General features: G+C 71.0%; 363 protein-coding genes, 2 tRNA genes and 46 pseudogenes (2 of these 411 running past the window's edge). 165 read left to right on the top strand and 246 right to left on the bottom strand.

Going from position 1 to position 461,373, the window contains the following annotated elements:
• From Sfulv_RS19470 to hisN, 5 genes are all read left to right on the top strand, one after another.
• On the top strand, nt 1-176 hold the 3' portion of the coding sequence (locus Sfulv_RS19470; protein ID WP_173315798.1) for a M50 family metallopeptidase. The gene continues 538 nt to the left of window position 1, outside the view; the window shows 176 of its 714 coding nt (coding positions 539-714); its start codon lies beyond the left edge, outside the window; its stop codon occupies nt 174-176.
• A gap of 103 nt (nt 177-279) precedes the next feature.
• On the top strand, nt 280-1,614 hold the full coding sequence (aroA, locus tag Sfulv_RS19465) for a 3-phosphoshikimate 1-carboxyvinyltransferase (protein WP_173315796.1): 1,335 nt from the start codon (nt 280-282) through the stop codon (nt 1,612-1,614).
• 3 nt (nt 1,615-1,617) lie between these two features.
• A complete protein-coding gene (gene rsgA, locus Sfulv_RS19460) occupies nt 1,618-2,634 on the top strand; it encodes a ribosome small subunit-dependent GTPase A (RefSeq protein ID WP_173315794.1) in 1,017 nt (338 codons plus the stop codon).
• Between the two features lie 103 nt (nt 2,635-2,737).
• Nucleotides 2,738-3,061, top strand: a complete 324-nt coding sequence (locus Sfulv_RS19455) for a DMT family transporter (RefSeq protein ID WP_173315792.1) — start codon at nt 2,738-2,740, stop codon at nt 3,059-3,061.
• Between the two features lie 70 nt (nt 3,062-3,131).
• On the top strand, nt 3,132-3,932 hold the full coding sequence (gene hisN / locus Sfulv_RS19450) for a histidinol-phosphatase (RefSeq protein ID WP_173315789.1): 801 nt from the start codon (nt 3,132-3,134) through the stop codon (nt 3,930-3,932).
• Between the two features lie 37 nt (nt 3,933-3,969).
• Here the strand turns inward: hisN and Sfulv_RS19445 are convergent, their stop codons facing one another.
• From Sfulv_RS19445 to Sfulv_RS19425, 5 genes are all read right to left on the bottom strand, one after another.
• Nucleotides 3,970-5,205 (bottom strand): tyrosine-type recombinase/integrase, encoded by a 1,236-nt coding sequence (locus tag Sfulv_RS19445; protein WP_173315787.1) that lies wholly within the window; start codon nt 5,203-5,205, stop codon nt 3,970-3,972.
• Between the two features lie 405 nt (nt 5,206-5,610).
• A complete protein-coding gene (locus Sfulv_RS19440) occupies nt 5,611-5,832 on the bottom strand; it encodes a helix-turn-helix transcriptional regulator (RefSeq protein ID WP_173315785.1) in 222 nt (73 codons plus the stop codon).
• A gap of 250 nt (nt 5,833-6,082) precedes the next feature.
• On the bottom strand, nt 6,083-7,759 hold the full coding sequence (locus Sfulv_RS19435; RefSeq protein ID WP_218900409.1) for an AICE element replication initiation protein: 1,677 nt from the start codon (nt 7,757-7,759) through the stop codon (nt 6,083-6,085).
• On the bottom strand, nt 7,756-8,340 hold the full coding sequence (locus Sfulv_RS19430; protein WP_173315783.1) for an HNH endonuclease: 585 nt from the start codon (nt 8,338-8,340) through the stop codon (nt 7,756-7,758). Before Sfulv_RS19430 ends, Sfulv_RS19435 begins: the two co-directional genes overlap by 4 nt.
• Nucleotides 8,337-9,107, bottom strand: coding sequence for a sigma-70 family RNA polymerase sigma factor (locus Sfulv_RS19425; protein ID WP_173315781.1), 771 nt, complete (start codon nt 9,105-9,107; stop codon nt 8,337-8,339). The genes Sfulv_RS19430 and Sfulv_RS19425 overlap by 4 nt, the downstream gene beginning before the upstream one ends.
• A 368-nt stretch (nt 9,108-9,475) precedes the next feature.
• Here Sfulv_RS19425 and Sfulv_RS19420 point away from each other — a divergent pair, with 368 nt between their 5' ends.
• The 4 genes from Sfulv_RS19420 (at nt 9,476) to Sfulv_RS19405 (ending at nt 16,068) form a co-directional block, all read left to right on the top strand.
• Nucleotides 9,476-10,234 carry a GntR family transcriptional regulator gene (locus Sfulv_RS19420; RefSeq protein ID WP_173315779.1) on the top strand — a complete coding sequence of 253 codons (759 nt, stop codon included), beginning with the start codon at nt 9,476-9,478 and terminating at the stop codon, nt 10,232-10,234.
• Nucleotides 10,231-10,791, top strand: coding sequence for a P-loop nucleotide/nucleoside kinase family protein (locus Sfulv_RS19415; RefSeq protein WP_256669006.1), 561 nt, complete (start codon nt 10,231-10,233; stop codon nt 10,789-10,791). Before Sfulv_RS19420 ends, Sfulv_RS19415 begins: the two co-directional genes overlap by 4 nt.
• A gap of 3,422 nt (nt 10,792-14,213) precedes the next feature.
• Nucleotides 14,214-15,050 (top strand): hypothetical protein, encoded by an 837-nt coding sequence (locus Sfulv_RS19410; protein WP_173315777.1) that lies wholly within the window; start codon nt 14,214-14,216, stop codon nt 15,048-15,050.
• 616 nt (nt 15,051-15,666) lie between these two features.
• A complete protein-coding gene (locus Sfulv_RS19405) occupies nt 15,667-16,068 on the top strand; it encodes a CBS domain-containing protein (protein WP_173318020.1) in 402 nt (133 codons plus the stop codon).
• Nucleotides 16,069-16,144: 76 nt separating this feature from the next.
• Here the strand turns inward: Sfulv_RS19405 and Sfulv_RS19400 are convergent, their stop codons facing one another.
• Complete coding sequence (locus Sfulv_RS19400; protein WP_173315775.1) at nt 16,145-17,629, bottom strand: catalase; 1,485 nt, start codon at nt 17,627-17,629, stop codon at nt 16,145-16,147.
• 129 nt (nt 17,630-17,758) lie between these two features.
• Between Sfulv_RS19400 and Sfulv_RS19395 the strand changes: the two genes are divergently transcribed.
• A complete protein-coding gene (locus Sfulv_RS19395) occupies nt 17,759-18,178 on the top strand; it encodes a Fur family transcriptional regulator (RefSeq protein WP_173315773.1) in 420 nt (139 codons plus the stop codon).
• A 164-nt stretch (nt 18,179-18,342) separates the two neighbouring features.
• Here Sfulv_RS19395 and Sfulv_RS19390 read toward each other — a convergent pair.
• The 4 genes from Sfulv_RS19390 to Sfulv_RS19375 all read right to left on the bottom strand — a co-directional run bounded on the left by Sfulv_RS19390 (nt 18,343) and on the right by Sfulv_RS19375 (nt 23,879).
• Nucleotides 18,343-18,416, bottom strand: a tRNA-Met gene (locus tag Sfulv_RS19390).
• Nucleotides 18,417-18,506: 90 nt separating this feature from the next.
• Entirely contained in the window at nt 18,507-20,579 is a 2,073-nt protein-coding gene (locus tag Sfulv_RS19385; RefSeq protein WP_173315771.1) for a tetratricopeptide repeat protein, read from the bottom strand.
• Nucleotides 20,580-20,790: 211 nt separating this feature from the next.
• Nucleotides 20,791-20,864 (bottom strand) — tRNA-Met (locus Sfulv_RS19380).
• A gap of 42 nt (nt 20,865-20,906) precedes the next feature.
• Entirely contained in the window at nt 20,907-23,879 is a 2,973-nt protein-coding gene (locus tag Sfulv_RS19375; RefSeq protein ID WP_173318009.1) for a UPF0182 family membrane protein, read from the bottom strand.
• Nucleotides 23,880-24,007: 128 nt separating this feature from the next.
• On the opposite strand from Sfulv_RS19375, the gene Sfulv_RS19370 reads away from it, so the two are divergent.
• Nucleotides 24,008-24,577 (top strand): PPA1309 family protein, encoded by a 570-nt coding sequence (locus Sfulv_RS19370; protein ID WP_246353175.1) that lies wholly within the window; start codon nt 24,008-24,010, stop codon nt 24,575-24,577.
• Between the two features lie 48 nt (nt 24,578-24,625).
• On the opposite strand, the gene Sfulv_RS19365 is transcribed toward Sfulv_RS19370, so the two are convergent.
• The 4 genes from Sfulv_RS19365 to Sfulv_RS19350 form a co-directional block, all read right to left on the bottom strand.
• Nucleotides 24,626-25,714, bottom strand: a complete 1,089-nt coding sequence (locus Sfulv_RS19365) for a YlbL family protein (RefSeq protein WP_173315769.1) — start codon at nt 25,712-25,714, stop codon at nt 24,626-24,628.
• Nucleotides 25,715-25,814: 100 nt separating this feature from the next.
• A complete protein-coding gene (locus Sfulv_RS19360) occupies nt 25,815-25,985 on the bottom strand; it encodes a hypothetical protein (RefSeq protein ID WP_173315767.1) in 171 nt (56 codons plus the stop codon).
• A gap of 129 nt (nt 25,986-26,114) precedes the next feature.
• Complete coding sequence (locus Sfulv_RS19355; RefSeq protein WP_173315765.1) at nt 26,115-26,576, bottom strand: molybdenum cofactor biosynthesis protein MoaE; 462 nt, start codon at nt 26,574-26,576, stop codon at nt 26,115-26,117.
• A gap of 99 nt (nt 26,577-26,675) precedes the next feature.
• Complete coding sequence (locus tag Sfulv_RS19350; RefSeq protein ID WP_173315763.1) at nt 26,676-27,818, bottom strand: SDR family oxidoreductase; 1,143 nt, start codon at nt 27,816-27,818, stop codon at nt 26,676-26,678.
• Between the two features lie 190 nt (nt 27,819-28,008).
• Between Sfulv_RS19350 and Sfulv_RS19345 the strand changes: the two genes are divergently transcribed.
• Together Sfulv_RS19345 and Sfulv_RS19340 are read left to right on the top strand one after the other, a co-directional pair.
• The gene (locus Sfulv_RS19345; RefSeq protein WP_173315761.1) at nt 28,009-29,463 is read left to right on the top strand and encodes a zinc-dependent metalloprotease; all 1,455 of its coding nucleotides are present in this window, start codon (nt 28,009-28,011) and stop codon (nt 29,461-29,463) included.
• On the top strand, nt 29,460-30,014 hold the full coding sequence (locus tag Sfulv_RS19340; protein ID WP_173315759.1) for an NUDIX hydrolase: 555 nt from the start codon (nt 29,460-29,462) through the stop codon (nt 30,012-30,014). Before Sfulv_RS19345 ends, Sfulv_RS19340 begins: the two co-directional genes overlap by 4 nt.
• Before the next feature lie 71 nt (nt 30,015-30,085).
• Here the strand turns inward: Sfulv_RS19340 and Sfulv_RS19335 are convergent, their stop codons facing one another.
• The 4 genes from Sfulv_RS19335 to Sfulv_RS19320 form a co-directional block, all read right to left on the bottom strand.
• Nucleotides 30,086-30,841, bottom strand: coding sequence for an AIM24 family protein (locus Sfulv_RS19335; RefSeq protein ID WP_173315757.1), 756 nt, complete (start codon nt 30,839-30,841; stop codon nt 30,086-30,088).
• 16 nt (nt 30,842-30,857) lie between these two features.
• Nucleotides 30,858-31,538, bottom strand: coding sequence for an AIM24 family protein (locus tag Sfulv_RS19330; RefSeq protein WP_173315755.1), 681 nt, complete (start codon nt 31,536-31,538; stop codon nt 30,858-30,860).
• An 11-nt stretch (nt 31,539-31,549) separates the two neighbouring features.
• Complete coding sequence (locus Sfulv_RS19325; RefSeq protein ID WP_173315753.1) at nt 31,550-33,079, bottom strand: TerD family protein; 1,530 nt, start codon at nt 33,077-33,079, stop codon at nt 31,550-31,552.
• A 104-nt stretch (nt 33,080-33,183) separates the two neighbouring features.
• Nucleotides 33,184-33,807, bottom strand: a complete 624-nt coding sequence (locus Sfulv_RS19320; RefSeq protein WP_173315751.1) for a M48 metallopeptidase family protein — start codon at nt 33,805-33,807, stop codon at nt 33,184-33,186.
• Between the two features lie 182 nt (nt 33,808-33,989).
• On the opposite strand from Sfulv_RS19320, the gene Sfulv_RS19315 reads away from it, so the two are divergent.
• Together Sfulv_RS19315 and Sfulv_RS19310 are read left to right on the top strand one after the other, a co-directional pair.
• On the top strand, nt 33,990-35,135 hold the full coding sequence (locus tag Sfulv_RS19315; protein WP_173315749.1) for a ThiF family adenylyltransferase: 1,146 nt from the start codon (nt 33,990-33,992) through the stop codon (nt 35,133-35,135).
• Nucleotides 35,136-35,194: 59 nt separating this feature from the next.
• Nucleotides 35,195-36,663, top strand: a pseudogene (locus Sfulv_RS19310) (ABC1 kinase family protein).
• A gap of 29 nt (nt 36,664-36,692) precedes the next feature.
• On the opposite strand, the gene Sfulv_RS19305 reads toward Sfulv_RS19310, so the two are convergent.
• From Sfulv_RS19305 to Sfulv_RS19285, 5 genes and pseudogenes are all read right to left on the bottom strand, one after another.
• Entirely contained in the window at nt 36,693-36,893 is a 201-nt protein-coding gene (locus tag Sfulv_RS19305; RefSeq protein WP_173315748.1) for a hypothetical protein, read from the bottom strand.
• 166 nt (nt 36,894-37,059) lie between these two features.
• Nucleotides 37,060-37,419, bottom strand: a complete 360-nt coding sequence (locus tag Sfulv_RS19300) for a putative WhiB-interacting protein (protein WP_173315746.1) — start codon at nt 37,417-37,419, stop codon at nt 37,060-37,062.
• Nucleotides 37,416-37,783: pseudogene (locus Sfulv_RS19295) on the bottom strand (WhiB family transcriptional regulator). The gene Sfulv_RS19300 and the pseudogene Sfulv_RS19295 overlap by 4 nt, the downstream one beginning before the upstream one ends.
• Before the next feature lie 173 nt (nt 37,784-37,956).
• On the bottom strand, nt 37,957-38,286 hold the full coding sequence (locus tag Sfulv_RS19290; RefSeq protein WP_173315744.1) for a hypothetical protein: 330 nt from the start codon (nt 38,284-38,286) through the stop codon (nt 37,957-37,959).
• A gap of 166 nt (nt 38,287-38,452) precedes the next feature.
• The gene (locus tag Sfulv_RS19285; protein WP_173315742.1) at nt 38,453-40,681 is read right to left on the bottom strand and encodes an ATP-dependent DNA helicase UvrD2; all 2,229 of its coding nucleotides are present in this window, start codon (nt 40,679-40,681) and stop codon (nt 38,453-38,455) included.
• A 245-nt stretch (nt 40,682-40,926) separates the two neighbouring features.
• Between Sfulv_RS19285 and Sfulv_RS19280 the strand changes: the two genes are divergently transcribed.
• On the top strand, nt 40,927-41,169 hold the full coding sequence (locus Sfulv_RS19280; protein ID WP_173315740.1) for a mycoredoxin: 243 nt from the start codon (nt 40,927-40,929) through the stop codon (nt 41,167-41,169).
• An 83-nt stretch (nt 41,170-41,252) separates the two neighbouring features.
• Here Sfulv_RS19280 and nudC read toward each other — a convergent pair whose 3' ends face one another.
• The 5 genes and pseudogenes from nudC to Sfulv_RS19255 form a co-directional block, all read right to left on the bottom strand.
• Nucleotides 41,253-42,200: an NAD(+) diphosphatase gene (nudC, locus tag Sfulv_RS19275; RefSeq protein WP_173315737.1), complete on the bottom strand. Its 948-nt coding sequence runs from the start codon at nt 42,198-42,200 to the stop codon at nt 41,253-41,255.
• Nucleotides 42,201-42,243: 43 nt separating this feature from the next.
• Nucleotides 42,244-43,637 (bottom strand): annotated as a pseudogene (locus tag Sfulv_RS19270) (dipeptidase).
• A 10-nt stretch (nt 43,638-43,647) separates the two neighbouring features.
• Entirely contained in the window at nt 43,648-47,151 is a 3,504-nt protein-coding gene (locus tag Sfulv_RS19265; protein ID WP_173315735.1) for an ATP-dependent helicase, read from the bottom strand.
• Between the two features lie 56 nt (nt 47,152-47,207).
• Nucleotides 47,208-50,477: an ATP-dependent helicase gene (locus Sfulv_RS19260; RefSeq protein ID WP_371874687.1), complete on the bottom strand. Its 3,270-nt coding sequence runs from the start codon at nt 50,475-50,477 to the stop codon at nt 47,208-47,210.
• A 459-nt stretch (nt 50,478-50,936) separates the two neighbouring features.
• Nucleotides 50,937-51,347, bottom strand: coding sequence for an MGMT family protein (locus tag Sfulv_RS19255; RefSeq protein ID WP_281385817.1), 411 nt, complete (start codon nt 51,345-51,347; stop codon nt 50,937-50,939).
• 221 nt (nt 51,348-51,568) lie between these two features.
• Here Sfulv_RS19255 and Sfulv_RS19250 point away from each other — a divergent pair, with 221 nt between their 5' ends.
• The 3 genes and pseudogenes from Sfulv_RS19250 (at nt 51,569) to Sfulv_RS19240 (ending at nt 57,644) form a co-directional block, all read left to right on the top strand.
• Entirely contained in the window at nt 51,569-54,289 is a 2,721-nt protein-coding gene (locus Sfulv_RS19250; protein ID WP_173315733.1) for a lysylphosphatidylglycerol synthase transmembrane domain-containing protein, read from the top strand.
• A gap of 85 nt (nt 54,290-54,374) precedes the next feature.
• Nucleotides 54,375-55,973: an alpha/beta hydrolase gene (locus Sfulv_RS19245; RefSeq protein ID WP_173315731.1), complete on the top strand. Its 1,599-nt coding sequence runs from the start codon at nt 54,375-54,377 to the stop codon at nt 55,971-55,973.
• A gap of 97 nt (nt 55,974-56,070) precedes the next feature.
• A pseudogene (locus Sfulv_RS19240) lies at nt 56,071-57,644 on the top strand (alpha/beta hydrolase).
• Between the two features lie 66 nt (nt 57,645-57,710).
• Here the strand turns inward: Sfulv_RS19240 and moeZ are convergent.
• From moeZ to Sfulv_RS19205, 7 genes and pseudogenes are all read right to left on the bottom strand, one after another.
• Nucleotides 57,711-58,889 carry an adenylyltransferase/sulfurtransferase MoeZ gene (gene moeZ / locus Sfulv_RS19235; protein ID WP_173315729.1) on the bottom strand — a complete coding sequence of 393 codons (1,179 nt, stop codon included), beginning with the start codon at nt 58,887-58,889 and terminating at the stop codon, nt 57,711-57,713.
• Nucleotides 58,890-58,974: 85 nt separating this feature from the next.
• On the bottom strand, nt 58,975-59,793 hold the full coding sequence (locus Sfulv_RS19230; protein ID WP_173315728.1) for a spherulation-specific family 4 protein: 819 nt from the start codon (nt 59,791-59,793) through the stop codon (nt 58,975-58,977).
• A pseudogene (locus Sfulv_RS19225) lies at nt 59,781-60,745 on the bottom strand (NAD-dependent epimerase/dehydratase family protein). Before Sfulv_RS19225 ends, Sfulv_RS19230 begins: the two are co-directional and overlap by 13 nt.
• Before the next feature lie 147 nt (nt 60,746-60,892).
• Nucleotides 60,893-62,089, bottom strand: coding sequence for a hypothetical protein (locus tag Sfulv_RS19220; RefSeq protein ID WP_256669005.1), 1,197 nt, complete (start codon nt 62,087-62,089; stop codon nt 60,893-60,895).
• A 366-nt stretch (nt 62,090-62,455) separates the two neighbouring features.
• On the bottom strand, nt 62,456-64,270 hold the full coding sequence (locus Sfulv_RS19215; protein WP_173317998.1) for a DUF3492 domain-containing protein: 1,815 nt from the start codon (nt 64,268-64,270) through the stop codon (nt 62,456-62,458).
• 242 nt (nt 64,271-64,512) lie between these two features.
• Nucleotides 64,513-65,934, bottom strand: coding sequence for a DUF3152 domain-containing protein (locus Sfulv_RS19210; RefSeq protein ID WP_371874686.1), 1,422 nt, complete (start codon nt 65,932-65,934; stop codon nt 64,513-64,515).
• Nucleotides 65,935-65,942: 8 nt separating this feature from the next.
• Nucleotides 65,943-66,908: an alpha/beta fold hydrolase gene (locus Sfulv_RS19205; protein ID WP_173315724.1), complete on the bottom strand. Its 966-nt coding sequence runs from the start codon at nt 66,906-66,908 to the stop codon at nt 65,943-65,945.
• 110 nt (nt 66,909-67,018) lie between these two features.
• Here Sfulv_RS19205 and Sfulv_RS19200 point away from each other — a divergent pair, with 110 nt between their 5' ends.
• From Sfulv_RS19200 to Sfulv_RS19185, 4 genes are all read left to right on the top strand, one after another.
• Entirely contained in the window at nt 67,019-67,234 is a 216-nt protein-coding gene (locus tag Sfulv_RS19200; protein ID WP_173315722.1) for a hypothetical protein, read from the top strand.
• A gap of 168 nt (nt 67,235-67,402) precedes the next feature.
• Entirely contained in the window at nt 67,403-68,044 is a 642-nt protein-coding gene (locus Sfulv_RS19195) for a TetR/AcrR family transcriptional regulator (RefSeq protein WP_173315720.1), read from the top strand.
• 153 nt (nt 68,045-68,197) lie between these two features.
• Entirely contained in the window at nt 68,198-68,425 is a 228-nt protein-coding gene (locus Sfulv_RS19190) for a DUF3107 domain-containing protein (RefSeq protein ID WP_173315718.1), read from the top strand.
• Nucleotides 68,426-68,672: 247 nt separating this feature from the next.
• On the top strand, nt 68,673-68,945 hold the full coding sequence (locus Sfulv_RS19185) for a hypothetical protein (RefSeq protein WP_173315716.1): 273 nt from the start codon (nt 68,673-68,675) through the stop codon (nt 68,943-68,945).
• A gap of 33 nt (nt 68,946-68,978) precedes the next feature.
• Here the strand turns inward: Sfulv_RS19185 and Sfulv_RS19180 are convergent, their stop codons facing one another.
• Nucleotides 68,979-69,713 (bottom strand): ferritin-like fold-containing protein, encoded by a 735-nt coding sequence (locus Sfulv_RS19180; protein WP_173315714.1) that lies wholly within the window; start codon nt 69,711-69,713, stop codon nt 68,979-68,981.
• Nucleotides 69,714-70,183: 470 nt separating this feature from the next.
• Here Sfulv_RS19180 and Sfulv_RS19175 point away from each other — a divergent pair.
• Nucleotides 70,184-72,207, top strand: a pseudogene (locus tag Sfulv_RS19175) (DEAD/DEAH box helicase).
• 107 nt (nt 72,208-72,314) lie between these two features.
• On the top strand, nt 72,315-73,163 hold the full coding sequence (locus Sfulv_RS19170) for an alpha/beta fold hydrolase (protein ID WP_173315712.1): 849 nt from the start codon (nt 72,315-72,317) through the stop codon (nt 73,161-73,163).
• 64 nt (nt 73,164-73,227) lie between these two features.
• On the opposite strand, the pseudogene Sfulv_RS19165 reads toward Sfulv_RS19170, so the two are convergent.
• A pseudogene (locus Sfulv_RS19165) lies at nt 73,228-74,140 on the bottom strand (NYN domain-containing protein).
• Between the two features lie 204 nt (nt 74,141-74,344).
• Here Sfulv_RS19165 and Sfulv_RS19160 point away from each other — a divergent pair.
• Nucleotides 74,345-74,497 (top strand): DUF8834 family protein, encoded by a 153-nt coding sequence (locus Sfulv_RS19160; RefSeq protein WP_173315710.1) that lies wholly within the window; start codon nt 74,345-74,347, stop codon nt 74,495-74,497.
• A gap of 80 nt (nt 74,498-74,577) precedes the next feature.
• Here the strand turns inward: Sfulv_RS19160 and Sfulv_RS19155 are convergent, their stop codons facing one another.
• From Sfulv_RS19155 to Sfulv_RS19140, 4 genes are all read right to left on the bottom strand, one after another.
• Nucleotides 74,578-75,183 (bottom strand): MarC family protein, encoded by a 606-nt coding sequence (locus tag Sfulv_RS19155; RefSeq protein WP_173315708.1) that lies wholly within the window; start codon nt 75,181-75,183, stop codon nt 74,578-74,580.
• A gap of 150 nt (nt 75,184-75,333) precedes the next feature.
• A complete protein-coding gene (locus Sfulv_RS19150) occupies nt 75,334-76,200 on the bottom strand; it encodes a PHP domain-containing protein (protein WP_173315706.1) in 867 nt (288 codons plus the stop codon).
• 87 nt (nt 76,201-76,287) lie between these two features.
• On the bottom strand, nt 76,288-76,932 hold the full coding sequence (locus Sfulv_RS19145; RefSeq protein ID WP_173315704.1) for a DUF6758 family protein: 645 nt from the start codon (nt 76,930-76,932) through the stop codon (nt 76,288-76,290).
• A gap of 105 nt (nt 76,933-77,037) precedes the next feature.
• Complete coding sequence (locus Sfulv_RS19140; RefSeq protein WP_173315702.1) at nt 77,038-77,640, bottom strand: suppressor of fused domain protein; 603 nt, start codon at nt 77,638-77,640, stop codon at nt 77,038-77,040.
• 410 nt (nt 77,641-78,050) lie between these two features.
• Here Sfulv_RS19140 and Sfulv_RS19135 point away from each other — a divergent pair, with 410 nt between their 5' ends.
• Both Sfulv_RS19135 and Sfulv_RS19130 read left to right on the top strand, forming a co-directional pair.
• Entirely contained in the window at nt 78,051-79,166 is a 1,116-nt protein-coding gene (locus Sfulv_RS19135; protein ID WP_173315701.1) for a magnesium and cobalt transport protein CorA, read from the top strand.
• Nucleotides 79,167-79,179: 13 nt separating this feature from the next.
• Nucleotides 79,180-79,698 carry a hypothetical protein gene (locus tag Sfulv_RS19130; RefSeq protein ID WP_173315699.1) on the top strand — a complete coding sequence of 173 codons (519 nt, stop codon included), beginning with the start codon at nt 79,180-79,182 and terminating at the stop codon, nt 79,696-79,698.
• Between the two features lie 11 nt (nt 79,699-79,709).
• On the opposite strand, the gene Sfulv_RS19125 is transcribed toward Sfulv_RS19130, so the two are convergent.
• On the bottom strand, nt 79,710-80,471 hold the full coding sequence (locus tag Sfulv_RS19125) for a hypothetical protein (protein WP_173315697.1): 762 nt from the start codon (nt 80,469-80,471) through the stop codon (nt 79,710-79,712).
• Nucleotides 80,472-80,648: 177 nt separating this feature from the next.
• Here Sfulv_RS19125 and Sfulv_RS19120 point away from each other — a divergent pair, with 177 nt between their 5' ends.
• From Sfulv_RS19120 to Sfulv_RS19110, 3 genes are read left to right on the top strand one after another with little or no spacing between them, the layout of a single operon-like run.
• Nucleotides 80,649-81,923, top strand: coding sequence for a magnesium transporter MgtE N-terminal domain-containing protein (locus Sfulv_RS19120; RefSeq protein ID WP_173315695.1), 1,275 nt, complete (start codon nt 80,649-80,651; stop codon nt 81,921-81,923).
• On the top strand, nt 81,913-82,479 hold the full coding sequence (locus Sfulv_RS19115; protein WP_173315694.1) for a DUF1003 domain-containing protein: 567 nt from the start codon (nt 81,913-81,915) through the stop codon (nt 82,477-82,479). Before Sfulv_RS19120 ends, Sfulv_RS19115 begins: the two co-directional genes overlap by 11 nt.
• Before the next feature lie 43 nt (nt 82,480-82,522).
• Nucleotides 82,523-83,656 carry an Mrp/NBP35 family ATP-binding protein gene (locus Sfulv_RS19110; protein ID WP_173315692.1) on the top strand — a complete coding sequence of 378 codons (1,134 nt, stop codon included), beginning with the start codon at nt 82,523-82,525 and terminating at the stop codon, nt 83,654-83,656.
• Nucleotides 83,657-83,706: 50 nt separating this feature from the next.
• On the opposite strand, the gene Sfulv_RS19105 is transcribed toward Sfulv_RS19110, so the two are convergent.
• From Sfulv_RS19105 to sigE, 5 genes are all read right to left on the bottom strand, one after another.
• On the bottom strand, nt 83,707-84,366 hold the full coding sequence (locus tag Sfulv_RS19105; protein WP_173315690.1) for a hypothetical protein: 660 nt from the start codon (nt 84,364-84,366) through the stop codon (nt 83,707-83,709).
• Nucleotides 84,367-84,626: 260 nt separating this feature from the next.
• Complete coding sequence (locus tag Sfulv_RS19100) at nt 84,627-85,103, bottom strand: sec-independent translocase (protein WP_173315688.1); 477 nt, start codon at nt 85,101-85,103, stop codon at nt 84,627-84,629.
• A 110-nt stretch (nt 85,104-85,213) separates the two neighbouring features.
• Nucleotides 85,214-86,971, bottom strand: coding sequence for a S1C family serine protease (locus tag Sfulv_RS19095; RefSeq protein ID WP_173315686.1), 1,758 nt, complete (start codon nt 86,969-86,971; stop codon nt 85,214-85,216).
• 90 nt (nt 86,972-87,061) lie between these two features.
• On the bottom strand, nt 87,062-88,099 hold the full coding sequence (locus tag Sfulv_RS19090) for an anti-sigma factor family protein (RefSeq protein ID WP_173315684.1): 1,038 nt from the start codon (nt 88,097-88,099) through the stop codon (nt 87,062-87,064).
• A complete protein-coding gene (gene sigE, locus Sfulv_RS19085; RefSeq protein WP_173315682.1) occupies nt 88,096-88,785 on the bottom strand; it encodes an RNA polymerase sigma factor SigE in 690 nt (229 codons plus the stop codon). Before sigE ends, Sfulv_RS19090 begins: the two co-directional genes overlap by 4 nt.
• A gap of 250 nt (nt 88,786-89,035) precedes the next feature.
• On the opposite strand from sigE, the gene Sfulv_RS19080 reads away from it, so the two are divergent.
• Nucleotides 89,036-89,701, top strand: a complete 666-nt coding sequence (locus Sfulv_RS19080; RefSeq protein WP_173315680.1) for an O-methyltransferase — start codon at nt 89,036-89,038, stop codon at nt 89,699-89,701.
• Nucleotides 89,702-89,845: 144 nt separating this feature from the next.
• Here Sfulv_RS19080 and Sfulv_RS19075 read toward each other — a convergent pair whose 3' ends face one another.
• Nucleotides 89,846-90,013 (bottom strand): DUF3117 domain-containing protein, encoded by a 168-nt coding sequence (locus tag Sfulv_RS19075; RefSeq protein WP_003966491.1) that lies wholly within the window; start codon nt 90,011-90,013, stop codon nt 89,846-89,848.
• A 315-nt stretch (nt 90,014-90,328) separates the two neighbouring features.
• Here Sfulv_RS19075 and chcB point away from each other — a divergent pair, with 315 nt between their 5' ends.
• Nucleotides 90,329-91,141: a 2-cyclohexenylcarbonyl CoA isomerase gene (gene chcB / locus Sfulv_RS19070; RefSeq protein ID WP_173315678.1), complete on the top strand. Its 813-nt coding sequence runs from the start codon at nt 90,329-90,331 to the stop codon at nt 91,139-91,141.
• On the opposite strand, the gene Sfulv_RS19065 is transcribed toward chcB, so the two are convergent.
• Entirely contained in the window at nt 91,138-91,725 is a 588-nt protein-coding gene (locus Sfulv_RS19065) for a DNA-3-methyladenine glycosylase I (RefSeq protein ID WP_246353172.1), read from the bottom strand. The genes chcB and Sfulv_RS19065 overlap by 4 nt on opposite strands.
• A complete protein-coding gene (locus tag Sfulv_RS19060) occupies nt 91,722-92,111 on the bottom strand; it encodes a DivIVA domain-containing protein (protein ID WP_173315676.1) in 390 nt (129 codons plus the stop codon). Before Sfulv_RS19060 ends, Sfulv_RS19065 begins: the two co-directional genes overlap by 4 nt.
• Nucleotides 92,112-92,203: 92 nt before the next feature.
• Between Sfulv_RS19060 and folP the strand changes: the two genes are divergently transcribed.
• Nucleotides 92,204-93,076 carry a dihydropteroate synthase gene (folP, locus tag Sfulv_RS19055; protein ID WP_173315674.1) on the top strand — a complete coding sequence of 291 codons (873 nt, stop codon included), beginning with the start codon at nt 92,204-92,206 and terminating at the stop codon, nt 93,074-93,076.
• Nucleotides 93,077-93,186: 110 nt separating this feature from the next.
• On the opposite strand, the gene Sfulv_RS19050 is transcribed toward folP, so the two are convergent.
• Entirely contained in the window at nt 93,187-93,972 is a 786-nt protein-coding gene (locus Sfulv_RS19050; RefSeq protein ID WP_173315672.1) for an LOG family protein, read from the bottom strand.
• Nucleotides 93,973-94,055: 83 nt separating this feature from the next.
• A complete protein-coding gene (dapE, locus tag Sfulv_RS19045; RefSeq protein WP_173315670.1) occupies nt 94,056-95,135 on the bottom strand; it encodes a succinyl-diaminopimelate desuccinylase in 1,080 nt (359 codons plus the stop codon).
• A gap of 60 nt (nt 95,136-95,195) precedes the next feature.
• Here dapE and Sfulv_RS19040 point away from each other — a divergent pair, with 60 nt between their 5' ends.
• The gene (locus tag Sfulv_RS19040) at nt 95,196-96,131 is read left to right on the top strand and encodes a hypothetical protein (protein WP_173315669.1); all 936 of its coding nucleotides are present in this window, start codon (nt 95,196-95,198) and stop codon (nt 96,129-96,131) included.
• A gap of 288 nt (nt 96,132-96,419) precedes the next feature.
• Nucleotides 96,420-96,869, top strand: a complete 450-nt coding sequence (locus tag Sfulv_RS19035) for an ATP-binding protein (protein WP_173315667.1) — start codon at nt 96,420-96,422, stop codon at nt 96,867-96,869.
• An 87-nt stretch (nt 96,870-96,956) separates the two neighbouring features.
• Here the strand turns inward: Sfulv_RS19035 and dapC are convergent, their stop codons facing one another.
• Nucleotides 96,957-98,054 (bottom strand): succinyldiaminopimelate transaminase, encoded by a 1,098-nt coding sequence (dapC, locus tag Sfulv_RS19030; RefSeq protein ID WP_218578052.1) that lies wholly within the window; start codon nt 98,052-98,054, stop codon nt 96,957-96,959.
• Nucleotides 98,055-98,217: 163 nt separating this feature from the next.
• Nucleotides 98,218-98,538 carry a ferredoxin gene (gene fdxA / locus Sfulv_RS19025; RefSeq protein WP_156692533.1) on the bottom strand — a complete coding sequence of 107 codons (321 nt, stop codon included), beginning with the start codon at nt 98,536-98,538 and terminating at the stop codon, nt 98,218-98,220.
• A 117-nt stretch (nt 98,539-98,655) separates the two neighbouring features.
• On the opposite strand from fdxA, the gene Sfulv_RS19020 reads away from it, so the two are divergent.
• The 3 genes from Sfulv_RS19020 (at nt 98,656) to Sfulv_RS19010 (ending at nt 101,222) form a co-directional block, all read left to right on the top strand.
• Nucleotides 98,656-99,678: a GNAT family N-acetyltransferase gene (locus tag Sfulv_RS19020; RefSeq protein WP_173315660.1), complete on the top strand. Its 1,023-nt coding sequence runs from the start codon at nt 98,656-98,658 to the stop codon at nt 99,676-99,678.
• Nucleotides 99,675-100,535, top strand: coding sequence for a transglutaminase-like domain-containing protein (locus Sfulv_RS19015; RefSeq protein ID WP_173315658.1), 861 nt, complete (start codon nt 99,675-99,677; stop codon nt 100,533-100,535). The genes Sfulv_RS19020 and Sfulv_RS19015 overlap by 4 nt, the downstream gene beginning before the upstream one ends.
• Before the next feature lie 207 nt (nt 100,536-100,742).
• Nucleotides 100,743-101,222, top strand: coding sequence for a hypothetical protein (locus Sfulv_RS19010; RefSeq protein WP_173315655.1), 480 nt, complete (start codon nt 100,743-100,745; stop codon nt 101,220-101,222).
• Between the two features lie 55 nt (nt 101,223-101,277).
• Here Sfulv_RS19010 and Sfulv_RS19005 read toward each other — a convergent pair whose 3' ends face one another.
• The 5 genes from Sfulv_RS19005 to Sfulv_RS18985 form a co-directional block, all read right to left on the bottom strand.
• Nucleotides 101,278-101,625: a VOC family protein gene (locus tag Sfulv_RS19005; RefSeq protein WP_371874685.1), complete on the bottom strand. Its 348-nt coding sequence runs from the start codon at nt 101,623-101,625 to the stop codon at nt 101,278-101,280.
• 110 nt (nt 101,626-101,735) lie between these two features.
• Nucleotides 101,736-103,784 (bottom strand): peptidoglycan binding domain-containing protein, encoded by a 2,049-nt coding sequence (locus Sfulv_RS19000; protein ID WP_173315653.1) that lies wholly within the window; start codon nt 103,782-103,784, stop codon nt 101,736-101,738.
• A gap of 175 nt (nt 103,785-103,959) precedes the next feature.
• The gene (locus Sfulv_RS18995; RefSeq protein WP_173315651.1) at nt 103,960-104,418 is read right to left on the bottom strand and encodes a DUF6113 family protein; all 459 of its coding nucleotides are present in this window, start codon (nt 104,416-104,418) and stop codon (nt 103,960-103,962) included.
• On the bottom strand, nt 104,415-105,332 hold the full coding sequence (gene mshB, locus Sfulv_RS18990) for an N-acetyl-1-D-myo-inositol-2-amino-2-deoxy-alpha-D-glucopyranoside deacetylase (protein WP_173315649.1): 918 nt from the start codon (nt 105,330-105,332) through the stop codon (nt 104,415-104,417). Before mshB ends, Sfulv_RS18995 begins: the two co-directional genes overlap by 4 nt.
• A 49-nt stretch (nt 105,333-105,381) precedes the next feature.
• Nucleotides 105,382-105,576: a hypothetical protein gene (locus Sfulv_RS18985; RefSeq protein WP_014154257.1), complete on the bottom strand. Its 195-nt coding sequence runs from the start codon at nt 105,574-105,576 to the stop codon at nt 105,382-105,384.
• A gap of 178 nt (nt 105,577-105,754) precedes the next feature.
• Here Sfulv_RS18985 and Sfulv_RS18980 point away from each other — a divergent pair, with 178 nt between their 5' ends.
• Nucleotides 105,755-107,893 (top strand): S9 family peptidase, encoded by a 2,139-nt coding sequence (locus tag Sfulv_RS18980; RefSeq protein WP_173315647.1) that lies wholly within the window; start codon nt 105,755-105,757, stop codon nt 107,891-107,893.
• Between the two features lie 3 nt (nt 107,894-107,896).
• Here the strand turns inward: Sfulv_RS18980 and Sfulv_RS18975 are convergent, their stop codons facing one another.
• The 13 genes and pseudogenes from Sfulv_RS18975 to Sfulv_RS18915 form a co-directional block, all read right to left on the bottom strand.
• A complete protein-coding gene (locus Sfulv_RS18975) occupies nt 107,897-109,000 on the bottom strand; it encodes a hypothetical protein (protein ID WP_173315645.1) in 1,104 nt (367 codons plus the stop codon).
• 192 nt (nt 109,001-109,192) lie between these two features.
• Nucleotides 109,193-110,434: an ABC transporter ATP-binding protein gene (locus Sfulv_RS18970; protein ID WP_173315643.1), complete on the bottom strand. Its 1,242-nt coding sequence runs from the start codon at nt 110,432-110,434 to the stop codon at nt 109,193-109,195.
• Nucleotides 110,424-111,401, bottom strand: coding sequence for an ABC transporter ATP-binding protein (locus tag Sfulv_RS18965; protein ID WP_173315641.1), 978 nt, complete (start codon nt 111,399-111,401; stop codon nt 110,424-110,426). Before Sfulv_RS18965 ends, Sfulv_RS18970 begins: the two co-directional genes overlap by 11 nt.
• Before the next feature lie 13 nt (nt 111,402-111,414).
• Nucleotides 111,415-112,392, bottom strand: coding sequence for an ABC transporter permease (locus Sfulv_RS18960; protein ID WP_173315639.1), 978 nt, complete (start codon nt 112,390-112,392; stop codon nt 111,415-111,417).
• Complete coding sequence (locus tag Sfulv_RS18955) at nt 112,385-113,308, bottom strand: ABC transporter permease (RefSeq protein WP_173315637.1); 924 nt, start codon at nt 113,306-113,308, stop codon at nt 112,385-112,387. The genes Sfulv_RS18960 and Sfulv_RS18955 overlap by 8 nt, the downstream gene beginning before the upstream one ends.
• Nucleotides 113,309-113,405: 97 nt before the next feature.
• Nucleotides 113,406-115,040, bottom strand: a complete 1,635-nt coding sequence (locus tag Sfulv_RS18950; protein ID WP_173315635.1) for a peptide ABC transporter substrate-binding protein — start codon at nt 115,038-115,040, stop codon at nt 113,406-113,408.
• A gap of 164 nt (nt 115,041-115,204) precedes the next feature.
• The gene (locus Sfulv_RS18945) at nt 115,205-116,347 is read right to left on the bottom strand and encodes an ABC transporter ATP-binding protein (RefSeq protein ID WP_173315633.1); all 1,143 of its coding nucleotides are present in this window, start codon (nt 116,345-116,347) and stop codon (nt 115,205-115,207) included.
• Complete coding sequence (locus Sfulv_RS18940; RefSeq protein WP_173315631.1) at nt 116,340-117,398, bottom strand: ABC transporter ATP-binding protein; 1,059 nt, start codon at nt 117,396-117,398, stop codon at nt 116,340-116,342. Before Sfulv_RS18940 ends, Sfulv_RS18945 begins: the two co-directional genes overlap by 8 nt.
• 11 nt (nt 117,399-117,409) lie before the next feature.
• Nucleotides 117,410-118,357 carry an ABC transporter permease gene (locus Sfulv_RS18935; protein WP_173315629.1) on the bottom strand — a complete coding sequence of 316 codons (948 nt, stop codon included), beginning with the start codon at nt 118,355-118,357 and terminating at the stop codon, nt 117,410-117,412.
• The gene (locus tag Sfulv_RS18930; RefSeq protein ID WP_173315627.1) at nt 118,350-119,282 is read right to left on the bottom strand and encodes an ABC transporter permease; all 933 of its coding nucleotides are present in this window, start codon (nt 119,280-119,282) and stop codon (nt 118,350-118,352) included. Before Sfulv_RS18930 ends, Sfulv_RS18935 begins: the two co-directional genes overlap by 8 nt.
• Nucleotides 119,283-119,452: 170 nt before the next feature.
• Nucleotides 119,453-121,087, bottom strand: a complete 1,635-nt coding sequence (locus Sfulv_RS18925) for a peptide ABC transporter substrate-binding protein (RefSeq protein ID WP_173315625.1) — start codon at nt 121,085-121,087, stop codon at nt 119,453-119,455.
• A gap of 476 nt (nt 121,088-121,563) precedes the next feature.
• Nucleotides 121,564-123,437 (bottom strand): annotated as a pseudogene (gene typA, locus Sfulv_RS18920) (translational GTPase TypA).
• Nucleotides 123,438-123,861: 424 nt separating this feature from the next.
• Nucleotides 123,862-126,399 (bottom strand): ABC transporter family substrate-binding protein, encoded by a 2,538-nt coding sequence (locus tag Sfulv_RS18915; RefSeq protein ID WP_173315623.1) that lies wholly within the window; start codon nt 126,397-126,399, stop codon nt 123,862-123,864.
• Between the two features lie 312 nt (nt 126,400-126,711).
• Between Sfulv_RS18915 and Sfulv_RS18910 the strand changes: the two genes are divergently transcribed.
• From Sfulv_RS18910 to Sfulv_RS18885, 6 genes are all read left to right on the top strand, one after another.
• Nucleotides 126,712-126,945 carry an Rv0250c family protein gene (locus Sfulv_RS18910; RefSeq protein ID WP_173315621.1) on the top strand — a complete coding sequence of 78 codons (234 nt, stop codon included), beginning with the start codon at nt 126,712-126,714 and terminating at the stop codon, nt 126,943-126,945.
• Nucleotides 126,946-127,011: 66 nt separating this feature from the next.
• Entirely contained in the window at nt 127,012-127,863 is an 852-nt protein-coding gene (sdhC, locus tag Sfulv_RS18905; protein WP_173315619.1) for a succinate dehydrogenase subunit SdhC, read from the top strand.
• Nucleotides 127,864-129,807 (top strand): fumarate reductase/succinate dehydrogenase flavoprotein subunit, encoded by a 1,944-nt coding sequence (locus Sfulv_RS18900; protein WP_173315617.1) that lies wholly within the window; start codon nt 127,864-127,866, stop codon nt 129,805-129,807.
• Nucleotides 129,804-130,580, top strand: a complete 777-nt coding sequence (locus Sfulv_RS18895) for a succinate dehydrogenase/fumarate reductase iron-sulfur subunit (protein WP_173315615.1) — start codon at nt 129,804-129,806, stop codon at nt 130,578-130,580. The genes Sfulv_RS18900 and Sfulv_RS18895 overlap by 4 nt, the downstream gene beginning before the upstream one ends.
• 162 nt (nt 130,581-130,742) lie before the next feature.
• Nucleotides 130,743-132,821, top strand: coding sequence for a TPM domain-containing protein (locus Sfulv_RS18890; RefSeq protein ID WP_246353170.1), 2,079 nt, complete (start codon nt 130,743-130,745; stop codon nt 132,819-132,821).
• 144 nt (nt 132,822-132,965) lie between these two features.
• Entirely contained in the window at nt 132,966-133,676 is a 711-nt protein-coding gene (locus tag Sfulv_RS18885; RefSeq protein ID WP_173315613.1) for a PspA/IM30 family protein, read from the top strand.
• Nucleotides 133,677-133,716: 40 nt separating this feature from the next.
• On the opposite strand, the gene Sfulv_RS18880 is transcribed toward Sfulv_RS18885, so the two are convergent.
• From Sfulv_RS18880 to Sfulv_RS18860, 5 genes and pseudogenes are all read right to left on the bottom strand, one after another.
• Nucleotides 133,717-136,275 carry a SpoIIE family protein phosphatase gene (locus Sfulv_RS18880; protein ID WP_173317990.1) on the bottom strand — a complete coding sequence of 853 codons (2,559 nt, stop codon included), beginning with the start codon at nt 136,273-136,275 and terminating at the stop codon, nt 133,717-133,719.
• A 193-nt stretch (nt 136,276-136,468) separates the two neighbouring features.
• Nucleotides 136,469-136,914: pseudogene (locus tag Sfulv_RS18875) on the bottom strand (ATP-binding protein).
• 151 nt (nt 136,915-137,065) lie between these two features.
• On the bottom strand, nt 137,066-137,470 hold the full coding sequence (locus Sfulv_RS18870; RefSeq protein WP_173315611.1) for a (deoxy)nucleoside triphosphate pyrophosphohydrolase: 405 nt from the start codon (nt 137,468-137,470) through the stop codon (nt 137,066-137,068).
• A 33-nt stretch (nt 137,471-137,503) separates the two neighbouring features.
• Nucleotides 137,504-137,704, bottom strand: a complete 201-nt coding sequence (locus tag Sfulv_RS18865) for an SPOR domain-containing protein (RefSeq protein ID WP_173317988.1) — start codon at nt 137,702-137,704, stop codon at nt 137,504-137,506.
• A 395-nt stretch (nt 137,705-138,099) separates the two neighbouring features.
• A complete protein-coding gene (locus Sfulv_RS18860; protein ID WP_173315609.1) occupies nt 138,100-138,852 on the bottom strand; it encodes a GntR family transcriptional regulator in 753 nt (250 codons plus the stop codon).
• A gap of 280 nt (nt 138,853-139,132) precedes the next feature.
• Here Sfulv_RS18860 and Sfulv_RS31530 point away from each other — a divergent pair.
• Nucleotides 139,133-140,484: pseudogene (locus Sfulv_RS31530) on the top strand (glycoside hydrolase family 18 protein).
• 64 nt (nt 140,485-140,548) lie between these two features.
• Here the strand turns inward: Sfulv_RS31530 and Sfulv_RS18850 are convergent.
• The gene (locus tag Sfulv_RS18850; protein WP_173315607.1) at nt 140,549-142,123 is read right to left on the bottom strand and encodes a S8 family peptidase; all 1,575 of its coding nucleotides are present in this window, start codon (nt 142,121-142,123) and stop codon (nt 140,549-140,551) included.
• A 206-nt stretch (nt 142,124-142,329) separates the two neighbouring features.
• Between Sfulv_RS18850 and Sfulv_RS18845 the strand changes: the two are divergent.
• Both Sfulv_RS18845 and Sfulv_RS30580 read left to right on the top strand, forming a co-directional pair.
• Nucleotides 142,330-143,455, top strand: a pseudogene (locus tag Sfulv_RS18845) (pyridoxal-phosphate dependent enzyme).
• 33 nt (nt 143,456-143,488) lie between these two features.
• A pseudogene (locus Sfulv_RS30580) lies at nt 143,489-143,898 on the top strand (discoidin domain-containing protein); the annotation flags it as partial.
• Here the strand turns inward: Sfulv_RS30580 and Sfulv_RS18835 are convergent.
• Nucleotides 143,866-144,636 carry an enoyl-CoA hydratase/isomerase family protein gene (locus Sfulv_RS18835; RefSeq protein WP_173315598.1) on the bottom strand — a complete coding sequence of 257 codons (771 nt, stop codon included), beginning with the start codon at nt 144,634-144,636 and terminating at the stop codon, nt 143,866-143,868. The pseudogene Sfulv_RS30580 and the gene Sfulv_RS18835 sit on opposite strands and share 33 nt — an antisense overlap.
• Nucleotides 144,633-145,421, bottom strand: coding sequence for an SDR family NAD(P)-dependent oxidoreductase (locus Sfulv_RS18830; RefSeq protein WP_256668998.1), 789 nt, complete (start codon nt 145,419-145,421; stop codon nt 144,633-144,635). The genes Sfulv_RS18835 and Sfulv_RS18830 overlap by 4 nt, the downstream gene beginning before the upstream one ends.
• 314 nt (nt 145,422-145,735) lie before the next feature.
• Between Sfulv_RS18830 and Sfulv_RS18825 the strand changes: the two genes are divergently transcribed.
• The 6 genes and pseudogenes from Sfulv_RS18825 to Sfulv_RS18800 all read left to right on the top strand — a co-directional run bounded on the left by Sfulv_RS18825 (nt 145,736) and on the right by Sfulv_RS18800 (nt 150,313).
• Nucleotides 145,736-146,878 (top strand): 3-oxoacyl-[acyl-carrier-protein] synthase III C-terminal domain-containing protein, encoded by a 1,143-nt coding sequence (locus Sfulv_RS18825; protein WP_173315596.1) that lies wholly within the window; start codon nt 145,736-145,738, stop codon nt 146,876-146,878.
• Between the two features lie 165 nt (nt 146,879-147,043).
• A complete protein-coding gene (locus Sfulv_RS18820; protein WP_173315594.1) occupies nt 147,044-147,586 on the top strand; it encodes a DapH/DapD/GlmU-related protein in 543 nt (180 codons plus the stop codon).
• Nucleotides 147,587-148,083: 497 nt separating this feature from the next.
• Nucleotides 148,084-148,859: pseudogene (locus tag Sfulv_RS31525) on the top strand (ATP-binding cassette domain-containing protein).
• A 313-nt stretch (nt 148,860-149,172) separates the two neighbouring features.
• Complete coding sequence (locus Sfulv_RS18810; protein ID WP_173310099.1) at nt 149,173-149,325, top strand: hypothetical protein; 153 nt, start codon at nt 149,173-149,175, stop codon at nt 149,323-149,325.
• 308 nt (nt 149,326-149,633) lie between these two features.
• Nucleotides 149,634-149,909 (top strand): hypothetical protein, encoded by a 276-nt coding sequence (locus tag Sfulv_RS18805; RefSeq protein WP_173315592.1) that lies wholly within the window; start codon nt 149,634-149,636, stop codon nt 149,907-149,909.
• Nucleotides 149,906-150,313: a type II toxin-antitoxin system VapC family toxin gene (locus Sfulv_RS18800; protein ID WP_173315590.1), complete on the top strand. Its 408-nt coding sequence runs from the start codon at nt 149,906-149,908 to the stop codon at nt 150,311-150,313. The genes Sfulv_RS18805 and Sfulv_RS18800 overlap by 4 nt, the downstream gene beginning before the upstream one ends.
• A 674-nt stretch (nt 150,314-150,987) precedes the next feature.
• Here Sfulv_RS18800 and Sfulv_RS18795 read toward each other — a convergent pair.
• The 7 genes from Sfulv_RS18795 to Sfulv_RS18770 form a co-directional block, all read right to left on the bottom strand.
• Nucleotides 150,988-153,132, bottom strand: coding sequence for an ATP-dependent helicase (locus Sfulv_RS18795; RefSeq protein WP_173315588.1), 2,145 nt, complete (start codon nt 153,130-153,132; stop codon nt 150,988-150,990).
• A gap of 17 nt (nt 153,133-153,149) precedes the next feature.
• Nucleotides 153,150-154,757: a serine/threonine-protein kinase gene (locus tag Sfulv_RS18790; RefSeq protein WP_256668995.1), complete on the bottom strand. Its 1,608-nt coding sequence runs from the start codon at nt 154,755-154,757 to the stop codon at nt 153,150-153,152.
• A gap of 116 nt (nt 154,758-154,873) precedes the next feature.
• Nucleotides 154,874-155,335: a hypothetical protein gene (locus Sfulv_RS30565; protein ID WP_256668994.1), complete on the bottom strand. Its 462-nt coding sequence runs from the start codon at nt 155,333-155,335 to the stop codon at nt 154,874-154,876.
• Nucleotides 155,272-158,109 carry a type I restriction endonuclease subunit R gene (locus Sfulv_RS18785; RefSeq protein ID WP_256668993.1) on the bottom strand — a complete coding sequence of 946 codons (2,838 nt, stop codon included), beginning with the start codon at nt 158,107-158,109 and terminating at the stop codon, nt 155,272-155,274. The genes Sfulv_RS30565 and Sfulv_RS18785 overlap by 64 nt, the downstream gene beginning before the upstream one ends.
• Nucleotides 158,106-159,287, bottom strand: coding sequence for a restriction endonuclease subunit S (locus tag Sfulv_RS18780; protein WP_173315585.1), 1,182 nt, complete (start codon nt 159,285-159,287; stop codon nt 158,106-158,108). Before Sfulv_RS18780 ends, Sfulv_RS18785 begins: the two co-directional genes overlap by 4 nt.
• Nucleotides 159,284-161,278 (bottom strand): type I restriction-modification system subunit M, encoded by a 1,995-nt coding sequence (locus Sfulv_RS18775; RefSeq protein ID WP_173315583.1) that lies wholly within the window; start codon nt 161,276-161,278, stop codon nt 159,284-159,286. Before Sfulv_RS18775 ends, Sfulv_RS18780 begins: the two co-directional genes overlap by 4 nt.
• A gap of 122 nt (nt 161,279-161,400) precedes the next feature.
• On the bottom strand, nt 161,401-163,485 hold the full coding sequence (locus Sfulv_RS18770; protein WP_173315581.1) for an N-6 DNA methylase: 2,085 nt from the start codon (nt 163,483-163,485) through the stop codon (nt 161,401-161,403).
• Between the two features lie 136 nt (nt 163,486-163,621).
• Here Sfulv_RS18770 and Sfulv_RS18765 point away from each other — a divergent pair, with 136 nt between their 5' ends.
• On the top strand, nt 163,622-164,461 hold the full coding sequence (locus tag Sfulv_RS18765; protein WP_173315579.1) for a hypothetical protein: 840 nt from the start codon (nt 163,622-163,624) through the stop codon (nt 164,459-164,461).
• Between the two features lie 264 nt (nt 164,462-164,725).
• On the opposite strand, the gene Sfulv_RS18760 is transcribed toward Sfulv_RS18765, so the two are convergent.
• Both Sfulv_RS18760 and ychF read right to left on the bottom strand, forming a co-directional pair.
• A complete protein-coding gene (locus tag Sfulv_RS18760) occupies nt 164,726-166,882 on the bottom strand; it encodes an AIPR family protein (RefSeq protein WP_173315577.1) in 2,157 nt (718 codons plus the stop codon).
• Nucleotides 166,883-167,194: 312 nt separating this feature from the next.
• Nucleotides 167,195-168,282 (bottom strand): annotated as a pseudogene (gene ychF, locus Sfulv_RS18755) (redox-regulated ATPase YchF).
• Nucleotides 168,283-168,590: 308 nt separating this feature from the next.
• On the opposite strand from ychF, the pseudogene Sfulv_RS18750 reads away from it, so the two are divergent.
• Nucleotides 168,591-169,017, top strand: a pseudogene (locus Sfulv_RS18750) (DUF6542 domain-containing protein); the annotation flags it as partial.
• 83 nt (nt 169,018-169,100) lie between these two features.
• Here Sfulv_RS18750 and ppgK read toward each other — a convergent pair.
• Nucleotides 169,101-169,847, bottom strand: a complete 747-nt coding sequence (gene ppgK, locus Sfulv_RS18745; RefSeq protein WP_173315574.1) for a polyphosphate--glucose phosphotransferase — start codon at nt 169,845-169,847, stop codon at nt 169,101-169,103.
• Nucleotides 169,848-169,885: 38 nt separating this feature from the next.
• Complete coding sequence (locus Sfulv_RS18740; protein WP_173315572.1) at nt 169,886-170,875, bottom strand: 4-hydroxy-3-methylbut-2-enyl diphosphate reductase; 990 nt, start codon at nt 170,873-170,875, stop codon at nt 169,886-169,888.
• A gap of 83 nt (nt 170,876-170,958) precedes the next feature.
• Between Sfulv_RS18740 and Sfulv_RS18735 the strand changes: the two genes are divergently transcribed.
• The 4 genes from Sfulv_RS18735 (at nt 170,959) to Sfulv_RS18720 (ending at nt 174,798) form a co-directional block, all read left to right on the top strand.
• On the top strand, nt 170,959-172,365 hold the full coding sequence (locus Sfulv_RS18735; RefSeq protein ID WP_173315571.1) for an APC family permease: 1,407 nt from the start codon (nt 170,959-170,961) through the stop codon (nt 172,363-172,365).
• Between the two features lie 74 nt (nt 172,366-172,439).
• A complete protein-coding gene (gene xseA, locus Sfulv_RS18730) occupies nt 172,440-173,651 on the top strand; it encodes an exodeoxyribonuclease VII large subunit (RefSeq protein WP_173315569.1) in 1,212 nt (403 codons plus the stop codon).
• A gap of 76 nt (nt 173,652-173,727) precedes the next feature.
• Nucleotides 173,728-174,003, top strand: a complete 276-nt coding sequence (locus Sfulv_RS18725; protein ID WP_173315567.1) for an exodeoxyribonuclease VII small subunit — start codon at nt 173,728-173,730, stop codon at nt 174,001-174,003.
• 204 nt (nt 174,004-174,207) lie between these two features.
• Nucleotides 174,208-174,798: a malonic semialdehyde reductase gene (locus Sfulv_RS18720; protein ID WP_173315565.1), complete on the top strand. Its 591-nt coding sequence runs from the start codon at nt 174,208-174,210 to the stop codon at nt 174,796-174,798.
• A gap of 78 nt (nt 174,799-174,876) precedes the next feature.
• On the opposite strand, the gene Sfulv_RS18715 is transcribed toward Sfulv_RS18720, so the two are convergent.
• Nucleotides 174,877-175,395 carry a DUF4245 domain-containing protein gene (locus Sfulv_RS18715; protein ID WP_173315563.1) on the bottom strand — a complete coding sequence of 173 codons (519 nt, stop codon included), beginning with the start codon at nt 175,393-175,395 and terminating at the stop codon, nt 174,877-174,879.
• Between the two features lie 144 nt (nt 175,396-175,539).
• On the opposite strand from Sfulv_RS18715, the pseudogene glpX reads away from it, so the two are divergent.
• Nucleotides 175,540-176,573: pseudogene (gene glpX, locus Sfulv_RS18710) on the top strand (class II fructose-bisphosphatase).
• A gap of 163 nt (nt 176,574-176,736) precedes the next feature.
• Here the strand turns inward: glpX and Sfulv_RS18705 are convergent.
• Nucleotides 176,737-177,108 (bottom strand): WhiB family transcriptional regulator, encoded by a 372-nt coding sequence (locus Sfulv_RS18705; protein ID WP_173315561.1) that lies wholly within the window; start codon nt 177,106-177,108, stop codon nt 176,737-176,739.
• A 158-nt stretch (nt 177,109-177,266) separates the two neighbouring features.
• Nucleotides 177,267-177,965 (bottom strand): DUF1707 SHOCT-like domain-containing protein, encoded by a 699-nt coding sequence (locus Sfulv_RS18700; protein ID WP_173315559.1) that lies wholly within the window; start codon nt 177,963-177,965, stop codon nt 177,267-177,269.
• Nucleotides 177,966-178,172: 207 nt separating this feature from the next.
• On the opposite strand from Sfulv_RS18700, the gene Sfulv_RS18695 reads away from it, so the two are divergent.
• Nucleotides 178,173-179,840: a fumarate hydratase gene (locus Sfulv_RS18695; protein ID WP_173315557.1), complete on the top strand. Its 1,668-nt coding sequence runs from the start codon at nt 178,173-178,175 to the stop codon at nt 179,838-179,840.
• Nucleotides 179,841-179,913: 73 nt separating this feature from the next.
• Here the strand turns inward: Sfulv_RS18695 and Sfulv_RS18690 are convergent, their stop codons facing one another.
• The gene (locus Sfulv_RS18690) at nt 179,914-181,449 is read right to left on the bottom strand and encodes a ricin-type beta-trefoil lectin domain protein (protein WP_173315555.1); all 1,536 of its coding nucleotides are present in this window, start codon (nt 181,447-181,449) and stop codon (nt 179,914-179,916) included.
• Nucleotides 181,450-181,555: 106 nt separating this feature from the next.
• Here Sfulv_RS18690 and Sfulv_RS18685 point away from each other — a divergent pair, with 106 nt between their 5' ends.
• The 3 genes from Sfulv_RS18685 (at nt 181,556) to Sfulv_RS18675 (ending at nt 185,925) form a co-directional block, all read left to right on the top strand.
• Entirely contained in the window at nt 181,556-182,959 is a 1,404-nt protein-coding gene (locus Sfulv_RS18685; RefSeq protein WP_173315553.1) for a class II fumarate hydratase, read from the top strand.
• Nucleotides 182,960-183,003: 44 nt separating this feature from the next.
• Entirely contained in the window at nt 183,004-183,699 is a 696-nt protein-coding gene (gene fomD / locus Sfulv_RS18680) for a cytidylyl-2-hydroxypropylphosphonate hydrolase (RefSeq protein ID WP_173315551.1), read from the top strand.
• Nucleotides 183,700-183,993: 294 nt separating this feature from the next.
• The gene (locus tag Sfulv_RS18675; protein ID WP_173315549.1) at nt 183,994-185,925 is read left to right on the top strand and encodes an ATP-binding SpoIIE family protein phosphatase; all 1,932 of its coding nucleotides are present in this window, start codon (nt 183,994-183,996) and stop codon (nt 185,923-185,925) included.
• A gap of 58 nt (nt 185,926-185,983) precedes the next feature.
• On the opposite strand, the gene Sfulv_RS18670 is transcribed toward Sfulv_RS18675, so the two are convergent.
• Nucleotides 185,984-188,248, bottom strand: a complete 2,265-nt coding sequence (locus tag Sfulv_RS18670) for a transglycosylase domain-containing protein (RefSeq protein ID WP_173315547.1) — start codon at nt 188,246-188,248, stop codon at nt 185,984-185,986.
• 331 nt (nt 188,249-188,579) lie between these two features.
• Nucleotides 188,580-189,563, bottom strand: a complete 984-nt coding sequence (locus Sfulv_RS18665) for a hydrogen peroxide-inducible genes activator (RefSeq protein ID WP_173315545.1) — start codon at nt 189,561-189,563, stop codon at nt 188,580-188,582.
• A 216-nt stretch (nt 189,564-189,779) separates the two neighbouring features.
• Here Sfulv_RS18665 and Sfulv_RS18660 point away from each other — a divergent pair, with 216 nt between their 5' ends.
• Both Sfulv_RS18660 and Sfulv_RS18655 read left to right on the top strand, forming a co-directional pair.
• Nucleotides 189,780-190,334, top strand: a complete 555-nt coding sequence (locus Sfulv_RS18660; protein ID WP_173315543.1) for a peroxiredoxin — start codon at nt 189,780-189,782, stop codon at nt 190,332-190,334.
• A 12-nt stretch (nt 190,335-190,346) separates the two neighbouring features.
• A complete protein-coding gene (locus Sfulv_RS18655) occupies nt 190,347-190,880 on the top strand; it encodes an alkyl hydroperoxide reductase (RefSeq protein WP_173315541.1) in 534 nt (177 codons plus the stop codon).
• Between the two features lie 72 nt (nt 190,881-190,952).
• On the opposite strand, the gene Sfulv_RS18650 is transcribed toward Sfulv_RS18655, so the two are convergent.
• The 4 genes from Sfulv_RS18650 to Sfulv_RS18635 form a co-directional block, all read right to left on the bottom strand.
• Nucleotides 190,953-192,371 (bottom strand): AI-2E family transporter, encoded by a 1,419-nt coding sequence (locus tag Sfulv_RS18650; RefSeq protein WP_173315539.1) that lies wholly within the window; start codon nt 192,369-192,371, stop codon nt 190,953-190,955.
• Nucleotides 192,372-192,521: 150 nt separating this feature from the next.
• Nucleotides 192,522-193,250 (bottom strand): aggregation-promoting factor C-terminal-like domain-containing protein, encoded by a 729-nt coding sequence (locus Sfulv_RS18645; protein WP_173315537.1) that lies wholly within the window; start codon nt 193,248-193,250, stop codon nt 192,522-192,524.
• Between the two features lie 390 nt (nt 193,251-193,640).
• The gene (phoH2, locus tag Sfulv_RS18640; protein ID WP_173315535.1) at nt 193,641-194,963 is read right to left on the bottom strand and encodes an RNA 5'-3' helicase PhoH2; all 1,323 of its coding nucleotides are present in this window, start codon (nt 194,961-194,963) and stop codon (nt 193,641-193,643) included.
• Between the two features lie 348 nt (nt 194,964-195,311).
• Nucleotides 195,312-196,073 carry an isoprenyl transferase gene (locus Sfulv_RS18635; protein WP_173315533.1) on the bottom strand — a complete coding sequence of 254 codons (762 nt, stop codon included), beginning with the start codon at nt 196,071-196,073 and terminating at the stop codon, nt 195,312-195,314.
• A 217-nt stretch (nt 196,074-196,290) separates the two neighbouring features.
• On the opposite strand from Sfulv_RS18635, the gene mgrA reads away from it, so the two are divergent.
• Nucleotides 196,291-197,328, top strand: a complete 1,038-nt coding sequence (gene mgrA / locus Sfulv_RS18630; RefSeq protein ID WP_173315532.1) for an L-glyceraldehyde 3-phosphate reductase — start codon at nt 196,291-196,293, stop codon at nt 197,326-197,328.
• Between the two features lie 305 nt (nt 197,329-197,633).
• On the opposite strand, the gene Sfulv_RS18625 is transcribed toward mgrA, so the two are convergent.
• The 3 genes from Sfulv_RS18625 to Sfulv_RS18615 all read right to left on the bottom strand — a co-directional run bounded on the left by Sfulv_RS18625 (nt 197,634) and on the right by Sfulv_RS18615 (nt 199,540).
• Nucleotides 197,634-198,089, bottom strand: coding sequence for a hypothetical protein (locus tag Sfulv_RS18625; protein ID WP_173315530.1), 456 nt, complete (start codon nt 198,087-198,089; stop codon nt 197,634-197,636).
• Nucleotides 198,090-198,228: 139 nt separating this feature from the next.
• Nucleotides 198,229-198,639 (bottom strand): hypothetical protein, encoded by a 411-nt coding sequence (locus Sfulv_RS18620; protein ID WP_173315528.1) that lies wholly within the window; start codon nt 198,637-198,639, stop codon nt 198,229-198,231.
• 64 nt (nt 198,640-198,703) lie between these two features.
• On the bottom strand, nt 198,704-199,540 hold the full coding sequence (locus tag Sfulv_RS18615; RefSeq protein WP_173315526.1) for a prepilin peptidase: 837 nt from the start codon (nt 199,538-199,540) through the stop codon (nt 198,704-198,706).
• A 105-nt stretch (nt 199,541-199,645) separates the two neighbouring features.
• On the opposite strand from Sfulv_RS18615, the gene Sfulv_RS18610 reads away from it, so the two are divergent.
• The gene (locus Sfulv_RS18610) at nt 199,646-200,035 is read left to right on the top strand and encodes a DUF192 domain-containing protein (RefSeq protein WP_173315524.1); all 390 of its coding nucleotides are present in this window, start codon (nt 199,646-199,648) and stop codon (nt 200,033-200,035) included.
• 25 nt (nt 200,036-200,060) lie between these two features.
• On the opposite strand, the pseudogene Sfulv_RS18605 reads toward Sfulv_RS18610, so the two are convergent.
• Nucleotides 200,061-201,262: pseudogene (locus Sfulv_RS18605) on the bottom strand (putative hexosyltransferase).
• A 288-nt stretch (nt 201,263-201,550) separates the two neighbouring features.
• On the opposite strand from Sfulv_RS18605, the gene Sfulv_RS18600 reads away from it, so the two are divergent.
• The gene (locus tag Sfulv_RS18600; protein WP_173315522.1) at nt 201,551-203,167 is read left to right on the top strand and encodes an ABC transporter substrate-binding protein; all 1,617 of its coding nucleotides are present in this window, start codon (nt 201,551-201,553) and stop codon (nt 203,165-203,167) included.
• Between the two features lie 51 nt (nt 203,168-203,218).
• On the opposite strand, the gene Sfulv_RS18595 is transcribed toward Sfulv_RS18600, so the two are convergent.
• Nucleotides 203,219-204,544 (bottom strand): helix-turn-helix domain-containing protein, encoded by a 1,326-nt coding sequence (locus Sfulv_RS18595; protein ID WP_173315520.1) that lies wholly within the window; start codon nt 204,542-204,544, stop codon nt 203,219-203,221.
• 1,079 nt (nt 204,545-205,623) lie between these two features.
• On the opposite strand from Sfulv_RS18595, the gene Sfulv_RS18590 reads away from it, so the two are divergent.
• The 8 genes and pseudogenes from Sfulv_RS18590 (at nt 205,624) to Sfulv_RS18560 (ending at nt 217,046) form a co-directional block, all read left to right on the top strand.
• Nucleotides 205,624-209,751, top strand: a complete 4,128-nt coding sequence (locus Sfulv_RS18590; RefSeq protein WP_256668990.1) for a non-ribosomal peptide synthetase family protein — start codon at nt 205,624-205,626, stop codon at nt 209,749-209,751.
• Complete coding sequence (gene epsC, locus Sfulv_RS18585; protein WP_173315518.1) at nt 209,709-210,317, top strand: serine O-acetyltransferase EpsC; 609 nt, start codon at nt 209,709-209,711, stop codon at nt 210,315-210,317. The genes Sfulv_RS18590 and epsC overlap by 43 nt, the downstream gene beginning before the upstream one ends.
• Before the next feature lie 65 nt (nt 210,318-210,382).
• Nucleotides 210,383-211,285 (top strand): annotated as a pseudogene (locus Sfulv_RS30555) (ATP-grasp domain-containing protein); the annotation flags it as partial.
• 21 nt (nt 211,286-211,306) lie between these two features.
• Complete coding sequence (locus Sfulv_RS29800; RefSeq protein ID WP_256669270.1) at nt 211,307-212,644, top strand: cysteine synthase; 1,338 nt, start codon at nt 211,307-211,309, stop codon at nt 212,642-212,644.
• Nucleotides 212,641-213,915, top strand: coding sequence for an ATP-grasp domain-containing protein (locus Sfulv_RS18575; RefSeq protein WP_256668989.1), 1,275 nt, complete (start codon nt 212,641-212,643; stop codon nt 213,913-213,915). The genes Sfulv_RS29800 and Sfulv_RS18575 overlap by 4 nt, the downstream gene beginning before the upstream one ends.
• An 88-nt stretch (nt 213,916-214,003) precedes the next feature.
• A complete protein-coding gene (locus tag Sfulv_RS18570; protein WP_179764161.1) occupies nt 214,004-215,260 on the top strand; it encodes an ATP-grasp domain-containing protein in 1,257 nt (418 codons plus the stop codon).
• 8 nt (nt 215,261-215,268) lie between these two features.
• The gene (locus Sfulv_RS18565; RefSeq protein WP_173315513.1) at nt 215,269-216,531 is read left to right on the top strand and encodes an MFS transporter; all 1,263 of its coding nucleotides are present in this window, start codon (nt 215,269-215,271) and stop codon (nt 216,529-216,531) included.
• 62 nt (nt 216,532-216,593) lie between these two features.
• Entirely contained in the window at nt 216,594-217,046 is a 453-nt protein-coding gene (locus Sfulv_RS18560; protein ID WP_173315511.1) for a cupin domain-containing protein, read from the top strand.
• Between the two features lie 70 nt (nt 217,047-217,116).
• Here Sfulv_RS18560 and Sfulv_RS18555 read toward each other — a convergent pair whose 3' ends face one another.
• The 16 genes from Sfulv_RS18555 to Sfulv_RS18480 all read right to left on the bottom strand — a co-directional run bounded on the left by Sfulv_RS18555 (nt 217,117) and on the right by Sfulv_RS18480 (nt 231,256).
• Entirely contained in the window at nt 217,117-217,596 is a 480-nt protein-coding gene (locus Sfulv_RS18555) for a nucleoside deaminase (RefSeq protein ID WP_218901394.1), read from the bottom strand.
• A gap of 91 nt (nt 217,597-217,687) precedes the next feature.
• Nucleotides 217,688-218,539 carry an LLM class flavin-dependent oxidoreductase gene (locus Sfulv_RS18550; protein WP_173315507.1) on the bottom strand — a complete coding sequence of 284 codons (852 nt, stop codon included), beginning with the start codon at nt 218,537-218,539 and terminating at the stop codon, nt 217,688-217,690.
• Nucleotides 218,540-219,219: 680 nt separating this feature from the next.
• Nucleotides 219,220-219,864, bottom strand: a complete 645-nt coding sequence (locus Sfulv_RS18545; RefSeq protein ID WP_173315505.1) for an OmpA family protein — start codon at nt 219,862-219,864, stop codon at nt 219,220-219,222.
• Complete coding sequence (locus Sfulv_RS18540) at nt 219,864-220,457, bottom strand: hypothetical protein (protein ID WP_246353164.1); 594 nt, start codon at nt 220,455-220,457, stop codon at nt 219,864-219,866. The genes Sfulv_RS18545 and Sfulv_RS18540 overlap by 1 nt, the downstream gene beginning before the upstream one ends.
• 29 nt (nt 220,458-220,486) lie before the next feature.
• Nucleotides 220,487-221,086: a pilus assembly protein TadG-related protein gene (locus Sfulv_RS18535; RefSeq protein ID WP_173317978.1), complete on the bottom strand. Its 600-nt coding sequence runs from the start codon at nt 221,084-221,086 to the stop codon at nt 220,487-220,489.
• Nucleotides 221,086-221,319, bottom strand: a complete 234-nt coding sequence (locus tag Sfulv_RS18530) for a hypothetical protein (RefSeq protein WP_173315503.1) — start codon at nt 221,317-221,319, stop codon at nt 221,086-221,088. The genes Sfulv_RS18535 and Sfulv_RS18530 overlap by 1 nt, the downstream gene beginning before the upstream one ends.
• Nucleotides 221,320-221,522: 203 nt before the next feature.
• Nucleotides 221,523-222,605 (bottom strand): response regulator transcription factor, encoded by a 1,083-nt coding sequence (locus tag Sfulv_RS18525; RefSeq protein WP_173315501.1) that lies wholly within the window; start codon nt 222,603-222,605, stop codon nt 221,523-221,525.
• A 16-nt stretch (nt 222,606-222,621) separates the two neighbouring features.
• Nucleotides 222,622-224,037, bottom strand: coding sequence for a sensor histidine kinase (locus Sfulv_RS18520; RefSeq protein ID WP_173315499.1), 1,416 nt, complete (start codon nt 224,035-224,037; stop codon nt 222,622-222,624).
• A 63-nt stretch (nt 224,038-224,100) separates the two neighbouring features.
• A complete protein-coding gene (locus tag Sfulv_RS18515) occupies nt 224,101-224,988 on the bottom strand; it encodes a DUF5936 domain-containing protein (protein WP_173315497.1) in 888 nt (295 codons plus the stop codon).
• A gap of 44 nt (nt 224,989-225,032) precedes the next feature.
• On the bottom strand, nt 225,033-225,971 hold the full coding sequence (locus Sfulv_RS18510) for a type II secretion system F family protein (protein ID WP_173315495.1): 939 nt from the start codon (nt 225,969-225,971) through the stop codon (nt 225,033-225,035).
• Nucleotides 225,972-226,047: 76 nt separating this feature from the next.
• The gene (locus Sfulv_RS18505; protein ID WP_173315493.1) at nt 226,048-227,388 is read right to left on the bottom strand and encodes a TadA family conjugal transfer-associated ATPase; all 1,341 of its coding nucleotides are present in this window, start codon (nt 227,386-227,388) and stop codon (nt 226,048-226,050) included.
• 36 nt (nt 227,389-227,424) lie between these two features.
• Nucleotides 227,425-227,874: a TadE/TadG family type IV pilus assembly protein gene (locus Sfulv_RS18500; protein WP_173315491.1), complete on the bottom strand. Its 450-nt coding sequence runs from the start codon at nt 227,872-227,874 to the stop codon at nt 227,425-227,427.
• Nucleotides 227,871-228,215, bottom strand: a complete 345-nt coding sequence (locus tag Sfulv_RS18495; protein WP_173317976.1) for a pilus assembly protein — start codon at nt 228,213-228,215, stop codon at nt 227,871-227,873. Before Sfulv_RS18495 ends, Sfulv_RS18500 begins: the two co-directional genes overlap by 4 nt.
• A 135-nt stretch (nt 228,216-228,350) precedes the next feature.
• Nucleotides 228,351-229,598 carry a CpaE/TadZ family protein gene (locus Sfulv_RS18490; protein ID WP_173315489.1) on the bottom strand — a complete coding sequence of 416 codons (1,248 nt, stop codon included), beginning with the start codon at nt 229,596-229,598 and terminating at the stop codon, nt 228,351-228,353.
• A gap of 7 nt (nt 229,599-229,605) precedes the next feature.
• Entirely contained in the window at nt 229,606-230,322 is a 717-nt protein-coding gene (gene cpaB / locus Sfulv_RS18485) for a Flp pilus assembly protein CpaB (protein ID WP_173315487.1), read from the bottom strand.
• 73 nt (nt 230,323-230,395) lie between these two features.
• On the bottom strand, nt 230,396-231,256 hold the full coding sequence (locus tag Sfulv_RS18480) for a hypothetical protein (RefSeq protein ID WP_173315485.1): 861 nt from the start codon (nt 231,254-231,256) through the stop codon (nt 230,396-230,398).
• A gap of 683 nt (nt 231,257-231,939) precedes the next feature.
• Here Sfulv_RS18480 and Sfulv_RS18475 point away from each other — a divergent pair.
• On the top strand, nt 231,940-233,658 hold the full coding sequence (locus Sfulv_RS18475; RefSeq protein ID WP_256668988.1) for a chitinase: 1,719 nt from the start codon (nt 231,940-231,942) through the stop codon (nt 233,656-233,658).
• 136 nt (nt 233,659-233,794) lie between these two features.
• Here Sfulv_RS18475 and Sfulv_RS18470 read toward each other — a convergent pair whose 3' ends face one another.
• The 5 genes from Sfulv_RS18470 to Sfulv_RS18450 all read right to left on the bottom strand — a co-directional run bounded on the left by Sfulv_RS18470 (nt 233,795) and on the right by Sfulv_RS18450 (nt 239,110).
• Nucleotides 233,795-235,108: an Nramp family divalent metal transporter gene (locus Sfulv_RS18470; protein WP_173315481.1), complete on the bottom strand. Its 1,314-nt coding sequence runs from the start codon at nt 235,106-235,108 to the stop codon at nt 233,795-233,797.
• A 167-nt stretch (nt 235,109-235,275) separates the two neighbouring features.
• Nucleotides 235,276-236,751: a GntP family permease gene (locus tag Sfulv_RS18465; protein ID WP_173315479.1), complete on the bottom strand. Its 1,476-nt coding sequence runs from the start codon at nt 236,749-236,751 to the stop codon at nt 235,276-235,278.
• 107 nt (nt 236,752-236,858) lie between these two features.
• Nucleotides 236,859-237,269 carry a RidA family protein gene (locus Sfulv_RS18460; protein ID WP_173315477.1) on the bottom strand — a complete coding sequence of 137 codons (411 nt, stop codon included), beginning with the start codon at nt 237,267-237,269 and terminating at the stop codon, nt 236,859-236,861.
• Nucleotides 237,270-237,275: 6 nt separating this feature from the next.
• The gene (locus Sfulv_RS18455; RefSeq protein WP_173315475.1) at nt 237,276-238,034 is read right to left on the bottom strand and encodes an IclR family transcriptional regulator; all 759 of its coding nucleotides are present in this window, start codon (nt 238,032-238,034) and stop codon (nt 237,276-237,278) included.
• A complete protein-coding gene (locus tag Sfulv_RS18450) occupies nt 238,031-239,110 on the bottom strand; it encodes a sugar kinase (RefSeq protein WP_256668986.1) in 1,080 nt (359 codons plus the stop codon). The genes Sfulv_RS18455 and Sfulv_RS18450 overlap by 4 nt, the downstream gene beginning before the upstream one ends.
• 138 nt (nt 239,111-239,248) lie before the next feature.
• Between Sfulv_RS18450 and Sfulv_RS18445 the strand changes: the two are divergent.
• Both Sfulv_RS18445 and Sfulv_RS18440 read left to right on the top strand, forming a co-directional pair.
• Nucleotides 239,249-240,534 (top strand): annotated as a pseudogene (locus Sfulv_RS18445) (alanine racemase).
• A 59-nt stretch (nt 240,535-240,593) separates the two neighbouring features.
• The gene (locus tag Sfulv_RS18440; RefSeq protein WP_173315471.1) at nt 240,594-242,219 is read left to right on the top strand and encodes an N-acyl-D-amino-acid deacylase family protein; all 1,626 of its coding nucleotides are present in this window, start codon (nt 240,594-240,596) and stop codon (nt 242,217-242,219) included.
• A 62-nt stretch (nt 242,220-242,281) separates the two neighbouring features.
• On the opposite strand, the gene Sfulv_RS18435 is transcribed toward Sfulv_RS18440, so the two are convergent.
• Nucleotides 242,282-243,250 carry an AraC-like ligand-binding domain-containing protein gene (locus tag Sfulv_RS18435; RefSeq protein ID WP_173315469.1) on the bottom strand — a complete coding sequence of 323 codons (969 nt, stop codon included), beginning with the start codon at nt 243,248-243,250 and terminating at the stop codon, nt 242,282-242,284.
• Between the two features lie 557 nt (nt 243,251-243,807).
• On the opposite strand from Sfulv_RS18435, the gene Sfulv_RS18430 reads away from it, so the two are divergent.
• Nucleotides 243,808-244,584: a hypothetical protein gene (locus tag Sfulv_RS18430; protein ID WP_173315467.1), complete on the top strand. Its 777-nt coding sequence runs from the start codon at nt 243,808-243,810 to the stop codon at nt 244,582-244,584.
• Between the two features lie 46 nt (nt 244,585-244,630).
• A complete protein-coding gene (locus Sfulv_RS18425) occupies nt 244,631-245,116 on the top strand; it encodes a peptidase inhibitor family I36 protein (protein ID WP_256668985.1) in 486 nt (161 codons plus the stop codon).
• Nucleotides 245,117-245,277: 161 nt separating this feature from the next.
• Here the strand turns inward: Sfulv_RS18425 and Sfulv_RS18420 are convergent, their stop codons facing one another.
• Nucleotides 245,278-245,619: a winged helix-turn-helix transcriptional regulator gene (locus tag Sfulv_RS18420; RefSeq protein WP_173315465.1), complete on the bottom strand. Its 342-nt coding sequence runs from the start codon at nt 245,617-245,619 to the stop codon at nt 245,278-245,280.
• A gap of 98 nt (nt 245,620-245,717) precedes the next feature.
• Here Sfulv_RS18420 and Sfulv_RS18415 point away from each other — a divergent pair, with 98 nt between their 5' ends.
• From Sfulv_RS18415 to Sfulv_RS18395, 5 genes are all read left to right on the top strand, one after another.
• Nucleotides 245,718-246,608 carry an NAD(P)-dependent oxidoreductase gene (locus Sfulv_RS18415; RefSeq protein WP_173315463.1) on the top strand — a complete coding sequence of 297 codons (891 nt, stop codon included), beginning with the start codon at nt 245,718-245,720 and terminating at the stop codon, nt 246,606-246,608.
• A gap of 22 nt (nt 246,609-246,630) precedes the next feature.
• Complete coding sequence (locus tag Sfulv_RS18410; protein ID WP_246353163.1) at nt 246,631-246,906, top strand: hypothetical protein; 276 nt, start codon at nt 246,631-246,633, stop codon at nt 246,904-246,906.
• A gap of 90 nt (nt 246,907-246,996) precedes the next feature.
• Nucleotides 246,997-247,809, top strand: a complete 813-nt coding sequence (locus Sfulv_RS18405; RefSeq protein WP_173315461.1) for an arylamine N-acetyltransferase family protein — start codon at nt 246,997-246,999, stop codon at nt 247,807-247,809.
• Nucleotides 247,810-248,023: 214 nt separating this feature from the next.
• A complete protein-coding gene (locus Sfulv_RS18400) occupies nt 248,024-249,235 on the top strand; it encodes a pyridoxal phosphate-dependent aminotransferase (protein WP_173315459.1) in 1,212 nt (403 codons plus the stop codon).
• A gap of 91 nt (nt 249,236-249,326) precedes the next feature.
• Nucleotides 249,327-249,722 (top strand): SCO4983 family protein, encoded by a 396-nt coding sequence (locus tag Sfulv_RS18395; protein ID WP_173315457.1) that lies wholly within the window; start codon nt 249,327-249,329, stop codon nt 249,720-249,722.
• A 132-nt stretch (nt 249,723-249,854) separates the two neighbouring features.
• Here Sfulv_RS18395 and Sfulv_RS18390 read toward each other — a convergent pair.
• A pseudogene (locus tag Sfulv_RS18390) lies at nt 249,855-251,758 on the bottom strand (phosphoenolpyruvate carboxykinase (GTP)).
• 129 nt (nt 251,759-251,887) lie between these two features.
• Between Sfulv_RS18390 and trhA the strand changes: the two are divergent.
• Nucleotides 251,888-252,577, top strand: a complete 690-nt coding sequence (gene trhA / locus Sfulv_RS18385; RefSeq protein WP_173315455.1) for a PAQR family membrane homeostasis protein TrhA — start codon at nt 251,888-251,890, stop codon at nt 252,575-252,577.
• A 55-nt stretch (nt 252,578-252,632) separates the two neighbouring features.
• On the opposite strand, the gene Sfulv_RS18380 is transcribed toward trhA, so the two are convergent.
• The 4 genes from Sfulv_RS18380 to mca form a co-directional block, all read right to left on the bottom strand.
• On the bottom strand, nt 252,633-254,669 hold the full coding sequence (locus tag Sfulv_RS18380) for a thioredoxin domain-containing protein (protein WP_173315453.1): 2,037 nt from the start codon (nt 254,667-254,669) through the stop codon (nt 252,633-252,635).
• A 45-nt stretch (nt 254,670-254,714) separates the two neighbouring features.
• Nucleotides 254,715-255,233: an FBP domain-containing protein gene (locus Sfulv_RS18375; protein ID WP_173315451.1), complete on the bottom strand. Its 519-nt coding sequence runs from the start codon at nt 255,231-255,233 to the stop codon at nt 254,715-254,717.
• Between the two features lie 137 nt (nt 255,234-255,370).
• On the bottom strand, nt 255,371-255,607 hold the full coding sequence (locus Sfulv_RS18370) for a hypothetical protein (RefSeq protein ID WP_173315449.1): 237 nt from the start codon (nt 255,605-255,607) through the stop codon (nt 255,371-255,373).
• A gap of 1 nt (nt 255,608) precedes the next feature.
• A complete protein-coding gene (gene mca / locus Sfulv_RS18365; protein WP_173315447.1) occupies nt 255,609-256,490 on the bottom strand; it encodes a mycothiol conjugate amidase Mca in 882 nt (293 codons plus the stop codon).
• Between the two features lie 151 nt (nt 256,491-256,641).
• Between mca and Sfulv_RS18360 the strand changes: the two genes are divergently transcribed.
• Both Sfulv_RS18360 and greA read left to right on the top strand, forming a co-directional pair.
• Entirely contained in the window at nt 256,642-257,058 is a 417-nt protein-coding gene (locus Sfulv_RS18360; protein ID WP_173315445.1) for a DUF4307 domain-containing protein, read from the top strand.
• Between the two features lie 143 nt (nt 257,059-257,201).
• Nucleotides 257,202-257,699 carry a transcription elongation factor GreA gene (greA, locus tag Sfulv_RS18355; protein WP_173315443.1) on the top strand — a complete coding sequence of 166 codons (498 nt, stop codon included), beginning with the start codon at nt 257,202-257,204 and terminating at the stop codon, nt 257,697-257,699.
• Nucleotides 257,700-257,769: 70 nt separating this feature from the next.
• On the opposite strand, the gene Sfulv_RS18350 is transcribed toward greA, so the two are convergent.
• The 3 genes from Sfulv_RS18350 to ilvA form a co-directional block, all read right to left on the bottom strand.
• Nucleotides 257,770-258,621: an ABC transporter permease gene (locus Sfulv_RS18350; protein WP_173315441.1), complete on the bottom strand. Its 852-nt coding sequence runs from the start codon at nt 258,619-258,621 to the stop codon at nt 257,770-257,772.
• Nucleotides 258,618-259,598: an ATP-binding cassette domain-containing protein gene (locus Sfulv_RS18345; RefSeq protein ID WP_173315439.1), complete on the bottom strand. Its 981-nt coding sequence runs from the start codon at nt 259,596-259,598 to the stop codon at nt 258,618-258,620. The genes Sfulv_RS18350 and Sfulv_RS18345 overlap by 4 nt, the downstream gene beginning before the upstream one ends.
• An 83-nt stretch (nt 259,599-259,681) precedes the next feature.
• Nucleotides 259,682-260,911 carry a threonine ammonia-lyase gene (ilvA, locus tag Sfulv_RS18340; RefSeq protein ID WP_173315437.1) on the bottom strand — a complete coding sequence of 410 codons (1,230 nt, stop codon included), beginning with the start codon at nt 260,909-260,911 and terminating at the stop codon, nt 259,682-259,684.
• A gap of 155 nt (nt 260,912-261,066) precedes the next feature.
• On the opposite strand from ilvA, the gene Sfulv_RS18335 reads away from it, so the two are divergent.
• Complete coding sequence (locus Sfulv_RS18335; protein ID WP_173315435.1) at nt 261,067-261,597, top strand: MarR family winged helix-turn-helix transcriptional regulator; 531 nt, start codon at nt 261,067-261,069, stop codon at nt 261,595-261,597.
• Between the two features lie 156 nt (nt 261,598-261,753).
• On the opposite strand, the gene Sfulv_RS18330 is transcribed toward Sfulv_RS18335, so the two are convergent.
• A complete protein-coding gene (locus Sfulv_RS18330) occupies nt 261,754-262,899 on the bottom strand; it encodes a cystathionine gamma-synthase (protein WP_173315433.1) in 1,146 nt (381 codons plus the stop codon).
• A gap of 68 nt (nt 262,900-262,967) precedes the next feature.
• On the opposite strand from Sfulv_RS18330, the gene Sfulv_RS18325 reads away from it, so the two are divergent.
• Complete coding sequence (locus Sfulv_RS18325; RefSeq protein ID WP_173315431.1) at nt 262,968-264,071, top strand: hypothetical protein; 1,104 nt, start codon at nt 262,968-262,970, stop codon at nt 264,069-264,071.
• Nucleotides 264,072-264,154: 83 nt separating this feature from the next.
• Complete coding sequence (gene msrA / locus Sfulv_RS18320; RefSeq protein ID WP_173315429.1) at nt 264,155-264,856, top strand: peptide-methionine (S)-S-oxide reductase MsrA; 702 nt, start codon at nt 264,155-264,157, stop codon at nt 264,854-264,856.
• Nucleotides 264,857-264,914: 58 nt separating this feature from the next.
• Here msrA and Sfulv_RS18315 read toward each other — a convergent pair whose 3' ends face one another.
• Together Sfulv_RS18315 and gdhA are read right to left on the bottom strand one after the other, a co-directional pair.
• Nucleotides 264,915-265,304 (bottom strand): helix-turn-helix domain-containing protein, encoded by a 390-nt coding sequence (locus Sfulv_RS18315; protein ID WP_173315427.1) that lies wholly within the window; start codon nt 265,302-265,304, stop codon nt 264,915-264,917.
• Between the two features lie 256 nt (nt 265,305-265,560).
• Nucleotides 265,561-266,939, bottom strand: a pseudogene (gene gdhA / locus Sfulv_RS18310) (NADP-specific glutamate dehydrogenase).
• 466 nt (nt 266,940-267,405) lie between these two features.
• Between gdhA and Sfulv_RS18305 the strand changes: the two are divergent.
• The gene (locus tag Sfulv_RS18305) at nt 267,406-267,888 is read left to right on the top strand and encodes an RDD family protein (protein ID WP_173315425.1); all 483 of its coding nucleotides are present in this window, start codon (nt 267,406-267,408) and stop codon (nt 267,886-267,888) included.
• Between the two features lie 220 nt (nt 267,889-268,108).
• Here Sfulv_RS18305 and Sfulv_RS18300 read toward each other — a convergent pair whose 3' ends face one another.
• Both Sfulv_RS18300 and Sfulv_RS18295 read right to left on the bottom strand, forming a co-directional pair.
• Nucleotides 268,109-269,380 (bottom strand): L,D-transpeptidase, encoded by a 1,272-nt coding sequence (locus Sfulv_RS18300; protein WP_173315423.1) that lies wholly within the window; start codon nt 269,378-269,380, stop codon nt 268,109-268,111.
• Between the two features lie 241 nt (nt 269,381-269,621).
• Nucleotides 269,622-270,065 (bottom strand): hypothetical protein, encoded by a 444-nt coding sequence (locus Sfulv_RS18295; protein ID WP_246353162.1) that lies wholly within the window; start codon nt 270,063-270,065, stop codon nt 269,622-269,624.
• Between the two features lie 108 nt (nt 270,066-270,173).
• Between Sfulv_RS18295 and Sfulv_RS18290 the strand changes: the two genes are divergently transcribed.
• On the top strand, nt 270,174-270,479 hold the full coding sequence (locus Sfulv_RS18290; protein ID WP_173315421.1) for a hypothetical protein: 306 nt from the start codon (nt 270,174-270,176) through the stop codon (nt 270,477-270,479).
• A 7-nt stretch (nt 270,480-270,486) separates the two neighbouring features.
• Here the strand turns inward: Sfulv_RS18290 and hutH are convergent, their stop codons facing one another.
• From hutH to Sfulv_RS18265, 5 genes are all read right to left on the bottom strand, one after another.
• Nucleotides 270,487-272,046, bottom strand: a complete 1,560-nt coding sequence (gene hutH / locus Sfulv_RS18285) for a histidine ammonia-lyase (protein ID WP_173315419.1) — start codon at nt 272,044-272,046, stop codon at nt 270,487-270,489.
• Nucleotides 272,047-272,175: 129 nt separating this feature from the next.
• Complete coding sequence (locus tag Sfulv_RS18280; protein ID WP_173315417.1) at nt 272,176-273,330, bottom strand: GGDEF domain-containing protein; 1,155 nt, start codon at nt 273,328-273,330, stop codon at nt 272,176-272,178.
• A gap of 117 nt (nt 273,331-273,447) precedes the next feature.
• On the bottom strand, nt 273,448-274,260 hold the full coding sequence (locus Sfulv_RS18275; RefSeq protein WP_173315415.1) for an enoyl-CoA hydratase/isomerase family protein: 813 nt from the start codon (nt 274,258-274,260) through the stop codon (nt 273,448-273,450).
• Between the two features lie 98 nt (nt 274,261-274,358).
• Nucleotides 274,359-275,561 carry an adenylate/guanylate cyclase domain-containing protein gene (locus Sfulv_RS18270; RefSeq protein WP_173315414.1) on the bottom strand — a complete coding sequence of 401 codons (1,203 nt, stop codon included), beginning with the start codon at nt 275,559-275,561 and terminating at the stop codon, nt 274,359-274,361.
• 196 nt (nt 275,562-275,757) lie between these two features.
• Nucleotides 275,758-276,612, bottom strand: a complete 855-nt coding sequence (locus Sfulv_RS18265) for a biotin--[acetyl-CoA-carboxylase] ligase (protein ID WP_173315412.1) — start codon at nt 276,610-276,612, stop codon at nt 275,758-275,760.
• A 197-nt stretch (nt 276,613-276,809) separates the two neighbouring features.
• Here Sfulv_RS18265 and Sfulv_RS18260 point away from each other — a divergent pair.
• The 4 genes and pseudogenes from Sfulv_RS18260 (at nt 276,810) to Sfulv_RS18250 (ending at nt 279,462) form a co-directional block, all read left to right on the top strand.
• Nucleotides 276,810-278,398: pseudogene (locus Sfulv_RS18260) on the top strand (acyl-CoA carboxylase subunit beta).
• Nucleotides 278,399-278,412: 14 nt separating this feature from the next.
• Nucleotides 278,413-278,619 carry an acyl-CoA carboxylase subunit epsilon gene (locus Sfulv_RS18255; RefSeq protein ID WP_173315410.1) on the top strand — a complete coding sequence of 69 codons (207 nt, stop codon included), beginning with the start codon at nt 278,413-278,415 and terminating at the stop codon, nt 278,617-278,619.
• A 92-nt stretch (nt 278,620-278,711) separates the two neighbouring features.
• Complete coding sequence (gene mmpB / locus Sfulv_RS30550; protein ID WP_256668981.1) at nt 278,712-278,840, top strand: morphogenic membrane protein MmpB; 129 nt, start codon at nt 278,712-278,714, stop codon at nt 278,838-278,840.
• Nucleotides 278,841-278,850: 10 nt separating this feature from the next.
• The gene (locus Sfulv_RS18250; RefSeq protein ID WP_173315408.1) at nt 278,851-279,462 is read left to right on the top strand and encodes a nucleoside triphosphate pyrophosphatase; all 612 of its coding nucleotides are present in this window, start codon (nt 278,851-278,853) and stop codon (nt 279,460-279,462) included.
• Nucleotides 279,463-279,503: 41 nt separating this feature from the next.
• Here Sfulv_RS18250 and Sfulv_RS18245 read toward each other — a convergent pair.
• A pseudogene (locus tag Sfulv_RS18245) lies at nt 279,504-279,914 on the bottom strand (hypothetical protein); the annotation flags it as partial.
• 366 nt (nt 279,915-280,280) lie between these two features.
• Between Sfulv_RS18245 and Sfulv_RS18240 the strand changes: the two are divergent.
• Nucleotides 280,281-282,037: pseudogene (locus tag Sfulv_RS18240) on the top strand (acetyl/propionyl/methylcrotonyl-CoA carboxylase subunit alpha).
• Nucleotides 282,038-282,226: 189 nt separating this feature from the next.
• Nucleotides 282,227-282,838 carry a TetR/AcrR family transcriptional regulator gene (locus Sfulv_RS18235; RefSeq protein ID WP_173315406.1) on the top strand — a complete coding sequence of 204 codons (612 nt, stop codon included), beginning with the start codon at nt 282,227-282,229 and terminating at the stop codon, nt 282,836-282,838.
• A gap of 33 nt (nt 282,839-282,871) precedes the next feature.
• On the opposite strand, the gene Sfulv_RS18230 is transcribed toward Sfulv_RS18235, so the two are convergent.
• The gene (locus Sfulv_RS18230; protein ID WP_173315404.1) at nt 282,872-283,840 is read right to left on the bottom strand and encodes a DeoR/GlpR family DNA-binding transcription regulator; all 969 of its coding nucleotides are present in this window, start codon (nt 283,838-283,840) and stop codon (nt 282,872-282,874) included.
• Nucleotides 283,841-283,957: 117 nt separating this feature from the next.
• Nucleotides 283,958-285,397 (bottom strand): NAD(P)H-quinone dehydrogenase, encoded by a 1,440-nt coding sequence (locus tag Sfulv_RS18225; RefSeq protein ID WP_173315402.1) that lies wholly within the window; start codon nt 285,395-285,397, stop codon nt 283,958-283,960.
• A gap of 251 nt (nt 285,398-285,648) precedes the next feature.
• Between Sfulv_RS18225 and Sfulv_RS18220 the strand changes: the two genes are divergently transcribed.
• From Sfulv_RS18220 to Sfulv_RS18210, 3 genes are all read left to right on the top strand, one after another.
• The gene (locus Sfulv_RS18220) at nt 285,649-286,086 is read left to right on the top strand and encodes a gamma-glutamylcyclotransferase family protein (protein WP_173315400.1); all 438 of its coding nucleotides are present in this window, start codon (nt 285,649-285,651) and stop codon (nt 286,084-286,086) included.
• Nucleotides 286,087-286,190: 104 nt separating this feature from the next.
• Nucleotides 286,191-287,015: a purine-nucleoside phosphorylase gene (locus Sfulv_RS18215; protein ID WP_173315398.1), complete on the top strand. Its 825-nt coding sequence runs from the start codon at nt 286,191-286,193 to the stop codon at nt 287,013-287,015.
• A 114-nt stretch (nt 287,016-287,129) separates the two neighbouring features.
• Nucleotides 287,130-288,770 carry a phospho-sugar mutase gene (locus tag Sfulv_RS18210; protein ID WP_173315396.1) on the top strand — a complete coding sequence of 547 codons (1,641 nt, stop codon included), beginning with the start codon at nt 287,130-287,132 and terminating at the stop codon, nt 288,768-288,770.
• An 88-nt stretch (nt 288,771-288,858) separates the two neighbouring features.
• Here the strand turns inward: Sfulv_RS18210 and Sfulv_RS18205 are convergent, their stop codons facing one another.
• Nucleotides 288,859-289,500, bottom strand: coding sequence for a PH domain-containing protein (locus tag Sfulv_RS18205; RefSeq protein WP_173315394.1), 642 nt, complete (start codon nt 289,498-289,500; stop codon nt 288,859-288,861).
• 124 nt (nt 289,501-289,624) lie between these two features.
• On the opposite strand from Sfulv_RS18205, the gene deoC reads away from it, so the two are divergent.
• From deoC to Sfulv_RS18185, 4 genes and pseudogenes are all read left to right on the top strand, one after another.
• Entirely contained in the window at nt 289,625-290,572 is a 948-nt protein-coding gene (deoC, locus tag Sfulv_RS18200; protein WP_173315392.1) for a deoxyribose-phosphate aldolase, read from the top strand.
• 5 nt (nt 290,573-290,577) lie between these two features.
• Nucleotides 290,578-292,017 carry an aldehyde dehydrogenase family protein gene (locus Sfulv_RS18195; protein ID WP_173315390.1) on the top strand — a complete coding sequence of 480 codons (1,440 nt, stop codon included), beginning with the start codon at nt 290,578-290,580 and terminating at the stop codon, nt 292,015-292,017.
• Nucleotides 292,007-292,920: pseudogene (locus Sfulv_RS18190) on the top strand (aldehyde dehydrogenase family protein). Before Sfulv_RS18195 ends, Sfulv_RS18190 begins: the two are co-directional and overlap by 11 nt.
• Nucleotides 292,921-293,062: 142 nt before the next feature.
• A complete protein-coding gene (locus tag Sfulv_RS18185; RefSeq protein ID WP_173315388.1) occupies nt 293,063-293,767 on the top strand; it encodes a uridine kinase in 705 nt (234 codons plus the stop codon).
• Between the two features lie 147 nt (nt 293,768-293,914).
• On the opposite strand, the gene Sfulv_RS18180 is transcribed toward Sfulv_RS18185, so the two are convergent.
• The gene (locus tag Sfulv_RS18180) at nt 293,915-294,664 is read right to left on the bottom strand and encodes a SigE family RNA polymerase sigma factor (protein ID WP_173315386.1); all 750 of its coding nucleotides are present in this window, start codon (nt 294,662-294,664) and stop codon (nt 293,915-293,917) included.
• 181 nt (nt 294,665-294,845) lie between these two features.
• On the opposite strand from Sfulv_RS18180, the gene afsQ1 reads away from it, so the two are divergent.
• The 5 genes from afsQ1 to Sfulv_RS18155 all read left to right on the top strand — a co-directional run bounded on the left by afsQ1 (nt 294,846) and on the right by Sfulv_RS18155 (nt 298,612).
• Nucleotides 294,846-295,523 (top strand): two-component system response regulator AfsQ1, encoded by a 678-nt coding sequence (gene afsQ1, locus Sfulv_RS18175; protein ID WP_173315383.1) that lies wholly within the window; start codon nt 294,846-294,848, stop codon nt 295,521-295,523.
• Entirely contained in the window at nt 295,520-297,055 is a 1,536-nt protein-coding gene (locus tag Sfulv_RS18170) for an ATP-binding protein (RefSeq protein ID WP_173315380.1), read from the top strand. The genes afsQ1 and Sfulv_RS18170 overlap by 4 nt, the downstream gene beginning before the upstream one ends.
• Complete coding sequence (locus Sfulv_RS18165) at nt 297,052-297,693, top strand: hypothetical protein (RefSeq protein ID WP_173315377.1); 642 nt, start codon at nt 297,052-297,054, stop codon at nt 297,691-297,693. The genes Sfulv_RS18170 and Sfulv_RS18165 overlap by 4 nt, the downstream gene beginning before the upstream one ends.
• Nucleotides 297,694-297,765: 72 nt before the next feature.
• Complete coding sequence (locus Sfulv_RS18160) at nt 297,766-298,317, top strand: VanZ family protein (RefSeq protein ID WP_173315374.1); 552 nt, start codon at nt 297,766-297,768, stop codon at nt 298,315-298,317.
• A gap of 91 nt (nt 298,318-298,408) precedes the next feature.
• Nucleotides 298,409-298,612, top strand: coding sequence for a PspC domain-containing protein (locus tag Sfulv_RS18155; RefSeq protein WP_173315371.1), 204 nt, complete (start codon nt 298,409-298,411; stop codon nt 298,610-298,612).
• A 79-nt stretch (nt 298,613-298,691) separates the two neighbouring features.
• Here the strand turns inward: Sfulv_RS18155 and Sfulv_RS18150 are convergent, their stop codons facing one another.
• The gene (locus Sfulv_RS18150; RefSeq protein WP_173315368.1) at nt 298,692-298,982 is read right to left on the bottom strand and encodes a hypothetical protein; all 291 of its coding nucleotides are present in this window, start codon (nt 298,980-298,982) and stop codon (nt 298,692-298,694) included.
• Between the two features lie 135 nt (nt 298,983-299,117).
• Entirely contained in the window at nt 299,118-300,272 is a 1,155-nt protein-coding gene (locus Sfulv_RS18145) for an adenosine deaminase (RefSeq protein ID WP_173315365.1), read from the bottom strand.
• 103 nt (nt 300,273-300,375) lie between these two features.
• Here Sfulv_RS18145 and Sfulv_RS18140 point away from each other — a divergent pair, with 103 nt between their 5' ends.
• Complete coding sequence (locus tag Sfulv_RS18140) at nt 300,376-301,134, top strand: alpha/beta hydrolase (RefSeq protein WP_173315362.1); 759 nt, start codon at nt 300,376-300,378, stop codon at nt 301,132-301,134.
• A gap of 7 nt (nt 301,135-301,141) precedes the next feature.
• Here the strand turns inward: Sfulv_RS18140 and Sfulv_RS18135 are convergent, their stop codons facing one another.
• Complete coding sequence (locus tag Sfulv_RS18135) at nt 301,142-302,095, bottom strand: LysR family transcriptional regulator (RefSeq protein ID WP_173315359.1); 954 nt, start codon at nt 302,093-302,095, stop codon at nt 301,142-301,144.
• Between the two features lie 62 nt (nt 302,096-302,157).
• Here Sfulv_RS18135 and Sfulv_RS18130 point away from each other — a divergent pair.
• From Sfulv_RS18130 to Sfulv_RS18120, 3 genes and pseudogenes are all read left to right on the top strand, one after another.
• Nucleotides 302,158-303,452: pseudogene (locus tag Sfulv_RS18130) on the top strand (MFS transporter).
• An 86-nt stretch (nt 303,453-303,538) separates the two neighbouring features.
• Entirely contained in the window at nt 303,539-304,255 is a 717-nt protein-coding gene (locus Sfulv_RS18125) for a L,D-transpeptidase family protein (protein ID WP_173315356.1), read from the top strand.
• Between the two features lie 93 nt (nt 304,256-304,348).
• Nucleotides 304,349-305,338, top strand: coding sequence for a sigma-70 family RNA polymerase sigma factor (locus Sfulv_RS18120; protein ID WP_173315353.1), 990 nt, complete (start codon nt 304,349-304,351; stop codon nt 305,336-305,338).
• Nucleotides 305,339-305,365: 27 nt separating this feature from the next.
• On the opposite strand, the gene Sfulv_RS18115 is transcribed toward Sfulv_RS18120, so the two are convergent.
• From Sfulv_RS18115 to Sfulv_RS18055, 13 genes and pseudogenes are all read right to left on the bottom strand, one after another.
• On the bottom strand, nt 305,366-305,734 hold the full coding sequence (locus Sfulv_RS18115; RefSeq protein ID WP_173315350.1) for an STAS domain-containing protein: 369 nt from the start codon (nt 305,732-305,734) through the stop codon (nt 305,366-305,368).
• Nucleotides 305,735-305,788: 54 nt separating this feature from the next.
• Nucleotides 305,789-307,066, bottom strand: coding sequence for a thymidine phosphorylase (locus Sfulv_RS18110; protein ID WP_173315347.1), 1,278 nt, complete (start codon nt 307,064-307,066; stop codon nt 305,789-305,791).
• A gap of 123 nt (nt 307,067-307,189) precedes the next feature.
• Nucleotides 307,190-307,588 (bottom strand): cytidine deaminase, encoded by a 399-nt coding sequence (locus Sfulv_RS18105; protein ID WP_173315344.1) that lies wholly within the window; start codon nt 307,586-307,588, stop codon nt 307,190-307,192.
• Nucleotides 307,585-308,874 (bottom strand): ABC transporter permease, encoded by a 1,290-nt coding sequence (locus tag Sfulv_RS18100; RefSeq protein WP_173315341.1) that lies wholly within the window; start codon nt 308,872-308,874, stop codon nt 307,585-307,587. The genes Sfulv_RS18105 and Sfulv_RS18100 overlap by 4 nt, the downstream gene beginning before the upstream one ends.
• Nucleotides 308,871-309,986 (bottom strand): ABC transporter permease, encoded by a 1,116-nt coding sequence (locus Sfulv_RS18095; protein ID WP_173315338.1) that lies wholly within the window; start codon nt 309,984-309,986, stop codon nt 308,871-308,873. Before Sfulv_RS18095 ends, Sfulv_RS18100 begins: the two co-directional genes overlap by 4 nt.
• The gene (locus Sfulv_RS18090; RefSeq protein WP_173317970.1) at nt 309,983-311,581 is read right to left on the bottom strand and encodes an ABC transporter ATP-binding protein; all 1,599 of its coding nucleotides are present in this window, start codon (nt 311,579-311,581) and stop codon (nt 309,983-309,985) included. The genes Sfulv_RS18095 and Sfulv_RS18090 overlap by 4 nt, the downstream gene beginning before the upstream one ends.
• 227 nt (nt 311,582-311,808) lie before the next feature.
• Complete coding sequence (locus Sfulv_RS18085) at nt 311,809-312,849, bottom strand: BMP family lipoprotein (protein ID WP_173315335.1); 1,041 nt, start codon at nt 312,847-312,849, stop codon at nt 311,809-311,811.
• A 138-nt stretch (nt 312,850-312,987) separates the two neighbouring features.
• Nucleotides 312,988-314,226, bottom strand: a complete 1,239-nt coding sequence (locus Sfulv_RS18080; protein WP_246353693.1) for an amidohydrolase — start codon at nt 314,224-314,226, stop codon at nt 312,988-312,990.
• 207 nt (nt 314,227-314,433) lie between these two features.
• Nucleotides 314,434-314,580 carry a hypothetical protein gene (locus Sfulv_RS30545; RefSeq protein ID WP_256668977.1) on the bottom strand — a complete coding sequence of 49 codons (147 nt, stop codon included), beginning with the start codon at nt 314,578-314,580 and terminating at the stop codon, nt 314,434-314,436.
• 260 nt (nt 314,581-314,840) lie between these two features.
• A pseudogene (locus Sfulv_RS18070) lies at nt 314,841-315,897 on the bottom strand (hypothetical protein).
• A gap of 10 nt (nt 315,898-315,907) precedes the next feature.
• Nucleotides 315,908-316,837 carry an N-acetylneuraminate synthase family protein gene (locus Sfulv_RS18065; RefSeq protein ID WP_173315329.1) on the bottom strand — a complete coding sequence of 310 codons (930 nt, stop codon included), beginning with the start codon at nt 316,835-316,837 and terminating at the stop codon, nt 315,908-315,910.
• A 13-nt stretch (nt 316,838-316,850) separates the two neighbouring features.
• Nucleotides 316,851-318,098 carry an acylneuraminate cytidylyltransferase gene (locus Sfulv_RS18060; RefSeq protein ID WP_173315326.1) on the bottom strand — a complete coding sequence of 416 codons (1,248 nt, stop codon included), beginning with the start codon at nt 318,096-318,098 and terminating at the stop codon, nt 316,851-316,853.
• A 50-nt stretch (nt 318,099-318,148) separates the two neighbouring features.
• Nucleotides 318,149-319,536, bottom strand: a pseudogene (locus Sfulv_RS18055) (DUF6716 putative glycosyltransferase).
• Between the two features lie 213 nt (nt 319,537-319,749).
• On the opposite strand from Sfulv_RS18055, the gene Sfulv_RS18050 reads away from it, so the two are divergent.
• Both Sfulv_RS18050 and Sfulv_RS18045 read left to right on the top strand, forming a co-directional pair.
• Complete coding sequence (locus Sfulv_RS18050; RefSeq protein ID WP_173317968.1) at nt 319,750-320,736, top strand: glycosyltransferase family 2 protein; 987 nt, start codon at nt 319,750-319,752, stop codon at nt 320,734-320,736.
• Nucleotides 320,733-322,055 (top strand): polysialyltransferase family glycosyltransferase, encoded by a 1,323-nt coding sequence (locus Sfulv_RS18045; RefSeq protein ID WP_173315323.1) that lies wholly within the window; start codon nt 320,733-320,735, stop codon nt 322,053-322,055. Before Sfulv_RS18050 ends, Sfulv_RS18045 begins: the two co-directional genes overlap by 4 nt.
• Nucleotides 322,056-322,109: 54 nt before the next feature.
• On the opposite strand, the gene Sfulv_RS18040 is transcribed toward Sfulv_RS18045, so the two are convergent.
• The 3 genes from Sfulv_RS18040 to Sfulv_RS18030 are packed head-to-tail and all read right to left on the bottom strand — an operon-like array spanning nt 322,110 to nt 325,523.
• Nucleotides 322,110-323,201: an acyltransferase gene (locus Sfulv_RS18040; RefSeq protein WP_173315320.1), complete on the bottom strand. Its 1,092-nt coding sequence runs from the start codon at nt 323,199-323,201 to the stop codon at nt 322,110-322,112.
• A 9-nt stretch (nt 323,202-323,210) separates the two neighbouring features.
• Nucleotides 323,211-324,554, bottom strand: coding sequence for a polysialyltransferase family glycosyltransferase (locus tag Sfulv_RS18035; protein ID WP_173315317.1), 1,344 nt, complete (start codon nt 324,552-324,554; stop codon nt 323,211-323,213).
• 3 nt (nt 324,555-324,557) lie between these two features.
• On the bottom strand, nt 324,558-325,523 hold the full coding sequence (locus Sfulv_RS18030; RefSeq protein ID WP_173315314.1) for a glycosyltransferase family 2 protein: 966 nt from the start codon (nt 325,521-325,523) through the stop codon (nt 324,558-324,560).
• A gap of 178 nt (nt 325,524-325,701) precedes the next feature.
• Between Sfulv_RS18030 and Sfulv_RS18025 the strand changes: the two genes are divergently transcribed.
• A complete protein-coding gene (locus Sfulv_RS18025; protein WP_173315311.1) occupies nt 325,702-326,160 on the top strand; it encodes a MarR family winged helix-turn-helix transcriptional regulator in 459 nt (152 codons plus the stop codon).
• A gap of 25 nt (nt 326,161-326,185) precedes the next feature.
• Here the strand turns inward: Sfulv_RS18025 and leuE are convergent, their stop codons facing one another.
• Nucleotides 326,186-326,848 (bottom strand): leucine efflux protein LeuE, encoded by a 663-nt coding sequence (gene leuE, locus Sfulv_RS18020; RefSeq protein WP_173315308.1) that lies wholly within the window; start codon nt 326,846-326,848, stop codon nt 326,186-326,188.
• A gap of 236 nt (nt 326,849-327,084) precedes the next feature.
• Entirely contained in the window at nt 327,085-328,665 is a 1,581-nt protein-coding gene (locus Sfulv_RS18015; RefSeq protein ID WP_173315305.1) for an acyl-CoA mutase large subunit family protein, read from the bottom strand.
• A 262-nt stretch (nt 328,666-328,927) separates the two neighbouring features.
• Between Sfulv_RS18015 and Sfulv_RS18010 the strand changes: the two genes are divergently transcribed.
• The gene (locus tag Sfulv_RS18010) at nt 328,928-329,863 is read left to right on the top strand and encodes a L,D-transpeptidase family protein (RefSeq protein ID WP_173315302.1); all 936 of its coding nucleotides are present in this window, start codon (nt 328,928-328,930) and stop codon (nt 329,861-329,863) included.
• Nucleotides 329,864-330,007: 144 nt separating this feature from the next.
• On the opposite strand, the gene Sfulv_RS18005 is transcribed toward Sfulv_RS18010, so the two are convergent.
• On the bottom strand, nt 330,008-331,186 hold the full coding sequence (locus tag Sfulv_RS18005) for a hypothetical protein (RefSeq protein WP_173315299.1): 1,179 nt from the start codon (nt 331,184-331,186) through the stop codon (nt 330,008-330,010).
• Nucleotides 331,186-331,922, bottom strand: a pseudogene (locus tag Sfulv_RS18000) (RNA polymerase sigma factor). Before Sfulv_RS18000 ends, Sfulv_RS18005 begins: the two are co-directional and overlap by 1 nt.
• Before the next feature lie 577 nt (nt 331,923-332,499).
• Between Sfulv_RS18000 and Sfulv_RS17995 the strand changes: the two are divergent.
• Nucleotides 332,500-333,675 carry a UDP-N-acetylglucosamine--N-acetylmuramyl-(pentapeptide) pyrophosphoryl-undecaprenol N-acetylglucosamine transferase gene (locus tag Sfulv_RS17995; protein ID WP_173315296.1) on the top strand — a complete coding sequence of 392 codons (1,176 nt, stop codon included), beginning with the start codon at nt 332,500-332,502 and terminating at the stop codon, nt 333,673-333,675.
• Nucleotides 333,676-333,694: 19 nt separating this feature from the next.
• Here the strand turns inward: Sfulv_RS17995 and Sfulv_RS17990 are convergent, their stop codons facing one another.
• The 4 genes from Sfulv_RS17990 to Sfulv_RS17975 are packed head-to-tail and all read right to left on the bottom strand — an operon-like array spanning nt 333,695 to nt 337,293.
• Nucleotides 333,695-334,126 (bottom strand): arsenate reductase/protein-tyrosine-phosphatase family protein, encoded by a 432-nt coding sequence (locus Sfulv_RS17990; RefSeq protein WP_173315293.1) that lies wholly within the window; start codon nt 334,124-334,126, stop codon nt 333,695-333,697.
• Entirely contained in the window at nt 334,126-335,259 is a 1,134-nt protein-coding gene (locus Sfulv_RS17985) for a DegT/DnrJ/EryC1/StrS family aminotransferase (protein WP_173315290.1), read from the bottom strand. The genes Sfulv_RS17990 and Sfulv_RS17985 overlap by 1 nt, the downstream gene beginning before the upstream one ends.
• The gene (locus Sfulv_RS17980; protein ID WP_256668974.1) at nt 335,256-336,266 is read right to left on the bottom strand and encodes an ATP-grasp domain-containing protein; all 1,011 of its coding nucleotides are present in this window, start codon (nt 336,264-336,266) and stop codon (nt 335,256-335,258) included. The genes Sfulv_RS17985 and Sfulv_RS17980 overlap by 4 nt, the downstream gene beginning before the upstream one ends.
• A complete protein-coding gene (locus tag Sfulv_RS17975; protein ID WP_173315287.1) occupies nt 336,256-337,293 on the bottom strand; it encodes a dTDP-glucose 4,6-dehydratase in 1,038 nt (345 codons plus the stop codon). The genes Sfulv_RS17980 and Sfulv_RS17975 overlap by 11 nt, the downstream gene beginning before the upstream one ends.
• A 201-nt stretch (nt 337,294-337,494) precedes the next feature.
• On the opposite strand from Sfulv_RS17975, the gene Sfulv_RS17970 reads away from it, so the two are divergent.
• The 6 genes and pseudogenes from Sfulv_RS17970 (at nt 337,495) to Sfulv_RS17945 (ending at nt 342,268) form a co-directional block, all read left to right on the top strand.
• Nucleotides 337,495-338,841: a helix-turn-helix domain-containing protein gene (locus Sfulv_RS17970; RefSeq protein ID WP_173315283.1), complete on the top strand. Its 1,347-nt coding sequence runs from the start codon at nt 337,495-337,497 to the stop codon at nt 338,839-338,841.
• A gap of 303 nt (nt 338,842-339,144) precedes the next feature.
• Nucleotides 339,145-340,563 carry an AAA family ATPase gene (locus Sfulv_RS17965; protein WP_173315280.1) on the top strand — a complete coding sequence of 473 codons (1,419 nt, stop codon included), beginning with the start codon at nt 339,145-339,147 and terminating at the stop codon, nt 340,561-340,563.
• Entirely contained in the window at nt 340,560-341,192 is a 633-nt protein-coding gene (locus Sfulv_RS17960; protein ID WP_173315277.1) for a DUF4276 family protein, read from the top strand. Before Sfulv_RS17965 ends, Sfulv_RS17960 begins: the two co-directional genes overlap by 4 nt.
• Nucleotides 341,189-341,425 (top strand): hypothetical protein, encoded by a 237-nt coding sequence (locus Sfulv_RS17955; protein ID WP_173315274.1) that lies wholly within the window; start codon nt 341,189-341,191, stop codon nt 341,423-341,425. Before Sfulv_RS17960 ends, Sfulv_RS17955 begins: the two co-directional genes overlap by 4 nt.
• A 104-nt stretch (nt 341,426-341,529) precedes the next feature.
• Nucleotides 341,530-341,784 carry a hypothetical protein gene (locus Sfulv_RS17950; RefSeq protein ID WP_371874683.1) on the top strand — a complete coding sequence of 85 codons (255 nt, stop codon included), beginning with the start codon at nt 341,530-341,532 and terminating at the stop codon, nt 341,782-341,784.
• A pseudogene (locus tag Sfulv_RS17945) lies at nt 341,762-342,268 on the top strand (DUF6879 family protein). Before Sfulv_RS17950 ends, Sfulv_RS17945 begins: the two are co-directional and overlap by 23 nt.
• A gap of 464 nt (nt 342,269-342,732) precedes the next feature.
• On the opposite strand, the gene Sfulv_RS17935 reads toward Sfulv_RS17945, so the two are convergent.
• The 3 genes and pseudogenes from Sfulv_RS17935 to Sfulv_RS17925 form a co-directional block, all read right to left on the bottom strand.
• Nucleotides 342,733-343,380 (bottom strand): hypothetical protein, encoded by a 648-nt coding sequence (locus Sfulv_RS17935; RefSeq protein ID WP_173315268.1) that lies wholly within the window; start codon nt 343,378-343,380, stop codon nt 342,733-342,735.
• A 241-nt stretch (nt 343,381-343,621) separates the two neighbouring features.
• Nucleotides 343,622-344,236: pseudogene (locus Sfulv_RS17930) on the bottom strand (RNA polymerase sigma factor); the annotation flags it as partial.
• Between the two features lie 133 nt (nt 344,237-344,369).
• Nucleotides 344,370-344,810, bottom strand: coding sequence for a hypothetical protein (locus Sfulv_RS17925; protein WP_246353161.1), 441 nt, complete (start codon nt 344,808-344,810; stop codon nt 344,370-344,372).
• A 385-nt stretch (nt 344,811-345,195) separates the two neighbouring features.
• Here Sfulv_RS17925 and Sfulv_RS17920 point away from each other — a divergent pair, with 385 nt between their 5' ends.
• Nucleotides 345,196-347,895, top strand: a complete 2,700-nt coding sequence (locus Sfulv_RS17920) for an FG-GAP-like repeat-containing protein (protein ID WP_256668973.1) — start codon at nt 345,196-345,198, stop codon at nt 347,893-347,895.
• 122 nt (nt 347,896-348,017) lie between these two features.
• Here the strand turns inward: Sfulv_RS17920 and Sfulv_RS17915 are convergent, their stop codons facing one another.
• From Sfulv_RS17915 to Sfulv_RS17905, 3 genes are all read right to left on the bottom strand, one after another.
• Nucleotides 348,018-348,545 (bottom strand): hypothetical protein, encoded by a 528-nt coding sequence (locus tag Sfulv_RS17915; protein ID WP_173315261.1) that lies wholly within the window; start codon nt 348,543-348,545, stop codon nt 348,018-348,020.
• A 67-nt stretch (nt 348,546-348,612) separates the two neighbouring features.
• On the bottom strand, nt 348,613-349,044 hold the full coding sequence (locus Sfulv_RS17910) for an ATP-binding protein (RefSeq protein WP_173315258.1): 432 nt from the start codon (nt 349,042-349,044) through the stop codon (nt 348,613-348,615).
• Nucleotides 349,044-349,259 carry a hypothetical protein gene (locus tag Sfulv_RS17905; protein ID WP_173315255.1) on the bottom strand — a complete coding sequence of 72 codons (216 nt, stop codon included), beginning with the start codon at nt 349,257-349,259 and terminating at the stop codon, nt 349,044-349,046. Before Sfulv_RS17905 ends, Sfulv_RS17910 begins: the two co-directional genes overlap by 1 nt.
• Before the next feature lie 187 nt (nt 349,260-349,446).
• Here Sfulv_RS17905 and Sfulv_RS17900 point away from each other — a divergent pair, with 187 nt between their 5' ends.
• The 3 genes from Sfulv_RS17900 (at nt 349,447) to Sfulv_RS17890 (ending at nt 352,109) form a co-directional block, all read left to right on the top strand.
• Complete coding sequence (locus Sfulv_RS17900) at nt 349,447-350,301, top strand: helix-turn-helix domain-containing protein (protein WP_173315252.1); 855 nt, start codon at nt 349,447-349,449, stop codon at nt 350,299-350,301.
• The gene (locus Sfulv_RS17895; RefSeq protein WP_173315249.1) at nt 350,282-350,566 is read left to right on the top strand and encodes a DUF397 domain-containing protein; all 285 of its coding nucleotides are present in this window, start codon (nt 350,282-350,284) and stop codon (nt 350,564-350,566) included. The genes Sfulv_RS17900 and Sfulv_RS17895 overlap by 20 nt, the downstream gene beginning before the upstream one ends.
• A 301-nt stretch (nt 350,567-350,867) precedes the next feature.
• Nucleotides 350,868-352,109: a peptidoglycan recognition protein family protein gene (locus Sfulv_RS17890; RefSeq protein WP_256668972.1), complete on the top strand. Its 1,242-nt coding sequence runs from the start codon at nt 350,868-350,870 to the stop codon at nt 352,107-352,109.
• A gap of 76 nt (nt 352,110-352,185) precedes the next feature.
• Here Sfulv_RS17890 and Sfulv_RS17885 read toward each other — a convergent pair whose 3' ends face one another.
• A complete protein-coding gene (locus tag Sfulv_RS17885; protein ID WP_173315243.1) occupies nt 352,186-353,811 on the bottom strand; it encodes a beta-N-acetylhexosaminidase in 1,626 nt (541 codons plus the stop codon).
• Between the two features lie 315 nt (nt 353,812-354,126).
• On the opposite strand from Sfulv_RS17885, the gene Sfulv_RS17880 reads away from it, so the two are divergent.
• From Sfulv_RS17880 to Sfulv_RS17850, 7 genes are all read left to right on the top strand, one after another.
• Nucleotides 354,127-354,723, top strand: coding sequence for a 2-oxo-4-hydroxy-4-carboxy-5-ureidoimidazoline decarboxylase (locus Sfulv_RS17880; RefSeq protein ID WP_173317959.1), 597 nt, complete (start codon nt 354,127-354,129; stop codon nt 354,721-354,723).
• A 166-nt stretch (nt 354,724-354,889) separates the two neighbouring features.
• Entirely contained in the window at nt 354,890-355,270 is a 381-nt protein-coding gene (gene sdhC, locus Sfulv_RS17875) for a succinate dehydrogenase, cytochrome b556 subunit (RefSeq protein ID WP_173315240.1), read from the top strand.
• Between the two features lie 5 nt (nt 355,271-355,275).
• Complete coding sequence (locus tag Sfulv_RS17870) at nt 355,276-355,761, top strand: succinate dehydrogenase hydrophobic membrane anchor subunit (RefSeq protein WP_173315238.1); 486 nt, start codon at nt 355,276-355,278, stop codon at nt 355,759-355,761.
• 29 nt (nt 355,762-355,790) lie between these two features.
• Nucleotides 355,791-357,551 (top strand): succinate dehydrogenase flavoprotein subunit, encoded by a 1,761-nt coding sequence (gene sdhA, locus Sfulv_RS17865; protein ID WP_173315235.1) that lies wholly within the window; start codon nt 355,791-355,793, stop codon nt 357,549-357,551.
• Nucleotides 357,551-358,327, top strand: a complete 777-nt coding sequence (locus tag Sfulv_RS17860; RefSeq protein WP_173315232.1) for a succinate dehydrogenase iron-sulfur subunit — start codon at nt 357,551-357,553, stop codon at nt 358,325-358,327. The genes sdhA and Sfulv_RS17860 overlap by 1 nt, the downstream gene beginning before the upstream one ends.
• Nucleotides 358,328-358,465: 138 nt before the next feature.
• Nucleotides 358,466-359,047 carry a hypothetical protein gene (locus Sfulv_RS17855; protein ID WP_173315229.1) on the top strand — a complete coding sequence of 194 codons (582 nt, stop codon included), beginning with the start codon at nt 358,466-358,468 and terminating at the stop codon, nt 359,045-359,047.
• A 261-nt stretch (nt 359,048-359,308) separates the two neighbouring features.
• A complete protein-coding gene (locus tag Sfulv_RS17850) occupies nt 359,309-360,061 on the top strand; it encodes a TetR/AcrR family transcriptional regulator (protein ID WP_371874682.1) in 753 nt (250 codons plus the stop codon).
• A 72-nt stretch (nt 360,062-360,133) separates the two neighbouring features.
• Here the strand turns inward: Sfulv_RS17850 and Sfulv_RS17845 are convergent.
• Together Sfulv_RS17845 and Sfulv_RS30540 are read right to left on the bottom strand one after the other, a co-directional pair.
• Nucleotides 360,134-361,479: pseudogene (locus Sfulv_RS17845) on the bottom strand (metallophosphoesterase).
• A 92-nt stretch (nt 361,480-361,571) separates the two neighbouring features.
• On the bottom strand, nt 361,572-361,817 hold the full coding sequence (locus Sfulv_RS30540; protein WP_179764149.1) for an SCO4848 family membrane protein: 246 nt from the start codon (nt 361,815-361,817) through the stop codon (nt 361,572-361,574).
• A gap of 157 nt (nt 361,818-361,974) precedes the next feature.
• Here Sfulv_RS30540 and Sfulv_RS17840 point away from each other — a divergent pair.
• A pseudogene (locus Sfulv_RS17840) lies at nt 361,975-363,221 on the top strand (D-alanyl-D-alanine carboxypeptidase family protein).
• Here Sfulv_RS17840 and Sfulv_RS17835 read toward each other — a convergent pair.
• The 3 genes from Sfulv_RS17835 to trpS form a co-directional block, all read right to left on the bottom strand.
• Complete coding sequence (locus tag Sfulv_RS17835; protein WP_173315226.1) at nt 363,169-364,131, bottom strand: YihY/virulence factor BrkB family protein; 963 nt, start codon at nt 364,129-364,131, stop codon at nt 363,169-363,171. The pseudogene Sfulv_RS17840 and the gene Sfulv_RS17835 overlap by 53 nt on opposite strands.
• A 141-nt stretch (nt 364,132-364,272) precedes the next feature.
• Nucleotides 364,273-364,863, bottom strand: coding sequence for a 2'-5' RNA ligase family protein (locus tag Sfulv_RS17830; RefSeq protein ID WP_173315223.1), 591 nt, complete (start codon nt 364,861-364,863; stop codon nt 364,273-364,275).
• Between the two features lie 102 nt (nt 364,864-364,965).
• Nucleotides 364,966-365,979, bottom strand: a complete 1,014-nt coding sequence (gene trpS / locus Sfulv_RS17825; RefSeq protein ID WP_173315220.1) for a tryptophan--tRNA ligase — start codon at nt 365,977-365,979, stop codon at nt 364,966-364,968.
• Nucleotides 365,980-366,193: 214 nt separating this feature from the next.
• Between trpS and rocD the strand changes: the two genes are divergently transcribed.
• Together rocD and Sfulv_RS17815 are read left to right on the top strand one after the other, a co-directional pair.
• On the top strand, nt 366,194-367,399 hold the full coding sequence (rocD, locus tag Sfulv_RS17820) for an ornithine--oxo-acid transaminase (protein WP_173315215.1): 1,206 nt from the start codon (nt 366,194-366,196) through the stop codon (nt 367,397-367,399).
• A 128-nt stretch (nt 367,400-367,527) separates the two neighbouring features.
• Nucleotides 367,528-368,055 carry a carboxymuconolactone decarboxylase family protein gene (locus Sfulv_RS17815; protein ID WP_173315212.1) on the top strand — a complete coding sequence of 176 codons (528 nt, stop codon included), beginning with the start codon at nt 367,528-367,530 and terminating at the stop codon, nt 368,053-368,055.
• Nucleotides 368,056-368,152: 97 nt separating this feature from the next.
• Here the strand turns inward: Sfulv_RS17815 and Sfulv_RS17810 are convergent, their stop codons facing one another.
• The 3 genes from Sfulv_RS17810 to Sfulv_RS17800 form a co-directional block, all read right to left on the bottom strand.
• On the bottom strand, nt 368,153-369,142 hold the full coding sequence (locus tag Sfulv_RS17810; protein WP_173315209.1) for a malate dehydrogenase: 990 nt from the start codon (nt 369,140-369,142) through the stop codon (nt 368,153-368,155).
• Between the two features lie 348 nt (nt 369,143-369,490).
• Entirely contained in the window at nt 369,491-370,111 is a 621-nt protein-coding gene (locus Sfulv_RS17805) for a DUF3017 domain-containing protein (protein WP_173315206.1), read from the bottom strand.
• A gap of 22 nt (nt 370,112-370,133) precedes the next feature.
• Nucleotides 370,134-371,018: a bifunctional methylenetetrahydrofolate dehydrogenase/methenyltetrahydrofolate cyclohydrolase gene (locus tag Sfulv_RS17800; RefSeq protein ID WP_173315203.1), complete on the bottom strand. Its 885-nt coding sequence runs from the start codon at nt 371,016-371,018 to the stop codon at nt 370,134-370,136.
• A gap of 235 nt (nt 371,019-371,253) precedes the next feature.
• Between Sfulv_RS17800 and Sfulv_RS17795 the strand changes: the two genes are divergently transcribed.
• A complete protein-coding gene (locus Sfulv_RS17795; RefSeq protein WP_173315200.1) occupies nt 371,254-371,859 on the top strand; it encodes a hypothetical protein in 606 nt (201 codons plus the stop codon).
• A gap of 73 nt (nt 371,860-371,932) precedes the next feature.
• On the opposite strand, the gene Sfulv_RS17790 is transcribed toward Sfulv_RS17795, so the two are convergent.
• The 3 genes from Sfulv_RS17790 to purN form a co-directional block, all read right to left on the bottom strand.
• A complete protein-coding gene (locus Sfulv_RS17790; protein WP_256668970.1) occupies nt 371,933-373,432 on the bottom strand; it encodes a DUF2079 domain-containing protein in 1,500 nt (499 codons plus the stop codon).
• A 179-nt stretch (nt 373,433-373,611) separates the two neighbouring features.
• Nucleotides 373,612-375,165: a bifunctional phosphoribosylaminoimidazolecarboxamide formyltransferase/IMP cyclohydrolase gene (purH, locus tag Sfulv_RS17785; protein ID WP_173315197.1), complete on the bottom strand. Its 1,554-nt coding sequence runs from the start codon at nt 375,163-375,165 to the stop codon at nt 373,612-373,614.
• Nucleotides 375,152-375,808, bottom strand: coding sequence for a phosphoribosylglycinamide formyltransferase (purN, locus tag Sfulv_RS17780; RefSeq protein WP_173315193.1), 657 nt, complete (start codon nt 375,806-375,808; stop codon nt 375,152-375,154). Before purN ends, purH begins: the two co-directional genes overlap by 14 nt.
• Before the next feature lie 240 nt (nt 375,809-376,048).
• On the opposite strand from purN, the pseudogene Sfulv_RS17775 reads away from it, so the two are divergent.
• Nucleotides 376,049-377,025, top strand: a pseudogene (locus Sfulv_RS17775) (hypothetical protein).
• A gap of 56 nt (nt 377,026-377,081) precedes the next feature.
• Here Sfulv_RS17775 and Sfulv_RS17770 read toward each other — a convergent pair.
• Nucleotides 377,082-378,797: a cell division protein PerM gene (locus Sfulv_RS17770; RefSeq protein ID WP_246353160.1), complete on the bottom strand. Its 1,716-nt coding sequence runs from the start codon at nt 378,795-378,797 to the stop codon at nt 377,082-377,084.
• Between the two features lie 237 nt (nt 378,798-379,034).
• Between Sfulv_RS17770 and Sfulv_RS17765 the strand changes: the two genes are divergently transcribed.
• Nucleotides 379,035-380,000, top strand: a complete 966-nt coding sequence (locus Sfulv_RS17765) for a SigE family RNA polymerase sigma factor (protein WP_371874681.1) — start codon at nt 379,035-379,037, stop codon at nt 379,998-380,000.
• Between the two features lie 142 nt (nt 380,001-380,142).
• Here Sfulv_RS17765 and sucD read toward each other — a convergent pair whose 3' ends face one another.
• The 5 genes and pseudogenes from sucD to Sfulv_RS17740 all read right to left on the bottom strand — a co-directional run bounded on the left by sucD (nt 380,143) and on the right by Sfulv_RS17740 (nt 387,296).
• Nucleotides 380,143-381,027, bottom strand: a complete 885-nt coding sequence (sucD, locus tag Sfulv_RS17760; RefSeq protein ID WP_173315190.1) for a succinate--CoA ligase subunit alpha — start codon at nt 381,025-381,027, stop codon at nt 380,143-380,145.
• Between the two features lie 21 nt (nt 381,028-381,048).
• On the bottom strand, nt 381,049-382,230 hold the full coding sequence (gene sucC / locus Sfulv_RS17755; RefSeq protein WP_173315188.1) for an ADP-forming succinate--CoA ligase subunit beta: 1,182 nt from the start codon (nt 382,228-382,230) through the stop codon (nt 381,049-381,051).
• Between the two features lie 386 nt (nt 382,231-382,616).
• A pseudogene (locus Sfulv_RS17750) lies at nt 382,617-383,755 on the bottom strand (VWA domain-containing protein).
• A 95-nt stretch (nt 383,756-383,850) separates the two neighbouring features.
• Nucleotides 383,851-386,187 carry a DUF5682 family protein gene (locus Sfulv_RS17745; RefSeq protein WP_173315185.1) on the bottom strand — a complete coding sequence of 779 codons (2,337 nt, stop codon included), beginning with the start codon at nt 386,185-386,187 and terminating at the stop codon, nt 383,851-383,853.
• On the bottom strand, nt 386,184-387,296 hold the full coding sequence (locus Sfulv_RS17740) for an ATP-binding protein (RefSeq protein ID WP_173315182.1): 1,113 nt from the start codon (nt 387,294-387,296) through the stop codon (nt 386,184-386,186). The genes Sfulv_RS17745 and Sfulv_RS17740 overlap by 4 nt, the downstream gene beginning before the upstream one ends.
• Nucleotides 387,297-387,414: 118 nt before the next feature.
• Here Sfulv_RS17740 and Sfulv_RS17735 point away from each other — a divergent pair, with 118 nt between their 5' ends.
• Together Sfulv_RS17735 and Sfulv_RS17730 are read left to right on the top strand one after the other, a co-directional pair.
• Nucleotides 387,415-388,800, top strand: coding sequence for an SWIM zinc finger family protein (locus Sfulv_RS17735; protein ID WP_173315179.1), 1,386 nt, complete (start codon nt 387,415-387,417; stop codon nt 388,798-388,800).
• Nucleotides 388,801-388,955: 155 nt separating this feature from the next.
• Nucleotides 388,956-390,611: a DUF5691 domain-containing protein gene (locus tag Sfulv_RS17730; RefSeq protein WP_246353159.1), complete on the top strand. Its 1,656-nt coding sequence runs from the start codon at nt 388,956-388,958 to the stop codon at nt 390,609-390,611.
• A gap of 92 nt (nt 390,612-390,703) precedes the next feature.
• On the opposite strand, the gene icmB is transcribed toward Sfulv_RS17730, so the two are convergent.
• Nucleotides 390,704-391,117, bottom strand: coding sequence for a coenzyme B12-dependent isobutyryl CoA mutase small subunit (gene icmB / locus Sfulv_RS17725; RefSeq protein WP_173315176.1), 414 nt, complete (start codon nt 391,115-391,117; stop codon nt 390,704-390,706).
• 345 nt (nt 391,118-391,462) lie between these two features.
• Between icmB and Sfulv_RS17720 the strand changes: the two genes are divergently transcribed.
• Nucleotides 391,463-392,341: an esterase/lipase family protein gene (locus Sfulv_RS17720; RefSeq protein ID WP_173315173.1), complete on the top strand. Its 879-nt coding sequence runs from the start codon at nt 391,463-391,465 to the stop codon at nt 392,339-392,341.
• A 259-nt stretch (nt 392,342-392,600) separates the two neighbouring features.
• Nucleotides 392,601-394,133, top strand: coding sequence for a M23 family metallopeptidase (locus Sfulv_RS17715; RefSeq protein WP_173315171.1), 1,533 nt, complete (start codon nt 392,601-392,603; stop codon nt 394,131-394,133).
• Nucleotides 394,134-394,207: 74 nt separating this feature from the next.
• On the opposite strand, the gene pcrA is transcribed toward Sfulv_RS17715, so the two are convergent.
• The gene (pcrA, locus tag Sfulv_RS17710) at nt 394,208-396,646 is read right to left on the bottom strand and encodes a DNA helicase PcrA (protein WP_173315168.1); all 2,439 of its coding nucleotides are present in this window, start codon (nt 396,644-396,646) and stop codon (nt 394,208-394,210) included.
• A 441-nt stretch (nt 396,647-397,087) separates the two neighbouring features.
• On the opposite strand from pcrA, the pseudogene Sfulv_RS17705 reads away from it, so the two are divergent.
• Nucleotides 397,088-398,169: pseudogene (locus tag Sfulv_RS17705) on the top strand (C40 family peptidase).
• A gap of 13 nt (nt 398,170-398,182) precedes the next feature.
• Here Sfulv_RS17705 and Sfulv_RS17700 read toward each other — a convergent pair.
• Nucleotides 398,183-398,878 carry a LuxR C-terminal-related transcriptional regulator gene (locus Sfulv_RS17700; RefSeq protein WP_173315165.1) on the bottom strand — a complete coding sequence of 232 codons (696 nt, stop codon included), beginning with the start codon at nt 398,876-398,878 and terminating at the stop codon, nt 398,183-398,185.
• Entirely contained in the window at nt 398,875-400,158 is a 1,284-nt protein-coding gene (locus Sfulv_RS17695; RefSeq protein WP_173315162.1) for an ATP-binding protein, read from the bottom strand. The genes Sfulv_RS17700 and Sfulv_RS17695 overlap by 4 nt, the downstream gene beginning before the upstream one ends.
• Nucleotides 400,159-400,324: 166 nt before the next feature.
• Here Sfulv_RS17695 and Sfulv_RS17690 point away from each other — a divergent pair.
• Both Sfulv_RS17690 and Sfulv_RS17685 read left to right on the top strand, forming a co-directional pair.
• Nucleotides 400,325-401,649, top strand: a pseudogene (locus Sfulv_RS17690) (PspC domain-containing protein).
• Nucleotides 401,636-401,899, top strand: coding sequence for a hypothetical protein (locus Sfulv_RS17685; RefSeq protein WP_173315159.1), 264 nt, complete (start codon nt 401,636-401,638; stop codon nt 401,897-401,899). Before Sfulv_RS17690 ends, Sfulv_RS17685 begins: the two are co-directional and overlap by 14 nt.
• Here Sfulv_RS17685 and Sfulv_RS17680 read toward each other — a convergent pair.
• From Sfulv_RS17680 to guaA, 5 genes are all read right to left on the bottom strand, one after another.
• Nucleotides 401,806-402,315, bottom strand: coding sequence for a DoxX family protein (locus Sfulv_RS17680; protein ID WP_173315156.1), 510 nt, complete (start codon nt 402,313-402,315; stop codon nt 401,806-401,808). The two genes, Sfulv_RS17685 and Sfulv_RS17680, sit on opposite strands and share 94 nt — an antisense overlap.
• A gap of 58 nt (nt 402,316-402,373) precedes the next feature.
• Complete coding sequence (locus Sfulv_RS17675) at nt 402,374-407,605, bottom strand: wHTH domain-containing protein (protein ID WP_173315153.1); 5,232 nt, start codon at nt 407,603-407,605, stop codon at nt 402,374-402,376.
• A 112-nt stretch (nt 407,606-407,717) separates the two neighbouring features.
• Nucleotides 407,718-408,986 (bottom strand): hypothetical protein, encoded by a 1,269-nt coding sequence (locus tag Sfulv_RS17670; protein WP_173315150.1) that lies wholly within the window; start codon nt 408,984-408,986, stop codon nt 407,718-407,720.
• Between the two features lie 145 nt (nt 408,987-409,131).
• Nucleotides 409,132-409,887 (bottom strand): SAM-dependent methyltransferase, encoded by a 756-nt coding sequence (locus Sfulv_RS17665; RefSeq protein ID WP_173315147.1) that lies wholly within the window; start codon nt 409,885-409,887, stop codon nt 409,132-409,134.
• Between the two features lie 121 nt (nt 409,888-410,008).
• A complete protein-coding gene (gene guaA, locus Sfulv_RS17660; protein WP_173315144.1) occupies nt 410,009-411,601 on the bottom strand; it encodes a glutamine-hydrolyzing GMP synthase in 1,593 nt (530 codons plus the stop codon).
• Nucleotides 411,602-411,961: 360 nt separating this feature from the next.
• On the opposite strand from guaA, the gene Sfulv_RS17655 reads away from it, so the two are divergent.
• On the top strand, nt 411,962-412,264 hold the full coding sequence (locus tag Sfulv_RS17655) for a chorismate mutase (protein WP_173315141.1): 303 nt from the start codon (nt 411,962-411,964) through the stop codon (nt 412,262-412,264).
• A gap of 353 nt (nt 412,265-412,617) precedes the next feature.
• Here Sfulv_RS17655 and Sfulv_RS17650 read toward each other — a convergent pair.
• The 6 genes and pseudogenes from Sfulv_RS17650 to Sfulv_RS17625 form a co-directional block, all read right to left on the bottom strand.
• A pseudogene (locus tag Sfulv_RS17650) lies at nt 412,618-414,443 on the bottom strand (GMC oxidoreductase).
• Nucleotides 414,444-414,490: 47 nt separating this feature from the next.
• A pseudogene (locus tag Sfulv_RS17645) lies at nt 414,491-416,118 on the bottom strand (succinic semialdehyde dehydrogenase).
• Between the two features lie 157 nt (nt 416,119-416,275).
• Nucleotides 416,276-417,937 (bottom strand): serine/threonine-protein kinase, encoded by a 1,662-nt coding sequence (locus Sfulv_RS17640; RefSeq protein ID WP_173315138.1) that lies wholly within the window; start codon nt 417,935-417,937, stop codon nt 416,276-416,278.
• A gap of 123 nt (nt 417,938-418,060) precedes the next feature.
• Nucleotides 418,061-420,798: pseudogene (locus Sfulv_RS17635) on the bottom strand (serine/threonine kinase C-terminal domain-containing protein).
• Nucleotides 420,799-420,979: 181 nt separating this feature from the next.
• The gene (locus Sfulv_RS17630) at nt 420,980-422,995 is read right to left on the bottom strand and encodes a serine/threonine-protein kinase (RefSeq protein WP_173315135.1); all 2,016 of its coding nucleotides are present in this window, start codon (nt 422,993-422,995) and stop codon (nt 420,980-420,982) included.
• Between the two features lie 377 nt (nt 422,996-423,372).
• Nucleotides 423,373-425,079: a glycerol-3-phosphate dehydrogenase/oxidase gene (locus Sfulv_RS17625; RefSeq protein ID WP_173317950.1), complete on the bottom strand. Its 1,707-nt coding sequence runs from the start codon at nt 425,077-425,079 to the stop codon at nt 423,373-423,375.
• A 322-nt stretch (nt 425,080-425,401) separates the two neighbouring features.
• On the opposite strand from Sfulv_RS17625, the gene Sfulv_RS17620 reads away from it, so the two are divergent.
• Nucleotides 425,402-426,664, top strand: a complete 1,263-nt coding sequence (locus Sfulv_RS17620; RefSeq protein ID WP_173315132.1) for a nucleotide sugar dehydrogenase — start codon at nt 425,402-425,404, stop codon at nt 426,662-426,664.
• Nucleotides 426,665-426,783: 119 nt separating this feature from the next.
• A complete protein-coding gene (locus Sfulv_RS17615) occupies nt 426,784-427,356 on the top strand; it encodes a hypothetical protein (RefSeq protein WP_173315129.1) in 573 nt (190 codons plus the stop codon).
• 86 nt (nt 427,357-427,442) lie between these two features.
• Here Sfulv_RS17615 and Sfulv_RS17610 read toward each other — a convergent pair whose 3' ends face one another.
• The 4 genes and pseudogenes from Sfulv_RS17610 to Sfulv_RS17595 form a co-directional block, all read right to left on the bottom strand.
• Nucleotides 427,443-428,567 carry a GuaB3 family IMP dehydrogenase-related protein gene (locus Sfulv_RS17610; protein ID WP_173315126.1) on the bottom strand — a complete coding sequence of 375 codons (1,125 nt, stop codon included), beginning with the start codon at nt 428,565-428,567 and terminating at the stop codon, nt 427,443-427,445.
• Between the two features lie 107 nt (nt 428,568-428,674).
• Nucleotides 428,675-430,177, bottom strand: a complete 1,503-nt coding sequence (gene guaB, locus Sfulv_RS17605; protein ID WP_173315123.1) for an IMP dehydrogenase — start codon at nt 430,175-430,177, stop codon at nt 428,675-428,677.
• A 128-nt stretch (nt 430,178-430,305) separates the two neighbouring features.
• The gene (locus tag Sfulv_RS17600) at nt 430,306-430,881 is read right to left on the bottom strand and encodes a sigma-70 family RNA polymerase sigma factor (protein WP_173315120.1); all 576 of its coding nucleotides are present in this window, start codon (nt 430,879-430,881) and stop codon (nt 430,306-430,308) included.
• 288 nt (nt 430,882-431,169) lie between these two features.
• Nucleotides 431,170-431,780: pseudogene (locus Sfulv_RS17595) on the bottom strand (response regulator).
• A 422-nt stretch (nt 431,781-432,202) separates the two neighbouring features.
• Here Sfulv_RS17595 and Sfulv_RS17590 point away from each other — a divergent pair.
• A pseudogene (locus tag Sfulv_RS17590) lies at nt 432,203-432,534 on the top strand (WhiB family transcriptional regulator).
• A gap of 140 nt (nt 432,535-432,674) precedes the next feature.
• Here the strand turns inward: Sfulv_RS17590 and Sfulv_RS17585 are convergent.
• Nucleotides 432,675-433,565 (bottom strand): LysR family transcriptional regulator, encoded by an 891-nt coding sequence (locus Sfulv_RS17585; RefSeq protein ID WP_173315117.1) that lies wholly within the window; start codon nt 433,563-433,565, stop codon nt 432,675-432,677.
• 81 nt (nt 433,566-433,646) lie between these two features.
• Between Sfulv_RS17585 and Sfulv_RS17580 the strand changes: the two genes are divergently transcribed.
• Entirely contained in the window at nt 433,647-434,324 is a 678-nt protein-coding gene (locus Sfulv_RS17580) for an MOSC domain-containing protein (RefSeq protein WP_173315114.1), read from the top strand.
• A 79-nt stretch (nt 434,325-434,403) separates the two neighbouring features.
• Nucleotides 434,404-435,177: an SDR family NAD(P)-dependent oxidoreductase gene (locus Sfulv_RS17575; RefSeq protein ID WP_173315111.1), complete on the top strand. Its 774-nt coding sequence runs from the start codon at nt 434,404-434,406 to the stop codon at nt 435,175-435,177.
• Nucleotides 435,178-435,438: 261 nt separating this feature from the next.
• Here Sfulv_RS17575 and groL read toward each other — a convergent pair whose 3' ends face one another.
• The 3 genes from groL to Sfulv_RS17560 form a co-directional block, all read right to left on the bottom strand.
• Nucleotides 435,439-437,061: a chaperonin GroEL gene (gene groL, locus Sfulv_RS17570; protein WP_173315108.1), complete on the bottom strand. Its 1,623-nt coding sequence runs from the start codon at nt 437,059-437,061 to the stop codon at nt 435,439-435,441.
• A gap of 101 nt (nt 437,062-437,162) precedes the next feature.
• Nucleotides 437,163-437,471, bottom strand: a complete 309-nt coding sequence (gene groES / locus Sfulv_RS17565; RefSeq protein ID WP_028439209.1) for a co-chaperone GroES — start codon at nt 437,469-437,471, stop codon at nt 437,163-437,165.
• A 221-nt stretch (nt 437,472-437,692) separates the two neighbouring features.
• Entirely contained in the window at nt 437,693-438,634 is a 942-nt protein-coding gene (locus Sfulv_RS17560; RefSeq protein ID WP_246353155.1) for a polysaccharide deacetylase family protein, read from the bottom strand.
• 115 nt (nt 438,635-438,749) lie between these two features.
• Between Sfulv_RS17560 and Sfulv_RS17555 the strand changes: the two genes are divergently transcribed.
• Entirely contained in the window at nt 438,750-439,973 is a 1,224-nt protein-coding gene (locus tag Sfulv_RS17555) for a class I SAM-dependent methyltransferase (RefSeq protein ID WP_173317948.1), read from the top strand.
• A 31-nt stretch (nt 439,974-440,004) separates the two neighbouring features.
• Here Sfulv_RS17555 and Sfulv_RS17550 read toward each other — a convergent pair.
• From Sfulv_RS17550 to tsaB, 5 genes and pseudogenes are all read right to left on the bottom strand, one after another.
• A pseudogene (locus tag Sfulv_RS17550) lies at nt 440,005-440,334 on the bottom strand (RNA polymerase subunit sigma-24); the annotation flags it as partial.
• A gap of 47 nt (nt 440,335-440,381) precedes the next feature.
• Nucleotides 440,382-440,647, bottom strand: a pseudogene (locus Sfulv_RS17545) (hypothetical protein).
• On the bottom strand, nt 440,644-441,744 hold the full coding sequence (tsaD, locus tag Sfulv_RS17540; RefSeq protein ID WP_173315102.1) for a tRNA (adenosine(37)-N6)-threonylcarbamoyltransferase complex transferase subunit TsaD: 1,101 nt from the start codon (nt 441,742-441,744) through the stop codon (nt 440,644-440,646). Before tsaD ends, Sfulv_RS17545 begins: the two are co-directional and overlap by 4 nt.
• Entirely contained in the window at nt 441,744-442,205 is a 462-nt protein-coding gene (gene rimI / locus Sfulv_RS17535; RefSeq protein WP_173317945.1) for a ribosomal protein S18-alanine N-acetyltransferase, read from the bottom strand. The genes tsaD and rimI overlap by 1 nt, the downstream gene beginning before the upstream one ends.
• A gap of 53 nt (nt 442,206-442,258) precedes the next feature.
• Nucleotides 442,259-442,921, bottom strand: a complete 663-nt coding sequence (gene tsaB / locus Sfulv_RS17530; RefSeq protein WP_256668969.1) for a tRNA (adenosine(37)-N6)-threonylcarbamoyltransferase complex dimerization subunit type 1 TsaB — start codon at nt 442,919-442,921, stop codon at nt 442,259-442,261.
• A gap of 177 nt (nt 442,922-443,098) precedes the next feature.
• Between tsaB and Sfulv_RS17525 the strand changes: the two genes are divergently transcribed.
• Entirely contained in the window at nt 443,099-443,635 is a 537-nt protein-coding gene (locus tag Sfulv_RS17525; protein ID WP_256669266.1) for a hypothetical protein, read from the top strand.
• A gap of 21 nt (nt 443,636-443,656) precedes the next feature.
• Here the strand turns inward: Sfulv_RS17525 and Sfulv_RS17520 are convergent, their stop codons facing one another.
• The 7 genes and pseudogenes from Sfulv_RS17520 to glmS all read right to left on the bottom strand — a co-directional run bounded on the left by Sfulv_RS17520 (nt 443,657) and on the right by glmS (nt 450,740).
• Nucleotides 443,657-443,896, bottom strand: coding sequence for a hypothetical protein (locus Sfulv_RS17520; protein ID WP_173310097.1), 240 nt, complete (start codon nt 443,894-443,896; stop codon nt 443,657-443,659).
• 134 nt (nt 443,897-444,030) lie between these two features.
• A pseudogene (tsaE, locus tag Sfulv_RS17515) lies at nt 444,031-444,566 on the bottom strand (tRNA (adenosine(37)-N6)-threonylcarbamoyltransferase complex ATPase subunit type 1 TsaE).
• Between the two features lie 11 nt (nt 444,567-444,577).
• Nucleotides 444,578-445,798, bottom strand: coding sequence for an alpha/beta fold hydrolase (locus tag Sfulv_RS17510; protein WP_173315095.1), 1,221 nt, complete (start codon nt 445,796-445,798; stop codon nt 444,578-444,580).
• 44 nt (nt 445,799-445,842) lie between these two features.
• Nucleotides 445,843-446,982 carry an alanine racemase gene (alr, locus tag Sfulv_RS17505; protein WP_173315092.1) on the bottom strand — a complete coding sequence of 380 codons (1,140 nt, stop codon included), beginning with the start codon at nt 446,980-446,982 and terminating at the stop codon, nt 445,843-445,845.
• A gap of 73 nt (nt 446,983-447,055) precedes the next feature.
• On the bottom strand, nt 447,056-448,504 hold the full coding sequence (locus Sfulv_RS17500) for an NAD(P)H-hydrate dehydratase (protein ID WP_173315089.1): 1,449 nt from the start codon (nt 448,502-448,504) through the stop codon (nt 447,056-447,058).
• 4 nt (nt 448,505-448,508) lie between these two features.
• A complete protein-coding gene (locus Sfulv_RS17495; RefSeq protein WP_173317941.1) occupies nt 448,509-448,877 on the bottom strand; it encodes a holo-ACP synthase in 369 nt (122 codons plus the stop codon).
• A gap of 12 nt (nt 448,878-448,889) precedes the next feature.
• Nucleotides 448,890-450,740 (bottom strand): glutamine--fructose-6-phosphate transaminase (isomerizing), encoded by a 1,851-nt coding sequence (gene glmS, locus Sfulv_RS17490; protein WP_173315086.1) that lies wholly within the window; start codon nt 450,738-450,740, stop codon nt 448,890-448,892.
• A 157-nt stretch (nt 450,741-450,897) separates the two neighbouring features.
• Between glmS and coaA the strand changes: the two genes are divergently transcribed.
• Both coaA and Sfulv_RS17480 read left to right on the top strand, forming a co-directional pair.
• The gene (gene coaA / locus Sfulv_RS17485; RefSeq protein ID WP_173315084.1) at nt 450,898-451,893 is read left to right on the top strand and encodes a type I pantothenate kinase; all 996 of its coding nucleotides are present in this window, start codon (nt 450,898-450,900) and stop codon (nt 451,891-451,893) included.
• 19 nt (nt 451,894-451,912) lie between these two features.
• Complete coding sequence (locus Sfulv_RS17480) at nt 451,913-452,875, top strand: DUF389 domain-containing protein (RefSeq protein WP_173315081.1); 963 nt, start codon at nt 451,913-451,915, stop codon at nt 452,873-452,875.
• 7 nt (nt 452,876-452,882) lie between these two features.
• Here the strand turns inward: Sfulv_RS17480 and glmM are convergent, their stop codons facing one another.
• From glmM to Sfulv_RS17460, 4 genes and pseudogenes are all read right to left on the bottom strand, one after another.
• Complete coding sequence (gene glmM / locus Sfulv_RS17475; protein WP_173315078.1) at nt 452,883-454,241, bottom strand: phosphoglucosamine mutase; 1,359 nt, start codon at nt 454,239-454,241, stop codon at nt 452,883-452,885.
• Nucleotides 454,242-454,481: 240 nt separating this feature from the next.
• Nucleotides 454,482-455,018: a 30S ribosomal protein S9 gene (gene rpsI / locus Sfulv_RS17470; protein ID WP_173315076.1), complete on the bottom strand. Its 537-nt coding sequence runs from the start codon at nt 455,016-455,018 to the stop codon at nt 454,482-454,484.
• Nucleotides 455,019-455,062: 44 nt separating this feature from the next.
• Nucleotides 455,063-455,505, bottom strand: a pseudogene (rplM, locus tag Sfulv_RS17465) (50S ribosomal protein L13).
• Between the two features lie 340 nt (nt 455,506-455,845).
• Nucleotides 455,846-457,468 carry an ATP-binding cassette domain-containing protein gene (locus Sfulv_RS17460; RefSeq protein ID WP_173315072.1) on the bottom strand — a complete coding sequence of 541 codons (1,623 nt, stop codon included), beginning with the start codon at nt 457,466-457,468 and terminating at the stop codon, nt 455,846-455,848.
• 67 nt (nt 457,469-457,535) lie between these two features.
• Here Sfulv_RS17460 and Sfulv_RS17455 point away from each other — a divergent pair, with 67 nt between their 5' ends.
• Nucleotides 457,536-458,390 (top strand): hypothetical protein, encoded by an 855-nt coding sequence (locus Sfulv_RS17455; protein ID WP_173315069.1) that lies wholly within the window; start codon nt 457,536-457,538, stop codon nt 458,388-458,390.
• A 15-nt stretch (nt 458,391-458,405) separates the two neighbouring features.
• Here the strand turns inward: Sfulv_RS17455 and truA are convergent, their stop codons facing one another.
• The 4 genes from truA to rpsK form a co-directional block, all read right to left on the bottom strand.
• On the bottom strand, nt 458,406-459,260 hold the full coding sequence (gene truA / locus Sfulv_RS17450; RefSeq protein ID WP_173315066.1) for a tRNA pseudouridine(38-40) synthase TruA: 855 nt from the start codon (nt 459,258-459,260) through the stop codon (nt 458,406-458,408).
• Nucleotides 459,261-459,338: 78 nt separating this feature from the next.
• Nucleotides 459,339-459,869: a 50S ribosomal protein L17 gene (gene rplQ / locus Sfulv_RS17445; RefSeq protein WP_173315063.1), complete on the bottom strand. Its 531-nt coding sequence runs from the start codon at nt 459,867-459,869 to the stop codon at nt 459,339-459,341.
• A gap of 182 nt (nt 459,870-460,051) precedes the next feature.
• On the bottom strand, nt 460,052-461,074 hold the full coding sequence (locus tag Sfulv_RS17440) for a DNA-directed RNA polymerase subunit alpha (protein ID WP_024755423.1): 1,023 nt from the start codon (nt 461,072-461,074) through the stop codon (nt 460,052-460,054).
• Nucleotides 461,075-461,210: 136 nt separating this feature from the next.
• Nucleotides 461,211-461,373: the end of a 30S ribosomal protein S11 gene (gene rpsK / locus Sfulv_RS17435; protein WP_173315060.1), read on the bottom strand. 206 nt of this gene lie beyond the right edge of the window; only the last 163 of its 369 coding nucleotides appear in the window; its start codon lies off the right edge, out of view; it ends in the stop codon at nt 461,211-461,213.

The raw sequence follows: 461,373 nt of genomic DNA, 5'->3' as shown, positions 1-461,373 counted from the left end.
GCGTCCGTCCGGCGTTCGAGCTGCAGTCCAAACGGCGGCACGGCGGAGCGCCGGATTCCGACGCGGACCAGCTGGCACGGCTGACGGACGCCCCGGCCGCGCTCTGGCTCTTCCTCTTCCACGCGGTGTCCGTCTGCTCGCTGACCGGCGGCGGGCGCTGGCTGCTCGGTCTGTGACCGCCGACTGTGCCGCACGACCTCTATCACCCTTACGTTACGCCCGGGTTTCCGCCTGTTTGATCAAGATCCGGGTTTGCGGGGAGCCACTAAAGTAAGGGCCATGACCGAAAGTTCCGTGCACCCCGCCCTCTGGCCCGCCCCTCACGCGAGCGGAGCCGTCGACGCGACCGTCACCGTGCCCGGATCGAAATCGGTCACCAACCGGGCCCTCGTCCTGGCCGCCCTCTCCTCCGAGCCCGGCTGGCTGCGCCGCCCGCTGCGCTCCCGCGACACCCTGCTGATGGCGCAGGCGCTGCGCACGATGGGCGTGGGCATCGAGGAGGGCATCGGCCCCGACGGCTCCGGAGAGGCATGGCGGGTCATCCCGGCCGGCCTGCACGGACCCGCCGCGGTCGACGTCGGCAACGCCGGAACGGTCATGCGCTTCCTCCCGCCCGTCGCGACCCTCGCCGACGGCCCCGTCCGCTTCGACGGCGACGCCCGCTCCTACGAGCGCCCCCTGAACGGCGTGATCGACGCACTGCGCACCCTGGGCGCCAGGATCGACGACGAGGCGCGTGGCGCGCTGCCGCTGACCGTCCACGGCGCCGGCGCGCTGGACGGCGGCCCGGTGGAGATCGACGCGTCCTCCTCGTCCCAGTTCGTCTCGGCGCTGCTGCTGTCGGCCCCCCGCTTCAACCAGGGCGTCGAGGTACGCCACACGGGCTCCAAGCTCCCCTCCATGCCGCACATCCGGATGACCGTGGACATGCTGCGGGCCGTGGGAGCGCAGGTGGACGAGCCGGAGACGGGCGGCGAGCCGAACGTGTGGCGGGTCTCCCCCTCGGCGCTGCTCGGCCGGGACCTGACCGTCGAACCCGACCTCTCCAACGCGCAGCCGTTCCTGGCGGCCGCACTGATCACCGGCGGCCGGGTCATCGTCCCCGACTGGCCGCTGCGGACCACCCAGCCGGGTGACGCCCTGCGCGAGATCTTCACCGCGATGGGCGGCAGCTGCGAGCTGACCGAACGCGGGCTCACCTTCACCGGCTCCGGCCGCGTCCACGGCCTCGACGTGGACCTGAGCGAGGTCGGCGAGCTGACTCCGGGCATCGCCGCCGTCGCCGCCCTCGCCGACTCCCCCTCCACCCTGCGCGGGGTGGCGCACCTGCGGCTCCACGAGACGGACCGGCTGGCGGCGCTCACCAAGGAGATCAACGAGCTCGGCGGCGATGTCACCGAGACCGCGGACGGCCTGCACATCCGGCCGCGCCCGCTGCACGGCGGCGTCTTCCACACGTACGACGACCACCGGATGGCCACGGCCGGCTCGATCATCGGCCTCGCCGTGCCGGGGGTGGAGATCGAGAACGTGGGCACCACGGCCAAGACGCTCCCGGACTTCCCCGAGATGTGGACCGCGATGCTCGGGTCCACCGCGGCGGCCGGGGCCTGAGACATGCGCCGCTACGACAAGAACCCCGACGAGGACGACATCCGCTTCCGCCCGAACCCCAAGGGCAACCGGCCGCGTACCCACACCCGGCCCAAGCACGAGGAGGCCCAGGACGGCATGGTCCTGACCGTCGACCGGGGCAGGCTCACCTGCCTGGTGGACGGTCGTACGGTGCTGGCGATGAAGGCCAGGGAGCTGGGCCGCAAGGCGGCGGTGGTGGGCGACACCGTCTCCATCGTCGGGGACCTCTCAGGCGACAAGGACACCCTCGCCCGTATCGTCCGTATCGGCTCACGCCGCTCGGTCCTGCGGCGCACGGCCGACGACGACGATCCCTACGAGCGCGTGGTCGTCGCCAACGCGGACCAGCTCGCGATCGTCACCGCCCTCGCCGATCCGGAACCGCGCCCGCGCATGATCGACCGCTGTCTCGTGGCGGCCTACGACGGCGGGCTCACCCCGCTGCTGGTGCTCACCAAGTCCGACCTGGCCCCGCCGGACGCGCTGCTGGCCGCGTACACGCCGCTGGGTGTCCCGTACATCGTGACCAACCGCGAGGAGCTGGGGAACGGCGACGCCGCCGACCGGGTGCGCGAACAGCTGAACGACCGGATCACCGCCTTCGTCGGACACTCGGGGGTGGGCAAGACGACTCTGGTCAACGCCCTGGTACCCAAGGACAGGCGGCGTACGACCGGGGTGGTCAACGCCGTCACGGGACGCGGCCGGCACACCACCACATCGGCGCTCGCGCTCCCGCTCCCGGACGGGCGCGGCTGGGTGGTCGACACTCCGGGAGTGCGCTCCTTCGGACTGCACCACGTCGACCCGTCCCGGGTCATCCTGGCCTTCCCCGACCTCCAGCCGGGCGCCGAGAAGTGCCCGCGCGGCTGCACCCACGACGCGGCGGAACCGGAGTGCGCGCTGGAAGCCTGGGTGGCCGAGGGTCACGCCGACCCCGCCCGGCTCGACTCGCTGCGGCGGCTGCTCGCCACCCGGGAGCGGCGCGAGGGCGACTGACCGGATCGGCGCGACGCGCGCACGTTCGCCGGCTCCCACGCCTGGCAAGGGCATAATCGCACCCGAGCGGAGCGGAGCGGTCACTACGTGGGAGGAACCGGCGATGGCGTGGCTGCTGGTCGTGGTCGCAGGAATCCTGGAGACCGGCTTCGCGGTGTGTCTGAAGCTCTCGCACGGATTCACCCGGCTCTGGCCCACGATCGCGTTCTGCGTGTTCGCGCTCGGCAGCTTCGGGCTGCTGACGCTCGCGCTGAAGCGGCTGGACGTGGGCCCGGCGTACGCGGTGTGGACCGGGATCGGCGCGGCCGGTACGGCGATCTACGGGATGGTCTTCCTCGACGACGTGGTGTCCACGCTCAAACTGGTCTCCATCTCGTTCGTGATCATCGGGGTGATCGGCCTCCAGCTCTCCGGCTCCTCGCACTGAGCCACCCGGGTCCCACGCGGGTCACCAGGGCGTGTGGCCCCTTGCCGACGGCTGTGGATACTGTGACGGCATGCCCGATTACCACGATGATCTGCGTCTCGCCCACGTACTGGCGGACGCCGCCGACGCGGCGACGATGGACCGGTTCAAGGCTCTCGACCTGAAGGTGGAGACGAAGCCGGACATGACTCCGGTGAGCGAGGCCGACAAGCACGCCGAGGAACTGATCCGCGGCCATCTGCACCGGGCCCGCCCACGCGACGCGATCCTCGGCGAGGAGTTCGGCGTCGAGGGCACGGGCCCGCGGCGCTGGGTCATCGACCCGATCGACGGCACCAAGAACTACGTACGCGGCGTACCGGTGTGGGCGACGCTGATCGCACTGATGGAGGCCGGCGAGAACGGCTTCCAGCCCGTCGTCGGCGTGGTGTCGGCCCCCGCGCTCAGCCGCAGGTGGTGGGCGGCGAAGGGCGCCGGCGCGTTCTCCGGCCGCAGCCTGACCTCAGCGACCCGGCTCCACGTGTCGAAGGTGGAGCGGATCGCCGACTCCTCGTTCGCGTACTCCTCACTGACCGGCTGGGAGGAGCAGGGGCGGCTCGACGGCTTCCTGGACCTCAGCCGGGCCTGCTGGCGCACGCGGGGTTACGGGGACTTCTGGCCGTACATGATGGTCGCCGACGGTTCGGTCGACATCTGCGCGGAGCCCGAGCTGTCCCTGTGGGACATGGCCGCGAACGCGATCATCGTCCAGGAGGCGGGCGGGAGCTTCACCAGCCTCGACGGTGTCCCCGGCCCCGGCGGCTCCGACGCGGCGGCCTCCAACGGACTGCTCCACGACGAACTGCTGGGCTATCTCAACCAGCGCTACTGACAGGGCTACCCACCTGACCTGCACTTTCCCCCCTTCATCAGTCACTCTGGGCCGTCGTGGGGCCGTGATCGGGCTTCGGGCCGTCCCCGAAGGCCAGGTTCACCGCCTCACGCGTACGCTTCTCGCTGCTCGGCATGAGGTGGGTGTACGTCCGCAGGGTGAACCCCGGATCATGGTGCCCGAGGTACTCGGACAGAGCCTTGATGCTCTCCCCTGCGTCCAGCAAGACGGACGCGTAGAAGTGCCGTAGCGCGTGCATCCCGTTCTCTCGGCCGCGCGGCACGTCGGAAGCGTCCAGAGCGGGTTGCCATGCCTTGGTGTTGAAGGTGGTGCGGATCACGGCGCGCCCCTCAGCGTTGCGGAAGTACAGGTTGGCCGTTGTGGGCGGGCCATCGACCGACCGCCACGGCAACGTCACGGGCTTGGGCGCGAACTCCGCGAGGTGCGCCTCAAGTGCACGAGCGACAACTTCGGGCAACGGGACCGTGCGCGCCTTGCCTCCCTTGGGGAGGGCGAACACCTGCCGTCCGTTGATGAGCTTGACCTGCCGGACGATGTGAACCACGCCTTCGGGTACGTCCACGTCATCCACAGAGAGGCCGAGCACTTCGCCTTGCCTCATGCCGCACCCGCCGGCCAAGTCCACGACCGCCCGGTACCTGGCGGGCAGCTCCGAGCGCACCGCCAATACACGCTCCCGGGACCACGGCGTGATCCGTCGCGGTTCGGGCTTGGGTGTCTTGACCGAGGACGAGCGGCACGGGTTCTCAGGGATCAGGCGGTCGTCCACGGCCGCCCCCAGCATCGCGTTGAGGTTGGCGAAGATGACCCGCTGGTACGACAGGGCAACTCCCGCGTCTTCGAGCTTCCTCAACCATTCCCGGATGTGGATGGGCCTGAGCGAGTCCAGCGATCGGCTACCCAGATACGGCACCACGTGCAGGCGGATCCGCTGCTTGGTGCCGACGAACGTCCCGGGGTCTTGAGTCAGGGACGCCAGCCAGCGATCAGCATGCTGCCGAACCGTGAGGCGCCCGGCGCGCGGGTCGATGTAGTGGCCGCGCGTCATGTCCGCCTCGACCTGAGACAGCCACGCCTCAGCACGGCGCTTCTGGCCGTCCGGGAAGGACTTCGACTTCTCCGTCCCGTCCGGGCTGACGTAGCGGGCGCGGTAGCGCATCCCGGTGCCGTGGCGGTCGGTTTTGGTGCGGACGGTCTTGCCGCCGGGGGTGGTCTCGGTCTTGAACCAGCGGTCTTGGATGTGGCCAGCCATGTGGGCTGAGTCCCTTCGGTGAGTACGGGGCAGGGAGGCGGCGGGTGCCGCCCCGGTGTGCTGTTCTGAGGGGGCTTTCTGGGTGTGCGGGGTGGCGCCTCCCTGCCTCCCTGACGGCTGTTTGCGCTGATCAGGCAGAGGGAGGCGGGTCAGGGAGGCGGTGAGGGAGTTTTCCCTGCCTCCCTGAGCGGGACGGCTCTGCCTCCCTGGTGAAACCGGCCTGTACGGGTGGCTGTCCCGGCCCCTTTACCGGCCTTACCTCGCAGGTGGGAGGCCCTTACCTGCCCCGCTACGGGGTAAAGGGGCCCCCTCTACCGACGAGAGGTGGGCGGAGCCCCGGCGGCGCCTCGGTAGGCGGGTCGCCGGGAGCTCCCGGGTAGAGGGGGTGGGCTTTACCCCGGCGGGTCAGGCGGTGTCGCGGGCTGTCTGCTGGTCGACCCAGGCGCGGACGGCGGCGGGGTCGTAGCGGACGTGCCGGCCGACGCGGAAGCCTGGCGGGCCGATGCGCTGCTTGCGCCAGTGGTAGACGGTCTCGATCGGGACGGCGAGCATCGCGGCGAGGTCTTCGGGGGTGAGGTATCGGTCCGGGAGTCCTGCGCGGAGGATCGCGCGGGGGTCGGTGGGCATGGCGGTGGTGACTCCTCGTGTCCGGGGTGCGGTGCGCGGAGGGTGTACCGGGGTGCCGTACTAGAGAGTTGGTGTAAGCCAGCGTCCAGAGCGCCCCAGCGTCCGCACTCTCCGGTTTGTGCAGGTCAGTTGGGGTGCGATGGGCGGACGCTGCTGCGGACGCTGCGGACGCTGGACGGCTTCAGCGTCCGCAGCGGGTGACACGTCCGGGCCGCTGTGCGGCGGCCCGGCCCGGAAGGTTCCGGTCGTGTCAGTGCAGGTCAGGCGGGAAGTTGTCCGGGTCCGGCGGGGGTTCCTCCGGCCAGAGAGAGGCTTGGTCGGGCTCGGAGAGTGCGGACGCTGACGTGTCCTCCGGCTGGGTCCGGGTGAGGATCAGCAGGCGACGGCGATCGGGGTCTTTACTACGCTGCGTGTCGTCTACGGTGATCCCGATGGACCGCAGGAGCGGGGCCAGCCGCTTGACCCTCCCTGACGCCCGGGTCGGGTCCTTGGGCCAGTCAGGAGGCCGTACCCCGCTGGCGGGTTGGAGCTGTTCGAGGAGTTGCGCGGCGGTCCCCGTCCACGTCCCGGCCCGTGTCACCAGCGCGGCGAGAGCGGTGCCGAAGGTGTCGCCTTCCAACGCGTCGCTGGCGACGTTCGAGGACGCGGCCAGGTAGTCCGGGAGGGTCTGCCAGCCGGTGACTTGGTCGACGGCGGCCAGGACGCGGGCGAAGTCCGCCATGCGCGGCATGGAGTCCAGCCGGATCGACGGCAGCACTTCCAGCACTCCGGCCAGCAGGTCCAGCAGGCCACCGAGAACCGCGGGGCGGGCTTCCGCGAACGCGGCGTCGAGTTCTTCCTCTGAGCGGCGCCGGTTGCCGTCGATGAGTTGCAGTTCCACCATCAGGACCCGCTCCGCCAGGTCTCCCGCGAGAGCTCCCGCGTCGATGGTCGTCATGGCCAGCACCCTGCGGAAGGAGAGCACCACCACGTCGTCATCGGTGAACAGGGCCCGGTCCACGACCCCGTCACCGGTGACGGCCTTGCATAGGGTGTCTGACAGCCACCGGGGGATCGTGCTGATGTTGTCCAGGCACAATGCCCACGAGGTGAACGCCTGCCGGGACCATGCTTTCTCGTCGCGCGGCTGACTGCGCCTGGCAGCCGGGGAAGGGTCGATGAGATTGATGGCCATCTGAGCCGTCATGGACTTGCCAGTGCCCTGCTCGCCCTTGCACGTCAGGATCGGGTGGGGGATGTCGGGCAGCCAGGCCGCCGCCATCCACGCCGCCATCTGCCGGAACGCGCTCTCGTCCATGTTCAGCATGGAGTGGAACCGGGCCAGGCCGTCCGGGGTGCGGACGGGCACGGGCATGGGCGCCATGGCGCCGGAGCGGCGGAAGAGAACCGGGGCCCGGTCCACGACCTCCCAGCGGCCGGCGGACACCACGACCGCGCGGCCGTCAGCGGTGCCGAGGTCGACCACGATCCGCCCGTCCGAGGTGGAGCCGACCCGCAGATGCACGGGCACGGGGTCGTTGTCCTCCGCGATCCCCTCCAGGACCGTCATGGCGTCCGCCAGGGCCGATTGCGAGGCAACATCCCCGTCGAACGTGTCCGCGTACAGGCGGGCGAGACGCTGCCGAACTCCGGTCTTGCCCCGCAGGGGGAGGGCGAGGTTCGGGCCGTCGATGGCGACCGCGTAGGGGCGGGCGTCGGTCGACATGACGAAGGTGTACCGCTCCCGCGCCAGTCCCACGAGCCGGGTGGCGGCTGACGGCTTCTTGCCTGACTCATCACCCGACTTCCCGCCCGACCGGGGGGTGTTCACGGTCGGGCGGCCGGTGTTCACGCCGGGCCGATCGGTGTTCACGGGCGGCGGCCCGGTCGGGTTGGCGGGGTCGATCGGTCGGGGGTGACCGTTCACGTGCTGGATGTCGGTGTTCATGCGCTCACCCCTCGATCTGTCGGCTGTTCACACGTGTTCAGTCGGGCGGTCCGCCGGGGGTGCGCGAGTCGACCGACCCGCACCGCACGACGATCCTGTTGGCGGTGTTTCGTCTGGTCAGGGGTCGACCGTTCACCAGCCGTGCCAGCGTGAACGAGTCGGGCCAGCAGCAGCCAGTTCACCTCCCCCGGACCGAGCCGTGCCGGGCCCGGTCGACTCGACTCGTCGGCGTCGGTGAACACCGACCGGTTGGCCGTGAACGTGTCGTCGGTCGGGTCGGTGTGACGGGGGGTGTGACGCGGCTCGTCACGCAGGTCGGGGCCGTACGTCCAGACGATCAGCAGCGCCAGCGACAGCGGAAGCCGGTCCGCTTTGGCCTGGTTGCACGGTCGGCAGGCGAGCACCAGCGCACCTGCCGACCACGTCCGCAGCACGGACACCGGCACGACGTGATCGAGGGTCGCCTCCCGCAGCGAGACGAACGGCAGCGCGCAGTAGGCGCACCGCTGACCGTCGCGGCGGGCGAGTTGTTCCTTGCGCTGACGTCGACGCGCAGAGTTGAGCGGGTGGCCGTTCCTCATGCCGCGTGCTCCATGTCCTCGGCACCCAGAGCGCGCAGCACAGGGGCGCACACGGTTGCCCCCATCACTCGCTCCCGGCTGACCCCCAGCCTCTTGGCGATCTCCCGCGTGGGCACGTCTCCGTTGAGCAGAAGCGCACCCCGGGCCACGTCGTCCAGCCGCAGGAGAACTTCCCGCTGCGCCGCGCTCCGTGCCGCCAGCGCGCGCTGCTCCCATTCCGGCAGCGACTCCATGGCCACCAGGTCGCAGGACAGCTCAGGGTTGTCGATCTGCAGGAGCAGGATCGCCGTCTTCGCGAGCCGGTCAGCGGTGGACTCGCTGCACCCCAGACGCTCGCCCATCACCTTGTGGGGCGTGCCGTCCAGCTTCAGCAGCAGCGCTTCCCGCTCTCGCTCCGGAAGCGCGGCCACCATCCTGGCCAGGTAGTCGGGCAGGTCGACCCAGGCGCACTGGTTGGGCAGCAGCGGGCACAGCGCGTTGCACGTGGCGGGCTCCGTCCAGTCCACCACCGTCTCGGAGGACCGCATCAGCGCGAAGTGCTCTGCAATCTCACGCTTCACCCGGACGAACAGGACCTTGCGGGTCTCCGTCTCGGACCATTCCGGGTGACCCAGCACGTCGGACGCTCCACTGCGGGCCACCCGCACCCACATGGACTGAACGACATCCTCAGCCAGCGCCCACGCCTCGCCGTTTCCCATCCGGGTACCGCACAGCCGGGAGTAGGCGAACCGCACCAAGCGGTCCCCGTAGGCATCGAACAGCACGGCAAGCCGATCGGACTGCTCGGCCGTCAGCGGGACGATCTCGCCACTCTCTAAGCGTCGACCCCCCGGGCCACTGCCCGTGGCAGTTCCAGAGCTCCGACTCCTACGCTTCGCGACAGTTCCAGGCATGATGGATGTACCCCTTCGCGGGTTAGGGGAGCGGCGTTCTGCTTGGCGGTAGGGAGCCGCCCCCTGTGAGAGCCCTGGCCTTTGGCCAGGGCTTTCTTTCGACCAGCACCAAGTGCATAGCGCTGCTGCGCCTCTCCGATCGGATCGACCAGCGGGCACATCCCTAGGGTTCCCTAGGGCACCCTAGGGTGTCAAGGGGTACGCTAGGGAACGCATCAACGGAGAGAAGGAGCTGACAAATGCCGGAGCAGGTCGGCCATCGGGCACCGTACGCACGGATCGCCGCTCACTACACGGAGCTGATCACGTCAGGGCAACTGCGACCGGGCGCACTTCTGCCCAGCATCAAGGCCCTGGCACAGGAGTGGAAAGTCAGTACGGCCACCGCCGAGAAGGCGTTGCGGCAGCTTCGCGGCGAAGGGCTCGTGCGAGGCATCCACGGCATTGGTACCGAGGTGATCGACCGCCCCACGCCGATGTCCTCAGGCTCTCAGCGGCAGGACCGTGGCCACCGCAGCGGATCAAGCTGGGGAGCGGGTGAGCGGTCCGACTCACATGAGGCGTCGGTGGTCTCAGCGCCGGCCGATGTGGCAGCAGCCTTGGACATCACGCCGGACTCAGACGTTATCCGCCGCCGCAGGGTGTATCGCGATCGTCGCGGCATCGTCGCGCATTCGACCTCATGGATTCCCGCTGCATACGCCGAGCTGGTGCCCCAACTCGCCGAGAACGCCCGCCTCACGGGTGGCACGTCGTTGCAGCTCATCGCCCAGGCCACCGGGCGGCCGATCACCCGCCGGATTGACAGCGCCTCGGCACGCTTGCTGAGGCCCGCAGACGCAGAGCTTTTGGAGCTTGACCCGTCGAACCCTCCAATGGAGCCAGTGGTCGTCATGACCGCAAAGTTCATCGATAGCGCGGGCCAGGTCGTGGAGTATGGCGTGGACCTCGGTAGCCCGGGCCGGACGTGGCTCACGGAGTCGGAGGTAGCGCAGTGACCGCAGCTTCGGCTTCAGGGCCGTTTTGCGTCCTGATGGCGGGGCTTCCCGGGTCGGGTAAGACGACGCTCGCGCGTGCTCTTACGGCCCGTGGATTTGTCCGGCTGTGCCCGGACGAAGAGATGTTCCGTCGCCACGGTGTGTACGGAGTCGACTTCCCACGAGGCATCTTCCCAAAGCTGGAACGCCCGGTTCTGGAAGAGATCGCCGTGGACCTCGGTGAGCATCTTCGGGCGGGACACAACGTCGTGGTCGATCACGGGTTCTGGACTCCAGAGGATCGCACGCGCTGGAGTGCGGTGGTCACGAACGCCGGAGGCCGGTCAGTACTCGTCTACCTGGAAGCGAGCCACGAAGAACTTTGGACGCGAGTCAGCGAGCGAAACGCTCGACACAAGGCCGATGCAAACTCGATTTTCTTCTCGGAAAGCGACCTAGCCAGATATCGGACGAGGTTCATTCCGCCTCAAGCTGATGAACCCCACATCGTCTATGGCGGTGACCCGGATTCCGTGCTGCAAGCGCTCGAAACAGCAGGGCTCAAACCTGGGTGCTAGGCGCTAGTTCGCAGCTCAGAGCCACTTTCGGGTGCTAGCGCCCCTGCTAGACCTAGCAAGGACCCCTGCTAGGTCTAGCAGGGGTTTTCGTCCGTCCTGCGGTTCCGGAAAGGGATAGAGCGAGCGGCAAGCCGCACGACCCTGGGCAGCTCGCTCCGCGAGCGCGCGCACCCCGCCGGCCAACTCGGGCAGCGTGACGCGATGCAGGCCCGGCGGTGCGTGACCTGTCTGAGGGCCGGAGTTCTGCGTCACCGCGTCATCAACGTCACCCGAACCCCCTGACCTGCGGTTTTATGGTGACGCAGGCGTCCGGGGGTGCGTCACCCCATGACGCAGGGCCGCGTCATGGGGTGACGCAGGTGACGCAGGATTCTAGCTCTGCGTCACCCCGCTTTCCCGCAGGTCAAAGCCCCTTTCTCGCCACCGGGGTGACGCGGTGACGCAGACCTCTCCTACTTAAGAAAAAGAGGGGAGCTTTTGTGGTGCTACAAGTGGGAGCCATCGAACAAGCAAGAGGAGCACCCCGCCGCGCCGCCGGGGGTGCTCCTCTTGCTTGTGAGCGGGAAGCGGAATGCTCACGGCCGGAGAGAAACACGCGCCGGAGGAGAGGATAGCGTCCGCAGCGTCCGCACCTCTCCACCTTAAGAGCCGTCTTGACCTGCGGTGATGCTCTTAAGAGGAGCGAGGGTTGCGGACGCTGCGGACGCTAGCGGACGCTAAATAAATTGTTTAGCGTCCGCACCATTCCCGCAGGTCAGACACCCTTCCGAACCCCTTGCGGACGCTGCGGACGCTGTCTTACACCAAATCTCTAGGATGGGTTAAAGGGAGAGGGAACCGGAACCGCTCTCTTCCCGTTGCCGACCGCGATGGGGAGGGGAGGCAGGCTCCCCCACTAATAGCCTCTCCTGGAGGGGTCCCGGAGGGGTGCCTCCCCTGCCTCCCCAGCGCGCACCGACCGCTGAAGAGCCTTCCAAGGACGCCACGCAGGGAGGGGGTTCGGGAGCTCCCGGCACCCTCCCTCCTGCGTGGCTCTTGGAAGGCTCTTCAAAGAGATGGACCGGCCGCACGTCGAGAACGAAGAGACCACCCCCCGGCGCCGGGGGGTGGTCTCTTGGTCCCGTCACTGTGTGACCCGTGTGGGTCTGTGTGGGTCAGCACCCCGCACAGGCCCAACACGCCTTCCAGGGGGGCTCCCGGGGGCCTTTCCAACGGTGGCCGCGTGTGAGTCACACACCCCACACGCGCAGGTCAGCGACCCACACACACCCGTGTGACGCACACACGCCGTGTGGGTCACACGCGCAAGCCCGTGTGGGGCCGCGGTGTGGGTCACGGAACAAGGTACGGCGGCCCCCGGGCGAGCCGACCTCTCACCGAGCGTTACTGGCTACTGGTCACCGGCAACTTTCCACTAGCCAGTAGAGCACCCCTCTACCGGCCACCAGAGCCTTCCAGCAGGCTGTTTTCGGGTTGCCAGTAACCAGTAGCCACTAACCACTGCGACCACGCAACGTCCCCATAGCCCGCACCGCGCCACGCCGCTCGCGTCGGCCGACGGGGTGCGCGCGCTCGCGGAGCGAGCTGCCAAAGGGTTGTGCGGCTTGCCGCTCGCAAAATCCCCATCAGGACCGCCCTCCATTCCCGGGAGATCACAGCCCGTGCCCGAAGTGTCTGTGGTGGGGCCCCCACAGACACCCCACCACAGACCACCACAGCCGTGTGGGACCCCCACAAGGCTGTGGTGGTCTCTGACCTGCATGTGGTGGGTGTGGGGGTCCCACAGAAGCAGCCCCCGAAACCGCCCCTGAACCCCCAACTGGGCACCTCACAGCGCCTCCTGTGAACGCTTGTGGGAGTCCCACAGACCCCGACGCCACTGCAACCGAGAGTGACCCTCTCACCCCACCGACCACACCAAGCCTCAAACCCCCACCAGCCGACACAGCATCACCAAACCCACCGACGCAAAGATAGGCCGCCCCACCCAACGCCCCTCGCCCCTCGCCCCTCGCCCCTGTGGCTTGTCGCTTGTCTTGCCGCCCGCAACCAACCGTCCCTGTCCAGCGGTCGCCAGACCCCGTCTGACCTGCACCACGACAAGCGACAAGACAAGCGACAAGACAAGCCGGGCCACGCCACCACGTGAAGGTGCACTAGCCGCAGCCGGCGCCCTCTGGAGGGGGTTTGCATCCGAGAGCCTGGGCCCGGCTTCCCTTCCGCCGCGCAGATGTAGCCCCGCGTACCGGTAGCAGTGATCAGCTGGCACTGCCGGCAGCCTTGTAAGCCTCCTAGATTTGAGGCTTTTACAAAACCAGTGGCTCGCGAGGCTGCTTTGCGGCAAAATCTGATCACCTTCAGGAGGAGCCATGGGTCAAGCCAGCCGCCGCAGAAAAGAACTGCGCAAACCACCCAGTTCACCAGAAGAAGAATCGAGGAGAGCTTATCGGAAAGCTAATCGAGCCCAACGGCGTGCAAGTCGATACGATTCAAGTTTGGCACAGTATGAAGAACTTGCCGCCCGGGGCAGCGGATATGTAATTGAGGGCATGATAGCTCGCCACAATGCACGAATGGAGAACATGGCGAAGCTACCGCCGCCAGCCATCGAGCCCGTGATGTCCGCCCTGCTCTCCATCGGCTTCACAGATTTCGCCCTTCGAGAGCTAGGCGCCACACGAGACAGATCACCATCTTCGTATGGCGGGGGTTGGGTAGACCATTTGAGCTGGGGAGCCGACAGTGCTTATTCAGCCGCTCGTCTACTTTTCAGCGGTCAGTTCATCGGGGCTACGACCATTTTGCGGTCCCAATTTGAGAGGTGGACTGAGAATGCGGCATACAATACCGGAATTAGTCACAGGAGGGGAGAATCTGTCGCAGATTACGCGGCGCGCGCGTGGGCAAAGTGCCACAAGAATTATCCTTTTGCACCTCAAGAAATAAATGCAAGCCCCGAAGCTGCGGAGGACGTGGACAGTCCACACCTTGATTCAGCACAAGAATCTCCCCCTGGCCCCTCGGTCCTGATAGGGGGTGACTATGAGGTATATCCATCCGCGTTGATGAACTCTATGTCAGATCTACTTCACAGCCGCGGGCCATGGGTTGATGTTGTGCATTGGGAATCTGGACAGCTACTCGATGGGGTTCCTCCGGCAGCACTCGGAGAAGCATCAACAGGGCTTGCAGATGTCATGACTCTCAACCTTCGGCAGATTCGCCTATGCCTGGCCACACTGGCCGAGGAAGAGGGAAAATCGGATCTACCTCGAAGAATCTTTCTCGGCTCAATCGAGAGAGGTCGCGGAGGCCATAAGCCGCCCACATTTCCGTCCCTCATCCCGCTTCTGCCCAATACTGGCCTGACTCCAGGGATCGTAGGTGGCCTCAAAGACGCAGCGAGAGCCCACGAGAGTGTCATGCAGGGCAAGAAGCCAGCCGGGAGGCTTTACCGGGACGACGAGTTCGCACTCCTTCACTTCTACGAGCGGCGCGCTAGAGCAGCGACATGGGCACTGAAGGCGTTCGACCTGGAAAAAAGACGTATGGGGAAACTCGATTTCGAGCATCTAGAAACTCGAAACTTCCGCTATCTTATTGCTGCAGAAATGGCTGGCCTGATGTCCGTCTGGCTTAAGCGAAGCCCTGCCGCCGACGCTGCAGCGGCGTGCTCCTCCGCCATGCGATCCGCCTATTGGCTGTGGCTTGAAGACGACGACCGAGCTCTAGCCGCCTTGCGCGTCCTTCTAGAGCAATGTGGACGCTTGAGAGTCTGGACGGAAAAGCCAGAAAAGGCTGAGAAGCTGGAGCGGTCGCCTTCCAGCACGCCGAAAGATTGGCTGATTGCGGCAGGGTGGCGACGCCTCTCGGCCCTTAATAAGGCACTCGGAGAATTCTCCCATGCCCATGCTAATATCCGATGGGATGGCGCACGTGAAATTCTGCAGAAAATTCAGCATGAGAAAATTGATCCAGACGACAGCTTGCATATGGCCAGGGGACATGCACTTGACGCGCTGACCTTCATCTTACTGAAGGAATTGATCGGAAGTTCAGAAAAGGTTTCACCTGTGATTGGGTCAACCTTTCGGAAAATCGTAAACGATATCCTGATTGAGGAGAAAGACCTAGATAAAGGAACAGAGGCTCTTTTCAATCGAACCCTTCTACACAAAGATGCATCGCTGGGAGAATATTCCTTCCGGGGGCCCGCTGATGCGACTCGAAAGGGATTCACGCCAGCGGCAGATGGATGACCAGGTGGCCCACCTAGCGATCAGCCTGCGACGCATCCGTGGAGGGCCGCAATGATCGTCGGGCGGCCATAGTTCTTTCTACCCGGAGGGGCGGACCTCGTCGCCCGCTTACGTGGCTAAGCGGCAGGCCCGCCTTGCGCTCGACCGACCAATTCGGGGACCAGCGGAAGTGCACGTCTAGCACCTAGCGCTTGGGCACCAGCGCCCCCTCTAGCGCTAGGGGGTTGAGGTCCTAGCGCTAGAGGGCTCAGTGTGGCCGTCGCGGGCCGTCTGTGGGCCGTCCGAGGGTGACCCACAAGCGCCAACGTTCACCAACGCTGACCACTGGATCGCAGGCCAGAAGGCCCCCTCAGGCAGTAGCCGCAGGTAGGCAAGGCTTCTAGTCAGTTCCAGCGCTACTGACGACGGACAGGCCCCGTCCTGCGGTCCTGCCGGGGCGTGCGGGGCCCGCGCGCCGCGCTCTCGCACGCCCCGGCGCTCTTCCCTCCCGCCCCTTGTCGACGCCGTCCAGGGGTGCAACTCTGGGAGCCCCCACTTGTGAACTTGTGAACCGACTCACACGGTCGGATCACGGAGTCAGCTCACGAGTCGGCGCACCCAGGAGGTGGCTCTCTTCATGCTCGTCCGCGACGCCATGAGCACGGTGGTCCTGACCATCGGCCCGGCCCACACCCTCCGCCAGGCGGCCCGGCTGATGTCGGCCCGCCGCGTCGGAGCGGCCGTCGTCCACGACCCGGACACCTGCGGGCTCGGCATCCTCACCGAGCGCGACATCCTCGACGCGATCGGCTCGGGGCAGGACCCCGACCGGGAGACCGCGGCCACCCACACCACCACCGACGTGGTCTTCGCCGCTCCGGGCTGGACCCTCGAAGAGGCCGCGGAGGCCATGACCCACGGCGGTTTCCGGCATCTGATCGTGCTGGACGGCGACGGTCCGGTCGGAGTCGTCTCGGTGCGCGACATCATCCGCTGCTGGGCACCGGCCAGGCGCCGCCCGGTGGAGCTGGCGCTCTGACACCCCGGACCCGCACCGAACCACGGCGGGCCGGACCCCCGAAGGGAATCCGGCCCGCCGTCCACGGCAAGCGTCCTCACCGGCCGCGCAGGGCGTGGACCGCGACCTCCAGCCGCTTGCCGAAGTCCCCGTCCGCCTGACGGAAGTTGTTGATCGCGCGCTCGGCGATCTCCTCGCGCGTGACCTTGGCGATGAACCCGGCGAGGTTGTCTATCAGCCGGGCCTTCTCGTCCTCGGAGTACAGCCGGTAGAGGTTCCCGGCCTGCACGAAGTCGTCGTCCTCCGCGTGCACCGGTGCCTCGTGGTTACCGGTGGCGCCGGCGACCGGGACGGACTGCCACAGGGGCCGGTCCGTCTGGAACGGGCCGCCGAAGCTGTTCGGCTCGTAGTTCTTCGCGCCCTTGTGGCGGCCGTCGTAGAGAGACCCGTCACGGCTGTTGGTGCGCGCCTCGGTGGCGCGCGGACGGTTCACCGGCAGGTGGTCGGCGTTGACGCCGACGCGGTAGCGGTGGGCGTCGCCGTACGCGAACAGCCTGCCCTGGAGCATCTTGTCAGGCGAGGGACCGATGCCCGGCACGAAGTGCGCGGGACTGAAGACGGACTGCTCGGTCTCCGCGAAGACGTTCTCCGGGTTGCGGTTGAGCTCCAGCTTCCCGATCTCGATCGGCGGGTAGTCCGCGTGCGGCCACACCTTGGTGAGGTCGAAGGGGTTGAAGCGGTACGTGGCCGCGTCGGCCGCCGGCATGATCTGGACCTGCACCGTCCACGACGGGAAGTCACCGCGCTCGATGGCCTCACGCAGGTCGCGCTGGTGGGAGTCGGGGTCCTCACCGGCGAGCTTGTTGGCCTCGGCCTGCGTCAGGTTCCTGATGCCCTGGTCGGTCTTGAAGTGGTACTTGACCCAGAAGACCTCGCCGGCCTCGTTGTTCCACTGGTAGGTGTGCGAGCCGAACCCGTTCATGTGGCGCAGCGTGGCCGGGATGCCCCGGTCGCCGAAGAGCCAGGTCACCTGGTGCGTCGACTCGGGCGAGAGGCTCCAGAAGTCCCAGACGTTGTCCGCCTCCTGGGAGCCGGTGTACGGGTCGCGCTTCTGGGTGTGGATGAAGTCGGGGAACTTGATGGCGTCCTTGATGAAGAACACCGGGGTGTTGTTGCCGACGAGGTCGTAGTTCCCCTCCTCCGTGTAGAACTTCAGCGCGAAGCCACGGGGGTCGCGCACCGCGTCGGCGGAACCGAGGTTGCCCGCCACGGTGGAGAAGCGCGCGAAGGTCTCGGTCCGCTTGCCGACCTCCGAGAGGAACGTGGCGCGCGTCCACCGCGATACGTCACGGGTCAGCGTGAACGTGCCGTACGCGCCGGCGCCGCGGGCGTGCACGACGCGCTCCGGGATGCGCTCGCGGTTGAAGTGGGCGAGCTTCTCCAGCAGCGCCTGGTCCTGGAGGAGGACCGGCCCGCCGACCCCGGCGGTCTCGCTGTTCTGGTTGTCGGCCACGGGCGCGCCGGCCTCGGTGGTGAGCGGTCCCTGTGTCACGTGCGCCTCCTGCGTCGTCCTGCACGGCATGCGTTTCCCGCACAGCCTGTCCTCGGCGTATGCCGGTCTGGATCCTACATTAGACATTGTCTAAGTCAACTATTGATCCAAAGTCACACCTATTCGGGATGTGGCCCCTCCACTGTTAGGCTGGGACCCATGAGCGACCTCCTGGAACGACTCCGTGGACGCGGCTGGCGCATGACGGCGCAGCGGCGCGTCGTGGCCGAGGTTCTCGACGGCGACCACGTGCACCTCACGGCGGACGAGGTCCACGCGAGGGCCGTCGCGAGGCTGCCCGAGATCTCCCGGGCGACCGTGTACAACACGCTGGGCGAGATGGTGTCGCTCGGCGAGGTCGTCGAGGTCTCCACCGACCGCAGGGCGAAGCGCTACGACCCGAACGCCCACCGCCCGCACCACCACCTGGTCTGCGGGCACTGCGGCGCCATCCGTGACGTACACCCGTCGGGCAATCCGCTGGCCGACCTGCCGGACACCGAGCGGTTCGGCTTCACGGTCTCGGACGTCGAGGTCACCTACCGCGGTGTCTGCCCGAACTGCGTCGCGACGGCCTGAGCAACCGCGACCGCACCCCCTGTACGGCTGACGGCTGCCGAACGCGGGCCCCCGCGGCGACCCGCGTTCGGCCTGTTGGTGCGCTCGCGGCCTGTTGGTGCGCTCGGACATGCCGAAACGACCGAGGCCCGGTTCCTTGTCAGGAACCGGGCCTCGGTCTTCAGTAGCGGGGACAGGATTTGAACCTGCGACCTCTGGGTTATGAGCCCAGCGAGCTACCGAGCTGCTCCACCCCGCGTCGATGAACGCAACACTACGTGGCCCCGCCGACCAGCGCAAATTCATTCGGACGGCCGAGCGGGGCCGCCCGCCGGACGGCCCCGCCCCGCTACGCGGTCAGTTCCTGGTGCAGCGCGTCCCGCAGCCGCGCGGCCCGCTCGGCCACCTCGGCCGGCCCCAGCTCGACCGCTCTCGCGCACCAGCGCTGCCCCTCCGTCAGCTCACCGCGGCGGGCGGCGAGCAGGGCGAGGCGCAGCGCGGCCCTGCCGTGCCCCTCGTTCGCCGCGCGGCTCCACCACAGGGCCGCCTCCCGCTCACTGCCCTCGCGCGCCAGCAGCAGCCCCAGGTTGAACGCGCCGTTGCGGCTGCCCGACTCGGCGGCCTCCCGGTACCAGTGCGCGGCACTCTCCATGTCGCCGCGCGCGGCCGCGAGCATCCCGACCCGCACCTGAGCACGACGGTGGCCCTGCTGGGCGGCCCGCTCGTACCACTCCTCGCACTCGGTCTTCTCCGGCATCGGCTCGCCGAGCCCCGGAGGTCCCGGCGGGGGCTGGCGGGCGTCCAGCACCCCGGCCAGCCGGAAGGCGGCCTCGGCGCTGCCCCCGCCGGCGGCGCACCGCAGATGACGCTCGGCCTCCTGGCTCTTGCCGTCCCGCAGCAGCGCCATGCCGACCTGGAGGGACGCGTCGGTGTGCCCCGCCGCCGCGGCCCGCTGGTACCAGGCCAGCGCCGTACGGTCCTCGTCGCGCCCCGCGTGCAGGATGCCCAGATTGAAGGCCGCGTCCACGCTTCCGGCCTCGGCCGCCTTGGAGAACCAGGGTTCCGCTCCGGTGTGGTCCCCGGCCTGGAGCAGCAGCACGGCCAGCGCGTTGGCCGCCTCGCGGTGCCCCGCGTAGGCCGCACGGCGGTACCACTGCTCGGCCTGCGGCGTGCGGTCCTGGGCGGCGCAGAGCAGCCCGAGGTTGTACGCGCCGTTGACGTCACCGGCGTCCATAGCCGCGCGGTACCAGCGCTCGGCGGTCTGCTGCTCACCCCGGGCGGCGTGCAGGGCGCCCAGGGCGTTGGCGGCGTTGCCGTCACCGTCCTGGGCGGCACGCAGCCACCACACGGCCGCGCTCTCCTCGTCGCCCGCGTCGCGCAGCAGGAAGCCGAGCGCGCACGCGGCGCGCGGCTCGCCCTCCTTGGCGGCGGTGAGGTACCACCGGCCCGCCTCCTTCAGCTCGCCGCGCTGCTCCAGGATGGCGCCCAGGTGCAGCGCCGCCCGCCGGTGACCGCGCGCGGCGGCCTGGCGGTACCACTGCTCGGCCTCGCCCATGCGCCCGGGTCCCGGGCCCGCGACGGGGCCGTCATCGACGCGTCCGCGTCCGCTGACGGCCTTGCCGCCGTCCGTCCTGGCCCGGTGGCCGGTGCCCGTGCGCGGGCCGCCCGGGACCTCCGTGGGCTCCGGTGCCTCCAGAGGCGCGGGCGCGTCCACGTCTCGGCCGGCGGGGCGGGAGCCCGTACCGCGGCCGAGGCCGAAGGCGCCGTGCGGGTCGGCGAGAGCCGTCCGCTCCAGGGTGCGTGCCAGGCGGTACGCCGCCTCCCGGTGCCCCTGCTCGGCGGCGGCGCGCAGCCAGCGCTCGGCGCCGACGTCGCTGCGGTGCTCCAGCAGGTCGGCCAGGGCGTAGGCGCCCAGCGCGTGGCCCTGCTCGGCGGACTGACGCAGCCAGTACTCGGCGCCCGGCTCGTCGCCGCGCTCCCGGAAGTGCCGGCCGAGGGCGTGGGCGGCGGCGGCGGAACCGGCGACGGCGGCGATCCGCCACCATCCGGCCGCCTCGTCCGCGTATCCGCGCTGGTGGAGCAGGACACCCAGGTTGTTGGCGGCGGCCCGGTCGCCCTCGGCGGTGGCCGCGCGCAGGTACCCTTCGGCGGCGTCGAGGTCACCGCGGCGCAGCAGCAGCGCGCCGAGGACACTCATCGAGGTGACATCACCGGCGTCGGCGGCGCGGCGGTGCCGCGCTTCGGTCTCGACGCCGTCCGCGGCCTCGGCGGCGTGGGTGGTGTCGGCTGCGCAGGTGGCGTCGGTGGTCTCGGCGATGGCGACGGCAAAAGCCGCATCCGTCATGCTTTCCGTCTTCTGGACGCGCCGCTGCACAAACCGCCCTGTCTCCAACAGAGTTGCCCTGTCCCCCATAAATACCATCGTCCCACCACCTGTAACCCGCGTACACCTGGAATATCGCGGCCAGTGAGGTCACTTCAGCGCTTTGTCGACATGCCCACAGAGAGACAAGTCAAACACGCCTCTGCTCAACTCGTGCCCCGCAAACCGCACTTCACGCGGATGGCGCCGGAAAGACTGACAACATGACAAAGGCCCGAATCCTGTTGGATTCGGGCCTTTGTGTTTTCAGTAGCGGGGACAGGATTTGAACCTGCGACCTCTGGGTTATGAGCCCAGCGAGCTACCGAGCTGCTCCACCCCGCGTCGTTGTGTTCAAACAGTACCACGACGCGGGGGTGGGTTCTCTCAGCTTCCCTGGTCAGTGCCCTTGTCGCCGGCCTCGTCAGTGGCCTTGTCCGCGCCGCCGGCCGGCTTGTCGCCGCCTTCCGGCTTCTCCGCCGCCGCGCCGCCGCCCGCACCACTGCCCTGCTTGGGCTGAGCCGCGGCCGCCCTGCGCAGGGCGTCCTCCAGCTCGGCCTGCGCCGTGCCGTAGGCGGTCCAGTCCTGCTTCCGCAGGGCCGCCTCGCCCTCGGTGTACGCCTTCTGGGCGTCCGCGATGGCCTTCTTCAGCGCGGCGTCCCCGGTCGCCGGAGGCTCCGTGGTGTCGCCCGGGGGTTCCGTGGGCTCCACCGGGCCGGTGTCCTCGACCCCGAATACCGCGTTGAGCGCCTCACCGAGGCTGTTCTCGAAGACGATCTTCGACCCGTACGACGCGGCCACCTTGCGCAGCAGCGGGTAGTTCTGCGTGCCGCCGCGCGTGTAGACCGGTTCGATGTAGAGGAACCCGCCGGCGAGCGGCACGGTCAGCAGATTGCCGTACTCGATGTCGGAGTCGGTGCCCTTGAGGTTCCTCACGAACTCGGCGACGTCGTCGTTGCCGTTGAGCTCACTCTGTACCTGGCCAGGCCCCTTCACCGTGGTGGTGACTCTCAGCAGCCTCATGGTGCCGTAGTCCTTGCTGGCCGCGTCGGCGTCGACCGCCATGAACGCCCCGAGGTCGGGCCGCCCCTTCGGGGTGAACGTCGTGGTCAGCGAGAACTTCTGCGCGTCCTGACCCGGCATCCTCATGCTCAGGTAGTACGGCGGAACAGCCCCGGGCTCCTTGTTGGTGGGGTCGTCCGGCACCTGCCACGCGTCACTCCCGCTGTAGAACTGGGCGGGGTCCTCGACGTGGTAGCGCGTCAGCAGCTCCCGCTGGACCTTGAAGAGGTCCTGCGGGTACCGCAGATGGTCCATCAGCTCGGTGGGGATGTCCCCACGGGACTTCACGGTCCCCGGGAACGCCTTGCGCCAGGTCTTGAGGACCGGGTCCTTGGTGTCCCACTCGTAGAGCCTGACCTTGCCGTCGTAGGCGTCGACGGTGGCCTTGACCGAGTTGCGGATGTAGTTGACCTGGTTCTGCTGGGCGACGACCGCGCGCTGGTTGGTGGTGAGCGAGTCGGCCGTGGTGTCCCCCAGCGTCGTACGCGAGGCGTACGGGTAGCCGTTGGTCGTGGTGTAGGCGTCGACGACCCACTGGACGCGGCCGTCGACGACCGCCGGGTAGGCGTCCCCGTCGATGGTCAGCCAGGGGGCCACCGCTTCGACGCGCTCCTTGGGCGTGCGGTTGTACAGGACCCGCGAACCCTCGCCGATCGCTCCCGAGTACAGGATCTGCGGCTCGCTGAACGACACGGCGTAGGCGGCGCGGTTGAAGGCGTTGGCGAGGCTGACACCGCTGTCGCCCTTGTAGCTCGTCGTCTTCTCGCCGTCCTCCTCGTAGTCGAGCTCCTTCTGGGGCCCGCCGACGATGGAGTACTGCGTGGTCTTCTCGCCGTAGTAGATCCGCTGCTCGTACGTGCCGAGCTGACCGCTGGACGGCAGCCCCGCCTCGGTGAAGTCCGGGGAGCCTCCCGGGTTCGTGCCCGTCGTGGTCCCGCGGGCCGCGATCGCGCCGTAGCCGTGGGTGTACGTGAAGTGGTCGTTGATCCAGTTCCGCTTGGGCAGACCCTCGACGTTGAGCTCCCGGAGACCGATGACGGTGTCCTGCTCCTTGCCGTCGGGGTCCTTGTAGCGGTCCACGTCCAGCGTCTTGGGGAACTGGTAGTAGTTCCTCTTCTGCTGGAGCTGCTGGAAGGCAGGGGAGACGACGTTCGGGTCCATCACCCGGTAACTGGCCGCCGCGTCGGCGTCGGTGCGCAGCTTGGCGTCGTCGGTCTCCGTGCTCTTGCCCGTGTAGTCGTCGACCTGCGCGTCATCGATGTCGTACGCGTCGCGTGTGGCATCGATGTTCTTCGCGATGAACGGCGCCTCCTTGGCCTGCTCGTTCGGCTCGACCTGGAACTTCTGCACGATCGCCGGGTAGAGCCCGCCGATCAGGATCGCCGAGAGCACCATCAGACCGAAGCCGATCACGGGCAGCTGCCAGGTGCGGCGCCACAGTGTCGCGAAGAACAGCACGGCACAGATCGCGGCGATGCAGAAGAGGATCGTCTTCGCCGGCAGGTAGGCGTTCGCGTCGACGTACCGCAGGCCCGTCCAGTTGTCGGTGGCCTTGAAGTCACTCGACTTCACCGCCAGTCCGTACCGGTCGAGCCAGTACGCCACTGCCTTCAGCGAGACGAAGAGGCCCAGCAGCACCGAGAGGTGCCCGGTGGCCGCGGCGGTCGCCCGTGCGCCGGGGCTGGTGATCCGCAGTCCGCCGTACAGGTAGTGCGTCAGCGCGGCGGCGATCAGCGACAGCACGGCCGCCGCGAAACCGAAGCCGAGCATGAAGCGGTACCACGGGAGGTCGAAGGCGTAGAAGGCGACGTCCAGCTTGAACTGGGGGTCCTTCTGGCCGAAGGCGACGCCGTTGACATACATCAGCCAGGTACGCCACTGGCCCGAGGCGGACGCCCCGGCGATCAGCCCTACGAGAGCGGTGATCGCGAGCAGCACCCACTTCTTGTACGGGGCGACGCTCATCCGGTAGCGGTCCAGGCTCTGCTGTTCCAGTGACATCGCGCTCAGCGGCGGCCGGAGCCGGTGCGCGAGCCAGATGTTCACGCCGACGGCGACCGCCATCAGCAGTCCGAAGACGAGGAACAGTCCGATCTTGGTCCACAGAGTGGTGGTGAAGACGGATGAATACTCGACCGACCTGTACCAGAGCCAGTCCGTCCAGAACCCCGCGAACATGACGAAGGCCATGGCGAGAACCGCCAGGACAGCCAGTGTCATGAGCAGGGTACGGACGCGCCGGGACGGGCGGCCGACTCTGATCCGTGGCCCGGTCGGGCCTCCGCCGCGGTCCGGCATCTGGAAAGCCAACGTGCGCACCTCGAAGTTCGCGGTCGTGTGGAGCAGGCCCACGCGATCGTAGAGCCCACCTATGCAACTTACTGAGGCTTTACCTAGTTCCCGTTACCGGGGCGGAAGGAGGCAGGATGTTGGGTATGCCCAACGTTTCCCCCTCCGGCCCCCCGATGGCCGCGAGCCCCCTCACTGTCGCCGTACTCGAAATCGACGCCTACGCCGCCAACCTCGGCTGGGACCAGCCGGCCCGGCTCTTCGCCCTGGTCGACACCGCCGGCCTGCGCGTCAAGGAGCCCGGCCTCGCCGCCCAGCTCGGTCTGGACGACACCGGTTCCACGGCCGCGGCCCTCACCCCCGTCGAGCAGGACGAACTCCCCGCGGGCACCGCGCTGGACGAGTTCCTCGCCACCATCGCCTGGCCCGACGCGGTGGTCGGGTGTGCGATGACGGTGGAGCGGCTGATGCTGCCGCCGTCCGCCGAGGCTTCCGTACCCGAAGGGCTGAGTGATGCCCAGCTGACCAAGTGGGTCGCCGAGCACCCGGACCGGCAGGAGGTCCGGATGACGGTCGCCGTCCTGCGCGACGGTTCACGGGACTCGGCCGTACGGCTGCGGGAGAAGGACTCCCCCACCGAGGTGCTGACCGGCGCCGGGCTCGTTCCCGGGCTGGCCGAGGCGCTCGCCGCCACCTTCGAGTCCTGACCACCGGTCCTCGCCCCGCCGCTCCGGGAGCTCCCGGAGCGGCGGGCGTCAGCCTGCCGAGCAGCTCGGCAGGCCGGCGGTGTCCCCCGCCCGGATCCTGTCGAGCGACTTCCGGGCGTCGTCGAGGGTCTTCACCCGCACCAGCGTGAGACCGCTGGGGATGTCGGAGGTGGCGGCGGCGCAGTTGTCGTCGGGAGTCAGGAAGTACCGGGCACCCGCGTCGCGCGCGCCGACCAGCTTCATGCTGATGCCGCCGATCGGTCCGACCGTGCCCTCGTCGTCGATCGTGCCGGTGCCGGCGACGAACGTGCCACCCGCCAGGCTCCCTGGCGTCAGTTTGTCGATGATGCCCAGGGAGAACATCAGGCCGGCGCTGGGGCCGCCCACGTCGGCGAGCTCGATGTCGATCTCGAACGGGAACGTGTGGTCCGTCCCGGCCCGGATGCCGACGATCGCCCGGTTCTCCTTCGGGGCCTTCTCCGTGGTGATGACGATCTTCCGGGTGGACCGGGGCTGCCTGCCCGCCTTCTCGGCTGCGGCCGCCTCCTTGGCCGGGACGATGGTGAAGGCCACGTCCTCGCCCGGCTTGTGCCTGGTGACGTGCGCGGCGACGTCCTGGGGCTCCTTGACGGGCGCGCCGTCGACCGCCTTGATCACGTCACCCGCGTGCAGCTTCCCCTGGGCGGGGCTGCCCTTGATGACCGTGGACACCACGATCCGGGAGGAGACGGGGATGTCCAGCTCCTCCAGGGCGGCCACCTTGGCGCTCTCCTGGGACTGGCTGAACTCCTCGGCGTTCTCCTGCGTCGACTCCTCTTCCGTCTTGCCGTCCGGGTAGAGGGTGTCGTGCGGTACCACCACGCTGTCGTGGGCCAGCCAGCCGTAGACCGCCTCGACGATGTTCATCTCATAGTCCGCACCGGTGACGCGGACCGTCGTCATGTTCAGATTCCCCTTGGTGGGGTATGTCTTGCGACCGCTGATCCGCAGGACGGGCTCGCCCCGTGCGTCACCCAGCGTGTTCACGGTCGGCCCCGGGGACATCTCGGAGTACCCCACGGGAATCAGCACGCCTGCGCAGAGCAGCGCGATGAGGATCAGGGTGGAGGCGAGCATCGTCGCGGTGCGGCGTGGCATGGAACGACAGTACGGGAATGGCCTCTCAGTGCACCGTCGGGGCCGGTCCGTACGAGCACGCCGACGGGCGGCGGGCTGCGTCACGCGGCGGGACGCCGAGTCATGCGGCGTCGGAGCCGGAGTGCGATTTCTCCATCGCGTCGCGGAACCGTGCGTAGCCGGCGAGTTCGGAGACGTCACCGATCGTGCGATTGCGCGCGGCCCAGCTTCCCCATATCGCAGCTCCGACAGCAGCGAAGAGTGGAATCAGCAACCAAGCGAGTGCCGCCATGACGACCTCCCTACCCAGTGAGTGGCCGCATGCGGCCGATCAGCAGATTAGCGATCCGGAAAGGCCAACGCTCACGGCAGGGGGGCGGTTACGCAAATCGGGGCTGATCCTTCCCCGTCCGGTTTGCGCTCAGCAGGCTCCCACCCACTCCTCCGTGCCGTCCGAGAAGCGCTGGTGCTTCCAGATCGGAACCTGGTGCTTGAGGTCGTCGATCAGCTTCCGGCAGGCGTCGAACGCCTCCCCCCGGTGGGCACAGGAGACGGCGACGACCACCGCCAGATCGCCCACCGCCAGTTCACCCACTCGGTGGACGGCGGCCAGTGCCCGGACGGGGAACTCGGCAACGACCTTCTCGGCCACCTTCCGCATCTCGTCCTGGGCCGAGGGATGGCAGGAGTAGCCGAGGGCTCCGACGTCCTGCCCTTCGTCGTGGTTGCGCACCGTGCCGACGAACAGCGCGATGCCTCCCGCCGCCTCGTCCCCCACGGCACGGAAGATCTCGTCGACGGAGAGCGGGGTGTCGCGGATCTCCAGCAGCCGGATGGGGTCGTGAGCCGCCTGCTCGCCGGGGTGGTCATGGGTGCGTGCCATGGGGTCCATCGTGCCGCACGGCACTGACATCAAGGAATAGCCCATTCGACCGGCGGGCCGCAGGGCGTCTTGGAGCCTCCTACAGGCCGTCCCCGAGCCCTAGATGCGGCGGCGTGCCTTGCGGGCGCGCCGGACCAGGGCCGCGGTGCCGAGCAGGGCGACGGTCGCGCCGGCCGCGCCGGCCGCCGTGGCGTCCTTGCGCCCGAGCCGGCGCCCGGCGAGCGTGTGCCGGCCCTCCACCTCCTCCAGGAGCGCTCCGAGCACCTCCTCGTTCCTCCACTTGGGCCGCCAGCCCGCGTCGTGCAGCCGGCTCACGCTGACCACCCAGGGGTGCATCGTGTAGGCGAGGTCGCCCGCCGGGGAGGGCGTGAGGCCGATGCGGTGGAGCCGCGCCGCCGCGCCGAGCGCCACGGCCGAGGGGAGCTCCATACGGCGTACGCCGCTGAGCTCCTCCACCTCCTGCTGCTCCAGCCACCCGTCGCAGCCGACGGCGAAGTCTCCCTCGATCTTCTCCAGAGCGGCGTACTCCAGAGCCGTCACCAGGTCGTCGACATGGCAGAACTGCCAGGTGGGACGCGAGCCGGCGACCACCAGGAGGCGCGGCGACTCGAAGTACCGGGTCAGTGCCGTGTCCGTACCGCCGACCAGGACGGTCGGCCGCACGACGGTGACGTTGAGCCCGGGGTGGGCGCGCGGTGCCCGCCGGCCCAGGCGTTCGATCTCCAGCAGGTCCCCGACCCCGGTGGCCTCCGCCGTGGCGCGCAGTTCGGCGTCCTCGGAGAGCGGGACGTCGTTGTCCGGGAGGGCCCCGTAGACCATCGCCGATGTGCACAGCACGACCCGGTGGACACCTGCCGCGGCGGCGGCCGTCAGCACCGTCTGGGTACCGCGCACGTTGTACGCCGTACGGGCGGCGGGGTCGGTCTCCAGGTCGAGGTCGAGCGCGAGGTGCACCACGACGTCCGCGCCGCGGAGCTTCTCGGCGATGGCGGGGTCGCGTACGTCCAGGATGTGCCAGGTCGCCCCAGGGACGTCGCCCCGGCGTTCGTCGATGGCGATGACCTGCTTGATCTCGTCGGATGCGACGAGATGGGCGGTGAGGAGCTCACCGACGCCGCTCGCCGCACCGGTGACCGCGACGACGGGGCCCCGGTTCCTGGAGCGGTTCTTCTCGGGCTTGCTCTCGGACGAGGGGTCGGCCAGGTTTCGCGCTGCGCGAACCTGCGGATCTGGGGAACTCACCGGGCGTCTCCAGCGGTTGTCTTCAGTACGTACCCGAACGACGCGTACGTACCAGGTGGCGTCCATCCTGCCGCAGGCCGGGAGCCGGCGGAGCACTGAGGCCCTCAGCGGGCTCGGTGTCTACGCTGGATGGTGATGTCGGGCAGTCGCCGTCGGTTCGAGCCGGCGGCCCTACGAGCCGAGGAAACCCGTGAGTGACACCCCATTCGGATTCGGCCTTCCGCCGGAGGAGCCGGAGAACGGCGACGAGGGCAAGAAGAAGGACCCCGCCGGAGGTGGCCAGGGTCCGGGCGGCCCGGGCAACCCGTTGGGCTTCGGCCCGGGCGCGGGCGGCGACAACCCGTTCGCGGCCATGTTCGGTGCGATGAACCCGAACGACCTGGGCGCTGCCTTCCAGCAGCTCGGCCAGATGCTCAGCTACGAGGGCGGTCCCGTGAACTGGGACATGGCCAAGCAGATCGCCCGACAGGCGGTCTCGCAGGGCACCCCGGACGGCACGAAGGACGCGAGCGTGGGTCCCGCCGAGCGGACGGCGGTCGACGAGGCCCTGCGACTGGCTGACGTGTGGCTGGACGGGGTGACCTCGCTTCCCTCCGGCTCCGTCTCCACCGTCGCCTGGAGCCGCGCGGAGTGGGTCGAGGCGTCCCTCCCCGCCTGGCAGCAGCTCGTGGACCCGGTGGCCGAGCGGGTGGGCCTGGCCATGGGCGACGTACTGCCCGAGGAGATGCAGGCCATGGCGGGGCCCCTGATCGGCATGATGCGGTCGATGGGCGGCGCCATGTTCGGTCAGCAGATCGGGCAGGCCGTGGGCGTGCTCGCCGGTGAGGTGGTCGGTTCCACGGACATCGGGCTGCCGCTCGGGCCGGCCGGCAAGGCCGCGCTCCTTCCGCTGAACATCGAGCTCTTCGGCAAGGACCTGGGCGTGCCGCAGGACGAGGTGCGGCTCTACCTCGCGCTGCGTGAGGCCGCCCACCAGCGTCTCTTCGCTCATGTGCCGTGGCTGCGCTCGCACCTCTTCGGTGCGGTCGAGGCGTACGCGCGCGGCATCAAGGTCGACACCAGCAAGCTGGAGGACGTCGTCGGCCAGTTCGACCCGACGCAGCCCGAGCAGTTGCAGGACGCCCTTCAGCAGGGCATGTTCCAGCCGGAGGACACCCCCGAGCAGAAGGCGTCGCTGGCCCGCCTGGAGACGGCGCTCGCACTGGTCGAGGGCTGGGTGGACGCGGTGGTCCACGAGGCCGCCAGATCGCGGCTGACCTCGGCGGACGCACTGCGCGAGACGCTGCGCAGGCGCCGGGCGTCCGGCGGCCCGGCGGAGCAGACCTTCGCCACCCTGATCGGGCTCCAGCTGCGTCCGCGCCGGCTGCGCGACGCCTCGCGGCTGTGGGCCTCGCTCACCGACGCCCGGGGCGTGGACGGCCGTGACGGCCTGTGGGAGCACCCGGACATGCTGCCCACGGCCCGTGACCTGGACGACCCGGACGGCTTCGTCCACCACGAGCAGCCGGACTTCTCCGAACTGGACAAGATGCTCGGAGAGGCCGCCAAGGGGCCGCGGAAGCCCGCTCCCGGCGGGGACGGCACCGAGGGCCCGGGCACCGGCGACCAGGGCGGCAAGGACAGCAAGGACGACACCGACCTGTGAGCCTGCACGACGACGCCGTCCTCGTGCTGAAGGGGTACGCCGCCGGGGACGGCACCGCGCAGGACGAACTGCGCCAGGTCTACCTCGACCACCTGGAACAGCGCCCGGACGGTATGTGGAAGGCGTGCGAGGCCGGCCATCTGACCGCCAGTGCCCTGGTGATCGACCCCGGCCGCGGCCGGGTCCTGCTGACCCTGCACAGGAAGCTGCGGATGTGGCTCCAGATGGGCGGGCACTGCGAGCCGCAGGACTCCACCCTGGCCGCCGCCGCCCTGCGGGAGGCGACGGAGGAGTCCGGGATCGAGGGCCTGACGCTGCTGGCCGGCGGACCGGTGCGGCTGGACAGGCACCCGATCCCGCCGCCCTGCCACTGGCATCTCGACGTTCAGTACGCGGCGCTGGCCCCGGCGGGATCGGCGGAGCGGATCAGCGACGAGTCGCTGGACCTGCGGTGGTTCGCGTACGACGAGGTGGCGGACGTGGCCGACGCCTCGGTCGTACGGCTCCTGGAGGGGACGCTCGCGGCGCTGGAGCAGCGCGCCCGGCCGTAACACCGGCCGAGGACGGCGTAAGGGGCGGCATCCGAAGAGACCGCCCCTTACCCGATGCCTCTGTGAACCGGTCAGTTCCAGGCGTTGTTCTGGTTCTGGGCGTGCGCGCCCTGCTGGCCGACACCGAACTGGGCGCGGGCGCCCTGCCCGATCTCGGCGTGCTGCGGGGGCATGACCTCACTCGGCTGGACGAGGGCGAACCCCTCTCCGAGGAAGCTGAGCTCCCAGCCCTCACCGGTACTGCCGCGACGACGCCTGACGTTGGTGGAGTGTGTCTGGGCCTGCATCTGCACGCGCAGCGAGCTGGACCAGGCCACGATCGCGTCGGCGTCGACGTTCACGTACTTGTCCGGCGTCACCCGCATCATCAGCGGCTGGCCGGAGGTCATCAGCGCGACCTTGCCGGTGCCGGTGATGTTCAGCTGGTACTTGCCGGTGCCCGAGAGACCGTACTGGCTGTCCACCGCGATGACCTCGGTGTGCAGCGCGGAGTCCAGCGCGAGGACGTAGGCGCTGTCCACCGTCATGCCCTCACGGTCGACGTCGACGACGTGGATGTACTGGGCGAGGTTGGCCAGGTAGACGGTGCCCTGCCCGGTGCAGCGCATCAGGTCGAGGCCCTCACCCGTGTTCGCCTGGGCCCGGCGCTGCCCCTGCGAGCGGTACTCCCCGTCGAACTCCATCAGCCCTTGGTACGCGACCATGGCGCCCTTGCGGGCGAGGATGTCGTCGTGGCCGGTCAGGGAGACCCGCAGGAGCTGCGGGTTCTGGATGGTGTACCGGTCCTGGGACTGCTGCTCGGTGTGAGCGAAAAGCGGACTCTGCATGGTGTGTTCTCCCCCCTCAGTTCCGGACCCGGAGGCGGTCGGTGCTGTCCTCGCTCGGCTGGACGACCACGATGCCCTGCCCGGAGAAGGCCATCTGGTACGCCTCTCCGCTGCCCCGCCCGATGAGCGAGGACGCCTTGAAGCTGCGCTTGCCCTTCACCTTGAGGTTCGGGGACCACGCGACCAGGGCGTCCGGATCGACGTACGTCTCGTCCTCGCCCCGGCCGCAGTCGACGACGATCGGAGTGCCGCGGGAGGTGATGGCCACCCACCCCGTGCCCTGGACGCCCACGTTCCACAGGCCCTGGCCGGCGAACTTGGCGAGACCCTTGACCTTCTCGACACCCCAGGTGAGATGGGCGTCGAACGCCAGGAGGTTGCTGCCGTTGACCGAGAGTGAGTCGTTGTCGAGGTTGATCACGACCACGTCGGCGCCGTAGTCGGCGAGGTAGAGCAGCCCGTCACCCGAGCACCTCATGACGGGCGCGCCCTCGCCGGTGACCCACTGGGAGGCGGCCTGCCGGACGGCGGGCGGATTGGGTTCGTACTGGATGAAGCCCTCGTACGCCACCATCGAACCGGTGCGTGCGTACAGGTCCTGGCCCGTGGCCATGGCGACCTTGAGCATCGAGCGGCCGTGGTTCTCCATCCGGGCCGTAACGGGGGTCGGGGCGAAGCCCGCGAGTTGCTGGTTCATGACGGGCTCCCTCACACCTCGTAGGGCTGGACGATGATGAAGTTTCCGGGCGCTCCCCGGAACTGGAGGTTCACGGTCTCCCCGCTGTGTCCCGGATACGCGTTGCGGCGCAGCCTGACCTGGCTGGAGAGGATCACCTGGGACGCCGCCGACCATGCGACGACGGCGTTGCAGTCGGCGAACGTGGTCGGGGTGACCGGCAGGACGACCGGGACGCCGTGGGTCTTCACGACCACGGTGCCGGTGCCCTGGAACAGCATGGTGAACAGGGCGCCGCCGGGAATGCCGTGGCCCTCGATCCTGCGCACCTCGTACTGGAGCGACTCGTCGAAGGCGAGAACGTTCTCCGCGGAGACGCAGATGCCGTCGCCCTGCAGCTCGATCGGATGCAGGTGCGCGCCTTCCTCCGCGAGGAAGACCTGGCCCCGGCCCGTACAGCGCATCAGCTGCATTTCCTGGCCCGTGGCGTTACCGACCACACGCCCCGCGAAACCGGCGCTCTTGTAGCCGAAGTCGACCTTGCCCTGGTACATCACCATGCTGCCCTGGCGAGCCAGCACCGGGGAGGTGCCGATGGTCAGGTCGACCCTCATGAGCTGCTGGTTCTGCGGGGTCCAGCGCTGGCCGGTCGGGGTCTCCTTGTAGAGCTGGAGAGCGGCCTGCAGACCCGCACCGCCCGGCGGCATGCCCTGGGGCACGCCCTGTGGCACACCGGGAGCATGCTGCCCGAAGGGGGCGGCCGGCGGCGCGGCCTGTCCGGGGACCTGCCCGAACTGGGGTGGCTGCGGCTGTCCGTAGGGGGACGGGGCCGGCGGTGCCATCGGAGCCGCCATGGCCGGCACGGAGTGCGCCGGCTGCTGCGGCTGCGCGGGGGCCGCCGCGGCGGGGGCTCCGAAGACCGGCACGGGCTGAGGTGCCTGCGGAGCCGGGGCTCCGAAGGCCGGGGGCGCGGTCGCCTGCGCGGGCGGGGCGAACGACGGGGCGGCCTGCGGCTGCGGAGCGGCCGGGGCTTCCTCCGCGACCTCGCCGCCGAAGTTCTGCAGCAGGGCGTCCAGGCCGCCGTCGAAGCCCTGTCCGACCGCGGCGAAACGCCAGACGTCCTTCAGGTAGAAGTCGCCCAGCATGACGGCCCGCTCCGAGGTGAACTCCGAGCCGGTGAAGGCGTACCTCACCACCTCTTCGCCACCGGCCACGATCCGGATGTATCCGGGGCCGACCTGCGACATCTGTCCCGCACCGTCGAGGGTCGCGGTGAAGGACAGCCTGTGGATGTTCGCCGGAACGCGGTCGAGCGTGACGCGGAAGGACTCGGTGTCGCCGGACTGCGGGCCGAGCAGCTGGATGGACTCCTCGGGCGACTTCGGCTGGTTGAAGAAGATGAAGTACCGGTCGTCCGAGAGCTGCTCATCGGCGTCGAGACCGAAGCAGCTGATGTCGAAGGTCAGTCCGGGTCCGGCGATCTGCACACCTACGTACAGATCCGTCCCTGGCGTGAGGTCACTGATCTTGGCCTTGTGGCCGCGTTGGAATTCCCTGGCCATGCGTTACGACCGTCCCCCATCCCGAAGGTGAATGCGTCGCGTCAGGCTAACCGCAATCGACGAGATCGAGCCAAGTCGGTACAGACCCGGTACAGAACCGGACGTCATTCCTCGCGTGCGCCGGGCAGGTGGGGAAGCCGCTCCGCCGCCACGACGCCTTCGAGGTAGCCCCGGGCCCGCTCGGTGCGCGGATACGTCTCGAGCAGCCGCCAGAAGTCCGGCCCGTGTCCGGGGACGAGCAGGTGCGCCAGCTCGTGGACGAGGACGTAGTCGACGACGTACTCCGGCATGCCCTGCAACCGGTGCGACAGGCGGATGGAGCCCTCGGCCGGAGTGCAGGAGCCCCATCGGGTGTTCTGGTTGGTCACCCACCGCACCGAGGCGGGCCGCGCCCGGCCCTCGAAGTACTGGGCGGACAGCCGTCCGGCGCGCTCCGCGAGCTCGCTGTCGCCGATGACGCGCTTGCTCTCCTGGGCGGCGAGCTTGTCGAGCATCACACTCACCCAGCGCTGCTCCTCCGCCTCCGACATCCGGGCGGGGATCAGCACGATGGTGCGGTCGCCCTCGCGGTACGCGGAGACCGTTCTGCTGCGCCGGGCACTCCTGCGCACCTCGACCGCGCTCGGCGCCGAGGCACGGGGCCGGCGGGCGGCCGCACTGCGCTGATTGCTTCCGGCGCTACGCAAGGGGATCCCCCCGGAGAAGCCGGGTGACGGTTCGGCGGGCACGCCCCGACGTTACCCGCTGTCAGTGGCGGAAGTCCCGGCTCCGGGACGGTTCGGCGTCGATCGGGTCCACAGGGTGCGCCATTTGAACGACTAATACCCCCGGCCTGTGGACAACTTTTCACGGACGTCGCCCCGCCGCCGCATGCTGGCGAAGGATTTTCACAACGGGACGGGGAGAAGTCATGCATCCGATGCTCAAGCCCGCGCTGCGCCGCGCATGGCGGGGACGGAACACGGTCCAATTCGGTGTGACACCGGCCCACGCGGTGACGCTCGGCCCCATCGATCTCGCCACGGGCAGCTTTCTGGAACTACTCGACGGCACACGCGGTCTGCGACTGCTGCGCGAAGAGGCCCGGTCACTGGACCTGTCGGAGCGGCATGTGGACGTTCTGGTGAGGCGTCTGGCGGAGGCGGGCCTGCTGGACGATCCCCGGGGCGGCGGGCCGGAGGCCGACGCGCTACGCGACCGGACCGACGCCCTGGAGCGGCAGCGGCCCGATCTCGCGTCACTCTCCGTCGTGCACCCGGAGCCCGGCAGCGGGCTGCGCCGGCTCGCCGCGAGGCGGGCCATACGCGTGCAGGTGCGAGGAGCGGGCCGGGTGGGCGCGGTGATCGCGGGGGTGCTGTCCGGGGCGGGAGTGGGCCGGGTCGAGGTGCTGGACGGAGGGCGTACCGAGCCCTGGGACATCGCCCCCGGTGGGCTTCCGGCGTCCGCGGTCGGGGAGCGGAGAGACTCCGCGGCCCGTCAGCTCGTCCGCCGGTCCGCAGTGGGAAGAGCGCCGCGGGCCGCCGAGACGGCCGGGACGCCGTCCGGGGGAGAACCGGGACTCGCATTGATCGTGGTCGCCCCGCGCGACGGCCTCTCCGTCTACGCACCCGACCCCGCCACCTCCGCGCCCTGGATCAGCTCGGGAACTCCCCATCTCTACGCGGGTGTGATCGAGGCCACAGGAGTGGTCGGTCCGCTGGTGCTGCCCGGGGGTACGGGGTGCGCCGGCTGCCTGGCCCTGCACCGCGCCGACCGCGACCCGCAGTGGCCGCGGATGCTGGCGCAGTGGCGCTCCGGACACCGGAGCGCCGTCCCCGCCTGCGACGTGAGCTTGGCCACGGCGGTCGCGGGGCTTGCCGCGGCCCACGCCCTGTCCTTCCTCGACGGGGAGCTGCCCTCAAGTACCGGCTCCCGGTGGGAGGCGGCGATGCCGCTGCTGGACTGGCGGTCGGAGCGGTTGGCACCGCATCGCGACTGTTCCTGTGGTGCCGCCGGGCACACTGAGGGGGAACTCACCTCCGAGGCGGGTGCCGCACACGACACAATGGCCGGGTGACCGCTGTCGACGGCAACGCCGAAGACCCACGCGGCACGGTCTGGGAACTGGAGGGGCACATGTCTGATCTTCCCCGGAAGGCGGTCACCCGTACCGCCAAGCTGGCCGCGCTGCCGCTCGGCTTCGCGGGCCGTGCCACATGGGGCCTGGGTAAGCGGATCGGCGGGAAGTCCGCCGAGCTGGTGGCCCGCGAGGTGCAGCAGCGAACCGCCGACCAGCTCTTCCGTACGCTCGGCGAGTTGAAGGGCGGTGCGATGAAGCTCGGGCAGGCACTGTCCGTCTTCGAGTCGGCGCTGCCCGAGGAGGTCGCGGGGCCCTACCGGGCGGCGCTCACCAAGCTGCAGGAAGCGGCACCACCCATGCCCGCCCGCACGGTGCACACCGTGCTGGAGGAGCGGCTGGGCGAGGACTGGCGGGATCTTTTCCTCTCCTTCGAGGACAAACCGGCGGCCGCGGCGTCGATCGGGCAGGTGCACCGGGCGGTGTGGCACGACGGCCGGGACGTCGCGGTGAAGGTGCAGTACCCGGGTGCGGGTGACGCACTGCTCTCCGACCTGACCCAGTTGAGCCGTTTCGCCCGGCTGTTCGGCCCGCTGGTACCGGGCATGGACGTGAAGCCGCTGATCAAGGAGATGCGCGAGCGGGTCGCCGAGGAGCTGGACTACGGGCTGGAGGCGGAGTCCCAGCGGCAGCACGCGACGGAGTTCGCGGACGATCCCGACGTGGTCGTCCCCGGTGTGGTCCACCAGTCCGACCAGGTCCTGGTGTCGGAATGGATCGACGGTGTGCCACTCGCCGACGTGATCGCCGAGGGCTCGGTGGAACAACGGGACCGGGCTGGCCAGTTGCTCGCACGCTTCCTCTTCTCGGGCCCGGCGCGTACGGGGCTGCTGCACGCCGATCCGCATCCGGGCAACTTCCGGCTGCTGCCCGCCGCCGGGAGCGGGGACGGAGCCGGGGCGGGGCTGGAAGGGGACCCGGGCAGTGGCGGCTCGGGGTGCTGGACTTCGGCACGGTGGACCGGCTGCCGGGCGGGCTGCCGCAGACCATCGGCGACTCGCTGCGCATGACGCTGGAGGGCAACGCGGAAGCGGTGTACGACCTGCTGCGCGAAGCCGGCTTCGTGAAGGAGTCGATCGAACTCGCGCCGGACGCCGTGCTCGACTACCTGCTGCCGATCATCGAGCCGGCGGAGGTGGAGGAGTTCACCTTCACCCGTGGCTGGTTGCGCACCCAGGCGGCCCGAATAGCGGACCCGCGCTCCCCCGCCCACCAGTTGGGCAAGCAGATGAACCTCCCGCCGTCCTACCTGCTGATACACCGCGTGACACTGAGCACCATCGGGGTGCTGTGCCAGCTGGGAGCGACCGTGCGCCTGCGGGACGAACTGGAGTCCTGGCTGCCGGGCTTCCTGGCCGAGGACGAGCCGGCGGAAGGCGAGCAGGAGGGGTGCGAGCAGGAGCGGCCCCAGCAGGGGAAGTCGGCGCAGGGCAAGCCGGCGCAGGAGGGTGCGGCCGTCGAGGCGTAGGACCAACGGCTGAACGGGATGCGCGGCCCTCACCACCAGGTGGGGCCGAGGCGGCTGTCGGTCGCTCGGATGTGGGCGCGGGCGCACACGTCCCAGAGGTACTGGCGTGTGCCGTTCTCCATGGAGCAGCTCCACGTCGGCGGTGCGATCTCGCCCTGGACGGCGGTTGCGCACCGGACGCACACCACGCGCTCGGTGCCCGGCCGTTGGGGCTGGGTCTCCTCGTCCACCTTGCGACGACAGCGCCGTGGAACGGGTACGGCGCGGCACAACGCACCACGGGGCCGACCTGTCCGGACCGGCCCCGTGGTGGGGGTGGCTGCTCACCGGGCAGAGCGGTTGCCCGGGCGGCCTGCTGTTCCCGGGGCTCGGCCCCCGGGTTCTCCTGCGGAGTCCTCAGTGCATGACGGCCATGGCCAGCGCACGGCGGGCGCGCAGCGAGGCGCGCTCCGCCCGGCGCTGCATCCGCCGGGCGGCGACGAGGCGCACGGCCTGTCGTTCCGCCTCGGCCTCCCTCAGGCGGTCGTGCATATGCGCACGAGCCATGGCTTCTGGGATGAGTTGCATCTCGCGGGTCCTGTTCTGGCGCGAGTCGTTCGCGCCGGTGATGGTGACGTTCGGGGTCGCGGAGCCGATGGGCTCGCTCGTGGGGGAGGTCATTGGTGCCTGATTCCGGGGGTCATGGGTGTGGGGACGGTCGATGGTTCCGATGCGATGCGTTCGTGCGGGGGCGGGGACCCCGGGATCGGCGTTCACGCCGCGACCGGGTGCTTACGCGGGCGGCCACGCGGCCGCTTGCGGGCGACGACGACACCCTGGACGAAGAGCTCTCCACCCCAGACGCCCCACGGCTCGCGCCGCTCCTGGGCGCCGGCGAGGCATGCCTCGACGAGCGGGCAGGTGCGGCAGAGGGACTTGGCGTACTCGACGTCGGCCGGGGACTCGGCGAAGAAGACCTCGGGGTCGTACGAACGGCAGGGGACGGGCACACCGAGGTTCTCGATGGCGTCGTCCAGCGCGGTGAGCGCGGTGAGGGGGTCAAGGTGGAGTCCTCCGTGAGGCCGGGCGGGGAGATCGCGTCGGAAGGCGGTACGGACGGGGCGTGCGTCTCGAGTTGCACGGTGGTGTTGTCCTCGTCTGGTCGTGCCGGCCTGTTGGCCGGTTGGCGGCTGGTACCAGGTGCTGCTTGTCCCGAGGCTCCTTCGTCACGTCTCATCCCGTTCGGACAAAACAAAAGGGCCGCGGATCCCGAGTGGGGTTCCGCGGCCCTGAAGGCGCCGGCCTGATGCTGGATCAGGCTGGATCGCTCCAGGGTTCAGGCCCACGGAAGGCCCACTTGGTGTGGTGCTGCGTCGTCTGCTTCTCGGCTCCGGCACCGACGGCCGCAAAGGCATAGGCCAGGGCCTGTCCCTTCGCTACTGCTGCTGCCGGTGCTTCGATCGGTCGCTCATTGCGCTCCCGCATGACGGGCAGGAGAGCAGCCGGAGACATCGGACGGGCGGCGGAGACGCCGGACAGACCGGTGCCACGAAGCACGGATTCCGAAGCGCAGGCGAGGCCGAGCGAGTGCGCGGAGACGACCGAGAGATCGGTCATTTTGCTGGTGCTGATGATGCTGATCACAGGAATCGCCTCCTCTCGGCGTCTAGAGGGACCGGCCGGGGCCGGTCCTGCGTATTCGGATAAGTACAGCACGGGATCAGGGCTTCAGAGAAGTCGCTGTTCCCGTGGTTAAGAACCTATGGGGGCGACTGGGGCGGGCGCAAACTATTTTCTCGACGAGTTTTTCTCACACGTCGGCGCCGCCTTCTCCGGTCTCCTCGTCCAGGGCCTCACCTGCGCAAATGGCCAGGACATCGGCGCCGAACCTGGTCAGCTTCCGGTTGCCGACGCCGGCGATGGTGACGAGTTCACCCTCGCTGCCCGGCACGGTCTCGGCGATCGCCATCAGCGTCTTGTCGGTGAACACGCAGTAGGCGGGCTGGCCGATCTCCCGGGCCTGTACGGCCCGCCAGTCGCGCAGCCGCCCGTACAGCGCCTCGTCCATGTCGGAGGGGCAGTCCTCGCAGCGCATCAGCTTCATCGCCCCGGCCTCGGTGAGCGTCCTGCCGCAGACCCTGCACCGCACTGGGCCGCGGCGCCTGCGCACGCCCGCCGCGTCCGGGCCACCGCCTCCCGCTGCCGTGCCCGTGGCGGAGCCGCGGTCGATCCCCCCGCCACCGCCCGCGCCGCCCCGGGTGCCGAGCGCCACCGAGCCGGGGCGCAGGCCGTTCAGGAAGCGCGTGGGCCGGCGGCCGCCCCGGCCGCCGGGCGACCGGGAGAGCGCCCAGGACAGCGTGAGGTGGAGACGGGCCCGGGTGACTCCGACGTAGAGCAGCCGCCTCTCCTCCTCGACCTGTTCGTCGGTCTTGGCGTAGGTGATCGGCATCATGCCCTCGGTCAGACCGACGAGGAACACGGCGTCCCACTCCAGGCCCTTCGCCGAGTGCAGGGAGGCGAGCGTGACGCCCTGGACCGTGGGCGCGTGCTGGGCGGCGGCCCGCTCGTCCAGCTCGGCCACGAGGTCGGAAAGGGTCGCTCCCGGTCTTGCCTGTTCGAAGTCCTCGGCAAGCCGCACCAGGGCGGCCAGCGACTCCCAGCGGTCCCGGACCGCGCCGGAACCGGCCGGCGGCCTGCTGGTCCAGCCCTTCGTGGAGAGCACCGCCCGCACCTCGGACGGCAGCCCCTCGGCCTGGTCGAGCAGGGAGTCGTTGCCTCCGGCGCGGGCGGCGCCGCGCAGGGCCATCCCCGCCTCCCTGACCTCCGCGCGCTCGAAGAAGCGCTCAGCGCCGCGCAGCTGGTAGGGGACGCCCGCGTCGGCGAGTGCCTGTTCGTAGACCTCGGACTGGGAGTTGACGCGGTAGAGCACGGCGATCTCCCCGGCCGGGACGCCGGCGGCGATCAGGTCGCGGATACGGCGTGCGGTGCCTTCGGCCTCCGCCGGTTCGTCCGCGTACTCCGTATAGGCGGGGGCGGGACCCTTGTCGCGCTGCGAGACCAGTTCGAGCCGGTGTTCGGCGGCCCGGCCCCGGGCCTGGCTCAGCAGGCCGTTGGCCAGGTGGACGACCTGCGGGGTGGAGCGGTAGTCCCTGACCAGCTTGACCATGGTGGCGTTCGGATGGCGGGTGCGGAAGTTCAGCAGGTGGTCGGGGGTGGCCCCGGTGAAGGAGTAGATCGTCTGACTGGCGTCCCCGACGACGCACAGGGTGTCCCGGTCGCCGAGCCAGAGGTCGAGCAGCCGCTGCTGGAGCGGGCTGACGTCCTGGTACTCGTCGACCACGAAGTGCTGGTACTGGCTGCGGACGTGGTCCGCGATGTCGTGCCGGTCCTGGAGGATGCCGACGGTGAGGAGCAGCACGTCCTCGAAGTCGATCACGGAGCGGTCGCGCTTGATCTGCTCGTACGTCCCGTAGATCTGGGAGAGCTCGGCAGGATCGCGCGGGGCGTCGCGCTGGGTCTTGGCGACCGCGGCCGGATAGTCGGCGGGCACCGTCTGGGTGACCTTGGCCCACTCGATCTCGCTCGTGGCGTCCCGCAGCTCGTTGCGGTCGAGCTTGATCCCGCAGCGGGCCGCGGCCTCGGCGACCAGCTGCACCTTGCGCTCCACCAGGCGCGGGAGCTCTCCACCGACTGCTTTCGGCCAGAAGTACTGGAGCTGGCGGAGGGCGGCCGAGTGGAAGGTCCGTGCCTGCACACCGGTGGCACCCAGCTGACGGAGGCGGCCCCGCATCTCACCGGCCGCGCGGTTGGTGAAGGTGACAGCCAGCACCGTCGTCGGCTGGAGTATCCCCGCGCGCACCCCGTACGCGATGCGGCGGGTGATGGCGCGCGTCTTGCCCGTACCGGCACCTGCCAGTACGCACACGGGCCCGTTCAGAGCCGTCGCGACCTCGCGCTGCTCGGGGTCGAGCCCGTCGAGCACGGCGTCCGGGGAGTCGGGGACCTGAGGGAAGAGGGTGGAGTGCGTTGCTGCTGTCACCCCGCCATGCTGCCAGGTCGTGGGGGGCGGGCGGGGAAGTTGTCCACAGGCGTGAACGATCCATCGTACTAATCCCCACCGGCCCTGCCCGTGCCCTCGTCGTCCGACAGGCCCCATCCCCGTGGCGGCACCGGTTTCCCGGGGTGCGGCGGGAATGAGCGGCGGGGTCCCGTACGTTCCCTTGCGTGCGGGAACGCACAATCTCAGCTTTGCGGCGAGACGGACGAGACAGAGGAGCGCGAGACATGCCGGGCACTGTGACGATGTACAGCACCACGTGGTGCGGCTACTGCCGTCGGCTCAAGGGCCAGATGGACCGCGAGGGCATCGCCTACACCGAGATCAACATCGAGCACGACCCGGAGTCGGCGGCGTTCGTCGAGAAGGCGAACGGCGGAAACCAGACGGTTCCGACCGTGCTGTTCCCGGACGGTTCGACCCTGACCAACCCGTCGCTGGCCCAGGTCAAGCAGAAGGTCGGCGTCTGAATCGCCGTCGCGTCCGCGCCGAGAAGCCCCCGCCGAGGCGGGGGCTTCTCGCTGCGTCCGCGCGCCCTACGGCGAAACGGGGGTCAGGCAGTGCCGCGCGGCCTGGGCAGCGGCTTGCCGTACCAGAGCTCGATGAGCCGGGCCGCGATCGAGATGCCGAACGGGGGCATCACCTCGCCCGACTCGAAGGCCGCCGTGAGGTCCTCACGGGAGAACCAGCGGGCCTCCTCGATCTCCTCGCCGTCCACGTCGATCTCCGACGTGGTGGCGCGTGCCATGAAGCCGAGCATGAGGCTGGAGGGGAAGGGCCACGGCTGGCTGGCGATGTACTCGACCTCGCCGACGGTGATGCCCGCCTCCTCGAAGACCTCGCGCGCCACGGACTGCTCGATCGACTCGCCCGGCTCGACGAACCCCGCGAGCGTCGAGAAGCGGCCTTCGGGCCAGTGGACCTGGCGGCCGAGCAGCGCCCGGTCCTGGTCGTCCGTGACCAGCATGATCACCGCGGGATCGGTGCGCGGGTAGTGCTCGGCGCCGCACGCCTGGCAGCGGCGGATGTGGCCGGCCGCCGCGATGACGGTGCGGTCGCCGCAGCGCGAGCAGAAGCGGTGCAGCCGCTGCCAGTTCTCCAGGGCGACCGCGTGGACCATGAGTCCGGCGTCGCGCGCCCCGAGGAGGAGCCCCGCCTCACGCAGCCCCGCCGGGCGGGCCGACTGGTCCATGCGGCCGGGCAGGGAGTCCTTCTGGAGGGCGAAATAGCTGACGCCCTCCTCATCGGTACCGAGGAAGTAGCGGTGGGTCTCGGTGACCGGCGCCTCGAAGGCGGGGGTCATCACGATCGCGGTGCCGCCGTCGGCCGTGTCGTCGATCAGCACCTGGCCGCCGGAGACGACGAAGACCCTGGTCGTGGGGTGGCTCCAGGCCGCGGCGAGCCACGCCTCGTCGAGGCGCTGGTGGGCGGCGCGGTCGATGCCGCTCGGTGCGGTGAGACCGATGGGCCGGTCTGCGGTCGCGTTGTCGAAGGTGCTCACAGGTGGTTCCTACTCCCCGGGACGGATCGGGTGCCATGAGTTCTCAGCGGAGTGCCTCGGCCAGCTCGCCCCAGAGATGGGCGGCGGTCTCCACACCCTTGAGGAGGAGGCCGATCTCGACCTTCTCGTCGGGGGCGTGCCAGCCGTCGGACGGTACGGAGATACCCAGGAAGAGGACGGGGGCGCCGAGCACGTCCTGGAGGTCGGCGGCGGGTCCCGAACCGCCCTCACGGGTGAAGAGGATCTTCTTGCCGAAGGCCCGGCCCATCGCGCGCGTCACCGCTTGCAGGGCGGGGTGGTCCAGCGGTGTCAGACAGGGGCGGGTGGCGGACGAGAACGAGACGCGGTGGTCGAGGCCCGCCGGGATCCGCGCCTCGGCCCAGGTCCGTACGCAGTTCTCGATATGGTCCGGATGCTGGCCGGCGACCAGCCGGAAGCTGAGCTTCACCAGCGCGGAGGACGGAATCACCGTCTTGCTGCCCGCGCCCTGGTAGCCGCCGCCGATGCCGTTGACCTCGGCGGTCGGGCGGGCCCAGATCCGCTCCAAGGTGGAGTAACCGGCCTCGCCCGAGGCGGCCCGCGACTTGGCGGTGCGCAGCCAGGTGGTCTCGTCGAAGGGCAGCTCGGCGAAGAGGGCACGCTCGGTGTCGGTGAGTTCGGCCACGCCGTCGTAGAAACCGGGGACCGCGACTCGTCCGTCCGCGTCGTGCAGCGCCGCCACGAGGCGGGCGACCGCGGTCGCGGGGTTGGGGACCGCGCCGCCGAACGAACCGGAGTGGATGTCCTGGGCGGGGCCGTGCAGCTGGATCTCGCACTCGGCGAGGCCGCGCATTCCCGTGCAGACGGTCGGGGTGGTCTCGTCCCACATCCCGGTGTCGGAGACGATCACCGCGTCGGCTGCCAGTCGGGCGGCGTGCTGCTCGGCGAGCGCGCGGAAGTGCGGGGAGCCGGACTCCTCCTCGCCCTCGATCAGGAGCTTGAGGTGGACCGCGGGGCGGAGCGGCCGGTCGCGGCGAGGTGGGCGCGGACGCCCAGGGTGTGGAAGAACACCTGGCCCTTGTCGTCGGCCGCGCCGCGTCCGTACATCCTGCCGTCGCGGATCACCGGCTCGAACGGGTCGGTGTGCCAGCCGTCCTCACGGGCCGCGGGCTGCACGTCGTGGTGGCCGTAGACGAGCACGGTCGGGGCGTCCGGGTCCGCGCTGGGCCACTCGGCGAAGACGGCGGGGGCACCGGGCGTCTCCCAGATCTCGGCGACGGGGAAGCCGGTCTCCCTGAGCTTGGCGGACAGCCACTCGGCACTGAGCCGTACGTCCCCGTCGTGCTCCGGCTGGGCCGAGACGGACGGAATGCGCAGCCAGGCGGCGAGATCCTCCAGGAAGGCCGCACGGTGCGTGTCTATGTACGTACGGACAGCGCTGTCCGGGGTGTCGCTCATGGCCTTGAGCCTATCGGCCCGGCCGAGGTGGCTCGTCCAGCAGGATGCGCTCCAGTTCCGCGCGGCCCGGCAGGTCCGGGGGGTGGACGGTCTCCCCGCTGCGTACGTAGAGGAAGGTGGCCGTGACCGAGTCGAGCGGCAGCTCGTGGAGCTCCGCCCAGGCGAGGCGGTAGACGGCGAGCTGGAGCGGGTCGGCGGTCCTGTTGCGGCTGGTCTTCCAGTCGACGATCTCGTACGTGTCGCCCGTGCGGTAGACGGCGTCGATCCTGCCCCGGACCACCCGGCCGGCGAGGCTTATCTGGAAGGGCGTCTCGACGCGGTACGGGGTGCGGCGGGCGTACTCCGTGCGCTCGAACGCCTCCTTGAGCTCCGCGAGGTCCTGCTCGTCGGCGATCTCGGCGTCGCTCCCGTCACCGCCGGGGAGCTCGTCGGGGCCGAGCATGGGCAGCGGCAGCTCCTCGTAACGGGACTCCACCCAGGCGTGGAAGCGCGTCCCCCTGCGGGCGGCGGGCTGGGGCGGTCGCGGCATGGGGCGGACCAGCTCCTGGGCGAAACCGTCCGGGTCCTCAGCGAGGCGCAGGAGCTGGGTGGCGGAGAGGGAGGCGGGGACGACGACGTCACGGACGGTGGCGCGGGCACGGCGCAGCTCACCGGTGAGTGCTTCGAGATCGCGGTCCCAGGAGGCGAGGGCGCGGGACTCCTCCGGGGTGGGGGCTGTCTCGGTGTCCACGGGAGCGCGGGCCGCCGGGACGTGCGGGCCCTCTGGTGCCGAGGGGGGTGGCGGTGCGAGGGCTTCTGACGGTTCGGTGGCGAGGGTGTCCCAGTCCGCGGCCTCGTCGGGATACGGCTCCCCGTCCGGGAACGGATCATCGGACCAGGCGTCCGGGGCGACCGGGTCGCCTGTGGCGTCGTACGCCCCGGCGGGGGCACCGCCCGGCACCTCGCGTCCGGTGGCCGCCGGCTGCCGGACGTCGTGGTCGTAGACGTCCGGTACGGGACCGGCGGCGGCCAGTGCCTCCAGGTGGGCCAGCACCGTGTCCCTGGCCGCGCGGCGGCGGGCTGTGGCCGCCTCGTCCAGCGGCAGCGGCCACGCCTGGTCGGTGTCCCTGTCCTGAAAGGCGGGATTCTCCTCGCCCTCGGCCGGTTCGTCGGCCCAGACCTCGATCTCGCCGTACCCGGCGGCGCAGTGCTCGTACAGCGCGTCCAGGAAGTCGGACGGGCCGCGGGTCTTCTTCTGGGTGGGTCCCCACCAGTGGCCGGAGCCGAGCAGGAGCGAACGCGGACGCGTGAAGGTGACGTAACCGAGGCGGAGCTCCTCGGTCCGCTGATGCTCCTTCATCTCCTCCTTGAACTCCTTGAGCCCCCTGGCGTCCCAGGAGCGCACCACCGGGAGCGTGGCCGTGTCACCGCGCAGGGCGTGCGGCAGGACCTTGGACTGGGAGGTCCAGGAGTCCCGGGTCTGACCGCTCGGGAACTGTCCGGTGACCAGCCCGGGCACCGCGACGACGTCCCACTCCAGGCCCTTGGACTTGTGCGCGGTGAGGACCTTGACGGTGTTCTCACCGCCCGGCAGGGCGTTGTCCAGCCCCTTCTCGTACTGCGCCGCGGTGCGCAGGTAGCCGAGGAAGGCGAGCAGCGTGGCTTCGCCGTCGACCGAGGCGAACCCTGCCGCTGTGTCCAGGAAGTTGCTCAGGGTCTCCCGGCGGCGGGCGGCCAGGGCTTGCGGTGAGGCGGAGAGTTCGACCTCCAGACCGGTGGTGGCGAGGACCCGGTGCAGCACGTCCATGAGGGGGTCGGCCAGGGAGCGGCGCAGGTCGCGCAGTTCGGCGGCGAGCCTGGCGAAGCGGACGCGGGCCTCGGCGGAGAACGGCAGGCCGTCGTCCTCGGCGCCGCCCGATGCCAGGAAGGTGTCGAGGGCGTCGGCGAGGGAGATCACCTCGGCCGGGTCGATGCCTTCGACGGCCTCGGCGAGGCGGCGGTCAGGGTCGGCGTCCTCCTCGTGTGCGGCCCGGTGCACCAGGAGGCGGGCCCGGCGGCCCAGGAGGGCGAGGTCGCGGGGGCCGATCCGCCAGCGCGGTCCGGTGAGCAGCCGGACCAGGGAGGCGTTGGCCCCCGGGTCCTGGAGGACCTCGCAGACGGCGACGAGGTCGGCGACCTCCGGCAGGTGCAGCAGCCCGGACAGCCCGACGACCTCCACGGGGATGTCCCGGTCGACCAGCGCGGCCTGGATCTGCGCGAAGTCGCCGGCGGTGCGGCACAGGATGGCGATCTCCCCGGGTGCCCTGCCCGTCGCCACGAGGTGGGCGATCGAGTCGGCGAGCCACGCGATCTCCTCCGTGTGGGTGCGCAGCAGGGCACAGCGCACGGTCCCGTCGTGCTCGGCGCCGGGGGCGGGGCGCAGCGCCTCGACGCCTTCGTGCATGGCGCGCAGCGGGTCGGCGAGGCCGTTGGCGAGGTGGAGGAGGCGGCCGCCGCTGCGGCGGTTCTCGCTGAGCGAGTACCGGGTGGCGGGGGTGCCGTCGGCGTGCGGGAAGTGTGCCGGGAAGTCGTCGAGGTTGGCCACGGAGGCTCCGCGCCAGCCGTAGATCGCCTGGCAGGGGTCGCCGACGGCGGTCACGGCGTGGCCCGCCGCTCCCGCCTCGTGCCCGCCGAACAGGGACGAGAGGAGGAGCCGCTGGGCGACGGACGTGTCCTGGTACTCGTCGAGCAGGACGACCCGGAACTCCTCACGCAGGAGTGCGCCGACCTCGGGCCGGGTGAGCGCCAGCTCGGCGGAGAGCGCGATCTGGTCGCCGAAGTCCAGGAGGTCGCGGCTGCGCTTGGCGTCCCGGTAGCGCACGGTCAGGTCGAGCAGCTCCCGGCGGGCCTCGGCGGTCTCCGGAAGCCTGCGCAGCTCGGCGTTGCTGAGCTTGGCCGTTTCGAGGGTCCGGAGCAGCTCGGTGTCGTACTCCGCGAGCTGTTCGGGGCGTACGAGGTGCTCGGCGAGCTCGGCGTCGAGCGCCAGCAGATCGCTCACCAGGGTGGGGAACGACCTGGTCAGTGCCGGATAGGGGCCCGGGGCCGCGCGCAGTACGCGGGCGGCGAGCTGGTAGCGGGTGGCGTCGGCGAGGAGCCGCGTGGTGGGTTCGAGTCCGATGCGCAGTCCGTGCTCGGTCAGCAGCCGGCCGGCGAAGGCGTGGTACGTCGAGATGCTCGGTTCGCCCGGGGGGTTGTCCGGGTCGATGACGTCCGGGTCGGTGACTCCCGCGGCCACCAGGGCCTTGCGGACCCGCTCGGCGAGCTCGCCCGCCGCCTTGTTCGTGAAGGTGAGCCCGAGCACCTGCTCGGGGGCGACCTGTCCGGTGCCGACCAGCCAGACGACGCGCGCCGCCATCACCGTGGTCTTCCCGGACCCGGCTCCGGCCACGATCACCTGCGGAGCCGGCGGCGCGGTGATGCAGGCCGTCTGCTCCGGGGTGAACGGAATCCCGAGCAGCTCCTTGAGCTCCTCGGGATCGCTGATACGTGAGGACACTCCAGAGAGGCTAACCGGACCCACTGACAGCGTGCGGCGAGCACGTCCGCCCGCGCTCAGTCCACGACCTGGCGGCCCTCCGGCTGCGCGCTGCACGAGGCTCGGAAGGCGCAGTGCGCGCAGTGCTGGCCGGTCGAGGGGGTGAAGCGTTCGTCCAGGACCCGGCCCGCCGCCGTCGCCAGCAGATCGGGGACCCACTCCCCGGACAGGGGTTCCTGTGCCTGTACGCGGGGAAGGGCGTCGCCGCCCTCCTTCTTGGGAGCGGGCAGGCGCAGCTGTACGAGCTCGGCGCCGCCGGATTCCGGCCGCTGTCCGTCGAAGACCTCGTCGAGCGCGCCTTCCCGGACGGCCAGCTGGTACACGGCGAGCTGGGGGTGGGCGGCCACCTCCTCCCTGGTCGGCGACGCCTTCCCGGTCTTGAAGTCGACGACGTAGGCCCGGCCCTCCGCGTCCTTCTCGACGCGGTCCATGGAGCCCCGGACGCGTACCGCGTACTCCCCCGCTTCGAGCGTCACGTCGAAGTCGTGCTCGCTCGCGACCGGGGTGCGGCCCGCGCGGTCCATGACGTGCCAGCGCAGGAAGCGTTCGAGTGCGGCGCGGGCGTGCTCCTTCTCCTGCCCGGACTTCCAGGGTGCGTCGAAGGCCAGGCCGTTCCAGACGGAGTCCAGCCGCTCCATCAGGACGTCCAGGTCGGCCGGGGTGCGGCCGGAGGCGACCTCGTCCGCCAGGACGTGGACGACGTTGCCGAAGCCCTGGGCGGCGGTCGCCGGGGCGTCGGCCTTCACCTCGCGGCCCAGGAACCACTGGAGCGCACAGGTGTTGGCCAGCTGGTCGAGCGCGCTGCCGGACAGCGCGACGGGGTGGTCGCGGTCACGCAGGGGGACGGCCGAGCGGGTCGGTTCGTCCAGCCCCCACCAGCGGTACGGATGGGCCGCCGGGACAAGGGGCTGGCCCTCCTCGTCGGTCAGCGCGGCGAGGCGGGCGAGCCGGTGGGCGGCGGCCTCGCGCAGGGTGCCGGATGCCGCGGGGTCGACGGTGGTGGCCCGGAGCTCGGCGACGAGCGCGGCGACGGCCAGGGGACGTCGGGGGCGTCCCGCGACGTCCCGGGGCTCGACACCGAGCTCGGTGAGGAAGCGCGAAGGCTGGTCGCCGTCGTCGGCCGGGGCCTTGACCGCCGTGACGACGAGACGGTCCCTGGCGCGGGTCGCGGCGACGTAGAAGAGCCTGCGTTCCTCGGCGAGGAGCGCACCCGGGGTGAGGGGTTCGGCGAGGCCGTCCCGGCCGATCCTGTCCGCTTCCAGGAGTGATCCCCGGCGCCGCAGGTCGGGCCAGAGGCCCTCCTGCGCACCGGCGACCACGACGAGGCGCCACTCCAGGCCCTTGGAGCGGTGCGCCGTCATCAGGCGTACGGCGTCGGGCCGCACCACACGCCGGGAGAGGGTGTCCGCGGCGATGTCCTGGGCGTCGACCTCCTCCAGGAAGTTGAGCGCGCCGCGTCCCCCGGTGCGCTCCTCGGCGCGGGCCGCCGTGTCGAAGAGGGCGCAGACGGCGTCGAGGTCCCGGTCCGCGTTGCGGCCGGCCGGGCCGCCGCGCAGGGCGGACCGTTCGAGCCGACCCGGCCACGGGGTGCCGTCCCAGAGCACCCAGAGGGCCTCCTCCGCCGTGCCGCCGCCTTCCAGGAGTTCGCGGGCCTTGCGCAGGAGGGCGCCCAGGCGCTGGGCGCCGCGGGCGTAGGACGGGTCGTGCGTGACGAGGCGTTCGGGTTCGGCGAGGGCCCGGGCCAGCAGTTCGCCGGAGGGCGGCGGTACGCGGTTGCCCGCGGCCCGCTCCTCGTCCCGCAGGGCGCGGCCGAGGCGCCGCAGATCGGCGGCGTCCATCGAGCCGAGGGGGGACGTGAGGAGGGTGAGGGCGGTCTCGGTGTCGAGCCAGGAGGGCGCATCGGAAGCGGGCACGCCGTCCCCGGCTCCGGGGGGCTCTTCGGAAGCCGGGGCCGATGCCGGAGCCTGAGCCGGGGGGGCGGCCGGGGCATGGGCCGGGGCGGCAGTCTGAGCCGCCGCCGGCCCGTTCAGGGCCGCCGTCGCGACCGTGCGGAGCGCGGTCAGCAGCGGGGCGACCGCGGGCTCGTGGCGCAGCGGGAGGTCTTCACCCGCCACCTCCAGGGGGACGCCCGCCGAGGTGAGGGCGCGGCGCACGGACGGGATCGAGCGCCCTCCGGCCCGTACCAGAACCGCCATCTCGCTCCACGGCACACCGTCCTCCAGGTGCGCCCGGCGCAGCAGGTCCGCGATGTTGTCGAGCTCCGCCGACGCGGTCGGGTAGGTGTACGCCTCCACCCGGCCGCCCTCCCGGACAGCCGTGAGCTCTCGGTGGGCGCGCACCTTCTCCGAGGGCAGCCGGGTGAGCGGCATCCGGCGGGTGAGCAGGCGGGTCGCTTCGAGCAGTCCGGCCCCCGAGCGGCGCGAGGTGGTGAGGACGGCGACGGGCGCCGGCGCTCCGTCGCCACGGGGGAAGGCGTCCGGGAATTCGAGGATGCCGTTCACGTCGGCGCCGCGGAAGGTGTAGATCGACTGGTCCGGGTCGCCGAACGCGATCAGGGTCCGCCCGCCGCCGGCCCCCGGCACGCCCCCCCGGTTCCCGGCGAGCGCGCGCAGCAGCCGTACCTGCGAGGGGTCCGTGTCCTGGTACTCGTCGACGAAGACCGCGTCGTACCGCTCCGCCAGCACGGCCGACACCTCGGGGCGCTCCGCGAGCAGCACCGCCCGGTGCACCAGCTCCGCGTAGTCCAGGACTCCCTGCGCGTCCAGGACGTCCAGGTACTCCGCGAGGAACTGCGCCGCCGCGCTCCAGTCCGGACGGCCCGTACGCCGGGCGAAGGCGCCGAGGGCGTCCGGGCCGAGGCCCAGCTCCCGGCTGCGCGCCAGCACCGCCCGGACCTCGTCGGCGAAGCCGCGCGTGGTCAGGCAGGCCCGCAGTTCGTCGGGCCAGCGGACATGGGGGAGGCCCTGCGACTGGAGGTCGGCCTGACCGGCGAGCAGCTCACGGACGGTCACGTCCTGCTCCGGGCCGGAGAGGAGGCGCAGGGGGTCGGCGAACAGATCGGCGTCCTGGTGGGCCCGGACCAGGGCGTAGCAGTAGGAGTGGAAGGTGGTGGCCTGCGGCCCCCGGGCGGCGCCGAGGCGGGCCGCCATCCGGTCGCGGAGCTCCACCGCGGCCTTACGGCTGAAGGTGAGGACGAGGATGCGCGCCGGATCGGTCCCGCCGGAGACCTTCGCGGCGACCGCCTCGACGAGCGTCGTCGTCTTACCCGTACCGGGTCCCGCGAGCACCAGGAGCGGCCCCCCGGGTGGTCAACCACGGCGCGCTGGCCTGCGTCCAGGAGAGGGGGCCCACCGAGCCCGGCGGGGTGCGCACCAGTCGGTACGCGCCCGGCGTCCCCCGCCTGGCCTGGCGGTGCGGACTGTGCCGGGTGGAAGAGGAGGAGCTCACGTGGGTCGCCGGTCCTGGTGGGTGTACTCGGTGTGCGGGTGTGACGGATGCGGGTGATCGTGCTGCTGCGGGTGGCCGCCTGCCGCGGTCCGCGCAGGGGCCCGCTCCTCGCTACGACGAGAGGACGGGGTGTGCCTCGGGTGAACGACGCTACGCCAGCCGCGGCCCGGCACGCAGCGGGTCCGCTGCGTCCCTCGTCACGTGTCCGGCCGCTCGGGACGGCGCGGAGCACCGTGGAACCGACGCGTGCCCCCTGCGGGCCCGGCACCGCCCATGGGACGCGCGGATGGCCGAAGCTGTCAGATGTGAGCTTCCTCGCCCTCGCCGCGGCCACCGGTCGCGCCCGTGCCGCCGTCCCATCTCGCACGCTTCATGTCGAGGCGCGGAAGGTGACCCTCCGCACCGCGCGGAGCCTCGCGCAGCGCGGTGCCCTCCTCGCGGTAGTGGTCCATGGCCCGCAGTTCGTGGCCCGGCAGCAGCGCCCCGTCGGCCCGTACCACCCGCCACCACGGCACCGCGGAGCCGTACAGCGCCATCACCCGGCCGACCTGTCGCGGGCCGCCCTCACCGAGCCACTCGGCGACGTCGCCGTACGTCATGACGCGGCCGGGCGGGATGAGGTCGGCGACGTCGAGGACCCGCTCCGCGTACTCCGGCAGGGCGTCGCCGGTCGGCTCGGCCGTCCCACCGCTGATCCGGTTCTCGCTCATCCGGCCCATCCTGCCGTATGCCACCGACAACGGACCCCCGGCCGTGTTCTCCCGGTGACAGCGCGTGTGCGTGCGCGCGAAGAGGGGTATTTTGCGCTTCGCGCGCCTACGCGATGCACCCTGATGCCCCCCTCTGTCCACAGGCCGTGCCACCATCATGCGGGCGGTGACCGGTGATACGAGAACACGAAGACCAACCAGAGGCGACGAAGGAGCAGGGCGTGCAGCCACCGAAGGCGGCGGACGCCTCTGATGCCGGGCCCCGCCCGGACGCGCCGGGCCAGGGCTCCGGTGACCGGGCATCCGGTGAGGCCGCCGGGTCGACGCTCTCGACCGCGAGCGAGGAGCTGACCGACCGCGTCTCGGGCGACGAACCGCTGCTCCCCGCCCGGGTGCACCGGCCCGCCGACCTCATGCGGCTCCTCATCGGCGTCCTCGCGATCGTCCTGCTGTTCTTCATCGCCGCGTTCGCCCAGGGCACCACGACGGGGCTCGAGGACGACATCACCAAGGGCACCGACCAGGCTCCCGACCTGCTGATCAAGCTCGCCGGTCTGGTCTCCAGCATCGCCGTGCTGCTCGTGCCCGTCGCCTTCGCCATCGAGCGGCTCGTCAAACGTGACGGGCTGCGCATCGCGGACGGCGTGCTCGCCGCCGTACTGGCCCACGGAGTCACCCTCGCCACCGACCTCTGGGTGGCGCGGTCCGGCCCCGGCACCATCCAGGACGCCCTGACCCAGCCCCAGCCAGGGGACTCGCTCAGCGACCCGGTGCACGGCTACCTCGCCCCCGTCATCGCGTACATGACGGCGGTCGGGATGGCCCGGAGGCCGCGCTGGCGGGTCGTGCTGTGGGTGGTGCTGCTCCTGGACGCGTTCGCGATGCTGGTGGGCGGCTACACCACCCCGTTCTCGATCATCCTCACCGTGCTGATCGGCTGGACCGTGGCGTACGGGACGGTGTACGCGGTCGGCTCGCCCAACGTCCGCCCGACCGGCCAGCACCTGATGGCCGGCCTGCGTCACGTGGGCTTCCGCCCGGTGGCGGCGATGCGCGCCGACGACACCCCCGACAACCCCGACCACAACGACCGGGGCCGCCGGTACCAGGTCACCCTGGAGGACGGTCCACCACTCGATGTGACGGTCGTCGACCGGGAACAGCAGGCCCAGGGGTTCTTCTACCGGGCCTGGCGCAGGCTCACCCTGCGCGGCATCACCCAGCGCCGGTCCATCCAGTCGCTGCGGCAGGCACTCGAGCAGGAGGCACTGCTCGCGTACGCGGCGATCGCCGCCGGGGCCAACGCCCCCAAGCTGATCGCCACCTCCGAACTCGGCCCCGACGCCGTGATGCTCGTGTACGAGCACATCGGCGGGCGCTCGCTGGACGCGATGGCGGACGAGGAGATCACCGACGACCTCGTGCGCGGCGCCTGGCGGCAGGTGAAGTCCCTCCAGTCACGGCGGATCGCCCACCGCAGGCTCACCGGGGACGCGATTCTGGTGGATCGTTCCGGCACGGTGTTCGTCACCGATCTGCGGGGCGGCGAGATCGCCGCGGGCGACCTCGTGCTGCGGATGGACGTCGCGCAGCTGCTCACCACCACCGGACTGCGGATGGGCGCGGAGAGGGCGGTCGCCGGGGCGCTCGCCGTGCTCGGCCCGGACGCCGTCGCCGACTCGCTGCCGCTGCTCCAGCCGATCGCGCTCAGCCGCTCCACCCGGGCGACGCTGCGCAGGATCGCCCGGGAGCGTTCGCAGCGTGAGCGCGAGGCCGTGGTGGAGGCTTCGCACGCCGCCAGGCACGCCGGGGAACCCGACGCCGAACCGGACGGCAACGGCGCCCGCAAGTCCGTGCGGAAGTCGCTGCGTACCGAGAAGCAGGCGGAGAAGCGGGCGATCGACGACGCGCTCGACGAGGCGCGCGAGGAGGACCTGCTCGCGCAGATCCGCCGTCAGGTGCTGCTGATCCGGCCGCAGGCCCCCGTCGAACCCGTCCGTCTCGAACGCATCAAGCCGCGCACCCTGCTCAGCTGCATCGCCGGTTCCATCGCCGCGTACTTCCTCATCTCGCAGGTCACCGAGGCCGACTTCGGAACCGTCGTCGAGCAGGCCGAATGGGGCTGGGTCGCCGCCGCGCTGGGCTTCTCCGCCCTCAGTTACATCGCCGCGGCGATGAGCCTGCTGGGCTTCGTGCCGGAGCGGGTGCCCTTCGGCAGGACCGTACTGGCGCAGGTCGCCGGGTCGTTCGTGAAGATCGTCGCCCCGGCCGCGGTCGGCGGGGTCGCACTGAACACCCGCTTCCTGCAACGCGCCGGAGTGCGCCCCGGGCTCGCCGTCGCGAGTGTCGGGGCCTCGCAGCTGTTCGGGCTGGGCTGCCACATCCTGCTGCTTGCCCTGTTCGGTTATCTGACCGGCACCGAGAAGACCCCTGACTCGCTCACACCGTCCCGGACGGTCATCGCCGGGCTCCTGACGGTCGCTGTCCTCGTGCTGGTGGTGACCGCGATCCCGTTCCTGCGCAAGTTCGTGGTGACCCGGGTGCGGTCACTGTTCGCCGGGGTCGTCCCGCGCATGCTCGACGTGGTGCAGCGCCCGCAGAAGCTCTTCACCGGGATCGGCGGCATGCTGCTGCTGACGGGCCTGTTCGTGCTCTGTCTCGACGCGTCGATCCGGGCGTTCAGCGGCCCGGACGTGCCCCAGCTCAGCTATGCGAGCATCGCGGTCGTCTTCCTCGCGGGCAACGCGCTGGGATCGGCGGCACCGACCCCGGGAGGTATGGGAGCGGTCGAGGGAGCGCTGACCCTGGGCCTCATCGCGGTGGGCCTGCCCAAGGAGGTCGCGGCGCCCGCCGTCCTCCTGTACCGCGTGATGACGCTGTGGCTGCCGGTGCTTCCCGGCTGGATCTGCTTCAACCAGCTGACCCGCAAGGGCGAGCTCTGAGAGGGGCGTGCGGCGGCAGCGGCCGTCACCACCCGCTTGGCCCACGCCCCGCGCGCGCTCCCGCGCACCCCAGCACGATGGGCTCATGAGGACTTCCCCCGCCCTTCGTGCCGCCGCCCTCGCCGCCGCCGTCACCGTGCTGCTGCCCCTGGCGGCCTGCTCGGAGGGTGCGGAGGGCGGCGGTACGGAGGGTACGAAGCCCTCACCGGCCTCGACCGCATCGCCCGCATCGACGGCGGACGAGCTGTTCTCCCAGAAGCTCGACTGGAAGCCGTGTCCTGCCCCCAACGAGGCCCAGGGCGGCGGCGGCTCACCCTCCCCGCTGCCCGGCGGCTCCGTCTGGCAGTGCACGTTCATGGACGTCCCGCTCGACTACGCGAAGCCGGACGGCAGGACGGTTGAACTGGCACTCGTGCGGAGCAGGGCCCGCGACCAGGAGCGGCGGATCGGCTCCCTCATCTTCAACTTCGGCGGTCCGGGAGCCTCCGGTGTGGCCACCCTGCCGTCCTTCGGTACCGCCTACGACAAGCTCAGGACCCGCTACGACCTGGTGAGCTTCGACCCACGCGGGGTGGGCCGCAGCGAGGGCGTCGACTGCTCCGACGACACCGGGCTCGACGAGCTCCACGCCAAGGACGCCACTCCGGACGACGCGGCCGAGGAGAAGACGTACATCGACGGCCTGAAGTCCTACATCGCCGACTGCGAGGACAACTCGGGCTCCACACTCGCCTACGTCGGTACGGCGAACGCCGCCCGCGACATGGATCTGATGCGCGAGGTCCTCGACGACGACAGGCTGTACTACTTCGGCATCTCGTACGGCACGGAACTGGGCGGCGTCTACGCCCATCTGTTCCCCGAGAAGGTCGGCAGGGCGGTCCTGGACGCGGTGGTCGATCCGGCCGAGAGCGCCCGGCAGTCCTCGCTCGACCAGGCCGAGGGCTTCCAGCTCGCCCTGGACAACTTCACCGCGGACTGCGCGGAACGGGACGACTGCAAGCTCCCCGGCGCCACGGGGAAGGAGGTGGAGCGGTGGATCGCCGACCTGCTGGACGAGTTGGACAAGAAGCCCGTCGAGGGGCTGGGCGGACGGCAGCTGACGCAGACCCAGGCCACCACCGGCATCGCGTCCTCCCTGTACTCCCAGGAGACCTGGCCGCTTCTCGAACAGGCCCTGGACGAGACGGAAAGCGGCAACGGCGGGCTGCTCCTGGCGCTCGCGGACTCGCTGGACGGACGCTCCGAGGACGGCCGTTACGACAACTCCAACGCGGCCAGCACCGCGATCAGCTGCGCCGACTCCAGGGTGCGGTTCACGGTCGGGCAGACCAAGGCGGCCCTCCCCGACTTCCGCAAGGCATCGCCCGTCTTCGGTGACTACCTGGGCTGGGGGCTGATGAGCTGCACCGGCTGGCCCGTCGCGGGCGCCTGGGACACCCCCGACGTCAGCGCCCCGGGAGCGGCGCCGGTCCTCGTCATCGGCACAACCGGCGACCCGGCGACCCCGTACGAGGGCGCGAAGTCGATGGCCCGGGAGCTGGGCAAGGGCGTGGGGGTGGAACTCACCTACAAGGGCGAGGGCCACGGCGCGTACAACAGCGGGAACCCCTGCGTGCGCAAGGCCGTGGAAGGCTACCTGCTGAACGGCAGGGTCCCGGCCGCGGGCACCGTCTGCGGCTGAGCGGGCCGGGCGGGCTGTCAGTGGCGGCGATTAACATGGCCGCATCTGTACAGCCCGGCGCGCGTGCCCGCGCCCGCGGGCAGGGGGAGGACGCACCATGGGCGTATTCGGACCCGACCGGCGGGCGCTCGCCCTGGCCGGGGCGGCTCTGCTGGTGACTGGGGTGCTCGCGGGGTGCGGCGGCGACGCGGTGCCGGAGGCTTCCGAGCCGCCGGCCACCCGGTCCATGCCGCCGGCCACCGCCGGGGCCGAACCGGGCTCAGCCCCTCTGCCCACCGCGCTCACCTCCCAGCGCCCCGACTGGCAGCGCTGCGAGGCCCCCGGGGCGGGAGGGCCCCCGGCTCCGACTGGCGGTGCGCCACCGTCGAGGTGCCACTGGACTACGCGAAACCGGCGGGCCGGACGATCGGCATCGCACTGATCCGCAAGGAGGCCCGTGACCAGGGCCGGCGCCTCGGGTCGATGCTCTTCAACTTCGGCGGGCCCGGTGGTTCGGGTGTCGGTATCCTGCCGGCCGCCGCCTCCTCGTACGGGAAGCTCAACTCCCGTTACGACCTGGTCGGCTTCGATCCGCGCGGGGTCGCGGCCAGCTCCGGCGTCAGGTGCCGTACCGACAAGGAGCAGGACACCACCCACAGCACGGTCGACATGACGCCGGACACCGCGGCTGAGGAGGCCGCCTTCGTGAGCGACAGCGCGGCCTTCGGCGCGGGCTGCCTGCGGCGCTCGGGTGCGATCCTGCCGCACGTCGGCACGGCGAACGCGGCCCGCGACATGGACGTGATCCGCCACGTCCTCGGCGACGACAAGCTCACCTACTTCGGCATGTCCTACGGTACGGAGCTGGGCGCTACTTACGCCCACCTCTTCCCGCGCAACGTGGGGCGCACCGTTCTGGACGCGGCCGTGGACCCGACGGCGGACTCGGTGGGGCACGCCCGCAACCAGACGGCCGGCTTCCAGCGGGCGCTGGAGAACTACCTGAAGGACCGCGGCCAGGACCCCGAAGCGGGTACGCGGCGGATAGCCCGGCTGCTCCAGCGGATCGACGGCAGCCCGCTGCCGACCTCCTCGGGCCGGAAGCTCAGTGAGTCCCTGGCGATCACCGGCATCGTGATCCCCCTCTACTCGGAAAGCAGCTGGCCCTCGCTGACGGCCGCGCTGGACGAGGCGGAGAGGAGCGGCACGGGAGACGGGCTGCTCGAACTCGCCGACGCGTACAACGGCCGGGACGAGGACGGGCGTTACGACACCCAGTCCCACTCGCAGCGTGCCATCTCCTGCGCGGACACCAGGGCCCGCTCCACGGCCGACGAGGCCAGGGCCCTGCTGCCCGGACTCCGCGAGCTCTCCCCGGTGTTCGGACCGTTCCTCGCCTGGGACACGGCCGGCTGGTGTGCCCGGTGGCCGGTCGAAGGCGAGTACGACACGCCGGAGGTCAGCGCTCCGGGCGCGGGCCCGATCCTCGTCATAGGCACGACCGGCGACCCGGCGACCCCGTACGAGGGCGCGCGGAAGATGGCGGACGAGCTGGGCGAGGGCGTCGGCGTCATGGTCACCAACCGGGGTGAGGGACACGGCGCGTACGGCGAGAGCGGGTGCGTGACCTCGACGGTCGACGACTACTTCCTGGACGGCGAGGTCCCGGCGGACGGCAGGACCTGCTCGTAGCGCGACGCGCACGGGAAGGGGCCGGGCCGCGGATGCGCCGGCCCGGCCCCTTCCCGTTCAGCGGGTCTAGTAGACCGGCTTCTCGGGCTCGATCTGGTGGACCCAGCCGATGACGCCGCCGCCCACGTGGACCGCGTCGGCGAAGCCCGCCGACTTGAGGACCGCGAGGACCTCGGCGCTGCGGACCCCGGTCTTGCAGTGCAGGACGATGCGCCTGTCCTGCGGAAGATCCTGGAGGGCGTTGCCCATGAGGAACTCGTTCTTCGGGATCAGCCGGGCGCCCGGGATCGAGACGATCTCGTACTCGTTCGGCTCGCGGACGTCGATGATCTCGATCTTCTCGTCCGCGTCGATCCACTCCTTGAGCTGCCTGGGAGTGATCGTGGAGCCGAGCGCCGCCTCCTGTGCCTCTTCGGACACGACGCCGCAGAAGGCTTCGTAGTCGATGAGTTCGGTGACGGTCGGGTTCTCGCCGCAGACCGCGCAGTCGGGGTCCTTGCGGACCTTGACCTGGCGGTACTGCATCTCCAGCGCGTCGTAGATCATCAGCCGGCCGACGAGCGGGTCACCGATACCGGCGAGCAGCTTGATGGCCTCGGTGACCTGGATGGAGCCGATGGACGCGCAGAGCACGCCCAGGACACCGCCCTCGGCGCAGGAGGGAACCATGCCGGGGGGCGGCGGCTCCGGGTAGAGGCAGCGGTAGCAGGGACCGTGCTCGGACCAGAAGACGGACGCCTGCCCGTCGAACCGGTAGATCGAGCCCCATACGTACGGCTTGTTCAGCAGAACGGCCGCGTCGTTGACGAGATAGCGGGTGGCGAAGTTGTCCGTGCCGTCCACGATCAGGTCGTACTGGGCGAAGATGTCCATCACGTTGTCGGCTTCGAGCCGCTCCTCGTGCAGGATCACGTTCACGTACGGGTTGATGCCCAGCACCGAGTCCTTGGCCGACTGGGCCTTGGAGCGGCCGATGTCGGCCTGGCTGTGGATGATCTGGCGCTGCAGGTTCGACTCGTCTACCTCGTCGAACTCCACGATGCCGAGCGTGCCGACACCGGCCGCGGCCAGGTACATCAGGGCAGGCGAGCCGAGGCCGCCGGCGCCGACGCACAGCACCTTCGCGTTCTTCAGCCGCTTCTGTCCGTCCATCCCGACATCCGGGATGATCAGGTGGCGGGAGTACCTGCGGACCTCGTCGACGGTGAGCTCAGCAGCTGGCTCGACCAAGGGTGGCAGCGACACAGGAACCTCAACAATGCAGGTGGTCGGTTTCTACGTACTTCAGCTACGTACGGTTGTTCTTGCGGTAACACTGCCACGCCCCCTCTCATTCCGAGATACCGGGTCCGATCCGCGAGACGATTTCGTCCCAGTAACTGGGCAGCGCCGTGAATGGATCGGTATGTCCGCCTTCATGGACGTGGACGGTCCGGTCCGTGAAGAAGATCGTCCCCGCACCCTGCCAGCGGGCGATGCGCATGGCCTCGTCGAGGTGGGTCCGCGGGACTCCGTGCACGAAGTGGGCGAAACGGCCGGGCGGGTAGGCGGCGGTCCACTCCGCCACCTGCGACCAGCGGTAGTCGGTCCACGAGCCCCGGAAGGTGACGAGCTGGTCGGCCGTCTCGGCGTAACCCGGGTACGGGTGGGTGTCGTGCCCGAGGACGATCCGGCCTTCGCCGTCCCCCAGGAGGGCGGAGAGCGTGCTGGTGAGCCTCCGCACCGCCGGGAGGCCGTCGCGCCCGGCGGGGCATCGGTCGAGGTAGAAGCCCGCGACCCGGTACCAGCTCACGAAGGACCGGGCGTCGGCGAGGAGCTCGTCGAAGGGGCGCTCGCCCCGGGCCAGATCGAGGTGGCCGAGCAGCCTGCCGCCGCAGGCCCGCACGGTGTCGTCCGGGGCGTCGCCGCGCAGCGCCCGCTCCCTGGCGTTACGGAGCCGGCCCGCGGCCTCCAGGCAGTGCGGGTCGGGCCGCGCGCCGGGGCCGTTGTCGATGTTGAGGACGGCCCAGTGCAACGGGGTGCCGGGCCGGGTCAGTTCGGCCCATTCGGCGGGGGCGAGCAGCGGATGCGCGTAGCCGGGTACGCCGAATCCGAGCCGGTCGCCTCCGCTGGTCCGCCGTGCGGTGCCCGTGGTGGTCAGATGCGGCATGCCGCCTCCATCCAGATGTCCGCGAGGGACTCCTCCAGGTTGATCCGGGGACGCCAGCCGAGCCGGTCGCGCGCGGTGCGGACATCGGCCTGCTGCCAGACGCCGCACCCGTCCGGGTAGGGGGACGGGGTCGCCGAGAGGTGTTCGACGACGGTCTCCACGGAGGCGCGGGGGGCGCCGATCGGGAGCCTGGGCGGGGGGCGTCCAGCTCATGGAGTGCGCCCGCGTAGCCGGCGACCCTGGCGAGGACGGCGGCGGCGTCGCGCAGCCGCACGGCCCTGCCGGTACCGATGTTGACGACACCCTGGGCGGCGGAGAGCGAGGCGGCGTGGACGGCGCGCGCCACGTCGCGCACGTCGACGAAGTCGCGCTGCACGCCGAGTCCGCTGAGCTTGAGTTCGCCGTCGCCCGACTGCATGGTCCGGCGCATGGCCTCGGCGAGGCGGCCGAGCGGGGATCCGGCGGGGGTGCCGGGGCCTACGGGCGAGAAGACCCGCAGGACGACCGCGTCGAGGTCGGAGCCCAGGACCAGTTCGGTGGCGGCGAGCTTGCTCACCCCGTACGGGCCGCCGGGCCGGGGCACGGCGTCCTCGGCCGTCGACGAACCGGGCTGCGAGGGTCCGTACTCGGCGGAGCAGCCGACCTGCACGAGCCGGGCGCCGCAGCCGCTTCGGCGCAGGGCCTCGCAGACGGTGGCGACGGCCACGGTGTTGTGGCGGGTCAGGTCGCGGGCGCCACCGCGGGTGGCGCCCGCGCAGTTGACGACGACCCCGGGGTGGACGGCGTCCAGGAAGCGGGTGAGCGCTCCCGGGCTGCCGCCCGCGAGGTCGAACCGTACGTCGGCGTCGTCACCCCGGCCGAGCGCCGTGAGGTGGACGGCCGGGTCGGCGAGCAGGCGGTCGGCGACGAAACGGCCGAGGAATCCGTTGGCTCCCAGCAGCAGCACCCTCATCGCGCGCCCCCTGAGTGCCGACGGCGGGCTGCCGGTACGGGGAATTGGGGGGTCATGTCCGGTTTCTCCTTGAGGGTGAGGTCGATATACACGGTGTATGGGGGTCCCGCGGCGTCGGCTCCACGGGACCGGCGCGATGGAGCGGTGTCACTTCGTGCCCGCTCGGGCCATGACGTGGGCGGACGCCCGGGAAAGAGCGACGGCGGCGTGGATCAGCAGCCCGAGGGCCGCCGCGCCGCAGGCGAGGGCCGGTACGGCTCCGGCACCACCCGCCGCGACGACGGCGTCGACGGGCCGGGCGAGGAGGCCGAGGCCGGGCAGGCGCCCGGCCAGGACGAGGACGGGGGCCGTCGCTTCCAGGGCGCAGGCGGCGGCGAGGCCGGTGGCGGCCGCCTCGGGGAAGCCGTGCACGGTGAGCAGCCGGGCCAGGAAGAGCAGGAATCCGAGCGCGGTCGCCGCGACGGGGATGCCGCCGGAGCCGTGGGCGAGACCGGCGACCGGCAGCAGGACGAGCAGAGCGCACAGGAACAGGGCGACGGCTCCGAGCAGTACGGGTCGCACGCCCGCGCCGAACTCCTCCAGCGCGCGGCTGCCGGCGAGTCTGCGGCGGGCGTGTACGGAGAAGAGGTGCGCGCACCAGGCGGCGGGGGCGACGGCGAGTGCGAGGCCGAGCAGCGGGGCGAGGTCTCCGCTGCGGCTGCCGTCCGGGCCGCCGCTCATGACCTGGGTCAGCAGCCCGTCGCCGTACATGGCGTAGGCGAGGACCCAGCAGCCGCAGACGGTGGCCGCCCGGCGGGGCCGGCTCGCGGCGGCCAGGGGCCCTCGGCGCAGGCTGAACCGCAGCCCGACGAGGACGAGGAGCGCTCCGGCGCCCGTCACGGCGTCCCGCGCGCCCCCGGTGAGCACCCCTTCGCCGGCCCTGAGCAGACCCGTGGTCGCGAGGCAGGCGGCGCCGGGAAGCAGTGTGAGCAGCGTCCACCCCGCCCGCGCCTCCGTGTCGCGCCCCTTGCGCGGGGGCGGGGGAGCGGCCGGATCGCGCACGATGCAGGGAACCCTGGCGTACAGCTCCTCGGCGAGTGAGAAGACGTCACGGTGCCGGTAGCGGGCGGCCGTTCGGTCGGTGAGCCCGTGGGCCTCCAGTCCCGCGGCGATCTCCAGCGGATCGACGGCCCGCTCGCAGAGCTCGCGGTGCCGGTGCATGAGCGACTTCACGGGGTCGGCGGGTCCGCGCCGCGCGCCGGAGCGGCGCGCGGTGGCGCCGGCGGCGACCTCGGGCGCGCGGCGGAGCGGGGCGAGGGCTGGGGCAGGGGCAGGGCCAGGGGTAGGGCTGGGGGTGGCGGGCACAGGCGCGGAGGTCGCGGCAGGTTCGGCTCGCTCGGGGTCAGGGTCGCTGTCCCCATCCGGCACGCCGTCCCCCCGGCCGCACGGCCCTCCGGGTCCACCACACCTCCGGAGCCCTCCGGCAGCCCCCACGGAGGCGCCGAGCAGTCGGTCGGCTCCGGAACCGGGGGCGCGTGGAGCAGAGCCTCCGAGCGGAGGTCCCAGCCCCCGTCCGCGCGGGGTGCGACCGGCGTGTCCGGTGCGGCGGGTGCGGCAGGTGCGGCAGGTGCGACCAGCGTGTCCGGCACGTCCGGTGCGGCAGGTGCAGCCGAAGCCTCGGTCGTGCGTCGGCCCATCGGGAGTGCTCCCTGATTCTGGCCGGCCATGTGGTCACGCATCGCCGGCCCCCGCCCCTGCGGCGGCCGCGTACGCGCCCGTCCGTCTGATGGCCCAGCTCGGCCGCCGGGCGGCGTCCGGCCCGGCGGTGACCAGGGCGGAGGTACGCGAGGCCGTCCAGCGGCCGGGCACATGGGCCTCGGCCGGAGTGGCGAAGGGGCGTGGTTCGCCGTCCGCGTCCACCGCGTCCGCCTCCCTCCGCGCGGGGGAGCGCGAGATCAGCTCCAGGTAAATGCCGCGAAATGCCGCGAGGTTCTGTTCGACGGTGAAGAGTTCGAGCGCCCGGGCGCGCGCCGCCGCGCCGAGGCGTGCGCGGCGCTCGGGGTCGCGCAGCAGCGCGACGCAGGCGTCGGCGAGGGCGCGCGGGTTGCGGGGCGGCACCACGAGCCCCGTGCCCCCGATGACCTCGACCACCGCGCCCACGTCCGTGGACACGGTCGCCCGGCCGCAGAACATCGCCTCGACGAGACTGACCGGGAAGCCCTCGACGACGCTGGACAGGACGACGACGCCGCCCGCCGCGTACGCCTCCGCGAGGTCGGGGATCTCGGGGCCTCCGATCTCCTCGAACGAGACGGGGTTGTCGCCCGGGGTGTGCGCGCCCGTGGCCTCGTCCGGAAAGAGCTGGGCGGCGAGGGCCCGGCAGGTCGCGAGGTAGGCGTCGCCGTCGGCCCCTTGCGCCGGGGCGCCGAAGATCCGCAGCCGGACGTCCGGCACGGCCCTGCGCACCTCGGCGAAGGCGTGCAGCAGCGCGATGAGGTCCTTGGCGGGTTCGACCCGGCCGACCCACACGAGTGTGCCGGGGCCACCGCCGTCGTCGCTCTCGCCTACGCCCCGGAAGCGGTCCGCCATCATGCCCGGATAGACCGTGCGCAATCTGGCGCGGTCGGCGCCGCACTTCTCCTGCCAGCGGCGGACGTGGGTGCTGCCGGGGGTGATGACCGCGGCCTGGCGGTAGACCTCGGCGGCGAGCTGCCCGCGGAAGGCCGCGAGGAGCGCGCGCACCGGCGCGGTGAACGGCTCGTCGGGCGTGGCGAGGTAGTGCGCCCGCAGACGCACGCCGTGCTCGGTGACCAGCAGCGGCACTCCGAAGAAGCGTTTGGCCAGCAGCCCGGGCAGGGCCGCTGCGCCTCCGGACGTGGCATGGCAGAGGTCGGCGGAACCGAGGCCGTCCTCGTCGTACCAGTCGAGGGAGAGGGGGCGCAGCGCCCGTTCCAGCTCGGCGGCGAAGGTGAGGAGGTCGGGCACGGTGGCGGCCTGGACGGTCCGCCCGGTGCCCCGTGCGCGGCAGGCCGACTCCAGGACGCGCACGGTGGTCTCGGAGCGGAGCGCGGCGGGCAGTCCCCCGTGCTCCACGGCGAGTTCGGCGAGCCCGTACAGGGCTTCCGTGAAGTGGGTGGCGGCCTCGTCGCCGGTACCGCTGCCTGCGGCGGCGCAGACGGAGGTGGCGAGCGCCGTCAGATGCGCCGTGAAGCGCCCGCGCTCACGGCGCCCGAACGACCGTCCGCCCCGGGGCCGCATCCCGGCCGACAGCCCTCCGCGGCCGCCGCCTCGAAAAGTGCGGCCGCCTCGGAGAGCCCCGCCGCCTCGAAGGACTTCGTCGTCGGAGGTCCACAGGGACGCGGTGCGCACGCGGCCGATATGGGGCGGAAGCCTGACCCAGCCCTGTTCCTCCTGGCGGGCGGAGCGGCTGAGCGCGTAGAGGTCGAACTCGTGCTGGGGAAGCCCGCGTACCAGCCGGTCGCACCAGAGCCTGGATTCACCGGTCGCATACGGATAACCACCCTCCGTGAGCAGTCCGATCCGCACGAGCACACCCCCGATCTTCCGTATGGACGGCCGCCGTTGGAACGGCGACTCGCAGCGGGACGACCGTAAGCGGATACGCCGGTGGCGCGACGGACGGTTGTCCGTCGCGCCACCGAAAGGGGTGAACCACCGTGACTTTTCCGCCCCCGCGGCGTTCTGTCGCGGTAAGGAGCCGCCCGGTTACGAAGGGTCAGGTCAGGGCCTGCCCTTGCGGGTTCCCTGACGCGCGCGGGCTCGAAGTCTCAACTGCCGGGATGTGCCCAGGGGTTGGGGCGGCACTCGATGCCACCGATCTTCAGCGACTTGGTCTGCTGCTGCATCACCGGAGCCAGCGCCCCGGGCGTCCCGCAGTTCACGTGCCCATAGCCCAGCCGGTGGCCGACCTCGTGGTTGATGAGCATCTGACGGTAGGCCATGAGCGCGTCCGGGCCGAAGGTCGACGATCCCTGGGCCCAGCGGTAGGCATTGATCATCACGCGCTCGGTCGCGGCCGAATCGCAGGAGACGTTGTCCTGCGTGGTGTCCAGACCTGATTTCGCACACCAGACTCCGGTGGTCCCCGGACTGGCCAGGGTGATCACGAAATCGGCCTCGCCCGAGGAGATCCGCTCGAAGGTCATGGCACCGTTGTGCGCCCAGCTCCGGTCGTCGTTCAGTGTGCTGTGCACGGCATCGGCGAAGAGCCGGCTGTCGAGGGCGAGACCCTTCTCCACATCGATCCGGTAGCGGTGCTTGACCCCCTTGCCCGGCGCTTTCGCCAGTCCGGGAACCGCTTCGAACTTCCCCGACGCCTTGAGCCCGGGCGCCAGCGGATAGGGCTTCGCCATCCTCTGCGCGTACGAGAGGGGCCTGACCTGGAGCACCTTCGGCTCCGGCGCGGGCCGGAAGTCGGAGCGGGAGGTGTCCTTCCCGCCCCCGCGGTCCACTCCGGTGGCCCGCGAGGCGATGTCACGGTCCGCGCCCGCGTCCTGGGCGACCTGCCCGGCCACCACGACGGCGAGCACGGTCGTCACCGCCGCGGCGGCGATCCCGGTGAAGGTCCGCCCCCTGGCGCCCCTGCCCGGCACCTCGGCTCCGGCGGCCCCGGCGCCCCCGCCGGCCCCCTCGCCCCCGGCGGCCCCGTCGCCCATGTCCGGGAGTGACCCGCCGTCATCCCCCCCGGAAACCGAGGCGTTCGGGCCGGTGGGCGGGGAAACGGGCGGCACGCCGTCGAACGCGTCGACAAATTCCTTCCGGGGCCCCGGAAGCACCGCTTCCTCGGCCGCGGCGGGCCGCCGCGGCCCCGTGCGCCGTTCGGCCGCGCGCTGCGCCGCCTCCTGGACCGACACCTGCCGGGCAACCACCTTCTGCGCGTACTCCCGCTCTGCGGAAGTACGCCCGTCGCCCTGGCGGTCGTCGTACCACTGCTGCGGCCCGGTCCCCCAGCCACCGCCGGCCTCGCGCTGTTCGGGGTGGCCTCCGCGCACCTGCGGGGCGCCGTGGAACGGGGTGTGGCCCTCGCCCCCGGAGGGCACGGCGGCGACGCGCCTGCGCCGCCCGATGCCGGACCCGGACGGGGCCGCCTCCGCCTGAGCGGCCCTCGACGGGCCCGTCCCGGGATCGCCTACGGCGTTCGCACCGCCCTGACTCTTGGCCTCGGGGCCTTTTCGGCTATGTCGTCCCACGCCTCGGATCAGCTCCCGCCGCATTCGTCGAGCAGATCCCGGAACGCCTGGGCGACCGTCTCCGGGTACTCCATCATGGCCACGTGCCCGGCATCGGGCAGTGTCACGAGCCGGGCGTCGCGGAAGGCCGCGGACGCCCTGCGTGCCATCCGGTACGAGACGAGCTGGTCCCTTCCGCCGTACACCAGCAGGGTCGGTGCGAGCACCCGCTGGGCCTGGCGCCACAGACCGTGCTGCCCACCCAGCGTGTACGCATCGACGATGCCACGCGCCGAACGCGTCATGGCGTCCCAGAAGTACGGCAGCTCCAGCCGGCGCTCCATCTCCGCCACCGCGTGACGGAAGCCTTCCTCGGAGACCCGGGCCGGATCGCCATAACAGAGTGCCATGACCCCGCGCGTGCGCTGTTCGGCGGTCCAGTCCTTCGTGAGCCGCGTGAAGAGCGCCGCGACCCCGGGGACGGCCAGCAGCCCGGTCGGCACGGCCGACCGCTGCACCCGGAGCTCCGGGAGCGCGGGCGAGACGAGCGTGAGGGTGCGCACCAGGTCGGGGCGGACGGCCGCGACCCGGGTGGCCACCGCGCCGCCCATGGAGTTGCCGAAGAGGTGGACGGGCCCGCGCCCCTCCGCGTCGAGCAGCCGGATCACCGCGCGGGCGTGCCCGGTCAGCGAGTAGTCGCCGTCGTCCGGCGGCGGCGAGTCGCCGAAGCCGGGCAGGTCCAGCGCCTCGCCGTCGACCACGTCCTCCAACAGCGGCATCAGCGCCGACCAGTTCTGGGACGAGCCGCCGAGGCCGTGGACACAGAGGGCGGGCGCCCGCCCCGGCAGCCGCGGCGGCCGGAAGCGGACGGTGAGGGTGAGGCCCGCCAGCGCGACGGAGCGCAGCTCCTCCCCCTCCGCGACCCTGACGGCACTGACCGTGGGGGCCACCGCGGCGGCGGCGGCACGGGTACCGGGCAGCTCGGTCGAAGACATGCGCCAATGTTACGAGACGATCACGCGCGGATTCGTGTGTTCGCGGTCACAGACCACGTAGCGGCGCGCGGAGCCAGCTCCTAGGCTTCATGGGAAGGAAGGGAGCCACCATGACGGTCGACCCCAGCGACCCGGACACGTTCGAGGACGTCCAGCCCGACGAACCGGCCCACGAGACCCCTGACGCCGACGCCGCCGAGCAGCGGGCGGAGATCCAGCCGCGGAGCGATGATCCGCTGGTGGGCATCGACCCGGGGGGCGCGAACGAGGCGGACGCCTCGGAGCAGACCCGCGTCGTCCCGCAGGACGAGGACGATTACCGGTAATACGCCCCGCTTTGCTCTCCGATCCCGCGTATCTGTGGCTATCGCAGTCGTCCGGTCCGTGAAATTCTGCGTCCGCGCCGCGCGTAGCCGGGTTACCCAAAAGTACGATGGCCGCACGGCGCGGCGTGCACGGAACAGCTGTGCTTGCACACAATTTTGGGAGGCGGCGTGACAGCCATCGAGCAGACAGAGGCAGCGCGCCCGCGGGGCACTCGCCTGCCCCGCCGTGCCCGACGCAATCAGTTGCTCGGCGCCGCGCAGGAGGTCTTCGTCGCGCAGGGCTACCACTCCGCGGCGATGGACGACATCGCCGAGCGGGCGGGCGTCAGCAAGCCGGTGCTCTACCAGCACTTCCCGGGCAAGCTGGAGCTCTATCTGGCCCTGCTCGACCAGCACTGCGAGTCCCTCCTCCAGGCGGTGCGCACGGCGCTGGCCTCGACGACGGACAACAAGCTGCGCGTCGAGGCGACGATGGACGCCTACTTCGCGTACGTGGAGGACGAGGGCGGGGCCTTCCGGCTGGTCTTCGAGTCCGACCTGACCAACGAGCCCGCGGTACGCGAACGGGTCGACCGCGTCTCGCTCCAGTGCGCCGAGGCCATCTCGGACGTGATCGCGGGAGACACGGGACTCTCCAAGGACGAGTCCATGCTGCTCGCGGTCGGCCTGGGCGGTGTCTCCCAGGTGGTGGCCCGCTACTGGCTCTCCAGCGGTTCCAGCATCCCCCGTGACACCGCCGTGCAGCTGCTGACCTCGCTCGCCTGGCGGGGTATCGCGGGCTTCCCGCTGCACGGGATCGAACAGCACTGACCCGCCGCCCGCCGGGCCGCCTCCGCGCGCTCACCCGCCGGTGTTCGCTGCGGGCGTTGCCCGTGGGGCCGTGACCGGTCCGCTCACCGGGCTAATGTGGCTGCGTACGGCGCGGTTCACCGCGCAGGGAGTGACCGTCGGAGGGACATAGCCGTGGAGGTCAAGATCGGGGTGCAGCACACGCCCCGGGAGATCGTTCTGGAGAGCGGGCTTTCCGCCGAAAAGGTCGAGAGCGCGGTCGCCGAGGCGCTCGCCGGCAAGGCGCAGCTGCTCAGCCTCACGGACGACAAGGGCCGCAAGGTTCTGGTGCCGGCCGACCGGATCGCGTACGTCGAGATCGGCGAGCCCAGCACCCGGCGGGTGGGGTTCGGCGCGCTCTAGGCGCGACACGGCGGACACCAGGAGCGGCCCGGCGGGACACCCGCCGGGCCGCTCCTTCGTCTGTGCGCCGTCTCGTCTGTGCGCATCTGTCCGCCCGCTCTCCACCGCGGGCCCGCCGGGCGCCGCCACGCCGCCGGCCGTCCCCCGGATGAGTACCGCGTACCGCGGGGAGGGTTGCGTCCAGCAGGCCCCGGGTAAGAGCGCCTACGACCGATTTGCCCTCCCCGCAACCGCGAGGTGATCCTCTGTGATCTGGGAATCCTTCGGCTCCGTCGTGCTCGGACTCGCCCTCTCCTGGGCGGCGCTCCGCTCACTGCCGGACCGGCTCCCGCCCGCCCGTGCGGTGTACGCCACCGGCGCACTGGGGGCTCTGTTCGGCGCGTGTCTGACGCACTCGGCGCTGGGGGCCGGCCATCCGCTGGGAACCCTGGCCGGCGCGGTGTTCGTCGGGATGGTGACGCTCTCCCTGCTGATCCGCCCGCGCCGCCGCACTCTGGCCCCTTCGGCGGCGGCTCAGTAGGGCCCCGCCGTGGCTCGCCGGAGCCCGGAGCGGCTAGGCGGCGAGGCCGAGCGCCGCCATCCGCTTGGTGTGCGCCTCGGTGATCCGGGAGAACATCCGGCCGACCTCCGCCAGGTCGAATCCGTCGGCCTCTCCGCCGACGAGCATCGTCGACAGCGCGTCACGGTCGGCGACCACCCGCTGGGCCTGCGAGAGCGCCTCGCCCATCAGCCGGCGGGCCCACAGCGCGAGGCGCCCGCCGACCCTGGGCTCGGCCGCGATGGCGGCGCGCACCTTCTCGACCGCGAAGTTCCCGTGACCCGTGTCGTCGAGGACGGCCAGGACCAGGGAACGGGTGTCCGTGTCGAGCCGGGCCGCGACCTCCCGGTAGAAGTCACTGGCGATGGAATCGCCCACGTACGCCTTGACCAGACCCTCCAGCCAGTCCGAAGGCGCGGTCTGGCGGTGGAAGTCGTCGAGCGCCTTGGCGAACGGCTCCATGGCCGCCGTCGGCTCCTCGTCGATCGCCGTGAGCCGCTCGGTCAGCCGCTCGAAATGATGGAATTCGGCGGAGGCCATCTTCGCCAGCGCCGCCTTGTCACCGAGGGTGGGAGCGAGCTTCGCGTCCTCGGCGAGTCGCTCGAAGGCCGCCAGCTCCCCGTAGGCCAGTGCGCCGAGAAGATCGACGACAGCGGCGCGGTACTGTGGCGCGGCGGACGCGGTGGCCCAGTCCTGGGCGGCGATCCCGGTGAGTGCGGGGGCTTCGTTGGCGTTGTCAGGCGTCTCCATGCAGCGCACAATAGCCGCCCCGGGGCAGGAGCACGGGCCCGGCCGACCGCCGACGTCACACCGTTGCGATGAATTCGCCCGACACACATGCGCGAATCCGGGGTACAGTGGTAATGCGCTTGCTGAGCATGTGACTGGCTCGGGGCGCTTTTGAATGAGGATGCCCGGTCGGTGGCCCGATCGGCTCCGACCCGACAGCCCTCCACGCGGGGCGTACGACACGTACGACCGCAGCTGAGGGGCCCCCTCAGCGGTACGAGCGCTCGAGCGACAGCAGTGGTCCCGCGCCACCCGGCCCATCCACGGCCGGATGACCAACCCCGGCACGGTACGACCCCCAGCGTTCGCCTCGGACCGCGTCTCACAGAAGAGGCAGCACCCTGACTACGTTCCGCGACCTCGGAATCCTTCCCGAGACGGCCGAAGCCCTTGAGGCGGTCGGCATCATGTCCCCCTTCCCCATCCAGGAGATGACGCTCCCCGTAGCGCTCTCCGGCTCCGACGTCATCGGCCAGGCCAAGACCGGCACCGGCAAGACGCTCGGCTTCGGTCTCCCGCTCCTCGAGCGCGTCACCGTCCCCGCCGACGTCGAGGCCGGGCGTGCCGCGCCCGAGAAGCTGACCGACGCTCCGCAGGCCCTGATCGTCGTACCGACCCGTGAGCTGTGCCAGCAGGTCACCAACGACCTGCTCACCGCCGGCAAGGTCCGCAACGTCCGCGTGCTCGCGATCTACGGCGGCCGTGCCTACGAGCCGCAGGTCGAGGCCCTCAAGAAGGGCGTCGATGTGATCGTCGGCACCCCGGGGCGCCTCCTGGACCTGGCGGGCCAGCGCAAGCTCGACCTGTCGCACATCCGCGTGCTCGTCCTCGACGAGGCCGACGAGATGCTCGACCTGGGCTTCCTGCCCGACGTCGAGCGCATCATCACGATGCTGCCGCCCAAGCGCCAGACGATGCTGTTCTCGGCGACCATGCCGGGCGCCGTCATCAGCCTCGCGCGGCGTTACATGTCGCAGCCGACACACATCAACGCCACCTCGCCCGACGACGAGGGCACCACGGTCAAGAACACCGCGCAGTACGTCTACCGCGCGCACAACATGGACAAGCCGGAGCTGCTCTCCCGCATCCTCCAGGCCGAGGGCCGCGGTCTCGCGATGGTCTTCTGCCGCACCAAGCGCACGGCGGCCGACATCGCCGAGCAGCTGGCGAAGCGCGGTTTCGCCTCCGGCGCGGTCCACGGCGACCTCGGCCAGGGCGCCCGCGAGCAGGCGCTGCGCGCCTTCCGCAACGGCAAGGTGGACGTCCTCGTCTGCACCGACGTCGCCGCGCGCGGTATCGACGTCGAGGGTGTCACCCACGTCGTGAACTACCAGTCGCCCGAGGACGAGAAGACCTACCTCCACCGCATCGGCCGCACCGGCCGCGCGGGGCCAAGGGCATCGCGATCACCCTGGTGGACTGGGACGACATCCCCCGCTGGCAGCTGATCAACAAGGCGCTCGACCTGAAGTTCCCGGACCCGGTCGAGACGTACTCCACCTCTCCGCACCTCTACGAGGAGCTCAGCATCCCGGCCGGCACCAAGGGTGTCCTGCCGCGTGCCGAGCGGACCCGCGCGGGTCTGCGGGCGGAGGAGCTGGAGGACCTGGGCGAGACCGGTGGCCGCGGCCGCAAGTCCGCCGCACCGGCCCCCGCGCCCGTCCGTGAGGAGCGCCCGGCGCGCACGCCGCGCCAGCGTCGCCGTACCCGCGGTGGCGGCACTCTGGAGGAGAGCGCCGCCACGGTGCCCGCCCCGGCCGCCGAGACCGTCGTCGAGCCGGTCGAGGCCGACCCGGCGGAGCCGCGTACGCCGCGCCGCCGCCGTCGTGCCCGTGCCGGCGCCCCCGAGGGGGCAGTGGAGTCAGTGGCCGCGGAGACGGTCGCCGCCCAGGCAGCGGTCGCCGTGGCCGAGCCGGCGCCGGTCGCCGTCGAGGACGTGGCGGAGCCCGTGGCCGAGGAGAAGCCGCGCCGCCGCCGCGCCCCCCGTACGGCCGCCGCCGAGCCGGTGGCCGAAACGGTCGCCGAGACCGTCACGGAGACCCCCGCGCCCAGGAAGCGGGCCACCAGGAGCAGGGTCAAGGCGGAGGCGGCGGTCGACTTCCAGACCGCGGCCGACGAGGTCGCCGAGCCGGTGACCAAGCCGCGCCGCCGCACCCGGGTGGTCAAGCCCGCGGCCGACGAGGTCGACTTCCAGATCGCCCCGCCGTCCGAGCCGGTGACGGAGACGCGTCGCAGGACCCGTCCCGCCGCCGGGCCGAAGACGGAAGCGGTCGCCGACGCTCCGGCGGCCGAGGCGGAGACCAAGCCGCGCCGTCGCCGTCCGCGTGCCGCGGCCGGACAGACGGAGACCGTCGAGGCGGCCGCGTCCGCCGTGGCCGACGCCGGGTCCGAGGCCCCCGCGAAGCCGCGTCGCCGCCGGGCCCGCGCGGCGACGGCCACGACCGAGAGCTGATCCCACCGCACACCGAAGGGGCCGGGCACTCCGCACCACGCGGAGTACCCGGCCCCTTCGGTGTGCGTGCCGGGACGCGCACGCCGACCGGCGATAGCCTCGTTCCCATGAGCCGGCCACCCACGTTCACCCCGCCCCCATGCGCCCGCGCCCGCACGCTGCGCACCGCGCGCGGGGACTTCGCCGTGCTGGACGCCCTGCCGCCTGACGGGACGCGCTCCACCGCACTCCTGCTGCCCGGGTACACCGGCAGCAAGGAGGACTTCATCGCGCTGCTGGAGCCGCTCGCCGATGCCGGGTTCCGCGTGGTCTCCGTGGACGGCCGGGGGCAGTTCGAGACGGAGGGAGGGGACCGTCCGGAGGATTACGCGCAGGGCGAGCTGGCGCGTGACGTGCTGGCGCTGGCCGAGGCGCTCGGGGCCGGTCAGTCCCCTGTCCACCTGCTGGGCCATTCGCTCGGGGGCCAGGTCGCCCGCGCAGCCGTACTGCTGGACGCCTCCCCCTTCCGCTCGCTGACCCTCATGTCGTCGGGGCCCGCCGAGGTCGCTCCCGGCCAGCGGGACCGGATCAAGATGCTCGGCGACGCGCTGCGCACGCTGAGCATGGCCCAGGTGTGGGAGGCCATGCGGGTCCTCGACCCGCCCCAGGACGCCGACATCGGTGACGGCGAGGACCTGCGCCGCCGCTGGCTGCGCCACAGCCCCGCGCAGCTCGTCGCCACCGGCGCCCAGCTGTCGGCCGAACCGGACCGGGTGGCGGAGCTCGCCGCCGTGCCGCTCCCCGTCCACGTGGTGTCGGGCGAGAGCGACGACGTCTGGCCCGTGGAGCTGCTCGACGACATGGCCCGGCGGCTCGGCGCCCGGCGCACCACCGTCATCGGCGCCGAGCACTCCCCCAACACCGCGCGGCCCGTGGAGACGGCGGCGGCGCTGGTCTCGTTCTGGGACAGCCACTGACCCACGGTGACGAGCGGCCGTCCGGCGCCCCCCCATGGGCGGGAGCGCCGGACGGCCGCCCCGCTCAGTACTGCGACTGCAGGTGATGCCAGAAGCCGTCGCGCAGCGCCCGCCGCAGAGGGGCGTGGCCCCGCAGGGAGTGCTGGAGCAGCCGCTCGGCCTCCACCAGCAGGTCCTGGTCGACGGAGCCCGGCAGATAGGGGTGCCCTGGCAGCAGGTCGGCCAGGGACTCCCGGCCCCGGGCGGAGAGCCAGGTGGCGGCGATCTGAGCGCCCACGAAGCGGACGCTCTCCCGCGAGGGCGCCGGGGTGTCGTCCTCGTACGTGGTGACCGAGCGCCGGGTGACGTAGGGGCGGCAGAAGTCGAGGTCGAAGGTGCGCGTGCTGTCGGCCTCCCACATCAGGGGCTCGGCCTGGTTGCGCCCCTCCCCCGCCTCGATGCCCCAGAGGTGGACGCGCGTCCCGTACCCCTGCGCCGCCTCGACCGCCGACACCAGGTCCTCGTCCCCGCCGACGAGCGCCGCGTCACTGATGGCGCGGTGCCTCGCGAGCGATTCGAGATCGGTCCGGATGAGGGAGTCGACGCCCTTCTGCTGGTTGTTGGCGTTGAGGTTGCCCAGCCTGACCTTGACGTCGGGGAGTTCCGCGATGGACTGCTGCTCGACGGTGTGGATGCGGCGCCTGGCCCCGTCGTACCAGTACACGCGCAGCAGCCGGCTGTCCGCGAAGATCGTCCGCGCCTTGTCGATGAACGCCTCGATCATCCCTTCCGCGTCGAGGTCGAAGTTGCGGCGGTCCTCCGTGCCGGTGACGAGCAGTCCGGCGGCGGCGTACACATAGCCCGCGTCCACCGAAGATCGCGTGGGTCGAGGGGGTCTTCGATACTTCCGCGAGCACGCGCGCCAGCAGCGCGTTGGTGCGCTCCAGATGTTCGCGGATCTCGTTCTGCTCCTGCGTCGGCGCGTCCGCCCCGTTCATACGGACCTCGTCGGGTGCGCGGCTGCCGCCTGGTAGTTAGACATCCAAAAAATTTCCTTAGCGTAGGGAATGTTCGCAGAGAGCAAGCCGTTGTACACCCTGTGGAGCGCGGGTAGCGATACCTTGTGCTCCATATCCTCGCGGACGGGTCACCCCGTCCTGACAGCAGTTCTCCAGCAGGAGGATCAGACGAAGGGAAGCCATATGCGCTTCGAGATCATGCGACTCGACGATGTCGACGGTACCGCCGTGGACAGCACCGTCGTGGACGCCGCCTCCGTCAACCGGATGGTGCAGCAGGCCGCAGCTCTGGGCCAGCGCATCTACATCCGGCCGGCCGACAGCTCGGCTTCGTAACGCCTGACACAGCATTGCGCCGCTAAAGACGAAGCGCCCCCGGACGGAAGGACCGTCCGGGGGCGCTGTGGTGTCCGGGGTCAGGCGTTCTGGATCACCTGGGTGACGCCGTTGATGATCTGCTGGACGGCGATGGCCGAGAGCATCATCCCAGCGAGCCTGGTCACGAGCACCACGCCGCCGTCCCTGATGACACGGATGATCAGCAGCGAATAGCGCATCGCGAGCCAGAGCACGACGTGCATGGCGACGATGGCGGCCCAGACCGAGAGCTGGCCGGCCGCGCCGTCGGCGTTCTGCACCGCGAGGATCACCGAGACGATCGCACCGGGGCCCGCGAGCAGCGGCATGCCCAGCGGTACGAGCGCCACGTTGACGTCCTTGGTCTGCGTGGGCTCGTCGGTCTTGCCGGTGAGCAGGTCCAGCGCGATGAGCAGCAGGAGGAGTCCGCCCGCGATCATCAGCGCGGGGACGGAGACGTGGAGGTAGTCGAGGATCTGCTGACCGAGCAGGCCGAAGACGGCGATCACGCCGAAGGCGACCGCGACGGCCTGCAACGCCATCCGGCGCTGGACCTTGGCGGGCCGCCCTGCCGTGAGAGCCAGGAAGATGGGGGTGATTCCGGGTGGGTCCATGATCACGAAAAGCGTGAGGAAGAGGGAGCCGAAGACAGCGACGTCGAACACAGTGAGCCTTGCGAGTGGGGAGCGGGCCGAACGGGAAGGGCGCGGCCCGGCGGCAGGGACGAGGGCAGCCGTACGCGGCCGTGGCGGCCGGGCGCGCGCAGGTGTGGCGGGACGGTGTGGGATACGGCGCGGGCGCCGCGCCGGCCCCGGCTACGGGCGGCGGGGTCCGCCGGCGCCCGGCACCGGGAAGGCTCCCGTCGCACGCCGGGTGATCTCGCCGTAGATCTCGGGGTCGGTGGTGTACTCACCGAGCCGCACACTCTTGCGGCTGCCGTGGTAGTCGCTGGACCCGGTGGTCAGCAGCCCCAGGTCGCCGGCGAGCCCGCGCAGCCGGGCCCTGGTGGGCGCGTCGTGGTCCAGGTGGTCGACCTCGACGCCGTCGAGCCCGGCCGCGGCGAGCAGCGCGATCGACTCCTCGGGCACCACCGCGCCGCGCTTCACGGCGAGCGGATGGGCGAAGACGGTGACGCCGCCCGCGGCCTTGACCAGCCGGATCGCGTCGAAGGGGTCGAGCTCGTGCTTCTCGGCGTACGCGCGGCCGCCGTTCGCGAGCCACTCGGGCGTGAAGGCGTCGGAGACGGTCTCGACGACGCCGAGGTCGACGAGCGCGGTGGCGATGTGCGGACGGCCGACCGAGCCGTCCCCGGCGATCGCCGCGACCTGCTCCCAGGTGACGGGGACGCCGAGCTCCTGGAGCCCGCGCACCATGGCCTGGGCGCGCGGCACCCGGTCGTCCCGTACCAGCTCGCGCTCACGGGACAGCTCGGGCTCGTGGGGGTCGAAGAGGTACGCCAGCATGTGCAGGCTCACCCCGTCGATACGGCAGGAGAGCTCGGCGCCGGTGACGAGGGTGAGGCCGTCCGGCAGGGCCGCGACCGCTTCGGCGTGGCCCGCGACGGTGTCGTGGTCGGTGAGCGCGACGACGTCGAGACCCGCGGCGGCGGCGTTGGCCACCAGCTCGGCGGGGGTGTCCGTGCCGTCCGAAGCGGTGGAGTGGGTGTGCAGGTCGATGCGCACGACGCTCGCTCCAGTGCTCGCGGCCGGACAGGGGGACGCTCAAGGATAACCGGCGCGCGCACTTCCCCCGGTCGGCCGTCCGGCCCCTCAGGGCGGGGTGAGCAGCCGGGGGGTGAGTGCGCCGCACGGCACGAGGTCCACTTCGGCCCCGGCGTCACGCAGGTCGGTGAGGACCAGATCGTCGTACATCAGGAGCCCGGAACGCTCGGGCCAGACGACCGCCCAGAGCCACAGCCCGCACGCCTCACCGGCGAAGACGGCCCGGTCCTGCGGTGCGCCCCTGACGTGCCAGAGGGGTGTCGGGTGTCCCGCGGCGAGCACCTTGGCGTCGGGGGCCCCTTCGAGGCAGAGCCCCGGGCCGGGGTCGGGGCCGTCCAGGCCGGCGTACCGCGCGCCCAGGCCGACGCCGAGCTCCTCGGCGACGAGCAGCAGCTCGCAGAGGCCGCCGAGCGGTCCGGGGCCCGAGCAGGCGACGGCGGTGGCGCGTCCGCCGCCGCGGTCGTCCCCGGCGGAGGCCACGCCCGTGAACAGCCAGCCAACCGGCAGCGGCCAGGGCATCCACACCGGGACCTTCGCCCGGTCCACCGCGACGCCGAGCGACTCGACGCCGGGCGGGATCACCGGCTGCATCGGGTGCACCTGGCCGTGCACGGGGCACTGCCAGGCGTCGGAGAAGAGACCGGGCGCCCTGACCCGGCCACCGCACTTCGGGCAACTGGGTTCGCCCCTCATAGCCTCCAACGGTCCTCCCCGGTGGTCGCCACGTCAAGGACGATCACCCGTCCGCAGCGTGGCTCCGGCCGGGGGAACCAGCTGTGGCGCACACGGGTCAGGCGCTCAGCCGTCCGTGACGCCCTGGTCGAGCGCCACGGACGTACGCAGCGGATCGCGCAGGTCCGTCCCCTGCGAGAGCCACCGCTCCTGGAGCTCCTGCGCACCCCTGACCCGTTTCCAGGCGGCCTCGTTGTGCGTCATCGGCAGGAGCGGCAGGAAGCGCACCGGGTCCATCGGCGCGTCCAGCTCCAGGTCCTCGACGAGCCCGCCGGGCCCGGCGACCAGGACGGAGCTGAAGGGTGCCCCGGGCCACAGCGGCTGCCCCAGGTCGAGTGAGGCGCCCGGTGCCACGATCACCCCCTCGACCTGCGGGGAGGCCGCCAGCACCGCCAGCGGGCGCAGCACCTGGTCGGTGTCGGCGAGCCCCGCCCGTACCGACAGGACCAGTTCGGCGCGCGGCCCCTTCACCGGGTCGGCGAGGGGCGAGGTGGGGTCGGCCATCGGCTGCCCGGACATGCCGAGCGTGGCGTAGCGCACCACGTCGCCGTCGATGAAGCGGAGCACCTCGATACGGTCCGTACCGAGGAAGGTCACGTCGGCGCGCGCGTCCGGTTCGCCCAGGGCCGTCCGCAGCCGGGCCTCGACCAACGCGAGAATTTCTTCCATGACGCGAGCATAGGACGGGTCAGGAACGGGCAAAGTAGGGGATTGACCACGGGGCGGCTGGTAGCCTGGCCGCCAGCCGGGACAGCGCGCGGAAGCGTTGCTCTCCCAGTCCCGGCACACGTCGTCCCTCACGGGGGACCGGCCGGAGGAGGTGGGGACTGCCATGGATCCAAGTCGACCGTGCAGTACCAGCCGCTCTTCCGCCCGACGCCTCATCTCTGCCGCCTGAAGCCTGCACGGTCCAGGCCGACGGTAGTTCGCGCGACGGAAGAGCCCCTCGTTTTTGCCTGTCTGTAGCGAACGCCGTCATCGCGCTGCCGCGGTGCCGCCCGCTTTGCGGACGTAGTGACACGTCCCCATTCCGGGCTGTTCCACGTGCCCGCCGACGGCCCTCCGTGAAGGAGTCAGCCATGTCGATGATCCGTGACCTGCGCGCCGCCGTGCGCCCGTCCCTGCGCAAGAGCAACACCCCGTACAACAGCTACGACACGACCCGCGACCCGTCCGCCTCCAGCGCGGTCGTCGACTGCGCGGTCTACCGCGACGGCCGGCGCCAGGCGGCGGCCGGCTGCCAGACGCCGCACGAGGCGATGCTGCGGGTACGGGAGTCGGGCGGCTTCGCCTGGATCGGCCTGCACGAGCCGACCGCGGAGGAGTTCGCGGGTATCGCCCGGGAGTTCGGCCTCCACCCGCTGGCCGTGGAGGACGCGGTCCACGCCCACCAGCGGCCCAAGCTGGAGCGGTACGACGACACGCTGTTCACCGTCTTCAAGACCATCCACTACGTGGAGCACGCGGAGCTGACCGCGACCAGCGAGGTCGTCGAGACCGGCGAGGTCATGTGCTTCACCGGCCGGGACTTCGTCATCACCGTCCGGCACGGCGGCCAGGGTTCGCTGCGCGCCCTGCGCCACCGCCTCCAGGACGACCCCGAGCTGCTGGCCAAGGGCCCTTCCGCCGTCCTGCACTCCATCGCGGACCACGTCGTGGACGGGTACATCGCGGTGGCGGAGGCGGTGCAGGACGACATCGACGAGGTGGAGATCGGGGTCTTCTCCACCCCGGCCAAGGGCAGCCCGCGCGGTTCGGACGCGGGCCGGATCTACCAGCTGAAGCGTGAGGTGCTGGAGTTCAAGCGGGCCGTGTCCCCCCTGCTGCGCCCGATGCAGCTGCTGAGCGAGCGGCCCATGCGGCTGATCGACCCGGACATCCAGAAGTACTTCCGCGACGTGGCCGACCACCTGGCCCGGGTGCACGAGGAGGTCATCGGCTTCGACGAGCTGCTCAACTCCATCCTCCAGGCCAACCTCGCGCAGGCGACCGTCACGCAGAACGAGGACATGCGCAAGATCACGTCCTGGGCGGCCATCGTCGCCGTACCGACGATGATCTGCGGGGTGTACGGCATGAACTTCGACCACATGCCGGAGCTCCAGTGGACCTACGGCTACCCGATGGTGATGGGCGTCATCGGCGTCGTCTGCTTCTCCATCCACCGCACGCTCAAGCGCAACGGCTGGCTCTAATAGAGTGCGCGCCATGACTGCTGCTGACGTGCTGCTGAGCCGGGCCCTCGTCGAGGAGGCCACCAAGAAGTCCGGGCTGATCTGGGTCCGGGGCACCGGCCACGCACGGGCCCTGTGGCACGTCTGGCACGAGGGCGCCGCCTACCTCGTCGGCGACGGCCCCGGCGAGCAGCCGTTCCCGGACGGCCTCACGGACGGGGCGGTGGCCGAGGTCACCGTGCGCAGCAAGGACAAGGGCGGGCGGCTCGTCGTCTGGACGGCGGCGGTGACCGAGCCGCCGCCCCGCTCCGAGGAGTGGGCGGCCGCGGTCGCCGAGCTCAGGGGCAAGCGGCTGAACGCGCCGGACGCCGAGCAGATGACCGAACGCTGGGCGCGCGGGTGCCGCGTGCTGCGGCTGGAGCCCGGCGAGTCCCGGACCGAGCTGCCCGACTCCTCGCTGGCGGCGGTTCCGCTGCCCACCGGGGCGACGACCCGCGCGGCCGTGCCCGCCGCGCTCCCCCGGCTGCTGCTCAAGCGCCGCCGCAAGAGCTGACGGGCCCGCCCTCAGCTGGAGGACTCGGGGAGCTGGCCCCCGTAGTCGACCGTCTCGTCCTCGGACGGCGGCTCCAGGGTGAAGGGCCTCCCCCAGTCGGCGAGCGTGACCGTGCCCCCGCCTCCGCCGCGCGCGACGCGTACGGGATACGGGGTGCCCTTCAGCGAGACGTCGAGCGCGCCGCCCTCACCCTTTCCGCCCATGATCCGCACGGTGGGCACCCCGGCGACCTTGGTCCGGTCGCCCTTGTTGACCTTGCCCTGGAGGGTGAGCAGGCCGTCGAGCAGGATCTTCTTGTCCGTGAACCCGCGCAGCTGCCGGTACGTGGGGTCGCCCTGGGGAACCTTCACGTACTTGCCCTGGAGCTTGTCGGCGGCCGCCTGGTCGCTCTCCTCGCCCTCGCCGTCCGTCTCCGGGTTCCAGAAACCGGCGTCGGCCTTGAGGAACAGCTCGTCGCCGACGCGCAGCAGCTCGAAGGTGTTCTCCCTCGACGTGACCGAACCCGTACCGCCCTGCGCGTTGAGCTGCATGTCGAGCCGGTACGTGCCGCCCTTGCTGACCAGGGTCCCGGCGAGCCGCACCGCGTCCGCGGCGTCGGCGGCCGCTCTGGTCTTCTTGTCGATACCCGCCGCGTCGAGTCTGCCGACTCCGTTGGTCCCTTTGTCCGGGTCCTCTCCGGCGCACGCCGTGAGGGCCGCGGTCAGCCCCGCACAGAGCACCACGGCGAGGGCGGCCCGGCGACGGGCCCGGACGGCCGGGGCGAAAGAGGTCACGGGCGCACTGCCTCTCATCTGCGTGACGGGGGTGGCAGACGGCAGCGTACCCGTGCCGACCACGCCTCTTCGCAGAGAGCCGTACGGACGGGCCGCCGGGGCGCCGCGGAGCAGTACCGGCTAGCCTGATCCCGGCATAACGGCGTATTCGTATCACAGTCTGAGGAGGCGCACGGGATGGTGGCAGGCGCCCCCAGGATCTTCGTCTCACACCTGTCCGGTGTGCCCGTCTTCGACCCCAATGGTGACCCTGTCGGCCGGGTCCGCGACCTGGTGGCGATGTTGCGGGTCGGCGGGCGGCCGCCGAGGCTGCTCGGAATGGTCGTCGAGTTGACGAGCCGCCGGCGGATCTTCCTGCCGATGACCCGGGTGACGGGCGTCGAGTCCGGTCAGGTCATCACCACCGGAGTGGTCAACATGCGGCGCTTCGAGCAGCGCCCCACCGAACGCCTGGTCCTCGGCGAGTTCCTCGACCGCCGGGTCAGGCTGGTGGAGACCGGCGAGGAGGTGACCATCCTGGACGTCTCGATCCAGCAGCTCCCGGCCCGTCGCGACTGGGAGATCGACAAGTACTTCGTACGCAAGGGGCGCGGCGGCGCGCTGCGGCGCAAGGGCGAGACGCTGACCGTCGAGTGGTCGGCGGTCAGCGGCTTCTCGCTGGACGAGCACGGGCAGGGCGCCGAGAGCCTGGTGGCCACGTTCGAGCGGCTGCGGCCCACCGACGTGGCCAACGCGCTGCACCACCTGTCGCCCAAGCGCCGCGCCGAGGTCGCCGCCGCACTCGACGACGACCGGCTCGCGGACGTCCTGGAGGAACTCCCCGAGGACGACCAGGTGGAGATCATCGGAAAGCTGAAGGAGGAGCGGGCCGCCGACGTCCTGGAGGCCATGGACCCCGACGACGCGGCCGACCTGCTCTCCGAGCTGCCCGAGGAGGACAAGGAGAGGCTGCTGGCGCTGATGCGGCCGGACGACGCGGCGGACGTGCGGCGCCTGATGGCGTACGAGGAGCGGACGGCGGGCGGTCTGATGACGACCGAGCCGATCGTGCTGCGGCCGGACGCCACGGTCGCCGACGCGCTCGCCCGGGTCAGGCAGGCGGACCTGTCCCCCGCGCTGGCCGCGCAGGTGTACGTCTGCCGGCCGCCGGACGAGACCCCGACCGGCAAGTACCTCGGCACGGTCCACTTCCAGCGGCTGCTGCGCGACCCGCCCTTCACCCTGGTCGGCTCGATCGTCGACAGCGACCTCGTACCGCTGCCTCCGGACACCCCGCTGTCCTCGGTGACCAGCTATCTGGCCGCGTACAACATGGTCTCCGTGCCGGTCGTGGACGCGAGCGGGTCCCTGCTGGGGGCGGTGACCGTCGACGACGTGCTCGACCACCTGCTGCCCGACGACTGGCGCGAGACCGAGCTGCACGGCGAGGAGGGGATCACGCGTGGCCGGTGAGGAGCGCGAGCGCCCGAGGGCGGGTTCCACGGGCGCCTCCGGCCTCGTACGTCCGCCGCGGCCGCGGCTCGACCAGCCGAGGGCCCCGCGGCGCCGGCTGCTGCCTGACTACGACCCCGAGGCGTTCGGCCGGTTCTCCGAGCGGATCGCCCGCTTCCTGGGCACCGGGCGGTTCATCGTCTGGATGACGCTGATCATCATCCTCTGGGTGGTGTGGAACATCTTCGCGCCGAAGGCACTGCGGTTCGACGAGTACCCGTTCATCTTCCTGACCCTGATGCTCTCGCTCCAGGCGTCGTACGCGGCCCCGCTGATCCTGCTCGCGCAGAACCGGCAGGACGACCGCGACCGGGTCACCCACGAACAGGACCGCACGCAGAACGAGCGCTCCATCGCCGACACCGAGTACCTCACCCGGGAGATCGCCGCGCTCCGGATGGGCCTCGGCGAGGTCGCCACGCGGGACTGGATCAGGTCGGAGCTCCAGGACATGGTGAGGGACATGGAGGACCGCCAGGTGCTCTCGCGGATGGAGAGTGACGAAGGCGACCGTTGACGGGTTACCCGGGCGTAGGGCCATGCGCCGTAACATCGTCGGTATGGCTACGGAAGACGCGGTGCGTGAAGCACTGGCGACAGTGAACGACCCGGAGATCCACCGTCCGATCACCGAACTCGGCATGGTGAAGTCCATCGAGATCGACGCGGACGGTGTAGTCGCTGTCACGGTGTATCTCACGGTCTCCGGCTGTCCGATGCGCGAGACCATCACCAACAACGTGACCGAGGCGGTGGCGCGCGTCGAAGGCGTGTCCCGCGTCGAGGTCACACTCGACGTCATGAGCGACGAACAGCGCAAGGAGCTCGCGAGTTCGCTGCGCGGCGGCACGGCGGAGCGCGAGGTGCCGTTCGCCCAGCCCGGCTCCCTGACCCGGGTCTACGCGGTGGCGTCCGGCAAGGGCGGCGTGGGGAAGTCCTCGGTGACGGTCAACCTCGCGGCGGCGATGGCCGCCGACGGGCTCAAGGTCGGCGTCGTGGACGCGGACATCTACGGGCACAGCGTGCCGCGCATGCTCGGCGTGGACGGCAAGCCCACCCAGGTCGAGAACATGATCATGCCGCCGTCGGCGCACGGCGTGAAGGTCATCTCCATCGGCATGTTCACCCCGGGCAACGCCCCGGTGGTCTGGCGCGGACCGATGCTCCACCGCGCGCTCCAGCAGTTCCTCGCCGATGTGTACTGGGGCGACCTGGACGTCCTGCTCCTCGACCTGCCGCCGGGCACCGGGGACATCGCGATCTCCGTGGCCCAGCTCGTGCCGAACGCCGAGATCCTCGTGGTCACCACCCCGCAGCAGGCCGCGGCCGAGGTCGCCGAGCGGGCCGGCTCCATCGCCGTGCAGACCCACCAGAAGATCGTCGGTGTCGTCGAGAACATGTCGGGCATGCCGTGCCCGCACTGCGACGAGATGGTCGACGTCTTCGGTTCGGGCGGCGGCCGGCGGGTCGCCGAGGGGCTGACGAAGACCATCGGCGCCGAGGTGCCGGTGCTCGGCTCCATCCCGATCGACGTACGGCTGCGCGAGGGCGGCGACGAGGGCAAGCCCGTCGTGCTGTCCGACCCGGACTCACCCGCCGGAGCCGCGCTGCGCTCCATCGCCCAGAAGCTGGGAGGCCGTCAGCGCGGCCTGTCGGGCATGTCGCTGGGGATCACCCCGCGCAACAAGTTCTGAGCACGCACGCGCGAGGGCTGCCCTCCGGCGAGGGCAGCCCTCAGCGGGTGTCAGCTGTACGACGCGATGTCGACGATCACCGAGAACCCCAGCCCGTAGGCGCTCATTCCGCGCCCGTACGCCCCGATGTGGACGCCGTTGTGCGCCGAGCCTGCCAGCACCCAGCCGAACTCGGACTCGCGGTAGTGGAACTCCACCGGCACACCGTCCACCGGGAGCGACAGCGTCGACCAGGGCGCGCCCGCCAGGTCGTCGGCGAGCGCGAAGGCGGTCTCGGTCTGCTGGTCCAGCCAGTCGTCGCGCAGGGTGTGGTCGAGCTGCGGCGGCCAGGTGTACGAGAGCAGGCCCGACCCGGCGAGCCAGGCCGCCGAGGAGACCGTGGTGGCGTCCAGGACGCCCGTACCGTCACCGCTGCCGCGCACCGGGCTCGCGGCCACGGTCACGACGACGGCGAAACGCTCCTTCTCGAGGGCCGCGTCCGAGCGCACCGTCGGCTCGTCGCCGTGCCCCGTGGAACCGTGCTGCACCGTGCCGTCCGCCGCGGTGCCGACCTGCATCAGCCAGCGCGCGCCCGAGAACGCCTCGTCCAGCCCGTACCAGGGGAATGGCGCCTTGAGATAGCCGTCGACCGTACGCCGGGCCGTCGGCACCCCCTCTGCGGTGACTGTGCTGGGCGCACCATCCGCCCCTACCCGACTCGTCGTCTCCATCTGCCCGGCCGCCTCCTCGATCTGTCAAGATCCGGAGCGGTCCGCCCCTTCACGGGGTGAACATCCACGCAACCGGACAGATGGAGAATAGCCATACCGTCCGGGCGAGCCGGGATTGGCGGGCCCCCTAGCCTGTCGCCGGGTCAGAAAGCGGGCCGTGGTATGCCCTTCGGCGTAACCCGGCTATGCCCTTCGGCACCCTTGGGTGTAAGGCCCCGCCGCCCCGGCCCCGCCTGAGGAGCGCGCCTCCGCAGCGCGGCTCAGGTGGCGTCGGCGTCGAAGGGAGGACGCTCGTCCTTCGCGGCGGGCTGCCCGGACTTCTTCAGCAGGTCGGGGGCGGCCGCGGTGTCGGCCGTGCCCTTCGGCGAACCCGGCGAACCGTTCACCGGGCCGGCCGGCGACACGCTCTCGCGGCCGTTCACCGCGTCGGTGACCTCGGCCATCTCCTTGCGCAGGTCGAAGCTCTCGCGGATCTCCTTCAGCCCCAGCTCGTCGTCGCCGTCCATCAGCTGCTTGCGGACGAACGTCTTGGGGTTGAGGTCCTCGAACTCGAAGTCCTTGAACTGCGGGCCGAGCTCGGAGCGGATGTCTTCCTTCGCGCTGTCCGAGAACTCACGGATCTTGCGGATGGTACGGGTGACGTCCTGGATGACCTTCGGCAGCTTGTCGGGGCCGAAGACCAGTACGGCGAGAACCACGAGCGTCAGCAGCTCAAGTGCGCCTATGTCATTGAACACCTTGTTGCTCCTCGTGTTCTCCGCGGGTTCTCGCCACCGGGCCGGGTGAGGCCCGGACTCGCTCCAAAGGTACCCGTCGAAGCTGTCCGGGCGGTACCTTCCGGTGGCGGTCAGGTGCCGCTTGCCGAGCCGAGGGTCACCGTCAGTGACAGGTCGTCGCCGCCGCGGGTCAGCTTGAGGCCGAGCCGGTCGCCGGGACGGTGGGCGCGGATCTTGACGATGAGCTCCTCGCCGCTGTGCACCCGCGCGCCGTCCACCTCGGTGATGACGTCGCCCGGCCTGATGCCCGCCTCGGCCCCCGGGCCGCCCGAGGTGACGGCCGGGCCGCCGCCCGCACTCCTCGTCCCGACCTTGGCGCCGTCGCCCGCGTACTTCATGTCCAGCGTGACCCCGATCACCGGGTGGGTGGCCCTGCCGGTGTTGATCAGTTCCTCGGCGACGCGCTTGCCCTGGTTGATCGGTATGGCGAAACCGAGACCGATGGAACCGGACTGTCCGCCGTCCATGCCGGTGCCGCTGTCGGCGGCCCGGATGGCGCTGTTGATGCCGATGACGTGCGCCCGGGAGTCGACGAGCGGCCCGCCGGAGTTCCCCGGGTTGATCGGGGCGTCGGTCTGGATCGCGTCGACGTAACTGACGTCGGTGCCGTCGCCCTTCTCGCCGCCCGCGGTGATGGGCCGCTCCTTGGCGCTGATGATGCCGGAGGTGACCGTGTTGGAGAGGTCGAAGGGGGCGCCGATGGCCACCACCGGGTCACCGACCCGCACGTTGTCGGAGTTGCCCAGGGCCAGCGGCTTGAGGCCGGAGACACCCCGGACCCTGACCACGGCGAGGTCGTAACCGCTGTCCTTGCCGACGATCTCGGCGCTCGCGGTCTCGCCACCGCTGAACGTCACGGTGATGGCGCCGCTGCCGCCCGCGGGGGCGACGACGTGGTTGTTGGTGAGGATGTGCCCGTCGTCGTCGAGGACGAAGCCGGTGCCGGTGCCCGACTCGCCGGTGCCGCTGACGTGGAGGGTGACCACGCTGGGCAGCGCGCTGGCGGCGATCCCGGCGACGCTGTCGGGGGCCCGGCCCCCGCTGTCCCGTCCGGCCTGCGGCAGTTCGACCGAGGTCAGACCGCCGGTGCGCTCTACGTACGCGCCGATGCCGCCGCCGATGCCGCCCGCGACCAGGGCGATCAGCACGACCCCGACGAGGGCAGGACCACGTCTGCGCCTCCCGTGCCCGGTCTCGGGACCGAAGGAGGGACCGGTGGCGCTGAGCGGCTGGTGGGCGGCGCCCCAGGGGTCGTACTGGAGCCACTGCGAGGACGTGGGCTGCTGGGGGTGGGGCGGGTGGGGGTGCTGCGTATGGGGCTGGGGGTGCTGCTCGTGCGGGTCGGGCTGCTGCTGGTGCGGGGGTGCGAACGCGGGGCCGGTGGCGCCGCCCTGGCCGTTCGGCCCCGCGTACGGCGGCGGTACGGGCGTGCCGCGGGCCGGAGTCGCCACCGGGCGCTGCACGGGCGGGGCGAGGGCCCAGGGGCCGGGCCCGCCGTAGGGCGGGGTGCTGTACTCGTCCGGCGCGTGCAGCGGCTGAGCGCGCGGGGCCTCGGGCGCCGGCGGCTCCCCGGCGGGCGGCCCCGTCGGTGCGGCCGGTATCCGCCCGGTCGCCTCCCCGTCGGCCACGGGCGGCGCGGGCTCCACGGGTGGCGCGGTGTCCTGCGGTACGGGCGGCGCGGGCCGCGCCTCGACGGGGCCGGTGGCTCCCGCCGTGGGGTCGGTACCCGGGGCGGGAACGGCTCCCTCCGGCCCACCGTGACCGGTGGGGCCCGTCGTGGGGCGGCTCCACCACTTCGCCTTCGGCCCGCTGGGCTTCCCGTCGTCCATGTTCTCCCCGCAACTGGCCTCTGCACGTCCCCACAGGGGCGTCCCTCCCGGAATTCAACCAGGTTTGCGAATCTCCGCGCAGGGTCCCCGTCAGCGCCGGGGGAAAAGGGGCAGTGCGTGATCGGTGGGAGCGGGGAAGGCGGAGGCGGTCCCAACCGGCGCCAGGGTCCTCGGAGCGACCTTGTCCCCGGTCGTCGGGGAGAGCAGCGGGGTGATGTCCGAGGGGCGTATGAGCGCGGGCAAGGACACGTTCAGCACGGGCAGCGCGAACGTCTGCTCCGAGAAACGCGGGGTGAGGAGCGGGGGCGGAGCCGTGGTGGCCGGCGGCGCCCCGACCGGGAGCGGTGGGGACACCGGGGGGGCGGGCGGGGACGACGGGGCGCTGCGGTCGCCCTTCACGGTGAGCGTGCCCCCTCCCCCGCTGCTGCGTGCGGCCGTCCCGTCGCCGTCCTCGGCCCGCGCCTCGGCGTCGATCGGGGTGACCTTGCTGCCGGCGCCCTCGGCACGGAACACGGAGCCGGACGTGGAGTCGAGGGGGAGCGAGCCGCCCAGGGCGATGGCGGCGAGCGACACGGCACTGGCCGCGGCGAACGCGAACCTGCCCCGCCACACGGAGCGGTCGGCCTCCCGGCCCACCTCGTGTATCCGGAAGGCGGAACCGGACGCGCCGCCGGGCAGGGCGGCCGTGGAGCCGTGCGGGGCGGGGAGGTAGCCGAAACCGTCGAGGGGGCGGGGAGCGGACGGGCGGTCGTCCGCGCCGCCGGAGGGCTGTGCCGCCGGGAAGAGCCCGTCGGTGAGGCGTCGGTCGGTGAAGTGCCCGTCGCCGAAACGCCCCTCGGGGAAGCGTCCGCCGCCACCGAACCGTCCACCGGGGCCGGCGTCGCCGCCAGGACCGCCGGGAAGACCCTGCAGCCGGGCGAGGAAGCCTTCGGAGGGGGAGGGCGGGGCCGACTGCGCGAAGACACTCTTCAGACGCCGCTGGGCGTCCGCCTCGGCCTTGCACTTGCAGCAGGTCGCCAGGTGGGCGAGGACCCGCTCACGGGCGTCGTGTTTGAGCTCACCGTCGACGAGCGCGGCGAGCCGGTCCCCCAGATGCTGTTCCGCGGGGGTCGGTCCTGTGCCGCTCACGCCGGTCCTACCTCCCCCGCCAGGACCGCGTCCGCCAGGGACCGCTGCTCGGCGCGGGCCTCGGGCGAACGGTGCTTGAGCGCCTTGCGCAGGTGCGAGCGGCCCCGGTGGATACGGCTGCGCACGGTGCCGAGCTTCACGCCGAGTGTCGCGGCGATCTCCTCGTACGAGAGTCCTTCGATGTCGCAGAGCACGACCGCCGCGCGGAACTCGGGCGCGAGGGTGTCGAGCGCCTGCTGGACGTCCGCGTCGAAGTGGGTGTCGTTGAAGACCTGCTGCGGGGACGGCTCACGGCTCGGCAGCCGCTCGGCCGCGTCGTCACCGAGGGAGTCGAAGCGGATGCGCTGCTTGCGGCGGACCATGTCCAGGAAGAGATTGGTGGTGATGCGGTGCAGCCAGCCCTCGAAGGTGCCGGGCGTGTACGTCGACAGCGATCTGAAGACACGGACGAAGACCTCCTGGGTGAGGTCCTCGGCATCGTGCTGGTTGCCCGTCAGCCGGTAGGCAAGGCGGTACACGCGACCGCTGTGCGTGCTGACGATCTCTTCCCATGAGGGCGGGGTCCACGCCTGGGATTCCGCATCCGGGGCGAACGTCGCTGTGGGTGCGGAAGCGTCGGAAGAACGGTCAGCAATGTCGGTCACGGATCTCGGCTCACCAGCCGACCTGAGCAAGCGCCTCAGCACTCCCCTGCGGTCTACAGGCGTAGCCGCACCTCCCCTGTCGGCTCTGGTGGTGTCCACTGGAGCCCCTACCATAGCCACCTCGCCCGTTAGCTCCGGATAAGCCTTTTTCCTGCTGGGGGCGGGGCCTGACCGGCCTCGTGGCGCATGATGACGGTCCCGATGCGCGGGCCCGGTCCAGGCGCTTTCCCCTGTCCTTGCATAACGCCCGGTCCCATCTGCGGGTTCCCGCGTCCAGCGGATACAGTCACCGTTGCGCCAACTACGGGGTCAGGAGAGGGTCATTACCGCCAACCGGCAGACGAGCTGGGCGTTCGCCGACGCCTTTGTCGCCGAGGACGAAGCTCTGCGCTGGGCCCGGGACCGGGCCCACGAGGCAGGGCTCCGCTCGGTGTCCCCGGGCACCGGTGCCGCGCTGCGCCTTCTCGCTGCCACCGCGGACGCCAAAGCGGTGGCCGAGATCGGCACCGGCACCGGCGTGTCCGGCATCTATCTGCTGCACGGGATGCGGCCGGACGGCGTACTGACGACGGTCGACCCGGAACCGGAGCGCCAGCAGTTCGCCCGCCAGGCGTTCCGGTCGGCCGGCTTCGCCACGAACCGCGCCCGCTTCATCCCGGGGCGCGCCCTGGACGTGCTGCCGCGCCTCGCGGACGGGGGCTACGACCTCGTCTTCTGCGACGGTGACCGGCTGGAGAGCCTCGACTGCCTCGCTGAATCGTTGCGCCTGCTGCGGCCGGGCGGTCTGGTCTGCTTCGAGGGCATGTTCGCGGACGGCCGTACGGTCGACTCCGCGGCCCAGCCCGCCGAGGTGCTGCGTCTGCGTGAGCTGCTGCGCGCCGTGCGGGAGAGCCAGGAGCTGATGGCGACGCTGCTGCCGGTCGGCGACGGACTGCTCTGCGCGGTCCGCCGCGGCTGACCGCCGGCCCGCCGGACCGCACGCCCGCCACCTGCTGTCCGCTCCGGCGTACGCCCTCCGCGCACGGCCGCCCCGTGCTCGTACGGCTGCCCCGGTACGGAATCCGTACCGGGGCAGCCGGGAAGTGATTGAGGCGTCTCTGCGTCAGCCGACGACCTTCTTGAGGGCATCGCCGAGTGCGTCGGCTTCGTCCGGCGTCAGCTCGACAACAAGCCGACCGCCGCCTTCGAGCGGAACGCGCATGACGATGCCCCGCCCCTCCTTTGTCACCTCGAGCGGGCCGTCGCCCGTCCGCGGCTTCATGGCCGCCATGCTCGTTCCCCTTCCTGAAACCAGCTCATAACAACCGGCGGCCCCATGACAGGCGCTGCCTCACCGGCATCGAACACATTGCTTCCTGGCCATTATCCCGCATCGAAGACCCCGATGACCAACATCGGTCGGCATCGCTTGCGCAACGCGCTCTCTCAAAACCACCCAATACGGCAATCCGGCTGCGATACTGCGCCGCCTTCGGCCCCCAGGTGAGAGCCAATTGTTAGACGCAGGTCACATGCCCCCGCCCCCGGAAGTCGGCCATGCTTGCCTGGACAGGCAGAACCCAGGAGCCGAAAAGAGGACATCAGAATGGCCGACACCATGGCGCGAACCGTGCTCGTGGACGTGAGCGACGGACTCGCGACGATCACCATCAACCGTCCCGACGCGATGAACGCCATGAACACCGAGGCCAAGGTCGCGCTCCGTGAGGCGCTGCGGGAGGCGGCGGCCGACAGCGCGGTGCGCGCGGTTCTGCTCACGGCCACCGGGCGCGCCTTCTGTGTCGGCCAGGACCTCAAGGAGCACGTCTCCAAGCTCGCGGAGTCCGGCGGGCCGGACGGCGGGAACGCGCTGAGCACCGTGCGGGAGCACTACAACCCCATCGTGCGGGCGATCACCGGGATGGAGAAGCCCGTCGTCGCCGGGGTCAACGGGGTCGCGGCCGGAGCGGGCTTCGGGTTCGCGCTGGCGGCCGACTACCGCGTGGTGGCGGACACGGCGTCGTTCAACACCTCGTTCGCGGGTGTCGCGCTCACCGCCGACTCGGGCGTCTCCTGGACACTGCCCCGGCTGATCGGCGGGAGCCGCGCGGCCGACCTGCTCCTCTTCCCGCGCTCGGTCCCCGCGCAGGAGGCGTACGACCTCGGGATCGCGAACAGGGTCGTGCCCGCCGCCGACCTGGCGAAGGAGGCCGCGGCGGTGGCCCGCGCCCTCGCGGAGGGGCCGACCGTGGCGTACGCCTCGCTCAAGGCGTCCATGGCCTACGGGGCGTCCCACACGCTCTCGGAGACGCTGGAGAAGGAGGACGAGCTCCAGACCCGCGCGGGCGCCTCACAGGACCACACGATCGCGGTGCGGGCCTTCCTGGCCAAGGAGCGTCCGGAGTACCTGGGGCGTTAAGCGGTGCCGTGCCGGGAGACGCAGTCGGCGAGGTGGTCGTCGACCAGGCCGCACGCCTGCATCAGGGCGTAGGCCGTCGTGGGGCCGACGAAGCGGATGGACCGCTTCTTGAGCTCCTTGGCGAGTGCCGTGGACTCCGCGGTGACCGCGGGCACGTCTCCCAGGACGCGGGGGACGGGCCGGGTCGCCGGGTCGGGGGCGTACGACCAGATCAGCGCGTCCAGCTCCCCCTCGCCCCAGCCCGCGAGCACCTGGGCGTTGGCGAGGGTGGCGTCGATCTTCGCCCGGTTGCGGATGATGCCCGCGTCGGCCATGAGCCGTTCCTTGTCGGCTTCGGTGAACTCCGCCACCGCGGAGATCCGGAATCCGGCGAAGGCGCTGCGGAAGCCCTCCCGGCGGCGCAGGATCGTCAGCCAGGAGAGACCGGACTGGAACGCCTCCAGGCAGAGCCGTTCGAACAGGGCGTCGTCGCCGTGGACGGGCCGGCCCCACTCGGTGTCGTGGTAGGCGAGGTAGTCCTGCGTCGAGAGCCCCCACGGGCAGCGCAGGCCGCCGTCCGCGGCGGGTGCGGCTCCGGCGCTCATCGCTGGTCCTCCTCCGCGGCGTACGGCCCGGAGTCAGGCTCCGGCGGCCGCCGCTTCAGCAGATCGGGGCCGTTGACCGCGGTCGCCTGGGCGCCCGCGAGCGCGGACTCCAGCTCGGCGATCCGGGCGTCGCGTTCGGCGAGCTCGGCGCCGAGCCGGGCCAGCGCCTCGTCCACGTCGGCCATGCGGTAGCCCCGGGCGGCCATCGGCAGGCGCAGCGCGTCGACATCCGCGCGGCCGACCGGGCGCGTGGCGGGCAGCGGGTCGGTGAGCCGTTCCGGCGGAACGTCCCGCAGGACGGGGCTGTCGCCTCCGCCGACCACCGCGAGCGTGACCGCGGCCACCACCACGACCATCGTGAGCAGCAAGAACCAGAACACACGCATCTCCCCGGGGGCGGAAATCTGTCCGGCTCCGATCGTGCCACGCGCCACCGGCGGTTAGGGTCGCAGGCGACCTACTGAGGAGGAGACACGGGATGCGAAGCGGTGCGCTCAGGCTCGGGCGGCGGGAGTTCGGTCCGCGCGACCCGGTGATCATGGCCATCGTGAACCGGACCCCGGACTCCTTCTACGACCGGGGCGCGACCTTCCTCGACGAGCCGGCGCTCACCCGGGTCGAGCAGGCGGTCGCGGAAGGCGCCGCGATCATCGACATCGGCGGGGTGAAGGCGGGGCCCGGTGAGGAGGTGACCGCCGCCGAGGAGGCCCGCCGCACGGTCGGATTCGTCGCCGAGGTGCGGCGGCGCCACCCGGACGTGGTGATCAGCGTGGACACCTGGCGCCACGACGTGGGCGAGGCGGTCTGCGAGGCGGGGGCGGACGTGCTGAACGACGCCTGGGGCGGTGTCGACCCCAGGCTCGCGGAGGTCGCCGCCCGGTACGGCGCGGGCCTGGTGTGCACGCACGCGGGCGGCGCGGAGCCGCGGACCCGGCCGCACCGCGCCGAGTACGAGGACGTGATGGCGGACATCCTGCGGGTGACCGTGGGGCTGGCGGAACGGGCCGTGGCGCTCGGCGTGCGGCCGGACGGGATCATGATCGACCCCGGTCACGACTTCGGGAAGAACACCCGTCACTCGCTGGAGGCGACGCGCCGGCTGGGTGAGATGGCGGAGACGGGATGGCCCGTGCTCGTCTCCCTGTCGAACAAGGACTTCGTGGGCGAGACGCTCGACCGCCCGGTCAGGGAACGGGTGATCGGCACCCTGGCGACGACCGCGGTCTCGGCGTGGCTGGGGGCGCGGGTGTACCGGGTGCACGAGGTCGCGGAGACGCGCCAGGTGCTCGACATGGTCGCTTCGGTCGCCGGACACAGGGCGCCGGCGGTGGCACGGCGGGGACTGGCGTAGGAGCTGGTCACGCGAGAGCCCCTGGCCCCGCGGCCCGGGGGCTGAGAGGCCCTCCTCGACCGCCGGACGGGGCGGATACGCGGCCCGGTCCGGCGGTCGGGGACCGGGCTCTACCGGCCGACCTCCTTGGTCACCAGCATGACCGCCTCCTCCACGTCGTCCGTGACGTGGAAGAGCAGCAGGTCCTTCTGGGACGCCTTGGCCTGGGCCACCACCGTGTCCCGGAGCCAGTCGACCAGGCCGCCCCAGTACGCCGTGCCGAAGAGCACGATCGGGAAGCGGGTGACCTTGCCCGTCTGGACCAGCGTCAGGGCCTCGAAGAGCTCGTCCAGGGTGCCGAGGCCGCCGGGCAGGACCACGAAGCCCTGGGCGTACTTCACGAACATCGTCTTTCTGACGAAGAAGTAGCGGAAGTTGACGCCGATGTCGACGTGCGGGTTGAGGCCGGACTCGTAGGGCAGCTCGATGCCGAGGCCGACGGAGACGCCGTTCGCCTCTCGCGCCCCCTTGTTCGCGGCCTCCATCGCCCCGGGCCCGCCGCCCGTGATCACCGCGAAGCCCGCCTCGACCAGGGCCCTGCCGAGCGCCACGCCCGCCTCGTACTCCGGGCTGTCCGCCGGTGTCCTGGCGGAGCCGAAGACGCTGATCGCGCTCGGCAGTTCGGCGAGTGCGCCGAATCCCTCCACGAACTCCGACTGGATGCGCATGACCCGCCACGGGTCGGTGTGCACCCACTCGGAGTCGCCCTCCGTGTCCAGCAGCCGCTGATCGGTCGTACCCGGCTGTACCTGGTCCCTGCGCCGCAGCACGGGACCGAGCCGTTGCTCCTCAGGTCTGACCGCACCTTCGGGGACCTGCGCGCCCTCGGGAATCCGTGCGTCCTCCGGGTTGCCCATGATCTGCTCCCTCCGCCGACCTGCGATGTGCGTGTCGGATCAGCGTAGATCGACGGAGGTTACGCGCAGGGGAATGCCATGGGTCAGCTGGTGAGCCAGGAGCGCAGGCGGTCCTCGCAGTGAGTGATCAGTGAGGTCACCACGTGCTCGTCGCGCTTGTGGGCGAGGAGCGGGTTGCCGGGGCCGTAGTTCACCGCGGGTACCCCGAGCGCCCCGAAGCGGGAGACGTCCGTCCAGCCGAACTTGGGCTGGGCCGAGCCGCCGACCGCCGCCATGAACGCCGCGGCGGCCGGGTGCGAGAGGCCGGGCATCGCCGCTCCGGAGTGGTCGTCGATGACGACCTCGGCGACGCCGCAGTCCGCGAAGACCTCGTGGACGTGGGCGACCGCGTCCTCGGGGCTGCGGTCGGGGGCGTAGCGGAAGTTGACGACGACCGTGCAGGCGTCCGGGATGACGTTGGTGGCGACGCCGCCCTCGATCCCCACGGCGTTGAGGCCCTCGCGGTACTCCAGCCCGTCGATGACCGGCCGGCGCGGCTCGTAGGCGGCGAGGCGGGCCAGGATCGGGGCCGTCGCGTGGATGGCGTTGGACCCCATCCAGCTGCGCGCCGAGTGCGCCCGCTCCCCCGCCGTGCGCAGGAGGACGCGCAGCGTGCCCTGGCAGCCGCCCTCCACCTGGCCGTCGGAGGGCTCCAGGAGGATGGCGAAGTCGCCCTCCAGCCAGTCGGGGTGGGCCTCGGCCACGTGACCGAGGCCGTTGAGGTCCGCGGCGACCTCCTCGTTGTCGTAGAAGATGAACGTGAGGTCCCGGTTGGGCTCGGGGACGGTCGCCGCGATCCGCAGCTGTACGGCGACGCCCGACTTCATGTCGGAGGTTCCGCAGCCCCACAGGACACCGTTCCCGTCCAGCCGGGACGGGAGGTTGCCGGCGACCGGGACCGTGTCGATGTGCCCGGCCAGTACGACGCGTTCGCCGCGGCCGAGGTCCGTCCTGGCCATCACGTTGTTCCCGTACCGCTCCACGGTCAGGTGCGGGAGGTCGCGCAGCGCCTCCTCGATCGCGTCGGCCAGGGCTTTCTCGTTCCCGCTGACCGAGGGGAAGTCGACCAGCCGGGCTGTGAGCGCGGGGCCGTCCAGGGTGAGGTCGAGCTTGCTTTCCGCCATGCCCACGACCCTAAGGGACGGCCCCGTCGCCGTACCCGGAGCCTCCAGTACGGTGGCCACGTGCCCCGGACCGCCTCTTCCGCCAGCCCCCGCCCGGGCCGTAGCCGCTTCCTGCGCCTCACGGCCGCCTTCGCCGTGCTCCTGGCCCTGGCCGGCTACCTGGCCGTGCAGTACGTCTCCGGCGGCAAGGGGTCGCAGCGCTGCGTGGTCCGGTCGGCGGACGGGCCGGAGGGCGAGGGGCACACGTACGAGATGACCCCCGAGCAGGCGTCCAACGCCGCGGTGGTCTCCGCGGTCGGTACCACGCGGGGGATGCCGGAGCGCGCGGTGACGATCGCGCTCGCCACCGCACTCCAGGAGTCGGCCCTGCGCAACATCCGCCACGGCGACCGGGACTCCCTCGGGCTCTTCCAGCAGCGGCCCTCGCAGGGCTGGGGGTCCCCGAAGCAGATCATGGACCCGGTGTACGCGTCCGGGCAGTTCTACGACCACCTGGCCGAGGTGCCCGGCTACTCGCGGCTGCCGCTGACCGTCGCCGCGCAGCGCGTCCAGCGCAGTGGGTTCCCGCAGGCGTACGCGAAGCACGAGCCGGACGCCGCGCTGCTCGCGGCGGCGCTGACCGGCCGCGCCCCTGCCGCCCTGGAGTGTTCGCCGGGCACGGCGACCGCCACGGGTCCGGGGGACGCCGAAAAGGTGCGCGCCGAACTGGTGCGGTCCTTCGGCAGGGGTGTGCTGCCGAAGACGCTCGCGGCGGGGGCCCAGGCCGGGGCGACGGTGACGGTGCCCGTGCGCCCGGTCGCGGCGTCCGACGACGGCGGGGCGCCGAGGCGCGGCTGGGAGCTGGCGCACTGGGCGGTCGCCCGGGCGGGGGCCCTGCGGATCGACCGGGTCTCCTACGCCGGCCGGGTCTGGACCGCAGGTGGCGGCTGGCGCACGGAAAGCGCGGAGCGGGACGAACCGGGCACCACCGAGGTCCAGATCCGGCTGGCACAGTAGTACGGTCCGTCCCTCGGACGGGCCATCCCCCCGACCTCCCCGGCGCCCCTCACGGCCCAGTCGCCGCCGACCTTTCATCTACCCTGTTTCCCTTGCGCCCCTTGAGAAGTGACGATTCTTCCGACGGGCGGGCGATGCAATGTTTGCCCGGGTTCTTCCCCTGCGGACGGTCCGCCGACCACCGGACGCATTACCCACTCTTTACTTCACGGCACCGCAACCTTCCCCGCCCCCGGGACTGTTGTCAGTGCGTCCGATCACTGCTTGAAACACCGTCGAAGGAGCATCATGTCCCTCCCCCTGACCCGTCGGATCGCCCGCGCCGCGCTGCTGATCGCCGCAGGTGCGGCCCCCGTGGTCGGTGCGGCCGGCGCAGCAGGTGCCGCGGGGCTCCCGGAGACCCCGAACCTGGGCGGCCTCACCTCGCTGGACGGTGCCGGTCTCGGTAACACCATCGACAGCACCTCCCAGCAGGGCACCCAGGCCGTGGGCGACACCGGCGGCAAGATCGTCGGCACGGCCGTCCCGGCCGCCGGCAAGACCGTCGGCAAGGCGGGCGCCGTCGCCGCCCCGGCCGCCCAGGAGACCGCCGGCCAGACGGCGGGGCACGCCGGGGAGATCCTCGGATCGGCCGCCAGCTCCGCCACCGAGGGCGGCCTGCCCACCAACGCCGTGAGCGGCGGCCTGCCGACCCAGAGCCTGGGCGGGCTGCCCGTTCAGGGCCTGCCCATCGGCTGACCCGTCACCGGGCACCACACAGCACAGCGGTACGGCGAAGGGCCTCGGGAGTGCGCACTCCCGAGGCCCTTCGCCGTACCGGGCCCGTCAGGAGAGCCGCTCGACGGCCGCGGCCACCCGCTCGTCGGTCGCCGTGAGCGCCACCCGCACGAAGCGGTCACCCGCCGGTCCGTAGAAGTCGCCGGGCGCCACCAGGATTCCGAGCTCCGCCAGGTACTCCACGGTCTTCCAGCACGGCTCCTCGCGCGTCGCCCACAGGTACAGACTCGCCTCGCTGTGCTCGATGCGGAAGCCGTGGGACTCCAGCGCCGCACGCAGTGCCGTACGCCGCTTCGCGTACCTGGCGCGCTGCTCGGTGACATGGGTGTCGTCGCCGAGCGCGGCGACGGTGGCCGCCTGGACCGGGGCGGGTGCCATCATCCCGCCGTGCTTGCGGATCAGCAGCAGCTCGCCGAGTACCGCCGCGTCACCCGCGATGAACGCGGCGCGGTATCCGGCGAGGTTGGAGCGCTTGGAGAGCGAGTGGACGGCGACGAGGCCCTCGTACGTACCGCCGCAGACGTCGGGGTGGAGCACCGAGACCGGCTCGGCCTCCCAGCCGAGTTCGAGGTAGCACTCGTCGCTGAGGACGAGCACGCCGTGCTCGCGGGCCCAGGCCACGATCCGGACGAGTTCGTCCTTGGACAGCACCCGGCCGGTCGGGTTGGACGGCGAGTTGAGCCAGAGCAGCCTGAGCCCGGCCGGGTCCAGCTCGGTCGGGTCGTCGTACGCCACGGGCTCGGCGCCGCAGAGCCGGGCCCCCACCTCGTACGTCGGGTAGGCGAGGCGCGGGTAGGCCACCCTGTCGCCCGCGCCGAGGCCGAGCTGGGTCGGCAGCCAGGCCACCAGTTCCTTGGAGCCGACCACCGGCAGGACGTTCTCGTACGCCACGGAGACCGCCCCGAGGCGTCGCTCCACCCAGCCCGTCAGGGCGTCACGCAGTGCCTCGGTGCCCCAGACCGTCGGATAGCCGGGGCTGTCCGCGGCGGCGACGAGCGCGCGTTGGATCAGCTCGGGCACCGGGTCGACGGGGGTGCCGACCGACAGGTCCACGATGCCGTCCGGATGGGCTGCGGCGGTCGACTTGCAGGGCGTGAGCCTGTCCCAGGGGAAGACCGGGAGGCGGGAGGAGACTGCGGCAGACACGGGTCTCAGCTTTCTCGTGTTTCTCGTGTTTCTCGTACGCGGGTCACGAGCGGGTACGCACCCGCGGCGCAGCGGTGGCCATGAGCGGACCGGGCCGGGAAACGCCGCGGTCCCGCACGGTGACGAGCCGTACGGGACCGGGTGGCGCCTGTGCGGTCGCTGCTCAGCCGTTCTGCGGCGGCAGTGCGGCGATGAACGCGTGGTCGCGCTCGATGAGACCGAGCTTGGAGGCGCCACCGGGCGAGCCGAGGTCGTCGAAGAACTCCACGTTGGCCTTGTAGTAGTCCTTCCACTCCTCGGGGGTGTCGTCCTCGTAGAAGATGGCTTCGACCGGGCAGACCGGCTCACACGCTCCGCAGTCGACGCATTCGTCCGGGTGGATGTACAAGGACCGCTGGCCCTCGTAGATACAGTCGACGGGGCACTCTTCGATGCAGGCCTTGTCCTTCACGTCGACACAAGGCTGCGCGATGACGTAGGTCACGCTGTCGTTCCTCCTCGGTAGGGCGTTGGCTCTCGCGCGGGAGCGCGGCGTCGTCGATGCCCGCACCTAGTATCTCCGTTCCCGGGCACGATCCGAACAGGAGGGGCGGACACAGCTGTGGAATTCACCATGGGCGGACGGCTTGAGGTCCGCATCACCCCCGCTGACGTGGGAAAACGCGTATCCGTGCGCAGATGGTCGGACGGACCCGGAGTCGGCTCGAAGTTCACCGACACGGTCGGGGTTCTCACATCATGGGATGACCATGTGGTGACGATCACACCGAAGAGCGGAGAAACCGTCCACATCGCGGAAACCTCCCTGGCGGCCGGGAAAGTCGTTCCGGCCGCCCCGGCCCGCCGCCGCGGCCCGGCCGCCTCCTTCGACGAGCTGGCCCGGATCACCGCGCGCGCCTGGCAGCCGGTGGAGAGCGAACCACTGGGCGACTGGCGGCTGCGCGCCGCGAACGGATTCACCCGACGGGCCAACTCCGTGCTCCCCCTGGGCGAGCCGGGCCTGCCGCTCGACGAGGCGCTCGACCGGGTCCGGCGGTGGTACGGGGACCGCGGGCTGCCCGCGTACGTCCAGACGGCGACCGGCGCCGAGGGCACGCAGGAACGGCTCTGCGCGGAACTGGAGCGGCGCGGCTGGCAGCGCGAGGTGTCCGCCGAGGTACGGCTGGCCGCGCTGGCGCCCCTCGGCGACCGGGACGCGGACACCGGGCGGGTCCGGCTGAGCCGCGACATCGACGCGGCCTGGCTGTCCGGGTACCAGCGGTCCCGGACCCCGGGGCCCGAACTGCTCACGGTCCTGCGCGGCGGTCCCTCCGTGTGGTTCGCGTCGGTGCCGGGCGACGCGGAAGGCGGCACCCCGGCGGCGGTCGGACGGTGCGTGGTGGACGGCCGCTGGGCCGGATTCATGGCGGTCGAGGTGGGGCAGGGTCACCGGCGCCAGGGGCTCGCCACGGCCGTGATGACCGCGCTGGCCCGCAGGGCGCTGGACGAGGGGGCGTCGGCGGCCTGGCTCCAGGTGGAGTCGGACAACGGCGCGGCCGGTGCGCTGTACGACGGCATGGGATTCGCCGCCCATCACCGCTACCACCACTTCCGGGCGGCCGGGCGGGATGCGGGGCGGCCATGAGCGCTCAGGGAGCTGACGGGGGCGGAGCGCGCGGGCGGTTCGCCGACGAGGCCAGGGCCGAGCGGCCGGATCTGGCGCTGCTCTGCCTGCTGCTGGGCGCGGAGGCGCTCCCCGTGGCGGAGGTGGACTCCACCCACCCCGATCCGTACGGGATCGACGCGGCGCAGATCGAACTGGACCGGCTGGCCGGGCTGCTCCCCTACGGCGCGCGCGACGCCCGCTCCTGGGCGACGGCGCTCGCCGGACTGCTCGGGGAGAGCTGCGGCTTCGCCGGTTCGGCACACGACTACGAGCGGCTGGAGTCCTCGGTGCTCCAGCACGTGCTGCGCCGGCGGCGCGGGCTGCCGATCCTCCTCTCGGTGGTCTGGATCGAGGTCGCCAGGAGGGCGGGCGCCCCGGTGTACGGGGCGGCTCTGCCCGGCCATTTCGTGATCGGTTTCGGTGATCCGGACGAACGGGTGCTGGCCGACCCGTTCGCCGGTGGTGCGCCGCTGACCGGGCAGGAGGCGGAGCTGCTGGTGGCCGGGGCGACCGGAGCGTCGCTGGAGCCTTCGATGCTGGTGCCTGCCAGGCCCCTGGAGGTCGTGCTGCGCATCCTGAACAACGTACGGGCCTGGGCGGCGGCCCGCCCCGAGCGCACGGACGTGGCGCTGTGGGCCCTGGACCTGTCCCTGCTGCTGCCCTCCCATCCGGCGAGACTGCGCTACGAGCGCGCCCAGCTCCTCGTCCAGCGCGGGGAGTTCCTGCGCGGGGCGGCGGAGATGGACGCCTACGCGGAGGTCGTCGAGGTGGTCGAGCCGGCCACGGCCGAGGCGGTCAGGCGCCGTGCCCACGCGGCGCGGGCCCGGCTGAACTAGGAGGACGCCGCCGGGGCCGTGTGCACGACGGCACCCGCCGGCCACCATCCGTCTCGGCGGCCGTGCCCCAGACGTCCTCGGGGCGGCACCCGGGCCGTTGACCGTACGGGCGGGCTCGACGGCGTCCGCCCCGGCACCGCCATGGCGTGCCCATATGGCTAGAGTCATGTGCTTGTTCGAATCTGGGGCACTGCGGAGGGGGAGGGCGTGTATACGGAACTCAGGCAGACCGCCACGGAGTTGGCCGGATTCCTGTGGCGGGAGCACACCGTGTACCGGGAGCGCGGCGGGGGATTCGTCATCCGCGGCGAGCACGTCGAGCGGTGGATCAGTCTCGCGCCCACCGGGGGCCGGAACGAGGCCCTGGTCCGGGTCGGCCGCATCCTCGAAGGGGGGACCACCGCCCCGGCGCGCTCGGAGCAGATCGTGAGCCTAGACGCCGGAACGGGCGAACTGGCCGCCGTCTGCCGCCGGTTGCTGGCCGACGCGGCCGCCGAGCCGGGCCGGCCGGTACGGGCCCAGGCCGGCCGGTCCGGCCGGTCCGGTCGGGACCCGGGCAGGGGACGCGAGGGGGGCAGGGGACGCACGGCTCGCTGGGCCAGGCGCACCAGCTTCACTTCCTGGGTGGTCATCGTCTGCGCCGTGGGCGTCGTGGCCCTCTTCGCCTACGTCTCCACGACCCGGTAGCCCGCCCCGCCCCGCTCCCGGCGTGCGGCGGGGCTCCGCTCAGACCACGCAGAACTTATGTCCCTCCGGGTCCGCCATCTCCACGTGGTCGGGCCTGCCCCCCGCCTCGTGCTCGCGGATCACGGCCGCCTCCGGCCTGCACGTCCAGGTGCAGGCGGTTCTTCACCGCCTTGGGCTCAGGCACCTTCAGGAAGGAGATGCCGGGGCCCGTCCCCTCCGGATCGGCCAGGTAGGCGCCGTCGTCCCAGTCGTCCTCCGGAGTGCCGTGGTGGGCGAACCAGGCGTGCCAGTCGGCGAACCCGGCCGGCGGGGGCTTCTCGGCATACCCCAGCGCCGACGCCCAGAACCTGGCCCGCTCGGCCGGCCGGGCGCAGTCGAACGTCAGGGTCCACCTGCTCGCCATGGGGCCTCCTTCACCGGATGCGGACCCCGAAGGCTGCCCCACCCGTGGCACGGAGGCGCCCCCGGCCGGAGATCCGGCCGGGGGCGCTCGTACGGGTGCCGCGGGACCGGTCAGCCGTTGCCGGTCAGATCGATCGTCACGGTCCGCTCGGCGTCCGTCCTGCCGATCAGCGCGGTCTTCATGGCCTGTGCCACGTCGTCCGCGCTGACGGGGTACTTCTTGCCGTCGCCCTTGACCGCCATGACACCGTCGAAGACACCGTCGAGCAGCGTCTCGATCGCCTGCTTGTCGTACGAGTCGACCAGCCGGCCGTCGACCGCCTTCATCGACAGGATCTGCGGCAGGGACCGGGCCGGACCGAACTGGATCTGTTTGGGTCCGGCCTTGATCGTGATGAGGCCGGACATCGCGGGCTCGGCGAACTCCTTCATCGCCCGGTCCAGTTCGGCCTGGCTGATGCTGGGTTCACGGCTGGCGACGGGCAGCTCGACGACTCCCGCGTTGCCGGTCTGGACCTGGGCGCGGTAGGCGTCGCGTACGGAGATCAACGACTGGTTGACGTCCAGCGTCTTGCCGGTCTTGCCGGGGACCGCGACGGCCTTGTTCGGCTCGAACCTGATCGTGCCGTCCTGGGCCGTACCGGAGATGCCCGCCAGGTCGGTCAGCGCGACGCCCAGCTTCTCCTCGTCCACGGGGATCACCGGGTCGGCCGGGCGCGCTCCTCCGAAGAGGGAGCCGATCACCGAGACCGGGTTGTAGTCGCTGCCCGCCGCCTCGCGGACGGTCTCCTGGCTGTCCAGGGTGAGCCCGGCCTTCTGCGGGACGAGCTTCTCCGTCTTGCCGTCCACGGACAGCTTCAGCGGGGAGGCGGCCCGCTCGCCGAGAGCCGCCTCCAGCTTGGTGACCGCTTCCTCCTTGGTCCCGCCGCCGATGTCGACGCCGAGGACCGTGGTGCCCCTGGGCACCTCGGAGTGGTTCAGCAGCAGGCCGGCTCCGTACGCGAGACCGGCCAGCACGACCACGCCCACGCCGAGCAGGACCAGCTTGGAACGGCCCTTCTTCTTCGCGGGCGCGGCGGCCTTGGGCGCGGGGGCGAGAGCCGTCGGCGCGTCGGTCCGCGCGCCGCCCGGTCCGCCCGGACCGGGCGGGAACGCGGCGCGGGAGTCCGCCGGGATGACGGGGATGCCACTGGTCAGCGTGTCGCCGGAGACATGGCCGGCCGGTCCTGGCTCGGGGGCCGGCGGCTGCGCCCTGAGGATGGTCGTGTCGTCGGACATCCGCGGCGGCGCGCCACCGGGGCCGGCCGGGAACGCCGGGCCGGGGCCCGCGGGGGCGCCCGCGCCCGTGCCGTGCGGTGCGCCGAGGTTCGGGGTGAGGGGCGAACTGCCGGTCACGGGGCCGGTGGTGGGACCGGTGGGACCCGCGGGACCCGGAGTACGTACGCCGAAGTCCGGCGTGGACCGGGGGCCGCCCGGAGCTCCGGGGCCGCCCTGCCCCATGGGCCCGTTCGGACCGCCGGGGCCGCCAGGCGTCTCGGCGCCCGGCCCGTCGAAGGCGCCGGGGGCGCCCGGGCGTGGGGCTCCCTGGCCGCCCGCGCCCTGCGAGGCGTCCGAGAAGTACGGCAGGTCGGGACGGGGCGGCGCGGGCGCCGGGCCGGCGCCTTCGGCGGGCGTGCCTGAGGAGGCGGCCGCCGACGTGGCCGTCGGAGCCTTGCGCGGGGCGAACCAGTCGCTGCCGCTCTTCTCCCTGGCCGGCCTGTCGGCGGACGGCTCTGCGGCGGCGCCGCCCTGGCCGTCCGTGCCCGGACCGCCCCCGGCGCCGTTCCCGGCGGCGGGCGGCGTGGTGGCGCCGGGACCCGGTGTGCCGCCCGTGCGCTCGGCGTCCGGACGGCCGCCGGAGGTGTCACCCTCACCGACCGGCGTACGCATCACGACAGGCGGGATGGGACGAGAGCCCGGGATGTTGATCCGGATGCGCGTCGTCAGGGTCGTCTCGGTTCTGGGCTCCTCGGGCCGCGGTGGCTCCGCAGGCTCCGGAGTCACCTCCGGACCGTCCTGCGACGGATACTGGCGGGATCCGTACGGCGGCGTGCCCGACGGATACGCGGCTCCACCGCGCCTCTGGGGCCCGGAGGACGAACTGTCAGTTTCACGACTCAAAGCAGGTTCTCCCGATTGGCTCCGCCGCCCGTACTTCCCCCATGCCGCAGGCCAGGGGACGGCTCGGCGCGCGCACCACCATACTGGCCGACGCCACCGCAGACTCCTTCACCGGGCGAAACCTGCACCGCGGCGTCACACCCGCGAGGGTTCTCCCGGCATCGGACGCAGCACATCAGGGGCCGGGTCGGCCGGTGTTGGCGGCCGATCGAGGCAGATGGGAGGTGGTGGCGCAGATCACAGCGACACCCATTCCGCCAAGGAGAAAAAGAGCCAGACCGAGGGCGTCGCTGAAGACGTAGTCACCCTCGGGACGGCCGCCGAGCAGCACGGCCACCGTGACGAGCCAGCCCGCGGCCGGGGCCAGCGCGCCGAACTGCGTGCCCGTCAGCGCCCGTCCGCCGTAGAAGAGCCCGGCGCAGGCGGCAAGCGCGACCAGCAGACCGCCGGGGAACCAGGCGGCCTGGACGAGGGTGCCCGCGAGTGCCACGAGAGCGCCGAGGGCCGCGAGGCCGACGTAGCCCGCGATCCGGGCAGGGTTGAGCGGCGCCGCGAGACCGGAGGGCGCGGGGCGCGTGGGCGGTGCGCCGTTACGCGGGGACTGCGAGGAGGCCCGTGTGCGCCTGCTGTTCATGCCTGTGCTCCCGGTGCGCCCGCCCCTGCCGGCAGGCCGGCGAAGAGGTCGCGCTCGCGTCCGTCGTCGCCGGGCTCGGCGCTGCCGCGGACCAACTGGTAGTACTCGGTGGTGAGGACGGGCTGACCGAGGCCGTTCGAGAGGGCGAAGTAGGGGCCGTCCACGGCGATCTGGGTGGCGTGGGCCCGCATGGCGGCGGTCTTCGCCGCCGCCGCGTCCGAGCCGCCGATCTCCGCGGTGATCAGCGTCTCGCCGACCACGCCCGGCACGTCCTGGACGTCCGCGACGCCCGGGAAGGCAGCAGGGGCCTCGGCCCGCAGCCGGGCGAAGCCTGCCTCCACGACGGCGCGCGGTACACGGTTCCAGTAGATCTTCGCGATCGTGTGCGGCGCACCGGAGGCGGGCCGGTACGCGGGGTCGGCGGCCAGGTCGGCGGCGCGCATCGCGACGCGGTGGGCCTGGATGTGGTCGGGGTGCCCGTAGCCGCCCTCGGGGTCGTACGTGACCATGACCTGGGGGCGCACCGAGCGGATCACCTCGACGAGATGCCCTGCGGCCTCGTCGACCGGGGCGCCCCAGAAGGCGCCCGGCCGGTGGTTCTGCTCGGTGCCCGTCATCCCGGAGTCGCGGTACCGGCCGGGGCCGCCCAGGAAGCGGTGGTCGGTGACGCCCAGCTCCCGCATCGCGTCGGCGAGTTCACCGACGCGATGGGCGCCCAGGGTGTCGTCCCGGCCGGCGGCGAGGTGGGCGAGCTCCGGCGGGATGACCTCCCCCTCCTCGCCGCGTGTACACGTCACCAGGGTGACGTGGGCGCCCTCGGCCGCGTACCTGGCCATGGTGGCGCCGTTGTTGATCGACTCGTCGTCCGGGTGCGCGTGCACCAGGAGCAGACGGCGGGCGGGGAGGTCCTTCATGGGGACCACCCTACGAGCCCGCGACGGCACTCACCGACCGCCCCACGGGTCAGAACTTGATGCCCCCGATCATGCCTGCCACGTTCGAGGTCACCTCCGAGATGGTGGGCGCGATCGAGGAGCTGGCGAGATAGAACCCGAGCAACATGCAGACCACCGCATGTCCGCCCTTCAGTCCGGATTTCCGGATCAGCAGGAAGACGACGATCGCCAGCAGCACCACCGCCGAAATCGAGAGTGCCACGGCGGTTCACCTCCATCAGTACGGTCGGGACGGGCGGCACACAGGGAGCCGGCAGGTTCTTACCCACCGAGCGCTACGGATCATAACTATCCGTCCCAACGCATTGATCGGGGCACGGCAGCACGAGGGGCGCACGGGACCCGCGCCACGGGCGCCCGGACCCTTGAAGTTCGACGCCATGACCTCGCAGAAGCTCTCTTTCCCCCGCCAGTACGCACGGACGCAGCGGTTCACCCTCGGCGCTCCCCGGGCGTTCACCGTCTCCCCGGACGGGACGCGGGTGATCTTCCTCCGCTCGGCCTCCGGCACCGACCGGACGAACCTGCTGTGGGTGCTGGACCTCTCGACCGGGGAGGAGCGGATCGCGGCCGATCCGGAGGCGTTGCTGCGTGGTTCCGCGGAGCGGCTGTCGCCCCAGGAGCGGGCCCGCCGTGAGCGGAGCCGGGAGGGGTCGGGCGGCGTCGTCGGCTACGCGGTGGACGCTGCGGCCGAGCTGGCGGCGTTCGCGCTCTCCGGGAAGGTGTACGTGGCCGGGCTGCGGGCCGGGGCGGCGCGGGCGCTGCCGGTGCCGGGCCCGGTGATCGACCCCCGCCCCTCCCCCGACGGCCGGCACATCGCCTATGTGGCACGCGGGGCGCTGCGCGTCGTGGGCGCGGACGGGGACGGGGACCGGGCGGTCGCCGAACCGGAGGACGCGCACGTCTCGTACGGTCTGGCGGAGTTCGTCGCGGCCGAGGAGATGCAGCGCTCCCGGGGCTTCTGGTGGTCCCCGGATTCGGACCGGCTGCTGGTCGCCAGGGTCGACGACAGCGCCGTACAGCGCTGGTGGATCGCCGATCCCGCGCAGCCCGGGCGCAAGCCAGCCGAGGCGGCCTACCCGGCGGCGGGCACGGCCAACGCGGAGGTGCGGCTGTTCCTCATGGACGTGGAGGGGGACCGCGAGGGGGCCCGTACGGAGGTGGTGTGGGACCGGGCGCGCTATCCGTATCTGGCCGCGGTGCACTGGTCGTCAGCGGGTGCACCGCTGCTCCTGGTGCAGGCCCGTGACCAGCGCAGTCAGCTGCATCTGGCCGTCGACACGGAGAAGGGCACGACCCGCACGGTCCATGCCGACGAGGACGAGGTGTGGCTGGATCTCTTCCCCGGGGTGCCCGAGTGGGCGCCGGACGGCCGGCTCGTGCGGATCGCCGACGAGGGCGGGGCGCGGGTGCTCGCCGTCGGCGACCGGTTGCTGACCGGGGCCCAGCTGCACGTTCAGGCGGTGCTGGACATCGGGGAGTCGGACGTCCTGGTCGCGGCGACCGCGGGCGAGGAGGCTGCCGCGGCGGAGACCGGTGAGAGCCATGTGTACCGGGTCAACGAGCTCGGCGTCGAACGTGTTTCCGAGGGGGTGGGTGTGCACACGGCGGTCCGTTCGGGCGGGGTCACGGTGCTCGTCTCGGCCTGCCCTGAACGGCCCGGACGGTCCGCTCTGATACTGCGGGACGGCGAGCCGGCCGCCACGGTGGTGACGTACGCGGAGGAGCCGGTTCTCTCCGCCCACGTACAGCTCACCGAGGGGGGCGCACGGCGGATTCCGTGCGCCGTGCTGCTCCCCACGGGCTACAAGGAATCGGAAGGTCCACTTCCGGTCCTCATGGACCCCTACGGTGGGCCGCACGGCCGGCGCGTGGTCGCCGCGCACAACGCCCACCTGACCTCCCAGTGGTTCGCCGACCAGGGCTTCGCCGTGGTCGTCGCGGACGGCCGGGGCGCGCCGGGCCGGTCACCCGGGTGGGAGAAGGCGGTCAAAGGTAACTTCCCCCTCACTCTGGACGACCAGATCGAGGCGCTGCACGCACTCGCCCTACGCTTCCCGCTGGACCTCACCAAGGTCGCGATGCGCGGCTGGTCGTACGGCGGCTACCTCTCCGCCCTCGCGGTGCTGCGGCGCCCCGACGTCTTCCACGCGGCCATCGCCGGCGCGCCGGTGACCGACTGGCGGCTGTACGACACCCACTACACCGAGCGCTGTCTCGGCGATCCCGCGGAACGGCCCGAGATCTACGCGCGCAACTCCCTGCTGACCGACGAAGGGCTGTCCGAACCCGCCGGGCAGGCACGGCCGCTGATGATCGTCCACGGTCTCGGGGACGACAACGTGGTGGTCGCGCACTCCCTCCGGCTCTCCTCGGCGCTGCTCTCGGCGGGGCGCCCCCACGAGGTGCTGCCGCTGAGCGGGGTGACGCACATGACTCCGCAGGAACAGGTGGCGGAGAACCTGCTCCTGCTCCAGGTCGACTTCCTCAGGCGGTCGCTGGGGCTGAGCGGCGCGTAGGGCTCACCAGCCGGGCGGCGGGGACGAGGGCGGGGGCGGTCCGGGGGCGCCGCCGCCCTCCGGGTACCCGTAGCCGGGTCCGGGTCCCCGTGCGGATGCGCTGCCCGGTGGATACCCGTACCCGGGCGCTCCGGCCCGCGGGTAGCCGTAACCGGGCGCTCCGGTCCAGGGGTGGCCGTACCCCTGCCGCGGGCCGGAGGGCACGTCCTGGAAGCCCCTGCGGGCCAGGGCGATCAGCGAGGCGGCCCCCGCGACGGCCAGGAAGCACCAGGTGAGCAGGGTGAGCTGGAGTTCGGTCCCCAGCTCACCGAAGTGCTCCGGGAGCCGGTGGCGCAGGGCCCGGGCGATGCCGGTGGAACCGGCCGTGGCCACGAATCCGGCCACGATCATGCCGAGGGTACGGGAGTGGACCGCGTGGACGAGGGCGCTGACGGCCACCACGAGGCAGAGCACGGCGGTCGTCACGTTCGTCCAGCCGGGAGGGGCGTCGGTCAGCGCCGTCCGGACGTCCGGCCCGCCGATGAACCAGTCCGTACGGAAGCCGGCGGGGAAGGTGAGCAGCCGGCGGATCTCCCACGCGGTCATCACCGCACCGGCCGCCCCCAGCATGAGGAAGGCGACGGCGCAGGCCCCCTGGCCCGGCCTGGGGGGCCCCGGTTCGTCAGGGTCCTCGGACTGCCTGCGGCCGGCCGCTCCGGTGACCAGGAGGGCGAGCGCGGCGGCCAGCGCCACGAACGTGGCGATCAGCGCCCTGGTGCGGAGCTCGTCCGCGTACCGCCCGTCCATCCAGGTCGCTCCGGCGGTCCAGACCCCGGGCAGCCGGAGCAGGAGCGTGACCAGGCCGGTGGCGACGAGCGCCGACGCGGCCACCGGCGAGCGCAGGGCGGCGACCGCGGCGAGGACGTACACGACGAACAGGACCGGGTCGCTCCGCGAGGTGGCGGGCGGCGCGTCCTGCCGCGCGTCGGCGTGACCCGCCCAGTGGCGCAGCAGCGCGAGCGGTTCACCGACGGCCCGGAGGTCCCGCACGACCCAGCCCGCGACCAGCACCGCGAGCACGCAGCAGAGGAGGGCCCCGGTGATTCTCGCGCCCCGTGTGAGTGTCACCCCAGCGATACTCCCCCGCACTCCGGCGACGGACAAGAGTGCCCGGGGGAAGGGGCGACCGGCCGGGGCGACAGGACATCGCCCCGGCCGGTCCACGGCACCCGCACGGCCGTACGCGGTTCATGATGGAGCGTTCGTATATCGGTGCCGCGACAGCCGAGTTGCCCCCGTGTAAACGACGCCGACGCGCCCTTATGGCTGGATATCGCCCTGCGCTTCCGGGTCGTGCGGGGGCCGTTTCCTGACCGCGGTGCCCGGCGCCTCGATCTCGGGCCCCCGCCCCTCTCCCCGGGGAGTGTCCCGCTCCTCTCGGGAAGCCACCACGTGCTTCTCCTCGGCGAAGTGGCACGCGGAGTCGTGGCTCGCCGGGCCCGGCGCCAGCCGGAAGGCCGCCGGGACCGCCAGCAGCGGCACCTCCAGCGCGCACCGCTCCTGCGCCTTCCAGCACCGGGTACGGAAGCGGCACCCCGAGGGCGGGTTGGCGGGTGAGGGGACGTCGCCGTGGAGGATGATCCGCTCGCGGGACTCGCGGGCCATCGGGTCGGGCACCGGGACGGCAGACAGCAGCGCCTGGGTGTACGGGTGGGTGGGGTGCTCGTAGATCTGCTCGTCGGTGCCGATCTCCACGATCCGGCCGAGGTACATGACACCGACCCGGTCCGAGATGTGCCGGACGATGGACAGGTCGTGCGCGATGAACACGAAGCTCAGGCCGAACTCGCTCTGGAGGCTGTCCAGCAGGTTGATGACCTGGGCCTGGACCGACACGTCGAGCGCGGAGACCGGCTCGTCCGCGACGATGATCTCCGGGTTGAGCGCGAGGCCGCGGGCGATCCCGATGCGCTGGCGCTGGCCGCCGGAGAACTGGTGCGGATAGCGGTTGATGTACTCCGGGTTGAGCCCCACCACGTCCAGGAGATCCTGCACCTTGCGGCGCCGCTCGCCCTTCGGGGCCACCTCGGGGTGGATCTCGTACGGCTCCCCGATGATGTCACCGACCGTCATCCGCGGGTTCAGCGAGGTGTACGGGTCCTGGAACACCATCTGGATGTTGCGGCGCACCGCCTTCAGCGCACGCCCCGACAGCCTGGTGATGTCCTCGCCCTTGTAGCGGATGGCACCCGCGGTCGGCCGCTCCAGGTGCACCAGCATCCTCGCCACGGTCGACTTGCCGCAGCCGGACTCCCCCACGATGCCGAGCGTCTCGCCGGCCGACAGGTCGAAGGAGACGCCGTCCACCGCCTTCACGGCACCGACCTGCTTCTTGAACAGGACCCCCTGGGTCAGCGGGTAGTGCTTGACCAGGTCGCGGACCTCCAGGATCGGGTCGCCGTTCGCGTACGCCGTCCCGGCCCGTGCCGTGGCGAGCTGGGTGGCGGCCGCCTCGCCCTCCTCCCGGGCGTGCTTGCGTCCGCCGGAGTGGTCAGCGCGCATCGAGCGTCTCCTTCCAGAAGTGGCAGGCGCTCCGGCGGCCGTCGGACACCCGGTACAGCGGCGGGACGTCGGTGCGGCAGACGTCCTGGGCCATCGGACAGCGCGGGTGGAAGGCGCAGCCGGGCGGGATGTGGAGCAGGTTGGGCGGCAGGCCCCTGATCGCGTACAGCTCCCGGCCCTTGCGGTCCAGGCGCGGGATCGACCGCAGCAGGCCCTTGGTGTACGGGTGGGCCGGGGCCTGGTAGATGTCGTGGACGGGCGAGGTCTCGACGATCCGGCCCGCGTACATCACGGCGATCTTGTCGGCGACGTCCGCGACCACACCGAGGTCGTGGGTGATCAGGATCAGCCCCATGTTCAGCTCGCGCTGGAGCTCCGCGAGCAGGTCCATGACCTGCGCCTGCACCGTCACGTCCAGGGCCGTGGTCGGCTCGTCCGCGATGATCAGGGAGGGCTCCAGCGCCATCGCCATGGCGATCATGATGCGCTGGCGCATTCCGCCGGAGAACTGGTGCGGATAGTTGCCCACCCGCTCCTTGGCCGCCGGGATACGGACCCGGTCCATCAGCTCGACGGACCTCGTCCTGGCATCCTTGCGGGACATCCCGCGGTGCACGGTGAACATCTCGCCGAGCTGCTCCCCCACCGTCATCACCGGGTTGAGCGAGGACAGGGCGTCCTGGAAGATCATGGCCATCTCCTGGCCGCGGACCCTGCGCCGCTCCTCCGGCTTCAGTTTCAGCAGATCGCGGTCCTTGAAGAGGATCTCGCCGCCGCTGATCTTCCCCGGCGGCATGTCGAGGATGCCCATGACGGCCTGAGCGGTGACCGACTTGCCCGAGCCGGACTCCCCGAGCACGGCGAGCGTCTCCCCCTCGGCCACCGAGTAGTTGACCCCGTTGACGGCCTTGGCCACCCCTTCACGGGTGTGGAACTCCACGTGCAGGTCGCGCACTTCGAGCAGCATGGCGGCGGACTCCTCAGCGCAGCTTGGGGTCGAGGGCGTCGCGCACCGCGTCGCCGAGCATGATGAACGCGAGCACGGTGACCGCCAGCGCCCCGGCGGGCCAGAGCAGCATGTGCGGGGCGTTGCGGATGTACGGGGACGCGTCGGAGATGTCGATGCCCCAGGAGACGGCCGGCGGCTTGAGGCCGACCCCGAGGTAGGAGAGCGTCGCCTCCAGCGCGATGTACGTGCCCAGGGCGATCGTCGCGACGACGATGACCGGGGCGACGGCGTTGGGGGTGATGTGGCGCAGCATCATCCGGGAGTTGGAGGCGCCGAGCGCGCGGGCCGCCTGGACGTAGTCGTTCTGCTTGGCGGTGATCACCGAGCCGCGGGCGATACGGGCGATCTGCGGCCAGCCCAGCAGCACGATGAAGCCGACGACGGGCCAGACGGTGGAGCTGGTGACCACGGAGAGGAAGACCAGGCCGCCGAGGACCACGGGGATGCCGAAGAAGACGTCGGTGATCCGGGACAGGACCGAGTCCCACCAGCCGCCGAAGAAACCGGCGAGACCGCCGAGGACGCTGCCCAGCAGGGCCACGCCGAGGGTGGCGCAGACCCCGACGGTCACCGAGGTGCGGGTGCCGTGGACGACCCGGGTGTAGACGTCACGGCCCTGGGGGTCGTAGCCGAAGGGGTGCCCCGGCCCGGAGCCCTTCTGGGCGTCGTCCAGGTCGGCCTGGAGCGGGTCGCCGCTCGCGATGAGTGAGGGCCAGAGCGAGATCACTACCAGGAAGACGATGATCAGCCCGGAGATGATGAAGACGGGGTTGCGGCGCAGATCGCGCCAGGCGTCGGACCACAGGCTGCGCGGCCTGCCCGCCGGGCCCGTCCCCTGCGGCCCGCCCGGCGCCTTCTCCAGGCTGGCCCCCTCCGCCATCGCGAGGTCCATGGCGCCACCGGCTCCCGCCGGGGAGATCGCTCCGTCCGATGACAGCGGCTCAGGCATAGCGGATCCTCGGGTCGAGTACGGCGTACAGGAGGTCGACGATCAGGTTGGCCGCCAGGAAGACGAGGACCAGGATGGTGACGAAGCCGACGACCGTCTGGGAGTTCTGGCGCAGGATGCCCTGGTAGAGCTGGAACCCGACGCCGTGGATGTTGAAGATCCGCTCGGTGACGATCGCCCCGCCCATGAGGGCGCCCACGTCCGTACCGATGAAGGTGACGACGGGGATCAGGGAGTTGCGCAGCAGGTGCCTGACGACGACCCGGCGGCGCGGCAGGCCCTTGGCCGTGGCGGTGCGCACGTAGTCTGCGCGGGCGTTCTCGGCGATCGAGGTCCGGGTGAGCCGGGTGACGTAGGCGAGGGAGACGGACGCCAGGACGAGGCCGGGGACGAGCAGTTCGTTCACCGGGGCCTGCGGGGAGACGGACGGCTTGATGATCCCCCACTCGACGCCCAGCACGAGCTGGAGCAGCAGGCCGGTGACGAACGTCGGCACCGAGATGACGACGAGCGTCAGGACGAGCACCGTGGTGTCGACGGGGCGGCCCCGGCGCAGGCCCGTGACGACGCCGAGGCTGATACCGATGACGATCTCGAAGACGATCGCGATGAGGGTGAGCCGGATCGTGATGGGGAAGGCGGTCGCCATCAGTTCGGTGACCTTCTGCCCGTTGAACGCGGTGCCGAAGTCGCCGGTGAAGACGTTGCCCATGTACGTGAGGTACTGCTGCCAGACCGGCTTGTCGAGGCCGAACTCGGCGCGCAGCTGGGCGGCTGTGGCGGGGTCGCACCGGCGGTCGCCGCAGAGGCCGGCGATGGGGTCGCCCATCACGTTCACCATGAGGAAGATCAACAGCGTGGTGCCGAAGAAGACGGGGATCATCTGCAGCAGCCGCCGGATCACGTAACGTCCCATGAGGGGCTCCGGGGGTCGGGGCGAGCAGGCGGGCGACGCGGGTCACGGGCCGGGCGGCCGGCGCGTCGTCCGCGCCGGCCGGCCTGGCCGCGTCAGCTCACCCGACCGTGATCTGGTCGTACACGGGGACGCTGAACGGGTTGAGCGCGACGTTTCCGATCCGGTCCGAGTAGCCGGCGCTGCCGTTCTGGTACCAGAGCGGGATGACCGGCATCTGCTCGACCATCACCTTCTCCGCTTCCTGGAACGTGGAGACCGCCTTGGCCTTGTCCGTCTCGGCGTTGGCCTGGTCGATGAGGCCGTCGAACTTCTTGTCGCTCCACTTGCCGTCGTTGGACGAGGCGTTGGTGTAGTAGAGCGGCTGGAGGAAGTTCTGGATCAGCGGGTAGTCCATCTGCCAGCCGGCCCGCCACGCGCTGCTCAGCTTCTGCTGGGAGACCTGGCTGCGGAAGTCGGCGAAGGTGCCGACGGGGCTGCTCACGCATGCCTCGTTGTCGCCCATGACGTTGTTGACGCTGTTGCAGACGGCGTCGACCCACTCCTTGTGGGAGCCGGTGTCCGCGTTGTACGCGATCTTCAGCTGTCCACCGGGGATGCCGCCGTTGTCGTCGATGAGCTTCTTCGCCGCGGCCTTGTCGTAGACGCACGAGGAGCCGCACAGGCCCTTCTTGAAGCCGCCCTCCGCACCGAGGACCGGGGAGGTCCAGTCGGAGGCCGGGGTCCGGGTCTTCTGGAAGATCTGGCTGGTGATCTGCTCGCGGTTGATCGCCATCGACAGCCCCTGGCGGACCTTGGCGGCCTCCGGGGTGTCCCACGCGGCCTCGTAGAACGGGAAGGCGAGGGTCTGGATGATGCCGGCCGGGGTGTTGATGTAGCGGTCGCCGAGGTCCGAGCTGACGTTCTTCAGCTGCGAGGCGGGCACGTCGTCGACGAGGTCGAGGTTGCCGGCCGTCAGGTCGGTGTAGGCGGTGTTGTTGTCGGTGTAGACCTTGAGGTCGATGCCGCCGTTCCGTGCCTTGTCGGTACCCGGGTACTCGTCCCACCTGCGCAGGTTCATCGCCGAGCCCTTGGCGTAGTTGTCGATCGCGTACGGGCCGTTGCCGACCGGCTTGGCGAGCCAGGCGTCGTGGTCCGTGAAGAACGCCTTGGGCAGCGGTGCGAAGGCCGGGTAGCCGAGGGTGTCCGGCCAGAGCGAGAACTTCTGGGAGAGCCTGACGGTGAACGTCCTGTCGTCGACGACCTTGAGGCCGGAGAGCTTGTCCGTCGAGGCGGACCCCGACTCGGGGTGGGCCTTGTCGTACCCGTCGATCTGCGCGAAGAAGAAGGCGTTCTTCTGGTTGTTCTTCAGGGCGGCGCCGTAGTTCCAGGCGTCCACGAAGGAGGCGGCGGTGACCTTCTCGCCGTTGCTGAAGGTCCAGCCGTCCTTCAGGGTGACCGTGAAGTTCTGGGAGTCGGTGGTCTCGATCTTCTCGGCGAGCATGTTCCGCGCCTCGCCGGTCTTCGGGTCGTACTTCTTGAGACCGCGGAAGATCATGTCGAGGACCTTGCCGCCCTGCACCTCGTTGGTGTTCGCGGGCTCCAGCGGGTTCTGCGGGTCGCCCCAGGAGGAACTCACGATCCCGTCGGCGCCACTGCCGCCACCACCGCTGTCGTCCCCGCCGCCACAGGCCGTCGCCGCCAGGGCTACGGCCACCGCACAGGCGGCCCACTTGGCTTGGGTGGCTCCGCGCATGAAGTGCCTCCTAGAGATCCATCGAGCAACTCAATGCCCTATATCACCCCATTTCTCGGCCGGTCGCCTGTTGCACAGGCCCATCGGTGGCGGGCGGACAGCACAGAACCGCCGGGCGGGCTCGGAAGGACCGAGCCCGCCCGGCGGCGGAGAAAGCGGAGGAACTAGGCCGCGTGAACGACGTCCTTCTCCTCGGCGAAGTGACACGCCGACTCATGTGCGGCCGGGGAGTCCAGGCCCTTGAAGCGCTCGGGGACCGCCAGCAGCGGCATCTCCGTGGCGCACTTGTCCTCGGCCTTCCAGCACCGCGTACGGAAACGGCAGCCGGACGGCGGGTTCGCCGGCGAGGGGACGTCACCGGAGAGGATGATCCGCTCGCGGCCCTCACGGGCCTCCGGGTCGGGCACCGGCACGGCCGACAGCAGCGCCTGGGTGTAGGGGTGCGTCGGGTGCTCGTAGATCTGCTCGTCCGTACCGATCTCGGCCATCTTGCCGAGGTACATGACACCGACCCGGTCCGAGATGTGCCGGACGATCGACAGGTCGTGCGCGATGAAGAGGTAGGAGAGGTTGAACTCGTCCTGGAGCTTCCCCATCAGGTTGATGACCTGGGCCTGGACCGACACGTCGAGCGCGGAGACCGGCTCGTCGCAGATGATGATCTCCGGGTTGAGCGCGAGGCCGCGGGCGATGCCGATGCGCTGGCGCTGGCCGCCGGAGAACTGGTGCGGATAGCGGTTGATGTACTCCGGGTTGAGCCCCACCACGTCCAGGAGGTCCTGCACCTTGCGGCGCCGCTCGCCCTTCGGGGCCACCTCGGGGTGGATCTCGTACGGCTCCCCGATGATGTCACCGACCGTCATCCGCGGGTTCAGCGAGGTGTACGGGTCCTGGAACACCATCTGGATGTTGCGGCGCACCGCCTTCAGCGCACGCCCCGACAGCCTGGTGATGTCCTGGCCCTTGTAGAAGACCTCGCCCGCGGTGGCCCGCTCCAGCGTCATCAGGAGCTTGGCGACCGTGGACTTCCCACAGCCGGACTCGCCCACGATACCGAGCGTCTCGCCCGCGAAGAGGTCGAAGGAGATCCCGTCGACGGCCTTGACCGCGCCGACCTGCTTCTTGAACAGGACGCCCTGGGTCAGCGGGAAGTGCTTGACGAGGTTGCGCACCTGGAGGATGGGCTCGCCCTGCGACACGGGCGCGTCGATGGCGGCTACGGCCTCCGCCTCGCTGGCCGCGTCCACAGTCGCCACTTCGGTGACGTTGGGGGTGGCGTCCACGGGCTCCTTGTCGATGTCAGCCATGGATCGTCTCCTTCCAGAAGTGGCAGGCGCTGCCGCGGCCGACCAGATCGGTACCGTCCCGCTCGGTCACCGGGCGCAGGGGCGGGATGTCCGTACGGCAGATGTCCTGCGCCATGACGCAGCGCGGGTTGAACGCACAGCCCGACGGCACGTTGAGCAGGTTGGGCGGCAGGCCCTTGATGGCGAAGAGCTCCTGGCCCTTCTGGTCCAGGCGCGGGATCGACTCCAGCAGACCCTTGGTGTACGGGTGCGCCGGGCGCTTGTAGATCTCGTGGACCGGGGAGGTCTCGACGATCCGGCCCGCGTACATCACGGCGATCTTGTCGGCGACGTCCGCGACCACACCGAGGTCGTGGGTGATCAGGATCAGACCCATGTTGTACTCGCGCTGGAGCTCCGCGAGCAGGTCCATGACCTGCGCCTGCACCGTCACGTCCAGAGCCGTGGTCGGCTCGTCCGCGATGATGAGGTCCGGCTCCAGGGCCAGCGCCATGGCGATCATGATGCGCTGGCGCATACCGCCGGAGAACTGGTGCGGGTAGTCCGAGACACGGGCCGCCGCGGCCGGGATCTTGACCTGGTCCATCAGGCCGATGGCCTTGGCCCTGGCCTCCTTCTTGGACAGGCCCTGGTGCACCCGGAACATCTCGCCGAGCTGGTAGCCGACGGTGAGGACCGGGTTCAGCGAGGACAGCGCGTCCTGGAAGATCATCGCGATCTTCTGGCCACGGATGCTGCGGCGCTCCTCGTAGGACATCTTGAGCATGTCCTGGCCGCGGAAGAAGATCTCGCCCTGCGGAATCCTCCCCGGCGGCATGTCGAGGATGCCCATGACGGCCTGCGCCGTCACGGACTTGCCGGAGCCCGACTCGCCGAGGACGGCGAGGGTCTCACCGGCGTTCACGCTGTAGTTGACGCCGTTGACGGCCTTGGCGACGCCGTCGCGGGTGTGGAACTCCACGTGCAGGTCGCGGACTTCGAGCAGCGGGCCGACGTGGTCGTCTCCCGAGCGCGCGGACGGGACTTCTGCGGTCTTGTCGATGGTGGTCACGTGCGCCCTCCTTATCGCGTCTTCGGGTCGAGGGCGTTACGGACGGCTTCGCCGAGCATGATGAACGCCAGAACGGTGATGCTGAGCATGATCGACGGGTAGATCAGGATGTGCTGGGCCACCCGGATCTGCGCCGAACCACCGGAGATGTCCATACCCCAGGAGACGGTCGGCGAGGCGAGGCCGAGACCCAGGTAGGACAGGGTCGCCTCCGCCGAGATGTACACACCGAGCGAGATGGTCGCGACCACGATCACCGGGGCCATGACGTTCGGCAGGATGTGCCGGAACAGGATGCGGGGCGTGCTCGCGCCGAGCGCTCTGGCCGCCTGGACGAAGTCCGACTGCTTGATGGTGATCACCGCGCCGCGCATGACACGCGCGATCTGGGTCCAGCCCAGGAACGCCAGGGCGAAGACGACGACCCAGATCGACCGGTCGGTGAACGCCTGGAGGACGACCATCGCACCGAGCAGGAAGGGCAGGCCGAGGAAGATGTTGGTGAATCCGGAGAGCAGCGCGTCGATCCAGCCGCCGAAGTAGCCGGACAGCATGCCGATCAGGCCGCCGAACAGGGTCACCGCGAGGGTCACCGCGACCCCGACGATCACCGAGGCACGGGTGCCGTAGATGACACGCGCGTAGACGCTGCGGCCCTGGCCGTCGTAACCGAACCACTCCGGCGAACCGATCTTGCTCAGCTCCGGCTTGCCCAGGAAGTGGTTCACAAGGTCGCCCGTGGTGGGCGAGGCACTGGTGAACAGCCCCGGGAACGCCGTGATCAGAAGGAGGATCACGATCAGGCCGGCGGAGATGACGAAGTACCAGTTGCGCCGCAGGTCCTGCCACGCGTCGCCCCACAGGCTGCGGGCCTTGTCGGCCTTGACGACGGCGGAGGGGTCCGCCACCGGAGCCTTGGTCTCGTCGGGCACGGGAGCGGTCTTGGTCAGGTCAGGCATACCGGATCCTCGGGTCCAGGACCGCGTACAGCAGGTCGACGAGAAGGCTCATGAAGAGGTAGACGAGCACCAGTACGGTGACCAGTCCGACCAGGGTGGTGCCCTCGCGCCGGACGATCGACTCGAAGATGGTGCCGCCGATGCCCTTCACGTTGAAGAGCCCCTCGGTGACGACCGCGCCGCCCATCAGGGCGCCGAGGTCGGTGCCGAGGAAGGTGATGACCGGGATCAGCGAGTTGCGCATCAGGTGGACGCCGACGATACGGCGCCGGGGAAGGCCCTTGGCGACCGCCGTGCGCATGTAGTCCGAGCGCAGGTTCTCCGCCATCGTCGTGCGGGTCAGTCGTGCCACGTACGCCAGCGAGAGCGAGCCCAGGACGATCGCCGGGGCGACCAGCTCGCCCCACGTCGCGTCGTTGGAGACGTTCGGCGCGATCCACCCGAGCTCGAAGGCGAACACCGACTTGACGATGAAGCCGAGCACGAAGACCGGGATGGAGATGATCAGCAGCGTCAGGACCAGGACGACGTTGTCGGTGAGACGGCCGGCGCGCAGACCGGCGGCCATGCCGAGGCCGAGACCGAGGACGATCTCGATGACGAACGCCATCCCGGCGAGCCGCAGCGTGACCGGGAACGCGTCGCCGAGAACGTCGGTGACGGGCCGGCCGCTGGCGATCTGGGTGCCGAAGTCGAAGTGAAGGACGATGCCCTTCATGTACTCCCAGTACTGCACCAGGATCGGCTGGTCAAGGCCGAGTTGGTGCCGCATGGCGGCAAGGGTCGCGGGGTCCGCGCCCTTGTCCCCGAAGAGCCCCCGCACGGGGTCGCCGGGCAGCGTGTAGACCATCAGGAAGATCAGCAGAGTTGTCCCGATGAAGACCGGGATCATCTGGAGCAGTCGTCGTGCGACATAGCGCCCCATGGTGCCTCCATGTAAGTGGCACGCCGCAGCCGACGGGCCCTCCCCCGTCACCGGCTCCCTCGTGGGGTCGTCGGTGGCGTGGAAGGGCCCCCGGCCACTGCGTGCAGGCTGGCGTCGCAGAACCGATGTTCAGTTTCGGTCCGTCACCGGCCTGCGGACTACGTCGGTGGTTACTTCTTGACCTCGACCTGCGTCAGGATCGGGTCGCCGTCCTGCGCGTAGTCGACGTTCTGGACCTTCTCGGAGTAACCAGCGTTGACCTTGTAGTACCAGAGCGGGATGGTCGGCATGTAGTTGACCAGCTCCTTCTCCACCTCCTGGTACGCCTTGACCGACTCGTCGAGCGAGGGCGCGGTGTCCGCGGCCTTGATCTTGGCGTCGAGGTCCTTGTTCGAGAAGAAGCCGTTGTTGCCGGCCGCACCCGTACGGAACAGGTCGCTGATGAAGTTGGCGTTCACCGGGTAGTCGAGCACCCAGCCACCGCGGTAGAAGGACTTGACCTGCTTGGCGTCGCGGGCGTCCAGGTCGGCCTGGAAGTCGGCCTTGGAGTCGCCCGCGCACTCGACGCCGGTCGCCTGGGTGATGCTGTTGCAGACGGCCTCGACCCATTCCTTGTGGCCGCCGTCGGCGTTGAACTGGATGAAGATCTTGTTACCCGGAACACCGCCACCCTCCTTGATGAGGGCCTTGGCCTTCGCCGGGTCGTACTTGGTGACGTCACCGGCGACGTTCGGCTGGTAGCCGAGGACGCCCTTGGCGACCCAGCCGGTGGCCGGCTCGCGGGTGCCCTGGAGGACCGTCTTGGTGATCGTGTCCCGGTCGATGGCCATCGACAGGCCCTGGAGGACCTTGGGGTCGGTGTCCTTCCACTGCTTCTGGTACATCGCGACACCGAGCGTCTGGATGGCGGAGTACGCCTTGTCCACGGCGCGGTCACCGAGGTCGGCACGGTAGACCGGGAGGTCCTTCGGGCCGATCTGGCGGAGCACGTCGACGTTGCCCGACTTCAGGTCCTCGTAGGCGGTCTCGATGGTGGTGTAGTTCTTGAAGATCACACCACCGTTCTTCGCCTTGTCGAGGCCCTTGTAGTCGTCGTTGCGGACGACCTTGATCTGCTTCTTGTGGTCCCAGCTCTCGAACTTGTACGCGCCGTTGCCGACCGGCTTCTCGCCGGCCGCCTTCGGGTCCGCGTAGAAGGACTCGGGGAGCGGGGAGTAGACCGTGTAGCCGAGCTTGTACGCGAAGTACGGCAGCGGGGCGTCGAGCTCGATCGTGAACGTGTGGTCGTCCACGATCTTCAGGCCGGACATGGCGTCGGCCTTCGGCTTCGCGCCCTCCTCCGCCGGGTGCACGTCGGCGTAGCCCTTGATCCCGTCGAACCAGGACGCGTTGGTCTGCGCGTTGGTGATGTTCGCGGCCCAGTTCCACGCCTTGACGTAGGACTCGGAGGTGACCGGGGTCCCGTCGTGGAACTTCCAGTCCTTCTTGAGCTTGACCGTCCACAGCTTGGAGTCCGTGGTGTCGACCGACTCGGCGTTGATCATCTCAAGCTTGCCGGCCGGGTCGTAGTCGACCAGCTGCGAGAAGATCGCGTCGGTGACGATGCTGCCGTTCGACTCCATCGTGTTGGCCGGCTGCAGCGGGTTCTGCGGCTCACCGACCTCGATGGAGAAGATGCCGTCGGGGTCGACCGCACCCTTGGCACCTTCGTTGCTCTTGCTGTCCTCGCCGCCGCCACAGGCAGTCGCGGCCAGGGCGATGATTGCCGCTCCCGCGACCCACTTGGCGCTCTTGGCACCGCGCATGGGTTTCCTCCTCATGAGTCCACTTTTGACTACAAGAGGGGCACCTGAGAGATCTACCGACACCCCTGACGGCGATCGATTCAGTGCCCGAGTGTGCTCGTGAGTCGGCACTCCCCACAGTGCGTGACCCATTGACCCGAGCTCAATGGAGCCAACTATTGGGTACGCCCAGGCTGTAAACCACACTTAAAGGGTCTCGGTTTGACAACATCACTCGGGGCTGTGTGCCCGAAATCCGGACAAACTGATCTTAGACAGACACCCCCGAAACGGACCGTTAACACATGTTCCGGAGAGCGACGCCCGATAACCGGACACCTCGGTCAGGAAAAGTGGTTGACGAAAGGTCCGGCCCCCACAGTTTCTGCGGGGGCCGGACCTCTTGTCGGCGTCTCGTGCTGACGGCTCGCCGGGCCGATCCGACGACGTCACAGGTGAGCGGGGTCAGGGCGGGCTCACCGCCGTACGACGGGGTGTCAGCCGTTCTTGGCGCGCGAGGCGGTGCGGCCGCGCTGCTTGGCGTCCAGGACGACCTTGCGGATACGCACGGTCTCCGGGGTCACCTCGATGCACTCGTCGTCGCGGCAGAACTCCAGGGACTGCTCCAGGGAGAGCTTGCGCGCGGGCACCACGTTCTCGGTGGTGTCCGCGGAAGCCGCACGCATGTTGGTGAGCTTCTTCTCCTTGGTGATGTTCACGTCCATGTCGTCGGTGCGCGAGTTCTCACCGATGATCATGCCCTCGTAGACCTCGGTGCCGGCCTCGGTGAAGATGACACCGCGCTCCTGGAGGTTGACCATCGCGAACGGCGTCACCGTGCCCGAGCGGTCGGCGACCAGCGAGCCGTTGTGACGGGTGCGCAGCTCGCCGAACCACGGCTCGTGGCCCTCGAACAGGGAGTGCGCGATGCCCGTACCGCGGGTCTGGGTCAGGAACTCCGTACGGAAGCCGATGAGGCCGCGGGACGGGACGATCCACTCCATGCGGACCCAGCCCGAACCGTGGTTCGTCATCGTCTCCATGCGGCCCTTGCGGGTCGCCATCAGCTGCGTGATGGCGCCGAGGTGCTCCTCGGGCGAGTCGATGGTCATGCGCTCGATCGGCTCGTGCGTCTTGCCGTCGATCTGCTTGGTGACCACCTGCGGCTTGCCGACCGTCAGCTCGAAGCCCTCGCGGCGCATGGTCTCGATGAGGATGGCCAGGGCGAGCTCACCGCGGCCCTGCACCTCCCAGGCGTCCGGGCGCTCGGTCTCCAGGACGCGGAGCGAGACGTTACCGACGAGCTCGCGCTCCAGACGGTCCTTGATCTGCCGGGCGGTGACCTTGTGGCCCTTGCCCCCTTGCCGACCAGCGGCGAGGTGTTGGCACCGATGGTCATCGAGATGGCGGGCTCGTCGACCGTGATCAGCGGCAGCGCGATCGGGTTCTCGGGGTCGGCGAGGGTCTCGCCGATCATGATGTCCGGGATACCGGCGATGGCGCAGATGTCGCCGGGGCCGGCCATCTCGGCCGGCCTGCGGGTGAGCGCCTCGGTCATCATCAGCTCGGTGATGCGGACGTTGGACTGCGTGCCGTCGCGCTTGATCCAGGTGACCGTCTGGCCCTTGCGCAGCTCGCCCTGTTCGACACGGCAGAGCGCGATACGGCCGAGGAAGTTGTCGGCGTCCAGGTTGGTGACGTGGGCCTGGAGGGGCGCGTCCTCGTCGTACTCCGGGGCCGGGACCGCGGAGAGGATCGTGCTGAAGAACGGCTCCAGGCTGTCGCTGTCCGGCGGGACCGTACCGTCCTCCGGCTTCGTCAGCGAGGCGACGCCGTCACGGGCGCAGGCGTAGACGATCGGGAACTCGATCTGGTCCTCGTCGGCGTCCAGGTCCAGGAAGAGGTCGTACGTCTCGTCGATGACCTCGGCGATCCGGGAGTCCGGACGGTCGGTCTTGTTGATGCAGAGGATGACCGGCAGCTTGGCGGTGAGCGCCTTGCGGAGCACGAACCGGGTCTGCGGGAGCGGGCCCTCGGAGGCATCGACGAGCAGTACGACCGCGTCCACCATCGACAGACCGCGCTCGACCTCGCCGCCGAAGTCGGCGTGGCCCGGGGTGTCGATGATGTTGATGGTGATGACGTCGCCGCCATCCTTCGGGTGGTACTTGACGGCCGTGTTCTTGGCCAGGATCGTGATGCCCTTCTCACGCTCCAGGTCGTTCGAGTCCATCATGCGATCGTCGAGGTGCTCCGCGGCGTGCGCGGCGAAGGCGCCGGCCTGCTTGAGCATGGCGTCGACCAGCGTGGTCTTGCCGTGGTCGACGTGGGCGACGATGGCTACGTTACGGATGTCGTGGCGCGTGGGCATGGGTGGCTTGCGCTTCTCTCGGATCGTGGGATCAGGCGTCTCAGTCGGTCTCGAGTCCTCGTACGCCCGCCGGGCGGCACGCCACGGCTAGTCCAATGGTACGGGCCCGCCGCGTCCGGGGCTTCCCGGCCTGATCCGCGAATGCGGTATTCGGCCGACATTCAGCCAGTATTAAGTCATTACTCGGCCGGCGCACACCCGGAACGGGGCGCGGGAACCGCCGGCGGAACGCGGGGCGGCCCAGCGGCGGCGGGGCGGGGCGGACGGACGCGGGAGGAGGTCGCGTCCGCCGGTGGTGGGGGGGTGTGGGGAGGGCGGACAGCCCGGGTCAGGGCAAGCACCACCTTGCCCGCCGAGGGTCCGGCGGGCAAGGGAATTGAGCTGCTTCTGAGCTTCGGACCGACCGCGATCAGGGGTTGACCAGCTACTTCTTACGGTTCGCGGGGGAACCTGCCGCTTGCGGCTTCTTGAAGCCGATGTCCTGGTAACGGGGGACCGCGTAACCGAAGGCGCCGACGTTGACCAGCTTCTTGTCGGCCGCCACCAGCTGAGGACGCTGATACAGCGGAATCGATCCTGCCGCGGCCCAGATCCGTGCGTCGGCCTGCTTCATCAGGTCGCGGGCGGCACCCTCGTCGAGTTCGGAGACCGCCTGGTCGAAGAGCTGGTCGATGTGGTCGGAGCCGACCCGGGTGTAGTTCTGCTCGACCAGCAGCGATCCGTCGGTGGCGGGCTCGGGCTTGGCGAAGATCGGGCGGCCGTCCGTCGCCGGGTAGGCGGAGGCGGGCCAGGAGTACAGCGCCAGGTCGTAGTCGCCGGACGCGATGTGGTCCTTGAAGTAGCTCTCGTCGGCGACCTTGGTGATCTCCGCACGGATGCCCACGGATTCGAGCATCGCGGCGATCTTCTCGCCGACGCTCCGGAGCGTCTGGGACCCGGGCCCGGAGGGAAGCACGAACCTCAGGGAAAGCGGCACGCCGTCCTTGCCCAGCGGGCCCCTGACGGACGCGGGGGCGGGCGCGGCGGTACCGGCGGGGGCGTAGGCGCCGACGGCACCACCGGGCTTCTTGTCCTGGGCGGTGACCTTCGAGGCGTCGGCGGCGGAGGAGCCGGTGTCGCCGTTGTCGTTGTCCTTGGGGCTCTTGGTGCTCTTGGTGCTCTTGGTGCTCTTGGTGCTCTTCTTGTCCTTCGCGTCCTTGACGTCCTTGGCTTCCTTGGCCGGCTCGGGGGCCTTGGCTGCCGTGAACATGCCCGCCTGGCGGAGCAGGGCGGCGCTCTGTACGCCGGCGGCCGGGGCGGGGGCGAGGATGTGCGTGGCGGGGCCCTCGTCGCGGCGCTCGCCTGGCTTGTCGTCCTGGCCGACGATGTACATCCCCTCGTCGCGGGCGGGCTCGCCCGCGTCCTCCCGGTCGGCGGCGTCGCTCTTCCCGGCCTTCTCGGCTTTCTTCTCTGCCTTCTCCTTCTTCTCGGCCTCCTTCTTCTCGGCCTTCTCCCGCTTCTCGGCCTTCTCCTGCTCCGCTGCCTCGCCCTCCCCCTCCGGGGCCTTCTTCCTCTCCGCCTCGCTGCCCGCCTTGGTGTCCTTGGGCTTCTCCAGCGCTCCGCCGAGCGTCCAGCCCGCGTCGGCCAGCAGCGCCTGCGCCTCCTTGGTGTCCTGGTCGCCCAGCGCGCCGCTGCCGTCCTTGTACCCGGGCTGCCCGGTCAGCGCCAGATGGCTGCCGAGCGGTTCCGCGGGCAGCCCGAGCGGCTTCAGGACGGTCTCCGCGAGCTCCTGCCGGTTCAGGGCGCGGGCCACCGCCCGGCGTACCCGGTCGTCCGAGAGCGGACCCGACTCGCCGTTCAGCGCGAGCTGCGTGTAGGAGGGCTCCAGGGACTTGCGTACGACGTAGTCGCGCAGGGACTTCTGCTCGGTGGCGTAGGAGGCGACGGCCTCCCGGTTCCTCTTGCGGGCCGCCTGCGCGGCCTCCGCCTCCTCCTCGTCGGAACCGTGGGCCAGGGCCCAGGACCGCAGGGCGGCGGCGGGGGTGAGGGCGGCGCCGGGGCCGTGGGCGAGCGGCTGTCCGTTGCCGCCGCCGTCACGGGCGGCGAGGGCGATGCGATGCGCGGCGGCGGCGTCGACGTCCGCCACGTCCACGGTGCCATCGGCCAGCGCCTCGGCGCGTTCCTGGCGCTTGACCGCCCGGAAGACGAGCGAGTCGAGCTTGGGTTCGTCGCCCCACCAGCGTGGGCTGCGGTCCAGGGTGAGTTGCCCCTTGCTCTTGCCCGCACCGCGGAGCTGAAACGGTCCTGCGGTGACCTTGAGCGTGGTGCGCGCGCCGTCGTTGAAGGTGTCCGGGGAGGCGGTGACCTCCTTGGGGAGCAGCGGCGAGAAGAGCGAGCGCCAGTCCGCGTACGGCTTGGCGAAGGTCACCCGTACCTGGAGGTCGTCGCTGCCGCGCTCGATCTTCTCGATCCGCTCGTAACCGGCGTTGCGGGCGGTCCAGTACGCCGAGTCCTTACCGCTCAGCGCGCGCCACTGGGCAACGAAGTCGGGGGCCCCGATCTCGCGTCCGTTGCTCCAGACCGCCTGCTGGTTGAGCTTGTAGAGCACGACCTGCTGGGGTTCCCGCTCGACGATCCTCGCGGACTCCAGGTAGTCCGGGTTGAGCCGCGGCGTCCCCTTGGCGTCCATCGGGAAGAGGGAGGGCAGCAGGGCGCCGGCGACGCGCGCCGTCGAACCGTCCGCGTCCGCCTGATAGCTGTTGAGGGTGCTGGGCATCGAGTCGATCGCCCAGTGCACCGTGCCGCCGTCGCGCACCAGGTCCCGGGCGGCCGGGGCGATGTCCTGGGGGACCGCCGGGGACGAGGACTCCTCGCTGCCCGAGCCGCATCCGGCCAGCACCGGGATCGTGAGCACACCCGTGGTGAGGAGCGCGAGGGAGCGGCGCTTTCGGGTGGTCCCGCGCGGGACGCCGACGTGGGACATGGCTGATACCTCCGGGGCCGGCCCGGTCCACCCCGTACCGGAATGGACCGGATTCTTCATGTCTGGTGGCATTTGCAGTTGATCACACTGATTCCGTCCAACCACTGAAGGGGCCTGCGCGCGGGAGGCGGCGCAGGCACGACGCGCCGCGCCGGGAAGCTCACCCAGGCGGCCGAACGGGCCGGCCCCGGACCCGAACCTCGGGCCACCGCGAGAGAGGGACGCGCGCTCCCTTCCCAAACCGGATGTGACGCGCGACACTCGCATGCGCATGAGCATTGCCACCCGCCACCGCGGAAGTGAGGGCAAGTCATGTCCCTGCAAGAGGAACTGACGCTCGCTCAGAACTGCCTCGACGATCTCGTCCGCACCATCGGAAGGCTGGAGCGCAGCCTCGCCCGCCTGCGCGAGGAGGCCGCGGCACGGACCGGCACTCCGGAGCACCCCGCCGACATGGTCACCATCACCGAGGGGCCGTACGACGCCACCCTGTGGACGGACTCGGACGACGAAGGTCTGGGAGTCCGCGGCAGGCACGCCCCCTGAGTCCTGCCGGGCGACAGGCCCGCAGGCCCCTTCTCGGCCCAGCCACCCAGTCCCGAGGAGCACTCCTTGGCCACCTCCACGGAACCAGGCACCCAGCCCCCGCACCCCCGCACGGCGACCGGCACCGGCACCGGCGTCCGCCACCCCTCGCGCGCCGCCATCGCCACCCGGCATCTGCGCACCGACCGCTGGTGGCTGGCGCCCGCCGCGACGGCCGCAGGACTGCTGGCCTTCATCGTCTACTCGACCTGGCGGGCCTTCGCCAACGCCGACTACTACGCCGCCCCGTACGTCTCCCCGTTCTACTCGCCCTGCCTGGCGGAGAACTGCGCGCCGATGCGCTCGGGCCCCAACTGGGAGATCCTCGGCAGCTGGTGGGGACTCTCCCCCGCCCTCATCATCCTGGTCTTCCCGCTGGGCTTCCGGCTGACCTGCTACTACTACCGCAAGGCGTACTACCGCGGCTTCTGGGCGTCGCCCCCGGCCTGCGCGGTGGCCGAGCCGCACACCTCGTACACCGGTGAGACCCGCTTCCCGCTGATCCTCCAGAACATGCACCGGTACTTCTTCTACGCGGCGCTCCCGGTCGCCGGAATCCTCACGTACGACACCGTGCTCGCCTTCCGCGACGAGCACTACGCCTGGGGACACCTGGGTCTCGGTTCGCTGATCTTCCTGGTGAACACCACCCTGATCTGGGCGTACACCCTCTCCTGCCACTCCTGCCGGCACATCGTCGGCGGCCGGCTGCGGCACTTCTCCAGGCACCCCGTGCGCTACCGGCTCTGGGGCTGGGCCGGGAAGCTCAACGGCCGGCACATGCAACTCGCCTGGGCCTCCCTGATCAGCGTGGCGGTCACCGACTTCTACGTCTATCTCGTCGCGTCCGGCGCTTTCGACGATCCGAGGTTTTTCTGAATGACTGAGCTCGAACGGCAGCAGTGGGACGTCGTGGTGGTCGGAGCCGGCGGCGCCGGTCTGCGGGCCGCGATCGAGGCCCGGGAGCGCGGAGCGCGTACCGCCGTCATCTGCAAATCGCTCTTCGGCAAGGCGCATACCGTCATGGCGGAGGGCGGTATCGCCGCCTCCATGGGCAACGTGAACTCCAGGGACGGCTGGCAGGTGCACTTCCGCGACACCATGCGCGGCGGGAAGTTCCTCAACCAGTGGCGGATGGCGGAGCTGCACGCCAAGGAGGCACCCGACCGGGTCTGGGAACTGGAGACCTGGGGCGCGCTCTTCGACCGCACGCCTGACGGCAGGATCTCCCAGCGCAACTTCGGCGGCCACGAGTATCCGCGGCTCGCCCACGTCGGGGACCGTACCGGCCTGGAGCTGATCCGCACGCTCCAGCAGAAGATCGTCGCGCTGCAACAGGAGGACTTCCGGGAGACCGGCGACTACGAGGCGCGCCTCAAGGTCTTCCAGGAGTGCACGGTCACCCGCGTCCTCAAGGACGGCGAGCGGGTCAGCGGTACCTTCTGCTACGAGCGCGAGTCCGGCCGGTTCTTCGTGCTCGAAGCGCCCGCGGTCGTCATCGCCACCGGCGGCATCGGCAAGTCCTTCAAGGTGACGTCGAACTCCTGGGAGTACACAGGCGACGGGCACGCCCTCGCCCTGCTGGCGGGCGCACCCCTGCTGAACATGGAGTTCGTCCAGTTCCATCCCACCGGCATGGTCTGGCCGCCTTCGGTGAAGGGCATCCTCGTCACTGAGTCGGTGCGGGGCGACGGCGGGGTGCTGCGCAACTCCGAGGGCAAGCGGTTCATGTTCGACTACGTCCCCGATGTGTTCAAGGAGAAGTACGCGCAGTCGGAGGAGGAGGGCGACCGCTGGTACGAGGACCCGGACCGCAACCGCCGCCCGCCCGAGCTGCTGCCCCGTGACGAGGTCGCGCGGGCCATCAACACCGAGGTGAAGGCCGGGCGCGGTTCGCCGCACGGCGGGGTGTTCCTGGACGTGTCGACGCGGATGCCCGCCGACGCGATCCGCCGTCGGCTGCCCTCGATGTACCACCAGTTCAAGGAGCTGGCGGATGTCGACATCACGGCGGAGGCGATGGAGGTCGGACCGACCTGCCACTACGTGATGGGCGGGATCGCGGTCGAGTCGGACAGCGCCTCCGTGCTCGCCGTGCCGGGGCTGTACGCGGCGGGCGAGGTGGCGGGCGGCATGCACGGCTCCAACCGGCTCGGCGGCAACTCGCTCTCCGACCTGCTTGTCTTCGGCAGGCGGGCGGGTCAGCACGCCGCCGCCTACGCGGCCGGGCTCACCGCCCTCCCGCTGGTGGACGGGGAGCAGATCGACGCGGCCGCGGCGGAGGCTCTGCGCCCGTTCTCCGCGAAGGGCCCCCGGGACGGGTCCGCCGCCGAGAACCCGTACACCCTGCACCAGGAACTCCAGCAGACGATGAACGACCTGGTCGGCATCGTCCGCCGTGCGCCCGAGATGGCACAGGCCCTGGAGAAACTGGCCGGGCTGCGCGTTCGGGCAGGCCGGGCCGCCGTCGAGGGCCACCGGCAGTTCAACCCCGGCTGGCACCTCTCCCTGGACCTGCGGAACATGCTGCTGGTCAGCGAGTGCGTCGCCCGGGCGGCGCTGGAGCGCACGGAGAGCCGGGGCGGGCACACCCGCGAGGACTGCCCGGCGATGGAGCGCTCCTGGCGCCCGGTGAACCTGCTGTGCCGGCTGGCCGGCGGGACGGACCGCACGGAGCCCGGCCCGGCGGCACAGGCGGACCCGCTCAGTGGCCGGATCGAGCTCGTGAGGAAGTCCACCGAACCCATCCGTCCGGACCTGCTCGCCCTGTTCGAGAAGGATGAGCTGGTCAAGTACCTCGCCGAAGAGGAGCTGTACGAATGAGCGGCTACGACGCGCGGTTCAGGGTCTGGCGCGGGGACACCGGGGGCGGCGAGCTCAAGGACTACGCGGTCGAGGTGAACGACGGTGAGGTCGTCCTCGACATCATCCACCGCATCCAGGCCACCCAGGCGGGTGATCTCGCGGTCCGCTGGAACTGCAAGGCGGGCAAGTGCGGTTCGTGCAGCGCGGAGATCAATGGCCGGCCACGGTTGCTCTGTATGACCCGGATGTCGGTGTTCGACCGGCTGGAGACGATCACCGTCACACCGCTGCGGGCCTTCCCCGTCGTACGCGATCTGGTGACGGACGTGACGTTCAACTACGCCAAGGCGCGGGAGGTGCCCGCCTTCGTACCGCCCGAGGGGGTGCGGGCGGGCGACTACCGGATGCAGCAGGTCGACGTGGAACGCTCGCAGGAGTTCCGCAAGTGCATCGAGTGCTTCCTGTGCCAGGACACCTGCCACGTGGTGCGCGACCACGAGGAGAACAAGGCGTCCTTCGCAGGTCCGCGCTTCCTGATGCGGGTGGCCGAGCTGGACATGCATCCCCTGGACGCGGCCGCCCGGTCGGGGCTCGACCGGAAGACGGCAGCCCTGGAGGAGCACGGTCTGGGCTACTGCAACATCACGAAGTGCTGTACGGAGGTGTGCCCCGAGAACATCAGGATCACGGACAACGCGCTGATCCCGCTGAAGGAACGCGCCGCGGACCGCGCGTACGACCCGCTGGTCTGGCTGGGCAACAAGATCGGTCGCCGCCGCGGCGGAACGTGAGGCGGCGCCCGGGACTGCGGTCAGCCGGGCTCGGATCTCGCGTCGGGCCCGTCGTCACGGCCGCCCGGCCCCCCCGCCGGGCGCTCCGGGTCGCGGGCCCACAAGGCCGGACATAGCCTCCCAGATGTGACACAGCCCGCGAGTCGTACCCGGACGCCCGGATTGAGCAGAGCCCTTCTCACCGCACTGATCGCGGTGTGCTGGCTGCTCCTGCCTCCCCCAGCGTCCGCGCGTGCCGACGACCCCGTGGCCCTCTCCCGCGAAGGCCAGGTCACCGACAGGGTGGGAGCGCTCGGGGACCGCGAGGAGCCGGTGGTGGCCGCGCTCGACGCGCTCCGCCAAGACCGCCGCATCCAGCTCTTCGTCGTGTACGTACGCGACTTCTCCGGGCGGTCCGCGCAGACCTGGGCGGATGAGACGGCCACCCGCAACGGTCTCGGGCAGGACGACGTACTGCTGGCTGTCGCCACGCACGACCGGCAGTACGCCTACTCGGTCGACGCGGGCTCCCGGTTCACCGACGAACAGCTGCGGGACGTGGCGGGCACCGCCGTCGAACCCGCCCTCACGGCGAACGACTGGGCGGGGGCCGCCATCGGGGCCGCCGACGGCTACTCCGCGGTCCTGGCAGGAGAGCCCGTACCCGCCCCCACGCTCACCCCCGGTGCCGCCGATCCCGGGACGGGCGGTCCCGACGGCGGCGGGGCCGGAGACCTGATCCTGCCGGTGGCGCTCGTCGCCGGGGCGGGCGCGGTCGCGGCGTACGCGTACACGCGGCGCAAGCGACGGGTCTCGGGCCGCACCACCCCCGCCGCGGCCGGCTGGGGAACCGGAGCCGCATCGGGCGCGCAGCCGCCGGCCCCGCTGCCCGAGCTCGACGCCCGGGCCAAGGAGGCGCTGGTGGACACGGACGACGCGGTGCGCACGAGCGAGGAGGAACTCGGTTTCGCCACGGCCCAGTTCGGGGAAGAGGCGGCGGCCCCGTTCACCGAGGCGGTCAGCCGGGCCAAGACGGAGCTGACGGCCGCGTTCCGCCTGCGGCAGCAGCTCGACGACGCGTTCCCGGAGGACGAGGCGACGCGCCGGCGGATGCTCGACGAGATCATCAGCCGTTGCGCGGACGCCAACGAGCGGCTGGACACCGTCTCCGAGGACTTCGACCGGCTGCGGGGGCTGGAACGTACGGCTCCGCAGGCTCTGGCCACCGCGGAGTCGACCTTCCGGGAACTCTCGGGCCGGATCTCCACGGCCGAGGCGACCCTCACCGCGATGCGGAGCCGGTACGCGGAATCGGCTGCCGCCCCCGTCGCGAGCGGCATCGGACAGGCGAAGGACCGGCTCCTGTTCGCGACCTCCACGCTCCAGGAGGCCCGCCGCGCCGTGGACGGCGGGGACAACTCCGGGGCCGCCGTCCACCTCCGGGCGGCGGAGGGCGCGGTCGGCCAGGCGGCCACGCTGGTCGACGCCGTGGACCGGCGCGCCACGGAGCTCGCCGAGGCCGCCGGCAGGCTGCCGGTCTCACTCACCGAGACCGAGACCGACCTCGCGGACGCCGGTGGCCTCCTGGAAGGCACCACCGAGGGCGTGCCGACCGCCGATCTGCGTGGCAGGACCGCCCGCGCCCAGGCGGTGCTCGACGACGTACGGGCGGAGCTGGCGGCCGGTCCGTACGACCCGATCGACGCGCTGCGCAGGGTCGAGGAGGCGGACGCCGCGCTGGACGAGGCGCTGGCGGGGGCGCGCGAACGGGAGCGGGGGCACGTCCGGGCCCGCTCGCTCCTCGATCAGGCGATGCTCACCGCTCGCTCCACGATCGGCGCCGCCGCCGACTTCATCACCACGCACCGGGGCGCCGTGGGCAGCCAGGCCCGTACCCGGCTGGCGGAGGCCCAGCGGCGGTGGGAACGGGCCGGGGAACTGGCGGGCTCGGACGATCCGCAGGGCGCGCTGGCCGAGGCCCAGCGGGCGGACGCGCTGGCCGGCCAGGCGCAGAGCCTGGCCGAGCAGGACGTACGGAGCTACCGGAACCCGTTCGGACCGGGCGGTGCGCAGGGAGGCGGGAGCGGGATGAACGGCGCGGTGCTGGGCGGGATCATCCTCGGCGGTCTCCTCGGCGGGGGTGGCCGCGGCGGGTTCGGAGGAGGGTTCGGGGGTTCCGGGGGCGGCGGTTTCGGGGGCGGGCCCGGCAGTTTCGGCGGCGGGGGCACCCGCGGGCGCCGGGGCGGGGGCGGGCGCTTCTGACATACGGCGGCAGGGCTGTACGTCGTCGGCCGGACCGCACCCACGTCCTCACCCGGGTCTCCCCGGTCCTCACCCGTCCTCACCCGCCGCTGCCATCCGCCGTTCCCACCCGTTCTCACCCGTTCTCACCCATGGAGAGGTGCCATGCCCAAGCAGACCGTCCTCGGCCGCGTCACCCAGCTCGCGAAGGCCAACATCAACGCCCTGCTGGACCAGGCGGAGGACCCGCAGAAGATGCTGGACCAGCTGATCCGCGACTACACGAGCAACATCGCCGAGGCCGAGCAGGCCGTCGCCGCCACCATCGGCAACCTCCGGCTGATGGAGCAGGACCACCGGGAGGACGTCGACGCGGCCAGGGAGTGGGGGCAGAAGGCGCTCGCCGCCAGCAGGAAGGCCGACGAGCTGCGCGGCGCCGGCTCGGCCGCCGACGCCGACAGGTTCGACAACCTGGCGAAGGTCGCGCTGGGCCGCCAGCTCCAGGCGGAGAAGGAGGCGAAGACCGCCGAGCCCACCATCGCCTCGCAGACGGTGGTGGTCGACAAACTGAAATCCGGTCTCGACCAGATGAAGACCAAGCTCACGGAGCTGAAGTCCAAGCGGGACGAGCTCGTGGCACGCGCGAGGTCCGCGCAGGCGCAGAACAGGATGATGGACGCGGTGAAGAGCATCGACGTCCTCGACCCGACGAGCGAGCTGAGCCGTTTCGAGGACAAGGTGCGGCGCGAGGAGGCCAGGGCCGTGGGCAAGGAGGAGCTGGCGGCGTCGTCGCTGGACGCCCAGTTCGAGCAGCTGGACGGTCTGGGCGACAGCGCCGAGATCGAAGCGCGCCTGGCCGCCCTGAAAACTCCCTGACCCCGCGGGACGACCGGGGGGAGTCAGCTCGTGCCCTCGCTCAGTACATGCTCAGCAGTTGCTCGACCGAGAGCTCGGCGGCGGGCTCTCCGTCGGGCAGTGCCAGTTCGAACCAGACCGTCTTGCCGCGCGGTGTCCGCCTGGACCCCCACGCCGCGCTCAGCAGCCCGACCAGTTGCAGCCCGCGCCCGCCCTCGTCCGTGTCGCGTGCCCGACGTCGCCGCGGCTGGACGAGACCCGCGTCCCATACCTCGCAGACGAGCGTACGGTCGAGCAGCAGCCTGAGCCGGATCTCGCCCTCGCCGTAACGGAGCGCGTTGGTGACGAGTTCGCTGACGAGCAGTTCGGTGGTGTCCACCAGGTCGTCCAGGTCCCAGGCGAGCAGCTGTCCGCGGGCGAGCTCGCGGGCACGGCCTACCGAGCGCGGCTCCCGCGGCAGCGTCCAGTCACCGATCGCGTGCGCCGGCAGTCCTTGGATACGGGCCATCAGCAGGGCTATGTCGTCCTCGCCGTGGCGGGTGTCCAGCGTCGTCAGCACATGGTCACAGACATCCTCCAGCGGCCGGACCGGGGAGGTGAGGGCCGCGCGCAGTGCCTCCAGCCCCTCGTCGAGCGGGTGGCCGCGGGATTCGACGAGGCCGTCCGTGTAGAGGGCGAGGAGCGCACCCTCCTTGAGCTCCACCTCGACCTCCTCGAAGGGTTCACCGCCTACGCCGAGCGGCATCCCGGGAGGGACGTCGAGCAGCAGCGGGGGTTCACCCGGTTCGACCACGACGGGAGGGAGGTGACCGGCGTTGGCGAACGTGCACCGGCGGGTGACCGGGTCGTAGACCGCGTACACGCAGGTCGCCAGATAGACCTCGGAGAGGTCCGCCTCGCGGGACTTGTGGGCGGCCCGCGAGGGCCACTGGGCGCCTCCGCCGAAGCCGTCGCTCCGGTCGCCGCCGCCGGGGGTGCCGAGACCGCGGGCGACCTCGTCCAGGGCGGAGAGCACCTCCGCGGGTTCCAGGTCGAGCAGGGCCAGGGTCCGTACGGCCGTGCGCAGCTCTCCCATGGCGACGGCGGCCCGCAGCCCGCGGCCCATGACGTCGCCGACGACGAGGGCGGTGCGGTGGCCGGGGAGTTCGATCACGTCGAACCAGTCGCCGCCGACCTCGGTGGCCGTGTTGCCCGGCAGATAGCGGCAGGCGATGTCCAGCCCCGCCGCCTCGGGGTCGCCCGGGGGGAGCAGGCTGCGCTGGAGGATCAGGGCGCGTTCGTGTTCGCGGCGGTAGAGACGGGCGTTGTCGATGCAGACGGCGGCCCGGGCGGCCAGTTCGGTGGCCAGGGCCCGGTCCCGCTCACCGAACGACTCGCTGCCCTTCGCCCGGGAGAACTGGACGAGGCCGACGACCGTGTCGTGGGCGACCATCGGCACCGCGAGCGTGGAGTGGACGAAGCTGCTGTCGTCGCCGGGCACGTCCTCGACGCGCCGGGTGCGCAGGGCGACGGCGCAGGGCGAGCTGAACGGGTAGCGGTGGACCGAGCCGAGGGCGGGGGGCCCGGCGGGCCCGTCCGGTGCGCCGCTCTCCGGTTCGGTGGCGGACAGGGCGTCGGAGACGGCGCTGGCCATGGCGACCCGGCGCAGTTCGGCCGAGCCGCCGGGCTCCTGGCTGCGTGGGCCCGAGCTGCCGGGGTGTGCTTCCTCGCCCGTGACCAGCCCCTGGTAGAGATCGACGGAAGCCAGGTCGCAGAAGCCGGGGACGGCCACGTCGAGGAGTTCGCGGGCGGTGGTCTCCAGGTCCAGGGAGTTGCCGATGCGCGCGCCGACTTCGTTGAGGAGTGCGAGGTTGCGGCGGGCGCTGGCCGCCTCGCGGGCGGCCATGTGCCGGCGGGTGACATCGGTGGCCAGACCCGCCACACCTACGGGCCGGCCGGCCCCGCTGTGTACCCGGTAGAGGTTCATCGACCAGTGGCGGCGGTCCCCGGCACCGGGCGCGCTGCCCACCAGCTGGAGGTCGGTGACGGCCTCACCGGTCTCCAGCACGCGCTTCAGGGTGCCGGAAAGCCGGTCGGCCTCGGGGCCCGGGAGGTAGTCGTCGACGGTGCGCCCGCGGTGGTCGTCGGCTTCCCCGCCGAAGACGGTGGCGAACCGCTGGTTGGCCCGTACGACGGTGAAATCGGTACCGAACAGCACAAAACCGAAGGGAGATTGGCCGAATATGGCCTGTGAGGCCGCTAGGTCCGTTTCGATCAGACGCAGCGCGCGGACGTCGACCACGATGCAGAGCGCGGCCCGTTTCCCGCTCACCGTCTCGGTCGGCATGACGTAGATCTCCGCCACGCCCCGCACACCGCCCTGGCCCGGTATCCGGAACGGGACGAAGCCCGTCCACTCCTTGCCGTCGAGGATCTCGGCGACCCTCAGGCGGCCCTCGTCCCGGAGCTCGGCGGGCATGAAGGCATCGACCGGGTCCCTGCCCACCACCTCGTGGGAGGCCATGCCGAACAGATCGGCGGCGCGCAGGCTCCACTGCTCGATCAGCCCGTCGGGCCCGATCGAGAAGGAGGCGATCCTGACGTAGTCATAGATCGAGCCAGGTGGGCTGCTCTGCCACACGATGTCGCCCGCTGTCCCAGGTATCTCGCTCACGCGACCGTCCCCTCCAGCTCACACACCGGACCGGTCCTGCCCGCAGTATTCAGCACCACGGCCCAGACCGACACGGCGTTCACGATCACAGCACGGTCTCAGTCCCTTTCAGCCAGGTCCTGCCCGACCTCTGGTGATCGCTGTGCGTCCCACCCCACTCCTAACCAGGGACAGCCAGCTCGAACCACACCGTCTTGCCGCTCTTTCCCCGCCGGGTCCCCACCGGCGCGCGGAACAGGCCACGAGCTGCAGCCCGCGCCCCCCTTCGTCGTCCGGGCCCGCGTTGCGTTCGGTGGGCACAACCGGAAGCGGATCGGAGACTTCCACGAGCAGCCCCGGCGGCACGGGCGGCGGCGGACCGGCGGCCTCGGCGCCCGCGCCGGGGTGTGGCCTCACCAGCCGCACACCGATGGGCCCGCAGGCATAGCGCAGAGAATTGGTCACCAATTCGCTGACGAGCAGCTCGGTGATGTCGGCGAGCGCTCCGTCCAGGCCCCAGGAACGCATGGCGTCACGAACCGCGTGCCGGGCGCCACGCACGGAATCCGGAACCGCCGGAAAGGCCCAGACGGCACAGCCGCCCTCGGTGTCGATCACGCCGATCACTTCCCCAGACCACCCACAGCACGCTCCCCGAAAACAGGGCTAACTACCACATACCCGTCATTCGGTACGAGCTACCGCCCGAGACGGCGCATAGGGGCGTACGGGTGTACGCCGGCACGTCATCGGAGGGGGTCCACACGCCGGGGGGCGCTCAGCGGTGAGGGGTATCGCGCAGGCGGCGGGCGGCCTCGGCGACCGCGGGCCTGTCCTGGTCCAGCCAGTCGACGTCGTCCACCTCGTCGGGCCGGAGCCACCGCAGCGCGTCATGGTCCTGCAGGGCGCTCGGCTCACCGGACACCAGGGCCACCGTCCACACGTGGAGCACGTACCCGGGCTTCAGCGGCCACTCGCCGGGGATGCGTTCCATCGCCCTCGACTCCACGCCCAGCTCCTCGCGGAGCTCACGGGCGAGTGCCTGTTCGCCGCTCTCCCCCGGCTCCACCTTTCCGCCGGGCAGCTCCCAGCGGCCCGCCAGCTCGGGCGGGGCGCTGCGGCGGGCGGCCAGCAGCCGTCCCTGGTCGAGGACCGCGCCGGCCACCACCACGGAAGCGTTCATACGCGGGAGCGTAACCGCCCCCGGCAGCCCTCGTTACGGCCGGGCGCCCTGTTCCACGCGCTCCACCCAGTACAGCTGCTTGTGTCCGCGGCTGTCGAGGCCGTCCGCGATCTTCTGGGCCTCGTCCCGCGTGGCGTACCTGCCGACGCGGTAGCGGTTGCCGTTGTCGTCCTGCCGTATCACCAGCCAGGGGAGCACGGCGGCGCTGTCGCTCATCGTGTCCCTCCCGAGCATGTCGCCCCTCTCGCCACCGGAGTGCACGTCACCAAGGATCCCCAGGAAACCGCAGTACGCATATGCCGGAGCCTACGCCTGACCTTCACTCAGCGGATGCGTCTTTACACAAAGAGATACGCATCAAGCCAGGCGCGGGGGGCGCTCCCTTCCGAGCGCGCCCCCCGCGGGGGCCGTCAGCCCTCCGCACGCGCCCGGATGCGCCGGCGCTCGGGTCACGAAGGGGATGTGGGGGGGCCGGGCACGACACCCGGTCGGTGCCGGTGACCGGCCCTGGCGCGACGAGGCCCTCAGGACCTCCGCCCGGCACCACGGGTGGCGGACAGCCGGTTCAGACACCGGTCATTCGACAGAAACGTTCCGCCGACGACGGCTCACAGACGGAGTGGCACGGCTCACCTGACCGGCAGATGGTAGGCGACCCGGAAGCGGTCGGCGGGCACCACCACGTCCGCCGTCTCCACCGCCCGGCCCGAGGCGTAGTACGTCCGCTCGACCACCATCACCACATGGCCCGGTACGCCGCCGAGCGCCAGGAGCTCCTCCGCGAGCCCCGGCCTCGCGCCCACGTCCTCGGCCACGTTGTCCACGACGATGTCGATGGCGGCCATCCGGTCGACCACCCCGCAGCCGCCCAGCGGACCCTCCTCCGGCAGCATCACCGGCGTACGCCCCGTGACCGCCAGGGGCTCCCAGGAGGTGGAGAGCATCATCGGCTCGCCCGCCTCCCGGAACACGTACCGCGTACGCATCACCCGGTCACCCGGCTCGATGCCCAGCCGTCCGGCGATCTCCGGGCCGGCATCCTCCTGCTCGCTGCGCGACTCCCAGGTGCCACGGACCCCCTCGGCCGTCTGCTCCTGGCGGAAGGGGTTGGCGCCCGGCCCCGTCCGGTAGCCGGAGCGGGCGATCCGGCGCGGAACGGGGCGCTCGCGCACATAGGTGCCGGAGCCGGAGCGCCCTTCGACCAGCCCTTCGGCCATCAGCACTTTGCGCGCCTCCAGGGCGACGGTGTCCGAGACTCCGTACTCCTCGCGGATACGGGCCTGCGAGGGCAGACGGGTATGGGGCGCCAGAGCGCCGTCGACGATCTTCTTCCTGAGATCGCTCGCCACGCGCAGATAGGCGGGCTGCTCACCGAAAGCCACAGGCCACTCCCAACAGGTTGACAGTCTGCGACAGCGTCGCAACCGTCGGTTGAACACCGCAAGCGATGGCCAAAGTTTCACTCGAAGTGATGATTCCTCGCCGTTCGGCGCATACCCCGGCACCCCCTTCAAGCGTCCGCGCCGCGCGGGCCCCGGCGCCTCACTCCCCCGCCCGTTCCCGTAACTCCCAGACCCTTGACCTCCTTTGGTCCAGACCAATACCTTCCTGTGCAGCACGGCTCCACCCGCCCAGCCAGTCCCTCGCACAGGAACGAGCCCCATGCGCCGCAGAAACCTGTCCAGACTGACCGTCGCCACCTGCGCCTTCGCGCTGCTGGCCGGTATCGCCCCCGCCGCCACGGCCGGTCCCGGCCAGAGCCGGGAGGGGGAGCACCACAAGAAGCACTCCTACCGGAGCGTGGGCTACTTCACCCAATGGGGCGTCTACGGACGCGACTTCCAGGTCAAGGACCTGGACACGAGCGGCGCCGCGGCCAAGCTGACGCACATCAACTACGCCTTCGGCAACGTGAACGCCGAGGGCAAGTGCTTCACCGGCAACGTGCCCGGCGAGACCGACGCCTGGGCGGACTACGCCCGTCCGCTGGACGCCGCCGGCTCGGTGGACGGTGTCGCCGACACCGGCACCCAGCCGCTCGCAGGCAACTTCAACCAGTTGCGCGAGCTCAAGGCCAAGCACCCCGGGCTGAAGGTGATGATCTCCCTCGGCGGCTGGAGCTGGTCCACCCACTTCTCCGACGCGGCGCGGACCGCCGCCTCCCGCAAGGCCCTGGTCTCCTCCTGCCTCGACCTGTACATCAAGGGGAATCTGCCGGTCGACGGGGCACGCGGCGGCGAGGGAGCCGCAGCCGGTCTCTTCGACGGTGTCGACCTCGACTGGGAGTGGCCCGGCTCGGAAGGTGACACGGACACGGTCTACCGCCCCGAGGACAAGCGGAACTTCACCGCCCTGGTGCGCGAGTTCCGTGAGCAGCTCGACAGGTACGCCAGGAGCTCCGCGCGGCACGCCAAGCCGAAGCACTACGAGCTGTCCGCGTTCGTCCCCACCTCCCCGCCAAGATCGACGCGGGTTTCGACGTCCGCCGGATCATGCGCGACTTCGACTTCGTGAACCTCCAGGGGTACGACTTCCACGTCTCCGGTGAGAAGACCACCGCCCAGCAGTCCGCGCTGTTCGCGAAGGACGACTTCAGCGTGGACCAGACGGTCCGCGACTGGATCAGCCGCGGCGCTCCCGCCCGCAAGCTCGTGGTGGGCATGCCGTTCTACGGGCAGGGCTGGACCGGAGTGACGGGTGGCGGTGACGGACTGGGACAGCCCGCCACGGCTCCCGCGCCGGCCACCTGGGCCGCCGGGTACGAGGACTACAAGGCACTCAAGAAGCTGGCCGACTCGGGCGCGTACAAGGTCCACCGCGACGTGCGCAACGGCCACGCCTGGCTGTTCGACGGCACGACCCTGTGGACGTACGACGACCCGCAGGTCCTGCGCACCAAGACGTCGTACATCCGTGACCGCGGTCTCGGTGGTGCGATGTTCTGGTCGCTGGACGGGGACACGGACGACGGCGAGCTGATGACCGCCGTCCACCGCGGACTCAACGGACGCTGACGGCACTGGGTGTGGGGCGGCTGCCACCGGCAGCCGCCCCACACCCTTGCCACAGCTCAGAGCGTCAGAACTGAAGCGCCCAGGAGTTGAGCCGGCCCGTGTCGGCCGCCGCGTTGTCGCTGACGCGGAGCTTCCAGGTGCCGTTGGCGGTCTCCGCCGACGCGTTCACCGAGTAGGTGGTGTTCACGTTGTCGGCGCTGCCGCCCGTCCCGTACGCCTTCAGGGTGTAGACCGAACCGTCGGGCGCGACCAGGTCGATCTTCAGGTCACCGATGTAGGTGTGCGTGATGCTGACCGGGATGCTCAGCGCGGCCGGAGCGTTGCCCGCGACTCCGGAGACGGTGACCGGGGACTCGACCGTGGCGTTGTCGGCGATCGTGTACCCGGTCGTGTTCTCGAACTTCGGCCCGGGCGGCGTGACCGTGCCGGTGCCGACGTTCAGCAGGCGGTTGGGCGAACCGGTGCCCGGGTTGGTGACCACACCGGTCGAGGAGGCGGCGACCAGGCCGGCCGCGACCTGTGCCGGGGTCTGGCCCGGGTTGGCCGCGAGGTGGAGGGCGGCGGCACCGGCCACGTGCGGGCTCGCCATCGACGTACCGGAGATGGTGTTCGTGGCGGTGTCGCCGGTGCTCCACGTCGAGGTGATCGAGGAACCCGGGGCGAAGAGGTCCACGGCCGTGCCGTAGTTGGAGAAGCTGGAGCGGGCGTCGGTGTTGGTGGTCGAGCCGACGGTGATGGCCTCGGTGACGCGCGCCGGGGACTTGGTGGAGGCGTTGGTCGACTCGTTGCCCGCCGCGACGGCGTAGGTGATGCCTGACGCGATGGAGTTGCGTACGGCGGTGTCGAGCGCGCTGTCCGCCCCGCCGCCGAGGCTCATGTTGGCGACGGCCGGCTTGACGGCGTTGGCCGTCACCCAGTCGATGCCCGCGACGACCTGCGCGGTGGTGCCCGACCCGCTGTTGTCGAGCACGCGGACGCCGACGATCTTCGCCTTCTTCGCGACGCCGTACGCGGTGCCGCCCACGGTGCCCGCCACGTGGGTGCCGTGTCCGTTGCCGTCCTGCGCGGTGTTGTCGTTGTCGATGGCGTCGTAGCCGTACGAGGCCCGGCCTCCGAAGTCGCTGTGGCTGATCCGCACCCCGGTGTCGATGACGTACGCGGTGACACCCTGGCCCGCCGTGTCGGGGTAGGTGTAGCTGCGGTTCAGCGGGAGGGTCTTCTGGTCGATCCGGTCCAGGCCCCACGAGGGCGGTGAGGGCTGGGTGGCCGAGATCGTGAAGGTGCGGTTCTGGACGACGGACTCGACGGCCGGGTCCGCGGCGAACTTCCTGGCCTGCGCGGCCGAGAGTTCGACGGCATAGCCGTTGAGCGCGGCGCGGTAGGTCCTCTTGATCTCGGCGCCGTACTCCTTGGCCAGCGCCTTGCCGGACGCGGAGCCCGCGTCCGGCGCCGACTCGTCGAGGGTGACGATGTAGCTGCCGCTGATGGCGCCCGGGGCGCCGGCGTTCTCGATCCGGCCTTCCGGCTCGGCCTGCGACGCGGTGGCGGGGAAGGCCGCCGCGGTCGTGAGTGCCATCGCGGCACCGGCTATGACGCTCGCCGCGGCCAGTCTTCGGCGGGTGCAGGGGGTCTGACGCATGTGAGGGGTCCTCCCGATCGGCGGTGCCCTGGTGGGGGAAAGCGACATGAGCATGACAATCCAGCCGTCACAGCGCCACGCCGTGCGCGCTGTCGCGAGGACCGGCATGACCTGCTGCCGACGAAAGATTGACCCATCCATAGGAATCACACAAGAGCGCCACGGGGATCGCAATGCACCTGACATTCACCTGCCATCCGCCTGGCATGCTGGCCGCCATGACCGCCTACCGCTGCCCGCAGGACGGGACCCTGGCCGAGACGACCGCCCTGACCTGGTGCTGCCCGGTCTGCCGGGGCCCCTGGGACCTCGACTTCGAGATCACCGGAACGCTCTCTCCCGGCTCCCTGGCCGGTCGCGTCAATTCACTGTGGCGTTACGAGGAGGTGCTGCCGCTCGCCGCCCCGGCAACCACCCTCGGCGAGGGCCGTACCCCGCTCGTCCCCCTGACCGGCACGGTCTCCGCCAAGCTCGACTTCCTCATGCCGACGCTCTCCTTCAAGGACCGCGGGGCCGTGATGCTCGCCGAGCTCGCCCGGCGCCTGAACCCGGACCGCGTGGTGGCCGACAGCAGCGGCAACGCGGGGACGGCCGTCGCCGCCTACTGCGCCCGGGCCGGGCTGCCCTGCACCGTCTACGTCCCCGAGGGGACCTCCCCGGGGAAGACCGAGCAGATCCGGGCCCACGGCGCCCGGCTGGAGACCGTCCCCGGGGCCGCGAGGCCACGGCGCTGGCCGCCCGGGCCGCCGCGGACACCCCGGGCACCTTCTACGCCTCGCACGTCTTCAACCCGTACTTCCTGCACGGCACCAAGACCTACGTGTACGAGTTGTGGGAGGACCTCGGCGGGAGCCTGCCGGACGCCATCGCCGTACCCGTCGGCAACGGGACGCTCCTCCTCGGCGCGGCCCTCGCCACCGCCGAACTCCTCGCCCAGGGCCTGATCGAGCGGCGCCCCGCACTCCTCGCCGTGCAGGCCGAGGCCGTCTCCCCGCTGGCCACAGCCTTCCGGGCGGGCGCCGACGACCTGCCGGCCGACGAGTCCCCGCCCCCACCACCCCCACCGCCCCCACGCTCGCCGAGGGCATCGCCATCCCCCGCCCGCCCCGCGCCCGCCAGATCCTGGCCGCCGTGCGCGCGTCGGGCGGGACCTTCCTCACCGTGCCGGAAGAGCGCATCCGCGGCGCGCAACTCGACCTCGCGGCCCGCGGCCTCCACGTCGAGACGACCGGGGCCGTCTGCTGGGCGGCCGTGGGTGACTGGACCGAGGGCAGCGTGGTCGTGCCGCTGTGCGGCGCGGGACTCAAGACCGGCCTCGCCGCCCCGCACTGACCGGGGGCGGTCACCGGCAGGCCGCCGCGCACCACCCGGCGCCCCGACCTGGGCCGACGTCCGACGCGGCACGGTGCCGCCCGGCGGAGGCGACGCCCGAGACGCCCGGCCTGTACGCGGAGGCGGCGGTGGACGGCAGCCCGGCGACGGGCTGGTCACCTGACGGGGCCAGGGGCGCGCTGTCGGTGGACCTCGGCCGCAAGGCCGCGGTCACCTCCTTCGTGCCGCGGTGGAGCGACGTACGCCCCGCGGCGCACCGGCTGGAGACCTCGCTGGACGGCGGCCGCCGGCGGCCGTACCGGTCCGGCACGGCCGCCAGGTAGGTGCGGGTGACGGTGGTGTCGGCGGACGCGGAGAGGCCCGCGGGCGTCGACGAGCCGGCCGTGCGGACGGCCGGGCAGCCGGGCAGCTCACCGGGCGGACGCGTTCGCTTCCGTCCGTGACCCCTGGAAACCGCGGAAGTGCTCGGTACGCTCCCCGGCGGCCAGCAGGGGCGCGAACAGGGCCCGTTCCAGGTCGAGTCCGGCTTCGAGCGGGCCCTGCGCGCTCGCGTCGACGGCCTGCTTGGCCGCGGCCAGCGCACCGGCCGGGCAGGCGGTGTAGCGCAGTGACCACGCGCGGGCCGTCCCGACGAGCTCCTTCTCGGGGACGACGGCGTCGACGAGTCCGATACGGGCCGCCTCGTCCGCGTGCACCATGCGCCCGGAGAAGATGATGTCCTTCGCCCGGGACAGCCCGATCAGCCGGGGCAGCCGCTGGGTCCCTCCGGCGCCGGGGATCAGACCCAGGGGCGTCTCGGGAAGCGCGAAACGGGCGGTGGGCGTGCAGAGGCGTACGTCGGCGGCGAGGGCGAGCTCACATCCGCCCCCCAGGGCGAAACCCTCCACGGCCGCGATGACGGGAACGGGCAGGGCGGCGACCCGGCGGGTCAGACGGCTGATCCGGTCGGCGTAGCCGGCCACCTCCTCCGCGGGCAGCGAGCCCATCTCCTTGACGTCACCGCCGGCCGAGAAGTGGCCATGAGCGCCGGTGAACACCACCGCCCGCAGCCCGTCCCTGGCCTCCAGCTCCCGCAGGGCCCCTTCCGCCGCGAGCTGCTGGGAGGTGTCGAAGAGGTTGAGGGGCGGCTGGTCCAGACAGACCCAGGCCACGGCGTCCTCGTAGCCGACCCGCACCGTCACAGCAGTCCGCCGTTCACTTCGAGGACCTGCCCGTTGACGTACGAGGCGGCCGGGCTGACCAGGAACACCGCGGCGCTGACCGCCTCCTGGGGCGTGCCCGCCCGTCCGGCGAGCAGGCGGGGCCAGTACGCCGCCCGCAACCGCTCGTCGGCGCAGACCGCCTCGCCCATGCCCACGGTGAGGATGCCGGGCGACAGGCAGTTGACCCGGACGCCCCGGCCGGCGAACTCCACCGCGCAGCAGCGGGTGAACGCCTCGATCGCCGCCTTCGACGCCACGTAGGCGCTGGCTCCGGGCGCGATGCGGCCGGTCATCGCGGAGGACAGGGTGAGGATGGTGCCGCCGCCGCCACGCTCCAGATGGGGCAGCGCGGCCTGGACGGTGTGGAACACCCCGTCCACGTTCGTGCTCATCACGTCCCGCCAGTCGGCCGGGCTGAGCCTGCGCACCGTGCCGTTGCGGGTGATGCCCGCGTTGGCGACGACGATGTCCACGCCGCCGAAGCGGTCGGCCGCCTCGGCCATCAGCCCGTCGACGGACGAGGGATCGCGTACGTCGGCCCGGACGTAGCCGGCGAACTCGCCGTAGCGCTCGACCAGTTCGGCCGCCTGGCCCTCGCGCCTCGCGCCGCACATGACCCGCGCCCCCGCCTGGAGGAAGCCCTCGGCGAGATAGCGGCCGAGACCGGTGGTGCCGCCCGTGACGACCGCCCGCATCCCGGCGAGCACCCCTTCACCCCGCGGACGCTCTGGCGTCCCGAGTCCGGGAACCGGCTCACCGGTCACCTTCGGAATCGAATCAACGCTCGGGACGCCCATCGGCCAACTTCCTGTCGTTCCACCTGAACAGCGGTCATCGTGCCACCGGCTTCGCGGCGACTCGCCGACCCACACACCCCCGTGGGAGTGAATCCGCAGACTGCTCCCGCACGGGCGTACGAAGCAGAAGAAACGACACCTCCGGGCGGGTGGCTCCGGCGGACGGCTCACCCGAATGAGGGGCCGTGACTTGGACGGCGCCCTCCCCCAGACCGAAAATCGACCAGCCCCCCACCACCGGTCGACCTCGTCGGCCCCCGACCCCCGGGATGCCCCTCACCATGGATTCCTGCACCTCCGCCGCCGGCACCGCTCCCCTCGGCCCTCCGGCGGGCCCCGAGCCGTTCCCGTACGAGATCGCCGGCGCCCACGCCGACCTGGGAACCGTCGTCGCCATGGACGACTGGGCCGAGCGGACCCAGGTACCGGACCGCCACCGGCCCGGCCGCCATCTGAGCGGCGCGACCGTCACGAGGCTGCTCGGCGTGCGGGGCAAGAGCTGGGACCCGGCGCACTTCGCGGACCTCGGCCCGGTCGTGGCCGTCGCCCGTCAAGCCCTGGACCATGCGGGTCTCTCCCCCCGCGACATCACCACGGTCGTCGTCGTCACCTGCACGCCCTACCAGGTGATGCTCGACCAGGACGCCTTCGCGCTCATGCGTCGGCTGGGGATTCCCGACCACGTCCCGCCCGTCCAACTGGGCGCGGGGTGCGGGGGCATGGCCCGCGCGGCGGCGGTCGTCTCGGCGATGCGCGCCGAACGCGCCCTGGTCGTCGCGTACAACATCACCAGCCGCGTGAGCACCGGCGCCGACGGCACGCTCCTGCCGCAGTACGCCGGGAACACCGCCCACCCGTACGGCAGGAACATGTGGGCCTCCCCCGCCCTCTTCTCCGACGGCGCCGCTGCCCTGGTCCTGCGCCGGGAGGCGGACGCGGACGGCGTCCTGCTCTACTCCCGCGACAGCCTGTCCTTCGACGGCGGCCCCGGCATCACCGACCCGCTGATCCACGTCCTCGGTGGCGGCGGCAGCCATCCGGCGGGCACGCCAGGAGCGGACGAGCTCTCCGCGTACGGCATGAACTCCCCCGAGATCCGCCGCTACTACAGCACGGGCATGGCGCTCAACCACGAGGCGCTGGAGTACGCCCGTCCCGGTTACCTCAAGGAGATCACCCGGCTGTACACCCACCAGGCACACCCGTTCCTCGTCGACGCCTTCCTCAGCGAGGCGGACATCCCGGCGGAACTGGCCCCGGGCAACGCCCGCGCCATCGGCAACACCGCCGCGCCCTCCACCCTGGCGCTCCTCCACGCCGACCTGGAGGCCGGCAGGCTGGTCCCGGGCGACGTGGTGTGCCTCTCGGTGGTCGGCTCGGGCCCGGAACGCGGCGCGTTCCTGGCGCCGCTCGCCGTGCGCTGACCACTCGGGGCTCGTCACTTCCGCCAGGGCCGCGTGGAAACCCGGGCCGGACGGCAGGGCGGAACGGGACGGAGGCCGGGATACGGCTCACCGGTGACGCCCGTTACCCTGGCGGCGGCCGACGCCACCGAGCGGCGCTGCCGCCGTCCCGGAGAGGATCGCGCGATGACCGACGACCGCCTCATGCGCATCCGCAGCGCCGAGTTCCAGGCGATGGCGCGGAGGGTTCGCCAGGTGACCCAGCTCACCTCCCGGCTGAACGTCCTGCCTTTCGAGGACGACGCGGGCAAGGCGGAGCTGTTCGAGGAGATCCTCGGCAGACCGCTGCCGGCGGGAGTCACGATCTATCCGCCCTTCTACACGGACCACGGTCTGAACCTGGATATCGCGGAACGCGTGTTCATCAACCAGAACTGCACGTTCCTGGATTACGCGGGCATCCGCCTCGGGGAGCGTGTGATGGTCGCCCCCAGGGTCACGTTCATCACCCTCGGTCACCCGGTCGACCCCGAGGAACGCCGGGGGTGGCTGAGCGGCGGCCCCATCGACGTGGCGGAGAACGTGTGGATCGGCGCCGGCGCGACGATCCTCCCCGGCGTCAGCATCGGCCGGGACGCCGTGGTCGCGGCCGGAGCGGTAGTGGCCGACGACGTCCCGCCGGCAACCCTGGTGACCGGCCCCAAGGCCACCGTGAACCGGCAGTGGTGAGGGCCCCGCCGGGGCCACGCAGGCCCCCGGCAACCGTCGGCAGCCCTCGTGGCCCGATCAAGGGGGGCGCGGTCTGCCCCGACGACATCGATCTCGAAGCCGTCGATACGCGTCCGCAGCCACCCTCTGCGGGGCCGCGGACAGCCTGTCATCGGGCACCCGCGCCAGGGCTTCGCGGACAAAGGGCTCGACGGCTCGGCCACAGCGGCTGGCCCAGTTCTCCCGGACACATGCCGAAGTCAGATCGCCCCGCCTGCTCCTTCGACGGCTCGAATTCGACTATGACAATGCATCCGTATGTGACGCTCTACGACTGCAACAACGAGATCGACACATCGCACCTCGATATCCTGCCGAGAGGATACACGGGCAAGTCTGACACCCACGAGTGCACGTTCAAGATCAACAAGACGGACGTATACGTGTAGTTCCAGTGATGTCTCGATGGCGGTCCCACCATTACGGGAGGCCCGCCATCTTTTCGGAGACGTTCACCAATGCCGACAGCATTCGTCGCCCGATTGACGTCCCTCACGCACGGGTACGGTGGTCGAAGAATTATCGAAGATCTCGACCTTTCCATCCAGCCCGGCATCACTGGCCTGCTGGGCCCCAACGGGGCGGGCAAGACTACCCTTTTCCGTATCCTGGCTACGATTGCACCGCCGTGGAGCGGGCAGCTGGAGCTGTTCGGTGAACCCATAAGCAACGAACGGCAGGCACGGCGAGCCCGCCGTAGCATCGGCTACCTCCCGCAGGACTTCGGCTATTCCCGGCCTTCTCGATAACAGATTTCGTCCGCTACTGCGCGTGGTTGCGGGAGGCCCCTTCCAGGAAGGCCGACTCCATGACCAGGGAGACGTTGGGGGCTGTTGGGCTGGCTGATCGGGCCCAGGACCGTATGAAGTCCATGTCTGGCGGCATGCTCCGCCGGGCTGGTATCGCCGCGGCCATCGTCGGCTCGCCCGACCTGCTCCTGCTGGACGAGCCGACCGTCGGCCTCGACCCAGCGCAACACCTCGACTTCCGGGAGCTCATCCGCTCTCTCGCCCGCACGGGAACAGCCGTCGTCCTCAGTACCCACCTGGTCGAAGACGTGGGCGCCGCCTGCGACACAGTCCTCGTCTTGAGCGACGGCCAGGTGCGCCACAGCAGCACACCCCGACAGCTGGCAGAGCTGGCCGCGCTCACGACTCCCGGCGACAACCCCTTGGAACGTGGCTACATGACGGTACTCGGCGGCCAGTGGTCGAACGAGGGGGACGCATCGTGAACGCGTATCGCATCGAACTGCGCCGCTCACCACTCCTTACAGCGCTGCCCGTGATGATCGCCGTCGACCTGGTGGTTCTCTTCGGCCGTGCCCGCTACTGGATTGGTGTGTGGCCTGAGGCGAGCGTCGCGGCCCAGGTCGTCACGCTGTTCCTCGGACCTGTTCTCGCCGGTGTCTCAGCCTGGCAGGCGGGACGCTCCTCCCGCGCAGGAATGCCCGAAGCCGTGCTCGCGGCAGCCCGACCGGGCTGGCGAATCGAGTCCGCTCGGCTGGCCGCGACCCTCACCCTCGGGTTCCTCGCCTACGCGATCGGATGCGTGACGGCCGCCGCCATCTCCTTCGGCGAGGCAGGCCCCGGCTTCCCCACCTGTGGCCCGACTCCGAGGAGCGGACCCGGGCCGCCGTCGACAAGGCGTACGCGGACCGGTCCGCCGAGGCGCAGCCGCAGGTCGACGAAGCGGCGTAACCGCTCCCCCGCGTGCCGGGCCCATCCAGCACGCTGCGGACTCCGTGCGGACCGCACAGGCCGCCCAACCCGCTCCGCCGCAGGTCAGACGGCCTTTCGCCGAACGTATTAGACGTTGAAGCGGAACTCCACCACGTCCTGTCTGACCTGCGGTTATGTGAGCGCATCCCAGCACCATCCCAGCACGGGATTCACTGCAAAGTACAAGAAGGTCTGAAAGCGCCAAGACTACGCATCGACGCCCACTTCGGGTACGGGCCGCACAGCATTCCAGGCGTTGTAATACTTTCTGTACTAGACTGGCGCCCATGAAGTCACCCCGCCCCGGAGGCACGGAGAACATCTCCGTCTCGATGCCCGCGGAACTCCTAGGTGCTCTGCGCACACGTACCGGCAAGCGCGGCGTGTCCGCGTACGTGACCGCGGCGGTCCAGCATCAGCTCGCCATGGACGGCCTCGCCGAGATCGTGGCCGCCTACGAAACCGAGCACGAGCCACTGAGCGACGCCGAAGTCCAGGCCGCGCAGAGCGAACTGTTCGGTGACTCACCGGCGCCCTACGCGTCGAACGACAGCGCCGCATGAAGGAGCCCGCGGCCAGGTGCCTGGTGCTCGACTCCCAGGCGCTGTCGCTGCTACTGCGCAACGACCGCCAGATGATCACCCGAATCGAGGCCGCTCGACGCGTGGGCGTGCCCGTCCTCGTATCTGCCCTGACGGTGGTCGAGGCCGTCTACGGGAAAACGGACACCGCCCGGCTGCGCTGGCTGCTCTCCCGCCTTCAGGTCCAAGACGTCACCCAAGCGGACAGCCTCACCGCTGTGCAGCTACTGAGCGATGCCGACGGCCTACACGGCCACAAGTACGCCATCGACGTCCTCGTCGCCGCGATGGCGCTCCGCTCTCCGGCACCCGTACTCGTGCTGACCTCGGACCGCGACGACTGGTCGAAACTGTGCGGCGACCGCGTACAGATCAAGGACGTCTGACCCCTCGGCGCCTACTCAGTGCAAGTCGCCCTTGAGCAGGTTGAGGCTTACTGCCTCGTTGGCTGAGCAGGGCATTTGCTTGACATCGATAAGCGCCAGCGTCCCACGGTTCAGCCACTCACCGGTGCGGATCCCAGCACCGGCAGGGCATCCACGTCCCAGCCCAATCCCAGCACGGTATGGATGACCAGGGATGACGACAGGTGACGGGGGGTCAGCTATCCCAGCACCATCCCAGCACGGGAAAGAGCCAAGGGCCCAACCCCGAAGAGTCGGACCCCATCTGACCTCTGCGTTTGCCAGATCAGCGACGTGGTGATATGTCAGCCACTACACGTTGAAGCGGAATCTGTAGTACAGAGCTCCCACCTGCGGAAACGTGGGTTTTGCAGGGGGCATCCCAGCACTGTCCCAGCACGGGCGTCTCATCCCAGCACCACGCAGGCACGACGCCTCCCGTACGCCTACGCAGCTCGAGCGTCAGACCCTAAGGCTTTTCCATCACTTCGTAACCAGACAAGATGCACGACGCTAAACCGCCCCTTTCAGCGAAAGTGACGCTTGATGCGCGGACGAAGCAACCGTGCTCTCGTGACCGTAAGATTCCCCCGACGGCTGGGCGCCGGGCCCTAGCCTCAAGCTGGATTGCCAGTGCGGCGCACACGAGGAGACTCCTATGCCGCTCCGACTTCAGCGAGAAAGCGGCTCGCTGGACCGTTCCACGACACGTGCAGTCGGTCGCGTGCGCGCGTACAGGCTACGAAGAGCAGACAACGCTCCGCTGTCAGATCCGTGTGGTGCTGGATGGGGTCAAGTTCCATTGGCGTGATGGCTCCTGGGTACGGAACCGTCCCTTCACGCACCCCAACGACCGCCACACACCTGAACTCCAACCCTTTGAGAGAATGCATGGTCGCGACCCTGACGCCCTCAGCGTCTGCGCTTCCGTCTTGCCGTAGCCGGACCGTAGGGATTCCCTCGTCCCGCAACCGCTGCGCCACGCGGTACACGATCTTGTTGAATCGGGCAGCCACCGCGATATCAGAGAACTCAACTCCGCTGTCGGCCCACTCTCGGATGCGCGCCACCAGCTCGGTCAGTTCCGCATCCGGGTCATCCGTGGCACACACGGTCGGGCGGGCGCCGCGGAGCGAGGACCGGAAACCTGCCAGCGTGTCCGCACTCCCGTTCTCCAACTGCTCCACAGGCCGACCGTCCAGCAACGAAACCGCCCAAGCGAGAATTTCCTGCGTGCTGCGGTAGTTCCTGTGCAGCCGGGTGGAACGTCCGGTCACGGCGACCCCCAACGATCTCAGAGACACCTTCGAGTCGTAGATGCGCTGATGCGGGTCGCCAGCAATGAACAAGTCGTCAGGGCGTTTGGGCACCACGGCCCGCAGTAGCCTCCACTGGGCGGGGTGCAGGTCCTGTGCCTCGTCAACGACCACATGCCGGTAGGGCTGCACTCCGGATGCGGTGACCCGCAACGCCGCTTCATCGCACACACCCAGATGCGTACGCGCGGAAAGCTTGTCGAGCGCGACCTGGAACGCCTCCACCGCCTGCCAGACCTCGTGCCGTCGAGCGGAGGCGAGCCGGGAGCCCCGACCGCTTCTGGACGCCTCACAGTAGGCGTCGAGCGAGCGCAGGCCCTGTGCCAAGATGACATGCTTGTACTCCTGGGCCAGGAACTGGCCGTTCCACGGCAAATCCAGCTGGTCGCCGATCTCTCCCCAGAGAGCAGTCTCCTGCGCCCCATCGAGGTAAGCACGCCGGACGGTGTCATGTGGTTCAACAATTTCTCGTGCCAGGGCGTTGACCGTCGACACGTCCACCCGACCGCGCAGCTCCTCGTCTTCGATCAGCAGGGCCAGCCCCTCGCGAAGAGCCGACGTGAGCGCCCCGGTGTACGTGGTGAGCAGGATGCGCTCGCCGGTCCGTAGATGCTCCAGGAGGTGCTTGACCCGATGAAGTGCCACCACAGTTTTCCCCGTGCCCGGTCCACCGGTCACTTGGGCAGGACCCGAGTAGCTGGGCCGGTACGCCATATACCGCTGAGACGGATGCAGGAAGATCCTCCACGCGGCGAACGGCTTGTCGAGGATGTCGGACAGTTCTCCCGGGCCAGTCACCAGGGCAATACGCGATGGGGTGTTCCGCATCGCGCTGGACAGGTCTGTACGGTCCACCGCAAGCGCGCCGTTCCGGGCACGGAAGGCGACCAGCTCACCCCATACCGTCTGCACGCTCAGTCCCTCGGCGAGGAACTGCAGCACCTGCCACTGATCCTCCGGCATCAACGGAGCGAATGCATCGAGCTGCTTCTTGGAGGTCAGAGAACGGGCCGCGCGCAGCACATCATCCTCGATACCCAGACCACGAAGATCTCCGTCCGGGTGACGAGCGAAGAGAGGTTCCGCCGCGGCGGTGGCCGCCTCCGCCTCCCATGCCGGCACCAGCTGCTCCACTGTGACGACGTCACGGATCTCCAGTCCATGGGTCACCGCGTTTACGCTCGGCACCTGCTTGGAAGCCCAGGCGTAGGCGTCGTCGTGCGCCATCACACGCAGCAGCAGAAAGTCCTCGCCGGTGCCCGGCGCGAGTACGACTCCCCGGTAGAACCTGTCGATACGGCAGGTGTAAATATGCTTGTCCCTGGCCCCCTTGGGCTGCTTGAAATCGAGTCCGGCGTCCGACCAGAGCTGTTTGAGCGTGAGCTGCTGGAACTTCAGAGCCGTCTTCACGGCCCCGGACCGCGCCTTGGAGTCGAGCTTCCCGAATTCATCAAGGAACCGGACCGAGAGAGCCAGCTGTGCCATGCGAGAAGCTCCTTCGGTCAATTTCTGCCTGTGACGGCCCTGCCGGAGCCGGTTGTACGCGAGGTCCGCAGCCGGATACGCACGAGTGCGTCCCGCACCTGGGCGGTCTCCGGGGCGTCCGGTCCGTACTCGGCCATTAGGTCCCGGTACAGCGGCATCAACGCCTCGACCGCCTCCCGGAGCCGGTCGACCGCCTGAAGCAGCAGGCCGACATGCCTGCGTACCTCAAGGACATCCATGTCGCTGTCCGGCAGCCCCTGCCTCATCTGTCCCAGTACGGCCTCGAACTCGGCCAGCGCACCTTCGCTGTCGCCGAGCTCCATCCGGCAGAAGGCGGCCTGCCTGCGGCAGTAAAGGGCATCCTCGCCACGGTTAGGACCTGCGGCTTCCAATACTTCAACGAGTGCCTCGTACTCCGGCAGTGCTCGTCCGTAGTCATCGTCACAAAAGAGCGCGAGCGCGTGGACAAGACGGAGGCCGACCATCAGCGGTTCGGAAGCGCTACGCACCGCAGCAGCGCGGGCCAGGACGTCCTCCAGCATTCCGGATGCCTGGGAGAACCGCTCCTCCTCGACGAGCGCCGCTGCGTGCCCGCGGGCCTGCTGCAGTTCCTCATCCGGTACAGCAGGGGCGGCCGACCGCAGTGGCGAGTCCACAGCGGTCGGCGTGTACACGGCCTTCTCGCTCGGGCGGGGACGGGGCGCGAGCGGACGACGGTAAGGCCCCGTGGGGTCAGTGGCTTCCTGCCCCCGCTGCTCGGTGGTCCGCTCAGGGTCGGGTGCGGGGAGAAAGGGCACCAGACGGTCGTAGACATCCTGGGCTGAGTCAGGCCGCTGATGGGGCACCTTGGCCAGCAGATCCAGAACCAGCCGCTCCAGTGCCGGGTCCACCTCAGCGCGCAGCCCGCATAGCGGCGCCGGCGCCCGGTACATGTGGTCCTCCATCAGCTGAAACTCTGCCTCGGCCGTGAACGGCGGTTTCCCGGCGAGCAGTTCATGAAGGATGCAGCCCAGCGCATAGAGATCGCTGCGCGGACTGACCGCGGCCGCTTGGATCTGCTCGGGCGACATGTAGCGGCGGGTGCCGATGATGTGCCCGGTGGACGTCAGCTTGGTGACATCGGTTCCGAGTACCGCGGCGACTCCGAAGTCGAGAACCTTCACGGTGCCATCCCCGGCGACCATGATGTTGTCCGGCTTCAAGTCGCGGTGAACGACGGGCACGGCGTGAGCGTACGAGAGCACCGAGCAGACCTGCGCGGCGACGGAAACCGCCCAGGGGACCGGCAGCACACCGGGCCTGGCGAGGATGTCGGTGAGCAGGGCGCCACGCACCAGCTGCATCACCATGTAGACGCCGTCCGCCTCCCGGTCGAGCACCGCGTCATGGACGGCGGGCACCCCTGGGTGGTCGAACTTGGCTGTAACCCGGGCTTCCCGCTTGAAGCGCTCGGCCAGCTCTTCCGCGTCCGGGCCCGGCGTGGTCAGGTCCCGGCGGATGAGTTTGACCGCTACGTCCCGGTTCAGAATCGGGTCGTAGCCAAGCCAGACCTGTCCCATACCCCCGGTGCTGATCCTGGTCCGCAGCTCATAGCGTTCTGCGATGACTCGTACTTCTGGCGCCACCTGCTCTGTCCTCCCCGTGCCCCGTGATCATGTGTGCCCAGTGTGGCGCGTGTCGCCGTAAACCGTCCACGGTTACGGGGAGTTGCCGTGGACGGTCCGCGCTGCCCGCGGCGGGTTCAGGCCGCGTCGTCCATCCCCAGTTCGCGGCGCAGCATGCGGAAGGCGTGCCGCCGCAGGTCACGCTTGATCGACTCCCGGTGATCGCGGTCGTCGTGGAAGTAGTGGTCCCCCAACTCACGAACGGAGTCGATATGCTTCATCATCTCGGCATCCAGCACCGGGTCGATGACGTGCTTGAATCCGTCCTCGTCGTCCTGCGAGGCGGACCGCCGCACCTTCTCGTCGGCCATCACCGCCCGCAGCGGCACGATGAAGTCGTCCTCGGTAAAGTCCGTACCGAACCGCTCGTTGAATTGGTCGATCACCTTGGCCAGCGGCGATTTGTCGGGTTCAGCCGCCCCACCGGCACCACTGCCGAAGCCCTTCAGTTCGACCGCGCCCTCGGCAGTCAGGCTCACGTTGACCTCCCCAACCTTCTCCAGGCGCACGGCCTCAAGCCGGGTTTCTCCGATATCCACCGCACCTCCCTCGCGCGGGGCAGCCTGCGCAGCAGATGCTGCCCGAAGAGGTGCAGGCGCTCCAGATCGATGTCGATGTACGGCACGATCTGCGCAAGGAAGCTGTACTTGCGCGCATAGTCGGCGAGGTCGGCCCGGAACTGCTCGGCGCTTTCGTGCTCGGCCGGCAATTCGCTTTCCCTAAGCACGATGAACCTGTCGCGGGCGGGGTCGGTGTGCCGGTAGAGCTCCGCGTGCAGCTTCTCCCAGCGGGTGCCGTCCCCGGCCGCCGCGTCCTGTGCCCTGAGGTACGCCGCAACGAACGACTGCATCTCGTCGACGAACAGGATCGGCGGATCCATGACTTGATGCTGCGCGTCATAGATCAGATTGGGGTCGGTGGGCATGGTCTGGGCTTCTTCGAAGAACGGCCGGAACTCGCTCTGGATGTCGTGCGCGTCATTCGCGAAGTCCAGGACGCAAAGATCCTGCTGGTCCTTGAGAGGATGCGTGCGGTTAAGGCGGGAGAGCGTCTGCACAGCGGCGACACCCTTCAGCTTCTTGTCGACGTACATCGTGGTCAGCAGCGGCTGGTCGAAGCCCGTCTGGTACTTGTCCGCGACCACCAGGATCCGGTACTCGCGCCGGCTCCTGGCTGACGTGCCCTTCTTGTCGTCGGCCGCGGTGTACGCGAACCTCTTGCGTAGCTCGCCCTCCGAGAAGCCGTTGAGCTTCGCCTCGGTGACCTCCTCCTCTCCCTCCTTGAGAGAGCCGGAGAAGGCAACCAGCACCCCGGGGTCCGGATAGCCGTTGTCGTCGAAGTACTTGACGATCTGCCGGTACAGCTGGAGCGCGCCGTACCGCGAACGGCACACCACCATGGCCTTGGCCCGCCCTCCCAGCCGCCTGCGGGTGTGGGCCATGAAGTGCTCCGCGATCACCCTGGCCCGCTGCACGGCGGTCTCGGTGTGACCGTGCGCGGTCAAGGCGAGCAGTGCGTTGGCCTTCTTCTTGTCGACCTCGCGGTCCGCCTCGTGCGGGTCCTCGTTGACCATCTGCCAGTACGTCTCGTACCTCACGTACTGGCACAGCGGGTCAAGGATGAACTTCTCTTCGATCGCCTGCCGCATCGAATAGGTGTGGAAGGGCTCATAAAGGCCGGTGAGCGGGTTCTTGGTGCCGAAGAGCTTCAGCGTCTTGTGCTTGGGGGTGGCGGTGAAGGCGAAGTAGGAGAGGTTCGCGCTCTGACCACGGGCACGGGCGGACGCGGCGAGACGCTCGTCGGTGGTGGGCTCCGACACTTCCGCCTCGGCCTCCGTGGCTCCGGTCTCTTCGTCGTCGGCGTCGAGGCCGAGATCGCGCAGGGCCTTCTTGACGTCGGTGGCGGCTTCGCCCGACTGGGATGAGTGCGCTTCGTCGACGACGATCGCAAAGCGACTGCCGCGTATCTCGACGGGCGACTTGCGCAGGTAGGCAAGCAGCGCGGGGAAGGTCTGGAGGGTGACGATGAGGATCTTCGCCGTTTCCTGCGCGAGCGCATCCGCCAGCTGCGACGACTTCGAGCCGCCCTTGCCGCCAATGCCGAGGACCAGGCCATTGGTCTGCTGGAAGTCACCTATGGTTTCCTGCAGCTGATCGTCCAGGACCGTACGGTCCGTGATCACCAGTACCTTGTCGAAAACCGACTCGTGTCGTGCATCGTGCAGGTCGGAGAGCCGGTGGGCGAGCCAGGCGATGGTGTTCGACTTGCCGGACCCCGCGGAGTGCATGACCAGGTAGTTGTGCCCCGCCCCGTGCCGCGCGGCGTGCGCGGTCAACTCCCTCACGGCGTGCCACTGGTGGAAGCGCGGAAAGATCAGCTTCTTGACGGTGCTGCCGTCATCCTTCTTCTCCGTGCTCTGGTGAACGTACCGCTCCAGAAGATCCAGCCAGGTGTCCGGGTGCCAGATCTGTTCCCAGAGGTACGAGGTCCGGTACGTGCCGGCGGGAGCCGCGTCGGGGATCGCCGGATTTCCGGCACCGCCACGGTTTCCGGGGCCGTCGGAACCGGTGTTGAAAGGCAGAAAGACGGTGTCCCTACCCTTCAACTGGGTGGTGAGGAAGACAGCGTCCGGGTCGACCGCGAAGTGCGCGAGGGCGCGCTTGGCGAAGAGCGGTTCCCGGTGGTCCCGGGTGGTCCGGTACTGGTGCATGGCCTCGGCTGTACCGGTGCCGGTGAGCGGGTTCTTCAACTCTGCGGTGGCAACGGGGATGCCGTTGACGAAGAGAGTGAGGTCGGGCTTGTTGCCCTCGTCGTTGCTGGTCGCGCCGTCCGCCACACGGCGGGTGGCGTAGACGAGATCACGGACTACGGTGAGCCGGTTCTTGCTGTACAAGGTGAGGGCGCCGGGGTCGATCGTCTGTGACGGCTTGAAGTAGGCGAGGTCGAAGTGGATGCCGTGCGCCTTGACCCCTTGGCGGAGGGTCTGGAGGGTGCCCCTTTTGTCGATCCACCGGGCGAGGTGCTCGGCAAACGCACGCTGGGCGATGTCGGGGTCGTCGTCGTGGTAGCCGGCGTAGCTCAGCCAAGCCTTGTTCTGGGTGGCCCCGATGAAGGCGAAGACCTGCGCGGTGTCGAGGGCGAGGTCACGGCGGTAGTCAGAGCTGAGGCCCATCCTCCAGCGGAGGGCGAGGCCCCCCTCGCAGCCGTGGGCGAGGAGCCACTCGATGATCGCGACGCGGAACGCCTCTTCGTGGTGGACCTTGTGCTGGGGTTCCTTCGAGCCTTTGTTGCTGAACGGGTTGCTGTGAATCACGGAACTCGCACCCCCCGTGCGGTTGTTACATCGATTTGGCCGGTCACTGCGGCGGTAATCAGGGCGCGGCGACGCTCGGAGAGCAGACGGGTTTGCTTCTCGTAGCAAGCAGCCAGTTCGTCGTGATGCTTAGCCACCTCTTCCACCTCGCGGGCCAGTCGCCGCTGCTCGTGAGCGTCTGTCGGCCACCGGAGGTTGAAGTTCGCGAGGTCTTCCATACCCAGAGTCGGCTGTGCTGTGTCACTGCCCGTCGCGTTGAGGGCTTGACGCATGAAGTCAGCGGTCTCGATCCAGCGGATGAACAAGCCGGGATCGACGTCATGCCGAACCCGCAGTGCAGCGACCGCACGCGCGATATTGGCTCCTTCCAACTCGGCTGGTGCCAATGCGGCGCGCCCTAGAGTTCCGACAACACTGAGCAGAATGTCGTTCGGCTGGACACGGGTACGGGCGTACTGCTGCGATAGATCCTCAGGAATGCGCACAAGAGAAGCTGCTCGCCCCCGCAAGTCCAGCAGGTCGTTGATACGCACGAAGGGCACACCATTGTCAGTGAATTCTGGAACCAGAACACCATAACGCGGCTTGTTTCGCATTAGGTATTTCAACCGAGTCGGCACCGAAGAGCTGGCTCGCGTGAAGAGGCCGGAAAGGGCTACCGCTCGATGCCGACCAAGCAGAACACCTTGCCGCTTCCTTGCTTGGCTGATGGCATCGATCTTTTCGATCTCACCATCTAGAAACTCCGCGATACGTTCCTGCATTTCAAGCGACGGCAAGGAAAACCGGAACTCACCCATCAGCTCCCATGAGGTGCGAGGCATCTTCGTTCCATAAGCAGAAACATTGGCCCATTCGACCCAAGGGCCCGAAAGGGTCAAGTACATCAGAAAGCGAGTGCTGATCAATTTTTTCGGCCGCAGCACGAGAAGCTCCCCTGTGGCCGTCCCCGACATCTGCGGAAGGTAAGACTTAGCCAGATAAGGGCGCAGCTTACTGAATAGGACGTCTCCCCGTTGATGCACAAGACTGTCTTCAGCAGATTTGCATGGAATCGGATCAACTAGCAGCCTGCCAGTTCCGCTCTCTAGATTCTCCAGCCCGATAAAAGGGTGAGCCAACCCGTCTGACTTAATCGTGAAGTTCTGGACAACGGTCTTTACGCGGACGATGCTCACTTCGTCACCTCCCCAAGCAGCCGTCGGACCTCGGTCTCCAGTGACATCAGCTCCGCGTCAATCGCCTCCAACGGCATCGGCGGCGCATACACATAGAACTGCCGACTGAATGGAATCTCGTACCCGATCTTCGTCTTCGTGTGGTCCACCCACGCGTCCGGCACGTGTTCCAACACCTCGCGCTTCATATACGCGTCGATGTCCTCCTCCAGCGGCACGTTCTCGTTGTCACGAAGGTCGGGGTCCGGTTCCGGGTGCGGGTCGCCTTTTTTGAGGTACTGCTCCTCGCCCTCGGGGTCGCGCACCCCCACCACATCCCGTAGCGCCTTCTGGAAGGGCTTGCCCGTCGGCATCATCAGGCCCGCTGGCACCATCGCCTGACGAATCGCGTCCCACGCCTCCGCCTTTGTCGCCCAACGCTCGCCCACCAGCAACTTCAGCGCATCCGTGAACGCCCCCGCATCAACCGCCTTGTCGATCGCAGCCGAAGCCCGGAGAGCTGTCAGCGTCTCTTCCGTGACCTCGAAGCGCAACTTCAACGGCCTTTCCACGGTGATGCGCTGGTAACCGAACTCCTTCGTTTCGAGAATCTTCACGTTCTCCGGCGGCGACTGTTCAGGATCAGCCGCCGCAGCCACCGCCTCCATGTACATGTCCGTCACCGCTGCGATCTGGGAATCGGAGATGACTTTTCGCTTGTCGCCCAGCGATTTCCGCATCTTCGTCCACTGGCCTCGCGCATCCAGCAAGATGACCTTGTCCTTGAGGCCCCGGTGCTTCCGGTTCGACAGGATCCAGAAGTAGGTGGAGATGCCGGTGTTGTAGAAGAGCTGGTCCGGCAGAGCCACGATGGCCTCCAGCAGGTCCTCTTCCTCCAAGATCCACCGCCGGATGTCGGACTCGCCGGAGCCCGCCCCACCGCTGAACAGCGGCGACCCGTTGAAGACGATCGCGATACGGCTTCCGCCCTCGAAGCCGCCCTTCCCGTCAGGACGCGCCGGCTTCATCTTCGAGATCATGTGCTGGAGGAAGAGGAAGGAACCGTCACTGATCCTCGGCAGTCCCGCTTGGAAACGATCCCCGTTTCTGGCGAACCGCTCCACATCCTGCTTGACCTTCTTCCACTCCACTCCGAAGGGCGGGTTCGCGACCAGATAGTCGAACTTCTGCTCCTTGTGGCCATCCTGGGTGAAGGAGTTCCCGTACTTGATGTTGTCCGGTTCCTGCCCCTTGATCAGCAGGTCGGACTGGCAGATGGCGTGCGACTCAGGGTTCAGCTCCTGCCCGTACAGCCCGACAGTCGTTTGCGGGGCCTTGCGCTTGATGTGCTCCTCGGTCTCGCTGAGGATGCCGCCCGTCCCGCAGGCTGGGTCGAGGACCGTCCTGGTCTTGCCCTCCCCTTCATCCGGGGCCAGCAGCAGGTTCACCATCAGCCTTACCACCTCGCGCGGTGTAAAGTGCTCACCTGCGGGGTTGTCTTCGGAAAACTTCCGGATGAGCTCCTCGAAGATGTAGCCCATCTGATGGTTGTCGATGCCGTCCTTGTCGTCCGGCCCCTTCGGTAGCCGCAGATCGATCTTGGCGAATTCGCCAACCACCTGGTAGAGCAGCCCCTTCTCCTGCAGATCGGCGATGTGCTTCTCGAAGTTGTAGCGGTCGAGAATCTTCCGGGCGTTTTCGGAGAAGGCGCCGTAGTACGACTTCAGCAGCGTCTGCGCCTGTGAATGATCCTTAGCGATCAGCTTGAAGGTGAGTTCGCTGGTGTTGTAGAAGCCGTGCCCCGCAACCTCACGGAGCTTCATCTCCCGGTAGGCCAGCGGTCGACCTCGCTCTTCCATCTCCGCAACTTCCGCGAGCACTTCGACCTTCGTCGGCTCCAGCACACAGTCCAGACGCCGCAGCACCGTGAACGGAAGAATGATCTTCCCGTAGTCATGCGCCCGGAAGTCGCCGCGCAGCAAGTCGGCGACTTTCCAGATGAAGTTGATCATCTCCGAGTGCCTGCTGTGGTCCTGCTCCACCGTTGTCCTTTCCGGGCCGCCGGGGCGGCGATTACTTCAGTGCGGTACGTACGCGCTCAGTGTGTCGTGTGTGCGGGGAGGCTCGCACGGGTTCAGGCCGGTGGCGGGGGCCGCAAAGCGCCTGTCGTGAGCGCGGCCCGCAACTTCCCGGCAGTCTCCTCACCCTGGAGCGCAGCCCGGCGCAGAGCCGTCGTAAAGGTGTGTAGCCGCCGGAACGCCGCCCCGTATGTCTGCTGCTCCTCCAGCGGCAGCAAGGGCACTTGGAGCCTGCGCGCGTCCACCCGAACGATCGACGTCCCCTGGCTCGCCCGCTGCATATTGGCCGGGTCGGCGAGGAAGCCGACCAGGAACCACGGGTCGAGCCGCGCCTCGTCCGGGCGCAGCAGGTGCAGGTTCCTGCCGAGCAGGGCCCCCGCGTCGGTGTCGTCCGCAACCCGCGCGGCGGTCCTGTCCGCGGACAGCAGGGTCCCGGGGATGATCACGTCCCCGACCTTGATCCGCACCGCGTCCTCATCCCCTGCCGGACCGCGCCCGGACGGGGAGCGCCCCTCGTTCACATCCGCAGCCGTGAGGACGGGATCGTCGCCATCCGAATCCCCGCTGCCGCCCTTCGCCTTGGGCTTGAGCAGAGTCAGCGCCCCCGTACGGATCAGATCGGCGAGCGGGGCCATCGTCCATGGCCCGCCCGTCCGGGAGACGCCCCAATCGTCGCTCGGGGCGAGTGCCGATGCCTGCGACAGCACGGAGCCGAGGCTGTCGCGACGGCCGCTCAGGGTACGGCGGAGGTCGTCTACCTGCGGCATGCCGCGCTCCCCCGCGAGTCGTGGCGCGGGCGTGAGGTCGACTGTGTCGTCGAGCAGATCCGTGATTGGGACGGCACGGTACACGCCTGGCATGGCAAGACACTTCTCAGGCGCTGCAAGCAGCTCTCGGTAGGTGACGGAGGGACGCCCGCCACGGCTGTTCATGTCCGGCAACGACTTGCAGTTCATGAACAGCACATGGCTGGCCTCTGCGCCGTTGCCCCCGCCCGGCCTCCGCAGGACCCACAGATGCAGCCCGATGTGCGCCGGCGGAGCGGCCCCGGCAGGCAGTGCCAACACAGCCCGCAGCGCGCCGTGCCGTACGAGCGCCGCCCGGATCCGCCGCCCAGAACTCCGGGAGGCGACGGACGGCGGCAGCAGCATGACCACCACACCACCCGGCCGCACCCGCGACAGGCTGTGCTGCACCCAGGCGAGCTCGGACTCGGACCGGGACGGCAGGCCATACTCCCAGCGGGAGTCGTACGCCAACTCGTCCGCGCCCCAGTCACGTTCGTTGTACGGGGGATTGCACAGGACCGCGTCGAACTCCCCACCCGTATGCCGGGATCGGGCGAGAGCGTCCTCGGCATCGACAGAGCAGTACCCTTTCCCGCCCAGCCGGAGGGAGAGCCGGGACGCGGCCAGCTGGGCCAAATGCAGCTCCCGGTCCTGGCCGTCAAGCTGCGTGGCCCCCTGGATCCGGGCCGCCTCCAGCAGGTCCCCCGTCCCGCATGCCGGGTCGAGTACGGCGCTCAGCGCGCCGTCCGGCGAGGCGGCCTTGGCCAGTGTCGCCATGAAGTGGGCCACCGCCGCCGGGGTCCCCGGCCCGCGCCTTCGCGACTCGCTCGCGTAGCGGTCGAGCATGTCCGACAGGACCTCGTCCGGCGTCTGCCGTGTCGCGGCAGCCGCGAGCTCACGCATCAGCGACGCGGAACGCAGCAGGGCGAGCGGCTCAGGCATGTCCTGAAGTGCTCTGCCGATCTCGTCGAGCATGCCGTCACCGAGACTCTCGTGTTCCAGGTCCGGCCCTTCGGCGTAGTGAAGGTAACGCGTCTCCCGTGAGGTGTGACCTTCGCGTTCCAGGAAGGCGAGGAAGAGCGCGGCCCGGGCCATCGCTTCAGTCAGCCCCGACCCCTCGGCCTCTCGCAGCAGCTCACGCCACAACTGCTGCTGCTCGGTGAACTGCGGGAGGCGGCCATGCTCGGCCAGCCACCCCTCCACATCCTCCAGCGTGAACGTGGGACGTGATTCCGTACCGCCCGTGGGAGCGGGGAAGTCGGAGTGGCGGCGCCGCCAGTTGGTCACGGTCGCGCGGCCGACGTCCGCGATACGGGCGATGTCGGAGGTACTCACCGTGGTCTGTGCGGCCATCAGCAGCCCCCTTCGTCTTCATCGAACACGCACGAACAGTACAGCACGGCAGAATACTGTTTGACAATGCTTTCAGGCGATGCTCTCATCGTTGCTATCGACGGGTGCTGCCGGTGATGGCAATGGAGGGGACGTCATGCAGAGCAACGTAGAAGTGATCACGCCCGAGCTGGCTCGCGAGTGGTTGCTGTGCAACACCAGGAACCGCCCGCTGAGCAAAGCGTTCGTCCAGCAGCTCACCCAGCAGATCGAGCGCGGCGAGTGGCAGCTCACCCACCAGGGCATCGCCTTCGACGACCACGGGGCACTGATCGACGGCCAGCACCGGTTGGAGGCGGTCGCGAAGGCGGGCATCCCCGTGCAGTGCGTGGTGACACGCGGGGTGGCGCAGTCCGCGTTCACAGTGATGGACACCGGCCGCAAGCGGAGCGGACGCGACGCCTTGGCCCTGGCGGGCGAGGAGCACAGCACCCACCTGGCCGCCGCTCTGCGCGGTCTGCACCTCTATCTGACCGCCCCGGACTCCGCGTGGAGCGGGCAGAGCGCCGCCGTCAGTAACGATCTACTGCTCACCGTCCTCGACCAGCACCCCTGTATGCGGGACGCTGTCCGGGCGGCGATCCCGATGAACAAGGCGTTCCGCATCACCGTGACGGCCGCTGCGGTCGGCTGGTACGCGACCACCGACGCCCGTCCCGAGCTCGATCAGCTCCCCTGGCACGAGGCCCTGGTCACCGGTGCGGGGCTGCGCATCGGTGACCCGCGGCTGACTCTGCGCAATACGCTGCTGAACCTGGCGGCCGGGAAGGCCCACCGCAGGCGCGACGACTCGCGAGAGCACCTGCTCTACTACCTCAAGTCCTGGAACGCCTGGGTCGAGGGCCGCGACATGAAGCTGCTCCGTCGTTCACCAGGCGAGACGATGCCGCGCATCTCGCGGCACACGGCTCGGCCCCGGTTCGCAGAGGGGGCCTGAAACTTCCTCATCCTGGAAAGGTTCGGCATCAGGGTCAAGGGGGGTTCGGCCGCGCGGATCAGCTCACGCGTCGTCGGACGGGACTTCGACTTCCGATTCACGTTGAGGCCGTGCACTTTGCGCATCGAAGTCACCGAGGCTCGCGCAGAGCGCCGCGCGCTCCTCGCTAGCGCCTCGCCCACCAAACGCCGAATCGGTAGGAGACCGAGGCGGAGCTGGTTCGCCGACACGCGTCACTGTGTCGGGCGTTGCCGGAAGCTGCCCTTACTGGAGCGACTCGAACTGTTCCTCCTCAGGCAAGGACTCCGTCAGGAGCTGCTGCCAGAGCTGCTCTGCAAGGTCAACAAGCGTTCCATCCTCGCCCAGCACACCCCACTGTTTTGGCCCCTGGACCGCGCTCCACGCCTCGCGCCACTGGGCCTGCTGCCAGATATGCGTGACCAGGCCGCTTGGCGAGTAACGGCTCCCGTCAGCCTCCCAGAGCAACGGCTTGCGCCGGTCGTTGACCCAGGTCGCGTAGGCCCGGCGCGGGTCAGCGTTCAGCCAGTCCCCGATGGCCTGCTCCTCCGTCGCGCTGGGGTGGTACATCAGCCTGGTACCGGATGGAATACGGTCATGGTCGATCAGCAGGGTCACGGTATTGGGGCGCCTGGGCGGCTTCGAGTCGTCCCGCTGCTGGTACGCAGCGAGGTCTCCGGCATCCGTACCGTCGGAGAGCGCCTGAAGGACGGCGGCGACCAGTTTTCGGGAGCGTTCCTCGCTGGCGAAGGTGCTGGTGATGTAACTTCCGCCCCCAAAAAGGTGGTTCACCAGCGGGATAAGCTGGGCAAGCGTTGCGCCGACCCGCGCCGGTACGGCCTCCAGAGAGGACTCCCAACCTGAGTCTGGTTCGTCGATTCCCTCTGAGCCGACCTGCTGGGCGACCATGTGCGCCACCAGCAGAGCACCACTGTCAGCGATCGAACCCGCCCGTCCGGTGAGCGTGGAGCGGACCTCGTGCAAGGACTCCCGCACCCGCCGCATAAGTAGGACGCTACGCCAGATCTGATATGCGCTGGGCCTGCGCCCGAACAGTCGGGTGTAAATGCCCCCAGGACCGTCCTCCCAGAGCGCGTCGGCTGAGCCCTTCACCCGTACCGCCAGGGCCGGGTCTGGGTGAGCGCAGGCAAGGGCAGTGGCGGCCTCGCGGACCGAGCATCCGAACGCCGGCGACGGCTCAATCTCACCGCGCTTGAATACGTAGTCCTTGTCAAGAGAGAGTCGGAAGTCCTCACGGATCAGGCTCTGTACTGGCTTGATCGCGATGAAGTCCGACCGCTCCATGTGGTTCTGCGTGTTGGTCGCCTCGGTGATCTCGCCCGCGAACCCCTCCGGGGCACCGGAAACTGAGATGATCCGGACGGTGACGTACGCCTCTCCCACCGCTTCTTCGTTCTGCTGGAACGCCCGGTGGGCAGAACTGACGGTCTGCGCACCGTTGACGACGCTTGCGTTTTCGAGGACCAGCTTCACGGGCTCACTGGGTTTCTGCTTCGCGAAGAAATGCGGCTCGATCTTGTCGCACTGAACCGTGATGCCGTTATGGCGGTACCAGAAGCCCTGCGGATCCCGAATCAGACTCTCGACGAGCGTCTGGTTGACTCCGGTCAGGCCCAGCGATCTGCGGACGTTGCGGTCGTACAACCGCTCTCCGTTGTCGGCGTACCACTGAGCGAGTTCGTCGGCCGCCACCAGCCCCGAATATGCCTGAAATGGGGTTTCCCGGGAATGCCAGCCCTGCGTCATGGTGGCGGTGAGGGTGATCGGCTCTGGGGTGAGGTCCTCGCGGACGGCACGGTGGAAGTCCGTCTGATTCAACACCCGGTGCTCGATGGAGCGCGTGTAGCCGCCGAACTCCTCAGCCGCTTCGACGAGTATGGCCTCGGTCTCCGTAGAAAGGTGTCCTTCGCCCATGACAGCGATGACGAGGACCACCTTGCAGGTAGGCACGTCAAGCACTGACCGCACACGGTCAGCGAGACGGCGGAACCGTTCGTTGAACTGATCGAAGTCCCGGTTGTCGAGCTTCTTCAGGCCGTGCACCAGCTTGTGTGCGGCACTCGTGTCAAAGCCGGCCTTGCCTTTGTCGCTCCATTTGGCCTGGATCAGCCACAGTTCAGGAGCGGAGGCGGAGAAAGCGACGGCGTCGATACCGAAGTCGTCCCGGCCGTCGATCACCGACTCGGCAGCTTCCTCGGACGTACAGTCCGTGAGCATGCGAGCCGCCCTGGCGGACAACGCACGCGAGTTGAAGGCATTCTCACGTTCCAACGGCTGACGTTTCTCGTAGTCAGCGAGCGAGATCAGCGGATCGAACTCGCGCTTCAACGCATCGCGAACATGCCGGACTTCCAGCGGCATTGCCTGCCCGCTCTTGCTCATCCCTGCCCCCAGTCACGACCACGCGTTTGAACTTCTCTTATGCTACGAGAAGCGTGGGCCGGCGGGACTGAACGGATGAGTTGGCGTCACGGCTCGTACTGACGGCGAGACGCACCAGCCGCTCGTATTCGACGCTCCCGGCAGGCGCCCCGCCGCTGGCAGTGACGCAGACCCCAGGAGGACAGCTTAGGCCCTTCGTGCACCGTCAAAGATGGCGGGCATGACTGATGAGGTCGGAACGAGGTCATCCCGGCCTCATCACTCACTTGTACTTTCGGGCTGAACTCCACCACATCAGCGACGTGGTGGAGTTCAGTTGTTGAAGCGGAACTCCACCACGTCGCCGTCCTGCATCACGTAGTCCTTGCCCTCCATGCGCGCCTTGCCCTTGGCGCGGGCCTCGGCCACCGAGCCTGTTTCGATCAGGTCCTCGTAGGAGATGATCTCGGCCTTGATGAAGCCCTTCTGGAAGTCGGTGTGGATCACACCGGCCGCCTCGGGGCCGTCGCGCCCTTCTTGATCGTCCAGGCGCGGGTCTCCTTCGGGCCTGCCGTGAGGTAGGTCTGGAGGCCCAGGGTGTCGAAGCCGACGCGGCCGAGGGTGGCCAGGCCGGGCTCTTCCTGGCCCATCGACTGGAGGAGTTCCAGCGCCTCGTCGTCGTCGAGCTCGATCAGCTCGGACTCGATCTTGGCGTTGAGGAAGATCGCCTCGGCCGGGGCGACCAGGGCGCGCTGCTCGTTCTTGAAGTCCTCGTCGACCAGTTCGTCCTCGTCGACGTTGAAGACGTACAGGAAGGGCTTGGTCGTGAGCAGGTGCAGCTCGTGGAGGAGGCGGCCCTTCTCCGTGTTCGCGGTGATGCCCGCGGCGAAGAGGGTCTGGCCCGCCTCCATGATCTTCTGGGCCTCCTCGACCGCGGCGAGGACCGCGACCTTCTCCTTCTGGAGGCGGGACTCCTTCTGGAGGCGTGGAATCTGCTTCTCGACGGACTGGAGGTCGGCGAGGATCAGCTCCGTGTTGATCGTCTCGATGTCGTCCTTCGGCGAGACCTTGCCGTCGACGTGGACGACGTTCTCGTCCTTGAAGGCGCGGATGACCTGGCAGATGGCGTCGGACTCGCGGATGTTCGCGAGGAACTTGTTGCCCAGGCCCTCGCCCTCGCTCGCGCCGCGCACGATGCCCGCGATGTCGACGAAGTCGACCGTGGCGGGAAGCATCTTCTGCGAGCGGAAGATCTCGGCCAGCTTGGCGAGGCGCGGGTCCGGGACGCCCACGACGCCGACGTTCGGCTCGATCGTGGCGAACGGGTAGTTGGCCGCCAGCACGTCGTTCTTGGTCAGGGCGTTGAACAGGGTCGACTTGCCGACATTCGGCAGACCGACGATTCCGATCGTGAGCGACACTTTGGCGGCTTCCTGGAGTAAGGATGAAGGGGAGAGCGTCCAGTTTACGGGCGGGCCCGGGCGGACAGCCACGGGTCGGGCGCACGGCCGAACAGGGTGGGTTTCGGCCGTGTGACATCGAACTCAACGCCAAGCTCGGCCAAAGCGCGTGTCCAACGCCTGATTCCTCCCGCCGGGCGACCTACGTTGTGCTGGTGGAGCAGCACAGGACACGACCCGCGCAGCGCAGGCAGCCTCACCAGCAGGCCCCGCTGTCCCCGCAGGCATCCCCGCAGGCCACGATCGGTGAGACCGCAGCCGTCTACCAGGTGGCGGGCGCGGGCGGCGCCAGGCCCCCTGCGGTGCCCGCCGTGGCGGCGCTCGGCAGGTTCCCCAATCCGCGGTTGACGGGCATCGGGGCGGGGCTCTTCGCCGCCGTCACCATGTTCGTGCTCGCCTGCCTCGACCGCCTGCTCCTCAACGGCTCGGAGACGGTGTACGGGCTGCTGTTCCTGCCGGTCAGCGCCCTGACCGCGCTCTGGGTCCGGCCCGCCGACCTGGTCACCGCGCCGATCGGCGTGCCGATCGCCTTCGCCGTCGGAGTCATTCCCATCTCCGGGGGCGGCGGCGGCGTCGGCGGGCAGACGATGGCGGTGGTCACGGCTCTCGCGGTGCACGCCGGCTGGCTGTACGGGGGCACACTCGTCGCCGGGCTCATCGCGAGCGTACGGAAGATCCGGCACATGCGTCAGCGCCACCTGCTCCGCGCCGCGCAGGCGGCGCGGGGGTGCAGGCGGCGCGTCGGCCTCAGCAGCCGTAGGCGTACGCGCGGCTGGCCGTCAGGAGACGGAGCTCTTGGAGGCCGCCATGGCCGCGCCCACGATCCCCGCGTTGTTCTGGAGCTCGGCCGGGACCATCTCCGCCCGTACGCCCTCGATCAGGGACAGGAACTTGTCCGCCTTGCGGCTCACTCCGCCCCCGATCACGAACAGCTCGGGTGAGAACAGCATCTCCACATGGCGCAGGTACTTCTGCACCCGGTGCGCCCAGTGCTGCCAGCTCAGGTCCTCGTCCTCCTTGGCCTTCGTGGAGGCACGCTTCTCCGCGTCGTGACCGTGCAGCTCAAGATGGCCCAGCTCGGTGTTGGGAACCAGCAGCCCGTCCGTGAAGACCGCGCTGCCGATACCCGTGCCGAAGGTCAGCACGATCACGGTGCCCTTGCGTCCGCGGCCCGCGCCGAACGCCATCTCCGCCGTTCCGGCCGCGTCGGCGTCGTTGAGGATCGTGACCGGCCGGCCGATGCGCTCCGCGAGGAGGGCACGGGCGTCCATATCGATCCAGCCCTTGTCGACATTGGCCGCGGTACGGGTGATTCCGTCCGTGACGACACCCGGGAAGGTGACGCCGACGGGCCCCTGCCAGTCGAAGTGGCCGACCACCTCGGCCACGCACCCGGCCACGCCCTCGGGCGTGGCGGGGTGCGGTGTCAGTACTTTGTGGCGCTCCTGCGCCAGGTCTCCGCGGTCCAGGTCCACGGGAGCACCCTTGATCCCAGAGCCGCCGATGTCCACGCCGAAGATCTGCATGCGGTCCACCGTACGGGTAGCGGGCGCCGCGCGTCCCGCTACTTGCCGGAGAGTTCCGCCGCCTCCGCGCGCAGGTCGCGGCGGAGCTCCTTGGGAAGCGAGAAGGTGATCGACTCCTCGGCGGTCTTCACCGTCTCGACGTCCGCGTAACCGCGCTCGCCCAGCCATTCCAGTACGCCGTCCACGAGAACGTCGGGGACGGAGGCGCCGGAGGTGAGGCCCACCGTGGTGACGCCCTCCAGCCATGCTTCGTCAATCTCGTCCGCGAAGTCCACCAGGTGGGCCGCGGGGGCGCCCGCGTCGAGGGCGACCTCGACCATGCGGATCGAGTTCGAGGAGTTCTTGGAGCCCACGACGATGACCAGTTCGGCGTCCTCGGCCAGCTTCTTCACCGCGATCTGACGGTTCTGCGTGGCGTAGCAGATGTCGTCGCTCGGCGGCGAGAGGAGGTTCGGGAACTTCTCCTTGAGGGCGTCGACCGTCTCCATCGTCTCGTCGACGGAGAGCGTCGTCTGCGAGAGCCAGACGACCTTCGACTCGTCACGGACGGAGACGTTGGCGACGTCCTCGGGGCCGTCGACCAGGGTGATGTGGTCGGGGGCCTCGCCGCTGGTGCCGATGACCTCCTCGTGGCCCTCGTGGCCGATCAGCAGGATGTCGTAGTCCTCCTTGGCGAAGCGGACGGCTTCCTTGTGGACCTTGGTGACCAGGGGGCACGTGGCGTCGATCGTGGCGAGCTTGCGCTCGGCGGCCTCGGCGTGGACGGCCGGCGCGACCCCGTGCGCGGAGAACATCACGATGGAGCCCTCGGGGACCTCCGCCGTGACGTCGACGAAGATCGCGCCCTTCTTCTCCAGGGTCTGGACGACGTACTTGTTGTGCACGATCTCGTGGCGCACGTAGATCGGGGCCCCGTACTGCTCCAGGGCCTTCTCGACGGCGATCACGGCACGGTCCACGCCCGCGCAGTAGCCACGGGGAGCGGCGAGCAGGACACGGCGTGCAGGCGTTGCAGTCATGCGTCCCATCGTAAGGCCGTACCGAACAGGCGCGGGTCCCGCCGGGTCGGGAGACTGGTGCATCACGCGCACACCCGGACGATGGAGGGTTCATGGCCGGCAGCACCAAGGAACGCGACGCGGACCCGGGCACGTTGCGACGGACGCTCGGCTTCCGGGACCTGGTCGTCTACGGGCTCCTGTTCATCGCACCCATGGCTCCGGTCGGGGTGTTCGGCACGCTCGACGCGAAGTCCGGCGGCGCGGTCGCCCTGGTCTACGTCGTGGCCACGGTCGTCATGGCGTTCACCGCGTTCAGTTACGCCCAGATGGTGCGGGTCGCCCCGCTGGCCGGTTCGGTCTTCACGTATGCGCGCAAGGGCCTCGGGGAAGGGCCGGGGTTCATCGCCGGGTGGATGGCGATGCTCGACTACCTCCTCATCCCGGCGGTCGCCTACCTCTTCTCCGGTATCGCGATGAACGCGCTGGTCCCCGAGGTGTCGCGGTGGGTCTGGACGGCCATCGCCGTGCTCATCACCACCCTGCTGAACCTGCGGGGCGTACGGGCGGCGGCCCGGGTCGGCTTCGCGGTCCTCGCCATGGAGATCGTGGTGCTGCTGGTCTTCGTGGTGTCGGCGGTGTGGGTGCTCGTACAGGACGGGGCGCGGCGCGGGTGGCTGACACCGTTCACCGGGGACTCCGGGTTCTCGACGACGGCGGTGCTCGCGGCCGTGTCGGTGGCCGTGCTGTCGTATCTGGGCTTCGACGCGATCGCCTCGTTCGCCGAGGAGGTGACCGGCGGCTCGGCGAAGGTGGCCCGTGCGGTGCTGTTCTGCCTGGCGCTGGCGGGGACGCTGTTCATCGCGCAGTCGTACCTGGCCGCGCTGCTTGAGCCACTGAGCTCGGCGGAGCTGGCGGCCGATCCGGCGGCGCAGGGGTCGGCGTTCTACGACGCGGTGGATGCCTCGGTCGGTACGTGGCTGCACGACCTGGTCGCCGTGAGCAAGGCGATCGGCGCGGCGTTCGCCGCCCTGGCCGGGCAGGCCGCGGCCGGCCGGCTGGTGTTCGCGATGGCGCGGGAGCGGCGGCTGCCGGGGTTCCTGGCCCAGGTGGACGCGCGTTCCGGGGTCCCGAGGACCGCGATCCTCCTCGCGGCGGTCGTGACGCTGGTCGCCGCGGTGTGGGCGGCCCGGCGGGACGACGGACTGGACCATCTGGTGTCGGTCGTGAACATCGGCGCGCTGTCGGCGTTCGTCCTGCTGCACGCGTCGGTCGTGGGCTGGTTCGCCGTACGCCGGATGGCGGGGCCGCCGAGCTGGTGGCGCCACGTGCTGGTGCCGGCGGCCGGTGCCACCGTGCTGATCGTGGTGATCGTGGAGGCCACGACGAGCGCGCAGGTGGTGGGGGTGTGCTGGCTGGGGATCGGTCTCGTGGTCCTCGCGGTGCAGTGGGGACGGCGGTCGGGTCCGGACGGCGCCGGTTCGGGGTCCGGGCCGGAGAGGGCCGCGGGGTCGCGCTGAGGGGGGGGTCGGCGAGGCTGGGGCGGGTGCGCCGGCCGGGGGTTCCTGTCGGCGCGGGCCGATACGCTCGGCGCATGGCTCTCAATACGTCCGCGGAAGCCCCGCTGCCCGTCGGTGAGGTGTCACGGCTCATCGGCGGGTGGATCGACCGGCTCGGCGCGGTCTGGGTCGAGGGGCAGATCACGCAGCTGTCGAGGCGGCCGGGCGCCGGGGTGGTGTTCCTGACACTGCGCGATCCCTCGCACGACATCTCGGTGGGCGTCACCTGCTTCCGGCAGGTCTTCGACCGGATCGCCGACGTGGTGACCGAGGGCGCGCGCGTCGTCGTCCTCGCCAAGCCCGAGTGGTACGCCCCCCGCGGGCAGCTCTCCCTGCGGGCGACGGAGATACGGCCGGTGGGCATCGGCGAGCTGCTCGTACGGCTGGAGCAGCTGAAGAGGTCCCTCGCCGCCGAGGGGCTGTTCGCGCTGGACCGCAAGAAGCCCCTGCCGTTCCTGCCGCAGTTGATCGGCCTGGTCTCCGGGCGGGCTTCGGCGGCCGAGCGGGACGTACTGGAGAACGCGCGGCGGCGCTGGCCCGCCGTGCGCTTCGAGGTCCGCAACACGGCGGTGCAGGGCGTGCACGCGGTGAACCAGGTGGTCCAGGCGGTGCGGGAGCTCGACGCGATGGACGAGGTCGACGTGATCGTCGTCGCCCGGGGCGGCGGGAGTGTGGAGGACCTGCTGCCGTTCTCGGACGAGCAGCTGATCCGGGCGGTGGCCGCGTGCCGTACGCCCGTGGTGTCCGCGATCGGACACGAACCGGACTCCCCGCTGCTCGACCTCGTCGCGGACGTGCGCGCCTCGACGCCCACCGACGCGGCGAAGAAGGTGGTGCCCGACGTCGGCGAGGAGCTGGACCGGGTACGACAGCTGCGGGACCGGGCGCGGCGGACGGTGCGGGGGCTGCTGGAGCGGGAGGAGCGGGGGCTGGCCCACACACTGGGCCGTTCCGCGATGGAGCGTCCCCACCGGCTGGTGGACGAGCGGGAGGCGGAGGTCGACGCGTTGGCGGGGCGCGGCCGGCGGGTGCTCGGGCATCTGCTGGACCGCGCCGAGTCGGAGATCTCGCACACCCTCGCCCGGGTGGTGTCCCTGTCACCCGCGGCCACGCTGGAGCGCGGGTACGCGGTGCTCCAGCGCCCGGACGGCCATGTGGTGCGTTCCCCGGCCGAGGCCGGTGCGCCCGGCGACGAGCTGCGCGCGCGGGTGTCGGACGGCGACTTCGTGGTGCGGGTCGCGGAGTGAGCGGCCGGGGTCGTCAGGGTGGATGCGGGATGGTTCGGCGGTTGGGCTGTCGTAGCTCGGACATAGGGTGGATCACATGACGGACGACGGGACGACGACGGCTGCCGTGACTGCCGCCGCGACGGGCACGCTCGGCTATGAGCAGGCGCGGGACGAGCTGATCGAGGTCGTGCGCCGCCTGGAGGCGGGCGGCACCACGCTGGAGGAGTCGCTGGCTCTGTGGGAGCGCGGCGAGGAGCTGGCCAAGGTCTGCCGGCGGTGGCTGGAGGGGGCGCGGGCGCGGCTCGACGCGGCGTTGGCGGGGCCGGAGGAGCGTACCGGCGGCGCGGAGGGTGTGGGCCGGGAGGAGTGAGGACGCGGTCGGGGCCGGTGCGCGGAGCTTGTTCCCTGCCCGCTCCTTCCCGTAACCGCGGGCGCCCCACCCCGCGCCTCGAACGCGGGATGGGGCACTTGTGGAGCAGGTCACTCCGGCGTCACTTTAGTTGAAAGTTAACCTACTTCTCGGCTACGGTCGTGCCATCGCTTGATCCTGTACGTCCGGAAGGTAACCCGCACGATGTCCCTCGTTCTTGACCCCGCCGCCCAGGACCTCCTCTTCCGTGAGGCCCGTACCGCCAACACGTTCACCGACGAGCCGGTGACCGACGAGCAGGTCCAGGCGGTCTACGACCTCGTCAAGTACGGCCCGACCGCCTTCAACCAGTCGCCGCTGCGCGTCGTCCTGGTCCGTACGGCCGAGGGCCGCGAGCGCCTCGTCAGGCACATGGCCGAGGGCAACCGGCCGAAGACCTCCTCCGCGCCGCTGGTCGCGATCCTCGCCGCCGACAACGAGTTCCACGAGGAGCTCCCGGCGCTTCTTCCGCACTTCCCGCAGGCCAAGGACGCGTTCTTCTCCGAGCGCCCGGTCCGCGAGCAGTCCGCCGCGCTGAACGCCTCGCTCCAGGCCGCCTACTTCATCATCGGCGTCCGCGCCGCCGGTCTCGCCGCGGGCCCGATGACCGGCTACGACGCCGCGGGCATCGAGAAGGAGTTCCTGGACGGCGACCACAAGGTCCTCATGGTCGTCAACATCGGCAAGCCGGGCGAGACCGCCTGGCTCCCCCGCCTGCCGCGCCTCGCCTACGACGAGGTCGTCACCACCGTCTGATCCGGCGATCACGGCGGAAGGCCCCGGCAGCGCTCCTCGCGCTCCGGGGCCTTCTCACGTCCCTTCCGGGGCAGGGCCTCAGGACGTCTTGAGCGCCGCGGCCATCTGGGCGAGCCGCTGGGTGGAGGCCGACCCCGTCACCACCGTGGTCGCACCGTCCTGGTGCAGCACGAGGGCGTCGTACTTGGGGCCCTTCCAGTGCGCCCACGCCTCGCCCGCCACCTCGTGGGTGCGCCCGGTGTCCGTCGCCCGCTGGCTGACCTGGGTGACGTACTTCTGCACGGGCGCCGTCGACTGCTCCACCGCGACGTACTTGCCGTCCGGGTCGAGGAATCCCAGGTGCCAGCTGTCGTCCGCCTGACGCTCGTAGGAGACCGAGGTCGGCTTCCAGCCCTTCGGCAGCCCGTCCGGCGCCGCCACCGGGTAGGGCGCCGCCCGCCGCGCGGTCAGGAGCTCCACCCGGTAATCGACGGCCTTCACCGGGGCGGCCGTGTCGTCGTGCGGGATGAACAGGTAGATGACCCCGGCGACGGCCGAGATCACGATCATCGACAGGACCATGTCCCGGACGGTCTGCTTGCCTCGCTTGCTTGCCACACGCTCAATGGTGGCATGAGGCTCCGCGCGCCCCACCGGGGGCGGCCGCTCATACGTGACCCGCCCTGCTCATTTTATCGACCTACCGATAGAGTCACAGGCACCCTCTTTTCCGGTCGTCGTCGTACAGAAAGGTGCGCTCCGATGTCCGAGCAACATCACCTGCCCTCCCAGCTGGAGGTCTCTCCCGAGGCCCCGACCGCAACCTGGCCCTCGAACTGGTCCGGGTCACCGAGGCCGCGGCCATGGCCGCCGGCCGCTGGGTCGGTCGCGGCGACAAGATCGGGGCCGACGGCGCCGCGGTGAACGCCATGCGGACCCTCGTCTCCACCGTCTCGATGAACGGCATCGTCGTCATCGGTGAGGGTGAGAAGGACGAAGCCCCCATGCTCTACAACGGTGAGCGGGTCGGCGACGGCACCGGTGCCGAGGTCGACATCGCGGTCGACCCGATCGACGGCACCACGCTGAACGCCAAGGGCATGCCGAACGCCATCGCCGTGCTCGCCGCGGCCGACCGGGGCGCCATGTTCGACCCGTCCGCGGTCTTCTACATGGACAAGCTCGTCACCGGGCCCGAGGCCGCCGACTTCGTCGACATCAACGCCCCCGTCTCGGTCAACATCCGCCGGGTCGCCAAGGCGAAGAACTCCACCCCCGAGGACGTCACCGTCGTCATCCTCGACCGCCCCCGCCACGACCGCATCGTCAAGGAGATCCGGGAGACGGGCGCCCGGATCAAGTTCATCTCCGACGGCGACGTGGCCGGTTCCATCATGGCCGCCCGCGAAGGCACCGGCGTCGACCTGCTCATGGGCATCGGAGGCACCCCCGAGGGCATCATCTCGGCCTGCGCCATCAAGTGCCTCGGCGGCGTCATCCAGGGCAAGCTCTGGCCGAAGGACGACGCCGAGCGGCGGCGCGCGCTGGACGCCGGGCACGACCTGGACCGGGTGCTGTCGACGGACGACCTGGTCAGCGGCGACAACGTGTTCTTCGTGGCGACGGGGATCACCGATGGCGAGCTCATGCGCGGTGTGCGGTACCGCGCGGAGACCGCCACCACCGAGTCGATCGTCATGCGCTCCAAGTCGGGCACGATCCGGAAGATCGACTCGACGCACCGCCTCTCGAAGCTGCGCGCCTACAGCGCCATCGACTTCGACCGCGCGAAGTAACCCCCGTACGCGGGAGATCCCGGCGGCCGCGGGCCGCCGGGGTTCCGTACGCGGTGCCGCGCGGACGAAGAACGGTCCGGGTCGGGGGCTGCCGGTCGGGGCGGCCCCCGACCCGCACACCGGGCGGGCGGGGCACGGGCCGGCAGGGTGCGGGGCCTGCGGGTCAGCCGGCCGCGGCTATGTGCTCCGTGGTGGCCGTCGCCTTCAGCTCGATGTCACGCCTGCGCCTGCGGGCGAGCACGACGCGGCGCTCGGCGGCGGTGAGGCCGCCCCACACCCCGTACGGCTCGGGCTGGACCAGGGCGTGTTCCTGGCACTCCACCATCACCGGGCAGCGCGCGCAGACGCGCTTCGCCGCGTCCTCACGGGACAGCCGGGCGGCGGTCGGCTCCTTCGACGGGGCGAAGAACAGCCCGGCTTCGTCCCGGCGGCACACCGCCTCCGCATGCCAGGGGCCGCCCTCGTCCTCCCGCGCGGGAGTGCGCTGGGAAGGCACGGCGGCGACCTGCGGAGACTGAAGCGGCGGTTGCAGCACGGGTCCACTCCTGACGACGGCTTCGCGAGCGAGAGACGATGCAGCCTCCCTACCCGCTGTGCGCGCGCCTATGCACTGAGTGGCACTGACGTGCGGTGCACGCAATCGCGGTCCGTCGCCCCGAATGGCCGAAACATGGAGTGCGGCGGCCGGGCGGCTCAGCGGCCGAAGTGTTTGCGCAGCTGGTCGTGGAGGTTGGCGATGAGCTTGCCCCGTCTGGGTTTCGCCTCGATGTTTCCGAACACCGAATAGCCGTTCACCACGACCACCGGCGCTTCCGGGTCCGCGGATTCGAGGGTGACCACTTCGAAGTTGCCGAAGAATCCGGTTCCGCTGCCGCGCAGCGAGATGTTCTCGGGTACCCGGATCTCGACGTTGCCGAAGATGGAGGTGGCGTTGATGACGCTCAGCCTCTGACCGAAAAGAGACTCGGTCAGATCGATCTCGATACTGCCGAACAGGGTGAAGGCATTGGTCCGGCCGGCCACCCGCCACCGCCCCCGCCGGGTGGAGCTGCTGAAGACGGCCACCATGGTGTCGGCTGGCCCGGCCGGCACGTCGGGGCCGTAGGCATGCGAGGACGCCACGGAGTGCCGTGCGGCCCCCGCTCCGCCCGGCAGGTCCCGCACGAGTGGTTCGAGCTCGCCGACGGTCTTGGCCCGGTAGACCAGGTCGATCCGCTCGGCGTGCTCCTCCGCGGTCAGCCGGCCGTCGGCCACGGCCTCCCGCAGGACGTCGGCGAACCGGTCGCGGTCGGCGTCGGAGGCCCGGATGCCGGCCGGAGCGGGTTCCGCGGGAGTGGTACCGGCCGGGGCGGCGGGCGGCTGCGGCTGCTGGGGCTGCTTTTGGAGGTCCACCGGCCCAGCGTACCCAGACGCGATAGATCGCGACCAGGGGTCGCGCGTGGGCGTGGCGGGTTGGCTGATGGAGCACGGATCTCCGGAGGGCCGGGGCGGGCGGGTGAGCCTTACCTCACAGGGGCGGGGCGGCCACGGCGCTCTACGCTGGTGGGTGCGCTGCCCAAGGGAGGTCAGCCGCCGTCTGCCGAGTGAGGAATGGCCGTAATGCCAGAGTTTGCGTACTCCGATCTGCTCCCCCTGGGAGAGGACACCACGCCGTACCGTCTGGTGACCTCCGAGGGTGTGTCCACCTTCGAGGCCGGCGGCCGTACGTTCCTCAAGGTCGCGCCGGAGGCTCTGCGCACGCTCGCCGCCGAGGCCATGCACGACATCTCGCACTATCTGCGGCCCGCGCACCTGGCCCAGCTGCGGCGGATCGTGGACGACCCGGAGGCGTCGTCGAACGACAAGTTCGTCGCCCTCGACCTGCTGAAGAACGCGAACATCGCCGCGGCGGGCGTCCTGCCGATGTGTCAGGACACCGGCACGGCGATCGTCATGGGCAAGCGCGGGCAGAACGTGCTCACCGAGGGCGGTGACGAGGAGGCCCTGTCGCACGGCATCTTCGACGCGTACACCGAGCTCAACCTGCGCTACTCGCAGATGGCCCCGCTGACCATGTGGGAGGAGAGGAACACCGGCTCCAACCTCCCGGCGCAGATCGAGCTGTACGCGACGGACGGCGGCGCGTACAAGTTCCTCTTCATGGCCAAGGGCGGCGGTTCGGCCAACAAGTCGTTCCTGTTCCAGGAGACCAAGGCCGTACTGAACGAGTCCTCCATGATGACGTTCCTGGAGGAGAGGATCCGCTCCCTGGGCACGGCCGCCTGCCCTCCGTACCACCTGGCGATCGTCGTCGGCGGTACGTCGGCGGAGTTCGCGCTGAAGACCGCGAAGTACGCCTCGGCGCACTACCTCGACGAGCTGCCCGCCGAGGGCTCCCCCACCGGTCACGGTTTCCGCGACAAGGAGCTGGAGGAGAAGGTCTTCGAGCTGACCCAGCGGATCGGTATCGGCGCCCAGTTCGGCGGAAAGTACTTCTGCCATGACGTACGCGTCGTGCGCCTGCCCCGGCACGGCGCCTCGCTGCCCGTCGCGATCGCCGTCTCCTGCTCGGCCGACCGCCAGGCCACCGCGAAGATCACCGCCGATGGCGTGTTCCTGGAGCAGCTGGAGAAGGACCCGGCCCGCTTCCTGCCGGACACCACGGACGAGCACCTCGACGAGGCCGGGGACGTCGTGGAGATCGACCTCAACCGGCCCATGGACGAGATCCTCGCCGAGCTGACCAAGTACCCCGTGAAGACCCGGCTCTCGCTCACCGGCCCGCTGGTCGTGGCGCGCGACATCGCGCACGCCAAGATCAAGGAGCGGCTCGACGCGGGCGAGGAGATGCCGCAGTACCTCAGGGACCACCCGGTCTACTACGCGGGTCCGGCGAAGACGCCCGAGGGTTACGCCTCCGGTTCCTTCGGGCCGACGACGGCCGGCCGCATGGACAGCTACGTGGCGCAGTTCCAGGCGGCGGGCGGCTCGAAGGTGATGCTCGCCAAGGGCAACCGCTCGAAGCAGGTCACGGACGCCTGCGGAGAGCACGGCGGCTTCTACCTCGGCTCCATCGGTGGTCCCGCCGCGCGGCTCGCGCAGGACTGCATCAAGAAGGTCGAGGTCGTCGAGTACGAGGAGCTCGGCATGGAGGCGGTCTGGCGCATCGAGGTCGAGGACTTCCCCGCGTTCGTCGTCGTCGACGACAAGGGCAACGACTTCTTCACGGAGCCCGCCCCCGCGCCGACCTTCACCAGCATCCCGGTGCGGGGGCCGGGCCTCGGCTGACCGGTCGGTCAGCCGGCCGCGGGAAGCGGAAAAGGGCGCCCGCGTCGCGGGCGCCCCTCCTTCTGTCACCCGGTCACGCGAAGCGCTGGCCCGCGCCTCCGTCGCACGCCTGGAGCCGCAGCGGGTCCTTCGCCGACGCGAGCGTCAGGCAGAGCGCGGTGGCCGCCGCCGGGCGCAGAGTGCCCGACCGCTTCACGAACTTCTGGTTCGCCGCGCCCGAGCAGTCCCACAGGACGAGCTCCGCGCCCGCCTCGTACCTCGCGCCCGGCACGTCCAGGCAGCGGTCGTGGCTGAGTTCCGTACGGACCGTCCACTCGGCGGTGTCGTACCACCAGCCCTGGTTCCGTCCGCCGTGGCAGTCCCAGCCGGTGACCTCGGTGCCGTTGCGGGTCACCGACCCCGGGACGTCGACGCACGTTCCGGTGGCCTCGTTCCTCAGCGGGCCGAACACGTCGTCCCAGGCGACCGGCTGGAGCGCCGGCCGGCCGGCGCTCGCCGGGTCGGCGCAGCTCGCCTCGCGTACCCCGGAGTCGTACATCTGGGTGAGGCAGGAGGCGAAGGCCCCGTGCCCGGCCAGGTTGGGGTGGAAGGACTGGCGTACCGAATTGGCGTCCGGCAGGCCCGGCTTGGTCACGTCGACGTACAGGCCGCGGGCCCAGGGGTGCTGGGTGCAGACCTCGTGGCCGTGGAAGAGCCGGGAGTTGTCGAGGTAGGCGGCGCCCGTGGCGGCGGCCGCCCTGCGCATGCCGGCCTGGAAGGCGGGTACCGCGGTGTCGCGGCCCCAGACGGTGTCGGCGTCGTACCCCAGACCGCCGCAGACCAGTTTGCCGGGGAAGTAGGGGTTGTCACGGAAGTCGGGGCCGATCGGGCTCGGGTAGCCCATGACGACGAGCTTGTAGTCGCCCTCGGCGTAACCGGCGCCGGTCATCACCGTGCGCAGGTCGCGTACGGTCTGTTCGACCTTGGGGACGAGTGCGTCGACGCGGGCCTGCCAGCCCCCGGCGTACTTGGACTCGCAGGGGCCCTGGAGGGTGAGGTAGCGCACCACGCAGTCGGTCATGACCGGGCCGAACTGGAGGTCGTCGTTGGCCCCCGCCACCAGCACGATCATCTTGATACGGGTGTTGCGGGCCTTCACGGCGAGGCTGTCGCTCTGGACCAGCTCGTCGGCGTACTGCCTGGAGCCGCCGATCCTGATGTTCCCGGTATGGGCGCCGGAGCAGGAGACGTTGTACGTGACGTCCGCCGCGATGCCCGTGCGGTGGATGGCCGCGTCGGGCGACCGGTGGCACCAGTTGTCCGGGCCGTTGGTGCCGGCCTCGTAGGTGCCGACGCCCTCGCCGGAGATCTCGCTGTCGCCGAGCGAGATCAGCCCGGTCCTGCGGTCGGCGAGCGGCCGCTCGGCGGGGCTTCCGTACAGCTGGATGGCCTCCGCCGCCCTGACGGCTTCGAGAGCGGGCGGGAGCGGGGTGGATGCGGTGGTGCCGGTCCGGCTCTGTGCCGCGCCCGCCGGTCCGGCGACCGCCATGGTGCCGACGGCCACCGCCAGCGCGGCGGTCGCCGCGACCGTACAGCGAAGTGCGCGGAGTCTGTGCCTGGTGCGCCTCATTGCGCCTCCCGGGTTGTGGGGTCACCCCAGGTATTTACTGGCCGGTAGGCGACATGGGAATACGCAGAACAAGACACGTGCTCATCTTTCTCAGGAGGTTTGGAACATGAACGGTTCGTCAGACGCCCCGCGCTACCGCACCGAGCACGATTCGATGGGCGAGGTGAAGGTCCCCGCGGACGCCAAGTGGCGGGCCCAGACCCAGCGCGCCGTGGAGAACTTCCCCATCTCGGGGCAGCGGCTCGAACGGGCCCACATCGAGGCCCTGGCCCGGATCAAGGCCGCCGCCGCCAAGGTCAACGCGGAACTGGAGGTCCTGGACCCGGACATCGCCACCGCGATCCAGGAGGCCGCCGCCGAGGTGGCCGCGGGCCGCTGGGACGCGCACTTCCCCGTCGACGTCTTCCAGACGGGGTCCGGCACCTCGTCCAACATGAACACCAACGAGGTGCTCGCCACCCTCGCCACCGAGCGCCTGGGCCGCGAGGTCCACCCCAACGACCACGTCAACGCCTCGCAGTCCTCCAACGACGTCTTCCCCTCCTCCATCCACATCGCGGCCACCGCCGCCGTCACCGCGGACCTGATGCCGGCGCTCGATCATCTGGGGGCCGCCCTGGAGCGAAAATCGGCCGAATTCGCGGAGGTCGTCAAGGCCGGCCGCACCCACCTGATGGACGCCACACCCGTCACCCTGGGCCAGGAGTTCGGCGGTTACGCGGCGCAGATCCGGTACGGCGTCGAGCGCCTGCGGTCCTCCCTGCCCCGCCTCGCCGAACTGCCTCTGGGCGGTACGGCGGTGGGCACCGGGATCAACACCCCGCCCGGCTTCTCCGCCGCCGTCATCGCCGAGGTCGCCCGCACCACGGGCCTGCCGCTCACCGAGGCCCGCGACCACTTCGAGGCACAGGGGGCCAGGGACGGGCTCGTCGAGACCTCCGGGCAGCTGCGCACGATCGCGGTCTCCCTCACGAAGATCTCCAACGACCTGCGCTGGATGGCGTCGGGACCCCGCACCGGACTGGCCGAGATCAACCTGCCGGACCTCCAGCCGGGCTCGTCGATCATGCCGGGCAAGGTGAATCCGGTCATCCCGGAGGCCGTGCTGATGGTCGCCGCGCAGGTGGTGGGGAACGACGCCACGGTCGCCACCGCAGGGGCGGCGGGCAACTTCGAACTCAACGTCATGCTGCCCGTGATCGCCAAGAACCTGCTGGAGTCGGTGCGCCTGCTCGCCAACGCTTCCCGCCTCCTCGCCGACCGCACGGTCGACGGCATCACGGCCAACGTGGAACGCGCCCGTACGTACGCGGAGTCCTCGCCCTCCGTGGTCACCCCGCTCAACAAGTACATCGGCTACGAGGAGGCGGCGAAGGTCGCCAAGAAGTCGCTCGCCCAGGGCACGACCATCCGCGAGACGGTGCTGGCCTCGGGATACGTCGAGCGCGGCGACCTCACCGTGGAACAACTCGACGAGGCGCTCGACGTGTTGCGCATGACCCGCCCGTGACGCGTATCGCAGCGAGCGGGCGGCCTGATCTCTAAGATCTCTTCATGACAGGTACGGGAGAGGCTCGCTGGGCGCCCGGGGACCAGATCCTCTGGCGCTACCGCGACAACGGTGGCAGTGACCGCGGCGACGGCGACGGGACCGGCCGGCGCGCCGTGCACATCTGCCGCCCTGTCACCGTCGTGCGGGACACGCCCGAGCTGCTCGCCGTCTGGATGGCGCCGGGCACCCAATGCGTGAGACCCGTCCTCGCCGACGGCACCCAGGTGCACGCCGAGCCGCTCGCCACCCGTTACACCGCGCCGCGTACCACGGCACGCTCGACGTGGTTCGGCAGCGGCGTGCTGAAGCTGGCCCGGCCGGGCGACCCCTGGTCGGTGTGGCTGTTCTGGGACCGCGGCTGGTCCTTCCGCAACTGGTACGTGAACCTGGAGGAGCCGCTCGCCCGCTGGTCCGGCGGGGTGGACTCCGAGGACCACTTCCTCGACATCTCCGTGAACCCCGACCGCAGCTGGCGGTGGCTCGACGAGGACGAGTTCGCGCAGGCGCAGCGGGTCGGCCTGATGGACCGGGCCACCGCGGCCCGGGTGCGGGAGGCGGGCCGCGCGGCCGTCGGGGTCATCCAGGAGTGGGGGACCCCGTTCCGGGACGGCTGGGAGCACTGGCGGCCGGAGCCGCACTGGCCGGTACCGCCCCTGCCCGATGACTGGGACCGCACCCCGGCCCATATGCCGTCGTGAGATCCTTGGACCGACCACAAGTCGACGTACGAGGCGTACGGACCACGCGGGCGGCACAGCCCGGAGCGGTCCGCACGCTCGCGTGAACCACGAGGAGGGGGTGGAGACGTGCCCGCAGTCCGCCGTCCCTCCGCGGGAAGCGATGTCACCGTGCCCGGTCGTGAGCAGCCGGTTTCGGCCCGCGTTCGGGGCATCCGGTGACAGCCGTTGTTCTTACCGCTCTTGCCGGGGCACAGTAGCGCCCCACGAGGCGACTGCCTCATACAGCCGGCCCGGACGGACGGAACCCCACGCGTGACGGAGCATCCCACCTCCCACGAAGGCCGGCAGCCCCTCGCGGCCCGGCCCCAGGAGCGCACCCGGCCCCGGCAGCAGGACGCCGCGACGGCGAACCCTGCCACCGCCGCGATCCCCGGACCGGCCACCCCGCCGAACCCCGGCCCCAGTCCCGTACCGCACACCTCGGCCAAGCCCGCCGCGACGGCGGTGGAGGCGCAGGCCGTAGCCCGTCGCGAAGGCGACCGGCTGCGCTTCGTGGGAGCGGCGACCCGCCGCATCGCCCGGGGCATAGACCTGGACGAGATCGTCCTCGGCCTCTGCCGGGCCAGTGTGCCGACCTTCTCCGACGCGATACTCGTCTACCTCCGTGACCCGCTGCCGGTGGGCGACGAGCGGCCCGTCTCCCCGTTCGTGCTGCGGCTGCGGCGTACCGACCGGCTGCGTTTAACCGACGAGGACAACGAGAACGGCCCGGAGAGCGAGCGTCTGCGACTTCCGGGCGCCGACCCCCAGTCCGACCTGATGCCCGCCGCCGAACTGTGCGAGGTCCGCTCGGGCGGAGCGCTGGCCGAGGTGCTGCGCGGAGTGCGTCCCGTGTTCGGGGACTCCGCCGCGGCGCGCGCCGCGCTGCCCGAACTGCTCGGCGCGGGACGGGCCGTGCCCACCGGGCACCGCGCGATCCTGGCGCCGCTGCGCGGGCGGCGGCGGGTGATCGGCGCCGCCGTCTTCCTGCGCGGCACCGAGCGTCCGGCGTTCGAGGCCAACGACCTGCTGGTAGCGGCGCAGTTGGCCACGCACACCGCGCTCGGCATCGACAAGGCCGTGCTGTACGGGCGCGAGGCGTACATCGCGGACGAGCTCCAGCGCACCATGCTGCCCGACTCGCTGCCGCAGCCGACCGGGGTCCGCCTCGCCTCCCGGTACCTCCCGGCCGCCGAGACGGCCAGGGTCGGCGGTGACTGGTACGACGCGATCCCGCTGCCCGGCAGCCGGGTCGCGCTCGTCGTCGGTGACGTCATGGGCCACTCCATGACCTCCGCCGCGATCATGGGCCAGCTCCGCACGACCGCCCAGACGCTGGCCGGGCTGGACCTGCCGCCGCAGGAGGTGCTGCACCACCTGGACGAGCAGGCGCAGCGGCTCGGCAGCGACCGCATGGCGACCTGCCTGTACGCGGTGTACGACCCGGTCGCGCACCGCATCACCATCGCCAACGCCGGCCACCCGCCGCCCGTCCTGCTGCACCTGGGCGGCCGGGCCGAGGTGCTGCGGGTGCCGCCCGACGCCCCGATCGGGGTGGGCGGCGTCGACTTCGAGGCCGTCGAGCTGGACGCGCCGTCGGGCGCCACGCTCCTGCTGTACACGGACGGGCTGGTCGAGTCCCGGCTGCGGGACGTGTGGACCGGCATCGAGCAGCTGCGGGAGCGGCTCGCCGCCACCGCCCGGCTGACCGGCCCCGACCACGCGCCTCCGCTGGAGGCGCTCTGCGACGACGTGCTGGACATGCTCGGTCCTGGCGACCGGGACGATGACATCGCGCTGCTGGCGGCCCGCTTCGAGGGGATCGCGCCCAGCGATGTCGCGTACTGGTATCTGGAGCCGGAGGACGAGGCACCGGGCCGGGCCCGCAAGCTGGCCCGCAGGGCGCTCAGCCGCTGGGGCCTGGAGGAGCTGTCGGACGAGGTGGAACTGCTGGTGAGCGAGGTGGTGACCAACGCCGTGCGGTACGCGGAGCGGCCGGTGACCCTGCGGCTCCTGCGGACCGACCTCCTGCGCTGCGAGGTGGGCGACGACTCCCCGCAGCTGCCCAGGCAGCGGCGGGCCAGGGAGACGGACGAGGGCGGGCGCGGCCTGTTCCTGGTGAACCGTCTGGCCAGGCGGTGGGGGGCCACCCGGCTCTCGACCGGCAAGGTGGTCTGGTTCGAGATGGCCACCAGGAGCCAGTAGGACCCCGCACAGAGGGAGGGGCGGTGCCCGCGGGCACCGCCCCTCCCTCATGTCCCGCTCACTGTCCCAGCGGGCCGTCCCCGCCACGGCCGGGCCGCTCGTCCGGCGGGTCGGCCGGATCGACGGGGGCGGTGGGTTCCGCGGGGTCGGTGGGTTCGGCCGGTGGAGTCGTCGACGCACTCGGTGCCGGCTCCGTCGTCCGGCTGGGTGCCGGCTTGGCCGACGGGCGCTCCCGCGTGGGGCTCCTGCTCGGCGACCGGGCCGGCGGCTCCGTCCCGGGCGGCTGTGTCCGCTCGGGTTCCCCGGTCCTGGCCGGCGGCGTGACGGGGGCCTGGGTGATGCCCGACTCGCCGTGCTCGACGTCCTCCAGGTCGAAGGTGGCGGCCGAGCCGCCGTTCAGCGCGCCGCGCGTGTAGTCCGCCCAGATCCTCGCCGGGAAGCCGCCGCCGTTGGCGCGGCCCGAGTTGGCCGTTCCGGTCAGCGTGACCTGCCCGCCGCCCGCCTCCGCGGACTCTCCGTAGAGCGCGACGACGGTGGTCAGCTCCGGGGTGTACCCGGCGAACCAGGCGGCCTTGTTGTTCTCGGACGTGCCGGTCTTGCCCGCCGCGTCGTACGCCGCGGAGTCGGCCTCGTGCCCGGAGCCGTTGTCCACGACCCCGGTCAGCGACCGGGTCACGGTGTCCGCGGTGCTGCGGCTGATCGCCTGGCCGCCGGTGCCGTCGACCGGCTTCGCCACGCGGTCCCGGTGCTCGGCGGACTTGATGATGTGCGGGTTGACCTTCTTGCCGTGGTTGTCCAGCGTCGCGAAGACACCGGCCATGTCCCAGGTCGAGGCGTTCATGGTGCCCAGGGTGATCGAGGGGACCGCGGGGAATCCCTTGTCCGGCATGCCCAGGTCGAGGGCGGTCCGCTTCACGGTGGAGGGCGTCACGTCGACGACCATCTGCGCGAAGACGGAGTTGACCGACCTGTCCATCGCCGTCTGGACGCTGATGTCGCCGTAACTGCGGCCGTCCTCGTTCTGCGGCTTGAACGGGATGTCGGAACCCACGACCGGCCGCCTGCTGGTGCCGTCGTAGACGGTGTCGAGGCCGATCAGACTGCCGCTCTGGGTCTTCGACCTGTTCTCCAGCGCCGAGGCGAGCACCAGCGGCTTGAAGGTGGAGGCCGGCTGGTAGTCCCGGCGGGTGGCGTTGGAGATCCAGTGCCGGGTGGCGCTGACGCCCCCGTACAACGCGACGACCTCGCCGTTCGTGGGGTCCACGGAGGTGGCGCCGGCCTGGACCGTGGCGTCGATCTTGTTGCCCTCGCGGTCGAGCTGGGACTCCAGCTGCCGGTCGACCGCCTTCTCCAGCTCCTTCTGACGCTGTTTGTCTATGTTCAGCGTGATCGTCCATCCGCCGGCCTCGCGGGCCTCCTCGGAGACGCCCTGGCGCTCCAGCTCCTCGTCGGCCGCCTCGACGAGGTAGCCGGCCTGACCCTCCATGCCGGGGGCCGCCCTGGGCTCGCGCGGGACGGTGAACGTCATCCCGGCGCGCTCCGAGTCGTCGAGCCAGCCCTTCTCGACCATGTTGTCGAGCGTGTACCCCCAGCGCTCGGTGACGAGCTTCTTGCCGGTCGCGGAGGCTATCGCCCAGTCGTACTGGCTGGGGGCCTGGAGCAGCGAGGCGAGGTAGGCGCCCTGGGAGAGGTCGAGATCCTTGGCGTCGACGCCGTAGTACGCCTGCGCGGCGGCCTGTATGCCGCTGGCTCCACGGCCGTAGTACGCGGTGTTCATGTACCCGGCGAGTATGTCGTCCTTGTCCATCCTGCGGTCGACCTTGAGCGCGATCACCAGTTCCTTCACCTTGCGGCTGATGGTCGGGTCCTGCGTCAGGTAGTAGTTCTTCACGTACTGCTGGGTGATCGTGGAGCCACCCTGCTTGCCCTTGCCCGACACCGTGTTGAACAGCCCGCGCGCGCTGCCCTTCAGGTCGACGCCCTGGTCCTGGTAGAAGGTCTTGTTCTCCGCGGCGACGAACGCCTTCCGGACGTCCTCGGGGACCACGTCCAGGTCGACGATCTCGCGGTTGACCTCGCCCGCGCGGGCCAGCAGGGTGCCGTCGCTGTACTTGTAGACGTTGCTCTGCTTCTTGGCCGTGGCGTTGGCCGCGGGCACGTCCACGAGGACGTAGAGCGCCACGAACGCGCCCACCGCCAGCAGGCACAGCCCGAAGAACGTGCCCAGCACTCTCCGCCGGGTGAGGAGTCCGCGTATGCCGCCGCCCCTCCCGGCCCGGCGCGCTTCTCGCCCCTGGCCTCGTCGCGCTTCCGCTCGACCCATCGCTGTGGTGCTCCCGTTCCTCTGCTCGACCGGCGTCGTCCGCCCCAGCCAGCTAACACCGTCGGGTCGGACGAAATGCAAGCGATCCGGTCTTTTCCGGACGTGACAATCAGCACCCGTGCGCCCAGGAACCGCCTCATGAGGGACGGAAAGGGGCTGCGGGAACCGGGCGTATCCACAGGTGCCCCCCAGCTCCGCCCCGAACCGCCCCACCTGCGCCCCAGGGCTGCGGAGCCCGTACGCACACCGCGTGTGGAGTCCCTCACATGCCCCGCGGGCAGACCATTCCGGGGCCCCTGGGGTCCGCCCCGCGGACGGTATGACCCCCGCCTCACTCCCCGGACGGGCCCGACGACCGGGCGCCTCTGGTCACACGTACCGGCAGCGCCTCCATCGCCTCGCGCAGCGCCGCGGCGAACTCCTCGAACTCCTCGCGCCTGGCCGCCCCCGAGCGCATCGCCAGTGCCACCCGCCGCGAGGGCGCCGGGTCGGCGAAGTAGCCGGTCGCCAGCGCGTCGTCGCGGCCCGCCTCCACCGTCACCGCGGTCCGGGGCAGCAGCGTCACCCCGAGCCCGCCAGCGACCAGCTGCACCAGGGTGGAGAGCCCGGCCGCGGTCGTCGTCACGGGCGCCCCCTGCGTACGCCCGGCCTCCCGGCAGATGTCCAGCGCCTGGTCACGCAGGCAGTGCCCTTCGTCCAGCAGCAGCAGCGGCAGCTCACGCAGCGCCTCGCGCGGAATGTCGACGCGCCCGCCGAGTCGGTGGTCCCGCTCCATGACGAGCACGAAATCCTCGTCGAACAGGGGGAGTTCGCTCACTCCCGGCACACCGAGCGGCACGGCGAGCAGCAGCAGGTCCAGCCGCCCGGCGGCCAGCCCCTCCAGCAGCGAGGAGGTCTGCTCCTCGTGCACCTGGAGGTCCAGCTCGGGGTAGCGCCGGTGGACGAGCCGGAGCACGGTCGGCAGGAGGTACGGGGCGACGGTGGGGATCACTCCGAGCCTGAGCACCCCGGTGAACGGCGCCCGCACCGCCTCCGCCTCCTCCATCAGCGCGCCGACGGCCGCCAGCACCGCCCGCGCCCGTACCGCCAGCCGTTCCCCGGCGGCCGAGAGCAGCACCTTGCGCGTGGTCCGCTCGATGAGCTGGACACCCAGTGCCTCCTCCAGCGCCGACACGGCTCCGGAGAGTGCGGGCTGGCTCATACCGATGGCGGCGGCCGCGTCCCGGAAGTGCAGCTGCTCCGCCACGGCGGCGAAAGCGCGCAGCTGCGAGAGGCTCGGCTGTCTGGGCCGGTTGCCCTGATTTCCTTGACTCATTGATAGGAACCTCCGATCGTCACGGCGGAGTGTATCCGCCCGATCGATCAATGATTCAGCTTCCGGGCAGCCGACAAATCGCGACTGATCGCCAACGGCAATCAATTCGTTCCGGAGAGGCGATTTCTTTGATCAATGCACTCTGTGCCATGGTGGCTCCAGTCCAACCCTCAGGAACCTCCCCAAAAAGGAATTCCTACACTGCAAGGAGAGCGCGTGCTCACTGTCGGTGACAAGTTCCCCGAGTTCGACCTGACCGCTTGTGTCTCGCTGGAAGCGGGCAAGGAGTTCGAGCAGATCAACCACAAGACCTACGAGGGTCAGTGGAAGGTCGTCTTCGCGTGGCCGAAGGACTTCACCTTCGTGTGCCCCACCGAGATCGCCGCCTTCGGCAAGCTGAACGAGGAGTTCGCCGACCGTGACGCCCAGGTCCTCGGCTTCTCCGGTGACTCCGAGTTCGTGCACCACGCCTGGCGCAAGGACCACCCGGACCTGGCCGACCTGCCCTTCCCGATGCTGGCCGACTCGAAGCACGAGCTCATGCGCGCCCTCGGCATCGAGGGCGAGGACGGCTTCGCCCAGCGCGCCGTCTTCATCGTCGACCAGAACAACGAGATCCAGTTCACGATGGTGACCGCCGGGTCCGTGGGGCGTAACCCCAAGGAGGTCCTGCGGGTCCTCGACGCCCTCCAGACCGACGAGCTGTGCCCCTGCAACTGGACCAAGGGCGAGAACACCCTCGACCCGGTCGCGCTCCTCTCGGGCGAGTGAGCTGAGACGATCATGGCTCTCGACGAACTGAAGTCCGCGGTACCGGACTTCGCCAAGGACCTGAAGCTCAACCTCGGCTCGGTCATCGGCAACAGCGAACTCCCCCAGCAGCAGCTCTGGGGCACCGTCCTGGCCTGCGCGATCGCCTCGCGCTCGCCGATCGTGCTCCGCGAGCTGGAGCCGGAGGCCAAGGCCAACCTGTCCGCCGAGGCGTACACCGCGGCGAAGTCGGCGGCGGCCGTCATGGCGATGAACAACGTCTTCTACCGGACCCGGCACCTGCTGTCGGACCCGGAGTACGGGACGCTCCGTGCGGGCCTGCGGATGAACGTCATCGGCAAGCCGGGCGTGGAGAAGGTCGACTTCGAGCTGTGGTCGCTCGCCGTCTCCGCGATCAACGGCTGCGGCCAGTGCCTCGACTCCCACGAGCAGGTGCTGCGCAAGGCCGGCGTGGACCGTGAGACCATTCAGGAGGCCGTGAAGATCGCTTCGGTGATCCAGGCGGTCGGCGTGACCCTCGAAGCCGAGGCCGTTCTCGCCGAGTAGGACCGCAGTACCCTTGTACGAGAAGGGCCCCCAGGACGACCGACCGTCCTGGGGGCCCTTCTTACTGCCCTGTCAGCCTTCCCGGTTCTCCCCCGGTGGCTCCGGCGTGCTGTCGGCGGGCGGCTCCGGGGCCTTCGGCGGCGAACCCTGGGCGCGGACCGGCGCCACCTCGTGCGCCGTGGCTCCGTGCGGGGCGGGCGAGCGGCGACGGGCCTCCTCCTGCCCGAAGGCCCACAGGTAGCCGACCACGGTGTTGGTCACGGCGACCAGCGGTACGGCGACCACCGCGCCGCCGATGCCCGCGATCATCCCGCCCGCCGCGACCGAGAGGACGACGGCCAGCGGATGGACCCGCACGGCGCGTCCGAGGATGAACGGCTGGAGGATGTGCCCCTCGATCTGCTGCACGGCGAGTACGACGAGGAGCACCATCAGCGCGGTGAACACGCCCTGGGTGACCAGTGAGACGACCACCGCGAGCGCCCCCGAGACCACGGCCCCGACGAGCGGGATGAAGGCGAACAGGAAGATGAACACCGCGAGCGGCACCGCCATCGGCACATCGAGGAAGTAGATCCCCAGGCCGATGAAGGTGGCGTCGATCAGCGCGACGATCACCGTGCCCCGCACATAGGCGGTGAGCGTGCGCCAGGCGCGCGGCCCGGCGCCCGCGACGCCCGGCCTGGCCTGGGTGGGCACGAGCTTCAGCACCCAGTGCCAGATGCGCTTGCCGTCGTACAGCAGGAAGAGCGTCGAGAACATCGCCAGCAGCAGCCCGGTCATGACCTCCACCATCACGGTGACGCCCTGGAGCCCGGCGGAGGTGATCTCCTCCGTGTTGGTGCCGATGGTGTCGCTGAGGTTCTTCGCGATGTCGTTGATCTGCGACTCGGTGACGTGGAAGGGGCTGTCGAGCAGCCAGCGCTTCAGCTCGTCGATGCCGTCGCGCACCCGGTCGGAGAGCGTGTCGAGGTTGTCCATCACCTGCCACACCACGAACCAGCCGACCAGCCCCATGACGACGAAGCCCAGGACCGCGGTGACCGCCGTGGCCAGACCGCGCGGCAGGCCGAGCCGCCTCAGGCGTACGACCGTCGGCTGGAGCATCGCGGTAACGAGCAGCGCGGCGACGAAGGCGAGGACCACCAGCTGGACGGCGCTGATGATCCGCATCAGCACCCAGAGGGTGCCCGCAAGGACGAGCAGCCGCCACCCCGCCTCGGCCGCCACCCGCATGCCCCACGGGATCGCCGCGACCGGATCGGGTCTCGCCGCGACGGACGGGGCGTAGGCGGGCGGCGGAGGCACGTGGTCCGCCACCGCGTCGTCCCGGCCGCCGCCCGCGCGGACGGACACCTCCTCGAGGCGGCGCGCCCGGTCGTCGTCCGGGTCGTCCTCCGCGTCGGCCGCGGCACGGCGCTGGTCCAGACGCGTCCCGATGTCGGTCAGTCCGGCGCCGAGCCGGCCCAGCCATCCTGGCAGTTTCGACATGATCGTTCCCTCTCCCCCATGCTGTCCCCCAACAACTCCCCCCGAACCCGTCCGGTATGCGACCGTACACGCGTGAAGCCCTCCACCGTAGGACGGTGGAGGGCTTCACGAGGGCGGGAGCCGGGCCCTCGTCAGGGTCCGGGGGCTCGCCTAGTACCAGTGGTTGGCCTGCCAGAAGGACCAGGCGGCGCACGGGCTGCCGTAGCGGTCGCTGTTCATGTAGCTGAGGCCCCACTTGATCTGGGTGGCCGGGTTGGTCATCCAGTCCGAGCCGGCCGATGACATCTTCGAGCCGGGCAGCGCCTGCATGATCCCGTAGGCGCCCGAGGACGGGTTGGTCGCCTTGTAGTTCCAGCCCGACTCGCGGTCCACGATGTTGCTGAAGCACTGGAACTGGTCGGCGGGCATCATCGAGCGGGCCATCGCCTGGACTTCGGCCACGCTGTACGAGCCCTGCGCGGAGAAGGAGGAGGCGTCGCGGACCGAGGAGCGGCTCGCGCGCTCGGCAGCTTCCTTCTTCTCGGCCTCCTCGGCCGCCTTGGCCTTGCGCTCGGCCTCCAGCTTCTCCTCGGCCGCCTGCTTCTTGGACTCCGCGTCCTTGGCGGCCTGGATACGCGCGGATTCCTCCGCGGACTTCTTCGCCGCCGCGTCCGCCGCGGACGCCTGGGCGTCCGCCTGCTGGGTCAGCGAAGCCGTCTGCACCTGGGCCTGCCGGCCCGCGGGAATGTCTGCGAGCAGCGTGGTGTCGGCTGCGGCCGCTTCGAAGTTGTTGTCGTCGACAGCGGGAGTGCTGCCCGAGGCAACGCCTACGACGGCGCCTACGGTGGTGACCGCGGTGGCAGATGCCACGGCGAACCCCCGGACCGAGATCCGGCTCACATGGTGTCCTTCCAGGCTCGCCCGCTTAGGTGACCTCGCGGGCGCGATCGTGCCCCTGACACTGGCCTCCCTACTGCTTGGGTCACGGGAGGCACGGGCCCGGTGGGCGACTCCCCTGCGGGAGCGCCGCGTGGTGCTCGCGGGCGGCATACGGACGGCAAGTGTGGAGTTGTGTGGTGCGGTGCGCCTCTGGAGGTGCACGAGTGCCGTATGCGGGGCCTGACGGAAGCAAGACTCTGCCGGACGCGGACACCGCTGAGCAATTCTGTGTTGCGTGGGAAAGCTCACACCTCGTTTGGCCCCACTCTTTTGCGGAATCAGCGGCACAACGCGATGCCGCCCGGCTAAGCTCTTCGGCTCGCCGGGCGGCACCAACTGGCCTATCTCCTGTCAGATCTGGCCTTCCTCCAGCATTTCGGTCACCAGTGCGGCGATCTGCGAACGCTCGGAGCGAGTGAGCGTGACGTGGGCGAAGAGCGGATGGCCCTTCAGTTTCTCGACCACGGCGACGACTCCGTCGTGTCTGCCCACCCGGAGGTTGTCCCGCTGTGCGACGTCGTGCGTGAGAACGACCCGGGAGTTCGACCCGATACGGGACAGCACGGTCAGCAGGACGTTGCGTTCCAGCGACTGGGCCTCATCGACGATGACGAACGCGTCGTGGAGGGAACGGCCGCGGATGTGGGTGAGCGGCAGGACCTCCAGCATGCCGCGCCCCAGCACCTCTTCGATCACCTCGCGCCCGGCCACCGCCGAGAGCGTGTCGAACACCGCCTGCGCCCAGGGGCTCATCTTCTCGGCCTCGGAGCCCGGGAGGTAGCCGAGCTCCTGTCCGCCGACCGCGTACAGCGGCCGGAAGACCATCACCTTCTGGTGCTGTCTGCGCTCCAGTACGGCTTCCAGCCCGGCGCAGAGGGCCAGTGCCGACTTGCCGGTGCCGGCCCGGCCGCCCAGCGACACGATGCCGACGTCCTGGTCGAGGAGCAGATCGAGCGCGATGCGCTGTTCGGCGCTGCGTCCGTGGATACCGAACGCCTCCCGGTCGCCGCGTACCAGCCGCACGTTGCCCTCGGCCGTGACCCGGCCCAGCGCCTTGCCGCGCTCGGACTGGAGGACGAGACCTGTGTGCACGGGCAGCGCGGCGGCCTCGGGGACGTAGAGCGTCTCCTCCGTGAACAGCAGGTCCACCTGCTCGGCCGCGAGGGCCAGCTCCGTCATCCCGGTCCAGCCGGAGTCGGTGACGGCGAGCTCGGCGCGGTACTCCTCGGCGAGGAGGCCGACCGAGGACGCCTTGATCCGCAAGGGGAGGTCCTTGGAGACGACGGTGACGTCGTACCCCTCGGCCTGGAGACTGCGCGCCACCGCGAGAATCCGTGAGTCGTTGTCCCCCAACCGGTAGCCGGCGGGCAGTACGCCGGGATCGGAGTGGTTGAGTTCGACGCGGAGCGTCCCGCCCAGATCCCCGAGGGGGATCGGGGCGTCCAGCCGGCCGTAGCGGACCCGGAAGTCGTCCAGCAGGCGCAGTGCCTGCCGGGCGAAGTACCCGAGCTCCGGATGGTGCCGTTTGGCCTCCAGCTCCGTGACCACGACGATCGGCAGCACGACCTCGTGCTCGTCGAAGCGGGACATGGCGTTGGGGTCGGCCAGCAGGACGCTGGTGTCGAGAACGTAGGTGCGCCTGTCGGGCATGCGGCGCTTTGTGCTGGTCACCACGGAAGGACGTACCCCCTCGGACGAGGTCGGGGAGTGCGACGGACGTCGCGGAACTTCCCAAGGGAAGAGGACGGACCGGGTTCGGAACCCTCCGCGAGGGCCGAACGCCGGCCCTCCGCGTCGGCCGCACGGTGCGTACGGTCCTTCGTGTGCAAAGGGCCTCCCGGGCGAGCGGACCGGATGCCGCTCACTTGGACACGACATCCGCCCGGTTCCTGACCGGATGTCGACCTGTCAGGGGTATTCCCTACAACGCGCCCAGCCATGCCGATGCCCGCGACACGGTACGGAGGCGTCCTGGTGGACGCGGGGTGACAGCGCGGGAACGCCTGGTCCGGGGGCGGGGCGTCAGGCGCCGTAGCGGCGGTGGCGGGCCGCGTAGTCCCGCAGGGCGCGCAGGAAGTCGACCTTGCGGAAGGCCGGCCAGAACACCTCGCAGAAGTAGTACTCCGAATGGGCGCTCTGCCAGAGCATGAAGCCGGACAGCCGCTGTTCGCCACTCGTCCGGATCACCAGGTCCGGGTCGGGCTGGCCCCGGGTGTACAGGTGCTCGGAGATCAGGTCCGTGGAGACCACCTCCGCCAGCTCCTCGAAGGTCGTGCCCTTGGAGGCGTGGTCGAGGAGCAGGGAGCGCACCGCGTCCGCGATCTCCTGGCGCCCGCCGTAGCCGACGGCGACATTCACGATTATTCCGTCGATACCGGCCGTCGCTTCCTCCGCCTCCTTGAGGACGGTCTGCGTACGGGCGGGCAGCAGGTCCAGCGTGCCGACGTGGTGGACGCGCCACCGCCCGTCTGCGGCCAGGTTGCTCACGGTGTTCTCGATGATGCCGAGCAGCGGGATCAGTTCCGCCTCGGGCCGGTCGAAGTTGTCCGTGGAGAGCAGCCAGAGGGTGACGACCTCGACGTCGGTCTCACTGCACCAGCCGAGCAGCTCGGAGATCTTGTCCGCACCGGCCTGGTGCCCCTGCACCGCCGAGCCGCCGGACGCCTTCGCCCACCGCCGGTTGCCGTCCAGGATGACGCCGATGTGCTTGGGCACCTGGTCGTGGTCCAGGCGGCCTTCCACCCGGCGTGCGTAGAGCCCGTACACCAGGTCGCGCAAGTTCACTGAGTTCACCCTCTCGGTTCCGTACGGGTCGTCGACCCGTCTTCCCCGTCGCCGGGGGTCCGGGGTCGTCCCCCGTGGGGGACAGCCGCATGGTTGGCACGGTCCGCGCAGAAAGGCGTCGCGCCGCGCATCGGCATCCCCGAAGCGGCCACATTACTGCGCGCGGGTCACCCCGGCCCAACCCGGTCTGTCACAACTCCGTGATAAGCAGAGAAACGTGACTGATTCCTATTCCTACCGCGCTGCCGATTCGCGCTACGACTCCATGGAGTACCGCCGCACCGGCCGCAGCGGTCTCAAGCTCCCCGCCGTCTCGCTGGGTCTGTGGCACAACTTCGGTGACGACCGCACGCTGGACTCCCAGCGGGCGATCCTGCGCCGCGCCTTCGATCTCGGTGTGACCCACTTCGATCTGGCCAACAACTACGGTCCGCCGCCCGGCTCCGCCGAACTCAACTTCGGAAAGCTCTTCCGGCAGGACTTCGCCCCGTACCGGGACGAACTGATCATCTCCACCAAGGCCGGGTACGACATGCACCCCGGCCCCTACGGCGAGTGGGGCTCCCGCAAGTACCTGCTCTCCTCCCTCGACGCCTCGCTGGGGCGGATGGGGCTCGACTACGTCGACATCTTCTACTCCCACCGCTTCGACCCGGACACTCCCCTGGAGGAGACGATGGGTGCGCTGGCCTCTGCCGTCCGGCAGGGCAAGGCGCTGTACGCGGGGGTCTCCTCGTACACCGCGGAGCAGACCGCCGAGGCGGCCCGGCTGCTCAAGGAGATGGGGGTGCCCGCCCTCATCCACCAGCCGTCGTACTCGATGATCAACCGCTGGCTGGAGGACGACGGGCTGCTCGACACCCTGGAGACGGCGGGCATGGGGTGTATCTCCTTCGTGCCGCTCGCGCAGGGGCTGCTCACGGACAAGTACCTGACGGGCATCCCGGCCGGGTCGCGCGCCACGCAGGGTAAGTCCCTCGACCCCGACCTGCTGTCGGACGAGGTGCTCCGCCGCCTCAACGGCCTGAACGGCATCGCGCGGGGTCGCGGCCAGTCCCTGGCGCAGCTGGCACTCACCTGGGTGCTGCGCGACAGCCGTATGACGTCGGCCCTGATCGGCGCGTCCAGCGTGAAGCAGCTGGAGGAGAACGTGGCGGCTCTGGCCGGACCGGCGCTGTCCGCCGAGGAGTTGAAGGAGATCGACACCTTCGCCGTGGACACGGCGGGCACCAACATCTGGGCCGGACGCGGCTGAGTCCGGCTGGGTGACACCGGGTCTTCACCGGGCCCTCACAGGGGCCTCACAACCCCGGAGAGAAAAACCGGGCCGGTCCGTGGGGGGGGTTACGGACCGGCCCGAGGGGGGTTTCCACCATAACCCTTCGTAAGTGATGCTGGGTGCCCCACCACTCCACAACTACTCTCCGGAGGCGCCGGACCGCGCTTCGGAGGCGCCCCTGACCACTGCGGAGGCGGCTGCGGGCGGTGGGGGCGGCGGGCGGGCACCGCTCGGCGCGGCCTTGACGACAGGATGTTCGTCGTACTGACATACGAGAGTTCTCAGGAGCGGACGAAGCGGATCGCCATCGTGTCCTCGGCGGCGGCCACGAAGTCGCCGTCCTCGCACCGGATGACCACCTCGCACACCTCGCCGCTCCCGTCGCGGCGCTCCTCCGTACCCGTGACCGTCCAGGCACCGCCGTACGGAGGCCCGGGCAGACCGGTGAGGGAGGAGAACTGCCACTGCCCCGCCGGTACGCACCAGTCGGGCAGCTCGGGCCAGCTGCCGGGCGTGATGCGCAAGGTCCGGTCGGAGGCACAGGTCAGCAGCACCGAGTCGCCCCCGTGGAGCACGAACTCGATGGCCTCGGGCCCGCCCGTGATTCCCTCCGGGCGGTAGAAGACGCCGAGGACGGCCGTGATCCACGCGCCTCTCAGCCAGTCGGAGTCGCCGCCGCGCGAGCGTCCCGCTGCTTCGCGGACGTCCTCGCCGCGCTCTTCCCTTCCCACCGTCATGACCAGCTCCCTCACCGTGCGCTCGCCCCACCGGTCCGCCCTGTTCCCTGTCAGACGGCGGGAGGGGCAAGCGCGTTGCACTACCGGGCCCTTACAAGTGCCTTGTACCGCACAGCCGTTGGCGCGCCCGGCACCGGTGTCACGCGGGTTTGCGTGCCTTGATCAGGAACCGGGCGGTGTGCGCGACGAACCGCCCCTCGCTCCCGATCCTGCGGTGCAGCTCCCTCAGTCGCGGACGGTACGCCTCGACCGTGAAGCCCGGAACCATCCAGATCACCTCGCGGAGGAAGCAGACGACCGCGCGGATGTCGAAGAACTCGGTACGCAGCCGCTCGGACCGCAGGTCGACCACGTCGAGTCCCGCGGCGACGGCGTCGGCGCGTGCCTGCCGGGGGTCGCGCGCGTACCCCCAGGAGGGGCGCTCTTCGGTGGCCCGTCCGTCGAGCCAGGAGAAGTCCCAGCCGTCGACGGGGACGGCTGCGGCCTCGGCGACGAGCTCTTCGAAGCGCTCGTCGGACGAGGCGGGGTCCGGGAGCGGTGAGCGGGGCATGGGGCGATCGTTCCAGCCCGGCCCGGGTCGGCGCGAGCGCATTACGCGGCGCGGGGCGCGCCTCTCAGGCGGCCAGGGCGCCGAACAGCACGCCCAGGAGCGCCCCCGCGATCATGAAGGGCCCGAACGGGATGCCCGTCCTGCGTCCGGCCCCGCGCAGGAGCATCAGGCCCAGCCCGTACACCGCGCCGAGCAGGAAGCCGGCGAATCCTCCGGCGAAGAGCACCGCCCAGCCGTACCAGCCGAGCACCACCCCGAGGGAGAGGGCGAGCTTCACGTCCCCGAAGCCCATGCCGTCCGGGTTGACCAGGAAGAGCAGGAAGTAGAAGCCGCCGAGCGCGAGCCCGCCGAGCACGGCGGAGGTCCACGAGCCGGTTCGGCCCGGGGCGAGGGACACCGCGCCGAGGAGCAGCACGGCCGCCGCGGCGAGCGGCAGCGTCAGCCGGTCGGGGAGCCGGTGCACGCGGCGGTCGATGACGGCGAGGAGTACGGCCACGGGCGTGAGCAGCAGCCAGACCGCGAGCTCGGGCCGCGGCCCGGTGGCCGCGGCGAGGACCGTACAGGCGAGTGCGGTGACCACGGGCGGGAGAGCGGCGGGGGCGTACCGGGGTGCGGTGGGGGCGTGGGCCGGTGCGGGCTCCGGCGCGCGCGCCGGGCGCTGCGCCGTGGCCGTCCCGTCCCTCCCCGGGGCCCCGGGGAGGGACGGGACGGCCACGGCGCAGCGCGCGCACCGGGTCGAGCCGAGCCAGCCGCGGGCCGGACCGGTGAGCGGGTGGCCGGCGGGGCAGGCGTCCCGCCGGTCCTCGTCCGGCTGGACGGAGAACCGGTAGGCGGCACGCGGGACCAGCAGCCCGGTGGCGACGCCCCAGAGGGCGGCGACTGCGATGAGGATGGCGTCCACACCGGCGAGCCTAATCGGCGGGCGGGGTACGGGTCTTGGGCCCTGGGGCCCATCGCGCGGCGTTCCGGGCCCAGCGGCGGCCGGCAGGGGCTACGGTCGGTGCCCATGGGGAAATGGCGCGACGGCGGCGGAACGCTCACGGTCCGCACGCGGAACGAGGGCACGGAGACCGGGACGCTGGAGGTGGAGCTGCGGATCGCGGCCTCCTACCGGGCGCGGGCACGCGGCCTGCTCGGTCAGAACGGTCTCGTGGGTGCCCTGCTGATCACCCCGTGCGCGAGCGTGCACACGTTCCGGATGCGCTTCCCCATCGATGTCGCCTATCTCGACCGGCACCACACCGTCCTCGCGGTCCGCACGATGAGGCCCGGCCGTCTCGGTCTGCCCCGGCTACGCGCCCGTCACGTCGTGGAGGCCGAGGCCGGGGCGATGGCCGCGTGGGGGATGCGGCCGGGCACCCGCGTACGGATAGTGGCCCGGACGAGCGCACGCTAGCGGGCCGGCCGCTCGGGCGCCGCGCTCACGGCGGACCCGAGCCGAGCAGGGTCCACGCGCCGTACGCGCCCGACGCGAGGGCGAGCGCGGCGACGACCGCGGCGGTGCGGGCCGTCGTCCGCAGTCGCAGCAGGGCCGCGGAGGCCGGCAGGAGCAACGGGAAGGCGGGCATCATCAGGCGCGGCCTGGACCCGAAGTAGCCGGAGCCGATCAGCGAGACGGCGACGATCGCGAGGGTGTAGACCAGGACCGGGAGCGGCTGGCGCTGCCGTACACACAGGGACACCAGCCACCCCAGCAGTCCCAGCGCCGCGCACAGCCCGAGTGCGGCGGGCGCGGGCAGTCCCAGGACGAACGAGGCCAGGGCCCGGCCCCCGTCGATGCTGTTGCCCCACTCCGCCTGGACCTCGAAGTACGCGAAAGGGCTGCCCTGGCGTACGGCGACGAACACCACGTACGCCAGGAAGCCCAGCGGCGCGATGACGACCCCCAGCAGCATCCGTCTGTGCCGGCGCAGGACGCCTTCGCGGTCGCCCGTCCGGTACTCCTTCACGAGCGTGGCCGCCGCCGTGACCGCCAGGGCGGCGACGAGCGCGGCGGCCGAGGGGCGCGTCAGCCCCGCCGGTACGCACAGGACGCCCGCCGCGATCCAGCGCCCGGTGAGCACCGCGTACAGGGTCCAGGCCGCCAGGGCCGTGAACAGGGTCTCGGTGTACGCCATCGACTGTACGAACGCCGTGGGGCAGGCCCCCACAGGCACGCCAGCACCACGCCCGTCCGGGGGCCGTGCAGCCGTGCGCCCACGGCGAAGATCCCCCAGGCCGCGAGCAGCCCGGCGAGCCAGGCCACCAGCAGTCCCGCGCCGGGCACGGCGAGGGGGGTCACATCGGCGACGCCGCGTTCCAGTGCGGGCAGGAGGGGGAAGAAGGCCAGGTCGGAGTGGACGCTGCCGTCAGGGAGCGGGACGGAGCGGCCGTAGCCGTTCTCGGCGATCCCCTGGTACCAGACGGAGTCCCAGCGCCCGCTGAGCCGGTGCAGGGCGTCCTTCTCCGCGAGCGAGGCCCATCCCTGGAGGACGAGGAGCCCGATGGCCCGCACGGCCGCGTACCCGGCCAGCGCGGGGGCGGCGGCGGTCAGCGCCGTCGCGGCGCGGTGCCGGAGCGCGCGGCGGCGGGACGGGGGCGCCGCCGAGCCCGGTGTCCGGGTGCGGGGCTGGTTGTCGGGCATGCGGCCGATTATGACCACAGGGGCTCCTCGTGATCCCCAGCACGGTGCCCGCTCAGGACCCCGCCGCCCCGTGCCCCTGACCTGGGGGGGCGCCGCCCCGCCCACAGCCCGGGAACCGTCGTTCCCGGGGGGCACCCCGGAGAGGCCGCCGCCCCGTCCTTATGATGCAGCGGATGGATTCCTGTCTCCCCTCTGTCCGGATTCGCGAGACCTTCCCCGCGTCCGGAGGGAAGCTGCGGCCGTGCGGGAGTCCCTCGCATCGGCCGATCGAAAGCACGAGGCAGTTCTGTGAACGTACGCAAGCGGTGGACGAGCGCGCTCCTGGGGGCCGGGCTCGCGGTGGCTCTCCTGAGCGGTTGCGGCCTCGAAAACGGGGGGAACGCCGCCGAGTCCGACGCCTCCATCGTGGTGGGCATGTCGGACGACGTCCTGACCCGGGACCCGGGCTCGGGTGACGTCCTGCCGCCGGATCCGGCCTCGGGCTACGACCCGGGCTCCTGGCTGCTGTTCAACAACGTCTTCCAGTCCCTGATCAGCTTCCCCCGGGGCAGCTCGGCACCGCAGCCGGAGGCGGCGGAGTCCTGCGAGTTCGAGAACGGGAACAAGACCTACCGGTGCACGCTCCGTGACGGCCTGACCTTCAGCAACGGCTCCAGCCTCACCTCGAAGGACGTGAAGTACTCCTTCGACCGGGCTATCAGGATCAACGACCCCGCCGGCCCCGCGCCGCTGCTCTCCACCATCTCGGAGATCACCACGCCGGACGAGCGGACGGTCGTCTTCGAGCTCACGGTTCCCGACGCCACCTTCCCCAGCAAGATCGCCTCGGGCGCCGGCTCCATCGTGGACCACCGCACGTACCCGGCGGACCGCCTGCGCACGGACGGCCAGGCCATCGGGTCGGGGCCGTACGAACTGAAGTCCTTCGACACGTCGAAGGCCGTCTTCTCGGTCAACTCCGGCTACCGGGGCACGGCGGACGTGCGGAACTCGGGCGTCACCCTGGTCTTCTTCCAGGGGAACCAGAAGAAGCTGGCGTCCGCGCTGCGCGACGGTGACGTCGACGTCGCCTACCGCGGTCTGGCCGCGTCGGACATCGCCGAGCTGGAGGATTCCACCGCCGCGGCCGACAAGGGCATCGAGGTCGTCGAGGGAAGCAGCGCGGAGGTGCAGCACCTGGTCTTCAACATGAAGGACCCGGTGGCCGGAAAGCTCCCCGTGCGCCAGGCCATCGCCTACCTGGTGGACCGCGACGCCCTCGTCAACGACGTCTACCACTCCACGGCGACCCCGCTGTACTCGATCATCCCGGCCGGCATCACGGCCCACAACACCGCGTTCTTCGACCTGTACGGCGGGACCCCGCAGCCGGACAAGGCCGAGCAGGTGCTCCGTGCCGCGCACATCACCGACAAGGTGAAGCTCACGCTCTGGTCCACGCCGAGCCGTTACGGCCCCTCCACCGACCCCGCCTTCCGTGCGATCGCCGAGCAGCTCAACGCGAGCGGACTGTTCGAGGCGAAGGTCACCTCGCTGCCCTTCGCGGAGTACGAGAAGCGGGTCGCGGCCGGTGAACTCGGCGTGTACGTGAAGGGCTGGGTCCCGGACTACCCCGACCCGGACAACTTCACCCAGCCGTTCTTCGGCACGGGCAACGTCCTGCAGAACGGTTATGTGAACGACGACATCACCGGCCGGATCATCCCCGGCACCACCGCCCTGGCCGAACGCGCCGCCACCGAGCGCGCCTTCGACGAACTCCAGGACCTCGTGGCCCAGGACCTGCCGATCCTGCCGCTGTGGCAGGGCAAGCAGTACGCGGTGGCGTACGAGAACGTCTCGGGTCTGCAGTGGACCCTGGACGCCTCGACGGTCTTCCGCTTCTGGGAGATCAGCAAGTTCTAGGCACCGTCGACCGGTCTCCGCGTCCGGACAGGTACGCACCGGGCAGCCGCCTCACCCGGCTCGCGCCGCGCCCGCGTCGCCGTGGGGGGTCAGGGTCTCCGCGACCAGGCGCCAGATGTCGGCGGCCAGATCGAGGTTGTGGGTGTCATGGGCGCGCTGGGCCTCCCTCCGCAGCCCGGCGATCCCCTGGGTCAGATCGCCCCGCGCGATGAGGATCTGGCTGCGCAGGATCTCGAACCGCGACCGGTCGTGGGAGGCCAGCCGCAGGTCCGTGTCCGCGAGGCGCATAGCCAGCGCCGCCGCCCTGTCGAGATCCCCCTTGGCGTACGCCAGGTGGGCTTCGAGCGCGGTGAGCTCCTGGTGGTGGAGTTCGGTGCCGATCAGTTCCACCGCCGGGGCGGCCTCCCGCAGCAGCTCCTCGGCCGCCTCCGTACGCGGATCGGCGAGGCGCAGGTACAGCGCGGCCGCCGCGAGTCTCAGCCGCATCCACAGCATCAGGTTGTCGTGGCTGGGGACGAGCCGCAGCGCCTCCTCCGCCATGCTCAGGGCCGCCTGCCGGTCGCCCTGCCAGCTCTGCACCGTGGCACTGGTCCACAGGGCCATGGCGCGGAGGGAGTTCGACACCTTGACCGAAAGCTCGATGAGCTGCGCGGCGTGGATGGTCGCGGCCGGCAGATGACCCGTCTCGGCCTCGGCGGAGACGAGGACCAGCAGCACGGGAACGACGTCCTGCGCGTCGAAGCCGTGTTCGTAGGCGATCGCCAGCGCGTCCGTGGCACACCGCAGGGTCTGCTGGGGGTCGCCCAGCTCGCGGTGGCAGCGGGCCTTCCTGGTGAGGGCGCGGACCTGCAGTTCGGGTTCCCGCAGTTCGTCACTGACCGCCAGCAGGGCTTCGAGCGTGTGTGACTCCTCGGTGTGCCGGCCGTGCACGGCCGAGTGTTCGGCCAGGAACCACAGCGCCTGCCAGCGCAGCTCCGGGGCCTGGTCACCGGCGGCCTCCACCGCCTCGAACAGCGGGTCCCGCAGTCCGGCCAGGTCGGGTCCGGCCGCGGCGGCGAGGGAGAGGAGCCGGGCAAGGGTGCGCAGGGCCGAGGTCTCGCGGGCCTCGTCGAACGCTTCAAGCGGCACCCCGAGACGGTCGGCGAGGTAGGCGGCGGCACGCGCAGTGGCGGGGCGCTCGCCCCGTTCGAGCCGCGACAGGTAGCTCGTGGACATGCCGTCGCCCACGAGGGAGCTCTGCGGCATCTCGCGCTGCATGCGCAGGCGCTTCAGCCGCTGGCCGAAGGCCGGTTGGCGCCAGCGCTCGGCGATGGTGGACGGCTGCGGCCCGGCGCCTGTTTCCGCTTGGCGTCCGGGCGTGAAGTTCTGCTGTGGCACAGGGCTACCTCATCCCTCTCTGGTGGATGGTGCCTGCCGCTGGCGTTGCTTCTGCACGACGCTGTACAGGCGCAGTTGTCACGGGCCGGGAGCCGGGCGACCTCCGGGGGATACCACCTTAGCTCCAGTCAAATTCTTGACAACAATTCGTTACATGTCCTTGTCACTTTTTCGGCTGGTTTCAGAGGTTACAGCCTGGCTGCCGGAGGGCCTAGAGGGCCCGTCGAAACCGGTTCAACCTGCAGAGGCGCCCACGTGGGCGCCCTCCCGACAAGTTCCTCAACCGCGTTGTCGATTTCCTGAGAAAATACTTGCCAAAGTTTGACAAGGCTGATTTGCTCCATCTGCCGCACCCCCACCGGGGGTACGGACCTGACCAAGAGGGGGAGTTGTGATCCGTACATTCGCAACCGATGGCACCGGGCGCTCGATCCGCACCGCTGTCTTCACTGTTGCCGCAGCCGCTGTGATCGCCGCCGGCGGCTGGACACTGTCGGGGGGCAGGCCGACGCGCCGGTCCACGCCGGCGGTGTCGAGACGTTTACGGGTCCGCTCAACACCACCTGGCCCTAAGCAGGTGAACCGGCCGCGAGGAACCGGCTGGAGCGGCGTTCGCTCCAGCGGCTCCTCGCGGCGGGGGGGCGACCGCGGGGGGCTGCGGTCGACGGATTCACTCGTACCATCCACGCCGGCTCGTGCCGGCCATGCCGGGGAACGCGGACGCCCGCACCCCTGCGCTGTGTTCCACGGGCGGTGACCACTCGCCCGGACGACCTGCGAAGCGATGCGCGGGGTATGCGGACATCCGGTTTCCGGGCGCGCTTTTTCCTGTGTCAGCCCGGACCCGGAGAGCCTGAGAATCCGAAGCCCACGAGCCATGCGTTCTTCGGCGGCGTGACATCACTCGACCGTTCAGGATCACCGGTCCTGCAACAGCCTCCAGCGTGTGTGACACGGCAACAGGTCACTGTCCTTGGTGTCGGCTAATTCAGCGATTCTCTCTTACTCGCGAAACTCGAAGAAGATGAACTTGAGGGATGATGTCGAAAACGGTGCCCGATGATCTCTGCCTGCCGGACATGCTGCGCTCGATTACGCGGGATCAGCCGCACCGGATCGCCGTCTCCTGCGGAACGGAACGGCTGACCTTCCGGCAACTCGGCGAGGGCAGCGAGAACATAGCCGACCATCTGCGCCGGCTCGGTGCGGCCGTGGACGAGCCGGTCGGCATATTCATGGAGCCGTCCGTCGATCTGATGGTGAGCGTGTGGGGTGTGCTCCACGCGGGCTCCGCCTACCTGCCGCTGTCGCCGGAGTACCCGGACGAGCGCGTGCGCTACATGGTGGCGGACTCACAGGCCAGGATCATCCTGACGGACGAGTCGCTGGTCCCCCGGCTGACCGCGATGGCGCCGCCGGAGACGAGAATCGTCACACTCGCGCAGGCACGGGCGCACCTGGGAGTCGAGCGGGCGGCTCCGCAGGCCACCGGCGCCTCGGCCCGCCGGCACGTACAGGGCGACGACCTCGCCTACGTCATCTACACCTCCGGGAGCACGGGCAACCCGAAGGGCATAGGTATCGAGCACCGCAGCATCGTCAGCCAGATGCGGTGGCTGGCCGCCGAGCAGACGCTGGACGACCGCAGGACGGTGCTCCAGAAGACGCCGCTGAGTTTCGACGCGGCCCAGTGGGAGATCCTCGCCCCGGCCTGCGGCAGCAGCGTGGTGATGAGCGAGGCGGGGGTCTACGGCGACCCGGACGGGCTCATAGACCTGATCGTGGCGAACGGGGTCACCACCCTCCAGGGTGTGCCGACCCTGTTGCAGGCGCTCGTCGACACCGGACGGCTCTCCCACTGCGCCTCGGTCACCCAGCTCTTCAGCGGCGGCGAGGCCCTCACCAAGTCCCTGGCGATCGAGCTGCTGGACGCACTGCCCGACTGCGAACTGGTCAACCTGTACGGCCCGAGCGAGTGCACGATCAACGCGTCGGCCCACACCGTCGACCGTGCCACCGTCCAGCACGGCCCCGACCACCTCTGCATCGGCCGGCCGGTGCGGGGCATGAGCTTCCACATTCTCGACACCGCCCGGCGGCCTGTCGCCCACGGTGAATCGGGGGAGCTCCACGTCGCGGGACGCCAGCTGGCCCGCGGGTACCTGAACCGCCCCGAGCTGACCGCCGAACGGTTCATCCCCAACCCCTTCTCCACCGATCCCCGCTCCGCCCGCCTCTACCGGACCGGCGACCTGGCACGGTGGAACGACGACGGCACCGTGCAGTTCCTCGGACGCACCGACAGCCAGGTCAAGCTGCGCGGCTTCCGGGTCGAGCTGGACGAGATCAAGGTGGCCATCGAGGCGCGCGACTGGGTCAAGCGCGCCGCCGTCCTGGTCCGGGACGACCCGAGACTCGGTGCCAACCTCATCTCGTTCATCGAGCTGGACCCCAGCCAGGCCGCGCTGATGGACCAGGGCAACCACGGCGCCCACCACCAGTCGAAGCGGAGCAAGCTGCAACTGCAGGCGCAGCTGGCCGGCCTGGGGGTGCGCCAGGAGCCCGGGCTGCCGGTCGTCGACCTGCCAGGACGCTCACCCTCGGCCCAGCAGCGGCGCACGGTGTTCGCCCGGAAGACGTACCGGTTCTTCGAGGGCGGCGAGGTCACCAGGGACGACATCCTGAGCCTGCTCACCCCTCCGGCGGAGCACGGGGCCGCACCCCGGACCCCGGACACCCTGACCCGGCTCGAACTCGGGACCCTGCTGCGGTACTTCGGCCAGTTCCCCGGGGACGAACGGCTGCTGCCCAAGTACGGGTACGCCTCCCCCGGCTCGCTGTACGGCGCCCAGTTGTACCTGGAGCTGTCCGGCATCGCGGGCATCGAACCCGGCTACTACTACCACCACCCCGTCAACCACCAGCTCGTCCTGGTGAGTCCCGCCCCCGCCGGGGCGCCGCGGCTGCGGGTCCACTTCATCGGGCGCCGGTCGGCCATCGAGCCGGTCTACCGCAACAACATCCAGGAAGTCCTCCAGTTCGAGGCCGGGCACATGGTCGGCCTCTTCGACAGGGTGCTGCCCGAGTACGGCCTGCGGATGAGCGCCCGCGAGGGGGAGCCGGCGGTCAAGGACGTCCTGCGGTGCCCGGACGAGGACTACTACCTGGCCACGTACGAGGTGGAGACGTCCGCCGCCCCGGCCCCGCCCGCCCCGGTCGAGCTGTACGTACAGGCCCATCCCGGCCGGATCGCCGGTCTGCCCGGCGGCCAGTACCGCTACGCGGACGCCGAGCTGGTGCGGATCTCCGACGACCTGGTGCGCAAGCAGCACGTCATCGCCATCAACCAGGAGGTCTACGAGCGCTCGAGCTTCGGGATCAGCCTGATCGGCGGTTCCCCCGAACCGTGGCGGCGCTACGTCGACCTCGGCCGGGAGCTCCAGCGCCTCCAGATGAACGCGATCGGTCTGGGGCTGATGTCCTCCGGCTACAGCTCGGAGACCGGCAACGACCTGCCATCGGCCCGGCGCATCAGGGACATCACCGGCCTCGGTTCCGAGGTGGCCTCCTACTTCGCCGTCGGCGGCCGTATCAGTACGGAGCAGCGGCTCAGCGAGGGCATGAAGGAGGACTCCGTCCACATGCGCGGTCCTGCCGAGATCATCAAGGACGATCTCGCCGCGACCCTGCCCCCGTACATGGTCCCCAACCGGGTCACCGTGCTGGACTCCTTCCCCCTCACCCCCAACGGCAAGATCGACCACCAGGCGCTGCGCGTCCTGGACAAGGCCACCGTGGACGACACCGAAGCGCCGGTCGTCCCGCCGCGCACGCCCACCGAGGAGGCGATCGCCGCACTGTGGCGGAAGGTGCTGCGGCAGCCGAGGGTCTCCATCCGGGACAACTTCTTCGCCGCCGGGGGCCATTCGCTGACGGCGGTCAACCTGGTCAGCCGGATCAACCGGGAGCTGGGCAGCTCCCTGCCGCTCCAGGTGCTGTTCGACTCGCCGACCATCGCCGAGCTGGCCAGACGAGTGGACCGCGAGCCCGCGACCACGCTGTCCAGGCTCGTGCGGCTGCGCGGCGGCGACAACCCCCGGCCGGTCTTCTGCTGGCCGGGGCTGGGCGGCTACCCGATGAGCCTGCGGCTGCTGGCCGGCAGCCTGCAGCTGGAGCGGCCGTTCTTCGGGGTCCAGGCGTACGGCATCAACGAGGGCGAGCTCCCGTACCCGACGTTCGAGGAGATGGTCGCCCGGGACATCGAGCTCGTCCGGCAGGTCCAGCCGTCCGGCCCGTACGTGCTGTGGGGGTACTCCTTCGGGGCCCGGGCCGCGTTCGAGGTGGCCTGCCAGCTGGAGCGCGCCGGCGAAAGGGTCGAGGAGGTGGTCCTCATCGCGCCGGGCAAACCGCCGGTGGAGGCCCGCGAGGAGCCGCTCGGCGGGGTGGCGGCCAGTTTCGCCGACCCCACCTTCGTATCGATCCTGTACTCGGTGTTCGCCGGAAACCTGGAGAAGGTGGCGGTGGACGAGTGCCTGACGGCCACGCACGACCAGGACACGTTCGTCGACTTCGTCTGCGGCCGGTTCGAGCACCTGGACCGCGCGCTGGTCCGCAGGATCGTCGGTGTGGTGTGGCAGACGTTCCTGTTCGAGTACGCCCCCCACGAGCTCGCCGAACGCCGTGTCGCGGCGCCGGTCACGGTGTTCAGGGCCAGGGGGACCAGCCCTCCTTCATCGACTCCGGTTCCCTGCTCTCGAACGCACCCCCCACGGTCGTCCAACTGGAGGCCGACCACTACGGCCTGCTGCGCGCGGCCGGCATGGACGAACTCGTCGCCGCCATCCGCAGCGCACGGCTCCTCAGGAAGGTCATCGCAGTGCCACACGTCAACATCAAGCACTTCCCGAGCGACATCGACGCCCACAAGATCTCGACCCTGGTCGCCGCGATCACCAGCGCGGTCCGGACCGCCTTCTCGGTGGACGAGGGTGACGTGTCCATCGCTCTGGAACCGGTGGCCCAGGACGCCTGGAACGAACGGGTGTACATCCCGGAGATCGTCGAAGGCACCGCCCAGCTGGTCAAGGTCCCGAACTACTGAGCCCGGCACCGAATCCGACGGGACGGGTCCACCGGGACCAGGCCATGACATACGGAGGACCGCATGCGTAGGACGATCGCCAGGGCGAAGGAAGACCTCGCCATGATCGTCGCGCGAGACCCGTCGATCCGCACGCGCGCGGAGGCACTGCTGCATCCCGCACTGCCCGCGTTGTGGACCCACCGGCTGGCGCACGTCCTGCAGAACCGGGGACACCGTCAGAGCGCGCGGACGCTGGCCTACCTGGCGCGCGCCGTGACCGGCGGCATCGAGATCCACCCGGGCGCCCGGCTGGGCCGGCGGGTGTTCATCGACCACGGGGCCGCGGTCGTGATCGGCGAGACCGCGGAGGTCGGCGACGACGTCACGATCTTCCACCAGGTCACGCTCGGCGCGGTCGGCTGGTGGCGGGACGACCGGCGCGAGACCGGCGCCCGCCGGCACCCGGTCGTCGGCAACCGGGTGGTGATCGGTACCAGCGCCATCGTGCTCGGTCCGGTCACCATCGGCGACGACGCGCTGGTCGGTGCCGGTTCGCTCGTGCTCACCGACGTGCCGCCCGGCGCCCGGGTGATGGCGCGTGCGGCCGACGTCGTACCGCAGCTGTCGGCCGAGGACCGCGAGGAGTCGGCCCAGTTGTTGCGGGCCCTGGCCACCTCCGGGTGCTGGTGAGCACCCGCCTGTACAGCCCTGTCGTACCAGCGTCTGTCGTATCTCAGCCCGGCCCACGTGTCGGCATGCCAGCGGAGGCAAAAATGACCCATGTCGGTGTCCTGGAGAGCAACCTCTCCGGTTCCGGGTTCGAAGGTCTGCAGATCATCAAGGAACTCGACTGCCGTGTCACCTTCTTCACCCGCGATCTGGAGCGGTACCTGGAAGTGCCCGGCGGTCCGGCGTACTTCGAGAAGTACGTCGACGAGATCGTGCTGTGCGAGACGAACATCCTCGACGAGCTCCTGCCGCACGTGCACGCGGCCGGGGCCGAGCACCCCTTCGACGCCTTCCTGACCCTGGCCGAGTACGACGTGGTCGTCGCCGCCGAGGTGGCGGTGCTCCTCGGACTCCCCACGGTCAGCGTCAAGGGGGTCGCGGTGGCACGCAACAAGGCGCTGATGCGCCGGCGCTGCGCCGAGGTCGGGGTGCCCATGCCGGCGTTCCGCACGGTGCAGACCCCGGCCGGGGCGGCGGCGGCCGCCGCGGAGATCGGCCTGCCCTGTGTCGTGAAGCCGGCCGACGAGACCAGCAGTGCCGACGTCCGGCTGGTGGAGTCTCCGGCGCAGGCCGCCGAGCACGTCACGCTGATCCAGTCCAGGGTGGAGAACACCCGCGGGCAGAGCCGCTACCACGAGCTGATGGTCGAGGAGTACCTGAGCGGTCCCGAGGTCAGCGTGGAGGTGCTGGCCGACGGCGACCGCTACGAGGTGTTCGGGGTTACCGACAAGTCGGTCGGCGGCCAGGGCTACTTCGTGGAACTGGGCCACAGCTTCCCCTCCAGCCTGCCAGGGCCGGTGGTACGCGCCTGCGGCGACCTCGCCGTGGACGCCCTGCGTGCGGTCGGGTTCGACCTGGGCATGGCCCACGTCGAGATCAAGGTGACCGCGTCCGGCCCCAAGCTCATCGAGATCAACCCGAGGCCGGCCGGCGGCAAGATCACCTACCTGGTGGACCGAGCTCTCGGCATCCGCTCCCTGGAGCTGGTGACCCGCCAGTACCTCGGCCGGCCGCTGCCCGCCGACGTGCTGCCCGCGCAGCCGGTCGGCGGTGCCGCGATCCGCTACCTGACCGCGCCGCCCGGCCGGGTGGTGTCCATCAGCGGCCAGGAGCGGGCTGCCGCGCTGCCCGGCGTACTGGAGGTCACCCTCAAGCCGAAGCCGGGCGACGTACTGCGGGAGCTGCGCCGCAACGGCGACCGGGCCGGTCACGTGCTCGTGGTGGCCGAGACCGCCCAGCTCGCGGAGCGGACCGCGGAGGCCGCCGCGAACGAGATCAACATCCGGACCGAGCCGGTCGGCCGGCGCCCGGTGGCGGACTCGCTCGCCGAGCTGATCGGCTCCACGCCGCTGATGCGCCTGCCGATGGACCGCATCGTGGACGGCGCGCCGGGCGACGCCACGGTTCTGGCGAAGCTGGAGCAGTTCAACCCGTGGTCCAGCAGCAAGGACCGGGCCGCGCTCTCGATGCTGCGCGGCGCCGAGGAGAACGGCCTGCTCACCCCCGGCAGCGGTGTCGTGATCGAGGCGACGTCGGGCAACACCGGGATCTCGCTGGCCGCGCTGGCGGCGGCCCGCGGTTACCGCTGCGTCATCGTCCTGCCGGACAACGCGACCCCGGAGCGGATGACCATCCTGCGGTCGCTCGGCGCGGAGGTGGTCCACACCCCGCATGCGGGCGGATACCAGGCGGCGGTGGACAAGGCCGAGGAGATCCACCTGAGGACTCCCGGGTCGTGGTTCTGCCGTCAGCACGACAACGCGGACAACACGCGGGCACACTACGAGACGACCGGCCCGGAGATCTGGGCCGACGCCGAGGGGCAGATCGACGTGTTCGTCTGCGGGGTCGGTACCGGCGGCACGCTCAGCGGCGCGGGCCGGTTCCTCCGCGAGCGGCACCCCTCGGTCCGGCTCGTGGCGGTGGAACCGGCAGGGTCGCCGCTGCTCTCCGGCGGGGAACCCGGTGCGCACTGCATTCCGGGGTTCAACGGCGGTTTCATCGCGCCGACCACCGACCAGGCGCTCATCGACGAGGTGATCCCGGTCTCCGACGCCGACGCGCTGCACACCACCAGGCGGCTCGCGCTGCGCGCCGGGCTCATGGTCGGTGTCTCGGCCGGTGCGGTCGTGCACGCGGCCGGTGTCGTGGCCGCGCGTCCGGAGTACCGGGGCAAGCGCGTCGTGACCCTGCTGCCCGACACCGGTGAGCGCTACCTGAGTCTGCTGGGCCGCGAGGCCGCGCCGGTTCCGGCCGGCTCCACGGCCGGCAGTGGCGGTGCGCGGTGACCGCCACCGGCCACGCCGACGAGCGGCCCCGCCTGCTGATGGTGATGCCGTACCGGCAGTTCGTCCAGAAGGCACAGGCGCAGGGGTTCTGGGTCGGGGCGATCTGGGACGCCCGGCTGGAGTCCCCGGCCTACCTCGACGACGTACGAGAACTGGCGGACGTGTTCGTCCTGGCCGACTTCCAGGACAAGGAGCTGCTGCGCCGCACCATCCGTGACGTGGCGCGTGAGCACAACGCCTCGGTGGTCTACCACATAGGCCAGGAAGAGTCGATGGTCACCGCCTACGAGGCGGCCGAGGAGCTGAACGCCGAGCTCAATCCGTCCGCCGCGATCCGGTTCCTCGCCGACAAGCACGCCATGCGGGGCCTGCTGGCGGAGCGCGGACTGTCTCCGGTCTCCTTCGAGGCGGCGCAGACCCGGGACGAGGTGCCGGCCGCGGTCCGGCGGATCGGCTACCCGGCCGTGGTCAAGCCGTCCGCACTGGCGGGCAGCCGGGGCGTGTTCCTGTGGCGGGAGCCGGAGGACCAGGCGGTCTGGACCGCGCTGGTCGACCAGTACGGCTACGACGGCCCGTTCCTGGTCGAGGAGTACCTGGTCGGTCCCGAGTACAGCGTGGAGACGCTGAGCGTGGACGGCCGGCACCAGGTCGTCGGGATCACCGAGAAGCTGCTGGGTCCGCCGCCGCTGTTCGTGGAGGTCGGGCACGTCCACCCCGCTCCCCTGCCCCGCGACCGCGCGCAGGCCATCGAGGAGCTGACCACGGATCTGCTCACCGCCTGCGGATACCGGTTCGGCCCCGCGCACACCGAGATCATCTGGACGCGGCTCGGCCCGCGCGTCGTCGAGTCGCAGGCCAGGCTCGGCGGCGACCGGATACCGCGGCTCGTCCAGCTGGCCACCGGGCTCGACATCGAACAGGCGATCTTCGCCGGCATGGCGGGCACCCCGGCCGCACTGCCCGCGCCGACGGCATCGGCGACCGTGCGGTTCTTCACCTTCCCGCCCGGTCGCGTCGACGAGATCCGGGGCCTGGAAGCAGCCGCCCTGCCCGGGTACGTCGACGAACTGAAGATCCGGCTGCGTCCCGGGGACACCGCGTCGGAGGTCCGCGACTCCAAGAGCCGGCACGGACACGTCATCGTCTCCGGCGCCTCCCCCGAGGAGGCGCTGGCCCGTTACGAGGAAGTGGTCGCCGCCATCGAGGTCGTCATCGACGGAGTGCCCGTACGGTCACTGGGCCTGACCGAACCGGTCGGCACACCCGTATGAGCGTCACAGGCCGCGAGCTCCCCCCACCACCCGCACCACGGAAGGCAGTGACCATGCAGTGGTCCGCACCATCAACCAGGAGGTCCTCGTGACCGGCCACGACATGGACGCACAGGTGTTGTTCGTCGGCTACAACGCGGCCTACCTGCGCGCGATCGAGGGGCGGGTCCCCAGCGGATCCGTCGTGGTGATCGAGGAACCCGACATCATCCGCAAGCGGGAGCTGGGGGACGCGGCCGCGCGCTTCGACTGCCTCGACCGGATCATCCCGGCGAGCTACCAGCAGTCGACCGAGCTCCTCTCCCTGGGGGTCGAACTGTCGGCGGTACGGCCGGTCGCCGCCGTCGTACCGGGCCTGGAGTACGCGGTTCCGGCGGCGGCCGCTCTGGCCGAGAAGCTCGGACTGCCGGGTGCGACCGAAGCGGCCGCGCAAGCGCTGCGGGACAAGGCACGGCTGCGCGAGGTCGCCGGCGCCGGAGGCGTGCGCAACCCGCGCTGGCGGGAGGTGTTCGGGCCCGAGGACATCCTCGACTTCGCCGGCGACGGTCCGGTGGTGGTCAAGCCCGCGAACCGGCAGGCGAGCGTCGGGGTCCAGCTGCTGGACTCGGTCGACGCGGCCACCGCGGCGCAGGCGTGGGAGCGGACCTCGACGGCCGCCGAGTACGAGCAGGTGCCCGACCGCGAGCTGACGTGGCGGTTCCTGGCCGAGGAGCGCCTGCGGGGACCCGAGTTCAGCGTCGAGGCGCTCGTACGGCAGGGCGAGATCATCTTCGAGAACATCACCCAGAAGACGGTGATCGAGGGGCCCTACCCGGTCGAGCTCGGGCACCTGCTGCCCGCTCCGCTCGACGCCGGGCCGCAGGCCGCACTGGAGGAGGCGTCCCGGGCGCTGGTCGCCGCTGTCGGCTTCCAGACCGGCATCCTGCACGCCGAGTGGATTCTCACCGAGGACGGTCCGACGCTGGTCGAATGCGCCGGCCGCTGCCCCGGTGACTACCTGATCGACCTGATCGACCTGGCCTACGACACCCGGATCAGGGTGACGCTGATCGACCTGCTGGCCGGCCGGCCGGTCACGCTGCCGCGCTCCGCGGAGCGGACCTCGGCGATCCGGTTCCTGGCCGCCGAGCCGGGCACCGTGACCGCGGTGACCGGGGTCGACACGGCGAAGGCGCTGCCCGGCGTCCGGGACGTCGAGGTGGACGTCGAGGCCGGCCAGGAAGTCCGGCCGTGGGCGTCCTCCTGGGACCGCGCCGGACACGTCATCGCGACCGGACGGGACGCCGCCGCCACGCGGCAGCTCGTCCTGGACGCGGACGCCGCCATCCGCATCACGACGAGTTGAGGTCACACATGTCCGGTCTTCTGCAACGCGTCAGAGGTCTGCGCGGGTCCATGCCCGGCGGCTCGGTCGGAACCCGGCTGGCCGTGATGGCGATCATCAACGCGGTGGGCACCGGCGCCTTCCTGGCCGTCTCGGTTCCCTTCGTCACCCGGTCGGTCGGTCTGACGGCGGGCAACCTCGGCCTCGGACTCACCCTGTCCGCCGTCGTCTCCCTGGCCACGGCGCTCCCGATCGGGCACCTGGCCGACCGGATCGGCCCGAAGAAGGTCCTGGTCGGGGTGAACCTGTGGCGCGGCGCGTGCTTCCTGGTCTACCCGTTCGTCCAGAACCTGTGGCAGTTCCTCGCGGTGGTGCTGCTGCTCGGCGTCGCCGACAAGGCGGCATCGCCGATGGAGCAGGCCCTCGTCGGCCAGGCGGTGCCGACCGAGGAGCGGGTCAGGGTGATCGCGCTTCTGCGGGCGATCCGCAACGTCGGCTTCACCGTCGGCGCCCTGCTCGGCGGTATCGGACTGATGATCGACACGCGCCCGGGGTACGCCGCGATCCTGCTGGTCAACGCCGCCGCGTTCGCCGTGTCCGCGGCGCTGGCCTCCCGGCTGCCGCTGCTCAACGCGCCTGCGAAGAGCCTGCGCCGACGGTTCTCCGCCAAGGTGCTGAAGGACGGACCGTTCCTGGCGTTCACCGGGATCAACGCGGTGCTGACGATGCACATGACGCTGCTCAGCATCGGCATCCCGCTGTGGATCGTCGGACAGACGAAGGTCTCGCCCACGGTGATCGCCCCGCTGATGGCGGTCAACACCGTGCTCGCCGTCGCCCTGCAGATGCGGGCGAGCCGGGGAACCGAGACCATCGCCGGCTCGGCACGGGCCCTGCTGTGGGCCGGCGCCTCACTCACCATCTGCTGCCTGCTGCTGACCGCGACACCGAACCTGCCGGTCGTCCTGGCCATCGGCATGCTGCTGCTGGCGATGGTCGCGCTGACCGGCGGTGAGCTGTGGCAGGCAGCCGGCGGCTGGGGCGGATCGTATCTGCTCGCTGTCCCAGGCCAGGAGGGCGTCTACCTCTCGGTCTTCTGGCTCGGCGTGGCCATCCAGCAGATCGCGGCACCGCTCCTGATCAGCCTGGTCGTCACGGTCGGCGCCACCGGCTGGATCGTGCTGGCCGCGCTGTTCGCCGCCAGTGGCATCGCCGCCCCGGCGATCGGCCGGTGGGCACAGGCCCAGGTGGACAGCCGGACCGACGAACCGAGCCTCGTCAAGGCCACGTGAGACCCCGTACATCCCGGCCCGCTCAGCGGGTCAGCCATTCGTAACCACATAAGGAGAAACACATGTCTCTGCCTCTGTACGTGCCGGCGGGCGAGGGCGAGTCCGTCAGGATCCGCGACACGAAGAAGACGTTCATCAAGCTCACGCACGAGCAGTCCGACGGCGAGTTCGGCTTCTACGAGCACCACATGGCCCCCGAGGCGAACGGTGCCAGCCCGCACGTGCACGACAAGTCCACGGAGATGTTCTACGTGGTCAAGGGCGAGATCGAGTTCACCATCGGTGACGAGAAGGTGGTGGGTGAGCCGGGTGCCTTCGCCTACGTCCCCAAGGGCGCGCCGCACGGCTTCACCAACCACGGCCAGGAGAACGCGATCCTCCTGATCATGTTCATGCCGGTCTTCCACCGCGAGGACTACTTCCGCGGTCTGGAGCGCCTCACGGCCAACGGCCGCAACCCCAGCATGGAAGAGCTGCAGGAGCACATGGCCAAGTACGACCAGGTCATGGTCTGATCCCTCGCTCGCCCCTACGCACCCGGGCCTGGCAGCCGATAGCGCTGCCAGGCCCGGGTGCGTGCCGCGATCAGCCGGCCGCGTCGAGTCCGGTGCGGAACCGAAGCTGCAACTCCCGCACTTGGCCGGCCAGTTCCGGCACGGGCCCGACCACCTCAAGACCGGGCACGACGTCCTGGATGGTCAGCGGGCTCAGGGGCGAGGTGACGGGGACACCCCACTCGGCCTTCCACTCCCGGGCCTGCTCGGACGAGCTCACGTACACGATGCGGCCGAGTCCGACCCATCCGTGCGCGGCGGCGCACATCGGGCAGTGCTCGCCCGATGTGTACACGGTCGCCGCGGCCCGCTCCTCGGGACTGAGGTGGATCGCGGCCCACCGCGCCAGTTCGAACTCCGGGTGCGCGGTCGGGTCACCGGTCGTGGACTCGCGGTTGCGCTCCTCGGCGAGGATCTTGTCGTCCGAGGCCACGAGCACGGAGCCGAACGGCCAGTCACCGGCGTCCACCGCCTCGGCCGCCAGCTCCACGCAACGGCGCAGATGCCGCAGGTCGGCCTCGTTGAGGGCGGGGTGCTCGGCATCGTTCTCGGGGAGGTCGTGCTGAAGGTCGTGCTGGTCGAAGGTCACTGGAGTTCCGTCTCTATGCGGTGTGGGATATTGCCCGGTGCGCGGCTACGGCGGCGAGTGCCTGCCACGCCACCTCGGGCCGGAGGGTCTCGTTCGGATCGCCGGTGTACGGATCGAGCAGCACGGTGGCTGCCCCGAGAAGGCGCAGTTGCTCGATGTCGTCGAGGATTTGGCCGATGGTGCCTTCGCCGGCACGGCGTTCCGGACCGTCGACCGGTTTCTCCGTCATCCGGAGGACGATGCGCGGTGCCAGCTCGGGTACGGGCAGTTCCGCTTCAGCCGACATGGTCTTCAGCCGGTCCAGCGCTTCCCGGAACCAGGGCAGCGTGAACCGGAGCGGATGCCATGCCGCGCCATGGCGTACCGCCCGGCGCATGCCGATGTCGCTGTTACCGCCGACCCAGATCGGGATCTGGCCGCAGCGGTAGTCGGCATCGTTGTCCCATGCGGTGCGCATCGTGCGGATGTGCTCGTCGGTCAGTGCGCCACGCCGGTGGAATGGTACGTCGAGCGCCTCGAACTCCTCGCGGGCCCAGCCGACGCCGACACCGAGAACGAGTCGGCCGCCGCTGAGCTGCTGAAGGTTGGCCGCCATTCGAGCGGTCAGCAGCGGATGCCGGTACGGCACGACGAGAACCGTCGTGCCCAGCTGAATCCTGGTCGTGATTCCGGCCAGCCAGGCGAGCGTGGTGAAGGGCTCGTAGAAGGGAGCGGGATATTGCTTGGCGACGTCCGATGTCACCGCGACATGATCGGAGACCATCAACAGGTCGAAGCCGAGACCCTCCACGACTTCTGCCCAACGCGCAAGGATTTGCGGGTTGGTGCCGGGACCAAAGTTTGGGACGTTTACGCCTATCTGCATGCTCCAAGGCTAGCAATTGTTCACCAGCAGTGGGGGTGACATCCGGAATCTGTGGCTTTTCTTTTGGAGGCGGTGGCGGCCTGCTCGCAGCGCGGCGCGAAAGGGCTGCGGCGGGGTGGGGGTGCGTGACACCTGACTGGCCGGCGAGTGCTGTGAGCGGGCGGGTTGAGCTGGGCGGACCGGGTGGTTCGATCATCCGGCTGGATTGCTGCCGGGCCGCGAACTGGAGTTTTCCGGGTGAGGGCCGAATTCGATTTCCGGAGCATCACGCTCGGGGTGGTTGCGGATTCTGGGGCGGTTGTATTCACTCACCATGGAAACGGTGTAGGTGGATACGAATGACTACGGAGTTATCGTGATATGGGATGGTACGTTCCCATGCTTCTTTCTCACGTACAACGTCCGCCATCTTGTTTTGGAATGCATGGTGTTTCCGATTTTCGGATTCTCTCGGCATGCATGCGGGAAGCGGACGGGCGCCGAGGACTTTCCGCTTTCGGGAAACGACCACCCGTGCTCGGCGCTTCTCGGTCCGTCCGGAGCCGGGGCGCCCGTCGACGCCAGCCGTGACGAGCGCACGTGTACCGGTCGGGTGGCGGGGACCATGGGAAGCGTGAGGATCAGGGCCGGCCTGTGCCCGGCACCTCGACCTGGTCAGGGTGCCGGGCACTGTCCCTACTTCAGCTCTGCGAGCCCTCCGAGCGGGGGAAGGAGACCTCGACCCGGCGGTTCTTCTTGCGGGATTCCTCCGTGGAGTTGCTGGCGATGGGGAACTCCTCGCCGTAGCCACGGATCTCGAACGTGATGCTGCTGCCGGGCAGCGCCCTCTGCAGCACACCGTGCACGGCTTCGGCACGATCCTTGGAGAGGACGTCACCGTGAGCGGATGAGCCGAGATTGTCGGTGAAGCCGAAGATGCGGACCCTCTTGGCGTCCTGCTTCTTGATCTCCTCGGCGATCGCGCTGATACGGCCATTGGCCTCGGAGCTCAGCTTCGCACTGTCCTTGCCGAACAGGACTTCTGCCTGGAGCGCGAATTTGATGTCCGCGTTGGTGTCCTCGCGGCGCTCCTCGCCTCCCAGGTCCTCTACGACGGACTTGATGTCGAGGACCTTGGGGGGCGCCAGCGTGGCACCGTCGGGAAGCTTGAGGTCGGAGTCGTTCGGGTCGACCTGGATCGGCGCCTCGGCGGTGGCGGACGGGTAGGGGCTGTCATCCGCGACAGCTTCCGGAACGCCCGCTACGCCGAAGGCGAGTGCTCCCGCGAGGGCCGTGACGGCGAAACGCACCCCGGCTCGCTCAATCGTGTGGGTGGCGGTGGTCATCAAGAGATCTCAATCGGCGCGTTGGCGAAGCCAGGGAACTGGAGATCGACCTTGGCTGTCGTGTCCGGCGGAGCCGGGAACTGGGCGAAGAAACTAAGAGACTTACCGGCTTCCAGCCGCGAGAAGTAATCAGTGGTGGTCAGAGGACGGTTGTCTGTGTCGCGGAGCACGTAGTACCGCTTCTTCCCCTGGGAATCCACCAACGTCATGCCGGCCAGAGACCTCCCCTTCAACGCGACTGCCACCTCTGGGCCGTTCCACGTGATGGGAATCGTGAAGGCGCTGCCCGACGAGTTCTTGAACTGTCCGCTGACCGTGAGGAATCCGCCGCTGTCACGCGTAGCAGTGTTGATGACCATATCGATACCGGCGTCGTTCTTGGACGTCAGCAGGATGTTACTGGTGTCCGGAACGGTCTCCCCGCCACCGGTGTCCTTGTCGGACGTCGAAGGTTCCGTCGACGCTTTCGACGAGGCTGCCTTCGGCTCCTTGCCGTCGTCACTGCCGCAAGCAGTCATCGACAAGGCGAGCGTCGCCACCATCAAGGCAGCAACCCCCGCGCGGCGCATGGTCCTCACGTGCGGATTACTCATCGGTCCAGTTCCTTTGCGTTCGATCGTGGTCAGTCTTCGGCCAGTCGTACAGTGAAGAGATCGGTCATGTCCGGCAGAAGCGCCAGGTCCTTGGGGTCGATGACCCATTTCCTGGTGTCGCAGGCGAGCGCGCCGGGAGACGGCGCCGTCACAACCGGGTTCGGGATGAACGTGCAGCGAGGCTCGACGACGGCCACCGACGTCGCCTTCGCCCGCTTTCCCTGCGTGCCCGGAACCAGGTTTGCGCTCATGCCCCTGTTCGACCTGACATCGACCGTGAAACCCCAGCGGCCGTCGAAGAGCATGCGGCAGCCGACAGGAGCGGCGTCGTTCTGAGCGGCGAACTGGGACGCCTTCGCACACCCGTTGTGGGTGCCGGGGAAAGGCCCGTTGAACAACGTCGCCAGGTAAGTCCTGTCCAGAATGTGGGCCCGTAGGTACATCTCTTCCAGACTGCGCGATTCCTGGGCCGCCGCCAGCGCCGCGGCGTCCGCCGCACTCTGGGCGCCATTGCGCCTGACATCCGCTTCACCGAACGCAAAGAAGATCAACGCGAGAAAGAGCAGGCCCACCACCGCTGTGATGTACAGCGGTGCGGCCTGCCCTGCCTCGCGGCGCGAGGAGAGCATCACCCGCCCAGGACCTCGCCGATCTTGGAGGTGAACGTGCTGGCGATCTCGGCGCCCATGTTCGTCTGCAGCAGCGCCACCACGATCGCCACCACCAGAATCGTGATGCCCACGTACTCGATCGCACCCTGGCCCTTGTCGCTCCGGCGCTTCATGGCTTCGACGGCCGTGTTCTTCCAGCCGTTGACGTAGGACTGCGCCGCGGTGGCGGCCTTCAGGGTGATGTTCGACATGGTGTTCCCCTCCGAGTTCGGCCGACCGGAGATCGGCCGACGCTGCTGCGTATGTCGTCGTGCCGTCAGCGCTTCCGGCTTCCTCCAGGCCGGTCCCGCTTCCGACATGAGAAACGTACGCCGGGGACGCACCCGGCCGCATGGGTCCGCGGGCCCAACTCCGGACCCAACCGTCCAGTTGGGCCTTCAGGCCCATCATCGTGTCAGCCATGTCCCGTCGACCCCCCGGACGGCATGCGGTGCCAGACGGCGATGGCTTCGCCCCGGCTGCCGGCGTGCAACTTGGCGAAGATGCGGTTGATGTGGTTCTTGACCGTCTTCTGGCTGATGAAGCAGGTGGCCGCGATCTGCTGATTGGTCATGCCCGAAGCGATCAGGTCCATCACTTCCACCTCCCGTTCACTCAGCTCGGCGATCATTCCCCGGGCCGCAGGAGCACGAACCCCTGTGGACGAGAGTCCCACAGCTGGTTGCTTAAGCGAAGCCCTTTGCGGGAAACCCGCGGACCCCAACTCGCCCTGTACCGGCTCCACCTGCGGGTACCGGTCCGGGCTCGGCATGGGCGGATCGGGTGCCTCGTGTGCGGACGCAGATACCGGGGCGGCAGGCGACGCCGCGGGGCGGTGGCCGGGGCCGTTGCACGCCGTGCCCAGTCCTTCCGGCAGGGGCCGGTCCTCCTGGCCCGGGCCGGCCCCTGCGCGTACCGACTCGCGCAGGGCGCTGGAGGCGGAGTACGTGAAGTGGGCCCGGCCCTCCTTCGTGTCGCGGACGGCGGCCACGAGCTGGTCGGCGGTGAACTCGCCGTGCACCAGATAGCCCCCGGCGCCCAGCCGCAGCGCCTCGTGGACGATCTCGCTCTCGCGGCTGTACGTCATCATCAGCACCGGGGCCAGGCGCACCAGGTGCGGCAGGGCCGAGATGCCGTCGACGCCCGGCATGCGGACGTCCAGCAGGACGACGTCGGGGCGGTGGCGTACCACCATCTCGTACGCCTGGCGGCCGTCTGCCGCCTCCGCGACCACCTCGATGTCGTCGCGGCCGTGGAGCAGGACCGTCAGCCCGGCCCGTACGACCGGGTTGTCGTCGGCCACGACGACTCCGAGAGGCGGCGGGGGCGGTAGGGCGTCCGGGGCGGGGAAGGCCGGGAACTCGGTGGATGCCGTAGGGGTGGGCGGACGGGAGGTGGGTGGGGAGCTGAGCGGGCTGGTACGCGAGGACGGGTGCGTCGGGACGTGCGGGCGCTGTGTCCACTGCTCTCCGGAGCTGCGGGAGATCTCGTCCGGCATGGTGCGGCCTCCTCTCTCAGGGTGGGGACTGTGGTGGTGCGGCGGGCGGTGAGGCTGTCGTCAGGGCGGGCGGCACCTTGTCCGGGTGTCCGCGGGAGCGGTCACGGATACCCGGGGGCGGGGCGGGAGGAGAGGGCGGTGGTGCCAGGTCCATCGCTGCCAGCGACAGGTCGAGCCGGACCTCGGTACCCCGCGCGGCATGGCCCCGGCCGATGCGGATGCGGGCGCCGATGGAGGCGGCGCGCTCGACCATGCCGACCAGGCCGAAGTGGCCGGCCCTGCGGAGGTCGGCCAGTGAGGTGCCCGGGGGCAGGCCCTCGCCGTCGTCGTACACGCTGATGCGTACGGTGTCGCGGACCAGGCCCGCGGAGACGTCCACATAGCTGGGGTGGCCGTGGCGCCGGGCGTTCTCCATGGCCTCGGTGGCGATGGTGAGCGCGTGCCTGGCCACCGCGTGCGGGATCGGCGGGACAGGGCCGTCGCCGAGCGGGCGGAAGACGGCCCTGACCCCGTGTCGCCGCTCGAAGTCGGATGTCCGGGCCCGGAGTTCGCCGATGACGTCGACCCCGCCGTCCAGTCCGGATTCCCGGCGCAGGTCGGAGAGGAGTTCGCGGGACTCGGCGGCGGCCCGGCGGGCGGCACGCGCCACCAGCTCCGCCTGGCGCTTCACCGTGAGCGGGTCCATCCGGTCGGCCGTGTCCGCGAGTCCGTCGGCGGCGAGCGCGAGGCCGTGCAGGGTCTTGGCCACGGAGTCGTGCATCTCGCGCGCGAGGCGGGCGCGCTCCTCTCCCACCGCGCTGTTCACCGCCAGGCGGGCGCGGGTGTCGGTCAGAGCCTGGGACGCGGCGCCGAAACGGAGGAGCAGGCCCCGCAGCGCACTGCCGACCGCTCCGGCCATGATGCAGAGCCCGGCCACGAGGAGCGCCGAAGCGTCCGCCTCGACCTTCTGGCTGACTCCGTAGGCGGTGGCCAGGAGCAACGACTGGAGCACGGCGAAGATCGCGCTGCCTCGCCAGCCGTAGACCAGGCCCGCGAGCAGCGGGGTGCAGACCGTGACGTACGTGAGGGTGGAGCCGGGGGTCGCGGCGAAGAGCAGGAGCGCGCCGAACAGCATGTCCGCCGCGAGGAGTGAGGGGTGGCGCAGGAGGATCGGGCCGAAGCGTTCCCAGTCCCGCATGAGGGCGTAGGACACCATGACGGTGACGAGTACCGCCGCTCCCACCAGCCAGCTGCCCAGGCTGTCGTCGACGCCGGCGAGGGCGAAGGGGGCGGCGAGGGCGGTCATCGCGAGGCGGAAGCCGAAGAGCTGGCGGCACAGTGCCTGGAGGGCGTTCACCTGGATGGGCAGGGCCGGGACGTGGCCGGGCGTGGTCTCGGCCGTGGCCGCGTCCGGTCCGCCGGTGAGTGCCGGTCCTGTCTGCCGGGGGCTCATGGGCCCTCACCTCCTCGTCCGCTGTCGGTGGGTGCGCTCCTGCGTACTCGGTCAGTACCGCGGTCAGCTCCCGAAGACGTCTCCGATGTTGACGTCGGCCGCGTAGTAGAAGCCGACGCCGATCAGGATCATGGTTCCGGGGAGCATGAAGCTGGTGATGATGAGTGTCGCCTTGGGTACGGCCTTGGACGCCTTGCGGCGGGCGTTCTGGGCGTCGGTGCGGCGCATGTCGTTGGCGATCTGGATGAGGGTCTCGACGATCGGGGCACCGAGTTCCTCACCCTGCTGGAGGGCCGAGACGAACATCGAGACCTGCTCGGACTCGTTGCGCCTGCGGAGCTGGTCGAAGGCGTCCCGGCGGCTCACCCCCATGTCCATCTGGCGCAGCGTGATGCGGAGTTCGTCGGCCCAGGGGCCCGCGTACTTCTCCGCCACCCGTTCCAGGGCCTGCCGGAAGCCGAGGCCGGCCGAGACGACGACGGCGAGGACGTCGAGGAAGTCGGGGAGGGTGCGGTCGATGTCGTCCTTGCGCCGGCTGATGGCCGAACGGATGATCACGTCGGTCCAGAAGTAGCCGTACACGAGCAGGAGGACGGCGAGGACCGTCTGTCCGTTCATGAGCATCGCCAGTGCGGCCACCGTCCCCAGGCCGGTGTAGACCGCCCGCCTGGCCGCGTACCGGTCGACCGTCATACCACCCGGGTTGCCCGCCATGTCCAGTCTGCGGCGCACCTTGTCGACCCGCTTGGGACCCATCATGCGCAGCACCCGGGGCGCGTACCGCATACCGAGGCGGTCGATCGCCGAACCGGCGGCCGTGGTGCGGGTGGCGCCGACCTCCAGGGCGATGGCCAGGTCACCGGGGAGTTTGGCGTCGGCGCGGTACATGCGGATGCCGGCGAAGGCCCCGTACACGGCGAGTCCGAAGACGGCCGCGATCAGAAGGTCCATGAGGTGTCGGGTTCCTCTCTTCTCGGATGGGCGGGCCGTCGGACTCAGATGCGTACGCGGGTGAGCCGGTTGATCAGGAAGAAGCCCAGGCCGTACAGGCCGGCGGCGATGACGACGGCGATCCGGCCGGGTGTGGCGGCCGTCATGTCGTCGAGTGCTCCGGCGCGCATGCCGTTGATGAGCAGCAGGAAGCCCATGCCGAGGATGGGGACGGCGACGGCCGTCACCTTCACCTGGGAGAGCAGGGTGGTGACCTCGCGCCGGGTCTCCTTGCGTTCCTCCAGCGTCTCCGTGAGGTTGCGCAGCGAGGAGACGATCGTGCCGCCCGCCCGGTTGGAGAGGATGAGGGTGGAGACGAGCACGGTCAGTTCGCGGGACGGCAGCCGCTCGACCAGTTCGTTGAGCGCGTCGTCCAGGGAGTGGCCCACGGCCAGCCGGTCGGCGACGCGGCGCAGTTCCTCGTGGGCCGGGTCGTCCAGCTCCTCGACGGCCATGGCGATCGCCGTACGCAGGGCGAGGCCGGCCTGGGTGGCGTTGGCGAGGACGCGGGTGAGCTCCGGGAGCTGGTTGATGAACGCCTCGGTGCGCCTGTTGCGCTGGTAGGTGAGGAAGGCGTTGCCGCCCCAGAGCCCGATGAGGGCGGCGAGCAGGCCGAAGAACGGGGCGAAGACGGAGCCGACGACGAAGTAGAGGCCGAGCAGGGACGCCACCACGTAGACGGCGTACTCGCCGGGTGTCAGGTCCAGGCCCGTCGCCGAGATCTTGCGCTCGATCCGCTTGCCGAGGGCCGTCCTGCGCAGCCGCCGGTCGATCCCGCGGAAGCGCCGGTTGCGTCCGCCGATGGTGACCTGCCCCGTCTGGGACATGCGCTCGAAGAGGATCTGCCGCTGCGCCTTGCCCGAGGAGTAGGTGTGCACGCCGAGTACGGCGAACAGGCCGGCGAGCAGCGTGACGCCGATCGTCAGGAGCGGGAGATTATCCATGGCGGGCGGGGACCTTCTCGGTGAGCGGCGGGCGGGGTCGGTGAGCGGTGCGGGCGGGCGCGGGCGGTGGTGGTCCTCAGGCGGTGGATCTGCGCATGACCAGCTGGTCCTCCGACCGGGCGACGCCGAAGGCGGCGGGGATCGCCTCGCTCGTCATGTAGAGGCGCTCGGCGACCCGGCGGGGCAGTGGGTAGTACTCGAAGGTGCCGTGGACGCGTCCGTCCGCGGTGACGGGGCGGGACTTGAAGCGGCAGACGGAGACGATCCGGTAGTCCTCGCGGCCGTAGGAGTCGACGACGGCGATCTCGGTGATGCGGCGGGACCCGTCGGCGTGCCGGGTGAGCTGCACGATCACGTCGACGGCGCTGTTGATCTGGTCGTGGATCGCCACGAACGGGATCTCCACCTCGGACATGGAGCTCAGCGTCTGCAGACGCATCAGGGCGTCCTCCGCGTTGTTCGCGTGGACGGTGGCGAGCGAGCCGTCGTGACCGGTGGACATGGCCTGGAGCATGTCGAGGGTCTCGCCGCCACGGACCTCACCGACGATGATGCGGTCGGGCCGCATGCGCAGGGAGTTGCGGACGAGGTCGCGGATGGTGATCTGGCCCTTGCCCTCGACGTTCGACGGACGGCTCTCCAGTGTGATCACGTGGGACTGCTGGAGCTGGAGCTCGGCGGAGTCCTCGATGGTGACGATGCGCTCGCCGTTCGGGATCAGCCCGGACAGGGCGTTGAGCAGGGTGGTCTTGCCGGTGCCTGTGGCGCCGGAGACGATCACGTTGAACTTCGCGCGGACCAGTCCCGCGAGCAGCATCAGCATGTGCTCGTCGAGTGAGCCGAGGCCGATCATCTCCTGGAGCGTGAAGGCCCGGGGGAAGCGGCGGATGGTGAGGATGGGGCCCGTGAGCGAGAGCGGCGGGATGATCACGTTGACACGCTCGCCGGAGGGCAGACGGGCGTCGACCATCGGGTTGGCCTCGTCGACACGGCGGTTGACCGTGGAGACGATGCGCTCGATGGTCTGCATCAGCTGCTCGGTGGACGAGAAGCGCATGGGCAGGAGTTCGAGGCGGCCGCCTCGCTCCACGTACACCTGGTCGGGGCCGTTGACCATGATCTCGCTGATGGACGCGTCTTCGAGGAGTGGTTCGAGGATGCCCAGTCCCAGGGCCTCGTCGACGACCCGGCGGATGAGGTGGGAGCGCTCCATGGAGGAGAGGACGGGACCCTCGCGGCTGATGATGTGTCCCAGTACGCGCTCCAGGCGCGCTCTGCGCTCGGCCGCCGCGAGGGCGGACATCTCGGCGAGGTCGATCTCCTCCAGGAGCTTGGCACGGTAGACCCCGACCAGCCGGCTCTCCTCGCTGAGCCCGTTCACCGGCTCGGGGCTCGTGATGCGCGCCCGCAGGCTCATGTCCTCAACTCCCTGTGGTGGTGCGGTGTCACGGGGTCAGCCGCGCGGCATGGTGGCGCTCTTGCTGACTTCCCCGAAGTCGAACACCGGGATCACGGCGGGGATGTCGATCTCCACGGTCACGGTCACCTCGTCGAAGCCGTTGCTCACACTGACGTCGGCGTCGTCGGCCAGCCAGCCGCTCATGGAGGCGTACGCCGCCTGGTCGGCGGACATGGTGGCGCGGTCGTACGAGCCCACGCGGGCGCCCGAACGGGAGGCGGTGCCCGCCTGCTGGGCGGCGTAGACCGCGATGCCGAGCTGGACGACGGCCATGGCGACGACGAGGAGGAGGGTGAGGACGCCCACGTACTCGATGGCGGCCTGGCCGTCCTGCGGGGCGCGGCGGGCGCGCGGGAAGGAGCGGACGTGTGGAGTGGTGGGCGGGAAGACGCGGACGCGTGCGGCGGGGCGCGGGAAACCGCTGGTGCGCGGGGTTCGGGTCACCGTTCCCAGCTCCTCTCCAGGTTGGCCGACGCCTCGCCGGGCAGCGAGATCGGCAGGTTGAAGGCGCCGGGGAAGAGCAGCGGTACCTGCACGCGCACGTCCGCCGTCATCAGGTCGCCCTGCGCGGAGCAGGAGAAGTCGGCGTCCCAGGCGCCCGGCAGATCCTCCCGCCCGGCCTCTTCGCAGGCCCCCTGCGCGTTGCCCTCCGCGGTGGTGGCGGCGGTGACCGCCTTGTCGGCCGCGTTGCCCGCGAGCATGAAGGTGTAGCCGACCATGGCGGCCTGCCAGAGCAGAGCCAGCGTGATCAGGATCAGCGGGAGCGTCCCGGTGAACTCGATGATCGCCTGGCCCCGGTCGCCCCACGGCCGGCGAGCGGTCGCGTCCTCATCGTCCGGGCCGGCTCCCTGTGGTGCGGTCGGTCCTTGAGTCGGTTTCACCTGTCCCCCTCGCTCGTCTCGCCCGTACCGCTGCGGTCCTCACGTCGTACGGCCTCGCCGGCCGCCGAACGAACCCCGGTCACCCTTGAGCCTGCCCTGCTTCTGGGCGCCTTCGGTGTGCTTCACCAGACCCAGGTCGCCGGCGAGGCCCCAGAGGGCCTGTTTGACCGTGGACTTGGCCTCCAGGTCCTGCATGCGGCCCGCGTCGACCACCGCGTGGAGTTCCTTGAAGTTGGCGGGGACCACGATCCGGGCGACCTTCGTCGCCGTGATCCGTTCGATCAGGGGCGGCTGGATCTCCGTGTTGCGGGTGTAGCGGTTGACGACCGTGATCGTCTCCTCCGCCTTGCGGATCTGGAGCCGGTCCCAGAGCCGGACCATGCGCTTGGCGGCGCGGACGGTGACCACGTCCGGGGTGGCCACCAGGAGCGTGCGGTCCGCCATCTCGATCGCGGCGGCGTTGGCGGTGTTCATGTGCGTACCGCAGTCGATGACCACGATCTCGAAGCGGTGGCGGAGGGCACTGATGATCTGGCGTACGACCCGGTCGCTGACCTCCTCGGCCCGTTCCCCCTCGCTCGGCGCGAGCAGCAGCCCCAGGCCGGTGTCGTGGTTGAACAGGGCGTCCTGGAGGACCCGCGGCGAGATGTCCTGGATGGTCGACAGGTCGACGATCGACCTGCGGAACTGGACGTCCAGGTAGGAGGCGACGTCTCCGGACTGGAGGTCCAGGTCCACGAGCGCGACGGTGTGTCCCGACGCCTTCGCGGCCAGGGCGAGCTGGACGGCGGTGACGGTGGTGCCGACACCGCCCTTGGCTCCGCTGACGGTGACGACGGTGCCGCTCGGGCCGGTGAGGACGTCCGCGCCCGCGCCCAGGTGGCGCCGCACCCCGACGGACCAGCCCGCCGCCGCCTGAACGCGCTGGGCCAGCTCCTCGTACGAGAGGGGGAGGCCGACCAGGCCACGGGCGCCGGAGTCCATGGCCGCCGAGTAGAGCCCGGGGCTCGCGTCGGCGGTGACCAGGACGACCCCGACCGCCGGGAAGCGCAGGGCCACCTCCCGGATCAGCTCCAGGGCCGGGACCGGGCCGATCCGCTCGTGCACGAGCACCACCTCGGGCAGCTCGTCCAGCGACTCGCCGGCGAGCCGGGCCAGGGTGTCGAGCAGCGAGGTGGAGTCACCCAGTGGTCCGGCCGGCTCCGCGTCGGGGAGCTGGCTGAGCAGGGTGGTGATGGCTCGGGCGGCGTCGGCGTCGCCGACAGCCGGGAGGATTCTGGTGCTCATCCGGCCCTCACTTGTTCTTGTCTTCGTCGAGGTGGTAACTGCCCTCACCGGGACGGAGCGTGGTGGGGCTGTTCTCGGGCAGCAGGGCCAGCCGCACGTGTTCGGCGAAGGACTCGGCGTAGGCGACGCGCTGGGCGTCGGTGGTGTTGAGGGCGAAGGTGATCGGCACGGCCTCGGTCGGGCCCGCGCCCCGGTCGCTGTCGCGCCTGGGGTCGAGGGGGGTCAGCTCGCCCACCTCGATCACCTTGGCGTTGGCCACGATGACGCGCGAGGTGGACTTCTCGCCCTCGCGCTCCCCCGCGAAGGTGGCGAAGATGTTGACGAGGTTGCCGGGGTTGATCTTGCCCGCCACCCCGGTCGCGGCGTCGATCATGATGGCGATCTCCTGCTCACCGCTCTGCAGCACGGGGCGCTTGACGATCATGTCGTCCTGGAGCAGGGAGCCGGCACGCAGTTCGGTGACGGCGATCTTGCCTTTGACCACCGCGAGGTCGGTGACCGCGTTGGCGGACAGCCACCGCTCGGGCATCTCTATCTCCTCGAACTGCCCCGGCTGCAGCGAGGTGTAGGGCGCGATGTCCGACTTGACCTGGTACGCCGTCACTTCCGGCCCGACCTTCGAATTCACGTCGCTGATCACCGAGAGCACGCCGGCGAAGGCGCCGAACGCGCAGAGGACCGAGAGGAGCAGGAGGATGACGCCGCGGCGTTGCCGTGAATTCATGAGGGGAGCAACCTCGTTGGGTGACGTGGGCCGATGGGCGGGGATTCGTGGGCGGGAGCCGGGGGGCGGGGTTTCACGACCCGTGGCGCGTGGGTGTTCCCCGGGTGAGGACACCTGAGCCGTTGGTTTGGTTCTGCTGCCCCCTCAGCGGCGCCGAGCACAACCCGCAGCGGTCACCGATGAGTTCGTTTCCGCACCAGGCGCAGATCTCCCTGCGGACGGAGGAGACCAGCTGGTAGACGACCGAGATATCGGGCAGGAAGGCAGCGAATTCGATCATCTTCGCGGTGCCCCACCAGCCCGGGGAATCGGCGGGCAGCGCCACTTCGTGAACGGCCTGGACCTGCCAGGCCGGCGCCATCGTCTCCGTGACCCAGTCCGACTGGAGCTGCCCCTTCGCGACCAGCAGATGGGTCCCGAATTCCGGCCCGGACAGCTCACCAGTACCGATCTTGACCAGTTGGGGATTCGGATTGGCCAGTACGCCGAACTGCGCTCCCGGCACCCACGACTTGGCGTGCGTCTTGAGGCTGACGGGTACCCGGTCGAGTCTGGTGACCGTACTGAGGAGCGCCCCGGCGTGGATGTAGTGGGAGAGCAGCCGGGCCGCCGACGCGACCACCCCCACGCTGAAGTCGCAGACCGACAACTGCCTTAGCTGGCGCACCAGCACGGCGACACCCAGGGGCGGGAGGTCCACCTTGAGCAGGGCGATCCGGTCGCTCTCCAGCATCGACCTGATCATGTGCAGCCGCCGCTCGTGGGCGGTCGCGATGTTGGCCGGGTAGACGGCGATGACGTGGCCGTGCTGTTCGAGGAGCACGTTCATGTCGTTGAGTGCCAGTTCCAGGGGCTGCGCGTCCGGGGCGGGCAGAAGCGCCGCGGTGGGCGTCTGCTGGTCCGTGGGCGCGAGCACCAGGTCGGCGCTGGTCACTGCTATTGCGGTCGGCACGCATTTCCCCGTTCGGCTCCGGCCGCCGCGTACCGCCGGCCGCAATCGCTCTCCTGCTCCGTGCTCCTGCCCCAGCACTTTAACGACGTACGCGAGGGCAGAGAACACTTTTCGGTGCCCGGTAACGCAGGAGACTGCCCGCTCGCGCGGCGTCTTCACACCCCAAATCGGGCCAACTGGTTGTTAGTTAAATTCCGTACCAGGTGGGGTTTCCCTCCTGCCGCTCCGGAAAAATGCGCAACCGCTTTCGGGTTTACCGGCCCGGCGCCCGTGGATGGGCCCGGATCAGAGCCCCAGGGCCCACATCCGCACCCCGTTCACCTCGGCGATCACCGGGCGGGCCGGCGTGGCAGCCGTCCGCGAAGAGGGCTCCAGGAATGGATCAGATCGAGCGAATACCCCGGATCGGCCGGGGCCGGAGCGGCGGAACCTGGTACAGCACCTCCGGATACGGCAGGAAGGTGTGGCCGAAACCGGTACGGCGGCCCGCGTGGCGGCGGACGCGGCCGACCGGCTGCGGGGAGCCCGGACCGGCACGACGTCCGGGGTGGAACGGACGAGACACCGTCAGAGGTCTTGACAACTCAATTGGTCTGGACCAGTTTATGGGCACGGTGGCCACCGCGTATCCCGCCAGCACGCCCCAACTCCCCACGGAGGCAACAGTGGAACGCTCCGCAGGCAGCAGACGCCCCAGGCGTCACAGCCGACACGTCCTCGGCACCGCCACGGCTGTCCTCGTGGCCGGGGCCCTGACGGTCACCGGCCTCGTCAGCACCGCGTCGGCGGCCGACGTCAACGTGGCCAAGAACGCCGGTTTCGAAGCCGGGCTCGCCAACTGGACCTGCTCCGCGGGCAGCGGCACCACGGTCTCCTCCCCCGTACACGGCGGCACCTCGGCGCTCAAGGCGTCCCCGGCCGGCCAGGACAACGCCAGGTGTACGCAGACCGTCGCCGTGAAGCCCGGCTCCACGTACACGCTCAGCGCCTGGGTACAGGGCGGATACGCCTACCTCGGCGCCACCGGGACCGGCACCACGGACGTCTCCACCTGGACGCCTGACACCGGCAGCTGGAAGCAGCTGACGACCAGCTTCCGCACGGGTCCCAGCACCACGTCCGTCACCGTCTACACCCACGGCTGGTACGGACAGGCCGCCTACTTCGCCGACGACGTCTCCGTGACCGGCCCCGACGGCGGAGGCGGCACCGACCCCGACCCGCAGGTCCCCACCGCGCCCGCCGGGCTCTCGGCCGGTACGGCCACAGCCTCCTCCATACCCCTGACCTGGAACGCGGTCCCCGGCGCCACCGGCTACACCGTCTACCGGGACGGCGCGAAGGCCACCACCTCCACCGGTACGTCGGCGACGGTCACCGGGCTGGCCGCCGACACGGCGTACCAGTTCGCGGTCAGCGCCACCAACGCGGCCGGTGAGTCCGCCAGGTCCGCGACGGTCAGCGCCCGCACGGCGAAGACCGGCGGCCCCGTCACCTCGGTGCCGAAGCACGCGGTGACCGGGTACTGGCAGAACTTCAACAACGGCGCGGCCGTCCAGAAGCTCACCGACGTCCCCGCGCACTACGACATCATCGCGGTCTCCTTCGCCGACGCCACCGCAACACCGGGCGCCGTCGCCTTCAACCTCGACACGGCGGGGCTGAACGGCTACACCGTCGCCCAGTTCAAGGCCGACATCAAGACCAAGCAGGCGGCCGGGAAGAACGTCATCATCTCGATCGGCGGCGAGAAGGGCACCGTCGCCGTCAACAGCGACGCCTCCGCCACGGCCTTCGCCAACTCCGTCCACGCGCTCATCCAGGAGTACGGCTTCAACGGCGTCGACATCGACCTGGAGAACGGCCTCAACTCCACCTACATGACGAAGGCACTGCGCGCCCTGTCCGCGAAGACCGGTCCCGGGCTCGTCATCACCATGGCGCCGCAGACCATCGACATGCAGTCGACCTCCGGGGAGTACTTCCGGACGGCGCTCAACATCAAGGACATCCTGACCGTCGTCAACATGCAGTACTACAACAGCGGTTCGATGCTCGGCTGCGACGGCAAGGTCTACTCGCAGGGCACGGTGGACTTCCTCACCGCGCTCGCCTGCATCCAGCTGGAGGGCGGCCTCGCCCCCTCACAGGTCGGCATCGGGGTCCCGGCGTCCACCCGGGGCGCGGGCAGCGGCTACGTGTCACCGTCCATCGTGAACGCCGCCCTGGACTGCCTGACGAGGGGCACCAACTGCGGCTCGTTCAAGCCGTCGAAGACCTACCCGTCGCTGCGCGGCGCGATGACCTGGTCCACGAACTGGGACGCCACGGCGGGCAACGCCTGGTCGAACGCGGTGGGCCCGCACGTACACAACCTGCCGTAACCCCCGCGACCACCGATGACCAGCAGCGCCGCCGTTCCCCGGCGGCGCTGCTGCGTGGGCTCAGCGGACTCCGCCTCCCGACGCCGGCGTCATCGCCTACGGGTCCCGCGCCCCGCCTCCGCGCCCCGCCTCCGCGTCACCACGGCAGGTCGCGCACCTGCTGCACGCACAGCACGAGGAACAGCAGTCCGGCCGCGGCCAGCATTCCGTTGCTGAGCCAGCCGTTGCGCCACTCCCGCGGCGTACGGTCGGAGTTGAGGAGCCAGAGCAGGGTCAGCGCGAGGAAGGGCATGAAGAAGGCGCCCAGCACGCCGTAGACGATGACCAGGCCGAACGGCTCGTCCAGCCACAGCAGGGTCATCGGCGGGAACGTCAGCCAGAGCAGGTACGCGCGGAACGGCACCGACTTCTCCTGGCGGCCGACCAGCGCACCGCCCGGCCCCACCTCGTCCGCCCGGCCGCCCGCGGCCCGCTCGGCGCGGATGCGCTCGACGAAGTCGGCGAACATCAGGCTCACACCGTGCCAGACGCCGATCAGCGACGAGAACGACGTGGCGAAGAAGCCGATCAGGAACAGCTTCGCGGTGACCACGCCGAAGCGGTCCTCCAGAACCTGCCCGAGGTCGATCAGGCCCCGGTCGCCCTTGGTCAGTGCGATCTGGGAGGAGTGCAGCAGCTCGGCGCCGACGATCAGCATGGCGACGACGAAGATCCCGGTGGTGATGTAGGCGACCCGGTTGTCCAGGCGCATCACCTTCATCCAGGAGGCGTTGTTCCAGCCCTTGGCGTTCACCCAGTACCCGTACGCGGCCATGGTGATCGTGCCGCCGACCCCGCCGATCAGGCCGAGCGTGTAGATCAGCGAACCGTCGGGGAGTACGGGGGCGAGCCCGGCGAAGGACGCGCCGACGTCCGGACCGACCCGTACGGCGACGTAGACGACGACCACGAACATCACGCCGACCAGGACGGTCATGACCTTCTCGAAGACGGCGTACTGGTTGAACCAGACGAAGACCAGGCCGATCAGGCCGGTGACGATCGCCCAGGTCTTGAGCCCCGGGCCGTCCGGGAAGAGCGCCACGATGGGCAGGGCGCTGGACGACATGGCGGTCGCGCCGTAGATGAACCCCCAGATGACGACGTACACCGCGAAGTAGACGGTGGTCCACGATCCGAGCGTGCGCCAGCCCTCGAAGAGCGTGCGGCCGGTGGCGAGGTGCCACCGGCCGGCCGCCTCGGCGAGGGCGATCTTGACGAGGCAGCCGATGACGGCCGCCCACATGAGGGTGTATCCGAACTTGCTGCCCGCGATCAGTGTCGCGACCAGGTCCCCGGCGCCGACGCCGGTGGCCGCGACGACGATGCCGGGCCCGATGTACCTCCAACTCGAAACGCGCGGTCGGGAGCCGGTCTCCCCTGTTTCTCTCGTTGCACTGGTCTCGGCCATGCCGATCAACGAAGCGCAAAGAGAGCGATCGCACAAGGGGGTGTGCGCGGCGGTCCGCTGCCAGGGCGTTCCGCTCACCCGGGAGGGTGCGGCCGGTCCGGCACCTGGTCGCCGGCGCCTTCGGGGCGCCCTGCCGCGCGGGCTCCGTCCGGCAGCGTTCGTGGCCGCTAGATCACCAGGCTGAGCAGGGCCGCCACGACGAAGCCCGCGACCGACAGGACCGTCTCCAGGACCGTCCAGGACTTCAGGGTGTCGCGCTCCGAGATGCCGAAGTACTTCGCGACCATCCAGAAGCCGCCGTCGTTGACGTGCGAGGCGAAGATCGAGCCCGCCGAGATCGCCATGATGATCAGGGCGAGGTGGGCCTGGGACATGTCCTGGCCCTCGACCAGCGGCACGACGATGCCGGCCGTCGTCACGATCGCGACCGTCGCCGAGCCCTGCGCGACGCGCAGCACCACGGAGATCAGCCAGGCGAGCAGGATGATGGGGAGCCCGACGTCGTTGAAGGTGTCGGCGAGCGCGTCCGCGATGCCGCTGCCCTTGAGCACGGCGCCGAAGATGCCGCCCGCGCCGACGACGAGCAGGATGTTGCCGACCGGCTTCAGCGAGGACGTGGAGACCGATTCGAGGGACTTGCGGGACCATCCGCGTTTGATGCCCAGCACGTAGTACGCCAGCAGCAGCGCGATCGTCAGGGCGACGAAGGGGCTGCCGAAGAACTCGATGACCGAGCGCGGGGTGGAGGGGTCCAGCGCGATGGAGGAGAACGTCGCGGCGAGGATCAGCACGAGCGGGGTGCCGATGATCGCGAGTACGGTCCCGAGCCCGACCGGGTCCTCCCGCGGGGTGACCCCGGCGGCGCGCTGTTCGGCGGCGACGGCGGCCTTGGCCTCCGCGGCGGCCTCGACCATGTCCTGCGGGACCGCGACGAAGATCCGCTTGCCGATCCAGGCGGCGTAGGCCCAGGCGGCGAGTACGGACGGGATGCCGACGACGGCGCCCATCAGGATGACCCAGCCGAGCGAGATGTCGAACAGTCCGGCGGCGGCGACGGGGCCGGGGTGCGGCGGCAGGAACGCGTGCGTCATCGACAGACCGGCCAGCAGCGGCATCGCGTACAGCAGAATCGATTTTCCGGACCGCTTGGCGGCGGCGTACACGATCGGCGCGAGGACGAAGATCCCGACGTCGAAGAAGACCGGGATACCGAAGATCACGCCGGTCAGACCCATGGCGAGCGGGGCGCGCTTCTCACCGAAGAGGTTCAGCAGACGGGTGCTCAGCACCTCCGCGCCGCCGGAGACCTCCAGGATCGCACCGAGCATCGTGCCCAGGCCGATGATGATCGCGACATGGCCCAGGATGCCGCCCATGCCGGATTCGATGACGGACACGGCGGCGGACTTCTGCACCGTACCGAAGAGTTCGGTGACGGAGAGCCCGGCGCCCAGGCCGACGGCTATGGAGACCGCGAGCAGCGCGACGAACGGCTGGAGCCTGGCCTTGATGATGAGGAGGAGCAGCAGGACGATGCCGAGGGCCGCGACGGTCAGCAGTCCGGCGGTGCCGTCGATCAGCAGGAGGAGTCCACCGGTGCGGGGTGGCGTCCCGGCCGGTGGCGGGGTGGCGGCGAGCAGCATGGGTGGCTCCGTTGTCACTGGGGCTGACGAGCAGGGGGGAGCGCGGCACGGCGCCCCTGTCCTGCGGGGCGCCGTGCCGTGGCGGCGGGGCGAGGGGGGCGGCAGGGTCAGCTGAGGACCGCGAGCGCGTCGATCTCGATGAGCAGGCCCTTGGGAAGGCCGACGTAGACGGTCGTACGGGCGGCGGGGGCGGCCTTGAGGTCCTGCTCGCCGAAGTAGGCGTTGTAGATCTCGTTCATCTCCGCGAAGTGGTCGACGTCGGTGAGGTAGACGCGCATCATCATCACGTCGTCCCAGCTCGCGCCGCCCTCCTCCAGGATCGCCTTGACGTTGGCGAAGGTCTGGAGGGTCTGCTCGCGGAGCGTGGGGCCCGCGGGGGTGGGCGCCTGGCCCTCGACGGCGGGCAGGAAGCCGACCTGGCCGGCGACCTGGAGGATGTTCCCCTTCTTCACGCCGTGCGAGAACCTCGCGGGCGGGGCGGTGTGGGTGCTCGGGGTGAGAGCGGTCTTCTCGGTCATCGCAGTTCAGGCTTTCTTGGGTCGGGTGGTGCCGGAGTACTCCCGGCTGATGGTGTCGGCGGTGCGACGCACCAGCGGGAGCAGCGTGAGGAGTTCCTCGCGTGTGACGACCACGTTGGGCGCGGACACCGACATGGCGGCGACGGCGCGGCCGTCCGCGCCCCGGATGGGGGCGCCGACGCAGTTGATGGACTCCTCGTGGCCACCGAGGTCGGTGGCCCAGCCCTGTTCGCGTACGACGGCGAGTTCCCTGAGGAACGCCACCGCGTTCGGGGTCGAACGGGACGTGTACATGGGGTAGTCGAGCTTGTCGGCGACCACGCGCCGTTCGGGCTCGGGGAGGTCGGCGAGCAGCAGCTTGGCGACGGCGGCGACGGTGATCGCGACGGGTTTGCCGATCCGCGAGTACATCCGGACCGGGTAGCGGCTCTCGACCTTGTCGATGTAGAGGACCTCGTTCTCCTCGTACACCGCCAGGTGCACCGTGTGCCCGCACTGCTCGTTCAGTTCGACGAGGTGCGGGTGGGCGATCTCCCGTACGTCGAGGTTCTCGACCGCTTCCTGCGCGAGTGCGAAGAGCCGCGCGCCGAGGCGGTAGCGCTGGTCGCCCTGGCGGAAGACGAGCCCGTGCTCGTGGAGCGTACGGAGCAGGCGCAGGGCCGTGGACTTGTGGACACCGAGCCGCTCGGCGACCTGCCCGAGGTCGGCGGGTCCCTGGGCGAGCAGGGGAAGGATGCTCAGCGCCCGGTCGACGGTCTGGCTCATGTCGTACGTACCTCCTGGTCGTCCCCCGTCCATCCGGGGCCGAGACGAAGTCTCCCCCAGGCGTCGTCGTCGAGGGCCGCGAGGCGGTCGGCACGGGCGCGGGCGGGGGGCCGGGTGAGGTCGCCGGGGACGGTGAGGACGGCGGCGGCCATCAGATGCCCGTGCCGGGCGCGCTCGCGGACGGGGAGTCCGCGCAGGGTGGCGGAGAGGAACCCGGCGGCGAAGGCGTCACCGGCGCCGACGGGGGCGACGACGTCGACGCGGAGGGCGGGGACCTCTTCGGCCCTTCCGGCGGCCGGGGAGCGGGTGCCGGGGCGGGGCCCCGAGAAGACGGTCACCCCGTCCGCGCCCCGCTTCACGACCACCACACCCGGCTCGGGCAGCGCCTGCCGGATCGCGTCGGCCCCGCGGACCCCCCACGCCTCCTCCGCCTCGTCCTCCCCGACGAACACGAGGTCGGACCGGCGCGCGAGGACGAGCAGGACGTCCGGGCCCGTGGCACCGGCCCGCCCGCGCCACAGCCCGGGCCGGTGGTTCACGTCGAACGAGATAAGCGGGCGCCCCGCCCGCGGCGCGGTCAGGTCGTGGAGCAGTTCCAGGCAGTCCCCGGACAGCGCGGCGGTGATGCCGGACAGGTGCAGGACACGGCCGCGGAACACGTCCTCGTACGGCACGTTCCGTACGGACATCGCGGAGGCGGCCGAACCGGCGCGGTAGTACGCCACCTCGTGGACGTCCGTCGCCCGGTCCGTCGCCGTGCGGAAGTAGATGCCGGTGGGCCGGTCCGGGTCGCGCCGGACCGCCGCGGTGTCGACCCCGTACCCGGCGACCGCCTCGACGAGATGGTCGCCGAAGCCGTCCGTGCCGACCCGGCTGACCCAGGCGGCCCGGTGCCCCGCCGCGGCCAGCGCGCAGGCGACGTTCGACTCCGCGCCCCCGATCCCGCGGCCGAACCGGGGTACGTCGGCGAGGCGGCCGGGCCGTGAGGGCAGGAACGTCACCATGGACTCGCCGAGGCAGACGACATCGGTGGTCGCGGCGGCACGGGCGGCCGTCCCTGCTACCGGTCCAGGCACTCTGGGCTCCTCAGCTGATCGCGTTCGGGGCCGGTTCCCGACCATTGACCCGGCGTCGGCTCGGATGTTAGACAGCGTCAAGCGATATACGCAATGGGTGTTGCACATGCTGCAACGACAACTCTCTAGGAGGCTCCCTTGGCCGCCGACCACCCGGTCACCCTGGCCGGCATCGCCGACGAACGGGTCGATCACCGCTTCAAAGCGCTCCCGCCCGACGCGGAGGGGCTGACCGTGGGCGACCTGGCCGCCGAGCGGCGCAACCTCTTCACGGGCGGCTTCACCACTCCGGTGCTGGCCCTGTCCGCCGAGTCGGTGGAGCACAACCTCGCCCTCCTGGAGACGTACGCGGACCGCCACGGCCTGGCGTTCGCCCCGCACGGCAAGACCTCCATGGCCCCCCAGCTGTTCAGGGACCAGCTGGAGCGCGGCGCCTGGGGCATCACCGCGGCCGTCCCCCACCAGGCCAGGGTCTACCGGGCCTACGGCATCCGGCGGATCTTCCTCGCCAACGAGGTCGTCGACGCGGCCGCGCTGCGCTGGGTGGCCCGCGAACTCGACGCCGACCCGGAGTTCCGCTTCGTCTGCTACGTCGACTCCGCGCGCGGCGTGGAGCTGATGGACGAGGCGCTGCGCGCGGCCGGCGCGACCCGCCCGGTCGACGTCGTGGTGGAACTGGGCGCGGGCGAGGGTGCCCGCACCGGGGCCCGTACCGAAGCCGGCTGCGCCGCGCTCGCGGACGCGGTGGCCGCCGTGTCCACCCTCCGGCTGACCGGAGTCGCCGGTTACGAGGGCGAGGTGCCGGACGCCTCCCCGAGCGGGTACGCGACTGGCTGCGCCGGCTCGTCGCGGTGGCGGCGGACCTCGACCGGGCGGGCCGCTTCGCGGACGCGGACGAGATCGTGATCAGCGCGGGCGGCAGTGCGTGGTTCGACGCGGTGGCCGAGGTCTTCGCGGAGATCCCCGCGCTCTCGCTGCCCGTGCTCAAGCTGCTGCGCTCGGGCGCGTACGTCTCGCACGACGACGGCCACTACCTGCGCGTCTCCCCGTTCAACCGGGTCCCCGACGAGGGCACGCTGCGGCCCGCCTTCCGGCTCTGGGCGCAGGTGGTCTCCCGCCCCTCCGGCGAACAGGCGTTCCTCAACGCGGGCAAGCGGGACGCGGCCTACGACCTGGACCTCCCGCAGGCGCAGGTCGTGCGTTCGGCGCGCGACGGCTCGGTGCGCCCGGCGACCGGCGTCACGGTCACCGGACTGTCGGACCAGCACACCTGGCTGCGGACCGGGCCGGAAGCGGAGCTGGAGGTGGGTGACTGGGTCGGGATGGGCCTGTCGCACCCGTGCACGAGCTTCGACAAGTGGCAGCTGATTCCGCTGGTCGAGGCGGACGGCACGGTCACGGAGTACATCCGCACGTTCTTCTGACCCTCCCGCGGGGGCGCTCCCCGCACCGGACACCGGCGAGGCCGGACGAAAGGCACACCATGGACCTGGTCATCCGCGACGCGGCCGTCATGGACGGCACCGCCGCCCCCGCCTACCGCGCGGACGTCGCCGTCGACGACGGCCGGATCACCGCGATCCACCGCGAGGGCGGCGGCCGGCGGCCCACCGCCCGGCGCACCATGGACGCCGACGGCCTCGCCCTCTCCCCGGGATTCATCGACATGCACGCGCACAGCGACCTGGCGCTGCTCCGCGACCCGGACCACAGCGCGAAGGCCGCCCAGGGCGTCACCCTCGAAGTGCTCGGCCAGGACGGCCTCTCGTACGCGCCGGCCGACGACCGCACCCTCGCCGAGGTGCGCAGGGTCATCACCGGCTGGAACGGCGACGGCTCGGACATCGACTTCGACTGGCGCACGGTCGGCGGGTACCTGGACCGCCTCGACCGCAACTTCGGCGGTCAGGGCATCGCGGTCAACGCCGCCTACCTCATCCCGCAGGGCACGGTCCGGATGTACGCGGTCGGCTGGGAGGACCGTCCCGCCACCCCGGCCGAGCTGACCCGGATGCGGGAGCTCGTCGCCCAGGGCATGGCCGAGGGCGCGGTCGGCATGTCGTCCGGCCTCACCTACACCCCCGGCATGTACGCGGACGACGCCGAACTCACCGCCCTGTGCCGGGTGGTGGCCGAGCACGGCGGCTACTACTGCCCGCACCACCGCTCGTACGGCGCGGGCGCCCTCGCCGCGTACGAGGAGATGGTCGAGCTCACCCGTACCGCGGGCTGCGCGCTCCACCTCGCGCACGCCACCATGAACTTCGGCGTGAACAAGGGCAGGGCGCCCGACCTCCTCGCCCTCCTCGACTCCGCTCTCGCCGCCGGCGCGGACATCTCGCTCGACACCTACCCGTACACCCCGGGGTGCACCACGCTCGTCGCGATGCTGCCGAGCTGGGCGGGCGAGGGAGGGCCCGAGTCGGTGCTCACCCGGCTCGCGGACGACGCGACCGCGGAGCGCGTCCGCCACCACCTGGAGGTGGTCGGCTCGGACGGCTGCCACGGCGTGCCGATCGAGTGGGACACCATCGAGATCTCGGGCGTCGGCGCGCCGTCCCTGGCGGAGTACGTCGGCCGTACGGTCGCCGACTCCGCCCGGCTGCGCGGCGAGGCACCGTGGGCCACCGCCCGCCGCCTGCTGATCGAGGACCGGCTGGGTCCCACGATCCTCCAGCACGTGGGCCACGAGGAGAACGTCCGGCAGATCATGCGCCACCGCGTGCACACGGGCGGCAGCGACGGCATCCTCCAGGGCGACAAGCCGCATCCGCGCGCGTACGGCACGTTCCCCCAGTACCTCGGGCGGTACGCGAGGGAGCTGGGCGTTCTCTCCATGGAGGAGTGCGTGGCGCACCTGACCTCGCGCCCGGCGGCCCGGCTGAGACTCCCCGACCGGGGGCTGGTGCGCGAGGGCTACCGCGCCGACCTGGTCCTCTTCGACCCGCTGACGGTGGCCGCCGGTTCGACGTTCGATCAGCCACGCGCGCTGCCCGTGGGCATCCCGCACGTCCTGATCGACGGCCGCTTCGTCATCGAGGACGGCAGGCGGACGTCGGCCCTGGCGGGGCGGGCGGTGCGGGGCGGCGGACGCGCCGCCCGGGGCTGACGACCTGGTGCGGGCCGACGTGCGTCAGCGGGCTCGGGACGCGTGCGGCCGCGCGGAGACCCTCACGTGCGGGAGCGCGGGTGGTTCTGGTCGCGCCAGGCCCGGGGCGAGATTCCGAACGTCTGCTTGAACACCTTGCTGAAGTGGGTCGCGTCCACGAAGCCCCAACTGCGGCCTATCGCGGCGATGGTCCGGATTCGCCCGTTCGGTCCGGCAAGCTCCCGCCTGCATTCGGTCAGGCGGCGGGTACGGATCCAGTCGCCGAGGCTGATTCCCGACCGCGAAAGCACCGCGTAGAGATGGCGTACGGAGATGCCGTGTGCGGCGGCGATCCGTGCCGCCGAGAGACCGGGATCAGCCAGGTGTGCCCGGATGTACTGGGTGATCCGCAGGCTGAGGGTGGCTTCCAGAGGCTCCTTGGCCAGTCCGGAGTCGCCGTACTGGGTTGTCAGGACGGCACGGAGAAGTCCGACGCTGGGTTCCACGACGGCGTCGGCGTGCGCCTCCCGGAGCAACTCATCGCTGACGGCCAGTTGGGAGAAGTAGGTGAAGGCGAGGCGCGCCACGGGGTTGTCGGATCCCAGGGGGACCGCGACGAGGTCCCGGAACAACCGGTCGGGGAGCGCGAGTAACGCGCGGGGAAAGCGGATGAAGCGGTGGTCGACTCCCTCGTCGAAGAGAAGTGTGTAGGGAGCGATCGATTCGTAGACGACGCAGTCCCCCGGCCCCAGCAGGCACTCGCGACCGTTCTGCACCACCATGCTGTTGCCCGTCATCTGAACACCGAGAGAGACGGCCGGTTCCTCGTCCTCGCGGGCGAGCCGCTCCGTCCGACGCATCCTGACCGCGGTCGCCCGCGCCGAACAGATCTTGATGGGCCCCGCGGTACCGAGACCCAGGCGGACGTCGATGTCCTCAGCCGCAGGACCATGCTCGATATCGATTGCCACCATGGACTTCCACACCGCGTTCCGGACCACTTCTTCCCGGTCCCGCGACGGTATGAACGCGGTGTCCAGAGCCGGGCTCATGCGGCAGACCCACGTGTGCGCCGGTCACAGAACCGGCCCGGCAGTGCCTCAGTCCGTTGCCCCACACGATCCCCCTAGACAGTGTCAGCTCCTGTCATCAGTCTGCCGGGGCTCTCTCCCGCCGCGCAACGAATTCGACGGCGACACGCAGGACCCGCCCTCACCGATACGGCCCACCTCACGGCGGTGCACCACTGACAAAGTTCTCTGCACGGATGACACATTCCAAATCCCGCGGTGATTCTAAAGTCCAGAGGGAGGCCGGAGAACGGGACGTCACACTTCCCCGTCACGCGCCTTGTCGACACTGTCCTCTGTCCGCATCACGCCGGATCGGAAAGAGGAGGGAAACATTCGCCGAACGTGGCTCGGGCGCCACGTCAGCCTTAGGGAGCGCACATCGCATGAGGCGGCCCTTCTCCGCATCCGTTGCCGTCGTGGCGGCTGCCTGCATTACGGCGGGCTGTGGCGCCGGAACGGATGACCAGACGAACTCCGCACATCCACCGAAGAGGGACACGGTCACGATATCGGACAGCGATCTCAGAGATCTGACCGTGCCCGAGGAGATGGAAGTCGAGTACGCCGAGCACACGCTCGTCAAGGAATGCATGGAGAGCAAGGGGTTCAAGTACTGGATGGGGACGGTGGCGAGCGTCGACGCCCGCGAAGCGGGCCGTTATGTGATCGACGACGTCGCATGGGCGAAGAAGTACGGCTACGGCCGGCCCTTCGACGAGGCGGCCGAGAAGGACCGCCGCGAGCACCCCAACGTCCGGTACCCCAACGACCTCTCGCGGAAGGACCGCATCCGTTACAACACGGCCCTCAACGGCGCCTACAACGACGTACTGAGCGTGGACCTGCCCGCCGGCGGCACCATCGAAACCCCCCGGGCGGGCTGCTGGGCCGAGGCGCAGACCGAGCTCTACGGCGACCTGAAGTCCTGGTTCGAAGCCAAGAAGACCGTCACGAGCCTGACCCCGCTCTATGTCCCGGACATCCTCGCCGACAAACGGATGAAAAATGCGGTCAGCGCCTGGTCGCACTGCATGAAAAAGGCGGGACGACCTTTCGCATCCCCGGATGAGCTACGCGAGAAGCGGATCACGCTCACCACGGGAATGAGTTCTTCCGAGGCCCGGAAATTCGAGGTCGATTTGGCGGTGACCGAGGCCACGTGTGCTGCGCAGACGTCTCTCGGAAAGACTGCCCGCACCCTTGAGCGCGCTTATCTCGCTCCCCTGCTGAAGAAGTACGGCAAAGAGAATGTCTCATACCAGCGCATGCGGCTGACGGCGCTCTCCCGGGCCCAGGATCTCGACAGCGGATGATCCTCTCGGTAGCGAATGACCCACAGGTTTCCGCGACCCAGCAGTCGTGGATGAATTCACCCACCTCCACATGAAGGAGTACCACCTCATGCGCAAGGCTTTCGCCGTCATGACGACCGTCGCCGTGGCTTCCCTCGGTGTCATCGTTCCCGCCACCTCCGCCCAGGCGGCGGACTGCTCCGACGCCATGGCCGGCGCCGACTCCGGCTACATGTTCGCGTACGACAGCACCAACTGCAGCGGGTACCTCGGCAAGGCGTCCGGCGACGACTCCAACTGGGGCGACTCCGCGCTGAGTTTCCAGGGAACCGACACCAACAGTGCGTCGTCGATCCTGAACAACGGCAACAACTACGAGGTCAAGTTCTACAACGGAACCGGCGGCACCGGCGGACACATCTGCCTCAGCAGGACGGAGGGCTGGGCCTCCAGCCTCCTCGGCGACACGTTCACCACCGGCGTCGCGGCGAACAACGCCATCAGCGGCCACGCCTGGTCGACCGCCTCGAACTGCTCCAAGTGGGCCGTCTGACCGGGCCCGCGCACGGGAGCGAGTAACGGGTAACGGGTAACGGGTAACGGGAACGTACTCCTGCTCCCTCTCCCCTGAATCGTTTCGGCCCGCCGGTCTGCCGCCGACGGGCCGAGACGGCCTCGCCGAGCACTCACCCTCCCGGGACCGGCGGTACGGCATCAGGCCGCGGGCGGCTCCTGAAGGAGCTTCTCCCGTCCCCACGCGCCCAGCGGTTCCAGCGCCTCGTTGAGCGAGACCCCCAGCGGGGTCAGCGAATACTCCACCCGGGGCGGCACCTCGGCATGGACCTCGCGATGCACGATGCCGTCCTCCTCCAGCTCCCGCAGATGCGACGTCAGCACCTTCTCCGTCACGCCCGGCAGCTCTCTGCGCAGCTCACCGAAGCGGTACGTGCGCTCGTTGAGCGCCCACAGGATCAGCCCTTTCCACTTGCCGCCGACCACGCCCATCGCGGCGTCGATCCCGCAGATGTACGTCCCCGGCCTTCGCGCGGCTCCCATGCCCCACCCCTTCCCACCTGGTCACTCTCCCCCGGGTAACCACCCACTTCCAAGTGGGTACTTGATCGGCCTAGGGGCCCTCGGGAAGCCTAGTCCTCATGACCGACAACACCCCGCGGAAGACCTCTCCCGCCCCGCTCACCCTTCTCGGCCTGGGCGCCATGGGTACCGCTCTCGCCCGCACCTGGCTCGCCGCCGGACACCCCCTGACCGTGTGGAACCGCACCCCCTCCCGCGCCGAACCGCTCGCCGGCCACGGCGCGCGGATCGCCCCGGACGCCGCGGAGGCCGTGGCCGCCGCCGATCTCGTCGTGCTCTGCCTCCTCGACGACGCCTCGGTCGAGGAGGCGCTGACCGGCGTCGACCTGACCGGCAAGGACCTGGTCAACCTCACCACCGGCACCCCGTCCCAGGCCCGCGCCCGCGCGGCGTGGGCCCAGGAGCGCGGTGCCCGGTTCCTGGACGGCGGGATCATGGCGATCCCGCCGATGATCGGCGTACCGGAGTCCGGCGGTTACGTCTTCTACAGCGGCTCCTCCGCCGCCTTCGAAGCCCATCGCCGAACCCTGGCCGTGCCCACCGGTACCAGGTACGTCGGGGAGGACGCCGGCTTCGCCGCGCTCCAGGACGTGGCCCTGCTGAGCGCTATGACGGGCATGTTCGCAGGCTTCTCGCACGCCTTCGCGCTGGTCCGCAAGGAGGACATCGACCTCAAGGAGTTCGCCCCGCTGCTCGTCGAGTGGCTCGTCGCGATGGCTCCGGCCACGCACTCGACGGCGGAGCAGCTGACCAGCGGCGACTACACCACGGGCGTCGCGTCGAACCTCGCCATGATGGTCGCGGGCAACACCACCATGCTGCGCACGGCCGAGGAGCAGGGCGTCAGCAGCGAACTCCTGCTCCCCTTCATGAACCTGATGGAGCGCCGCCTGAAGGACGGGCACGGCGACGAGAGCACCACCGGAGTGATCGAACTGCTCAGCCGCTGAACCTCGTCCGCGATCGCTGTCGGTGCGGCCGGCCCAGAAGAAGGCACACGACCAGTTCGAGGCATGGGTGATCACGCCGGGCGAGGGCCCCTACACCGAGGTGCGCATGACCGGGGACGCCAAGGTGCTGCTGTCGGTGCCGCTCGGCGAAGCGAAGCACGCCGCCTCCTACTCCCAGTCCGAACTCGTCAGCCGGCTGGCGACCCGGCCGACCCCCGACGGCGCGGTCCTCGGGTTCGACCTGAGCTTCGACGGAGAGGGACGAGTGACGAGGCTGCAGTCCCTGTACACACCCTGAACCCACAGCCACCAAAGACCCGGGCGGACCTCGTCCGGGTGCTTCCGCTCACGCTTGGCTGACATGCAGTCATCTGCGTACCGTCGGGGTATGACACTCGACCTCGACGCCTATCTCACCCGCATCGGCTGGAGCGGGGAGCGCCGGCCCACCCTGGAGGTGCTGCGGTCCGTGCACCGGGCCCACCTGCTCGGCATCCCGTTCGAGAATCTGGACCCCGTGCTCGGTTCCGCGCCCTCGCTCGCCCTGGAGGACCTGGAGGCGAAGCTCGTCCGCGGGGGCCGCGGCGGGTACTGCTACGAGCACAACACCCTCCTCGCGGCGGTCCTGTCCCGGCTCGGTTTCCGGGTGACGCTGCTCACCGCGCGCGTGGTGCTGGGCGCCGCGCCCGGTGACGTCCGGCCCCGCACGCACATGATGATGGAGGTGGAGGTGGCGGGCGAGCCCGCCCCGTACCTCGCCGACGTCGGTTTCGGGTCCACCGGCGCGCTGATCGAGCCGATCGCGCTGGTGGCGGACGCGGAGCTGCGCGACACCCCGCGCCACCACCGGCTCGTGCACACCCCGCACGTGGGGCCGCTGGAGACCTGGGAGCTCCAGGCGGAGAAGAGCGGGGTATGGGAGCCGCAGTACGCGTTCACCCGGGAGCCGTTCGAGGCACCGGACTACGAGGTCATCAACTGGTACATCGCGACCAGCCCGCGTTCCCCGTTCAGCCGGGCCGTCTACGCGCAGCGGACCACGGCCCGCGGCCATCTGGCGCTCTCCGGCCTGAACCTGGTCGAGACGGCGGCGGACGGCACGGTCGAGGAGCGGCGGCTTGCGGACTCCGCGGAGGTGCTGCGCGTGCTGGCGCGGGACTTCGCGATCCGGCTCCCGCGGGACATCCGCCTCCCTGACTGAGGACACCCGGGTGGCGCATCTCACCCGGGTGCGGCGGCCGGGCCCGGGTGCCCGCCTTTCCAAGCCCTGACGCCGCCCCGGCCGTCCTTCCGACGGCCGGGGCGGCGGGCGGTCTGCCGATGGAAGCCGGCCCGGGGCGCCGGGGTGCCCCGTCTGGAGGAAAGGGCGGGCAATCCCCGCGCACCCCGGGAAACACGGTCGTAAGCTCGCAGGCATGCAGGTCATCCAGTCCACAAAGCTCTCCGGCGTCTGCTACGAGATCCGGGGTCCCGTGCTGGAGGAAGCGATGCGGCTGGAAGCAGCAGGTCACCGCATCCTCAAGCTCAACACCGGTAATCCCGCCGCGTTCGGATTCGAGTGCCCGCCCGAGATCCTCGAAGACATCTTGCGCAACCTCTCCGGGGCGCACGGCTACGGCGACGCGAAGGGCCTGCTGTCCGCGCGCCGCGCGGTGGTGCAGCACTACCAGACCAAGGCGATCGACCTCGACGTCGAGGACATCTACCTCGGCAACGGGGTCTCCGAGCTGATCCAGATGTCGATGCAGGCGCTGCTGGACGACGGGGACGAGGTGCTCGTACCCGCTCCGGACTATCCGCTGTGGACCGCCTCGGTCTCGCTGGCCGGCGGCACGGCGGTGCACTACCGCTGTGACGAGCAGGCCGACTGGATGCCCGACCTCGCCGACATCGAGCGCAGGATCACCGACCGCACCAAGGCCCTGGTGATCATCAACCCGAACAATCCGACCGGCGCGGTCTACGACGACGAGATGCTGCGCGGGCTGACGGAGATCGCCCGGCGCCACCAGCTGGTCATCTGCTCCGACGAGATCTACGACCGCATCCTGTACGACGGCGCGACGCACACCCCGACCGCCGCGATCGCCCCCGACCTGATGGTCCTGACCTTCAACGGGCTGTCCAAGAACTACCGCGTCGCCGGTTACCGCTCCGGCTGGATGGCGGTCTGCGGTCCGAAGGCGCACGCCTCCTCGTACATCGAGGGGCTGACGATCCTGGCCAACATGCGGCTGTGCGCCAACATGCCCTCGCAGCACGCGGTGGCCACCGCGCTCGGCGGGCGCCAGTCGATCAACGATCTGGTGCTGCCGGGCGGGCGCATCCTGGAGCAGCGGGACGTGGCGTACGACCTGCTGACGCAGATCCCGGGGGTGACCTGTGTGAAGCCCAAGGGGGCGCTGTATCTCTTCCCCCGGCTGGACCCGAAGGTCTACAAGATCAAGGACGACCGGCAGATGGTGCTCGATCTGCTGCGGGCCGAGAAGATCATGGTGGTGCACGGCACCGGCTTCAACTGGCCCGAGCCCGATCACTTCCGGATCGTGACGCTGCCGCCCGCCAAGGACCTGATCGCCGCCGTGACGCGGATCGGGAACTTCCTGGACGGTTACAGCCAGCCGTAGAACCGCCCGGCACCAAGCTTTACCGGAACGTGCACAACTTTAGACTCGATCCAAGCTAGGATGGCTGTACTGCGACGCCAGGAGGCCATCCATGTACGAGCCGATCCGTACGAAGTCGGTCCACACGACGGCCGACGACGCCGACTTCCCGCACCGCTCCCGTGAGGAGGAGCTGGACATCCAGCTCTCCGGGCACCTGGCCGCCCTGCTCGCCGTCACCGACGAGCTCGGCCTCGGCCCCGCGGGTGACCGCATCGCCGAGCAGATCGCCCGGCTGCGCGGGACGCCGCCCGTGCGCCACGCGGGACTGACCGAAGCGGCTCCGGACGCGCTCCACCGGCGCGCGCACGCCCTCGCGGGCCGCGCACTGGTGGTGGCCGCGTCCCGCGCGGACACGGCGGCGGCGATCCTCGCGGCCGAGCGCATGGACGCGCACGCGGCGGCGGCCGGGACGGTCACCCCCTCGCGCCTCGTCGGCGCCCACTGACGGCCCCGGTCCGCGGGCCTTCGAGGCGCACGGACCGGGTGCCACCAAACCGACCGGCGCGGAGCCGGTGGCGATGGCCGGACGTTCTCCGCGACAGAGGGGCGGCGCCCGCAGGCGCCGCCCCTGCGGGCGTCAGCCCAGGCGCCGTACGAGGGCGCGGTACTCGTCCCACAGTTCTTCGGGCGCGTGGTCGCCGAAGGTGTCGAGGTGCTCGGGGATCAGCGCCGCCTCCTCGCGCCAGACCTCCTTGTCGACGTCGAGCAGGAAGTCCAGGTCCGACTCCGCGAGGTCCAGGCCCTTGGTGTCCAGGGCGCCCTTGGCCGGCACGATGCCGATCGGGGTCTCGACGCCCTCCGCCTGGCCGTTGAGGCGTTCGACGATCCACTTCAGTACGCGGCTGTTCTCACCGAAGCCGGGCCACACGAACTCGCCCGCCCTGTTCTTGCGGAACCAGTTCACGTAGTAGATCTTCGGGAGCTTGGACTGGTCCGGCTTGTCCGCGCCGACCTTGACCCAGTGGGCCATGTAGTCGCCCATGTTGTAGCCGCAGAACGGCAGCATGGCGAACGGGTCGCGGCGCAGCTCGCCGACCTTGCCCTCGGCGGCGGCGGTCTTCTCGGATGCGACGTTGGCCCCGAGGAAGACGCCGTGCTGCCAGGTGAAGGACTCGGTGACCAGCGGTACGGCCGAGGCGCGACGGCCGCCGAAGAGGATCGCCGAGATCGGCACGCCCTTGGGGTCCTCCCACTCGGGCGCGATGATCGGGCACTGCCCGGCCGGCACGGTGAAACGGGAGTTGGGGTGGGCGGCGAGGACGCCGGACCCGGGGGTCCAGTCGTTGCCCTTCCAGTCCGTGAGGTGCGCGGGCGGCTCCTCGGTCATGCCCTCCCACCACACGTCGCCGTCGTCCGTGAGCGCGACGTTGGTGAAGACGGAGTTGCCGTACATCGTCTTCATGGCGTTGGCGTTGGTGTGCTCGCCCGTACCCGGCGCGACACCGAAAAAGCCGGCCTCCGGGTTGATCGCGTACAGCTGGCCGTCCTCGCCGAACCGCATCCAGGCGATGTCGTCACCGATGGTCTCGACGGTCCAGCCCTCGATCGTCGGCTCCAGCATGGCGAGGTTCGTCTTGCCGCAGGCCGAGGGGAAGGCGGCCGTGACGTACTTCGGCTCGCCCTGCGGCGGGGTCAGCTTGAGGATCAGCATGTGCTCGGCGAGCCAGCCCTCGTCACGGGCCATGACGGAGGCGATGCGCAGCGCGTAGCACTTCTTGCCGAGCAGGGCGTTGCCGCCGTAGCCGGAGCCGTAGGACCAGATCTCGCGGTCCTCGGGAAGTGCGAGATGTACTTGGTGGTGTTGCACGGCCACGGGACGTCGGCCTCGCCCTCGGCGAGCGGGGCACCCAGGGTGTGGACGGCCTTGACGAAGAAGCCGTCGTCGCCGAGCTCCTCCAGGACGGCCTGTCCCATGCGGGTCATGGTGCGCATGGAGACGGCGACGTAGGCGGAGTCGGTGATCTCGACGCCGATCGCGGAGAGCGGGGAGCCGACCGGCCCCATGCAGAACGGGACGACGTACATGGTCCGGCCGCGCATGGAGCCGCGGAAGACGCCGTCCTCGCCCGTGAAGACGGCCCGCATCTCATCGGGCGCCTTCCAGTTGTTGGTCGGCCCCGCGTCCTCCTCCTTGGCGGAGCAGATGTACGTGCGGTCCTCGACGCGGGCGACATCGCTCGGGTCGGACGCGGCGTGGTACGAGTTCGGGCGCTTGGCCTCGTTCAGCCGGGTGAAGGTCCCCTTGGCGACGAGCTCGTCGCACAGGCGCTCGTACTCGGCCTCGGAACCGTCGCACCAGACCACCCGGTCCGGCTCGGTGACGGCTGCGATCTCGTCGACCCAGGCGATGAGCTCCTGGTGATGGGTGGGAACAGTGAGGGGAGCCGCGATGTCGCGCGCCACGATCGCTCCTTGTCGAGGGTGTCTGCTGGAAGGCCCCGTGGGGGCTGCGACCCGGATGCTTCGACTCTTCGTACCCATGGCGCTCATCCGGTGCCGACCGCACTCATTTGATCATCCGACGCTCGCGCCCATATGTCCAGGGGGCCGCACACGTGAGCATCGCCACTCCTTTCCCGTTACCTACGGGAGCGTAGGTACCATGCGGTCATGACTGCTGCCGCCGACGCCGCTGCCGCGCCCGAGACCGCCGAGACCGACTCCCTCCAGGTGAAGCCACGGCTGCGCGGCTGGCTGCACGCCGGGATGTTCCCAGCGGCGCTGATCGCGGGAATCGTCCTGATCGCACTGGCCGACGGCTCCCGTGCCCGGGCCGCCTGCACCGTCTTCGTGCTGAGCGCCTGCCTCCTGTTCGGCGTCAGCGCGATCTACCACCGCGGCACGTGGGGACCGCGCGGCGAAGCCGTGCTCCGCCGGCTGGACCACGCCAACATCTTTCTGATCATCGCGGGCACCTATACCCCGCTGACGCTGCTCCTCCTCCCCGATTCCACCGGTCGGCCCCTTCTGTGGGCGGTATGGGTGGCAGCGGTCGCGGGAATCGCGTTCCGGGTGTTCTGGGTCGGCGCCCCCCGCTGGCTCTACACGCCCTGCTACATCGCGATGGGCTGGGCCGCGGTCTTCTACCTCCCCGACTTCATGCGCACGGGCGGCGTCGCCGTCCTCGTGCTCGTCGTCGCCGGAGGGCTGCTCTACAGCGCGGGAGGCGTCATCTACGGCCTCAAGCGGCCCAACCCGTCACCGCGCTACTTCGGCTTCCACGAGGTGTTCCACTCTCTGACGCTCGCCGCCTTCGCCGCGCACTACGTCGGCATCTCCCTGGTGGCCTACCGGCAGTAATGAGCGCGCCCGCCCCGTACGGACCCGGCCCGCCGGGCCCGTACGGGGACCGGGATCAGCCGCCCAGGGTGCGCGCCAGTTCCCGTGCGTCCGTGGTCGGCGCTTCGCAGACGAAGTGCCGGCAGACGTACGCGGTCGGCTCGCCGCCCACCAGCGGCCGGTCCACGAGCAGCGGGAACTCCGCTCCGGCCGCCGCTCCCTCACCCGCCGCCACGACCGCGCCGGGCGCCCGGCCCAGCAGCGCCGTCCTGTGCAGCTCTCCGCCGACCGGCCCGGCGACCGCGATCTCGCGCGGTCCGTCCAGCAGCGCCTCGGCGACCGCGAGGCCCCAGCCGATGAAGCGGGGCGCGCGCGGCCCGAGTGCCTTCACCACACCGAGCGCGCCCTCGGCGGCGGTGCGGTGCGCATCGGACCCGGTGTGGGCGGCGTACGAGAGCAGCGCGCCCGCCGCCGCCGTCCAGCCGGCCGGGGTGGCGCTGTCGGTGGGGTCCTGCGGCCTGCGGATGAGCTGCTCGGCGTCGTCGGCCGTGTCGTAGAGCTGCCCGCCCTCCCCGGTGAACCGCTCCAGCACGATGTCGAGCAGGAAGCCCGCGAACTCCAGCCAGACTCCCTCGCCGGTGACGGAGGCCAGCGCGAGGAAACCCTCCGCCACGTCGCCGTAGTCCTCCAGCACCCCCACGTGCCCGCCCACGCGCCCGTCCCTGGACGTCCGGGAGAGCCGGGCCGCGTCGCCCATGTGGACCCGGACGAGGAGGTCGGCCGCCTCGGTGGCCCGCTCGATCAGGTCGGGCCGCTCGAAGTACGCCCCCGTCTCGGCGAGCGCGGCGATCACCAGGCCGTTCCACGCGGCGACGATCTTGTCGTCGCGCCCCGGCCGCACCCGCTGCCCGCGCGCCTCCAGCAGCCGCGCCCGCACGCCGGCGACCCGCGACGGGTCCGCCTCCTGGCCCGTCCGCGGCTGCTGGAGCACCGAGGACCCCTCCTCGAAGGTGCCCTCCTCGGTGACCCCGAAGTACTCCGCGGCGAACGCGGCGTCCTCCTCCCCCAGGACCTCGCGCAGCTGCCCGGCCGTCCACACGTAGTAGGCGCCCTCCACATGGCTGCCGTCCGCCGCCTCGCTGTCGGCGTCCAGTGCCGAGGCGTAACCGCCCTCCGCCGTACGCAGTTCGCGGACCATGAAGTCGGCCGTCTCCAGCGCGACCCTGCGGGCCTGCTCGGATCCGGTGGCCCGCCACACGTGGGCGTAGACGCGGCAGAGCAGCGCGTTGTCGTACAGCATCTTCTCGAAGTGGGGTACCAGGGTGCCGCCGGGGCGCTGGCGCAGCACGTACCGGTGGAAGCCGCCGCCGAGCTGGTCGAAGAGGCTGGAGCGCGCCATGGCGTCGCAGATGCCCTCGGCCATCTCCAGCGCTCCGTCGGACCCGGTCCGCGCGTGGTGGCGCAGCAGGAACTCGATCAGCATGCTCGGCGGGAACCTGGTGTCCCCGCCGCCGAGCCAGCCGCTCTCCGTGTCGTACTCCCGGCTGACCCCCAGCAGCGCCTGCGCGAGCTCGGCCTCGCCGGGGAGCCCTTCACCCGCGCCGGAGACCAGTTCGCGCGCCGCCAGATCCCGGGTGATCTTCTCCGCGACCTCCCCGACCTCCTCGCGCCGGCTCGTCCACGCGGTGTGGACGCCGTCGAGCACCTGCCGGAAGGAGGGCAGTCCATGGCGGGGCGCGGGCGGGAAGTACGTACCGAAGTAGAAGGGCTCACCGTCCGGTGTCATGAAGACGGACATCGGCCAGCCGCCCTGCCCGGTCGCCGCCTGCACCGCTTCCATGTAGACGGCGTCCACGTCGGGGCGCTCCTCGCGGTCCACCTTGACCGAGACGAAGTGTTCGTTCATGTAGGCCGCGGTGGTCTCGTCCTCGAAGCTCTCGTGAGCGAGTACATGACACCAGTGGCACGCGCTGTACCCGACGCTCAGGAACACCGGTACGTTGCGCCGGCGGGCTTCCTCGAAGGCGGCGGGTTCCCACTGCCACCAGTCGACGGGGTTGTCCGCGTGCTGAAGGAGGTACGGGGACGTGGCGTGCGCGAGTCGGTTCGGCATGCCCCAATCCTCGCGTACGCGGCGAAGCCCCGGCCACCCGCCACGTCAGAGCGCCGGACTCCGCCCCTGCGTCACCTTGGCCGCGAAGGCGTCCAGGTTCCCCGCCATGCGGGCCACTCGCTCCTCCACGGTGAGCGACTCCTCGTAACGCCCCGTCCGCAGCTTCGGCTGCCGCTTGCCCCGCACGTACAGGGGGCAGGCGAGATCCGCGCAGATGTAGATGCCCACGGTGTTGCCCTCGCGGCCCCTGGCGCCCGCCAGGGGCGCGGCCAGCAGGGAGACCCCGGAGGAGGCGTGGCCGGTCAGGCAGATCTGGCAGAGGCTGGACTTCACGGCGCTGGTACGCCGCACGGAGGGCACGCGCAGGGAGAAGCCGAGCGGTCCGCCGGCGCGCGGCAGCACGATGTGGGCGCGCAGCGGGGCGCCGGGGTCGACCCAGCCGAGGAAGTCCAGGTCCTCCCAGGGCAGTGCGCCGAAGTCGAGCGGCAGCTTGAGCCGTGCCGCCTCCCCCTTGGTGCAGTTCACGAAGGACGACCTGATGTCTGTTTCACTCAGCGGTTCCACGGGCGCCGACGTTACGTGTCGGATGAACGCATCGCATCCCGATTTCCACCGGGCCCGGGCCGGACATCCCGGGCCGGACATCCCCGCGGGGCAGGCGTGGCACCCGGGTGCCACGCCTGCCCCGCGGGTGGGGGCTGCTAGTTGCCGGCTGAGCCTGCCGTGGGGCCGGAAGCCGTCGCCGGTTCCGCGCCCGGTTCCGGCTCCTCCTCGAAGTCCACCTTGCCCATGTGGCGGTTCATCGACTTCATCAGCAGCCACACGCCCACGGCGAGTGCCGCGAACACGAGGAAGCCGAGGACGCCGGGGGTCACCTTGTTGTCGTCGACCTCCTTGGCGAGAGGGACGAGGTGGGTCAGTGCCTGGGTCGCGTACATATCAGGCATTGTCGCGGATGCCCGCGAAGAGGTCGCTCTCGGGGAGGGAGGTATCGACGAGAGACTTCGCCAGCTCGTACTCCTCGGTCGGCCAGACCTCGCGCTGGACGTCCATCGGAACGCGGAACCAGCCGCCGTCCGGGTCGATCTGCGTCGCGTGCGCGATGAGCGCCTTGTCGCGGATCTCGAAGAACTCCGCGCACGGCACGAACGTGGTCAGCGTCCGCTCCTCGCGTACGAACTCCTTCCAGCGCTCGAGCCACTCGCCGTACGGGGACTCCATCCCACGGGCGAGCAGCGCCTCGTGGAGGGCGACCGTGCGGGGCCGGTTGAAGCCCTGGTTGTAGTAGAGCTTCTGCGGCGTCCACGCCGGGCCGAACTCGGATTCCGGGAACCGCTCGGTGTCCGACGCCCCGTCGAACGCGATCATCGTGATCGTGTGGGTCTTGATGTGGTCGGGGTGCGGGTACCCGCCGTTCTCGTCGTACGTGGTGATGACCTGCGGCCGGAACGCACGGATCTTCGCGACGAGACGCCCCGCCGCCGTCTCGTCGTCCTCCAGTGCGAAGCAGCCTTCGGGCAGCGGGGGCAGCGGGTCGCCCTCGGGCAGGCCCGAGTCGACGAAGCCGAGCCACTCCTGCTCGACGCCCAGGATCTCCCGGGCCTCGTCCATCTCCTTCCTGCGTACCTCGTGGATGTTCTCCTCGATGTACGCGTCTCCCTGGAGCTTCGGATTGAGGATGGAACCGCGTTCGCCACCGGTACAGGTCACGACCAGCACGTCCACCCCCTCGGACACGTACTTGGCCATGGTGGCGGCGCCCTTGCTCGACTCGTCGTCGGGGTGGGCGTGCACGGCCATCAGGCGCAGCTGCTCAGTCAAGACTCGATCCTCAGTGCTCGGTCGCGATCAGGGTGCCGTCCCGCGGGCCCGTCTGTTCCGGGGTGGCGGTCGGGTGGCGGGTGGGCGGCTTCTATAGTGACCGAACCGGGGGGCGGAAAATTCCTCGATCCCCGGTACAGGAGGAACGATCATGACCGCGGTACGCGAGGCGTTGCCCGACGAGCGCTACGGCCGGTCCCAGGACCAGCGCGCCGACCGCAAGCTCAAGATCATCGGCGCGGTGCTGGGCGCCGTCCTGCTGGGCGTGGTCGTCTGGACAGGGGTCGACTACGTCGGCGGCCAGGACATCAGCGCCGAGGTCATCAAGTCCAAGATCGTCTCCGACGACCGGGCCGAGGTCCACCTGGAGGTCCGCAAGGACCGGGACGCCGGCGGCTACTGCACGCTGCGCTCGCTGAGCGAGGACGGCGGCGAGGTCGCCCGCAAGGACTTCCGCTTCGACGCGCGGGCCGAGCGGATCGACGAGGTCGTCTCCCTGCGGACGACGGCGAGGGCGACCGCGGTCGAGCTGATGGGCTGCACCGCCGACGGCGGGTCGCGGCGCTGACCTGGCCGGTCACCGCGTATGCCGGTGACCTTCTCCCCCTTTTCCTGCGGAATTGTTAGGCTCGTGGTTTCGCCCAACCGTGGAAGCACATGCTTCTGGGTAGGGCGATGCTTTGTATTCCCAGTACCGACGAGGAGCACCCTGTGACCCAGACCAGCGATAACGTCACCTGGCTCACGCCGGAGGCGTACAACCAGCTGAAGGCCGAGCTGGAGTACCTGTCTGGTCCCGCGCGCACGGAGATCGCCGTCAAGATCGCGGCGGCCCGTGAGGAGGGTGACCTCCGGGAGAACGGCGGGTACCACGCGGCCAAGGAGGAGCAGGGCAAGATGGAGCTCCGGGTGCGCCAGCTGACGCAGCTCCTGGAGCACGCCAAGGTGGGCGAGGCGCCTGCCGACGACGGCGTGGTGGAGCCCGGCATGATCGTGACGATCGCCTTCGACGGCGACCCGGACGACACCCTGGAGTTCCTTCTCGCCTCGCGCGAGTACGCCAGCTCGGACCTTGAGACCTTCTCCCCGCAGTCTCCGCTCGGCTCGGGCGTCAACGGCAAGCGGATGGGCGAGGACGCCGAGTACGAGCTGCCGAACGGCAAGATCGCCAAGGTGAAGATCCTCGCGGCGAAGCCCTACAAGGGCTGAGCCGCCCCGTTCCGGACAGCGGTGGGCCCCGGTCGTTCGCGCACGGCCGGGGCCCGTCGGCGTGTCCGGGTCAGACGGTCGCCGAGCGGTACTTGCGGACCGCGAGGGTCCGGAACACCACGATGATCACGGTCGACCAGAGCAGGGACGCCAGGACCGGGTGCTGCATCGGCCAGGCGTCGGACTGCGACACGCCCGGGTTCCCGAAGAGCTCCCGGCACGCCTGCACGGTCGCGCTGAACGGGTTCCAGTCGGCGATCGGCTGGAGCCAGGACACCATCTGGCTGGAGTCCACGAAGGCGTTCGAGACGAACGTCACCGGGAAGAGCCAGATCAGCCCGCCGGAGGTGGCCGCCTCGGGGGTACGGACGGACAGCCCGATCAGTGCGCCGATCCAGGAGAACGCGTACCCCAGGAAGAGCAGCAGCCCGAAAGCGGCCAGCGCCTTGGGCAGGCCCTCGTGGACGCGCCAGCCCACCAGGAGCGCGACGATCGCGAGGACGACCACGGTCAGCGTCGTCTGCACGAGGTCGGCGAGCGTACGCCCGGTGAGCACCGCGCCGCGCGCCATCGGCAGGGAGCGGAACCGGTCGATGAGTCCCTTGTGCATGTCGTCGGCGATGCCCGCTCCGGCGCCCGCCGTGGCGAAGGTGACGGTCTGGGCGAAGATGCCCGCCATCAGGAACTCCCGGTAGGTCCCGGGGTCGGTGGAGCCCCCGACGCTCATGGAGCCGCCGAACACGTAACTGAACAGCACCACGAACATGATCGGCTGGATGAGCCCGAAGATGACCATCTCGGGGATGCGGGTCATCCGGATCAGATTGCGCTTGGCGACGACCAGCGAGTCGGTGACGGACTGCGCGAGCCCGCCGCGCGGTCGGGGCGCCTGCACCTGGGCGGCGTCCTGCACTGCGGTCATGCCACGGTCTCCTTGTCGGTCTCGCCGTTCGTCTCCAGCTCGGCGGCGTGACCGGTGAGCGACATGAAGACGTCGTCGAGGGTGGGGCGGCGCAGGCCGATGTCGTCGATCTCGACGCCGCGGGCGTCGAGGTCCCGGATGACCTCGGCGAGCAGCTTCGCGCCGCCGCTGACCGGGACGGTCAGTTTGCGGCTGTGCGCGGCGACGGAGACCTCGCCCTCTCCGAGGACGGTCAGCACCTCGCGGGCCCGTTCGATCTCCTCGCGCCGGTGGACGACCACCTCGACGCGCTCGCCACCGGTGCGCGCCTTCAGCTGGTCGGATGTGCCGCGCGCGATGACCTTGCCGTGGTCGATGACGCAGATGTCGTCGGCGAGGTGGTCGGCCTCCTCCAGATACTGGGTGGTCAGCAGGAGTGTCGTACCGCTCGCGACGAGTTCCTGGATGACCTCCCACAGCTGCTGCCGGTTGCGTGGGTCGAGGCCGGTCGTCGGCTCGTCCATGAACATGACGGGCGGCGAGACGACGAGGGCCGCGGCGAGGTCGAGCCGGCGGCGCATACCGCCGGAGTACGTCTTGGCGGTCCGGTCGGCGGCGTCGGCGAGGTTGAACCGCTCCAGGAGCTGCCCCGCCCGGGCCTTGGCGTCGCGACCGCTCATCTGGTAGAGCTGTCCGACCATCTGGAGGTTCTCACGGCCGGTCAGGTACTCGTCGACGGCGGCGAACTGGCCGGACAGACCGATCGAGCGGCGGACCTCGTTGGGATGTTTCAGTACGTCGATGCCCGCGACGACCGCCGTGCCGCTGTCCGGCCGGAGCAGTGTGGTCAGGACGCGCACGGCGGTGGTCTTACCGGCCCCGTTGGGCCCGAGGAGACCGAGGACGGTGCCTTCGGGCACGTCCAGGTCCACCCCGTCCAGTGCTCGGACATCACCGAAGGTCTTCACCAGACCTTCGGCGTATATAGCGCCTGGCATGTGGGCTTCCCCCAGTTGCTATTGAGTGACTTCCCTCCAGATCCTAGGGACGCCACGACCGGCGCGCGCGGGGAAGCGGGGAATCAGTCCATCACCAGGTAGCCCGCGTCGCGCAGCGCCGCCGCCACCTCCCCGCAGTGCGCGGGGCCCTTCGTCTCCAGGTGCAGTTCGACCTCCGCCTCGGTGAGGCCGAGGCGGGGATCGGTCCGCAGGTGGCTCACGTCGAGGACGTTGGCGTCGGCGACGGAGAGCGTGGCGAGGAGGGTGGCGAGCGCCCCCGGGCGGTCGGTCAGCCGGAGCCGCAGGCTCAGGTAGCGGCCCGCGGCCGCCATGCCGTGGGTGAGGACGCGCTGCATGAGGAGGGGGTCGACGTTGCCGCCGGACAGCACCGCGACGACAGGCCCTTCGAACGCCTTCGGGTCGCTGAGCAGGGCTGCCACGGGGCTGGCACCGGCCGGTTCGACGACCATCTTCGCGCGCTCCAGGCAGAGCAGCAGGGCACTGGACAGCTCGTCCTCGGAGACCGTACGGACCTCGTCGACGAGGTCCCGCACCAGACGGAACGGGATGTCGCCCGGGCGTCCCACCCTGATCCCGTCGGCCATCGTCTGCGGCGACTCGACGGCCACCGGGTGGCCGGCGGCGAGCGAGGGCGGGTATCCGGCGGCGCCCGCGGCCTGCACACCGACGATCCTGACGTCGGGGCGCAGCGCCTTCACGGCGACCGCGATGCCCGCGGCGAGGCCGCCGCCACCGATCCCGACGACGATGGTGCGCACCTCCGGGCACTGTTCGAGGATCTCCAGTCCCACGGTGCCCTGCCCGGCGATGACGTCGGGGTGGTCGAACGGGTGGATGAGGACGGCACCGGTCCGCCGCGCGTACTCCTCGGCGGCGGCGAGCGTCTCGTCGACGACCTGGCCGTACATCCGGACCTCCGCGCCGTACTCGCGGGTCGCGGAGACCTTGGGCATGGGTGCGCCGACCGGCATGAAGACCGTGGAGCCCACGCCGAGCAGCGAGGAGGCGAGCGCCACCCCCTGTGCGTGGTTGCCGGCACTCGCGGCGACCACCCCGGCCGCCCGCTCCTCCGGGGTGAGCCCCGAGATCCGTACGTAGGCGCCGCGCAGTTTGAACGATCCGGTGCGCTGGAGGTTCTCGCACTTGAGCTGGACCGGTGCCCCGACCAGCTCGGTCAGGTACCGGCTGCCCTCCATCGCGGTCACCCTGGCCACGCCCGAGAGCATCTTCCACGCCCCGCGGACGTCGTCGAGGATCACGGGGGGAGAGGGGTGCGACGTACGGAAGGTCATGTCGGCAAGTCTCGCAGCCCTGGCCTGCCGGGGCCGAGCTGTCTCATGGCGGACTGCGGTGGTGTTCACGGGTTCGTGCAGCGCTGGTACGTGTTGCCCCGTGGCCGCGTACTCTGTCCCCCACTCATCCGACACCGCACGAAGAGAGCCCGGCCATGCCCCCTCAGGACATGACGACTGCTGCGTCTCCTTCCGGGGGCACCGCCTCCGGTAACCCGGGTACCGACCACCTTCTCGACGCGCTTCAGCACCAGGTGGCCGTCTTCGCCCGCCGTGCCGAACAGACCCGTCTCGGAGGCGTGGGCCAGGTCCGCAACTCCATGGACCGGGCCGCCTATCTGCTGCTGAACCGGCTGGACAAGGAGGGACCGATGGGCGTCAAGGCGCTGGCCGCCGGCATGGGCATCGACTCCTCCACCGTGACCCGCCAGGTCGCCCCCCTCGTCGACACCGGTCTGGTCAAGCGCACCTCGCACCCGGAGGACGGCCGCGCGGTCGTGCTCCAGCTGTCCCCGCGCGGGAAGGCCCGCCTCGACGAGGTCCGCGCCTCGCGCCGCGAGCTGATGTCGCAGGTGACGGACGACTGGAGCACCGAGGAGCGGGACACGTTCTGCGTGCTGCTCACCCGGTTCAACGCGGCGCTGGCCGCGCGGCAGGCCGCGCACCAGGCCCAGCCGGAGGACTGACCGCCCTGCGGGGCCGGTGACACGGCCGCCCGCGCGACGCCCCGGCGGACCCGCCCTGGCAGCGCCGGTCCGCGGTACGGGCCGAGGAGGCCGACGCACGGGCCCGCCCGGCGGCCTGGTGCGCACCCGCCGCCGGACGGGGGTTCGCGGACATCCCTAGCCGAGCGCCTGGGTGAGGTCGGCCAGCAGGTCGTCGGCGTTCTCGATGCCCACGGAGAGGCGGACCAGGTCGGCCGGGACCTCCAGCGGAGAGCCGGCGGCGGACGCGTGCGTCATCCTGCCGGGGTGCTCGATGAGCGACTCGACGCCGCCGAGCGACTCACCGAGCGTGAAGAGCCGGGCGCGGTCGCAGACCTCGACGGCCGCCTCCTCGCCGCCCGCGACGCGGAACGAGACCATTCCGCCGAACGCCTTCATCTGCTTGGCGGCGATCTCGTGCCCCGGGTGCTCGGGCAGCCCCGGGTACAGGACGCTGTCCACCTTGGGGTGGCGGGTCAGCAGGTCGGCGACCTTGGTGGCGTTCTCGTCGTGCCGGTCCATGCGGACCGCGAGCGTCTTGATGCCGCGCAGCACCAGCCACGCGTCGAACGGTCCGGCGACCGCGCCCATCGCGTTCTGGTGGTAGGCCAGCTCCTCGGCCAGGGCGGCGTCCTCGGCGATCAGCGCGCCGCCGACGACGTCGGAGTGCCCGCCCATGTACTTGGTGGTGGAGTGCACCACGACGTCCGCGCCGAGGGAGAGCGGCTGCTGGAGGTAGGGGCTGGCGAAGGTGTTGTCGACGACCAGCCGCGCCCCCGCCTGACGGGCGACTCCGGCGACGGCCTCGATGTCCGTGATGCCGAGGAGCGGGTTGGACGGGGTCTCCACCCAGATCACCTTGGTACGGGAGGTGATGGCCGCCCTGACCGCGCCGACGTCCGAGGTGTCCGCGACGGAGAACTGCACGCCCCAGCGCGAGGCAACCTTCGCGAACAGCCGGAACGTGCCGCCGTAGGCGTCGTTCGGGATGACCACGTGGTCGCCTGGCGTGAGCAGCGTACGGAGCAGGCAGTCCTCGGCGGCGAGGCCGGACGCGAAGGCGAGCCCGCGGCGGCCGCCTTCCAGCGCCGCCAGGTTCTCCTCCAGGGCGGTACGGGTCGGATTGGCGCTGCGGCTGTACTCGTAGCCCCCGCGCAGTCCGCCCACGCCGTCCTGCTTGTACGTGGACACCTGGTAGATGGGCGGAACAACGGCGCCGGTGAGGGGATCGGCGGTGTTTCCCGCGTGGATCGCGAGAGTCTCGAAGCTGTGCTGGTCGCTCATGAGGACCGAGCGTAGTTCGTCACGAGGGCGCTCACGGGGTCACTGCGCCGTCCGGGGACAATGGGCGTATGGAGATTCTCTGGTTCCTGATCGCGCTGTGCATGCTCGCCGCCGTCGTCGGCCCCTTCGTGCTGCGCCGCCGGGGCGGTATCCGTCAGGTCGCGCCCGGCTCCCCCGACGCCGCCGACCCGGACGCGTACGGATTCCTGCGCCAGGAGGAGCTGGACGTCCGGATGCCGGGGCCGGACGAGGACCTCATCGACGTCCTGGACGTCGTGCAGGCCACCCAGGACTGGCGGGCCGCGTCCCAGTTGCTGGCCGGCACGCCCAAGGAGAGCGAGGTGCGGTGGCAGCGGGTGCAGGCGTTCGCCGGCGCGGCCTCGCTGGAGCTGATGCGGCAGCCGGGGACCGGCGGCGCGTGGCTGCGCACCTGGCGGGCGCAGGCCCCCAAGGACGCGGGGGGCGCGGCGGTGCACGCGGAGTTCCTGGTGCAGCAGGCGTGGCGCTCGTCCGGGGCGGGCGAGGACGACTTCCGGATCATCCTGGAGGAGGCCCGTACGGTCTGCGGCGAGGCCGCTCTGCTGGCGCCGGGCGACCCTGTCCCGTACATCGTGGAGCTGGCGGTGGCGCGTGGACTCGGTTACCCGCACGAGCGGTTCGACCAGCTCTGGGCGAAGATCATCGACCGGGCCCCGGCCCACATGGGCGCGCACATCGCGGCGCTGCACTTCTGGTGCGAGAAGTGGCACGGCTCGCGCGAGGAGGCCGAGCGGTTCGCCACCACGGCGGCCGCCCGCGCCCCTCGGGGCTCGCTGCTGGCGGCGCTGCCGCTGTTCGCGGTCTACGAGCACCTGCCCGAGGTCAATCTGGTGCAGGGCTTCTACCGGGGCGCCGTGGTGACGAAGGCGGTCGAGGGCGCCCTGTTCGCGGTGCACGCGGCCCGCGCCGACGACCCGATGCTCGCGCACGTGCGCCATCTGCTGGTGCTGTTCCTGGTCCGGATGGAACGCTGGTCGGAGGCGATGCACCAGCTCGTCCACATCGACGGCCACGTGGGCGCCCTGCCGTGGAGCCAGGGCCCTGACCCGGCCGCCGAGTACACGGTGTACCGGGCGCTCGCGGTCGGGGGCTACGAGGCGAACGGCGGCAGCCCGGCGACCCTGCCGCGCTAGGCCGTCCCGGGCGGGGCGCCGGAATCCGTGGCGGCCTTCCCGTGTTGTACGCACTGCACACCCAGCCCCGGAGGAGCCCCCGCATGTTTCTGAATCACCGCACCCCGCAGCTCCCCACCCCCGAGGAGGCGCTGCGCGGCCGTCCCACCCCCGAGTTCACCGTCCCCTCCCGCCACACGGTGCTCGGCAACCCCCTGGTGGGCCCGTATCCGCAGGGGCTGGAGGTCGCCGACTTCGCCCTGGGCTGTTTCTGGGGAGCCGAGCGCAAGTTCTGGCAGACGGAGGGCGTGTGGACCACCCTGGTCGGATACCAGGGCGGATACACCGAGAACCCCTCGTACGAGGAGACCTGCTCGGGTCTGACCGGCCACACGGAGGCGGTCCGAGTCGTCTTCGACCCCCGGGTCGTCTCGTACGCCGAGCTCCTCAAGCTCTTCTGGGAGTCCCACAACCCGACGCAGGGCTTCCGCCAGGGCAACGACGTGGGCACCCAGTACCGCTCGGCGCTCTACCCGCACACGCCGGAGCAGGCCGAGGCGGCGACCGCCTCCCGCGAGGCGTACCAGCAGGTCCTCACCGGAGCGGGCTACGGCGAGATCACGACGGAGATCCTCCCGGCCGAGGGCCGCCCCTTCTGGCCGGCGGAGGCTTACCACCAGCAGTACCTGGACAAGAACCCGGACGGCTACTGCGGCATCGGCGGTACGGGCGCGAAGCTGAGCGCCCCCTCGGAGACGAACTGGGGCCGGTCCTGCCCGACGGGCATCGCCCCGGCCCCCGAGTAGACGGCGCCGGCCGCTGGAGCCCCGAGAAGGCTGCCCGGGCAACCCCGGTAACCGCCCGTCAGGCCGCGAGGCTGACCTCCCCCTGGCGCGGGGTGTGCCGCGCCGGGCGGGAGGCCGTGCCTATGCGGCGGGCCGGGGCCGGTTCCGTACGGGAGAGGCGGACCAGCTCGCGGTGGGAGAGGGCCAGGAGGTCGGCGAGGGCCAGCCCGAGGGCGCGGGCGGCCGCCGCCAGCACCTCGGAGGAGGGTTCCTTCAGCCCGCGCTCCACCTCGGAGAGGTAGGGCATCGAGATCCGGGCGTCCTCGGCCACGTCCTTGAGCGTCCGCTCCTGGGCGAGCCGCTCGCGGCGCAGTACGTCGCCGACGACATCCCGCCAGAGCGGCTCTCTGGCGGCGGGGCCGGGACGCAGGGGAATGACGCGGGCTCGGCTCTGGGCGTGGCTGCTCATCACCCCAGCCTAGGAGCCCGGCGCCCGGCGCGGGAGGTGGAAGCCTTCCGCTCCGGGCGGATCTGCTGTGGGCCGATTCAGGTGTCACCTAACCCGCACCGGGATCGGAATTCCGGGAGGCCCCGGCGAGCGGGCAGGACGACGTCCGGGGGGCGGCGGACCGGGTGGCGCAGCTGACGAGAACCGGGGACGGCGCCAGGAGCGGGCGCCCGGGACGCGTGCCGCGCCCCGGGCCGTGGCCGGGTGGGTCGGTGACTCAGATCAGGCCCTGGGCCAGCATCGCGTCCGCCACCAGTTCGAAGCCCGCGATGTTCGCGCCCACGACGTAGTTGCCGGGGCTGCCGTACCGCTCGGCCACCGTGTAGCAGGAGTCGTGGATGTGGCGCATGATCTCCGCGAGCCGCTCCTCGGTGCGGGAGAAGGTCCAGGATTCGCGCGAGGCGTTCTGCTGCATCTCCAGCGCGCTGGTCGCCACCCCGCCCGCGTTGGCCGCCTTGCCGGGGCGAAGGCGACGCCCGCCTCCTGGAAGACGTGGACGGCCTCGGGGGTGGTGGGCATGTTCGCGCCTTCGGCGACCGCCTTGACGCCGTTGCGTACCAGGGTCAGCGCGTCGGCCTCCCCCAGCTCGTTCTGGGTCGCGCAGGGCAGGGCCACATCCACGGGAACGCTCCAGACGCCCGCACCGGAGACGTAGCGCACGTGCGGGCCGCGGCGCTCGGCGTACTCGGAGATCCGGCCGCGCCCCTCCTCCTTGACCTCCTTGAGGAGGGCGAGGTCGATGCCCTTCTCGTCCACCACGTAACCACCCGAGTCGGAGCAGGTCACCACGGTCGCGCCGAGCTGCTGGGCCTTTTCGACGGCGTAGATCGCCACATTGCCCGAACCCGACACCGCGACGCGCCGGCCGTCGAGGGAGTCGCCGCGGCTCCGGAGCATCTCGGCGGTGAACAGGACGCAGCCGTAGCCGGTCGCCTCCGTGCGCCCCTGGGCGCCGCCCCAGCCGAGGCCCTTGCCGGTGAGCACGCCGGACTCGTAACGGTTGGTGATCCGCTTGTACTGACCGAAGAGATAGCCGATCTCCCGGCCTCCCACGCCGATGTCACCCGCGGGAACATCGGTGTACTCGCCCAGGTGGCGGTGGAGTTCCGTCATGAACGACTGGCAGAACCGCATGACCTCGGCGTCGGAGCGGCCCTTGGGGTCGAAGTCCGAGCCGCCCTTGCCGCCGCCGATCGGCATCCCGGTGAGGGCGTTCTTGAAGATCTGCTCGAAGCCGAGGAACTTCACGATGCCGAGGTTGACCGAGGGATGGAAGCGCAGCCCGCCCTTGTAGGGGCCGAGCGAGCTGGAGAACTCGACGCGGAAGCCGCGGTTCACGTGGATCGTGCCGGAGTCGTCCGACCACGGCACCCGGAAGATGAGCTGACGCTCGGGCTCGCAGAGCCGCTCGATGATCCGGGCGTCCACGAACTCCGGCCGCTGCGCCAGGACCGGGCCGAGGGTGTCGAGGACCTCCCGCACCGCTTGGTGGAACTCCTTCTCACCCTGGTTGCGTCGCAGAATCTCCGCGTAGAGCGGCTCGATGACACGCTCCGCGGCACCGTGCGGGCTTATGGAGTCAGAAATGGTCGGCATCTGATCAGGACCTTCCCTGGGTGGGCGTCACGTGCTGCGGCACCCCCTGTCCGCGAGGGCGCCCACGACCCCGTCCGGGACCGTCGCACCGGCCGATGGTCCCAGCGCGGTCCGCAGATCCGCAGCGGGCATCCGGATGGTGACCCTGCCCCCGGAGGGCCGCCCCCGCACCAGCCGGCCCGGGTGGCGAAGCTCACAGCCGTCCGGGCAACGCGAGCCGGATGTCCGCTATGTGCGGGAGGGAGACGCGACAGCGGACGATCGGCCATGATGCCGTAATGAATGCGCCATGGGGGCACAGCAGCAGTCAACATCCTTACGCAGAACGTCCGTTGTACGGAAGGCGACGGCCCGGCAACCCTCCGGTGAGCCGGTCCGCGCCCCCGGGCCCGTCCGCCTGGCGGCACCCCTACGGCTCGTCCGGGCCCTTACGCCCCCGCCCGCCATCCCCTCCGGCGGCGGTGACATGCGGCGGCACCTCGCGGTCGCCGTGGACTGCTACCTGTCTCTGCTGGCGGCGGGGCTGCTGACCCGTCCGCACGCGGGGACGTCCGAGGCGGGCCAGGCCCTGCCCCTGCTGCTCGCCTTCGCGCTGGTGCTCTCGTTCGCCAACCAGGTCCTCCTGACGATGGCGGTCCGGGCCAGCGCGGGCAAGCTGCTGATGGGGGTACGGGTCGTGGAGATGCCCGGCGTCGGGCGGCCGGGTCCCGGCAGGCTGGTGCGGCGCTGGTTGCTCGGGCTCTGCTGGGTGGGGATGCGGCCCTGGCGCCGGCTGCGCGCACTCTCCGCCGCCGCCCGGAACGGCGGAGTGCTCCGGGGCGGCGAGGGCGGACAGGGCGGCCCAGGCGGCGAGGACGGCGATCCGCACGGCGATCTGGCCGGTCTCCGGCAGGTGCGCCACGCGGACCTGCTGGCCTACCGTGCGGCCCTCGCCGAGCGGGCGGCCTGAGACCGGACCCGCCCGGCGGCGAGCGGCCGGGGGCAGGCGGCTGCGTCCTCCAGGGCGGGGAGGGTGGGGACGACGACGGTCATGGCGTACGTGGCCGCCGCACCGGAGCCTGGTGCCCTGCACACCCGCCTCGGCCCCGCACGGAACGCCGAAGGCGGCGGCACCGGGAAACCGGGGTGCCGCCGCCTTCGTACGCGGGGTGCTGAGGCCGGGCGGTGGATCAGACGGCGGAACCCGCCTGCCACTCGGCCCAGTTCATGTTCCAGCCGTTGAGCCCGTTGTCGGGCTTGATGGTCTTGTCCGGGGAGTTCTTGACGATGACCACGTCACCGACCATGGAGTTGTTGAAGAACCAGGCCCCCGGCGCGTTCGGGTCGCCCGCGCCCTTCACGTCGGCCAGGCCCACACAGCCGTGGCTGGTGTTGGCGCTGCCGAACATCGACTTGGCGCCCCAGTAGTTGCCGTGGATGAAGGTGCCCGAGGTCGAGAGCCGCATGGCGTGCGGCACGTCCTTGATGTCGTACTCGCCCTTGCCGTCGTCGTCGGTGAAGCCGACCGTGGCGCCGTCCATCCGGGTCTCCTTGAACTTCTCGGAGATCACCATCTGACCGTTGTACGTCGGGTTCTCCGAGGAGCCGGCCGAGATCGGGATGGACTTGATCGTCTTCCCGTCCTGGGTGACGGTCATCGTCTTCGTCTTGACGTCGACGGTGGAGACCTGGTTGCGGCCGACCTTGAAGGTGACCGTCTTCTCCTGGACCCCGAAGACGCCGTCCGCGCCCTCGACGCCGTCGAGCTTGAGCTTCAGCGAGACGGTGGAGCCCCCCTGCCAGTACTCCTGGGGACGCAGGTCCAGACGTTGCGAGTTGAACCAGTGGCCGACGACCTGCTGGCCGCTGCTCGAGGTGACCTCGATGCCGTCCTGGACGGCCTTCCGGTCGGTGATCGGCTTGTTGAAGTTGATCGAGACCGGCATGCCGACGCCGACGGTGGAACCGTCCTCGGGCGTGAAGTTGCCGATGAAGCTGTTGTCGGGCGAGACGGTGGTGAAGGAGCTGTTCTCGTGCGCCGCACGGCCCTTGGCGTCCGTCGCGGTCGCGGTGATCCGGTACGTGGTCGAGCGCTCCAGCTGCCCGCTGGGGACCCAGCTCATACCGTCGTCGGCGAGGGTGCCCTCGACGCTCTGGCCGGCCGACGTGGTCATGGTGACCTCGGTCAGCTTGCCCTTGGTGACGGTGACCTTCGCGTCCTTGTTGATGCTCGCGTTGGTCGCCCCGTTCTTCGGCGCGATGGTTATCTGCGCCTCCGAGGTCTCCTTGGCCGCCGCTTCGTCCACCTGAGCCTGCGACTTCTTCGAGCTCTCCGCACTGGGAGCGGCGCTCACGCCGCCTTCGTCGCTACAGGCCGAGAGCACCAGTACGCCGCCGAGCAGTGCGGACACGGCCGCGAGGCCCCTGCGCCGCTTGCTGTCCGTCATCACACGCTTCTCCATCGTTGCCGATTCCCCAAAATCCCCGGACGGGTCCGCCGGACGGCGTTTCCCCGTCAATGATCCAAGAACACCCGAAACGGGTGGTCGGTTCCACATCCCCGGAAGATGTGGGGAACACCACTCACCGACGCGGTGGCGTCGCCACCGGTTCCCGCCGCCGGACACCTGAGGGGCGCCGGTACGGTACCGGCCCCGGTCCGCTCTCGGATGCGGGCCGGGGCCGGGTTGTCACGCTCCTGGCCTACCGTTCCGCGTCGGCTCGCTCGCCGTCGCCCTGCCCATTGTCCTCCACCTCGCCGCCCTCACCGGCGCCCTCGAATCCGTAACCGCTCCCGTCGTCGTCCTCGCCGCCGTCCCAGTCCTCGGACCAGTCCTCGGCGTCGGGGTCGTAGTCGACCGTCTCGCTGCTCCAGGACGCCTGGGCGAGCTCCACCCCGGGTACCTCGCTGACCAGGTCGAGAGGGTCGACGAGTGAGGCGATGGCCTCCGCACCGTCTTCCCGGACCGTGGCCTCGGCATGCGTGCGCTCCTCGGCCGGTTCGCCCGGGCCGGGGCCGAGGCCCGCCGCGGCGTACTCGGCGGCGATGCCCGCCAGGGCACTGCCGGTCAGGGCTTCGGCGTCGGTGATCTCCAGCACCATCTCCACGCGAAGCCGAACAAACCTGGATGTCTCTGAAGTGGTCATAGCCGGGAGCGTAAGGCTCCTGGAGTCCACGGCTTTCCCACGACCCGCTGCTTTGCTTAGCATCGGCACACGGGGCTGACTGATGGTTGTCGCAAGGGGATCGTTTCTGTGTCCATCGCTCGTCGCACGCTGCTGACCACCACCGCCGCGGGCACCCTGCTCTGCGCTCTGTGGTTCGTCCCCTCCGCCAACGCGACCGGCTCCGGCGGTACGCACGAGGCCGCCGGTTCCGTACGGAGCCAGGGGGCCGTGCCCGCCGGGCGGACCGCCGCGGACCCCGTACTCGCCGACACTGGGGCGGGGGCCGACACCACCCCGTACCTGATCGGCGGTACGGCGTTCCTGCTGGTGGGTGCCGGCTCCGTCGCCTGCTCGGCTCGGACGGGCCCGCTCGGGGGCCCGTCCGGCGCCTGAAGACGCCTCAGGCCAGCGGCCCGGTGACCCGCTCCACGGCCGCGACCAGCTTCCCCTCGCGTACGAAGGCGTCGGCACCGGCCAGGTCGGGGGCGAGGAACCGGTCGGGGCCCGGCCCCCGCACGCCCGCCGCGCGCAGCGCCTCGATGGCGGCGAGCGAGGCGGGGGCGGGGGTCAGCCCCTGCGCGGCGCGCAGTTCGACGGCGCGGGTCGCCGCGTACAGCTCGACGGCAACGATCCTCGCCAGGCCGGTGACGGCGGTACGGAGCTTGCGCGCCGCCGACCAGCCCATCGAGACGTGGTCCTCCTGCATGGCGGAGGACGGGATCGAGTCGGCGGACGCCGGGACGGCGAGCCGCTTCATCTCGCTGACGAGGGCGGCCTGCGTGTACTGGGCGATCATCAGCCCCGAGTCCACCCCGGCGTCCTCGGCCAGGAACGGCGGCAGCCCGTGCGAGCGGTTCCTGTCCAGGAGCCGGTCGGTGCGGCGCTCGGAGATCGAGCCGAGGTCGGCGGCAACGATCGCCAGGAAGTCGAGCACGTAGGCGACGGGCGCGCCGTGGAAGTTGCCGTTGGACTCGACCCTGCCGTCCGGCAGCACGACGGGGTTGTCGACCGCCGAGGCCAGCTCGCGCCCCGCGACCACGGATGCGTACGCGAGGGTGTCGCGCCCCGCCCCGTTGACCTGGGGCGCGCAGCGCACCGAGTAGGCGTCCTGGACGCGCGGCGCCTCGCCCGTGTTCCCGGCGTGCCGTCCCGTGAGGCCGGAGCCGGCGAGTACCCGCAGCATGTTCTCGGCGCTGGCGCCCTGGCCGGGGTGCGGGCGGATGGCGTGCAGCTCGGGCGCGAGGACCCTGTCCGAGCCGAGCAGCGCCTCCAGGGAGAGGGCGGCGGTGATGTCGGCCGAGAGGTAGAGGTTCCTGAGGTCGGCCAGGGCCAGCACGAGCATGCCCAGCATGCCGTCGGTGCCGTTCAGGAGGGCGAGGCCCTCCTTCTCGTGCAGTTCGACGGGGGTGATGCCGTGGGCGGCCAGCAGCTCGCCCGCGGGGCGCACGGTACCGTCCGGGCCTTCCGCCTCACCCTCGCCCATCAGCGTCAGGGCGCAGTGGGAGAGCGGGGCCAGGTCGCCGGAGCAGCCGAGCGAGCCGTACTCGTGGACCACGGGGGTGATGCCCGCGTTCAGCACGTCGGCCATGGTCTGCGCGACTTCGGGGCGTACGCCGGTGTGGCCGGACGCCAGCGTCTTCAGCCGCAGGAACATCAGGGCGCGGACGACTTCCCGCTCGACGCGGGGACCCATGCCCGCAGCGTGCGAGCGCACGATGTTGCGCTGGAGCTGGACGCGGAGCTCGGGGCTGATGTGGCGGCTGGCGAGGGCGCCGAAGCCCGTGGAGACGCCGTAGACCGGCTCGGGCTTGGCGGCGAGCGCCTCCACCACCTCGCGGGCGGCGGCAAGCGCGTCCACGGCTGCGGCCGAGAGCTCGACGCGGGCGTCCGCGCGGGCCACGGCGATGACGTCCTCGGGGGTGGTACCGGACGTCCCCACCACGACTGTATGCATATCCATATTCAGAAGCCTACGGATTGAAACCGCCCATGTCACTAGTGATGTCACCCGTGGTCCTCCGGTTGACCCCTTACCGGCCTCGACCTCGGACCAGCCCCGACCAGCCCCGGACCGGCCCGGGACCCGCGTTCAGGGCCGGTTGCCGCGCAGCCTGCGCCGGTCGTGCGCCGGCTTCGGCGGGGAGTCGGCGAGCCGGATCACCTCACCGTCGCGCCCGGCCACCACCGGCTTCACCGACCGCGCCGCCTTGGCCCGGTACTGGGCCGCGTCGGCCAGCCGGAAGAGCCTGCGCGCCGACCGCAGCGGACCGATGGGGTCGCCGGTGGAGGCCACCCCGCAGGCGACCCCGTCACCCAGTTCCAGCAGGGACGCCCGCTCGCAGAGCTCCGTGGCCACCCGGACCACGTCGTCCGACCCGGGCCCGAGGGTCAGCAGACAGAACTCGTCCCCGCCCAGACGTGCGGCCAGCGCGCCCGGCAGTATCGCGCCGCACAGGGACAGCACCGAGCCGAAACGTTCCAGCAGACGGTCACCCACCTCGTGCCCGTGCGTGTCGTTGACCGTCTTGAGGCCGTTCAGATCGCAGACGACCAGACTGACCACGGCGCCGTCCGCACGGTGCCGCTCCACCGCCTCGTCGAGCCGGATGTCCACGGCCCGGCGGTTGGCGAGGCCGGTGAGCGGATCGGTGAAGGCCAGCTTGCGGACCTCCTCCAGCCGCTCCGTCTGCGCGATCCCGGCCGCGACGACTGCGGCCAGGACCGTCGCGAAGTCGGCGTCGTCCCGGCCGAACACCGGCTGCCCAGCGGAGCGGGCCACGTAGAGCTCACCCCAGGCCCGCCCGTGCAGCACGATCGGCGCCACCACGCAGCAGCCCCGTCCGCGCCTGCGCAGGGCGGCGACCCGCTGATGACAGAACGGGCGCGCGCCCCGCGCCTGCGCCTCCTCGGAAGGGGCGCCGTCCGCGGTCTCCACCCAGGCGTCCGGTTCACCGCCGCCCGCCCAGCGCTCATGGAGGAACTCGGTGATCTCCGGGAACCGGTGCACCGGGTACGTCTCCTCCTCGGGGAACTCCTCCTCCCCCTCGGCCCGCTCACCCGCGTTCACCAGCACCCGCAGCCGTCCGCGCTCACGCTCCCACACGGAGAGCGCCGCGAAACTGCCGTCCAGCGCCTCGCACGCCCTCAGCGCCGCCGCACGCCACGACTCCCGCGGGGTGTAGGCCGCGGCCATCGACTGCGCAAGGGAAACCACGGCCCGCAGCCGCGCATCGTCACCAGCCATCGGCCCAGCTTATGCAGGTCTGTGATGATTTGATCAGTTCGGGGCCGGCGGGCTCCCCCGTGAGCCCCGGAGGAGCCGCCCCGGCGTCACCCCCTGTCACGGCGTACCGCCCGCCGCTCACTCCCCGGGCCAGTCCGGCTTCCGCTTCTCGTTGAACGCGGCCACACCCTCCGCCCGGTCCCCGGAGAAGGCCACCGACCGCCAGGCCGCGTCCTCCACCTCCAGGCCCGCCCGCAGATCGAGCCCGTGCCCCAGGCGCAGCGCCCGCTTGGCCGCGCGCAGTCCCACGGGCGAGTTGGCGGCGATCCGGCCGCCGAGCGCCAGCGCCTCCTCCCGGTCGCGGCCCTCATCGACCAGCTCGTCGACGAGCCCCAGCTCCCGCGCCTCGGCCGCCCGCACCCGGCGCGCGGTGAAGACCAGCTCGGCGGCGCGGGCCGCCCCGACCCGGCGCGGCAGCAACTGCGTACCCCCGCCGCCCGGAATGACCCCGACCGACACCTCGGGCAGCCCGACGACCGCCGTGCGGTCGGCCACGATGAGGTCGCAGGCGAGCGCCAGCTCGAATCCCCCGCCGAGCGCGAAGCCGTGCACCGCGGCGATCGTGGGCATCGGCAGCTCCAGTACGCCGGTGTAGGCGGCACGGGCGGTGGGCCGCTGGCGTACCAGCTCGGCGTCGGTGAGGGAGTTGCGCTCCTTGAGGTCCGCGCCCACGCAGAAGGCGCGCTCGTGGGAGGAGGTGAGCACGGTGACCCGTACCCCGCCGTCCGCGCCGAGCGCCGCGCAGGCGGCCCCGATCGAACGGGCCATGTCCGTGGACACGGCGTTCATCGCCCCGGGCCGGTCGAGCACCAGCTCCGCCACGTGCTCCTGGCCCTCGTGCCGCCGTACGGCGACGAACTCCCCGAACCGCTGCTCGGACGTGACGGTCATGGCTGCACCCCTCCGGTGAACGGGCTCGGCTGTTAACGAGCGTTACCGGGCGATCCTAGGGCGCGGCCGTCCCGGTGAACATGGATCAGCGGGGTCCGTCAGGAAGAGGAGCCGGGTGCGGTGCGCCGCGCCAGCAGCCACGGCTCCACGACCCCGAGCCCGCGCACCGGCCGCTGCCACATCGGCTGGAGACCGAAGCGGTAGCGCGGCAGGGCGGGCTCGACGGACTCCCGGCCCTCCTTCTCGGCCAGTCGCGCGCGCTCGGCCGCGGCCGCGGCCTCCTCGGCCGCCTGCGCCTCGGACGCGGGTGCGTCACCGGTCCGCGTGAGCTCCTTGGCGAACGCCCCGTCGACGAGTACGGCGTCCTTCGGAGCTATCGAGGTGAGCCGGCTGGCGAGGTTGACCGTGGTCCCGAAGACATCGCCCATCCGGGTGGTGACCGTGCCGAAGGCGATGCCGACGCGCAGCGCGGGCATGGTCTCGTTCAAGGCCATCGCCTCGACCAGCCGAAGCGCTATCTCGGCCGCCGTGCCCGCGTCGTCGGCGGCGAAGAGCACCTCGTCGCCGAGCGTCTTGATGAGCCGTCCGCCGTGCGCGGCGACCAGGTCGGCCGCGGTCGTCTCGAACGCCTCGACGAGCTCACCGAGTGCCTCCTCCTCCAGCCGCCGGGTCAGCCGCGTGAAGCCGACCAGGTCGGCGAAGCCGACGGCGAGCCTGCGGTCGACCATCTCCTCGTCGTCGGCCGCCTGCACCACCCGGCCGGTCGCGGCGGCGAGCTGGCGCCGCCATACGTACACCAGGAACTCCTCCAGCTCGGGCAGGAGCAGCTCGACCAGCGGATACGTGACCTCGGTACGGGTCATCCCCGGCTCGGGGGGCTCCGTCAGCCCCTCCAGGAAGGAATCGATCTGCCATTCCGCCAGCCGGGCGGTGGTCTGCCCGGTGGACCGCGCGACCTGGATCGCCATCGGCTCGCTGAGCAGCCCCGCCTCGACGAGTCCGGCGAGGCGGCGCAGGGCCAGCACGTCGGCCTCGGTGAGCGCCCTGGCCTGTCCGATGTCGGCGAATCCCATGGCACGCCAGAACCGGGACGCCAGGTCCATGGAGACGCCCGCGGTACGGGCGGCCTGGAACGGCGTGTAGCGGCGGTCGGCCCCCAGGATCAGCTGTTCCAGCCTGATCGCCAGCGGGTCGTCGGTCGGCTCCGCCGTGTGATCGACTTCGTGATGCGGTGTCGCGTGGACCGAGGAGTCCGACGGAGGCTCCTCGCCCGCGCCGGACGTCGTGTCGTCGACGGTCACCAGCCGCCTCCTGCCCGTTCCCTGCGCACTGCCCTGCCGATCTGTCGTTGAATCGCCTCAACGATACGGCAGGTGTGCCCTACCTCACGTCGCCCGGACCCCCGGGCCCCGTCCCGCTGGGCCGGGGGTGTGAACGGCCGGGTCCGCCCGGCTGCGGGGACGCCGGGCACCGGGACCGGGGCCGCTCCGGGGCCGGTCAGCCGTCCTCCGCCCGCAGGTGGACGATGTCGCCCGCCGACACCGGCTCCTGGAGGCCGTCGCCCGTGGACAGCACGAGGCGCCCGTCACCGTCGATGGCGACGGCCTCCCCGACGAGGCGGCGGTCACCGGGCAGTTCCGCCCGTACGGTCCTGTCCAGCGTCGCGCAGCCCGCCGCGTACGCCGCCTGCAAGCCGCTCGCCGCCGCGTCCCCGTCCGCCGCGCGCCACCTTCCGTACCACTCCTCCAGCCCCCGCAGGACGGCCCGCAGGAGCGTCTCGCGGTCGGTGGACACCGCTCCGGCCAGGACGAGGGAGCCCGCCGTGGGGACGGGCAGCTCCTCCTCGCGCAGCGAGACGTTGAGCCCGATGCCGATGACGACGCCCTGCCCCGCGCGCTCGGCGAGGATGCCGCCGGCCTTGCGTTCCGCGCCGTCGACGGTGACCAGGAGGTCGTTGGGCCATTTCAGTGCCGTGTCGACGCCCGCGCTCTGCGCGAGGGCCGTCGCCGTCGCCACCCCGGCGAGCAGGGGCAGCCATCCCCAGCGCTCCACGGGTACGTCACCGGGGGTCAGGTGGACGGAGAAGAACAGCCCCGAACGCGGCGGCGCCGTCCACGTCCTGTCGAGCCTGCCGCGCCCGGCGGTCTGCTCCTCGGCGACGAGCACGGTGCCCTCGGCCAGTCCGTCCGCGCGGGCGGCGAGATCGGAGTTGGTCGAACCGGTCGTCTCCACCACGTCGACCGAGCTCCACAACGAGTCCGGCCGAAGCAGCCCACGGCGCAGCGCGGCGACGTTCAGAGGCGGCCGGTCCAGGTCCGACCAGCGGTTGTGCGGCGCATCGGAAGGTGTCATGCAAGCCACCCTAGGTGTGGGGAACGACGCACTGCCGAACGGTAGCCGCGCCGATACGCTACGAGTCAGTAGCAACCCGGCCGCCGAGCCCGTGGCCTGCCGACACCGCGTCCCCCACGCGGTCGCGCACGTCCCGGCCGGGCACCGCCGCCGAACGTTCTAGCCGTCCCCGTGACCAGGCAGGGAGCCGCCACCCGATGTCCGAGCCGCAGAGCGACATCCACACCACCGCGGGCAAGATCGCGGACCTGCAGCGACGTATTGACGAAGCCACGCACGCGGGCTCCGCACGCGCCGTGGAGAAGCAGCACGCCAAGGGCAAGCTGACCGCCCGCGAGCGGATCGGGCTCCTGCTCGACGAGGGCTCCTTCGTCGAGCTCGACGAGTTCGCCCGCCACCGCTCCACCAACTTCGGCATCGAGAAGAACCGCCCGTACGGGGACGGTGTCGTCACCGGCTACGGCACGGTCGACGGCCGCCCCGTGTGCGTGTACTCGCAGGACTTCACGATCTTCGGCGGCTCGCTCGGCGAGGTCTACGGCGAGAAGATCGTGAAGGTGATGGACTTCGCGATGAAGACCGGCTGCCCGGTCATCGGCATCAACGACGGTGGCGGCGCCCGCATCCAGGAGGGTGTGGTCGCGCTCGGACTGTTCGCGGAGATCTTCCGCCGCAACGTCCACGCCTCCGGTGTGATCCCGCAGATCTCGCTGATCGTCGGGCCGTGCGCGGGCGGCGCGGTCTACTCGCCCGCGATCACCGACTTCACGGTCATGGTCGACCGGACCTCGCACATGTTCATCACGGGCCCCGACGTCATCAAGACGGTGACCGGGGAGGACGTCGGCTTCGAGGAGCTGGGCGGCGCCCGTACGCACAACACCACCTCGGGTGTGGCGCACCACCTGGCGGGTGACGAGAAGGACGCCATCGAGTACGTCAAGTCCCTGCTCTCCTACCTGCCGTCCAACAACCTCTCCGATGCGCCCGCCTTCCCCGAGGAGGCGGACCTGGAGACGTCGGCGCAGGACCGCGAGCTCGACTCGCTGATCCCGGACTCCGCGAACCAGCCGTACGACATGCACACCGCGATCGAACACGTGCTGGACGAGGGCGAGTTCCTGGAGACGCAGGCCCTCTTCGCGCCGAACATCATCACCGGCTTCGGCCGCGTCGAGGGCTTCCCGGTCGGCATCGTCGCCAACCAGCCGATGCAGTTCGCCGGATGTCTGGACATCAACGCGAGCGAGAAGGCGGCGCGGTTCGTGCGGACCTGCGACGCGTTCAACGTCCCCGTCCTGACCTTCGTCGACGTGCCCGGCTTCCTGCCGGGCGTGGACCAGGAGTACGGCGGGATCATCCGCCGGGGCGCCAAGCTGATCTACGCGTACGCCGAGGCGACGGTCCCGCTGATCACCGTCATCACCCGCAAGGCGTTCGGCGGCGCGTACGACGTCATGGGCTCCAAGCACCTGGGGGCCGACCTCAACCTCGCCTGGCCGACCGCCCAGATCGCGGTCATGGGCGCGCAGGGCGCGGTCAACATCCTGCACCGGCGCACGATCGCCGCGGTCACGGACCCCGACGAGGCGGAGGCGACCCGCGCCGGGCTGATCGCCGACTACGAGGACGCCCTCCTCAACCCGTACGTCGCCGCCGAACGCGGCTACGTCGACGCGGTCGTCATGCCGTCCGACACCCGCGCCCACATCGTCAGGGGCCTGCGCCAGCTCCGTACCAAGCGCGAGTCCCTGCCCCGAAGAAGCACGGCAACATCCCCCTCTAGAGAGGACCCGGACCATGATCAAGGTCGTACGGGGCAATCCGACCCCGGAGGAGCTGGCCGCCGCACTGGCTGTGGTCCAGGCGCGCGCCGCGGCGACGGCCGCGGTGCCGTCCGGCGCGCCGGTGCCGCCCGAGCAGTGGTCCGACCCGGGCCGCATCGCCCGTCAGGGTGCGCTCCGGCCCGGTCCGCGCTCCTGGGCGCGGACGTACTGGCCCGTCTGAGCGGGTCGCACCCCGGGAGCCCGTCGTACGGGTGCGGCGCCTGAGTACCCGTACTCAGGCGCCGCGGCCGGAGCGGACGCAGGATCGGTTGCATGCTGTGGTCCGATCCGGAGAACGAGCCGCCCAAGGAGCTCCGCGACGCGCAGGCGATGCTGCGCCGGGCGGGGCTGCTGCTGGCGCTCGCCATGGTGATCGCCATGTTCGTCCTGGGCACCCGCTGAGCCTTCTACGATGGCCGGTATGACTGATCAGCGCCGCCTCGTCCTCGCCTCCGCCTCCCCCGCCCGCCTCGGTCTCCTGCGGCAGGCCGGTTTCGCCCCCGAGGTGATCGTCAGCGGTGTCGACGAGGAGGCGCTGTCCGCTCCCACCCCCGGCGAACTCGCGCTCGTCCTGGCCGAGGCCAAGGCCGCGGTCGTCGCGGCCCGCCCTGAGGTGGCCGGCGCCCTGGTGATCGGCTGCGACTCGGTCCTCGAACTCGACGGCGAGGCGCTGGGCAAGCCCGCGGACGCCGAGGAGGCCACCGCCCGCTGGAAGTCCATGCGCGGCCGGGCCGGAGTGCTGCGGACCGGGCACAGCCTCACCGACACCGCGAGCGGACGCACGGTGTCCGCCACGGCCTCCACCGTCGTCCGTTTCGGTGAACCGACGGACGCCGAGATCGCCGCCTACGTCGCCTCGGGCGAACCCCTGTACGTCGCGGGCGCGTTCACGCTGGACGGCCGCTCGGCGCCGTTCGTCGACTCCATCGAGGGCGACCACGGCAACGTCATCGGGCTGTCGCTTCCGCTGCTGCGCCGGCTGCTCGGTGAACTGGGCCTCTCCGTCACCGATCTGTGGGTCTGAGGGCCGGGCCGGGTCCGGCGGGCGCCATTTCCCCGCCACCGCCCCGCCCCGCCCCGTGCCGACTCGCCGGGGCCGTATCCCAGCAGGGTCAGGACGAGCAGCGCGAGCACCGCCATCATGAAGGCGAACGCGGACCAGCCCACCAGGCCCACCACGACGGCGCCCAGCACCCCGTGCACCACGGCGCAGCCGGTCAGGGCGTTGCGCCCCGCGCGGCCCGGAGCCCGGTCGCGGACCCCGGCCACCAGCGCGACCAGGCCGCAGAGCACCAGCAGCAGGCCGGACCCCCACCCCAGCACCCAGGTGCCCGTGGACATGGCCCCGGGGTCCATCCCGGCGAGGGACATCTTCTGGTTGTCGACGACCGTCGCGAGCACGGCGTTGACGAGCACGACGCCCACCGCTTCCCCGAACAGCACGAGCCCGGTCACCACGGCCACCGGTCTGCGTATCACCGCGCCCACCCCCCTGTTACCGTCCTGCCCGCTCGCAGCTGCGACAGCGCGGACACTACTAACCGGTAACGGTTCGTACAAGAGGTCTGCCGCTCCTCGCGGGCGGGCAAAGAAACGCTCTGACGTTCGTAGGAATCCAACAAAGAATCGCCGGACGTCGTTGACCCTACGGACAGAGACCTGGACCACACCTCGTGGCTACTGTGCGCTTAAGGAACCCGGCGTAACGTGGTGCGACAAGGGATTTCACGACTCCAGCAACCCTCGAATCACACTCCGTGTGGGCAAGCTCACCAGTGGGGACGGGTCGTACGGCCGTGTCGGTAGTCCCTAAACTCAGCTTGTTTCAAGGAGGGAGTCATCGTGCGCAAGGTGCTCATCGCCAACCGTGGCGAAATCGCTGTCCGCGTTGCTCGGGCTTGCCGGGACGCCGGAATCGCGAGCGTAGCCGTCTACGCCGATCCGGACCGGGACGGTCTGCACGTCCGCGCGGCCGACGAGGCGTTCGCTCTGGGCGGTGACACCCCGGCCGCCAGCTACCTGGACATGGCCAAGGTGCTCCAGGCCGCCAAGGACTCCGGGGCGGACGCGATCCACCCGGGTTACGGCTTCCTCTCGGAGAACGCCGAGTTCGCGCAGGCCGTGACCGACGCCGGTCTGACCTGGATCGGCCCGCCGCCCCAGGCCATCCGCGACCTCGGGGACAAGGTCGCGGCCCGCCACATCGCCCAGCGCGCCGGTGCGCCGCTGGTTGCCGGCACGGCGGACCCGGTCTCCGGTGCGGACGAGGTCGTCGACTTCGCCCGCGAGCACGGCCTGCCGATCGCGATCAAGGCCGCCTTCGGTGGCGGCGGTCGCGGCCTCAAGGTCGCCCGCACCCTGGAAGAGGTCCCGGAGCTGTACGACTCCGCGGTCCGCGAGGCCGTCGCCGCCTTCGGCCGCGGCGAGTGCTTCGTCGAGCGCTACCTCGACAGGCCGCGCCACGTCGAGACCCAGTGCCTGGCCGACACCCACGGCAACGTGGTCGTCGTCTCCACCCGTGACTGCTCACTCCAGCGCCGCCACCAGAAGCTGGTGGAGGAGGCCCCCGCGCCGTTCCTGAGCGAGGCGCAGAACGCCGAGCTCTACGCGGCGTCCAAGGCGATCCTCAAGGAGGCCGGTTACGTCGGCGCCGGCACCGTGGAGTTCCTCGTCGGCACGGACGGCACGATCTCCTTCCTCGAGGTCAACACCCGCCTCCAGGTGGAGCATCCGGTCACCGAGGAGGTCACCGGCATCGACCTCGTACGCGAGATGTTCCGCATCGCCGACGGCGAGGAGCTCGGTTACGGCGACCCCGCCGTGCGCGGGCACTCCTTCGAGTTCCGGATCAACGGCGAGGACCCGGGCCGCGGCTTCCTGCCCGCCCGGGAACCGTCACCACCTTCGACGCGCCCTCGGGCCCGGGTGTCCGCCTGGACGCGGGCGTGGAGTCCGGCAGCGTCATCGGCCCGGCCTGGGACTCGCTCCTGGCCAAGCTGATCGTGACGGGCGCGACGCGTGAGCAGGCGCTCCAGCGTGCCGCGCGTGCGCTGGGGGAGTTCAAGGTCGAGGGCATGGCCACCGCCATCCCCTTCCACCAGGCCGTCGTGGTCGACCCCGCCTTCACCGCCGACCCGTTCCGTATCCACACCCGGTGGATCGAGACGGAGTTCGTCAACGAGATCAAGCCCTTCGCCCCGGTCGGCACGGACGCCGACGAGGAGGAGGACGGCAGCCGCGAGACGATCGTCGTCGAGGTCGGCGGCAAGCGCCTTGAGGTCTCGCTGCCCGTCTCGCTCGGGATGAGCCTGGCCCGTACCGGTCTCGCGGCCGGTGCGAAGCCCAAGCGCCGTGCGGCGAAGAAGGCCGGCTCCGCGGCCTCCGGTGACACCCTCGCCTCCCCGATGCAGGGCACGATCGTCAAGATCGCGGTCGAGGAGGGCCAGGAGGTCAAGGAGGGCGACCTCGTCGTGGTCCTGGAGGCCATGAAGATGGAGCAGCCCCTCAACGCGCACCGCTCCGGCACCGTCAAGGGCCTGGCCGCCGAGGTCGGCAGCTCGGTCACCTCCGGCGCCGTGATCTGCGAGATCAAGGACTGAACCGGCCGGACCGAGGGCCCCGCGGGAGTCACTGACTCCCGCGGGGCCCTCGGCGTCCACGGGGGCGGGCGGGGTCTTCGACGGGGAGGCGGAGGCGATCTGGAGGGCACCTCCGGTTGCTCGATGGCATCCTGGACCCCGGGGCGTACGCCCACAGGGGCGTACACCTGAGAGCGGGAGGAGTGCGCGATGGCGACGAGCACGGTACGGACGCCGGCCGGGGCCCCGGCACGCTCCATGCGCGCCGACGCGCGCCGCAACTACGACCGGCTGCTGAACGAGGCCCGCGCCTCCTTCGCCGAGCACGGCACCGATGCCTCCCTGGAGGACGTCGCGCGCCAGGCGGGGGTGGGCATCGGCACGCTCTACCGGCACTTCCCCAACCGCCAGGCCCTGATGTATGCGGTCTTCCAGGAGGCGCTGGCCGCCCTGCTCGCCCGCTCCCGCGAGCTGGCCGAGGGGGACCACCCGTGCCACGCGCTCGTGGAGTGGCTGGGCGCGGTCGTCACGCACACCGGGGAGTACCGGGGGGTGGCCCAGGCGCTCATGTCGGCGACACGGGACGAGACTTCGGCCCTGGCGCGGTGCAACACCCCGCTGCGCGAGGCGGGGGCTCGGCTGCTCGCGCGGGCGCAGGAGAGCGGCGCGGTGCGCGCTGAGGTGTCGATCGACGACCTGATGCAGCTGACGAACGCGATCGCGCTCGCCGCCGAACAGGCACCGGACGACCCGGCACTGGCGGACCGCCTGCTGGCGCTGACGCTCCAGGGCCTCAAGGGCCCCGCCGCGGAACAGGGCTGAGGGCGTCCGGGGCCGCTCCGGCGGCCCGGCCCCCTACCTGCGTCGCAGATCCGCCACCCGGGCCCGGTCGCCCGAGCCCTGGTCGGCCAGTGCCGCCGCGCTGCGCAACTGGGGTCCGAGCCCGCCGGAACCGCCCGTCTGCGTACGGCGCTGTCCTGGCAGCGGCACGTCCCTCCGGGCCTGGCGGCCGGGCGGGACCCCGTCGCCGAGCCCGGACGCGTCCGGCCCGGCGATCGTGATCTCCACGCCCTGGTCAGCGAGGGCCTGGAGCTCGGCCGCGGCCCGCTCGTCGTGGACCGGTGGCTCGTCCGTGACCAGCCGGGTGATCAGGTCGGTGGGCACGGTCTGGAACATGGTGTCGGAGCCGAGCTTGGTGTGGTCCGCGAGGACCACCACTTCGGCGGCCGCCTGCACCAGGGCCCGGTCCACGCTGGCCGACAGCATGTTGGAGGTGGACAGCCCGCGTTCGGCGGTGAGGCCGCTCCCGGAGAGGAACGCCCGCGAGACCCGTAGCCCCTGGAGGGACTGCTCGGCCCCGCTGCCCACGAGCGCGTAGTTGCTCCCGCGCAGCGTGCCGCCGGTCATGACGACCTCGACACGGTTGGCATGGGCCAACGCCTGGGCGACCAGGAGCGAGTTGGTGACGACGGTCAGACCGGGCACCCGCGCGAGCCGGCGGGCCAGCTCCTGCGTGGTCGTTCCGGCGCCGACCACGATGGCCTCGCCCTCACCGACCAGACCGGCGGCCAGATCGGCGATGGCCGTCTTCTCCGCGGTGGCGAGATGGGATTTTTGCGGAAAGCCGGACTCCCGCGTGAAACCGCCCGGCAAGACCGCACCGCCGTGCCGGCGGTCGAGGAGTCCTTCTGCCTCCAGGGCCCGCACGTCCCGCCGTACGGTCACTTCGGAGGTCTGGACGACGCGGGCGAGCTCACGGAGCGAAACCGCCCCGTTGGCGCGCACCATTTCGAGGATCAACTGACGACGTTCTGCAGCGAACACGGAACTGACAGTAACCTGACGATCCGCCCGTTTCAGCAGTTTGCGCAGAATAAGAGAAGTTGCACACGAATGGGGCCGCCAAGTGGTATAGGCGGCCCCAGGGTTGCGCGGGTACCGCTACGAGTCGCCCGTGAGCTTGCGGGTGTGCAGCTGCCGGGCCACCTCGGCGATCGATCCGGAGAGCGACGGGTACACCGTGAAGGCGTTCGCGATCTGCTCCACCGTCAGGTTGTTGTCGACCGCGAGCGAGATCGGGTGGATCAGCTCACTGGCGCGCGGCGCGACGACGCAGCCGCCGACCACGATGCCGGTGCCGGGACGGCAGAAGATCTTGACGAAGCCGTCCCTGATGCCCTGCATCTTGGCGCGCGGGTTGCGCAGCAGCGGCAGCTTGACGGCCCGGGCGTCGATCCGGCCCGCGTCGACGTCGGACTGGGTGTAGCCGACGGTCGCGATCTCGGGGTCGGTGAACACGTTCGACGAGACCGTCTTCAGGTTCAGCGGGGTGACCGCGTCGCCGAGGAAGTGGTACATCGCGATGCGGCCCTGCATCGCGGCGACCGAGGCCAGGGCGAAGACACCGGTGACGTCCCCGGCCGCGTACACGCCGGGGGCGCTGGTGCGGGAGACCCGGTCGGTCAGCACGTGGCCCGAGTCCTTGAGCCGGACCCCGGCCTCCTCCAGGCCCATGCCGGCCGTGTTGGGGATGGCGCCGACCGCCATCAGGCAGTGCGAGCCGGAGATGACGCGGCCGTCGGCGAGGGTGACCTCGACCCGGTCGTCCACGCGCTTGGCCGACTGGGCGCGGGAGCGGGCCATCACGTTCATGCCACGACGGCGGAACACGTCCTCCAGGACCGCGGCGGCGTCCGGGTCCTCGCCGGGCAGCACGCGGTCGCGGGAGGAGATGAGCGTGACGCGCGAGCCGAGCGCCTGGTAGGCGCCGGCGAACTCGGCGCCGGTGACACCCGAGCCGACGACGATGAGCTCCTCGGGGAGCTCGTCGAGGTCGTAGACCTGGGTCCAGTTCAGGATGCGCTCGCCGTCCGGGAGCGCGTCCGGGATCTCGCGGGGGTGCGCGCCGGTCGCCACGAGCACGGCGTCGGCGGTCAGCGACTCCTCCGTGCCGTCGGCGGCGGTGACGACGACCTGACGGGAGCCGTCGGCGGCCTGGAGGCCCTCCAGCCTGCCCCGGCCGCGCATCACGCGGGCACCCGCACGGGTGACGGATGCGGTGATGTCGTGGGACTGGGCCAGCGCCAGGCGCTTGACCCGCCGGTTGACCTTGCCGAGGTCGACGCCGACGACCCGGGCCGCCTGTTCCTTGTGGGGCGTGTCGTCCGCGACGATGATGCCCAGCTCCTCGTACGAGGAGTCGAAGGTGGTCATCACCTCGGCCGTCGCGATCAGGGTCTTGGAGGGCACGCAGTCGGTGAGGACCGACGCGCCGCCGAGGCCGTCACGGTCGACGACGGTCACCTCCGCGCCGAGCTGGGCGCCCACCAGTGCCGCCTCGTAGCCGCCGGGGCCGCCGCCGATGATCACGATCCGGGTCACGAAAAGTCCGCCTCGCGTGGTGTCATCCCGCGGCCGTATGCCGCCGCGGCCGGGGTCCGGGGGATCGCCCCGGGGGGAATGCAGTACGTACTCCATTGTCCCGCACGCGCCAAGGCGCTTCGCCCCGGGGCCCTCCATACGGGGGCGGGGCCCGCCGGGGCGGGGCACGGGCGTACGAATCGGGGTGTTCGGGCAGCTCATTGCGCGCAGGAACCGGCACTCCCGGTGCCACCTCCCGTACCCTCGACCACATGTCGCTCTACGCCGCGTACGCCGGCAACCTCGACGCGCGGCTGATGACGCGCCGCGCTCCGCATTCGCCGCTGCGCGGCACCGGCTGGCTGAACGGCTGGCGGCTGACGTTCGGCGGCGAGCAGATGGGCTGGGAGGGCGCGCTGGCCACCGTGGTCGAGGCCCCCCGCTCCCAGGTCTTCGTGGCGCTGTACGACATCGCGCCGATGGACGAGGACTCCATGGACCGGTGGGAGGGCGTCGGCCTGGACATCTACCGGCGCATGCGGGTGCGGGTGCACACCCTGGACGGCGAGGAGCCGACCTGGATGTACGTGCTGAACGGCTACGAGGGCGGGCTGCCATCGGCCCGCTATCTGGGCGAGGTGGCGGACGCCGCCGAGTCGGCCGGGGCCCCGCACGACTATGTGATGGAGCTCCGCAAGCGCCCCTGCTGAGCGCCGCCCCCGCCCCGCCCCTGTACGAACATACGAACGGCTTCGGCCAGCCTCTCCGCGGGGGCATCTACGCGCGTAGGGATTGACCGGTTACCCTCGTCCGCGTGAACGCATCTGTTATTCCGGACCACATCCAGGGCGACCCGCACGCCGCCGCCGCCGACGCCGCCGCCCGCCTCCGCGAGCTGACCGGCGCCGAGACCCACGACGTCGCCCTCGTGATGGGCTCCGGGTGGGCCCCCGCCGGCGACGCGCTCGGCGCGCCGGAGGCCGAGTTCCCCGTGACCGAGCTGCCCGGGTTCCCCGTCCCGGCGGTCGAGGGCCACGGCGGCACCGTCCGCTCGTACCTGATCGGCGCCAAGCGCGTCCTGGTCTTCCTGGGCCGTACGCACTTCTACGAGGGCCGCGGGGTCGCCGCCGTCTCGCACGGAGTCCGCACCGCGGTCGCCGCGGGCTGCCGGACGATCGTGCTGACGAACGGCTGCGGCGGTCTGCGCGAGGGCATGCGCCCCGGCCAGCCGGTGCTGATCAGCGATCACATCAACCTCACGGCGGCGTCCCCGATCATCGGCGCCAACTTCGTCGACCTCACCGACCTGTACTCGCCGCGGCTGCGCGCCCTGTGCAGGGAGATCGACGAGACGCTCGAAGAGGGCGTGTACGTGCAGTTCCCCGGCCCGCACTACGAGACCCCGGCCGAGATCAACATGGTCCGGGTCATGGGCGGCGACCTGGTCGGCATGTCCACCGTGCTGGAGGCCATCGCCGCGCGCGAGGCGGGCGCGGAGGTCCTCGGGATCTCACTCGTGACCAACCTGGCCGCCGGTCTGTCCGGCGAGCCGCTCAACCACGAGGAGGTCCTGCAGGCCGGCCGCGACTCGGCGGTGCGGATGGGATCTCTGCTGGCGCGCGTGCTCGACCGCATCTGAGCGGGCGGCGCGCCCGGGGCGGGCGGTTTCCCCCGCCCTCCCCTGACACGTGCGGAGCCCCGGCCCCCGCGGGCCGAGCCCCGTGACCCACCCCACCCCCGAAAGGCGGACACCGTGGAGCAGGACCTCGTTGCGCAGGCCAGGACGTGGCTCGCGGAGGACCCCGACCCCGAGACCCGTGACGAGCTCCGCGGGCTCATCGACTCCGGCGACATCACCGAGCTCACCTCGCGCTTCGCCGGCACCCTTCAGTTCGGCACGGCCGGGCTGCGCGGGGAGCTGGGGGCCGGGCCCATGCGGATGAACAGGTCCGTCGTCATCCGGGCCGCCGCCGGCCTCGCCGCGTATCTCACCGCCACCGGCCAGGGTGGCGGGCTCGTCGTCATCGGGTACGACGCCCGGTACAGGTCCGCCGACTTCGCGCGTGACACCGCCGCCGTGATGACGGGCGCCGGACTGCGCGCCGCCGTCCTGCCGCGCCCGCTTCCCACCCCGGTCCTGGCGTACGCCATACGGCATCTGGGCGCCGTCGCGGGCGTCGAGGTGACCGCCAGCCACAACCCGCCGCGCGACAACGGCTACAAGGTCTACCTCGGCGACGGCTCGCAGATCGTGCCCCCCACGGACGGCGCGATCGCCGCCGCCATCGCGGCGGTCGGCCCGCTCGGCACGGTGGCACGCCCCGAAAGCGGCTGGGAGATCCTTGGCGAGGAGGTCCTGGACGCCTATCTGACCCGTACGGACGCCGTGCTCTCCGAGGGCTCCCCGCGTACCGCCCGCACCGTCTACACGGCGATGCACGGCGTCGGTACGTCCGTGCTGACCGCCGCCTTCGCGCGGGCCGGGTTCCCCGAGCCCGTACTCGTCGCCGAACAGGCCGAGCCGGACCCGGCGTTCCCCACCGTCGCCTTCCCCAACCCGGAAGAGCCCGGCGCCATGGATCTCGCCTTCGCCACCGCGCGCCGGGCCGCCCCCGATCTCGTCATCGCCAACGACCCGGACGCCGACCGCTGCGCCGTTGCGGTGCCCGACGCCGCCGTGGAGGGCGGCTGGCGGATGCTGCGCGGCGACGAGGTCGGCGCGCTGCTCGCCGCCCACCTGGTCGACCGCGGCGTCACCGGCACCTTCGCCGAGTCGATCGTGTCGTCCTCGCTGCTCGGCCGCATCGCCGGGAAGGCGGGTCTGGGGTACGAGGAGACCCTGACCGGCTTCAAGTGGATCGCCCGTGCCGAGGGACTGCGCTACGGCTACGAGGAGGCGCTCGGCTACTGCGTCGACCCGGAGGGGGTGCGGGACAAGGACGGCATCACCGCCGCCCTGCTCGTCGCCGAGCTGGCCTCGGTGCTCAAGGAGAAGGGCCGCACCCTCCTCGACCTGCTGGACGACCTCGCCGTCACCCACGGGCTGCACGCCACGGACCAGCTGTCGGTCCGGGTGGAGGACCTGACGGTCATCGCGAACGCCATGCTGCGCCTGCGGGAGCAGCCGCCGACCGCGCTCGCGGGACTCGCCGTGACCTCGGCCGAGGACCTGTCGCTGGGCACCGGTGCGCTGCCGCCCACGGACGGGCTGCGCTACCGGCTGGAGGGCGCGCGGGTGATCGTCCGCCCGAGCGGCACCGAGCCCAAGCTCAAGTGCTATCTGGAGGTCGTGGTGCCCGTCGCCTCGGCGGACGAGCTGCCGGCGGCGCGCGCCAGGGGCGCGGAACTGCTCGCCGGGATCAAGCGCGACCTGTCGGCGGCCGCGGGAATCTGAGCCGGGACCAGGGGGCACGGGCGCGCGTCGGCGGCCCGTGCCCCCTCGCCGTGTCCCTGGGGGGCGCTCCGGTCGTGCCGGGTGGTGCTCAGCCGGTCGCGAGCAGCACCACGAGCAGCACGGTGCCCACGGCCGCCGGGGCGATGACCTCGTAGGCCCAGCGGACGGAGGCCGTCTCGGTGGCGGGCCGGTCGCCGCGGTGCGCGGCTCCCTCGGCCAGTTCGCGCAGGTCGACGGCGGCCCGGTCGGCGGCGGCGACGCGTGCGGCGGTGTCGCGGACGTCGGCGTGGACGGACGACCTGCCGTACGGGTCGTCCTGGGACTGCCGCGACGCCTTCCTCGCCGCCCGCTTGCGCTCGCGCAGCGAGACGGGCACGGCCCACAGCTGGTAGGTGACGCCGGCGTGGGTGGTCAGCTCGGTCGAGTACCCGGCGCGCACGTCGGCCACCTCGGACCAGGGCAGCACGATGGTCCGGAACGGGTTGCGGATGCGGATGCGCTCCGCGTTCGCGTACACCGCGGGCCGCACGGTGAACGCCGCGATCAGCGGGATCGCGGCGAGCATCCCGGCGAGCGCCTTCCACGGGGTCCGGCCGTCGCCCCGGAACAGGGCGTCGCCCCCGATCCAGGCGGTCAGCGCGATGAGCAGCACCCCGCAGACCAGACCGGCGGCCGAACGGAAGGTCCGGTCGGCGTGGACCGGCTCGGGGGCAGGCGTGGGGCTCGTCATGGGCCCGATTCTGCCTGACCGCCGCCCGGGACGGCCGGGCGGCGGTGCCGGGCACGGGTGGCCCGGTGAGAAGCGGGGGGCCTGTACAGGTCGCTACGCGCGTAGATATGCTCAGGTGGTGACCATGCCCACCACTGCACCTGCATTCGCCGACGCGACGGCGTCCGACAGTGCGCTGCGCCGCTTCCTGCACGGGCTGCCCGGCGTCGACCCTGTCGGCCTCGAAGCGCGCGCCGCCTCCCTCGGCACCCGATCGATCAAGACGACTGCCAAGGCGTACGCCATCGATCTCGCCATCTCGATGATCGACCTGACGACGCTGGAAGGCGCGGACACCCCGGGCAAGGTCCGGGCTCTCGCCGCCAAGGCCGTCAACCCCGACCCCACCGACCGCACGAGCCCGCGCACCGCGGCGGTCTGCGTCTACCCGGACATGGCGGCCACCGCGGCCGCCGCGCTGGCCGGCTCCGGAGTGAAGGTGGCGTCCGTGGCGACGGCCTTCCCGGCCGGCCGCGCCGCGCTCGCCGTCAAGCTCGCGGACGTCCGCGACGCCGTGGCGGCCGGAGCCGACGAGATCGACATGGTGATCGACCGCGGCGCCTTCCTCTCCGGGCACTACCTCAAGGTGTACGAGGAGATCGTCGCCGTGAAGGCGGAGTGCGGCTCCGCCCGCCTCAAGGTGATCTTCGAGACCGGCGAGCTGTCCACGTACGACAACATCCGCCGCGCCTCCTGGCTCGGGATGCTCGCGGGCGCGGACTTCATCAAGACGTCGACCGGGAAGGTCGCGGTCAACGCGACGCCCGCGAACACCCTGCTGATGCTGGAGGCCGTGCGCGACTTCCGGGAGCAGACCGGGGTGCAGGTCGGTGTGAAGCCGGCCGGCGGCATCCGCACCAGCAAGGACGCGATCAAGTTCCTCGTGCTGGTCAACGAGACCGCGGGCGAGGACTGGCTGGACAACCACTGGTTCCGCTTCGGCGCGTCCAGCCTGCTGAACGACCTGCTGATGCAGCGCCAGAAGCTCAGCACCGGCCGTTACTCCGGCCCCGATTACGTGACGGTGGACTGATCCCCATGGCATCTGCATTCGAGTACGCACCGGCTCCGGAGTCCCGCTCCGTCGTCGACATCGCCCCTTCGTACGGGCTGTTCATCGACGGCGAGTTCACCGAGGCCGCCGACGGCAAGGTCTTCAAGTCGGTCAGCCCCTCGTCCGAGGAAGTCCTCTCCGAGGTCGCCAGGGCGGGCGCGGAGGACGTCGACAGGGCGGTCAAGGCGGCCCGCAGGGCGTTCGAGAAGTGGTCGGCGCTGCCCGGCTCCGAGCGCGCCAAGTACCTCTTCCGCATCGCCCGGATCATCCAGGAGCGCAGCCGCGAGCTCGCCGTCCTGGAGACCCTGGACAACGGCAAGCCGATCAGGGAGACCCGCGACGCGGACCTCCCCCTCGTCGCCGCGCACTTCTTCTACTACGCGGGCTGGGCCGACAAGCTGGACCACGCCGGTTACGGCGCGAACCCGCGCCCGCTCGGCGTGGCCGGCCAGGTCATCCCGTGGAACTTCCCCCTCCTGATGCTCGCGTGGAAGATCGCCCCGGCGCTCGCCACCGGCAACACGGTGGTCCTGAAGCCCGCCGAGACGACTCCGCTCTCCGCGCTGTTCTTCGCGGACATCTGCCGTCAGGCGGGGCTGCCCAGGGGTGTCGTCAACATCCTCACGGGTTACGGCGACGCGGGCGCCGCCCTCGTCGGCCACCCCGACGTGAACAAGGTCGCCTTCACCGGCTCGACCGCGGTCGGCAAGGCCATCGCCCGCCAGATCGCCGGGACCGGCAAGCGGGCCACCCTGGAGCTGGGCGGCAAGGGCGCCAACATCGTCTTCGACGACGCCCCCGTCGACCAGGCCGTCGAGGGCATCGTCACCGGCATCTTCTTCAACCAGGGCCAGGTCTGCTGCGCGGGCTCCAGGCTGCTCGTCCAGGAGTCCGTCCAGGACGAGGTGCTGGACGCCCTCAAGCGCCGGCTGTCCACGCTGCGCCTCGGCGACCCGCTGGACAAGAACACCGACATCGGTGCGATCAACTCCGCGGAGCAGCTCTCCCGGATCACCGCGCTCGCCGAGACCGGCGAGGCGGAGGGCGCCGAGCGCTGGACGGCGCCCTGCGACCTCCCGTCCGCCGGTTACTGGTTCGCCCCGACGCTCTTCACCAACGTCACCCAGGCGCACACCGTCGCCCGCGACGAGATCTTCGGCCCGGTGCTGTCCGTCCTCACCTTCCGCACGCCGGACGAGGCGGTCGCCAAGGCCAACAACACCCAGTACGGCCTCTCGGCCGGCATCTGGACGGAGAAGGGCTCCCGCATCCTCGCGGTGGCCGGCAAGCTCCGTGCGGGCGTCGTCTGGGCCAACACGTTCAACAAGTTCGACCCGACGTCGCCCTTCGGTGGCTACAAGGAGTCGGGCTTCGGCCGCGAGGGCGGCCGTCACGGCCTGGAGGCATACCTCGATGTCCGATAACCGTCTGAGCGTCTTCAAGACCTACAAGCTGTACGTCGGGGGCAAGTTCCCCCGCTCCGAGAGCGGCCGGGTGTACGAGGTGACCGACTCCAAGGGCAGGTGGCTGGCGAACGCGCCGCACTCCTCACGCAAGGACGCGCGCGACGCGGTCGTGGCCGCCCGCAAGGCGTTCGGCGGCTGGTCCGGCGCGACCGCGTACAACCGGGGCCAGATCCTCTACCGTGTCGCGGAGATGCTGGAGGGCCGCAGGGAGCAGTTCGTACGCGAGGTGGCGGACGCCGAGGGGCTGTCGAGGTCCAAGGCGGCCGCCGTCGTCGAGGCGGCCGTCGACCGCTGGGTCTGGTACGCGGGCTGGACCGACAAGATCGGCCAGATCGCCGGAGGGGTGAACCCGGTCGCGGGGCCGTTCCTCAACCTCTCGACGCCCGAGCCGACCGGTGTCGTCACGGTGCTGGCCCCCAGGACTCCTCGTTCCTGGGCCTGGTCTCGGTGATCGCCCCGGTGATCGCCACCGGCAACACGGCCGTCGTCATCGCCTCGGCCGACGCCCCGCTGCCCGCGCTCTCCCTGGGCGAGGTGCTGGCCACCTCGGACCTGCCCGGCGGCGTGGTGAACATCCTGTCGGGGAGCACCGCGGAGCTCGCGGCCCCGCTCGCCTCCCACCAGGACGTCAACGCGATCGACCTCACGGGCGCGGACGCGGCCCTGGCCAAGGAGCTGGAGATCGCGGCGGCCGACAACCTCAAGCGCGTCCTGCGCCCGCAGGCCGTGGACCCGGTCGGCGCGGCCGACGGCGTCGACTGGTCGGCCGACCCCGGCACACGCCGTCTGACGGCCTTCCTGGAGACCAAGACGGTCTGGCACCCCACGGGCGCCCTGGGAGTCTCCGGCTCCTCGTACTGACCCGTGCACGGGCCCCGCGGGCCGCTCTCCGGACGACGGGGGGGCGGCCCGCAGCTCTGTCGTCCGGATCAGCCGGTGAGCTGCTCACCCGAACCGGCCTCCTGCGAGTAGCCATCCGTACGCGCCCGGTAGTCGAGGTGTGATGCTCGATACCCCCAGGGCCTCCGGGGGGTTCTCCGCGCGGGTCGATGCCGCACACTTCTGTCCTGTGAGTTCCCCATCGATACCGACCCGCGTCGTGCTGCTCGCGGGCCCCTCCGGTTCAGGCAAGTCGTCCCTGGCCGCGCGTACCGGTCTGCCGGTGCTGCATCTGGACGACTTCTACAAGGAGGGCGACGACCCGACCCTGCCGGCGGTCACGGGCAGCACGGACATCGACTGGGACTCCGTACGGTCCTGGGACGCGGACGCCGCGGTCGCTGCGGTCGCGGAGCTCTGCCGTACGGGGCGTACGGACGTGCCGGTGTACGACCTGGCCACCAGCGCCCGCGTCGGGCGGGAGGCGTTCCACATCGGGCGCACGCCCCTGTTCGTCGCCGAGGGCATCTTCGCGGCGGACATCGTGGAGCGCTGCCAGGAGCTCGGCGTCCTGGCGGACGCGCTGTGTCTGCGCGGGCGCCCTTCGACCACGTTCCGGCGGCGGCTGCTGCGGGATCTGCGCGAGGGCCGCAAGTCGGTGCCGTTCCTGCTGCGGCGCGGCTGGCGGCTGATGCGTGCCGAGCGGCGGATCGTGGCACGGCAGACGGCGCTGGGCGCGCATCCGTGCGGCAAGGAGGAGGCGTTGGGCAGGCTGGCCGCCGCGGCGGCGGGACGGTGTCGGCGGGCGGCGGCGGGAAGCGCGGCCTGAGCCCGCTCCGGCCGGCGGGCGCACGCACGCGAAACGGGGCCGTACAGGACCCCCCGGCCCGTGCGACCCCGCTGCGTTTCCCCCCGTACCCCCGTACCCGCACCGCCGCATCCCCCGAAACGGCGGTCCGGTTCTCCCCCCGTTGCCTCAGGCCACCAGCTCGCCGAAGGACTCCTCCTCGTCACGGCCGAAGCTGAGGACCTCGTCCTCGCGCAGCCGGCGGAGCGACCGCCAGATGCTCGACTTCACCGTGCCGACACTGATGTCGAGGATGGACGCGATCTCCGGGTCGGTGCGGCCCTCGTAGTACCGCAGGACCAGCATCGTGCGCTGGAGTTCGGGCAGTCGGGCGAGCGCCTGCCAGAGCACCGCCCGCAGTTCCGTGCCGCGCATCGCGTCCGTGTCGCCCACCGTCTCCGGCAGCTCCTCGGTCGGGTACTCGCTGAGCTTGCGCCTGCGCCAGGCGCTGATGTGCAGATTGGTCATGGTGCGGCGCAGATATCCGCCGACCGCCGCCTTGTCGCTGATCCTGTCCCACGCCCGGTACGTCGAGAAGAGGGCGCTCTGCAGCAGGTCCTCGGCCTCGAACCGGTCGCCGGTCAGGTGGTAGGCGGTCGCGTACAGGGAGGCGCGGCGCTCCTGGACGTAGGCCGTGAACACCGCTTCGGCGTCCTCGGTCCGCGCCGCGGCCTTCCGCTCCCCCGTGACCTCCCCGTACGCGCTTCCCCTGTCGCCCCCGAGGGGCGTGTCAACCACCGTCATGTACGACGGATGCTGACGCCCGGCGCCGCGAACGCACCCCCGTGCCGCACCGCCGGACTTCTCCGGACCCCGGCCGACGTCGTGGAGACGCGTGACAACTGCGCTCGTCGAGCCTGTGCTGTGCGTTGCGTTCATCTCGCGCCCCCCGTCGGTGGAGTCGGTCGGTCCTGTGTGTCAACGAGCTTGCCCGGGCAGTTTCATGGCGTTGTCCCCCGACTGTCACAGCCGTGTCACAGGCCGTCTTCCGGGCGTGCCGGAACCGTGAGAGCCGTCCAACTGTCGAACTGCGGCACCGCCATGGGCCAGAATGACCCCCGTGCCTTTCCTGTTGCTGATCGAGGACGACGACGCCATCCGCACGGCTCTCGAACTCTCGCTGTCACGTCAGGGCCACCGAGTGGCCACCGCGGCGACGGGAGAGGACGGCCTGAACCTGCTGCGGGAGCAGCGGCCCGACCTGGTGGTGCTGGATGTGATGCTGCCCGGGATCGACGGTTTCGAGGTCTGCCGCCGCATCCGCCGCACCGACCAGCTGCCGATCATCCTGCTGACCGCGCGCAGCGACGACATCGACGTCGTGGTGGGACTGGAGTCCGGCGCCGACGACTACGTGGTGAAGCCCGTGCAGGGCCGGGTGCTCGACGCCCGTATCCGCGCGGTGCTGCGCCGGGGCGAGCGGGAGTCCACGGACTCCGCGACGTTCGGGAACGTGATCATCGACCGCTCCGCGATGACCGTCACCAAGGGCGGTGAGGACCTCCAGCTCACCCCGACCGAGCTGCGGCTGCTGCTCGAACTGAGCCGCAGGCCCGGTCAGGCGCTGTCCCGCCAGCAGTTGCTGCGCCTGGTGTGGGAGCACGACTACCTCGGTGACTCCCGGCTGGTGGACGCCTGTGTCCAGCGGCTTCGCGCGAAGGTGGAGGACGTGCCGTCCTCGCCGACGCTGATCCGTACCGTGCGCGGAGTGGGCTACCGGCTGGACTCGCCTCAGTGAGCGGACCCGCGGGGCGGACCGTGCTCACCGGTCTGCGCTGGACCAGTCTGCGGCTGCGGCTCGTCGTCGTGTTCGGACTGGTGGCGCTGACGGCCGCGGTGTCCGCGTCGGGGATCGCGTACTGGCTCAACCGCGAGGCCGTGCTGACACGTACGCAGGACTCCGTCCTCGGTGACTTCCGCCGCCAGATGCAGAACCGGGCCGCCACCCTGCCCACGCCCCCCACCCGGGACGATCTGCAGAGCGCCGCGGTGCAGATGGCGAGCAGCAGTCCCGGTTACGACGTGCTGCTGGTCGACGAGCACGAGGGCAAGCCGATCGTCGGCTACTCCGACCTGGACGCCTTCACCCGCCAGGACGTACCCGCCTCCCTGCAGAAGCAGGTGGGCAAGAAGCAGCCGATGACATCGGGCAACACCTACGAGTACCACCTGTTCTGGCAGCGTACGAGCATAGGCGGCGCGCCGTACCTGGTGGCCGGTACGAAGATCATCGGCGGTGGCCCGACCGGTTACCTGCTGAAGTCGCTGGACCAGGAGCGTCAGGACCTCAACTCGCTCGCCTGGTCGCTGGGGATCGCGACCGCCCTGGCGCTGGTCGGTTCGGCGCTGCTCGCCCAGGGTGCGGCGACGACCGTCCTGCGCCCGGTGCAGCGGCTGGGTGACGCGGCCCGCAAGCTCGGCGAGGGCAAGCTCGACACCCGGCTCGTGGTGTCCGGCACCGACGAACTGGCCGATCTCTCGCGTACGTTCAACAGGACGGCGAGCGCGCTGGAGAAGAAGGTCGCGGACATGAGCGCGCGGGAGGAGTCCAGCCGCCGGTTCGTGGCCGACATGTCGCACGAGCTGCGGACCCCGCTTACCGCGATCACCGCCGTGGCCGAGGTGCTGGAGGACGAGGCCGACAGCCTCGATCCGATGATCGCTCCCGCGGTGCACCTGGTGGTCAGCGAGACCCGCAGGCTGAACGACCTGGTGGAGAACCTGATGGAGGTCACCCGCTTCGACGCGGGCACGGCCCGTATGGTCCTCGACACGGTCGACGTCGCCGACCAGGTCACCGCCTGCATCGACGCACGCGCGTGGCTGGACGCGGTGGACCTGGACGCCGAGCGCGGCATGATGGTGCGGCTCGATCCGCGCCGGCTCGACGTGATCCTGGCGAACCTCATCGGCAACGCGCTCAAGCACGGCGGCTCGCCGGTGCGCGTGGCGGTGCGGATCGTCGGCGAGGAGCTGGTCATCGAGGTGCGGGACCACGGTCCCGGCATCCCCGAGGACGTCCTGCCGCACGTCTTCGACCGCTTCTACAAGGCGAGTGCCTCGCGCCCCCGGTCCGAGGGAAGCGGCCTGGGGCTGTCGATCGCGATGGAGAACGCGCACATCCACGGCGGCGACATCACCGCCGCGAACTCGCCGGACGGGGACGGGGCCGTGTTCGTCCTGCGGCTGCCCGTCGATGCCGAGCGGCTGACCTCCGAGGCCGGGGAGCACGGCGTGGAGGACCGGAACGAGGAGGGCGGCGCGACGTGAGGCGCAGTGAGCGTACGGCCGGCGCACCCCGCGGCGGGCGGGCGCGGCGCACGGGGCGGGTGCTGGCCGCCGTCCTCGCGGGGGCGGCGCTGGCCGCCGGGTGCGGGATCAGGTCGACCTCGGTCCCGGTGGACGCGGGTGCGGCGCCCTCCCGGGTGCCGTGCCGCACCCCGGCCGAGGACGTCACCGCGCGGGCCCTGGACGACATCGCGGTGCAGGTGTACCTGGTCTGCGCCTCGCAACTGGTGATGGTGAACCGTTCGGTGCGCATGCAGGCGCAGGAACCCGACCGCGTCCGCGTCGCCCAGGCGCTCCTGGACGAGCTGAAGCAGGACCCGGAGGCCGACGAGCGGCAGGCCGGGTTCTCCACAGGCGTGCCGGCGGGGCTGCGGGTCGCCGGGGGCCGCGGGAGCGATCCGGCCGGCACGCTGCGGCTGAACGAGCAGCCGGACGACCTGGCGGCCGAGGCGCTGGCGCAGCTCGTGTGCACGTACGCGGACAGCGAGGCGCTGGTGACCGGGGGCACCGTCGTGCTCGGGGGGCCCGGGAACTACGCGCCCCGGGGCTACGTGTGTACGTCGCGGACGAAGACCCGGCCGGGTGACGTGCCCACGCCCGGCGCGCTCGAACTGCCCTGAGAGCGGTCGCGCGGTGTCGCTGCGCACTTCGTCGAACAGGGCGGAACCGATCCCGCCGGTCGTGGCGTCTTGGTGGGCGTGCGTGAAGGTTCGGACGGCCAGGCCGTCATCCGCTTGCGCGGGGCCGGGGTTCTCCTCCTCCTCGCACACCTGCTGATCGTCGGGTGGGTGACCCTGCGCCCCCTGGACGTGGCCTGGGTGACCGCCGCCAACTTCCAGCCGCTGGCCGGTATCAGGGCGGATCTGGCCCTCGGCCCGGTCGAGGCCGCGCGCCGGTTCGGTTCGGGGCTTCTGCTGCTGGCGCCGCTCGGGGTGCTGCTGCCGATGGCCGGGGGCCGGCTGTCCGTCTCCCCGTGGGCCTCGCTGGCCCGTACCGTCGCGGCCGGGGCGCTCATCTCGCTGGCCATCGAGCTGGCGCAGACCGGGGTGCCGGGCCAGGTCGTCGACGTCGACTCGCTCCTGCTGAACTCCGCGGGTGTGGCGCTCGCCCATGTGCTGGTCGTTCCGGTCACCCGGGCGCGGCTGCGGCGCGGGCTGCGGGCGGGGGGCGGCGCGGTTCGGCTGCGGGACGAGGCGTCTCAGGGCTCGACCCCGACGATTTCCAGGGTCGGTATCGCCCCGTAGAGCGATGCTTTGCACCCCTTGGCGGAGCCACCATGGACACATCGGGAGCACGGCAGGAGTCGCTCCCCTCAGCTTCGTGAAGGAGCCCACCATGGCCGCACTTGCCCGCCCCCGTGACGGACGCATGATCGGCGGAGTGTGCGCAGCGCTGGCACGGCGCTTCGGCACCTCCGCGACGACGATGCGCGTGATCTTCGTCGTCTCCTGCCTGCTGCCCGGCCCGCAGTTTCTGCTGTACGTGGCCCTGTGGCTGCTGCTGCCGTCGGAGAAGACCTCGGCCGCGACGGCCTGGTGACCGGCTGGACCACGGGGAGAACACAGGTGGGGCGCGCACCCGGGACGGGTGCGCGCCCCACCTGCGTACGGGTGACCGGTCAGCCGCCGATCGGCAGGCCGTTCGCGGCCACGCCCTTGGTCGGCAGGCCGCCGAGCAGACCGGTGACGGGAGCGGCGACCTCGCCGCCGACGTTCTGGCCCCTGAGGAGCTCCCCCGCCGAGTCCTGGACCGTGGGCGCGGCGTGGCTGACGGCGTCGAGCGCGGAGGCGGCGGGCACCGAGGTGGCGGTGGCGTCCACGGGCAGCGCGGAGGCGGAGGACGAGCCGGCGGCGGCAAAGGCGGCGCCGAGTGCGGCCACGCCGAGAGTCCTGACAGCAGACTGCTTCATGTGAATGTCATCCTTGGGGAAGGGTATGTGAGCGGCTCTGCAACGTAGCCATCCCTTTACCCCTTCCGCAAACATGCGCGGACACGGGAAAAGGCCGTGGCGTCGCCCGCCCCGGCCTTTTCCCTTTCCGCCGGATCAGTCGGTCTTCGGGGAAGAACCGCTGGTCGTGGCGGTCTGACGGAACAGCCACTCGGATTTGAGCTCCGCGTATCCGGGCTTGACGACGTCGTTGATCATCGCCAGACGTTCATCGAAAGGAATGAATGCTGATTTCATCGCATTGACGGTGAACCACTGCATGTCGTCGAGCGTGTATCCGAATGTCTCGGTCAGCCGCTCGAATTCCTGGCTCATGCTCGTACCGCTCATCAGCCGGTTGTCCGTGTTCACCGTGACGCGGAAGTGCAGCTTGCGCAGCAGACCGATGGGGTGCTCGGCGTAGGACGGGGCGGCGCCGGTCTGGAGGTTGGACGTGGGGCAGAGCTCCAGCGGGACGCGCTTGTCGCGTACGTAGGAGGCCAGCCGGCCGAGCGTCACGCCGCCGTCCTCGGCGACCTCGATGTCGTCGATGATGCGGACCCCGTGGCCGAGCCGGTCGGCGCCGCACCACTGGAGGGCCTGCCAGATCGACGGGAGGCCGAACGCCTCACCCGCGTGGATCGTGAAGTGGTTGTTCTCGCGCTTGAGGTATTCGAACGCGTCGAGGTGCCGGGTGGGAGGGAAGCCCGCCTCGGCGCCCGCGATGTCGAAGCCGACGACACCGAGGTCCCGGTAGCGGTTGGCGAGTTCGGCGATCTCCAGCGCGCGGGCGGCGTGCCGCATCGCGGTGAGGAGGGCGCCGACGCGGATGCGGTGGCCGTTGGCACGGGCCCTGTTCTCGCCCTCGCGGAAGCCCTCGTTGACGGCCTCGACGACCTCTTCGAGGGTCAGGCCGCCTTCGAGGTGCTGCTCGGGGGCGTAGCGCACCTCGGCGTAGACGACGCCGTCCCCGGCGAGGTCCTCCGCGCACTCGGCCGCGACCCGGACCAGGGCCTCGCGGCTCTGCATGACGGCGCAGGTGTGGGCGAACGTCTCCAGGTAGCGCTCCAGCGAGCCGGAGTCGGCCGCCTCGCGGAACCAGAGGCCCAGCTTGCCGGGCTCCGTCTCCGGCAGTGCCTCATAGCCCTGTGCGAGGGCCAGGTCGACGATCGTGCCGGGGCGCAGGCCGCCGTCGAGGTGGTCGTGGAGCAGGACCTTGGGCGCACGCCTGATCTGCTCGGGGCTCGGAACATTGAGGGTCTGGCTCGTCATCTGGGCACTCTAACGCCTACGCGCGTAGAGCGCCGTGCGTCGATACCTAACAGAGACCGCGAAGTCGGGTGGAGTACACCCGCCCTTCTGACACTGTTCTGTCATGGCACAGCGCGCACTTCCCCTGCCTGCCGCGAGGCTGGGACGGGCCGTTCTCACGGCCGGGGCACCATCCGAGGTCAGCGGCGTGGCCCTGCTGCTCCCGGACGGAGAAGCGGATTCGCACCGCAGACCGTCCTCCTACGCCTACGCGGTCCAGCTGATGTTCGCCCGCCGGCTGGCCCGTGAGGGAGGGCCGGACGGGCTGGCGGTGCATGTGGTGCGCTACCGCTGGCGCGGCTGGAACGCCTCGGACGCTGATCTGGCGGCCGACGCGGAGTGGGCGGCGGACGAGGTCGTACGGCGGTACGGCGACGTCCCCGTCTGCCTGGCCGGGCACGGCATGGGCGGCCGGGCGGCGCTGCGGGCCGCCGGGCACACCGCGGTCACCTCGGTCCTCGCGATGGCGCCCTGGCTGCCGGACGGGGCCGCCGAGACGGAGCCCGTACGGCAGTTGGCGGGACGGCGGGTGCTGATCGTGCACGGCACCGACGACGAACGCATCGACCCGGAGCTGTCGTTCCGGCTGGCCGAGCGGGCGAAGAAGTCCCACCGGGACATCTGCCGCTTCGAGGTCCACTCGGACGGGCACGCCCTGCGGCAGCACCGGGCCGAAGTGGTGGCGCTCGCCGCGGACTTCGTACGCGGATCGCTGTTCGCCCGCTCGTACGCCCGCCCGGTCGCGGACGCGCTGGCGGCTCCGCCGCCACTGGGCCTGAGGATGCCGCTGGCGGCGGGGTTCGGGCGGTCGTTGCGGCACTAGGCGCGCCTCACTCCGGGAGCAGATGGCCGCGGCGGGAGAGCAGGAAGCGCTTGAACGCGGCGACCGGCGGGGTGTCCGGGTGGCCGTCCAGCCAGGCCACCCCGATCTCACGGGCCGCCCGCGGCGCCGTGACCGTGAGCTCGACGACTCCCGGCCGCGCCACGGCGGGCGGCGGCAGCAGGGCGACGCCCAGGCCGGCCGCGACCAGGCCGCGCAGTGTCTCGGCCTCCTCGCCCTCGAAGGCGATCCGCGGAGCGAAACCGGCCTGCGCGCAGAGGTCGTCGGTGATCCGCCGCAGGCCGTACCCCGGCTCCAGCGTGACGAAGGTCTCGTCGGCGGCCTCCGCCAGCCGCACCCGGCGGCGGGAGGCGAGCCGGTGGTCGTCGGGGACGACCAGGCGCAGCCGTTGCTCGTCCAGGCGGCGGGTCACCAGGTCAGGGGCGTCCGGGACGGGTGAGGTGAGGCAGAGGTCGAGGCCGCCCGAGCGGAGGCGTTCGATCATCGCCTCGCCGTAGTTCTGCACCAGCTGGAAACGGACCCGCGGATGGTCGGCGCGGAAGGCGCGGATGAGGGCGGGCACCGTCTCGGACCCCATGGTGTGCAGGAAGCCGAAGGCGACCTTGCCCGCGGTCGGGTCGGCGTCCGCCCGTACCGAGTCGGCCGCCTTCTCCACCTCGGTGAGCGCCCGGTCGGCCGAGGCCAGGAACGTGCGGCCGGCCGGGGTGAGGGAGACGGTACGGCCCTTGCGGGCGAAGAGGGCGACTCCCAGGTCCTGTTCGAGCCTGACCATGGCCCGCGAGAGCGTGGACTGCGGGACGCCGAGTTCCTGCGCGGCGCGGGTGACGTGCTCGTGGCGGGCGACGGCCTCGAAGTACGCGAGGCGTGGCGCGAGCACGGCGCGGATGTCTTCTTCGTAACTACTCGGTGACAGCCGGGGCTGTGGCCTGCGTTCATGCACCATGGGAACGATTATGACGAGTTCGTGCATTGGACGCATGAAACCGGTCGGCCTACTTTCGACGTATGCCTCCTGCCAGTACCGAGGCGTCCATCCGCACGGTGGACGCCCCCGCACCGCCCTCGTCGCCCGTCCCGGACCGACGCCTGGAGCCCGGCCGCCCCGGTCACCGCCGGATGAGCTTCGCGCTCTTCGCCGCGGGGATGGCGGCCTTCGCCCTCCTCTACTCCACCCAGGCGGTGCTGCCCGCCGTCTCCGCCTCGTTCGGCGCCACGGCGGGGCAGGCGAGCTGGACGGTCTCCGCGGCGACCGGCGCACTCGCGCTGTGCGTGCTGCCGCTGAGCGCCCTCTCCGAGCGCTTCGGGCGCCGGCGGATGATGACCGCGTCGCTGGCGGTCGCCGCACTGATCGGGCTCCTCATCCCCTTCGCCCCGTCCCTCGGCTGGCTGATCGCCCTGCGCGCCGTCCAGGGCGCGGCGCTCGCCGGAGTCCCGGCGTCCGCGATGGCGTATCTGGCGGAGGAGGTACGGCCGAAGGCGCTGATCGCCGCGATCGGCCTGTTCGTGGCGGGCAACAGCATCGGCGGCATGAGCGGGCGGATCGTCACCGGCTGGGTGGCCCAGCTGTGGGGATGGCGGGCGGCCCTCGGCGCCGTGGGAATGCTCGCGGTGTTCTGCGCGGTCGCCTTCCGCCTCCTGATCCCCAGGGCCCGGCACTTCACACCCGGTCCGCTCAGCCCGAAGGCCCTGGCCAGGACCGTCGGCACGCACCTCGCCGACCCGCTGCTGCGCCGCCTGTACGCGATCGGCGCCCTGTTCATGACGGTGTTCGGCGCGGTCTACACGGTGATCGGCTACCGGCTGGCCGAGGCGCCGTTCAGCCTCCCGCAGGGCGTCATCGGTTCGGTCTTCCTCGTCTACCTGGTCGGTACGGCCTCCTCCGCCGCCGCGGGCAGGCTGGTCGGCCGGCTCGGCCGCCGGGGCGCGCTCTACCTGGCCGTCTCCACCACGGCCGCCGGACTGCTGCTCTCACTGGCCGACCGGCTGGCGGCCGTGCTTCTCGGGCTCATCCTGATCACGGCGGGCTTCTTCGCCGGGCACGCGGTCGCCTCCTCGTCGGTGAGCCGTACGGCGACGACCGGCCGCGCGCAGGCTTCCGCGCTCTACCAGTCCGCGTACTACCTGGGCTCCAGCGCGGGCGGCACCCTGGGCGCGGTCGCCTTCCACGCCGGGGCTGGGCCGGGACCGTGGCGCTGGGGCTCCTCGCGGTCCTCGGCGTCGTGTCGGTCACGCTCTACGGGACGCGGGTGGCGCGCGCCGAACGGCGCCGGGCCGCCCCGGCGCGCGCGCTACCCAACTGAGACCTCCGAGCGTACAACTGGCACCCCCCTTCGCGCGTCTAAGCAGGCGGCATCAACGCACTGCGTCCGAAGAGGAGTTGGCGCACATGGGAGTCATAGGGGACATTCGAGGCATAGGGGTACGGCGGGGCGTGGCCCTGTCGGTCGCCGGCCTGATGGCGGCACCGGCCCTCGTCCTGAGTACCGGCACGACCGCGCAGGCGGCGTCCTGCACGGCCACCACCGGGCCGTACCAGAAGCAGGTCGAGAAGTTCCTGGGCCGGCCGGTCGACGGCCGGCAGTCGGTCACCGACTGCAAGGCGATCCGGGCCTTCCAGGCGAAGCACGGCATCACCCCGACCATCGGGTACGCCGGGCCTCTCACCTGGCGCACGATGAACACCATGCTCGCCCAGAAGGCGGCCGGGAAGAACCCGAACAAGGCCGGGAAGTGCCCCACGAACAAGGGGCGCATCGCCTGCGTGGACCTCACCAGGCAGCTCAGCTGGGTCCAGGACGGCTCCAAGCTGAAGTACGGCCCGGTGCCGGTACGGACGGGGCGCGACGGCGCGGAGACGCGTACCGGCGCGAAGAAGGTCTACTGGCGCACCGTCAAGCACTGGTCGACGCTCTACCGGGTGTGGATGCCGTACTCCCAGTTCTTCGACGGAGGCATCGCGTTCCACTCGGTCACCAAGAGCATGTACAACCCGCCCGGCTCCGGGGGCTGCGTCAACATGCGGGACAAGGACGCGAAGGCGTACTGGAACCTCCTGCGCAACGGCGACGACGTCTACGTGTACGGGCGCAAGCCCGGGACGTGAGCGGCTTGGCCGCTTCCCGCCCCGTTGTCAGTGGCCTGCGGTAGCTTCCGGAGTGCTGAGTGAGTGGTGTCACAGCGCGACAGGGGTGGAGCGATGAGTGATCTGACCGTGACGGCCGATATCGACAGCCGTCTGGAGGGACACCGGGTCGAGCTGACCGGCTACTGCTACCGGATGCTCGGCTCGGCCTTCGAGGCCGAGGACGCGGTCCAGGACACGCTGGTGCGTGCCTGGCGCAACATCGACAAGTTCGAGGGACGCTCCTCGCTGCGCTCCTGGCTGTACCGCATCGCGACCAACGTCTGCCTGGACATGCTGAACGCGGGCAACAAGCGCGCCAGGCCGATGGACCTCACCGGGCCGACACCGCTGGCCCAGGCCGCGCTCAACCCGCGCCCGGAGAACACCTGGCTGGAACCGATGCCGGACGGCCGCATCCTGCCGTCGGTGGCCGATCCGGCGGAGGCCGCCGTGGCACGCGAGTCGGTGCGCCTGGCCTTCGTCGCGGCACTCCAGCACCTGCCGCCCCGACAGCGGGCCGTGCTCATCCTGCGCGAGGTGCTGGCCTGGAAGGCGAGCGAGGTCGCCGAGCTGCTGGACACCTCGGTCGCCTCGGTCAACAGCGCCCTCCAGCGGGCACGGGCGACGCTCACCGAGACGGAGGGGCGGGCCCCGGACACGGCGGACCCGCTTGACGAGGAGCAGCGCAAGCTCCTGGAGCGGTACGTGGCGGCCTTCGAGGGGTATGACATGGCGGCGCTGACCGCGCTGCTCCACGAGGACGCCGTGATGACCATGCCGCCGTTCGACCTCTGGCTCCAGGGGCACGACGACATCACCGGCTTCATGCTCTCCATGGGCGCGAGCTGCGCCGGTTCGCGCCTGGTGGCCACGGAGGCCAACGGGACCCCGGCGTTCGCGCACTACAAGCCGAATCCGGACGGTCCCGGGTTCGTGCCGTGGGCGGTGCAGGTCATCGACATCGAGGACGGGGCGATCACCGGGATGCACTGCTTCCTGGACACCCCCCGGTGGTTCCCGCTGTTCGGCCTGCCGGACCACCTGGACGCCGATCCGGTATGAGCGTCCGCCGCCCGGGCGTCGCGGTGGCTAGCCCGGCTCGCGGCCGGGCTGGGGACCGGGGCTCAGTGCCTCGGTCAGGCCGGTCAGTTCCAGGAGTGCCCGCAGGCCGGGAGGGACGTTGCGCAGGCGCAGTTCCCGGCCGCCCGCCCGTCGCGCGACCAGTCCGAGCCGGGCCACCGCCTCGACCAGTGCGAGGTCCGGGCGGTCGACTGCGCCCACGTCGCAGTCGACCGCCGCTGCGGGGTCGAGCCCGGCGGCCGCCGGGCCGTGCAGCAGCGTCTCCAGCTCGGCACAGAGGCCCGGCACATCGGCTCTGGTGACGCGGCCGGAGACGACGAGCTCTAACGGGGTCATGGCTTCCACACCAGGGAGACCGGCGCGCGGCCCGAAACTCATCGCGACCGCCGGGACGCTTCGTGCTGTCCCGGCGGGCCTTCGCGTGTGGTGCGGTTACGCGATGCGCTCGCGTACCACCGGGGTCGGGGTGAACTCCGTACCGGCCGGCGCGATGTCACAGGCGTCGGGCAGCGCCTTCAGCGCGTACTCGAACTTCTCCGGGGTGTCCGTGTGCAGCGTCAGCAAGGGCTGGCCGGCGGTGACGCTGTCGCCGGGCTTGGCGTGCATCTCGATGCCGGCGCCCGCCTGCACCGGGTCCTCCTTGCGCGCGCGGCCCGCGCCGAGGCGCCAGGCGGCGACGCCGACGCCGTAGGCATCGAGGCGGGTCAGTACGCCGGAGGAGCGCGCGGTCACCACGTGCTGCTCGCGGGCGACGGGCAGTTCGGCGTCCGGGTCACCGCCCTGGGCGGAGATCATGCGGCGCCAGACGTCCATGGCGGAGCCGTCCGCGAGGGCCTTCTCCGGGTCGGCGTCCTTGAGTCCCGCCGCGTCGAGCATCTCCCGGGCGAGGGCGAGGGTCAGGTCGATGACGTCCCGTGGGCCGCCGCCGGCCAGGACCTCGACGGATTCCCGTACCTCCAGGGCGTTGCCCGCCGTCAGTCCCAGCGGGGTCGACATGTCGGTGAGCAGGGCGACGGTCCGTACGCCGCTGTCGGTGCCCAGCGCGACCATGGTGGAGGCCAGTTCGCGGGCGTCGTCGATGGTCTTCATGAAGGCGCCGGAGCCGACCTTGACGTCCAGGACCAGCGCGCCGGTGCCCTCGGCGATCTTCTTCGACATGATCGAGCTGGCGATGAGCGGGATCGCCTCGACGGTCCCGGTGACGTCGCGGAGCGCGTACAGCTTCTTGTCGGCGGGGGCGAGGCCGTCACCCGCCGCGCAGATCACCGCGCCGGTGCCCTCCAGGACGCTCAGCATCTCCTCGTTGGAGAGGTGCGCGCGCCAGCCGGGGATGGACTCCAGCTTGTCGAGGGTGCCGCCGGTGTGGCCGAGCCCCCGGCCGCTGAGCTGCGGCACGGCCGCGCCGCAGGCGGCGACGAGCGGGGCCAGCGGCAGTGTGATCTTGTCGCCGACGCCACCGGTGGAGTGCTTGTCGGTGGTGGGGCGGGAGAGCGCGGCGAAGTCCATCCGCTCGCCCGACGCGATCATCGCGGCGGTCCAGCGGGCGATCTCGGTGCGGTTCATGCCGTTCAGCAGAATCGCCATGGCCAGCGCGGACATCTGCTCGTCGGCGACCTCGCCGCGGGTGTACGCGTCGATGACCCAGTCGATCTGTTCGGGTGTCAGCTCGCCGCGGTCCCGCTTGGTGCGGATGACGGAGATGGCGTCCATGGGGCGGGGAGTCCTTCCGGCCGGGTACGTACGCAGGAGTCCCGATGACTCTACGCGCATAGAGGGTGGAGCGAGTGAGGGGCGGGCCCGCGACGGACCCGCCCCTCACCCGGGAGAACGGCTTCAGGCCAGGTGCTGGGGCCCGAACGCCTGGGGCAGCATCTCGTCCAGCGTGCGGAACCCGTCCGGGGTCTCCAGGACGAGCTCCGGGCCGCCGAACTCGTACAGCAACTGCCTGCACCTGCCGCACGGGACCAGGACCGCGCCCGTCCCGTCCACGCAGGTGAAGTGGGTCAGCCGGCCGCCGCCCGTGGCGTGCAGCTGGGAGACCAGCCCGCACTCCGCGCACAGCCCGACGCCGTACGAGGCGTTCTCGACGTTGCAGCCGACGACCGTACGGCCGTCGTCGACGCGGGCCGCGACGCCGACCGGATACCCCGAGTACGGGGCGTACGCACGGGACATGGCCTCCCGGGCGGCCACGCGCAGGGCCTCCCAGTCGACGTCCGCGGCGGCCGTCACTTGCCCTGGCCCTTGCGGTAGCGCATGCCGTCCGCCTTCGGCATGCGCAGGCGCTGCGCGGACAGCGAGAGCACGAGGAGGGTGACGACGTACGGCGTGGCGCTGACGAACTCGGTCGGCACCGTGTCCGTGGCGAGGTACCAGATCAGCACGGCGGCGGCGATAACCGCGCTGATCACGCCCGGCACATAGCTCCTGCGGTACAGCTTCCAGGCCGCGAGGCCCGCCAGCATGACCACCAGGAGGAGCAGCAGCGCGTGGACGGACTCGCCGCCGTTGCGCAGCTGGAGCGCGTCGGCGAAGCCGAACAGTCCGGCGCCCATGGCGAGCCCGCCGGGACGCCAGTTACCGAAGATCATCGCGGCGAGCCCGATGTAGCCGCGTCCGCCGGTCTGGCCCTCGTTGTAGATGTGCGACGTGACCAGGGAGAGGAACGCGCCGCCGAGGCCGGCGAGGCCGCCGGAGACGATCACCGCGACGTACTTGTAGAAGTACACGTTGACGCCGAGCGACTCCGCCGCGACCGGGTTCTCGCCGCAGGAGCGCAGGCGCAGGCCGAACGAGGTCTTCCACAGGACGAAGAAGGTGCCCACGAAGAGGGCCACGGCGACCAGCGTCAGCAGCGAGACGTTGGTGACCAGGCCGCCGAGGATGCCGGCCACGTCCGAGACGAGGAACCAGTGGTGCTTCTCCAGGGAGTGCAGCCAGTCGGAGAGCCCCGGGACGGTCACGGTCGTGATGTCCTCGGCCGGCGGCGACTGCTTGGGGCTGCCGCCCTTCGCCGCGGCGTCACCGGTGTTGAACCACAGCTTGGCGAAGTAGGTGGTGAACCCGAGCGCCAGGATGTTGATGGCGATACCGGAGATGATGTGGTCGACACCGAAGGTGACGGTGGCGAAGGCGTGCAGCAGCCCGCCGAGCATGCCGCCGACGATGCCGGCGAGCACGCCGATCCACGGGTCGGTCTGCCAGCCTGCCCAGGCACCGAAGAAGGTGCCGAGGATCATCATTCCCTCAAGACCGATGTTGACCACACCGGCCCGCTCGGCCCACAGCCCGCCGAGGCCCGCGAGGCCGATCGGCACGGCCATCGCGAGGGCGGCGCTGATCTGGCCCGCCGATGTGACGTCCTGGGCGCCGGTGATGGCACGCACCGCGGACAGCGCGAGCAGGGCGCCCGCGATGATCAGGAGGATGACGGGGAACGAGAAGCGCGTGCGCCCGCCCTTGCCACCGGAAACCTTGGGGGCTGCGGGCGGCGGGGTGGAAGTCGCCGTGGCGGTCACGCCGACACCTCCTGCTGGTCGGAGTTACGGGCGGCCTGGGCGGCGAGTTCCGCGCCGACCTTGCTCTGCTGTCGCTTGAGGCCGTAGCGGCGGACGACTTCGTAGGCGATGACGACGCACAGGACGATGACGCCCTGGATGACGCCGACGATCTCCTTGTCGTACCCCTCGAACTCCAGCTTTCCGGTGCCGCGTTCGAGGAAGGCCCACAGGAGCGCGCCCAGGGCGATGCCCACCGGGTGGTTGCGGCCCAGGAGCGCGATGGCGATACCGGTGAAGCCGATGCCGACCGGGAAGTCGCCGCTGTACTCGAAGCTGTCGTTGAGCAGCGTCGGCATACCGATCAGACCGGCCATGGCGCCGGAGATGAGCATCGACGTGACGACCATCTTCTTCACGTCGACACCGCTGGCCTCGGCGGCCGAGCCGGACTGGCCGACGGTACGCAGGTCGAAGCCGAAGCGGGTGCGCGCGAGCGCGAACCAGTAGGCGACGCCCGCGACGACCGCGACGACGATGAAGCCCCACACCGGGGTCGGGGTGGTCGGGAACTCGAAGAAGCGCGAGGACTCCGGGAGCGGAGTGGTCGAGATCTTCGTGCCGGCCTCGTCGAGGTGGCCGAGCCGGCCCTGCTGGAGCAGATAACCGATGATCGCCGTGGCGATGGCGTTGAGCATGATCGTCGAGACGACCTCGCTGACACCCCGGGTGACCTTCAGGACACCGGCGATACCGGCCCACATCGCGCCGACGATCATCGCGGTGAGGATGATCAGCGGGATCTGGAGGGCACCCGGCAGGGTCAGCGCGCCGCCGAGGGCGGCGGCGAAGAAGGCGGCGAGGCGGTACTGGCCGTCGACACCGATGTTGAACAGGTTCATCCGGAAGCCGACGGCGACCGCGAGACCCGCGAGGTAGTAGGTCGTGCCCTTGTTCAGGATGTAGACCTGGCTGTCCGCCTTCAGCCCGTAGTCGAACATGATGCCGAAGGCGTTGAACGGTGCCTTGCCCGTCGCGGCCAGGACCAGCGCGGTCACCAGGAAGGCGACCACGATCGCGAGCAGCGGGGCCGCGATCCCCAGGAGCAGACGCTCCTTGTCGAACTTCTTCATCGGTCCTCTCCCCCGTCGGGGTCGTTCACGGCGCGGGTGTCGTCCGCGCCTGCCGGGGCTGCCAGGTGTCCGCCTGCCGCGCCCGTCATGGCGGAGCCGAGCTCCTCGGGGGTGATCGTCGCAGGGTCGGCGTCGGCGACCAGACGGCCGCGGTACATCACGCGCAGGGTGTCGGAGAGCCCGATCAGCTCGTCGAGGTCGGCGGAGATGAGCAGCACCGCGAGGCCCTCACGGCGCGCTTCGCGGATCTGGTCCCAGATCTGCGCCTGCGCGCCGACGTCCACCCCCCGGGTGGGGTGGGCGGCGATCAGCAGTCTGGGGCTGTGGCTCATCTCGCGGCCGACGATCAGCTTCTGCTGGTTGCCGCCGGAGAGCGAGGCCGCGGTGACCTCGATGCCGGGGGTACGGACGTCGTACTCGCGCACGATCCGCTCGGTGTCGGCGCGGGCCGCCTTCAGGTCGAGGAAGGCGCCCTTGCTGTTGGGGCGTTCGGTGACGTGGCCGAGGATGCGGTTCTCCCAGAGGGGGGCCTCCAGGAGCAGACCGTGCCGGTGGCGGTCCTCCGGGATGACGGCCATGCCGCCCTCGCGGCGCTTGCGGGTCGCGGTGCGGGAGATGTCCGCGCCGTCGAGCGTGAGGACACCGGTGTCCAGGGGTCGCATGCCCATGATGGCGTCGACCAGCTCGGACTGCCCGTTGCCCTCGACGCCCGCGATGCCGAGCACCTCACCCTTGTGGATGGTGAAGGAGACGCCGTCGAGCACGGCGCGCACCACCCCGTCCGGGTCGGTGGCGGTCAGCCGCAGGTCGTCGACGGTCAGCATGGGGACGTCGGTGACCGTGGACTCGCGGGTCTCCGGGGACGGCAGCTCGCTGCCGACCATGAGCTCGGCGAGCTGCTTGGTCGTGGTGTGCGCCGGGTCGGCGGTGCCCACCGTCGTACCGCGCCTGATGACCGTGATCTCGTCGGCCACCGAGAGCACCTCGCCCAGCTTGTGCGAGATGAAGATGACGGTGAGTCCCTCGGCCTTGAGCTCGCGGAGGTTGTCGAACAGCGCGTCGACCTCCTGCGGGACGAGGACGGCGGTGGGCTCGTCGAGGATCAGCGTGCGCGCGCCGCGGTAGAGGACCTTGAGGATCTCCACCCGCTGGCGGTCGGCGACCCCGAGATCCTCGACCATGGCGTCCGGGCGGACCCCGAGGCCGTACGCGTCCGAGATCTCCCTGATCCTGGCGCGGGCCCGGTCCCCGATGCCGTACAGCTTCTCGGAGCCGAGGACGACGTTCTCCAGGACGGTCAGGTAGTCGGCGAGCATGAAGTGCTGGTGCACCATGCCGATGCCGCGGGCGATGGCGTCCCCGGGGTTGCCGAAGGAGACCTGCTCGCCGTCGACCGCGATGGTGCCCTCGTCCGGCTTCTGCATGCCGTACAGGATCTTCATCAGAGTGGACTTGCCGGCGCCGTTCTCGCCGACGAGGGCGTGCACGGTGCCGCGGCTCACGGTGATGTCGATGTCGTGGTTGGCCACGACCCCGGGGAATCGCTTGGTGATGCCGCGGAGCTCGACGGCATGAGGACTGCTGGACGCTTTGATGGCGCACTCTCCTTGGCAGGAGCGGAGGGCGGTGGGCGGTGACTGGGTACGGGGGCGTGGCGAAAACTACCGTGCCCCGGGCGCGCTACGCGCGTAGCGCCACCGAATCGTTGAACACCTGACGGCAGGTGGCGGTGGGGAGGCGTGAGGCGATCTTGCCGCATGCGAATCGGGGCCCGGAGGCGCGGCCGAAGCCGCTCCGCCGGGCCCCGAGTCAGCAGGCGGGGTCAGAGGGTGGTCTTGACCTTGATGGTGCCGTCGACGATCTTCTTCTTGGCTTCGTCGAGCTTGGCCTGGATGTCCTTGAGGTGGTCACCCGTGGTGGTCAGGCTGACGCCGTCCTTGGCGAGGGAGTACGCCTGCGTGCCGGTCAGCGGCTTGCCGTCGTGGACGGACTTCGACAGGTCGTAGACACCGGCGTCGACGTTCTTGACGACCGAGGTAAGGATCGTGGCCGCGTACTTCGACAGGGCCGGGTCCTTGGCCTGGTCGGAGTCGACGCCGATGGACCAGGCGCCGGGCTTGCCCGCGACGGCCTCGATGGAACCGGCACCGGAACCGCCCGCGGCGGCGAAGACGACGTCCGCGCCCTTGTCGAGCATGCCCTTGGCGGCGGCCTTGCCCTTGTCGGGGCTGCCGAAGCCGGAGAGGTCCGAGCCCGTGGACAGGTACTGGATCTGCACCTTGGCCTTCGGGTTCGTCTCCAGGACGCCCTGCTGGAAGCCCGCGGCGAACTTCTTGATCAGCGGCAGGTCGACGCCGCCGATGAAACCGATCTGGCCGTCCTTGGACTTCAGCGCCGCCGCGACACCGGCGAGGTAGGAGCCCTGCTCCTCGGTGAAGACGATGTTGGCCACGTTCTTCGCCTCGGCGACCGAGTCGACCAGGCCGAAGCTGACGTCCGGGTACTTGGGCGCGATCTTGTCGATCGCGTCCTTGTACGCGAAGCCCACCGCGACGACCGGGTTGAAACCGCCCTCGGCGAGGGACTGCAGACGCGTCTCGCGGTCGGCGGGCGTCTCGCCGCTCTTGGCGGTGAGCTCCTTGGTCTCGGCGTCGAACTCGGCCTTGGCCTTGTCCAGGCCGCGGGCCGCGGAGTCGTTGAACGAGTTGTCGCCACGGCCGCCGACGTCGTAGGCCATGCCGATCTTCATCTGGTCCTTGTCGGAACCGGTGTCCTCGGTGGAGGAGTCGCCGCACGCGGTGGCGGTGAAGGCGAGGGCCGCGGTGACGGTGCACGCGACAGCAAACTTGGATACCCGGCGCAAGGGAAGGCTCCTTCAAACCTGACCGAAGCGCCTCTTCCGGCGCTGGTTTCGCGGCGATCGTAACGCGCGTAGATGTCAGAAAAGGGCCTGTACGGAAGCCGTTACCGGATCGTCGCGAACAGGAGGTGACCTGTCCGGTTACGTGCGGTTGCCTTCGAGCAACGCGGCGGCCGTGAAGAGCTCCACTCCGACCGTGATCGCCTCCTCGTCGGCGTCGAAGTCCCCGCGGTGCAGGTCGAGGCCGCGCGTGTCCCCCGGAGTGCGCACCCCCAGCCGTGCCATCGCGCCCGGCACGTGCTCCAGGTACCAGGAGAAGTCCTCACCGCCGAGGCTCTGTTCGGTGTCCTCGATCGCGTAGGAACCGCGTCGTTCCGCCATCGCGGCGCCCAGCAGATCGATCGACTCCGCGTCGTTCACGACGGGCGGCACACCGCGCACGTAATCGATCACCGTCTTCGCCCCGTACATTTCGGCCACCTCGCCGATGGCCGCGTGCACCAGGTCGGGCGCCGCGCGCCAGGCCGCCAGATCCAGGCAGCGCACCGTTCCGGACAGCTCGGCGTGTTGCGGGATCACGTTGCAGGTGTGACCGGTCTCCAGCCGCCCCCAGGTGAGGGCGAGGCCGGAGCGCGCGTCCACCCGGCGGCCGAGCAGCGCCGGCACCTCGGTGGCGACCTTGGCGGCTGCGGTGACCAGGTCCGTGGTCAGGTGCGGCCGGGCGGTGTGTCCGCCGGGCCCGTCCAGGGAGATCTCCAGCCGGTCGCAGGCGGAGGTGATCGCCCCGGCGCGCAGTCCGATCCGCCCGACGTCGACGCGCGGATCGCAGTGCACCCCGATGATCCGCCCCACGTCCTCCAGCACTCCCGACTCGATCGCGTCGCTCGCGCCGCCGGGCAGCACCTCCTCGGCGGGCTGGAAGATCAGCCGCACCGCGTTCGGCAGGAGGCCGTCACGGTCGAGCGCGTCGAGCACCAGGCCGGCGCCGAGGACGGTGGTGGTGTGGATGTCGTGCCCGCAGGCGTGCGCCCGGTCGGGCACGGTGGACCGGTAGGGCACGCCCGCCTTGGTGTCCGGGATGGGGAGCGCGTCGATGTCCGCGCGCAGCGCCAGCATGGGCCGTACGCCGTCCCACGTGCCGACGTCGCACACCACGCCGGTCCCGGTGGACAGGACACGGGGTCGGAGCCCGGCCGCCTCCAGCCGGGCCATGATGGCCGCCGTCGTACGGAACTCCTGGTTGCCGAGCTCTGGGTGCATGTGCAGGTCACGCCGGAACGCGACGAGCTCCAGCCGGAGCTCGTCGGGCAGCGTGCCGGGCATCGACCCTCCCCTGGTCCGGTCGACCGGGTTCTCGGGGCGGGAGGCGCGGGACTTCAACTGGTTCACCTTGTGAAGAGTATGGCCCATCACGCCCGGACCAGCCATGGACCGGAAAATTTCAGCCGCATAGACGAAGAAAAGTTGGTTCGAGGCGAATGACGTGGGTGCCAAAGGGGTACAACGCTCTGCCGCGTCGGTGCGACCGGGGCGGAGCGCCCTCCCCCTGAGGGGCCGGCGCGGACGCGGAGGGCCACCGGGCGCGGATCAGCGCCTTGGCGATGTCGTTGTACTTCTCGTGGTCTCCCCGCCCGGCGGGTTGTTCCCGCCCGGATTGCCGCCCGCGTCCCACAGGTGGATGAGGGAGACGGTCCGCACGGAGTGGGCGTTGTCCTGGTTGGCCTTGTGCCACATCGTCCGAGTCGCGTACGGGGGTCATGCCGCCGCCGACGCCGGTGTGGCAGTAGGCGACCGCGCCGCGTCCACCCTCGGGTCCACCACGTCGTAGTGGCGCGTCTCCCAGTACGCGCTGGTCTGGATCAGCGCCTTGCGCATGGCGTACCACTATGCCTGATACGCAGCTGATTTCGTGACGTGCACATGGTCGAACCGGTACCGAATGACACATGTGATCGACGCTTGCGGAGCCCATGAGCGAGGCAGGGGCCGGTTGGTCAGGCTTCCCCCACCGCCGTGGAAGTGACCCGCCACGGCGACAGCCGCTGGACGTCGCGGGCGGTCTCCGTGACGCCGCTCAGGAAGCCCTGGGCGCGCGGGGACGCCGTGTCCCGGAGCCATTCCGGGGCGATGTCGCAGACCGCGACCTTCACCCCCGTGCCCGCCAGGGCCAGCGGCAGGGTGTGGACCACCGTGGACGGGAAGCTCAGGACCGTGTGGCCGATGGGGCCGCGGCGGGCTATGAGTTCGAGGGGAGGTCGGGGCGGACGATCTCCAGACCGGTGGCCGCCTCCAGGGCGTGGAGCTTGTCCGCGGACTCGCGGCGGTGCGCGAAGTAGCGCGTCGCGTTGTGCGTGCGGGCCAGGGCGAGGACCGCCTCCTGGTACGGGACGGGGTCGACCACGCCCGTCTCCACCAGGGAGGTGCCGACCAGGTCGGCGCCCTTGGTGATCAGGGGCGGGCCGAACCGCGCACGCGTCCAGGCGAACTCGTTCGGGGTCACCACGATGCCGGGCGGAGCCTCGACCGGCATCGCGGTGAACACCTCGACCATGTGGGTCGCCGTGGGGGTGAAGCGGCGGCGGGCGGCGGCCGTGACCGGGGCCAGTACCAGTTCGCGCGGGCCCTTGCCGCCACCCCTGCGGTGCCAGCGCACGAGGCGTTCGCCCCGCGCCAGCTGGGCCACGAACTCCATGGTGGCCGTGCCGTCGTCGACGACCGTGAGACGCCGGGCGCGGACCATCGTGAGGAGGAGCTGTACGTAGCGGGAGAACGGGTCGCCTATGACGACGTGCTCCGCCCGGCGGACGAGACCCGCCAGGGCGCGCAGGCTCTTCAGGGGCGCGCCGGCCTCACCGCGCGCCTCCTGCCATCGGACGGTGATGCCCTCGTCGCGGGCCAGCTCCGCCATCCGGCGCAGCTGACCGCGCGACATCGGGTCGACCGGGGGAGGACGACGACCGTGGTGGTGGTCGCGTCGGGTCCTCCCCTTGCGTGGGTCCACTCCAGGACGTTCAGGAGCTGGACCGGGCTCTCGACGAAGGCGAGGTTCACCGGTCGGCGCTCAGACCGTGGCCGGCTCGGCGGTCGCGTCGCTCTCGGCGACGACGCCCGTGACACGGCGGAGCTTCTTCATCGGGCCGAGCTCCGACTCGTACACCTTCTTGACGCCGTCACCGAGGGACGCCTCGATCGTGCGGATGTCACGGACCAGGCGGGACAGGCCCTGCGGCTCGACGGAAGCGGCCTGGTCGGAGCCCCACATGGCGCGGTCGAGGGTGATGTGGCGCTCGACGAAGGCGGCGCCGAGCGCGACGGCGGCCAGCGTGGTCTGGAGGCCCGTCTCGTGGCCGCTGTAGCCGATCGGGACGTTGGGGTACTCCTGCTGGAGGGTGTTGATCACCCGGAGGTTCAGCTCCTCCGCCTTCGCCGGGTACGTCGAGGTGGCGTGGCAGAGCAGGATGTTGTCCGAGCCCAGGACCTCCACCGCGTGGCGGATCTGGCGCGGGGTCGACATGCCGGTGGAGAGGATGACCGTGCGGCCGGTCGCGCGGAGCGCGCGCAGCAGCTCGTCGTCGGTGAGCGAGGCGGAGGCCACCTTGTGGGCGGGGACGTCGAACTTCTCCAGGAAGGCGACGGCCTCGGTGTCCCACGGGGAGGCGAACCAGTCGATGCCGCGCTTGGCGCAGTGGTCGGCGATGGTGCGGTACTCGTCCTCGCCGAACTCGACGCGGTGGCGGTAGTCGATGTAGGTCATCCGGCCCCAGGGCGTGTCGCGCTCGATGTCCCACTGGTCGCGCGGGGTGCAGATCTCCGGGGTGCGCTTCTGGAACTTCACGGCGTCGCAGCCGGCTTCGGCGGCCACGTCGATCAGCGCGAGGGCGTTGTCCAGGTCACCGTTGTGGTTGATGCCGATCTCACCGGTGATGTAGACGGGCTGGCCGGGGCCCGCGGTGCGGGTGCCGAACGTGCGCAGACGGGAGGCGTTGCTCATGGTGGTGCGTTCCTTACTTGGTGGGGGTGGTGCCAGGGGTGGTGGTGAGGGTGGGGCCCAGGAGCCAGGCCGCGATCTCGCGGATGGCGCCGTAGCCGCCGGGTGTGGTCGTGACGGCGCGCGCTGCGGCGCGTACCGAGTCGTGGGCGCTGGCGACCGCGACGGGCCATCCGGCGAGGCCGAAGCAGGGCAGGTCGTTGACGTCGTTGCCGACGTACAGGACGCGCTCCGGCGCGATGGACTGCTCCTCGCACCACTGCTTCAGCGCCTCGTCCTTGCGGTCGATGCCGTGCAGGACGGGGACCTGGAGCTTGCGGGCGCGGGCGGCGACGACCGGGTTCTGTTCCGTGGAGAGGATCAGCAGCGGCATGCCCGCCCTGCGCAGGGCCGCGATGCCCAGGCCGTCGCCCCGGTGGACGGCGACCGTCTCGCGTCCGTCGGAGTCGATCATGACCCGGTCGTCGGTCTGCGTGCCGTCGAAGTCGAGGACGACGGCGTCGATGTCCGCGCGGGTGGGCAGCGGTGAGGGGTCCAGGAGGGGAGCGAGGGCGCGGGCGCGGGCCAGGTCGTGCGGGTCGTCGATCTCCAGCACCCGGGCCGGGTCGGTGCGCACCAGCGCGGTGTGGCCGAAGAAGCGGTGGCGGTGGGTACGGAAGCCGGGCACGGCCATGGCGTACGCGGCGCCGGTCTCCAGGAGGTCCTGCGGGCGGTCCTGGCGGCGGGGGCGTACGGCCTTGTCGTGGTTGACGCCGTAGGTGTCGTCCTCCACGGCGTGGCCGTCGCGCCAGACGAAGCCGTGGAAGGGGGCGACGGTGACGGCCGTGTCGGCGCCCTCCCGGGCGACCGCGGCGGCGACGCCGTCGATGTCCTCGCGGGTGACGAACGGGCTGGTGCACTGCACCAGGAGCACCACGTCGGCGGTCCTGCCGGGCAGTTCCTCGTAGCTGTCGAGCGCGTGCAGGACGGCTGCCTCGCTGGTCGCGGTGTCCCCGGCGATGGCCTGGGGGCGCTGTACGCAGTGCAGCCTGGCGGCCTCGCCGAGCGCGGCGGCCGCGTCCGCCGCCGCTTCGGCGATGGCCGGGTCGTCGGTGGTGACGACGACGTCGGTGACCTCGGCGGAGCCGAGACAGGCGCGGACGGCACGGGCGACCAGGGGGATGCCGCCGACCTGGGCGAGGTTCTTGGCGGGGACGCCCTTGGATCCGCCGCGGGCGGGGATCACCGCGAGCACGGTCGGGGCGGGCGTCTGGGTCGGCGTCATCGAGGCTCCTGTAGTGGTGTTCCCGGCACTCGTGCGCGCGGGTCGCCCGGTCACAGCTCGCCCATCCGGCGTATCACCGGGGCGACACGCTGGACGCCCTGCCGGTAGGCCCCGCGTGCCGCGTTGCGTACGGTCTCGCGCACCGCGCCCCTGACCCGGCCGGTCTCCCTGGCGGTCACGGCGCCCGGCAGCGGGTGGCCGTCGGGGCCCAGGTGGTGGCGGGCCAGGATGCCGGGGAGGTAGCCCGGGGCAGTGGCGGGTGTGTAGTAGGGGGCCAGGGGCGGGAGTCCGTCCCGCTCCAGCAGGGCGGTGACCGCGGCCCGGGCCGTGTCGTACGCCGTGGCGTACGTGCCGTCGGCGGCGACGCCCTGGCCTGCCAGCCACTTTTCGTCGGGGCGGGGCCGGAATCCGCCGTCCAGCCGGTCCCAGGACGTGAGCAGCCCGGAGCCGATGAAGTGGTGGTTGCCGAGGGTCTCGCGGACGCCGAGGTCGGAGAGGACCGCGGTCGGAATCCGCCGGTGCAGTGATTCGAGGGCGGCCGTCGACGAGACGGTGACCAGCAGGTCGGTACGGTCCAGCACCTCGCCCATGTGCCCGTACACCAGGCGGAAGTTGGGCGGCAGGCCACCGGGGAGTTTCTCCGCCAGCCGCTGGTAGGGCAGTTCCTCGATGTGCGTGGTGTGCTCGCCCGGCTTGGAGCGCAGCTTCAGCAGCACCTCGCGGCGGGGTGCAGCCGGGCGTGCTCGACGAGCCTGCGCAGCAGGTACGTACGGTCGGCGCGGGACGCCGGCACGGAGGGCTGGGCGGCGAACACGACCGTGTCACGCCCCTCCTCCGGCTGGTGCGGCGCGCCGCCGAGGAACGGCAGCGCGGCCTCCGTGACGGCCGAGGCGTCGGCGCCCACTCCCTCGTACACCGCGCGGAAACGCTCGGCGTCGTGGCGCGAGTTGGCGAGGACCACGTCCGCGCCGTGGCGCAGGAGCAGCCCGTCCGCGAGCTTCTCGTAGACGACCCCCACGTAACCGGTGACGATCACGGGCCTGCGGGGCAGCTCCAGCGCGGCGAGTCCGTGCAGCATCGCCTGGACGGCACCGCCGACCAGGGCGAGGACCACCAGGTCGTACCCCTCGTCCCGCACCGTGTGCAGGAACTCGACCGCCGTCACCTCACGGACGCGACCGGCGTCGATCCCCACTTCGCCCACCTCGGCGAGCTGCCGGGGCGTGGGCGTGGCCCGGCCGCGCAGCAGCAGTCCGCTGACCTCGACGGGGCGTTCGTGTCGGAGCGACGCGTCGGTGCCGGTGGTGAGGCGGCGCGCGGTGAGCGCGCCCCATTTCCACCGGGTGTCGGAGTCGGCGAGCACGGCTACGCGGAGCGCCGTGCTGCCGTCGGGGGCGGTAACGGCCTGTTCGGCCGTTCTACTGGTACGAGGGGGCACGTCCTAGAAGTTAGGAAGCCATTCCGAGGAGCGGCCCAACGTGGTGGCAACAGATGGTTAACAGCCCACCGACTGTTGGCGAACCAGCCCCGGAATGGACTATTCCAGGGCTCAAATCCCCCTGCAATCAACCTGGTTCACCATTCTGACATGCGCCGTTCACCCGTCATCCTCGCTGGGGACAGGGCCCATGCCGGGCCCGGCTCTAGCGTGATGCGGGTGGTTAAGCTCTCCGTCATCGTGCCGTTCTTCAACGTGCAGACATACGCGCCCGACACCCTCAGAAGCCTGCGGGCCAATGCCCGGGAGGACTTCGAGTTCGTTCTCGTCGACGACTGTTCGACCGACGGGACGGCTGACCTCCTGCGCCGCGCGCGGGAGGAGATCCCCGGGGTGGTGCTGAGACGGCACGAGCGGAACGAGGGGCTGGCGACGGCCCGCAACACGGGTCTCGACGCCTCCCGGGGTGAGTACGTCACCTTCCTCGACGGCGACGACTGGCTGGCCCCCGGCCACTGCGCCGACCTCGTCGCCGCCATGGACCGCCTGGACTGCGACTTCCTGCGCACCGACCATGTGCAGTGCAAGGGCAAGACCCGCTCGCTGCGCCGGGTTCCGGTCGGTCTGCGGGACGTGCCGATGAGTCCCCGCGAGGCCATCCTCCCGGTGGGCCGCACCACCTCCGTCGACTATCCGTACGCCTGGGCCGGGGTCTACCACCGGCGCCTGGTCGACCGGGGTCTGGTCCACTTCACGGACGGGCTGCGCACGGCGGAGGACCGGCCGTGGATCTGGCGGCTGCACCGGGAGGCGGAGTCCTTCGCGGCCGTGGGCCTGTTCGGCGTCTTCTACCGGCGCGGGGTCGCGACCTCCCTGACCCAGGCGGGCGATGTGCGCCGGCTCGACTTCATCCGCGCCTTCGACCAGGTCATCGGGGAGACCGCCCAGGACCCGGAGGCAAAAACGCTTCTTCCCAAGGCGGTGCGCACCTACTGCGCCGTCATATCCCACCATCTGGGTACCATCTCCGCACTTGAACCCGGCGTCGCCCGCACCCTGCGGTCGATGAGCGCCGCCGCACTGCGCCGCCTGCCGCAGGACATCCTGGAAGAGACGATCGACTCCATGGACATCGACAGGGCCTCCCGGCTGCGGCGGCTGCGCCGCCGTCCCGTCACGGGCACGGGTGCCGCGGCATGACCACTCAGATCTTCTGCGCCTCCACCCTGCACGGTGCGGCGGTCCTGGCCGCCGCCATCGACGCGGGCTGCTTCCGTCCCGTCCGGCGGCGGATACTCCTGGTCGGCAACAGCGCCGCCGTGCCCGAGGTCTCCCCCGCCCTCGACGAGCTGCCGGGCTTCGACGCGCTGCGCGACCGGTTCGACGAGGTGCTCTCCTGGAACGCGGCGATCGCGCCCTTCCACCCCTCGGGCTGGTCGCCCAGGCCCGGTGACGCCCCGCTGTGGGAGCGGCATCTGCGCCGGCTGTGGCGCCTGGGCGACGACGACCTGGAGCTGACCGTCGAGTCCGTCGAGACGCCACCGGCCACCGCCGTCACCGGAATCTTCCTCGGTGCGCCCGTACACGTGTACGAGGACGGGCTCGCCGGTTACGGGCCGACGGGCGGGAAGCTCGACCCGCTGCTGGGTACGAGGGTGCGCCGGCTCCTGCACCTCGGGCTGGTTCCCGGCGTACGGCCGCTGCTGCTGACGGAGTTCGGGGTGGAGGCCGAGGTCGTGCCGGACGACGCCGTCCGCGCGGTCTTCAGGAAGGTCGGCGCGGCCTCGCCCCTACCGGCGGTCCCCCACCGCGCCCCGGCGCTCCTGTTCGGTGAGCGTCTTCCGGCTCCCGGCGCGGCGAAGGAGGAGGAAGCGGGGCTGCGGATGCTGCGCGGCGCGGCCGGGCGCGGACACCGCGCTCTCGTCTTCGTACCGCCGCCCGGGGCGCCCGCCCACGCCTCGGTCGCGCTGAGGTCGGAGGCCGGACGGCTGGGTGTGGAACTGACCGTGCTGGAACCGTCCGCGCCCGGCCAGGCCCCGCTCCCCGAGACGCTGTTCGAACAGGTGCGGCCCGCGCTCGTCGTCGGCTGCGCCTCTCCCGCGCTCTTCACCGCGCGCCAGTTGTACGGACTCGACGTCGCGAGCACCGGTACGGGTGAGGTGCTGGAGGGACTCGCCCCCTTCGAACACCGCGACCGGGTCCCCGTGGCCCTCGCCCACACCCTGCTGCCTGAGCTGGAGACCGGACTCACCCGGACCCCCGGCGACCCCGCCCGGCTCGTCACCGCACTCGGGTTCGTGGCGCAGCCCCGTATCCACGCGGAACTGCGGGCCGCCGCCACCGGGTACCTCGCGGACGGCCTCACCCCCGCCGAGCAGGAGCTCTTCCCGCGCCGCAGGCTGACGGTGCTCGGTCTCCCCGGTGGCCTGCCCGGCAGGCTCGCCGCCCTCTCCCGCAGCCCGGTCCTGCGCCGGGCCGCGGGACGGGCGCGACGGCTCAGGCGCACCGTCCGGCGCTGAGCACGCAGAAGCCGGGCCCGCTCGTCGCGGGCCCGGCTTCCGTGCGTCCGGGGCTCAGCCCAGCAGGCGGGTCAGGCCGACGCGGGCCCAGAGCAGGGCCGCGCCGAAGGACAGCAGCGTGGTCGCGGCGACGAGCCCGACGAGCGAGGCGACCGCCGCGGCCGGTCCCAGCCCGTCGGAGACGAACCACCGCGAGAGCGCGGTCAGCACCATCAGATGGACGAGGTAGGCGCCGAACGAGGCGTTGCCCAGCCGGACCAAATGCGGGCGCAGCCGCCCGGGAATCGGCAGCCGGTGCAGCGAGAGCAGCACCCCCGCCGTGAACAGGGCGACGAACAGGCTGCCGTACGGGATCGCGTAGTGGATGTCGTGCTGGTACCAGGCCACTCCCGCGAAGCCCGCCACCGCCACCAGCGCCCACAGGGCGCGCCACCGGCCCGCGGCTCCGGCGGGCAGCGCCACCAGCAGGGCGCCCGCGACCGCGTACACGAGCTGGTACGGGGCGAACGTCCACCCGAGCCTGGGCATGTCCCAGCCGGTGATCCGGCCCACGTCACCGAGGAGCACCGGGGCGAGCGCGAGGCCCAGCAGGGCGGCCGCTAGACCCCACGGGCGCTTGCCCGACCTCACCATCACGACGAACGCCAGCAGCAGGACGACCGGCACGTAGGCGTACAGGTACCAGAGATGGAACGCGGGCCGCACCGAGCCGAACAGGGCGTCCCGGGCCAGTCCGGTGACCGGCCCGTCGTTCGTGCCCCGCCACCTGCCCCAGGCGAGGTAGAGGGCCGTCCAGGCGCCGAGCGGCACGAGGATGCGTACGATCCGCTGCCGCAGCCGCCTGCCGTCCTTCGGCGGGGCGCCGACCAGGACGACCCAGCCCGCGATCGCGAAGAAGACCGGCACGGCGAACCGGCTGGCGGAGTCCCCGACGATCCCGGCCCAGTACACGCCGGGCCCGCCCGCCTCCGTACGCCCCACGGCGTCCAGGAAGGCGGAGCCGGAGTGGCACAGGATCACTCCCACGGAGGCCAGCAGCCTGATCAGGTCGACGTCGTAGCGGTGTTCGCGCTCGGGCCGGCCGGCCCGGGCGGCGTCGTGCGGCTCCACGGGGGGCACGGTGGTCACGGGGACGGTGGATGACATCGCGGCCCCTCAGAAGCCCAGGCCGGCACGGGTGCGCCGGGCGGTGCGGCGCAGCCGGACCGCGGCGCCCTGGACGCTGCCGCCGGGCAGCGACAGCTTTCCGAGGCGGCGCCGCTTGAAGTAGTGCTGCGTGGTGCCGTCCAGCCGCGCCCGCAGCCACGCCTCGGCCTCGGCGCGCAGTCCGGGATGGAGGCGGGACTGCATGCAGTAGCCGACCGTACGCACCAGGGGGGCGAGGGTGTCCGGCGCGCTGCCGGGCAGTGCGGGCACCCCCTGGGCGGCGTGCCGCTCCAGATCGGGCACCAGGTGGTCGACGATCGTCAGCGGTATGCGGTTGCTGTTCTCGTACGGAGTGAGCCGGTCCAGCAGCGGGCCCGTGCCGACCCGGGCGACGGGGATGCCGTAGTACGCCGCAGCCGTGAGCATCGCGGTGGAGAAGCAGCCGACGACGAGCGTGGGCGCGCACCGCTCGAAGAGCGTCTCGGCCAGCAGCGGGCTGTTCATCGTGGTGAGCCGGACCCCGGCATCGGCCGCCGCGGCGTCCAGCGCCTCGGAGTAGCGGGCCGGGGCGGTGGGGTGCGGCTTGAAGAGGATCGACGTGTGGCCGGCCCTGGCCGCGCCCCGCAGCATGCGGATGTGCAGGTCCTCCTCCTCCTCGGGGGTCAGTATGCCAAGGGCGGCGAGGTACTGCCCGAGGAGTACGGCGGTGGGTGCCTGGGCCACCACCTCGGTGAGCTGCCGGTCGCCGTCCGCCGACCCGGCGATCTCACCGAGGACCTTGCGCATGGCGTCGGCCGGTACGAGCTCGGGTTCCACGTCGAACTCGGAGAGCAGCATCGGCCTGAGACCGGGGACCAGGTCGAGGTGCAGGACGCGCCGGATGCGGCAGCCCAGGGCCACCGGCAGCTTGTTGCGGGTGGGCCCGTAGCTCATGAGGCCGTCCGCGTACACGTGCAGGGGGCTCTCGGAGAAGATCGCGGCGAGCGCGCGGGCGGGGTTGACCTGGATGGACTCCAGGGCCAGTTCGACGGGTCCCTCGCCCAGGCCCCAGGCCAGCCGGAAGGCGCGCTGCCAGAGCACGGTCTCCTCGGCGCGCGGGCCCCAGCCGTTCGGGTGGTACGGCCGGATCGCCTCGTTCCAGCTGATGACGGTGTCGAACCGGGCGGCGATGCGGTCGTAACCGCGCATCTCGTCCAGGCCGGGGCTCGCCTCCGGGACCGCGCCGTTGTTGCACACCAGCAGGACGCGGCGGCTGTCCGAGGGTGATCCGAACTGTCCCGCGTCGAGCGCGGCGGCGAGCGTGGCGGCCCCGTACAGGGTCGACACCTGGAAGATCTGGGTGCGCGTGGGCATGGGTCAGACGGCCTTCTGCTTGTCACGCAGGCGCCGGAGCACTGTGCTGCGCTTGGTGTCCATCGTGTTCAGGGTGTGGTCGAGCACCTGCTGGGGCATGCGGTGCAGGGCGCCGGTCGACGCCAGTCTCAGCCGCCGTGCGGTCGCGCTCTCGTAGTCGGTGGCCCGCTCGCCGTGGAAGGCGATCAGCGCGCAGTACGTACGGACGGCCTTCGGCAGCAGCAGGTCCGCGTCCCGGTCCTGCGCGAGTTCCCTGAGCAGGGTGTCGTAGGCGGGGAAGAAGTCCAGCTGGCGTGAGTCCTTTATCTGCGTCAGGGACGTGGTCACTCCGCGCCGGTAGAAGATGCCGTAGAGCCCCAGTGCCGCGTAGCTCCGCGCCCGCAGGTGCAGCCGCCAGGTCCACAGCCGGTCCTCGGCGGTGCGCAGCTCCTCGTCGAAGCGCATGGCACCGTCCTCGAAGAGCCGGCGGTGGTAGAGCCCGGCCCAGACGAAGGGGTAGTCGACCATCGTCTCCATGTCGGGGTACGCGATCCCGTCCCGCGGGTCGACCGGCGCGTCGCGGACCCGGGCGGGGGCACGCCGGATGATCCGGCTGGTGTCCGTCGACTGGACGTGGTCGTTGCGGACGAAGTCGACGTCCAGTTCCTCGGCGGCGCTCAACAGCCGGGACAGGTGGCCCGGGGCGTACCAGTCGTCGCCGTCGAGGAAGGTGAGGTACTCACCGCTCGCGGCCTCGATCCCGCTGTTGCGCGCCGCGGCGATGCCCACGTTGGTGTCGTGCCTGATGACCCGCGCCTGCGGGAGCCGCTCGGCCCAGCGGTCGATGACGGAGGGTGTCCCGTCCGTGGAGCAGTCGTCGACCAGCAGGAACTCGACGTCCGCGGCCGTGTTGCGGGCGAGACTTCCCAGGGTGGTGTCGGCGTACGGGGCGACATTGTGAAGCGGTACGACAACGGACAGTTTTGGCACGCCGGCCCTCGCCTTCGATCATGTAGCCGCCCAAGCTAGTGAAGGGCGTCGAGGGCCGAGTGGCCGTCGGTGCGACGGAGGATGAACTCTGGGCGACGCCGGTATGACACCGGACGCCCGCCCCGGTGCGGAGCGGGGCCTTGACCTCAAGCCCGCTTGAGTTCCTACGGTCCTGGACATGGACTACTCACACGATGACGCGGGACTCGCACGGCAGCCCATCGGCTACTGGAGCTGGGCCGCCCACGAAGCCACCGTGACCCACATCCGGGCCGCTCTCGCCGAGCACGGTCTCACCCAGCCGCCCTGGTGGGTCCTCAACCAGCTCGTCGACGCGGACGAGGCGGGCCGGCCGCGCGCCGAGGTGGTCGCGGTGCTGCGCGGCTATCTGCACGTCGGCGACGCGCTGGAGCCGGAGATCGACTCGCTCGTCGAACGCGGCCTGGTCACCGAGGACCCCGCCCACCGGCTGCGGCTGACCCCGGCGGGCCACTCCCTGCGCGAAGAGGCGTACGCACGGGTCAGCCGGGCGAGCGCGGAGATCCACGCCGGCATCCCGGACGAGGAGTTCGTCGCCGCTCTCAAGGTCCTTCAGCGCATGATCCACAACGTGGGCGGGCGGGCCTGGCACCACTGACGGCCCGGCACCTCATGGCGACGGCTCACCCGCCGCTGAACGAGAGCTTGGCCGCGAAGCCGAGGAAGAGCACACCCGCCGCCGAAGTCGCCCCGGCCGACAGCCGCTTGCGGCGGCGGAAGACCGCGGCCAGGCGGGTGCCGCCGAATATCAGCATCGAGAGGTAGAGGAAGCTGGCGGCCTGGAGCAGTGTGCCCAGCAGCAGGAAGGACAGCGCCGGATAGGCGTAGCCCGGGTCGACGAACTGCACGAAGAAGGAGATCAGGAAGAGGATCGCCTTCGGGTTGAGGAGGCTGACGACCAGCGCCCGCCGGTAGGGCCGCTCCACCGCGGCCGCCGCCGGGGCACCGGCCTGCGCCGTCAGCTCCTCCACCCGGCGGTGCCGGTCACGCCACATGGAGACGGCGGCCCGGAGCATGCCTATGGCAAGCCAGGTCAGATAACCCGCGCCCGCGTACTTCACGACGGCGAAGAGCAGCGGCGTCGTCTGGAGCAGCGAGGCGGCGCCCAGCGCGGACAGGGTCATCAGCACGGCGTCCCCGGTCCAGACCCCGGCCGCGGCCACATAGCCGGTCCGCACCCCGCGCCGGGCGGCCACGGACAGCACGTACAGCGAATTGGGCCCCGGCAGCAGAATGATCAGCACCAGGCCGGCGAGGTAGGTCGGAAGATCGGTGACACCCAGCATGGACGGAGTGTCGCACGGGGGTACGACACTCCGTCCAGGGGGCACGGCAGGTGTTCCGCGCCTCGCCCGTCGCCGCCCGGCAGGTGGCCGGCGGAGAGCCCCGCCCGCCCGCCCCCGCGCCGGCTACGTCAGGCATCCCGCCGGTCAGGCACCCTGCCGGTCAGGCACCCCGTGCGGGAACCACCCGCTGACAGCGCACACCGTTCGCGACGCACCCCGGCCTCGCCGCACCCCGTTCAGAACGCGTCCGTGGGGACGTACGTCCCCCAGACCTCCCGCAGCGCGTCGCAGACCTCGCCCACCGTCGCCCGCGCCCTCAACGCGTCCTTCATCGGGTGCAGGACGTTGTCCGTGCCGCCCGCCGCCTGCCTGAGTTCCGCGAGCGCCGCGTCCACCGCGCCCTGGTCGCGCTCCGCGCGCAGCCTCGCCAGCCGGGCCGCCTGCTGGGCCTCGATCGCCGGGTCGACGCGCAGCGGCTCGTACGGCTCCTCCTCGTCGAGCTGGAAGCGGTTGACGCCGACGACCACACGCTCCGCGCTGTCCGTCTCCAGGGCCACGCGGTAGGCGCTGCGCTCGATCTCGTCCTTCTGGAAGCCGCGCTCGATCGCGTCGACGGCGCCCCCCATCTCCTCCACCTGGAGCATCAGGGCCACCACCGCGGCCTCGACGTCGTCGGTCATCCTCTCGACGGCGTACGAACCGGCGAACGGGTCCACGGTGGCGGTGACGTCCGTCTCGTACGCCAGGACCTGCTGCGTACGCAGGGCCAGCCGGGCGGACTTGTCGGTGGGGAGCGCGATCGCCTCGTCGAAGGAGTTGGTGTGCAGCGACTGCGTGCCGCCGAGGACGGCCGCGAGGCCCTGCACGGCGACGCGCACCAGGTTGACCTCGGGCTGCTGGGCGGTGAGCTGGACGCCCGCGGTCTGGGTGTGGAAGCGCAGCATCAGCGACTTCGGGTTCTTCGCGCCGAACTCCTCCCTCATCACCCTCGCCCAGATCCGGCGCGCGGCGCGGAACTTGGCGACCTCCTCGAGGAGCGTCGTCCGCGCGACGAAGAAGAAGGAGAGCCTGGGCGCGAAGTCGTCGACGTCCATGCCGGCGGCGACGGCCGTGCGGACGTACTCGACGCCGTCGGCCAGCGTGAACGCGATCTCCTGCGCGGGCGTGGCACCGGCCTCCGCCATGTGGTAGCCGGAGATGGAGATGGTGTTCCACTTCGGGATCTCGTCCCGGCAGTACTTGAAGATGTCGGCGATCAGCCGCAGGGACGGCTTCGGCGGGAAGATGTAGGTGCCCCGGGCGATGTACTCCTTCAGCACGTCGTTCTGGATCGTGCCGGTGAGCCGGTCCGCCGGGACCCCCTGCTCCTCCGCGACCAGCTGGTACAGCAGGAGCAGCGGCGCGGCCGGGGCGTTGATCGTCATCGACGTCGAGACCTTGTCCAGCGGAATCCCGCCGAACAGCACCCGCATGTCGTCGATCGAGTCGATCGCGACCCCGACCTTGCCGACCTCTCCGGACGCGAGGGGCGCGTCGGAGTCGTGGCCCATCTGGGTGGGCAGGTCGAAGGCCACGGACAGGCCCATCGTGCCGTTGGCGATCAGCTGCTTGTAGCGGGCGTTCGACTCGGCGGCGGTGCCGAAGCCCGCGTACTGCCGCATCGTCCACGGCCGGCCGGTGTACATGGTCGGGTAGACGCCACGCGTGAAGGGGTACGCGCCCGGGGCGCCCAGCTTCTCGGCCGGGTCCCAGCCGTCGAGGGCGTCCGGCCCGTGGACCGGGTCGATGGGCAGTCCCGACTCGGACTCACGTGTCATGTGCTGTGCCTCCCGTGCATACCGGCCAGGGGATCATGGTGCGCCACGGACGCCGTGACGGACGTCGTAGCGGGCGCGTCAGCGACGGACTCTAGCGGCGGCCGGGGGAGCGGCGGAGAGCCACCGGCTGGGAGCTTGCTCACAGGACCAGGCCCGGTCGGACCCGATCTCCCCCTCATGCGCAGGATTCGGCAACCGGGCAGGGCGGGCATCCGTCCAAGGAGATACCGGAGCAACGGACGAGCCCGGAGGGGGCACCCAGATGACACACACCGGCGTGAGCGCGAAAGGCGGCCGGAGGCGCACCACGGCGGCGGTCGCCGGCGGAATGCTCGCCGTCACCGTCCTGGCCGCGGGCTGCACGCCGGAGACCGCCGGCGGGGCGGGGCGGGTGGCGCCCCCGGCGGCGACGGGACCCGCCGACGACCCGAAGCCGGGCGGTGGTACCAGCGGCCCGGCCGATAGCCAGCCCGCGAGCCCGGCCGATAGCCCGGCCGCGAGCCCGCCCACGGCGTCCGCCTCCCCCGAGCCGTCACCGGCCAGGACCACCGAGGCGCCTGCGGAGCCGGAGACCCTGATGGCGACGGGCTCGCAGGGCACGCGGGTACGGGAACTCCAGGCCCGGCTCCGTCAGATCGGCCACTTCGACCGCTCCCCCACGGGTTTCTACGGGTCCGTCACCGTCGCGGCCGTGCGGTCCTTCCAGGGCAAGCGGGAGCTTCCCCGCACGGGCGGGACCGACACCGTCACCTGGCAGAGACTCCTCGGCATGACGCGGAGCCCGACCGCCGCCGAGCTGACCCCGCCCACCGCGCGCCCCGCCGCCGTACCCGACGAGCGCTGCACGACGGGCCGCGTCCTGTGCATCAGCAAGAACAGCCGGACGCTGTCGTGGATGATCGACGGCCGGGTCCTCTCCTCGATGGACGTCCGGTTCGGCTCTCAGTACACGCCCACCCGCGAGGGCGTGTTCTCCGTGTCCTGGAAGTCCCGCCACCACGTCTCCACGCTGTACGACACCCCGATGCCGTACGCGATGTTCTTCAGCGGCGGCCAGGCGGTCCACTACTCGCCGGACTTCGCGGCCCGCGGCTACAGCGGCGCCTCGCACGGCTGTGTGAACGTCAGGGACGAGAAGAAGATCGCCTCGCTCTTCGCTCAGGTGAAGACCGGCGACAAGGTCGTCGTCTACTGGTGAGCGGGAGGCACGTCGCACGTCCGGCGCGGCGATGAGGGGCGCGGACGGGACCGGGGGAACGTGTCCCGCCCGCGCCAGGTGCGCTGAGCCGAAGGTACGGGGGAACCCCCGGCTCATTGCGCGGCCGATGACCAGTCGGCTCACTCAGTACTGCGTCGGACGGCCGGAAAATGTCACACCTGTCGTCACGAGGGCACCGCCCGAGGGAGTGAACGCGACCGGGCGGGACGCCGGAGCGACCGTCAGAGCCCTCGGCCCGACCTCGGCACCCGTACCCCTGTCGTGCCGGTCGCCGCCCTGGTCACCGCCATGATCGTCGCCGCCCCGGCCGCCGCCCGGGGCGCCCTCGGGGACCCTGGAGCCGGCATCGCCCTTCCCGCCGCCGCTTGCGCCGCCCTCGCTCCTGCCGTCGAGGCGGGCGCAGAACCGGTGCAGGTTCTGCTCGCTTTCGGCCATCTCCACGAGACGGCGCCTGGTGGCCCGGTCGAGTGTGCCCGCGCGGTAGTCGCGGCACGCCTGGACGGCCTTCTCGTACGCCCGGCCGGAACCGGCTCCGGGTACGCCGGAGTTCCCGGGCGCGTCCTGCCCGCCGTCGGCCCGGTCGGGAGGGTGCTTCGCGCTCCCCCTCTCCCCCGGACCCGGTCCGCCGCCGCCAGGTCCCACGGGGAGGCCGCCGCTCGCGCCCCCGCCGCTGTCACCAGCGTGGCCGCGTCCCGGTACGGACCCTGATGATGCCGGCGTACGCGGGCCGGGGGCCGTGCCGGACGGGCCGGGGGAAGGGGCGTCGCCCGAGGGCGGCCGGGCGACCCGCTCGTCCGCGGAGGCCGCCGCCGACACGGAGACGGCGGGGAGGGGCGCACTCTGCTCCCCGAACGGTCCGGGCAGCATTCCCGCGCCCGAGGCGGCCGCCACCCCGCCGAGCGCGCAGCCCGCCAGGGAGAGGACGAGGCCGTAACGGGTGGGCCGGCTCCAGCGCGCTTGGTGGCCGGCCTGCGGACGTCCGCCCCCGGCCCGCACGGTCAGAAGCCCCTCCGGCCTCGCCGAGGACTGCCCGGCCTTGCCGGCCCGCCCCTTGGGGGTGGACCGGCCCGCACGGGCGCCGCTTCCGCCCCCGGCGTGCGCCGCCTCACGGAACGCGGCGAGCGCGGTGCTCTCACCGGGCAGTTCACCACCGGCCGGCGGCAGGGCCCTGACCGCTTCCAGCGCGGCGGTGAGGCGCACGGCGTCGCTGCGGGCACGATCGTCGGCGGGTTCGACGGGCTCGCCGCGGAACAGCCGTTCCGCCGCGTCCTGGTCGAGCCACTCGTACCGCTCGTCGGCCATCACATGTCCTTCTGCGTCCAAGGACGCGAATGCGTCACACCGTGGGGACCCCCGGCGGGAGCCGCCACACCGTCGCGGGCCGGGCGCTGCGAGGGTACAGCTCCGAGCTCCTCGCTCCCCGAGCCAGTGCCGTCCGGGTCCGGGGCGCCCGGTTCCGCGCCCCCGGTACGGTCGTCCAGGAACCCACCGTCCGCACCGACCAGCTCGGCGAGCCGCTTGAGCCCCCGGTGGGCAGCGGTGCGTACGGCGCCGGGGCGCTTGCCGAGCGTCCGCGCCGCGCTCTTCGCGTCGAGGCCGACCACCACCCGCAGGACGACGGCCTCGGCCTGGTCCTGGGGAGCTGCGCGATATACGACATGGCGCGAGCGGTGGCCAGCGCCTCGATCGCCTCGTCCGCCGTATCGGACTCAGCAGGTTTGCCCGTCAGTTCGGTCTCGTCGCCGCCGATGGCGGGACGCCTGCTCCGCATCCGCAGGTGATCGAGGCAGCGGTTGCGCGCAATCCGCGCCGCCCACCCCCGGAAGCGGTCGGCGTCACCGCCGAACCGGTCGAGGTCGCGGGCTATCTGGAGCCAGGACTCCGACGCCACGTCCTCCGCGTCCGCGTCCCCGACCAGCGTCCGTATGTAGCCCAACAGCCTTGGCTGCACGGCGCGGTACACAGCACGGAAGGCGTCCTCGTCCCCGTCCTGCGCCGCGAGCACCGCGGCCGTCAGCTCCGCGTCGTCCCCCAGCACTCCCTCAACCCGCCCTGCTGTCATGAATCGCAGCTGGTCACCACTGCTGCGCCACTCTGCGCGAATCAGCACGCTACGTGCTCGCCCGGTGCCGCGTCCATGACTTGTACAACGCGCAACAGCTGGCCGACATACGCGGTGTGACAGAAAACGCACCCGTGGCGCTGACATGAGTACGGGGCTGCCACGCGGCCTCGTGGAAGACGGCCGGGGCCTCTCCTGTGGGGGGTGGCGGCCCCGGTCGTCGTCCCAACATGTGATCCCGTGACCAGGCGCTTCGTAGGCCGCCTACCCCCTCCGTGACCAACGGCGTGACCAACGCGCCGGCAAACTCTTCTGGGCGGGCGCGTTCTCGGACGCTAGATACCCCAGTGACCAGCACTTTCCAGCGCTCACCCGAACTACCGGAGCTCAGTCGCCGCGTGAGCTCAGGACAAGCTCCTGGCACCTTCCATTCGGCCCCGCAGGCCACCGACGCGAAGAGCGCGCTCGAAGGCGCAACCCACGGCAACCCACGCGCCTCCGTCGCCGAACGATCGCGAACGATCAGCGGACAGCAGCCATTAGAGTGCCCAGCGTGAACATCGCGCCTCAGCAGACGACCGTCTTCCGCCTGATCGTGACGGGAGGCGGCACCGGCGGTCACACGTACCCCGCTCTCACCGCGATCCGCACCTTGCAGGCACGCCTGGCCGCTTCCGGCCTCACCCTCGACGTCCTGTGGATCGGAACCTCGGAAGGTCTGGAAGCCCGGGTCACGAGCGCGGAGGGCATCCCGTTCACCACCGTCGCCACGGGCAAGATCCGGCGTCACGCGAACCCGCTGAAGATGGTGTCGCCAGCCAACGTCCGGGACATGGCACGCGTCCCGCTCGGGGTCGCTCAGGCGCGCAGCGCGGTCTCGGCCTTCCGGCCGGACGTCGTGCTCGCCACGGGAGGTTACGTCGCCGTGCCAGCCGGGCTCGCCGCCAGGATGTGCCGAGTCCCGTTGGTCCTGCACGAACAGACCGTCCGCCTCGGCCTCGCCAACCGGAAGCTCGCCGGTTCCGCCGCGCGGATCGCCGTGTCCTCGGAGTCGACCCTGCCGCTCCTACCGGAGAGCGTCCGGTCGGCGGCGGTGGTCACCGGCAACCCCGTACGACCGGAGATCCTGACCGGCCACCCGGACAAAGCAGTGACTGCCCTCGGCCTCCACACCTTCGACCGGCGCCTTCCGACGGTGTACGTCACCGGAGGCGCGCAAGGCTCACAGCAGATTAACGACGTGGTCGGCGGCGAACTGCCGTGGCTACTGGAACGCGCCAACGTTGTGCACCAGTGCGGCCCCACCCACCAGCAGGCGCTGTCCGCTCGCGCCGCAGGGCTGCCTGCCGCCCTCGCCGCCCGGTACCACCTCACCCCGTTCGTCGGGCCGGAGCTGCCGGACGTCCTGGCCATGGCCGACCTGGTGATTTCGCGCAGTGGCGCGGGCACCCTGGCGGAGTTGACCGCCCTGGGCAAGCCGGCAGTGTTCGTCCCGCTTGCGACGGCGGCCGGAAACGAGCAGGCGCACAACGCCCGTCACCTGGAGAAGGCCGGGGCGGCGGTCGCCCTCCTCGGCGACGTCACCGGCGGGCACCTGCGCGAGGTAGTCGGCCCGCTCCTCGACGATCCGGCGCGCCGGGGTGCGATGGCCGCAGCGGCCAGGGCACACGGTCGCCCGGACGCTGCGGAAAGGCTCGTGGACGTGATCCTGTCCGCAGCATCCCAGTAACAGCGCGGTCGGCAGTGGTCTACGTGATCCGTCCACCGGTATGCAGCACGGTGCCAACTTCAATGAGCACAGCGCACTCGTGGAACGCAGCGTCGTCCTGGCCCATCGGGTCGGGCACGTCCCGGTCGCCGAGGTAGAGGCGCAGTTTGTTCTCGTTCTCCGGGCCGCAGACGGCCCGGAGGGTAGCGAGAACGGAGGCGTCCATGGCGAGCACCGTGTCCGCCCAATCCAGCACGTCCAGGCTGATCTGCTGAGCACGGTGGGCGGTGAGGTCGTAGCCCAGCCGCCGGGCGGCGTTGATCATGGCGGAATGGGCGGGCCGGTCCTGCCACTTGCCGATCAGCCCGGCCGAGCGGACGGCCAGACCTGGTCCGCCCCGCCGAGCGAGAGCGAGCTGGGCGAAGGGGCTGCGACAGTAGTTCCCCAGACACACGGCGAGCAGATTCGACATCAGGCGCCGCCCGTGGCCTTGAGCGCGTGTCCGAGGGCGGTCCCCACTCGGTGGACATCTGCCTCGGTGAGGTGTTGGTGGAAGGGCAGGCTCAGGATTTCCCGGCTGACCCGCTCAGTAGCGGCCAGGTCGCGCCTCCAGCGTGCGAAGGCGGGCTGAAGGTGGTTGGGCGGGTAATGAACGCCGACGCCGATGTTCCTGGCCCGTAGGTGAGCGAATACGTGGTCCCGGTGCGGTACGCGGACCTGACAAAGGTGCGGCACCGTGTGGTCGAGGTCGACGTCGACGAGCGTCACCCCCTCCAGCGCGTCCAGGGCATCACTGTAGGTGCGCCACAAGTGCCGCCGGGAGCGCACGGCGGTGTCGAAATGGTCGAGCTGCGCCAGCCCGATGGCGGCGTTGATGGACGAGAGCTGATACCGCAAGCCGAAGCCTTCCACCTGGTAGCCGGTGGTCTCAGCGCGCTCGCTCTGGGACTGCGTGACGCCCAGCATGCGGAGTCGGCGGACAGCGGCAGCCTCCTCGGGCGTACGGGGGATGACGGCCCCGCCTTGGCCACAGGTCAGATTCTTGACAGGCCCGAAGGAAAAGCACGTCAGGGCCGTGTCGTCGGCGCCGACGTGCTGGGGTCCGCAGTGAGAGCCGAAGGCATGGGCGGCGTCCTCGATAACCACGATGCCCCGCTCCGCCAGATCCTCACGAAGAGGTCTGAGGTCGACGGCCCGGCCACCGAAGAGCACCGGCAGCACGGCGGCCGTGTCATCGGTGACTGCCTCCATGACGAGTTGCGGGGTGACGCACAACGTCGCCGGGTCTACGTCGATAAACCGCGGGGACGCTCCGACAGCCCGGATGACCTGCACAGTGGCGCAGAACGTCATGGACGGCACGATCACCTCGTCACCAGGACCTATGCCTGTGGCAAGCAGGGCGCTGTGCAGGGCAGCGGTACCGGAACTGACGGCCACCACGTCAGGTACGCCGAGGTACGCGGCGATCCGGCTCTCGAATTCGGCGGTGAGGTCAGTATGTCCGTACTGGCCCGCCTCCAGGACTCGGACGACTGACGCCGCCTCTTGTCCGTAGAGGTAAGGGGACGCGTTTCGCCGAACGTCGGGAATGGTCAGGCTCATGTGGTTACCCCGTTCATGGCGATGCGCTTCAGATCGGTCGTCTCACCGACGGCCAACGTCTCGACGTAGTTGGTCAGGAACACCCCTGTCCGGTAGGTCAGGCGGTCATGGTCGACCGGGAGGCCGAACAGCCCGTTGACCATCTGGCCGACGAGATCGGCTCCGGCCGCCTCGGTCAGCGGGAAGCCTCCGGCGATCCGGACGTTCAGTTCGGTGATGGTGACCTGGCCGTCGTCCTGGACGAAGCCCTGCACGCAGCACAGGCCCTCGGCGCGTACAGCACGTAGGGCGGCCAGCACGAGATCGAGCACGGTGGTGTCGTGGAAGGTGGTGGAGACCGCGGCGAGCCCGGCCTTCACCAAGTCCCGGCGACGTAGGATCGCCGACGCTCGGCCCGTGCGGTCCACCAGGCAGTCCGCCGTGAACTCGGTTCCGTACACCCGCTCCTGCACCAAGGCGTCAGGGACCACCTCGCTCAGCAGCAGGGCGTGCTCCTTCTTCTCGACGAAGTGGACGTGCTGGGCACCGTGGCCGCGCCGGGGCTTGACCACCAGCCGCGTGTTCTCGGGGACCAGGTCGAGGGTGTCGCCCCACCATGACCGAGGCGTAGGCACTCCGTGCTCGGTGAGCACGCGATGAAAGGCTGCCTTGTCGATGCATGCGTGTACCGATGCGGGTTCGGGCAGCCACATCCGCACGCCGATCTCCTCCAGCCGAGAACTCATGCGCAGCAGCGGCGGAAGATCGTTCTCGATGGCGGGTACCACCGCGTGTACCGCCAGCGCCCGGCACAGCCCGGTCATGCGGGCTCGGTAGTCCTGGTCGTCAGCCGACGGAATGACCTGGGGCACGACTTGCGGGAGAAGGAACCCTGGGGCGAGAGGGTTGGCGTCGGCGGCGATGACTCGGTGGCCGAGACGGGTAAGGCTTCGGGCCAGCCCGAAGCCTGGGTTGGCTCCGGTGCCGGTGACCAGGATCCGGCGCGGTGCGATCTGGTCAGCGGGCACGGTAGTCCTCCATAAACGCGGGCCCACGGCGGGAGGCTGGCAAAGAGGTGCGCCAGAGACCACCGCTCGCGAGCGGGGCCCACCGGTCGGGGTTGCGGCGGTACCACTCGGCGGTTTCAGCCAGCCCGTCCTTCAGGCGGTGAGTCGGCCGGTATCCGAGTTCGTTGCGGGCCTTGGACCAGTCGATCGAGTAGCGGACGTCGTTCGACGGTCGGTCGGGGATGTACGTGACCGCGTCCCACGTCGCGCCGCAGATCTTCAGCAGGTGGCCGGTCAGCTCCTTGCTGGACAGGTCAGTGCCTCCACCGAGGTTGTAGATCTCCCCCGGCTCCCCACCACGCAGCACCGCTTCGATCCCGGCACAGTTGTCTTCTACGTGCAGCCAGTTACGCACGTGCTGCCCCCGGTCGTGGAGAGTGACGGGCGCTCCTCGCAGGAGCCGGGTCACGAAGAGCGGGATGATCTTTTCCGGGTACTGGTAGGGCCCGTAGTTGTTGCTGCTGCGAGTTACACATAGCGGGAGCCCAAGGGTTTGGTGAGCACCCAGGGCTACCAGGTCGACGGCCGCCTTCGACACCGCGTACGGGACCGAGGGGCGCATGGGTGAATCCTCGGTCGCTGCTCCCTTCGGCAGCGGGCCGTAGACCTCGTCGGTCGAGACGTGGACGAATTTGGCGATACCGTGGCGGTGAGCCGCGTCCACAAGCACCCGGGTACCGAGAACATTCGTGGAGAGAAACCCGTCGGCCGCGTCATAGGAGCGATCGACGTGGGACTCGGCCGCGAAATGCACCACTGCTGTGGTACCGGACGCCATCAAGTTGTCGACGGCAGTTGCGTCTCGGATGTCACCATGGACGAACCGGAGCTTGTCTGACAGGAACGCCATGCCCAGGTTCTCGATGTGACCGGCATAGGTGAGGGCGTCGAGGACGGTCACGCGGACGACGTCCTTGGCCTGGATGATTCGCTTGACGAAGTGCGAGCCGATGAAGCCCGCACCTCCAGTGACGAGTACGTGTTTCATGCACGCCTCCCGGAAGAGTGGCGGCCAGGCACATCACGCAGAGAGGCGATGTCCGCAGACCGTCGAGAGATGCTCGGAATCTCGCCGAGCTGCCTCCACGGTGGGCCGCACACCCCGTTGGAGTCTGTATCCCCGATGTGGGCCCGCTTTGCGAATCGGGTCGCTACGGTGCCGTACAGACACCAGAGTTGGGGGGTGTGCATGACGACGGAAGCGGTACGACATCCCCTGACCTACGTGCGCCAGCAACGCGGGTGGAGCATGGAAAAGCTTGCCTATCACCTGAACCTGGCCGCGCAACGCCGCGGTCTTCGCATCGCTGCCGACCGCAGTCGTATCTATCGGTGGGAGCACAGGCGGGTAGGCGCCCCCAGCGACCTCTATCAAGAGCTGCTGGCCGACGTCCTGGGCATCGATTCCGCACGATGGCGGACCATGACATGGCCGTGGTGGCTCCCCGCCTACGATCGCCCATTCCCCTTCAGCCCAGCCGGCGTCCGCGCCGCCCACACGGAGTTATTGGTGGATCTCGACCAGCCTGACCGCCGCACCTTCCTCGTTCTCGCCGCCGGATCCTTAGTCGGTATGGCAACCGAATGGTCCCGCGTCGAACCCGAACGTCTGGCCGGGGCTCTGGCCGGGCGCCGCGTCGACGAAAGCCTGCTCACCTGGCTGGAGAGCAGCGTCGAACGTCTCCCTGGCCTGGCGAACACATCCCCTCAGGAGTGTGCCGACCTCCTCGGCGCGGCCATGCGCGTCACCATCAGCCTGCTCGACTCAGCCCGCTACGACGAACCCACCGGCCACCGCCTGCGTACCGTCCTGGCTCACGCGGCGCAGAGCGCCGCATGGCTCCAGTTCGACCAAGGCCACCATGCCTCGGCGCAACACCATTGGCGCACCGCCCTGCACTCAGCCCACAGCGCCGATGACCGGGACCTCGGAGCCGGAGTCCTCTCCGACCTCGCTTACTCCGCCACTTGGCTCGGCCATCCCAGTGAAGCGGTCGAGATCCTCTCCCTCGCCCGTACCCGAACCCGCTACGCGACAGCCCGCTCCCTGCTCGATGTACGCCGGGCTCGCGCTCTCGCGGTCCTCCAGGACGATGTAGGCACCGCCCGGGCCCTCAACGACGCCGAACACCAACTGGAGCGTGGCAGAGCACAACCCGCACCCCCGTGGGTGTCCTGGATGTCATCCGCCGACCTCGCCGTTGATGCGGGGCGCTGCTGGCTGGACCTGGGAGACCCCCGGCGAGCCACCGCCGCGTTGGAGGAGGGCCTGGGCTTGCTGGTTCCCGAACGGGGTAGGACCCGCGCCATCATGCTTACCTACCGTGCCCACGCAGCGCTCGCCAACCATGACGTAGACGCTGCCGTGGCAGACACTCGAACAGCGCTGGACACCGCTTTGGGAACAGGTGCTTCACGGTGTCTCGACCTGGTGCGCAGCACACTGCGGGAGTCGCTTGAACCACACAAGGGCGAAACCGCCGTTCGAGACCTGCGCTCGTACGCACACCAGCAGCTGACGTCTGTGCGTGCATGAACAGCCTGCCCGGGCACGAACACGCTGGGCGGATCGCATGACCAACGCGTGACCGACGCATTTGGGCCTTCACCCGATCGCCCCGGGCCAACGCGTCGCACCGTCCCGGATGCGCATTTGCGGGCACCGCTCTTCGACGCTGCCCGTACCAGGCCATCACACGCTGCGGAACCATGTATGCCGGAACGCGGGGTAGCCAGATAGTGACCAAGCGCAGGAAGAGGCTGCCTACGCATTGGCGGTATGGCGGCCCTCCTCGCCAGTAGGCTTGTTGGAACCGCTCGACGAACTTCCGGAGGCCGCATGCTGACACGCATCGAAGTCCACGGGTTCAAGAACCTACTGGACCTGTCTATCGACTTCGGCCCCTTCACCTGCATCGCAGGGGAGAACGGCACCGGCAAGTCGAACGTTTTCGACGCCATCCAGTTCCTCTCCCTCCTCGCCGACCAGTCGATGATGGAGGCGGCCCAGGAGGTTCGAGGCGTACATGGCGAGCGTCAAGGTGACCCGCGTGACCTATTCTGGAAGGGCTTCGAGCCCGGCAACCACCGGATGCGGTTCGCTGCCGAGATGATCGTTCCGTTGCACGTGCAGGACGACTTCGGCCGGGCCGCGAAGGCCAGCAGCACCTTCTTGCGGTACGAACTGGAAGTCGGCTATCAGGAGCCGTCCGGACTCGACCGCTTCGGGCGCCTCACGCTCCTCCACGAGACGCTGGCCCACATCACCAAGGGCAAGGCTCCGCAGCACCTTCGCTTCCCTCACAGTGCGAAGCAGTTCCGCGACACCGTCATCCAGGGGCACCGTAGCGGCGCGCCGTTCATCTCGACGACCACCGAAGCCGAAGAGTCGATCGTCAAGATTCACCAGGACGGTGGCAGCCGAGGCCAGCCCAAGCCGGCTGCGGCATCCCGGGCGCCAGCGACAGTCGTCTCCACCATCACCAGCAGCGACGACCCGACCATCCTCTCGGCTCGCCGTGAAATGCAGTCCTGGCGACGGCTTGCCCTGGAACCATCCGCTCTGCGCCGGTCCGACCGATACGTGGACCCGCACGTGATGGGCGCCGACGGCTCTCATCTGCCAGCGACCCTCTTTCGCGTGGCCCACGACACTCCCGGAGCGGATCCCAGCCAGGTATACGCCCGGGTTGCGGGACGCCTTTCGGACCTGACCGGTATCCATGTCCGTGATCTTGATGTCGATCAGGACGAGGTTCGGCAACTCCTCACGGTCAACGTGCACGAGGTGGCTGGCATGACGCTGCCTGCGCGCAGCCTCTCCGAAGGCACCCTGCGCTTTCTGGCACTTTGCGTTCTGCTCGAAGACTCGTCCGTACGTGGACTGGTCTGCATGGAAGAACCCGAGAACGGCATCCACCCAGCGAACCTCAACGCCATGGTCGACTTGGTACAGGACCTTGCCGTGGATCCGTCGGAAGAACCCGGCGCAGACAACCCGTTCCGGCAGGTGCTGATCAATACGCATTCACCAGGTGTCGTACAACTCGTCGGCAACGAGGATCTCCTATTCGCCGACACTGCAATGCATAGAGGCGAGAATGGCACTCTGAACCGCGCCTTGCGCCTGCGTCCACTCGCCGGTACCTGGCGGGCCAATAAAGTGACGAGCGGCAGCTTCGTGACGAAAGCCGACATCCTTCCCTATCTCACCACGCCCGTCGGAGCGCAACTCACGCTGAGCGGGGACGCCGCGTGACCGCTCGTGTCCTGTTCATCGGCGAAGGCAGCAGCGACAACGGCCTCGTCCCACATATCGAGTCGATTGCCGTTCGTAAGGGACTCGACGTCTCGGTCACAGTCCCCGACTTCGGTCTGCTCCGACTGCCGACCGGGCACTCCGTACCAGACAAGCTCCGGGCCGCGCGCGCACTCGGAGGGAGCTACGACTTGGCAGTGGTACAACGGGATGCTGACCGAGGTCCTGCCCAGGACCGCGAAGACGAGATCGAGAAAGCGGTGGACGTCGAGTGGCCCGGCCTTCGGCACGTCGCCGTTGTGCCCGTCCGCATGCTGGAAGCCTGGCTCCTCCTCGACGAAGCGTGCCTGCGTCAAGTCGCCGAGAACCCTCGTGGTCGCGTCGGCCTTGATCTCCCCCAGGGTATGGCGGCGGAGAATATCGCCGACCCGAAACAGCTCCTCAAAGATTCGCTCGCGCGGGCGAGCGAGTACAAGGGGCGCCGCCTCGCCCAGTTCCAGAAGCGCTTCTCGCAGCACCGGCTGCGCATGTTGGAACTCCTGGACCCCGAGGGACCCGTCACCTGCCTTCCATCGTGGCGTGCGTTCGTAGAGGACCTCGACGCTGCATTCGAGGTCCTCAACGAATGACCCACACGAGCACGGCTGGGGCCCGTACGCCCTGCCCGCTGGAACTGGGGAAGCGCCGGGTTCTGTTCCTGCGGTTCGCCCTCGACTGGCCGGACGCCCTGATCGCAGCCCGCGACGGAGTGACTGACCGGGCAGTGCGGCACCGCGTCGAACGCGGCGTGGGAAAGCTCGCCGCCTGGCTGAACGGCCGGAGCTACATCGACGGGTACGACGAGCTGGAAGCCGCCACCTAAGCAAGGGCGTGGCGGTGAGGGATCGAATTTGGCCAGGTCACGGGCCATATGCGTCTGATCGACAGCTCGTCCCGTCCGCCCAGGGTCATCGTCGAAGTCCTGGCATGTTCCTCGCTCCACGGCACAGTCACGGGCAAGCTCAGCCACACAGATCGTCACCGACGTTCGAGGAGGACAGCTACCTCGTCCAAGGGTGGAAGGTGGAGGACGCCGAGCGTCTCGAGAAGATAGACATTCCTGGCCACGAGTCGGTGGTAGAGATCCCTCGGCGCATGGTGCAGTTCTCCCTGGAGCTGAAGCAGGACGCCAAGGACTCCGACCCGGAGGTGAAGAAGAATGACGCGGACCCCGACGTTTGAGGAGCTTTTCCGCGACTGCCAGAGGACAGCCGTCCACCTGGAAATGCGCGACGCCTACATGAAGTCCGACCCGGCCTTCATCGACTGGAAGGCCGGCGTGGTCCTCGACCCTGCCGAGCGCTGGGCTGACTGGCACGCGATCGTCATGGAAGCGGCCTCGCGGGGCGTCGAGGTCCGACGGGCCCGCATCGTATCGACGCCCGTCAGCGAGTACATCCGCTTCGAGCACGACGTGACGGACGACATCGCCGCAGGGGAAAGCGTGCGCTGGCTCTCACGCCGCAACGCCACCAGCCTGGTGCTTCCGGGCAACGACTTCTGGCTGTTCGACTCCAGCCTCGTACTCGTCAACCACTTCGACGGCGAGGGCGAGAACATGCTGTAGGAGCTGACAGAAGACCCGGAGGTGGCGAAGCTCTGTGACTCGGCCTTCGAAGCCGTGTGGAAACGGGCGACTCCGCACGCGAAGTTCGAGCTGATCTGACAGCTCTAGCCGCATCGACATGACATCACCATCTTCGAGCGTCCAGGAAGCCCGCAAAACGCCCGGAAAGCGACTGGCCGACATCCGGCTCGCAGCCGGAAGAGCGTCCGCGAACTCTTCGACGGCCTCCCGGACCGCGTGGGTTGGCGGCCTTCAAAACCGCATCGCCAACCTCGTTCACAGCCACTCGCGGAACATCGTCCGGGTCGTGCACGATCGCCGTACTCTCGGACTTCACAACGCCTGTCTCCGGGTGCGTCACGGTCGTCGTAATCGTGCACGGCCTCCGCTCACCGGGTCGCGGCTCCTCGACGATGACCGCCACGTCGTCGGTGACTGTCGAAGAGCCCGGGACCGTGACTGTGTCGGTTACCGGGTCGGGCTCGGACACTTCAAGCTCGACATCGACGCCGTACCTGCTCAGGTCTGTCGCCCCGCCCCCATGGCTCTCCTCCCGCCGCCGGTCAGCGGACGGCCGCCCCGTTCCTGCCTCCGCTCGCGGCTCCCTCCGGGCCGCCGCCGACGGTTCCGCCGGGTGCCCGGCCGCCCGGCGCCTCGGGCCGTTCCGGCCCGCCCTTTCCGGACCCGCCCCCGTGCGAGCCGTGCGAGGCGGCCGGGCCGTCCGAGGCGGCCGGGGCGGCCGGGGCGGCCGTTTCGCCGGAGTTGCCCTGCGGGCCCGGCTCCCGCCGGCCGAGCAGTGCCTCGCAGTAGGCGGTCACCGCCGCATCCGACGCGTCGGACGCGGCCGCCCTCAGCCGGTCGAAGGCTTCGGCGTCGGCCGCCTTCCCGTGGTCCCGGTCCTTGGTGTACACCCGGCAGAGCGCGGCCTCGTCCCGCGACCGGTCCTCGCTCGCGAGCGGGTGCGGGTGCGGGGAGCGCGGCGCGCTCGTCGCCGCGGTGGGGGTGCCGGGCGGCGTCGGGGATTCCACGGGGGACGGCCCGCTCCCGCCCGTCCGGTGGACGCCCGGGGTCTCCGGAGCGCCCTGCGTAGGCCGTACGGAGTCCGGCGCGGGGCTCTCGTCACCGTCACCGAACGGTGTCGGCAGCACGCCCTGGCCCGCGGCCACCGCGACGCCGCCCAGCAGCACCGCGGCCACCAACCCGCCGGCCATCACCCGGACCGAACCGACGCCTCGCCACCCGTACGCCGGGCGCCAGTCGTCCCGGCGCCGCCACCAGGGCGGGCGCACCGCGTGGGCGCCCCCGTCCCGTGCGGCCCGGAAGGCGGCGGTCGCGCGCAGCTCGGCGTCCGTCGCGGGCGCCTGCGCACGCCGGGCCGCCGCGAGCAGCGCGGCGAGCTCGGGTGTCTCCGGGGCCGTGGGCCCCCGCTCCGATTCGTTTCTCATGCCTGATCCCCAGCGTACGGCGCGTCCTGTTCGTCACAGCGCCCGTCCCGTCGGGGGACAACTGCTCGGCCAGTCTCTTGAGTCCGCGGTACGCGGAGGTGCGCACGGCGCCGGGACGCTTCCCGAGCACCCGCGCCGTCGCGGCACCGTCCAGGCCCACCACGACCCGCAGCAGTACGGCCTCGGCCTGCTCACGCGGGAGCGTGCCGATGATCTCCAGTGCCGCTTCCGTGGAGAGCGCCTCCAGCGCCGCCACGGCGGTGTCGTACCCGCCGGGCAGCTGGAGGACGTCCTGTTCGATCAGCGTGGTGCGGGGCCGCCGCTTCTGCTTCCTGAGGTGGTCGAGCGCCCGGTTGCGCGCGATCCTCGCGGTCCAGCCCCGGAAGCCCGCCCCGTCGCCGCGGAACCGCCCGAGATCACGGGCTATCTCCAGCCACGCGTCGGAGGTCACGTCCTCGGCGTCCTCGCCCACCAGCCCGCGTACGTAGCCCAGGAGGCCGGGCTGCACCCGCCGGTACGCGACCGCGAACGCTTCCTCGTCCCCCTGCTGCGCCCGCTCGACGGCGTCGCCGAGCTCGGCGTCGTACCACTCCCTGCGGCGCTGTTCCCCGCCCGTGCCCAACACTTCCCTAATCAAAGCCTGTTCCGGCGCCTACCGCCGCGCCCGTACTCCGGTCGGGGCCGGGACCCTTCTGCTGTTCCGCGCCCAAGGGCACCGAAACGTCACAGGATTCACAGCGGCGGAATCGAACAGGCTACCCGCATACGGTGTTTCGCTGAGCCGCGCGGCCGTGCAGCAGGAGATACAGCCGCTGCACCGACTCCTCGGGCCCGGACTCGAAACGGTTGACCACCTTGCCCAGCGGATTCCACACCCGCCCGTCCGGCATACGCACGCCCACCGTCTGCCGGAACAGCTCCCGTTGTCCGGCGTCGAAGTCCACCCACACCCCACCGGCCCTTCGGACGATCACTTCGCCCGTGTACGCCCCGAGGCCCAGCAGGATGCCGTCGACCTGGTCCCGCCGGGGCTGGTCGCGCCGCAGTCCGTCCACGACGAGATCGACCAGCCGGAGGCTGGCGACGGAGTAGTCCAGGGGCAGCCGGTTGCGCTCGGTCAGCCGGGTGACGAACACCGATGTGTAGGGGCGCATCGCCGACGCCCCCGGCAATGCCGCCCGCTCGTTCCCACCCATGATTCCCCCTGCCCTCGCCACATCGGCGTTCGCCGACACTGACCCAGCGACGAGCGGCGCGGAAACATCACGCGAGGTGGACTGTGTTCGTTCTCACGGCACCGGACTGGAGCGATTACCTCCGGCGGCACAACCCTGGCCGCATCTCGAACGTCTGCGGACTTCGTTCGCCATGGTGACGCGTGTCACTTCGGGGGAAATTGGTGTGACGTTTAAGCACCCGGCATCGCAGGGTACTCCGGGGCGCCCATGTGACGGGTGGGGCCGAATTGAACTTCCGGATATTCACATCTGCTGAGGGGTGGGGCATTTGAGCCCGCGCAGTTCACATGCGTACAGACCGCTGAGTGTCAGGCGCCGCGCCTGGCTGACCATAGGCGCGGTCGTGCTCGGCGGGGCGGGGGCGGTCACCGTCGCCATAGCCAACCCCGACGCTCCCGGGGAGCAGGGGGCGAAGGCCCGTAAGGCATCGGTCCACGAGCTGACCCTCAAGGGCTCGGGCGACTCCGAGCGGGCGCTGCCCCGCACCGAGACCGACCCCTTCTCGATGGTCGGCGTCGTCTGGGCGGACCCGCGGGCGACGATCGACGGCAAGGCGGAGGTGCGTGCCCGCAGCCGCGAGACCGGGCAGTGGAGCAGCTGGCTCGAGGTGCACCTGGAGCAGCACCTCGGCGCGGAGCGTGACGACGACGAGGCGAAGCTGCCCGGGATGTCGGAACCGCTGTGGGTCGGGCCGTCCGACGCCGTCGAGGCGCGCGTCGTGGGTGCGGGCGGCACAGCCGCCGAGGGGCTTCCCAAGGGTCTCGAACTCTCCCTGGTCGACCCGGGTCTCACCGCCAGGGAGGCCGCGGCTCCGGGCGCCGACGCGCAGAACGCCTCGTTCGCCGTCGAGGAGACCCTGACGCCCACCCCGGCGGACAGCGGGACGCCGGGCGAGGGCCCGGGCGAGACGGCCACGGAGACCGCCACCGCCACCGAGACCGCGACCCCGACAGAGACCGCCACCGGGACCGCCACCCCCACGCCCACCGACACCGCGACACCGACCGCGACGCCCACCGACACCCCCTCGCCCACGCCGACCGTCCCGGCCGCGCCGCCGTCCACGGTGAACCGGCCCGCGATGACGCTGCGCGCCGGCTGGGGGCCCGACAGGTCGCTCGCGACGAACTACAGCGACCCCGAGTACATCGAGAAGGTCCAGGCCGTGTTCGTCCACCACACGGTGGGCTCGAACGACTACAGCTGCGCGGAGTCCGCGGCGCTCATCCGGGGCATCTACGCCTACCACGTCACCCCGCGTGGCATGGACACCGCGACGACGGCCGACGACTACGAGGGCTGGAAGGACATCGGCTACAACTTCCTCGTCGACAAGTGCGGCCAGATCTTCGAGGGCCGTGAGGGCGGCGCCGACCTGCCCGTCCTCGGAGCGCACACCTACGGCTTCAACTCCTACTCCACCGGCATCGCGCTGCTCGGCGACTTCGAGAAGGGCAAGCCCACCACGGCCGCCCTCAACTCGGCCGCCCGGGTGGCCGCGTGGAAGCTCGGCCAGTACGGCGTGAGCCCGAACACCTCGGTGACCCTGACGGCCGCCGCCGACACCGGTGTGTACAAGAAGGGCCAGCAGGCCACGCTCAAGACCATCTCCGGTCACCGCGACGGCTTCGCCACGCTCTGCCCCGGTCCCACCCTGTACGCCAAGCTTCCCGCGATCCGAGCCTTCGCCACCGGAGCGGGCCGCAACTCGGCCGTGCCGACCGCCGACTTCAACCGCGACGGCATCAGCGACCTGGTCGTCGGCCTCCACAAGGCGACGGGCGGCGCCGGCCGGGTCACCGTGCTGCCGGGCAGCCAGAACGGCCCCGATGCCGCAACGAAGCGCACGCTCGACCAGAACAGCCCCGGTGTGCCCGGCGGCAACGAGTCCTACGACTACTTCGGCTACTCCAGCGCCTGGGGCGACCTGAACGGCGACGGCCACGCGGACCTGGTGACCGGCGCGCCGGGCGAGAACATCACGCAGTCCGACAACGGCACCGTCATCGCGATGTACGGCCCCGCCCTCACCACCGGCAAGGGTTACGCGATCACCAGTTCCTACCGCGTGGGCGGCGACAAGCTCGGTTACGCGGTCGCGGCGGGCGATTTCAACGCCGACGGCCTGGACGACGTCTTCTCCGTCGCCCCCGGCAAGCCCGGCCGCTGGTGGAGCTGGGACAGCAGGTCCGGTCACGCGAAGGCGGGCTACCTGGGCTCCTCCGCGTACAGCGGCGCGGTCGGCTACCCGACCTCCGCGACGGGCGACTTCAACAAGGACGGCTACACGGACGTGGCCCTCGGCTTCCGCGATCCGGGCGGCAAGGCCCGGCTGCTGTGGCTGAAGGGCTCCGCGACGGGCCTCCAGCGGGTCGGCGTGCTCGCCGCGCCCGGCGGACGCTCGCTCGCCACGGGTGACGTCAACGGCGACGGCGCCACCGACCTCGTGGTCGGCCAGCCGTACAACAGCGAGTCCGGCCACACCGCCAAGGGCGGCGCCGTCACCGTCGTGTACGGCTCCGCGTCCGGTCTCACCTCGACCGGCCGCAAGCTGTACCACCAGGACACCTCGGGTGTGCCCGGCGGCGGGGAGAGCGGGGACAACCTGGGCTGGTCGGTCTCGGTGGGCGACATCGACCTCGACGGTTACGCCGACGTCCTCGCCGGTCTGCCGGGTGAGGACACCACCCGCTCCGGCACCTCCCGTACCGACGCCGGGGCCGCGCTCCTGGTGCGTGGCACGGCCACCGGGCCCACCAGCTCCGGGTCCGTCGTGATCGGTCAGGACACCGCGGGCATCCCCGGGGTCACGGAGACCGACGACCGGCTCGGTTCGTCCGTCTCACTGGCCGACGTCACCGGCGACACCCGGGCGGACATGGCCCTCGGTGCGGACGGCGAGGACGCCGGCAACGGCACGGTGCTCCAGCTCGACAACATCGTCGGCAAGGGCATCCTGCCGTCGAGCAGCGTGTACTACGGGACGTACCAGCTGGGCGCCCCCAAGGGCATCCGGATCGGGCTGAACGTCCTGGCCCCGTAGCCGTCCGCCCCGCGCCACCCCGTCCGTCCGCCCCTCGCGGGCGGCCACCGACACCGGAGCCCCTCGGCCTGACCCGAGGGGCTCCGGCCTTCGTACGGCACGGGCCGCCCCCGGCACTTCCGTCAGCCCCGGCCACGCGCCCGGCGCGATATCACCGCACGCAGTACGCGACGGCCCTCGGTCGACCGTTCGAGCGCGCCAAGCAGTCCCCTCGCACCGCCCGCCGGGTCCGGGGACTCCGCGAGGGTCTCCAGGATCTCGCTCTGACGCCGCAGCTCCCCCGCCACGAGGGGCCCGTCCCCGCTCGCCCCCGCGCCGACGGGCATGTCGAACAGGCGGTGGAACTCCAGCGAGAGCAGCGAGCAGGTACGCGCCCACGCCCGCAGCGGTTCGGCGGCCCACTCCGAGGGAGCGGCACCGAGCATCTCCGGTACGGGCGAGGCCGTCTCGTCCACGCCAGCCATCGCCGCACGGGCCGCTTCCAGCCGGTCGCCCCAGTCGCGGCCGTCCTCGCAGCTCGCCCAGAGCGGGCGGAGCGGTTCGGATGCGCCGCCATCGGCGGCGGGCGGCAGACAGCGTTCGAGGCAGGCCAGCGCACTCGTGGCCAGCCCTCGCTCGTCGGCCCCGGCGATCTGTTCCAGCAAGCTCATCAACGTCTCCCTCGTCCGGGGCATGGAATCCCCCTTCCCCCGTACTGCGCCGGGTGGCTGAAAATCGTCACTGGTGCATCGCACGAACGCTTGGCGCAGGGGCACCTGAGGAGACGACCGGCGAATTCAGGTCATCCGACAGCTCGCACCACACCGTCTTGGTCCCGGCCCCCTGCTCCACCCCCCAGCGCAGGGCCAGCCCGTCGAGCAGCGCGAGGCCGCGACCGGCCTCGTCGTCCTCGGCCGCCCGGCACAGCAAGGGCAGGGCCCGGGGGTCGGGGTCGGTGACCTCCAGCCGCGTACGGCCTTCGTCGGTGCCGAACAGACGGACGGTCACCGGCACGCCGTCACCGAGGTGGCGTACGACGTTGGTGATCAGCTCACTCGCACACAGCTGCACATCGGCGCAGGGGCCGCCCACATACGTACGCAGGGCCAGGCGCACGTCGGACACGGCCTTCGGAGTGGCGAGAAGCTTCAGGACCAGCGGTTGCCGCATCACATGACTCCCTTGCGCAGGGCTTCGGCCAGCGCGCGGGCGGTGGGCAGGTTGCAGTTGCCCAGCGCGATCAGAGGCGGAGTGCGGTAGCGGGCGGCGAGGGTCGGCAGGTCGACCCCGAGGGAGGGCAGCACGATGCCGTGGGCGGCGAGGGCGGCCCGCAGCTCGTCCATCACCTGCTGGGCTTCCCTGCCGTCGTGGGGGAGGTCGTTCATGAGGGGTCACACCTTCCAGTGCGCCCTGTGACGAATGCCTCACAGACTGACGCGGCTGGAACTACCGTGAAAGGGGTTCGGGCTCCCGGCCGTGAAGTGCGCCTTCGTCGACGGAAGTCGACGTCGGCACGGGAATCGCCGGGCCCTGACGGGACATGTGGGAAACGAGTGGCAACGGTGGTGAGCGATGGGGCAGCGCAAGGACATCGACGGATCGGCAAGCGTGCCGACCTTCTACGGCGCGGAGTTGCGCTGGAAACGGGAGCAGGCGGGGCTGACCCTCCAGCAGCTGGTCAAGGGCAGCTTCTACGGGCAGAGCCACCTCAGCGAGATCGAACGCGGCGAGCGCCGCATGCCGGCGGAACTGGCCGAGCACGTCGACCGGGTGCTCGGCACGGACGGTTTCTTCGCGCGTCGCTGCGAGGACGTACGGAACGCGAAGAGGCGAGGCCACGCCGACTACTTCGAGCGGGTCCTGGAGGCTGAGAAGCACGCGGACAGCATTGAGGAGTGGTGCCCGACCCTGATTCCCGGACTGTTGCAGACGGACGCGTACGCGCGGGCGGTGGTGCGGGCGACGCACCCGCTGGCACCGGACGAGGAAGTGGACGAGAAGGTCGGCGCCCGGCTGGAGAGGGCCCGTCTGTTCGAGGACGACCACAGGACCCCGATGTATTGGGCGATCCTGTCCGAGTCGCTACTGCGCCAGCCAGTCCTTCCCCCGGAACACGCAGCCGAACAACTGGAGCGAATTGCGGCACTGGCCCGACGCCGCCGGATCGTTCCACAGATCCTTCCGTGGAACTGCGGGCCGCACCCCTTCATGCTCGGCACGGCCAAGATCATGACATTCCCCGACGCCCCACCCCTCGTCTACACGGAGGCGCTGCACAGCGGGGACACCATCGACGAACCGGCCCTCGTGAAGGAGTACCGCAGGTCGTACGATCAACTCAGGGCCGCCGCACTGCCGCCGGAGGCGTCCCTCGCCCTGATCGAGGAAGCTGCTGAGGATGATCGAAATGGCAAGCAACGGGAATGACTTGAGCATGGCCGTCTGGCGCAAGAGCAGCTACAGCAACGGCAGCGGCGGAGACTGCGTGGAGGTCGCCGAGGCATTCCCCGGCGCCGCCCGCTGGCGCAAGAGCAGCCACAGCAACGGTGACGGCGGGGACTGCGTCGAGGTCGCCGACGGCCTCGTCGGCATCGTCCCCGTCCGCGACTCCAAGGTCCCTGACGGCCCGGTCCTCACGGTCACGGCCCCCGCGTGGACGTCCTTCGTCACGCTCCTCAAGGGCACGGCGTAGCCGAACCGGTCAGCCGCCCTTCCCCGCCGCCGCGCATTTCCCTCATTGCCCACGCACCCGTCGAGAAGAACGCCCGCCCGCAATCACCTTGTGAAGGTTCGGGCACCCGGGGCAACCGGCCCTCCTACGGGCCGGTTTCACCCTGTTCGTTCATTCGCTCGCATCGCGTGTTGCCCGTGGTGTATAACCGCCCGGTTCGACTGAACCAATTCACCGAAAGCCGGGGCGACGAGGGATGAGCATGAGTCCGAGAGGCACCCGCGCACGGCGGGCAAGGAACACGACACGCACGATCTGGCTGGTGGCGGGAGCCGTCGTCATCGGCTCCACCGGAGTGACGGCCGTGGCCGCGACCGGGGACTCCGAGAACATGGACCCCATCGGCAACTCCCGTCCCGCGCAGGCTCATACGCTCGCGCTGGACGGCAAGGACCACAAGAAGAGGTCCCTTCCCCGCACGGAGACGCAGTCGTTCTCACTCGTCGGCGTCTCCTGGGACGACAGCGCCGACGCCTTCGAGGGGACCGCGCAGATACGGACCCGCGACGCGGACGACGGCACGTGGACGGAGTGGAGTGACCTCGACTTCGACATCCGGGCACCGGAGTCGGCGGAGGGCAGGGACTCCGGCGTCCGTGGTGCCTCCGAGCCGCTGTGGGTCGGGCCATCGGACGCCATCGAGGCCCGCGTCCTGGCTGACGGCGAGGAGACCGCCGTACCGAAGGCCCTGCGGATCGACATGATCGATCCGGGGACGGTCAAGGGACAGGGCAAGGGGAACGTAGAGGGCGACGGGCAGTTGTCGGCCATGTCCAAGAGCGAGAAGCCGACGACGGACCCGTCCGGCGAACCGAGCAGCGTCCCGGACCCGCGGCCCACGGCGTCGGAGAGCCCGACGCCCGACCCTTCGGTGTCGACGGGTCCGACCACTCCGGCCGCACCGCAGATCGTCAGCCGGGCCGAATGGGGCGCCGACGAGTCGCTCGTGACGGAACCGCCCTCCTACCTGGCCAAGGTCGACGCGGTCTTCGTCCACCACACGGCCGGCACGAACAGCTACGAGTGCGCCGAGTCACCCGCGATCATCCGGGCGATCCTCACCTACCACGTGAAGTCGAACGGCTGGAGCGACACCGGTTACAACTTCTTCGTCGACAAGTGCGGGACGGTGTTCGAGGGCCGCGCGGGCGGTACCGACAAGCCCGTGCGAGGAGCCCACACCTACGGGTTCAACGGCTACTCCGCCGGTGTCTCCCTCCTCGGTGACTACGAGAACGGAGGTACGCCGACTGCCGCGGCCAAGCAGGCGATCGCCGATGTCTCCGCCTGGAAGCTCGGCCTGCACGGCGTCGACCCGCAAGCGCAGGTGACACTCACCGCCGCGGGTGACACCGGCGTCTACAAGACCGGCGACCGGGCCACGCTCCACACCGTCTCGGGCCACCGTGACGGCTACGCCACCCTCTGCCCGGGGGCCGCGCTCTACTCGGAACTGCCGGAGATCCGCCGCACGGCGGGCGACTCGGTGTACGCCGCGAACTGATCTGACCCTGGCCGGCCGCTTCCCGCACGAACGCGGGAGGCGGCCGGTGTCCGAACACGGCCCATGTCATCGCGGTTCAGCCCGTCCCGCCGGCCTGCTCGGCGTCGACCTCCGTGGCCAGCTCCTGGAACTGCGCCCAGCTCAGCTCCGGTTCGCGCGGGTCCCACAACTTCTGGGCCGTCGCCTGGAGCGGCCGGTGGATTCCGGCCGCGACCTGGTCCTGGGTCTGGGAGTTCGCGAGGTCGCACCAGACCGCGAACCGGCCGCCGAGGATCTGGCCGGAGTACTTCTCCGGCACCGCCTCCGTGCCGCGCAGCACCAGCGGCGTCCACTGCTCGTAGATGCGGCGGCCCGTCGGGTACGTGAACTGGTTCGGCTCGCCGAGTACGTAGTAGAGGAACTCGTCGTTGAGGTTCACGACCTTGCGGCCCTCGGCCAGGTACTCCAGGGGCGGGCGCGCCCCGATCTCCTTGCCGGTCCAGTACTCGACCTCGATGCCCTTGTCGGCGGTGACCTCCCCGCCCGCGAAGAAGCCGTCGTTCCACGCCTTGGGCGTCTTGTCCGCCTCGCGGACCACCGCGGCGCGGTCGTTGAGCCAGCCCTCCGCGAGGTCCTGGATGGTGGCGCCCTCGCCGTACTTCTGGCGGGCGGCGGCGGCCAGACGCGGATAGGAGGTCTGCGGGCTGCTCACCGTGAGCGCCTGGTACTCGTCCGCCCCGACGTGGAACCAGTTCCCGGGGAACAGTCCGGCGTACTCGCGCAGCAGGTCGTCGACGATGCGCGCCGATGCGGGCTTGGAGATGTCGATGGCGCCCTGCCGGGCCACGCCCTGGGTGTTGCGGAGCTGGAGGTCGGGGTGCGCGCGCATCACGGCACCCAGGTGTCCCGGGGAGTCGATCTCGGGGACGACCGTGATGTGCAGGTCGGCGGCGAGCGCCAGAATCCGGCGGACCTCGTCCTTGGTGAGGTGCTGCTCGGACACCACCTCGGGGTGCGAGTCCGACTCGATGCGGAACGCCTGGTCGTCGGAGAAGTGCAGGCCGAGCTGGTTGAGCTTGAGGTCGGCCATCTCCCGCAGCCGGTCCTCTATCCAGCCCGCCGTGAAGTGCTTGCGGGCTATGTCGAGGTTGAGGCCGCGCTGGGGGCGGTCGGGCCGGTCGCGTATCTCCCCCTCGGGCACGACCCCGCCGGTGCGCAGCGCCTGTTTCAGGGTGCGGGTCCCGTAGAAGACCCCCGCCTGGCCGGGTCCGCTGATCGTGACGCGCCCGCCGCCGGTCTTCAGGGTGTACGACTCCGGGTCGCCCCGGCCCGCCGTGGCGAGGGCCAGCTCGACATCGCCCGCGCGGGCGGCGGCCTCGCCCCGGTAGCGGATCTTCAGCTCCCTGGCGAGCAGTTGCGCCTCGTCCGCGAGCGCGTCGCTGCCGTCGGCTATGACGACCGTGCTGCCGCTGCCGGGCCGCCAGCCCGGCCCGCGCGCGGCCTCGTGCTCGCGTACGGCGGGGATGGTGCGGGGCTCCGAGGAGAGCGGGTACCTGCGCGAAGGGGAGGGCGAGGCGGTGGCGGTGGCGCGGGCCGGAGAGGCCGCGCCACCGCCTCTGCGCGCGTCGTCGGACTCCTCAGGCCAGACGGCGACGGTGAGGGCGACGGCGGCGGCGGTCGTGACAGCCGCACCGGTCAGAAGAGCACCGCGCGAGGACGACATCGAACAAACCTCCAAATAGGGGACATCAGGTCATATGTGAGGGTAAAACGGCGGCTCTTTTTCGCGAGCGCTCCCCGGGTGTCCAGAAGCCGTACGTCAGTGGTCCGAAACTTGCCCGTCCGGGTGATTTTCCCGCGTACTTCGGACGGCCCCTGCCCTCCCTCGCTAGCGTGACGGCACATCCGCCTCTCCCTTCACCTTCTTCTCTTCCTTCACCCGTGCAACCTCGTTGCCCTCCGTCCCCTCTTCCAGGGGCACAGATGTCGTCCGTCCGAGGAGTCCACGCTGTCCAGGTCCAGCGAGTCCCACACCGGCCTGCCGAGGCGACCGCGGCAGGCCGGGCGGGCGGCCCCGCCGGTCCGGAGCCGGGGCCCCGCACCGGCGCCCGCACCGGCGGGCGACCACGCCGCGGGCCTCGCCCGCTTCAACACCGCACCGCGCCCGGAGGCCGAGGCCGCCCTTCTGGAGTGCTGCGGCAGCCACCGCTGGGCCCTGCGGCTGGCCGCCCACCGCCCGTACCCGGATCTCGACGCCCTGCTCGCCGCCTCCGACGAGGCGAGCTACGACCTGTCTCCCACGGATATCGCCGAGGCGCTCGCCGGGGAGACCGCGCCCTGCCTCCACCACGACGCGCCGCGCGCCGCCCACCTCGCGCTCCGGGCCGCCCACGCCGCGTACGAGAGCCGGTTCGGCCATGTCTTCGTGATCAGCCTGGACGCCCACCGGCCCTCCCAGCAGGTGGACCAGGTGCTCGCCGGGATCAGGGCAAGACTGGCCCACGACCCGGACGAGGAGCGGGCTGTGACGGCCGACGAGATGCGGCGGCTGGCCCGGGAGCGCATCATCGAGCTGGTGGCGGACGCGGGGCCGGCGAAGGGCCCGTATCCGGGTGTTCCCTTTGGGATGCTCTAGCCCGTCCGTGCCTGTTTGGTTGCCATTTTGATCACACCGGAGGCCCCGGGGCGAACGAACCGACAAAGCGTCGCTACGATGGCCGGGGCCGGAGGACCGTACCCGGCCGGGTCAGACCGACAGTCAAGCCGGCCGACCCCAATCCCCGCTCCCGGAGGGTTCTTCCGTGCCGGCTGGAACGCTGTACCGCGGCCGGGAAGGCATGTGGTCATGGGTGGCTCATCGAGTCACCGGTGTCCTCATTTTCTTCTTCCTGTTCGTACACGTCCTGGACACCGCTCTTGTCCGCGTCTCGCCCGAGGCATACGACGAAGTCGTGGCCACGTACAAGACGCCGCTTGTCGCGCTCCTCGAATACGGCCTCGTGGCCGCCATTCTCTTCCACGCGCTGAACGGTCTCCGCATCGTTGCCGTGGACTTCTGGGCCAAGGGCCCGCGCTTCCAGAAGCAGATGCTCTGGACCGTGCTGGGCATCTGGGCCGTGCTGATGGTCGGGGCGCTGTATCCCGTCCTCGGTCACGCCGTACGCGAAGTCTTCGGGAGCTGATGCCAATGTCCACCGAGAGCACTTCCGCGATCGGCGAGGTCGAGGGCGTCGAGCCCCCGCGCCGCTATGACGCCGACCATCCGGCCCCGGTGATCGAGCCGCCGCGCAAGCGCACCGGCAAGACGCCCAAGGGCTCGGGCACCAACTTCGAGATGTACGCCTGGCTCTTCATGCGCCTGTCGGGCATCGTGCTGGTCGTCCTGGTCATCGGCCACCTGCTGATCCAGCTCGTGCTGGACGGCGGCGTGTCCAAGATCGGCTTCGCCTTCGTGGCGGGCCGCTGGGCCTCGCCGTTCTGGCAGGTCTGGGACCTCACCATGCTGTGGCTCGCCATGCTGCACGGCGCCAACGGCCTCCGTACGGTCATCAACGACTACGCCGAACGGGACAACACCCGTTTCTGGCTGAAGATGCTCCTGTACACCGCCACGGTGTTCACCGTCCTGCTGGGCACGCTGGTGATCTTCACCTTCGACCCGAACATCCGCTAGGCGCCGGGACAGAGGGACCAGAGGAAACCATGCAGATCCACAAGTACGACACCGTCATCGTCGGCGCCGGCGGCGCCGGCATGCGCGCGGCCATCGAGTCGACCAAGCGCAGCCGCACCGCCGTGCTGACGAAGCTCTACCCCACCCGCTCCCACACGGGCGCGGCGCAGGGCGGCATGGCCGCCGCGCTCGCCAACGTGGAGGAGGACAACTGGGAGTGGCACACCTTCGACACGATCAAGGGCGGCGACTACCTGGTCGACCAGGACGCCGCCGAGATCCTGGCGAAGGAGGCCATCGACTCCGTCCTCGACCTGGAGAAGATGGGCCTGCCGTTCAACCGCACGCCCGAGGGCAGGATCGACCAGCGCCGCTTCGGCGGTCACAGCCGTAACCACGGCGAGGCCCCGGTCCGCCGGTCCTGCTACGCCTCGGACCGCACCGGCCACATGATCCTCCAGACGCTGTACCAGAACTGCGTCAAGGAGGGCGTGGAGTTCTTCAACGAGTTCTACGTCCTGGACCTCCTGCTCCAGGAGGACCCCGAGACCGGAGTGCGGAAGTCGGCCGGCGTCGTGGCGTACGAGCTGGCCACCGGCGAGATCCACGTCTTCCAGGCGAAGGCGATCATCTTCGCCTCCGGCGGCACCGGCAAGTTCTTCAAGGTGACGTCGAACGCACACACCCTGACCGGTGACGGCCAGGCCGCCGCGTACCGCCGCGGTCTGCCGCTGGAGGACATGGAGTTCTTCCAGTTCCACCCGACGGGCATCTGGCGCATGGGCATCCTGCTGACGGAGGGCGCCCGCGGTGAGGGCGGCATCCTCCGCAACAAGGACGGCGAGCGCTTCATGGAGAAGTACGCGCCCGTCATGAAGGACCTCGCGTCCCGTGACGTCGTGTCCCGCTCCATCTACACGGAGATCCGTGAGGGCCGCGGCTGCGGTCCCGAGGGCGACCACGTCTACCTCGACCTCACGCACCTCCCGCCGGAGCAGCTGGACGCGAAGCTCCCGGACATCACGGAGTTCGCGCGCACGTACCTCGGCATCGAGCCCTACACGGACCCGATCCCGATCCAGCCGACCGCGCACTACGCCATGGGCGGCATCCCGACCAACGTCCGGGGTGAGGTCCTCGCGGACAACACCACGGTCGTCCCCGGGCTGTACGCCGCCGGTGAGGTCGCGTGCGTGTCCGTGCACGGCGCCAACCGGCTCGGCACCAACTCGCTGCTGGACATCAACGTCTTCGGCAAGCGGTCGGGCATCGCCGCCGCCGAGTACTCCGCGAAGAACGACTACGTCGACCTTCCGGAGAACCCGGCGCAGCTCGTCGTCGACCAGGTCGAGCGCCTGCGCAACTCCACGGGCGGCGAGCGCGTCGCGACGCTGCGCCTGGAGCTCCAGGAGTGCATGGACGCCAACGTGATGGTGTTCCGCACCGAGCAGACGATCAAGACGGCCGTCGACAAGATCGCCGAGCTGCGCAAGCGCTACCTGGACGTGTCCATCCAGGACAAGGGCAAGCGGTTCAACACCGACCTCCTGGAGGCCATCGAGCTGGGCAACCTGCTCGACCTGGCCGAGGTCATGGCGACGTCCGCGCTGGCCCGCAAGGAGTCCCGCGGCGGTCACTACCGCGAGGACTACCCGAACCGCGACGACGTCAACTTCATGCGCCACACCATGGCGTACCGCGAGGTCGCCGACGACGGCACCGAGTCGATCCGGCTCGACTACAAGCCGGTCGTCCAGACCCGCTACCAGCCGATGGAGCGTAAGTACTGATGGCTACCCCCACCCTGGAGAAGTCCGGCAAGGCTCCCGAGCCCGAGGCCGGCTTCGCCGACTCCCCGTACATCACGGCCACCTTCCGAATCCGCCGCTTCAACCCGGAGGTCTCGGAAGACGCCCAGTGGCAGGACTTCCAGATCTCGATCGACCCGAAGGAGCGTGTCCTCGACGCCCTTCACAAGATCAAGTGGGAGGTGGACGGCACCCTCACCTTCCGCCGGTCCTGCGCGCACGGGATCTGCGGCTCCGACGCGATGCGGATCAACGGCAAGAACAGGCTCGCCTGCAAGACGCTGATCAAGGACCTGAGCCCGGAGAAGCCGATCACGGTCGAGGCCATAAAGGGCCTCACGGTCCTCAAGGACCTCGTGGTCGACATGGACCCGTTCTTCCAGGCGTACCGCGACGTCATGCCCTTCCTCATCACCAAGGGGAACGAGCCGACCCGCGAGCGCCTGCAGTCCGCCGAGGACCGCGAGCGCTTCGACGACACCACCAAGTGCATCCTGTGCGCCGCGTGCACGTCCTCGTGCCCGGTGTTCTGGAACGACGGGCAGTACTTCGGCCCGGCGGCGATCGTCAACGCGCACCGCTTCATCTTCGACTCGCGTGACGAGGGCGGCGAGCAGCGCCTGGAGATCCTCAACGACCGTGACGGTGTGTGGCGTTGCCGCACGACGTTCAACTGCACGGACGCCTGCCCGCGAGGCATCGAGGTCACCAAGGCCATCCAGGAAGTGAAGCGCGCGCTGATCACGCGTCGCTTCTGATCCCACTGGTCCACGCAGTACCCAGGGGCCCCGTTGTCCGCCGCGTACCGGTGGAGAACGGGGTCTCCTGCTGCGCCCGCCCGCATGCGGGCGGTACGGTCGTGCGGAGCTTGTGACGAAAACAGAACGGGGACTGCTGTGAGCGATCCGAATCCGTACGCGGACGACTCGTACACATGGGGGCCGCCGCAGCACCAGCCGGGCAACCCGCCCACCATGCCGGACGGGCAGGGGTACGGCTATCAGTCGGGCGGCGCTCCCGGGTACGGCTACCCGCAGCCCCTGCCGGACGACGCGGCGCAGCCCGGACCCGGCTACGGCTACCCGGCGGCCGGTCACGGCCAGTACCTTCCGCAGCCGATGGGGGTGCGGGGCGGGGTGCCGGTGATGGCGTTCGGCGACATCACCGTCATGAGCGACTCGATCGTGACGCCGTCCGGGACCATGCCCCTCAAGGGCGCGGTGTGGACGGCCACCGACATGTCCCGCACGGAGGAGAAGATCCCGACCGTCGCGATCGTGCTCGCGATCGTCTTCGCCCTGCTCTGTCTGATCGGCCTGCTCTTCCTCCTGATGAAGGAGAGGAAGACCACCGGCTTCATCCAGGTCACGGTCACCAGCGGCGGCAGGCACCACGCGACGGTGATCCCCGCGACGGGCCCGGAGACCTTCCTGATGGTCATGGCCCAGCTCAACTCGGCCCGCGCCATGAGCGCCTGAGCCGAGGCCGCCTCCGTTCCAGCTCAGTCCCGGTTCCCGGCCACCACGCCGAGGGGGCCGGGACTTCTCGTCGTGCGCCCGCGCGCCGCCCCGGCACGGCGCCTCCTCTCCTGACGGAGCGCCGGCAGACCCCGCCCGTACCGCCGCAGGGCGGGGCCGGGCCCACCCCTCAGGGCCCCTGGGCCGCCCCTCGCCAGGGCGACGGCGGAGGCCGCGAGGTCCCGGTCCGGGGCGACGGGGCTGGCGGCTAGCCTTGGGGCCGTGGCGAGCGACGAACGAGATGAGACGGACGAGCGGGGCGGGGCGGAGACCAGGCCGGCCAAGGCCCAGAAGAGTGAACAGACCCGCACCCTCATCCTCCAGACAGCTCTCCGGCTCTTCCAGGAACGCGGCTACGACAAGACGACGATGCGGGCCATCGCCAAGGAGGCCGGGGTCTCCGTCGGCAACGCCTACTACTACTTCGCCGGCAAGGAACACCTCGTCCAGGGCTTCTACGACCGGATCGGCGCCGAGCACGGAGCGGCGGCCCGGGCGGTCCTGGACAAGGAGACGGACCTGGAGACCCGGCTCGCCGGGGTGCTGACGGCCTGGCTGGACATCGCGGCGCCCTACCACGAGTTCGCCGCCCAGTTCTTCAAGAACGCCGCCGACCCGGAGAGCCCGCTCAGCCCCTTCTCCGCCGAGTCCCAGCCCGCCCGCGAGGCGGCCATCGCGCTCCACCGCGAGGTACTGACCGGGTCGAAGGCGAAGATCCCCGCGGAACTGGAGGACATCCTCCCCGAGCTGATGTGGCTGTCCCAGATGGGGCTCGTCCTCTACTGGGTCTTCGACCGCTCACCGGAACGCGAGCGCAGCCGCCGCCTGGCGGCCCGCGGCGCCCGCCTCACCAACCGGGGCGTGGCACTGGCCCGGTTCCGGGTGCTGCGCCCCCTGGTCCACGAGGTGCACGAGTTGTTCAAGGATTTCCTTCCGGGCATGGCGGAGACGGCCACGGCCCGCAAGCGGTCCTAGGGCGTACAGGGACGTTCCGGAAGCCGGCCGCACGGGCCCGGGCAGAGCCGGCCGAGTTCCCACAGGCGGCCGTCACGCCTGCCGGGAAGCGAGCTCCACCACCGTGATGTCGGACTCCGCGCCCACCCGCACGGGAGGACCCCAGGCCCCGGCGCCGCGCGAGACGTAGAGCTGGGTGTCGCCGTAGCGTTCGAGACCGGCGACCGTCGGATTGGCGAGACCGGCGAGGAGGTTGCCCGGCCAGAGCTGCCCGCCGTGGGTGTGCCCGGAGAGCTGGAGGTCCACGCCGTGTTCGACCGCGTCGTGGATGACGACGGGCTGGTGGGCGAGGAGCACGGAGGCACGGCCGCGGTCCCGGTCACCGAGCGCGCGTACGAAGTCGGGGCCCTGGCCCTCGCTCTCCCCCGCGATGTCGTTGACCCCGGCGAGATCGAAGCCGCCGAGCTCGACCCGGGCGTTCTCCAGCGGGCGCAGACCCAGCTCCCGCACGTGGTCGATCCACTGGGCGGCGCCGGAGAAGTACTCGTGGTTCCCGGTGACGAAGTAGCTGCCGTCTGGCGCCCGGAGCCCGGCCAGGGGCTCGGCCGCGGTGCCGAGGTCGGCCACGGAACCGTCGACGAGGTCTCCGACGACGGCGATCAGATCCGGCCGCGTCCGGTTGACCGTGTCGACGATCCGCCGGGTGTGCGCGCGCCCGAGGATGGGCCCGAGGTGGACGTCGCTGACGACGGCGATGCGGTAGCCGTGCGCCGAGCGGGGCAGCTTGGCGAGGGGACGGTGACCCGCCTGACCCGCGGGCCGCGCAGGACACCGTAGGTGCCGTATCCCACGGTCCCGAGCCCCGCCACAGCCGCCGCGCCGCCGACAGCCCTGGCGACGAACAGCCGCCGCGAGGGCAGCGCGAGGGACGAGGCGGCGGCTGTGCGTCGCCAGGGCTGGGGCTCCGCGGCCCCGTCCGGCTCGGGCGCCTGTGGCGCGCGGGCGGGGGCGCCCGAGGGGACCAGCGCGCCGTTGCGGTTCCTGGCGCCGGTAAGCGGCTCGGTGCCCGCCTGCGTACCCGCACCCTCCCCGGACCGTGTACGCCGCTCGGCCGCCGCCCGGTCCCGGCGGTCCAGCACCCGGCGCAGGACGGGCCGTACCGCCTCGCCTGCCAGCAGGGCGAGCGTCAGGTACATGAGCACCGCGAGCCACAGGAAGCCCGGCCACGCCAGCACCTGCTGGAGCCAGAAGGGGGCGCCCGCGCGGCCGGAGACCATCGCGCCGAAGGACAGCGACGGCAGGACGAAGGCCGCCACCGTGCCCGCCCCGCGCAGGGCGCTGCCCGGCGCCGTCGTGTCACCGACGAGGCGCCGCCACACATAGCGGTGCACGCCCGCGAGCAACGCCACCACCGCGACGGCCACCAGAACGAAGACCACGACCACTTTTCTGCTCCCCCACCCCTACGTCGGCCGGCGCCTGCTCGGCCCCGGCTCGCCACTCGTCATCCGGCCCAGAACACCCCCGCCCGTCAGGTGCGCTCCGCGCGCGAAGCCCTGACGCCACGGAACCCGATCACACCGACAGCCGTCCCCAGAAGAAACGACGTGACGGCGAGCAGCAGATGTACCCAGAAGTACGTCGTCGGGTCGCCCGCGTCGTCGAACGCGAGCCCGCTGCCGTCCTTCCACAGATTCCTGGCGAAAGTGACCCAGATGAACCAGCTCCACACCCCGAAGGCGAGCAGGAACCAGGAGACGGAGCGGCTGAGCTTCATGGATTCAGTATCGCCTCCGCCCGCCGGACGGCCCGCCCGGGGTGGGGACCGTGCCGCAGGGCCCGCCGGGGCCCCGGGTGGGCTGTCCCGGCGGTACGCCCGGCGGGTCAGCGCATCGGTGTCCCCATCCAGAACTTCGCCCTGTACGTTTCCGACCGTGCCTGCACTGAAGAAGATCGTATGGACGGTCACCACCACCGCGCTGCTCTCCGTGGTCGCCCTCAGCCCCGCCGGGGCGGCCGACAAGGACGGGACCGACGGCAAACCGCCGCAGCCCACCCAGCCGATGTCGCAGGTCGGCGGGGAACAGCTGGGACGGATCGGCACCCAGGCGCAGCTGGGGCCGGGCGCCCCCGTCCTGCCCAAGGGGCTCACCGGCCGGTCGTGGATCGTCGCCGACGCGGAGAACGGCCAGGTACTCGCCGCGCACAACTCGCACTGGCGGCTGCCGCCCGCCTCGACGCTGAAAATGCTCTTCGCGGACACGCTCCTGACCCGGCCGGAGCTGCTGCCGACGACCAGGACGCACAAGGTGACGCAGCCCGAGCTCTCCGACGTGGGTGAGGGAAGCAGCCTGGTGGGCCTCAAGGAGGGCCACACCTACTCGGTGCACGACCTGTGGCTGGGAGTGTTCCTGCGCTCGGGCAACGACTCGGTGCACGTGCTGTCGTCGATGTTCGGCGGGATTCCCAAGACGGTCGCCGCCATGCAGGAGCACGCCGAGGAGTTGCAGGCCCTCGACACGACGGTGGTCTCACCCGACGGTTACGACGCCCCGCAGCAGGTCTCCAGCGCGTACGACCTCACGCTCTTCGCCCGCAGCGGGCTCCAGAAGCCGGACTTCCGGGAGTACGCCGCGACGGCCAGCGCCATGTTCCCCGGTGAGAAGAAGAAGGGGAAGAAGCGCGAGAACTTCGAGATCCAGAACACCAACCGGCTCATGACCGGTGACATCGGTGTCGATCCGTACCGGGGCATCGCGGGCGTCAAGAACGGCTACACGACCCACGCGGGCAACACCTTCACCGGCGTCGCCGAACGCGACGGCAGGGTGCTGCTCGTCACGGTCATGAACCCCTCGGCCGAGGAGAGCCACGCCGTCTACAGGGAGGCGGCGAGCCTCCTGGACTGGGGCTTCGCCGCGAGTGGGAAGGTGACCCCGGTCGGCGAGCTGGTCCCCCGAGGTCGGTGGAGACCGGGGCGGGCAAGGGTGCCCAGCCGGCCAGTGGCACCGATGTGCTGGGGGCGGACGGGAGGAGGGGCGCCGGGGAGGGCGGCTCCGGCGGGGCCGGAATCGCCCTGGCGATCATGGGCGGGCTGCTGCTCGCCCTGTCCGCCTCGTTCTTCCTGGTCAACCGGCGCTGGCCGCTGCCCGACCTGGTCCGGCGTCTGCCCCGCCGCTGACGTCCCGCCCGGCGTCCGTCGCCCCTTCGCCCGCCACCTCGTCCGTCTCCCCGGCCTGTTTCCCGCTCCGCGTCGCCGTCCAGGCGGCGCAGAAGAGCAGGAGTTTCGAGCTGAGGTTGATCCACAGGAGCAGGGCGACCGGCACACCGAATGCGCCGTACATGCTCTTGCCCGCCACGTCCCTGATATAGCTGCCGAGCAGTGTCTTGAGCAGCTCGAAGCCGATCGCGCCGATCAGGCCCGCGACCACCAGCCGGCGCCGGGGCGGCTGCACTCCCGGAAGCAGCGTCAGCAGGTAGAGCAGCAGCAGGAAGCCGGCGAGCACCGACACCACGAGGGCGGCGATCTGCAGCAGCACCCCGCCCCAGCCGTCACGCGGGATGCCCAGCAGGTCGGCGGTCCAGCCGACCGCCGTGGAGCCGATCGCGGAGACGGCGAAGGTCAGCAGAGCCGCGCCGCCCAGCCCGACCAGAACTCCGGCGTCCTTCAGCTTGCGCAGGACCGGATTGCCCTCGTCGGCGTCGTCGATGCCCCAGACCGCGCGCAGGCAGTCCCGCATCGAGCCGATCCAGCCGATGCCGGTGAAGAGCAGCAGCGCACCGGCGACCAGGCCGACCGCGCCCGCGTGGGCCACCAGGTTGTCGATGCCGAGCTGGTCGGAGATGCCCGGGACCTGCTCGGAGAGCTTGTCCTCGATCTTCTTCAGCTGGCCGGGGGAGAGCAGCGCCGCACCGATCGCCGCGCCGACCGCGATCAGGGGGAAGAGCGCGAGGAAGCTGATGAAGGTGATCGCGGCGGCGAGCCGGGACCAGTGGGCGCGGTCCAGCGTCTCGTACGAGCGATAGGCGTGCGTCAGCATCAGGCGGGAGACGAGCGGCCCGACGACGGGGAGGTTTCTCAGCCAGTCCATTGCCTACGCGTACCCCTCGGGGCGCCGAAAACCGGACGTCACCCTCCGGGAACCGGCGAAAGCCCCCACTTCACGCGGTGACCGCACCCACTCGGTCCACCCTTTCGGTGCACGGTGTGACAAATGCCCCGGTCGGCGGGGTCAGGTCCGCAGATACGGGTGGTCGACGAAGCTGCTGCCCTGGGCGGGCACGGCCGGCGCCCCGCCGCCCGCGCCGAACGGGAACTCGTTGATCTTGCGCCAGACGCTGTCGGCACCCTGCTCGTACAGGGCGAAGGAACCGCAGATCCAGGCCGCCTCGTAGACGGACAGCTCCTCGTAGGCGCGGTCCATCGCCTCCTCGGCGATGCCGTGCGCCACGGTCACGTGCGGGTGGTAGGGGAACTGGAGCTCGCGCACCAGCGGCCCGGAGGCGTCCCTGATCCGCTTCTGGAGCCAGGAGCAGGCCGAGGCCCCCTCGACGACCTGCACGAAGACGACCGGGGAGAGCGGCCGGAAGGTGCCGGTTCCGGACAGCCGCATCGGGAAGGGCCGGCCTGCCTGCGCGATCTGCGCGAGATGCGCCTCGATCGCGGGCAGGTCGGCAGCCTCCGCCTCGGTCGGCGGGAGCAGGGTGACGTGGGTGGGAATGCCATGCGCGGCAGGGTCCCCGAAGCTCGTGCGCCGCTCCTGGAGCAGGCTGCCGTAGGGCTCCGGGACCGCGATCGAAACGCCAAGCGTTACGGTCCCCACGTCGTTCTCCTCAGTCCTCGATGGTCGCTTCGATGGTCGATTTTCGGCCTTGCCGACGTCAGTGTGCCGTCTGGGACCGCGTTCTCGCCAGGGTCCTTGGACTCAGTGTTTGGCGGGCAGAAGACCCATGCGGTCGTAGCTCTGTGCCAGGGTCTCCGCGGCGATGGTCCTGGCCTTCTCCGCGCCCTTGGCCAGGATCGAGTCCAGCGTCTCCGGGTCGTCCAGATATTCCTGCGTACGGGTCCGGAAGGGGGTGACGAACTCCACCATGACCTCCGCGAGGTCGGTCTTCAGCGCACCGTAGCCCTTGCCCTCGTACTTCTGCTCCAGATCCGCGATACCAGACCCCGTGAGGGTGGAGTAGATGCTGAGGAGGTTACTGACGCCCGGCTTGCTCTCCGGGTCGAAGCGGATGACCGTGTCGGTGTCGGTGACCGCGCTCCTGACCTTCTTGGCGGTGGCCTTCGGCTCGTCCAGGAGGTTGATGAGGCCCTTGGGCGTGGACGCCGACTTGCTCATCTTGATCGCCGGGTCCTGGAGGTCGTAGATCTTCGCCGTCTCCTTGAGGATGTACGGCGCCGGGACGGTGAACGTCTGCCCGTACCTGGCGTTGAAGCGCTCGGCGAGGTCGCGGGTGAGCTCGATGTGCTGGCGCTGGTCCTCGCCGACCGGGACCTGGTTGGCCTGGTAGAGCAGGATGTCGGCGACCTGGAGCACCGGGTAGGTGAACAGCCCGACCGTCGCACGGTCCGCGCCCTGCCTGGCCGCCTTGTCCTTGAACTGCGTCATGCGGGACGCCTCACCGAAGCCGGTCAGGCAGTTCATGATCCAGGCGAGCTGGGTGTGCTCGGGGACGTGGCTCTGCGCGAAGAGCGTGCACCGCTCGGGGTCGAGACCGGCGGCCAGCAGCTGGGCGGCCGCGAGCCTGGTGTTCGCACGCAGCTCCACGGGGTCCTGCGGGATGGTGATCGCGTGCAGGTCCACCACCATGTAGAAGGCGTCGTGGGAGTCCTGGAGCGCCACCCACTGGCGGACCGCACCGAGGTAGTTGCCGAGGTGGAACGAGCCTGCGGTGGGCTGGATTCCGGAGAGCACGCGGGGGCGTTCAGAGGCCATGGACTCATTGTCTCAGGTACGGAACGGATCTCCGGCAACCGGTGTATCAAAGGTGTGTGGGCGTCACGGATCGTCGTGGACGGGACGGGAAACTCGGGGCGGCCGGCGGACCGGCCGGGGCGCGCCGCGCGCGGGAGGTTTCCGCGCCGCGCAACCGACCGACGATACAAAGTGGGCACGACCCCCGCCCCGCCGTACGACGAACGGAGACCCCGTGTCGACCACGGAAACAGCCATCGCCTCCGCCGAGGCGCACAGTGCGCACAACTACCATCCGCTGCCCGTCGTCGTCGCATCGGCGGACGGCGCCTGGATGACCGACGTCGAGGGGCGCCGCTACCTCGACATGCTCGCCGGGTACTCGGCCCTCAACTTCGGCCACGGCAACCGCCGGCTGATCGACGCCGCCAAGGCCCAGCTGGAACGGGTCACGCTCACCTCGCGCGCCTTCCACCACGACCGGTTCGCCGACTTCTGCGCGCGGCTCGCGGAGTTGTGCGGCATGGAGATGGTCCTGCCCATGAACACCGGGGCGGAGGCCGTGGAGGCCGCGGTGAAGACCGCCCGCAAGTGGGGGTACCGGGTCAAGGGCGTCCCGGACGGCATGGCGAAGATCATCGTCGCCGCCGGCAACTTCCACGGCAGGACGACCACGATCGTCAGCTTCTCCACGGACCACGAGGCCCGGGCGGACTTCGGGCCGTACACCCCGGGGTTCGAGATCGTGCCGTACGGGGACCTCACCGCGCTCCGCGCGGCGATGACCGAGAACACCGTGGCCGTGCTGATGGAGCCGATCCAGGGCGAGGCCGGGGTGCTGGTGCCGCCCGCCGGATATCTCCCCGCGGTCCGGGAGCTGACCCGCGAGCGGAACGTGCTGTTCGTCGCGGACGAGATCCAGTCGGGCCTCGGCAGGACCGGCAGGACGTTCGCCTGCGAGCACGAGGGCGTGGTGCCCGACATGTACGTGCTCGGCAAGGCGCTCGGCGGCGGCGTCGTGCCCGTGTCGGCCGTGGTGTCCTCCGCGGCGGTGCTCGGGGTGTACCGGCCGGGTGAGCACGGCTCGACGTTCGGCGGCAATCCGCTGGCCTGCGCGGTCGCGCTGGAGGTGGTCGCGATGCTGGGCACCGGCGAGTTCCAGCGGCGGGCGGCCGAGCTGGGCGACCATCTGCACCGGGAGCTGGGACTGCTGGTGGGGCGGGGCGCCGTCGAGGCCGTCCGTGGCCGCGGTCTGTGGGCGGGCGTCGACGTCTCCCCCGCCCTGGGGACGGGCCGTGAGATCTCGGAGAAGCTGATGGATCGCGGTGTGCTGGTCAAGGACACCCACGGGTCCACGATCCGCATCGCCCCGCCCCTAGTGATCAGCAAGGAGGATCTGGACTGGGGCCTGGACCAGCTCCGCGCCGTCCTGCGCGGCTGATCCGCCGGCCACCGGGCCGGAACGGGGTGTCTGCGCAGGTCGGGGCGGCACGTGGCACAGGGCTTCCGGCGTGCCCGGCCGAGTAAACCGTAGTAGCCGTACGCCGCCCTTGCCTTAGCGTCGTATCCATGACACCGCATGAGCACGACCGCCACGAGCCCGGCAGCACCGCTTCCGGGTACGCCCCCGAACCCCGCGCCCGCCTGCCCTGGGCGCAGCTCGCCCCCGAGGTCTACCAGGCCCTGGTCCGGCTGGACGTCGCCTCCCGTAAGGGCCTCGACCCGAAGCTGGTCGAGCTCGTGAAGATACGGGCCTCGCAGATCAACCGCTGCGCCTTCTGCCTGGACACGCACACCAAGGACGCTCTGGCGGCGGGTGAGTCCGTCGAGCGGATCATCCAGCTCAGCGCCTGGGAGGAGTCACCGCACTTCTACACGGAGAAGGAGCTCGCGGCGCTCGGACTGACCGAGGCCGTCACGGTCCTGACCGATGGTTTCGTACCGGACGAGGTGTACGCGAAGGCCGCGGCGCACTTCGAGGAGGCGGAGCTCGCCCGGCTGATCGCCGCCATCACGGTGATCAACGCCTGGAACCGGTTCGGCGTGGCGACCCGGCCGGTCCCCGGCCACCACACCCCGGGCGACATCAAGCACTGACCACCGCTGACGCCGTGCCGGAACGGCGAGGCGCCCCCGGCGGCGGGTGCTGCCGGGGGCGCCTCGTGGAACGGAAAGCCGAGCGGACGGGGTCCGGTCAGAGCAGACCGAGCTCGCGCACCGCGTCGCGCTCCTCGGTGAGCTCGCGCACCGAGGCGTCGATGCGCGCACGGGAGAACTCGTTGATGTCCAGGCCCTGGACGATCTCGTACGTGCCGTTCGCCGTCGTGACGGGGAAGGACGAGATGATGCCCTCGGGGACCCCGTAGGAGCCGTCCGACGGGATACCCATCGACGTCCAGTCACCGGCCGCCGTGCCGTTGACCCACGTGTACACGTGGTCGATGGCGGCGTTGGCGGCCGAGGCGGCCGAGGACGCGCCACGGGCCTCGATGATCGCGGCTCCGCGCTTGGCGACGGTCGGGATGAAGGTGTCGGCCAGCCACGCCTCGTCGTCGACGAGCTCGGCGGCGTTCTTGCCGGCGATCTCCGCGTGGAAGATGTCCGGGTACTGGGTGGCCGAGTGGTTGCCCCAGATCGTCAGCTTCTTGATGTCGGAGACGGCGGCACCGGTCTTGGCGGCCAGCTGCGAGATCGCGCGGTTGTGGTCCAGACGGGTCATCGCGGTGAAGCGCTCCGCCGGTACGTCCGGGGCGGCGGCCTGCGCGATGAGCGCGTTGGTGTTGGCCGGGTTGCCGACCACGAGGACCTTGATGTCGTCCGCGGCGTGGTCGTTGATGGCCTTGCCCTGCGGCTTGAAGATGCCGCCGTTGGCGGAGAGCAGGTCGCCGCGCTCCATGCCCTTGGTGCGCGGGCGGGCGCCGACGAGCAGAGCGACGTTCGCACCGGCGAAGCCCACGTCGGGGTTGTCCGTGATCTCGATGCCGCGCAGCAGCGGGAAGGCGCAGTCGTCGAGCTCCATCGCGGTGCCCTCCGCCGCCTTGAGACCCTGCGGGATCTCCAGGAGTCGCAGGTTGACCGGCACGTCCGGGCCGAGCAGGTGGCCGGACGCGATGCGGAAGAGCAGCGCGTAGCCGATCTGGCCGGCTGCGCCGGTCACGGTGACATTCACGGGAGTGCGGGTCATGGCGATCTCCGTTAGACAGCTGGCGGTGGGGGTCCCTGCCCCTGGTGTGGGACACCTCTGAATCTTGACGTGAAGAGATATCCAGCGGTCAGGCTATCGGACCCGGGGGGCGACGGCCGCCCGGCCCCCTGCGGCGGGGCGCACCGGCCCGGACCCAGCCGTGGCGACAGCCCTGTCACCAGGGTGTGGCACAGCCCCGGAATGGTCACTTCCATGCCACAGGGGCCGGAAATCACTTGTTCCACCAGGGCATGTCCATGACGCTTGTCGGGGGCGGGACGACGGTGCCGCCTCCGGTGTCCGTCCCCCTCGGGGGAGGGGACGGACACCGCACCGCGGCTCCGCCGCTCAGCGGATGGTGAAGTGGACCGCGTCCTCGAGGATGGGGATGTCCAGCCACGGTTGCGGCTGCGCCATCAGCGCGAGCAGCACGATGAGCGTCCCCATCAGTCCGTAGGTGACCAGGTCGGTGAAGCGGGAGCGCACGGCGAGCATGCCGACCGAGGGGACCGCCCAGCGCAGCACCGCCCCCAGGAGAAGGGCGGCCCCGATCAGCACCGCACCGATCCGGAACGCGTGGTCGAAGGGGTCGGTGGCGACGGTCAGAAGCCCCGCTCCCGCCAGGCAGAGCACGGTGAGCAGCGGCCACTGGCGGGCGGGCGCGGGCGCGTCGCCCGGCGCCGCCCGGCCGCCGCCCTCGGGCCGCGCGGTGTCACGGGTCAGCGAGGGGAAGCGCCGGGAGCGCGGCGCGGCGGTCTCCCCCGCCGCACCGCCCGCGCCGGGTCCGCCGTCGACGTCCGCTCCGCCGTCCGCGTCCGCTCCACCCTCGGCTTCCGGTTCGGCCGCCGCCTCCCGGGGCGCCGAAGCGGCCCGCTCCCCCGTCTCCGGATCAGGCGTCACCGAAGTCTCCCGGTCCGCGGACGCGGGCTCGACGGAGTCCTGGCCGGCCGGACTGGTACCAGCACCCATGACGTTCCTTCCGGGGATCGGGTCAGCCGGAGACGGCAGCGGCGCCGGCGGCCCCGGCGGATGCGCGTTCGGCCGCCTCGACCACGTTGACCAGCAACTGGGCCCGGGTCATCGGGCCGACACCACCGGGGTTCGGGGCGACCCAGGCGGCCACGTCGGCGACCCCCGGGTGCACGTCGCCGACGATCTTCCCGTTCTCGTCGCGGCTGACCCCGACGTCGAGCACGGCGGCGCCCGGCTTCACGTCCTCGGGCTTGATGAGGTGGGGCACCCCCGCGGCGGCGACGACGATGTCGGCCTGCCTGAGGTGGAAGGAGAGGTCACGGGTGCCGGTATGGCACTGGGTGACAGTGGCGTTCTCGGACTTGCGGGTCAGCAGCAGCGGAATGGAACGGCCGATGGTGACGCCGCGTCCGACGACCACGACGTGCGCGCCGTTGATCTCGACACCGTGGGCGCGCAGCAGCTGGACCACGCCCTGCGGGGTGCAGGGCAGCGGGCCGGTCTCGTTCAGCACGAGCTTGCCGAGGCTCATCGGGTGCAGGCCGTCGGCGTCCTTGGCCGGGTCCATGAGTTCCAGGACACGGTTGGTGTCGATTCCCTTGGGGAGGGGAAGCTGCACGATGTAACCCGTGCACTCGGGATTGTCGTTGAGTTCGCGTACGACCTCCTCGATGTCCTCCTGAGTGGCGGTGGCGGGCAGTTCACGCTGGATCGAGGCGATGCCGACCTGGGCGCAGTCGCGGTGCTTGCCGTTCACGTACCACCGGCTGCCCGGGTCGTCGCCGACCAGCAGGGTCCCCAGGCCAGGCGTGACGCCCTGAGCCCTGAGGGCCGCCACGCGGACGGTCAGATCGGATTTGATCGCAGCTGCGGTGGCCTTGCCATCGAGAATCTGGGCAGTCATGGACCCCATCCTCGCGGATGACCCCGCCCGCTTACCAATTCCGGGTGTCCCTGGTGGACACGAGATTGCACTTGCACAACGCATTGGGCAATCGGCTGGACAAGAAGCCGATGCCACGACGACGATGAGGCGCGCATACCGCGGACAGTGTCGGGGGGACAGACCGTTCATTTTGCGTGCGATTCCTCCGTCCGGACCGCGTCGTCCCCGCACCACCCAACGGAGGAATCCAGCCATGAGTTTCGGCGACCCGAACAACCCCTACGGCCAGCAGCAGCAGGGCGGGCAGCCGGGTTACGGCTACCCCCAGCAGTCTCCCCAGGGTGTGCCGCCGCAGGGCCAGCAGCCCGGTTACGGATACCCCGCCGCACCGCCCGTCCAGGCCGGTTACGGCTACCAGGGCGCGCCCAGCGAGATGCCGGGCAACGTGAAGGCCGCCCGCGTCATGCTCTACGTGATCGCCGGCCTCCAGCTGATCGGTGTCATCCTCTTCGCGCTGTCCGCCGTCGCCGTGAACGCGGCGAAGAACGACGCGGCGCTCCAGGACGACGTCCAGTTCCAGCAGCTCGCCGACTTCTCCGGCGGCGCGCTGTGGGGCCTCACGGTCGTCGTGCTCCTCTGGGGCGTGTTCGCCGTGTTCCTCGCCGCGAAGTTCGGCAAGGGCGGCAACGGAATCCGCATCGCCACCATCGTGTTCGGTTCGATCACCGCTCTGCTCGGTATCTACCCGTTCATCGTCGTCGGTCTCGTCCACACCGTCCTGGCCGTCCTGATCATCGTCTTCGTGGCGAAGTCCGACGGTGGCGCGTGGTTCAACCGCCAGCAGCAGCCGCAGTACTGACCGGCCGGGGCCCGCACCCGCCGGCCCGACCGCCCGTACGCGCACGAAGGCCGTGAATCCGCTCACCGCGGAGTTACGGCCTTCGGCCTTTCCCGGGGTCCGCCGGCGCGGGGGAGGTCCGCTCCAGCACCACGAACGGGCCCGAGCGGTGCTTGAGCCGGTACCGGGCCTCCGGGTGGAGCTGTCGCGCGTACGCCACGGGGTCCTCGATGGGCTGGGACCAGCTGAAGTCCAGGTTGACGGCGACGATGTCGGGCGCCGTGCCCGGTGCCCCGCCGATCCAGTAGACCGTGCGGTCCCCGGTCAGGTGGGCCATGAGCGTGATGTCCGTCTCGACGCTCGCCCCCTCGGGGACGGCCTCCAGCGCCTCCCGGGCCGCGAGGGTGCGGGCGTCGGTGCGGTAGGACTCCGGGCGCAGCAGTTCGCGCAGCGGAAGGTGCTGGGTGAGGGCCACGGCGATCGCGGTGGCGACGGGGACGGCGACCTTCGCGTACGAGACGAGCCAGGGCCGCGACGAGCCCCGGCTGCGGCGGACCCCGTCGGCCATGGCGAGGAAGAGCACCGGCATCAGGATCGCGCTGTAGTGCCAGACCATGCCCCAGTGGTTGGGGTCCTGGGACAGCAGCCGCCAGCCGATCGTGGGCAGGACGAGCAGGGCCAGCGGCGAGCGCAGCGCCATGAAGGCGGTGATGCCGACGAGGAAGACCAGCATCTCCACCTTGACGGCGGAGTCGAGGATGCCCAGCAGCGAGTCGAGCGGCGCGACGTCCTGTTCGCCGTTCCTGTCGATCTTCTTCCAGTAGTCGTACGTCCCCTGGCTGCTGGCCGCCGGTATGAGCACGAACACGGTGAGGACGAAGGCCAGCACGCCGAAGGCGGCCAGCAGCGCGCCCTGGAGGCGGCGGCCGTACAGGAAGAGCAGGAAGCCGACGACCGCGACCGTGGCACCCAGATCCTCCTTGACCAGGACCAGGGGCAGCGACCAGAGGACCGCGGCGGTCCAGCGCCGGGTGAGCAGGGCCCGGCAGACGAGGGCGAGCAGGGGCACCGCGAAGGCGATCTCGTGAAAGTCGGACTTCACCGCCTCCTGGAGCCCCCAGGACAGCCCGTACGCGACGGTGGCGCAGAGCCCGGAGCGGCCGCCGAGCAGCTGCTGGGTGGTGCGGCCGACGACGACGGCGGACGCGGCGAACAGGGCGGCCTGGGCGAACAGCAGCGCCAGGGCCGAGGGCCAGATCCAGTAGAGCGGTACCAGGAGCGCCACGGCCGGGCTGAAGTGGTCGCCGAGTATCAGGTAGCCGGGCCCCTTGATGTCCACGACCGGGGCGTTCAGCGCGGCGTAGGAGCGCACCTCCTGCTCGAATATCCCCAGGTCCCAGGAGGGCGAGCCGAAGTGGCTGTACTGGAGGCAGGAGTACAGGAAGTACAGCGCGCACAGGGCGGCCGCCGCGATCAGGTACGGGCGCTGCGGGACGCGGTCCCCGGGTGTCCCGGTGCCGGTGTCCGGCGCGGGTACCGGAGGGCCGGCGTCCGTCCCGGACCGGTCCGGGTCCCTCTTGTTCAGTTCGAGCACGACGCCCCCGCAACGGAATCTCTGGCCGTTTATTAGAACAGAGAGGCGAGGTGATGGGGCACCCCGCACACGGCGCGGGCCGCACCCCGGGGAGGGTGCGGCCTGGGCGGCGCCGTACGCGTACGGGCGGAAGGTGCCGGGCCGGCCGGAGCCGGCGGCTGGGCGGGAAGGGGCGCGGATCAGTGGAAGAAGTGGCGCGTCCCGGTGAAGTACATGGTCACGCCCGCCTTCCGCGCCGCCTCGATGACCAGTTCGTCGCGGACCGAGCCGCCCGGCTGGACCACGGCCTTCACGCCGGCCGCGGTCAGGATCTCCAGACCGTCCGGGAACGGGAAGAACGCGTCGGAGGCGGCGTACGCGCCCTGGGCGCGCTCCTTGCCCGCGCGCTCGACAGCGAGCTTCGCGGAGTCCACCCGGTTGACCTGGCCCATGCCGACGCCGACCGAGGCGCCGTCCTTGGCGAGCAGGATGGCGTTGGACTTGACCGCGCGGCACGCCTTCCAGGCGAACGAGAGCTCGGCCAGCTCGTCGGCCGAGAGCGCCTCCCCGGTGGCGAGGGTCCAGTTGGCCGGGTCGTCGCCGTCGGCCTGGAGGCGGTCGGTGGCCTGGAGCAGGGCACCGCCGTCGATCGGCTTGACCTCGACCCGCGCGGCGGGGGCGTCGGGGCAGCGGAGCACCCGGATGTTCTTCTTGCGGGCGAGCACCTCGACCGCGCCGTCCTCGTAGGCGGGGGCGACGATGACCTCGGTGAAGATCTCCGCGACCTGCTCGGCCAGGGCGACGGTCACCGGACGGTTGACGGCGATGACCCCGCCGAAGGCGGAGAGCGGGTCACAGGCGTGCGCGCTGCGGTGCGCCGCGGCGACGTCGGCGCCGATGGCGATGCCGCACGGGTTGGCGTGCTTGATGATCGCCACACACGGCTCGGCGTGGTCGTACGCGGCCCGGCGCGCGGCGTCGGTGTCCGTGAAGTTGTTGTACGACATCTCCTTGCCGTGCAGCTGCTCCGCCTCGGCGAGGCCACCGGCACCGGAGGTGTAGAGGGCGGCGGGCTGGTGCGGGTTCTCGCCGTAGCGCAGGACGTTGCCGCGCTCGTACGTCGTACCGAAGAAGTCGGGGAAGCCCGAGTCGTCCGCGGCGGCGTAGTCGGCCGCGAACCAGGACGCCACGGCGACGTCGTACGCCGCGGTGTGCTGGAACGCCTCGGCTGCCAGCCGCTTGCGGGCGGTCAGGTCGAAGCCGCCCTCCTTGACCGCGGCGAGGACGTCGGCGTAGCGCTCCGGGCTGGTGACGACGGCCACGGACGGGTGGTTCTTGGCGGCGGCGCGGACCATGGAGGGGCCGCCGATGTCGATCTGCTCCACGCACTCGTCGTCGGAGGCGCCGGAGGCGACGGTCTCCTTGAACGGGTACAGGTTCACGACGACGAGGTCGAAGGGCTCGACCCCGAGCTCGGCGAGCTGCTCGCGGTGGGCGTCCAGGCGCAGGTCGGCGAGGATGCCGGCGTGCACGCGGGGGTGGAGCGTCTTGACCCGGCCGTCGAGGCACTCGGGGAACCCGGTGAGCTCCTCGACCTTGGTGACCGGTACGCCGGCGGCGGCGATCCGCCCGGCGGTGGAGCCGGTGGAGACGAGCTCGACACCCGCTGCGTGCAGACCGCGCGCGAGGTCTTCGAGCCCCGTCTTGTCGTAGACACTGACCAGGGCGCGGCGGATGGGCTTATTCACCGACATGACCGAGATGAACCTTTCGTCCCTCAATGCGATAGCCGTCACGGGCGAGCCGCCCCACGGCCTCGACGAGCAGCTTGCGCTCGACTTCCTTGATGCGTTCGTGGAGGGCCGCTTCGCCCTCCGGGGTGTCCTCCTCGGTCACCTCTACCGCGCTCTGCGCGATGATCGGACCGGTGTCGACGCCGTCGTCGACGAAGTGGACGGTGCACCCGGTGACCTTCACGCCGTACGCGAGAGCGTCACGCACGCCGTGGGCACCGGGAAAGCTGGGGAGCAGGGCGGGGTGGGTGTTGACGACCCGGCCGCCGAACTCGGCGAGGAACCTCTTGCCCACGATCTTCATGAACCCCGCCGACACGACGAGATCCGGACGGTGGGCGGCGGTGGCAGCGGTGAGGGCCGCGTCCCACTCCTCGCGGGTGGCGTGCTCGCGGACCCGGCACACGAAGGTGGGGAGCCCGGCGCGCTCGGCACGTTCGAGACCTACGGTGCCGGGGCGGTCCGCGCCGACCGCGACGACCTGGGCCCCGTAGCCCTCGGGGTCGTCACCGATGGCGTCGAGCAGGGCTTGGAGGTTCGTACCGGAACCGGAGACCAGCACGACCAGGCGGGCCGGCGGGGCGGAGGGGGGCGGGGAGGCCACGGCTGGGCCCTTTCTCGCGTGGTAACGCAGGTGCGAAGTGCTTGCGGTGCTGCTTGTACGGACGTACGAAAGAATCTCGCCCCTCGATACGGGGAACTCTACGAACCGGTCGACCGTCAGCAACGATACCGGCACACCCGGCGGCCCCCACGGGACGGGGGCTTGACCGGGGGGTAGCGTCTGGGGACAGCGAACCGTCCGCCGGGCGGGAAACGACGAGATGGGGAAGACGTTCTTCACATGCCGGACCGACGCCGCCGCACCGCCTTCCGCCTCCCGCTGCCCGAGCGGGCCCCGATGATGCTGCGGGAACGCCAGTCCTCCTCGCCGGGCTCCTCTGCCTCCGGGTCCTCCTCTTCCGGCCCGACAGGGGCTTCGGGGGCTTCTGGGTCCTCGGAGCCTTCGGAGTCCTCGGGGTCTTCCGACCCCTCGAAGTCCGCGGGGTCCGCGGGGCCCTCGGAACCCTCGGGGGACGACAACCCGTTCGCCGCACCGCCCGAGAACCGGCCCGACCAGCCCTGGCAGCCGCGCCACCCCGCGCGGTCCGGCGACGAGGGCGACGACAGGCCGGGCGAATCCGGTGACCGCCCCGCCTGGGGCAGCCAGTGGAGCAACCAGCAGCCCGGCCGGCAGAACGGCGGCTTCGGCAGCCGACCCGGCGGCGGCCCCGGTGGTCAGGGCGGCGGCAAGGGCGGCCCGGACGGCGGGTCCGGGGGAACTCGCTGGGACCCGACCGATCCGGCCCAGCGGCGTGCCCGCTACGCCGTGCTCGGGGCATGTGGGCCTTCTTCTTCGCCCTCTTCGACTTCCCGGAGATCGCGCTGCTCCTCGGCGCGCTCTCGGTCTACTGGTCGATCAGCGCGCTGCGGTCCGCACCGAAGAGCTCCTCCCCCGCGGCCACCCGCGCCACCGCGGACGACGTCGCCGGGGTCAACCGGCCGGCGGACACCGGGGACACCAGCGGTGCGGCGCCCGCGGACAAGACGGGCCCGGCTACCGGCCGCACGGGGTACGGCAGGCCGCAGACGACAGCCGCTGTAAGCGGCCTCGTGACCGCCCTGCTCGCGCTCTCGATCGTGGCCACGACGTTCACCATGCAGCTCGTCTACCGCGACTACTACACCTGTGTGAACGACGCCCTGACCAAGTCCGGCGCCCTGGCCTGCAACGACCTGCTGCCCGAGCCGCTGGAGCCCTTCTTCGGCGTCAAGAAGTAGCCAGCCGAGAAGTAACCAGCCGGAGAGCCGGGCAGCCGGGGTCCGGCAGAAACCGGTCAGGAAGCGGAGTCCCGGCCGGGCTCCGGAGGCTGCGACGCCTCCGGAGCCCGGCCGTCGCGCGTGGCCTCGGCCACCGGCGCGTCCGCGACCGGGGCGTCCACCGTCACCCGGGTGTCCGCCGCCCGGGTGTCCGCCACCGAGGTGTCCAGCTGTGGGGCGCCCGGCGCCGGGAAGTCCGCCATCAGCCCGCCGGAGCCCTTCTTGAGCGAGGCCCACCGGGTCTCCCTCGTCCCCTGCTCGCGCCACGGGTCGGCCGGCAGGAAGTCGTACGGCTCGAAGGGCCCGCCGTCCGCCCCGGGCGACCGGCCCGTACCGCCGGGCGCCGGGTGCGGGAGGGGCGAGGAGCCTGCCGTGTCCGGGGCGCCCGCGGTGCCGCCGCTCGCCTCCGGTACGGCCGCCACCGCGTCCGTACGGTCCCAGCGCCAGGCCCAGCCGCGCTCCCGCAGCCGCCACGACCTGAGCAGCAACGCCACCGGCACGCCGAGCAGGGCCGTCCAGACCAGTGCGGCGGGGCCCACGAGCCACCACACGGGGCCGAACTCCGCCAGCCGTCCCGAGCCCATCGGGCCCCCGGAGACGGCTGTCAGCAGCGCCGTCCCGGCACCGCAGCCCACCGATGCCAGCAGCGCCACCAGCAGCGTCTCCCGGGCGCTCCAGACCTCGTCCCGTGCGGCCGGGACGGGCGCCGCCCGGCCCGCCGTGCACCAGCCGACGGCCAGACCGGCCGCAAGGGGCACCGCGAGGGCCGCCCAGCCGGCTGCCGTTCCGGGGCCGGGAGCGGGTACCGCGGCCAGGAGCGGGAAGTCCACGACCGCCGGGCGCCCCTCGACGGTGTACGGCGCCACCGTGGACGCCGTACCGAGCGCGAATCCGGGCCCCAGACCGTACGCCGCCGCCCACACGGCCGCGTTCGGTACGAGGGCCAGGGCCAGCAGCAGCACGGCGAGCCGCCCCGACCAGTCCCCCGAGAGCGCCAGGAAGGAGTCCCGCGCCGCCTCGCCGTGCCACACCAGCGCCACCGCGACCAGCAGCGCGCCACCGCCGAGCAGCACCATCACCCCGGCGGCGGCGGACCGCAGCGCCACCGCCGCCCGGGTGCGGAACAGGGTGCGCGCGACCCCCTCCTGGAGCCACAGCGGGGCCCAGGACGGCATCGGTCCCACGGGGCGCCCCGCGGCCGTCCAGACCCCGGCGGCTGCGGACGCGGCCACCACCACGGCGAGCGGGAAGCCGAGCGAGAAGCGGTCCGCGGGCATCGGTCCGCCCCGGGCGTAGGCGGCGACCGCTGCGGCGACCAGGAGATATCCCGCCGTCACGGCGAAGAAGGCGCCGCCCGCCGAAGGAGCGGTGCGCCCCTCATCGGGCTCCAGGGCGTCCCGCGTGGCCCGGTGCGTCAGCCAGACAGGCCCGGCCGCGAGCAGCAGCGGTACGGTCGCGACGGGCGCCGGAATCCCGCTGAGCGTGTCGGTCCTGACCAGTTCGGCGCCGTGCGCGAGCAGCCAGAGCCCCGCCGCCACGCGGAGGGCGCCGTCGGGGCCGCTGTCGGGGTACGGGGAGCTGATCCACAGCACCATGACGAGCACGGCGAGCGAGCCGAGCCCCAGTCCGGCCGCGGTCACTCCCCGCAGGGCGGAGGAGGCCAGCGCGGCGGTCCGATTCCGCTCGGCCGACGACATGGGGCTGCGCTCGCTCACTTGGGTCACGCCCGCCATGCTCCCAACGACACGCGCTTAATCCGCGTAACAGGCGAACGGCCGTTGTGTCGCTCAATATACGCTTATGTACTTTTTCACCCGGTGGGGTAACCCTGGGGGCGCCCCATGACCCCGAGCACGGCCGCGTCCACCGTCGCCGAACGGGCGGTCGAACCTTCGCCACCGTCGACATCACCTCGCACTCCCGTGCGGGGCGATGCGCAGTCCTCCGTCGAAGCCCCCGGGAGCACCGCCATGTCCCCGACCGAGCCCGGCACCGGCACGGACGCCGAGCACGTTCCCACCGCCGGCCACCCGGAGACCGGCGGGACCGGTGAGCCGGTGGAAATGGTGGCTGCCTCACGCACCCCGGTGGCCTCGGTGGTCCCGGCGGCCCCGCCGGCCACGCCCGAAGAGGCGTTCGACGCTCTCTACGGTCACGCCGCACCGGGGCTTGTGCGCCAGACCTACCTGCTGACCGGTCGGCGGCAGCTGTCCCGGGAGGCCGTCGAGCGCGCCTTCCAGCTGGCCTGGCAGCGCTGGCCGGAGGTCGCGGTCGACCGCGACCCGGCCGGCTGGGTGCGGGCCGCCGCGTACGAGTACGCGCTGTCGCCCTGGCACCGGCTGCGCCGCGTCCACCGGCACCCGGACGCGCCACCGGCCGAGCCGAAGCGCCGGGCCCTGTTCGACGCGCTGCTGGACCTTCCCCCGTCGTACCGCCGCACGCTGCTGCTCTACGACGGTGTGGGCCTGGACCTTCCGGAGACCGCGGCCGAGACCGAGGCGAGCACGCCCGCCACGGCGGGCCGGCTGATGACCGCGAGGGCCCTCGTCACCGAACGGCTGCCCGAACTGACGGACGCCTCGTCCCCCGACGAGCAGTCCGCGCTGCTGCGGGACCGGCTCGCCGCGCTCGCCCTCGCCGAGCACGTGCCCACACCCGCCGCGCCCCGCGCGGTACGCACGGTCGGTGAGCGCAAGGCCAAGCTCTGGACCCGGGCGGCCATCGGCTTCGTGGCGGCCCTCATCGGCGTGACGGCCCTCACGCTCCACACGGCGCCCACCCGCTACGAGCAGCCACTGGCACCCGCCGAACGGGTGGGCGGCGTACCGCCACGAGGAGGACCGCCCGCACTCTCCCCGCAGGACGTGAGGCTGCAGAACTCGCTGCGGGAGGAGCTCGCGCACGGTCCGGAGCGGCTGGTACCGCAGCTCCCGTGACGGGTGACGGGTGACGGGTGACGGCATTCCCCCGCAGCACGTACGGAAACGGCGCGGGCCCGCACCCTTCGTCCAGGGTGCGGGCCCGCGCCGTGCGTGCGGTGACCCGGTGGCGCGGCGACGTTCCGCCACGCCGGGGAGGTCAGGCGCCGAGGATCTCGCGCGCCAGCTCGGCGGTCTCGGTCGGCGTCTTGCCGACCTTGACGCCCGCGGCCTCAAGGGCCTCCTTCTTCCCCGCGGCGGTGCCGGAGGAACCGGAGACGATGGCACCGGCGTGGCCCATCGTCTTGCCCTCGGGGGCGGTGAAGCCCGCGACGTAACCGACGACCGGCTTGGTGACGTTCTTCGCGATGAAGTCGGCGGCACGCTCCTCGGCGTCGCCGCCGATCTCGCCGATCATCACGATGAGGTCCGTGTCGGGGTCGGCCTCGAACGCCGCGAGGGCGTCGATGTGCGTCGTACCGATGATCGGGTCGCCACCGATGCCGACGGCGGACGAGAAGCCGATGTCACGCAGCTCGTACATCATCTGGTAGGTCAGCGTGCCGGACTTGGACACGAGACCGATGCGACCGGGCTTGGTGATGTCGCCCGGGATGATGCCGGCGTTGGACTGGCCGGGAGTGATCAGGCCGGGGCAGTTCGGGCCGATGATCCGGGTCTTGTTGCCCTTCTCGCCGGCGTACGCCCAGAAGGCGGCCGAGTCGTGGACGGCGATGCCCTCGGTGATCACGACGGCCAGCGGGATCTCGGCGTCGATCGCCTCGACGACGGCGGCCTTCGCGAAGGCCGGCGGCACGAAGAGGACGGAGACGTCGGCGCCCGTCTTCTCCATCGCTTCCTTGACGGAACCGAAGACCGGGACCTCGGTGCCGTCGAAGTCGACGGACGTGCCGGCCTTGCGCGGGTTCACGCCACCGACGATCTTGGTGCCGTCTGCCAGCATGAGCCTGGTGTGCTTCATGCCCGTGGCACCGGTCATGCCCTGGACGATGACCTTGCTGTCCTTGGTGAGGAAGATAGCCATGGTGTTTGGAGTCCCTCTTCCTTACTTCGCAGCCGCGGCGAGCTCGGCGGCCTTGTCGGCCGCGCCGTCCATGGTGTCCACACGCTGTACCAGCGGGTGGTTGGCGTCGGAGAGGATCTTGCGACCCAGCTCCGCGTTGTTGCCGTCGAGACGCACGACGAGGGGCTTGGTGACCTCTTCGCCCTTCGTCTTGAGCAGCTCCAGGGCCTGGACGATGCCGTTGGCGACCTCGTCGCAGGCGGTGATGCCGCCGAAGACGTTGACGAACACGGACTTGACGTCCGGGTCGCCGAGGATGATCTCCAGGCCGTTCGCCATGACCTCGGCGGAGGCGCCGCCACCGATGTCGAGGAAGTTGGCGGGCTTCACGTTGCCGTGGTTCTCACCCGCGTACGCGACGACGTCCAGGGTCGACATGACCAGACCGGCACCGTTACCGATGATGCCGACCTCGCCGTCGAGCTTGACGTAGTTGAGGTTCTTGGCCTTGGCGGCGGCCTCGAGCGGGTTGGCCGCGTCCTTGTCCTCGAGCGCCTCGTGACCCGGCTGGCGGAAGTCGGCGTTCTCGTCGAGCGAGACCTTGCCGTCCAGCGCCAGGATGTCGCCGGACGCCACCTTGGCGAGCGGGTTCACCTCGACGAGGAGCGCGTCCTCGGCGACGAAGGTGTCCCACAGGGTCACCAGGACCTCGGCGACCTTCTCGGCCACCTCGGCCGGGAACTTCGCCTGCGCCACGATCTCGCGGGCCTTCTCGATCGTCACTCCGGAGTTGGAGTCGACCGGCACCTTCGCGAGGGCCTCGGGGGTCTTCTCCGCGACCTCCTCGATGTCCATGCCGCCCTGCACCGAGGCCATGGCCAGGAAGGTGCGGTTGGTGCGGTCGAGGAGGTACGAGACGTAGTACTCCTCCAGGATCTCCGGCGCGGTCTCGGCGATCATCACCTTGTGGACCGTGTGGCCCTTGATGTCCATGCCGAGGATGTCGGTCGCACGGGCGACCGCCTCGTCGGGGGTGGCGGCAAGCTTGATGCCACCGGCCTTGCCCCGGCCACCGATCTTCACCTGCGCCTTGACGACGGACTTGCCGCCCAGCCGCTCGGTCGCCTCGCGGGCTGCCTCAGGCGTGTCGATCACTTCACCGGCCAGCACCGGTACACCGTGCTTGGCGAAGAGGTCCCTCGCCTGGTACTCGAACAGGTCCACGCGCGTCCGTCCCTTTTAGTGGTCTCGCGGTTCGTTCTTCTGCGTGGGCAGTGCCGCGAAGGGCAACGTGACTGCGCTGTCACCAGGGAGGCGCACACGGTGTCCGAGTACGCGGCATGTCCATCCCGCAGGTTATCTCCGTGCTCCGCAGGACCCTAAATCGCGGATCACACCTGGGCGGTGATAACTGTCACAGATCGCCCCTCCGGCCGGTTCACGGTGGACGGAACGGCGGGTGACAGGCGCGTACGGGGAGCCGGTCCCGGAGCCCGGCTTCCGGATCAGCTCCCGGGAAGCTGGTGCGCCGGAGCGGTCACGGCGTCCGCCGCGGCGGCCGTCCGCCGTACGGAGCGCGGTGGTGACCATGCGCGTCACGCGGGGCGCCGCTATGAATGCGCCTCCTTGTCGGGTACGGGCAGAGGACGTTTCTCGATCGCCGCCGCCATGATGTCCGGGAAGAGATCGGGGGTGCAGGCGAACGCGGGCGCGCCCAGTGCGCCGAGCGCGGCGGCATGGTCCCGGTCGTACGCGGGCGCTCCCTCGTCGGACAGCGCGAGCAGCGTCACGAACTGCACCCCGGACGCCTTCATGGCCGCGACGCGCTTGAGCATCTCGTCGCGGATACCGCCCTCGTAGAGGTCGCTGATGAGGACGACGACGGTGTCGGCGGGACGCGTGATCTTCGACTGGCAGTACGCCAGCGCCCGGTTGATGTCCGTGCCCCCGCCGAGCTGGGTGCCGAAGAGGACGTCGACCGGGTCGTCCAGCTGGTCGGTGAGGTCGACGACGGCGGTGTCGAAGACGACGAGCCGGGTGTCGAGGGTGCGCATGGAGGCCAGCACCGCCCCGAACACCGACGCGTAGACGACGGACGCCGCCATGGAGCCCGACTGGTCTATGCAGAGGATGACGTCCTTCTTCACGGCACGGGACGCGCGCCCGTACCCGATGAGCCGTTCGGGTATGACCGTGCCGGCGCCGTCCTTCCCCGGGATGGGCAGGTAGTGCTTGAGGTTGGCCCGGATGGTCCGGTCCCAGTCGATGTCCCGGTGGCGTGGTCGGCTGATCCTCGCCGAGCGGTCCAGCGCTCCGGTCAGAGTCGCCTTGGTGCGGGTGGAGATCCGCGCCTCCAGGTCCTCGACGACCTTGCGCACGACGGCTCGTGCGGTCTCCTTCGTCGTCTCGGGCATGGCCTTGTTGAGCGAGAGCAGGGTGCCGACCAGATGGACGTCCGCCTCGACGGCCTCCAGCATCTCCGGTTCGAGCAGCAGCGCCGAGAGGCCGAGCCGGTCGATCGCGTCACGCTGCATGACCTGGACGACGGAACTGGGGAAGTACGTACGGATGTCGCCGAGCCAGCGGGCCACGGACGGAGCGGACGCGCCGAGTCCTGCCGAGCGCTCCGAGCCCTTCCGGCCGGTGGGCCTGCCCCGCCGTACAGCGCGGCGAGGGCGCCGTCCATCGCGGCGTCACGGCCCGTGAGGGCGCGGCCCGTGCTCTCGGCGCTGTCGGCCCCGAGGACCATCCGCCAGCGCCGCAGCCGTTCGTCCTGGGCGGACGTCCCGGTGGGCGGCTCCTCCTGCGGCCTCTGCGGTTCGCTCGTGGTCGTGGTGCGGGTCGTCATGCCGTCGCCCCCAGCGGTCGGTCGGTGTGGTCGTGTGGGGCGGGCTCGGGCGCGGGGTCGAGACCGAGCAGGAGGCGGAGCACCGGCACCACCGCGTCCGCCCTCGGCTCGTCACGTCCCGGTCCGAAGCCGGACGGGGACGCCTCCCCGGTACCCCGGTGCGGTCCCCCGGGGTCCGGGCCCCGGCGCACGAGCTCGCCCAGGGTGCGCCGGACCCCCGGTTCGTAGGCCGAGAAGGTGCGCCGCAGCAGGGGCAGCACATCCGTGAAGGCCGACGCGCGCACGCCGGTCAGCCAGGCGTCGATCAGACCCAGCAGCCGCTCGTCGTGGACGAGCAGCATGCCGCCGCCGGCCGCTCCGCCGACGAAGCCCTCGATCCACGCCGCGGCGTCGGTGGGAGCCGTGCCGGGTGAGAGCGCGAGGCCCATGAGCCGCGCCGCCTCGTCCTGGGTGAGCTGTCCTTCGTCGAGCAGGAGCCGGGTGGCGCGGCCCCGGATGACGCCGGCGACGGTGTCCCTGGCGGCCAGTCTGCCCAGCACGGCCGCCCAGCGCTCGCGCAGTCCGTCCGCCGGCACGGCTCCGGAGAGCAGCCCGACCGCGGTGTGCACGCCGTCGATGCGAAGGCGCAGCTCCTCGGCCCCGTCGCTGTCCAGACCCGTGCAGGCCGGGGGCAGGCCGACACAGATCCGCTCGGCGAGCCCCGCGGCGACCGCTCCGAGCGAGGCCGTGTCCGTGGCCCGTACGTCCCCGTACCGCAGGGAGCGGGCGAGGGCCGGCAGCGCCTCGGCCAGGTGGCTGACGTCGGCGTCCAGGGCCGCCCGGTCGGCGAGGGCCTTCATGACGACGGGGAGCGCGTCGGCCAGTTCGGCGAGGAGGCAGCGCTCCGCGAGCGCGGTGACCTCCGCGAGTCCGGTGGCCGAGACTGCTTCCGCTTCGGCCTTCGCAGTCGCGGCGGAGAGCACGGTGGTTCCCCAGACCCCCGCCTCCGCGACCCGTACGTGCAGTTCCGGCTCCCAGCGCAGCCGCCAGGTCTCCCGGAAGGTGCCGGTGCTCCCCCGGCCCGCGGCACGGTCGCCCCAGCCGATGCCGAGGAGGCGGAGCCGGTGCAGGAGCCTGCTGCGGGCCGCGTCGGTCTCCTTGCGGAGGTCGAGCTCCACCTCGCGCTCGGACGCCTCCGGCTTCAGCCGGAGGGTCCGCTGCTGCCGGTTCAGATCGCGTTGCAGCGGGACGGCCGGGGCGCTGTCCGGTACCTCTCCGAGCGTCTCGCCGACGACGAGCCTGTCGTGCACGAGGGCCAGGGGCACATCGGAGCCCTCGCACATCACGGCCCGGATCGCGTCGGTCGTCTCGGTCAGGCCGGGGAGCGGGCGGCCCCGCACGGCCGCCAGACCTCCGGCGAGCCGGACGGCCTCGATGACGTGGGCGGAGGAGATGAACCGGTCCTCGTCGCGCAGGAGTCCGGCGACCTTCGTCATCCACCTCTCGACCGGCCGGTCGGGGGCGTCGAAGAGGTGCCCGTACCAGCCGGGTGAGTCGATCCCCGCGCCGTACCCGCTGTGCCGGGCGAGCCTGCGGTGGGTCCAGGGCACCCAGGTCAGTTCCGTTCTGACCTTCGGGACCCCCTTGAGGAGTGCCCTGTCGGCGGCGAGCGTGGTCCTCGCGGCGAGTGCGGGGACGTGCCAGGCGCCGCACACGACGGCGATGTCGTCGCCGAACTCCTTCCGCGCGGTCCGCAGTTGGATACGCATGTACGCCTCGCGGACGGCGTCCCTGGGGTGGCCGCCGTCCCCGTACGCCTCACGCAGGGCGGTCATGGCCTCGGCGAGCGCGGCGAACGCGGCCAGCGGGCCGGCCGCACCGCCGCCCTCCGGGGCCCGGTGCTCCACGACGTCTTCCCACCAGCGCTCGGGGTCGTCGTATCCGGCGGTCCCGGCCAGTACACCGATCGGGTCGACGGCGGGCGAACCCGGCGGCTCGTCGGTCCCGGGCTCGGTGAGCGCCAGGGAGTGGGTGGCGGGGAGGTCGATGAAGCGCGCGGGTACCTCGTGTGCGAGCGCCCAGCGGATCGCGACCCATTCGGGCGAGAACGCGGCCATCGGCCAGAACGCGGCCCGCCCCGGATCGTCCACCGCGTGGGCGAGCAGCGCGACGGGCGGCTTCATCCGCTCGTCGGCGGCGAGCGGCAGCAACGCGTCGCCCTCGGGCGGGCCTTCGATGAGGACGACCCGCGGCCGCGCGGCCTCCAGTGCGGCCAGGACCGCGCGGGCGGAGCCGGGGCCGTGGTGACGCACCCCCAGCAGCAGCGGCCCCGCCGAGGCGGTGGCCCCCGTCATGCGGAGACCTCACGGCAGGCACGGTAGAAGTCCTTCCAGCCGTCCCGCTCCCGGACGACCGTCTCCAGGTACTCCTGCCACACCACCCGGTCGGCTGCCGGGTCGCGGACCACCGCGCCCAGGATGCCCGCCGCCACGTCGCCCGGACGCAGGATGCCGTCGCCGAAGTGGGCGGCGAGCGCCAGCCCGTTGGTGACGACGGAGATGGCCTCTGCCGTGGACAGCGTCCCCGAGGGCGACTTGAGCTTGGTGCGGCCGTCGGTGGTGACACCGTTGCGCAGCTCCCGGAAGACGGTGACCACGCGGCGGATCTCGGCCAGCCCGTCCGGGGCGGCCGGCAGGTCGAGGGAGCTGCCGATCTGGTCGACGCGGCGGGACACGATGTCCACCTCGTCGTCAGGAGTGGCCGGGAGCGGCAGGACGACGGTGTTGAAGCGGCGCCGCAGCGCGCTGGAGAGTTCGTTGACCCCTCGGTCGCGGTCGTTGGCCGTGGCGATGAGGTTGAAACCGCGGACGGCCTGGACCTCCTGTCCCAGCTCCGGTATGGGGAGCGTCTTCTCCGACAGGATCGTGATGAGCGCGTCCTGCACGTCGGCGGGGATGCGGGTCAGTTCCTCGACCCGGGCGGTCATGCCTTCGGACATGGCCCGCATGACGGGGCTGGGGACCAGCGCGTCCCGGCTGGGCCCGTGGGCCAGCAGCCGCGCGTAGTTCCACCCGTAGCGGACGGCCTCCTCCGGCGTGCCCGCCGTGCCCTGGACGAGCAGGGTCGAATCGCCGCTCACGGCGGCGGCGAGATGCTCGGACACCCAGGTCTTGGCGGTGCCCGGCACACCGAGGAGCAGCAGGGCCCGATCGGTGGCGAGCGTCGTGACGGCTACCTCGACGAGGCGGCGCGGTCCCACGTACTTCGGGGTGATCACCGTCCCGTCGGGGAGCGTGCCGCCGAGCAGATAGGTCGACACGGCCCAGGGTGAGAGCTTCCAACGGACCGGCCTCGGCCGGTCGTCGGCGGCGGCGAGCGCCTTCAGCTCGTCGGCGAAAGCGTCCTCGGCATGCGGTCGCAGAGCCTCGCTCGCGACGGTGGCGGTGGTTGCGGACACGGTCATGGATCCCCCTCCAGATCGTTCGGCCCGGTGTGGTTCCCACCGTGCACCATGCCACTGACAATCGGGTTCCACCGCAGGTCAGACGCGATTGTCAGTGGTGCGCCCTACCGTCGTTCCCATGCTGCTATCTCACGGGGGAGAACCCTCGCGCACCGCTGGTCCGGTGGCGCGCTGGACGGTGGAGCAGGTACAGGCCCTGGCTCCTGACGAGGCATCACGCAAGGCGGGGGCCAGACTCGCCTCGGCCGGGCCGTGGTCCGGGGCGGGCCACGGCCCGGCAGGCGAGGTGTGGGGGCTGTGCAAGGGCAGTGGCAGCAAGCCGTACCGGACGGTGATCGACACGGCGGGGCCCGCCTACCGGTGCAGTTGCCCGAGCCGTAAGTTCCCGTGCAAGCACGCGCTGGGGCTGCTGCTGCTCCAGGCGTCCGACGACGCGGCCGTCCCGCCGGGCGAGGCGCCGGACTGGGCGCGGGAGTGGCTGGAGGGCCGCCGCAGGCGCGCGGTGGAGCAGCCCGGCGCCGACGCGGCTCCCGGCCCGGCCGACCCGGAGGCGGCGAGGCGGCGTGCCGAGCGCCGGGCGGCGCGGATCACCGGGGGCGCCCGGGAGTTGGAGCAGCGCCTCGCGGATCTGCTGCGCGGCGGTCTCGCCTCGGCCGATCAGGCGGGGTACGGGCTGTGGGAGGAGACGGCGGCCCGCATGGTCGACGCCCAGGCCCCGGGACTGGCCGCCCGCGTGCGGGAGTTGGGCGCGATACCCGCCTCCGGGCCCGGCTGGCCGGCGCGACTGCTGGAGGAGTGCGCGCTGCTCCACCTGCTGGACACCGCCTGGCTGGGCGTCGACCGGCTCCCCGACCCGCTGGCCGCGACCGTCCGTACGCGGGTGGGGCTGACCGCCGCAGCCGACGGAGCGCCCGTCCGTGACCACTGGCTGGTCCTCGCCCAGTACGACACACCGGACGGCAAGATCGTCACCCGCCGCATCTGGCTGTACGGAAAGGAGTCGGGGCGCACCGCGCTGCTGCTCTCCTTCGGAGCGGCAGGGCGCTCCCCGGGCCAGGCGATGCCGGTGGGCCTGACGGTCGACGCCGAGCTCACGCCGTTTCCGGGCGGTGGGCAGCCCCGGGCCGAGCTGGGGCGGCAGTTCGATCCGCCCGCCACACCGGGTACGCCGCCTGCCGGGGGGCCGACCCGGGCAGCGCTCGCGGCCTACGGGCACGCGCTGTGCGAGGACCCCTGGCTCGATTCCTGGCCGGTGACGCTGCGCGATGTCATACCCACGCCGTCCAGCGGCGGTTGGCAACTGACCGACGCGGATGGCACTTCGGCCCTTCCCCTCGCACCGTCCTCGCTGTCCGGGCCGGGGCTGTGGAAGCTCGTCGCCCTGTCGGGCGGCGGACCCGTCACGGTGTTCGGCACCTGCGGACACCGCGGCTTCGACCCGCTCGCCGCCTGGGCCACGGGCGAGGACGACGACCATGACGGGCGGCCCGTCCCGCTCGTGTGACGCGGGCGGCCCCGGGACCCTGCGCCGCCCGCACCCCTGCAACCCCTGCCACCCCGGCACCCCGGCACCCCGGAATTCTCTGCACCCGGGAGCCGGATATCCGGCTCCGCCGCTCCGCTAGCCCCCTCGACACTCCCCGACCCAGGACGGGACCGATGACCTCACCCCGTACGCCCACCGGCACCACCACCGGGACGGCCGTGCAGCGCACGACCACGACGACCCCGTGGGAGGAGCTCGTCACCTCGGCGCTGCTCGGCACCGACCGCAGACCACCGGCCCCCGGGCCCGGGGGCCGCGAGGGACCGGTCGCCCTGCTGGACGAGGCGGCGCTTCGTACCGTGCGCCACCGAGCCGGGCTGCTGCCCGCCGAGGCGGCCGAACGGCCGGAACGCGCGCCCGCCGACCCGCGCCCGCCGCTCCCCGCCGCCGCCCGGCACAGACTCGGCCATCTGCTCGCCGACCGCTCGGCACCGTCCGGGGGCAGCGGGCGGCGCGGCACGGCTCCCGACCTCACGGAGCTGCTTCCGCAGTGGCTCGCCTCGGCCAACCGGCACGGCTTCCGGGCACCCTCGGTCCTCCTGCCCGCCCTGCTGGACGCGGCGCGGGCGCGCACCGACCTGCGGGCGCACGTCCTGGGCTTCGCGGGACCGCGCGGGCTGTGGCTGGCCGCGATGAACCCGGAGTGGAAGTTCGCGCTCCGCGGCGCTCCGGGCGGCTCGCTCCCGTCCGATACGACGGACCCGGACGCGGCGCGGCGCCTGTGGGAGGAGGGCCTGTTCGCCGAACGGGTCGCGCTCCTCGTGGCGGTACGGCGGCGGGAGCCCGCCGCCGCGCTCGCCCTGCTCTCCACCACGTGGTCCACGGAGCGCGCGGAGGACCGGCTGATGTTCGTCGACTCGCTGCGGACCGGCCTCTCCGGCGCCGACGAGGGCTTTCTGGAGGAGGCCCTGACCGACCGCAGCCGCAATGTCCGGGCGACCGCGGCCGAGCTGCTGTCCGCGCTGCCGGGTTCGGCCCTCGCCGAGCGCATGGCCGCGCGCGCCGTGTCCTGTGTGAACCCCGACCGCACGGGCGGCGCCGCGTCCATCGCCGTGGAGGCCCCGCACGAATGCGACGCGTCGATGCAGCGGGACGGCATCGTGCCCGTGCCTCCGGCGGGGCGGGGCGAACGGTCGTGGTGGCTCGGCCAGTTGGTGGAGGCCACCCCGCTGGCCATCTGGCGGGACCGGTTCGGCGGACGCTCCGCGCAGGAGATCGTCGGACTGCCCGTCGCCGACGGCTGGACCGAGGAACTGCACGCGGCCTGGTGCCGTGCCGCCGTACGGCAACGGGACCCGGAGTGGGCCCGCGCACTGCTCGGCACCCCCTCGACACCCCCGGCGAACGGGCCCGGGACGGCCTCGCTCGCCGAGCGGGCGAAACTCCTCGCCACCTTGCCCGGTGCGGAACGGGCCGTGTGGGTGGCCGACTTCATCGCCGCGCACGGGCTGTCGGAGGCGTTCCAGCTGCTCGGTGTGTGTGCGGTGCCCTGGGCGGAGCCGCTCGGGCGCTCGGTGGTCGACGCCCTGGACATAGCCCGGGACGCCGGGAGCTACCCGTGGAGCTTCAGCGGGGTCATGGGCCTCGCGGAGCGCTGCCTGGACCCGGCCGAGGCGGACCGGCTCGAAGTCCTCACCGCCACCCCCGACGAGCCGGAGGGCGCCGCACCCGGTGCGGGGGGCTACTGGTCGGAGGCGTTCCAGCGTCTGGTCTCCACGTTGCGCCTGCGGTCGGCCATGGAGAGGGAGCTGACCCCCGGGGCGCCGTGACGCACGACCGGCCGGCGGCCCGCGCGGCCGACGGGCCCTTCCGGCCCGTCGGTCGTGCGCGGCCGGTCAGGCCGATCGGTCAGGCCGGCCGGTCAGGCGCCTGCCGACTGGCGGACATTGGCGTTCACCCAGTCGACGATCGACGTCGTCGTCGCACCGGGGGTGAAGATCTCGGCGACGCCCTGGTCCTTCAGCGGTGCGATGTCGGCCTCCGGGATGATGCCGCCGCCGAACACCTTGATGTCCTCGGCCTCGCGCTCCTTGAGCAGCTCGATCACCTTGGCGAAGAGCGTGTTGTGCGCACCGGAGAGGATCGAGAGGCCGATCGCGTCGGCATCCTCCTGGATCGCGGTGTCGACGATCTGTTCGGGCGTCTGGTGGAGACCGGTATAGATGACCTCCATACCGGCGTCCCGCAGCGCCCGCGCGATCACCTTGGCTCCACGGTCGTGGCCGTCGAGTCCCGGCTTGGCCACCACCACACGGATCGGACCGGTCACACCCATCACTGCCTCCACATGATCTCCCGCGCGCCTGAAGGGCCGGGGATGTGAACGAACGTTATCCACAGCATCCCGCAAGCCGCTGTTTCGCGGTGACCGGGGAGGGGGAAATCACACCTGGGACATGTGCACCGGACGTCGTTCCCGGTCCATGTGGTCCATCTGCCGCCCGGGTACGACACAGAGGGAGCCGCTGCGAGGTCGCCGTACCACCGCGCCGCCAGCCGCACGGCACGGTGGTACGGCACCACGGCCGACGGCCGATCGCCCGTCGCCGCCCCGCACCGACGCCCACGAGGGCATACGGGACCGGAGCCGCTCCCCGTGTGCCGGTGCAGGAGGTCGGCCATGAAGGTCCTGTCCTTCCTTTCCCCACTGCTGCGCACACCGTGCACGCTCCCCGCCCGGCTGTCATCCGCCCTGGTCAGAGCCACCGTGCTGGAGCTCGCGATCCTCGCCGGGCACATCCTCATCCACCCCTCCGGCATCACACCGGAGCGCCGGGCCGCGACGCCCGTACCGGCCGGCCCGGGGCAGCCGGGGACCGGGCCGGCCGGGCCCGCCGCCCGGCTCGCCGATGGCGCCACCGTCCGCCCGCCCGTCGTCCTGCTGCACGGGTTCATCGACAACCGCTCGGTCTTCGTCCTGCTGCGACGCTCGCTCGCCCGGCACGGCTGGCGCCATCTGGAGTCCCTCAACTACTCGCCGCTGACCTGCGACATCCGTACGGCGGCGGAGCTGCTCGGCCGGCATGTCGAGGAGATCTGCGTCCGCACGGGGCACCGTGAGGTCGACATCGTCGGACACAGTCTCGGCGGGCTGATCGCCCGCTACTACGTGCAGCGGCTCGGCGGCGACCAGCGGGTGCGCATCCTGGTCACGCTCGGCACCCCGCACGGCGGTACCTCGGTCGCGCCTCGGGCGAGCGCCCATCCCATCGTGCGGCAGATGCGCGGCGGCTCGGACCTCATCGCGGAACTCCGCAGGCCCGCACCCGGCTGCCGGACCAGGTTCGTCAACTTCTGGAGCGAGTTGGACCGGGTGATGGTCCCGGTGGAGACGGCCCGCATGGACCACCCGGACCTGGACGTGGTGAACGTGCGCCTCACCGGAATCGGCCATCTCGCCCTGCCCGTGCATCCTGCGGTCGCGAACGGTGTCCGGGAGGCCCTGGAGTCCCCGGAATCCGGCGGCACCAGCGGCTCGGGGACCGTTTCGGTGGCCTGAACAGGGCGCACATGACACGCCGGAGCCGGACAAGGCGGGACCGACCCACACCACCGAATAGAACGCATTTCGAACATAGGGCCAAGGCTGGGCCTTCTGTCCTCCGAAAGGCGGCCGATTGCCCGTTTCCCGAACGGCCGGAAGCGGTCGAAGATTGTCGTCGTCACGTACCGCCGGGTACAGTCGCGGCCACTGCTTTCCCCTGGAGTCCCCCACGGACACCGGAACAGGTCCTGCTGCCGAGGCGAGAGAGAAGTTGGTGAACGACCAGCACCCCCACGCCGGGTACGTCGACTACGACAACCACCCCCCCGGCAGCTTCGACACCGATCCGCTCTTCGGTGCTCTCCCCGGTCACCACGACGGACAGCACGACCCTCAACACGACGGACAGCACGCCGACGGTTCCCCCCACGGCAGCGGCTACGGCAGCGGTTACGAGACCGCCCAGGACGCCCCTTACGCCTACGACAGCGGCTACCAGGCCGCCGGGCAGAGCCACAGCGCCGGTTACGACTCCGCCCCGTGGGACACGGGCACGCAGCAGACCGCCGCGTACGGGCAGTGGGACACCTCCGGCTGGGTCCAGCCCGGGCAGGCCGAGCAGTGGGCGACGACCGACACCGGTACCTTCCCGGCCGGCACGTACGGCGACACGGGTTACGGGACCGGTACGACCGGCACGTACGCCGCCGACCTTTTCGTGATGCCAACCGAGGCGGCTCCCGACACCGGCGCCTACGACGCCACCGCGTGGAACACCGGCGCCACGCCCGAGGAGTCGTCGTACGAGCCCGAACAGATGTCGTACGCGTCATACGAACAGCAGCCGGTCGAGCAGCAGTTCCCCTACGAGTGGAGCGCCGCTCCCGGCACCGAGACGCACGACCGCCTCGGAACGCACGAGACCGACAGCGCGGCCGGGACTCATGAGAGCGAGGCCGGAAGCGGGGAGATCGACGAACCCGAACTCGTGACCACCGCCTCGCACCCCGTCGGCGCCCCCCGAGCGGCCGGCCGCTCGTCCCGCGGCTCCGGCACCGGAAGCCGCGGCCGGCGCCGCACCCCCGCCAAGCGCTCCGCGTTCCTCACCGTCGCCGTCCCCTCGGCCTGCGTCATGAGCGTCGCGGGCATCGCCGCCGCCTCGGTCAGCGGTGTCGCCGGCGGCGAGGAGAAGAAGGACGCCACCGCCACGATGGCGGCGGCCGACCCGGCCACCGTGGAGCCGATCGCCGCCAACAACGCGCTGGACACCCAGCTCGCCGCACTCAGCGCCGACGCCGACGACTTCGCCGACCGCGCCAGCCGCACCCAGGAGCGCATCGACCTGCGGGAGCGGCAGGCCGCCGAGAAGAAGAAGCGCGAGCAGGAAGCCGCCCGCCGCGAGGCTCTGCGCCCCAAGTTCTCCCTGCCCGTCTCGCAGCACGGTCTCAGCGCGTACTACGGCCAGGCGGGCGTCAACTGGATGTCCGTGCACACGGGGGTCGACTTCCCCGTCGGGTACGGCGCTCCGGTGATGGCCGCGACGGACGGCACCGTACGCACCCAGTTCAACAGCGCCTACGGGAACATGGCCATCGTGACGGCGCCGGACGGCACCGAGACCTGGTACTGCCACCTCAGCAGCAGCCGTGTCCGCTCGGGCTCGGTCCAGGCGGGCGACACCATCGGGTACGCCGGGGATTCCGGCAACTCCACCGGCCCCCACCTCCACTTCGAGGTCCGGCCCGGTGGCGGAGCGGCGATCGACCCGATGCCCTGGTTCCGCAGCCACGGTCTCAACCCGAACTGAGCACCGCCGCCACACCAGCACCACCGCCACGGCCCCGCCACCGCCGGTATCACCACCGGCAGCGGGGCCGTGAACTACAGCTTCTCGACCGGCGCGTACCGCAGCAGCAGCTTCTTCGGCCGCTCGTCCCCGAAGTCGACCGTGGCCTTCGCCTGGTCCCCGAAGCCCTCGACCGCCGTCACCGTGCCGAGACCGAACTGGTCGTGCGTGACCCGGTCCCCCACCACCAGGGTGACCACCGGCTTGTCCGCCGTGCGCCGGGTGGCGAAGCCCGAGGGCCCCGTCCTGGAGCGTGAGGACGACAGCGAGGACGTGATCCCCGACGTGGGCCCGGCCGGAGCGGCCATCGGCCCCCTGCGCTTCCATTCCAGATGGTGGTCCGGGATCTCCTCCAGGAACCGCGAGGGCGGGTTGTAGGAGGGCTGCCCCCACGCACTGCGCATCGCCGCCCGGGTCAGATACAGCCGCTCACGGGCCCGGGTGATGCCCACATAGGCGAGCCGCCGCTCCTCCTCCAGCTCCTTCGCCTGCCCGAGCGCCCGCATGTGCGGAAAGACGCCGTCCTCCATCCCGGTCAGGAAGACGACCGGGAACTCCAGCCCCTTGGCCGTGTGCAGCGTCATCAGCGTGATGACACCGGAGCCGTCCTCGTCCTCGTCGGGGATCTGGTCGGAGTCGGCGACGAGCGCCACTTTCTCCAGGAACTCGGCGAGCGTGCCCGAGCCCTCCTCCTCCGCACGCTCCTGCTCGAACTCGAGCGCGACGGCAGCCAGCTCCTGGAGGTTCTCGACGCGGGTCTCGTCCTGCGGGTCGGTCGACGCCTGGAGCTCGGCGAGATAGCCGGTGCGCTCCAGGACCGCCTCCAGGACGACCGCGGGGCCGGCCCCGGACTCGACGATCGTGCGCAGTTCCTCCATCAGCGTGTTGAAGCGCTTCACGGCGTTGGCCGAGCGGGCCGCCATGCCGTACGCCTCGTCGACGCGGCGCAGTGCCTGGGGGAAGGAGATCTTCTCCCGCATCGACAGGGCGTCGATCATGGCCTCGGCGCGGTCGCCGATGCCGCGCTTGGGCACGTTCAGGATGCGGCGCAGCGGGACGGTGTCCTCGGGGTTGGCGAGGACCCGGAGATAGGCCAGGACGTCGCGGACCTCCTTGCGCTCGTAGAAGCGCACACCGCCGACGACCTTGTAGGGCAGGCCGACCCGGATGAAGATTTCCTCGAAGACACGCGACTGCGCGTTCGTACGGTAGAAGACGGCGACATCGCCCGCCTTGGCGTCGCCCGCGTCGGTGAGCCGGTCGATCTCGTCGGCGATGAACTGCGCCTCGTCGTGCTCGGTGTCCGCGACGTACCCCGTGATCCGCGCGCCGGTGCCGGCGTTGGTCCAGAGGTTCTTGGGGCGGCGGCTCTCGTTGCGCTCGATGACCGCGTTGGCCGCGGAGAGGATCGTCTGCGTGGAGCGGTAGTTCTGCTCCAGCATGATGGTGGTGGCCTGCGGGTAGTCCTCCTCGAACTGGAGGATGTTGCGGATGGTCGCGCCCCGGAAGGCGTAGATCGACTGGTCCGCGTCACCGACGACACAGAGCTCGGCGGGGGCCTCGGCCTCACCGGCCGGGCCGACCAGCTCGCGTACGAGCGTGTACTGCGCGTGGTTGGTGTCCTGGTACTCGTCGACCAGGACGTGCCGGAAGCGGCGGCGGTAGTGCTCGGCGACGTCGGGGAACGCCTGGAGCAGGTGCACCGTCGTCATGATGATGTCGTCGAAGTCCAGGGCGTTGGCCTCGCGCAGCCGCGCCTGGTAGAGCGCGTACGCCTGGGCCAGGGTCTTCTCGAAGCCGTCCGTGGCCTGTCCGGCGAAGGTGTCCTCGTCGATCAGCTCGTTCTTCAGGTTCGAGACCTTGGCCGTGAACGACTTCGGCGGGTAGCGCTTCGGGTCGAGGTCCAGGTCGCGGCAGACCAGGGCCATCAGCCGCTTGGAGTCCGCGGCGTCGTAGATCGAGAACGACGAGGTGAAGCCGAGCCGCTTGGACTCGCGGCGCAGGATGCGTACGCACGCGCTGTGGAAGGTCATGACCCACATGGCGTTGGCGCGCGGTCCGACGAGCTGCTCGACCCGCTCCTTCATCTCGCCCGCGGCCTTGTTGGTGAAGGTGATCGCGAGGATCTGGCCGGGGTGCACCCCGCGCTCGGCCAGCAGGTGGGCGATCCGGTGGGTGAGCACCCGGGTCTTGCCCGAGCCGGCACCGGCGACGATGAGCAGCGGCGAGCCGGCGTGCACCACGGCGGCGCGCTGCTCGGTGTTCAGCCCGTCGAGCAGCGCGGCGGCGTCGATGACGGGGCGGGGCGCCCCGTCCCGGTAGTACCCCTCGCGGGGCGGCGGGGGCGCGTCGAAGACGCCCTCGAAGAGACCCTCCGGCACCGCGTCGGGTGCGTGGTCCTCGGGAGGCGGCGGGGGCCCTTCCTCCGAGTTCTGGAGGCCGGTCAGGAAGCTGTCGTCAAAGAGGCTGCTCATCGCTACAGGAGTCTAGGCGGCCCCACTGACACCTCGGGGCCGCATTGCGCAGGACGGCCGCCGGACGTGCGCGCAGGGAGACCCCCGGCCACCCGCCGTAAGCGAGACGGCGGCCCTCGGGCGCCTGCGGGCATGGTGGGCCAGGGGCCCGTGTCCCAGGCTCTTATCACCTCTGGCCGGTCAGGTAGCGCTCAGTGGTGACTTCGCTCGCGCCTGTACTAAATGCCTGAATCTGATGGCATTTTTCCGATCACGGAAAGATAGCGAAACGTCACATCAAGGCAATAGCTGTCAAGTCGGCCCTTTCCCGTGTCCTGGGATTAGCGTCCCTCCCAGATGACCGTTTCCCCGCCGCCCCGTACGCACCGGCCGGCACACGGACATCTCCCCGGCCCGCCGGTCACTCCGTACGGGCAGCCGAACAGGAAGGACGCACCCCCCGTGGCAGCACACCGGAAAGCAGCACACCGGAAAGCCGCGCACCGGAAAGCCGGACCGCGCCCGTTCACCGGGCCCGCCGCCCGCACCGCCGCGACCCTGGCCCTCGCGGGGGCCGCGGCCGCCACCGCCTTCGACGGGGCCGCGCACGCCGAACCACAGCTCACCCCGGCCCAGGTCAGAGCCAAGATCGACCGGCTCCACCACGAGGCCGAGGTCGCCACCGAGCGCTACAACGGCACCAAGGAGAAGGTGACCGCCGCCACCAGATCCGTGGACGCGCTGCGCGACGAGGCCGCCCGCAGGACCGAGCGCCTCAACACCGCACGCGAGGCCATCGGTTCCCTGGCCACCGCGCAGTACCGCTCCGGCGGTATCGACCCCGCCGTGCAGCTGGCGCTCTCCTCGGACCCCGACGAGTACCTGCGACGCGCCTCGTACCTGGACCGGGCCGGTGACCGCCAGGCCGGTCTGCTCAGCGGCATCCGCCGGCAGGTCACCGGCGTCGCCCAGCTCCGCGCCCGGGCCGAGGGCGAACTCGCGGCGCTCACCGCGCGCCGGGCCGAGCTGACGAGACACAAGGAGACGGTCCGCGCCAAGCTGGCCGACGCCAGACGCCTGCTCGGGACCCTGACCGAGGCCCAGCGCGCCGACTACGAACGCGCGGCCGACGCGGGGCACGGCAGCGCCGTGCGAGCCGACCGGGGCGCCCCGCGCGGAGCGGTCGGCGCCACCGGAACCCGTGCCGCGCAGGCCGTCGCCTTCGCGTACGGGGCGATCGGCAAGCCGTACGTCTGGGGCGCCACCGGCCCCTCCTCCTTCGACTGCTCCGGCCTCACCCAGGCCGCCTGGCGCTCCGCGGGCGTCTCCCTGCCCCGCACCACGTACACCCAGATCAACGCGGGACAGCGGGTCCCGCGCTCCGAACTCGCCCCGGCGACCTCGTGTTCTTCTACTCGGGCCTCAGCCATGTCGGGCTCTACATCGGCGGCGGCCAGATGATCCACGCGCCGCGCCCCGGCGCCCCCGTCCGCGTCGCGCCGATCGACCAGATGCCCTTCGCCGGAGCGACCAGGGTGGCCTGAGCGCCCGGGCGGATCAGACCAGCCTGCGCGCCGTCGCCCACCGGGTCAGCTCGTGCCGGTTGGAGAGCTGGAGCTTCCTGAGCACCGCCGAGACGTGCGACTCGACCGTCTTCACCGAGATGAAGAGCTGCTTGGCGATCTCCTTGTACGCGTATCCGCGGGCGATCAGCCGCAGCACCTCGCGCTCGCGCTGCGTCAGCCGGTCCAGGTCCTCGTCGACCGGCGGCGCGTCGGTCGAGGCGAAGGCGTCCAGCACGAAGCCCGCGAGGCGGGGTGAGAACACCGCGTCGCCGTCCTGCACCCGGAAGACCGAGTCGACCAGGTCGGCCCCTGTGATCGTCTTGGTGACGTAGCCACGGGCGCCGCCCCGGATGACACCGATGACGTCCTCCGCGGCGTCCGAGACGGACAGCGCGAGGAAGCGCACCGGGTTCTCGGCCGCGCCCATCATCGGGGCACAGCGCCGCAGTACCTCCACGCCGCCGCCGCCCGGCAGATGGACGTCGAGCAGGACGACCTCGGGGCGGGTCGCGGTGATGACCGTGACGGCCTGGTCGACGTCGGCGGCCTCGCCGACGACCTCGACCCCGGTCTCCTCGGTGCGGCCGATCTCGGCCTGGACCCCGGTACGGAACATCCGGTGGTCGTCGACGAGCACGACCCGTACCCGCCGCTCCGGGCCCCCGGTCGCTTCGGTGTTCTCGGTCATTCGCCCGTCCTCTCCATCTCCAGCTCGACTTCCGTGCCCCCACCGGGCACCGAACGCAGCCGGGCCGTACCGCCGTTGCGCTGCATCCGGCCGATGACTGATTCTCGTACGCCCATCCTGTCGCCGGGGACCGAGTCCAGGTCGAACCCCGGGCCCCGGTCCTTCACGGAGACGAAGACGGTACGACCCTCGACCTCCGCGTACACCTGGACGGCCCCGCCCTCGCCACCGTACTTGGCGGCGTTGACCATCGCCTCGCGCGCGGCCTGCATCTGAGCGGTCAGCTTCTCATCCAGGGGGCAGTCGCCGACCACGACGACCTCCAGGGGGACGCCGTGCTTGTCCTCGACCTCGGCGGCGGCACGCTTGACCGCTTCGGCGAGGCTCGACGGTTCGTCGTCCGCGTCCTTGCCCGTGCCCTCCGGGTCGTACAGCCAGTTGCGCAGCTCACGCTCCTGGGCGCGGGCCAGCCTGCGGACCTCGCCGCCGTCGTCCGCGTTGCGCTGGATCAGGGTGAGGGTGTGCAGGACGGAGTCGTGCACGTGCGCCGCGACCTCGGCCCGCTCCTGGGCGCGGATACGCATGAGCCGCTCCTCGGAGAGGTCCTGGGTCATCCGTACGAGATACGGACCGGCCAGCAGGGCGATGCCGGTGAGCACGGCGATGGCGGCGGTCAGGACGTTGCCCAGCTGCGCGGCCGAGCCACGGACCACGATGAAGACGGTGAGGCCCAGGCCGACGAGGGCGACCCCGGCGAGGCCGCGGGCCAGTTGCAGCACCCGGCGGTGGCGGCCGACCTCCATCCAGCGGGCCCGGCGCGCGTTGTCGGCCTGGCGCCAGACCAGGACGGAGCCGGCGCCGATCAGGAGCGTCGGCCAGATGTAGCGGTCGGCCTCGCTGCCCATGTCGACGTTGGCGACGAAGATCACGGCGCCGACGAGCAGCGCGACGAGTGCGAAGAACTGCCCTCTGTCCGGCTTGCGCAGCCTGCGCCTGCCGTCCGGCGCGGTCTCGAAGACGGAACGCGGCGCGTCCACCCCGCCGACGCCGAGCGGCACGACGATCCAGAACACGGCGTACAGCAGGGCACCCAGGCCGTCCGCGAGGAACAGCCCCAGGAAGAGGAACCGCACCCATGCGACCGGCAGCCCGAGATGCCCGGCCAGCCCGCGCGCCACGCCGCCGAGCAGCCGTCCGTCGGCGGTGCGGTACAGCTTGCGTACGGGCGGCTCCTCCGGGTCGGAGGCGAGGGAGCTTGCGGCTCGGGTGGCGGCTGGCATACGACGATCGTCACACGTGCGCGCCGGTGGCGGCATCAGGGTCCGCCCCCCACTCGACCCTGACGCCCGTCCGGGAGCACGGCAGGGGGCCCCGGGAGGCAATATCAGGGACCTCCCAGGGTCGGTGCGGGTGCCGCGCGGCCGTACGGACCGTCACCATGGGGGCATGACCGCTACCCAGGACGCCTCCCCCGGTGTCACGCCGCCCCCCGAGCCGAAACCGCAGCTGCACCGCAGCTCGCGGCAGAAGGTGGTGGCAGGGGTCTGCGGCGGCCTCGGCCGGTACTGCGACGTCGACCCGGTGATCTTCCGGATCGTGCTCGGCGTCCTCTCGGTGACCGGCGGGATCGGGCTGATCTTCTACGGCTTCGCGTGGCTGCTGCTCCCCCTGGAGGGCGAGGAGGAGAACGAGGCACGCAGACTGCTGTCGGGCCGGGTCGAGGGCGCCTCACTGATCGCGCTGGTCCTCGCCCTGGTGGGGTGCGGTCTGTTCCTCTCCATGCTGCACAACGGGGGGATGCTGGCCTTCGCCGCGATGCTGTCGCTCGCCGTCATCGGCTCCACGGTCTGGGCGCAGCACCGCAGGACGGCCCTGCCCGACGCCCCGCCCGACACGGTGGCGGCCCAGGCCGGGGGGCGGCGGGGCACGGCGCACCGCCGGAGGTGAAGGCTCCGCCGACGCCGGGCAGCCCGTCCTGGTGGCGCGATCCGATCGTCAAGGACGGCACTTCGGGTCCGATCGGGCCCGGCTATCTGTGGGGGCCCAAGGACGCGGGGCCCGGCTCCCTGCCGCCGGGAGCGCGTACGGCCACGGTGGACGCCCCGTTCAGGGCCCCCCACCGCCCGCCGGGGACCCGGGGGCCGCGCTCGATCGGGGGCGTGGTCTTCACCCTCGCGCTGGTCGCGGGCGTGGCGGGCACGGTCCTGAGCTGGGGCCACCACCCGCTCGGGACGAGCCTGCAAGCCGGGCTCTCGGCCGCGCTCGCGGTGTTCGGGCTGGGACTGCTGGTCAGCTCGTTCCTGGGCCGGACCGGCTTCGGCACGCTCTTCCTGGCGGTCCTCACGGCCGGGCTGCTGGCCGGGGCGTCGGCCGTGCCCGAGGACATCGGCACCGACTGGATCCGCGAGGAGTGGACCCCGGCCTCCGTCGCCGCGGTCGAGCCCCGGTACGAACTGGGCACGGGCGTCGCCCGGCTCGACCTGTCCGAGGTCCTCGTGCCCGCGGGCGACACCGCCGTGACGGCCGTGGGGGTGGGCGTGGGCCGCGTGGTCGTGGTCGTACCGCGGGGGGTGACGGTGAAGCTGGACGCCAAGGCGGGTCTCGGGGACATCCAGCTGCCCGCCCTGGCACCGGAGGACGTGGACGTGGGCCCGGACCAGCGCAGGAAGCAGACGATCGCGCCGCCCAGGGGGGCCGAGCCGGCCGGCACGGTCGGCCTCACACTGGAAGTCGGCGTCGGACAGGTGGAGGTCATCCGTGCTGCGTCATGAGATCCGGCCGGGCCGCGCGGTGGCGGGCGTCGTCATGCTCGTCCTGGCCGCCGGTTACGCGGCGGACGCGGCGGGCGAGTGGCACGCCCCGTACTCGTTCTTCCTCTCGCTGCTCTTCGGCGGGCTGGGGCTGGCCGCGACGGTCACCTGGGTGAGTTACCGGGTACGCCGGCGCCGGGCGGCGAGGAAGGCGTCCGCGGAGAACGCGGCGGCACCGGCCAGTACCAGCGGCAGCCAGGCCATGAGGTAGACGAGGTCGTTGCCGTAGTAGTAGGGCTCGGTCCGCCAGCTCACGGTCAGCCACAGGCTGAGCGAGATCAGCGCGCCGCCGAGCGCGGCGACCCTGGCGAACAGCCCCAGGAGCGTGGCGACTCCGACGAGGAGTTCACCGGTCGCGAGGGCGTAGCCGAAGCCCACCGGACTCCTCAGCGCGAGATCGACGAGAGCGGGAACCGCGGAGGAGTCCCGCACCGCGCTCATCAGCTCGCCGATCGAGCCGGTGCCCTCGGCGGACATGAAGCCGCTGTCGGTCAGCTTGTCGAGACCCGCGTAGACGAAGGTGACGCCGAGGAAGATCCGCAGCGGCAGGAGCGCGTGGTGCCGCGCCCGCTCGCGCGGGCTCCCCGGCTCGCTCGGTCCGTAGCCGGTGGTTCCGTAGCCGCTCATGCCCGACCTGCCTTCCCTCGTCCGTCCCCTGACCATACGTACGCGGTGACCGCGCTGTTCATCGGGTGCGCGGCCGGTCAGCGGAGGCCGCCGCCCGGGGCACCAGCGCCCAGGCCCCGGCCACCGTCGCGGCCACGTCGGGTACGTCCAGACCGAGTGCGCGCAGCTGCTCCGCGACGTCCGTGACGTCGGTGGAGAGCCGGTGGGCGGCGAGCAGGAGGTGTTCGAGGCCGACGGGTTCACCGAGGGGAATCCAGTCGCCGTCGTGTGCGGCGTCGTCCCTCAGCAGGAGCAGCTTCTCCGGCCGGAACGGCTCGGGCGGGTAGTCGTCGGGCGAGACCGCGGCGCCGGCGGCTCGGAGGGTTCTGGCGACCTCGTACGGGGAAAGCTTGGTCAGGTGCGAGACGATCCCGACGAAGGCGGGACGGACGGAGAGATCGTCGCGCATGCCGCCATGGAGACCGTGGAACACGTTCGAGAAGCTCCTGTCCGGCAGCTCCCTCAGCCAATCCGTCTCGTTGTAGCCCTCCTCGTCCGCTGTCAGCGTCTCCACGAGGGCTCCGAGCGCCCGCAGACGGGCGCGAGCCTCGTCCACGGTCAGACCGGCCGCGTCGGCGGCGAGCACGATGTGACGGGAGGAGACGTGGTGCAGTCCCACCCAGGGTGCGTACGGGATGCCGTTCTCTCTGAGCAGGATCTCGTCGGTGTCACGCACCTCCGGGAGGCTGTCGCTCCAGGCGTCGGGGACGCCCAGTCCTCTGAGCCGCATCGCCTCCGCGGTCCGCCCGCGCTCCCAGCCCAGTTCGGCGGCCGCCTGGATCACATGGGCGAGGGGGACCGTCTCATGCTCGGTCTTCCCCTCGTACGGGACCCAGTGCCCGGCCAGAAACCGTTCCGTCCGCTCGTCGTACGCGTCGAAGAGGGGATCGGGCAGCTCGGCGCACATCATGCCCCGGGAGACCAGCCGGTCCCGTACCGCCGTCACGGTCCAGCCCAGCCGTCCGGACGTGATCGCCAAATGAGCGACCGGCACCGGTACCCGGGGGTCGAGACCGTTGCGCAAGCTGGCGGCCGCATCGCCGTCCTGGGCCAGCAGCACGAGATCGTCCCTGTCGAGGGCGTCCGGGAGGTCTCCGTACGGAACGTCGACCGCGACGGAGCGCAGCAGCCGGGCGATCGCCGGGAGGGAGCTGTACGTCTCCCGGGCCAGCGCGTGAAGATCCAGGAGTGTGGCGGGCCCGCGGAGGTCGAGCGAGGCCCGTTCCGCTACCGGGAGTACCAGCAGATCCAAGGCTGCCTGCGCGGGCAGCGCGTCCCCTGGCAGCCCGGCGTCCACGGAACAGCCATGTGCCTCCAGCAGGCGGACCGCGCGGTCCGCCGTGCAGTTCTTCACCCGCGCCATCCGGTACACATCGGCGAGGCAGGCCACCGGGCGGCCGTCTTCCGGGCCGGGCTCGGTGAGGTACCAGCCGGTGCTGAGGTCGCTCAGATCGTCGGGGCTCTGCGTCGGGCACCCGTACGCGCTGAGCACCCCGCGCACCTCGTGGACGCCGAGACCCTGCGCCTCCGCCAGCTCGACGATGTGCTCGTGGTTGACCACATCCGCGAAGATGCTTGAGGTCCGCGCCGGACGGTGTCTCTCGAGGTCGCGGAAGAGGGCGGCTTCCACCGATTCCGGGTCCAGGAACGTGGAGCAGAGCGATATGTCGTATCCGAGGTCCTGGAGAAGTTCCAGCACCTCGGCCAGTTCCCGGGGCCCGCTGTCCCGGCACACGCTCATCAGCTGGCGCGGTCCGATCGCGTCGCCCGGGCGGACCGATGGCCTGAGACCGTCGGCGTCCGCGCTGGTCAGACGGAGCAGTTCGGTGACGGGCAGCAGTGTGGCCTTCTCCGGCACCGGCAGGGTCAGCCCGAGTTCGGCAAGACGCCCGGCGGCCCACCCGCGGGACTCGTGCAACCTCTCGGCCCGCTCGTACAGCTGCGCGGGCGCGACCCATGCGTCCCAGAAGGTCTCCGCATCCTCCATTCCTTCCCGGCTGTGCCCCAGGAGCCCGGAGTCCGAAGGCGCCGCGGGGCGCAGGCGTACGGTGCCGAGGTCGGGCGGACACATGTCTCCGAGTGCCGCGCGGACCTCTAGCGGGAAGTGGGCGGTGTAGCGCCAGAGCGCGAGGTGCGCCGGGAGGCGCGTGGACCGGTCCCGGGCCCTGTACGTGGAGCTGCGCCGCCCGAACGGCCGCCCGCCCACCCAGATGGCCCTCAGTTCACGGTCCCCGAGCCAGAAACCGGTGTAACGCAGGGCTGCGGTCCCGTCCTGGTGGACGAGTTCCGCGCCCACTCTGACCAGCCCGGCCACGATCGCGTCGGCGATCCGCGGCGCCCCGTCCGAGATCTTCTCCAGCCACGCCACCGTGAGCACCTCGCTCACGCTCAGGGCCTGGGCCGCCTCCTTCTTGCCGAGCAGGGCGAAGAGGGCGGGAGCGACCTCGTCGATGATCTCGGACCGGTTGACGGAGAGCCGGGGCAGCTCCTTCTTGCCCGATGTCTGGAGCACCGGACCCCGGAGATTGACGACGGCCCCGCGCACCGTCATCTCCTCTCCCCTGCCCCGCGCCTCGGCACCGTCCCCCCGGAACCAGTGCCCGCGCACCGAGATGCCGTCGACCAGCAGGGCTCCGCCGCGCTCGCACCAGAACACCTTGCCACCGGGCACCGGGGCGAGGGCCCCCGCGGCCACGATGGCCGGGTCGGTCCCCGTATCGGGTTTGCTGCTGTACACCTCCGGCTCCCAGGTCTCCGCGTCGGCGTCCTCGTGTTCCGCCTCCGTGCGGTACCGGGCCACGCCCAGCACGGACCGCAGCACCTTCACGCACGAGAAGTTCTTCAGGTCCTCGCGCAGGTAGAGGCGGATACGGGTGCCGCAGAGGTCCCGGGCGAACTCCGGCTCCTCCTGGCACTGCGCCACCTGGAAGAGGTGCTCCGGGCCGTCGATGGTGACGCGCAGCGCGGTGGACTCCGGGTTGCCGTCCGGCCGGAACTTGCGGGTGATCACCTCGATCTCGTCGGCGATCATGAAGTAGCTCAGGACGCCGATGCCGAAGCGGCTGTTCTGCTGGACGGTGATGCCGAGCCGCTGCCAGGTGAGCATCTCCTCCTGGAACGAGCTCAGATGGGAGAGCCTGACCCCGCCCTGCGCGAAGGAGTGGAGCAGCTCGCGGCGGCCCATGCCCGAACCGTTGTCGACGCAGTCGACGTACCAGCGGCCCCGGGTGCGGTCGAACCGCTGGGTGAACACGATCGCACCCTTCCAGCCCAGTTCCTCCCCCGGCTTGGCGAGGACCCGCTCTCTGGCCTCGCGCACCTGGCAGGCGTCCATCGCGTTCTGGTAGAGCTCGCGGATGGCCAGGTGGCGGTCCCCGTACAGCGCCTCGCCTGTGAGCAGATCCCGTACGCGCGTGGCGTCGAGGCCGAACCGGGTGGCGATCGGATAGAACCGCGGCTCGCCCGTCTCGGGGTCCAGCTCGGGCTTCACCTCGATGTCCGACGCCCGGCTCGGCAGGTCGGCGAGCCCGGGAATGCGCAGATTGCTGCAGAACAGCCCGTCCAACGCCTGCACCTGCTCCTGGAGGGCGACCATCAACGCCTGGTGACCGCACTCCGCTGTCAGCGTGAGGGTGCCCCTGCTCTCGGTCGGCATGGACCACCGGGCCCCGTCGACGGCGAGCCGTACGCGTGCCAGCCCGATGGGCTCGCGGCCCCCCAGGTGCTCGACGAGTACCGAGGGGAGCTCGCTGCGGTCGAGCGACATGAGGCGGGCGACGCAGAGCATGAGCCCGACCCGCTGGCAGGCGGGCCCGTCCTTGGGTGGCCGGGCCGCCAGGACCGGTGGTTCGGCCAGCACACCGGCGCCGTGCCGCATGGCCCGGAACAGCCAGGACACGAGCGGAGGGCTGAACTCCTCCTCCAGCTCGTCGGTGCCCGCCAGCATGCTCTGGAGGAAGCGGACGAGGTCGTCGGAGCGGTCGTGCGCGTTCCCCGGATCGCAGCGGGTCTGGTGGAGCACCCACGCCTCGGCCACCCCGCGGTCGCGCCGCGAGGCCCCGGCGACCCCCTGGCGGTCGCCCCGGGGACCGTCCGTTCCGCCACGGGGGTCGGTCTGCCGCTGGAGCCTCGGGTACTGGTCCCACTCGGTGCGCAGGTCCCGGTAGTCGGCCCGCGCCGCCAGCCGGACGCGGAAGCCGAAGTACAGCGCGGGCACCACCGCGAGCAGTGCCGCCTCGGCCGGGGTGAACGCCGCGACCTCGGTGCGCTCCACGAGCTCCGCCAGGCGCGCGGAGGCCCGCAGGTCCGACTCCCAGTCGAGCCACGGGTCGTCACGCAGCTTCTCCCGCTCGCACACCAGCTCACGGTCGAGGGTGCGGACCACGGTCTCGGCCTGCGTCCGCCACTCCTCGGCCTCCTGCTGGTCGGCGACCTTGTCCCACACCGGGTGCCCGCGCACCAGCCGGACCCGCCGGCCCTCGGTGGGCCGCTCGGGCAGCACGACGAACCGGGGGCCGCCGGTGTCGCCGCTGAGCCGGGGCACCTGCGGGGGCGGCGGATTCGACTGCCGCATGCGCAGATCGGCCATCGCGGACTCCAGCAGGGTGCACAGCCGGTCGGCGAGCAGCCGGCCCTGGGCGTCGGCGAGCACCTCCCGTAACGCCTGGGTGAAGAGGCTGAAGCGGGCCCCGTCCGGGCCCGTGACCGCCGCGGGCCTCTCCGGCTCGCACGCCATCAGATAGCCGAGCTTGTCCGTGCCTGACGGCATCCTGACCGCGCTGTCGCCCTCCTCCAGCCGGTCGCGGCAGGCGTCCACGACGAAGAGGATCTGCGCGGCGGCGCTCCGGGCGGCCTGCTGCGCCCAGTCGTGCTCCAGGTTCAGGTTGGTGGTGGAGAGCGACTGCGCGCTGCCCGTCCTGACGGAGGAGTCGGAGCCCGCGAACCAGTGCTGTCCGTCGTGGTGGAAGCCGTGGCCGCTGAGGAAGACCATCAGGTGCTCACCCTCCCGCGCGCCGGCGACGAACCGGGCGATCGACTGGACGAGCTCCTTGCTGTCGAACGTGCGGCAGTCGCTCCCCGGATCGATCGCGTACCCCTGGTCGGCGAGGGCGTCCCGCAGTTCGCGGTACTCGTCCTCCAGGTAGCCCAGCGGCTGCCAGGCCGTGGAGGCGTACTCCGGTACGAACAGGAGCAGCGCCCGGTGCGAGGGGCCCTTCCCGGTCGGGTGTGCTGCTGAGCTGTCCACTGTCATCCCGGTCACGCATCCCGTCGCCGCCGCCTGCCGGACTCCTGGAATCGTACTGGCGGGGGACCAACCGGGCTGCGTCCGCGCACAGTTGGCTCACACCGCAGTCGCTCACACCTCAGTCGGTCACGTCGATGGCGACCCGGTTCGTCTCCACCCCGGCCGCGGTGACGACCTGGACGTCCACGACTCCCGGCTCCACCTCCACGGGCACCGGCACGGTGAGCACGGTGTCGGTCGGATTGGCGAAGCCGCCGGCGACGGGGATCAACGGGACGTGGACGTGGACCCGGCCGATCCTGACGACCATCCGGGCCAGCCGGTCCGGGCTTCCCGCCCCGGGCGGTACGAAACCGGCGCCGCGGATCTCGATGTCGTCCCCGGTGCGGATCGGGGCGTCCAGATCCCCGGCCTCACGGGTCCGTACGACGGAGAGGATGACCGGACGGCCGCCCTCCGCGTACTTCCCGGCGAAGTACGTCGCCGCGGAGACCGCCACCAGGAGCGCCAGACCCCAGGGCAGGTCGGGAAGCTGCTCGGGGCGGCGGGCCAGGCGGACCGCGGAGAAGAGCACCGCCACGGCGCTGACGAGCACGTACTGGACGTCCGTGAAGCTGCCGCGCCCCGAGTCGTCGGTGAGCAGGTCCGCGGCGCGCGGCCGGTCGGCCTTCAGCTTCTGGAGCCGCTGGGCCAGGACGCGTACGGTCACCACCCGCCGTACGAGGACGGCGACGGCGCACACGAGCGCGAGGACGGTCAGCACTCCGGCGGAGCGCACCAGGTCCAGGCCCTCGATGAGCTCGTCACGGTCCTCGTGCGCGGAGGCACCGGCCAGCTGGAGCGCGAGGACGAGGACGGAGAAGACGGCGAGCAGCACCCAGGAGGCGGCGACGGTACGGGAGGTGGAGAGCCGGTTGTCCTCGCCGATCAGCGGGGCGAGGAGGCCGCCCCGGGCCCGGTGGAAGCGGGCGGCACCGGTCAGCAGCCCCGCGGTGAGGAGCCCGGCGGCCAGGCCCGCGGTGCGGGCGGTGGACCAGCCCGCACCGACGGCGGTGGCCGTCTCGCCGATCACGAGGGCGGCGACCCCGCCCCAGACGACGAGCAGCGTGCGCCGCCAGACGTGGTGGAGCCAGACGTCACCCGCCTCCCGGGCGCGGTCGGCGACGGTACGGGCCGACTCCGTCAGCTCGTCCGACACCCACTGCCGGGAGGCGGAGGCCGACTGGGCGACCCCGGCCGGCAGTCCGGTACCCGCGGCCAGTTCGTCCCGCTTGACGAGAAAGGCCGCGACCGCCCTCCTGTGCCCTTCGCGTGCTCCGTGCGGGCAGTCGCCGCACGTACAGCCACCGCCGTGCGTGCTGCTCTTTCTCGCCTCGTCCAACGCCACGAAGAACGCCGCCCTTTCCTGTCCGTGCCCGGCCAACTCGTCTGCGATTTCTGCGAATTGTGCCGTACGGGGCCGGTGGGCAGCGCATCGGGGCGAAAGGGCGGCGCTTTCCGGCGGAATGGGCGACTGGTCCGCCGCCCCAGGGTCAGGCGCTCAGTACGAGGTAGGCGAGGCCGAGCGTTCCCCGGTAACCGCCGTAGTAACCGGTACGGCGGGCGTCGACAGCGGCGAGGACCCCGTCCCGCAGAGGGTGCGCGGGGTTCGCCAGTGCCCAGCGCTCACCCCGGCCGATGTTGGCCTCCGACTCGAAGAGGTCCCATTCGCGCTGGTCGGCGACGGTCACCTGGAGCGCGCGCAGCCCGGCGGCCTCGGCGTGCCGGATCAGTCCGAGCAGGGTGGGGAAGTCGCCCGGTTCGGCTTCCAGCGCCTCCAGTACGGCCTGCGAGGGCTCCCGCTCCCAGAACCCGTCGCCGAACAGCACCCGGCCGCCCGGCCTCACGGCCGCCCGCAGAGCCTTCAGCGCCTCCGGGGCGGACCCGGGCCAGGCGTGCGCGGCGCCGATCGACACGGCCAGGTCGTAGTCGCCACCGGTCCAGTCGGCGGCGGGCACCTCGTGGAACCGGACCCGCTCGTCGAGGCCCCGCTCCCGCGCGAGGCGCCTGCCGCGCTCCACGGCCTCCGGGTCGGTCTCCACCCCGTCACCGGTGGCGCCCGGGGCGGCCTCGACGAGCCGCATCAGCAGCTCGCCCCACCCGCTGCCCAGGTCCGCGATCCGCGCCCCTTCGGCGGGGTCGCAGGCGGCCACCAGCCGGGCCGCGTGTTCTTCGGAGAGCGGGGTGTTCCAGGTCAGACGGTCGTTGTGGGCGGCGGACATCAGGGCGCGGATCTGGTCTGCGGACATGAGCGCGGAGCCTCGCACGCGCCCGCCGGGCGGCGCCACCGGTTTTCGGGCCGCCCGGAACGCGGCGGCGCCGCCGTCCTCCGGGGAGGGCGGCGGCGCCAGGGGTCCGGTCCGGGTGGGGTCACTCCCACTCGATGGTGCCCGGCGGCTTGCTCGTCACGTCGAGGACGACGCGGTTGACGTCGGCGACCTCGTTGGTGATGCGGGTGGAGATCTTCGCCAGCGTCTCGTACGGCAGGCGCGACCAGTCGGCCGTCATCGCGTCCTCCGATGAGACCGGGCGCAGGACGACCGGGTGGCCGTAGGTGCGGCCGTCGCCCTGGACGCCGACGCTCCGCACGTCCGCGAGCAGGACCACCGGGCACTGCCAGATGTCACGGTCCAGGCCGGCCGCGGTCAGCTCCTCGCGGGCGATGGCGTCCGCGTCGCGGAGCAGGTCGAGCCGCTCCTTGGTGACCTCGCCCACGATCCGGATACCGAGACCCGGGCCGGGGAAGGGCTGGCGCTGGACGATCTCCTCCGGCAGGCCGAGCTCCTGCCCGACCATCCGGACCTCGTCCTTGAACAGCTGGCGCAGCGGCTCGACGAGCTGGAACTCGATGTCCTCGGGAAGCCCGCCCACGTTGTGGTGGGACTTGATGTTGGCGGTACCGGTTCCGCCCCCGGACTCGACGACGTCCGGGTAGAGCGTGCCCTGCACGAGGAAGGCGACGTCCTCGCCACCGGCGACCTCGGCGATGATCTCGGCCTGGGCCTGCTCGAAGACGCGGATGAACTCGCGGCCGATGATCTTCCGCTTCTGCTCCGGGTCCGAGACGCCGGCCAGCGCGTCGAGGAAGCGCTTCTCGGCGTCGACGACCCTGAGCTTGACGCCCGTGGCGGCCACGAAGTCCTTCTCGACCTGCTCGGTCTCGCCCTTGCGCATCAGCCCGTGGTCGACGTAGACACAGGTCAGCTGGGAGCCGATGGCCTTCTGGACGAGTGCGGCGGCGACCGCGGAGTCCACCCCGCCCGAGAGCCCGCAGATGGCGCGCTTGGTGCCGACCTGCTCGCGGATCAGGGCGATCTGCTCCTCGACGACGTTGGTGGTCGTCCAGGTCGGCTCGATGCCGGCACCGCGGTAGAGGAAGTGCTCCAGAACCTGCTGGCCGTGCGTGGAGTGCATGACCTCCGGGTGGTACTGGACGCCGTACAGCTTCTTCTCGTCGTTCTCGAAGGCCGCGACCGGGACGACGTCCGTGGACGCCGTGACGGTGAAGCCCTCGGGGGCGGCGGAGCAGGCATCGCCGTGCGACATCCACACCGGCTGCTCGGTGGGGGTGCCCTCGAAGAGCGTGGAGCCGGCCTTGGAGACGGAGAGCGGGGTGCGGCCGTACTCCCTGGCGCCGTTGTCGTCGACGGTGCCGCCCAGCATGGTGGCCATCAGCTGGAAGCCGTAGCACATGCCGAAGACGGGGACCCCGGCCTCGAACAGCGCGCGGTCCAGGGTGGGCGCCCCCTCCGCGTACACCGAGGACGGGCCGCCCGACAGGATGATCGCGCGCGGGTTCCTGGCCAGCATCTCGGCCACCGGCATGGTGGACGGGACGATCTCGCTGTAGACCCGCGCCTCACGGACACGGCGGGCGATGAGCTGGGCGTACTGCGCGCCGAAGTCGACAACGAGAACCACGTCGGTGGTGGTGTCGGGGGCGGCGGGGGGTGCTGCTGGCACGGGAGCGGCCTTCCGGCGGTGGAGAGGGGGTCGGTACGCCCAATTCTACCGGCCGCGGAACACCTCCCCCCGCCCGGCGGACTTCCCCTCCCGGTGAGCGCCGCGGCGGGCCCCGCCCGCCCGCCGTCTCACCATCCGGGCCCGGCTCTGGCCCGGCCGCCGGGGCGGGGCCATACTGGGGCCATGCGTCAGCACACGACCTTCGTCTTTACCTATGGCAACCGGCCCGCCGGCTGCCATGGTCGTGCTGCTTGAGCTACTGACAAGCAACGTTCCAGGCGCCCCGGGCCGACAGGCCCGGGGCGTTCTGGCGTTCCGGGCCCGTCGCTCCGGGGGCCGCACCCCACCAGGAGTCATCCCATGAGCAGCACCGCTCCCGCCCGGACGTCCACCGAGGAGACCGGCGCCCACACCGACGAGGCCGCCTCCCTGATCGGCGACGCCCGCGCCCGTATCGACACCCTCGACGACCGGATCATCGGCCTCGTCCAGGAGCGGATGGCCGTCTCGGCCGTCATCCAGGAGGCGAGGATCACTTCCGGGGGCCGCCGGGTGAACCTCTCCCGCGAGATGGACGTCCTCGGCCACTACAGGCGGGCGCTCGGCAGGCCCGGCACCGCGCTCGCCATGACGCTGCTGGAACTGAGCCGCGGGCGGGTGTGAGGCGCGCGGAGGCGGGAGGGCCGTATCCCGTGTCCGGGCCGGGCCTCACCCGTACGGCGCGTGACCGGCGCCGCACCGGCTTCGTTGGTCCCGGTGTCCGTGCCGGCCAGGGGCGGCGACGGCAGGAGACCACACATGGCTCCACCGGGGTGTGCGGCGTACCGCGGGTACGTCGTGGGACCGCATCCCGGCGCATGTGACCGGTCGGCAGGGGACAGCAGCCCGGTCACCCCGCTGCGGCCGGTTCCGGGGACGCCCGGACCGGCCGCATCCGGTTCCCACGGCCGCGCGCCCCGCGGCCCTCTGGTCCGACGCCCGGGGCACTCCCCCGCAGGCCGAGGCCGGGCCGCCTGCTACCGCTTCGCCTTGGGCGGCACCGGGGGCATGCCGAGGAAGGGCAGCCTCAGGGCTCCGAACGCGTCCTCGGGCACCGCCGGTTTCCGCGGCGCGACCGCCGGCAGCCGCCGGTACGCCTCCCCCTGCGCCGGGCGCGGGTCGCCCTCGCCCTTGTTGGGCCAGAAGGACATGGCGCGCTCCGCCTGCGCGGTGATCGTCAGCGAGGGGTTGACGCCCAGGTTGGCGGAGACCGCCGAGCCGTCGACGACCGAGATCCCGGGGTGGCCGTACAGCCGGTGGTACGGGTCGATGACGCCGGACTCGGCGTCCGCGCCGATCGGGCAGCCGCCCAGGAAGTGCGCGGTGAGCGGGGTGCCCATCAGCTCACCGATGTTCGACCCGCGAAGCCGTTGATCTCCTCGGCGAGCAGCGTCGCGCCGCGGGTCGCCGCCTCGATCTGGGTGGGGTTGGGTGCGCCGTGCCCCTGCCGCGCCGTGAGCAGGCCCTTTCCGAGGCCGCCCGGCTTGCGGTACGTCGTCAGGGAGTTGTCCAGCGACTGCATGACCAGCCCGATGATGGTCCGCTCCGACCAGCGGCGGTTGGAGAGGGAACGCACGGCCTGCACGGGGTGCCTGACCATGCCGCCGGCCCAGCGCAGGACCCGGTGGCTGCCGTACGGCACCTGGAGGATGGTCAGCGCGCCCATGGCGTTGGAGCCCTTGCCGTAACGGACGGGCTCGATGTGGGTGTTCGCGTCGGGGTGGATCGAGGAGGTGATGGCCACACCCCGGGTGAAGTCGGCCTTCGCGGCGCCGTGCTTCCTGCGGTATCTGCGGTCGCTGGTCTGCGAGCCGACGAGCCCCTCGGAGTTGGTCCGGGTCAGTTCCCCGAGCCGGGAGGAGAGCCGGGGCAGCAGCCCTTGGTCCCTCATCGTGTGCAGGAGCGTCTGCGTGCCGTACGTCCCGGCCGCCACGATCACCTTCCGGGCGCGCAGCCGGGTGGGCTCCGCCTTCCTCCGGCGGTCGGTCGGGACGGTCGACACGAGGTAGCCGCCATCCGGGTCGTCCGTGACGGCGACGACGGACGTCATCGGGTGGATGACGGCGCCGCCCTTCTCCGCGAGGTGCAGGTAGTTCTCGTTGAGGGTGTTCTTCGCGCCCTGCCGGCATCCCGTCATGCACGAGCCGCACTCGGTGCACGCCTTGCGGTCCGGGCCCGCTCCGCCGAAGTACGGGTCGGGGACCGTCTCACCCGGCCGCGCCTTCGCCGTACCGTCGGCGTCCTCGCCGTCCCCGAAGAAGACGCCGACAGGGGCGAGGTGGAAGGTGTCGCCCACGCCCATGGCCTGCGCGACCGCCTTCAGATGGACGTCGGACGCGGTCGTGGTCGGGTTGAGCCGCACGCCCAGCATCCGCCTGGCCTGGTCGTAGTACGGCTTCAGCTCGTCGTGCCAGTCGGTGATGCCGGCCCACTGCCGGTCCTCGAAGAAGGGGGCGGGCGGGACGTACAGCGTGTTGGCGTAGTTGAGGGAGCCGCCGCCGACCCCGGCGCCCGCCAGCACCATCACCTTGCCGAGCAGATGGACGCGCTGGATGCCGAAGAGGCCGAGGGCCGGGGCCCAGAGGAAGTTCTTGATGTCCCAGGAGGTCTTGGGCAGGGTCGCCGGGGTGAACCGGCGGCCCGCCTCCAGGACGCCGACCCGGTAGCCCTTCTCCGTCAGCCGCAGCGCCGACACGGCGCCGCCGAAGCCCGAGCCGACGATCAGCACGTCGTAGTCGAAGCTCTCGTCGTCGGCCGCCACCTCGGGCGCGGGCCGCTTCTGGACAGGGCTGTCCTGGGACATGGCTCTCCTCGGTACGAAAAGGGCGGAAGGGACTGCGGGGCGGGCGGTCAGCGCAGGCGGAACGCCTTCATCGCCTTCAGCCCGGCGCTCATGAGGGCCGCGTGCCTCTCGTCGTCCATCCCGAAGGAGGGGGCGAGGGGGACCAGCCGCTGCTGGGCGACGGTCTGGGCCTCCGTGTACTTGAGGATGCCCTCGGAGCCGTGGCGGCGGCCGAGACCGGAGTCCTTCATCCCGCCCATCGGGGACTGGACACTGCCGTACGCGGGCGCGTACCCCTCGTTGATGTTGACCGTGCCGGTCCGCAGCCGGGCGGCGATCCGGTGCCCGCGCTTGCCGTCCCTGGTCCACACGCTCGAGTTGAGGCCGTAGGGGTGGCGTTGACGAGACGTACGGCCTCGTCCTCGTCGCTGAACCGGTAGATCGAGACGACGGGCCCGAAGGTCTCCTCCTCGCAGACGGCCATCGGCTCCCGCACCCCGTCGAGGATGGTCGGCTCGTAGAAGAGCGGGCCGATGTCGGGCCTGGCGACACCGCCCGCGACGAGCGTCGCGCCCTTCTCGACGGCTTCGGCGACATGGCGGGTGACGGTCTCCAGCTGCCGTTCACCGACGAGCGAGCCCATGTCGGCGCCGTACGTGAGGGAGTTGCCGAGCCGCATGGCCCTGGTCCGCTCGGCGAAGCGCCGCACGAAGTCGTCGGCGACGGAGTCGTGGACGTACAGCCGCTCGATGGAGATGCAGAGCTGGCCCGCGGAGGAGAAGCAGGCGCGGACCGCGCCCGCGGCCGCCTTCTCCACGTCGGCGTCCTCCAGGACGAGCATCGCGTTCTTGCCGCCGAGCTCCAGTGAGACGCCGACCAGCCGGGCGGCGGCGCCCTGGGCGACCTGGCGCCCGGTGCCGGTCGAGCCGGTGAACGACACGTAGTCGGCGTGCCTGACGACCTCGGGACCGACCACCGGGCCTTCCCCGATCACGACCTGGAACACCTCGGCGGGCAGCCCGGCCTCGATGAGCAGCTCACGGGCCCACAGGGCGGTGAGCGCGGTCTCCGTGTCGGGCTTCATCACGACGGCGTTGCCGGAGACGAAGGCGGGCAGGGCGTCGCCCGCGGACAGTTCGAGCGGGTAGTTCCAGGGGGCGATCTGGCCGATCACTCCACGGGGCTGACGGAGCTCGGTCACCTTGGTGAGCATCGGGAGGACGCCGGTGTGCCGCCTGGGCCTGAGGTACGAGGCCGCCCTGCGGCCGTAGTGCCGCGCGGCGACGGCCACCGCCTGCACCTCCTCGTGGGCGTGCGGCCTGGCCTTGCCGGTCTCCAGCTGGATGAGGTCGAGGACCTCGGCCTGGCGCTCCAGGACGAGGTCGTGGAAGCGCAGGAGCACCGCCGCCCTGGTGCGTACGGGGATCGCGGCCCATAGGGGCTGGGCGGCCCGGGCCCGCTCGAAGGCGGTCGCCACGTCCTGCGGGGTGGACTCGGGCAGGTCGGCCAGCTTCTCCCCCGTGAACGGGGTGTGGTTGGCGGTACGGCCGGAACCCACGACGCCACGGGTCAGCCGGGCGATCACCTCGGGGGTGACCACCTCGGCGGCGGTGCGCGCGCCCGCCGGGGCGGGCGCGACCGGGTTGGTGCCCAGGATGGCGCCGGAGGAGACCGTGGATACCTGCGAGTCCGTCATGAGGGCGAGAGTAGGTGCAGCCGCACTCTTTGGGTACCCGTCGGTAATAGGTTTTCTCCCAACCCACGACGCCCCGTGGACAGGCCCGCCACCGGACCCGTCAACCAAGCCAGTGATCGCTGGCCGCATAACCGCTGATCAGCGGCTCCTTCCGGCCTCAGCCGTTGCCGCCGGGCGGCCGCCAGCTCCGCAGCATCGTGTCGAACCGCTCGCGGCTGACCGGCCAGTCCTCCTCGGGGCCCGTCATGTAGAGCGCGTACTCCGGCCCCCCGGTCTCCGCGTAGTACAGCTGGTCGATCCCGTGCCGGGGGCCCGGGTGGTCCCCGGCCTCGACCCAGGTGAACTCCCACAGGCAGCCGGGCCGGTCCCGGTAGGTGTTCGACCGCAGGCCGAGGCGGGTGTACCCGGGAAGCCGCTTCGCCAGGTCCTTCTCGATGTTCCGCGTGTGCGCGAACGGAGTCTCGAAGTCCGGCGAGGGGTCGATGCTGATGCGGACGCGGTGCCTGCCGTCGTCCGGCGTGTAGTCGATCTGGCTGCCCTCCGTCCGTCGCCGCCAGTCGAGCGGGACGACGATGCTGAAGCCCGCGGGGTCCTGGACCCGGTGCCAGCCGTCGGGTATCCCGGGGTCCGCCTCCTCCGGGTCGCTCGACGGATTCGGCGTGCCCGGGGCGGGCGTGTGGATGGCCCACGACACGCTCCCCCCCGTACGCGAACCGTCATCGTCCTCGTCGTACCGCGCCGCCAGCAGACCCGCCGCCGTACCGAGCACGACGACCGCGGCGAGTACGGCGAGCACCGGGCGCCACCGGCCGCCGCCGGGCCGCCGGTACCCGGGGGCGCCGGCGGGTCCCGCGAGGGTGGCCGGGGCGTACGCCCGGCCCGGCCGCGGCAGCCGCGCCGTCGAACCGTCCGGTGCCGGGTGCCCACGCCGCGCCGCGCCGGGGATCAGCTGGGTCGGTACGTACGCCTGCGCCTCCCGGGGTTCGCGGCCCTCCATGGCGTCCAGCAGCATGCGTTCCGTCTCGGCCGCGGTAGGCCGGTCCCCGGGCTCCTTGCGCAGCAGCGCGGTGATCACCGGGCCCAGCGGACCCGCCCGGCGGGGCGGGGGAGGTTCCTCGACGACGACCGCCTGCATGGTGGAGAGGGGGGACGTCCGCCGGAACGGCGAGCGCCCCTCGACGGCCGTGTACAGCGTGGCGCCGAGCGACCAGAGGTCGGAGGCGGGCCCGGGGTCGCCGCCGCGTACCCGCTCGGGCGCCAGGTAGTCGATCGAACCGACGAGTTCGCCGGTACGGGTGATGGTGGAGTCGCCCTCGATCGCGGCTATCCCGAAGTCGGTGAGCAGCACCTGTCCGTCACGGGCGAGCAGGACGTTGCCCGGCTTGACGTCACGGTGCAGCACCCCGGCTCTGTGCGCGGCGCGCAGGGCGCTCAGCACGTGGAGGCCGATCCTGGCCGCCTCCCGGGGCTCGATCTCGCCCGACTCCCTGGCCGCGTCGGCGAGCGAGGGACCGTCGACGTACTGCATGACGATCCAGGGGCGGTTGTCGTACTCGACGACGTCATGGACGGTGACGACACCGGGGTGGGTGATACGGGCCGCCGCACGCGCTTCCTTCTGCGTACGGGCGTGCAGCACGGCCCGGTCGGCCTCGGCCGCGTACAGCCCCGCGGTCAGCTCCTTGACGGCCACCGTCCGGTGCAGCACCTCGTCATGAGCGCGCCACACCTTGCCCATGCCACCCCGGCCGAGGACCTCACCGAGCCGGTAGCGCCCGGCCAGTACGGGTCCCGCGTCAGTGCCCTGCGAATGTTCCACGTGTGTCCCCGCCCCGTTCCCTCGGGTGCCAGGTTACGGAGGGGACGGACGGGCATGGAACCTCGGACCGCTGACGAGACCGCACTGTGATGCCGGCCGCGGGGCGGATGGTGCGCGGGGCGCTCAGGGAGCAACGCGGTAGGAGGCGATGGCCTGTTGGTAGATCTCGGTGACGCGGTCGCGCTCGCTCTCCGGGCCGATGGCCTGGACGGTGTGGTAGCGGCCGTCCACGATCATCACCAGGTTGCGGACGTAGACCTCGCGTCCGCCGCTCTCCTGCCAGGTGAACTGGCCTTCGGCCATGGCCTGTCGGCCCACGTCGACCCGGCGCAGCCCCATCGACGACGACCAGCTGGAGTCGCGGAACGGCTGGAGTTCGGGCTGCTTGTCACGCTGGTAGTCGAGCGGATCGCCGCCGTTGGCCTGCACCGTGTCACGGCCGGGCACGACGAGCAGGGTGAAGCCGTCGCTCCCGTAACGGATCTGACGGTCCGTCGTGGCCGGGCTGCGCTGCCAGCCCTTGGGTACGCCGATTTCAAAACCCTCCGCGTCCTCGCGCAGGACGTACCCGGCGGCGAGCGCGGCGGCCGAACGGCTGGTCTGCGGCTGCTGCGAACCGTCCGGCTCCGAGGTGTCCTCGGAGGGCGCCCGGCTTTCCGCCTCGCCGGGGGCCGGGGAAACGGACGACGCGCCCCGCGAACCGGTGCCCGCGTCCGGCTCGCTCCTGGGCATGAACATCAGGGCGTAGGCGACGGCGGCGGCCATGGCGAGCAGGACGAACACGAGCAGCAGCCGCCCCAGCCGTCGCGGCGAGTGCTCGTCGTCGCGCCGGGGCGGGGTGCGCAGCACCTTGGGCCCCTTGGGCTCACGCGGCGGCCTGGGCTCGCGGCGCGGCTGCTCGTAGCGCGGCTGCTCGTACACCGGCTTCTCGTACACCGGCTTCTGCTTGCCCTGGCGGTGCCGCCCGTGCGCGGACCCGCCCGAGCGGCCGCGGCGCCTGCGGACCAGCTCGCCCCGGCGGCGTACGACAGGCAGCCGGGTGTCGTCGGGGGACGGCAGCGGCACGACGTCGATGCCCGCCTCGGGCTCGGGCGCCGAGCGGACCAGGGAGCGCAGCCAGCCGCGCAGCTCCTCGAACTCGGGCCGTTCGGTGGGGTCCTGGCGCAGCAGCGACTCGACGACCGGGCGGAGCGCGCCGCACTCCTCGGCGAAGGCGGGCGGCTCCGCGCACACCATCTGGACGAGCTCAGCCGCGCTCTCCTCGGGATACGGGGCGTGGCCCTGGACCGCGCGGTAGAGGAGCGCGCCGAGTGCCCACAGGTCGGTGGAGGGGCCGATGGGCGGTGCGAGCTGCCAGTTCTCGTGGACCGGGCCCGCCTGTTCGGGGGCCCAGCGCTCGGTGACCGCGCCGACGACGGCGATCCGTGCCTGGCGTGCGCGCTCGGCGGCGAGCGGGGTCGCGGGGCCGTGGTACGCGGGGGCGCCGTGGGTGGTGTCCGCGACGACCTCTTCCCAGCCGCCCGAGGGGGCGCCCACGGGCAGGGGGCGGCGCTCCCGGGGGTCGCCGTGTCCGGGGCCCTGGGAGGGGCCGCCGAGGCGGCGGGAGTCGGCGCGCAGCGCGTCCTCACCGGAGCCGCCCGCGGGCACGGGACGTCCGGCGCCGGGACCGTCGTCCCACGTACCGGCCAGATGCACCCGCCGGCCGGGCGGCTCGTACCCGCCGCCGTCCCCTCCCTCTCCCGCTTCCTCGTCCTCGTCATCGTACGGGTCCTCGGCCGTGGAGCTCCACGCTCCGGGCAGCAGCGGCCGTTCGGCGAAGGGCCGCTGGTCCGGGAGGGCGTACCGTCCGTCCTCGTCGCCCGTCCCGGTGTCCGCCTCGTCGTCCTGTTCGTAGTCGGCCCGGCCCCGTTCGTCGTCGGCCCGGCCCGCGGCGCCGGCGCCCGCGCGGTAGGCCGCGATGGCCCCGGCACGCGCGGCACGCAGATGGGCGGCGCTCCCGGCGCCCGGCTCGGCGACGGGGACTGCGGGGTGCGCCGGCCGGGGTACGAGCTCCTGGCCGTCGGCCGCCGGCGGCGCCGCGCCGGACGGCGTCCCGGACGGCGCGTCGAGCGCCGAGGGAGCACGTGAGGCCGGGAACCCGGCGGCGGGTTCCGGCAGGTAGGGCTCCGGGCCGGCGGGCGGCACGTACGGGCCGGTGGGGCCCGACTCGACCCCGGGGGGCGCGTAGGAGTCCTGGTCGTCGGAGCGCGGCGTCGGCACATACCCGCAGAGCGCCTCCTCGGCCGCCCCCGCGGCCAGGCCGGTCAGCACCACGCGGCCGTCGTCGCAGATCAGCACCGTCCGTACGGTGATGTTGCGGTGGGTCCAGCCGTGCGCGTGGAGCACCCGCAGGGCGGTCAGCACGTCGGAGCCGATCTCGGCGGCCCGGTACGGGTTGAGCGGCCGCTCCGCGAGGAGGGCGGCGAGCGGGCGGGCCGCGACCAGTTCGCTCACTATCCAGAGCGAGCCCGCCTCGGCGAAGACGTCGAAGACCTGGTCGAGCCGGGGGTGATCGGGGACCTGCGCCGCGGCCTGGGCCGCCTCGATCGCGCGCCGCACCGCCGGGTCCGTGGACCTGCGCACCGTACGGCCGGTGGCGCGCCGCGCGACGGGGGCGGCCCGTCCGCCCGGAATTCGCGCGGGTCCCGGCCCTCGTCGAGCACTTCGGCGTCCACGACCTCCGGCAACGGCACCTGCCTGACCAGGACTTCCTGGCCGCTGTAGGTGTCGAACGCCCGGGTCTCGACCAGTTCGTACTCGTCGGACGGGGGCAGCGGAAGGCGATAGCGGTCGGCAAGCACCCGACCCGCGTAATCGTCCACGACGCCTCCCCAGAGCGCGCTGTCCCCCGGTCACCGAGATCGCGGTGAGGCCGTCGGTCCCGGTCGCCTGCCCTGCAATTGACCTGTCATTCCGGCTGTGTGCGGTACTCGGCCTCTCACGATACGTGGCAAGTCACCGCCACGCGGCCGGGTCACCGCAACCCGGCCGTTCGGCGGCGGGCTAGTCGGCCGGCTTGAAGGTGGCGAACGCCGTCTCGCGGAGCGTCCGGCACTCCTTGCCGTCCCACTCGCTCGCCTTGCAGCTGACCATGATGGAGTAGCCGTGCGTGGCGTCGACCTTGAACCCCCTGTTCAGGACGCGGATGCGCTGGCCGTTCTGGTTCCGCTCGAAGTTCCAGTCGGCGACGGTCGGGTAGCCGTTGTACTTCACCGTGTCTATGCCGAGGTGCTTGTAGCCGTTGCTGAGGGCGCGCGTGCTGGCCACCGCCCCGGCCCAAGCGGCGGCGGCATCCTCCCCGGGTGAGCTGGTGTAGTCGACCTGGACGCGCGGGAAGCCGCCGTCTACGGCGTATATCCGGCCGGAGTTGTTTCCCGCGATCCTGTAGGGCGTGAAGTCGCCGGGTATCGCCATGCCGAAGTGGAACCGCTTGTCGGTGACCGTCTCGTATCCGGCGGGCAGCGCGTCGGCCGGGCCGGGCCGGTCGGTCTTCGGGTCGGACGAGGGCTTGTCGGACGCCTTGTCCTGCCCCTTGTCCGCGCCCTGGCCGTTCTCTCGGCTCCCGTCCGTGGCCTCGCCGGTGCCCGCGCCGGTCTCCTTGCCTGTCTCCTTGCCTGAGGCGTCGGAGCCGCCTGCGGCTCCCGCCGACGCGGAGGTGTCGCCCCCGGTCCTGCCACCGCCCTTGGCGTCCTCGTCACCGCCGCCGAGGCTGAGCGCGAGGACGGTGCCGAGCACGGCGAGGACGACGACGCCCGCGATGACGGCCAGGGTGCGGCGCGGCACCACGTCCGTCAGCGAGGCGGGGGTCCCGGTGGCGGGAGAGCTCGCCGGACGCTGCGGGGACACACCCGCGGCCGAGGCCGTGGCTCCCGCCTGCGCGGGCGTCGCCTTGGCGTTCCGTGCGGAACGCAGCGCGCCGCGCAGCCGCTCCCGTGCTCCGTCGCCGGACCCGCCGGACCCACCGGTCACTGCTGCCGCGGCGGCCGCCGCGGCCGGGACAGCCGCGGCCTTGGGCTTTGGCTTGGGGACGGAAGGGGCAGCGGCCTTGGGCTTCCGCTCGGACGGCGCCCCGGCACCGGCCGCCGCGATCTCGGCGTCCGTGGGCAGGGCCATGACCTGCGTCGAAGACGCCGGCGGGGGTACGGGCTCCTCCGAAGCACTGATCACGTCGTTGAGCAGGGCCCGCGCACCGGCGTCGTCGAGCCGGTCTTCGGGCTCCCTGGCCAGCAGGCCGTAGATGACGTCCGTCAGCGGCCCCGCGTTCTTGGGCGGGTCCAGGGGTTCGGTCATCACGGCCGTCAAGGTGGCGATGGCCGACCCCTTGTCGTAGGGCGGGCTCCCCTCGACGCTCGCGTACAGCAGTCCGCCGAGCGACCACATGTCGGCCGGCGGTCCGGGCTTGTGCCCGCGGGCCCGCTCCGGCGAGATGTACGAGGGCGCCCCGACGAGCATGCCCGTCGAGGTGACCGACGGGTCGCCCTCGACCTGCGCGATCCCGAAGTCGGTCAGCACGACGCGGCCGTCCTCGGCGATCAGCACGTTGGACGGCTTCACGTCGCGGTGCAGGATGCCCTGGCGGTGCGCCTGGCGCAGCACGTCGAGGATGGCGAGACCCACCTCGGCCGCGCGCCTCGGCGTCAGCGTCCCGTCCTCACGGATCGCCTCGGCGAGGGACTTGCCCTCGATGAGTTCCATGACGATCCACGGCCGATCGTCCTCGTCGACGACGTCGTAGACCGTCACCGCACCGTTGTTGCGAATCCTGGCGATCGCCTTCGCCTCACGCAGGGTGCGCGTGATGAGGCGGCGCTTCTCGTCGTCGTCGATGGCCGAGGGGAACCGCAGTTCCTTGACCGCCACCGTGCGGCCCAGCGTCTCGTCGACGGCGCGCCAGACCGTGCCCATACCGCCCCGGCCGAGCACCTCCCCGAGCCGGTAGCGCCCCGCGAGAAGACGGTCTTCCTTCTCCCGTGCGGGCTTGTCCCGTTGGGGCTCCCGTGCCTGCTCCGCCTCCGACATGCGTCCCCTCTGCGATCAACCCGCCCTGGCAGAGCGTTCATTGTCCCTCACCCCGGGCCCGGTCCTGGTGCCGGGTCGGGCTCGGCCGTGACGAGGTCCGACCGGACCGGAAACGGTGAGCCCGCCCAGCGAACCACATCCGGCACCCGCAGCTTCCTCCCTACCCCGGCCCGTAGTCCAGAGGGGCACCGGCGGCCCGTGCCGCCGCCCCACGGCAGCACCTACCCCCCGTACGACTTCTACTCCTCGGGCCGCACCGGAGCTTCCCGTGCCGGGCCCGGGAGAGAACCGCCCCACCGGACGCTCCCCTGCCCTCACCCTCCCTCAGCTCCCGCGCCGGCACGGACGCGTCGCGCTCCGGCCGGGGGCCCGGCGCGTCAGATCGGCACGATGTCGGGCGCCCCCAGCCGCGCCGCGTCGGCCGTCTGGTCGTCCGGCTGGCGCTGCGACTCCCGCTCCGCCTCCACCCGCTTCTGGTAGTGCTCCACCTCCCGCTCGATGCGGCCGCTGTCCCAGCCCAGCACAGGCGCCATCAGCTCCGCGCAGAGCCGGGCACTGCGCGCGCCCCGGTCGAAGGTCTCGATGGAGATCCGGGTACGCCGCGTCAGTACGTCGTCGAGGTGACGGGCCCCTTCGTGCGAGGCGGCGTAGACGATCTCCGCGCGCAGGTAGTCGTCGGCGGCGGGCAGCGGTGCGCCCAGGGACGGATCGGCGGCGATGAGGTCGAGGAGCTCCTCGGTCAGCGAGCCGTAGCGGTTGAGGAGATGTTCCAGCCTGGCGACGTGCAGCCCGGTGCGGGCCGCGATCCTCGCCCGCGCGTTCCACAGGGCGCGGTAGCCCTCGGCGCCCAGCAGCGGAACGTCCTCGGTGACGCACTCCGCCACCCTCTGGTCGAGCCCGTGCACCGCCTCGTCCACGGCGTCCTTCGCCATCACCCGGTACGTCGTGTACTTGCCGCCCGCGACGACGACGAGACCTGGCAGGGGATGCGCCACCGTGTGCTCGCGCGACAGCTTGCTGGTCGCGTCCGACTCCCCCGCCAGCAGGGGACGCAGCCCCGCATAGACACCCTGCACGTCGTCCCTGGTCAGGGGGGTGGCCAGGACGGAGTTCACCCGCTTGAGCAGATAGTCGATATCGGCGCTGGACGCCGCCGGGTGCGCCTTGTCCAGGTCCCAGTCGGTGTCCGTCGTGCCGACGATCCAGTGCCGGCCCCAGGGGATGACGAACAGGACGGACTTCTCGGTCCGCAGGATCAGCCCGGTGGAGGAGTGGATGCGGTCCTTCGGCACGACCAGGTGGATGCCCTTGGACGCCCGGACGTGGAACTGCCCCCGCTCCCCGATGAGCGCCTGGGTGTCGTCCGTCCACACCCCGGTCGCGTTGACCACCTGCCGGGCCCTGACCTCGTAGACGCCGCCGGCCTCGACGTCCTCCACGCGGGCCCCGACGACCCGCTCCCCCTCGCGGAGGAATCCGATGACCCGCGCCCGGTTCGCCACGTGCGTGCCGTAGACCGCGGCGGTGCGCACCAGCGTGGTCACATAGCGGGCGTCGTCCATCTGGGCGTCGTAGTACTGCAGGGCCCCGACGAGAGCGTCCTTCTTCAAGGCGGGGGCGACCCGCAGGGCCTGACGGCGGGAGAGGTGCCGGTGGGTGGGCAGACCGCGGCCGTGCCCGGAGGACACGGACATCGCGTCGTAGAGGGCGACGCCCGAGCCCGCGTACAACCGCTCCCAGCCCTTGTGCTGCAAGGGATAGAGGAACGCGACCGGTTTCACCAGGTGCGGCGCGAGGCGCTCAAGCAGCAGCCCGCGCTCCTTCAGCGCCTCCCGTACGAGCGCGAAGTCGAGCATCTCCAGATAGCGCAGCCCTCCGTGGATCAGCTTGCTCGACCTGCTCGACGTGCCGGACGCCCAGTCGCGCGCTTCGACCAGACCGGTCGAGAGCCCTCTGGTGGCCGCGTCCAGCGCGGTCCCGGCGCCGACCACGCCCGCCCCCACGACCAGCACGTCCAACTCGCGCTCGGCCATCGCGGCGAGCGCCTCGGTGCGCTCGGCGGGTCCCAGTGTCGCTGTCCTCACTGCTGCCTCCCGGTAGATCGGGGTGTACGGCACGGTGCTGCGGGTCGGCGCGGGTGGCCGGCCGACTGTGCCCACGACTCGATTCTGTCCGCGCACCGCGACTTCAGCCACCGCCTGTGGACAACACCCCGGCGACTGGCGCCCCACAATGCGACATATAGGTCATATTTACGCTTAGTCTGACATTGCGCTGTCCCCAGCAGTTGCGCTTTCGCCCTCATGGTCTTAGGGCGGATCAGGGTCGGACGGGGCGCGGCGTGCCGGACCCCCGCCAGCCCGGCGTGACCCGAACGACAGGCCCTAGGGAAGGACGACCCTCCACATGCCCGCAGACCTCGCTGTCATCGGACTCGGTCACCTCGGCCTGCCTCTCGCCCAAGCCGCCGCGGCAGCGGGCATCCAGACCGTCGGCTACGACACCGATCCCCGGCCCTTCACCGAACTCTCCGCCGGACGCAGTCCCGTCGAGGGCTCGCTCTCCGCCCCGGACATCCGCCGGATGCTCTCGGGGGGATTCCGGCCCACCACGAACGCGGCCGAGCTGGGCCGGGTCCGTACCGCCGTCATCTGCGCCGCCACCCCCCTCGGGGCCGACCGCACCCTGGACCTAGGCGCCCTCGGCGACGCGGCCCGCGCCCTCGCCGCCCGGCTGCGCCCGCACACCACCGTGCTGCTCGAATCGGCCGTGCCCCCCGGCACCACCGAGAACTTCCTGCGCCCGCTGCTGGAAGAGGGCTCAGGACTGCGCGCCGGACGCGACTTCCACCTCGCCTACTCCCCCAGCCGTCTCGACCCCGGCAGCCGCACGCATGTCTACGCCAACACCCCCAAGGTGATCGGCGGCCTCACCCCGGCCTGCACCGAATCGGCCGCGGCGTTCTACGGCAGGCTCACCGACAAGGTCGTGCGGGCCCGCGGACCGCGCGAGGCGGAGATGACCAAGGTCCTGGAGACCAACTTCCGCCACGTCAACATCGCCCTGGTCAACGAGATGGCAGTGCTCTGCCACGACCTCGGTGTCGACTTCTGGGACGTCATCCGCTGCGCCGAGACCAAGCCCTTCGGCTTCCAGCCCTTCCGTCCTGGCCCCGGGGTCGGCGGCCACGGCACTCCCGTGGACCCCGGCCACCTCCCGTACAGCAGCCGCACCCCCGGGCACCCCCTGCGCATGGTCTCCCTCGCCCAGGAGATCAACGACCGGATGCCGCAGTACGTGATCCAGCGCTGCGCCACCCTCCTCAACGAACACGGCAAGTCCGTCCGGGGCGCACGCGTGCTCCTCCTCGGGGTCACCTACAAGCCGGACCTGGCCGACCAGGAGGCGTCCCCCGCCCGTGAGATCGCGGGCCGGCTGATGGACATGGGCGCGCAGATCGGTTACCACGACCCGCACGTCCTGGACTGGCGCGTGCGCGAACTGCCCGTCCCGCGCGCGGACTCGCTGTACGAGGCCGCGGCCGGCGCCGACCTGACCGTGCTCCTCCAGCACCACCGCACGTACGACCTCCAGGGCCTCGCGGTGAAGGCCCAGCTCCTCCTCGACACCCGGGGAGCCACCCCGGCGGGAGCCGCCCACCGGCTCTGACACCGGCCGTCCAGCCAATCCCCGCAAGGGATTTCGGTGGGCGATGTCGTAGTGGACTGCTAGCCTGCGGCGTCACTTCTCGCACAGCCGTGCGCTTTCGTCCCAGGGGGATACCCACCATGAGCCAGCCCGTGCCGCCGAACCAGCCCCAGCAGCCCTACGGTGGCCAGCCCTCCGGCGGCAACCCCTACGCCGGGCAGGCGGCCCAGCCCGGCGCGCCGGGCGGCAACCCGTTCGCGGGCCAGCAGCCCGGCCAGTTCGGCGGCGCCCCGTTCGCCCCGGCTCCCCCCGCCCGCGCCAACCTCGGCCTCGGCATCCTGACGGCGTTCGGCACCGCCCTCGTCGCGGCCGTGCTGTACGGCGTCCTCGCCGGTTCCATCGAGCGCGAGATCGGGTACGCGGCGGTCGGCGTCGGCTTCCTGGTCGGCTTCGCCGCGGCGAAGGTCGGCGGTGCCCACCCGGCCCTCGTCGCCGCCGGCGCCGTCTTCTCCCTCGGCGCCGTCTACCTCGGCCAGCTCGTCGGCATGTCGATGATCCTCGCGGACGCGTCCGGCCTGTCGTTCTCCGGCGTCTTCTTCGACCACTTCGGTGATGTCACGAAGATCTGGAAGGAGGAGGCCGACTTCATGACGTACCTCTTCCTCGCCCTCGGCCCGGTCGCCGCGATCGGCGGCGCCCGCAAGGCCGGCTAGTCGCCACGCGGTACGCATGACGGGAGGGCCCGGACCGCACGTGCGGTCCGGGCCCTCCCGTCATGCCCGAAAGCTCCGGGGCGGGGTCAGCGGCGGTGCTGCGAGTCCGCCACCGTCACCTCGACGCGCTGGAACTCCTTGAGGTCGCTGTAGCCCGTGGTGGCCATCGCGCGGCGCAGGGCGCCGAAGATGTTCATCGAGCCGTCAGGGGTGTGCGAGGGGCCCGTGAGGACCTCCTCCGTGGTCCCGACCGAACCCAGGTCCACCAGCTTGCCGCGCGGCACGTCCTCGTGGACCGCCTCCATGCCCCAGTGCCGGCCGCGACCGGGCGCGTCCGTCGCACGGGCCAGCGGAGAGCCCATCATCACGGCGTCCGCGCCGCAGGCGACGGCCTTGGGGATGTCACCGGACCAGCCGACGCCACCGTCCGCGATCACGTGCACGTACCGGCCGCCCGACTCGTCCATGTAGTCGCGGCGCGCCCCGGCCACGTCGGCGACCGCGGTCGCCATCGGGACCTGGATGCCGAAGACGTTGCGCGTGGTGTGCGCCGCGCCGCCGCCGAAGCCCACCAGGACACCGGCCGCGCCGGTGCGCATCAGGTGGAGCGCCGCGGTGTACGTGGCGCAGCCGCCGACGATCACCGGGACGTCCAGCTCGTAGATGAACTGCTTCAGGTTCAGCGGTTCGGCGGCGCCCGAGACGTGCTCGGCGGAGACCGTCGTACCGCGGATGACGAAGATGTCCACGCCCGCGTCGACGACCGCCTTGGAGAACTGGGCGGTGCGCTGCGGGGAGAGCGCGGCGGCGGTGACGACGCCGGAGTCGCGCACCTCCTTGATGCGCTGCCCGATCAGCTCCTCCTGGATGGGAGCGGAGTAGATCTCCTGGAGCCGGCGGGTCGCCGACTCGACGGGCATCTCCGCGATCTCGTCGAGGAGGGGCTGCGGGTCGGCGTGCCGGGTCCACAGCCCTTCCAGGTTGAGAACGCCCAGGCCGCCGAGTTCGCCGATCCTGATGGCGTGCTGCGGGGAGACGACGGAGTCCATGGGGGCGGCCAGGAACGGCAGCTCGAACCGGTAGGCATCGATCTGCCAGGCGATCGAGACCTCCTTCGGGTCCCGCGTACGACGGCTCGGGACGACGGCGATGTCGTCGAACGCGTACGCCCGGCGGCCGCGCTTGCCGCGCCCGATCTCGATCTCAGTCACGATGGTGTGGCCTTTCCCTCTACGTCTGCCATGCCAGTATCCCCGACACACGTCGGAGGGGCGGCCCCGGGAACCCCCCGGGGCCGCCCCTCGGGGCGACGGTGCGGCTACTTCCTGCTGTAGTTCGGCGCTTCGACGGTCATCTGGATGTCGTGCGGGTGGCTCTCCTTGAGGCCCGCCGACGTGATCCGTACGAAACGGCCGTTGTCCTGGAGCTCCGCCACCGTCCGGCCGCCGACGTAGAACATCGACTGGCGCAGACCGCCGGTGAGCTGGTGGACGACCGCGGAGAGCGGGCCCCGGTAGGGGACCTGGCCCTCGATGCCCTCGGGGACCAGCTTCTCGTCGGAGGCGACGCCCTCCTGGAAGTACCGGTCCTTCGAGAACGACTTGCGCTCGCCCCGGGTCTGCATCGCGGCGAGCGAACCCATGCCGCGGTACGACTTGAACTGCTTGCCGTTGATGAAGAGCAGCTCTCCGGGGGACTCCTCGCAGCCCGCGAGGAGCGAGCCGAGCATCACGGTGTCGGCACCGGCCACCAGGGCCTTGGCGATGTCGCCCGAGTACTGGAGGCCGCCGTCACCGATGACCGGGACACCGGCCGCCTTGGCGGCCAGGGACGCCTCGTAGATCGCGGTGACCTGCGGGACGCCGATGCCGGCGACCACGCGGGTGGTGCAGATCGAGCCCGGCCCGACGCCGACCTTGATGCCGTCGACGCCCGCGTCGATCAGTGCCTGGGCGCCGTCACGGGTGGCGATGTTGCCGCCGATGACGTCGACCGAGGAGTTCGACTTGATCTTGGCGACCATGTCGCCGACGAGCCGCGAGTGACCGTGGGCGGTGTCGACGACGATGAAGTCGACGCCCGCCTCGACGAGTGCCTGGGCCCGCTCGTAGGCGTCGCCCGCGACTCCGACCGCGGCGCCGACCAGCAGCCGGCCTTCCCTGTCCTTGGCGGCGTTCGGGTACTTCTCGGCCTTGACGAAGTCCTTGACCGTGATGAGGCCCTTGAGGATTCCGTGGCCGTCGACCAGCGGAAGCTTCTCGATCTTGTGGCGGCGCAGCAGCTCCATGGCGTCCACGCCGGAGATGCCGACCTTGCCGGTCACGAGCGGCATCGGCGTCATGACCTCGCGCACCTGGCGCGTACGGTCCGGCTCGAAGGCCATGTCACGGTTGGTGACGATGCCGAGGAGCTTGCCCGCCGCGTCCGTGACGGGGACACCGCTGATGCGGAACTTGGCGCAGAGGTCGTTGGCCTCCAGCAGCGTCGCGTCCGGGTGCACCGTGATCGGGTCGGTGACCATGCCGGACTCGGAGCGCTTCACCAGGTCGACCTGGTTGGCCTGGTCCGCGATGGAGAGGTTGCGGTGCAGCACGCCCGCGCCCCCCTGCCGGGCCATGGCGATGGCCATGCGCGCCTCGGTGACCTTGTCCATCGCCGCGGAGAGCAGCGGGATGTTCACCCGGACGTTCTTGGAGATGTACGAGGAGGTGTCGATCTGATCGGGCGCCATGTCGGACGCGCCCGGCAGCAGCAGCACGTCGTCGTATGTCAGCCCGAGCGTCGCGAACTTCTCGGGCACTCCGTCGACGTTTGCAGTCATGACACCTTCCCCAAATGGCCTTGATCGGTGCGGATGTCCATGCTAACGGGCTCCCGGGGTGTCTCATTCCACGATCAAGATCGGTAAACGGTTCTGTACGTTCCTACGTGCACGCGGCCGGGACGGGTCTACTGTCCGGCGAGGGCGCGCAGTCTGCTCAGCGCACGGTGCTGGGCGACGCGGACGGCCCCCGGGGACATCCCCAGCATCTGTCCGGTCTCCTCGGCCGTCAGCCCCACGGCGACCCGCAGGACCAGCAGTTCGCGCTGGTTCTCCGGGAGGTTGGCCAGCAGCTTCTTGGCCCAGGCCGCGTCGCTGCTGAGCAGGGCACGCTCTTCCGGGCCGAGCGAGTCGTCGGGCCGCTCCGGCATCTCGTCGGAGGGCACGGCCGTGGACCCGGGGTGGCGCATGGCGGCGCGCTGGAGGTCGGCGACCTTGTGGCCCGCGATGGCGAAGACGAAGGCTTCGAAGGGCCTGCCGGTGTCCTTGTACCGGGGCAGCGCCATGAGCACCGCGACGCAGACCTCCTGCGCCAGGTCCTCCACGAAGTGACGGGCGTCACCGGGCAGCCGGTTCAGCCGGGACCTGCAGTAGCGCAGGGCGAGGGGGTGGACATGGGCCAGCAGGTCGTGGGTGGCCTGCGCCTCACCGTCGACGGCGCGGTGCACCAGAGCACCGATCGCCGTCGTCTCGTCGTCGCGCATCGGACCATGGTGCCTTGACGCTGCCGTATCCGCGGCACCGCGTCCTGAGTTGTGCACCGAAGCGTTATGAGCGGGTGCGCCGGATGTCATGTCCTGCGCCCTCCCCTTCCGCTCGACCGAATCGTTCCCGAGGAACTCCACGTCTCAAGGATGCGGCATCGGCCGGGAAGCGTCACATATCGCTGGTGGGAAAGGCGTGAGCGCGGGCCCGCCGCCCCGCCGTCCACGTCACCCCGTCCGCCGTTGCGCGGACGGGGGCGGTTCTTCGGCTGCCGGCGGCACCCGGTCTCAGCGGACCAGGCCCCAGCGGAAGCCGAGTGCCACGGCGTGGGCGCGGTCCGAGGCGCCGAGCTTCTTGAAGAGACGCCTCGCGTGCGTCTTCACCGTGTCCTCCGAGAGGAACAGCTCGCGTCCGATCTCCGCGTTGGACCGGCCGTGGCTCATGCCTTCGAGCACCTGGATCTCGCGCGCGGTGAGCGTCGGCGCCGCACCCATCTCGGCGGACCGCAGCCGGCGCGGGGCGAGCCGCCAGGTCGGATCGGCCAGGGCCTGCGTCACGGTGGCCCGCAGCTCGGCGCGCGAGGCGTCCTTGTGCAGATAGCCGCGGGCACCGGCGGCGACCGCGAGCGCGACACCGTCCAGGTCCTCGGCGACGGTCAGCATGATGATCCGTGCCCCGGGGTCGGCGGAGAGCAGCCGCCTGACCGTCTCCACACCTCCGAGACCGGGCATGCGTACGTCCATCAGAATGAGATCCGAACGATCGGCCCCCAGCGGCGGAGGACTTCCTCGCCGTTGGCCGCCGTCGTCACACGCTCGACGCCGGGCACGGTGGCAACCGCGCGGCGGAGCGCTTCTCGGGCAAGCGGGGAGTCGTCGCAGACGAGGACGGATGTCATGACCGTCCTCCGCAGCTGATGCGCGTCACCTTGAGCCTCCAGGCTGATACAAGTCGTCACCTGTGCGGTTGACCCCCTCGGACATCTGCCCGAGCTCGTTCTTCGTCAACCGCCTCCGCACTCTCAACGACGGTCACTCGAAAGAGTTACGGGTCGGACGGGCGGGTTCGGCACTCTACGTGAGGAGCCGCGCACGGAGGAGAACGGCGCAGATGGTCCAGGCGTCAACCGAAACTTCACCCGTACCCATGCCCCATTTAGCGGGATTTCTTCCCTTTTCCGGGTGTCTATGGCTAGATTCGCAATCAGTCATATTTACATCTACTAACACCGTAGATGTACGGTCGGGACTCAGGTCCCCGACGATCAACAACGGTCGAGGATGCCGTTTCCGACTCAGCACGGTTTCGAGGGGACAAGCAATGGCAGATTTCTCCCGCCTTCCCGGACCCAACGCAGACCTGTGGGACTGGCAGCTGCTGGCCGCCTGCCGGGGGTCGACAGCTCGCTCTTCTTCCACCCGGAGGGTGAGCGCGGGGCGGCTCGGAGCGCTCGCGAGACCTCGGCGAAAGAGGTGTGCATGCGCTGCCCGGTACGGGCCGAGTGCGCGGCACACGCGCTGGCGGTACGGGAGCCCTACGGAGTGTGGGGCGGCCTGACCGAGGACGAGCGCGAAGAGCTCATGGGCCGGGCGCGCAGCCGGCTGATCACGGCCGCCCACTCGGGCCTCACGGCCGACCCCGGCCACCCCTGACCCCACACCCGCCACTCGAAAGAGAAACGTTTCTCTTCCAGGCGTTTCCCTGACCCCGCACCCCGGCGGGCAGCCCTGGGCGCGGGCCGGAGCCGCCCGCTCGCCTCGGCGCCGGGGGGCCCGCTCCCGTGCGGCCCGGCTCAGCGCGCGGCGGCCCTGGAGAGCTCGTCGAGGGTGGCGGCCACCGCGGGCACCCGGGCCAGGTCCGGCAGGGCCAGCGCGACGATCTCGCGCTCGATGGCGGGCTCGACCGCGACGGTACGGGCGCCCTTGGGGCGTACCGACTCGATGGCCAGCTCCGGCAGAACGGCCACCCCCAGCCCCGCTCCGACCAGCCCGATCACCGCGGGGTAGTCGTCGGTGGCGAAGTCGATCCTGGGAGTGAAGCCGGACGCCTCGCAGACCTCCACCAGCTGGCGGCGGCACCGCGGGCAGCCCGCGATCCACGACTCGCCGGCGAGTTCTCCGATGCCCACGGCGTCCGCGCCCGCCAGCCGATGTCCCTCGGGGACCAGTCCGATCAGCCGGTCGGTCAGCAGCGGGCGCACGACCAGGTCGTCCCACTCGCCGCCGGACGCCCCGTAGCGGAACGCCAGCGCGATGTCGCAGTCGCCGTCCCTGAGCATCTCCACCGAGCGGGGCGGCTCCGCCTCGACGAGCGAGACGCGGGTGCCCGGGTGGGCGGCGCGCAGGGCCGCGAGCGCGCCCGGGACCAGGGTGGAACTGCCGCTGGGGAACGAGACGAGCCGGACCCGCCCCGCCCGCAGTCCGGCGATCGCGGCGACCTCCTCCTCGGCGGCCGTCAGCCCGGCGAGGATGCCGGAGGCGTGGCGCACCAGGGCCTGCCCGGCCTGGGTCAGTCTCATCTCACGGCCCGTGCGGATGAGCAGGGTGGTGCCCGCCGACGCCTCCAGGGCCTTCATCTGCTGGCTGACCGCGGGCTGCGTACAGCCCAGTTCGCGCGCGGCGGCGGAGAACGAGCCGGTCGTGGACACGGCGCGCAGGACTCGGAGATGACGGGCTTCGATCACTCTTCCACCATAAGCGAGTCTTGGATGCGCGACGAATAATCAGCGTGCGACTTTGGGTGATCAGTCGCTAGCGTGTGCGGCATGAAACTGCTGACCGTGAACCTGGGCCGCGCCAGGGTGTCCGAGCACACCAATGGCCCTGGCGGCCTCACCGGAATCGACAAGCGCCCGGCCGAGGGCCCCGTCCACGTCTCCGACCCGGGGCCCAAAGGGACCGGCGGCAGCGGTCTCGCCGGTGACGCGGTGTGCCACCTGCGGCACCACGGGGGCACGGACCAGGCGGTGTACGCCTTCGCACGCGAGGAGCTCGACGCGTGGGAGGCGGTGCTCGGCCGGGAGCTGGCCAACGGGACGTTCGGGGAGAACATCACCACCCTGGGGATCGATGTGAGCGGTGCCAGGATCGGGGAGCGCTGGCGGATCGGCTCCGCCCTCCTCCTGGAGGTCACGTCGGGCCGCATCCCGTGCCGTACGTTCGCCGGCCATCTGGGGGAGAAGGGCTGGGTCAGGCGGTTCACCCAGGAGGCCGCGCCCGGTGCCTACCTGCGGGTCCTGGAGCCGGGAGCGATATCCGCCGGGGACCCGGTCGAGATCGTGCACCGGCCGGACCACGACGTCACCGTGTCCCTGGTGTTCCGCGCGGTCACGACCGAGCGGGAGCTGCTGTCCCAGCTGCTCGCGGCCGGGGACGCGCTGCACCCGGAGGCACTGCGCGACGCGCGGGCGTACGTGGAGAAGCACGGGAGCCGGCACGGCTGACGGGCCGGTTCGGGACGGCCGGCGGGCGGACGGCGGGCGGGTCGACCGCCCCCGCCCGCGGGGCACTAACGTGCCGCCTATGACGACTGCACTGATTACGGGCGCGACAGCGGGGATCGGGGCCGCTTTCGCGCGGCGGCTCGCGGGCGACGGACACAACCTCGTGCTGGTGGCCCGCGACACCGAGCGGCTACGGGTACAGGCCACCGAACTGCACGACCGGCACGGCATCGAGGCCGAGGTGCTGACCGCCGACCTCTCCGATGACAAGGGGATCGCGGCGGTCGAGGCCAGGCTCGGGGACCGCAGGCAGTCCGTCGACCTCCTGGTCAACAACGCCGGATTCGGCAACAAGGGACGCTATCTGGAAGTCCCGATGGCCGATGAGCTGGCGATGCTGAAGGTGCACTGCGAGGCGGTGCTGCGGCTGACGTCCGCCGCCACGGCCGGGATGAAGGAGCGGGGGCGCGGCGGGGTGGTCAACGTGGCGTCCGTCGCGGCCTTCGTACCGCGCGGGACGTACGGGGCCTCCAAGGCGTGGGTCGTGCAGTTCACCCAGGGCGCGGCCAAGGACCTGTCCGGTTCGGGGGTGCGGCTGATGGCGCTCTGCCCCGGCTTCGTCCGGACCGAGTTCCACGAGCGGGCCGGGATGGGTACGGACAGCATCCCGGGCTGGATGTGGCTCGACGCGGACAAGCTGGTGGCGACCGCGCTCATGGACCTGGCGCGCGGCCGGACGGTCTCGGTGCCGGACGCGCGGTACAAGGCGCTGATGGGGCTGGTGAAGGTGACGCCCCGTGGTCTGCTCGGCGGGGTCACCTCCCGGACAGGCCGCAGGTACGGTCCGCAGTAGCGGACACCCCGCTCACCGCCGTGGCCCCGCCCGAGCGGGAGGCGGGTAGGCACGCGACGGACCTGCTGGTGGAGCGCCCGGCCCGGTGAGCGGTGATCGAGCCGCTGCGCCCGTTCGGCCTACGAGCTGGAGCGCTCGTTCGCGGAGCCGGTGGCCGCCGAGGTGCTGGGCCGCCCGGCCTGACGCCGGAGCCCGCGACGCACTGAGGCCCGGTGCCCCCGCGACGGGGGTACCGGGCCTCAGTGGTGAGCCGGGCGCGTACTAGTGGGAGTGGCCGTGGCCGTGACCGGCGTCGCCCTCGTCCTCGGCCGGCTTCTCGACGACCAGGGTTTCGGTCGTGAGCAGCAGCGAAGCGATCGACGCGGCGTTCTCCAGCGCGGAGCGGGTGACCTTGACCGGGTCGATGACGCCGGCCTTCACCAGGTCGCCGTACTCGCCGGTCGCGGCGTTGAAGCCCTGGCCCTTGTCGAGGTCGGCGACCTTGGCGGTGATGACGTAACCCTCCAGGCCGGCGTTCTCGGCGATCCAGCGCAGCGGCTCGACGGCGGCGCGGCGCACGACCGCGACACCGGTGGCCTCGTCGCCGGTCTTGCCGAGGTTGCCGTCCAGGACCTTGACGGCGTGGACCAGAGCGGAGCCACCACCGGAGATGATGCCCTCCTCGACCGCGGCGCGGGTCGCGGAGATGGCGTCCTCCAGACGGTGCTTCTTCTCCTTGAGCTCCACCTCGGTGGCGGCACCGACACGGATCACGCACACGCCGCCGGCCAGCTTCGCGAGGCGCTCCTGGAGCTTCTCGCGGTCCCAGTCGGAGTCCGTGGACTCGATCTCGGCCTTGATCTGGTTGACCCGGCCCTTGACGTCGGCGGAGTCGCCGCCGCCGTCGACGATGGTCGTGTCGTCCTTGGAGACGGTGACGCGGCGGGCGGTGCCCAGCACGTCGAGACCGGCGCCGTCGAGCTTGAGGCCGACCTCTTCGGCGATGACGGTCGCACCGGTGAGGGTGGCGATGTCGCCGAGCATGGCCTTGCGGCGGTCACCGAAGCCCGGGGCCTTCACCGCGACGGCGTTGAAGGTGCCACGGATCTTGTTGACGACCAGGGTCGACAGGGCTTCGCCCTCGACGTCCTCGGCGATGATCAGCAGCGGCTTGGAGGCACCGGCCTGGATGACCTTCTCCAGGAGCGGGAGCAGATCCTGGATCGAGCCGATCTTGCCCTGGTGGATCAGGATGTACGGGTCGTCGAGGACGGCCTCCATACGCTCCTGGTCGGTCACCATGTACGGGGAGAGGTAGCCCTTGTCGAAGGCCATGCCCTCGGTGAACTCAAGGTCCAGACCGAAGGTGTTGGACTCCTCGACGGTGATGACACCGTCCTTGCCGACCTTGTCCATCGCGTCCGCGATGAGCTCGCCGACCTGCGAGTCCTGCGCGGAGAGCGCGGCCACGGCGGCGATGTCGGACTTGTCGTCGATCGGGCGGGCGGTCGCGAGGAGCTCCTCGGACACGGCCTTGACCGCGGCGTCGATGCCCTTCTTCAGGGCGGCCGGGGAGGCGCCCGCGGCGACGTTGCGCAGGCCCTCGCGGACGAGCGCCTGGGCCAGGACGGTGGCGGTGGTGGTGCCGTCACCGGCTACGTCGTTGGTCTTGGTCGCCACCTCCTTCACCAGCTGGGCACCGAGGTTCTCGAACGGGTCGTCGAGCTCGACCTCGCGCGCGATGGTGACACCGTCGTTGGTGATGGTGGGAGCGCCGAACTTCTTGTCGATGACGACGTTGCGGCCCTTGGGGCCGATCGTCACCTTCACCGTGTCGGCAAGCTTGTTGACGCCGCGCTCAAGGGCGCGACGGGCGTCCTCGTCGAACTTCAGAATCTTCGCCATGGGCTGTTGCCTGTCCTCTCAAAACGAACTGCGCCCCTGACCGCCCGGCTAGTTATTTCGCAGGGGGCCAGGGGCGCAGAACAGAAACAAACGTGGGTGAATTACTTCTCGATGATCGCGAGCACGTCACGAGCCGAGAGGACGAGGTACTCCTCGCCGTTGTACTTCACCTCGGTGCCGCCGTACTTGCTGTACAGGACGACGTCGCCGGTCTTGACGTCGAGCGGAAGACGCTCGCCGTTCTCGAAGCGGCCCGGGCCCACGGCAAGGACGACGCCCTCCTGGGGCTTCTCCTTGGCGGTGTCGGGAATGACCAGGCCGGAGGCCGTGGTCTGCTCGGCGTCGAGCGGCTGGACCACAATGCGGTCCTCAAGCGGCTTGATCGCAACCTTGGAGCTGGTGGTCGACACGATCCGGTCTCCCCCTTCGGAGATCTCACGGGGTTTAACAGTCTGTGGGGTGGCGACCAGGTCGATCCGTCGTCGCGGGTGCCGGACCTGCCCTGTCGCGCGGTGATGCTGGCACTCTCCATCGGGGAGTGCCAGCACTGAGACTATGACCGGGATTAGCACTCGGTCAAGCTGAGTGCCAATTCACCACTCCGGCGTGGCGGACGGGCAGCCCTCCCGTGTCAGACGTAGTCCTCCAGCCTGGCGACGGCGTACCCCTTGTCCGTGACCGTCTTCATGACCCGCCGGACCATGTCCGGCATGGAGCCCTTCCACTCCCCGGGCCCCCGGAAGTGGGTGAGGATGATGTCTCCCGGGTGCAGGTCCCGGTCCCACTCGCGCCATTCCATGTGGTCGGGGAACGCCTCGGAGGCCCACAGGGGTACGGCCTTGATGCCGCAGGACCTGGCGATGCGCAGGGTGTCGCCGTCGTAGTTGCCGTACGGCGGCCGGAAGAGCGTGGGCCGCTTCCCGAAGTGCTTCGCCATCATGTCCTGCTGGCCGCAGATCTCACGCTTCTGCTCGGCGTACGACAGGCCGGGCAGGTAGCGGTGGTTCAGCGTGTGGTTGCTGAGGGTGACGCCGCGGGCCTGCATCTTCCTGAAGTAGCCGTAGTCCTCGTTGATCACGTAGTCGCTGAGGAAGGCGCTGTACGGGATGTCCAGTTCCGTCATCATCCGCAGCAGCGCGGGGTCCTTCTCGGCGCCGTCGTCCATCGTCAGGAAGACGATCCGCTCCTTGGTCGGCACGGTGGTGAAGACGGGCGGGAGCGTGTCCCCGCCGGCGACCTCGAAGCCCTTGCGGGTGGTGATGCGCGGTTTGGCGGCCGGGGGTGCGGGAGCGGCGAGCGGAACCCTGGCGAGGCGCCACTTCCTGGCCGCCGCGACCCGCGCCGCCTGCTTCCGCCTCGTCTTCTCGGCGTACCCGGCAAGGGCGTCGGCCGGTGCGGCCTTCGGGGCGGGCGGGCCCTCCTGGCCGGCGGCGGGCGGGGCCGGGCGCTTCCCGCCGGTGGCGCTGTCCGCGCCTTCGCCGGCGCACCCGGCGGCGACGGCGGTGGCGATGAGGGCGATGAGGGCCGTACGGAACGGCCCGAGGACGAGCCCGGCGGGCCCGTACCGCTTCATGGCGGATTCTTCCTTTTGTCGTACTAGCTGCATGGCGCCGCATCCTGCCAGCACCCGCCCGGGCGCCCGGCCCGACACCGCCGCCGGGCCCGCCCGGTCCCCCGGCTGGCTCACAATGGGCCGGGTGAACGCTCTCCCCCCGCCCGACGCCCCCGACCCGATCGCCGGCTTCCACGCCCTCCTCGCCCCCGAGGGAGCGGCGCTCCTGGCCGAACTGCGCGACCACGACCCCGCCCGGGAACTGGCCACGGCGACCCGGCTGCGCCGCGGCCACCCGGCCGGCCTGGTGTCGGCGGCCCTGGGGCAGGCCCGGCTGCGGCAGCGGGCGGTGGCCAAGTTCGGTACCGAGGACGCGTACCGGATGTTCTTCACGCCCAACGGTGTCGAGCAGGCGACGCGCACCTCGGTCGCCGCTTACCGGGCGCGGCGCTTCGCCGCCCTCGGGGTGCGCAGCGTGGCCGATCTGTGCTGCGGGATCGGCGGCGACGCGATCGCCCTCGCACGGGCGGGCATCACGGTGCTGGCCGTGGACCGCGACCCCCTGACCGCCGAGGTCGCCCGCGCCAACGCCGCGGCGCTCGGCCTGGAGGCGCTGATCGAGGTCCGGTGCGCCGATGTCACCGGGATCGACACCGCTCCGTACGACGCGGTCTTCGTCGACCCGGCCCGGCGCGGCGGACGCGGCCGGATCTTCGACCCGGAGGCGTACTCCCCACCGCTGTCCTGGGCGGTCTCGGCCGCGCGGAAGGCCCCGCGCGCCGCGCTGAAGATCGCCCCCGGCGTCCCGCACGAGGCGATCGGGCCGCTGGCCGAGGCCGAGTGGATCTCGGACGGCGGTGAGGTGAAGGAGGCCGTGCTCTGGTTCGGCGAGGGCTTCGCCCCCGGCTCGTTCCGGGCGACGCTGCTCCCGGCGGGCGCCACCCTGACGGCTCCGGCGCCCCTGCCCGCCCCGCCCGTCGGTCCCGTCGGCCGCTATCTGTACGAGCCGGACGGCGCCGTCATCCGCGCCCACCTGGTCGCCGACATCGTGGACCGGTGCCGCGGCCGGCTGTTCGACGAGATGATCGCGTACGTCACCAGCGACGAGCTGTACGACTCCCCGTACACGACGGCGTACGAGATCACGGACGAGCTGCCCTTCAACATGAAGAAGCTCAAGGCCCTGCTGCGGGAGCGCGAGGTCGGCGTCCTGACCGTCAAGAAGCGCGGTTCCGCCGTCGAACCGGAGGAGCTGCGCCGCAAGATGAAGCTCCGGGGCCCGAACGCGGCGACCGTGTTCCTGACCCGGGTGGCGGACGCTCCCACGATGCTGGTCGGTCAGCCCGTCAAACGGCCCTGACGGGCCCTCGCGAGGACGGACGCCGTCACCTGAGGCGGGCGGCGCGATCGGCGCCGTACAGCACCTCGAAGGGGATGCCCGCCCGGCCCAGGGTCCGCTTCGCCCGCACGACGCGCTGGGCGACGGTCGCCCCGGAGGCCAGGAAGGCGCGGGCGGTCTCCTCCGAGCCGAGGCCGCCCAGGAGGCGCGGGGTGAGGGCGATCCGGGCCTGGGTGGAGAACACCGGATGGCAGGAGGTGAAGATCAGCCGCAGCAGGTCGTCGTCGACGCTGTCCGGGTCGGCGGGTTCCGGCGGGGGTACGTCCTCCAGGGCCCTGCCGACCTCCGCCGGCTTGCGTGCGTAGGTCTCCTCGCGGCGTACGGGCCCGCCCCGGATCGACACCCCGCCGGATATTCTTTCGGCGGATGTCAGCCGACGCCCTCGAAGCGCCAGCGGTGCACCGGGCGGGCGATCAGTTCCGCGTCCGGCTCGGGGAGTTCGGGCAGCTCGTCCCCGTAGGCGCCCTCCCACCAGGTGATGACGAGCACCCGGTCCTGCGGGGCACGCAGCAGCTCCCGGCGCACCGGCTCGCGGGCAGCTCGGCCGACCGGGCCCGCGCCCACTCCAGCAGCTCGGGACCCCGGCCGTCGACGGCCCGGGCCTCCCACATCAGTGCGACGGTCGTACCGCTCATGAGTACAGGTTGTCCTTGCTGATCTCGTGCACGTGATCGTGGCCGTGCGCGTGGGCGCCCGGCACGTGGGGCTCGGTCACCGGCAGCGAGGAGTCCGCCGACAGTGCCAGGTCCGAGGCAGGACGGTTGCGGGCGACCATCTCGGCGCCCAGTGCGGCGACCATCGCCCCGTTGTCCGTGCAGAGTCCGGGGCGGGGCACCCGCAGCCGGATTCCGGCCCGCTCGCACCGCTCCAGCGCCAGCGCCCGCAGCCGCGAGTTGGCCGCGACCCCACCGCCGATCATCAGGTGGTCGACGCCCTCGTCCTTGCAGGCACGCACCGCCTTGCGGGTGAGCACGTCCACGACGGCCTCCTGGAAGGACGCCGCCACGTCCCGTACCGGCACCTCCTCGCCCGCCGCCCGCCTCGCCTCGATCCAGCGCGCCACGGACGTCTTGAGCCCGGAGAAGGAGAAATCGTACGCGGGATCGCGCGGACCGCTCAGACCGCGCGGGAACGCGATCGCCTTCGGGTCGCCCTCCTTCGCCAGCCGGTCGATGACCGGCCCACCGGGGAAGCCGAGGTTCAGCACCCGGGCGATCTTGTCGAACGCCTCGCCCGCCGCGTCGTCGATGGTCGCGCCGAGCGGCCGTACGTCGGCGGTGATGTCCGGCGCGAGCAGCAGCGAGGAGTGCCCGCCGCTGACCAGCAGTGCCATGGTCGGCTCGGGGAGCGGGCCGTGCTCCAGCTGGTCGACGCAGATGTGCGAGGCGAGGTGGTTGACCCCGTAGAGGGGCTTGTTCAGCGCGTACGCGTACGCCTTGGCCGCCGAGACCCCGACGAGCAGCGCGCCCGCGAGTCCGGGGCCGGCCGTGACCGCGATGCCGTCGAGGTCGCGCGCGCTGATCCCGGCGTCCTTCAGGGCGCGCTCGATGGTCGGGACCATCGCTTCCAGGTGGGCGCGGGAGGCGATCTCCGGTACGACACCGCCGAACCGGGCGTGCGTGTCGACGCTGGAGGCGACGGCGTCGGCGAGCAGGGTCGTGCCGCGCACGATGCCGACGCCGGTCTCGTCGCAGGAGGTCTCGATGCCGAGTACCAGCGGTTCGTCAGCCATCAGTCAGTCTCGGTTTCCTGTACGTGGAGGCGCATGACGAGCGCGTCGATGTTCCCCGGCTGGTAGTAGCCGCGCCGGAAGCCGATCGGCTCGAAGCCGAAGCGTTCGTACAGCTTCTGCGCGCGGGTGTTGTCGACCCGGACCTCCAGGAGCACGGTGGCGCACTCGAAGGCCGTGGCGTGCTTCAGGAGGTCGGTGAGCAGTTCGGAGCCGAGGCCGCCGCCCCAGTGGTCGCGTCCGACGCCGATGGTCTGGACGTCACCGAGGTCGCCGACGGCGGCGAGTCCCGCGTACCCGACGATCCGGCCGGTGGCCGGGTCCTCGGCGACGACGTAGCGGCGGGTGGCGCCGGGGCCCCGGGCGTGGGCCAGCTCCGACCAGAACATCCCGGGCGACCAGGCGTCCTCCGGGAACAGCTCGTGTTCGAGTTCCAGCACGGGATCGATGTCCCACCAGCGCATCTCGCGCAGCACGGCGGTCACGGTCGCCGCACCTGTCCCTCGGATCGCTTCGGTCACTTCGGGGTGACCACCTTGTAGTTCTTCGGCACCTGGGCGTCGGGCCTGCGCAGATAGAGCGGGCGGGGCGGCAGCAGTTCCCGCCCGGCGGCCAGGCGCTCGGCGGCGAGGGCCGCCAGCGCGCCGGCCGAGACGTGTTCGGGCTCCCGGGCGTCGGGGAACGCCTCCGGGTAGAGCACCGCGCCCGCCCCGACGACGGGCAGTCCGGCGAGCTGTGCGGCGATGTCGGCGGGGCGGTCCACCGCGGGATCACCCGTGCGGGTACGGAAATCCTCGTACCGCGCCCAGTAGACCTCCTTGCGGCGGGCGTCCGTGGCGACGGCGAACGGGCCACGGACTCCGGCGAGCCCGGCGGCGTACGCCAGTCCGTCCAGGGTGCACACCCCGTGCACGGGGAGCGAGAGGGCCGAGGCGAAGGCAGCCGCGGTCACGAGGCCGACGCGCAGGCCGGTGTACGGGCCGGGGCCGACGCCCACGACCAGGCCGGTCACGGCGTCGAGCCCCGTCCCGGCCTCGGCGAGGACCCGGTCGACGGCGGGCAGCAGCAGTTCGCCGTGCCTTCGGGCGTCGACCCGGCTCGTCTCGGCGACGACGGCTGAGCCGTCGTGCAGGGCGACGGTCACGGCGGGGGTGGCGGTATCCACGGCGAGCAGGAGCACAGCAAACAGCCTACGGCTCCACCGACGGGGTCACCGCGCCCGTACGTCGTCCGGGCCCGCCCGACCCCGGCTGCTACCGTCACCCGGTATACGCGTGTACGACATAAACGCTTGTACGACAGGTGCCGGATGGCAGGCGAAAGGGGAGCTCAGGTGGCAAGGGGCAGCTCGGGAATCGTGGCCGGGCTGACGGCGGCTGCTGTCGCCGTGGTCAGTTTCCTCGCCTACCAGGCATCGGCCGACGCACCGGACTCGTTCGCGGAGACCAAGCCCAGGGCATCCGACAGCGCCTCCGCCCGGCCCGTCCAGAAGCCGAAGCCCTCCCAGGCACCGCTGGCGGTGCCCGCGGAGTCCGGTACCGGAACGCGTGTCGTGTACTCGCTGAAGGACCGGCGGGTCTGGCTGGTGGACGCCGGCGACAAGGCGAGCCGCACGTTCACCGTCATGCCCAGTCCGGTCAGCCCTCCTCCCGGGGCCTACCAGGTGAACTCGCGCACCGGCAGCGTGCAGGGTTCGGACGGCGTGATGATCGAGCACGTCGTGCGCTTCACCAACGTCGACGACGTCGCCATCGGCTTCAGCGCCGCCCAGGACGGCACGATGGCGAGCCCGGACCCCACGTCCAGGACGGGCGGGGTGCGCATGAAACGGGCGGACGGCGACGCGATGTGGACGTTCGCGACGGTGGGCGTCAAGGTCGTCGTCGTCCCCTAGCCGAACGGGGCGGGAGCGGCCTCAGGCCGCCGCGCGCCCCACCGGCGGTCCCGGGCGTTCCCCGTGGTGGGCGTCCGCCGTCTCGGGCGCCCCGGCCGCCTCCGCCGCCTCGTCTTCGGGCCCGCCCTCGCGCTCGTCGCGCGGGGGTGTGGAGACCGCCGACGCGGCGGCGCAGGAGGCCAGCAGGTCTTTCATGGACACCGCCGACGACGGCCGCGCCTGCGGCTGCGGGGGCTGCGCTTCACGCTCGGGCGTCGGCATGGATGCCTCCAGGGGCTCCGGTGGAAGGCGTGGTTAGGTACACCTAACCAGGTCTTCTCTCCATGTGACCACGCCCGTGGCCCCCGGCGCAACAATTTACCGACGGCCTGTCGGAAAGTCCCCCCGGCGAACCCCTACCCCTCCGGCGCCAGCTCCGCCCGGAGCCCCGCCCAGCGCGGTCCGACGCCCACCAGGGTCACCGTCCGCCGCTCGTCGTCCGTGTCGCCGGCCGCGCGGTCGATCACCACGTGCAGACGGCTCTCCGACAGCTCCTCGACCTTGCCGTCGCCCCACTCCACGACCACCACCGAATCCGGCAGCGACACATCAAGGTCGAGGTCCTCCATCTCGTCGAGCCCGCCGCCCAGGCGGTACGCGTCGACGTGGACCAGCGCGGGGCCGCGGGTCAGCGACGGGTGCACCCGGGCGATCACGAAGGTGGGCGAGGTGACGGCGCCCCGCACTCCGAGCCCCTCACCGAGCCCCCGGGTCAGCGTCGTCTTCCCCGCACCCAGTTCACCAGTGAGCATCACCAGGTCACCGGGGCCAGCACACCGGCGATCCGGCGGCCCAGGTCCTGCATCTGTCCGGGTGACTCGACGGCCATGGCCAGGGTGACGGTCCCCGGCCCGGAGGTCTCCGCCGCCGGGCTCTTCTGCACTGCTTCCATGCCGGTCAACGTTAGACGGTCGGGGCCGCCGACGGCACGGCGCCGACGCGTACCAGCAGGTCCGCGATGCGCTCGTTCACCACCTCGGGGTGCTCCAGCATCACCAGGTGCCCCGCGTCCGGCACGATCACCAGCTCCGCGTCGGGCAGCACCTCCGCGATGGCCTCGCTGTGCGAGCTGGGTGTCACCAGATCCTTGTCACCCGTCAGGATGAGCACCGGCATCCCGCGGAAGGCGGGCAGCGCCCCGCTCTTGTCGTGTTCGGTGAACGCCGGATAGAACTCGGCCACCACATCGATCGGGGTGGCCTCGATCAGCCGCTCCGCGAACCGCGCGACCGCCGGGTCCACATCCCTCGATCCGAACGAGTACCGCTTGATGAGCCCCGCGAAGAGGTCCGCCGTCGCCCGCCGCCCGCGCTCCACCAGCTCCGTCTGCGTGCCCAGCGCCTTCAGCACCCCCGGCAGCACCCGGCGTACCGCGTTCACGCCCGCGACCGGCAGCCCGAAGCTCACCTCGCCGAGCTTCCCGCTCGACGTGCCGACGAACACCACCGCGGTCACCCGGTCCCGGATCAGCTCCGGGTACTGGTCGGCCAGCGCCATCATCGTCATGCCGCCCATCGAATGCCCGACCAGCACGAGCGGGCCCTCGGGCGCCGCCGCGTCGATGACGGCCTTCAGGTCGCGGCCGAGCTGGTCCACGGAGACGGGCACGCCCCCGGCCTGCGCCCTGCCGCGCTCGGAGCGGCCGTGGCTGCGCTGGTCCCAGTGGACCGTCCGCACGAGCCCGCGCAGTGCGGCCCGCTGGAAGTGCCAGGAGTCCTGGCCGAGGCAGTAACCGTGGCTGAAGACGACGGTCGCGGGCGCGGGCGCCCTGCGGCCGAACAGTTTGCGCCGCCGCGCCCCGGAGGCCGCCGTACCCGGCACCGGGGCTCCGCCCGCGCCGCCCTCGGGGTCGGCCTCCTCGACCTCGTAGTGCAGTGCGGTGCCGTCGTCCGCGACGGCCTTGCCCGGCTCACCCCTCAGGGAGCCGTAGGGTCCGGTGGCGTCCAGGGCCAGCCGGGCCCTCTTCCGCATGCCCCGGCCCACGGTCATCCGCTCGACCGCGACGCCCGCGGCGGCGCCCGCGGCGAGCACCCCTATCGCCGCGCCCGCGAGGCCCGCCCCCCGGCGCCAGCCGGCCGCGGCGGCCGCCGTCGCCACCACGTCCCCCGCGCTGCTCTCGCTCACGTGCCGCGCTCCTCGTGCTCGTAGTGCTCGTGCGCTTTTCTCGGCTACTGGTTCAGGTGGACGCGCGGCACGCGGGGACCGATGCGGGTGACGATCTCGTACGCGATCGTGTCCGCCGCCACCGCCCAGTCCTCGGCGCTCGGCTCGCCCCGGTCCCCCGGCCCGAACAGCAGCGCCTCCGCCCCCGGTTCCAGCTCGTCGCCCGCCAGGTCGACCACGAACTGGTCCATCGCGACCCGCCCCGCCACCGTGCGGCGCCGGCCTCCGACGAGGACCGGGCCCCGGCCCGAGGCATGGCGCGGAATCCCGTCCGCGTACCCGACGGGCACCAGGCCGAGCGTCGTCTCGGCGGGCGTCGTGTAGTGGTGTCCGTAACTGATGCCGTGGCCCTCGGGCACCCGCTTGACCAGGGCGACGGAGGCGGCGAGGGTCATCACCGGGCGCAGCCCGAAATCGGCGGGGGTGCCCAGCTCGGGGCTGGGCGAGATGCCGTACACGGCGATCCCGGTCCGTACGAGGTCGAAGTGGGAGTCGGGGACCGTGAGGGTCGCCGGGGAGTTCGCGATGTGCCGTACCTCGGGCCGCGCGCCCGCCTTCTCCGCGTACGCCACCAGATCCCGGAACACCTCCAGCTGGGAAACGATCGAGGGGTGTCCCGGCTCGTCGGCGCAGGCGAAGTGCGACCAGAGCCCGGTGATCCTGACCGTGCCCGACTCCTCGGCGGCGCGGGCCGCCGAGACCAGCTCGGGCCAGTCGGCGGGCTGGCAGCCGTTGCGCCCGAGACCGGTGTCGGCCTTGAGCTGGACCCGGGCGGCGGTGCCCGCCGCCGCCGCCGCGTCGACGGCCTCGCGCAGGGCCCACATACCGCTCACGGACACGTCGATGCCCGCCTCGATCGCCTCGCGCCACGGGCCGCCGGGCGTCCACAGCCAGCACATCACCCGGCCGCCGAGGCCGGCCGCCCGCAGGGCCAGCGCCTCCTGCGGGGTGGCGGTGCCCAGCCACGTCGCGCCCGCTTCGAGGGCCGCCCTGGCACAGGGCACCGCCCCGTGCCCGTACGCGTCCGACTTCACGACGGCCATGAGCTGCGCACCGGCCGCCCGCGCACGCAGGGCGCGCACGTTGGCGCGCAGCGCGGCGAGGTCGATCTCGGCACGGGCTCTCAGGGTCGCTGTCTCGTTCATCGCGCCCAGTCTCTCAGAGCCGTACGCCCGTACGTGTCGCCGGAGCCGTCAGGGGACCCGGGGCGGCGCGGGCTCAGGCGTCCCGCACATCGCGCCAGGCCGCCGGGAGGGCGTCCGCGACGTCCTGCGCGGCCACGGGCGCGCCGGCGGACGCCCGGCGTGCGGCGAGCCCGTGCAGATAGGCGCCGGCCGACGCCGCGTCGCGCGGGGCGAGGCCCGCCGCGAGCAGCGAGCCCGTCAGACCGGAGAGCACGTCGCCGCTGCCCGCCGTGGCCAGCCAGGAGGTGCCGGTCGGATTCACCCGCACGGGCGTGTCCCGGGCCTCGGCGACCAGGGTCGTCGACCCCTTGAGCAGGACGGTGGCACGGTAGCGGGCGGCGAGCTCGCGTACGGCGGCGAGCCGCCCCGCCTCGACCTCCTCGCGCGCCACGCCCAGCAGCGCCGCGGCCTCCCCGGCGTGCGGGGTCAGCACGGTGGGCGCGGACCGCGACCGTACCGCCTCCGCGTCCATCAGCCGCAGCCCGTCCGCGTCGACCAGCACCGGCACATCGGCGGCCAGCACATCGGCGACCGCGTCGGCCGCCTCCGTACCGTCCCCGAGCCCCGGCCCGACGACCCACGCCTGGACCCGCCCCGCCGCGGAGGGCGGACCCGCGTGCACCAGCGTCTCCGGGAAGCGGGCGAGCACCGCAGCGGCGCCTGGACCCACGTACCGCACGGCCCCGGCCCCGCCCCGCAGTGCTCCGGCGACCGCGAGCACAGCGGCGCCCGGATACCGCCCGGACCCGGCCACCACGCCGACGACCCCACGCCGGTACTTGTCGCTCCCGGCGCCCGGTACGGGCAGCAGCGCCGCCACGTCCGCGTACTGGAGCGCTTCCAGATCCGGCGGCTCCGGCAGGTCCGGGCCGAGGCCGATGTCGACGAGCCGCAGCGCGCCCGCCCGTTCGGCCGCCGGGTCGATGAGCAGCCCCGGCTTGTAGGTGCCGAACGTGACCGTCGCGTCGGCCCGCACCGCCGGGCCCTCGACCGCCCCGGTGTCCGCGTCGACCCCGCTCGGCAGGTCCACGGCGAGGACGGGCGCCCCGTGCGCGGTGACCGCCGCCACGAGCGCCGCCGCCTCCGGGCGCAGCCCGCCCCGGCCACCGATCCCGGTGATGCCGTCGACGACGAGGTCGACCGCCCCCAGCCCCTCCGCGCTGTCCAGCACCTGGCCACCGGCCGCCCGCAGCGCCGCCAGCCCGCCCGCGTGCACCCTGCCGGGTGAGGTCAGCAGCGCCCGTACCCCCGCCCCGCGCCTCGCCAGCCGCGCCCCGGCGTACAGCGTGTCACCGCCGTTGTCGCCGCTGCCGACGAGCAGCAGGACCCTGGCCCCGTACACCCTGCCGTTGCGCCGCAGCAGATCCCCGCAGGCCACCGCGAGCCCCGCGGCGGCCCGCCGCATCAGGGCGCCTTCCGGCAGCCGTGCCATGAGCGCCGCCTCGGCGGCCCGTACGGTCTCCACGCTGTAAGCCGTTCGCATACGGTCAACCCTCCGCGATCACCACGGCCGACGCCACCCCCGCGTCGTGGCTGAGCGAGACGTGCCAGTGCCGCACCCCGAGTTCGGCGGCGCGCGCGGCGACCGTGCCGCGGACCCGCAGCCGGGGCTGCCCGCTCTCCTCGACGTACACCTCGGCGTCCGCCCAGTGCAGTCCGCCCGGCGCGCCGAGCGCCTTGGCGACCGCCTCCTTGGCGGCGAACCTGGCGGCGAGCGAGGCGATCCCGCGCCGCTCGCCGCTCGGCAGCGTCAACTCCCTTTCCAGGAAGAGCCGTCCGGCCAGCTGGGGCGTACGCTCCAGCGCGGCGCCGAACCGCTCGATCTCGGCCACATCGATCCCGACTCCGATGATCACGTACTCACTCACTCACTCGACTGTCACTGACTTCGCCAGATTGCGCGGCTGGTCCACCTCGTTGCCGCGGGCCGTCGCCAGTTCGCAGGCGAAGACCTGCAACGGCACGGTGGCGACCAGCGGCTGAAGCAGCGTAGGCGTAGCGGGGATCAGGATCAGGTGATCGGCGTAGGGGACCACGGTCTCGTCGCCCTCCTCGGCGATCACGATGGTGCGCGCCCCGCGGGCCCTGATCTCCTGGATGTTCGACACCATCTTGTCGTGCAGCACCGAGCGTCCCTGGGGTGACGGGACGACCACGACGACCGGCAGACCGTCCTCGATCAGCGCGATGGGCCCGTGCTTGAGCTCGCCCGCGGCGAATCCCTCCGCGTGCATGTACGCCAGTTCCTTGAGCTTCAGCGCGCCTTCCAGCGCCACCGGGTAGCCGACGTGCCGCCCCAGGAACAGCACGGTGTCCTGGTCGGCGAGCGAGCGGGCCAGCTCGCGCACGGGCTCCATGGTCTCCAGGACCCGCTGGACGGAGCCGGCCACCTCGGAGAGCTGCCGCACGACCGTGCGGATCTCGTCCGCCCACTTCGTCCCGCGTACCTGCCCGAGGTAGAGGGCGACGAGGTAGCAGGCGACGAGCTGCGTGAGGAACGCCTTCGTCGAGGCGACGGCGACCTCGGGCCCGGCGTGCGTGTAGAGGACCGCGTCCGACTCCCTCGGGATGGTCGACCCGTTCGTGTTGCAGATGGCGAGCACCTTCGCCCCCTGCTCCCGGGCGTGCCGCAGCGCCATCAGTGTGTCCATGGTCTCGCCGGACTGCGAGATCGCGATGACGAGCGTCCGCTGGTCGAGGATCGGATCGCGGTAGCGGAACTCGCTGGCGAGCTCCGTCTCGCAGGGCAGCCTGGTCCAGTGCTCGATGGCGTACTTGGCGATCATCCCGGCGTGGAACGCGGTCCCGCAGGCGATGACGACGACCTTGTCGACCTCCCGGAGCACGCTGGGCGCGATGCGCACCTCGTCGAGCCGCAGCTCCCCCTCCTCCCCGCCGATCCGCCCGAGGAGCGTGTCCGCGACGGCCTTCGGCTGGTCGGCGATCTCCTTGAGCATGAAGGAGGGGTACCCGCCCTTCTCGGCCGCGGACGCGTCCCAGTCCACGTGGTAGGCCCGGGTGGCGGCGGGCCGTCCCGCGAAGTCGGTGACGCTCACGCCGTCCCTGGTCAGCTCCACGACCTGGTCCTGGCCCAGCTCGATCGCGGACCTGGTGTGCGCGATGAACGCGGCGACGTCGGAGGCCAGGAAGGTCTCGCCCTCCCCGACCCCCACCACGAGGGGCGAGTTGCGCCGGGCACCGACCACCGTCTCCGGCTCGTCGGCGTGTACGGCGACGAGGGTGAAGGCCCCTTCGAGCCGCCGGCACACCTGCCGCATGGCCTCCGCCAGATCGCCCCCGCCCGAGTACGCCTCGGCCAGCAGATGGGCCACGACCTCCGTGTCGGTCTCGGACACCAGGTCGTGACCGCGCTCGGCGAGCTCACCGCGCAGCGCAGCGAAGTTCTCGATGATCCCGTTGTGCACCACCGCGACCCGGCCCGCGTTGTCGAGGTGGGGGTGGGCGTTGACATCGGTGGGACCTCCGTGGGTGGCCCACCTGGTGTGCCCGATCCCCACGTGCCCGGCCGGCAACGGCCGCTCCATCAGCTCCTTCTCCAGATTCACCAGCTTCCCGGCCCGCTTGGCCGCGGCGATCCCGCCGTCCGAGAGGAGGGCGACTCCCGCGGAGTCGTACCCCCGGTACTCAAGGCGCTTGAGACCCGCGACCACGACGTCCTGCGCCGACTGTCCACCGACATAACCCACGATTCCGCACATAGCGGCACCATAAGGCGGCGGGACGCGGGTTTCCGGGGTTACGGAGAGGGTGGGCGTGGGACGCGGCGCCGCCGACCCCGTCGCGCACGGCCCCGTGCGGGACCCACGTGACCGAACCCACCCCCCACGCGGTGGCAACTCCCGCGACAATGAGCCCGTGATCACTTCGCCGGCACGGGGCACCCACCGTCGCACCGAGCACGCGCCGACGCCCTACGTCGACCTGTCACGGGCCGAGTGGAGCGCCCTGCGCGACAAGACTCCACTGCCCCTGACCGCCGGGGAGGTGGAGCGGCTGCGCGGCCTCGGCGACGTCATCGACCTCGACGAGGTCCGCGACGTCTACCTGCCGCTCTCCCGGCTCCTCAACCTGTACGTCCAGGCCACCTCGGGTCTGCGCGGCGCCCTGAACACCTTCCTCGGCGACGCGGGCAACGGCCACGGGGCGCAGCGCGGCACCCCCTTCGTCATAGGGGTCGCGGGCAGCGTCGCCGTCGGCAAGTCCACCAGCGCCCGTATCCTCCAGGCGCTCCTGGCCCGCTGGCCCGAACACCCCCGGGTCGAACTGGTGACCACGGACGGCTTCCTGCTGCCGATGAAGGAGCTCCAGGCGCGCGGCCTCATGTCACGCAAGGGGTTCCCCGAGTCGTACGACCGCAGGGCCCTGACCCGTTTCGTCGCCGACATCAAGGCGGGCAAGGACGAGGTGACCGCGCCCGTCTACTCACACCTGATCTACGACATCGTGCCGGACGAGCGGCTGACCGTACGCCGCCCGGACATCCTGATCGTCGAGGGGCTGAACGTGCTCCAGCCGGCGCTTCCCGGCAAGGACGGCCGGACCAGGGTCGGGCTCGCCGACTACTTCGACTTCAGCGTGTACGTCGACGCCCGGGCCGAGGACATCGAGACCTGGTACCTCAGCCGCTTCCGCCAGCTCCGCGAGACGGCGTTCCAGGACCCGTCCTCGTACTTCCGCAAGTACACCCAGGTCTCCGAGGAGGAGGCCATGGACTACGCGCGCACGATGTGGCGGACCGTCAACAAGCCCAATCTGCTGGAGAACGTAGCGCCCACCCGGGGCCGTGCCACCCTGGTGCTGCGCAAGGGCCCCGACCACAAGGTCCAGCGCCTGTCCCTGCGTAAACTCTGACCCTTCCGGGAGTCCCCCCGTGCTGCATCTGCGCCTGATCGTCCCCACCGACCGCTCGGAGGAGGTGGTGCGCCTCCTGGAGGGGACCGTCGGCACCGCCCACCTCGCGGTGCTGACCGGCGCGGCGCGCAGTCCGGTGGGCGACGTGGTGCTCTGCGACGTGGCGCGCGAGGCGGGTGACGAGCTGATCGGCACCCTGCGCGATCTGGGCATCGACAGCTGCGGCTCGATCACCGTGGACAACGTGGATCTGACGCTCTCCTCGCACGCCGACCAGGCCGAGCAGGACGCGCCGGGTGACGGTGCGGACGCGGTGCTGTGGGAGGAGCTGTCGGAGGCCACCCACGAGGAGTCGACGCTCAGCGTCACGTATCTGGCGTTCCTCGCCGTCGCCACGATGCTCGCGGCCTGCGGTGTGATGCTCGACAACGCGATCCTGATCGTGGGCGCGATGGCGGTCGGCCCGGAGTTCGGCCCGCTGGCGGGGATCTGCACGGCGCTGGTGCAGCGCGCCCCGCGCCTGGTGTGGCGCTCGCTGTCCGCCCTGATCGGCGGCTTCGCGGTGGCGATGGTCATGACCGCCGGATTCGCCTGGCTGATGGACGCCTTCGACCTGTTCACCCGCTCGATGGTCGAGGGCCGGCGGCCCAACACGGCGTTCATCTGGCAGCCGGACTGGATGTCGTTCGTGGTGGCGTTCCTCGCGGGCGTCGCCGGGACGCTCTCGCTCACCTCGGCGAAGTCCGGGGCGCTGATCGGCGTGGCGATCTCGGTGACGACGGTCCCGGCGGCGGCCAACGCGGCCGTGGCGTTCAGTTACGAGGACTACGGCCAGATGTGGGGCTCAGCCGGCCAGTTGCTGGCGAACCTCGGCGGCATCGTGCTCGCGGGCACCCTGACCCTGCTGGTCCAGAAGGGCCTGTGGGCCACCCACCGCCGCCGGACGGCCGCGTCGAAACCGGTTCCGTCCGGCGGCAGGTGACGGGGCGTCACCCCAGGACGGACTTCACCACGTCGGCCAGCCGGCCGGCGACGGCACGCGCCTGCTCGATGTCAGCGGCCTCGACCATGACCCGGACGAGCGGCTCGGTGCCCGACTGCCGCAGCAGCACGCGCCCGGTGGCGCCGAGTTCGCGCTCCGCCTCCGCGACCGCGGTGGCCAGCTCGGAGGAGGTGTTCACCCGGGACTTGTCGACGTCCGGCACGTTGATGAGCACCTGGGGGAGGCGCTGCATGACACCGGCCAGGTCGGCGAGCGTACGGCCGGTGGCGGCGACCCTGGCCGCCAGCATCAGGCCGGTCAGCGTGCCGTCGCCGGTCGTCGCGTGGTCGAGGACGATGACGTGGCCGGACTGCTCGCCGCCCAGCGCGAAGCCCTCGGCCTTCATGGACTCCAGGACGTAGCGGTCGCCGACACCGGTCTGGACGAGCGTGATGCCCTCGCGCTCCATCGCCATCTTGAAGCCGAGGTTCGACATGACCGTGCCGACGACGGTGTCCTTGCGCAGCTGTCCCGCCTCCCGCATGGCGAGGGCGAGCACGGCCAGGATCTGGTCGCCGTCGATCTCCTCGCCCGCCGCGTCCACGGCCAGGCAGCGGTCGGCGTCGCCGTCGTGCGCGATGCCGAGATCGGCGCCGTGCTCCACGACCGCGGCACGCAGCAGACCCAGGTGGGTGGAGCCGCAACCGTCGTTGATGTTCAGCCCGTCCGGCTCCGCGCCGATGGTGACGACCTCGGCGCCGGCCCGCGCGAACGCCTCGGGCGAGACCCGGGCGGCGGCGCCGTGCGCCTCGTCCAGGACGACCTTCAGCCCGTCGAGCCGGTTGGGCAGTACGGCGATCAGGTGGGCGACGTACCGGTCGAAGCCCTCGGCGTAGTCACTGACCCGGCCCACTCCGGCGCCGGTGGGACGCGCCCACGGCTCACCCGTGCGGTGCTGCTCGTAGACCGTCTCGATCCGGTCCTCCAGCTCGTCGGCGAGCTTGTGGCCGCCGCGCGCGAAGAACTTGACCCCGTTGTCCGGCATCGCGTTGTGACTGGCGGACAGCATCACGCCGATGTCGGCTCCGAGCACGCCGGTGAGGTACGCCACGGCGGGGGTGGGCAGCACACCGACCCGCAGGACGTCGACGCCCGCGCTCGCGAGACCGGCCACCACGGCGGCTTCGAGGAACTCTCCGGACGCGCGCGGGTCGCGGCCCACCACGGCCGTCGGCCGGTGGCCCTGGAAGGTCCCCGCCTCGGCGAGTACGTGCGCCGCCGCGACCGACAGCCCGAGCGCGAGCTCAGCCGTCAGATCCGCGTTGGCGACGCCGCGTACGCCGTCCGTGCCGAAGAGTCGTCCCACTGGTGTCCTCCGAGATTGCTCCGAAACCACAAACACAAGCCAAAAAACAAGAAAACAGGGGCCGTCCAGGGCATGCCGACGCGACCACCGCGCGACGAAGGGCCCGGCCCTCGGCCCTGTGAACGTTTCGACGTCCGAACGTCTTATGCCGTTATACGCCCGCGAGGGCTGATAAACGAACGCCCCAGCGGCACGGAGTGTGCCGCCGGGGCGAACGGGTAACGCTGACGAGCAGGCGGTTTAGCGCTTGCTGTACTGCGGGGCCTTACGGGCCTTCTTGAGACCGGCCTTCTTGCGCTCGACCGCGCGGTCGTCACGGCAGAGGAAGCCGGCCTTCTTCAGCGTGGCGCGGTTGTTGTCCACGTCCGCCTCGTTCAGCGAGCGGGCCACGCCGAGGCGCAGGGCGCCGGCCTGGCCGGAGACCCCGCCACCCGAGATGCGGGCGACGACGTCGTAACGGCCGTCGAGCTCGAGCACCTTGAAGGGCTCGTTGACTTCCTGCTGGTGCACCTTGTTGGGGAAGTAGTCCTCAAGGGTGCGACCGTTGATCTTCCACTTGCCGGTGCCCGGAACGATCCGGACGCGGGCGATGGCGTTCTTGCGACGGCCCAGGCCGGCCGCGGGCTGCGGGTCGCCGAAGCGGCCCGCCAGCGACTCGGACGTGTACTCGCCCTCGACGGGCACCTCGGACTCGAAGGTGGTCACCTCGGCGAAAACCTCTTCGCCCTCGGTGCCCGCCGTGTCGTCGGTGGTCGTCTCAACAGTGGTCTCGGCCACGATTCTCCTCAGATCTTTCTGTACGTCTTAGGGGGAGGCCGGAACTACTGCGCGACCTGGGTGATCTCGAACGGGACCGGCTGCTGCGCGCCGTGCGGGTGCTGGTCACCCGCGTAGACCTTGAGCTTCGAGAGCATCTGACGGCCCAGGGTGTTCTTGGGGATCATGCCCTTGATGGCCTTCTCGACAGCCTTCTCCGGGTTCTTGGAGAGCAGCTCGTCGTAACGCACGGAACGGAGACCGCCCGGGAAACCGGAGTGGCGGTACGCCATCTTCTGGGTCTTCTTGTTGCCGGAGAGGTGAACCTTCTCGGCGTTGATGATGATGACGAAGTCGCCCATGTCCATGTGGGGGCGTAGATCGCCTTGTGCTTGCCGCGAAGGAGGTTCGCAGCCGTGGTGGCCAGACGGCCGAGGACGATGTCCTCGGCGTCAATGATGTGCCACTGGCGCGTCACATCTCCGGGCTTGGGGCTGTACGTACGCACGGTCGTAGCCTTCGCTTCTTCAGTGAATGGAGTCCTGACAAGGCCACCCGGACGATCACACCAGCCTTGACGGCGCTGCGGGGACGCAACCCGAGTACCTGTCGCTGGTCATCGGCCCGGTGGACCGGCGTAAGGGCCCCTCGCGTGAGAACGACCAAGCCAATACGCATAACAAACCCGAAGAATACCGGTGAGCCCCCACGCGGGTCAAAACAGCCCCCACGAACGCCACGAACCCCCTGATTTCCCACCCCCGAGGACCCTCATCAGCCCGGCCGGCGCTCCGGGCGGGGGCCGGAAGCCCAGCGCCCCCGCGACCGGCCGGCCCGCCCCGCACCCGTCACCGCTCCCGCTCCACCCGCCGCTCGTCCCACACCGGCTCCGCCGTCTCCCGCACCACCCCGTCCGACCCGAAGACCAGATACCGGTCGAAGGACTTCGCGAACCACCGGTCGTGCGTGACCGCCATCACCGTGCCGTCGTACGTCTCCAGCCCGTCCTGGAGGGCCTCGGCCGACTCTAGGTCCAGGTTGTCCGTCGGCTCGTCCAGCAGCAGCGCCGTCGTCCCCGCCAGCTCCAGCAGCAGGATCTGGAACCGCGCCTGCTGCCCGCCCGACAGCTTCTCGAACAGCTGGTCCCCCTGCCGCTCCATCTCGTACCGCCGCAGCACCGACATCGCCCCGCCCCGGTCCCTGGCGTGCTCGGTCCACAGGATCTCGACCAGCGTGTGTCCCAGCAGCTCCGGATGCGCGTGCGTCTGCGCGAAGTGGCCCGGCACGACCCGCGCCCCGAGCTTCCACTCCCCCGTGTGCGCCACCGAGGTGTCGCCGGCCAGCAGCCGCAGGAAGTGGGACTTCCCCGACCCGTTGGACCCGAGGACGGCGACCCGCTCCCCGTAGAAGATCTCCAGGTCGAACGGTTTCATCAGACCGGTCAGCTCCAGGTTCTTGCAGGTCACCGCCCGCACCCCGGTCCGCCCTCCGCGCAGCCGCATCCTGATGTCCTGCTCGCGCGGCGGCTCCGGCGGCGGGCCCGCCTCCTCGAACTTCCTGAAGCGGGTCTGCATCGCGTGGTACCGGTTGGCCATGTCCGGGCTGTTCGCCGCCTGCTGCCGCATCCGCAGGACGAGCGCCTTCAGCCGGGCGTGCTCCTCCTCCCAGCGCCGCAGGAGCTCCTCGAAGCGGGCGAACCGCTCCTTGCGCGCCGCGTGGTAGGTGGCGAAGCCGCCGCCGTGCACCCAGACGTCCGACCCGGCGGGGCTCGGCTCCACGCTCACGATCTTCTCCGCCGCCCGCGACAGCAGTTCCCGGTCGTGGGAGACGAAGAGCACCGTCTTACGGGTCTCCTTGAGCCTGGCCTCCAGCCACCGCTTGCCCGGCACGTCCAGATAGTTGTCCGGCTCGTCCAGCAGCAGCACCTCGTCGGGCCCCCGGAGCAGCGCCTCAAGCACCAGCCGCTTCTGCTCACCGCCACTGAGGGTGCGCAGCTCACGCCACTGGGCCTTCTCGTACGGGACGCCGAGCGCGGCGACGGTGCACATGTCCCACAGGGTCTCGGCCTCGTACCCCCGCACCTCGGCCCAGTCGCTGAGCGCCTGCGCGTACGCCATCTGCGCCGCCTCGTCGTCGACCGTGAGGATCAGCCGCTCGGCGTCGTCGACCGCCTTCGCCGCGTTCCTGATGCTGGGCTGCGCCACGGAGACCAGCAGGTCCCGCACGGTCCGCTCGTCCCGTACCGACCCCACGAACTGGGCCATCACCCCCAGCCCGCCGCTCACCGACACCGACCCGCCGTGCGGCTGGAGCTCACCGGCCAGCAGCCGCAGCAGCGTCGTCTTGCCCGCGCCGTTCGCCCCGACGAGAGCGACGACGGCGCCGTCCGCGACCCGGAACGAAGCATCGCCGAGCAGCACCCGCCCGTCCGGTAGGTAGTACTCCAGGTGCCCTGCTTCAAGATGTCCCATACCCAGCATTGTCACGGCCCGCCAAGCCCTGGCCCAACCGGTTTCGCCGCGGTCTAGGATTCGCCGCATGAGCTTTGGTCAAGGGGGGCCCTCGTGGGGGCCGGGGGGCGGTCACACGCCGGACTGGGCGGCACTGGCCGAGGAGTCCGCCGCACGCGGCAGGCGGCGGAAGTGGCTGATGGCCGGCGGCGGCGTGCTGGCCACCGCGGCGGTCACCGCGATCGTGGCCACGGCCGTGATCACGGCCGACCGTGGCGACAGCCCGGCCCGCTCGGAGAAGAACGCGGGTGAGCTGCCCGCGCCCGGGGAGCTGCCCTCGGAGTCCTCGGCGCCCGAGCCCTCGTTCTCCTCGGTGGCCCCGCCGCCCCCGCCGGACCCGAGGGAGTACATCGCCGACGCCGGGAAGGACAAGGCACCGGTCACCGCCGAAGCCTTCTTCCCCGGCAAGCGCCTGACCATGGGCGACCGCGTGCACACCAAGGGCGCGACGGCGCAGACCCGCTCCTGCGCGGGAACGACCCAGGGCGCGCTCGGCTCGATCCTCGCCGCCCACGGCTGCGAGCAGGTCATCCGCGCCACCTACCGCAAGGACGGCGTGGCGGTGACGGTGGGCCTCGCCGTCTTCGGCACCGAGGAGCGGGCCAGGAAGGCGGCGCAGCAGGCTTCGGGGGGTATCGCCTCCCTGAGCGGGGCGGGCGTCCCCACCTTCTGCCGCGGCGGGGCGGTCTGCCGCCGCACCGCCAACTCCTACGGCCGTTACGCCTACTTCACCGTGGGCGGCTTCACGGACGGCAGGAACGTCACCAGGGCGGACAGCGACGTCTTCGCGGTCGGCGACGACCTGACGAACTTCACGTTCCGCCAGATCCACCACCGCGGCGAGGTCCAGGCGTCGGCGGCGGCCGGCCTGCCCGTCTCGTAACCCCCGCCCGGCGGCTCAGCAGCACGCGCCCCCGGGCAGCGTCCGTACGTTGCGGGCCTCCACGGCCCGCGCGGCCAGCAACGCGTCGGCGGGGTAGGCCACCTCCTCGAGCGTCAGCCCGTGCGGCCTGACCACGTGCACGGCGGGGTCCCGCACCCGCGCCGCCAGGACCGCGGCGGGCCAGTCGGCGGGACGCCGCCCGTCCCCCACGAACAGCGCCGCCCCGATGAGGGCCCGCACCATGTTGTGGCAGAACGCGTCGGCCCGCACGGTCGCCGTCATCACCCCGGACACCTCGTCCCGTACCCAGCTCAGCTCCTGGAGCGTGCGGATGGTCGTCGCGCCCTCCCGCTTCTTGCAGTACGCCGCGAAGTCGTGCTCGCCGACCATGGGCGCGGCCGCCTCGTTCATCGCGTCCACGTCCAACGGCCTGTCGTGCCACAGGACATGGCCACGCAGCAGCGGGTCCACCCCGCCCGGCCGGTCCGCGACCCGGTACGCGTAACGCCGCCACAGCGCGGAGAACCGCGCGTTGAACCCGGGCGGCGCCTCGGCGGCCCGCCAGATCCGTACGTCCTGCGGCATCCGCCCGGCCATGCGCCGCAGCAGCTTCTCCTCGTGCTCGGCCCACACCCCGGCCGGCAGATCGACGTGCGCGACCTGCCCCCGGGCGTGCACCCCGGCATCGGTCCGCCCGGCGACGGTCAGGTCGTACGTGCGCGAGGACCGGGTCACGGTCCTCAGCGCGTCCTCGATCTCACCCTGCACCGTGCGCCTGCTGGTCTGCTTCGCCCAGCCGGAGAAGTCCTTCCCGTCGTACGACAGGTCCAGCCGTACCCGGACACAACCGGGCTCCACCTCGTCACTCACCCGCGCAACCTCTCGCAGCAGAACGGGCCCGCACCGCCCCGAAGGGTGATGCGGGCCCGTCCAGTGGTCTCAGAACGCTCAGGCGTCCTTCGCGTCCTTGGACTCGGCGTCGGCCTCGGCGGCCGGCTTGGCGTCCTCGGCGGACTCGGCCGGGGCCTCGTCCTTCGTGGCGGAGTCCTCCTTGGCGGAGTCCTCCTTGACCGCACGCTTCGTCGCGGCCTCGGCCTCACCGGTGGCCTGCTGGGCCACGGTCAGCGCCTCGACCAGCTCGATGACCGCCATCGGGGCGTTGTCGCCACGACGGTTGCCGATCTTGGTGATGCGGGTGTAACCACCGGGGCGGTTCTCGTACCGCGGCGCGATCTCGGTGAAGAGCGTGTGCACGATGCCCTTGTCCGTGATCGACTGCAGCACCAGGCGACGGTTGTGGATGTCGCCCTTCTTCGCCTTGGTGATGAAACGCTCGGCGACGGGGCGCAGGCGGCGGGCCTTGGCCTCGGTCGTCGTGATGCGGCCGTGCTCGAACAGCGACTTCGCGAGGTTGATGAGAAGAAGCTTCTCGTGCGCAGCGCTGCCGCCCAGACGGGCACCCTTGGCGGGCTGAGGCATGGTTTTTCTCCTTGTGTGCTGCACCGGCCGTATCAGGTACCGGTGTCAGTTCCCGCGAGGCGGATGCCCCGCGGAAGAAATCAGGTGCCGTACGGACGGGATCAGGTCCGTCCGTCGTGCGAGGACGCAGCCTCACCCGGCAAGGGGCGCCCGAAGACCCGGACACCCCCGCCGGAGGCGGCTCAGTACTGCTCGGTCTCCACGAAACCGGCGTCCGCGTCGTCGTCCGCGCCGAACGCGTCAGCCGCGGCGGTCGGGTCGAAGCCGGGAGGCGAGTCCTTGAGCGCGAGGCCCATGCCGGCCAGCTTCGCCTTGACCTCGTCGATCGACTTCGCGCCGAAGTTGCGGATGTCGAGCAGATCGGCCTCGGAACGGGCCACCAGCTCACCCACGGAGTGGATGCCCTCGCGCTTGAGGCAGTTGTACGAGCGGACCGTGAGCTCAAGCTCCTCGATCGGCAGCGCCAGATCGGCGGCGAGCGCGGCGTCCGTCGGCGAGGGGCCCATGTCGATGCCCTCGGCGTCGATGTTGAGCTCGCGCGCCAGGCCGAACAGCTCGACCAGGGTCTTGCCGGCCGACGCCATGGCGTCACGGGGACGCATGGCCTGCTTGGTCTCGACGTCGACGATCAGCTTGTCGAAGTCGGTGCGCTGCTCGACACGGGTCGCCTCGACCTTGTACGTGACCTTGAGCACCGGGGAGTAGATGGAGTCGACCGGAATCCGGCCGATCTCCTGGCCCGCCTGCTTGTTCTGGACGGCGGAGACGTAGCCGCGACCGCGCTCGACGGTCAGCTCCATCTCCAGCTTGCCCTTGCCGTTCAGCGTGGCCAGGACGAGGTCCGGGTTGTGGACCTCGACACCGGCCGGCGGGGCGATGTCAGCGGCGGTGACCAGGCCGGGACCCTGCTTGCGCAGGTACATCACGACGGGCTCGTCGTGCTCCGAGGAGACGACGAGCTGCTTGATGTTGAGGATGAGGTCGGTGACGTCTTCCTTGACGCCCGGCACGGTGGTGAACTCGTGCAGGACACCGTCGATGCGGATGGACGTGACGGCCGCACCCGGGATCGAGGAGAGAAGGGTCCGGCGCAGGGAGTTTCCGAGGGTGTAACCGAAGCCCGGCTCCAGCGGCTCGATCACGAACCGGGAGCGGAACTCGTCGACGACCTCTTCGGTCAACGACGGACGCTGAGCGATCAGCATGAGGAAGATCCTTCAGTCGTGGGCACCCACTATTTGATGCCCTACAGATAGAACAAGGATACGGGCGGTACGCCTCCGAAGAGACATACCGCCCGGATCCGTAAGAAACCCGACAACCGTTACCGGTCGTCGTGCGTCAGACGCGACGGCGCTTCGGCGGGCGGCAGCCGTTGTGCGGCGTCGGGGTGACGTCCTGGATCGAACCGACCTCAAGGCCCGTGGCCTGGAGGGAGCGGATCGCGGTCTCGCGGCCGGAGCCCGGACCCTTGACGAAGACGTCCACCTTGCGCATGCCGTGC

Source organism: Streptomyces fulvorobeus, assembly GCF_013167895.1.
Lineage (GTDB): Bacteria > Actinomycetota > Actinomycetes > Streptomycetales > Streptomycetaceae > Streptomyces > Streptomyces fulvorobeus.
This window is presented reverse-complemented; position numbering and strand designations above follow the sequence as displayed.

Coding starts and splice junctions, on each gene's coding strand:
- Sfulv_RS18050 (WP_173317968.1), top strand. CDS start 319,750: ATGCGGGTGGTTAAGCTCTCCGTCATCGTGCCGTTCTTCAACGTGCAG.
- Sfulv_RS18525 (WP_173315501.1), bottom strand. CDS start 222,605: ATGCCGGACGAGATCTCCCGCAGCTCCGGAGAGCAGTGGACACAGCGC.
- Sfulv_RS30540 (WP_179764149.1), bottom strand. CDS start 361,817: ATGAAGCTCAGCCGCTCCGTCTCCTGGTTCCTGCTCGCCTTCGGGGTG.
- Sfulv_RS17990 (WP_173315293.1), bottom strand. CDS start 334,126: ATGTCGAATCTGCTCGCCGTGTGTCTGGGGAACTACTGTCGCAGCCCC.
- Sfulv_RS18025 (WP_173315311.1), top strand. CDS start 325,702: ATGGACTACTCACACGATGACGCGGGACTCGCACGGCAGCCCATCGGC.
- Sfulv_RS19120 (WP_173315695.1), top strand. CDS start 80,649: ATGGTGGCAGGCGCCCCCAGGATCTTCGTCTCACACCTGTCCGGTGTG.
- mshB (WP_173315649.1), bottom strand. CDS start 105,332: ATGAAGGACCTCCCCGCCCGCCGTCTGCTCCTGGTGCACGCGCACCCG.
- Sfulv_RS18820 (WP_173315594.1), top strand. CDS start 147,044: ATGACCGACGACCGCCTCATGCGCATCCGCAGCGCCGAGTTCCAGGCG.
- leuE (WP_173315308.1), bottom strand. CDS start 326,848: ATGCTGGGTGTCACCGATCTTCCGACCTACCTCGCCGGCCTGGTGCTG.
- Sfulv_RS18800 (WP_173315590.1), top strand. CDS start 149,906: ATGAAGGAGCCCGCGGCCAGGTGCCTGGTGCTCGACTCCCAGGCGCTG.
- rimI (WP_173317945.1), bottom strand. CDS start 442,205: ATGCGCTGGTGGGACATCGATCCCGTGCTGGAACTCGAACACGAGCTG.
- hisN (WP_173315789.1), top strand. CDS start 3,132: ATGCCCGATTACCACGATGATCTGCGTCTCGCCCACGTACTGGCGGAC.
- Sfulv_RS17870 (WP_173315238.1), top strand. CDS start 355,276: ATGTCCACCGAGAGCACTTCCGCGATCGGCGAGGTCGAGGGCGTCGAG.
- Sfulv_RS18125 (WP_173315356.1), top strand. CDS start 303,539: ATGGGAGTCATAGGGGACATTCGAGGCATAGGGGTACGGCGGGGCGTG.
- Sfulv_RS18935 (WP_173315629.1), bottom strand. CDS start 118,357: ATGCCTGACCTGACCAAGACCGCTCCCGTGCCCGACGAGACCAAGGCT.
- Sfulv_RS18045 (WP_173315323.1), top strand. CDS start 320,733: ATGACCACTCAGATCTTCTGCGCCTCCACCCTGCACGGTGCGGCGGTC.
- Sfulv_RS18455 (WP_173315475.1), bottom strand. CDS start 238,034: ATGAGCCAGACCGTCGACCGGGCGCTGAGCATCCTTCCCCTGCTCGCC.
- Sfulv_RS18400 (WP_173315459.1), top strand. CDS start 248,024: ATGCAGGTCATCCAGTCCACAAAGCTCTCCGGCGTCTGCTACGAGATC.
- guaB (WP_173315123.1), bottom strand. CDS start 430,177: ATGACTGCAAACGTCGACGGAGTGCCCGAGAAGTTCGCGACGCTCGGG.
- Sfulv_RS17720 (WP_173315173.1), top strand. CDS start 391,463: ATGAAGGTCCTGTCCTTCCTTTCCCCACTGCTGCGCACACCGTGCACG.
- ppgK (WP_173315574.1), bottom strand. CDS start 169,847: ATGCAGATCTTCGGCGTGGACATCGGCGGCTCTGGGATCAAGGGTGCT.
- Sfulv_RS19255 (WP_281385817.1), bottom strand. CDS start 51,347: ATGAGCGAGAACCGGATCAGCGGTGGGACGGCCGAGCCGACCGGCGAC.
- Sfulv_RS17680 (WP_173315156.1), bottom strand. CDS start 402,315: ATGAGCGGCTACGGAACCACCGGCTACGGACCGAGCGAGCCGGGGAGC.
- Sfulv_RS18965 (WP_173315641.1), bottom strand. CDS start 111,401: ATGCTGCTCGAAGTGCGCGACCTGCACGTGGAGTTCCACACCCGTGAA.
- Sfulv_RS19105 (WP_173315690.1), bottom strand. CDS start 84,366: ATGGAGACGACGAGTCGGGTAGGGGCGGATGGTGCGCCCAGCACAGTC.
- Sfulv_RS18620 (WP_173315528.1), bottom strand. CDS start 198,639: ATGCCCCGCTCACCGCTCCCGGACCCCGCCTCGTCCGACGAGCGCTTC.
- icmB (WP_173315176.1), bottom strand. CDS start 391,117: ATGGGTGTGACCGGTCCGATCCGTGTGGTGGTGGCCAAGCCGGGACTC.
- Sfulv_RS18725 (WP_173315567.1), top strand. CDS start 173,728: ATGACGGACGACGGGACGACGACGGCTGCCGTGACTGCCGCCGCGACG.
- Sfulv_RS18120 (WP_173315353.1), top strand. CDS start 304,349: ATGAGTGATCTGACCGTGACGGCCGATATCGACAGCCGTCTGGAGGGA.
- Sfulv_RS18955 (WP_173315637.1), bottom strand. CDS start 113,308: ATGGGACGTTACGTGATCCGGCGGCTGCTGCAGATGATCCCCGTCTTC.
- Sfulv_RS18470 (WP_173315481.1), bottom strand. CDS start 235,108: ATGGCCGAGACCAGTGCAACGAGAGAAACAGGGGAGACCGGCTCCCGA.
- Sfulv_RS19050 (WP_173315672.1), bottom strand. CDS start 93,972: ATGGGCAACCCGGAGGACGCACGGATTCCCGAGGGCGCGCAGGTCCCC.
- Sfulv_RS19095 (WP_173315686.1), bottom strand. CDS start 86,971: ATGGACGACGGGAAGCCCAGCGGGCCGAAGGCGAAGTGGTGGAGCCGC.
- glmS (WP_173315086.1), bottom strand. CDS start 450,740: ATGTGCGGAATCGTGGGTTATGTCGGTGGACAGTCGGCGCAGGACGTC.
- Sfulv_RS19400 (WP_173315775.1), bottom strand. CDS start 17,629: ATGCCGTGCAGGACGACGCAGGAGGCGCACGTGACACAGGGACCGCTC.
- Sfulv_RS18695 (WP_173315557.1), top strand. CDS start 178,173: ATGCCAGAGTTTGCGTACTCCGATCTGCTCCCCCTGGGAGAGGACACC.
- Sfulv_RS17730 (WP_246353159.1), top strand. CDS start 388,956: ATGACCTCACCCCGTACGCCCACCGGCACCACCACCGGGACGGCCGTG.
- Sfulv_RS19385 (WP_173315771.1), bottom strand. CDS start 20,579: ATGGTATTTATGGGGGACAGGGCAACTCTGTTGGAGACAGGGCGGTTT.
- Sfulv_RS17665 (WP_173315147.1), bottom strand. CDS start 409,887: ATGTCCGCAGACCAGATCCGCGCCCTGATGTCCGCCGCCCACAACGAC.
- Sfulv_RS18690 (WP_173315555.1), bottom strand. CDS start 181,449: ATGAGGCGCACCAGGCACAGACTCCGCGCACTTCGCTGTACGGTCGCG.
- Sfulv_RS17800 (WP_173315203.1), bottom strand. CDS start 371,018: ATGACTGCCCAGATTCTCGATGGCAAGGCCACCGCAGCTGCGATCAAA.
- fomD (WP_173315551.1), top strand. CDS start 183,004: ATGACAGGTACGGGAGAGGCTCGCTGGGCGCCCGGGGACCAGATCCTC.
- Sfulv_RS18720 (WP_173315565.1), top strand. CDS start 174,208: ATGTCCCTCGTTCTTGACCCCGCCGCCCAGGACCTCCTCTTCCGTGAG.
- Sfulv_RS19200 (WP_173315722.1), top strand. CDS start 67,019: ATGACGGTCGACCCCAGCGACCCGGACACGTTCGAGGACGTCCAGCCC.
- Sfulv_RS18405 (WP_173315461.1), top strand. CDS start 246,997: ATGACACTCGACCTCGACGCCTATCTCACCCGCATCGGCTGGAGCGGG.
- Sfulv_RS18895 (WP_173315615.1), top strand. CDS start 129,804: ATGAGCGGCTACGACGCGCGGTTCAGGGTCTGGCGCGGGGACACCGGG.
- Sfulv_RS17985 (WP_173315290.1), bottom strand. CDS start 335,259: ATGAGCCTGACCATTCCCGACGTTCGGCGAAACGCGTCCCCTTACCTC.
- Sfulv_RS19015 (WP_173315658.1), top strand. CDS start 99,675: ATGAGCGCTCAGGGAGCTGACGGGGGCGGAGCGCGCGGGCGGTTCGCC.
- Sfulv_RS19140 (WP_173315702.1), bottom strand. CDS start 77,640: ATGGAAGAAATTCTCGCGTTGGTCGAGGCCCGGCTGCGGACGGCCCTG.
- Sfulv_RS19355 (WP_173315765.1), bottom strand. CDS start 26,576: ATGGCACGCACCCATGACCACCCCGGCGAGCAGGCGGCTCACGACCCC.
- Sfulv_RS19110 (WP_173315692.1), top strand. CDS start 82,523: ATGGCTACGGAAGACGCGGTGCGTGAAGCACTGGCGACAGTGAACGAC.
- Sfulv_RS18295 (WP_246353162.1), bottom strand. CDS start 270,065: ATGACCACTTCAGAGACATCCAGGTTTGTTCGGCTTCGCGTGGAGATG.
- Sfulv_RS18440 (WP_173315471.1), top strand. CDS start 240,594: ATGGACCTGGTCATCCGCGACGCGGCCGTCATGGACGGCACCGCCGCC.
- deoC (WP_173315392.1), top strand. CDS start 289,625: ATGCCCACCACTGCACCTGCATTCGCCGACGCGACGGCGTCCGACAGT.
- tsaD (WP_173315102.1), bottom strand. CDS start 441,744: ATGGCTGACGAACCGCTGGTACTCGGCATCGAGACCTCCTGCGACGAG.
- Sfulv_RS18545 (WP_173315505.1), bottom strand. CDS start 219,864: ATGACCACCGCCACCCACACGATTGAGCGAGCCGGGGTGCGTTTCGCC.
- Sfulv_RS18925 (WP_173315625.1), bottom strand. CDS start 121,087: ATGCGCGGTGCCAAGAGCGCCAAGTGGGTCGCGGGAGCGGCAATCATC.
- Sfulv_RS18775 (WP_173315583.1), bottom strand. CDS start 161,278: ATGATCAACTTCATCTGGAAAGTCGCCGACTTGCTGCGCGGCGACTTC.
- Sfulv_RS18395 (WP_173315457.1), top strand. CDS start 249,327: ATGTACGAGCCGATCCGTACGAAGTCGGTCCACACGACGGCCGACGAC.
- msrA (WP_173315429.1), top strand. CDS start 264,155: ATGTTTCTGAATCACCGCACCCCGCAGCTCCCCACCCCCGAGGAGGCG.
- alr (WP_173315092.1), bottom strand. CDS start 446,982: ATGAACGAGACAGCGACCCTGAGAGCCCGTGCCGAGATCGACCTCGCC.
- Sfulv_RS17915 (WP_173315261.1), bottom strand. CDS start 348,545: ATGAGCTTGCTGGAACAGATCGCCGGGGCCGACGAGCGAGGGCTGGCC.
- Sfulv_RS18970 (WP_173315643.1), bottom strand. CDS start 110,434: ATGCGCGCTGACCACTCCGGCGGACGCAAGCACGCCCGGGAGGAGGGC.
- sdhA (WP_173315235.1), top strand. CDS start 355,791: ATGCAGATCCACAAGTACGACACCGTCATCGTCGGCGCCGGCGGCGCC.
- Sfulv_RS18115 (WP_173315350.1), bottom strand. CDS start 305,734: ATGAGTTTCGGGCCGCGCGCCGGTCTCCCTGGTGTGGAAGCCATGACC.
- Sfulv_RS17765 (WP_371874681.1), top strand. CDS start 379,035: ATGTCCCCGACCGAGCCCGGCACCGGCACGGACGCCGAGCACGTTCCC.
- Sfulv_RS17740 (WP_173315182.1), bottom strand. CDS start 387,296: ATGACCGTGTCCGCAACCACCGCCACCGTCGCGAGCGAGGCTCTGCGA.
- Sfulv_RS18465 (WP_173315479.1), bottom strand. CDS start 236,751: ATGCTGCTCGCCGCCACCCCGCCACCGGCCGGGACGCCACCCCGCACC.
- Sfulv_RS19005 (WP_371874685.1), bottom strand. CDS start 101,625: ATGGCGAGCAGGTGGACCCTGACGTTCGACTGCGCCCGGCCGGCCGAG.
- Sfulv_RS18655 (WP_173315541.1), top strand. CDS start 190,347: ATGGCTCTCGACGAACTGAAGTCCGCGGTACCGGACTTCGCCAAGGAC.
- Sfulv_RS19455 (WP_173315792.1), top strand. CDS start 2,738: ATGGCGTGGCTGCTGGTCGTGGTCGCAGGAATCCTGGAGACCGGCTTC.
- Sfulv_RS18135 (WP_173315359.1), bottom strand. CDS start 302,095: ATGGTGCATGAACGCAGGCCACAGCCCCGGCTGTCACCGAGTAGTTAC.
- Sfulv_RS19160 (WP_173315710.1), top strand. CDS start 74,345: ATGCGCTTCGAGATCATGCGACTCGACGATGTCGACGGTACCGCCGTG.
- Sfulv_RS18520 (WP_173315499.1), bottom strand. CDS start 224,037: ATGAGCCCCCGGCAGACAGGACCGGCACTCACCGGCGGACCGGACGCG.
- Sfulv_RS19035 (WP_173315667.1), top strand. CDS start 96,420: ATGTCCCTCCCCCTGACCCGTCGGATCGCCCGCGCCGCGCTGCTGATC.
- Sfulv_RS17695 (WP_173315162.1), bottom strand. CDS start 400,158: ATGCCAGCCGCCACCCGAGCCGCAAGCTCCCTCGCCTCCGACCCGGAG.
- Sfulv_RS18825 (WP_173315596.1), top strand. CDS start 145,736: ATGGATTCCTGCACCTCCGCCGCCGGCACCGCTCCCCTCGGCCCTCCG.
- Sfulv_RS18625 (WP_173315530.1), bottom strand. CDS start 198,089: ATGACGGTGGGAAGGGAAGAGCGCGGCGAGGACGTCCGCGAAGCAGCG.
- Sfulv_RS17460 (WP_173315072.1), bottom strand. CDS start 457,468: ATGGGACATCTTGAAGCAGGGCACCTGGAGTACTACCTACCGGACGGG.
- Sfulv_RS18380 (WP_173315453.1), bottom strand. CDS start 254,669: ATGCCGAACCGACTCGCGCACGCCACGTCCCCGTACCTCCTTCAGCAC.
- Sfulv_RS17925 (WP_246353161.1), bottom strand. CDS start 344,810: ATGGGTGGGAACGAGCGGGCGGCATTGCCGGGGGCGTCGGCGATGCGC.
- Sfulv_RS19135 (WP_173315701.1), top strand. CDS start 78,051: ATGTCGATGATCCGTGACCTGCGCGCCGCCGTGCGCCCGTCCCTGCGC.
- Sfulv_RS18590 (WP_256668990.1), top strand. CDS start 205,624: ATGCTGCGCTCGATTACGCGGGATCAGCCGCACCGGATCGCCGTCTCC.
- Sfulv_RS19440 (WP_173315785.1), bottom strand. CDS start 5,832: ATGCCCACCGACCCCCGCGCGATCCTCCGCGCAGGACTCCCGGACCGA.
- Sfulv_RS17805 (WP_173315206.1), bottom strand. CDS start 370,111: ATGGGTGCTGGTACCAGTCCGGCCGGCCAGGACTCCGTCGAGCCCGCG.
- Sfulv_RS17580 (WP_173315114.1), top strand. CDS start 433,647: ATGAAACTGCTGACCGTGAACCTGGGCCGCGCCAGGGTGTCCGAGCAC.
- Sfulv_RS18265 (WP_173315412.1), bottom strand. CDS start 276,612: ATGACACCTTCCGATGCGCCGCACAACCGCTGGTCGGACCTGGACCGG.
- Sfulv_RS18420 (WP_173315465.1), bottom strand. CDS start 245,619: ATGGGAGCCGCGCGAAGGCCGGGGACGTACATCTGCGGGATCGACGCC.
- Sfulv_RS18535 (WP_173317978.1), bottom strand. CDS start 221,086: ATGCTCTCCTCGCGCCGCGAGGCAGGGCAGGCCGCACCGCTGTACATC.
- Sfulv_RS19315 (WP_173315749.1), top strand. CDS start 33,990: ATGCATCCGATGCTCAAGCCCGCGCTGCGCCGCGCATGGCGGGGACGG.
- Sfulv_RS18305 (WP_173315425.1), top strand. CDS start 267,406: ATGCGGCGGCACCTCGCGGTCGCCGTGGACTGCTACCTGTCTCTGCTG.
- Sfulv_RS18095 (WP_173315338.1), bottom strand. CDS start 309,986: ATGAAGAAGTTCGACAAGGAGCGTCTGCTCCTGGGGATCGCGGCCCCG.
- Sfulv_RS17970 (WP_173315283.1), top strand. CDS start 337,495: ATGACGACGGAAGCGGTACGACATCCCCTGACCTACGTGCGCCAGCAA.
- Sfulv_RS18435 (WP_173315469.1), bottom strand. CDS start 243,250: ATGAGCCCGGCTCTGGACACCGCGTTCATACCGTCGCGGGACCGGGAA.
- Sfulv_RS18665 (WP_173315545.1), bottom strand. CDS start 189,563: ATGAGTCAAGGAAATCAGGGCAACCGGCCCAGACAGCCGAGCCTCTCG.
- Sfulv_RS18950 (WP_173315635.1), bottom strand. CDS start 115,040: ATGCGCGGAGCCACCCAAGCCAAGTGGGCCGCCTGTGCGGTGGCCGTA.
- Sfulv_RS19205 (WP_173315724.1), bottom strand. CDS start 66,908: ATGTCTTCGACCGAGCTGCCCGGTACCCGTGCCGCCGCCGCCGCGGTG.
- Sfulv_RS18140 (WP_173315362.1), top strand. CDS start 300,376: ATGGCACAGCGCGCACTTCCCCTGCCTGCCGCGAGGCTGGGACGGGCC.
- Sfulv_RS19405 (WP_173318020.1), top strand. CDS start 15,667: ATGCTCGTCCGCGACGCCATGAGCACGGTGGTCCTGACCATCGGCCCG.
- Sfulv_RS18960 (WP_173315639.1), bottom strand. CDS start 112,392: ATGCCTGAGCCGCTGTCATCGGACGGAGCGATCTCCCCGGCGGGAGCC.
- Sfulv_RS17860 (WP_173315232.1), top strand. CDS start 357,551: ATGGCTACCCCCACCCTGGAGAAGTCCGGCAAGGCTCCCGAGCCCGAG.
- Sfulv_RS18995 (WP_173315651.1), bottom strand. CDS start 104,418: ATGAACAGCAGGCGCACACGGGCCTCCTCGCAGTCCCCGCGTAACGGC.
- Sfulv_RS18145 (WP_173315365.1), bottom strand. CDS start 300,272: ATGACGAGCCAGACCCTCAATGTTCCGAGCCCCGAGCAGATCAGGCGT.
- mmpB (WP_256668981.1), top strand. CDS start 278,712: ATGCTGTGGTCCGATCCGGAGAACGAGCCGCCCAAGGAGCTCCGCGAC.
- Sfulv_RS18760 (WP_173315577.1), bottom strand. CDS start 166,882: ATGAGCAAGAGCGGGCAGGCAATGCCGCTGGAAGTCCGGCATGTTCGC.
- Sfulv_RS18065 (WP_173315329.1), bottom strand. CDS start 316,837: ATGAGCAACGCCTCCCGTCTGCGCACGTTCGGCACCCGCACCGCGGGC.
- Sfulv_RS19280 (WP_173315740.1), top strand. CDS start 40,927: ATGCCGGGCACTGTGACGATGTACAGCACCACGTGGTGCGGCTACTGC.
- Sfulv_RS18110 (WP_173315347.1), bottom strand. CDS start 307,066: ATGGACGCCATCTCCGTCATCCGCACCAAGCGGGACCGCGGCGAGCTG.
- Sfulv_RS19420 (WP_173315779.1), top strand. CDS start 9,476: ATGCCGGAGCAGGTCGGCCATCGGGCACCGTACGCACGGATCGCCGCT.
- Sfulv_RS18460 (WP_173315477.1), bottom strand. CDS start 237,269: ATGACCGAGAAGACCGCTCTCACCCCGAGCACCCACACCGCCCCGCCC.
- Sfulv_RS18360 (WP_173315445.1), top strand. CDS start 256,642: ATGACCGCGGTACGCGAGGCGTTGCCCGACGAGCGCTACGGCCGGTCC.
- Sfulv_RS18035 (WP_173315317.1), bottom strand. CDS start 324,554: ATGCCCACGCGCACCCAGATCTTCCAGGTGTCGACCCTGTACGGGGCC.
- Sfulv_RS17615 (WP_173315129.1), top strand. CDS start 426,784: ATGAGCCAGCCCGTGCCGCCGAACCAGCCCCAGCAGCCCTACGGTGGC.
- Sfulv_RS18185 (WP_173315388.1), top strand. CDS start 293,063: ATGCTCGATACCCCCAGGGCCTCCGGGGGGTTCTCCGCGCGGGTCGAT.
- Sfulv_RS17620 (WP_173315132.1), top strand. CDS start 425,402: ATGCCCGCAGACCTCGCTGTCATCGGACTCGGTCACCTCGGCCTGCCT.
- Sfulv_RS18850 (WP_173315607.1), bottom strand. CDS start 142,123: ATGCGTCAGACCCCCTGCACCCGCCGAAGACTGGCCGCGGCGAGCGTC.
- Sfulv_RS19395 (WP_173315773.1), top strand. CDS start 17,759: ATGAGCGACCTCCTGGAACGACTCCGTGGACGCGGCTGGCGCATGACG.
- xseA (WP_173315569.1), top strand. CDS start 172,440: ATGGCTCTCAATACGTCCGCGGAAGCCCCGCTGCCCGTCGGTGAGGTG.
- Sfulv_RS17810 (WP_173315209.1), bottom strand. CDS start 369,142: ATGACCCGCACTCCCGTGAATGTCACCGTGACCGGCGCAGCCGGCCAG.
- Sfulv_RS18180 (WP_173315386.1), bottom strand. CDS start 294,664: ATGAACGCAACGCACAGCACAGGCTCGACGAGCGCAGTTGTCACGCGT.
- Sfulv_RS18155 (WP_173315371.1), top strand. CDS start 298,409: ATGGCCGCACTTGCCCGCCCCCGTGACGGACGCATGATCGGCGGAGTG.
- Sfulv_RS17745 (WP_173315185.1), bottom strand. CDS start 386,187: ATGACGGGGGCCACCGCCTCGGCGGGGCCGCTGCTGCTGGGGGTGCGT.
- Sfulv_RS18980 (WP_173315647.1), top strand. CDS start 105,755: ATGACCTCGCAGAAGCTCTCTTTCCCCCGCCAGTACGCACGGACGCAG.
- Sfulv_RS17440 (WP_024755423.1), bottom strand. CDS start 461,074: ATGCTGATCGCTCAGCGTCCGTCGTTGACCGAAGAGGTCGTCGACGAG.
- Sfulv_RS17600 (WP_173315120.1), bottom strand. CDS start 430,881: ATGCGCGACGACGAGACGACGGCGATCGGTGCTCTGGTGCACCGCGCC.
- Sfulv_RS19230 (WP_173315728.1), bottom strand. CDS start 59,793: ATGCCGCATCTGACCACCACGGGCACCGCACGGCGGACCAGCGGAGGC.
- Sfulv_RS18205 (WP_173315394.1), bottom strand. CDS start 289,500: ATGACGAGCCCCACGCCTGCCCCCGAGCCGGTCCACGCCGACCGGACC.
- sucD (WP_173315190.1), bottom strand. CDS start 381,027: ATGGCTATCTTCCTCACCAAGGACAGCAAGGTCATCGTCCAGGGCATG.
- Sfulv_RS18220 (WP_173315400.1), top strand. CDS start 285,649: ATGTCGCTCTACGCCGCGTACGCCGGCAACCTCGACGCGCGGCTGATG.
- rplQ (WP_173315063.1), bottom strand. CDS start 459,869: ATGCCTCAGCCCGCCAAGGGTGCCCGTCTGGGCGGCAGCGCTGCGCAC.
- Sfulv_RS18010 (WP_173315302.1), top strand. CDS start 328,928: ATGACACACACCGGCGTGAGCGCGAAAGGCGGCCGGAGGCGCACCACG.
- Sfulv_RS18810 (WP_173310099.1), top strand. CDS start 149,173: ATGCGTGACGGCCGCCGCCATCTCCTTCGGCGAGGCAGGCCCCGGCTT.
- Sfulv_RS17900 (WP_173315252.1), top strand. CDS start 349,447: ATGGGGCAGCGCAAGGACATCGACGGATCGGCAAGCGTGCCGACCTTC.
- Sfulv_RS19145 (WP_173315704.1), bottom strand. CDS start 76,932: ATGAGGGGCGAACCCAGTTGCCCGAAGTGCGGTGGCCGGGTCAGGGCG.
- Sfulv_RS18235 (WP_173315406.1), top strand. CDS start 282,227: ATGGCGACGAGCACGGTACGGACGCCGGCCGGGGCCCCGGCACGCTCC.
- Sfulv_RS18040 (WP_173315320.1), bottom strand. CDS start 323,201: ATGTCATCCACCGTCCCCGTGACCACCGTGCCCCCCGTGGAGCCGCAC.
- Sfulv_RS18250 (WP_173315408.1), top strand. CDS start 278,851: ATGGCCGGTATGACTGATCAGCGCCGCCTCGTCCTCGCCTCCGCCTCC.
- Sfulv_RS17885 (WP_173315243.1), bottom strand. CDS start 353,811: ATGTCGTCCTCGCGCGGTGCTCTTCTGACCGGTGCGGCTGTCACGACC.
- Sfulv_RS18540 (WP_246353164.1), bottom strand. CDS start 220,457: ATGAGTAATCCGCACGTGAGGACCATGCGCCGCGCGGGGGTTGCTGCC.
- Sfulv_RS18510 (WP_173315495.1), bottom strand. CDS start 225,971: ATGGATAATCTCCCGCTCCTGACGATCGGCGTCACGCTGCTCGCCGGC.
- Sfulv_RS18885 (WP_173315613.1), top strand. CDS start 132,966: ATGCCCAAGCAGACCGTCCTCGGCCGCGTCACCCAGCTCGCGAAGGCC.
- Sfulv_RS17675 (WP_173315153.1), bottom strand. CDS start 407,605: ATGACAGTGGACAGCTCAGCAGCACACCCGACCGGGAAGGGCCCCTCG.
- Sfulv_RS17905 (WP_173315255.1), bottom strand. CDS start 349,259: ATGAACGACCTCCCCCACGACGGCAGGGAAGCCCAGCAGGTGATGGAC.
- Sfulv_RS18490 (WP_173315489.1), bottom strand. CDS start 229,598: ATGAGCACCAGAATCCTCCCGGCTGTCGGCGACGCCGACGCCGCCCGA.
- folP (WP_173315674.1), top strand. CDS start 92,204: ATGCGAAGCGGTGCGCTCAGGCTCGGGCGGCGGGAGTTCGGTCCGCGC.
- Sfulv_RS19430 (WP_173315783.1), bottom strand. CDS start 8,340: ATGAGGAACGGCCACCCGCTCAACTCTGCGCGTCGACGTCAGCGCAAG.
- Sfulv_RS19060 (WP_173315676.1), bottom strand. CDS start 92,111: ATGCGTGTGTTCTGGTTCTTGCTGCTCACGATGGTCGTGGTGGTGGCC.
- Sfulv_RS17935 (WP_173315268.1), bottom strand. CDS start 343,380: ATGGCCGGCGGGTTGGTGGCCGCGGTGCTGCTGGGCGGCGTCGCGGTG.
- Sfulv_RS18915 (WP_173315623.1), bottom strand. CDS start 126,399: ATGTCCCACGTCGGCGTCCCGCGCGGGACCACCCGAAAGCGCCGCTCC.
- Sfulv_RS17795 (WP_173315200.1), top strand. CDS start 371,254: ATGAGTTTCGGCGACCCGAACAACCCCTACGGCCAGCAGCAGCAGGGC.
- Sfulv_RS17950 (WP_371874683.1), top strand. CDS start 341,530: ATGTTCCTCGCTCCACGGCACAGTCACGGGCAAGCTCAGCCACACAGA.
- Sfulv_RS18005 (WP_173315299.1), bottom strand. CDS start 331,186: ATGGCCGACGAGCGGTACGAGTGGCTCGACCAGGACGCGGCGGAACGG.
- Sfulv_RS17955 (WP_173315274.1), top strand. CDS start 341,189: ATGACCCACACGAGCACGGCTGGGGCCCGTACGCCCTGCCCGCTGGAA.
- pcrA (WP_173315168.1), bottom strand. CDS start 396,646: ATGAGCAGCCTCTTTGACGACAGCTTCCTGACCGGCCTCCAGAACTCG.
- Sfulv_RS17835 (WP_173315226.1), bottom strand. CDS start 364,131: ATGGACTGGCTGAGAAACCTCCCCGTCGTCGGGCCGCTCGTCTCCCGC.
- aroA (WP_173315796.1), top strand. CDS start 280: ATGACCGAAAGTTCCGTGCACCCCGCCCTCTGGCCCGCCCCTCACGCG.
- Sfulv_RS18770 (WP_173315581.1), bottom strand. CDS start 163,485: ATGGCCGCACAGACCACGGTGAGTACCTCCGACATCGCCCGTATCGCG.
- Sfulv_RS17815 (WP_173315212.1), top strand. CDS start 367,528: ATGACACCGCATGAGCACGACCGCCACGAGCCCGGCAGCACCGCTTCC.
- Sfulv_RS18565 (WP_173315513.1), top strand. CDS start 215,269: ATGTCCGGTCTTCTGCAACGCGTCAGAGGTCTGCGCGGGTCCATGCCC.
- Sfulv_RS18930 (WP_173315627.1), bottom strand. CDS start 119,282: ATGGGGCGCTATGTCGCACGACGACTGCTCCAGATGATCCCGGTCTTC.
- Sfulv_RS18015 (WP_173315305.1), bottom strand. CDS start 328,665: ATGACACGTGAGTCCGAGTCGGGACTGCCCATCGACCCGGTCCACGGG.
- Sfulv_RS18300 (WP_173315423.1), bottom strand. CDS start 269,380: ATGGAGAAGCGTGTGATGACGGACAGCAAGCGGCGCAGGGGCCTCGCG.
- Sfulv_RS18945 (WP_173315633.1), bottom strand. CDS start 116,347: ATGGCTGACATCGACAAGGAGCCCGTGGACGCCACCCCCAACGTCACC.
- Sfulv_RS19370 (WP_246353175.1), top strand. CDS start 24,008: ATGTTGGGTATGCCCAACGTTTCCCCCTCCGGCCCCCCGATGGCCGCG.
- Sfulv_RS19245 (WP_173315731.1), top strand. CDS start 54,375: ATGAGGACTTCCCCCGCCCTTCGTGCCGCCGCCCTCGCCGCCGCCGTC.
- Sfulv_RS18325 (WP_173315431.1), top strand. CDS start 262,968: ATGGAGATTCTCTGGTTCCTGATCGCGCTGTGCATGCTCGCCGCCGTC.
- dapE (WP_173315670.1), bottom strand. CDS start 95,135: ATGGCGGAAAGCAAGCTCGACCTCACCCTGGACGGCCCCGCGCTCACA.
- Sfulv_RS18805 (WP_173315592.1), top strand. CDS start 149,634: ATGAAGTCACCCCGCCCCGGAGGCACGGAGAACATCTCCGTCTCGATG.
- Sfulv_RS18415 (WP_173315463.1), top strand. CDS start 245,718: ATGACCGACAACACCCCGCGGAAGACCTCTCCCGCCCCGCTCACCCTT.
- Sfulv_RS18900 (WP_173315617.1), top strand. CDS start 127,864: ATGACTGAGCTCGAACGGCAGCAGTGGGACGTCGTGGTGGTCGGAGCC.
- Sfulv_RS18515 (WP_173315497.1), bottom strand. CDS start 224,988: ATGGACCTTCTGATCGCGGCCGTCTTCGGACTCGCCGTGTACGGGGCC.
- Sfulv_RS18195 (WP_173315390.1), top strand. CDS start 290,578: ATGGCATCTGCATTCGAGTACGCACCGGCTCCGGAGTCCCGCTCCGTC.
- Sfulv_RS18610 (WP_173315524.1), top strand. CDS start 199,646: ATGGGGAAATGGCGCGACGGCGGCGGAACGCTCACGGTCCGCACGCGG.
- Sfulv_RS17965 (WP_173315280.1), top strand. CDS start 339,145: ATGCTGACACGCATCGAAGTCCACGGGTTCAAGAACCTACTGGACCTG.
- hutH (WP_173315419.1), bottom strand. CDS start 272,046: ATGGATATGCATACAGTCGTGGTGGGGACGTCCGGTACCACCCCCGAG.
- purH (WP_173315197.1), bottom strand. CDS start 375,165: ATGTCGGTGAATAAGCCCATCCGCCGCGCCCTGGTCAGTGTCTACGAC.
- Sfulv_RS17500 (WP_173315089.1), bottom strand. CDS start 448,504: ATGCGAACGGCTTACAGCGTGGAGACCGTACGGGCCGCCGAGGCGGCG.
- Sfulv_RS18150 (WP_173315368.1), bottom strand. CDS start 298,982: ATGAAGCAGTCTGCTGTCAGGACTCTCGGCGTGGCCGCACTCGGCGCC.
- Sfulv_RS17735 (WP_173315179.1), top strand. CDS start 387,415: ATGCTGCTATCTCACGGGGGAGAACCCTCGCGCACCGCTGGTCCGGTG.
- Sfulv_RS18315 (WP_173315427.1), bottom strand. CDS start 265,304: ATGAGCAGCCACGCCCAGAGCCGAGCCCGCGTCATTCCCCTGCGTCCC.
- trpS (WP_173315220.1), bottom strand. CDS start 365,979: ATGGCCTCTGAACGCCCCCGCGTGCTCTCCGGAATCCAGCCCACCGCA.
- Sfulv_RS18865 (WP_173317988.1), bottom strand. CDS start 137,704: ATGCTCGGGAGGGACACGATGAGCGACAGCGCCGCCGTGCTCCCCTGG.
- Sfulv_RS17455 (WP_173315069.1), top strand. CDS start 457,536: ATGAGCTTTGGTCAAGGGGGGCCCTCGTGGGGGCCGGGGGGCGGTCAC.
- groL (WP_173315108.1), bottom strand. CDS start 437,061: ATGGCGAAGATTCTGAAGTTCGACGAGGACGCCCGTCGCGCCCTTGAG.
- Sfulv_RS19325 (WP_173315753.1), bottom strand. CDS start 33,079: ATGGCCAGGGAATTCCAACGCGGCCACAAGGCCAAGATCAGTGACCTC.
- Sfulv_RS18255 (WP_173315410.1), top strand. CDS start 278,413: ATGATCAAGGTCGTACGGGGCAATCCGACCCCGGAGGAGCTGGCCGCC.
- ilvA (WP_173315437.1), bottom strand. CDS start 260,911: ATGACCTTCCGTACGTCGCACCCCTCTCCCCCCGTGATCCTCGACGAC.
- Sfulv_RS19375 (WP_173318009.1), bottom strand. CDS start 23,879: ATGCCGGACCGCGGCGGAGGCCCGACCGGGCCACGGATCAGAGTCGGC.
- Sfulv_RS19360 (WP_173315767.1), bottom strand. CDS start 25,985: ATGGCGGCACTCGCTTGGTTGCTGATTCCACTCTTCGCTGCTGTCGGA.
- epsC (WP_173315518.1), top strand. CDS start 209,709: ATGCGTAGGACGATCGCCAGGGCGAAGGAAGACCTCGCCATGATCGTC.
- Sfulv_RS19180 (WP_173315714.1), bottom strand. CDS start 69,713: ATGGAGACGCCTGACAACGCCAACGAAGCCCCCGCACTCACCGGGATC.
- Sfulv_RS19435 (WP_218900409.1), bottom strand. CDS start 7,759: ATGAACACCGACATCCAGCACGTGAACGGTCACCCCCGACCGATCGAC.
- Sfulv_RS18330 (WP_173315433.1), bottom strand. CDS start 262,899: ATGAGCGACCAGCACAGCTTCGAGACTCTCGCGATCCACGCGGGAAAC.
- Sfulv_RS19410 (WP_173315777.1), top strand. CDS start 14,214: ATGCAGGGCAAGAAGCCAGCCGGGAGGCTTTACCGGGACGACGAGTTC.
- Sfulv_RS17520 (WP_173310097.1), bottom strand. CDS start 443,896: ATGCCGACGCCCGAGCGTGAAGCGCAGCCCCCGCAGCCGCAGGCGCGG.
- Sfulv_RS18530 (WP_173315503.1), bottom strand. CDS start 221,319: ATGTCGAACATCACCCTGAAGGCCGCCACCGCGGCGCAGTCCTACGTC.
- chcB (WP_173315678.1), top strand. CDS start 90,329: ATGGCCGACACCATGGCGCGAACCGTGCTCGTGGACGTGAGCGACGGA.
- Sfulv_RS18735 (WP_173315571.1), top strand. CDS start 170,959: ATGGCCGGCAGCACCAAGGAACGCGACGCGGACCCGGGCACGTTGCGA.
- Sfulv_RS18060 (WP_173315326.1), bottom strand. CDS start 318,098: ATGACGCCGACCCAGACGCCCGCCCCGACCGTGCTCGCGGTGATCCCC.
- Sfulv_RS17655 (WP_173315141.1), top strand. CDS start 411,962: ATGAGCAGCACCGCTCCCGCCCGGACGTCCACCGAGGAGACCGGCGCC.
- Sfulv_RS18550 (WP_173315507.1), bottom strand. CDS start 218,539: ATGCAGATAGGCGTAAACGTCCCAAACTTTGGTCCCGGCACCAACCCG.
- Sfulv_RS30545 (WP_256668977.1), bottom strand. CDS start 314,580: ATGTGGCACAAGGCCAACCAGGACAACGCCCACTCCGTGCGGACCGTC.
- Sfulv_RS18685 (WP_173315553.1), top strand. CDS start 181,556: ATGAACGGTTCGTCAGACGCCCCGCGCTACCGCACCGAGCACGATTCG.
- Sfulv_RS17700 (WP_173315165.1), bottom strand. CDS start 398,878: ATGACCGAGAACACCGAAGCGACCGGGGGCCCGGAGCGGCGGGTACGG.
- Sfulv_RS19445 (WP_173315787.1), bottom strand. CDS start 5,205: ATGGCTGGCCACATCCAAGACCGCTGGTTCAAGACCGAGACCACCCCC.
- Sfulv_RS17560 (WP_246353155.1), bottom strand. CDS start 438,634: ATGAAGCGGTACGGGCCCGCCGGGCTCGTCCTCGGGCCGTTCCGTACG.
- Sfulv_RS17630 (WP_173315135.1), bottom strand. CDS start 422,995: ATGTCGGAGGCGGAGCAGGCACGGGAGCCCCAACGGGACAAGCCCGCA.
- Sfulv_RS17895 (WP_173315249.1), top strand. CDS start 350,282: ATGGCAAGCAACGGGAATGACTTGAGCATGGCCGTCTGGCGCAAGAGC.
- Sfulv_RS18335 (WP_173315435.1), top strand. CDS start 261,067: ATGCCCCCTCAGGACATGACGACTGCTGCGTCTCCTTCCGGGGGCACC.
- Sfulv_RS17575 (WP_173315111.1), top strand. CDS start 434,404: ATGACGACTGCACTGATTACGGGCGCGACAGCGGGGATCGGGGCCGCT.
- Sfulv_RS19335 (WP_173315757.1), bottom strand. CDS start 30,841: ATGCAGAGTCCGCTTTTCGCTCACACCGAGCAGCAGTCCCAGGACCGG.
- Sfulv_RS19065 (WP_246353172.1), bottom strand. CDS start 91,725: ATGAGCGCCGGAGCCGCACCCGCCGCGGACGGCGGCCTGCGCTGCCCG.
- trhA (WP_173315455.1), top strand. CDS start 251,888: ATGACTGCTGCCGCCGACGCCGCTGCCGCGCCCGAGACCGCCGAGACC.
- Sfulv_RS19365 (WP_173315769.1), bottom strand. CDS start 25,714: ATGCCACGCCGCACCGCGACGATGCTCGCCTCCACCCTGATCCTCATC.
- Sfulv_RS17910 (WP_173315258.1), bottom strand. CDS start 349,044: ATGCGGCAACCGCTGGTCCTGAAGCTTCTCGCCACTCCGAAGGCCGTG.
- Sfulv_RS18370 (WP_173315449.1), bottom strand. CDS start 255,607: ATGTACGCGACCCAGGCACTGACCCACCTCGTCCCTCTCGCCAAGGAG.
- Sfulv_RS18765 (WP_173315579.1), top strand. CDS start 163,622: ATGCAGAGCAACGTAGAAGTGATCACGCCCGAGCTGGCTCGCGAGTGG.
- Sfulv_RS18910 (WP_173315621.1), top strand. CDS start 126,712: ATGTCCCTGCAAGAGGAACTGACGCTCGCTCAGAACTGCCTCGACGAT.
- Sfulv_RS18870 (WP_173315611.1), bottom strand. CDS start 137,470: ATGAACGCTTCCGTGGTGGTGGCCGGCGCGGTCCTCGACCAGGGACGG.
- Sfulv_RS18560 (WP_173315511.1), top strand. CDS start 216,594: ATGTCTCTGCCTCTGTACGTGCCGGCGGGCGAGGGCGAGTCCGTCAGG.
- Sfulv_RS19170 (WP_173315712.1), top strand. CDS start 72,315: ATGAGCCGGCCACCCACGTTCACCCCGCCCCCATGCGCCCGCGCCCGC.
- Sfulv_RS18275 (WP_173315415.1), bottom strand. CDS start 274,260: ATGACCGTCACGTCCGAGCAGCGGTTCGGGGAGTTCGTCGCCGTACGG.
- Sfulv_RS18670 (WP_173315547.1), bottom strand. CDS start 188,248: ATGGGTCGAGCGGAAGCGCGACGAGGCCAGGGGCGAGAAGCGCGCCGG.
- Sfulv_RS18345 (WP_173315439.1), bottom strand. CDS start 259,598: ATGCCAGGCGCTATATACGCCGAAGGTCTGGTGAAGACCTTCGGTGAT.
- Sfulv_RS18350 (WP_173315441.1), bottom strand. CDS start 258,621: ATGACCGCAGTGCAGGACGCCGCCCAGGTGCAGGCGCCCCGACCGCGC.
- Sfulv_RS18740 (WP_173315572.1), bottom strand. CDS start 170,875: ATGGGACGCATGACTGCAACGCCTGCACGCCGTGTCCTGCTCGCCGCT.
- Sfulv_RS19130 (WP_173315699.1), top strand. CDS start 79,180: ATGACTGCTGCTGACGTGCTGCTGAGCCGGGCCCTCGTCGAGGAGGCC.
- Sfulv_RS18650 (WP_173315539.1), bottom strand. CDS start 192,371: ATGTCGAAACTGCCAGGATGGCTGGGCCGGCTCGGCGCCGGACTGACC.
- Sfulv_RS17770 (WP_246353160.1), bottom strand. CDS start 378,797: ATGGCGGGCGTGACCCAAGTGAGCGAGCGCAGCCCCATGTCGTCGGCC.
- Sfulv_RS19330 (WP_173315755.1), bottom strand. CDS start 31,538: ATGAACCAGCAACTCGCGGGCTTCGCCCCGACCCCCGTTACGGCCCGG.
- Sfulv_RS17975 (WP_173315287.1), bottom strand. CDS start 337,293: ATGAAACACGTACTCGTCACTGGAGGTGCGGGCTTCATCGGCTCGCAC.
- Sfulv_RS18505 (WP_173315493.1), bottom strand. CDS start 227,388: ATGAGCCTGCGGGCGCGCATCACGAGCCCCGAGCCGGTGAACGGGCTC.
- Sfulv_RS18795 (WP_173315588.1), bottom strand. CDS start 153,132: ATGGCACAGCTGGCTCTCTCGGTCCGGTTCCTTGATGAATTCGGGAAG.
- cpaB (WP_173315487.1), bottom strand. CDS start 230,322: ATGAATTCACGGCAACGCCGCGGCGTCATCCTCCTGCTCCTCTCGGTC.
- rsgA (WP_173315794.1), top strand. CDS start 1,618: ATGCGCCGCTACGACAAGAACCCCGACGAGGACGACATCCGCTTCCGC.
- Sfulv_RS19075 (WP_003966491.1), bottom strand. CDS start 90,013: ATGGCGGCCATGAAGCCGCGGACGGGCGACGGCCCGCTCGAGGTGACA.
- Sfulv_RS17555 (WP_173317948.1), top strand. CDS start 438,750: ATGGGCCGGGTGAACGCTCTCCCCCCGCCCGACGCCCCCGACCCGATC.
- Sfulv_RS18280 (WP_173315417.1), bottom strand. CDS start 273,330: ATGGCTGGTGACGATGCGCGGCTGCGGGCCGTGGTTTCCCTTGCGCAG.